The organism is Pseudomonas sp. FG36, assembly GCF_057809275.1.
The window spans coordinates 54,806-457,596 of record NZ_JBMDJQ010000001.1; the positions used below are offsets into that span (position 1 = coordinate 54,806).

Sequence of the window (402,791 nt, forward strand, 5' to 3'; positions counted from 1 at the left end):
CTGTTCTTCCTGCTGGTCGATGCGCCCATCGGCCTTGGCCGCCGCAATCAGCGCGCGCAGGATCGCATGGCTGTGATCCTCGGCCTCGGGGCCGGACAGTTGATCCACCGTGCGGACCGCCTGCTGCGGGGCTGCCGCCTGGCTGCGCTGCCAGCTCTGATAGGCCTTGAATGCCATCATCCCCAGTGACGCCAGAGCCGCGTAATTGACGCCGCCCGCGGAACGCCCTTGGGTAGAGCCGCCAGTGTTGCTGCCACCGCCGCCCAACAGGCCGCCCAGCAAACCACCAAGGCCGCCACCGCCAGCCGTCGTACCGCCGCCGCCAAGCAGGCCGCCAAGCAAACCACCCAAGCCACCCAGGCTGTCTTGCGATGACCTGCCGCCGCTCCCTTGTTGCGTCTGCGAACCTTGTCCGGCCCGAAGCAGCTGTTCGAGTAGATCACTGGTATTCATGGCACCGCCCTCGTCGGTCGTGGTCGCCCAGACAAGCAACGATAGCCCTCTGAAGGCGATCCGCCATGACCGCCTGACCAATGGGGCGTTCGGCTCAATGCGTTGTCGTTGCTCGGATTGAGGGAGGGCGATAGCGCCTGCGCAAGGTTGGTGGCAAAAGGCCGTATTCCTGCTCGCCTGATCCCTTGCCGCGCTATATCATTGCGCCCCCGCAGCTGAGGTGCTTGCTCGCTGATTGCAGCTGCCGATGGATCGAGACCCGCCCCAAGGATTTTTCATGCCTGGATTGCTCCGTGCGTTCGCACGTCTTTTACCGCTTGCCCTACTTACCGGCTGCGCCGCCAAATCCCCCGTCCTGGTCAGCGAGGCCCTGCAACCTGCCGCTGGTGGTCCAGTAACGTACCTGGTAGGCAGCATCGGCCCCCTTGGCCGCGATAGTGCCTACACCAACCAACGCATCCTCCTGCGCAAACGTGGCGCGCAGGACGGCGCGGCGGCATGGTGGGGTTTCGCCGAGGTGGCCCACACCCCGAAGGACATCGAAGAGGTGCGTGGCCCCGACAAGCAGGCGCTGCCCGGCGAGGCCAGCGTGTTCGTCATGCCTCTCAAGCCCGGCGACTACGAATTCTATGACTTCCAGTTCTTCTGGAACGGCTACAACGGTGGCTACAGCTCCATCCGGGCACGGGAACAGTTCCTCGTGCCCATGCATCTGGAAGCCGGCAAGGCGTACTACATCGGCGAATTCCGTTCGCGTTGCCTCGGGCTTTCCGCGTGCCTGTTCTTCCATGGCGACCAACAGCCGCGCGATGAAGTGATCGCCCGGCGCTACACCCCTGGGTTGCCACCCCTGCAGGCCCTGAACTTGAACATGGCGCTAGCATTCCCCTTCGTCATGCAACTGCCCCAAATCGCCCAGCCGGCGAAGTGACCCGTACCCAGGAAAACCCGCAATGAAAAAGACTCTGTTCCTCAGCGCCAGCTTGCTGCTGGCCGGCTGCGCAGGTACCCAGACCTTGCCCGAACCACGCATCGAGGCAGGCCAGGATTACCTGCCGCCGATCGCGGTCATGGTCGATTCGCTCGAACACGGTACCGAGCTGCGCAATTACCTGCGCGAGAGCGGCGTGTTCAGCAAGGTCGAGAACGGTGCCGCCGGCGAAGGGGAGACCCAGGTGATGGTCAAGCTGGATGCCCAGCCCAAGGTCGCGCCATTTCCTCTACTGTTCCTCAGTGCCGCCACTCTGTTCCTCTTGCCCTTGCAGAGTGACCTGGACACCAAGGCCGACTTCACCGTGATGCGTGATGGCAAGGTGCTGAAGCGTTATCACTATGAGAACTACATGGCCAAGTACGCCTGGCTGCTCGACCTCGGTGTTCCTGAACGCGAGGAAAACATCCGTCGTGTCGCCCGCGCCTTCGCCCGTGACATGCAGGCAGCCAACCAGGCCAGCAAGCCGCTGGAGGCGCAGCGGTGAACAACCTGGTCAAGGCGACGCTGATGACGGCCGGGCTGGCATTGCTCGGCGGCTGCAACCCGTCGATGAAGCCGCTGGGCTATCACGCGCAAAAGCCCTACGTGCCGATGAGCCTGTTGGTGCTGCCGGATGGCTACACCCGCTTCGACGTCCAGAAGCGCGACGACCTGACCAAGGCGGTCAGGTCGTCCGGCGCGTTCTCTTTCGTCGACCACGGACTGCCGCGCAAGGGTTACGCCCTGGTCATCAGCCAACCGCCAGGGGAGGGGGCTGGTTTTCTGGTCGTACTCAACGCCCTTACGCTGCTGACGTTCCCGATGCCGTACAGCTATGTGCACAACCTTACCGGCAAGGTCTACAAGGATGGCGAGCTGCTGCGCACCTTCAGCTACAAGCGTGAGGGCATGAGTGTGGGCGCCTGGTATGTGCCGCCGCCGAATACCGAGAACCAACGGCAAATGCTGACTGAACTGATGCGCGACCTGGAGGCCAGTGCGCTGATTCCCCATGTCGATGATGCGGGGCAGGTTGGGTTGGTTGATCAACGGTAAGTCGCGGGCAGGATAAGGCAAGGTGAAAACAGGCGAGGAACGGTCGCAGTCGCGCTCGACTTTACGTGTGGTAAATGAGCATTCCGACTGGGCTGGCGCACCAGCCTGTTTTCAACGCAGCATGATCGTTGCGCAGGCACTTTTCGAACAAAGCCTAGCGTGTATTCAAGCCACTTGGGCAAGGCACTCGCTATCCAGCGAATACAGACCGACTCTGCACACCGGGCCTTGCATCAATACGTTGTAGTGGTTGTCCAGCTCGATCATGATGACGCCACCTGCCATTTTCACCTCCACCTGCGACCCGACCAGGCCAAGCCGACGTGAAACTGCTGCCGCAGCGCAGCTGCTTGTGCCCGAGGACAATGTATAACCTACCCCCCGCTCCCAAATCTGTACTTCTAGCGTGTGTTGATCAATGACCCGTACGAACTGAACATTGGTACGGTCGGGGAAGATCGACAACTGCTCGATAAGCGGCCCCAGCTGTCGTGCCAGTGTTTCGGTTGGTTGATTGACGAATACCACGCAGTGGGGGTTTCCCATGGAAACGGGATTCAACCGAAGTGGTGTGCCGTCAACGGCAACGGTGAACTCCGTCGTTTCCGAAAAAGTGGCCTGGCCCATGGCAATCGAAATCCGCTGGCCCTTGTCGAGCACCTGGCAGGTCACCACGCCCCCTTTGGTGGAAATATCAAAGGGTACATCCCCGACGATGCCCTGGTCCCACAGATAGCGGCAGAGAATCCGCAGGCCATTGCCACTTTTCTCCGCCTGCGAACCGTCAGTGTTGTAAATCCGTACCGACAACATTTCACCTTCTTTGATCACCGGTACCAGAATGCCGTCACTGCCCAGTCCACGGTGTCGGTCGCAAATGAGGGAAATCACCTGTCTTGAATAATCAAACGGTGCGCTGTCCCGGTAGACAAGGTAGTCATTTCCAGCCGCATGGTATTTGAAAAACTGCATTAGCTAGGGCACCAAGGTTATCAGAGGATTGAAATTGAGAATCGGCTATCAACGATAATACTGGGGCATCGAAGTTTACCTCGATGCCAAGTGGGTTGGCAGCAGGCGAGGTCGCATGGCACACAGGCTGCCGCCCAACAGCACACACACGATCAATGAATAACACAGGCCTTTGGGGCCAGCCAGCGAAAGCATGAATCCACACCAGGCCGGACTGACAGCGGCCCCCAGGCTTGCCAGATTGTGTGCGGCAAAATAGCTGCCTTTGAGGTGAGGCGGGCTGATCGAATCGATATAGAGATACTCAGCTGGCTGAATCAGAAGCTCGCCGAGGGTGAAAATCAACATGGACACACACCAGGCTGAAAGTTGCTCGGAGACGGAAAAGCCGAGCAGGCCGGCGGAAAACAGCAGGGCGCCCATCACTACCCGACTGTTCAAGCTTTCCAAGGTAATGTAACGGCTGACGACGCGTTGCAGAAGAATGACCGTAGCGGCGTTGGTCAACAGTAACAAGGACAGCATCTCCATGCCTTGGGTGGCAGGATACTTATAGAGCAGCAACAGCGACAGAAAGAACGTGAAGCGACCGTGAACGACAGTGTTGAAGAATGAACCCAAGGTATAGAGGACCAGATTTCGGTCTTTGCCCAAGGCCCTCGGTACCTCAGCCAACGATAGCTGTCCGCTTATCAGCGAAGTGCAAGATAGGTTCTGGTCCTTGCTCAGGCACATGATGATTACCATCGCCAGACAGCTGGCACCCGCTGCCACCAGAAGAGCCAATGTCAGGGAAACCTCCGCCAGCCGTACGCCAAGGATAGGGCCTATGGCAAATGCTACATTGGTCAGGATGTAGCGATAGGAGAATGCCTGGACGCGTTGCTGCTCTTTCACAAAATCGGCCAACAGTGCCTTCAAGCCGATGCTGAACAGTGCTGCGGCGAACTCCATGAACACCAGCAGCAGGCTGACGATCAGAATGATCTGGGCAAAGGGCAGCAGCGCCACAGCCAACGCCATGAGCAGCAATGCGGCAGTGGCAAGGCGCCGTCGATCAAACCAGTCAAAAAGCAGTCCTGCCGGCAATGACAACAACGTTGCCAGCAGCATGGCAAGGCCGAGCAGCCCCCCTGCCTGCCAACTGTTCAGGGCAAAGCTGCTGGTTAGAAAAAGGACCATCAATGGACTGGCTATACCTTTGCCCAGGTCGTGCAGCAGAGAGCCCAGCAAGAGGGTAGGCAGGGGCGGGTAGGGCCGCAACGGCGAAAAGGAATGCATGGAGGACATCGGGCTCCAATGAGGATGGGTACAGCCTAGGCTCGGTACGAAATGTATCTGCACTCGTCTATACGGCGTTGAAACGGGGCTCGGAAGGCTCATGTAATCCAGTACACAGCGCTTCCTCGGCTGATTTCGCTTTGCCTGACCTGCGTCTCAAGACTTTTCGTACAGAGCCTAGTGTGGTGTTTCACAAATAACGACCATAACTCGCGGCGCTTTTTGCGCTCATGCGGCGTTGTCGCTCCTCGCCGTAGCTGGGCTACGACTCGTCGCGACGCCTTGCCTGAGCGCAAAAATCGCTCGCGATTTATTGGTCGTATTTGCAAAACACCACACTAGCGGCGATCGATGCACAAACGCTGGAGTGACTCCAGCGTGAGGGCGTGAAGTTTGGCAAAGGCGGCAGTGTCGAAGACGATGCCGAACTCATCCTGGAGATGTGTAATCAACACAATCATGCCCATCGAGTTGACGCCTTGTGCGTGCAGTGTGATTTCAGGGTCGACCGGGCTAGGCAGATCTGGAAACAGCCGGCTCAACAGCTCGGCAAACTGGGTGCTGCTTATCGACAATGTGCTCACGGCAGGCTCCTCTCAGTCATCTGCTTTGCCGCCAAGGCTTGCCGGTCAACCTTGCCGTTATGGTTCAGTGGAAAGGCGTCGACCTGGAAGAACCGCGAAGGTGTCGTCGCCTGGCCGAGCCGCCTGACGCATAAGGTTGTAATCGCCTCTGTGTCCAAGGGTGCTTGAGCGATGAGGAAAGCGTGCAGCTCATCACTCACCTTACCTTCTCGCTTGACCACGATGGCATCGCTTACGCCGGGGCAGTTGCGCAGGACAAGTTCGACCTCTTCGAGCTCGATGCGGACACCGTTGATCTTCACCTGGTTATCTTTGCGTCCCAGGAACACGATGTCGCCGTTCGGCAAAGCACGAACCATATCGCCACTGAAATAGAATCTCACCTCGCCCGCGCCTTCAACCGGCAAGGTGCGGAACTGCCGCTCAGTCAGTCGAGGATTGTTCAGGTAGCCATTGCCCACGCAGATACCACCAATGATCAGCTCGCCCGCTTCACCCGATTGCACGGGGCGCAGATCGTCGTCAATGATCGCTACATGTGTTCCCGCAATAGGTTTGCCAATGGGGATGATCTCGCTGGCATATCCGCGTGGCGGATTGAACACCAGGGTTCCGATCGTGGCCTCGGTCGGCCCATAACCGTTGTAGATCCGGCAACCCGGCAACCGGGCATGAAGTGCACTGATCAGCTCGATCCCCCAAGGCTCACCGCAGCAGACGATATGCCGCAGGTGTTGGCAAGACTCGATTGCCGGGCTCGCGAGCAAATGCTGCAGATGGCTGGGCACCATGATAAGCATGGTCACGCCGTGCTCACGGATGCATCCAGACAGGTAGTTGGGGAAGTTGACGCGAGTGTGGTCGGGCACGAACACAGCACCTGCGGAGAAAAAGGGAAGCACGGCTTCCTGTATCGATGGGTCAAACGATGCCTGGGTTTTCAGGGCCGTCACATCTTCGCTACCGAGCGTGTAGTAATCGCGCGCCCACTGCAGCCGATTCAGGAAACCTTTACGGGTGATGCTTACGCCCTTGGGCACGCCGGTCGAGCCTGAGGTGAAGATCACATAGGCGGTGGCCTCGGGGGAAGGTTCCGGGTACTGATCGAAGACTGCTCCTGCAGGTTTACCTGAAAAGAGCGTGGAGAGAGAGCAGGTTCGTATTGTTTCATCAGGCATTGTCGAATCCGTGATGATTATGGCGGGCCGGGCCTGTTCACAGATCAACCGTTTGCGCTCGGGGGGCAGGGCAGCGGCAATTGGCAGGTAGACCAGGCCTGCAAGCAGCAACCCCAGAACCAGGACGGGATAGCGCAACTGCACCGTTGCATTCACTGCTACCACATCACCGCTGCGCAGGCCCAGTTCATGGAGACGAGCATGCAAGGTGAGCAGTGCGGCCCGGATGTCGCTGTAGGTCAAGCGCTGCTCGGAGTCGAAGGCCGCTACGTTCGATGGGTAACGCTGAATGATGGCTTCGATGTGTTCGACCAGCGAGAAGTCCACTGGATAGGCAGGCCCACTGGTAATCGTCGGTAATGCTCCGTTCATGCTGCACTCCTTGCGGTGTTGCGTACGAGTCCGATTCCCTGATGAAGGTCCGCATATCCGATTAGCAGGTAATGCTCTTCGGCGGCTACCGCTTGCTGCGAGAGTTCGGCGAGCGCCATCAGGTAATCGCTTGCAAAGCAGTGAGCCATCTGTGTGGCATTGCCTGAGAAGCGCTGGGGTGCCGAAAAACCGAGGCGGTTCAGCAGCATGTTGACCACCGGCAGGTAGAAGTTGGGTAGAACCACCTTGGCGATATCTGAGCGCTGCAGTCCATGACGCCCCAGCAAACGCGTGACCAGCGCGTCCAAGGCATTGAGATCGCCACGGAAGAAAGCGCCTGCCTCGCGAGCGCGACCGAAGCTACAGGCGGTGTCAATCAGTGCCAGTGATGACCTTTCGGTGCTGCTCAGGATCACACCGGCAGCCGCATCGCTGAACATGCAATTCCGATCAAAACGATGTGCTTCACTGACGGACGAATCAGTCGTGACCAACAACACGTTTTCGCACTTGCTTGCGGTGATCAAGGCATCGGCCAGGTGCAAGCCATTGAACAGACTGTTGCAACCGGTGAGCGTCATTCCGGTCACTGGCACATGGCAGAGGCCGCAGTCATGTAAAAGTGTGTCGAGGCGATCGTTGCCTTGCAGGAAACCGAGAGAAAATCGACTGCTGCAAATAATCAGGTGGTCGATACGTTGCTGCGGCGCCGATTTGGCCAGCATTTGCTCGATAACACGCCGGGCCAGATCGAAGGCATCTCCCTGCGTTCGACTGAGTCGGTGCCAACCCATTATTTCCGGGGCATCGGGTAGGCCATACTCTCGCCGCTTACGGTCGAAGTCCTCGACTTCGAGATAGGAAAACTGTTGTTCGCCAAGCACGCCGACGACATTGCGAAGATGGATTGTCATCTCGACACCTTCCCGGAATGCCTGAACTTCACCTGGGATAATTGTTGTCGCAAGCGAGAGAACACTGTTTCGGCTTCGCCACCGAAGGCCACGGAAAAGCGCACCTGGCTGCGTCCAGCCACTTGGTAGGGGATCGTCAGGATCCCCAGTTCACTGGCCAGGTATTGCGAGAAATCGTAAGCCGTGTCGAACGTCCTGCCATTGATCACACCGGAGGGACATTGTGCGTAGACAAAGAACGCGCCGTCAGGATTGAACACCGTCAGGCCATTTGCCTGGAGGATATCGACCAGCACGGTGCGCCGCTTGGCTATGCACTGGCAAAGCTGTTCGGCGAAAGCGCGATCGTCGAGGACGCTGGTAACCGCATCCAGTAAAATGCGCGGCTGTCCACTTTCGTGCAACAGACTGAGCTTGCCAAGCGCCTGGATAAACGCGGGGGCGGCAAGGATAAATCCAAGTCGCCAGCCGGGAATCTGCAATGACTTGGAGAGCGAGTGCACTTCGATGCAGTGGCTTGCTGCGCCATCTGCACACAGGAAACGTCCACAGGGTTGATCAGCAGGTAGCAAATCCGCATAGGCCGCGTCGTTGATCATCAGGATGTCATGGTACTTGCAAAGAGCCAGCAGGCGATCACATTCCGCTTGGCTTGCGACTTTTCCAGTCGGGTTGTTCGGGTAGTTCACCACCAGCAACTTGGCACGCGCGAGTACTTCTGCCGACAACTGCTGCAGATTCGGCAGGAAGTCGTTTTCCTCCAGCAGGGGCAGTTCTACCACGGTCGCGCCCAGGCGCTGTGCCATGGTCGAAAAAATAGGGTATGCCGGCGTAGTGACAAGAATAACGTCGCCCGCGTCTATCAGGGCCAGGCACAGTAGATTGAGCGCGGACTTTGCGCCACTGGTGGGTAGAACGGCCAGCGCAGACGACGAACTCATACCCTGGGTTGCGTGCCGTAGGCACGCCGCCTCGTAAGCCGAATGATGATAGACATAGCCATGTAGCTCACGACGCGCGGCCAATGCACTCAACGCCTCGGACAGTTCGTCAGCGGGTGGCATGAAGGCATCCGCGACGCCGAAGTCGAGGAGAGGTTGTCCAGTTGACGATGCCTTGAGCGTACGGACCCAACTGAAGAAGTCGTCGCTGTCGGGGGCCAGCTTGGTCTCGCGAAAGAAGGTATTGAAGACTGTCGCTTGCATGTTCACGCTCGATCGAAGGGTCAATAGTGCTCGTCATTGAAGTTGCTCAGGTGTGCAGTACCTGAGAATGCGCCGTGATGGCTGTAGCCGCGGACATGACGCAGGGTGCGATGCCGCATGTCGTAGACGTAGATGAGCTCATTCGAAACCAGCAACACGTAGCGGCCATTATCGGAAGTCTCTATCCATAGGGGCATGTGACCGAGCAAGGTGCAGAAGTGCAGCCCCTGCGGCGCGATGGACTCGTGCTCGAAGAGTTGCTCGTCCCTGGTTCGTTGCAGCGTACGTTCCCGAACAATATGAAAACGATTGGGATAGGCACTGAGCACGATGTAGTGCTCGCCCTGGTAGATGAACAATTTGTGGGATGTCAGGCGATACAGCCCCTTGGGCCGGTACTGGTCTTCGAGGTTGAGCACACCCTCCCGGATCGTGCCCGCAATCAGTGTCGCCTGGCCGTGCAATATCAACTTGCCGTGTGCTTTGGACAGGTTGTGGCAAGACAAGTAGAAGCGTGAAGGGTCCGTCCGCGAGAACTCGATATGCCCAGGGGTGCCTGCAGCAACGAGCTGTGCCTGGGACTGCCCGGTCGACTTGTCCACCAGGTAGATCCGATTGGCCTGCAGGCCTCCAGCCTGATACGCCTGCCAGTGCATCGGGTCGGCAAAGGGATCTCCTTCAGGGCAGGGAGGACGAACGTTCGCAGCCAGGCAAAATTCGGTCAGCACCAGGTAACGCGGGTCCGGGCTCTGTTTGACCTCGTGCAACGCCTCAAGCGTGTGCAGTGAGGCCAGCTTGCGCGGGCTTTGCCAGCATGTATCAAGCGCATATAACTCGGTATCCAGTTCCTGCGGCCCCGCACCATAGGCCCGCAAGCGCTGCTGCATATCGGTCATCGTGTACAGGTATTCACCTGTGTCGCGATCAAGCGAGTTCTGCGCGGACATCATGCGTGGCACGAATCCATCCTGTTCAGAGACATGGCCCACATGTCGCTGGGAAAACTCGATTTCTCGGGCATAGCTGCAGTTGTGCATGCCAACTACAACTCGACCATCTTCAAGTTCAAGCGCCTCATGCGGTTGAACGAAACAATACGCTACGGCGTTGCTGGAGCCGCAGGCGTACGGGTACTGGTCGGGGACCAGTTGCTTTTCTATGTATCCGGATAATGCCGAAACGTAACTATCAACCTGCACGATGCAGCTTTTGATAAGTTTCTGGGCAAAATCGATGAGGTAGTAACATTCTCGGTTTTCCCTGAGGCCACCTATGAAGATACGGCCGGTCAAGTCATCCGGTAGATGCCAGTCAGAGGGAAAGGGCCTTTCGTCGAAGTGAGCGCTGTCAGTAATCGGCATGATGCTTATTCCGGCATCACGGCAATGGCTTCGATCTCCACCAGCAACTCGGTTCGGCAGACATCAGCCTCGACGAACGACGCCACTGCCCGGTCCGGCAGCAGTGAAGCGCATACCGCGCGCACCCGCGCAAAGTCATTGCGGTTTTTGATGTACACCGTGTAGCTGACAATACTTTCAAGGCCGGATACTGCTGGATAGCAGTCGTAATCCGACAGTAGCCTGGCGCATAGCAGGTTGCCTATGTTTTCAATTGTCTGCCTCGTTTGCTGCTCGATGTCACCGAGATGCACGCTCTTTGCACCGACGATACTGGCCGTTCCAGATACGAACACCATCGCTTGAGCACCACCAAGGATGGCCACCGCGCGTGAAAACAGGGGCGCGATCAGGCTCTCCTCCTTCGGGTAATGAAACGCGCTGGTCTGGCGTCGATTCTCCAGGGCGACGAGACGCATCCCGGGGCGAGTCCTGCACGAGAGCAATCCAAGGGTGAGTGAAGGCCCTTGCGTACCTATCCCGGTACTTGCCGGGAAGGGAGAGTCGACCGTTCCTGTACCAATCCCCACCTCCTGGAAAGCGTCCCGCCGTGCCGCATTGACCTGCTGATAGGGTGTCTCATCGTGTCGCCCCTGGGTGATGTTTCCGATGTAAATCCAGGCGCGCAGCAGGTCATCGGGCGTATGCCCTTGGGCATGCTCAAACGTCAAACCGTCGTAGAACTGCCGACTGAACACAGAGCCCACTTGCGCATTGCTCGGCACATGCTCGTTGCTTGCCGAGAACAGCCATTGCAGTACCGCAGGGGGGCTGTTCGAGGAGGCCTCATCGGCAATGGCCGCATGATCCACCAGCCAGGCGCTGAGCTGCAATTGCCCTGAGAAGGGCGGCTGAACAACGACCTCCGCCCGGCAAAGCAGCGCCGGGAAACCCTTCGCCAGTTGCTCGAGAATGCCGTGAAACTGGTCTTGGTTGCTGACTGCCACCACCAGGCGCAGTACACCGAATGGTGCCGGCTCGCTGCTGGATGAAGTCACCAACCGGAGCAGGCAATCGCTGAACGTATCAGGTGTACAAGTGGCACTGAGGAACTTGTGACGTGAGCCGGCAAAGGACAATGCAAAGGCGTTGTCCCAGAAGGGAGTGCTAAGGGTCATCGAAGATCTTCCTTTCACAAACGGGATAGAGCGCGCAACCGAGTGGCAAGTGTCGCTATTACGCAACTCGATTGAATGGCTTTCCGCGAGTGGTGCATAAGCGCACACGGTTGTGGCCAAATGCATCTTCCCCACCGGCGATGACGGTGCCGTAGTGTTCAAGGGTTACCGTTCTGCCGAACTCGGTGAGGGTATCCGCATCCGGGTAGACCTTGACGGAGGTGGGCACGTAGCGAGATACGTAGCCCAGGCGCGGCGTGCTCGTTTCACCCAGGTGAGGCAGCGAACCATGCAGGAGGGTGGACCAGAAAATGATGAACTCACCCTTCTTCATGGTGAAGTAAATGGCTTTCGATTCATCTGGCGTCCAGTTTGGATCAACCTGCAATTCGCGGTAGTCGTATCCGTAGAAGCCGCGGGCCACCCCGTTCTTGACCAGTCCATGCTTGTCTTGCGAGTAAGAGGCTGCCTTGGATTCGTCATAGAACCGCGAGTGCTGGGTGCCGGGAATGATGCCCATTGGCCCCATGTCCAACGTCACATCCGAGAGTGCCGTCCAGACGGTGACTGTCCCCCCCTCCTGAGAGCCTTCGGGCCACCGAAGCGCGTCCTTGCCACCGTTGAGACCTGCGAACGTATCGCCTTGGTGCCAGTCGGTCCCTTCATCGCCCGGATACTTGGGGAAAAACTCGGAGCGCCAGCAGGCCACATCACGCCCAATCAGTCGTTGTAGCTTGGAGATAATGGCCGGATGGCAGACATGGTCCGCAAGTTCATCTATGTCCAGGTGACGGTCGTAGCTGGATATCGGGTCCTTGGTGTTCTCGGCTTTGCCGAAAACCGATTTGGAGTGATCGAAGGTTTTCAGGCGAGCCCGTCGCCAAATGTCGTCGATCTCGCGCTCGGAGTAAGCCGGAAAGGGGCCGAGATAGCCCTCTTTCTGAAAGAACGCCACTTGTTCGTCACTGAGTGGTTCATGCAGTTCGTTAGTCATGACGGTTGCTCCTTAACCGATGTGCTGAGAAGAAAGTTTCCGGCTCAACGTTGAAGCCAGGGCAGCCATTGAAGCCCCTTCGACGAGGACATCGAGGCTGGCGGAGAGGTTGAAGCGCTTATTGAGTTCATCAATAAGAATCGCCATCTGCAAAGAATTGATGCCCTGGTCGAACAAGTCGTCATTGCGGTCGAATGTCGACGTATCGACCCAGTCAGCCAGTATCCTTTCGATTGCATCAATGATTGTCATTGGATAAATCACTCCCTGTGATACTTTCAGATATTTAGCGCAGCGATTTTTATTTCACTATTGACTGCGCCGTCGACGAACGCATGGACCAAATCATCAATCAGCCAATGGATGAGTGAGCAACCCGCTTCGGTGAATACCAGCCACTCATCTTCGTGTGTGGCCAGGCCCATTTCTAACCAGGTATGGATCAGGCGTTCAACGGCAAAGCGGGTATTTCCACTCTGCGTCAGCAAGTAATCACGTTTCACCCGACTGAATACGCGGATATAACGCATTAGCGTGACCATGAACCGTTCTTTATCATCAAACAGCGAACCACTGGCCAATGGCAACCGACCACCGCGTACCCGCTCCATCCAACCACTGAGCGACTCATTATTCTGCACCCAATAATTGGCGGCAGTGGAAAAGGCACCCATGCCCAAGCCAAAGTAGGGGACGACCGTACTCCAGCGCTCAATCATCGTTTCCCATGACGTGATGGCTTCTGTTTTCTTTTGTTTAACAAACCAGCCCAATGGACTTTCGTGGTAGCCGCACGATTCGAGGTAGGTCTTGCCAAGGAAATACATTTCTCTGGCTTTGTATTCGGAGACCGTTGCCCAGGGTTGCTGGCGAGCCAACTGGAAACTCTTGGTGCCAGGAAACAGTTCGTTGCGATAGAAGGTGATGGAGGGTACACCCAGATTCACCAGGTCCTTCAGGGTGAGGAACACCGACTCGAGTGATTGACCAGGCATACCATACAGAACATCGGTATTGACCAGGTCGAAGTACTCCTGCGTGGTAGCCACACGGGCCAGGAGCTTTTCCCGTGGCAGGATCCGCCCTTCACGTTGTCTCAACGCAGTGTCGGTGGATTGCACCCCCAGACTCATGCGATTGACCCGAGAGGAGAGCAACTTCAGTTTCGAGTCCGTCAACGTCGCCGGGCTTGCTTCCAGTGTGATCACCGCGTTGTCTGCCAGGTGGCTGCGTTGCAAGGTGCCATCGACGAAGGCTGCGAGCAGGTCGTTGTCGAGTATCGAGGGGGTACCACCGCCGAAGTAGATACTCCCTGCAGGCGTCGAGGCGAGCCCCGCAGCATTGTAGGTATCCAGTTCCTTGAGGATGACCTCGATGTACTCGCGTTTCTCCTCTGCTCGCGGGCTGCGCGAGTAAGCGAGGTCGCAGAATGAACAGGTTTGAATACACCAGGGTACGCCTAGGTACAGTGCCGTGCGTGTAGCAGTGGATAGCTCATGGACCACGGCCTGTTGCGCTTGCGCAGGCGTCAACGGTGGAGAGACGCTGCGACCTGCCATCTGGCGCAAGTTGTCGAAGCGGTGTGTGAAGGCCGTGCGATCTGCCCAGAAGTGTGTCGGCACTTGTTGATAACAATGGTTCATTCGCGTCATCGCCGCATCCAGAACATCATTGAAATTCGAATTGTCAGCCATGGCGTGCACGCGACCTCCATCGTGAATTATTTCAACCCAAGGTCCCTGGGTATGGTCGGCAAAAAGTGCCGTCGGCAGTGATGCTCAATGATTAGTGGAATGGCTGTCAATCTATATCAGAAACGTATTGTTCATTAAAAAGCTGATATCCGGGGTGTCGAATTAATGCTGTTTTTATATGTGTGCATGCCAAGTAAGGTTTGGGTAATATTTGTGCTTCGTAGTTCGAGTTATTGGGTTTGCATGTTGTTTGGTGTCACGAATTCATGCAAATATTCCGTCAGTATTTACGGTCATTTAACTGAACTCTAAAGTTGGTGTTGTGGGGGGTTATGCTTTACCCCCCCCTGCGTCACGTTGTGTACGAAAAGTGACTGCGCGACGAACAGGCTTTACGATTGACGGGCTTTTCTCCCCTCATGGTGAGCGGTGGGGGCAGGTTTTTCAGGCACAGGGGCTGAGATTGGCAACAAGCCTGGCTTGCGGCGTAAGCCTGTCGAAAAATCTGCCTATCAGCATGGCAGAAGGTTTTTTAGCAGATTGACGTGTTCAGCCGCAGCGGCTGGCAGGGCTCCGCACATGAGTTCGAAGGCTTGGCTAGTGCCTTTCCGGCACAAGGACCGCACGATCAGCCGTTAGGTTTAAAACGCACAGGGGGAGGGTTTTGAGTAAGATGGGGTGAGCACGAGGGCGATGGGCCGCACAAGAAAAAACTTCGAAAACAGTATGCTCGCGTTATTCAAGGAGTGAATATGCACCTAAAATTTCGACATATAGAGATCTTTAAGGCCATCATGATCACCGGGACTGTCACCGGTGCCGCCCAGATACTTGAAACGTCCCAGCCAACGATAAGTCGAGAGCTTTCAAATTTCGAAAGCAGCATCGGCATGCGCCTGTTCGAGCGCTACAAAGGACGCCTAAAACCCACGGCTGAGGGTATGGCCCTTCACTCCGAAATTTTGAAAGCGTATGACGGTCTGGCTCGGGTAAGCGCTGCGGCGCAAAGCATCAAACTCGGGCTGCGAGAGAAAATCAGTATCGTCAGCCTGCCCGTGCTGTCACAAACCATTTTGCCGACCAGCCTTGCTAGATTCATCGAGCGTTATCCGGATATCAACCTGAGTGTCACGACTCACGACTCGCCCGATATCGAACCGTTGATATCCAGCCAAGCTTACGATATCGGCTTGATCGAGGGGGTGAGCGCGCCCTTGGGAACCACGACTGAACACCTCACGGATGTGGATGAAGTATGTGTCCTGCCACCCGGTCATCCGTTGTCCGTGTTTCCGCAAATAGACCCACTGCAACTCAGCCACTATCCCTTCATTCACTTGGCACCGAATGATCCTTACCGGCACCATCTCGATAGTGTGTTTGCCCAGTTGGGTGTTTCGCGCAACAACATCATCGAAGTCGACAATGCCGTCACCATCTGCCAAATGGTGCTGAGCGGTATTGGTGTATCGATCATCAACCCATTAGTAGCCAACATTTACGCTAGCCAGGGCCTGGTCATCAGGCGCCTCACGGTCTCGGTCCCCTTCAGTGTCAGCTTGGTCCGACCGCTGCAGCGTGGCGCATCCCTAATCGTCGACCACCTCGTCGAATGCATACGTAGCACTTCACACGCGTTATCGATGCAATACCAATCCGGACGTCGCGAGACAACTCCGGGTAATGTGAGAGCATCCGCTTAAGGCTGTTTATTTGGTGCGTGGCCCGGACGACTGTGAGGCGCTTAGTTATTCGGGTCTGGCTGTTTACGCTTAACGGTAGTGCCGCAATTACCACCGCCTTTGCGGGTTGCAAATATGAGTATTCCGAGCGAGCCGGCGCCCCCGTCTGTTTGTAGCGCCGCATGAATGTCGCGCAGGCATGTTTCTTGTCCAATCGGGTAGCTATACAAGGCTGCATGCTATTTGTATGCATGATGCATGCTTCTTTTGCGTCAATAGCGACAATTTTGACTGTGTAGATATTGGGTGCGACATGATGGTTGCTCAATGTTGGGTGGTTGCTCATTCTTTCGATTTCTTGACGGTTTGATATTTCGTCATAGGGCGCGCGCAGGCGGTGACAGCAGCTCAATGCGGTAGTCGCCAGGTCTGAGCGAGTCTATCGTTGGGTTTGCGGCTTGGTGATATCAGATAATAGTTGCTCTATTCGCATCTGATATGCGTTGACAGGGTTTTTGAATACCGATTATGTTCAGTGGCGGATCGCGTTGGATCCAATTTTTGCGCCCGTTGTAGCGCTGTGTTGTCTTTCGTTGATTTCATAAAGGGATTTTCATGAAAAGCATCTACATGGTTGGTGCCGGTCACATGGGCGGGGCAATCCTTCGTGGTTTGAAGGGGTTCTTGAAAAGCACTGCAAACTTGCATGTTGTTGAAGTAGATACACAGCGTGTGCGCTATTGGCGAGAACAAGGGTTTGATACTACTACGCAGATTCAAACACTGGCGCCACACGATTGCGTGGTGCTGGCCGTCCCTCCTCAACAGTTTGAAAGTGCACTTGCTGGCAATCCGATGCTTTCCCGTCATCAAGGTCCGGTGATTTCGGTGATGGCGGGTATCACCCATGCGACGCTAGTACGCCTGCTGGGCCATGACTCGGTTGTGCGAGCTATCCCCAATACCCCTTCAGAAGTAGCCCAGGGGGTCACGATGTACTACGCACCTGCGCACGCCAGCTCGGACCTGATCGACAGCGCGCGGCAGATCTTCGACGTTATCGGAATATCCCTGAGGGTCAGAGAGGAATGGCAGATCGACACGGGGACTGCCTTGGCTGGCGGTGGACCGGCATTGGTCGCTCACTTCGCCGATGCACTACAGGATTACGGGCTTCGCACGGGGTTGGAACAGGAGGAGGCAGCGGTCGTTGCCCTGCAGTTGCTTGCCGGCACTGCCGAGTTGATCCGAGCGAGCGGTAAACCATCCAGCCAGATTTGCCGCGAAGTGCAAACTGTCGGTGGCACCACCGAACGCGCTATCGGTGCCTTGGACGCAGCAGGCTTCAAAGAACTGGTGAATGCTGCGCTTGATGCTGCAGCCAGGCGCTCCGCGCAATTGGGTGAATGATCAGGAGGATGAAACATGACTATTCTGACCGCTCCGGGGAGCGTCCATTCAGACATTGCAGCCTATAACCTGTATTTCGGCATGGGCCAGCGGATTACGCTGATCGACGACCCCAAGGTGTTTAGAGTGAGTCCCGCAGGAGAAGCGTTCGGGGCATTGATCGCGAGGCGTTTTGGCGGGCGCGACAGGGATGCCCGTTTTCTCGATCTGGGGACCGGGAGTGGCGTGCATGCCTTGCTGCTGCGTCAGTTAGGCATGCGCAACATCACTGCCAGCGATATTTCTCTAGAGGCTGTGCAGGCGGCTCGGGCAAATGAACTGGTTAACCTGGGCGAATCATGTATTGAGTTCGTGCACGGTGATCTGTTCGACGCTGTCCCCACCGCAGACAGCGGATTCGATGTGATCCTATTCAACCCACCAGGGTGGCAGACACCCTCGGATGCGTTCCTCGCGGCACTACAGTCCGTTGAGGCTGCGCAAGGTCTGTCATTAGAGGCCATGTTCTACGGCGAACAGACCTTACGCAGATTTTTCGAAAGGGTGCCGGCCTACCTCAAGCCTGGAGGCAAGCTGCTCATCGGCCTCAATTCGTTGGTCGACATTGCCGGTGTCATGCGTGACCTCTATGGCACCCATGGGGAGCGTTTCAAGATCGACTGGTCATTGCTGGAGCGTCACGAGATCCCCCTTGTCCTGTACACGGAGCAATGGCGTGCTCTCCAAGGCATGTTGCATGAAGAAATCGAACGTTGGACCGGCCAGGGTCGGGCACATTGCCGATTTGACGACTCCGGCATATTGTTCTGGTCCTACGAGATCATTGAGTTCTCTTTCACGCCAATAGGCGAGTGACCACCATGGCCGGAAAACCCTTTGCTGCGGCTGCGGGATTGTCTGCTGCGCTGGCATCGAACTGTTTGCTTGGGCTGTCGTCCCTTTACTGGAAGGCTCTCGCTACCTTACCGGCGTTGACGTTGCTCGGCTGTAGGGTGTTGATGTCATTGCTCTGTGTCACGCTGTTACTTGCTGCGCGTAAAGAGTTCGTACCTCTGCTGTGCGGCTTGACGCGACGCGACATTCTCCTGCACGGAGGGGCGGCGCTGCTGGTTGCCGCTAACTGGGGGACGTTCATATGGGCTTCAATCCATGGGCACGTGCTGGAAAGCGGCCTGGGGTATCTGATCGCGCCGGTTCTGGGGATCTCGCTGGGCTTGCTGCTGTATCGTGAACGAATGTCCCTGCCACGTGGATTGTCATTAGCACTGGTAATAGGCAGCGTTGTCTACCTGCTTTTCGAAACGGGTGGACTAGATAGTCGGGTGTTCTTGGTTATCGGGATGACTTGGGGCGGTTACACCTGGCTCAAGAAGCTGGCCTGTCTGCCGCCGTGGTCGGGACTGTTTCTCGAATCGCTTGTGCTGGGGATATTGCTGGTGCCGCTCATCATATGGATGAGCACCCCGCTGGCAGGTATCGGAGCGTTGGACACTGGTGACAAGGGGCTGCTGCTACTTTGCGGTGCAGTATCGCTGTTGCCGCTGGCCCTCTTTTCGTTCGCAGCTCGGCGTCTGCCCCTGAGCATCATGGGGTTGATGCAGTTCGTGCTACCGCTGACTCAATTCTTCGTTGCGCTGATCTTCTATGACCAGATGCCTTCCCATGGCGCATTACTGGCGTTTGCGTTTATCGCCTTTGCCATGCTGCTGGTAATACTCGAGCCGTTGCTCAATACCGTTTTCATCAAGGCAAAAGGAGTTGTTGAAGATGCTTAAAACCTATAGTGCTGTGGTCGTCGGCCTGGGAGTTGTGGGTAGCGCCACGTTATGGCGCCTGGCTCAGCAGCAGCCAGGTGTCCTAGGGCTTGAGGCCAGAGCGCCAATCAATCTGCATGGCAGTTCCTACGGTGGCTCGCGGATTTTTCGTCAGGCTTACTGGGAGGGTTCCGACTACCTGCCGTTGCTGGCAGAAGCAGACCTCGGCTGGCGTGAGCTGCAAGCGAGTTGCCACCGATCTTTGTTGCACCACAGTGGAGGGCTGTTCATCGGACCGATTCGCTCAGGTGTGGTTTCAGGCAGCGTGGCGACCGCGAAGGCCGGCAGCATTGCTCATCAGTGTCTGAGCGCAGCTGAGGTTGAGGCCAGGTTTCCAGTCTTTCGTGCCGATGAGCACATGGAGGCGGTGTTTGAGGAAGGCGCATTTACCATCGCTGCGGATGATGCTCGGCTGCAAATGCTGAACCAGGCTGTGGCTCATGGCGCAGAAATTCGCTTCGGCAGCCCCGTTCAGGAAATTACCCTTGTATCGGGCGGACTCGTACTGCGCCTGGTCGATGGCCAACAGGTGCACACGCAAAAGCTGGTGTTGGCGACTGGAGCCGGTTTGGCAGACGCTCTGATTCCCGACCTTGCCGGGCTGTTACAGCCTCGCAGCGTGCCGATTTACTGGTGTGCATTCAAACCGGGCGCTGAACACCGATTTTCGAATTTCCCAGCGTTTCTCTATGAGCTCGAGGATGGTCGCCTGCTGTATGGCACGCCGCAAATCGACAATGCCGAGCCGGGCATCAAGATTGGGTTCCACAATCATCAGCAATCAGCACTGGACTTGAGCACACAATTGGAGCCGGTTAGCGACGTGCAGATCGCTGAAATATCAGCGTGCGTGGATCGCATCTTTCCCGATCTCATCGCTCATCCTTATGCGTCCCGCAAGTGCGTATACACCCTGACACCGGACGAAGCATTCATACTAGGCGAATCAAAGGAGCTTCCAGGTGTGTTCTATGCCTCGGCCTGTTCTGGGCATGGCTTCAAGTTTGCACCCGCATTGGGCAGTTGTCTTGCCCGAGCAGTAGCAGGCCAGTCGTTGGAAGTACAAGTTCCGGCCTTCAGTCGGGAGCGATTTGTCCACTAGCCGTAGGCTTTCGTATGAGGCCAGGGCTGGAGTGCAGCGCATCAGCAGGGTCCAAGGCGAAAACTACATGCCGCCAGTGCCAGCAGACTATTCGGCATGATGCGTAACGCTGAGCTCAAGCGCCGGCCAATTCTTGCAACAGACGCTGTTTGAGATCGTGCAGGCGTGCGCTGTCTCGTCGGCGTGGATGGGGCAGGGAGATGCTGATGTCTTCCTTTATCCTGCCAGGCCGCGCATCCATCACGATCACCCGGTCACCCAGGTACAGCGCCTCTTCGACGTCATGGGTCACCATGATCACGGTGCAGCGCTCCTGCACCCAGATGCGTTGCAGCTCCTGTTGCAAACGCACCCGGGTCAAGGCATCCAGTGCGCCGAGCGGTTCGTCCAGCAACAGCACCTTGGGTTTGTTCACCAGTGCCCGGGCAATCGCCGCGCGCTGGGCCATGCCGCCAGACAGCTGGTGCGGGTAGGCCTGCTCGTAACCGCCCAGGCCCACCAGTTCGATGTGCTCGGCCACCAGCCGGCTCTTTTCAGCCACCGGTAACCGATGGTTCTTCAAGGCCAGGGCAATGTTCTGCTGCAGGGTCATCCACGGGAACAGGCGGTGGTCCTGGAACACGATGCCGCGCTCAAGGCCCGGCCCGCGCACCGCCTGCTGGTCCAGCAGGATCTGCCCCTGGTAATCCTGATCAAGGCCGACGATCAGTCGCAGCAAGGTCGACTTGCCGCAGCCGCTGGCGCCGAGAATGCTGACGAACTCGCCGGGGCGGATGTCCAGGTCGATGTCTTCAAGTACCGGCACTGGCTTGCCCTTGAGCGGGTAGGCCTTGCTCAGGCCGCGGATGGTCAGGGCGCCAGGGCTGACGCTGGTGGGTAAGGCATGGGCGATAGCGTTCATGATCGGGCCTTTCAACGGGTGGGCTGCCAGCGCAGCAGGCGGCGGGTAAGCAGGGAACACAGCCAGGACATCAGGTAGCCGCACAGGCCGATACACAGCACGCAGACCACGATGATCTCCATGCGCGCCGCGGCCTCGGCGTTCATCATCAGGCTGCCAAGGCCAGCCCCGGCGGACAGGAACAACTCGCTGCCCACCGAGGTAACCCAGGCGAAGGCCAGGGCTTGCAAGACGCCGGCGGCAATGCCTGGCAATGCCGCCGGCAGCAGGATCAGCCACAGTTGCTGCCAACGGCCGAGCATCAATACTCGCGCGGCCTCACGGTGCGGGCCGGCGACCTGGCGCAGGCTTTCAAAGGTGTTCAGCACCATCGGGTACAACGCCGCCAGGCTGACGATCAGCAGCTTGGCGCCTTCACCGTTACCCAGCCACAGGGCAATCAGCGGGATCCAGCCCAGCATCGGCACCTGGCGCAGGGCATGGAACAGCGGCGCGATCAAGCGGTTGGCCGGCACGGACAGGGCCATCAGCGCCCCCAGGCCGACACCGCCGACGATGCCGATGGCAAGGCCGCTGCAGGTGCGCAACAGGCTCGCCCACAGGTTGACCAGCAACTCGCCGCTGGCCAGCAGTTCGGCCAGTGCGCTACCTACCTGCGCCAGCGGTACGAAGGCATAGGCGCCAGTCGCGCCCTGGCGCGAGGCATATTCCCAGGCACCGAGCAGCAATAGCGGTAACACCAGGCCACGCACACTCTGCAGTTTCATCGCATCCTCCTCAGCGGCTTTGCCAGGCAGACAGGCGCCGCTGCACACGGCGCAGGGTGAAATCCAGGCAGAAACCGATCAGCCCGGTCAGCACCACGCCGACCATCACTACATCGATGCGCAGCATCTGCCGGCCCATCTCGATCATCTGCCCCAGGCCGCTGTCGGCCGCCAGCAGTTCGCAGGCCACCAGCACCACCCAGGCACGGGTGAGGGCCACGCGGATACCGGTGACAATGGCCGGGACCGCGGCGGGCAGGGCAATCCGGCCTACCAGCGTGGGCCAGCGCAGGCGGTACACCGCTGCCATTTCGAAATGACTGCGCGGGATCGCGCGGATGCCTTCGCAGGTTGCCAGCGCCACCGGGAAGAACGCGGTCTTGGCGACGATGACCACCTTGAAGGTTTCGTCGACGCCGAACAGCAGCACGAACATCGGGATCAGCGCGATGCTCGGCACCTGGCGCAGGGTATGGAACAGAGGGGCGCAGTAAGCCTCCACGGTTTTCGACAGCGCCAGTGTCGCGCCAAAGGCCAGGCCGGCCAGTGCGCCACCGGTAAAGCCCAGGGCCAGCCGCGACAGGCTGCCGGCCAGGTGCTCCTGCAGCTCGCCGCTGGCCAGCAGGTCGGTGAGGCTGCGCCACACGTCCAGCGGCGAGATCAGCAGGTTGGCCGGAAACAGTCCGGCATTGGCCACCACGGCCCAGAGGGTGAGCAGGGCCAGGGGTGAGATGAACCAGGTAAGGGACGAGAGTACGCGCATGGCTGGCCTTGGGAGAGCAGGGGGTAACGGCTTATCGCAAGAGCTGTGCCAGGCGGCGCAGGCCCTGGATTACAGGGCTGCAGGGAGGGGGATGGTGCTGGGGAAGCAGCGCGGTGTTGCTGCAGCAGCAGTCGGTCAGCAGCATCGGCGTTGGCGCTTCGCGGGTTTGCCCGAGAAGTCGCCCACTCGGTTTCAGATCAGAAATCGTAACTCACACTGGTGTAGTAGAACGCCCCCTGCGCCCCCTCCGGGCTGGTAATGGAGTATTTCGGCACGCCATATAGCTGCGCGCCCTCAAGCTTGTCCGGGTGGCTGTCGAACAGGTTGATCGCGCCCGCCGACAAGGTCAGGCCCAGGTCGAAGTGGTACGACACGTCCAGGTCGGTTACCCACTGCGGGCTGAAGGTCTGGTCCAGGGCGGGGTTGGCGGCGTTGCGGTTCTGCCACTCGCCATACCGGCGCTGGGCCACGGTGACGCTCCAGCCGTCATACAGCCAGTTGGCGCTGAGGGTCAGCTTGTCCTTGGGTGTGCCGTCTTCGATCAGGCCCTGGGTGTTGCGGCCGATGATCTGGTTGCCGGGGATGTTGCCCACGTCGCCCAGGCCGGTGATGCGGGTGTTGTTGCGTGCATAGCCGCCATTGAAGTCCACACGCCCCCAGCGGCCCACGTCCAGCTGGTAATGCCCGGCCAGCTCGAAGCCGTCGGTGCGGGTGTCGGCGATGTTGGTGTAGAACGCCGCGCTCTGGATGTTGGCGTAGGGCGTGCCGGCGAAGATCGGGCCGACCACCGACGCGGGCAACTGGTCGGACAGGGTGATGCGATTGTCGATGTCGATGCGGTAGGCGTCGAGTGTGACCGAGGCGTTAGGCAGTGGCTGCCAGACCAGGCCCACGGAGAAGTTGGTCGACTCTTCCGGCTTCAGTGCCTTGCCGCCCACCAAGGCTGCTTCCGGGCTGTCGGCGCGCAGGGTGCGCTGCTGCACCTCGACCCAGTTGCCACTGCCCGGCGGCTGCTCCACCACCTGCACGCTGAATGACGACAACCCGCTCTGCACCAGCGAGGGCGCGCGGTAACCGGTGCTGGCGCTGGCCCGCGCGGCAATTTGCGGGGTGAAGTCGTAACGCAGCGACAGCTTGCCGTTGGTGGTGTCGCCAAAGTCCGAGTAATGTTCGCTGCGCACCGCCACACCGGCCTGGAATTTCTCGGTCAGCTGGGCTTCGACATCGAAGTAGGCGCCGATCACGCGGCGGTCCAGCGACACCGCATCGACCTGGGTGATCCCCGAGTAGTAACCAGGAATGCGTCGGCCCGTGATCGGGTCGATCATGTTGAACAGCGGCCCGTTGGACCAGCCGGCAGCATCGCCCTCGCTGAGGTCGTAGTTTTCCTGGCGCCAGGCCAGCCCCGCGGACACGGTCAATGGCTTGAACAGCCAGTCGTTGGCGAAGTCGCGGGTCCAGTCCAGGGTCAGGTTGGTCTGGTCTGCTTCGCGGCGGCCGGTGTAGATGGTCGACGGGCTGGTGGTGCCCCAGCTGGGGTTTATGGCGTTGCGGTCGGTGGAGTCGACGCGGTTGTTACCGTAGTTCAGTGCCAGGTCGAAGTTGCCCAGGGTGTCGTTTTCAAGGCGCAGGCCACCGGTGACGGCATAGTCTTCCAGGCCGTAGCGGGTGACTGGCAGGCGGCCGTCTGGGTAGCGCGCCAGGGCTACGCTGCCATAGTTGCTGCGCAGGGTGGTCGGTGGGTCGAAGAAGTTCTCGGCGTCGGTGTTCTTGTGCGCGTAGGTCGCGAAACCATAGGCGCTCAAACCCTCGCTCAAGCCCATTTCGGCATTGGCGGTGAAGTTGTACTGGTCCGAGACATTGCCCGAGCCCCAGCGCCAGTTGCGGTAGCGGTTGTTCTGCTCGCGCGGTGTGTCGATGCTGGTGGAACCGGGGTAGAAGAGGCGGTTGTCGTCACGGGTATCGCTGGCGGGGTCCTGGCTGCCGGCGTCGAAGGCCAGGGTCAGGAAGCCGTCGTTGGGCAGGGCAAAGCCCTTCCAGCCGCTGAGTTTGCGCTGCAGGCCGTCGCCTTTCTTGTAGCCGCCGAAGCGGTAGCCGGCGTTGCCGCCTTCGTCGCGCTCCTTGAGCACGATGTTGATCACCCCGGCGATGGCATCCGAGCCGTACTGAGCGGCGGCGCCATCGCGCAGGATTTCCACCCGTTCGATGGCCGACAGCGGGATCAGGCTAAGATCCACCGCTGCCGCGCCCCGGGCGTTGACCAGGCCCTGGCGGGTGACGTTGGCGCTGGTATGGCGGCGTTTGCCGTTGACCAGCACCAGGACCTGGTCCGAAGCCAGGCCGCGCAGCGAGGCGCCCTGGGCGATGGAGCCGGCAAACGCACCTTGCGGCGACTGTGGGAAGCTGAATGAGGGCGACAGCGCGGTGAGCGCGGCGGACAGGTCGCTGGCACCGGTTTGCTGGAGTTTTTCACCGCTCAGAACATCGACCGGGGCGGCGCTTTGCAGGGCGGTGACGTCGCTGCGATGGGTGCCGACCACGACAACGGTGTCGAGGCGGGCGGAGGGTTCGGCGGCGAATGCGGGCACGGCAAGGCCGGCGATGGCCAGGGCGATGGCGCTGGCCAAGGCGGTTGGATGGGGCATGGAGTAATCCTTTTATGCAGCGTGATGCATTGGGGCTGCTGCACAGCAGCCCAATGGCCTGATAATCAGAAGCGGCTGGTAACGCTGAGCCCGACGGTGCGCGGGTCACCGTAGGTGATCACGTACTGCCCGGCGGTGCCGTTGGGCCGGCCATGCACCTGGTAGCGGCGGTCGGTGAGGTTGTTGACGAAGCCAGTCACGCTCAGCTTGTCGTCATGGCTGAACCAGCTCAGGCGTGCGTTGGCCAGGGTGTAGTGGGGTTGGCTGAGGGTGGCGTCGGCGCTGCTCTGACGGTCGGCCAGGAAGTACTCTTTGTCACGGAAGCTCACGTCGCCGCCGGCCACCAGCTTGCCGCCCACTTCCAGCGGGATGGTGTAGTCCGCCCCCAGCGACACCACGTTGCGCGGCGAACGCACGAAGCTGTTGCCGCTGTAGTCGCCGGTCACTGCGCCGGTGGTGGGGTTGGTGTTCTTGAAGTCGGTGTACTCGGTGTCCAGGAACGATAACGCCGCGCGCAGGTGCAGGCGATCGGTCGGCTGGCCCTCGATCTCAAGTTCCGCGCCCTTGACCTTGCCCTTGGCACCGTTGGTCAGAGCGGTGGTGAGCACGCCGTTGTTCACCGTCAGCAGGTTCACCTGGATGTCGGAGTAGTCGTAGTAGAAGATGTTCGCGTTGACCGTGAGGCGGCGGTCGAACCACTCCGACTTCAGCCCCAGTTCGTAGGCGTCCAGCTTTTCCGGGTCGACCGTGGTCAACTGCGCCAGGCTGGTCGACAGCCCGGTGTTGAAACCGCCCGAGCGGAAGCCATGGGCGTAGCGGAAGAACACCCGCAGGTTGTCGTTGATGCGGTATTCAGGCGTCAGGTCGTAAGTCCAGGCTTCCCAGGTCTTGTCTTCCTGGCGGTTGCCGTTGGTGCCTGCTCCAGCCAATGGGATCAGCGGGCCACTGGCCGTGGCACGGGTCTGCTGCACCAGGTCCAGGTCGATGTCCTTTTTCTCCTGAGTCCAGCGCAGGCCGCCGGTGACGCTGAAGTCATCGGTGAAGTCGTAGGTCAGGTTGCCGAACAGGGCGTAGCTGTCGGTGCGGTGGTCGTAACCCAGGTCGCGGAACGCGGTGGTGCCCACCTGGTTTGAGCCGGTACCGTTGGGGGTCGGCCCCGGGGTGACGATACGCTGCGCAGAGCTGTCCAGGTCTTCATGGAAGTAGTGGGTGCCCACCAGCCAGTGCAGTGGGCGGTCTTCCGGCGAGGCCAGGCGCAGCTCCTGCGACCACTGGCGGTAGCTGTTGTCGGTGATGGCCGCGCCGTTGACCTCGTAGGGGGTGTAGTCGGCATCGCTGGTGGAGCGGTTGCGGATGTAGTCGTAGGCACTGATCGAGGTCAAGGTGTAGTCGCCCAGGTACCAGTTGAAGGTCAGCGAGGCGCCGTCGTGGTCCAGGCGATAGTCTTCATTGACGTTCAACGAGATGTCGCGCCCGTGCGGGCGTTCGTAGCCGACGTTGTAGTAGCGGCCCACCGGTAGCGAGCCGTTGCTGCCGTCGCCCTTGAACTGGCGGCTGTGCAGCTTGAGCAGTGCGTCCAGGTCGGGGTTGAGCTGGGCCAGGAACTGCAGGCGGATGGCCTTCTTGTTCACATCGCCGTAAGTGTTGCCATCGAAGTCGTTGTTCTGGAAACCGTCGCGCTCCTCGGAGTACAGCGCTACCCGCCCAGCCAATTTCTCATCCACAAGCGCACCACCGATGGCACCGGTGACAATGCGCTCGTTCTTGGTACCGAAGCCGACCGTGCCGTAGCCGTCGGTGTCGAAGGTCGGCTTTTTCGAGATCACGTTGACCGCGCCGGCCGTGGTGTTCTTGCCATACAGGGTGCCTTGCGGGCCACGCAGGATTTCGATGCGTTCCAGGTCGAACAGCGGCCCACCACCGGCGATGGGCGCGTTGAGGTACACGTCATCGGCGTAGATGCCCACCGGGTAGACCGTTGCCGCGCCAGTGTCGCCGGTGCCCAGGCCGCGGATGTACCAGCGCGGGCGACCGTCGCCGTCGGGGTTCTTGGCCGAGGCGTTGGGCACGAAGGTGGTGATGTCGCCCATCGCGCGCACGCCGTCGGCAGTGATGCTGGTGCCCTTGATGGCCGACACGGCGACCGGGACTTCCTGCAAAGTCTGTTCGCGGTGCTGGGCGGTGACGGTGACGGTTTCCAGGGCCGGTTCGTTCTTTTTGTCTTCGTTGGCGGCGATGGCCTGGGTGCCGGTGCCGGCCAGCAGCAGCGCAAGGCTGATCTGGCGGGCGAGTGGTTGACGTTGGTGCATGGTGGATCTCCCCGTATGTAAAACGTTGTTGGGGAGGGCTAGAGCAGGGACTGTGCCACATTGTTAACCAATTGACTTACAAGGATTTAACGCCTGTTATTGGAGGCTCTTGCAGGTTGGGCAGCAGTGGGGTGCTGGGCGGGTGCTGCTGGGGCAGCAATGGGGTGGCAGAAATGCCTGGGGCTGCTGCGCAGCAGCCCCAGCGTCTTAAACGGCCAAGCGCGAAGTCGAGCCGATCACATTCTCCAGCACGCGAAAATCAATCCACTCCCGCACATCGAAGCGCCGAGGGATGAACCCCCACCTGAAAAGGAATTCGGTAAAGTCCTGCAGCGCCTCGATCGAGCGGCTGTCCAGCGTCGTACGCAACCGCCGGTGCGCATCGTCGCCATAGGCCGCCGCTACCCAGTACTCGCTGGTGTTCAGTTCACGCGCCAGAAAGCGCCGAGTCTCTTCGGGGTTGGCCCAGGCCCATTGCTCGGTGCGCAGCACCGTGTCGACCAGCGTGCGGCTGGCCTCGAAGTGGTTCTCCAGCAAGTGCCGGTCGACGGTCAGCGTGCGCGGCGTACCGTTGTTGCTGCGGATCAGTGGGTCGGGGTGGCTGCCGGTATCCACCACCACGCGCAGGCCGAACTCATGGGCCAGGTGTACCGCATGGGCGCCCTTGAGGAAGATGGCGTCGATGTCGCCACGCAGCAGGCCGATAAGCTCGTTGTTGCGGCGGCTGAAGCGGCTGGTGTCCAGGCTCACTTCGGCGCCATACAGGTGCTGCTTGGCATCGTCGCTGTAGGTGCCGCCGTAGGGGTAGTCGACCAGCTCCACATCGGCCACCGCCAGGCCTTCGAGCTTCAGGGCGTTTTCCAGCCCGCGCAGGGCTTGGGCACGGGTGAAGTCGATCTGCACATTGGCCCACTTGGGCAAGCCGAAGCGGCGGTTCTTCAAGTCGCGGATGCTGCGAACACCGCTTTCTTCGGTGGTGAGGATCAACTGCACCTCATCGCTCCACGAAAGCCCCAACACGCGGGTTTCGACGCCGTTGGCGTAGGCCCAGATCGCCGGGATGTTGCCGCCATGGCGCACCGAGTTCTGCAGGTGGTGGTCGTAGTGGGCCTCGCGCACCTCGCGTTCGCTGGACTCGCGCAGCGACTGGATATTGGTGCCGAATGGCGCAAAGGCCTTGGCCAGGCGCCCCGACTGCACGGCAATGCCGAGACCGGTGGGCACCGGGCTGTGGGTGTACCAGAGGGTTTCCAGGGGCTTGGTCATGGGGTAACGGGTTTCCTGTCCATGGGAGTGGGGGCCAGCAACTGATCCAGGGGTTGGCGGGCGATCCAGTCGCGCACCTCGAAGCGCGCCGGAATGAAGCGCCAGCGTGCGAGGAACTCGACAAAATCCTGCAAGGCGACGATGGCCTGCTCGTCCAGGCGAGTGCTCAGGCGCAGGTGGGCGTCATTGCCGTAGGCCACTTGCACCCAGTACTCGCTGCTGTTGGTTTCTCGCGCCAGGTAGCGGCGGGTTTCATCCGGGTGCTGGTGTGCCCAGCGCTCGGCGCGCAGCACCGAACCGAGCAGGGTGCGTACCACGTGCGGGTGCTGCGTCAGCAGGTGACTGTCCACCGCCAGGGTGCGCGGCGTGCCGTTGTTGCTGCGGATCAGTGGGTCGGGGTGGCTGCCGGTATCGATCACCGTGTGCAGGGCAAAGGCGTGGGCCAGTTGCACGGCGCTGGCACCCTTGAGGAAGATGGCGTCCACTTCGCCGCGCAGCAGGCCAGCCAGTTCCAGGTTGCGGCCTTCGCTCTGGGTACTGGACACCGGTGTGCCGGCCACGTTGCGCACTGGGCGGTCGCTGAAGGTGCCGTCGTATCGGTAGTTGACCAGCGCCACGTCGCCCACTTGCAGCCCTTCGAGCTTCAAGGCGTTTTCCAGCCCGCGCAGGGCCTGGGCACGGGTGAAGTCGATCTGCGCGGCAGCCCAGTCAGGCAGCCCGAAGCGCCGGCCCTTGAGGTCTTTCACGCTGTGGATGCCGCTGTCTGGCCGGGTCAGGATCAACTGCGCCTCATCGGCCCACGACAGGCCGATCACGCGGGTTTCGCGGCCCTGGGCGCGGGCCCAGATGGCCGGGATGCTGCCGCCATGGCGCACCGAGTTGAGCAGGCTGTGGTCGAAGTGCGATTCGCGCACCGCCTGCTGGTCGGCTTCGCGCAGCGATTGCACCTGGGTGCCCAGGCTGGCCAGGTCGTCTTGCAGCCAGCCTTGCTGCACGGCAATGCCCAGGCCGGTGGGCACCGGACAGCGGGTGTACCACAGGGTTTCGAGGGGTTGGCTCATGTTCGGGCTCCGGTCGGGATCAGGCGCTGGCCTGCAAAGGGGGAGTGGTCGCCTGTTGCACCAGCGGCAGCACTTCCTGGCCGATGCGCAGGGCCTCTTCCAGGTGTGGGTTGGCGGCGAGGATGAAGGTGCTGAAGCCGGCATCGCGGTATTCGGCCAGGCGTTCGGCGATGTGCTGGTGGCTGCCCACCAGGCCTACGGTAGGGCCAGGCTTGGCCTTGGCAAAGCCGGCCCACAGGTTGCGCGCCAGCACCAGCTCGTCGAAGCCCTGCAAGCCTTGGTGATAGGCCGCCTGCCGCGCGCCGCCCACAGAGTCCGAACCGGTCACGAAACCCTTGGCGCTGGCGCTGGCTTTGCCTTCCAGGCGTTCGAACTGCTGACGCAGCTCGCGCCACGCCTGCTCCTCGGTTTCGCGGGCGAACAGGTCGACGCGCAGGCCGAAGCGCACCGTGCGCCCTTGCTTGTCGGCCAGCTCGCGCACCCGTTCGAGATGCGGCTTGAGCTTGTCGATCGGCTCGGCCCAGTTCAGGTATACGTCGGCATGGCGCGCGGCCACCTCCAGCGCGGCATCGGAAAATCCGGAGAAATACACGCCCGGTTTGCGTTCGTGCTGCAGGCCTGGCGGCAGGCTGCCGTTTTCCAGGCGGTAGATGTCGCCATCGTAGGAGAACTTGTCCTGCGCCCACAGGCCCTGGATCACGTCGAGGAATTCGCCGGTGCGCTTGTAGCGCAGGTCATGTTCCAGGAAATCGCCATTGGCGCGTTGGCTGGCCGGGTTACCGCCGGTGATGATGTTCCAGTCCAGTCGGCCGCCGCTGAGGTTCTGCAGGATTGCCGCCTGCTGGGCGGCATAGGCTGGCAGAGTCCAGGTGGCCTGGAAAGCGATCAGGAAGCGGATGCGCCGGGTTTCGCGGGCGAGCGCGGCGGCGGCGATCCAAGGCTCCGGGCCGGTGGGCAGCAGCGCGCCCTCGAAGCCGGCCAGCTCGGCGGCTTTGGCCACCTGGGCGATGTAGTCGATGTAGGTAAAACCGTCGGCCTGGCCATCGGGCAGGCGGCCGGGGGCGATATTGCCGGCGCGGTGTACAGGGTTGCCACGGTTGTGGCGGTCGGTGGACAGCTGCGGGCCGTCGGTACCCAAGGGCAGGCGCCAGAAGAATTCGGTGGTCATGGGGACTCCTGAAGGGGGAGGGTGTGCGAGTCAGGAGGGTGGTGCAACGGCTGTGCCATGCGTGGCGCAGGGCCTGTGGGGCGGGGATTTGTGGAGCAGACGGGGAGAGGGGTGCTGCTGTGGCAGCAATCGGGCAGCAGTGGATGCTGGGACAGCAGCATGAACAGGTCCGGCCTCTTCGCAGGGCAAGCCCGCTCCCACAGGTCCGGCGCGGTCAGTAAGTCCAGCGCCATATCTGTGGGAGCGGGCTTGCCCCGCGAAGAGGCCGGCAAGTCAGGCCTCGATTTTCTGGGCTACAACCTCCCCGGCACTGCGCAGATACGCGTCATGGAGCGCCGCATAGGCACCCCCGCGCCCGATCAGTTCGGCATGCGCCCCTTGCTCCACCACCCGCCCATGCTTCACCACGGCAATCCGGTCAGCATCACGAATAGTCGCCAACCGGTGGGCAATGATGATCGCCGTGCGCCCCTGGCACAGCCGGCGCACGGCGCGCTGGATGCGCCGTTCGGTGTGCACGTCCACCGCCGAGGTGGCTTCGTCCAGCACCAGCACCGCCGGGTCGGCGAGGTAAGCCCGCACCAGGCACACCAACTGGCGCTGGCCATGGCTCAGGTGCGTGCCCAGCGGGCCGACTTCGGTATGGTAGCGCTGCGGCAGGCGCTCCAGCACTTCGTCGGCGCCCAGCTCGCGGGCCGCGGCAATCAGCTGCGCATCACTGGCAGCTGGCGAGGCCAGGCGCAGGTTGTCGAGGATGCTACCGCTGAACAGCACGTTGTCCTGCAGCACCACGCCCACGTTGCGCCGCACGTCATGCTGGGCCAGGGCACGCAGGTCGATGCCATCCAGCTTCACGGCGCCGTCCTGCACTTCGTAGAAGCGCGTCAGCAGCTGTACCAAGGTGCTTTTGCCATGCCCCGAGGGGCCGACGATGGCTATCACTTCACCAGCGCGAATATGCAGGTCGAGCCGGTCAATCACTGGTCGTGGGCTGTTTGGCAGATAGGCAAAACCGACCTCTTCGAAGTCCACCTGGCCATGTGCCCTGGCCAGCGCTTGTGGCGCAGGTGGGTCGAGTACCTGCGGGCGTGTGTCGAGCAACAGGAAGATGCGCTGGGCCGAGGCACTACCGGTGGCATAGCGCTCGAACAGGTCCGACAACTCCTGCAGCGGGCCGAGGAACAGAAACACGTAGAACAGGCTCTCTGCCACTTGGCCAACGCTGACCTTGCCCTCGGCCAGGCCATGGGCGCCGACCAGCAACAGCACGGCCATGCCGGCGGTGCTGAGCAACGCGGTGAACGGGGCGAACCAGCCAGCGCGCAGGCTGCCCCGGATCAGCGCCTGGTTGAAGTCTTCCAGCAGCCGCCGGTAGCGCGCCTGGTTGATCTGCGCTTGCCCGCATTGCTGGATCAGCCGCACCCCGCTTACGCTTTCCACCAGATGCGCGGTGAAGCGGCTGCGTTGCTCCGCCACCTTGGCCCAGTTGCGCTGCGACACCCGCTTGAAGCGCCAGGTGGCTACGGCCAGCAACGGTACAGTGGCGGCCAGGCTGTAGAAGAAACTGGGCTCTATGCGCCACAGCATCAGCGCAGCTAACCCGCAGCGCAGCAGGGCGCCCAGCAGTTCTGGTGGGCCTTGCACCAGCAGTGGCTCCAGTGCATCGACATCACGGTCAACGCGGGAAATGATCCGCCCGGCACGGGTCTGGTCGAAGTAGTTCACCGACAATGCCTGCACATGGGCGAACACCTTGACCCGCAGGTTGTTGAGCACGCCGATCGCCGCGCGCCCGGCAATGAACTGCGATACTCCGGCCAGCAGAAAGCGTCCCAGCCAGCTCGCCGCCAGGCCAAGGCCCAGCCACAGCACCAGGCGTTCGTCGAGCAGCCAGTGGTCGGCACTGTGTACCAAGCCCTTGTCCAGCAGTTCGCGCACGAACCAGGGGCGCAGGAACACGGTAAACACCAGCAGAAGCTCGATGCCGATCACCGCCAGGATCTGTCCACGAATGGGCCGCAACAGAGGCAGCAGGCGGTGGAGCATACCCCGGTCCAGTGCTTGGCGGGCCAGGCGCTGCTCGATGTCGATATCGCTGGCGGGCGCGTGTTGCACATCAGTCATGGTCGACCCCCAGTAAATCGCGGTAATGGGCATTGTTCGCGCTCAGTTCGGCATGGCTGCCACTGGCGCTGATACGGCCGTTTTCCAGCATCAGCACGCGGTCGGCCTGCAGCAGGGTGGAGAGGCGGCTGGTGATCAGGAGCAGGGTCGGGCCTTGGCCGTGGGCACTGTGCAGGTGGCGGATGTTGTGCAGCACCTGGCGTTCGCCCAGGGCATCCAGGGCGCTGGTGGCGTCGTCCAGGCAGAGGATGTCGGGTGCGCCAAGCAGCGCCCGGGCCAGGCACAGGCGCTGGCGCTGGCCGCCAGACAAGGTAACGCCACGGTCACCCAGCGGCGTATCCAGGCCGTGGGGCAGGCGCGCCAGCACATCCTCGGCGGCGGCCAGGTGCAAGGCTTCGCGCAACTGGGGGTTGCTGGCTTGCGGCGCGGCCAGGCGCAGGTTGGCGGCCAGGCTGTCGGAGAACAGGAAGCTTTCCTGCGGCAGTACGTGAACGCGGCGGCGCAGGTCAATCAGGTCCAGGTTGCGCACGTCATGCCAACCGCCGGCATCACTGCCTACCTGCACGCTGCCGTGCTCTACGTCGGTAAGGCGCGGCAGCAGGCTGGCCAGCAGGCTCTTGCCGGTACCGGTGGCGCCGACCAGCGCCACCACCTCACCGGGTAGCAGGGTCAGCGAGCATTCCTGCAAGACAGGCCGACCAGCCTCTGCTGCACTGGCCTGCACCTGGTTCAGCTTCAGCCCCAGCGGCCCGGCAGGCAGCGTGGCATGGCCGCCGAGGATAGCCGGGCGTTCGTCCAGCAACTGCCAGATGCGTTCGGCGCTGGCGCGGGCATCGGCGAAGGTCTGCATCACCCGGCCGATGCCTTCGATACGGAACACCAACGTGGTCGCCACCAGCAGCGAGGTGACCAGTTCGCCGATGCCCAGAGCATCAGCCGCCACGCGATGGGCGCCGTAGACCAGGATCCACACATGCCCCAGCGCCACCACTGCCTGCGGTAGCGGAATGCGCGAACTGGCGTAGGCGAGGGCAGCGCGGGCGTGATGGGTGAACACCTCGACCTGGCTGGCGAACCGGGCGATACGCTGGCGTTCCAGGCCGAAAGCCTTGATCACCCGTACGCCGCCGATGCCTTCGGCCAGGTCCTGGCTGACCTGGTCATAGGCGGCGCCCACGGCACGGTCCAGGGTTACCAGGCGATCGGTCTGTACCACGAACAGCCACAGCCCGGCGCCGGTCAGCAGCAACGGCACCAGGCCCAACAGCGGGTCGTACCAGCTCAACAGGCCGACGGCGGCGATCACCACCAGCGGTGTTTCGATGATCTGCCGCCAGAAGGTGATCAATGCGTCGCGCACCTTGTCGGCATCGCGGGTGGTGCGGGTGACCAGTTCACCCATGCCGTGGCCCCAGTGGTAGCCAAGGTGCAGGCGCTGCACCTGGTTGAGGATGCGTTCGCGCAGGCGCGTGAGCAGGGCCTGGCTGAGCACCAGCGACAGCACGGCGGCGGCGTATTGCAGCAGGCCGCGGCCCAAGGCGATGGCCAACAGCAGCCACAACCAGTGCCAGGCGATACTGGCGTCCAGGCTGCCATCAGCCAGGCGCGACACGGCGCGACCGGCGCTGACATCGTCGACCGCGTGGCCGATCAGCCACTGTTGCCAGGCCAGGCCGAGATTGCCGGCCATGTACAAGGCTGTGACCAGGGCGAAGCGCCAAGGCATTTCGCGATAGATGGCCAAGGCCCGAAGTAGAGGGTGGTTCATGTAAATGCTCGATCAGAATGCGACGCCGCCCCCTGCAGGAGCGGCCTTGTGTCGCGACAGGGGCGCAAGGCACCCCCCGCCCAAACCTGGTTTCAACGGCGGGTAGCGCCCTGGTTTTCCTTGGCGTTGAGCACCGCGGTGTACTCCCCAGGGTCCGCCCCGTTGAGGTAGTAGTTGCCGACGTTGTGCAGCCGCCAACGGATCGGGTCGTGGGTGGTGTGTACCCGGGCATTGCGCCAGAAGCGATCAAGGTTCCACTTGCTCAGCGACGCGCTGGCTCCCAGCAGCGAGAACAGGTCGCTGGAAATCTTCAGTGACGCCGCATCGGAATGCGCGCGGGCGGTGGCCACCGAAAGAATCAGCTCATCTTGCAAGGCCTTGTTTTCCGGGTCGCGCTCGTGATCGTCAAACACCCGCGCGGCCTCGCGCAGCACCGACTCGGCACCGCGCAGGGCCACGGCATATTCGCCAACCTGGCGGATCACATGGGGCTCGTCACTGGCGCGCTCGACGCCGCTCTCCACCCAGGCGCGGGCATGCTCGCGCAGGTACGCGATGGCAGCCTGCAAGGCGCCAGCGGCGATGCCGGTGTCGATGGCCGCGTGAAGGATCTGCGGGAAGGTCAGGCCGGTGCGCTTCATCGGCCCGCTGCGACGGGTCAGGTAGCGCTCGTCGAGCACGATATTGTCGAAATTCACCGTACCGCTCACCGAGTTCTGCTGGCCGAAGGCTTGCCAGTCATCGACCAGGGTCAGCCCGGGGGTGTCACGGTGCAGCAACACGCCAACACCGCCGTCTTCGCTGGCGGCGGTGAGCGAGATCCACTCGGCCAGGTAGGATCCGGTGGAGTAGAACTTGCTGCCGTTGAGCACCCACTGGCCATCGGCGTTGCGTTCGACGCGGGTCTTGAGGGCGAACTTGTTCTTGCCGCCGACTTCGGCCAGGGCATTGCCGAAACGCTTGCCGGCCAGTACATCGGCGATCAGCCGGTCGCGTACTTCATCCGGGTAGCCGGTAAAGATACCGCGCAGCATCACATTGTGAATCTGCAGCAACTGGCCGACGCCGCCATCGGCGGTGGACACCAGGCGCACGGTTTCGACCACGGTCTGCACCGAGGCACCCAGGCCGCCGAATTCGGCCGGCACGGCGATGGCGGTCAGGCCGCTGCTGGACAACAGCTCGGCCTGGCGGCGGGGGAGCTGGCCGTTGTTGCTCGGGTCGGCGGCCAGCTCGGCGATTTTTGCAGCGACCTGGCGGGCGGTTTCGAGGGCTTCGGCTGCGCTGGTGAGGCGGCGGGCGGGGGAGGGTTCTATGGCACTCATGGAGAGGTCTCGGCTATGTCTGAAGGGGCCAGTGGGCCTGTCTCGCGGGTGAACCCGCAATTGGCCACAGCGCGGCATCAAGCCCTCGAGCAATATCTTTGCCACCCCTCTTCAGGCCCCGTGCTGCGCGGCTTGCGCAACCTTTTGTTGCCAGGGCAGCAGCCGCTCTGCTGATCTGGCAGCACCCCACCCGCAATCCTGCTCCCACTCCAGCAGTAAGCGCCCTTTCAAAACATCCAACGCCAATGAAATCAAGGCCTCCAGCGGTTGGCACGCACACTGCAATGGTGCTTGCACGACGCCCAAGGAGCCACCCCATGACCCTCGCAAGCCCCACCGCAATACGCCCCGCCCACGACCTGTCTGCCCTGGAGCGCATCTGGTTCACCCGCTGCCCGGTGCCCACCGCCTCTGGCATCGCTTACAAGCTTGGTTGGCTGGAGCAGGAGTTCGCCCGCGACGGCCTGCCGGTCTCGACCCTGCAGGAGGCCCGCCAGCTTGGCCATCACCACTACGATCACCAACTGCCCGGGCTGTTCCGCGAAGGCGGCAACGTACCGGCGTTGGCCGCACGCGCTGCTGGCTCGCCCAGCCGGCTGATCGGCCTGACCTGGATCGAAGAATGGCAAACCATTCTGGTCCGCCCGGACTCCGGCATCCGCAGCGCCGCCGACCTGCGCGGCAAGCGCCTGGCCCTGCCGGCCTGGGGCGACAGCCGCCCCGGCAGCATCGCCCGGGCCATGAGCCTGCACGGCTACAAAGGCGCCCTGGCGTCGGCTGGCCTGCAGCTGGGTGATGTGCAACTGGTGGAAGTGGCCCTGCTCGACCAGGCCAACGCTGCGACTCCGCAGCTGGGCCTGCAACGGCTGTGGTCGGGGCTGGAGTACCTGGCGCGCGGTGAAGTCGATGCGGTGTACGTGAAGGGCGCGGCAGCGGCTGATGCGGCACGTCGGCTGGGCCTGGTGGTCGGCGTCGACCTCGACCTGCTCACCGACCCGCGCCACCGTATCAACAACGGCACGCCACGACCGATCACCGTGCACCAGCGCTTGCTCGACGACCACTTCGAGCTGGTGGTGCGCTTCCTTGCCCAGACCTTGCGTGCCGCAGATTGGGCGGCCAACAACCGCGACGCGCTCAACCGCATCCTCGAAGAAGAAACCCGCGCCGGCAGCCAAGGCGTGGCGCAGGCCTACCGGGGTGACTTCCACACCACACTGGCGCCAGACCTGTCCGAGCAGCGCCTGGCCTTCCTTGGCACGCAAAAGGACTTCCTGTACCTGCACGGCTTCCTCGAGGCCGACTTCGCCATCGCCGACTGGGTCGACCCGCGGCCCCTGCAAGCTGCCCATGAACTGCTGGCCCAGCGCCGCGCCTGACCTGACTGGAGATTGAACATGACCGTACTGATCAACGAACGCCCCGTCACTGCCGAACTACAAGCCTTCATCGACCAGGTGGTGGCCGAAGCCGAAGCGGCCTTCAGCGTGTTCCGCGAAACCAACACCATCACGGCCAATGGCACGGTTGGTTTTATCGAACGCGTGCCCGGCGAGGAACTGCTGGTAGCGGTCAACTACGGCGGCCCGTGGCACCACCGCAAGCCGCTGCAGGCCACGGTGACCGACTTTTCCGGCAACGTCATCGTCGGCAAGGGCAAAGGTGGCCTGGGCCGTTACACCAAGCTGTTCCAGACCCACGCCGACATCACCACCGTGTCACACGTGCACAGCCCGTACCTGGGGGCCTGGGCGCAAACCCACCGTACCTTGCCGTTCCACTATGTGCCGGTGCAGCGCTACCAGCTGGCCCGCGAGCTGCCGGTGTACATCGACCGACGCCAGGCCGAGGTGGACTTCATCCTCGACAAGATCGCCGAAAACCCGTTCAACCTGGCGATTCTGGAAGCCAATGGCGGCTCCACGGTATGGGGCAAGCAGGGGCTGCGGGCCACGGCAGAGTTCATCCTGTTGCTGGAGGAGGGCGCGCAGATTCAACTGTTGGCCGATGCCTTGGGTGGGTCGCGGCCGTATGGACCGGGGGTGCTGACCCAGCAGTGGAAAATGAGCGGGTTGTATGAGCGGGCTACCGAACTGGGCCTGGTGCCGGGTATTGACCGGCGTAGCTGATGTGATCGCAGGGGCGCGGCGCGCCCCCTTCCAGAAAAGGATTCACCCCATGGCAGTAAAAATACTCTGGTACCTCACCACGCCGGATGGCCCGCACCCCTGGGAGCCAGAAGGGCGCTGGCACACCGACTTCGAGCACCTCAAGCAACTGGCCATCGCCGCTGACCGCCTGGGTTTCTACGGCTCGCTGCTCGGCTCCAGCCCCAATGAAAGCCTGGCCGTGTCGGCAGCGCTGATCGACGCGACCAAGCGCCTGCGCTTCCTGGTCGCCCAACACCCGGGCGAGCTGTCGCCAGCCGTGTTGGCCAAATGGGCGCTCACCTTTGACCAGTTCTCCAACGGCCGCCTGCTGTTCAACGTGGTCAACGGCAACGACGCTGGCCTGGCCACCCTGGGCGTGCATTATCCGCACGATGAACGCTACGACTTCAGCCTGGAGTACTGGCGCGCCTTCCAAAGCTTCTACGCCGGTGAAACCGCCGGTTACGATGGCCGCTACGTCAAGCTTTCACCCCGTTCGCCAGGCGCTGCCCAACACCCGCTGGGCGGTTGGCATCCACCAAAGCAAAAGCCCGGCATTCCGCTGTGGGGGGCTGGCACCTCGGCACCGGGTGTGGCCCACTCCGTGCAACTGCTCGATGTTTACCTGAGCTTCGCCGACACCCCGCAAAAGCTCGGCGACAAGTTCCGCCGTGTGGCAGCCGAGGCGGCGAAGATCGACCGTGAACTGACCTACGGCACCCGTCTGCAGGTGATCGTGCGCGAGACCGAGGAAGAAGCCTGGGCCCATGCAGAACGCCTTTTGCAACGGACCTCGCTGGCCACCGCGCGCGCGGCCATCGAACGGCAGTTGCCTCCCGGGCAAACCTTCGACAGCTACGTCAGCGACGACCCGCGTATCCAGCGCAACCTCGACAGCATCCGCGCCGGGCGCCTGCCCACCGCCCGTGAGCTGGAGATCTACCCCAACGTCTGGCTGGGCCCCAGCCTGTTCGGTTTCAACATCCTTGGCCCTGCAGCCGGCACTTACCTGGTCGGCAGCGCCGAACAGGTTGCCGAACGCATCCGCGAGTACGAAGCGCAGGGCACCTCGGCGTTCATCCTGTCCGGCTTCCCGCTGATTGACGAGGCGCACCGGGTGGCTGACCTGCTGTTCCCGCTGCTGGACCTGGACCATGGCTTTGAAGTGCCGCGCCTGGGCGCAGCCAGCAAGCCCGGCGTGGCGCAACCGGCGTGAGGAGAGGGTGATGAGCGAGCTGTTTTCGCGCCGGGTGTTTCTCGGCAACAGCCTGGCCGTCGGTGGCGGCCTGCTGCTCGGCGGCGGGCTGCTCAGCGGCTGCGACAGCGGCGCGCCGGCAGCCGCCACGGCGCTGCTACCGGGTACGCCGGTGCGTGGCGGGCGCTTGCGGGTGGGCATTATCGATGGTGACCAGGCCGGTAACCTCGATGCACACAAGCCGGTAGGCGGCGGCATCATCCGTGGCTGGGCGCTGTACGCCAAGTTCTGGGAATGGAACGCCGATGTCAGCACGCGCCTGGCGCTGGCCGAGTTCGCAGAGCCGAATGCCGATGCCAGTGCCTGGACTATCCGCCTGAAGCCGTGGCTGGAGTTCCACCACGGCAAAAGTATCACTGCCGACGACATGCTGTTCTCGATCCTGCGCCTGACCGACCCGCAACTGGCCTCGCCATTCGCCGGGCTGGTCGGCGCTATCGACCGGCAGGCGTTGCGCAAGCTGGACGAGCGCACCATCGAAATACGTTTCAAGCAGGGGCAAAGCTTCTACCCACTGGATGAGACGCTGATCAGTTTCGGCGGCATTGTGCCTACCGATTACCATCCGGTGACCAACCCGGTCGGCGCCGGGCCGTACCGCCTGAAAAGCTTCATTCCCGGCCAGCGCTCGCTCTACACCCGCTTTGAAAATTACTACAAACCCAATCGCCCCTATGCGGACGAGTTGGAAATCATCGAATTCAAGGACCAGGTGTCGCGCGCCGCAGCCTTGCGCGCCGGGCAGATCGACGTGGCGAGCGGTGTACAGGCCGAGCACAGTGCGTTGCTCAAGGCTGACCCACGGCTGCGCCTGTATGCCTCGCCAACCACCTCGTTCACCGGTTTCAACCTGAACCTGGCCAAGGCGCCGTTCCAGGATGTGCGCGTGCGCCAGGCGTTCCGCCTGCTGGCCGACCGCCAGGAGCTGGTGGCGCGTGGCTTGAATGGTTTTGGCCGGGTGGCCAACGACCTGTATTCGCCTCACGACCCTACCTACAACCACGCCATTGCCCAGCGCCCCTACGACCTGGACCAAGCCCGTTCGCTGCTGCGCCAGGCCGGGCAAAGTGACCTGCGCGTCGAGCTGACCACCACATCTGGGCCTGGCGTCAACGCCGCGCTGGTGTTTGCCCAGCAGGCCCTGAAGGCTGGGGTGCAGGTGAAGGTCAACCAAGTCGATGGCTCGGTGTTCAATGGCCCGCAACGCGAGCAATGGCAATTGTCGCCGGGCTCGACCCCAGCCCGCGGCTTTCTCGCCTCGGCGCTGCACAACGATGCGCCGCAGGCCATCTATAACCGCAGCAACTTCCACGACCCACGCTTTACCGAGCTGTTCCAGCAGGCCCTGGCCCAGCCCGACCTGGCGCGGCGCACGGCCTTGGTGCATGAAGCCCAGGTCATCCAGCACGAACGTGGCGGGTTGCTGATCTGGGGCTTTGCCGACGTGCTGGATGCCGCGTCGGCCAAGGTCGGTGGGCTTACCCCGGAACAGACCACCTTCGCCTCCTGGCGCTTCGACGAACTCTGGTTGAACCCCAATGCCTGACGCTCACCACACCCCCCGTACGCCGGCCTGGCTGGCTTGGTTCATCGGCCGCCTCGGTTATGGGCTGCTGACCGCCTGGGTGATCAGCCTGGTGGTGTTCATCGCCACCCAGGCACTGCCCTCGGACCCGGCGCGGGTGATTCTCGGCCCGGATGCGCCACTGGAAAGCATCCTCACCCTGCAGCGGCAACTGGGCCTCGACCAGCCGATTTTGCTGCAGTACCTGCGTTGGCTCGGCGCCTTGTTACGCGGGGACCTGGGCATCTCGCTGGACTCCCAGGTACCGGTGGCGCAGCTGCTGTTCGGCCGCCTCGGACACACCCTGGCCTTGCTGGCCGGGGTGCTGGCGCTGGTGGTGCCGCTGGCCTTGCTGCTGGGGGTAAGCCTGGCTCTACGGCGTGACAGCCGGCTCGACCGCTGGGGGCTGTCGGCGTTGATCCTGCTCAAGGCCACGCCGGGTTTCCTGTTGGCCATCGGCCTGGTGCTGCTGTTTTCCATGCCGGGCATGGGCTGGCTGCCGGCGGTGTCGATCCTCGACCCGCAACTGTCGTTGTGGCGGCAGTGGCCGTCGCTGGTGTTGCCGGTAGTGGCGCTGAGCCTGTCTGCGCTGCCGTACCTCACGCGCATGGTGCGCGCTTCAATGATCGAGGCGCTGGAGTCCGAGTATGTGATCGCCGCGCGCCTGCGTGGCATCCCCGAGCGGCGAATCGTTTGGCGGCATACCTTGCCCAATGCCTTGACCCCGGCGATCCAGGGCGTGGCCCTGACCTTGCGCACGTTGGTCGGCGGTGCGCTGCTGGCCGAAGTGATCTTCAGCTACCCGGGCATCGGCACGGCGCTGAACGCCGCGATCCAGATGCGCGACCTGCCGATGATCCAGGCGGTGGTGCTGGTCATCACTTTGGCGGTGGTGTTGATCAACCTGTTGGCCGACCTGCTGACCGTGCTGCTTACCCCCAAACTGCGCACCGCACGTCGGGTACGGATGATCCGCCGTATCCGCCGTGGCATTCGGCCATGGTGGCGGCGTGCGCGCAGCACCCCTGCCCAGGAGGCCACCCATGACTGATTCCCGTTGGCTGGCCGACCCGCAGATACGCCGGGGCGCCGTGATCACCTTGCTGGTGGCGCTGCTGGCCGCTTTCGGCCCCTGGCTGGCACCCCACGCGCCCACGGCGATGGTCGGGCCGGTGTACGGCCCCCCGGGTGCGGGAGCACCGCTGGGGCACGATTTTCTGGGCCATGATTTGCTTTCACGCTTGCTCAGCGGCGGCCTGTCGGTGCTGTGGATGTCGGTGGCTGCAGCCACCCTCGCATTGCTGGTGGGCGGCAGCCTGGGTCTGTTGGCCGGCTTCTCGCGCAGGCGCCTGGATCAGCTAATCAGCTGGGCCGCCGATGTATCGCTGGCGTTTCCGGACCTGATCCTGGTGCTGTTGATTGTGTCCATGCTCGGGCGGGCGCCTTGGCTGATCGTTTTGACCGTGGCGATCGCCTTTATCCCTGGGGTTGTCCGTCTGGCCCGGGGCAGTGCCGTGGCGGTGGCCGGGCAGGAGTATGTCGAGGCGGCGCAGATGATGGGTTACCCGCGTTGGCGCATCCTCTTTCATGAAATCCTGCCGAACATCCTCACGCCGCTGTTGGTGCACTTCGGCAACATGCTGACCTGGGCGGTGGGGATGCTGTCCGGCTTGAGTTTTCTGGGCTACGGGGTGGCGCCGCCGGCTGCGGATTGGGGTTTGATGATCAATGAAAACCAGGCCGGCCTGCTGGTGCAGCCCTGGGCCGTACTGGCCCCTGCATTGCTGATCGGGGTGTTTGCCTATGGCACCAACATCCTTGCCGAAGGCATTGGCCGGGCCAGTGCACGGATTGGGGAGAAGCAGCCATGAGCGCGCTGTTGAATGTGGCGAGTGAAGTGTTGCAGGTCCACGACCTGCGGATAGAGCTGGCCGGGCAGATTGATGTACTGGCCGAGGTGTCCTTCAGCCTTGCGGCAGGGGAGATTGTTGGCCTGGTCGGTGAGTCCGGCTCGGGCAAGACCACCTTGGCCACAGCATTGTTGCGCCATGCCCGACAGGGCGCGCGCATTGTTGGCGGGCAAGTGGTGGTGGCCGGGCAATCGCTGCTCGAACTCGAAGGCGAGGCCCTGCGCCTGGCCCGTGGGGGGCTGGTCGGCTACGTGGCCCAGGACCCGGCCACGGCACTGAACCCGGCGTTGCGCCTGGGGGCCTTGCTGCGTGAAACCCTGTTGGCGCACCAGCCTGCGCTGTCGCGTGAGGCAGCACGCCAGCGCATCGGCGATACCCTGCTGGATGTTGGCCTGCCGGATGACGACGCCTTCCTGCGGCGGTTCCCGCATCAACTGTCTGGCGGGCAGCAACAGCGGGTGATGCTGGCGCTGGCCTTTGTCTTGCGCCCCCGCCTGATCGTGCTCGACGAGCCCACCACCGCACTGGACGTGACCACCCAGGCCCATGTGCTGCAGACCCTCAAGCGGCTGTGCCGTGACCAGGGTGTGGCGGCTCTTTACGTCACCCATGACCTGGCGGTGGTGCGTGACCTGGTCGACCGGGTGATGGTGATGTACGCGGGCCGACTGGTGGAAGTGGCCGGGCGCGAGGCGTTGTTCGGCGCACCCCTGCATCCCTACACCCGCGCCTTGCTCGCGGCCATTCCCGACATTGCCCGGCGCCAGCCGTTGCAGGCGATTGCCGGGCACGCACCGGCACCGGGGCAGCGCACGCATGGCTGTGCGTTTGCGCCGCGCTGCGGCAGGCGTCGTGCAGAGTGTTGTGTAATCGAGCCGTCGTTGTTGGCGCACGACAGCGGGCATCGGGTGGCGTGCCTGGTGCCGCACAGAGAGCCGCTGTCCCTCGGTGAGGCGGCTGTCGAGGCTGTTGCTGCGCCGGGCGCGGCAGTGTTGCTGGAGGTCCGGGGGCTGGATGTCGCCTACGATCGCCAGGTGCTGTTCGATGTTTCCCTGCGGGTGGGGCAAGGGGAGTGCCTGGCGCTGGTGGGTGAGTCGGGTTCGGGGAAGACCAGCCTGGCCAGGGCGATTGCCGGGCTGGGCGAAAACGTCCAGGGGCAACTCAGCTACGCCGGCAAACCTTTGGCGTTTGCAGCGCGTGAACGGGATGCCGGGTTGCGTCACCAGATCCAGTATGTGTTCCAGAACCCCTATCGAGCCTTGAACCCAAGGCACACGATAGGGCAAACCCTCGGCGCCCCTTTGGCGCACTTTTTCGGGGTCCGTGGCGGTGAAGCGCGTCAGCGGGTCGAGGCCGTGCTGGAGCGGGTGTCGCTACCGGCGCGCGTGGCGGACATGTTCCCGCATAGCTTGTCCGGTGGTGAACGCCAGCGGGTGGCGATTGCCCGGGCGTTGATCTGCGAGCCGAAGTTGCTGGTGTGTGACGAGATTACCTCGGCGCTGGATGTGTCGGTGCAGGCGTCGATTCTGGCCTTGCTGAAGCGACTGCAGGGGGAGGGGCTGACGGTGTTGTTCGTGACCCATGACCTTGGGGTGGTGCGGGCGATTGCCGACCGGGTGCTGGTGTTGCGCCAGGGACGGGTGGTGGAGCAGGGGGCTGCTGATCAGGTTCTTGGGCGTCCGGTTGATGCTTATACCCGGACGCTGGTGGAGCATTCGCCTAGCCTTTCAGGTTGAGGGTGATCAGAACTGGTAATCGACCTGGGCCAGCAGCGTGCGGCCCGGCATCGGTTGCAGGAATGTGTTGGTCGAACCGGCCAGGCCACTGACGAAATTCAGCTCGTCGGTAACGTTGAGCATGCGCACCGTCACGCCCCATTGCGGCTGGCGGTAGTACACGGCAAGGTCGAGGTTGTATTCGTCCGGCACTTTCACCGTCTTGCTCAGGTTCAGGTACCAGCTGCTGGTCCACCAGCCGGAAAGCTCGACGCCAAACCCCGAGTCGAAGCGGTAGTCGACATAGCCGCCGGCGTTGTATTCGGGGATCTGCACCGCATCGAACTTGCCGGACGGGCGCTGATTCAGGCTGTTGTTGTCGCCGAATACGGTGCCGTTATCGGGCATGAATCCGGCCGAGGCGAACCCGGCCTGGCTGGTGAACTCGTTGTAGGCGCTGATGCGGCTGAGGTTGAGGCCGCCGCGCAGGTGCTGGTCCTGGTAGCGCAGGGTCGCTTCCCAGCCTTTGACGATCAGCCGGGCGATGTTGTTGTTGCTGTCCGGCGACTGGTCGCGGGCCTGTTTGTAGGCGGCCAGGGTAAGGAACAGCTGGTCAGGCACTGCTTCCACTTTCAACCCGACCTCATGCAGCACGCTCAGGCTTTCGAAGGCCAGCGGGTTGAGCTGATTGGCCCCCGTGCCGCTGCCCCAACCCAGGCCGTTGGTGAAGAAGCCGGTATTCACCGCCAGCGAGCGGTCGAAGGTGTAGTACAGGGTGCTGTTTTCTGTAGGTTTTACGTAGGGGCTTACCTGCACCGAGAACAGCCGGTAGTTGTCCGAGTCTTTGCGCGGGTTGCCGCCGGGCAGCACGAAGGGGTTTTCGATACGGGCGTCGATCCAGCTGCGGCTGGCGCCGATGTTCAGGCCCACGCGTTCGCCCAGGCGCAGGTTGTGTTGGCTGAACAGGGTCTTGGTGGTCCAGGTGCTGTCGGCGGTGTAGGGCGCCACCGATTCTGCATACAGGCCGTGCCCGGCCGGGTATATGGCGGGCAGGTTGAGCCAGCCGTAGTAGCTGGAAAATTGCGGCACGCCGGGTTGGCCGATCCAGGCCGCGTTGCCACCGGCGGGGTTACGGCCGCTCAGGCCGAGCAGGTCGCCGGGGTTCTTCAAGGTCGGGTCGAGGGTCAGGTCATAGGCGTTGATGGTGCTGCCGAAGCTGTTGTTGGCGGCGATCGACTCGTTGCGCTCGCGGCGGTAGATCAGCCCTGTGTTGCTGTCGTCGACCAGGGTCAGGTCGCCCAGCTGCCACTGACCACGGGCGCGAAATTCGAAGCGGTTGTCGAAGATGTCGTCCTTGCCCTGCACCTGGAACGCCCCGACGGCATCGGTGGTGTCGGTGGAGTGCTGGTAGAAGGTGCTGTTGGCCAGGGTTATCGATGGGGTCAGGTCGCCTTCGACGCGCAGTTGCGTGGTAAAGCGTCGCGAGCGATTTTCATCCTGCGCGCGCTGGCCGGTCTGTGACGACAACGAAGTCAGGCCGTTGCCTGCCAGCGATGGGTCGTAGACCCAGCCACGCAGGCTGCCGGGGTTGGCCTGGGTATTGGGCGAGGCATTCTGGAAGCTGCCATCGACTACCTGATACTGGCCCTGAGCATTGCGCTGGCGCTGGACCCAGCCAAGCACCTGGGCGTCGGCGGCGCCGGAGGAGAGCACCGGCGACCATAAGTTGTTGCCGTTCTGGACGATTGGCGTGGCGCGACCGGCGTAGTACTTGCCGTGGTCGACCAGGTCCTGGGTGGCGCGGTTCCAGCCGTGGGTGATGTTGTAGTCGTAGTAGTCGTCGTAGGCTGCGTTCCAGTCAACGCGCAGGTTGTCGTTGCGCCAGGCCAGCGCGCCATAGAAGGCGTCGAAGTTGTTCTCGACGTTGTCGTAGAAGTCTTCCTGGCGCTGGCGGGTGATGCTCACCCGGTAGGCCAGGTTGTCCGTCATCGGGCCGGTGTTGTCGATGCTGAACTTGGTGGCATCGCGCGATTCGCCATCGGGGATCCAGCTGCCGATTTCGCCGCTGAGCTTGGTACGGAAACGGTTGAAGTCGGGTTTCTTGCTCAAGTAATTGACGTAGCCACCGCTGCCGCTGACCGAACCGTAGGTCACCGACGACGGCCCGGAGACGATGTCGGCGCCCTCGTAGGCGTTGAAGTTGGCAGGGTGGCGCACGCCGTAGGCGCGCTGGCCATCCTGGAACACCTCGGTGTTCTGCCCGCGCATCTGCGGGGCGATGCCGGCGTTCTGGCCACCGCCGCGGGTGATGCCGGGAGCGTACTTGACCAGGTCGTCGGAACTGCGGATCGGGTCGTTGGCCAGTTGTTCGGCATTGATCTGGGTGACCGAGCGCGGGGTGTCCAGCACCTTGGCTTCCAGGCCGCCGTAGATCGAGGCCGGTGGGCGGGTGGGCAGGGCGTCGTCGTCGACCTGTTCGGCCTGCACGGTGACGGTTTGCAGCTGGGTATCTTCGGCGCGGGCTGGCGGCAGGCTGCCGGCCAGAATGGCCAGCGCCAGGACGCTGGGCTGGAATTTGGGGTGCAGCAAGGTAACGCGGGACATTGGCTGGGCCTCGTTCAATAGTAAGAATGTGGGAGAAACAAGGGCGCAGCCGCGCCTGCGGTTGGTTTTTTTTGTGTTGCCTGTCCCGGCCCTATCACCGGCAAGCCAGCTCCCACAGGGACTGCATGGGCTTGAAGGCTGGCGCTATCCCTGTGGGAGCTGGCTTGCCGGTGATAGGGCCGGGACAGGCGGTAGAGGGCCTGCAGGTCAACTTCTGAGCCACAAACTCTCGAACCGCCAGGTGCTGAACAGCGACTGCTCGGCCTGCGCGCCACCCACGCGGGTGCTGACGCCATCGAGCAGGTCGGCAAAGCCCCAGATCAGCATGCCGCCGCGCTCGTACTGGATACGTTGCGCCCGGTGCACCAGCGCCTTGCGTTGCGCAAGGTCCGGCTGGGCCATGGCGCCAAGGAAGGCCTCGCTGAATTCGCGGTCATGAAAGTGGGTCTTGTTGGCCACCGCGAACGGCGCATCGGTGTGGATGGCGCTGGCCAGGAACGGCGCACCGATGCTGCCGCCGGTACTCAAGGTCCAGTCGTCGCGCTGCGGTCCCTGGAAGGTGGCCAGGTCGACCTGGCGCACGTTGAGTGTCACGCCGACGCGCCGGGCCTGTTCGGCCAGCACCAGGGCCGAAGCCAACCCCGGTCCAGGAGTGGTCACCAGTTCCACCTGCAACTGTTCATGGCCGGCTTCGCGCAGCAACTGCACTGCGCGCTGAGGGTCATAGGGGCGCGGGCCAATGCTGTGGTCGAAGGTTGGGTCGAACGGCGCATACAGGTCGTTGGCCACCCGGCCTTGGCCATTCAGCGCACGGCGTACCAGCTCCTCACGGTCGGCCAGCAGGCGGAACGCCTCGCGCACCCGCGGATCGTCGAACGGCGCCTTGGCGGTGTTCATGTCGAACGACAGCCAGTTGCCGCTCACCGATTTCAGCAACCGTAACCGTGGATCGGCCTGCAGCACCTGCAGGTGTTCGGTGGACATGACGTTGGCCATGTCGATCTGCCCCGCACGCAGCGCCGCCAGGCGGCCGGTCTGGTCCTTGAAGTCGATGATCTCCAGTTCATCGGCATACGGTTTGCCAGGCTTGTAGTAATTGTCGAAGCGGGTAAACAACGAGCGCTGGCCTGGGGTGAAGCTTTTCAGTTTGTACGGCCCGGCGCCGACCGGGTTGGTGACCGGGTGGTAGTCCACCGGCACGATGCCGCCGAAGTTGACCCAGGTTTCCGGCAGTGGCAGGTAGCTGCGCCCCTCGCGAAAGCCCAGGCGCACGGTACGCTCATCCAGCTTGACCAGGTTGTTGCGGTCCACCCAGTGCAGCAGCGCCGCATAGGGCGAGGCCAGCTGCGGGTCGGTGAGGCGGCGGATGGAGAAGATCAAATCGTCGGCGTCGATGGTCTTGCCGTGGTGGAACTCCAGCCCCGGCTTCAGGCGCAAGGTCCAGCTGCTGGCGTTGGCATTGGGCTCGGCGAACTCGGCCAAGGCCAGGCGCGGCTGCATCTGCTCGTCCCACTCCCACAGCTTGCTGTACAAGGCAAAGCCACGCACGATGCCGCTGCCGACAGGCTTGTGGGCGTCGAGGTTGCCGCTCTGGCTGCCGTCGATGATACCCAGGCGCAGGCGCCCGCCATGGCATGGCTCGTCGGCCACGGCAGGGTTCGGGCTGTCGGCGGGGCCGCAGCCGGCCAGCAGCCCGCCGGCCAGTACGCCGGCGTGGCCGAGAAAGCTGCGCCGGCTCAGTGGGTAACCGTCCCTGGCCATGGCGTCAGGCTCCGTTGCTGGCGTGCAGTGGCACGGGTTCGGCTACCGGGCGGGCAAGGGCTGCACGCTGCTCACGAAAGTGCGGCAGGATGTGCTCACCGATACGGTAGGCTTCTTCCAGGTGCGGGTAGCCGGCAAGGAAGAACAGATCGACACCGATGCCGTGGTACTCGCGGATACGCGCCACCACGTTGGCGTAGCTGCCCACCAGCGCGCAGCCCGGCGGGATGCCGATGTAGCCGAAGCCAGTCCACACATTGGGGTGGATGAAGAAGTCGTCGAAGGCCTGTTGCTCGTCCTTGTCGTTGTAGCCATGCTCGTAGCTCAGCTTGCGCGCCGTGCGCAGGCCGGCGTGAGCGGCGCGCGCCTTGACCGTGCCCTTGGCCACGCCTTCGTCGAAGAACCGCTTGGCCTCGGCCAGTGCTGCGTCTTCGGTTTCGCGGGCGATCACATCGATGGACAGGCCGAAGCGAATATCGGTGCGGCCCCACTTCAGCGCGCGGGCGCGGATATCTGCGATCAGCGCGGCAATCTCGTCCGGGTGTTCAGCGCGCATCAGGTAGAAGTCGGCGTGCTTGGCGGCGAACTCCCGTGCTGCCACCGACGAGCCGGCCGTGCAGATCAGCGGCAGCTCGGCCTTTTTCAGCGGCCCGCGCAGGCCACCGCCTTCGGCGCGGTAGTAGGTGCCTTGGTAATGGAACTGCTCGTGGTGCCAGTAGCCGCGCACCACGTCCATGAACTCGGTGGCGCGGGCATAGCGCTGGTCATGGTCTTCGAAGTCGCCGACCTGGCGCTGGATGGCATCCGAGCCGCCGTTGATGATGTTCCACACCAGGCGGTTGCCGGTGGCGCGCTGGTAGGTCGCGGCCTGCTGCACGGCCACCCAGGGGGTGTAGTGATAGGGCTGGAACGCGGTGACGAACTTCAGCGAGCGGGTTTCCCGGGCCAGTAGCGAGCACACCGTCCACGGCTCTTCGCCAGTGGGGGCATTGACCATCAGCGCGCCGCCAAAGCCATTAATTTCTGCGGCACGGGCGATCTGGCCGAGGTAGTCGATATAGGTGAAGTGGTCACCCACGGCAAACCCCGACACCGCACCGGTGCTGGGCCCGCCCGCATGCCAGTCGCCGCGGTTGCGCGGGTCGCCGGGGAGAAACTGGGTTTCGCCATGCAGGGGCAGGCGGGTAAAGAATTCGATGCTCATGGGCTGGCCTCCTTACTGGACGCTTGGGCTGCAATTGGGGGTGACCGGCTGGTCGCTGATGACCTGGCGCGCGAACGGGATGGAGTCCTTGAGCGACGCATTCACCGTTTCGCTATGGCCCAGGCCCTTGTAGAGGTGGCCCTGCACCACCGAGCCGGCTTTGCAGGCATCCTGCATCAGCGCGACCTGAGTGGTGGCAGCGGGGGTCTTGTCCTCGGCGCCGGTGCCAATGAAGATCGGCTGGGCAAGCTTCAGGGTTGGGTACGACACCTGCGCCAGCCATGGCTTGAGCTGATCGCCCTTGTAGTCTTTCTTGGCGTTGGCCGGGGTAAGGCCGGTACCGACCACGTCGCTGACCAATGCTGACAGGCAACTGGTGCGCGCTTGCTCGAACAGCGGCAGGGCCTTGTCGGTGTAGAAGTCGCGCGGGTCGATGCTCGGGTCATACTGCTGTGCGGCGAGCAGGGTATAGAAGCCGTAGGCCAGGGCCGGGTCGACCTTGTCCTGGTCCTGTTCGCCCACATTCTTCGCGCCCACGGTGTAGATCACACCTGTGCCGATACTGCCCTTGACGCCCAGCTTGGGCGCGTAAGTCGCCGCATAGGCCCCGGCGGCAAAGGCCCCGGCCCCCCCTTGCGACTGGCCGATGATCAACACCTTGTCGGCCAGCCCCGGCACGCCGGCGACCACGGCCTTGGCCGCATCGAGAATGCCGTAGGCGGCCATGCGGTTGTTCAGCAGCGGGTGGCCGCCCGGCACACCCAGGCCCTGGTAGTCAGTGGCGACAATGGCATAGCCTTCATCGAGCCAGCGATTGAGGTATTGCACGTCGCGGTAGCTGCGGCCTGCCCAGGACGGCGCGCAGATATCCGCCACGCCGACGGTGCCATGGCCCCAGCTGGCGACCGGCCAGCCGCCCGCTGGTGCCTTGCCTTTGGGGATGAACAGCGCACCGGAAACCACGATTGGGGTCTTGCCGTCGATACCATCGAGCGAGGTGTAAAGGAGGCGTTGCGCGCTGGCGGCATTGGGCAGGCTGAGCGCCTGCTCCAGCGGTTCGCTGCGCAGCAGTTTGCCGGGGGTAGCGGGGATGGCCTTGGTCCAGGTGTAGAAGGCCGACACACGACCATCGCCCTGTTGCGGGTCTGGTTTGGGGGCGTAGGTTTCGGCGGCCATGGCGCCGATGGACAGGGCCAGGGCGCTGAGACCGAAGATGAGCGAAGCAGGCAGTTTCATGGGAAAGTCTCTCAAGGGTGTTGGCTGATCTGGGCGTCGAAGGATGGCCAGTAGTGGGTCAGTTGCAGGTCGATCAACGCCTGGCGGGTAAAGCCCGTGGCCAGGTCGCTGGTAATGTCGTAGGGGGTGCGGATCAGCCGGTTGGCCAAGGCGTACTGGCCAAGGGCGTCGTAGTGGGCCTTGAGCTGGGCATCGCTTTTCGGTGCCCAGCGCGCCTTCCAGGCCACCGGGTCGTCCTGGTCGTCACGGCGCAGCACGCTTTCGCTGACGCCGGCGCGCGAAGACAGCGCGTAGTAGGCGTCGCGGTTGTGCTCCTGGGAGATCCACCAGGCCGCGCGCACCCAGGCGGTGGCCACCAATTGCGTCAGGTCAGCATGCTGCTGCACGAAGCGGTCAGTGCCCCAGAGGTCGGAGACCAGCCGCCAGTCGTTGGCGCCTTGTTTGGTCGACCAGAGGATGCGCGCCACGCCTTTGTCTTCCAGGGCGTAGGCTTCGTTGAGCAGCACGGCGGCATCCACTTTACCGGCAGACACCGCAGCGGCGCCGACCTGCGGGTTGAGGTTGGCGATCTTGAAATCGCTCAGTTGCAGGCCCTGGCTCTGCAGGAAATTGCTGAAGGCGAATTCCCATGGCCGGCCGCGGTGCAGCGCCAGGCGCTTGCCCTTGAGGTCCTGGATGCTGCGTGCCGTGGAATTGCTCGGCACCACCAGGTAGATGTTGTTGCCGCTGCCGCCCGGCACCACCAGCTTGCCCGGCACCTGGCCGGCACCGGCGATGACCGAGGGCAGGTCGCCGCGCACGGCAAAGTCCAGGCTGTCGTTGCTGAAACCTTCGTTGATCTGCGGCCCGGCGCCGGCATGGGGCAGGGCGGTCCATTGCAATTTCACGCCGCGGGCGGCCAGTTGCTGTTCCAGCCAGCCTTCTTCGATCACCCGCCCAGGGATGCCACCGAACACTGGCGCGCCGCCCTGGGTGAAGGCGACGATGGCGATGCGCACCGCCGCCGGTGGCTCGGCTGCCAGCGCAGCCAGGCTGAGGAACAGACCGCCCAGCAGGGCGAGGGCGTGACGCCAGGGATTGTTCATGTGCAGCTCCAGGCAAAGGTTCTACAGGCCAGGAGCGAAATGCATGCCAGCATGCTGTGAGGTGGCTACAGCCCTTTATCTACAGGGCCTCCAGCCAAAGGGAAGTGGGCGTGAAGGGCAGGGACTGCTGATCGGCGGGCAGGGCAGTGCTGGCGGATTGCTGCTGTAGCAGCAGTCGATTGTTGAAAAATCGAATATTTCCAATTCGAATATTCAAATGCTAATTAATAATTTTTTGATCTAATTTGTTTCATGCACTATGGGCCTGCGCGTCAACTGCCAGGAATGCCCCCATGTCGCTGATCACCCACCCAAATGCCCGCGAGCTGACCAAGTCGGTACGCGCCACTGTGCTCGTGTTCAAGGACCCGCGCTCCCAGGAGCTGCTCAGCCGCATCGAGCGCCTGGCGCCCAGCGAGGCCAATACCCTGATCATCGGCGAAACCGGCACCGGCAAGGAGCTCGTCGCCCGTCATATCCACCACCTTAGCCGCCGTGGGCGTGAGCCATTCGTGGCGGTGAACTGCGGCGCCTTTGCCGAAACCCTGGTGGAGAGCGAGTTGTTCGGCCACGAGAAAGGCGCTTTTACGGGCGCTACCAGCAACAAGGCCGGCTGGTTCGAGGCGGCCAATGGCGGCACGCTGTTCCTCGACGAAATCGGCGACCTGCCGTTGAACATGCAGGTGAAGTTGTTGCGCGTGCTGCAGGAGCGTGAGGTGGTGCGCCTGGGCTCACGTACGCCGATACCGATCAACGTGCGGCTGGTGGCGGCAACCAACGTCAACCTGGCTGATGCGGTGGTGGCAGGGCATTTTCGAGAGGATTTGTTCTACCGCCTGCACGTCGCAACGATACGCCTGCCGCCCTTGCGTGAGCGGCCAGGAGACATCCTGCCGCTGGCGGAATTCTTCATTGAAGAACATTGCCGACGGCTGGGTTACGAACGGGCATCGCTGAGCCCGGATGCCGAGCGCAAGTTGCTGGCGCATAGCTGGCCGGGCAACATCCGCGAGCTGGAAAATGCCATTCACCATGCGTTGCTGGTGTGCCGATATCAGGTGGTGGCACCGGCGGACCTGCACTTGGTCGATATCCGGCCACAGGTGGCGGCGCCTGTTGCACAGGCTTACTTGCCGGCAGCCAGCGCGGCACCGCCGGAATTGGAAAGCGCTTTGCTGGCGCTATTCGAGCAGAATGTCCCGAACTTGTATGAGCATATCGAGGAGACTGTGTTCAGGGCGGCGTATCGGTATTGCCACGGCAATCAGCTGCAGACCGGGCGCTTGCTGAGCATCAGCCGCAATATCGTGCGGGCGCGGCTGGAGAAGATTGGTGAGCTGTCTAAGGCATGATGGTTGGACAGGTCTTTGTTATGTCCAAATGGTAGATGTATCTAGAGGCCATATTTTGCTTGGTGGAACCTGATCACAGGCTATCGGGGTCTCCAAAAAACATCTGTATCCGCGACCTCAACCACCGCTCCGCCGGATCATTATCCTGCGCCCCGCGCCAGGCCATGTGCAGTTCGAAGCTGCGCACTTCCAGCGGCAGGTCCTCGGCCCGCAGGCCGCCCGCTGCCGTGAGGGCATCGGCGGTGTAATCCGGCACAGTGGCAACGATATCGGTCCCCGCCAGCAAGCTCCCCAAGCCGTTGAACTGCGGCACGGCCAGCACCACATGACGCTTGCGGCCGATCTCCTCCAGCGCCTCGTCGATGAACCCGGACAGGTCGCCGGCGAACGACACCAACGCATGGGGTCGGGCGCAGAAGTCGTCCAGGGTGATGTTGCCGGGCATGCTGTCTGCGCGCAGCAGCTTGGGCATGCTGCGGCGCAGTACCTTGCGCTTGGCGTTGGCCGGCAGGTCGCTGGTGTAGCTCACGCCCACCGAGATTTCGCCGGAGGCCAGCAGGGTGGGCATCAGCAGGTAGTTGACCCGGCGCACCACCAGCACGATGCCGGGCGCCTCGGCGCGGATGCGCTTGAGCAGTTGGGGCAGCAGGGCGAATTCGGCGTCATCCGACAGGCCGATGCGGAACACCGCGTTGCTGGTGGCCGGGTCGAACTCGGCGGCGCGGCTGACGGCGGTGGAGATCGAGTCCAGCGCCGGCGACAGCAGGGCGAAGATTTCGTGGGCGCGCGCCGACGGCTCCATGCTGCGTCCGGTACGCACGAACAACGGGTCGTCGAACAGGTTGCGCAGGCGCGACAGCGCGGCGCTGATCGCCGGCTGGCCGAGGAACAGTTTCTCGGCGGCGCGGGTCACGCTGCGTTCGTGCATCAGCGTCTCGAACACGATCAGCAGGTTGAGGTCTACGCGACGCAAGTCGTTACGATTCATTCGATGCGGCTCGCCTGAAGTGGGGCAGGGGTGAATCTTAAGGCCAAAGGCTGGTACCCTGCACCGATTTCCGGGTGCCAATGCACAGATTTGTCAGGGGCCCAATCAATGACAGGCATGTCGACTATTAACAGCCACTGATGGTCCAACCGTGAAAGCCCGGATAAAGTCCGTGGTAATACGAGATTCACAAAGGCGAGGTATGCGATGTCCCGCATGATCCGTTTCCACAAGTTCGGCCAGGCCGATGTGCTCCGTTGCGAGGAGCAGGCCGAACCGTCCCCGACCACCGGCGAGGTACAGATCCGCGTCGAGGCGATCGGCATCAGCTGGTACGACGTGCTCTGGCGGCAGAACCTGGCGCCGTCCCAGGCGCGGCTGCCGGCGGGTATCGGCCATGAAATGGCCGGCGTGGTCACCGCGGTCGGCGAGGGCGTGGACGATATCGCGGTGGGCGACCGGGTCGCCAGCTTCCCGGCCACCAGCCCCAACGACCATCCGGTCTACGGTGACGTGATCGTGCTGCCGCGCAGCGCCATCACCCGTTACCCTGACGTGCTGACCCCGATCGAGGCCAGCGTGCACTACACCCCGCTGCTGATTGCCTACTTCGCCTATGTCGACCTGGCCCGGGCCAAGGCCGGGCAGACCGCGCTGGTCACCGACGCCAGCCACTGTGCCGGGCCGGCCTTCGTGCAGCTGGGCAAGGCCCTGGGGTTGAAGGTGTTCGCTGCCACCAAGGAACCCGAGCAGCGTGAATACCTGCTGGGCCTGGGCGCGGACAAGGTGATCGTCACCGAGGAGCAGGACCTGCTGATGCAGATCGGCAAGTACACCGATGGCCGTGGCGTGGACATGGTCCTCGACGGCATGGGCGGCCCGCAGATGTCGCTGCTCGGCGATGTCCTGGCACCGCGCGGCAACCTGGTGCTGTATGGCCTGCAGGGCGGTAACCAGACGCCGTTCCCGGCCTGCGCGGCGTTCCAGAAGAACATCCAGTTCCATGTGCACTGCATCGGCAACTTCACCGGCAAGCCGGAGCTGGGCATCACCCAGGACCAAGTGGCGTTGCAGCGGGCCTTGCGCGATATCAACCAGTTCACCGCCGACCAGCTGCTGACGCCGCAGATCATCAAGGTGTACCCGTTCGAGCAGGTGGTCGAGGCGCACCGGCATATGGACGCCTGCCCTTGCGGTGGCCGGGTGGTGCTGGACATGGGCGGGCAGGGCTGACGCTGCCGACGCCTGCGCCGGGTAAGCCTGCTTCTCCCGCCGTGGCATGACGCCCGCCCTGCAGGGGCGGGCTTTGCCTTGTGGCCTTGCCAGCAAACATAGCTAATTTTCCTACCCGGTTTTGGGAAGTTTCCTTCAAGCCCGGTCAGCTATTCATCTGCCAGAATCGGACTTCAATTCGAAGCCGTCAGGGAGATGGAGCGATAGCATGACCGAGACCCACGACCAAGCCATGCACTACATCTACCAGCAGGTCCTGCAGCGCCTGCTGGAGCACATGAGCCAGGCCCAGCGCGCCTCGGTGCAGTTGCTGATCCAGCGCCTGCTGGTCATCGCCGGTGGCCAGGACTGCATCGGCAACCTGCGGGTCCTGGCCCTGCACGGCGTGGACCGGCGCAGCGCGCATCTGCTGGCCTGCCTGCGCGCCGCGCAACTGAGTATCGCCATTCGCCACGCCGCCACCTTCCGCCTGCGGGTGCTGGCGGCGCGCCTGCCCACCCTCGACGACACCGCCCTGGCCCTTCACGACCGTTGCTTCAGCGCACTGTTCCTGCACGATGATCCGCGGGTGGAGCTGTTGCGCGCCGATGGCGGGCAGCTCGGCCCGTTTGGTGCCCGACAGGCTTGTTCGGCCGAACAGTTGGCCGCCGCGGGTAACGCCTGGCTGCTGTTCGGGCACCTCGCCGGCGGGCAACCGGGGGCTTTGCTCGGGGCCAGGGGGTATCTGGATGTGGGGGCCAGCCTTGGGCAGGTGCTGGGTGGGCAAGACGGCGAGCAACTCCTGGTCAGCGCCGCGCCGCTTGCCCAGCGCCACCGCCTGCTGGCCTGGGGGCGGCGCTGCCTGCGCCATAGCGGGGAGGTCGCGCACACCGTGACACCCCACAGCGTCCTGGCCGCCGGTGTCGAACAGCTGCACCAGGTGCTGTCCGACCCTTGGCAGCCGCCGTCAGCGCCCAGGCACGATCAGCCCTGGAGCGATACCCACCTGATGACGGTGGAGGATCTGCTGCGCCATCCCGATGACGGCGGTCACCTTGACCGCATGCTTGGGCGAGAGGAGGCGCAGGCCTGGCACGCCCAGGGGCCGGCCGGGTTGTTCGACCCCTTGCCGCTGGCCCACCTGCATGGCCTCAAGGCGCAGTACCTCGAGCAGCGTACCTATCGTGAGGGCGCGCAGGCGTTCTACCAGCGCTTGCGCCAGCCGTCGGTGGCCTGGCCGCAGGGGCGGGCGTTGCGCGACGAGGCGAAGGCGCGACTGCTTGCGGCATACGGCGTCAATGAAGCGCAGCTGGTCTGCCAACTGTTCACCCCCTTCGACGCGCAGGGGCACAACCTCGAAGCTTTCGTGCTGCGCTGCCATCCCGGTATGCGCGTGGCGTTGCCGTACCTGCACCGTGCCCTGCAGGGTCGGACTTGCCCGGAGCCTGTCAGCCAGTGGCTGGTGGACACCAGCGGCCTGCAGCTTGCGCAGTTGCGGGCACTGTACGCCGGCACGCTCGGCAGCCAGGCACGGCGCCTGTACCAGTTGCTGGGGCGGCGCGACCTGTGGCTGCGGCCGCTGCCGGCCGGTGCGTGGGGCAGCGCCTGACCGTTGATCCAGCGCACTTGCCCCAGTAGGCGATCTGTATGTATAACCAGTGTCTGTTCCCCCGCGCCTGAACTGCACCGTGATCGCCCATTCCGTCGATGATCCCTTGTACTACCTGTATAACTTCCGTCAGGTCCTGAGCTGGGTCGGGCAACGCTACGCCGACCTGCTGGACCACGACGAGCACAGTTTCATCCAGGTGTTCGGCGAGCTGCCGGTGTCCGCGCAGGCGCTGCTGGTACGGATGGTCATGCGCAAAGGCGAGTGGTTTCGCAGTGACAAGCTCGACTATGCCGAGATCGGCGATACCGACGCGGCCCTGGTGCCGCTGCTGGCTTTGGGCTGGGTAGCGACCGACGCACCGTTGGCCGTCGAACAATTGTGGGCTTTGCTGCGCAAGGACGAGCTGGCCGGGCTTTTCACCGGGAAAATTCCTCGGCCTCGGGCGAGCAAGGCCGAATTGCTGGAACAGCTGCAGGCACTCGAGTTGGCGCCCAGGCCACTGGCACAGTGGTGCCCCGATTTCCCGACGCTGATCCTGCACTGGAGCCGGCAGCCGTTATGCGACCGGTTGCGGCTGTTGTTCTTTGGCAACCTGTACCAGAGCTGGTCCGATTTCGTGCTCGCCGATCTGGGCGTGTTCCGTTACGAACAGGTGGCGTTCAGCGCCGATTCGCGAGCCTTGCGCCAGCGGACCGAGGTTGACCTGGCCATGGCCCTGCACCAGTGTGCCGAGCGCCTCGAGCAGGGCGCCGCGCCCGCCGAACTGCTTGCGGCACTCGCGGGCCTGGACCACAGCAACCCCTGGTTGGTCCGACGTCGGGCGCGGCTGCTGTTCAGCATCGGCCAGCAATGCGAGCGTGCTGGCGACTGGGAGCTGGCGTTGCAGGTCTATGCCGACTGCGCCCACCCCGAGGCGCGCATCCGTCAGGTCCGGGTCTATGAGCGCAGCGAGCAGTGGCAGCCGGCACTCGCATTGGCCCAGGCCATGGCCCAGGCGCCTGCCAACGCGTTGGAGCGCCAGGCACTGGAGCGCATGCTGCCGCGCCTGGCGCGCAAACTCGGCGGCCCGCCACAACCGCGTCGGCGCACGAGCGCGGTTACGCTCATCGAGCTGGAACTGCCGGTCGCGATGGCGTCACTGGGGGTGGAGGAGGCGGTGCGCCAGCATCTGGAACAGGACGGCGGCGTTGTCCACTACGTCGAGAACACCTTGTTCAACAGCCTGTTCGGCCTGCTGTGCTGGGAGGCGATCTTCGCACCGGTACCAGGCGCTTTCTTCAATCCATTCCAGGCCGGGCCGCAAGACCTGCACGACAGCGATTTCCAGCAGCGTCGCGGCGCACTGTTCGACACCTGCCTGCGGCGCCTGGACGACGGCAGCTACCGTCAGGCCATCCGCGATTGCCATGCGGCCAAGCAAGGCCTGCAGTCGCCGTTCGTGTTCTGGCAGATGCTCGACGAGCCACTGCTCGAACAGGCACTCGAGCACTTGCCGCCCGAGCATTTGAAAGCCTGCTTCCTGCGTTTGCTGCAGGACATCCGCGCCAACCGCGCCGGCATGCCCGACCTTATTCAGTTCTGGCCGGGGCAGGGCGGCTATCGCATGGTCGAGGTCAAGGGGCCGGGCGACCGCCTGCAGGACAACCAGCTGCGCTGGCTCGAGTTCTGCCATACCCACGGGCTGCCGGTGGCGGTCTGCCATGTGCGCTGGCAGGCCACGCCGGCATGAGCTACACCGTGGCCGTGCGCACCCTGTGCGAATTCAGCGCCAAGATCGGCGACCTCGACCTGCGCTTCACGCCGTCGCCCAGTGCCCAGGAAGGCATTGCCGGGCATCGCCGGGTGGTGGCCAAGCGCGGCGCCGGCTATGAGTCGGAGGTGGCGCTGGAGGGCGAATACCAAGGCTTGAGGGTGCGCGGCCGTGCCGATGGCTACGACCCGGCACGCAACCGGCTGGAAGAGATCAAGACCCATCGCGGCGACCTCGCCCGTCAGCCCGACAATCACCGCCAACTGCACTGGGCCCAGGCCAAGGTCTACGCCTGGTTGCTGTGCCAGGCGCGGCAGTTGCCGGCGATCGACGTGGCGCTGGTCTACCTGGACGTCGACAGCGACGGCCAGACCGTGATCAACGAGCATTACGGCGCCGACGACCTCAGGCGCTTTTTCGAGGCCCAATGCCAGCGCTTCCTGGCCTGGGCGCAGGCGCAGGAGCGACGCCTGGTTGAACGTGACCGGGGCCTGCAGGCCCTGAGCTTTCCTTACCCTGCGTTCCGTCAAGGCCAGCGGCAGCTGGCCGAGACCCTGTACAAGGCGGTGAGCACCGGCCGTTGCCTGATGGCCCAGGCCAGCACCGGCATTGGCAAGACCCTCGGTACTCTGTTTCCGCTGCTCAAGGCCGTGGTGCCGCAGCACTTGGACAAGCTCTACTTTCTCACGGCCAAGACCCCGGGCCGGGCCCTGGCCCTCGATGCGCTGCGCCAGATCACCTTGGCGTCGCCGCAACCGGCCCTGCGCAGCCTGGAGCTGATCGCCCGCGACAAGGCCTGCGAGTATCCACAAAACGCCTGCCATGGCGAGTCCTGCCCCTTGGCGCGGGGCTTCTACGACCGCCTGCCCGCCGCCCGTGAAGCGGCCGCGCAGGTGCCGCTGCTCGACCGCCCCAGCCTGCGCGAGGTGGCCCTGGCGCACCAGGTCTGCCCCTATTACCTGGGGCAGGAGATGGCGCGCTGGGTCGACCTGCTGGTGGCCGACTACAACTACTACTTCGACGCCCATGCGCTGCTGTTCGGCCTGGCCCAGGCCAACCAGTGGCGCACGGCGGTGCTGGTGGACGAGGCGCACAACCTGGTCGAGCGCGGGCGGCAGATGTACAGCGCCAGCCTCGACCAGGGCCAATTGCTGGCGCTGCGCCAGGGCCAGCCGGCCGGGCTCGGCAGCGCCCTCGACCGGCTGAATCGACAATGGAATGCGTTGTACAAGGCGCAAATCGCACCGTACCAGGCCAGCGAGCAGTTGCCTGATGCTTTCCTGCGTGCCCTGCAGCAATGCATCGGGCTGATCCAGGAACGCATGAACCAGGCGCCCGCCGAGGTCGAGCCCAAGGTGCTGGAGTTCTACTTCCAGGCCTTGCAGTTCAGCCGTATCGCCGAGTTGTTCGATGAGCACTTCCTGTTCGATATCAGCCCGCGCAACGGCCCCCGTGGGCGGCGCCTGGCCACGTTGTGCCTGCGCAATGTGGTGCCTGCCCGACTGCTGGGCCCGCGCATGAGCGCGGCGCGCAGCGTCACGCTGTTTTCCGCCACGCTCAACCCCAGGCACTTCTACAGCGACCTGCTGGGCATGCCGGCCGACACTGCCTGGCTGGAGGTCGCCGCGCCGTTTCGCGCCGAGCAGTTGCAGGTGCGCATCGTCAGCGAGGTGTCCACCCGCTACCAGCAGCGCCAGGCCTCACTGGCGCCGATCGTCGAGCTGATCGCCGCCCAGTTCGCCGGCCAGCCGGGCAACTACCTGGCCTTTTTCAGCAGCTTCGAGTACCTCGAGCAGGTGGCGCGGCTGCTGACCGAACGCTATCCGGCGCTACCTATCTGGCGTCAGTCCCCCGGGATGGACGAGGTCAGCCGCGAGGCCTTCCTGGCGCGCTTCGTGGAGCATGGGCAAGGAGTGGGCTTCGCCGTGCTCGGTGGTGCCTTCGGCGAGGGTGTCGACCTGCCGGGCACTCGCCTGATCGGCGCCTTCGTCGCCACCCTCGGCCTGCCCCAGGTCAATCCGGTCAACGAGCAGTTCAAACAGCGCCTGGGTCGGCAGTTCGGCGCCGGTTTCGACTATGCGTATCTCTATCCGGGGGTGCGCAAGGTGATCCAGGCCGCCGGCCGGGTGATCCGCGGCGACCACGACCGTGGCGTGCTGGTGCTGATCGACGAGCGTTTTGCCGAACCGCGGGTGCGGCAGATGTTCCCCGGCTGGTGGCAACTGGCGTGAACGCCGCCATCGCCTGGCGCTGAAACTCCCAGTACACTGCGCGTTCCAACACCAACATCCGTTGATTTCGAGGTTCCGCATGACGCTCAGTCCTTTGGCAGGCAAGCCGGCTCCGGCCAGCGTGCTGGTCGATATCCCCCGCCTGTTGACCGCTTACTACACCGGCCGTCCCGACGCCGCAGTGGCGGCCCAGCGCGTGGCCTTCGGCACCTCGGGCCACCGCGGCACTTCGTTCGAACTGAGCTTCAACGAATACCACGTGCTGGCGATCACCCAGGCCATCTGCCTGTATCGCCAGGAGAAAGGCATCGACGGCCCGTTGTTCATCGGTGCCGACACCCACGCGTTGTCCGCCCCGGCCGCCGCCAGCGCCCTGGAAGTGCTGGCCGCCAATGGCGTGCAGGTGATGTTGAGCAAGGACGACGAGTACACCCCGACCCCGGCGGTGTCCCATGCCATCCTCTGCTACAACCGTGGCCGCCAGCAGGGCCTGGCCGACGGCATCGTCATCACCCCGTCGCACAACCCGCCGCAGAGCGGCGGCTTCAAGTACAACCCGCCCAACGGCGGCCCGGCCGACAGCGACGTGACCAAGTGGATCGAGGCCAAGGCCAACGAGCTGCTGGCGGCGAACCTGGCTGGCGTCAAGCGCATGGACTACCAGCAGGCGCTGGCGGCGCCGACTACCCAGCGCCACGACTACGTGAGCAGCTATGTCGCCGACCTGGAAAACGTCATCGACTTCGACGTGATCCGCAGCGCCAACCTGCGCCTGGGCGTCGACCCATTGGGCGGTGCCGGCGTGCGCTACTGGTCGGCCATCGCCGAGCATTACCAACTGAACCTGGAAGTGGTGAACACCGAGGTCGATCCGACCTTCCGTTTCATGACCGTCGACTGGGACGGGCAGATCCGCATGGACCCGTCCTCGCCTTACGCCATGCAGGGCCTGATCGGCCTGCGCGAGCGGTTCGACGTGGCCTTCGCCTGCGACCCGGACCACGACCGCCACGGCATCGTCACCGCCGACGGCCTGCTGCAGCCGAACAACTACCTGGCCGTGGCCATCGACTACCTGTACCGCAACCGCCCGCAATGGCGCAGTGATGCCGCCGTGGGCAAGACCGTGGTTTCCAGTGGCCTGATCGACCGCGTCACCGCGGGCCTGGGCCGTGAGCTGTATGAAGTGCCGGTTGGCTTCAAGTTCTTCGCCCAGGGCCTGTTCGACGGTTCGCTGGGCTTCGGTGGCGAAGAGAGTGCCGGCGCCTCGTTCCTGCGCAAGGACGGCTCGGTCTGGGCCACCGACAAGGACGGCCTGATTCCGGCGCTGCTGGCGGCCGAGATGACCGCCCGCACCGGGCGCAACCCGAGCAAGATCTACGCCGACCTGACCGCCAAGCTGGGCAAGCCGTACGCCACCCGCGTCGAGGCCAAGGCCGACGCGCGGCAGAAGGCGCTGCTGAGCAAGCTGGCGCCGGAGCAGGTCAAGTCCACCGAGCTTGCCGGCGAGCCGATCCAGCAGATCCTCAGCCATGCGCCGGGTAACAACCAGGCTATCGGCGGCCTGAAAGTGATGACCGCGAACGGCTGGTTCGCCGCGCGGCCGTCCGGTACCGAGGATATCTACAAGATCTACGCCGAAAGCTTCATCGACGAGGCGCACCTCAAGCGCCTGGTGGCCGAAGCCCAAGTGCTGGTGGACGCGGCGATCGCCTGATCGACGCTGATACGCATCGCGGGGCAAGCCTGCTGTCACTGCCTGCTTCGTTCAGGCGTGGCAGCGGGTTTGCCCCGCGATGCGTTTGGTTGTTCCACTGATGGAACGATCCATGCCATTTCAGCTATCTACCGCAGTATTGGCCTCATCTGTAAGGTGTAATCCATCAACAGGAGGCTTCTCATGAAAAAGATCCAGGGTATCCACCGCAGCCCCAACGCCCACTGGGTGGGCGACGGCTTCCCGGTGCGCAGCCTGTTCACCTACGACCATCTGGCGCGGCATATCAGCCCGTTCCTGCTGCTGGATTATGCCGGCCCGCATGACTTCGCCCCGACCACTGCCCGGCGTGGCGTCGGCCAGCACCCGCACCGCGGTTTCGAGACCGTCACCATCGTCTACCAGGGCGAACTGGAGCACCGCGACTCCACTGGTGCGGGCGGGCTGATCGGCCCGGGCGACGTGCAATGGATGACCGCCGCGGGCGGCATCATCCACGAGGAGTTCCATTCCCCGGCCTTTGCCCGTAGCGGTGGCACGCTGGAGATGGTGCAGCTGTGGGTCAACCTGCCGGCCAGGGACAAGCGCGCCGCAGCGGGCTACCAGACGCTGTTGGCCAACGACATTCCCGTGGTAAAGCTGGAAGGCGAGGCGGGCAGCCTGCGGGTAATCGCCGGGCGTTACCTTGACCAGCAGGGACCGGCGCGCACCTTTACCGAGATGGACGTCTGGGACCTGCGCCTGAAGGCGGGTGCCACGCTGCAACTGCCGGTGGCCGCCGGGCGCAATGCCGCGCTGGTGGTGCTGCGTGGCACGCTGCGGGTCAACGATGAGCGCGAAGCCGGTGCGGCCAGCCTGGTATTGCTGGAGCGCGACGGCGACGGTGTGCGCCTCGAGGCGCTGGATGACGTCAGCGTGCTGCTGCTCAGCGGCGAGCCGATCGACGAGCCCATCGTCGGGTATGGCCCGTTCGTGATGAACAGCCAGGCCGAGATCGCCGAATCGTTCGATGATTTCCAGGCCGGGCGGTTTGGGCAGATGGGAGGTACCGAGCGCGGCGTCCGACAATGACAAAGCGTTGACTCCAATCGCCGGCAAGCCGGCTCCCACAGGATCTGTGCTATCCCTGTGGGAGCCGGCTTGCCGGCGATTGCTTTTTCAGAAGATCACAGCTGATCCGGCACCACCGCGATCACATCGATCTCCATCAGCCACTCGGCCTGCGCCAATCCTGCCACCACCAGCCCGGTGGAAATCGGGAACACGCCCTTGAGCCACTTGCCCACTTCCTTGTACACCGGCTCGCGGAAGCGCGGGTCGGTGATGTAGGTGGTGGTCTTGACGATATGCGACAGGTCCGAGCCTGCCTCTTCAAGCAACTGCTTGACGTTCTTCATCGCCTGTTCGGCCTGCGCCTGCGGGTCGCCCAGGCCGACCAGGCGGCCTTCGAAATCGGTGCCGACCTGCCCGCGCACGTAGATGGTGTTGCCGGCGCGCACCGCCTGGCACAGGTCGTTGTCCAGGGTCTGGTTGGGGTAGGTGGCCTTGGTGTTGAACATGCGGATGCGAGTGTGAGTAGGCATCAGTGGGCTCCGAAGGTGCTGACGTTGCTGATCGAGGGTTGCTGCTCATCCGCCGTGCGCTGTTCGCGGTCGCGGTAGGCCAGGTAGGTGCGCTGGGTGGCGATGTGACCGGCGACGTGCTTGGCGTCGTGCCACACGCCCCAGATGAACGACGAGCCACGGCGTGACAACCAGGGCAGGCCGAGGAAGTACACGCCTGGTTCTTTCGACACGCCACGCTGGTGCTGCGGCTTGCCGTTGGCGTCGAAGGCGTCCACCTGCAGCCAGCTGAAATCCACGCCGTAGCCGGTGGCCCAGATGATGGTGGTGACGTTGGCCTGGGCCAGGTCCAGCTCGCGCAGCGGGTTGCTGACACAGGCCGGGTCGGGCAGGCGCCTGCGCGCTTCGGGCTCTGGCGGCAGGTCCAGGCCGTTGCGTTCGACATAGGCGTCGGCGGCGTCCAGCAGGGCCAGGTAGTTCTCGTCGCCGCGGTTGATGTTCTCGGCCAGGTTGTCCTGGAAGCGCGCCACGCCGCCCTCGAACGACTGGGTCAGGCCGACCAGGGTCATGCCCTGGTGGGCGAGGGCGCGGAAGTCCACGGTATGGCCGCCACGGGCACCGGACACGGCGATGGTCACGTGCTCGCGGCCGGGCTTGGCGATCTCGGCATCCCATTCGCCGAGCACGCCGAGCCACCAGCAGAAGTCACGGTTGCGGTAGCTGCGTGGCGGGCGGTCGTGGGCGCCCACCGACAGGTACACCTGGCGCCCGGCGCGCATCAGCTCCTCGGCGATCTGCACGCCGGAGGAGCCGGCGCCCACCACCAGCACCGCGCCTTCAGGCAGTTGCTCGGGGTTGTAGTAGGCGGCGGAGTGAATCTGGTGCAGGCCGTCGTCCTTTGGCGCGATGGCCGGGATCACCGGGCGCTGGAACGGGCCGGTGGCGGCCACCACGCGGTTGGCGCGGATCACGCCCTGGTTGGTTTCGATGGTAAAGCCCGGGCGGTCGGCGTTGCGTACCACCTGCCTGACCTCGACACCGGTGCGCACCGGCAGGTTGTACTTGCGCACGTACTGCTCGAAGTAGTCGGCGACCTGGTCCTTGCCGGCGAAGGCGTCGGCGTCGAGGTCGAATTCAAGGCCCGGGAAGCGGTCGTGCCAGGCCGGCCCGTTGGCCACCAGCGAATCCCAGCGGCCGGTGCGCCAGGCCTCGGCGATGCGCTTGCGCTCCAGCACCAGGTGCGGCACGCCGAGCTTGCTCAGGTGTTCGCTCATGGCCACGCCGGCCTGGCCGGCGCCGACTACGAGGGTGTCGATTTCGATGTTGTTCAGTGTCATGTCCCAGCCCTTCTTCAGCGGCGTTCTTGTTCAGGTCGGTGGGGACCGCCTTTGCCTGGGGCCAGACTAGGGATGGGGGGGCAATCGCGAAAATAGTATTTAGCTGGGGCTTGCCGATAAATTGGCGAAGGGTGGATGGGCACCGCTGCGCGCCGAGCCGCCATAGTTTTTTCCTGCCCTGTGCCGAGGAAAATGTTGGTTTCGCCGCTGCCTTGGCCCGCCGAGAATGCCGGTAACTCAACACAGGAGCTGCATCATGACCTTCTCCATCATCGGCCGCTGCCAGGAAACCGGCCAGGTCGGCATCGCCATCAGTTCATCGAGCATCGCCGTCGGCGCCCGTTGCCCGTGGGTGCGCGCCGGGGTCGGTGCCGTGGCCACGCAGAACATCACCCTGCCGGCCCTCGGCCCGCAGATCCTCGATGCCCTGGAGCAAGGCCAGCTGCCGCCTGCCGCGGCGCTGGACCGGGTGCTGAGTGCCAATGGCTGGATCGAGTACCGCCAGGTCACGGTGATCGACAGCCACGGGCAGGTGGCGCTGTTCACCGGCAAGGAAGCGCTGGGCACGCACAATGCGGTGGCCGGTGAGCAATGCGCGGCGGCCGGCAACCTGCTGTCGTCGCAGGCGGTGATCGCGGCCATGGTCACGGCATTCGAGCAGGCCGGCGGCCACCTGGCCGACCGCCTGCTGGCGGCCATGCACGCGGCGATGGCGGCCGGGGGCGAGGCGGGGCCGGTGCATTCGGCGGCGCTGAAGATCGCTGGCGAGCTGACCTGGCCGCTGGTGGACCTGCGGGTGGACTGGACAGAGCAGGACCCGATCGCTGAACTGGACACCCTGTGGCAAGCCTATCGTCCGCAGATGCAGGACTATGTGACCCGCGCCCTGAACCCGACCGCCGCGCCCAGCTACGGAGTGCCCGGTGATGAGTGAGACCAGCAGCCGCGCGCTGCTGGAGCGACTGGTCGGTTTCGCCACCGTGAGCCGAGATTCCAATCTGGAGCTGATCGCCTTCATTCGCGATTATCTAGCCGGGTTTGGCGTTCACAGCGAGCTGTTCCACAACGACGAAGGCACCAAGGCCAACCTGTTCGCCACGATAGGCCCGCTTGACCGGGGCGGCGTGGTGCTGTCCGGGCACACCGACGTGGTGCCGGTCGACGGCCAGGCCTGGAGCGTCGAGCCGTTTCGCCTGAGCGAGCGCGACGGGCGCCTGTATGGCCGCGGCACGGCCGACATGAAGGGCTTCATCGCCTCGGTGCTGGCGGCGGTACCGGCGTTTCTCGCCCAACCCCTGAGGATGCCGGTGCACCTGGCGTTCTCCTACGACGAGGAAGTCGGCTGCCTGGGCGTGCGTTCGATGTTGGCGGCGTTGGCGCGGCGCCCGCACAAGCCGCGCCTGTGCCTGATCGGCGAGCCCACCGAGCTCAAGCCGGTGCTCGGGCACAAGGGCAAGCTGGCCATGCGCTGCGAGGTGCACGGTGCCGCCTGCCATTCGGCCTATGCCCCCTATGGCGTCAATGCCATCGAGTACGCGGCGCGGTTGATCGGCAAGCTGGGCGAGATTGGTGATGAGCTGGCGCATCCCGAACATCACGACGGGCGCTTCGACCCACCGTTCTCCACGGTGCAGACCGGGGTGATCAAGGGCGGGAGGGCGTTGAACATCGTTCCCGAGGAGTGCGAGTTCGATTTCGAAGTACGCGCCTTGCCGGGCTTCGAGGCCCAGGTGGTGGCAGACCAGCTGCAGACCTACGCCGAGGCCGAGCTGCTGCCGCGCATGCGCGCCGTCAATGCGGCCAGCGCGATTCGCTTGCGGTCGTTGAGCGCCTACCCGGGGCTGGCCACGCCTGCCGCCAGCGAGGCCGCGCAACTGGTGGCGTTGCTCAGTGGCTCGGATGACTTCGGCACGGTGGCGTTCGGCACCGAGGGCGGGTTGTTCGACCAGGCGGGGATTCCCACCGTGGTTTGCGGGCCGGGGAGCATGGAGCAGGGGCACAAGCCCGATGAGTTCGTCAGCGTCGAGCAGTTGCGTGGCTGTGACGCGATGCTGCGGCGCCTGGTCGAGTACCTGGCGCAGGCATGATGGATCGCGGTGCAAGCCCGCCCCAGCCAGGGCGGGAAACCTGATTACGGTTACGCCGGCACCATCGCAAAGCCCACGCCGAAGCGGTTCCAGGCATTGATGGTGGCGATGGCCAGGGTCAAGTTGGCGATTTCCTTGGCGCTGAAGTGCTCGAGCAACGCCTGGTACTCGTCTTGCGGCGCACCGCGCTCCGGGAGGCGGGTCAGGCTCTCGACCCAGGCCAGGGCGGCACGTTCGCGTGGGGTGAAGTAGCGTGTCTCGCGCCAGACGCTCAGGGTCTGCAGGCGCGCCTCGGTTTCACCGGCCTTGCGCGCATCGTTGGCGTGCATGTTGACGCAGTAGGCGCAGCCATTGACCTGCGAGGCGCGCAGACGGATCAGCTCCAGCAGTGAGTGTTCCAGGCCCGAGGCGACCAGCGCCTGTTCGAGGCCGATCATGGCCTTGTAGGCTTCCGGCGAGTGCTTGGCCCATTCGATACGGTCATGCATGGTGAGGCTCCAAAGATGTACAGGTGGCAAGTGGCACTACCTTAGCGCCCGGCCGCGTCGTGCCGAATAGCCAATCCCGCGCTTTGCCAGGAGGCCAATCGCGCATTCGGATGGCCACTGACAGGCATCCAATCTCTTCATTTCTGTCGAGACGTCGCAGCCGGGATAATGGCCGGGTCAATACCGGAGAACCGTTTCATGTCCGCAGATCGCTACATGCGCGAGGCCCTCGAGCTGGCCCGCGCCAATATCCAGGCCGGCGGCCGCCCGTTCGGCGCCGTGCTGGTCTACCAGGGGCAGGTGATCGCCCGCGCCGTCAACGAGATCCACAGCACCCAGGACCCGACCAGCCACGCCGAGATGCAGGCCATCCGCCAGGCTGCCCAGGTCCTTGGCCGGCCACGCCTGGAGGGCGCCGAGATCTATGCCAGCGGCCACCCGTGCCCGATGTGCCTGGCAGCCATGCACCTGTGTGGCATCGAGCGAGCCTGGTTCGCCTACGACAACGACGAAGGCGAGCCCTATGGCCTGTCCACCGCCCCGGTGTATGCGCAGATGGCCCGCCCGCCGCAGCAGCAGAGCCTGCCCCTGCGCCCGCTGAAACCCACGGGTGAGAGCGGCCTGTACCGTGAATGGCAGCAGGCCAGCCAAGGATGAGGGGCGCGCTGAACCTGTTGCTGGTGGTGCTGCTGGCGCTGAACCTGCGGCCGATCCTCACCAGCATCGGCCCTTTGCTCGAACCCATGCGCCAGGGCACCGGCCTGGGTTACCAGCAGGCGGCGTTGCTGACCGCGCTGCCGGTGCTGTGCATGGGCCTGATCCCGTTGTTGCAACCCTGGCTGCGCCGCTGGCTGAGCGAGCATGGCGGCATGCTCGCGGGGCTTGCGGCCATTGCCCTGGCCTGCCTGTGGCGCCTGCAGCTGGACAGCGCCTGGGCGTTGATCGCCAGCGCCGTGGTTGCCGGCTTGGGCGTTGCCGTGGTGCAGGGCATGATGCCGGGGCTGGTCAACCGCTGGTTCCCCAACCGCCTGGCGGCGAGCATGGGGCTGTATTCGGCGGCGTTGATGAGCGGTGGTGGTTTGGCCGCGGTGCTCGGCCCTGGGATTGCCGCACACTTCGGCCATTGGCAGTTCGGCCTGGGCCTCTGGGCACTGCCGGCGCTGCTGGCAATGGCGGCCTGGGTACTGCTGCGTCCGCGCCAGCACACGCCAAGCCTGGCCGCCGGTAGTGGCGGGCACTGGTTCGGCAACCGCAGGGCCTGGCTGCTGGCGTTGTACTTCGGGCTGATCAATGGCGGCTATACCAGCATGGTGGCGTGGCTGCCGGCCTATCACCTGGAGCACGGCGGCACGGCACAGGGGGGCGGCGAGTTGGTCGGCCTGATGACCATCTTCCAGGTCTGCGGTGCCCTGGGCCTGCCATTGCTGCTGCGGCGCCTGGTCGATCGCCGGCCCGGCCTGTGGCTGGCCTTGCTGATCCAGCTCGGGGGCTTCCTCGGCCTGCTGCTGGCGCCGGCCAGCGCCATGGGCCTGTGGGTGGCAATGATCGGCCTGGGTCTGGGGGCCTGTTTCAGCCTCAGCCTGACGCTGACCCTGGAGCACCTGCGCAGCCCCGGCGAAGCCGGCAGCCTGGCGGCATTCGTCCAGGGCGTGGGCTTCATCGTCACCGGCATCGTGCCGTACATCACAGGCTGGCTGCGCGATGTCAGCGGCGACTTCCAGGCCTCCTGGACCCTGCTGGCCTGCACCGTGCTGGCGATGTTGCTGGTAACCGCGTGCTTTGCGCCGCAGGGCTACGCCAGGGCGATTGCGCGTGGCCGGCAGCCCGCTGAAGCGCTGGTCAACTGAGGCGCTGCAGGGTGTCGGCGACGCGGTCCAGCGCCGGGTCGATATCCAGCAGCTCGATGGCGCCAAAGCCCAGCAGCAGCCCCGGCCGCACCGGGGCTTCGCTGAAGAACGGCGCGAGGGAGTAGAGGCCCACCTCCACCTTGCGCGCCAGGCTGATCAGCAACTCGACATCCACCCCCGGCTTGGCCAGCGCGCTCAGGTGGAAGCCGGCGCTGGTCGGTACCGCGTCGAACCACGGCGCCAGGTCGCCGCCCAGCCGCGCCAGGATCCGCTCGCGGCGTGCGCTGTACACCTCGTGGCAACGGCGGATGTGCTTGTTCAGGTGGCCTTCGGCGAGGAACCGCGCCAGCGCCCATTGCTGCAGGGTCGGGCTGTGCCAGTCGCTCAGGTGCTTGGCCACGCAGGCGGCCTGCAGCACGGCGGGCGGCAGCACCGCGTAGCCCAGGCGCAGTTCGGACAGCAGAGTCTTGGAGAACGTCCCGACATACGCCACCAGGCCATGCCGGTCCATGCGTTGCAGGGCCTCTGCGGCCGGCCCCTGGTAGCGGAACTCGCAGTCGTAGTCATCCTCGATGATCAGCGCGCCAAGCTCGGCGGCCCGCGCCAGCAGCGCCTCGCGCCGTGGCGCGGCCATGGGCATGCCCAGCGGGAACTGGTGCGAGGGGGTCACGTAGATCAGCCGGGTGCCATCCTCGATCTGCTCCACGCACAATCCCTGGTCGTCCACCGGCACTGACTGCAGGCGCGCACCCAACGCCTGGAACAACTGCCGGGCCGGTGGGTAGCCCGGGTCTTCCATGGCCACCTTGCAGCCGGGCTCGACCAGCACCCGGGCGATCAGGTCCAGGGCCTGCTGGGCGCCGTTGCACACCAGCACATCGCTGGGCGCGCACTGGATGCCGCGGGTGAAGGCGATGTGATGGGTGATGGCCTCGCGCAGTTCGGGCAGCCCCTGGGCGGAAAACTGCCGCTCGGGGTGCCGCTGGCTGCGGCGCAGGGCGTAGTTCATGCAACTGCGCCACTGATCGTAGGGAAACTGCGATTTGCTCGAGGCGCCGCCGATGAAGTCATAGCGCGAAGGCGCGTCCAGCGCCCGCTGGGCCAGTACCGTGGCGCGCTGGCGCCAGCCTTCGAGGGTGTCGGCGGCGGCCAGTGGGATGTGCTCGCTGTCGCCCTGGCGCAAGGTGTGGCGTGGGGTGATGAAGGTGCCGCGGCCAACCACGCCGCTGAGCAGGTTGTCGTAGGTCAGGCGCGAATAGGCTTCGGCCACGGTCTTGCGCGAGACCCCCAGCTGTTCGGCCAGCAGGCGGGTGGGCGGCAGTTGCGTGCCAGCGGCAAGGTGGCCGCTGTCGATGCCGGCGCGCAGTTGCCGGTAGAGCTGCTCGGCAAGGCCTTTGCGGCCTTCGAGGCGGATGTGCAGTTCCATCGTGGGAAGGGTCCGAAGCGCAGGGATGTAGAAGCTTCGGGGTTTATCAGCAAAGCCGCAAGGGCCGCAGGCGCGAGCCAGCCTCGCGCCTGCAGGCAGCGGGTGTTCACAGGCGGGCGGTACTGATGGTGATGTAGCCTTTTGCGGGCAGCGCGATGCGGATCACCGTTTCGTCGTCGCAGGCCTTGCGTTTCTGCTTGATGCATACGCCATCCACCGTGGCCTCGCGCATGCGGGCGGGGATGGCGCGGCCCTTGGCGTCGAAGAAGGCCTCGCTGGCGAGCAGCTCGACGCGCTCGATCAGTTGGCGGGTGTGCTCGTCGGTGGCGCAGAAGAAGCGCACACCGGACAGGTGCGGGTTGTCATCGGGGTTGCTGACTTCATGGGCCAGCAACTGGCGCAGGGTATGGCGCAGTTCGCGGGTAGGGCGGTCGTGTGTGGGCATGGCATGGCCTCGTCTGGATGGGGTTGGCCGCGCCGGGGCGGCCGTAACGTCTCCAGGTCGGATGATGTTTCGCCGCGGATGTGGCAACAATCAAGAAGCGTCCTTGCTTTCGGTAGGAGGGTTCCGAAAATACAGGCAGGAGGTTGAACATCGCCTTGATCCGCGTCAGCTCCAGCACCTGTTGCCGAGGCCGTTGATGCCCAGTCAGACGAGCTACAGCGTTGCAGTGCGCTTGGCATCGAGCGCCGCCTCGACGATCTCGACCCAGTGCCGCACCGGTGTTCGCCCGGCGCTTGCAAGGTGCACCTGGCAACCGATGTTGGCCGTGGCAATGACCTGTGGGCTGCCGCTCTCCAGTGCATGGATACGCTCATCGCGCAGTTGCCGCGCCAGCGTCGGCTGGGTCAGCGAGTAGGTGCCGGCCGAGCCGCAGCACAGGTGGCCATCGGGCACCGGGGTGAGATGAAAGCCCAGGCGCGTCAGCAGGCCTTCTACCGCGCCGCCGAGCTTGAGGGCGTGCTGCAGGGTACACGGGCAGTGGAAGGCCAGGCGCTGCTCGGCGCACAGCCCCAGGTGTTCGAGCGGCTCGGCCTGCAGCACCTGCACCAGGTCCCGGGACAGCGCGCTGACCTTGGCGGCCTTGGCGGCGTAACGCGGGTCGCCTTCGAGCAGGTGGCCATAGTCGCGCACGAATGCGCCGCAGCCGCTGGCAGTCTGCACGATGGCCTCGGCGCCGGCCTCGATGGCCGGCCACCAGGCGTCGATGTTGTGTCGGGCACGCTCCAGGCCGCGCGCCTGGGCATCCAGGTGGTAGTCCACGGCGCCGCAGCAACCGGCCTCGGCTATCGGTTCGACACTGATGCCGAGGCGGTCGAGCAGGCGTGCGGTGGCGGCGTTGGTATTGGGTGAGAGCGCCTGCTGCACGCAACCTTCAAGCAGCAACACGCGGCGAGCGTGCCTTGCTGACGGGCGCTGGCCGGCGGCGGCGATCGGCGGCGGCAGCTTGGCCTTGAGGTTGGCCGCAAGCAGGGGGCGCAAGGCAAGGCCGCTGTGCAGCAGGGCCCTGAACAGCGCCGGCCTCGGCACTACCGCACGCAAGCCACTGCGCAGCAGGCGCTGGGCCAAAGGCCGCGGTACCTGGCGGTCGACCACGGCGCGGCCGATGTCGAGCAGGTTATGGTACTGCACCCCGGAGGGGCAACTGGTCTCGCAATTGCGACAGCTCAGGCAACGGTCCAGGTGCGTCTGGGTGCTGGCGCTGACCGGTTCGCCTTCGAGCACCTGCTTGATCAGGTAGATACGCCCACGTGGGCCGTCCAGCTCGTCGCCGAGCAGCTGGTAAGTTGGGCAGGTGGCGGTGCAGAAGCCGCAATGTACGCAAGACCGCAGGATGCGCTCGGCCTCGTCGGCGCGGGCCAGGTGGCGGGCGGAATCACTCAGTCGGGTTTGCATGCCGTGGCCTCACAAGTGTGCATACAGGCGGCCAGGGTTGAAGATGCCCTGGGGGTCGAGTTGGCGCTTCAGCGCCTGGTGGTAGCGCAGCGTCATCGGGTCCAGTGGCGCACTGCTGTCGTCGCCGGGCGCGTAGGCGGTGGCATGGCCGCCGGCCTCGGCCACCAGGGCGCGCAGGGTGGCCGCCGGCGCCTCGGACTTGAGCCAGCGCTGGGCGCCGCCCCAGTCGATCAACTGCTGCCCGGGCAGCTCGAGCACGCCGCAGGTGATGGGCAGGGACAGCCGCCACAGCGTGGCCGGCGCGCTGAAGAACGCCAGGCGTTGCTCGCGCAGGTCGCTCCAGTAGCGCGGGTCGAATACTTCGCCGCCCAGGCGCTCGCGGGCCGAGCGCACCGAGCCTTCGCCGCCCTCCAGGCGCAGGTGCAGCGCCTCGCCGTCGTGACTGGCGCCGCTGATCGGCAATGGCTGCTGGCCCCATTCGGCCAACCTGGCCAGCGCCTGGCGGGCATCCATTTCCAGGCGCAGGCCCAGGCACTGGCGCGGCCTGGGCAGCACCTTCAACGAAACCTCGGTGAGCAGCCCCAGGCAGCCGAAGCTGCCCACCATCAGCCGCGATACGTCGAAGCCGGCGACATTCTTCATCACCTCGCCGCCAAAGCGCAGGTGCTTGCCGTGGCCGGTGATCAGCCGGGTGCCCAGTACATAGTCGCGCACCGCGCCTGCCCAGGGCCGGCGCGGCCCCGAAAGCCCGGCGGAGACCATGCCGCCCAGCGTCGCCTCGGGCCCCAGGTGCGGCGGCTCGCAAGGCAGCCTCTGCCCGGCCTCACGCAGCGTCGCCTCGATCTCGCGCAGCGGCGTGCCGGCGCGGGCGGTGAGCACCAGTTCGGTAGGGTCATAGCTGACGATACCGCGGTGCCCACGGGTATCGACCAGCTCGCCGGTCACCGGGCGGCCAAGCATGGCCTTGCTGTTGCCGCCCTGGATGCGCAGCGCGGTGCCCTGGCGCAACGCCTGGCTGACCTGCTCCAGCAGCTGCTGGCTGAGATCCGTGCCCATCAGAAACGCTCCAGGTCAGGGAAGGGCAACTGCCCATGGTGCACATGCAGCGCGCCGAACTCGGCGCAGCGCTGCAGGGTGGGGATGTTCTTGCCGGGGTTGAGCAAGCCCCGTGGGTCGAAGGCGGCCTTGACCGCGTGGAACAGGGTGATCTCGTCGCTGTTGAACTGGGCGCACATCTGGTTGATCTTCTCCCGGCCCACGCCGTGCTCGCCGGTGATGCTGCCGCCCACCGCCACGCACAACTCGAGGATCCGGCCACCGAGGGCTTCGGCGCGTTCCAGCTCGTCTGGCAGGTTGGCGTCGAACAGGATCAGCGGGTGCATGTTGCCGTCGCCGGCATGGAACACGTTGGCGACCCGCAGGCCGTATGTCTCGGACAGTTGGCTGATGCCAGCGAGCACCCGCGGCAGCTCGCGCCGCGGGATGGTGCCGTCCATGCAGTAGTAGTCCGGCGAAATGCGCCCCACCGCCGGGAAGGCGTTCTTGCGCCCGGCCCAGAAGCGCACGCGCTCGGCTTCGTCGCAGGCCTGGCGCACCTCGCGGGCACCGGCCTGGCGCAACACGGCATCGACGCGGGCGCAGTCGTCGTGCACATCGGCCTCGACCCCGTCCAGTTCGCACAGCAGGATCGCCGCCGCGTCCACCGGGTAGCCGGCGTGGATGAAGGCCTCGGCCGCTCGGATCGCCAGGTTGTCCATCATCTCCAGGCCTGCCGGGATGATCCCGGCGGCGATGATATCGGCCACCGCGCGCCCGGCGTCCTCGACGCTGGCGAAGCTGGCCAGCAGCACCCGCGCTACCTGTGGCCTGGGCAGCAGCTTGACGGTGACCTCGGTGACGATGCCGAGCATGCCTTCGGAGCCGGTGAACAGCGCCAGCAGGTCGAAGCCGGGGCTGTCCAGGGCGTCACTGCCGAGGGTCATGCGCTCGCCCTCGACGGTGAGGATCTCCACTTTCAGGAGGTTGTGCACGGTCAGCCCGTACTTCAGGCAGTGCACGCCGCCGGCATTCTCGGCGACATTGCCGCCGATCGAGCAGGCTATCTGCGAGGAAGGATCCGGCGCGTAGTACAAACCGTGGGGCGCCGCCGACTGGGAAATCGCCAGGTTGCGCACGCCAGGCTGGACCCTGGCGAAACGACCCTGCGGGTTGACTTCGAGGATGCGGTTGAAGCGCGCCATCACCAGCAGGATGCCCTGGCTCAGCGGCAACGCGCCGCCCGACAGGCCGGTGCCGGCACCGCGTGCTACCACCGGCACGCCGCGCTGGTGGCAGAGCCGCAGCAGCGCCTGCACCTGCTCCAGCCGCTCGGGCAGTGCCACCAGCAGGGGCAGGGTGCGGTAGGCCGAGAGGCCGTCGCATTCATAGGGCTTGAGGTCTTCACTGCGGTGCAGGATGTCCAGGTCGGGCAGGGCCTCGCGCAGGGCGGCCAGCAGCGCCGGCTTGTCCACGAGCGGCAGCGGGCCGTCGACACGTTCGTCGTAGAGGATGTTCATGGGCGCTCCTGCACAGTGGCCTATTGCGCCAGTTGCCTGATCATCGCCACCGTCAGGTACAGGCGCGGCGCCACGCTGGCGATCTCCATGTACTCGTCGTCGCCATGCAGGCCGGCGCCGACCACGCCCAGGGTCTCCAGCACTGCGGGCTTGTCGCTGTCGGGCACGTAGGCATAGCCGGCGTCGGTGCCGAAGCGCATGGCGATGGGCTGCAGTTGCCGGTCGATCTTGCTGTAGAGCTGCCGCGCAGTCTGTGCAAGCTGCGTGGAGGCGTCGTTCTTCGCCAGTGGCGGACGGCCTTTTTCCATGACCAGCTCGACCTGGGTATCGGCGACCAACTGCTTCTTGATGATCTGCAAGGCATCCTCCTGCACCCGCTCGGTCTCGCTCAGGTCGGAATAACGCATGTCGGCCTCGGCGCTGGCCTGGGCAGGGATGATGTTGGCCTTCTCTCCGGCCTTGGCCAGGGTCCAGTTGACGGTGGTGCCCTTGTCCTTGTCGCCGAGGGCATTCAATTGCAGCAACTGGTGCGCCAGCTCGATCAGCGCGTTGCGCCCGGCCTCCGGCGCGGAGCCAGCGTGGGAGGCGCGGCCGTTCACCGTGAGTTTCAGGCGGTTGATGCCGTTGGTGGCGACGGTCACCGCGTCCTTGTCCGGTGGCTCGTAGGAAAAGACGAAGTCATGCTTGCGCGCCAGCTCGGCGATAAGCTGCCTGGAGCCGGCCGAGCCCATTTCCTCATCCGGGTTGAACAGCACGGTGAGGGTGCGATAGCCCTTGTATTGCTGGTCCTGCAGCAGCTTCAGCGCATGCAGGATCATCGCCACGCCGCCCTTGGCATCGGCCACGCCAGGGCCATAGGCGCGCTCGCCTTCGATACGGAATGGGCGCTTGGCCACGGTACCGGGGCCGAACACCGTGTCGTAGTGGACCATCAGCAGGAAGTCCTTGTCGCCGGCGCCCTTGAATGTGCCGACGATGTTGTCGCCCACCGACGGCGTGGCCGGTTGGGTGGTGACCTTGGCGCCGAGGGCCGCGAGGCGTTTCACCAGCTCGGCACCAACCTGTTTCAGGCCCGCCTCGGTACCGGTGCCGGTGTCTACCGAAACCAGGGACTTGAGGGTTTCCAGGTAGTGCGGCTGTTCGGCCTGGGCCTGGCTGTACAGCTCCTGGGGCGTGGGTTCGGCGGCCTGGGCGGTGGCGCAGGTGAGGGCGAGGGCCAGAGTGCAAAGTCGCAGATGCATGGGCAGGGTCTCGTTGTCATGAACCCTTCAGCGTAGACCCTACCCGATGAATGGCCGCCCGAGCCGTGGTGTCTACAGACCGTAACGATGCGCCAGACGCTGGTTTGACAACTGCCCGGCCAGGCCCAGGCGGGCACCTTCAAAGGTTTCGTAGCGCTCGAACTCATGCAGCGACGGGATCGAGATCAACCGCTGCGCATCGAAGTCCTGCAGCGCCGCCTCGACCAGGTCCTGCGCCGTCATCACGATAGCCGGGTCGAGGTTTTCCACCGGCAGCCCGCCGATGGCCCAGAAGTCCGTGGCGGTGGCGCCAGGCAACACGGCCTGGACCTGAACACCACTGCCGGCCAGCTCCTTGTGCAGCGACTGGCTGAAGGCGGTGACATAGGCTTTGCTCGCGCCATACACGCCATTCAGCAGTTCGGGCGCCAGGCTCACCACCGACGAGATGTTGATCACCGCGCCGCGCCCACGGGTGACGAAACCGGGTACCGCCGCGTAGGTCAGGCGGGTGAGGGCAGTGACGTTGAGGGCGATCATCCGGCTCATCTGCTCCACGTCGCTGTCCAGCAGCGGGGTGTGGGTGCCGACCCCGGCATTGTTGACCAGCAGGTCGATGCTGGCATCCTCGCGCAGGCGCGCTTCGATGGATGCCAGGTCCCGTGCATCGGCCAGGTCCGCCGGCAGTACCTCGACGCTGCGGCCGGTCAGGGTGGTGAGGCGCTCAGCCTGCGCGTTGAGACGTTCGCGGTTGCGCGCCACCAGGATCAGGTCGTGGCCACGGCGGGCCAGCTGTTCGGCGTACACAGCACCGATGCCGGTGGATGCGCCAGTGATGAGTGCGGTGCCTTTCGAGCTCATGGTTGTGACTCCGTGGGTTGGGGTGAGGCCATGATGCTAGGCTTTGCCGTTGGCGCAAATGACGCATATAGTACGTATTCGAGACATGCTCCGGAGTGTACCCATGCATCGGGTCGGTTATCTGTTGTGCGAAGGTTTCCAGGTGATGGCGCTGGCCTCGCAGTCGGTGTTCGAGTTCGCCAACCTGCTGGCCGGGCGGCCGGTCTACGCCTTGGGCAACTTCAGTGTCGCTGGTGGCCCGCTGCGTTCGTCGCTGGGCCTGGTGCTCGACACCCAGGCGGTAGGGTCGCCGAGCCATGCCGATACCTGGCTGGTGGCGGGCACCTTGTCGCCCGTCGATTTACCGCCTACACCCGAGTCGGTCGCGCTGGTGCGGCGCCTCGGCGGCCAGGCCCGGCGCACGGCGGGTATCTGCACCGGGGCTTTCATACTGGCGCAGGCCGGCCTGCTCGACGGGCGCCGCGCCACCACCCACTGGGCCTTTGCCCGTGAGTTCCGCGAGATGTTCCCGCGCATCCAGCTGGAGGAAGACCGCATCTTCATCGCCGATGGCAACCTGTGGACCTCGGCCGGCATGACCGCTTGCATCGACATGGCCCTGGGCATGGTCGAGCAGGACCTGGGCGCCGAGATCGCCCGGGGCGTGGCCCATCGCCTGGTGATGCACCAGCGCCGTTCGGGCGGGCAATCGCAACATTCACAGCTGTTGGCCATGGCGCCGCGCTCGGACCGTATCCAGGCGGCGCTGGAGCATGTGCGCGGGCACCTGGGGCAGCCCCTGACCGTCGAAACGCTGGCCGAGGTGGCGCACCTGAGCCCGCGTCAGTTCAGTCGCGTGTTCAGCGCCGAGACCGGTGAATCGCCGGCCAAGGCCATCGAGCGCCTGCGCCTGGAGGCGGCGCGGCTGCTGATCGAACAGAGCCGCCACAGCCTTGATGTGGTAGCTCGCGAGACCGGCTTCCGCGATCGTCGGCATCTGCGCGAGGCGTTCCTGCGCGGCTTCGGCATCCCGCCGCAGGCCGTTCGCCGCGATGCGCGGCGCCTGGACAGCGAGGTGCCGGCATGAAGAAGCTCGTGCGCATGGACGACCTGCAGGTGTTCGTCAGTACCGTGGCAACCGGCAGTTTCTCTGCGGCGGCGCGCCAGCTGGACATCTCGCCGGCCCTGGCCAGCGGCGCCGTGCAGCGCCTGGAACGCAGCCTGGGGTTCCGCCTGCTGGTGCGTTCGACCCGGCGCCTGCGCCTGTCGGATGAAGGCCAGCGCTACCTGCCCCACGCGCGGCAGGTGCTCGAGGCACTGGTAGAGGGTGAAATGGCCCTGGAGCAAGGGCGCGAAGAGATCGGCGGGGTGCTGCGCCTGTCGATGCCCTCGGACCTGGGACGCAATGTGCTGCTGCCCTGGCTCGACGAGTTCCAGCTGCAGCACCCTGGCATCAGCCTGCAATTGCGCCTGAGCGACCAAGTGGCGGACATGGTGGGGGATCGCCTGGATGCCAGTATCCGCTACGGCCAGTTGGCCGATTCGGGACTGGTGGCGCTGCCTTTGGCCCCGGACAACCGCCGCACGCTATGCGCCGCGCCGAGCTACATCGCTCGCCATGGCGCGCCGCGCACCCCGGAGGAGCTGGCCGGGCACAATTGCCTGCGCTATGTGATGGGCGAACAGACCCACGAACGTTGGGGTTTTCACCTGCCGGACGGGGTCAGGACGGTGAGCGTTTCGGGCGACCGCACCAGTGACGACGCCGATGTGGTCCGCCGCTGGGCGGTGGCGGGGTTGGGGATCGTCTACAAGTCGCGGCTGGATGTGCTGGCCGATGTGCGGGCCGGGCGGCTGGTGGAGCTGTTCCCATCGCAATGCGGCCAGGCGGCGCCGCTGCAACTGGTGTGCGTGCACCGTCAGGCGGTGTCGCCGGCGATCCAGCGGTTGCGGAGCTACCTGGGGGAGAAGTTTGCCGAGTTGGGTTAGCTGAGTAATCTGCAGGAGCGGCGTAGCGCCGCTGCCTGGCCCCTCGGAAATCTAGAAACCTTCCAGTACAACCTTGCCCTTTGCCTTGCCGCTTTCGATCAACTCGTGGGCGCGGCGCAGGTTGGCCGCGTTGATCGCGCCGAAATGCTCGCCCAGCGTGGTCTTGATCACGCCTTCATCGACCAGCCCGGCGATTCGCTCCAGCAGTTCGTGCTGCTTGATCATGTCGGCGGTCTGGTACAGCGAACGGGTGAACATCAGCTCCCAGTGCAACGATAGCGACTTGCGCTTGAGCGGCACCACATCGAGGCTGGCAGGGTCGTCGATCAGTGCCAGGCGGCCTTGTGGGCGCAGCACCTCGACCAACTGCGCGAAGTGGCGGTCGGTGTGGGTCAGGCTGATCACCAGGTCCACCTGGCCAATACCCACGGCGTCCAGCTGGGGTGCCAGCGGCTGGTTGTGATCGATCACCTGGTGGGCGCCGAGTTGACGTACCCAGGCCTGGGTCTCGGGGCGCGAGGCGGTGCCGATCACGGTGAGGTTGGTGAGCTTGCGCGCCAGTTGGGTGAGGATCGAACCCACGCCACCGCCGGCGCCGACGATCAGCAGGCTTTGCCCTTCGCCGCCGCCTTCGTGCACGCCCAGGCGGTCGAACAGCAGCTCCCAGGCGGTGATCGAGGTCAGCGGCAGGGCGGCGGCGCTGGCATTGTCCAGGCTGCGCGGCTTGTGGCCGACGATGCGCTCATCGACCAGGTGCAGTTCGCTGTAGCTGCCGGGGCGGTCGATGGCACCGGCATAGAAGACCTCGTCGCCCGGCTGGAACAGGGTCACCTGTTCGCCGATGGCGCGCACCACGCCGACCGCGTCCCAGCCCAGCACCTTGGGTTGGCCGGTGCTCCCGCTGCCGGCGCGGACCTTGGTGTCGACCGGGTTGACCGCGATGGCGCGGACCTCCACCAGCAGATCGCGTGGGCCGGGGGCAGGCGCGGGCAGGTCGCTGTCGTAGAGCGAGGCCGGGTCGGTCAGTGGCAGGCCGTGTTGGGTGAAGACGATGGCTTTCATGGCATCAGGGTCCCTGAGTGGTAGGTAGGGCAACCTTAGCCTGCAAGATTTATCGCAAAAACATCGTAATCACAGGAACAGTTTCAGCATTTTCTTGAAAATGTAGCGGCCATGCTGGTCAGAACCAGCGATCGTTGCGTTTGCGCCCGCGGGTCAGCGCCGGCAGGATGAGCCCCGCCAGCAGCCCGGCGCCGGCGATGCTGCCGCCATACACCATGTAGCGCATCATCACCTGCTTGTTCTCGTCACCCAGGCGTGCCTGGGTATCGCGCAGGCTCGACTGGCTCTGTTCGAGCTGCTCGTTGAGTGCCTTGTTGCGGGTTTCCAGCTCGTCGATCAGCGCCTTGCGCGAGTCGAGGGTCTCCTGCATGCCCTGCACGCGGTTCTTCCAGCTGTCGTCGATGGTCTTGAGCTGGCCGGACAGTTCGGCCACCTGGGCGTCGAGCTGCGGCAGGCGCTCGCTCTGGCCGGGTACGGCCTGCAAGTCGCTGGTGAGGATCCACACCAGGTCGCCGCTCTGCCCGCGTACCTGGCTGTAGTTGCCCTGGCTTGTGACCAAAGTGACCTTCTGCCCGGACTTGAGCGTGCCGACGATGCGATGGCCATCGGTAGGGCCGCTGCGTACGTAAGTGGCCAGGCTGTCACTGACCCAACGCGCATCAGTGGCCGGCTCTTCGGCGTGGGCCGGGGCGGCGAGGGCGATCAGGGCGGCGATCAGGCCACCGCGCAGGGCGGTGAGGGCAGGGGAAGCGGGTTGGATGTCTGGCATGCTGGTCTTCGCTGAAACAGGACGAATGAAGGCCCGATGACTGGGCCGGCGATCCGGTCGGGTGGATTGACCGTCAGCGAAAGACCGTTTTTTTGTGGGCAGGTTCACCGCCTGCCGCAGGAAATATCTGCAAAATATTGCGAAAAATCAGGAGTTACTGGCTGCTGTGGGCGCCAGTTCGCCGGCGAAAGGGCCGCAAAGCGGCCCCCAGTGCCCTCAGGCCACTACTTCATAGCACGGCACATACGCCGCCCCACCGGGCAACTTCATGCGGTGCTGGTCGACGAACGCCTGCAGCAGGCGCCCGAGCGGGTCGAGGATCGCTGCATCGCCGCGGATCTGGTACGGCCCGTGCTCCTCGATCAGGCGGATGCCCTTGTCCTTGACGTTGCCGGCAACCACCCCCGAGAACGCCCGGCGCAGGTTGGCCGCCAGCTCGTGGGGCGGCAGGTCGCGGCGCAGGGCCAGGTTGGCCATGTTCTCGTGGGTCGGGTCGAACGGGCGCTGGAAGCCTTCGTCGATCTTCAGCAGCCAGTTGAAGTGGAAGGCGTCGTTGCGCTCGCGGCGGAATTGCTTGACTGCCTTGAGCCCCTCGACCATCTGCCGGGCCACTTCGGCCGGGTCGTCGATGATGATCTGGTAGTGGCGTTGCGCCGCCTCGCCGAGGGTGGCGCCGACGAAGGCATGCAACTGCAGCAGGAACGGCTCGGCGCTGCGCGGCCCGGTGAGCACCACCGGGAACGGCAGACCCTGGTTGTCCGGGTGCATGAGGATGCCGAGCAGGTAAAGGAACTCCTCGGCGGTACCGGCGCCGCCGGGGAAGATGATGATGCCGTGGCCGACACGCACGAAGGCTTCAAGACGCTTCTCGATGTCCGGCAGGATCACCAGCTCGTTGACGATCGGGTTGGGCGCCTCGGCGGCGATGATGCCCGGCTCGGTCAGGCCCAGGTAGCGGCTGCCGTGCATGCGCTGCTTGGCATGGGCGATGGTGGCGCCCTTCATCGGCCCTTTCATCACGCCCGGGCCGCAGCCGGTGCAGACGTCCAGCTTGCGCAGGCCCAGCTCGTGGCCGACCTTCTTGGTGTACTGGTATTCCTCGGTGCTGATCGAGTGGCCGCCCCAGCACACCACCATCTTCGGCTCGACACCGGGGCGCAGGGTGCGGGCGTTGCGCAGCAGGTGGAAGACGTAGTCGGTGATGCCTTGCGAACTTTCCAGGTCGATGCGCTGGCTGGCCAGTTCACTCTCGGTGTAGACGATGTCGCGCAGGGCGCTGAACAGCATCTCGCGGGTACTGGCGATCATCTCGCCATCGACGAAGGCGTCGGCCGGGGCGTTGAGCAGTTCCAGGCGCACGCCGCGGTCCTGCTGGTGGATGCGTACCTCAAAGTCCTTGTAGGCCTCGAGGATGGTCTTGGCATTGTCGACATGGGCGCCGGTGTTGAGGATGGCCAGGGCGCACTGGCGGAACAGGGTGTAGAGGCTGCCGGTACCGACTTCGCTCAGTTGCTGGACTTCACGTTGCGACAGCGTCTCCAGGCTGCCCTTGGGGCTGACGGAGGCGTTGATGACATTGCGTTGGGGCATCTGGTCTTTCCTGTGCGGGTAAAACATCCTTCTTTGACAACACCATACAAGCAAATGTGCGTGGCAACGAGGGGCAGTGGAAAATCATTGCTGTGTGTCGATGAGCTATGCCCTCGAAGCGTGCCATTCCCCTCGCGTTTGTCTGCGTTGTACATCAGGCCAGTTCTTGCTCAACGAGAAGCCCGCGGAGTGAGGAGTGCCTGACGGTGCAATCGATGCCACACGCTTTCAAGGATGCGCGTACTTCCTCGAGCTCCTCATCCGATGCATTGGGATGCACGCGCACCTCGTGGATGATCTTGGCGAGCGGGTAGGCGAGAACATAACCCTTGCCTTTGCGGCGAATGACGTGATGACTCTGAGCCCGCGCCTCTGGTGACATGCACGAGGTGATCTCGTCGCACTCGTGAGAGAGAACTCCGCCTACCCTTACTTCGTTACGTGGCTCGAAGCCGGTCAGGACCGAATAAGCGAGCAGGTTGAACTCCACACGGAATTCTTTCTCATGCTCGAATCGCCCATTCTTGAAGCGGAACGGTTGTTGGTTGGCCTGCAGCTTGAGCTGGTCACTGTAAGTCAACTCATAGAATTCGGTGGTTTGATTCAACGGTTTGGGCAGTGCGAATTCCAGCGCCAGGTCGGTGCTGAAGATGATGACACCGTCTGTACCATACTCTTTCCACATCTCGGGTGATTCCTCATCGGAGCAATACCAGCAGCTCAGGTAAGTGGTTTCACGCCCGACATTCTTGCTACCGAGCATCATGTCGTCGACTTTTTCCATCAGTTCCTCCTCGCAACCAGCTTCATTACGCAGGAGCCTGGAAAGGTAGCGGTGGTCGTAGTCGCCTTCGTGCGGGTCCGACTGATCGCAGGCGGCGCTTACATAGATGCCATTGTCTTCAAGCAGGTACTCGAATTTGCTTCTGGTCAGGTAACGCATTACAGGTTTGTGGGGGAGCATGTTGCAGTTCCTTGTGGCTGGTGGAATGAAAGCGAAGGGAGCTACTTTTCAGCGGTTGAACACATGTTTCAGGTAGGTCACGAAGTTCTCGTCCCGGCACTGGGTCTTGCCCGGGCTGTCGGAAATCTTCGCCACTGGTGCGCCGTTGCAGGCGGTCATCTTGATCACGATGTTCATCGGCGTGACGCCGGGGATGTCGCAGGTCAGGTTGGTGCCGATACCGAAGCTGACGTTGATCCGCCCGTGCAGGGCGCGGTAGAGGGTCAGCATCTTCTCGAAGTCCAGCCCGTCGGAGAAAATCAGGGTCTTGCCCTTCGGGTCCATACCCAGCCGTTCATAGTGGGCGATGGCTTTCTCGGCCCAGGCCAGCGGCTCGCCCGAGTCATGGCGCAGACCATCGAAGAGCTTGGCGAAGTACAGGTCGAAGTCCTTCATGAACGCGTCCATGCCGATGCAGTCGGTCAGGGCGATGCCCAGCTGGCCACGGTACTCGCGCACCCAGCACTCGAGGGCTGCGGCCTGGCTGTCCACCAGGCGCGGGCCGAGTTGCTGGTGGGCCATGAACCATTCGTGGGCCATGGTGCCGATAGGCTTGACCTGGTACTCGCGGGCCAGGTGCACGTTGCTGGTGCCGACGAAGCGCCCGGGGAAATCGCGCTTGAGGATGTGCACCACCTCTTCCTGCACCCGGTAGGAGAAACGCCGGCGGGTGCCGAAGTCGGCCAGCTGCAGGCCGGCCAGCTCGTCGCCGCTGGCTTCGGCCTTGAGCCAGTCGAGCTTCTGGTAGAGGCGCTCGCCGACCTGTTCGATCACCACCTCGCGGTAGCGATAACGGTTGCGTACTTCACTGATGATCGCCAGCAGCGGGATCTCGAACAGGATCACGTGCAACCAGGGGCCGCGCAGGCGGATCGCCAGCTGCCCGGCGTCGTCCAGGCCCACCTGCACATAACGCAGGTTGAAGCGGAACAGGCTGAGGAAGCGGATGAAGTCTGGCTTGATGAACGGAATCTTTTCCAGGTAGGCCAACTGGTCGTGGGTGATCGACACGTCGGCCAACTGCTCGACCTGGTAGCGGATCTCGGCGAGGTAGGGCGCCAGGTCCTCGTTGTTGCGGCAGCGGAACTCCCATTCCACCTCGGCGTTGGGGTAGTTGTGCAGCACCGCCTGCATCATGGTGATCTTGTAGAAGTCGGTGTCCAGCAGGTTCTGGATGATCCGTGGGCCGAAAACGCTGTCGCTCATGGGCGATCCTCCTTGAGGGCGGTGAGCCGATCGTCGAGGGCCTGTTCGTCGCCGCACAAGTGGATGCCGGCATTGGCCATTGCAGTGCAGGCAGCCTGTGCGCCCTCAGCGCTCAGTGCGCGGCAGGCCGGCAGGTACAACAACACCTCGAAACCGGCGCGGCGCAGTTGCAGGGCGGTGGTGCGCACGCAGTAGTCCAGCGCCAGGCCGCCAACGATGATCGCCTGTACCTGTTGCACCTTGAGGAACTCGATGACACCGGTGGAGCGGCGTTCGGCCAGGTCGTGGTAGCAGGCGCCGTAGGGGTGCAGGTCGGGTTCGACACCTTTCCAGACAAAGTAGTCGTAGTCGATGGGAGCGGGCAGGCCGGGGAGCAGTTCGAAGCCGGGCGTGCCGGGGACGCAGTGGCTGACCCAGGTCAGGTCGGCGTTGGCCAGGGCCAGGGGTTGCAGCATCTTTGCGGATTCGGCGACCACCCAGGCGGCGTTTGCCGGGTGGGCGTCCTTGCTGCCCAGACGCAGTGAGGCGCGTCGGGCCATGGCGTTGAGCGCGGGGGCGATCAGGTGGCCGTCGGGAACGGGCAGCTCATGCGGGGCATTGGGGGTGAAGCCGTTCTGCGCATCGACGTCGAAGCTGGCAATGTTCATTTGGAGGCCTCCTCTCGCTTGGGTGGCCATATATTTCACCTGGTGAATTAAGTATGTCAAGCCATATCCTCCACAAAATTTTATGCTTGACCAACTTAATTGACCTGGTGGAATATTTGCGTATTTGAAAATGGAGTGCCATCTTGAGCAGCGCAGAAGTCCTGGCCAGCGTGGATATCGTCGCCCTGCGCCTGACGCCTGAAAGCCAGCGCCTGCAGGTCTTGCTGCACCAGCGCCAACGCATGCCCTACAAGGGCCAGTGGGCCTTGCCGGGCGTCATCGTCAATGGCAGTACTGCGGACAACAACCTGGATGCTGCCGCCTGCCGGGCCCTTGCGGAAAAGGCCAAGGTGTACCCACGCCACCTGGAGCAGGTCGGCACCGAGGGCAATGGGACCCGCGATCCTCGGGGGTGGACCTTGAGCACCTACTATCTGGCGTTGCTCGATCCTGCGGTCGTGGTGGCGGATCCGCAGATTGCCTTTTTCGATCTGCAAGGCGTCCTGGACAATGAGCCACCATTGCCGTTCGACCATCGCCTGCTGGTCGAGCGCGCGTATGAGCGGCTGGCGGCCAAGACCGTGTACACCAACCTGCCGTTGTATCTGGCACCCGAGCGGTTCACCGTGCTGGAAGCCCTGGCAGCAGTTCAGGCGTGCCTGGGGCAACCGGTGAACAACACCTCGCTGCGCAAACGCCTGGAGCGCATGCGGAGCGAAGGTTGGGTGCAAGACACCGGAGAGAAGAACCAGCCCAGGTTGGGACGGCCACAGCAACTGTATCGGCATACCCCGCAGGGGAACGGGGCGTTCATGTTCGACCGGAGCCTGCTGGCGGGAGGATAGTCAGGACAGGCCGCAATCGCGTCACGGCCACTTCCTGCTGTTGTCGAGTAGCGACTATCCTTGCCCCCATGACCAACCTGCCTCCCTTGCGCCACCCATGCCCGCCAGGCGCCTGCGACTGCGGCCGCGAACGTCTGGCCGACGGCCCCGAGCGGCGCATCCTGCTGCTCACCCGCGAGGAGGAAAAGCGCCTGGTCGAGCGCCTGGAGAACCTCAGGGATCTTGAAGACCTGCAGCGCCTGCAGTCACGCCTCTACGAGCAGCTCGGCATCCGCGTGCACATCGCCCCGGGCTTCAACGAAGTACGCACCATGCGCGGCATCGCCATCGAACTGGAGCCCCAGCCGGGCCTGTGCCGCAAGACGCGCCAAGCCATCCCCGCGGCGATCCGCCGGGGGCTCGAGCGCAACCCGCAAGTGGCCTTCCGCCTGCTCGACGCCCACGACCTGCTGCGCGACGCCTGAGCCTCAGCGCATCGCCGCCAGCTTGATGCCGAAGCCGACCAGGCAGGCGCCGGCCAGGCGTTCGAGCAGGTTGGCGATGCGCGGGCTGGCGCGCATGCGCTCGGCCAGTCGGTGGGTAAGGAACACCGCGATCAGGCCGTAGAGCAAGGTAAGCCCGGCCACGGTCAGCGCCATGAAGGCGAAGGTGACCACGCCCTGGTGGCGCACCGGGTCGATGAACAACGGGAAGAACGCCATGTAGAACATGATCGCCTTGGGGTTGAGCAGGGTGATCATCATGGTCTGGCGCAGGTAGCGGCCGCTGGCCATGCGGCTTTCGCGCGGGGCGCCGCCGGGCTTGCTCAGCACCATGCGCAGGCCGAGCCAGGCCAGGTAGGCGGCGCCGGCCCACTGCACTACGTGGAAGGCGGTGGGGTAGGTGGCCAGCAGGGTGGCCACGCCGGCCACCGCCAGCCACATCAGCACCTGGTCGCCGAGGATCACCCCGAAGGTGGCGGCCAGCCCGCCCTTGATGCCGCCCTTGCCGGTGGCGGTGATCAGGGCGAAGTTGCCGGGCCCGGGGATCGCCAGGAGGATGAGGAACGCGATCACGAAAGCGCCGTAGTCGGTCACGCCGAGCATGGGGATTCTCCTGGTGGGGGTGGGCAGGCAGACTTCGATATATGCCATCATTCGCCGCGTTTGCAAAGCCACGACGTTCCAGGGAGGTGAAGATGGCGTTCAGTGCGGATGAGCGGGCGGTGCTGCTGGCGGTCAAGGGCGTGGGCCCGACCGTGGTGCAGCGCCTTGAACAACTGGGGTATGGCTCGTTGGCACGGCTGGCCGAAGCCGATGCCTTGCAGATCGTCACCGAGGCTGCCGGGCTGGTGGGCAGCAGTTGCTGGAAGAACAGCCCCCAGGCACGAGGGGCGATACAGGCGGCGATTGCCCGGGCCAGGGAGCATGTCCCGCAGGGCGCGTGCCCCGCCAGCGGCGCATAAAAAAGCCCCGAAGACCAAGGCCTTCGGGGCAAACGGTTGGGGGAGGAACCAACCAAAGGAGCCTTCACATCAGGGGGTGGTCAGCGCGAGCTGGCCACCACATCGGGTTGCCAGCCGCCGCCAAGCGCCTTGTAGATCGCGACGATGCCGCTGTACAGCTCGACCTCGCCCTGGGCCTGGGCGTCTTCGGCGCTCAGGCGCTCGCGCTCGGCGTCGAGCAGCACCAGATAGTCCACCGTGCCTTCGCGGTAGCGCACCGAAGCCAGGTCCGCCGCCTTGCGGCTGGCGTCGCTCTGGCGCATCAGCGCCAGCAGGCGCTGCTGGCGCTTGCCGTAGTCGCTGAAGGCGTTGGAGGACTCTTCCAGGGCCAGCAGCACTTGCTGTTCGTAGTTGGCCAACGCCCCTTCGGCATCGGCCTTGGCGCCACGCAGGCGGGCACGCACGCTGCCCAGGTCGAACGCTGCCCAGGTGATGCTCGGGCCCAGCGCCCAGGCGTTGGCCGCCGAGGAGCCGATCTGCGAACCGCGGGCGGCGGTGAAGCCGAGGAAACCACTGAGGCTGACCCGCGGGAACAGGTCGGCGGTGGCCACGCCGACGTTGGCCGTGGCCGCAGCCAGCTGGCGCTCGGCGCTGCGGATGTCCGGGCGGCGGCGCAGCAGCTCGCCGGGGTCGCCCACCGGCAAGGCCTTGGCGATGGCCGGCAGGGCCTTGGGCGACAGGTCCACGGCCATCGCGTCAGGGCGCTGGCCGAGCAGGGTGGCGATGCGGTTCTTCGCCCGTACCTGTTCGGCCTGCAATTGCGGCACGGTGGCTTCGACACCCGCCAGGCGGGCGTCAGCGCGCACCACGTCGAGTTCGTTGCCGACCCCGGTGTCGCGCAGGGTCACGGTGATGTCCCGCGACTGCTGCTGGGTCTTCAGGTTGGCCACGGCGATCTGCTCGCGCAGTTGCGCGCCACGCAATTGACCGTAGGCGTCGACCAGCTCGGCGATCAGGCTGACCTGCAGTTGCTGCAGGTCGGCCTCGGCCGCCGCTTCCTGGGCTTCGCTGGCCTCGATCTGGCGCTGGATGCGGCCGAACAGGTCAAGCTCCCAGGCCATGTCCAGGCCCAGGTCATAGCGTTCGCTGTTGACCCGGCGCTCGGTCTGGCCAGGGACCTGGCCCTTGCCCAGGTCGCTGCTGGCGCGGCTGGTGACCACGGGGATCTGGTCGTTGGACACGTCCTCGCGAATCGACCGCGCCGCTTTCAGGCGGGCGAAGGCCACGCGCAGGTCGCGGTTGCCGTCCAGCGATGCCTGCACCAGCTGGTTCAGCACCGGGTCGTCGAACTGTTTCCACCACACGCTCTCGAAGCGGCTGCGGTCATAGGCTTTGGCTTCAAGGCCGGCGTCCAGCTTGGCCGGTTCGGTCAGCGGGGCCTTGTAGTCCGGGCCCACCGCGCAGGCCGCCAGGGCCAGTGCCAGCAGGCTCGGGGTCAGGGGTTTGAACAACTTCATGCATGGTTCTCCAGTGCCACGGCGTGCTCGGCCTTGCGGGCCTGGCGACGCTCGACGAAACGGCGGATCAGGAAGAAGAACACCGGGGTCAGGAACAGGCCGAACACGGTCACCCCGATCATCCCCGAGAACACCGCCACACCCATGGCGTGACGCATCTCGGCACCGGCGCCGGAGGAGAACACCAGCGGCACCACACCCATGATGAAGGCGATCGAGGTCATCAGGATCGGCCGCAGACGCAGGCGGCAGGCTTCCAGTACCGCAGCCAGCGGGTCGAGGCCCTTGGCCTGTTCATCCTTGGCGAACTCGACGATCAGGATCGCGTTCTTGCACGCCAGGCCCACCAGTACGATCAGGCCGATCTGGGTGAAGATGTTGTTGTCGCCACCGGAGATGATCACCCCGGTGATGGCCGACAGCAGGGTCATCGGCACGATCAGGATCACCGCCAGCGGCAGGCTCCAGCTTTCGTACTGGGCGGCCAGCACCAGGAAGGCCAGCAGCACGCACAGCGGGAACACGAACAGCGCGGTGTTGCCCGAGAGGATCTGCTGGTAGGTCAGGTCGGTCCACTCGAAGGTCATGCCGTTGGGCAGTTCCTCCTTGAGCAGCTTCTCGATCGCAGCCTCGGCCTGGCCGGAGCTGTAGCCGGGGGCTGCGGCACCGTTGATCTCGGCGGTGATGAAGCCGTTGTAGTGCATCACGCGGTCAGGCCCCGAGGTGTCGCTGACCTTGAGGAAGGTCGCCAGCGGGATCATCTCGCCCAGGTTGTTGCGCACCTTCAGCTGGCCGATCTGTTCGGCGTCGAGGCGGAACTGCTGCTCGGCCTGGACGTTGACCTGGTAGGTACGGCCAAAGCGGTTGAAGTCGTTGGTGTACAGCGAGCCCAGGTAGACCTGCAGGGTGTCGAAGATGTCGTTGATCGCCACGCCATGGGTCTTGGCCTTTTCCCGGTCGATGGCGGCATCGACCTGCGGCACGTTGACCTGGTAGCTGGTGAACAGGCCCGCCAGTTCCGGCACGTTGTGGCTCTTGGCGATGATGTTCTGGGTTTCCTTGTACAGCGCTTCGTAGCCCAGGTTGCCGCGGTCCTCGATCTGCAGGCGGAAGCCGCCGATGGTGCCCAGGCCTTGTACCGGCGGAGGCGGGAAGATCGCGATGTAGGCGTCCTGGATATCGGCGAACTGGGCGTTCAGCGCGGCCGCGATGGCTGCCGCCGACTGGCTCGGGTCCTTGCGCTCGTCGAACGGCTTGAGCGGGGTGAACACGATGCCGCTGTTCGGACTGTTGGTGAAACCGTTGATCGACAGGCCCGGGAAGGCCACCGAGTCGGCCACGCCCGGCTGCTTGAGGGCGATCTCGCTCATCTTCTTGATCACCGCCTCGGTGCGGTCGAGGCTGGCGGCGTCAGGCAACTGGGCGAAGGCCACCAGGTACTGCTTGTCCTGGGACGGCACGAAGCCGGTCGGGGTGGACGAGAAGCCCAGGTAGGTCAGGCCCATCAGGCCGGCATACACGAACAGGGCGATACCACTGGAGCGGATGACCCGGCGCACGCCGCCGACGTAGCCATGGCTGGCGCGGTCGAAGAAGCGGTTGAACGGGGCGAACAGCCAGCTGCCCAGCAGTTTTTCCAGGAACCGCGAGAAACGGTCCTTGGGCGCGTGGTGGTCCTTGAGCAGCACGGCGGCCAGGGCCGGCGACAGGGTCAGCGAGTTGAACGCCGAGATCACGGTGGAGATGGCGATGGTCAGGGCGAACTGTTTGTAGAACTGACCGGTAAGGCCCGAGATGAACGCCGCCGGCACGAACACGGCGCACAGCACCAGCGCTGTGGCGATGATCGGCCCGGTCACTTCGCTCATGGCCTTTTGCGTGGCCTTGAGCGGTTTCAGGCCCAGCCCGATGTTGCGTTCGACGTTCTCCACCACGACGATGGCGTCGTCCACCACGATACCGATGGCCAGCACCAGGCCGAACAGCGATAGCGCGTTGAGCGAGAAGCCGAACAGGTGCATCACCGCGAAGGTACCGATCAGCGACACCGGCACGGCCAGCAGCGGGATGATCGAGGCGCGCCAGGTCTGCAGGAACAGGATGACGACCAGCACCACCAGGATCAGCGCTTCGAACAGGGTGTGCACCACCGCCTCGATGGAGCCGCGGACGAACACTGTCGGGTCATAGACGATGCTGTAGTCCATGCCTTCGGGGAAGTCCTTCTTCAGCTCGGCCATCTTCGCCCGTACTTCGTCGGAGATCTCGATGGCGTTGGAGCCCGGGCGCTGGAAGATCGGGATGGCCACGGCCGGCTGGTTGTTCAGCAGCGAGCGCAGGGCGTACTGGCTGGAGCCGAGTTCGACCCGGGCGATGTCCTTCAGGCGGGTGATCTCGCCGTTGGCGCCGGCACGGATGATGATGTTCTCGAACTCTTCCTCGTTGACCAGGCGGCCCTGGGTGTTGATCGACAGCTGGAAGCTGGTCGAGCCGGGGGCGGGCGGGGCGCCGAGCTGGCCGGCGGCGACCTGGCGGTTCTGCTCGCGGATCGCGGCCACCACGTCGCTGGCGGTCAGGTTGCGCGAGGCGGTCTTGTTCGGATCGAGCCACACGCGCAGCGAGTAGTCGCCCATGCCGAACAGCTGCACGTCGCCCACGCCGCCCAGGCGCGCCAGCTCATCCTTGATGTTGAGGATGGCGTAGTTGGACAGGTAGAGCATGTCGTAGCGGTTGTCCGGCGAGGTCAGGTGCACGACCATGGTCAGGTCGGGCGAGGCCTTGTCGACGGTGATACCGATACGGGTCACTTCTTCCGGCAGCTTGGGCTGGGTGCGGGTGACGCGGTTCTGCACCTGTACCTGGGCGTTGTCCAGGTCGGTGCCCAGGGCGAAGGTGATGGTCAGGGTCAGCTTGCCGTCGGCGGTGGACTGCGAGGACATGTACAGCATGTTCTCGACACCGGTGATGGCTTGCTCAAGCGGCGCGGCGACGGTTTCGCCGATCACCTTGGGGTTGGCGCCGGGGAAGTTGGCGCGCACCACCACGGTGGGCGGCACCACTTCGGGGTATTCGCTGATCGGCAGCTGGAACAGCGAGATCGAACCCGCGATCAGCAGCACCAGCGACAGCACCGCGGCGAAGATCGGCCGGGTAATGAAGAATTTCGAAAAGTTCATCGGTGTTGTCCCTTAACCGCGCGGCGCTTGGGCGCTGGCGACTTTGACATTGGCGCCGGCAACCTTCGGTGCCGGGTTGCTGGCTTCCAGGGCCTGACGCTGCTGGGCGAGGGCGGCGAGGGTCTGCTCGCTGGCCATCGGCGTTTCCTCCGGGGTGACCGGCGAGCCAGGGCGCACGCGCTGCAGGCCCTTGACCACGATGCGGTCGTCCTTGCCCAGGCCGCTGCGCACGATGCGCAGGCCTTCGAGCTTGGGCCCCAGTTCCACGGCGCGGTAGGCGGCCTTGTTGTCCTTGTCCATGACCAGCACGAACTTCTTGCCAAGGTCGGTGCCGACCGCTTCGTCGTTGATCAGCACGGCGTCGTACTGGGCGCTGCCGACCAGCTTCAGGCGCGCGTACAGGCCGGGGGTGAACTGGCCGTCGCGGTTGTCGAACACGGCGCGGCCACGGATGGTGCCGGTGCGCGGGTTGACCTGGTTGTCGACGAAGTTCATCTGGCCCAGGTGCGGGTTGCCGGTCTCGTTGGTCAGGCCCAGGTACACCGGGGTGCTCTGGCCGCGCTGGCCGTCGCGGGCCAGCTGGCTGTACTTGAGGTACACGCGCTCGTCGGCGTCGAAGTAGGCGTAGACCTTGTCGGTGGAGACCACGCTGGTCAGCGGGGTGACGTCGGCCGTGACGATGTTGCCGGCGGTGAATTGGGCGCGGCTGACCCGGCCGCTGATTGGCGCGGTGACGCGGGTGAAGCTCAGGTTCAGGCGGGCCAGGTCGAGCTGGGCCTGGATTGCGTCGACCCCGGCGCGGGCTTCGGCGGCGGCGCTGGTGCGCGACTCGGCCAGTTCCGCGGAGATGGCGTTGCTGTCACGCAGGCGCTCGCCACGGCGGGCTTCGTTGGCGCTGCGGATGGCGGTGGCCTTGGCTTGTTGCAGCTGGGCTTCGAGGCGGCGGACTTCGGCCTGGAACGGGCGCGGGTCGATCTGGAACAGCAGGTCGCCTTTCTTCACCTGGGCGCCTTCGGTGAAGGCCACCAGGTCGACTTGGCCGGACACCCGTGGGCGTACCTCGACGGTTTCCGGTGCTTCGAGGCGGCCGGTGAACTCGTCCCATTCGTTGATCGGCTGTTCGATCACCTTGGCTACGCTGACTTTGGGCGCGGCGGGAGCCTGCACGGCGTCGGGGGTGCGACCACAAGCGCTGAGCACCACCACTGCCAGGGCAGCGAGGGGGAAGCGCAAGGGTTTGAGTGAGTGATCCATGGAGAACTCCGCCGAGATATTAGTAGTGGGCGGAGTTTGAGTGTCTTGCGCGTGACGCACGAATCAAATGGAGCGAAGGTTATTATCACGGGCAATGATATGTAGGGTGCCATCATCAATCATGACGCATGGGCACCCATCAGGATTGCGCAGTCAGCGCGGCCCGCCAGCGGCCTTTTCACGCAACGCCTTGGCCACCTTGGCCTCGATCTCGTAGGCGGGGCCCTCCAGCGCTTGGTAGTCACGGGTGTACTGCTGGGCGAAGCCCTCGACGCCCAGCTCCTGATACTGCTGCACGTGCTTGAGCTCATGGGCCCACAACGCCACGTTGTCCTCGGCATCGCCGGGGCGGCGGAAGATGACCGTGTCGATCAGGGTCACGGCGTTGACGTCCGGGTTCTGCAGTAGAGCGTTGGCGGCGCTGATCTGCTGTTCGTTGCCGACCCGGTAACGTGCCGCGTCGAGCACGGCGAAGTCGTACCAGGGTTCGAGCTGGGCACGGATATGCAGGGGAATCGGCTGCGTGCCGTTGGCAGTGGCTTCGTCGCGGGCCTGGCGCAGGGCGAACACCAGGCTGCCGGTGGCCATGCGCTCGACATCCTGCAGCACCTGGTCTCCTTGGTTGGGGTCGATGGGCGCGCAGAAGCACACCACCAGGCAGACCTGGTACTGCCCGGTCGGGCAGCTGTCCTGGGCGAAGGCGGGCAGGGTCATCAGCAACCCCAGCAGCGTGCTAGCGAACTTCATCGAAGACCCGCTCGACCAGCTTGCGGCTGGCCTCCAGCACCTGTGCCTGCACCGGTTCACTGGCCAGCATGCGCCCCACCACCAGCGCGCCGACACACTGGCTGAGCAAGGCCCAGGCCAGATCGGGATCATCCAGGGTTTCGCTCCAGGCCTGGTGCAACTCCAGCAGCCAGTGTTCGGCCTGTTCGCGCACCGGCCGTTCGGCGCGGGCGATCTCCACCCCCAGTGGCGGCAACGGGCAGCCGCCTTCGGCATTGTGCAGGTGCGCCAGGCTCAGGTACTGGTCGAGCAGGCGCTTGAGCCGCGCACGGTCGGTGCCACGTTCGACCAGGCGCGCCAGCGGGCTGTTGGCCAGTTCACGGCGGACGATCTCGCTGAACAGGTCATCCTTGGACGGGAAGTGGTTGTAGAAGGCGCCGCCGGTCAGGCCGATGGCCTTCATCAGCCCGGCCACGCCAGTGGCGGCGAAACCGCCGCGCTTGGCCAGGGCGCCGCTGCTGGACAGCAGTTTTTCGCGGGTCTGTTGCTTGTGATCGGTGGCATAGCGCATGCGCGCAACCTCGTGGTGTGGGCTTGACGATGAGTAGATCGTAGCATAGCGTTCGTTTACTAAACGATCATTCATCAATGGAGCGGTCCATGGCAGAACAACAAAAAGTCGTGCTGGTGATCGGGGCGGGTGATGCCACCGGCGGCGAGATTGCCAAGCGTTTCGCCCGCGAGGGCTACATCGCCTGCGTGACCCGGCGCGAGGCGCAGAAGCTGCAGCCGCTGCTCGCCGAGATTCGCGCCGAGGGCGGCCAGGCCCATGGCTTTGGCTCGGATGCGCGCAAGGAAGAGGAGGTCGCCGAGCTGGTGGAGACCATCGAGCGCGATATCGGCCCGATCGAGGCGTTCGTCTTCAACATCGGTGCCAATGTGCCGTGCAGCATCCTCGAGGAAACCCCGCGCAAGTACTTCAAGATCTGGGAAATGGCCTGCTTCGCCGGCTTTCTCACTGCCCAGGCGGTCGCCCGGCGTATGGTCACCCGAGAGCGCGGCACCATCCTCTTCACCGGTGCCACCGCTGGCACCCGTGGCGCGGCCGGTTTCGCCGCCTTCGCCGGCGCCAAGCATGGCCTGCGCGCCCTGGCCCAGAGCATGGCGCGAGAACTGGGTCCACGGAACATCCATGTCGGCCACGTGGTGGTTGATGGTGCCATCGACACCGCCTTCATCCGCGACAGCTTCCCTGAACGCTACGCGCTCAAGGACCAGGACGGCATCCTCGATCCTGCGCACATCGCTGACAGTTACTGGTTCCTGCATGCGCAACCGCGTGATGCCTGGACCTTCGAGCTGGACCTGCGCCCGTGGATGGAGCGCTGGTAAATTCCTCCCTCATACAAGGATTGAATCATGAGCAAGACCGTCGAGTTCTTCCTGGACCTGGGCAGCCCGGCCACCTACCTGGCTTTCACCCAGCTCCCCGCCCTGTGCGCGCGTCATGGGGCGCGGTTGGTGTACAAGCCGATTCTATTGGGTGGGGTGTTCCAGGCCACCGGCAATGCCTCGCCGGTAATGGTGCCGGCCAAGGGGCGCTATATGCGCATCGACCTCAAGCGCTATGCCGATCGCTATGGCGTGCCGCTGACCCTGCCGCCGGGGTTCCCGGTCAACACCTTGACCTTGGTGCGTGGGTTGACGGGGGTGCAGCTGTTCGCCGAGGAGCGTTTCGAAGCCTTGTTAAAGGTGCTTTTCGAAGGGCTGTTCGTGCACGGGCGCAATCTGGCGGACGCCGCGGTACTGGATGAAACCCTGGCTGCTGCCGGCTTCGATGCCGAGGCGTTCCACGAACTGGCCGCCCGGCCCGAGGTCAAGGACGCCTTGCGCAAAGCCACCGAGGAAGCGGTCGAGCGCGGCTTGTTCGGGGCGCCGACGTTCTTTGTCGACGGGCAGATGTTCTTCGGCCAGGACCGCCTGGATTTCGTCGAGCAGGCCTTGGTCAGGCAGGCATGACTGGAAGCAGTCGCTCTATCTGCCTGCGTTCCCAAAGGCTCAGGTGATCGACCGGATTGGTGCCGTAGCGGTGCCAATCGTCCAGTGAGCCCAGCCGTCCATCCGGGCACTGGCAGTGGCTGCAGTGGGCCAATCCTTCGCTGTCCAGCACCAGGGTCAGGCGCCAGCCTTCGACCAGCACCTCGACTTGCCCGCCGCCCAGGCGGGCGACCGTCACCAGCGGGCGGACGCCAAGGGCGGCATCACGCAGGTACTGGTAGGCCTCGCGGCTGGCGACGCTGGGCATGGCAGGTCAGAAGTTCGCCGGGGTGTTGGCGCTGATGATCTCGGCCTCGTCGGGGCCGATGTTCTTGAAGCTGTGGGGCAGGGTGGTGGGGATGTAGTAGCCGTCGCCGGCATTGAGAATGCTCACCTGGCCATCGACCCACAGTTCCAGGGTGCCACGGGTGACCAGGCCGCATTCCTCGCCTTCGGCATGCACGATCGGCTCACCCGAGTCGGCGCCCGGTGCGTACAGCTCACGCAGCATGCGCATCTGCCGACCTTCGACGCTGGCGCCGACCAGCAGCATGCGCAGGCCGTTGCGGCCCAGGTCGGGCTGTTCGCCGCCACGGAACACATAGCGCTCCTCGCGCACTGGCTCGTCGAAACTGAAGAACTCGGCCAGGGACATGGGGATCCCTTCGAGCAGTTTCTTCAGGGAGCTGACCGAAGGGCTGACCCGGTTCTGCTCGATCTGCGAGATGGTCGAGTTGGTCAGGCCGCTGCGGCGGGCCAGCTCCCGTTGGGAGAGGTTGTTGCGTTCACGCACCAGTTTGAGTCGTGTCCCCGTGTCCATAGCCGCCTTGTTTGCAGAGGTGTCAAAAATAATGGGCGAGGCATTAAAACACACTCTGCACGCTTGCGCGCTGTGCGCATCAGTGGCGCTGGTCAGACGCTGCTGGCCACAGCCCGACCAGCAGCAGCAGGGCGCCCACGGCCAGGAACGGCAGGCGCGGATCGAGGGCATAGACCAGGGCGCCGGCCAGTGGTCCGATTACCGCGCCCATGCCTTGGGCGGCGCCGATCGAGCCGGCCGTCGCGCCCTGTTCGCTGGCGTGCATGGCATTGGCCGCCAGGGCCGAGAAGGCCGGGAACACGAAGCCCATGCCAAACGCGGCGACGAAGAACGCGCCCCAAAGCCACGGCGCGCTGGTGGCCAGGGCCGCGGCGGCGAAACCAAGCCCGGATACGCAGGCGCCGACCTTGATCATCTTCAGAGGTGGCCATTCCAACTGGCGCAGGAACACCTGGGCCAGCATCAACGCCACGCCCACGCTGGTCAAGGCGATGCCTGCGGCCTGGGCGGCGGCGCCGGCCTCGAGCTGCAGGCGGTCGAGGGCGAAGAAACCGACGGCGATCTGCGACACGGTGATGCTCAGCATGGCGCTGAAGGCCACCAGCAGAGGCCTGCGCAGGCGCGGGTCGGACAGTCGCACCGGGTTGGGCGCATGGGTCTGGGCCAACGGCTGTGGCTTGAGCTTGAACAGCAGCACGACGAACGCCGTGGCCGGCAGCAGCGACAGCACATAGAACGGCATGCTCAGGCTGTAGCGCGACAGCAGCGCGGCCAGGGCCGGGCCCAGCACCAGGCCGACCGCGTTGGCCGCACCCAGCGAGGCCATGGCCCGCGCTCGGCGTTGCGGCTCGACGTGATCGGCGATCAGCGCGTTGCCGCCCACCGGCAGCGCGGCATAGAAGGCGCCGATCATGCCTCGTGCCAGCATCAGGCCGAAGAAGGCCAGGGTCGCGCCCGGCAGCCAGCGCAACGCGCCGTCGATGAACAGGCACAGCACCCAATAGGCCAGGGTGAAGCCGCCGCTGCCCAGCAGCAGTACCCGGCGCCGGCCAAGCCGATCGGCCAGGCGCCCCCAGGGCCGGGCCAGCAGCACCCAGACCACGCCGGCCACGGTCACCGCCGCACCGGCCTGCCAGGTGGCCATGCCCAGCAAGCGGGCGATCGGGCCGATCAGGGCGACGAAAGCCATCATCGACATGGTGCAGGCCATGTTGGCCAGCATCAGCGGGCGCAGGTCCAGGGTGCTGGGCGGGCTGCTCACCGGGGCAAGCGTGGCAGGGTCCTTTGCAACGTTCATAAGGCAGTCCAGGGCAGTTCGACGAAATGAGCGCCGATGTTAGTAATTACTATTTACATTTGTCGAGCCCTGGCGGTGCTCACTCACCGCGACGCAACGGGCCTGGCCACATGCTACGCAAGACGCCGTCGCGACGCACCAGGCCATGCACCAAGGCTGCGCCCAGGTGCGCGAGCACCGTGGCGAACAGCAGGTAGCCGGCCCAGCCGTGGGCCTGGCGCAGCACGGCGTAGAGCTGCAGGTCGTGGGGGGCGATGGCGGGCAGTTGCAGCGGGCGGGGGTAACCGCCTGCCGAGAGCATCGCCCAGCCGAGCAGCGGCATGGCCAGCATCAGCCCATACAGCAGCAGGTGCGAGGCGCCGGCGGCCAGGCGCTGCAGGGCGGGCAGGTCGCGAGGCAGTGGCGGGTGCGCCAGGCTCAGGCGCAGGACGATGCGCAGGATCACCAGCACCAGCAGGGCCAGGCCGGTGGCCTTGTGCAGCTCGACCAGCCACGGGTGGCGGGGCGACAGGTCGGCGACCATGCTCACGCCGATGAACAGCATGGCCAGGATCAGCACGGCCATCAGCCAGTGCAGCAGCCGGGCCAAGGGGTGAAAGGCAGTGGCGCTCATGGGCGGGCTCCTTCGGTCAGCGATTCGTGGCTACGGCGGTTGAACGACACCGAATAGGCGGCCGAGCGGGCGGCGAGGATCGGGTCGGCGGAGGGTTCGATGCCACGGGGAAGGATCAATGGATCGAAGTTCAGGTCGCGGCAGGCGCCTTGCTCGGGGCCGTCGACCTGCTCCAGGACCAGGGTGCCGGCATCGAGGCTGTGGCGTTCGGCGGGCCATGGGCGGGCAGGGTCGTCCACCGGGTCGCCGGGTTCGGCCAGGGTCAGGCGCAGGGTCCAGCGCAGCGGGCCCTGGGCCAGGCGCTGCTGCAGGTCGTGTTGCAGGAACTGCTTGTCGTCGACCTGGGCGGGCAAAGCGGCGTATGCGGCCTGCGGCTCCAGTGCCCAGCGCACCGGGTGCGCCTGGCCGTTGGTATCGATCAGGCGGAAGGCGTTGATGCTGTTATAGGCGGTGTTGGCGAAACTGTCGCTGGGCTTGTAGCTGGCCGCCCATTGGCGAAACGCCGCGCTCTCCGGGTGGGCGGCGAAGAAGGCTTGCAGCCTGGCCGGGTCGGGTTTGCCGGTGGCCGGGTCCGGGGCGCCGGCCAGGACCTGTTCATAGAAGCCTTCGACCGTGCTTACGGCCAGCACCGGCGGGTTGTTCATGCCGGTGCGCCAGACCTGGCCGTCGTCGCTGGTCAACTGCACCGCCAGGCTGCGCACCGGTATGGCGGTGTCCGGCGCGAACGGATTGGCGCCGCCGATGGCGAAGCGGCCGATCACCGGCACGTTCTGCTGGCTGAACACCCGGGCGCTGGACAGCGAGGCGGCCTGGCCGCTGGCCTGGAAGTAGCCGCTGACACACAGGCCCTTGGCATGGTTCTTCCGGTAGCCGGGGTGGTGGCCGGCCTGGGCTTCGAAGGTGTCGATGATGCGCTGCGGGGTCAGCCTTGGCGCGCCGATCCAGCCGGCGGCGTAGGCGAAGCCCGCGCCCAGGGCGGCCAGCGTGGCAGCGATGGCGGCCAGGCGCAGGGCCTTGGCGGGGCCGTGCAGGGGAGTTGTCATGGGAACGGTCCGGTCAGGTGGAATGAACCGGTACGACGCAGGGGTAAACGATTTATTCCCGGCGGGGGGAATAGATTCCGTGCCCACGCGTCTGCCTTGTACACTGACAGCCCGCAGGGGCCCGGAACCCGACCATGCATGACCTGGACGACCAACAATGGCGCGAGCTGCTGCAGCGCCTGCGCCGCTTCGCCCTGTGGCTGACCCGCGAGCCCGGTACCGCCGACGACCTGGTCCAGGCCACGGTCGAGCGCGCCCTGAGTCGTCGCGGCCAGCAGCGTGATGCCGACAGCCTGCGCCCTTGGCTGTTCACCATCCTTTACCGGCTGTTCCTCGACGGCAAGCGCCGCGAGCGCCTGCATGCGCGCTGGCTGGCCTGGTTCGGCCGGGGCCAGGCCGAGGAGCCGGCGGGCGGCGAGATCGAGAGCATCGTGCTGGCCCAGGCCGACCTGCAGGCCTTCGCCCGCTTGTCGCCCGAGCAGCGGGCATTGCTGTTGCTGGTCAGTGTCGAAGGCTTGAGCTACAAGGAGGCGGCCGAGACGCTTGGCATCCCCATCGGCACCGTGATGTCGCGCCTGTCGCGTGCCCGTGCCGCCCTGCGTGAACTGACCGAGGGCAGCCCTACGCCCCCGGCCCTGCGGAGACTCAAATGACACGCCTGATCCCCACCGAGCACGAGTTGCACGCCTATGTCGACGAGCGCCTGGAGCCGGCGCGCCGGGCCGAGGTGGAGGCCTGGCTGGCCGCCAATCCGCAGGAGGCCGTGCGCATCGAGGCCTGGCGTGCCGATGCCCGGCGCCTGCGGGCGGCCCTGGCCGGTTTTGGCGAGCGGCCGAGCGATCCGCACCTTGACCTGGCGCCGCTGCGTCGCCGCCTGCGCCAGCGCCGGCAGCGTCGCCTGGCAGCAGCGGCGGTGCTGATGCTGGCGGTAGGCCTGGGCGGGCTTGGCGGCTGGCAGGCGCGCCAGGTAACGCTGTTCGCCGGCATGCTGCCCATGGCCGACGCGGTGCAGGCCCACAGGCTGTTCGCCGAGGCCAGCACGCTGGACATCGAGGCTCGCGACCCGGCACGCCTGCAGGCCTGGCTGGGCACTCACTTCAACCGCGTCGGGCGCCTGCCGGACCTGGCGGGCTATGGCTTCCAGCCAGTGGGGGCGCGACTGTTGAGCAACGAGGCGGGGCCAGCGGCGTTGCTGGTGTTCGAGGACCACCAGGGGCAGCGCATCAGCCTGTTCCTGCGTTCTCCCGGCGAGCATTTCGAACGCATGCCTACCGGCCAGCGCATCGATGGCCAGCTGGAGGCTCGCTACTGGTCCCATGGCGATTACAACTTTGCCCTGGTCAGCGCGGCGGATGACACACGCGGCGAGTCGTTGCGCCGGGCGCTGGACGTCAGCCTGTAGGCAGGTCTTGGCCGGTGTCATCGACCTGCACGGCGTCAGGCAGTATGCAGAAGGGCCGCAGGTAAAACTATTATCAAGGATAGAATGCTTCAACTTCTGCGCGTCGCTCATTCAACCGGCGTACGACATCATGCCGCTCTACCGTGCCCAGCGGTACGCCGCGCCACACTTTGCGAGGGTTCGAGTAGTAGTTCAACCTCCTGCAGGTTCTGCAATTTTCATAGCCCGCCATGATGGTCATCCTGTTGTCACTGGGGAGCAGATAGCCGTGTTGGTAAGGCGGATCGAAATCGGGGTGGCCCGTTTCCCAGTAATGCTGAGCGCCCATGTTGTGGCCCAAAACATGCCCCATGTCCAGGTAGTTGCCCACCACGTTCCATGTAGAAAACCCGGTGGCCTTGCGTGACGTTAAGTAATATCTTCCGAGCACCGTTGGGTCAATAACGGCAGTGAGTACCAGGTCGGCACGCAAGTGGTCACGCGCAGCCTGCATCTGGTTATACACATCGCTGCCAGCCTTGCGAATCAAATCCAAGACAGCGTTGGGAGTCAGGTTTTTCTCACTGGCAATACTTTCAATATATCCAGCAAACTCATACTGCATGTCCACGCCACTGTCCTTCAACTGCCGGTTGGCAAATATCATATGGTCTTCCATGATATCGAACAGGCTTGGATAGTCTGTCGGCCGTCGCAAAAAGCCCGCACGGGCCTCGACAGTACTCATCATCATGACCCGGATGGTACTAACTGCCCCCGATTGTGCTGCAGGTCGCCGTGCAGCAAGCTGCCTGGAGGGCGGTGGATCGGGGTCTTCCACCGGGAGACAGGTCTGGACCGGAGTGTGTTTCGAGGGATCGACCTTGATCAGCACCTGCTGCCCCGATCCCAGGTAATCGAGCCTATACAGCTGGCCCTCGACATGTACTTCCCCGAGTACCATGTCGTCGTAGCGAGCCAGCGACACCCAGTTGATCGGATCCATGTCCACCTCTTCGGGGGTGGTGAATCGTTGTTTGCGATCAGAGGGCCTGTCGCCGTACCAGTAGGTCTTGGCCGGGTTGTCGTCAGCAGACCAGCGAAGCTGGTAGTGCACGACCTGGTCATCCGCCACTTTCACCGAGATCAACCTGGCTTTGCGCCCGATCAGCGACGGACTGACCTTCACCGGCCGGAGCTCTTCATTGGCGGGGTCGTCCAGCAAGTCATTCAGATAGGGCGCGAGATTCATTTTGTGCTGCAGGTCGATCCAAGCTCGGCGGTCCATTGTGGGGCCGAGTTCAAGCAGCGCGTCTGGCTCGGTGGTCTCCGGCGCAGAGATCTGTTGGATGGAAGAGCAAGCTGAAAGCAGGAAAATTACCGTAAGAACGGACAGCAATTTTCTACTTGGCACACCCATAATCTTACTCCCTTGCCCACTAGAGTCATTAGGCTCTGTATGAAAAGCTTTGATATTCAGTGATGCTGTGTTGAAAACAGCCTCGCCTGACCTTCGCCTCAAAACTTTTCATGCAGACCCTAGCTGCATGCGGTATTTCATATTGTGCCTCCTTGACCAGCGGTTGCGGGTCTGCGCACAGGTAATACAGCTGATGCACTTGACCTTCGTTGGATACTTTCCGAATACCTTGGTCCCATACCCCCCCGACATTCAGTTAAATGGAGCCAGATTCATTTTTTTCGGCGTTGGCACGCGTTGCTCACGACCGGATAAGCTATTGCCGGACCAGCAGGTCTTGGTCGAACAACCTCCAGCATCACCTGGCGTGATGACTTACTGACTGAAGACTCCATCACATTGCCCTCGCTCGATGGCCTTATTACAGGCACATGCAAGGTGGTCAGCAACTGGCAAAAATATCAGGTAGGGGTAATGACGTTGGAAAGGGTAACTGCATTCGCGGTTGCCGAAGCAGGAATGCGCCGTGCTGGCTGCTCCTGCGTTCGCCCGGCGAGCATTTCGAGCGCGTGTCTACCGGACAGTGCACCGATGGCCAGCTGGAGGCTCGCTACTGGTCCCATGGCGATTACAACTTTGCCCTGGTCAGCGCGGCGGATGATGCCCGTGGCGAGCAGTTGCGCCGGGCGATGGAGCAGTCTGTAGGCGGCCTGGGCAGGGGCCGCCCGTGTGATTCCCGCGCTAACCGAGCGTCCTTTCCATGGCGCCCACCACCAGACCCTCCATCAACCCAACGCCCTCGGCTTCACCCAGGCCCTTGCCGCGTAACATTCCGGGCAACTGGTTAAGCAGCGTCGCCAGCACATGCCCGGTGGCCGCCAGAGTTTCCCCGGCCAACCGCGCCTGCGGCGCAATCAGGCGCAGCAGTCCGGTTTCGTAGCGCTCGCGCAAACCCGCAAGGCGTGCCTGCTGGTCTTCGCTCAGGCAGCAGAAATCCCGCTCGGCCAGGCGAAACTGCAACGGACGCTCGCCGTGTAACTGCCAGTGCGCGGCGATCAGGCAGGCCAGCACCGGCTTGCCCTGGGCCCGCGCCCGGCGACCTAGGTCGAGGGTGGCCTGCAGCTCCTCGTACAACTCCTCGATAAGGTCGTACAAAAGGTCCTGCTTGCTGGGGAAGTGGTGGTACAGCGAACCTGCGGTCAAGCCTACGTGCGCCGCTAGCTCACGCATGCTGACCTGGCCGAAGCCTTTTTCGGCGAACAGAGCCATGGCCCGGTCGCGCCGCTCCTCGAAATTGGCGCAGCGAAGCGCCGCAGTGACCGGGGCCATGGCGCGGTTCCTTTAGTAGGTGAAGAAGCCGCGGCCGCTCTTGCGCCCCAGGTAGCCGGCGGCAACCATCTCCTTGAGCAGCGGCGCGGGGCGGTACTTGCTGTCGTTGAAGCCTTCGTGGAAGGCCTCCATGATCGCCAGCAGCGTGTCCAGGCCCACCAGGTCGGCCAGCGCTAGCGGGCCGATCGGCTGGTTGCAGCCCAGGCGCATGCCGGTATCGATGTCCTCGGCGCTGGCCAGGCCTTCCTGGAACACGAAGATCGCTTCGTTGATCATCGGCACCAGGATGCGGTTGACCACGAAGCCCGGGCGGTTGCCGGCGGTGATCGGGGTCTTGCCGAGCCGTTCGGTGACCAGCAATGCCTGGGCATAGGTCGCGTCGCTGGTCTGCAGGCCACGGATGATCTCGACCAGCGCCATCATCGGCACCGGGTTGAAGAAGTGCACGCCGATGAAGCGCTGCGGCTGCTCGATGCTGGCCGCCAGCTGGGTCACCGACAGCGACGAGGTGTTGGTGGCAATCAGGCACTCGGCGCCGACGTTGGCCGCCACCTGTTGCAGGATGCGCTGCTTGAGGGCCAGGTTTTCGGTGGCCGCCTCGATCACCAGTTGCGCGCTGGCCAACTGGGCGTAATCGGTGCTGGTGCGAATGCGCGCCTTGGCCGCGCTGGCCTTGTCGGCGTCGATGGTGCCCTTGCCGACCTGGCGCTCGAGGTTCTTGCCCAGGGTCGCCACGCCGCGCTCCAGCGCGGCGTCGGAAACGTCCACCAGCAGGACCTGGTAGCCGGCCAGCGCGCACACCTGGGCAATACCGTTGCCCATGGTGCCGGCGCCGATCACGGCGATCTGTTCGATGTTCATGCTGCTGACTCCTGTCAAACGCGTTCGAAGACGATGGCGATGCCTTGACCGCCACCGATGCACATGGTGGCCAGGGCGTAGCGGCCCTGGACGCGGTGCAGTTCATGGATGGCCTTGGTGGCGATGATCGCGCCGGTGGCGCCGACCGGGTGGCCGAGGGAAATGCCCGAGCCATTGGGGTTGACCTTTTCCAGGTCGAAGCCCAGGGCGCGGGCCACGGCGCAGGCCTGCGAGGCGAAGGCTTCGTTGGACTCGATCACGTCCAGGTCGCTGACCTTCAGGCCGGCTTTCTCCAGCACCTTCTGCGTCGCCGGGATCGGGCCCAGGCCCATCAGCGCCGGCTCCACGCCGGCGTGGGCGTAGGCGACGATCCGCGCCAGCGGCTTGAGGCCCTGGCGGCGCACGGCGTCACCGGTGGCCAGGACCAGGCCGGCGGCGCCGTCGTTGATGCTGCTGGCGTTGCCGGCGGTGACCGTGCCGTCCTTCTTGAACACCGGCTTCATGCCGGCCAGCTGTTCGGCGCTGGCATCGGTGCGCACGTTCTCGTCCACGGCGAACTGTACGCTGCCTTTGCGGGTCTTGATCTCGATCGGCACGATCTGGCCGTCGAAGCGGCCTTCGGCGATGGCGCGGGCGGCGCGATGCTGGCTGGTCAGGGCGACTTCATCCTGCATCTCGCGGCTGATGCCATGGGCTGCCGCGACGTTCTCGGCGGTGATGCCCATATGGAAGTGCTCGAACGGGTCCTGAAGAATGCCGACCATGTAGTCGATGCCTTGCAGGTCGCCCATGCGTGCGCCCCAGCGCGCTTGCGGCAGCAGGTAGGGGCCGCGGCTCATGGCTTCGGCGCCGGCGGCCAGGGCGATGTCGCTGTCACCCAGCAGCAGGCCCTGGGCGGCCGAGACGATGGCCTGCAGGCCCGAGCCACACAGGCGGTTGACGTTGAAGGCCGGGGTTTCCTTGGGGATGCCGGCGTTCATCGCCGCGACCCGGCCCAGGTAGGCATCGCGTGGTTCGGTGGGGATCACGTTGCCCATCACCACATGGCCGATCTGCTCGGCGGACACGCCCGAACGCTCGATGGCGGCGCGGGTGACCTGGGTGGCGAGGTCGGCCAGCGGCAGGTCCTTGAGTGAACCGCCGAAGCTGCCGATGGCCGAACGTACCGCACTGACGACGAAGATTTCTGTGCTGCTCATGGGGGCTCCATTTGCGAAGGCGTGGCGGGGCGCGGGAGGCTCTGCGAGAATGGCGCCCACACCCTGCGGGGGTGGATCGAGTCTAGGCAAAGGCCTGCGGGCGGCCTATGCCGGATCTGTTCAGACAACCTGGCATTTTTTGCCACTCAGCATAGACAGCGGACTTCTGCCATGCGCGATAGCGACACGGTCGCGGTGTACTTCCTCAATGCCATGGTCCACGCCCTGCGTGACCGGCCCCAGGCGCGCGACGCCCATCTGCGGGCGGTGGGCATCGACCCGCAGGTGCTGGCCGAGCCATTGGCGCGGGTGCCGGCCAAGGCCTTCGCCCAGCTGTGGCTGGCATTGATCGACGAGCTGCACGATGAGTTCTTCCAGCTCGACAGCCACGGCATGCCCCTGGGCAGCTTCGCCCTGATCTGCCGCGGGTTGATCCAGGAGCCGACCCTGGGCAAGGCGCTGCGCCAGTGCCTGGGCAGTTTCGCCCTGTTCCTGCGCGATTTGAACGGCAATGTCACGGTGCGTGGCGCGCGCACCGTGATCAGCGTGCAGTCGACCATCGCCGACCCGCTGACCCGGGTCTACGCCGAGGAAACCTACCTGGTGCTGGTGATCGGCCTGCTGTGCTGGCTGGCCGGCCGGCGCATCGCCATCGACCGTACCGAGCTGGCCCTGGCGCGCCCGGCGCAGGAGGATGACGCGTTGCTCTGGGGGCCGGACCTGCGCCTGGGCAGCGGGCGCACCGAGGTGGAGTTCGACAGCGCCTGGCTGCGCCTGCCGGTGGTGCAGGACCTGGCGGCGCTGAAGGGCTTTCTGCGCAGTGCGCCGCAGGGGCTGGTGATCCGCTTTCGCAACCAGAATGGCCGGGTGGCGGAGGTCTATCGGCATTTGCGCGCCCTGCATTACGGGCAGTGGCCCACGCTCGACGCCATGGCCGCACGGCAGAAGCTCAGCGCCAGCAGCTTTCGCCGCCAGCTGGAGCGCGAAGGGCGCTCCTATCAGCAGATCAAGGACGAGGTGCGCCGGGCAATGGCCTTCGAACTGCTGCGCGAAGGCCACCTGAGCATCGCCGAGATCGCCGAGCACACCGGCTTCCAGGAACCCAGCGCGTTTCACCGGGCGTTCAAGAAGTGGACCGGGCAGAGCCCGGGCAGTTACCGGGCCAGGCGCGGCGCATCGGCTTGATGGGCGGTCAGTGCCGCAAGGGCTCGGGCCTGAACAACGGCTTCTTCATCACCGCTTTGATCCACACGATTGCGATCAGTGAAACCACCGCCAGCACCAGCCCGGCGGTGCCGTAGATCTTCAGGCTCATCTCGGGGCTGGGCGATGCGTTCCAGATCGCATACAGCATGCCGCCGATGCCGAACAGCTGCGGCAACGGATAGAACGGCGTGCGGAACGGCCGCGCCAGGTGCGGGTAGCGACGGCGCAGGGCGATCACGTCCAGGTGCACGATGATGTAGGCCAGCAGCCAGGCCAGCGCGGCGGCCAGCAGCAACAGGTTGATCGCCGCCGCGTCCTGGCCCATCAGCAAGATCGGCAGCCCGGTGATCGCCGCCACGAACAGCACCGCGACCCACGGTGTGCGGGCGCGCGGGCTGAGCTGCTTGAACTGGGGGAACGCCTGGCCATTGCAGGCCATGCCGTAGAGCATGCGCGGGATGGCCGCCAGCGAGGTGTTGAGGGTGCTGCAGGTGGCGGTGACCGCGGCGATCACCAGGAACACTTCGCCGGTCTTGCCGAACACCGTGGTGGCGAACAGGTAATGGGGCAGGGCATCGCTGCCCAGCGCCTCGCGCGGCACCAAAAACAGCGCGCCCAGACCGTACAGGCCGATGGTGGCGAAGATCACGGTCAGGCCGATGATCATCGAGCGCGGGATGTTGCGCTCGGGCTTGCGGGTTTCTTCCACCAGCGAGCAGACGAACTCGGCGCCGACGAAGCCCCACACGGCCATGGCGGTCAGGGCCAGCACCCCGGCGCCCATGGGGTTCCAGTCACCCTGCAGCAGGGTGGTGGTGACACCCTCGGCATGCCCTTCGCTGATCGCGGCAACGCCGAGGATCAGCAGCACGATGACCATGACCACAGCCATGGCGCTCTGCAGCTTGGCGAAGATGTCGATGCCCATGAGGTTGAGGCCGGTAAACAGGGCGAGCACGCCAAAGGCTACCGAGTATTGCGGGAACACCCCGGGGTAGACCTTGCCGACGATCAGGTCGAGCAGCAGCAACTCGGCCGACAGCGCGAACATGGCCACCACCACGTAGCCGGAGAAGGTCGCGAGAATGGCCGGGAAGTGCCCCAGCGCCACCTCGGTGTAGCTCGACAGGCTGCCGGCGCGCGGCACCAGCAGGGCCAGCTCCGAGAACGAGAACGCATAGCTCAGGGCCAGCAGGTAGGCCAGCCCCAGGGGCACGATGAAGCCCAGGCCGGCGGCGCCGACCCCCTGCAGCATCATCACCATCACCCCTTGCGACACCACCAGGCCGACGGCTACCGCCAGCAGCGATCCCAGCCCCAGGACCCGGCGAAAGCCGGCTTGATCGTGCTGCACGCTGGCAGGCACGGACGCACTTGCACTCATGACAGTTCCCCGCTCTTTGTTGTTGTAGTTGCGCCAGATACTGGGACAGGGTACGCAGCGGGGAAATTAGTAAATATGTGGTTGGTGCAGAGGAAAAAGCTGGGCTTGCCGGCGAAAGGGCCGCAGGGCGGCCCCGGTGCTCAGAACGTCGCCTTGACCTGCAAGCCGACTACCAGGGCGTTGTCGATGTCCTTCCCGGAAAACGCCCCCGGCTCGACGATGTACTGCACGTCCGGGCGCAGGTTCAGCCACGGCGTGGCCTGGTAGCCGTAGCTCAGCTCGATCAGTTGCTCGGCGCTGTCGATGTCGGGGAATGGCTGGCCGGCATTGAATGCGGCAGCCTCGAGCACGTCGCGGCTGCGCGGGTTCGGCACTGCGCGCCCGTAACCCAGCGCCACGGTATCCCGAGGCCGGCCCGCGAACGGCTGGTACAGCACCACGCCGGTACCGTACCACTTGGTGAATGGTGAGGCGGCCTTGCTCGAGGCCGAGTACTGGCCGAAGGCGTGCAGGCTGCGCCCTGGCAATGCCGGGTCGTTCCACACGGCCTGGTCGACCAGCAGGTAATGGCCACCGCGCCCGGCGACTTCCTCGCTGCTGCCGATGCGTTGCACGTTCGAGCTGTCGTAGTAGTAACCGACCTTGTACTCGCCCGGCAGCTCGCCACGCAGCTTGTACACCAGTTCCAGCGGGAGCACGGTGCCGGTGCTGTGCTTGGGCCCCAGGTGCCAGGCACGGCTGGAATTGCCGTTGCTCTCGGGGTCGACGTTGAACGCCGCCACGCGCAGTTGCCAGTCCGGCGCCAGGTCGTACTTGAGCCGCGCACCTAGGTGTGCGTTGGGGTAGTTGGTCCAGCCACTGCCGCCGGACATGTTCAGCGGGTGGCCGCAGAAGCCGGCGTTCATGAAGTTGCACAGGATGCCGCTGTCCAGCCCGCCGAGGTCGTTGCCCATGGCCATGTAGCCAAGCTTGAGGTTCAGCGCAGGCGACAGGTTGCGCTCGTAGCTCAGTTCGGTGAGGCGGGTGTAGAGGCCGCCGTAGTTTTCCTGGATCGGCAGGCGGTTGCCCACCAGGTCCTCCGAGGCGCTGTTGCCGCGGCGGTCGTTGATGGTCAACTGGACCTTGCCGCCGTTGTCCAGGCCGTACAGCTTCGACAGGTCGAACTGCGCGCCCAGCTTGAGGTTCTGCGAGTAGCGGGCCGAACGGTGCAGGCCGCCGTGGGCGTTGTAGGCGGTCTCGCCGCTGTAGTCGCCGGTGAAGGTGATGCCGTCTGCCGCGAGCTGGTGGCGCAGGCCGCCCCAGTCGCCGGTCAGGGTGTTGTCGGCGGCGAATGCAGTGGTGCTGGCAAGGGCAAGAAGCAGGGTGGGGGTGAGGCGTGAAACGGATGACATTGCAAAGTCTCGGGTGGTCTGAAAGGGCCTCATCGCCGGCAAGCCGGCTCCCACAGTGAGTGCGCGGACCCTGTGGGAGCCGGCTTGCCGGCGATACAGGCGACGCGATTTATGGCAGTGCGTACGCCATCACATAGTCACCGCGGTCGGTCGACTGGCGCGCACCGCCGGCGGTGATCACCACGTACTGCTTGCCGGTCCTGGGCGACACATAGGTCATCGGGCCGCCCTGGCTGCCGACCGGCAGGCGGGCTTTCCAGATCTCGCTGCCGTTGCTGCTGTCGTAGGCGCGCAGGTAGAAGTCCTGGGTGCCGGCGATGAACACCAGGCCGCCTTGGGTGGACAGGGTGCCGCCGAGGGTCGGCAGGCCGATCTTGATCGGCAGGTGCATGCGGATGCCCAGAGGGCCGGTGTCCTCGACGGTGCCGACCGGCACCTGCCAGGCGACCTGGCGGGTCTTCATGTCGATGGCGGTCAGGGTGCCGAACGGCGGCGCCTGGCACGGGATGCCGGCCACCGACAGGAAGCGGTTCTTGTTCACCGCATACGGGGTGCCCTTGAGCGGCACCGCGCCCATGCCGGTGTTCAGTGCTTCGCCACCGGCGGCGGCATCACCCTTGTTCTGCGACGGGATCATCTGGATCCACAGGCCCAGGCGCATGTCGTTGACGAAGATGAAACCATGCACCGGGTCGGTGGAAATGCTGCCCCAGTTCATCCCGCCCAGCGAGCCGGGGAAGCTCAGCGACAGGTCGGTGCCGGGCGCGGTGTACAGGCCGTCGTAGCGCATCTTCTTGAAATCGATGCGGCACAACAGCTGGTCATAGGGCGTGGCGCCCCACATGTCCGACTCGGTCAGGGTCTGCACGCCGATCTGCGGCATGCCTACCGACTTCGGCTGGGTTGGCGAGTACGGCTCGTTGGGGATGTTGCTTGGCTTGACCGGCACTTCATCGACTTGCGTGAGCGGCTTGCCGGTGGCGCGGTCGAGCACGTAGATCTGCCCGGCCTTGGTGCCGATCACCACGGCCGGCACGCTGCTGCCGTCATCCTTGGTGAAGTCGATCAGGCTTGGCTGCATCGGCAGGTCGAAGTCCCAGAGGTCGTTGTGCACGGTCTGGTAGACCCACTTCTGGTTGCCGGTGGTGGCGTCCAGGGCCAGCACCGAGGCGCCGTAGGTGTGGTCGAGCCTGTTGCGCTCCACGCCGTAGATATCAGTGGACGAGGAGCCCATCGGCAGGAACACGGTGTTCATCGCCGGATCGTACGACATCGGTGCCCAGCTGTTCGGGGTGCTGCGCACGTAGGTGCCGTCGCCCTGAGGGGCGGCGCGGTCCTGCGGGTTGCCAGGGTCGAAGGCCCAGCGCTGGGCCCCGCTGATCACGTCGAAGCCACGGATGACGCCGCCGGGCATGTCGGTCTGCACGTTGTCGGCCACGCGCCCGCCGACCACCACGGTGGTACCGGCCATCAGCGGTGCCGAGGACAGCTGGTAGTAGGAATCCGGGACATCGCCCAGGCCGGCCTTGAGGTCGACCTGGCCGTTGTCGCCGAAGCCCTGGCAGAACGCGCCGGTGTCGGCGTCGACGGCGATCAGGCGGCCATCGATGGTGTTGGTCAGCAGGCGGCGCTGGCAGTTGGCGCCGGCCGGCACGCTGGCCAGGGTGATCGGTGAACTGTTCGGCTGGCTCGGTTGGGCGATCGGCGTGGTGGCGTCGAAGTAGGCCATGCCACGGCAACGCTGCCAGACCTTGGACTGGGCGTTGATGGCGTTCTTCCACAGCTGCTTGCCGGTGTCGGCGTCCAGCGCGATCAGGTTGTTGTGCGGGGTGCAGATGAACACCTTGTCGCCGACCTGCAGCGGGGTGAGTTGGTCTTCGGCGCCATTGCCGTCGCTGAGGGCGACATCGCCGGTGTGGTAGGTCCAGGCGACCTTGAGCTTGTCGACGTTGCCACGGTTGATCTGGTCCAGGGCGGCGAAACGGCTGCCGCCTTCAGTGTTGCCGTAGTGGGCCCAGTCCTTCTGCTGCTGGCCGGGCTCGACCGGGGTCAGGCCCGGGCCGTTGCCGGTGGGAGCGACGCTGGGGTGGGCGACGAACATGTTGCCGGCGGCGATGGCCAGGGCCACGGCCAGCACGCCGGCGATGCCATAGGCGCCGCGCGCCTTGCGGCGCACCAGTTGCGGGTAAACCAGCGCGACCACCAGGCCCATGGCGGCGAACATGAACAGGCGCGAGAACAGCGGCCAGAACACCAGGCCGCTGTCGGCCACGGCCCAGATCGCGGTGCCGGCGAGGAATACGGCGTACAGCCAGGCGCCAGCGGGCTTGCGTCGGGCGATGAGCAGGCCAGCGAGGGCCATGGCCAGGCCGCCGGTCAGGAAGTACCAGGAACCGCCCAGGCCGGCCAGCTTGACGCCGCCGGCGGCCAGGAGCAGGCCGAGCAGGGCGATGACAACGCCCAGGCCGACCAGGATGAAGGTTGAGGCGCCAGTGGCGCGGGGTGAGTCTTTCATGCCAGGGATCTCGCAGGTGGAATACCGGCAGTTTAATCCCTTAGCAAGCTAATTAACAAGTTAGTACATTTTAAATCGAGACCGATTGTCGCAGGTCGAGCAGCCGATTCATCACCCGTTCCCACGCAGCCACGCGCCAAAATGAACTCAGGCCTGCAACCCTTCCATCAGGCAGCGCAACGCCCCTTTCACGCGCTCGGCGGCCGCCAGCGGATCGTCCTGGGCAATCACCCAGATACCGCTGTCGCCCATGGCACCGTTGAGCAGGTGGGCCATGGCCACGGCATCGAACGCGCGCAACCTGCCGGCCTGCTGCAGTTCGACCAGGCCCTGGGCCATGGGGCCGATGTAGCTGGCCTCTTCCATCTCGCGCAGGCGCGGACCGAGCACGCCGGGGGCATCCTGCAACAGGATGCGCCGCAGCGCCGGTTCATGCAGCAGGTCGTAGTAGTACAGGCAGGTGTCGATATAGCCCTCCCACGGATCGGCGTGGGTGGCGTAGCGGGCATCGATGGCCTGGTTGATCTCGTCGAGCAGGTGTTGCACCACGGCGGTGAACAGCCCGGCCTTGCCGCCGAAGTGGTGGTGCAGGGCGCCTCGGGTGAGGTCGGCTTCAGCGCACAGCTCGTCCATTACCACGGCGGCAAAGCCTTTTTCGGCGAACTGGCGGCGGGCAACGGCGATCAGCCGTTCGGTGGTGTCCGCGCTCATGGCGGCGCGGCTGCGGCGAGGGGTGGGCATTGAGGCTCCGATGAAAAAAGGCGACGTGCGCAAATTAGCATACGTTGCGTATGTCAATAAATGGCATTAGCATACGCGGCGTATGTCAATTGGAGATTGTCACCGTGTCTGCCCCCGTTTCGCGTAAACCCACTGCCTGGCTGGGCGAGCTGCCCGGCCTGCTGCGCCTGGCGCTGCCGCTGGTGCTGGGCCTGTCGGCGGCCGAGCTGATCAGCCTGACCGACACCGTGCTGCTGGCTTCGCTGGGCACGCTGGTGCTGGCCTGTGTCGCGCTGACCAGCAGTGCCGGGCTGATTTTCCATGCCGGGCTGTACGGCATGCTCGCCACCCTCAGCGTGCGCGTCGGCCACGCCTTCGGCGCCGATGATCCGGGCGAAGTGGCGCGCACGCTGCGTGGCGGCCTCGGCTATGGGTTGCTGGTCGGCATCCTCGGTTGCCTGGCCATGCTGGCCACGTTACCGCTGGTGCAATGGCTGGGCGTGCCGCTGCCGGACGTGGCCCTGCTGACGCCGTACTGGCAGGCCATGGCGGTGTTCCTGATTCCGTACTGCCTGGCGGTGGTGTTCAAGGACGTGCTGGAGGCCATCGGCCGGCCTTGGGTGGCCGTACTGCTGGTGATGAGCGCGGTGCTGTTCAACCTGCCGCTGAGCTATGGCCTGATCCATGGGCATTTCGGCTTGCCGGCGCTGGGGTTGCTGGGTGCGGGCATCGCCGGGGTGATCGCCGAGTCGCTGGCGGTGGTGCTGGCCCTGGCCTATTGGCGGATGGCGCCGTCGTTGGCGCGCTATCGCCAGGCGCCACAGGGGCCGCGCTTGTCCTGGCGCACGCTGCTTGGCGAGGGCTGGCCACTGGGGCTGGGCTATCTGGCCGAGGCCGGCGCGGTGGTGATCGCGGCGTGGATGCTCGGCTGGCTGGGCAATGCCGCACTGGCCGCCAACCAGGTGGTGCAGTCGATCGGCGCGCTGCTGTACATGTTGCCGCTGGGCATGGCCGCGGCGGTGAGCATTCGCATCAGCCAGGCCCAGGGCCGCGGCGAGACGGCGCGCATCCGCGCCATCGGCAGCGCCACCTTTGCCAGCGTCACCGCCTGGATGCTGGTGGCCACCGTTCTGCTGGCGCTGTTCGGGCGGCGCATCGCCGAAGCCATGAGCGACGACCCGCAGGTAATCGCCATCGCCGTGCCGATGTTCGTGGTGGTCGCGGCGATGCAGGTGGCCGACGGCCTGCAATCCACCGCGCTGGGCGCCTTGCGTGGCCTGCAGGACTACCGCTGGCCGGTGGGGGTGACCTTGGTCAGCTACTGGTTGCTGGCGCTGCCGATGAGCTACTGGCTGGCCTTCCATTCCGCGCTGGGCCCGGTGGGTGTGTGGGTGGGCTTCGCCTGTGGCTTGGCCGTGTCGGCGGTGCTGCTGCCGTGGCGTTTCTATCGGCTGCAGGCAGGGCCGCTCACCGCGGCGCTGGTTCAACCCTGATAGAACACCGCCAGCCACACCGTGGCCACGCCGGACTCGGTCCACTCCACGCGGTGGCGGCAGCGGGGCGGGATGTCCAGGTAGTCGCCTGCACGCAGCACGCGGGTGTGCGCCTCGTTTTCCAGGCGCAGCCCGGCGCTGCCGCTGAGCACCACCACCCATTCGCCTTCGGCCTGGTCGTACCAGAACCCCTCAGGGCTGGCCTGGCCGCTGGAGACGATGCGTTCGATGCGCAGGCCCGGGCGGCGCAGCAGGTCGGTGAATTGCTCATCGGCCTCGGGGGCCAGCGGCGGCAAGGCGGTGAACAGGTTGTCTGGCATGGGACGGCTCGCGGGAGGTTGATTGCAGAGGGGCAATTGTAGGAAGGTTTCGGCTTTTGCCCCACGGAAAACCACAATGGACAAGCTGCTGGCGATCAAGGTGTTCATGGCCACCGCCGAGACCGGGGGCTTTTCCGCCGCCGCGCGCCGACTGGGGGTGGCGACGTCTTCGGTGACCCGCCAGGTCGATGCCCTCGAGCAGGCGCTCGGGGCCAGCCTGCTCAACCGCTCCACCCGCCAGGTCAGCCTGACCGAGGCCGGCGCCAGCTACTACCAGCGCGCCCGCGAGATCCTCGAGGCGTTGGCCGAAGCCGACGCCAGCGTCGCCGACCGTGGCGAGGAGCCGGTGGGGGTGCTGCGCCTGTGTCTGCCGGTGGAGTTCGGCCGGCGGGTGATTGCCCCGCACCTGGGGGCGTTTCTCGCCCGTCACCCGGCCCTGGAGCTGGACATCGACCTCAGCGACCGCTTCGACGACCTGCTCGACGGGCGCTACGACCTGACCATCCGCCTGGGTGAACCGGCGCCCGGCGATGAACTGGTGTGCCGGCCGCTGGGCCGCTTCGAGCGTTGGCTGGTGGCAAGCCCCGCGTACCTGCGCCAGCACTCGCCGCTCGGCGAACCGCGGCAACTGGCCGATCACGCCTGCCTGCGTTTCCGTTACGGCCAGTCGGCGCGGCCCTGGCGCCTGACCCAGGGCGAGCAATGCCTGGAACTGGATATCAGCGGCCCGCTGCGCAGCGCCAATGCCGACCTGCTGCGCGAGGCGGCGATCGCTGGCAGCGGGGTGGCGTTGCTGGCCGACTGGCTGGTGCGCGAGGATGTCGAGGCCGGGCGCCTGCAACGGTTGTTCGCCGACTGGACGGTGAGTCCGGGCAATGCCAGCGCCAGCATCAACGCCTTGTACCTGCCCAATCACCGTGGTTCGCGACGGGTGATGGCGTTCGTCGCCTTCTGTGAGGGGCTGCTGGCGGACTGAGGCGTTGCGTGCCGCGCAAAGGCCTGTTGCGTGGGCGATGGATTCTCGCCGGGGCGAATGTCCGTCACCCTTCGCGCACATCCTTTCGCAAGCCGAGGTACCCTCGAATGAATCCCTCCCTCGCCGTTGCCCAGCCAGCGGCTCCAGGCCTGAGCCGGGCGCTGGTGACGTTGCTGGCCTTCTGCTGCGGCGCCATCGTCGCCAACATCTACTACGCCCAACCCATCGTCGGCCTGATCGCCCCGGATGTTGGCCTCTCCACCGAGCGGGCCGGCCTGATCGTGTCCCTGACCCAGATCGGCTACGCCCTGGGCCTGTTGTTCCTGGTGCCGCTGGCCGACCTGCTGGAGAACCGCCGGCTGATGGTCGCCACGGCGGTGCTGGCCGCCGGCAGCCTGTTGCTGGCCGGCACCAGCGGCCATGGGCAGGGCGAGGTGTTCCTGCTGTACGCACTGCTGATCGGCTTCAGTTCGGTGGCGGTGCAGATGCTGATACCGCTGGCGGCGCATCTGGCGCCGGAGCGCGAGCGTGGCAGGGTGGTCGGCAACATCATGGGTGGGTTGCTGCTGGGGATCCTCCTGGCGCGTCCACTGGCAAGCCTGGTGGCGGATCATTTCGGCTGGCGTGCGGTGTTCGTCGGTGCCGCGGGGTTGATGCTGGCGATCATCCTGCTGCTGGCGTCGACCCTGCCGCGCCGAGTCCCCGAGCACAGGGCCAGCTATGCCGGGTTGATGGCCTCTTTGCTGGTGCTGTTGCGCCGTTATCCGGTGTTGCGCCAGCGGGCGTTGTACCAGGCGCTGATGTTTGCGGCGTTCAGCCTGTACTGGACGGCGGTGCCGCTGGCGCTGGCCGGTGAGCATGGCCTGTCGCAGAGCCAGATCGCGCTGTTCGCCCTGGTCGGGGCGGTGGGCGCGGTGGCGGCGCCGTTGGCCGGGCGGTTGGCCGATGCCGGGCATGGACGGCGCGCTTCGTTGCTGGCGATGAGCCTGGCGCCGCTGGCGTTGCTCGGCGGCCTGAGTACCGCGGGCATGAGCGTGATCGGCCTGGGGCTGACTGGGGTGCTGCTGGATTTTGCCGTGCAGATGAACCTGGTTATCGGCCAGCGCGAGGTGTACGCGCTGGATCCGGCCAGCCGTGGCCGCTTGAATGCGCTGTACATGACCAGCATCTTCCTCGGCGGCGCCGTGGGTTCGGCGCTGGCCAGCGGGGTGTATGCGCAGTTCGGCTGGCACGGGGTGGCGCTGTTGGGGGCGGGATTGCCGGCGATGGCGCTGGTGATGTTCCTGATCGTTTCCCGGCGCTGATCCCGGGTGTTTATCGTCCCAGCGGCAGGGCCACGCCGATCAGCGCAAACAGGCCGCCACAAGCGCGGTTGAACCCCCGGCCACCCTTGGCCAGCCACGGCCGGATGCGAAATGCCAGGCGCGCCAGCAGGTACTCCACCAGGCACTCGACACTGGCGAAGGTCGCCGCCATCACCACGAACTGCAGCAGCAGGCCGCGCTGCGGGTCGATGAATTGCGGCAGGAACGCGCCATAGAACAACAGCACCTTGGGGTTGGCCAGCGCCGACAGGCAGCCCTGGCGGAACAGCCCGGCATTGCTCAGCGCGGTACTGCCGCGGGGCAACTCGAGATGCAGCGCCGGGGTGCGCCACAGCTGGATCCCCAGCCAGACCAGGTAGGCCCCGCCCACCCACTTGAGCACCGTCAGCACCGAGGCCGAGGCCTGCAGCAGGGCGCTCAGGCCGAACATGGTCAGGGCGATCAGGGCGCTGAAACCGAACACCCCGCCGCAGATGGTGAACAGCGTGCGCCGGGCGCCGTACAGCGCGCCATGGGTCAGGGCCAGCAGGCTGTTGGGGCCTGGGGTCAGTGACAGGCCGATGCTGGCGAGCAGGTAGATGAGCCAGGTGTCGAGTGCCATGGGTGTGCCTTGTCGGTGGTGAGGGCGCCAGTGTAGGGCAGGGTTGCGGGAATAAAGGGTAGTATTCGGACAAATAAAGGTCATATTTGGACATTGCCATGACACCCGACCTGCGCCTGCTGATCCTGCCGCTGCCGGAATTCGCCTTGCTGCCCTTTGGCGCCTTCCTCGACAAGCTGCGCTTTTCCGCCGACGACGAGGACTACAGCCGCCAGCGCTACTGCCGCTGGACCGTGATCGGCCTGGACCTGGCGCCTGTGCCTTCCAGCAGCGGGGCCATGGTGCAGGTGGAGGCGACGCCTGCGCAGGTCGACTGGAGCGCCTACGACCATCTGGTGCTGTTCGGTGGGCGCAATGCCAGCGCCACGGCAGCCTTGGCGCCGCGCTACCGGGCCTTGCTGAAACAGGCGGCCAAGGCGGGGGTGAAGCTGGTCTGCGTCGACAATGCGGCCTTCCTGCTGGCGGCCTGTGGCCTGTTGGACGGTCATCAGGTGGTGGTGCACTGGCGTCATGAGGCCGAGTTTCGCGTGGCGTTTCCCCGTGTGCGGCTGCTGACTGGGCAGTTGTATTGCTTCGACGGCAGCCGTATCACCTGCGCCGGCGGCACGGCGGCCATCGACCTGGCGGTGGAGTTGATCGCCCGCGCCAGCGGCCGCGCCCGGGCGCTCAAGGGCCTGGCCGACATGCTGGTGGATGAAAGCCGCGACAGTCGCCATGCCTTGCGCTCGCTGGAGGCCGGCGCCGGGGAGGGGCGCCAGGTGCAACGGGCCACGGCGCTGATGCGCCATCACCTGGCGGCGCGGCTGCCGGTGGAGGCGCTGGCGGCGGAGCTGGGGATCAGCCGGCGCCAGCTCGACCGCCAGTTCCAGGCCTGCCATGGCATGAGCGCCAAGGCCTGGTGGCAGGAGCTGCGCCTGCAGCAGGCACGCTGGCGGTTGCTCAACTCCAGCCACAGCCTGGCGCAGATCGCCGATGAAGTGGGGATGGGAGATGCCAGTTACCTGGGCAAGTGGGTGCGGCGGCGCTTCGGTTGTACGGCGCTGGCGCTGCGCAGGTCCGAGCCGGATTCACCGCGGGGCAAGCCCGCTCCCACAGTCTGACTCGCAGCTTGCAGGGGAGTGGGCTTCGGGATGTGGGTTTACTGCGGCGTACCGAACAACCCCGTCCAGTAGATCCCCGCGTCGCTCTTCGGGTCCACCGCATACGCCGCCCCCAATTCGCGGAAATCCGCGTTCATCAGCGTGGCGCAGTGCCCGGGGCTGGCCAGCCAGCCGTCGACCACCTTGCGCGCGGTATCGCGCCCGGCGGCGATGTTCTCGCCGATCTGCCGGTACAGGTACCCGGCCAGTTCCGCGCGGTCGCCCGGGGTGCGGCCATCGCGGTCGATATGGTCGAAGAAGTTCTGGTTGGCCATGGCCCGGGTGTGGTTGGCGGCGACGCCGGCCAGGGTCGCGCTCCAGGCCAGCGCCGGGGCGGCGGGGTAGGGCTGGCCGCCGCACTGGCGCGGCAGGTTGCGCGCGGCGTTGATTTCCTGCAACAGCTTCTGGCCTTCGGCCTGCCAGTCGCCCAGGCGCCCGCTGAGCAGCGGGCGGGCCAGGACGATGCGCCAGTCGCGATCTTCCTGGCTGACACCGATATCGACGAACTGCGGGTCGAGCACTACCTGGCAGAAGCTCTCCTCGATGGCTTTCATCGCCGCCTTGGCATCCCGTGGGCCGGACAAGCTGATGGCCTGCACGTTGACCATCGGGTAGGCGGCGCGGGTCATGGCCTGCTGCAGGTCGCGGGTGCCCTCCGGCGACAGCGCCAGGCGGGTGTCGCTGTTGAGCGGCGGCAGCTCCAGCGAAGCCTCGCCGCCACAGCGCTGGGCCTGGCTGCGGTAGACGTTGATCGTATCGATCAGTTGCGCTTCTTCGCCGGCATGCGCCTGGCTGCCGGTGGCGGCAAGCAGGCCCAGCGTCAGGCCGAGGCAGGCAACGGATGGGACGCGCATGTGGATCTCCCTGTAACTGGCAGCGTCTGGATCTGCGCTGCCCATCCTACACAAGCGCAAGGCTTTTGGCCCGGCCCTGTGCGCTATGAAAACCAAGCCTTGGCAATCGATTGCAGTCGGCAAAAGAGGGGGTAGACCGCTGGTCGGCAAAAAAGTGCGGTTGTTTGGTAATAATTCGCACTATCGGCTAGAAACACTACTCAGTCACCTCAAGTTTCTCATACGCCAGGACGGCCCTGATCTTCCCTGGGAGCCCTCCATGACACGTGCCTGCCCGTATCAATCGACCCTCCTTGCGCTGTGCTGTTCCGTTGCCGTCAGCGCCCATGGCGCAGATGGCGCCATCGAGCTGGATGCCACCGCCATCAACGCCGAGGCGCTCAAGGCGCCTGCCGGTGAACTGCCCGAACCCTATGCCGGCGGCCAGGTGGCCCGTGGCGGGCAGATGGGCGTGCTGGGCAACCAGGACATGATGGACGTGCCTTTCACCATGACCAGCTACACCGCGCAGCTGATCGAGGAGCAGCAGGCCGAGGACATCGGCGATGTGCTGCTCAACGACCCGTCGGTGCGCCAGTCGTTCGGCTTTGGCAACCAGTCCCAGGTCTTCGTCATCCGTGGCCTGCCGCTCAATGGCGACGACGTGGCGTTCAACGGCCTGTACGGCGTGCTGCCGCGGCAGATGATTTCCACCGATGCGGTGGAGCGGGTCGAGGTGTTCAAGGGGCCCAATGCCTTTCTCAACGGCGCCAGCCCGACCGGCACGGGCCTGGGCGGCAACGTCAACCTGCAACCCAAGCGCGCCGGCGACACGCCGACCCGCCGCTACACCCAGGACATCAGCAGTGACGGGCGCATCGGCGAGCACCTGGACATTGGCCAGCGCTTCGGCGCGGACAATCGCTTCGGCGTGCGCCTGAACCTCTCGCAGCGCGAGGGCGAGACGGCGGTCGACGACCAGGACCAGCGCAGCAAGCTGTTCGTCGCCGGGCTCGACTACCGTGGCGACAACTTCCGGGTGTCGGGTGATTTCGGCTACCAGAAGCAGCGGGTCAACCATATGCGCAACTCGGTGCGCCTGGGCGCCGGCCTGACCGATATCCCCCATGCGCCGGACGCCGACCACAACTACGGCCAGGACTGGGCCTGGACCGAGACCGAGGACACCTTCGGCATGCTCCGCGGCGACTACGACTTCAACGACAACTGGAGCGGCTACCTGGCCGGGGGCGTCAAGCACACCCACGAGAACGGCTTCTACGGCACGCCGATCCTCACCGACGCGGCCAGCGGCGATGCCACCATCGGCGGCTCGAAGATCCCCCACAACGAGGACAACACCACCTTCATGGGCGGCATCAATGGCCGCTTCCAGACCGGGCCCGTCAGCCATCAGCTGAACATCGGCGCGGCGAGCATCTGGACCCAACAGGAGAACGCCTTCGTCTTCTACAACTCGCAGGCCACCAATATCTACCGCACCGACCCGTTGCCCAAGCCGACCACGCCGACCTTCGTCGGCGGCAAGCTGGACGACCCCGGCGTGACCGGCAAGACCCGCAACCGCAGCATCGCGCTGTCCGACACCGTGGGCCTGTTCGATGACACCCTGCTGCTCACCGTGGGCGTGCGGCGCCAGCAATTGCGGGTGGAGGGCTACGCCTACGACGGGCCGGGCCCGGACCTGGGGCGCAACGCCTTCTATGACGAGGCGGTCACCACGCCGGTGTACGGCATCGTCTACAAGCTCAACCCATCGGTTTCTCTGTATGCCAACCGCATCGAGGGCCTGGCCCAGGGCGCCACGGCGTCGGGGCAGGTGATCAACGTCGGCGAGGTGTTCCCGCCGGCCAAGACCAAGCAGGTGGAGGCGGGGGTCAAGCTCGATTACCAGACCTTCGGCGCCAACCTGGCGGTGTTCCGCATCGAGCGGCCCACCGATGGCTTCGTCGACGGCAATGTGTTCGTCCAGGATGGCGAGCAGGTCAACAAGGGGCTTGAGCTCAGTGTGTTCGGCGAGCCGCTGCCGGGGCTGCGGTTGATGGCCGGTGGCACGCGCATGGACACCGAGCTGAAGAACACCCAGGGCGGCACGGCCGATGGCAACCACGCGGTAGGCGTGCCGACCTTCCAGCTCAATGCCAGTGTCGATTGGGATGTGCCAGGGCTGGAAGGCGTGGCGCTCAATGCGCGCATGCTGCGCACCGGCGGGCAGTACGCCAACCCGGCCAACACCTTGAGCCTGCCGACCTGGAACCGTTTCGACGTTGGCGCGCGCTATCGTTTCAAGGTGCAGGAAAAGGCGGTGACCCTGCGGGTCAACGTGGAGAACCTGACGGACAAGAACTACTGGGCGTCGGCCAATGGGGGGTATTTGACCCAGGGCGACCCGAGGCTGGTGAAGTTCTCGGGGACCCTGGATTTTTGAAGCCTGTGCCAGCGGCGTGCCTTACCAGAGCGCTACTGCCGCCGCGCCGATCACCCGGCCAAACACCGCCAGCGCCGTATCCACGTCCGCTTCGCTGGTGTAGCGCCCGACGCTCAGGCGCACGCTGTTGCGCGCCTGGCGCTCGTCGAGGCCGAGGGCCAGCAGCACGTGGGACGCCGCATTGCTCGCTGAGTTGCACGCCGAAGTGCTCGACAGCGCCAGCTCGCCCGCCAGGGCCAGGCTGTTGAAACCCTTGGCATCGATGCACAGGTTGAGGGTGTGGGGAATGCGTTGCTCCGCGCAGCCATTGAGCGTCACCCCCGGCATTGCCAGCAGGCCGTCGCGCAAGCGCCGGGCGAGTTGCTCCAGGCGTTGATACTCCGCCGCGCCGGGCTGGCCGGCCATGGCGAAGGCGCTGCCCATGCCGACGATCTGGTGGGTGGCCAGGGTGCCGGAGCGCAGGCCGCGCTCATGGCCGCCGCCGTGCATCTGCGCACGCATCGCCGGGCGGGCGCGAGGGCCGACGTAGAGGGCACCGATGCCCTTGGGACCATAGACCTTGTGCGCCGAGAACGACATCAGGTCGACCGCCTGCTGCGCCAGGTCGATCCGAACCTTGCCCACTGCCTGCGCCGCGTCCACGTGCAAAAGCGCACCGTGTTCGCGGACGATTGCACCGATAGCGGCAAAGTCGGTCACCGTGCCTAGTTCGTTGTTCACCGCCATCAGCGACACCAGGCGGGTGTCCGGGCGCAGCGCGGCCTGGACCGCTTCCGGCTGGATCAACCCTCGGTCATCCGGGGCCAGGCGGGTCACTGCCCAGCCCAGGCGTTCCAGCTCGGCGGCAGTGTCGAGGATGGCCTTGTGCTCGATCTGGCTGGTGATCACATGCCCCGGCTGCGCGCAGCCCTGGGCGATGCCCTTGAGCGCGAGGTTGTTGGATTCGGTGGCGCCGGAGGTCCAGACCAGCTCGTCGGGCTGTGCGCCAACCTGCACGGCCACCTGGTGGCGGGAGTGCTCGACGGCTTCGCGGGCCGCCTGGCCGTGGAAATGACCGCTGGAGGCGGGGTTGCCGAAGTTCGCCTCACGGCCCAGGCAGGTGAGCATGGCGGCGATGACCTGGTCATCGACCGGCGTGGTGGCGGCGTAATCGAAGTAGAGCGGGGTGCTGGGCATGATCGAGGGCGGGTCCGTGCGTGGACGCCGCCTGTCGGCATCCATGGACTCATGTTAGGGAAATGGCGATATGAATGTTTTCCAATTTTTCCAGCTTACGGGGCTTTCATGAAAAACTTCTACTCGCTATTTGCATTGATGTAGAAAATATTTTCTTTGTTTATCAAAACCACTGCCATGGCGCCTGTTTGGTGACCATCACCAGCATGATCAGGAACATCCCGGTGAACCCCGCCACCCCCATCCATAGCCATGGGCGATACAGCCGCTGGTAGGCCTGCCCCAGCGCCGTGCCGATCTCAGAGGCGTGGGCGGCGAGGCTGTGTAGCCAGTTGCGAGAGGCTGTCGGCATTGCGGCCGGCGATCACCAGTTGCACAGCGGGCATCTGGTTCAGATGACGGCAGATGATGCAGCCGAAGTTGCCGTAGGCGCCGATTTTCGCGGGAAACGCGGGGCTGCAAGGCAGCCCCGGAGGGGTCAGGCGTCGTAGCCGAGGTTCGGCGCCAGCCAGCGCTCGCTCACGGCAATATCCTGGCCCTTGCGCGCGCTGTACTGCTCGATCTGGTCCTTGTCGACCTTGCCCACGGCGAAGTACTGCGCCTGCGGGTGGGCGAAGTACCAACCGCTGACCGCCGCCGCCGGGAACATGGCGAAGTGCTCGGTGAGGAACACGCCGCTGGGGCCGGTCTCGCCGATCGCGGTGCCGTCGAGCAGGCGGAACAGGGTCTCCTTCTCGGTGTGGTCCGGGCACGCCGGGTAGCCAGGCGCCGGGCGGATGCCGCTGTACTGCTCCTTGATCAGCGCCTCGTTGTCCAGGTGCTCGTCCTTGGCATAGCCCCAGTGCTCCTTGCGCACCTGTTCGTGCAGCCACTCGGCGCAGGCCTCGGCCAGGCGGTCGGCCAGGGCCTTGACCATGATCGAACTGTAGTCGTCGCCCTTGTCCTGGTAGGCCTTGGCCACTTCCTCGGCGCCGATGCCGGCGGTGGTGATGAAGCCGCCGACATAGTCGGTCACGCCGCTGGCCTTGGGCGCGACGAAGTCGGCCAGCGACCAGTTCGGCTTGCCGTCGGGCTTGATGGTCTGCTGGCGCAGGTGGTGCAGGGTGGCGAGGGTCTCGCCAGCGTCGCCGTACACCTCGATATCGTCATCGGCCACCTGGTTGGCCGGCCAGAAGCCGAACACCGCGCGGGCGCTGATCAGTTGCTCGTCGATCAGCCTGTCGAGCATCTCGCGGGCGTCCTTGTACAGCGCCGTGGCGGCCTCGCCGACCACTTCGTCGGTGAGGATGCGCGGGAACTTGCCGGCCAGGTCCCAGGAGATGAAGAACGGCGTCCAGTCGATGTACTCGGCCAGGGTGCGCAGGTCGATGTTCTCCAGCACCTTGACGCCGGTGAAGGCGGGCACCGCGGCCTGGTAGGCGGCCCAGTCGTACTGCGGCTTGGCGGCGATGGCCTGGGCGTAGCTCAGGCGCTCGGTGCGGGCGCTGCGGTTGGCGGTGCGCTCACGCACCTCGACGTACTCCTGGCGGGTCTTCTCGACGAAACCGCTCTTGAGTTCCTTGGACAGCAGCTGCGTTGCCACGCCCACCGCGCGCGAGGCGTCGGTAACGTAGATCACCGCATCGTTGGAGTACTTGGGTTCGATCTTCACCGCCGTGTGCGCCTTGGAGGTGGTCGCGCCGCCGATCATCAGCGGCAGGTGGAAGTCCTGGCGCTGCATCTCGCGGGCGACATGGACCATCTCGTCCAGCGACGGGGTGATCAGCCCGGACAGGCCGATGATGTCGCACTTCTGCTCGCGGGCGGTCTGCAGGATTTTCTCGGCCGGGACCATCACGCCCATGTCGACGATGTCGTAGCCGTTGCAACCGAGCACCACGCCGACGATGTTCTTGCCGATGTCGTGCACGTCGCCCTTGACCGTGGCCATGAGGATCTTGCCCTTGGCCTCGGGCTTGTCGCCTTTCTCGGCTTCGATGAACGGGATCAGGTGGGCCACGGCCTGTTTCATCACCCGGGCGGACTTCACCACCTGGGGCAGGAACATCTTGCCGGCGCCGAACAGGTCGCCGACCACGTTCATGCCGCTCATCAACGGGCCTTCGATGACTTCGATGGGGCGCGCCGACTGCTGGCGGCACTCTTCGGTGTCTTCGACGATGTAGGCGGTGATGCCCTTGACCAGCGCATGCTCGAGGCGCTTGTCGACCGGCATCGAGCGCCATTCTTCGTTCTCGACTTCCTTGGTGGCGCCGCCACCCTTGTAGTCATCGGCGATGGCCAGCAGGGCGTCGGTGCCATGCGCGGTACGGTTGAGCACCACGTCCTCGACCTTTTCGCGCAGGGCGGCGGGGATCTCGTCGTAGATCTCCAGCTGGCCGGCGTTGACGATACCCATGGTCAGGCCGTTCTTGATCGCGTGGTAGAGGAACACCGAGTGGATCGCCTCGCGCACCGGGTTGTTGCCGCGGAACGAGAACGACACGTTGGACACCCCGCCCGAGGTCAGGGCATAGGGCAGGTGGTCGCGGATGTAGGCGCAGGCCTCGATGAAGTCGACGGCGTAGTTGTTGTGCTCTTCGATGCCGGTGGCGACGGCGAAGATGTTCGGGTCGAAGATGATGTCTTCCGGCGGGAAGCCGACTTCGTTGACCAGGATGTCGTAGCTGCGCTGGCAGATCTCGCGCTTGCGCGCGGCGGTGTCGGCCTGGCCGACCTCGTCGAAGGCCATCACAACCACGGCGGCGCCGTAGCGCTTGCACAGGCGGGCGTGGTGCTTGAACTGCTCGACGCCTTCCTTCATCGAGATCGAGTTGACGATGCCCTTGCCCTGGATGCACTTCAGGCCCGCCTCGATCACCTCCCATTTGGAGGAGTCGATCATGATCGGCACCCGGGAGATGTCCGGCTCGCCGGCGATCAGGTTGAGGAAGCGGACCATGGCGGCCTGGGAGTCGAGCATCCCTTCGTCCATGTTGATGTCGATCACCTGGGCGCCGGCCTCGACCTGCTGCAGGGCGACTTCCAGCGCCTCGGTGTAGTTTTCCTCGCGGATCAGCCGGGCGAACTTGGCGGAACCGGTGATGTTGGTACGCTCGCCGACGTTGACGAACAGCGACTGGCGATCGATGGTGAACGGCTCGAGGCCCGACAGGCGGCAGGCCTTGGGGATGTCCGGGATCGCCCGTGGCTTGTACTTGGCCACGGCCTCGGCGATGGCCTGGATGTGCGGCGGGGTGGTGCCGCAGCAGCCGCCGATGATGTTGAGGAAACCGCTGGCGGCAAATTCCTCGACCACCGCGGCCATCTCGGCCGGGGTCTCGTCGTACTCGCCGAAGGCGTTGGGCAGGCCGGCGTTGGGGTGGGCGGACACGTGGGTGCCGGCCTTGGTCGACAGCTCTTCCAGGTACGGACGCAGGTCCTTGGCGCCGAGGGCGCAGTTCAGGCCCACGGAAATCGGGTTGGCGTGGCGTACCGAGTTCCAGAACGCTTCGGTGGTCTGGCCCGACAGGGTGCGGCCGGAGGCGTCGGTGATGGTGCCGGAGATCATGATCGGCAGTTCGATGCCGTCGTCCTCGAACACCTGCTGCACGGCGAAGATCGCCGCCTTGGCGTTGAGGGTGTCGAAGATGGTCTCGATCAGGATCAGGTCGGCGCCGCCCTCGATCAGGCCACGGGTGGCCTCGATGTAGTTCACCACCAGTTCGTCGAAGGTGACGTTGCGGTAGCCAGGGTCGTTGACGTCCGGGGAGATCGAGCAGGTGCGACTGGTAGGACCGAGCACGCCGGCGACGAAGCGCGGCTTGTCCGGGGTCTCCAGGGTCTTGGCGTCGGCCACCTGGCGGGCGATGCGCGCGCCTTCGACGTTGAGCTCGTAGACCAGTGCCTCCATGCCGTAGTCGGCCTGGGAAATCTGCGTGGCGTTGAAGGTGTTGGTCTCGAGGATGTCGGCGCCGGCGTCCAGGTAGGCTTTCTCGATTGCGGCGATCACATCGGGGCGGCTGAGCAGCAAAAGATCGTTGTTGCCTTTGACATCGCTTGGCCAATCGGCAAAGCGCGTGCCACGATAGTCGTGTTCCTCGAGGCGGTAACTCTGGATCATAGTACCCATGCCGCCGTCGAGGATCAGGATGCGCTCTTTGAGTGCGTTCTGGAGTGCTTGTAAACGAGCGCTGCGGTCGGACATAGGACTACCTGGTCGGGCAAATAACAGAAGGTGCCGAATAATAACAAAGCTGCACGGATTTTAGGCGTATCGCCCATTCGCATGAATTTCCCTCATGTTAGCGCGACGCCCCCAACACCTCAGGACCCGCCAGGCACATCGTGATGGCTTTCAAGAACCAGGACATTCGGCACATGCTGTATCGCATACTTGCCAGCGCCTTCGCCTTGCTCATCAGTGGCGCGGCGTTCGGGCAGGCCCCCCAATCGAGCCCGACGATCTCATACACTCGGGATATCCAACCGATCTTCACCGAGAAGTGCGTGGCCTGCCACGCCTGCAACGACGCTGCCTGCCAGCTCAACCTGGGCAGCGCCGAGGGCGCCGAGCGTGGTGCCTCGAAGGTGCCGGTCTACCAGGGCGAGCGCAGCCAGGCGGTGCCCACCACGCGGCTGTTCTATGATGCCCGCGACGAAACGGGCTGGCGCAAGCAGGGCTTCTATTCGGTGCTGGACAAGCAGGGCAGCCAGGCGGCGCTGATGGCGCGCATGCTCGAGCTGGGCCACAAGACCCCGCTCACGCCCAACGCCAAGCTGCCCGAAGAGATCGTGCTGGGGCTCAACCGCAACAACATGTGCCCGTTGCCCCACGAATTCGAGGCCTACGCCGGCGCCCATCCCAAGGAGGGCATGCCGCTGGCGGTCACCGGGCTGACCGACCAGGAGTACCAGACCCTGCAGCGCTGGCTGGCCGCTGGCGCGCCGGTGGAAAAGACCCCGATCCAGCCCAGCGCGGCAGAGGCGAAGCAGATCGCCGATTGGGAAGAACTGCTCAATCGCCCCGGCTCCACCGAGGCGCTGGTCGGCCGTTGGCTGTACGAGCACCTGTTCCTCGCGCACATCCATTTCGTCGGCGGCGAGCAGGGCCACTTCTTCCAGTGGGTGCGCTCGCGCACCCCGAGCGGCCAGCCGGTGGACCTGATCGCCACCCGCCGCCCCAACGACCCGCCGGGCACCGACTTCTACTATCGGTTGATCCCGGTGCAGGGCGTGATCGTGCACAAGACCCACATCACCTACCCGATGGGGCCGCAGAAGCTCAAGCGGGTCAAGCAGCTGTTCTACAGCGGCGACTGGCACGCCAACGCACTGCCGGGCTATGGGCCGCGGCACCGGTCCAACCCGTTCGAGACCTTCGAGGCGATCCCGGCGGTGGCCCGCTACCAGTTCATGCTGGACAACGCCGAGTACTTCGTCCGTACCTTCATCCGTGGCCCGGTGTGTCGCGGGCAGATCGCCACCGACGTGATCCGCGACAACTTCTGGGCGCTGTTCCAGGAGCCGGCCCACGACCTGTACATCACCGATGCCCAGTACCGGGGCGAGGCCACGCCGCTGCTGGCCATGCCGGGGCAGATCGACGACGTGGGCAGCGTGCTGAGCCTGTGGCACGCCTACCGTGACAAGCGCAACGAGTACGAAGCCCTGCGCCGTGAGGCCTATGCCGAACAGCCGGCGCCAAGCTGGTCGACGCTGTGGGCGGGCAACGACAACGCGTTGCTGAGCATCTTCCGCCATTTCGACAGCGCCTCGGTGACCAAGGGCCTGATCGGTGACGTGCCGCTGACCATGTGGCTGTTCGACTATCCACTGTTCGAGCGTACCTACTACCAGCTGGCGGTGAACTTCGACGTGTTCGGCAACGTCTCGCACCAGTTGCAGACGCGGCTGTACTTCGACCTGATTCGCAATGGCGCCGAGGTCAACTTCCTGCGCCTGATGCCTGCGGGCAAGCGCGGCGAGATCCTCGGCGACTGGTACCAGAACAGCGGCAAGGTGAAGATGTGGATGGACTACGAGGACATCGACACCAGCACTCCGAGCGCGTTGAAACTGGACAAGCACGATCCCAAGCGCGACTTCGGCCTCAAGCTGCTGCAACGCACCGGCAGCCTGAACGCCGCGCCGGACCCGATCAACCGCTGCGAGGGCGCCTATTGCTCGCGGCCCGGCCTGTCCGCGGAGTTCCGTGACGCCGAGCAGTCGCTGAGCCGCCTGGTGTCGCGCCCGGCGGCGGGGCTCAAGGTGATCGGCCAACTGCCCGAGGCGAGCATGCTGCGCATCGAAGGGCAGGGCGGCCAGCGCCAGGTCTACAGCCTGCTGCGCAACCGCGCGCACAGCAACGTGGCGTTCCTGCTTGGCGAGGCCTATCGCTACCAGCCGGGGCTGGACACCCTGACCTTGTATCCGGGCGTGCTCAGCAGCTACCCCAACTTCATCTTCAACATCCCGACGGCCGATGTGCCGGAGTTTGTCGAGGACATGGAGGCGGCGCGTGACGACACCGACAAGTTCGAGCGCATCGTCATGCGCTGGGGCGTGCGCCGCAGCCATCCTGGGTTCTGGCGCTACTTCCATGACCTGAACAGCTACATCAAGGAGACCCAGCCGGTGGAGGCCGGGGTGCTGGACATGAACCGCTACGAGAACCTCTGATCGGTTGGCCGGGACTTTCCCGGCATCCTGCGGTCGGAATCGGTAGGTAGGCCCTGGGCTGCTCTGCAGCCCATCGCCGGCAAGCCGGCTCCCACAGAAGTGCGCGAACCCTGTGGGAGCCGGCTCGCCGGGCCTCAATGCACCGCCGATCACAGGGTATTTCATGCTGTATTCGCTTCAGGCTCTCCGGGCATTCGCCGCCTGGCTGGTGGTCTGCCACCACTTCCGGCAGATCTTCTTCGACTTCCACGCCACCGGCCCCATCGGCCAACTGCTCGCTGATCGCGGCGCGGTGGGGGTGGACATCTTCTTCGTCATCAGTGGCCTGGTAATCTACCTGTCGACCCGCGACAAGGTCATCGCCCCCGGGCAGTTCCTGCTCAACCGTGCCTTGCGCATCGTGCCCGCCTATTGGTTCTACACCCTGCTAATGGCCGTGCTGATGCTGGCGGCCAGCCGCTGGATGCCGCACCAGGTGTTCGAATGGCAGCACCTGCTGCTGTCGCTGTTGTTCATCCCAGCGGAAAACCCCGGTGGCTATGGGCTGTATCCAACGCTCAATGTCGGCTGGACGCTGAACTTCGAGATGTTCTTCTACCTGCTGTTCGGCCTGGCCTTCCTGGTGCGCCAGCGACATCACCTGTTGCTGGTGACGGCGGCATTGTTGCTGGTGAGCGAAGTGCTGGGGCGCCTGGGTGTGCTCAGCCGCTTCTACAACAACGACATCGTCTACGAGTTCCTGCTGGGCATCGGCCTGGGCGTGCTCTATCGCCGCGGGCTGATCCGCGAAGGCCTGTGGTTGCCGCTGGGGCTGCTCGCCCTGGCAGGGTTTGCGCTCTATCACCTCGACGCATCGCAGCGCCTGTTGCACTGGGGCCTGCCGAGCGCGCTGGTGGTGCTGGCGTTCATTGCCCTGGAGCCGTACTTCAAGGGCAACCAGGTGCTCAAGGCCCTCGGCGACTGTTCCTACTCGGTGTACCTGGTGCATGTGCTGGTGCTGTACGCCGGCCTGTTCATCAGCGAGCGGTTGCGCCTGAACCCTTACCTGGTGTTCGCCTTGTGCGTGCCGTCAATCGGACTAATGTCGTGGCTCAGCTTCCAATGGCTGGAACGTGGCCTGTATTGGCGGCTCAAGGGCTGGTTGGCCGCCGGTGCGGCGCGGGAACCTGCATTGGCGCTATCCCGAGTCAAATGCTAGGACTTTGTTACCCGGCCGGGTTGGCGTACACTGCCGGCAAGTCTGTGAGGAACTTCCATGAGCGCTATAACCATTACCGACGCCGCCCATGATTACCTGGCCGATCTGCTTTCCAAGCAGAACACGCCTGGCATCGGCATCCGTATTTTCATCACCCAGCCGGGCACCACCTACGCCGAGACCTGCATTGCCTACTGCAAGCCAGGCGAGGAAAAGCCCGACGACCAGCCGGTGGGCCTGAAGAGCTTCACCGCCTACCTCGATGCGGTCAGCGTGCCGTTCCTGGAGGACGCGCTGGTCGACTACGCCACCGACCGCATGGGCGGCCAGCTGACCATCAAGGCGCCGAACGCCAAGGTGCCGATGGTCAACGAGGACAGCCCGATCAACGAGCGCATCAACTACTACCTGCAGACCGAGATCAACCCGGGCCTGGCCAGCCACGGCGGCGCCGTGAGCCTGGTGGACGTGGTCGACGACGGCATCGCCGTGCTGCAGTTCGGCGGCGGCTGCCAGGGCTGCGGCCAGGCCGATGTGACCTTGAAGGAAGGCATCGAGCGCACCCTGCTCGAGCGTATTCCCGAACTCAAGGGCGTGCGTGACGTGACCGACCACAGCCAGAAGGAAAACGCGTACTACTGATCGCCAGTGGTGACGCCATCGCGGGGCAAGCCCGCTCCCACGCCTGGATGCAGCTGCTGCCCAGATGTGGGAGCGGGTTTGCCCCGCGATGCGTTGGGTTACTTTCATTCGACTGAACAAGGACGCTCGGTATGAACCGCTCCTGTATCACGCTGTTTGCCCTGATGCTCTCGACCCACGTCCTGGGGGCCTACCAGCCCCCAGGCAACAGCGAGGCCGACTACCGCCAGGCCGTGGCCAGTCTCGATGCGGTCGAGCCACAGCTGCTGCGGATGATCCAACAGTTGGCCGAAGGCACCGCCGCCCAGGACCTGGAGCCCCGCCTGAGCCAATTGCGCGGTGAATGGAGCCCGGCGCTGCAACAGTTGCAGCGCGCAGCCGATGCCGGCCATGCCGTGGCCCAGTATCGAATGGCGCTCTACCGGTTCGCCTATCAGCCGGATGCGCCTGTGCTCGACGACCCGGACCAATGCACGCTGTTGGTCAAGAGCCTGGAGCAAGGCTTCGCGCCAGCCGCTTTGCGTATCGCCAACCAATGCATTGGCTATGTCGATGGGCCTGCCTACGCGCCAGCGTTGAGCAAGGCGCTTGCCGATTTTTCTCAGTTCACTGGCTACTATCCGCAGCCGTCGGTGACCCTGGAGTGTACCAAGCAGGACCCGAAAGATATCCAGTTGCAATGGGGGGACGCGCCGTCCTACCAGGCCGAACTCTACCGGCTGCTCGGCTTTGCCGCTGATCGCCGCAGCCCGTTGCGTCGGGAGTTCTGGCAGAAGGCCGTCGACATCAACGGCTGCCCCACGATTGCCAGGCGCATGGACCGGTTGCAGAACTGAATCGGCATGTAGCAATAAACTGTTACCAATTCAACCCCTGCGACAACCGGTCGCGCCCCGTAAACAAAGGGCTGCAGCCCGATCAGCCGGATGTCGGGTAGATGGTGCGGGGGTGGCGTGACAGAATGCCCCGGTTTTCTGGCCGGCCCATCCCAGGGGTCGGCACCTTCCCTGTAAAGGATGGTTCCATGAATGATCTGTTGACCCGGCGCGCGGTTGTCGCCGGGATGGGCGTACTGGGGCTTGGCCTGCTGGCGGGCTGCAGCCCGGCCCGGGGCCTGGACTTCAAGTACGGCAAGAACATGAGCAACGAGATCCTCGGGCGCAAGTTCAAGCTCAAGGACCCGCAAGGCAACGAGCGCACCTTGTCGAGCTTCTACGGCTCGATGCCGATGATCTTCTTCGGCTTCACCCAGTGCCCGGCCGTCTGCCCGACCGCCATGGCGCGTGTGGCGCAGATCCGCAAGATCCTGCGTGGCCGCGACCGCGACCTGTTCCAGCCGGTGTTCATCACCCTGGACCCGGAGCGCGATACCCCCGAGGTGCTCGATGCCTACGTCAAGGCCTTCGACCCGTCGATCGTCGCCCTGACCGGCACCCCCGAGGAAATCGACGCGGTGGCCCGTGAATTCAAGGTGTTCTACGAGAAGGTCCCGGCCGGCGATACCTACACCATCTCTCACTCGTCCACCAGCTACGTCTACGATACCCGTGGCACCCTGCGCCTGAGCCTGGGCCATTCCCTGAACGCCCAGGAATGCGCCGAAGACCTGGTCACCCTGATGGAGATCTGCTGAATGTCGATGCAACCGATCAAGCGCGGCCTGGCCGCCCTGGCCCTGATGAGCCTGGCCCTGCCGGCCCTGGCCCAGACCACCGTGAGCGACGCCTGGGTACGCGCCAGCGTGCCGCACCAGCACGCCACCGGGGCCTTCATGACCCTGACCGCCAGCAACGACAGCAAGCTGGTCAGCGTCGCCTCGCCCGTGGCCAAGACCGTGCAGGTGCACGAGATGACCATGAACGGCGACGTGATGGGCATGCGTGAAGTGAAGGCGGTCGAGTTGCCGGCCGGCAAGGCGGTGAAGCTGGATCCGAACGGCTTCCACGTGATGCTGATGGGCCTGAACCAGCAGGTGAAGGAGGGTGAGCAGGTACCGCTGACCCTGACCATCGAGGATGCCAAGGGCGCCAAGGAAACCCTGCAGGTGCAGGCTTCGGTGCGTGCGCTCAACGCCGAGGCCGGCGCCGGCCACGACCATATGCACATGAACCACTGATGCAGCACCCATCGCGGGCGATGCGGCGCTCCGACGAGCCTGCTCCCCCGCGAGGGTTTTCAGCGGTCAGCTACGAAAACGTGGCAGCGGCCGTTCGATGTTCAGCGAGGTCAGCGTCTTGCGCACCTGGGCGTCTTCGGCCTCGAGTGCCTTGAGGCTGGCGCGGATCTTGCCGGCGGCGGGCACGTCGCCCTGGCGGTCGATCCAGTCGGCGATCTCCTTGCAGGCGCTGCTCAGGCAGGCCTGACGCTGGCTCATCAGCGACAGGAGCGTGGTGATTTCTCGTTCGGACATGGCGGGTTCCTCCGTTCAGCCTTGTGAGTGTAGCAGCGGCTGCAGCCGACGGCGTCAGCTGCGCAGATAGCGCAAATAGCCCAGGCTCAGCGCGCAGATGGCGAGCGCGATCAGCAGCAGCCCAGGCGCCAGCATCTGCAGCATGCCGACCACCATCAGCCCCGCGCCGATCTGCAGGTAATACAGCAGGCCGAACAAGGCTGCCGCCGTACCCCGGCAATCGGCGTAGGCCACCAGTGCCGAGCCGAGCAGCAAGGGGATGGCCATGGCGAACGCGACCATCACCAGGGCCATTGGCGCGACGATCCACGGTGATTCACCGATTGCCGTCATGCCCAGCGCGCCGAGCACGAGCAGCAGCGCGGCACCCTTCATCAGGGTGGCGGCCGCGACTGCGCGCCCCAGCAGCAGGGCATTGAGCCTGGCGCCAGCCAGCGAGCCGAGGGCCAGGGCCACGCCCGAATAGCCCATCCACTGTGCCTGCCCCAGGCGTTCGAAGACGAACGGTGCCAGGCTGTACCAGGCGAACACGGCGATATTGAACAAGGCCACCAGCGCACTGGCCAGCAGTACCCGGCGGTCCGCTAGCAGGCGCATCAGCACCTGGCGCAACGGTGTCAGCGCGGACGCGGCGGCCTGGGTCTCGGGCATCGCTCGCCAGCCCCAGGCCAGCAGTGCCGATGCCAGGATCAATTGCCCGGCCAGCACGCCGCGATAGCCGAACGCCTGGTCCAGCCAGCCGCCACCGAGCATGCCCAGTGCGGGGCTGATGGCCAGGCATGCGCCGATCAGCGAGAACACCCGGGCCAGTTCCGCGCCGTTGTAGCGGTCGCGCAATGCGGTCTGGGTCACCACCGAACCGACCGCTGCGGTGAAGGCGGCGACAATCCGCGCCGCCAGCAACTGGCTGAAATCGCTGGCCAGCAGTGCCGCCAGCGCCGCCAGGGCATACAGCGCAAGGCCCGCGAGCATGGTCGGCCGCCGGCCCTTGATATCGCACAACCGACCCCAGAACAGCACGCCGACCGCGAAGGCGACGAAGTACAACGACAGGGTCAACGAGGCGTGCGCAGCGGAAACCGCGAAGCCTTCGGCCAGTGATACCAGAGCCGGGCTGTACAGGGTTTCGGCTATTTGCGGGAACATGAGCATGGCAGTGGCGAAAGCCAGCCAAAAACGATTTTGCATGGGCTTGTCCTCTGCAGTTGATCGGAGGCCCATGGTAGGGTTGGCAAGCTGTGATCCATTATCGTGATCAGATCAGAAAATCAATGAAACAGGACAAGCTGCAATGGCATGGCTCGCACCCGATAGCGCCTTTGACCCGGACGCCCACCCAGCACCGGTGATCGGCATCTGCTCGGCCCTGGGCGACCATGACTCGGGCAACCACTGGCATGTGCGAGGCCAGGTGCTGTTCACTCGCCAGGGCTGCGTGCGTATCGACTCGCCGGGGCTGCTGTGCCTGTTGCCGCCGAGCCGCGCGGCGTGGATACCGGGCGGCCTGGCGCACCGCGCGCGGATGCGCGAGACGGTGGATTACCGCTCGGTGTACCTGGATGCGACGGCGGCGCAGGGGCTACCGGAGCAGGTGACCATCCTCGACGTCAATCCATTGCTGCGCGAGCTGCTCGAGCGGATTGCCCAGGCACCCTTCGACAGCGACTGGCGGCATGGGGCCAATCATCATCTGCTGGGCTTGTGTCGTGCCGAACTGCAGAGCGCGCAGCGCCAGCCAATGCTGCTGCCGCTGCCGCGCGACCGACGCCTGGCGCGCCTGGTGGACGGCCTCGATCGCTTGCCGCCAGCACTGGGCGAGTTGGCGCGGCAAGTCGGGGCCAGTGAAAAGACCATTGGCCGCCTGCTGCGTCGCGACACCGGGATGAGTTACCAGCAATGGCGCCAGCAGTGGCGGTTGCTGCGGGCGGTCGAGCGCCTGGCGCTGAACGTGTCGCTGGGGGAGATCGCCGATGAGCTGGGCTTCGCCAGCGACAGCGCCTTCATCGCGTTTTTCCGCGGTATGACCGGGCTGACGCCGGGCGCCTGGAGTCGTGCCGCTACGCCAGGTTCAGACAGGCCTGGCGATAGGCGCCCGGCGGCACGCCATAGGCCTGCTTGAATTGCCGGCTCAGATGGCTCTGGTCGGCAAAACCCAGGGTAAAGGCGACTTCGAGGACGGATTGACCGCGTTTGAGCAGTTCCCGGGCGCGGGCCAGACGGCGCTGCTTGAGCCAGGCGTGGGGTGGCAAGCCGGTGGCCTGGCGGAATACCCGGGCGAAGTGGAACGGTGAAAGGTTCACCGCAGCCGCCAAGGCTTCCAGCGACGGCGGGTCGGCCAGCTGACTCTCCAGCAGCTCGCGGGCGCGGGCCACGGCCAGCGGTTCGTTGCCGGGGGCGACGGGCTCGGCGCAATGGCCATGGCGCTGTACCAGGGCCAGCACCGCCTGGCGCCAGGCGGTCTGTTGCTCCAGGGCGCTGGCGCAGGACTCCGAAAGCCGATGCAGGTGGCTGAACGTGGCGGCCAGGGCCGGGTCCTGGATCACGCTGTCCTTGAACCGGGGCAGGCCATGGCGGCCCAGCTCCAGTTCGTCGAGCACGCCGGTGACCCGTTCGTGCTCGGGGTAGAAGCCACGGTAGCGCCAGCCAGCCTCGTGGGCGGTGGCGCCGGTGTGCAGCTCGTCGGGGTTGATCAGCACCATGCTGCCCACCGGCGCCAGGTGCTCGCTGCCTCGGTGCCAGAAGCGCTGGGCGCCGGACTCGATCACGGTGAACACATAGCCTTCGTGCACGTGCGGGGCGAAGCGCTGCTGGATATAGCGGGCGTGCAGCATCTCGACATCGCCCAGGGCGGGCGCCTGCCACAGGTGGGCCTGTTCGCGCAGGGGCGTGGTCATGCCAGCCAGCTGCGCAGGAGGAAGAAGATCAGCATGCTCGCCAGCATGCTCAGCAATACGCTGCGGGTCAACAGCACCAGGGCGATGGCCACCAGCGAACCGAGCAGGTAGGGGTTCAGCGGGCTCAGGTCGAGCTGGTGCTCGGGCAGGAAGATGATCGGCCCGCAGATCGCGGTGAGCATGCCGGGCACGGCAAAGCCGAGGAACTGCCGTGCATTGGAGCTCAGGCGCAGGGGCAGGCGCGGTTCGAGGAAGGCGTAGCGGTTGAGGAACACCACCGCGCCCATGGCGAAGATCAGCAGCCAGATCATGGGCGGCCTCCGGAGAACTTCTGGCAGACGAAACCGGCGGCCATGCCCAGCAGGCCGGCGGCGACCAGGGCGGTCTCCCAGTGCCAGTAACTGAACAGCACCGAGCAGAACAGCGACACCGCCACGCACACCACGGTCGGCAGGTTGCGCACCAGCGGCGCGATCAGTGCGACGAAGGTGGCGACGATGGAGAAGTCCAGGCCCAGTTGGTCCAGGTGCGGGATGTTCTGGCCGAGGACGATGCCGGCCAGGGTGAACAGGTTCCACGCCACGTAGAAGGTCAGGCCGACGCCCAGGGCGTACCAGCGGTTGAACTGCTGCTGGTCGTGGTGGCTGGTGAGGGCGAAGAACTCATCGGTGAGCAGGAAGCCCAGGCCCAACCGCCAGCGGGTCGGCAGCCCCGACAGTACCGGGCGCATCGACAGCCCGTAGAGCAGGTGCTGGGAGGTCAGCAGCAGGGTGGTGAGCAGGATCGAGAACAGGTTGGCGCCACCCTTGAGCATGCCGATGGCCACCAGTTGCGCGGCGCCGGCGAAGACGATGGCCGACAGGCCCTGGCCTTGCCAGGCGCTGAGGTTGGCTTCGATGGCCATGCTGCCTGCGAGCAGGCCCCAGGGGGCAACGGCCACGGACAACGGCAGGATGGCGATGGCGCCGTGGAGGAACGCTTGGCGGGCGAGGGGTGGGCTGGGCATGGAAGCGGCAACGAATCGACAGGGCAGACAAGCATGCCAGACAGGTCAGAGGGTGGCTTGAACGATCTTGCTTTGTTGTCGCCTTTGCTGGCCGCGTCAAAGGGCAAGCCTGCTGCCACAGACTTGAGCAGCGGGCTTGCCCTTTACTTCAACGCAACTCGACCTGCGCGCACAGTCCGCCTTCGGCGCGGTTGCGCAAGGTCAGGCTGCCGCCCATGGCCTGGGTCAGTTGCTGGGCGATGGCCAGCCCCAGCCCGGTGCCGCCGGTACTGCGGTTGCGCGAGCTTTCGACCCGGTAGAACGGCTTGAGCACGTCGTCGAGCTCCGCCTCGGGGATCCCGGGGCCATCATCGAGCACGCGGATCAGCGTCACGCCGTTCTCGCAACCGACTTCCAGCTGCGCGGCGCCGGAGAACTTCAGCGCGTTGTCCACCAGGTTCACCAGCACCCGGCGCAAGGCGTGGGGGCGGGTTTCCAGGGTGGCCTGGGCGCTGCCGCTGCGATTCACCTGCGCGCCGCTGTCCTGGTAGTCGAACACCAGGCTGTCGAGGAACGCGTCGAGGTTGACCCGGCACGGTGCCTCGGTGCCGCTGTCCATGCTGCGGGCATAGGCCACGCCCTCGCGCACCAGGTGCTCCATGGCGTCGAGGTCGTGCCACAGCTTGTCCTTCTCCAGCCCGTCGTCCATCTGCTCGACGCGCAGCTTCATGCGCGTGATCGGCGTCTGCAGGTCGTGGGAGATGGCGGCCAGCAATTGCATGCGTTCCTTGAGGTAGGCAGCGATGCGCGCCTGCAACGCATTGAAGGCCACGGCGGCGTAGCGCACCTCGCGTGGGCCGCTCTCGTCGAGCAGCGGGCCGGGGCTGTTCGGGTCAAGGTCGTCCACGGCCTGGACCAGCCGGGTCAGCGGGCCGATGGCCAGGCGCACCGCGAGCCAGGTGCAGGCCAGCAGTACCGCCAGCTGGATCAGCAGCACCACCGGCAGCCAGGTGGCCACCGGCACCGATGCCGGGGTGACGTCGATGGTCAGCGGCGCGCCGTCGGCCAGGCGCAGGTGGGCCTGGAAATGCGCATTGGGGCCGGGGATTTCCTGGAAGGTCAGGCGGTAGCGGTCGCCGATGGCCTTGACGATCGAGTCGGCGGCCATCGGCGGGTTCTCGCTCGGCATGGCTTCGCCGGACAGCCCCTCGTCCAGCCGGTAGCGGTAGGTGCGCCGTTCCAGGCGCGACAGCCAGGCAGGGCGCTCGGCGGCGGGCAGGCGGTCGAGGATGGCAACCGAGGTCGAGACGTCCAGCTCCAGGTTGCTGAGCATCATCGAGCGGCTGCTGACATAGCGTTCGTACGCCTGCAGGCTGAACGACAGGCCGTAGGCCAGCACCAATCCTGTGAAGAAGATCAGCGCCAGGCGCGAGGCCAGGGTGCGCGGCCACTTCATGCCGGCGACTCCAGCAATTGCACCGGCAGTGAGAACACATAGCCTTCGCTGCGCACGGTCTTGATGCAGGTGGGTTCGCGGGCGTCGTCGCCCAGGCGCTGGCGCAGGCGGCTGACCAGCAGGTCGATGGAGCGGTCGAAGATGTCCGCCTCGCGGCCCTGGGTGAGGTTGAGCAGCTGTTCACGGCTGAGTACCCGCTGCGGGTGGTCGAGGAATACCCGCAGCAGGCGGTACTCGGCGCCGGACAGCGCCACCAGGGTGCCTTCGCTGTCGAGCAGGTGGCGCGCGGTGGTGTCCAGGCGCCAGGGGCCGAAGGCGATCAGGCGCCCGCTTTCGCTGATGGTCAGGTTGGGCGGCAGCATGCGCGTGCGGCGCAGCACGGCGTTGATCCGTGCCAGCAGCTCGCGGGCGGAGAACGGCTTGGTCAGGTAGTCGTCGGCGCCCATTTCCAGGCCGATGATGCGGTCGGTCTCGTCGTTGCGCGCGGTCAGCATCAGCACCGGCGTGTTGCGGTGCTTGCCGGCGCGCAGTTCGCGGCACAGCAGCAGGCCGTCGTCGCCGGGCATCATGATGTCGAGGACGATCAGGTCGACCGTGTTGTTTTCCAGGAAGGCGCGCATCTGCCGGCCATCGGCGACGATGCTGGTGCGCAGGCCGTTCTTCTTCAGGTAGTTGCCGACCAGTTCGCGGATTTCGCGGTCGTCGTCGACGACCAGGATGTGATCGACATGCTCCATCGGGGTGTCCTTGTAGGTGAGGGTTGCGCGCAGTGTACCGAGCGAATCCGGGCTTGCCTGCCACGCTTTGTATTGCAGTGTATCTGGCACTGCCGTGGATACAGGAGGAAGCACGTCACAGCCTGGGCGGACACAAGCGGGATACCTGGCGGGAGTGAAATGGCTCTACCGGGGAGCGACGCCTCCCCAATGCCAAGACCTCGCATCAGGAGAACCACCATGACTATCAAGACCCTCGCCAGCGCCGCCCTGTTCGCCGTCCTCGGCCTCGGCGCCATCACCGCCCAGGCCAGCAGCACCTCGCTCAACGATGCCAGCGTGATGCAGTACCGCTACGGCGACAAGCTGGATGTGAAGAAGGTGCTGTCGGTGAAGGATGACCGCAGCAACACCTGCGGCGTGGTCAATACCCGCATGGACTACCTCGACTCCCAGGGCAAGCCGCAGAGCGTCGAGTACCGTTCCTACGCCACCAGTGGCTGCCATGACAACTGAGGCGCGCGGCAAGCGCCGCTTGCTCAAGGCCGGCGGCGTGGCCCTGGCCCTGCTTGGGCTGGGCCTGGCCGGCCACCTGCTGGCCCGCGACAGTTATGGCCCCATGCCTTCGCTGGCCGGGGCCGAGCAGTGGCTCAACTCGCCGCCGCTGGACGGCCCGGCCCTCAAGGGCAAGGTGGTGCTGGTGGATTTCTGGACCTACGACTGCATCAACTGCCGGCGCAGCCTGCCGCATGTCAACGACTGGGCGCGGCGCTACGGCGAGCAGGGGCTGGTGGTGGTCGGGGTGCATACGCCGGAGTACGACTACGAGCATGATATCGGCAGTGTCCGGGCGCAGGTGCAACAACTGGGCATCGCCTATCCGGTGGCGGTGGATAACGGCTACCGGATCTGGAACGCCTGGGGCAACCAGTTCTGGCCGGCGCACTACTTCGTCGACCGCAAGGGGCAGGTGCGCCATGTGCACTTTGGCGAAGGCGATTATGCGGGCCAGGAGCGGGTGATCCAGGCATTGCTCGATGAGCAGGGCTGATCCTTTGTCCGTTCCGGCCCTATCGCGGGGCAACCCCAGGCAACATCATTCGCCGAGCCGCTGCTCCCGCGACGGCGGATAGCCGAAGTACGCCGCATAGCACTTGCTGAAATGCGATACCGAGACGAACCCGCAGGCCACCGCTACCTCCATCACCGATAGGTCCGAATACTGCAATAGCCGCCGGCTTTTGGTAATGCGCAGTTCCATGTAGTAGCGCCTTGGCGAGGTGCCCAGCTGGGCCTGGAACAAGCGGTCGATCTGTCGGCGCGAGCGCCCGGAGTAGGCGGCCAGCTGGTCGAGGCTGAGGGTTTCCTCGAGGTTGTTTTCCATCAGCTCGACGATGGTACGCAGGTGCAGGCTCATGGACTTCTTCGCCCCGGGCCCGACCTGGCGATAGCGTGCGCCGGAGAACGACAGGATCTCTTCCACGCCTTCGGCCAGGGCATCGCCGTACAGGCGCCGTACCAGGCCGAGCATCAGCTCCATGGCGCCATTGGGGCTGGCGGCGCTGAGGCGGTCGCGGTCCAGGGTGAAGCTGGCCGGGGTGATGCGCGTCTGCGGGCTGATCTCGGCCAGGCTGGCGCGCTGCTCGGGGTGCACGCTGCAGCCGTAGTCGTCGAGCACCCCGGCCCGGCCGAGGAACCAGGCGCCGTTCCACAGCCCGCCGAGGGTCATGCCGTGGCTGGCGCAGTCGCCCAGCAAGCGGTCGAGGTCGGGGTACTTCAATGGCGTGCGCAGGCCGCCGCACACCACCAGCAGGTCAAGGTCCTGCAGATTGCGGGGATCGAGCGGGCTGGCGATCAGTTCCAGGCCCAGGTCGCTGAGCACGCGATCACCACCCAGTGACAGCGGGGTGGAGGTGAAGCTATCGGCGCGCAGCAGGTTGGCGGTGACCAGCACGTCCATCGCCACGGTGAAGCTGGCCATGGAGAAGTGCTCGAGCAGGACGAAGTCGACGCGATAGGGGCGCTGGTTGCCGGCGTCGCCGGACTTGAGTCGCAGCATGTTGCTGGTGCTGGTCTTCTTGCTGAATTGGCGTGGCGTGGGCACTGCGGACTCCGCTTCCTGGCTGGCGGGGTCGAGTGTGCGGTGGGGCGGGGGGAAAGACAACAGGGTGTTGGATGCCGCTGAAAACACAGCGCCCCCTCGAGAGGGGGCGCCGGTTGTTGCCAGGCGGGACTTAGAAGTCGCCGCGCAGGGTGAACATGTAGCTACGCGGAGTACCGTAGGTGGTGCCGCGGGTCCAGTAGCCCATCGAGTCGAAGTACTTGCGGTCGAACAGGTTCTCGACGTCCACGCCCACGGTCCAGTGCTCGTCGAGCTTGTAGGCGGCACGCGCGTCGAAGATCGCCCGGCCACTGTTGTACGCCTCGTTGTAGGCATCGACGTAGGAGTTCTGCGCCGAAACGCCACCACCGACGCTCAGGCGGTTCCACTCGCCCGGGAAGGTGTAGTTGGTGTTCACGCGCACCATGTGTTTCGGGGTCTGCGCCGAGATCGGGCCACCTTCGGAGGAACTGGTGGTGTTGTAGGTGTAGCCAGCCGCCACTTGCAGGCCCGGCAGCAGTTCGCCGGTGGCCTCGGCTTCGAAGCCCTTGCTGCGGTTGATGCCGTCGCCATTGACCCAGCAGCGGCCGGCCGGATCGCTCGGGCACTTGCCACGGTTGGCCGCATCTTGCTGGGCCACGTCTTCCTGCTCGATGTAGAACACGGCGAAGGACACGTTCAAGCGTTTGTCGAACAGCTCACCCTTGATCCCGGTCTCGTAGTTCGAACCGACCGACGGGTCGAGCACGCTGCCGCTGACGGTGCGGTAGTTGGACTGCGGCAGGAAGATATCGGCGTAGCTGGCGTACCAGGACCACTGGTCGTTCAGGTCGTAGATCGCACCGACGAAGGGTGTGAATTCCTCGTCCTGCCGGCTGGTCGTCACCTTCGGGCCGTTCCAGGCTTCGTTCTTGTACCAGCTCAGGCGACCACCGAGGACGAAGCTCAGGTCTTCGGTCGCGTGCAGGCGGGCGCTCAGGTAGGTGCCGTAGCGGGTGTCGATGGTGTCATCCATGGACTTCCAGCCATTGCGCTGCAATTCCGGGATATTGCTATGGTCGGGATCAAAGACATTGAGCGGGATAGGGCTGGGCAGCGCTATGGTGTTGTCCTTGTCGTTCATCTTGCGCTTGGACCAGTTGGCACCGAGCGTCAGCTGGTGGGTCAGGCCAAAGGCCTCGAACGTGCCGTCCAGGTGGCCGTCGACGGCATTGGAGGTCACATCGAACTTGTGGTAGCTGACGGTGTTGACCGTCGGACCACCTGGGGCGTTGTACTCCAGCGTCTCGCGCGCGCCCCACTCGATGGCGCTACGGTTGTAGCCGCCTTCGGAGTGAGACAGCGCCAGCTTGCCGGTCCAGTTGTCGTTGAATCGATGGGTGAGGTCGGCGAACACCTCGTCCATGTTGGTCTGCAACTTGGTCCAGTCCTGCCCGAGGTAGGTCGAGCGCTTCAGGTGCGGGTTGCTGCCGTCGGGGTTGTTGGGGATACCCAGCACACTGTAGCCGTCGATGCGCGAGGTCTGGCGGCGCAGGCCGACAGCGACGGTGGTGGCATCGTTGAGGTCGGCCTCGACGATGCCGTACAGCAGCGGCCGCTTGGACTTGGTGACGTCGGTGAAGTAGCCACGGTCTTCATAGGAGGCGACCATGCGTCCGCGCAGGGTACCCTGGGGGTTGAGGCGGCCGCTGGCATCCAGGTCCAGGCGGTAGTTGTCCCAGGAGCCGGCGCGGGTGATGACGGAGAAACGCGGGTCGGCGGTCGGGCGCTTGCGCACCAGGTTCACCGCGCCGCCCGGGTTGCCCGCGCCCACCAGCAGGCCGGAGGCGCCGCGCAGCACTTCGACGCGGTCGAAGATCGCCATGTCCGGGGTCATCCAGCCGGTGTAGGCGTAGGCTTGACCGGGCACGCCGTCGACCATGTAGCTTTCATCGGTGAGGTCGAAGCCACGGGAGCTGAAGTGGTGGTTGCCGTAGCCGCGGTTGGCGCGGGTGATACCGGTGGTCTGGGCCATCACCTGGTCCAGCGAGACCAGGTTCTTGTCGTCCATCAGCTTGCGGGTGACCACGGTGACCGACTGTGGGGTCTCACGCAGCGATTGCGCGGTCTTGCCGATGGTCACCGCGCCAGTGGTGTAGGAGTTGCTGCCCTCGGTGGTGGCACCCAGCACCTGGCCATTGATGGTGGTGGCGTCGAGGGTCATGGCCGAACCGGATTCAGCCGCGCCGCTGATGATCAGGGTGTTGTCCTGCACGCTGTAGCGAATCCCGCTGTTCTTCAGCAGCTCCCCAGCTGCCTGGGTTGGCGAGAAACGACCCTTGACCGGGCTGCTGCGCAGGCCCTGTACGGTCTCGGGGCTGAACAGCACCTGCAGGTTGCCCTGGCGACCCAACTCTTGCAGCGCGCTGCTCAGCGATTGCGCAGGGATGTCGAAGTCTTGCTCCTGGGCCTGCACCTGCGCTGCGAGCGGCAGGGACAGGGCGAGGCCGAGGGTGGCCATGGCCGGCGAGGAACGCAGCATCCGGCGCAGCATCAGCGCCTTGCTCAAAGGGGTCAGTGTGTTGGCTGGTATTGGCATTTTTATGCTCTGGCTCAAGGTACGCAAAGTAAATGAAAATTATTCCGTTGCGAGTAGGACGCATGCGCATGCCAAAACCGGAAAAATATTTTCGGTTGGCAGAGGCCTGACCTGCGACTTCCCTGTGGGCAGGGTTGATTCAGCGTGCGGCAATAGGGGAACGAGCGGTGTGGCGGGGAATTTACAAAGTGCGGGCGGTGGCGAGGAGCCGCCGCCCGTGAGGCGGGGTCAGGCGGGCAGGGCGGGTTCCTGGTTGCGCTCGACGACGATCTGGCCGCCGTGCATGCGCACCAGTTGGTCGGCCACCGGGAAGTAGCGGTCGTCGTGGGAGATGACGATGATGGTCTTGCCCTGCTGTTTCAGTTCCGGCAGCAGCTCGGTGTAGAACACGCGGCGGAAGGCCGGGTCCTGGTCGGCGGCCCATTCGTCGAACACCAGCACCGGGCGCTGGTCGAGCCAGGCATTGATCAGCGCCAGGCGCTTGCGCTGGCCGGTGGACAGGTCGGTGGTGGTGAAGCTGCCGTCGCGGATGCTCACCTTGTGGGCGATATCCAGGCGTTCGAGGTACTTGCCGGCCTCGGGCGGCAACTCGGCCTGGCCGGGCAGCGGCTCGTCGAACAGGTAGTAGTCGGCGAAGATGGTGGTGAACAGTTGGCGGTAGTCGTCCAGGCGCTGCGGGGTGACCGTCTCGCCATTGAGGCGCACTTCGCCCTGTTGCGGGGTGTACAGGCCCAGCAGCAGCTTGATCAGGGTGGTCTTGCCGCAGCCGTTCTCGCCGACGATGAAGACGATGTCGCCCTGGCGGATGCTCAGGTTCACCGGCCCCAGGTGGAACGGCTGGCTGCCCTCGACCTGCGGGTAGTCATAGCGCAGTTGGCGCAGCTCGATGGACTCGACGCTGGACACGGCCGGGGCGCGGTCGCTCACCAGCAGGTGCGGCTCGGGCGACGAGAAGCGCGCCGACAGCTCGGCGATGCGGCGCAGGGCGATCTGCGCGCGGCTGATGCTCGGCAGGTTGGTGATCAACTGCTCCAGCGGCCCCTTCATGTACAGCATCACCAGCACGAAACCACCAAGCACGGTGCGGTCGGTGCTTGGCCACAGCGCCTGGAAGGCGATGGCCACGCCGATGACGGCGAAGAACAGCATCGAACCGAAGGTCTCGGCGCTGACGAAGATGTTCGCCGCGCGGATGTTGGCCTTGCAGATGCGCTCGGTGGCGCCGTGGATCAGCTGGTCATGCATGTGCTGGCGGCGCTTGCGCTGGATACGCAGCTCCTTGGCGCCGCCGGAGAGAGCCTGGTAGTGCTTCTGCAGCTCGTCCTCGCCGTTGCGGGCGGTGAGGATGTTCTTCATGCCGAAGCGGTGGGCGAGGAACTGCGCGCCAGTGCCGATCACCACGGTCAGGGCGGTGATCAGCAGGATCTGCCAGGACAGCAGCGCCAGATAGGCGAGGCAGCCGAGGGTGACGGTGAAGGCGATGACCATCGGCGCCACGGACAGGGCGAAGGCGCTGATGGTACTGACATCGTTGAGCAGCACCGGGATCAGGCGGTGGGCACGGTAGCGCTCCAGTTGCGCAATCGGCGCCACCAGCACCTTGGCGGACAATTCGCGGCGCAGCCGCGCCACCACCTTCTGGCCCACGTAGTTGGTCAGCAGGTTCGAGCCGGTGGAGCAGGCCAGGGTCAGCACGCACAGGCCGCCGAACAGCAGGGCGGTATGGGTGTCCGGCCCGCCGGCGGCATTCATCGCGCTATTGATGGTGGCCAGCAGGGCGGTGACGCTCAGGCCGCTGACCACGCCAAGGGCCGCCGAAAGCGCGACCAGCATCCAGAACGGCTTGAGTATGCGCAGGGTTTCCTGGGCGAGGCTGGGTGTCTTGAGCGTCATGGGGGCATCTCGTGAGTATTCGTTGGCGCCGGGCAGGAACAGGTCCTGATCTTGGTAGACGAGAGGGTTTTGCGCGGATTTAGTCGCCCGGCGCCGAGGGCGCCGGGGCGGGGCAGGGCTTACAGTTCGCGGGCGACGCGGAAACCGATCCAGTCGCCGCGCAGGGTGGAGCTGCGCTCGTTGCGGTTGCCCGAGCGCGAGAAGATCGGCGCCTCGGTGTAGTCGTTGCCGCGGATCACCCGGCGATCCTCGCATTCGCTGCTGTTGGTCTGCGGGCTGCCGTCGGTGGGGGCGTTGGCGTAGCTGTCGACGTAGCAGTCGCGGGTCCACTCGTAGACGTTGCCGTGGCCGTCATAGACGCCGAAGGCGTTGGGCGGGAAGCTGCCGACCGGTGAGGTGAAGGAGAAACCGTCGGTAGGGCCGTAGGTATTGGCGTGCTTGGAGATCTGGTACTTCTGCTCGTCGTTGTCATCGAGCGGGAAGGGGAACGGCCCGGTGCTGCCGCCACGCACGGCGTACTCGCGCTGGGATTCGCTGAGCACCTTGTAGACCTTGCCGGTCTTCTTCGACAGCCAGCCGGCATAGGCCTCGGCTTCGTGGAAGTTCAGGCACACGGCGGGCTGGCGGTCGCCTTGCTGGTAGCGCGGCACGCCGGCGATGCACTCGCGGCCCGGACGGGTATCGCCGTTGGGGACCTTGTAGCCGGTGGCCTTGAGGTAGGCCTTCCACTCCCCGTTGGTGATCTGGTACTGGCTGACGGCAAAGGCTTTCTTGAACGTTACCTCGTGCAGCGGGCCTTCGTCGTCCTGGCGGCCCTTTTCGTCATCCGGGGTGCCCATCATGAAGCTGCCGGCGGGTAGCACCACCATTTCCGGGCAGGTCTTGGCGCAGTCGCGGAACACGCTGCCAGGTTTGTGCGCGGGCGCCGCGGCCAGGGCCGGCAGGCTGCAGGCGACCAGCAGGGCGGCCAGGGTGAGGCGGTTCAGGGGTGCGGTCATGGGGAAGCCTTGTTCAGGGTTGCTGGGCAGACAGCGAGAGTTCGTGCTGTTGGACGAACTGAACGAGGCGATGTTTAAGGGGGATTTGTATCCAGGTGTGGTAGGGCTGCGCCTGTGAGCGCGCAGCCCGTACGCAATCAACTCAGTTCAAGCCAGATCGGCGCATGATCCGAAGGCTTTTCCATCCCGCGCAGTTCATAGTCGACCCCGGCGGCCCTGACCCGCGGCAGCAGCCCATGGGAGGCCATGATCAGGTCGATGCGCAGGCCGCGCTTGGGCTCGTCCTCGAAACCGCGGCTGCGGTAGTCGAACCAGCTGAAGCGGTCGGCCACGTCCGGGTACAGGTGGCGGAAGCTGTCGACCAGGCCCCAGCCCTTGAGACGCTCCATCCACTCGCGCTCTTCGGGCAGGAAGCTGCACTTGCCGGTCTTCAGCCAGCGCTTGGCGTTGTCCGGGCCGATACCGATGTCGCAGTCCTGGGGCGAGATGTTCAGGTCGCCCATCACCACCACAGGCTGGTCGTTCTTGAACTGCCCCTCGAGCAGGGCCTGCAGGTCGCTGTAGAAGCGCTGCTTGGCCGGAAACTTGGTGGGGTGGTCGCGGCTTTCGCCTTGGGGGAAGTAGCCGTTCATGATGGTGATCGGCGTGCCGTCGGCATCGGCGAAGGTGCCCCAGATGAAGCGACGCTGGGCGTCCTCCTCGTCACTGGCGAAGCCCTTGGACAGCGACAGCGGTTTTTCCCGCGAGAGCAGGGCGACGCCATAGTGGCCCTTCTGGCCGTGGTAGTGCACGTGGTAGCCGAGTGCCTCGACGTCGGCCAACGGGAACTGATCGTCGCTGACCTTGGTTTCCTGCAGGCCGATCACGTCCGGCTGGTGTTTGTCGATCAGCGCCGCCAGCTGGTGCGGGCGGGCGCGCAGGCCGTTGATGTTGAACGAGACGATCTTCATGGAAAGACGATCCTGGTAAAAGCCACGGATGCTAGCCGACATCGCCGGCCACGGCCAGCATGGCGCCGCGCGACGGGCGCTGCTAACGTGCTGGAGGAGGTGAACCCAGCGCCGGAATCTGGTTCCAAGGCCCTGTACACCCATTCCAGGAGGACTGCCCGCAATGCCCGACGACATCGCCGCCCCGGCCCGGATCTGCCTGCTCGACGCCGGCTACGCCCGCGAGGCGCGTTCGCTGCTCTACCATGCCTACCGCCACGAACCGACCTTCGCCTGGCTGTTCGAGGCCCAGCGCCCCGGGTACGAGCGCCGCCTGCGGGTGATGGTGCGCGAGTGGGTGCGCCAGCACTTTTATCTGCAATTGCCGGCGATCGGCCTGTTGCTGGAGGATCGGCTGATCGGCCTGGCGCTGATCGTGCCGCCGTTGCGCCGGCTTGGCGTGGCCGACAGCTGGGCCTGGCGCCTGCGCATGATCCTCGGCACTGGCCTGCGCTGCACCCGCCGCTACCTGGATTACCAGGCCGCGCTGGCCGGTTGCCTGCCGGGGGACAAGGTGCATGTGCTGCCGCTGTTGGGCGTGCACCCGCAGTTCCAGGGCAAGCACTACGGCGAGCAACTGCTGCAGGCCGTGCATGACTGGTGCGCCGAGGACGCCGGTACCGACGGCGTGGTGCTGGACACCGGCAATGCACACTACCTGGCGTTCTACCAGCGCCAGGGTTATGAAGAGATCGGCGAGATCGCCGTAGGGCCGATCCGTGAGCGGGTGTTCTTCCACCCCAACCCGCGCTCGTCGAGGGTAGCGAACCTGTGACAGGCGTTTTCTGAAAGCCCCTTGGCCGTTGCGCTCTGGTAGCATGCCGCGCATGACGTATTCAGGAAGACTTGGCTGGGGCCTGCTGTTGCTGGCCGCCAGCTCCATGGCATGGGCGCAGAGCGAATTGCTGGTGCGGGTCAAACCCGCCAACAAGGCGCTCAAGTCCAATATCGAAGGGTATATCGGCAGCCTGGGCGATCGCGACGAAGAGGCCTTGCTGCGCTTCAGCCGGGGCGCCGAGGAGCAGGCGCGCAAGGCGGCCCAGGCCCTGGGCTATTACCAGGCGCGGGTCGAGACCGAGGTCAAGGCGCCGACCGATAAAGACAAACCACCGCAACTGATCATTCAGGTCGAGCCCGGAGAACCGATTCGCCTGCGCAACGTGACCGTGCGTATCGAAGGGCCGGCCAGCGAGCTCAGGGTGTTCCGCATTCCTGACAGCAAGGCGCTGCGCCCGGGCGAGCAGCTCAACCATGGCACCTACGAGGACGCCAAGCGGCTGATCCAGAACCAGGCCTCGCGCTACGGCTTCTTCGCCGGGCGCTTCGAGCGCCAGCGCCTGGCGGTCGATCCGCAGGCCGGTGTGGCCGACATCGAACTGGTCTACCAGAGTGGCCCGCGCTACCGCCTTGGCGCGGTGAGCTTCGGTGGCGATGCGCCGCTGGACAACGACCTGCTGCAGCGCATGGTGGGGTTCAAGCCCGGCACCCCGTACGACTCGGAACTGATCGCCGAACTCAACAACGACCTGCAGTCCAGCGGCTACTTCGACAGCGTGCGCGTGGACGCCGCGCCCACCGCCGCAGTGGGCGAGGACATCCCGGTGGACGTCCGCCTCGACACCCGTAAACCACGCACCCTCGGCCTGGGCCTGGGTTTCTCCACCGACGTCGGGCCACGCGGCAAGGCCAACTGGACCCGCCACTGGGTCAACCCGCAAGGGCACAGCTACGGCTGGGAAACCGAGCTGTCGGCGCCCCGGCAGAACGTCGGCTTGTGGTACGACATTCCGCTGGATCCGCCGCTCACCGACAAGCTGCGCTTCGCCGGCGGCTACCAGAACGAAGAGATCGCCGGCACCGACACCCTGAGCAAGCTGCTGACGGTCGGCCCGGAGTGGCACAGCAAGCTGCCCAGCGGCTGGCAGCGGGTGATCTCGCTTAAGTACCAGCGCGAGGAGTATCGCCTGGGCGACGACTCGGGGCTGAGCAACCTGCTGATGCCGGGCGTCAGCTTCTCCTACCTGCGCAGCGACAATCGCATCGACCCGCACAATGGCTACCGTCTGCAGTTCGACCTGCAGGCGGCCAAGGAAGGCCTGGGTTCGGACACCAACCTGATCCACGGCAACGTGCTGCTCAAGGGCCTGACCACCCTGGGCCAGAACCATCGCTTCCTTGGCCGCGTGCAGTTCGGCGGCAGTGCCACCAATGGCTACCAGCAGAATATCCCGCCGTCACTGCGCTTCTTCGCCGGTGGCGACCAGAGCGTGCGCGGCTACGACTACCAGTCGCTATCGCCGAAGAACAACCAGGGCGACCGCATCGGTGGGCGCTACCTGGTGGCCGGCAGCGCCGAGTACCAGTACTCGGTTGCCGAGAAATGGCGCCTGGCGACCTTCATCGACCAGGGCAATTCGTTCAACTCGCTGGAACTGCCCAGCCTCAAGACTGGCGTCGGCATCGGCGTGCGCTGGGTGTCGCCGGTGGGGCCGCTGCGCCTGGACCTGGCCCGCGCCCTGGATGACGACGGTGGTTTTCGTTTGCACTTCTCCATGGGGCCTGAGCTGTGACGCGTGTATTCAAACCCATCCTGCTGGCACTGCTGGGCCTGCTGTTGCTGATCGTCCTGGCGCTGGGCCTGGTGCTGGGTACCCAGGGCGGCAGCCGCTGGGTGCTGGGCCTGGTGCCGGGGCTGCAAGTCAGCGATTTCTCCGGACGCCTCGGCGGCAGTTGGCAGGCCAGCCAACTGCGCTGGACGGCGGGCGAAGACCGTGTCGAGGTGCAGGCCCCACAACTGGACTGGTCGCCAACCTGCCTGCTGCGCGCCACCTTGTGCGTCGAGCGTCTGCAGGCCGAGCGTATCGACATGGCCTTCGCCCCGGGCGAGGACAAGCCCGATAGCGGCCCGCTGCAACTGCCGGCGCTGAATCTGCCGTTGGCCATCGAGCTGGGCGAGGTCAAGCTGGGCCAGCTGCGCCTGGATGGCAGCGACCTGCTGGGCGACCTTAGCCTGGCCGCGCACTGGACCGCGAGCGGCCTGCGCGTGGACAGCCTGCAACTGCGCCGTGACGACCTGCGCCTGGACGTGCAGGGCGACCTGATGCCCCAAGGCGACTGGCCGCTGCAGCTGCAAGGCACGCTGCAACTGCCGGCGGTCGATGGCAAACCCTGGCAACTGGCCTTGAGCGCCAAGGGCGAGTTGCAGAAGTCCCTTGCCGTCGATGCCATCAGCAGCGGCTACCTGGACGCACGGCTGAGCGGCGAGCTGCAGGCCCTGGCCGAGCACCTGCCGGCCCACCTGAGCATTCGCGCGGACAGCTTCAAACCGGCCGCCGAGCTGCCCGATACCCTGCAACTCGACCAGCTGCGGCTCGATGCCCAGGGTGACTTGCTCAAGGGTTATCAACTGTCCGGCTCGGCCACGCTGCCCGCCGAACAAGGGCCGATCGGTTTGGTGCTGGCGGGCAAGGTCGATGCCAAGGGCGCCCGGCTCGACGCCCTGGACCTGAACGCCAGCGATCAGCAGCGCCTCAAGCTGCAGGCCAGCGCCGACTGGCAGCAGGGCCTGAGTGCCGATGCCAGCCTCGACTGGCTGGACTTCCCCTGGTTGCGCCTGTACCCGCTGGAGACGGCGCCGCAGGTCACGCTCAAGCGCTTCAACGCCCAGGTGCAGTACCGCGACGGCAGCTACAAAGGGGTGTTCAACGGCGACCTGGATGGCCCGGCCGGCGCCTTCAGCCTGGCCAGCCCGTTCGACGGCGACCTCGGCCAGGTACGCCTGCCGCAGTTGCTGCTCAGCGCCGGGCAGGGCAAGGCCGCCGGCAGTGTCGCCCTGCGTTTTGCCGACACCCTGGCCTGGGATGTCGACCTGCAACTGTCGGCCCTGGACCCGGCCTACTGGCTGGCGGAGCTGCCCGGCACCCTGGCCGGCCCGCTGCGCAGCCAGGGCGAATTGAAGCACGAGCAACTGACGCTCAAGGCTCAGCTGGACCTCAAAGGGCGCCTGCGCGGCCAGCCGGCGCTGGTCAAGGTCGACGCCGAAGGCGCGGGCGAGCGTTGGACCCTGGGCAGCCTGGCGGTGCAGCTGGGCGACAACCGCATCAATGGCAGCGCCAGCGTACAGCAGCGCCTGGCCGGGCGTGTCGACCTCGACCTGCCGCGCCTGGGCCAGCTCTGGCCGCAGCTGCAAGGGCAGGCCAAGGGGCGCCTGGACCTGGCCGGCACCCTGGCCGCGCCGCAAGGCACCCTGACCCTGCAGGGGCAACAGCTGGGCCAGGCCGACAACCGCGTGCAGCGGCTGGACCTGGATGCCCGGCTGGACAATGCCCAGCGCGGCCAGGTGACGCTCAAGGCCGGCGGTATACGGGTGGGTGATACCGCCCTGGGCAGTCTTGATGTGCAAGGCAAGGGCGATCTTCGCCAGCAGGCTGCGACCCTGGCCCTCGACGGCCCGCAACTCAAGCTCGACCTGGCGCTGGATGGCGCCCTGGCCAAGGGCGACTGGCGCGGTCGCCTGGCCAGCGGGCGCATCCAGGCCGGCGGCCAGGACTGGCAGTTGCAGGCCCCGGCGCGTCTGCAGCGTCTGGCCAGCGGCCAGCTCGATTTCGGCGCCCACTGCTGGCGTTCCGGCCAGGCCAGCCTGTGCGGTGAGGACCAGCGCCTGGCGCCGGAGCCGCGCCTGCGCTACCACCTCAAGCAGTTCCCGCTGGACAGCCTGGCGCAGTGGCTGCCCAAGGACTTCGCCTGGCAGGGCCTGCTCAACGCCGACATCAACCTCGACATCCCGGCCAGCGGCCCCAAGGGCAGCATCCGCGTCGATGCCGGCGGCGGCACCTTGCGGGTACGCGACAAGGACCGCTGGGTCGACTTCCCCTATCAGGTGCTGCGCCTGGACAGCACCCTGGCGCCACGCCGGGTCGACACCCGCCTGGACTTCCGTGGCGAGCGCCTGGGTGAGCTGAATGTGAACACCCGTCTTGATCCGCTGGGCCGCAACAAGCCGTTGTCCGGTGATTTCCGCCTGGCCGGGCTTGAGCTGTCGGTCATCCGGCCGTTCCTGCCGATGGTCGAGCGCCTGGCTGGACAGCTCAACGGCAACGGGCGTCTGTCCGGCAGCCTGATTGCGCCCCAGGTCAATGGTAGCCTGGCCTTGAGCGGTGGCGAGGTCAGTGGCGCGGAGTTGCCGGTGAGCCTGGAGGACCTGTCGCTGCAGGCGCTGATCGCCGGTGAACAGGTGCAACTGAACGGCAACTGGCGCAGTGGCGCTGCAGGGCGTGGGCAACTGACCGGGCACCTGACCTGGGGGCAGGCGCTGGGCATGGACCTGCGCCTGCAAGGCCAGCAACTGCCGGTCAGCGTCGAGCCCTACGCGGCGCTGGAAGTGGCGCCTGACCTGAGCATTCGCCTGCTGGACGACAAACTGGCGGTGACCGGCAAGGTGCAGGTGCCCAAGGGCAAGATCACCGTGCGCGAGCTGCCGCCGTCGACGGTCAAGGTCTCGGACGACACGGTGATCGTCGGCCACCAGACCGAGCAGGGCAAGCCGCCGATGGCGGTGGCGATGGACATTGATGTCGATGTCGGCAGCGAAAAACTGTCATTCAAGGGCTTCGGCCTGACCGCCAACCTGCTGGGGCACGTGCATATCGGCGACAACCTCGACACCCGTGGCGAACTGAGCCTGGCCGACGGACGCTATCGGCAGTATGGGCAGAGTCTGACCATTCGCCGCGCGCGGTTGCTGTTCGCCGGGCCCATCGACCAGCCGTACCTGGACATCGAGGCGATCCGCAAGGTCGACGATGTGATCGCCGGCATTCGCCTGAGCGGCAGCGCCGAGCAGCCGACCACCAAAGTGTTCTCTGAGCCGGCGATGAGCCAGGAGCAGGCGTTGTCCTACTTGGTATTGGGCCGGCCGCTGAACAGCTCTGGCGAGGACAACAACATGCTTGCCGAGGCGGCGCTGGGGCTGGGCTTGATGGGCAGCGCCGGCCTGACCGGCGGCTTGGCTTCGAACCTGGGTATCGACGACTTCCAGCTCGACACCCAGGGTACGGGCAACAAGACCAGCGTGGTGGCCAGCGGCAACCTCACCGAGCGCCTGAGCCTGCGCTATGGCGTGGGCGTGTTCGAGCCGGCCAACACCATCGCCTTGCGCTACAAGCTCAGCAAGAAGGTCTACCTGGAAGCCGCCAGCGGCCTGGCCAGCTCGCTGGATATCTTCTACAAGCGCGATTTCTGATCTGTCCCTCATCCGCCCCGGCCAGCGCTGGCCGGTGGCGGATGGCAAAGCTCAACGCGCAGCCCGCAGGCGCCGCCACAAGGTGGTGCGGCTGATGCCGAGGCGGCGCGCGGCTTCGTCGAGGTCGCCCTGGCAACTGTCCAGGGTTTCTTGCACATGGCGCAGTTGCGCGGCCTTGCCCACCGTTTGCAGGTCGGACGCTTGCGGCGCCTTGGCGCGCCGGGATGGCAACTGGCCCTGGCACAGCTCGGGCAGCACCCGCGCCAGGTACTGCTCGTCCAGCCCCTCGTCGCGCAGCAGTTCGCGGGCCGACAGCATCGCCCGCTCGATCACGTTCTCCAGTTCACGAACATTGCCCGGCCAGGCATGGCGCACCAGGTAGGGCAGCAGCGCCGTCACCACCTGTGCAGCGCCTGGTGGCTGCCCCTGGACCAGCAGGCGCTGGCCGATGCTCCGGCAGATCAGGGCGATGTCCTCGGGGCGTTCGCGCAGAGGCGTGGTCTGCAGCCGCAGGATGTTCAGCCGGTAGTACAAGTCGGTGCGGAACCTGCCCTGGTCGATGGCCGTGCCCAGGTCCTGGTGGGTCGCGGCGATGATCCGCACGTCGATGGCGATCGGTTCGGTGCTGCCCAGGCGCAGCACTTCGCGCTCCTGCAGCACCCGCAGCAGGCGGGTCTGCAACGACACCGGCATGTCACCGATCTCATCGAGGAACAGCGTGCCGCGGTGCGCGGCCTCGAACAGCCCGGGCTTGCCGCCCTTGCGCGAACCGCTGAAGGCGCCTTCCTCGTAGCCGAACAGTTCACTCTCCAGCAGTGTTTCGGGAAATGCCGCGCAGTTGATGGCGACGAAGGGGCCTTGCCGGCGCGGGCTTGCATTATGGATGCCCTGGGCCAGCAGTTCCTTGCCGGTGCCGCTCTCGCCGGTGATCAGGATGGTCGAGTGGCTGGCGGCGAAGCGCTCGGCCAACTGCAGCATCTCGCGGTTGGCCCTGCTGTTGCCGCTCAGTTGTTCCAACCGGTAGCGCGCGGTGAAGGCGCCGGGGCGACGGCTGGCGCGGATGCGCTGGTCGGCCCGCTGCACCGCGCTGATGTCCTGGCAGGTCAGCACCAGGCCGGTGCGCTCGCCGTTCTCCAGGATCGGCAGCAGGTTGCTGACCACGGCTTGCGCGCCCAGGCGGATGACGCGGTTGTCCTCGCCCGTGCCATCCTGCAAGGCCTGCTGCAGGTCGAGCTCGGGGCACAGGGCCTGCAACGGGCGGCCGAGCGCCGCGCTGGCCGGCAACCCCAGCAACTGTGCCAGGGCCGGGTTGAGCGACTGCACCAGGCCTTGGTTGTCGACGGCCGCGACCCCGGTGGGGATATGTTGCAGCACGGCATCGAGGTGGCGGCGCTTGGCAATTTCGATGCGCTGGCTGTCGAGGATGCCCAGGGCCTCTTCGAGCGCCTTGCGCACGGTGTCCTCGCTCAGCGACAGCACGCCCTGCAGGCCGGCTTGTTCGGCCAGCTCCACCACGGTAGACGAGCCGATGATGCTGCCACAGCCCAGCCGGGCGGCGTGATCGACGGCCTGGCGGGCTTGCTCCAGCGAGGTATAGGCGGCCTGGTGCACCTGCACGGTGAACAGCGCTGCCAATGCCTGCAGGTCCTGGTTGATATGGTCGTAGCTGAGCACGGCCACTTGCATGCCGTGGGCCTTGGCCTGCCCCAGGGCGCGCAGCAAGTCGCCGCCGCCGACGCGCATTGCCAGTACTGGCCGGGCCAGGTGCTTGCGCAGATAGGCGGCGGTGGCCCCTGCGCAGACGAACACATCGACTTCGCCGCGCTGCTCCAGCTCGCGGGCGGTCTGCAGCGCTTCGGCTACCGAGGTGTCGAGCACCTCGATACGGGTGTCGGGGTAATCCGCCGTGAGTCCGCTCACGACCTGGGCGAGACGGCTGCGCTGCCGAGGGCGTTGCAGGTGGCTGATCAGCACGACGACCTTGGAGGCGGGGGAATGCATGGCGGGCCCTGTTCATTGTTGCAATATTTCAATAGTGAATGAATGCCTTGCACAAGTGAAATGAAGATTGTCCAACCGGGCACTGCCAGGACATACCCAAACCCAGGCGTCATGGGGCTTGCAGGTGGATGGTCGACAGTTGGCCCAGGCTTTGCTCTGGCCCTGTTGCCAATTCAACAGCGAAGGCAGGGCCCATCGACCCATGAGCAGTTCTTCCACGACGTCCCTGGCCAGTGATCCGATCGCGGCCAGCGGCAACGACCAGCAGTTGGTCGACTTCATTCGCGAACGCGCCGCCGCCGAGCGGGTGCTCATCACCGCGCGCAAGCGCTTGAGCGGTGGTGCCATCCAGGAAAACTGGCGGCTCGACCTGTTGATCGAGGGTGGTCCCTGGGCCGGTAGCCGGCGCTGGGTCCTGCGCAGTGACGCACTGTCGGCGCTGCCGGCCAGCCTAGGCCGCGAACAGGAGTTCGCCGTGCTGCAGGTGGTCTACCAGGCCGGGGTCAAGGTACCGCGACCGCTCTGGCTGTGCCGTGACACGCGGGTGCATGGGCGGGTGTTCTTCCTCATGGAGTACGTGCCGGGCATCGCCGCCGGGCGCCTGCTCAGCGCCCAGGCCGGTGCGCAAGGGCAGGGCGGGCTGGCGGCGCAGTTGGGCGCCAACCTGGCGCGCCTGCATCAGGTGCGCCCCCCGTGCGCGGCGCTGGACTTTTTGCCGATACCCCAGGGCTCACCCGCCCTGGCCACCCTCAGGGCCTACCGGCGCTACCTCGACACCCTCGACCAGGCCTACCCGGCCCTGGAGTGGGGCCTGCGCTGGTGCGAGCTGCATGCGCCGCGCAGTCAGGCCCTGTGCCTGCTGCACCGCGACTACCGCACCGGCAACTACCTGGCCAGCGAACAGGGGCTGGAGGCGGTGCTCGATTGGGAATTCAGTGGCTGGGGCGACCCCTGCGAGGACCTCGGCTGGTTCAGCGCCCGTTGCTGGCGTTTTACCCGCCCCGACCTGGAAGCGGGCGGCATCGGCCTGCTCGCGGACTTCCTGCGCGGTTATCACGAAGTGTCCACCCTGGCCATCGAACCCAGCCAACTGCACTACTGGCAGGTCATGGCCACCTTGCGCTGGGCGGTGATCGCCCTGCAACAAGGGCAACGCCACCTGTCCGGCGAAGAACCTTCCCTCGAACTGGCTCTGACCGCGCGCCTGCTGCCGGAGCTGGAGCTCGACATCCTGAACATGACCGGAGCCGAGGCGCCATGACCCAACCCAATGCCGCGCAACTGCTCGACATCGCCCGCCAGACCTTGCTGGAGCAGGTGTTGCCCGCGCTGTCCGGCGAGCTGCGCTACCCGGCGCTGATGATCGCCAACGCCATGGCCATCGCCGCGCGTGAAAGCCGCCTGCAAGGCGAGCTGGGCGCCCAGGAGCACGCCCGTCTCGGCGCCTTGCTCGAGGCGCCGCCGGCGACCCTGGCCGACACCCGACAGCAGCTGGCCCAGGCCATCCGCGAAGGTCGCCACGACGCGCCGCAGGCCCGCCGGACTCTGGTCGAGGCGCTACGCCAGACGACGCTTGCCCGCCTGTCTATCAGCAACCCCAAGGCCATGCCTTGAACGCCGGTAGCCACTGCCCGATTTCCAAGACTGAAAACGCATAGAAGGACAACCATGAACTTCACCCTGTCGGACGACCTGCTGACCTTGCAGGCAAAAACGCGAGACTTCATCGCCAATCACGTGATTCCGTTCGAGAAAGACCCGCGTCAGGACCGTCACGGCCCCAGCGACGACTTGCGCCAGGACCTGCTGGAAAAGGCCCGCATCGCCGGGCTGCTGACCCCGCATGCCAGCCCCGAGATGGGCGGCATGGGCCTGAGCCATGTGGCCAAGGCGATCGTCTTCGAAGAGGCCGGCTATTCGCCCTTGGGGCCGGTGGCGCTGAATATCCACGCACCCGACGAAGGCAATATCCACCTGATGGACGTGGTCGCCACCGAGGCGCAGAAGGACCGCTGGCTGCGCCCGCTGGTCCAGGGCCGGGCGCGCTCGTGCTTCGCCATGACCGAGCCTGCGCCGGGCTCGGGCTCGGATCCGTCGATGCTGCGCACCACCGCCACCCGCGATGGCGACGATTACCTGATCAGCGGCCGCAAGTGGTTGATCACCGGCGCTGACGGCGCCGATTTCGCGATCATCATGGCGCGCATGGAAGACGGCACGGCGACCATGTTCCTGAGCGACATGCGGCGTGAGGGCATCGTCCACGAACGGCAGCTGGACTCGCTGGACAGCTGCTTCACTGGTGGCCATGGGCAGCTGCGTTTCGACAACCTGCGCATCCCGGCGAGCGATGTGCTCGGCGAGATCGGCAAGGGCTTCCGCTATGCCCAGGTGCGTCTGGCGCCGGCACGGCTGACCCACTGCATGCGCTGGCTTGGCGCCGCGCGTCGTGCCCACGACATCGCCTGCGACCATGCGCGCACCCGCGACGCCTTCGGCAAATCGTTGGGCGAGCACCAGGGTGTCGGTTTCATGCTCGCCGACAACCAGATGGACATGCATGTGGTGCGCCTGGCGGTATGGCACTGCGCCTGGGTACTCGACCAGGGCGAGCGGGGCAATGTCGACTCGAGCATGGCCAAGGTGATCAGCTCCGAGGCGCTGTGGCGGGTGGTCGATCGCTCGATGCAGGTGCTGGGCGGGCGCGGGGTGACCGGGGACACGGTGGTGGAGCGGATCTTCCGCGATATCCGGCCGTTCCGCATCTATGACGGTCCGAGCGAAGTGCACCGCATGAGCCTGGCGAAGAAGCTTCTCGACCAGCGCCCGGGAGGTCACTGATGCAGCCGCAGCTTGCTCGACTGTTCTCTCTTGATGGCCGTCGCGCCCTGGTGACCGGGGCCTCCAGTGGCCTGGGCCGGCACTTTGCCCAGACCCTGGCGGCCGCCGGCGCCGAGGTGCTGGTGAGCGCCCGGCGCGAGGCGCCGTTGCAGGCCCTGGTCGAGACCATCCAGGCCAGCGGCGGCCGTGCCCGCGCCTTTGCCCTCGATGTGACCAGCCGCGACGATGTCTGCCGGGTGCTCGATGCCGCCGGTCCGCTGGATGTGCTGGTCAACAATGCCGGGGTGAGCGACAGCCAGGCGCTGCTCGACTGCGACGATGACAGTTGGGACCGCGTGCTCGACACCAACCTCAAGGGCGCCTGGACGGTGGCCCAGGAAAGTGCGCGGCGCATGGTCGCCGCAGGGCAGGGCGGCAGCCTGATCAACGTCACCTCGATCCTCACCAGCCGGGTGGCTGGCGCCGTCGGCCCTTATCTGGCGGCCAAGGCCGGCCTGGCGCACCTGACCCGGGCCATGGCCCTGGAGCTGGCGCGCCATGGCATCCGCGTGAACGCCCTGGCGCCGGGATACGTGATGACCGACCTGAACGAGGCGTTCCTGGCCAGCGACGCGGGGCAGAAATTGCGCGCGCGTATTCCGAGCCGGCGCTTCAGCCAGCCGGCGGATCTGGACGGCGCCTTGCTGCTGCTCGCCAGTGACGCCGGCCGCGGCATGAGCGGCAGCGAGATCGTGGTCGATGGCGGCCACCTGTGCAGCAGCCTGTAGATACACCGCCCAGCCTTGCAAACCCCGCGATGAATGGCACCAGCCGTGCCAGTCAAGAACAACAAGAAACAGAGGTAGTTATGTGCGTGCAACCGTTGAACTGCCCATGGACGAGGGACCCGTCATGATGAACCCGAGCCTGGAACACGAACTGGCCCCGAATGCGGCCAACCACGTGCCGCTGTCGCCACTGTCGTTTCTCAAGCGCGCCGCGCAGGTCTATCCGCAGCGCGACGCAGTGGTGTACGGCGACCGTCGCTACACCTACCAGCAGTTGCACCAGCGCAGCCGGGCCCTGGCCAGCGCCCTGGAGCGGGTCGGCGTGCAGCCGGGCGAGCGCGTGGCGATCCTGGCGCCGAACATCCCCGAGATGCTCGAGGCGCACTATGGCGTGCCCGGCGCGGGTGCCGTGCTGGTGTGCATCAATATCCGCCTGGAGGCGCGCAGCATCGCGTTCATCCTGCGCCATTGCGCGGCCAGGGTTCTGTTGTGCGATCGCGAATTCGGCGCGGTGGTCCACCAGGCGCTGGCGATGCTGGACACGCCTCCGCTGCTGGTGGGCATCGATGATGCCCAGGCCGAGGGCGCCGACCTGGCGCCGGACCTGGACTACGAAAGCTTCCTGGCCCAGGGCGATGGCAACCGGCCGTTGAGCGCGCCGCACAACGAATGGCAGTCGATCGCCATCAACTACACCTCCGGCACCACCGGCGATCCCAAGGGCGTGGTGCTGCATCACCGCGGTGCCTACCTCAATGCCTGCGCCGGGGCGCTGATCTTCCAGCTCGGCCCGCGCAGCGTCTACCTGTGGACCCTGCCGATGTTCCACTGCAACGGCTGGAGCCATACCTGGGCAGTGACCCTGTCGGGCGGCAGCCATGTGTGCCTGCGCAAGGTGCAGCCCGAGGCGATTCACGCCGCCATCGCCGCGCATGGCGTGACCCACCTGAGCGCCGCGCCGGTGGTGATGTCGATGCTGATCCATGCTCCGGCAAGCGCCGCGCCGTCCCAGGCGGTGTCGGTGATCACCGGTGGCGCCGCACCGCCCAGCGCGGTGATCGCCGCCATGGAGGCGCGCGGTTTCAGCATCACCCATGCCTATGGCATGACCGAAAGCTATGGCCCCAGTACCTTGTGCCTGTGGCAGCCAGGCGTCGACGAGCTGCCGCTGGAGGCTCGCGCGCGGTTCATGAGTCGCCAGGGCGTGGCCCATCCGATGCTCGAGGACGCCACGGTGCTGGATACCGATAGCGGCCAGCCAGTGCCCGCCGACGGGGCGACCCTGGGCGAGCTGGTGGTGCGCGGCAACACGGTGATGAAAGGCTACCTGCACAACCCCGAAGCCACCCGCAGCGCCCTGGCTGGCGGCTGGCTGCACACGGGCGACCTCGCCGTGCTGCACCCCGATGGCTATGTGGAGATCAAGGACCGGGCCAAGGACATCATCATTTCCGGCGGCGAGAACATCAGTTCGCTGGAGATCGAGGAGGTGCTCTACCAGCATCCCGAGGTGCTCGAGGCCGCCGTGGTGGCGCGGCCCGATTCGCGCTGGGGCGAAACCCCGCATGCCTTCGTCACCCTGTGTGCCGAGGCCCAGGGGGATATCACCGGCGAAGAGCTGATCCGCTGGTGTCGCGAGCGCCTGGCGCACTTCAAGGCGCCGCGGCATGTGTCGTTGGTGGCGTTGCCGAAGACGGCCACCGGCAAGATCCAGAAATTCGTCCTGCGCGAATGGGCTCGCCAGGCGGCCGCTGCAGCCAGTGACCGGCCGGAAGGGTGATGCGTGGTCACCCTCCCGATCGGCCGCCGGCTCGCTCAAGTCTGCTATATCGAGCGGAGGAAAAGCTTCACACTATCCGCCAAAATACAGGTAGGCACTGTACCTGCCTGTGAACCGACATTCATGAGCCGGACCTTCACTGATGACGTCCTACATCCTGGGTACCGCGTTACTTGGATTCGACGACTTCGCCCTGGCCCAGGGGCTCGAGCCTCATGCGCTGCTTGCAGAGGTTTCGCTTGCCCTTGGCGAGCCCGATGGCGCAATCGAAACCCGCCCGTTCAACGCGCTACTGGCGTTGGCTGCGCACCGTTCGGGTAATCGCCTGTTCGCGCTGCAGTTCGGGCTTGAACATGGCATGCGGGGGATGGGGACCCTGCTGCATGTCATTCAGAGCGCGGACACAGTCGGTGAGGTGCTGAGGGCATTGGTCCGGTACGGCCATGTGCTCGGCACGGCAGTGGAGTTTCGTCTGGAACGGCATGCCGGTAATGCACGCTTGCTCTGTCAGGTCACCGATGCGGATCTTCACTGTGTACGACAGACCGTGGAGTGGGCGATGGGGCTGAGCGCGCATCTCATGCACAGCTTGCTCAAGCACCTCTGGCGCCCGCATGCCTTGTTGCTGTGCCATGGCGCGGGGGCGGAACCTTCGGCATACCGGCGTCTGCTGGGGGTGGCACCGCGTTTTTCCAGCACGGAGAACGCCTGGGTGTTCGACCCTGAGCTGCTGGACACACAGCTTGGCGCAAAGGATCAACGCATCCTGCAACTGACCCGGCAGTTCCAGGACGAGCTGGCGGATATCACGCTGGAGGCGTTGCCCATGCACGTACAAAAGCTCATGCGCAGTCGCATGCCCCAGGGACGCGTCACGGTCGAACAGATTGCCATGGACCTGAAGATCAGCTCGCGCAGCCTGCAGCGCTACCTCCTGACCCAAGGCACGAGTTTCCAGGCATTGCTGGACGAGACCCGCCAGGCAATGGCCACACGCTTGCTGCGGGATGCCTCGATCAACCTGACGCAGGTGGCGGAGTTGTTGGGATACACCCAGCTTGCCGCGTTTTCCAGGGCGTTCAGCCGCTGGCATGGCCTCAGCCCGCAACAATGGAAACGTCAAATACGCCAGGTATCGGCGCTTGATGCCGAAAGCGGACGTGGTCGACATGGCTGACGTTCCCTTCGTCCGGGCAATCAGCCTTACCGGGTTTCATGCCTTCGCCGCCGGGCAGGGGCTCGATCCCGGGCAGATGCTCAAGCACGTCGGCCTGCCGGGCCAAGGCTTTCAGGACGAGGACGATCTGTTCCCCTACCAGCAGTACTGCGCTTTGCTCGAGGCCTGCAGTCGGCATTCGGGTAATGCGCTGTTCGGCCTGCAATATGGTCTGTTCCAGGCCTCCGATGTGTTGGGCGACTTGCTCCATCTGTTGCGCAATGCGCGCACGGTCGGTGATGCGCTGTTGGAATTGCGCAACCATTACGCCCTGTACAATGGTGCGGCCGAAGTCGGGCTGGACAGTGAGAACGGCCTGACCACCCTCAGTTACCATGTGCGCCCCGCGCACGCGCCCGGCGTTCGCCAGGCAGAGGAGCTGGCCTGTGCCGTGGGCATCGCACTGATGCGCGCACTGGCAGGCCCGCACTGGCTCCCCAGCGCCCTCTGGCTCAGACACTCGGCCAGTACCGATGTCGCCTTGTATGCCCAGGCGTTCGGCTTGCCGCCCACCTTCAATGCGCGTTGTGTCGCCCTGGTGTTCGAATCATCGCTGCTGGCGCAGCCCTGTGTCCTGTGTGATGAGGCGTTGCACCAACTGGTGGTCAAGAGAATGCAGCGCCTGGAGCGGCTGTCCGGCGAAGAGCTGGCCATCCAGATCAAGCAGTTGCTGCATCACCTGCTGCCCAGTGGGCGGGCCACGGCGCAGAAAGTGGCCAGCATCATGGCGCTGACCCCGAACGAGTTGCGTCAGGCCATGACGCAGGAAGGGCTGACGTTCCAGCAATTGCTCGAGGAGGTACGTCAGTCCATGGCCCAGGCCTACCTTGCCAGGCCTTCGGCCAACATCGGCGAGCTGGCCGCGCTGCTCGGCTATTCCGACACCAGCGGATTTTGCCGAGCCTTTCATCGCTGGTTTCAGATGAGCCCGTTGAGCTGGCAGAAGGCCCACGGCATCAAGCGCCAGCCGCGTCTGTTGGGGCGCGGACGTACGCGCCCCTAGAGGGTGTCGACCCTTCGCTAGTAACCCCGGAATATATCGCCAATGCTCGCAATCGGGTGTGCCGCGTGCGCCGTTTGTGCCACGGATCGACTGGCTATGGAAGACTGAGGGGCGTAGACCGCCGTCAGGAACAGGGCAAGTGTCACGCTGGCCACCAGAAAGGCAAAGATACGCATGGGAACCTCCAGCTTTTGTTTTTGTAGTTACCGTCGAGTCTGGTCCGTGGCGTTGGCTAAAGCTTGATAAAGCGCGCCATTAAATAGTCCTTTGTGCGGTCGTTTCGGGAGGGTTGGCCGCTGCGAACACCTGGGTGGCCGCCACGATGTCCTGATCGCCGTAGCCCATGGATTCAGCCCGTTGCACGACCCCGCATACGGCGTCGAAGACCGGCGTCCAGGCCCCTTGCGCGTGCAGCGCCTGGGCGATGTGGGCGAAGGCGCCGGCATGCACATCGAGCCTGGCCTGATCGCCTGCGAAGTCCTGCGCTTCGAGTCGGCGTACCGCTTCCTCGAGCGCATCGCTGATGAAAAACCGTGATGTGTCGAGCAGCAGCCTGGCCGTCTCCGCCACCGGCAGGCCGAAGCGCTCGCTTGCGCCCACGGCCTCGAAGAACGCCACCATCGTGGCGAATGCCTGGGCGTGGAGCACAGTGGCAAAGGCCAGTGCTTCGTCCCATGGCAGGAACATCGTTTGACCGGCCAGCGCTTCGAGCAGCGCCCGATGCTGCTCGAAGCCCTCACGATCGCCGGTATGCAGGGTGTGGCTCTGGCGATGACCGACGTTGCGCGGGTAGGCCACGATCATCCCTTTGACGTACAGGCCGCCAGCGGCGTTGACCAGCGCCTGGAGCGCCAGGCCCTCGTCGCGGCCGTTGGTGGTGTAATCGACCACTGTGCGACCTGCGAGCGCCGCCATCACCCCCGGCATGCCAAGCACGCCATGGGTCGCCTGGTCGTCCAGCAGCACGAAGACCGTGACCGGGCTTGCGCTGAGCGCGGCGTGAGCCGAGTCGCACAGCTGAGCGCCAGCGGCGACCAGCGCCGCCGCTTTGTCCGGCGATCGGTTCCACACCGCCACGCGTTTGCCTTGCTTGAGAAATGCATGGGCCATGATCGTGCCCATGGCGCCGAGCCCGACTACCGATACATCGAAGTCGAAGCGCTGGTCATTTTGTGTGCTCACATTCCAACCCTCATGATTTTTGTTTTAGGTGTCTAGTGTGGTGCGTCGCCTACAACAGGTTCTGCGCGCGGGCCCAGTCAGTCGCGTCGGCCAGCGTGCGTTCGAAGGCGCTGAAGATCGCCTCGATATCGGCCTGAGTGCAGATCAACGGCGGACAGAAGGCGATCGTGTCGTAGATGGCGCGAATGATCAGCCCGTGCTTGTGCGCCTGTTTGAACACATAGCCACCCAAGGTACCGGGCTGGGCGAACGGTTGGCCGGTGGCCTTGTTCGCCACCAGTTCGATGGCGCCCACCAGCCCGACACCGCGCACATCGCCCACCAGCGGGTGGTCGGCGAATGCGCGCAGACGGCGCTGGAATTCAGGGACCAGGCGCTGGACCTGGCCCACCAGGTCGCGCTCTTCGATGATGCGGATATTTTCCAGCGCCACCGCAGTGGCGACGGGATGGCCCGTGCAGGTCAGGCCATGGGCGAACGCTCCCAAACGCTGGCTCTGGCTGAGCAGGACGTCATGGATGGCATCGGACACCAGCACGGCGGCCAGGGGCTGATAGGACGAGGTGAGCTGCTTGGACAGCACCATGATATCGGGCTGGATCCCGTACAGCTCGGAGCCGAACATCGTCCCGAGCCTGCCGAAACCGGTGATGATCTCGTCGATCACCACAAGGATGTCGTAGCGTCTGCACACCGCCTGGATCACTGCCCAGTAGCCTTGGGGAGGAGGAACCACGCCGCCTGCGGCCATCACCGGTTCGCCGATGAACGCCGCGATGGTTTCCGGGCCCTCGTCGAGGATGTAGTGCTCCAGCTCGTCCGCCAGGCGCGCCGAAAAGGCCTCTTCGGTCTCGCCAGGCCGGGCGAATCGATAGAAGTTCGGGCAGGTCAGGTGATGCACCGGGATGGCCGGCAGATCGAAATCGCGGTGCATCGACGGAATGCCGCTCAAGCTTGCGCAGGCGACGGTGGCGCCGTGATAGGCCTGCTGGCGCGAGATGAACTTCTTCTTGGCGGGCTTGCCCAGTGCGTTGTTCACGTACCAGACCATCTTCACCACCGAGTCGTTGGCCTCGGACCCTGAGTTGGTGAAGAACACATGGTTCAGATCGCCGGGCGCAAGCTCCGCCAGCTTGGCGGCGAGCGCTGCGGCCGGGGCATTGGTCTTGTGGCTGAAGCTGTGGTAGTAGGGCAGTTGCCTGAGCTGCTCGACGGCGGCGTCGACCAGGCGCTGTTCGCTGAAGCCCAGGGCAACGCTCCACAGGCCCGACATGGCTTCGATATAGGCATTGCCCTGTTCGTCGAAGACCCGCACACCGTCGCCTGTGGTGATGACCAACGGCCCGATTTCCTGATGTTGGGCCAGGTTGGTGTTGGGGTGAATGAGTGCTGCCAGATCGTTGCGCGCGGTTGCAGTAAGCGTGTTCATTGGTTCATGTTCCTGTCGCAGGCACAGATCGCCCGCGAATGAGCAGGTTGCCGGCGCCCCATGGATCGCCATGGAGCGCACGGCAGGATCCTGCGGTTACTGACCAAACGCTGCCGCGACCGCTTCGCCGAACGCCTTGAGGCCCTGTTCGAGCTGCTCGGTCGGGGTGTTCACCGGTGGCATCAGCTTGATGATCTCGCCGTTCGGCCCGCAGCGGTCGACCAGCACGCCCGCCTGCAGCACGCGCTGCTGGGCATCTTTGGCCAAGGCCACGTTGCCGCGACCGAAATCGATGCCGGCGATCATGCCGCGACAGCGCGCGGAGGCGACTCCTGGAATCTCGACGTAGCCGGCGACCGCGCGTTCCATGGCCGCGCAGTTGGCGGCCAGCAACTTCAGGAACTGCTCGTCGCGCCAATAGCCGAGGGCGATCTGGGCGGTGAGGAACGCCAGCTGGTTGCCGCGGAAGGTGCCGATATGATCGCCCGGCTCCCAGACATCCAGCCCGGCGCCGATCAACACGATGGCCATGGGCAGGCCATAGCCACCGATCGATTTGGCGCAGGTGATCAGGTCGGGCACCACCCCGGAGCGCTCGAAACCGAAGAAGTCACCGGTGCGGCCGCAGCCAGCCTGGATCTCGTCGCAGATCAGCAATACCCCGTGCGCCCGGGTCCACTGGCGCAGGCGCTGCAACCATTGGTTTGAGGCGGGATAGACACCGGCCTGGATCTGCACCGACTCAACGATGACCGCCGCCGGCAGCTCCGAGCCGCTGCCCTGGTCGTTGGCCAGGCGCTCGAGGAAACCGATGCTGTCGAAGGCGCCGTAAGGGCTGTCTTCGTAGGGCACGAACACCACGTCGGTGGACAGCCCCGGGCCGCGCCGGGTGCGGTTGCCGGTAACGGCCAGCGCACCGGCCGTCATGCCGTGGTAGGCACCATAGAACGACACGATCTTGCTCCGCCCGGTCGCTTTGCGCGCCAGCTTCAATGCTGCCTCGACGGCATCGGCGCCGGTCGGGCCGGTGAACTGCACTTTGTAATCCCAGCCGCGCGGCTTGAGCAAGTCGCGTTCCAGCGCCTCGAGGAACTGGCGCTTGGTGGTGGTGTGCAGGTCCAGGGCATGGGTCACGCCGTTGGCCGACAGGTACGCGATCAGCGCATCGCGCATGCGCGGGTCGTTGTGGCCGTAGTTCAGGGCACCGGCGCCGGCGAAGAAGTCCAGGTACTCGCGGCCATCCTCGCCGCGGATCTTGCTGCCCTGGGCGGTATCGAAGACCAGCGGCAGGTCGCGGCAATACATCCGCACGTTGGACTCGAGCCGTTCGAATGTCTCGATGTTGTTCATGCATAACCTCTTGAAGTGATCGGGCAACGTTTGCTTGGCGCTATCAGTGCTTGAACATCACGTGGCGCACCACGGTGTAGTCTTCCAGGCCATACATGGACAGGTCCTTGCCATAACCGGACAGCTTCACGCCGCCATGGGGCATCTCGCTCACCAGCATGAAATGGGTATTGACCCAGGTGCAGCCGTATTGCATGCGCGCAGCCAGGCGATGGGCGCGGCCGACATCGGCGGTCCACACCGAAGAGGCCAGGCCGTAGTCGGAGTCATTGGCCCAGGCCAGCGCCTGGGCTTCGTCCTCGAACGACGAGACCGTCACCACCGGGCCGAAGATCTCCCGGCAGACCACCTCGTCGTCCTGGCGGGCCCCGGCCAGGACCGTCGGTTCGAAGAAGAACCCGCTACCTGCGGCGCGCTTGCCACCGGTGACGACTTCGATATGAGGCACTTCCCGGGCACGCTTGACGAAGCCCTCGACGCGGCCCAGGTGCTCTTCGGTGATCAGCGGCCCCATCTCGGTCGAGGGATCATCCTGCAGCCCGCACTTGATGCTGGCCACGGCTTCGCCGAGCTTGCGCACGAACTCCGGGTAGACCGACTGCTGCACATACAGGCGGCACGCAGCGGTACAGTCCTGGCCTGCGTTGTAGAAGCCAAAGGCACGAATGCCTTCGACGGCCGCGTCGATATCGGCATCGTCGAAGATCAGCACGGGGGCCTTGCCGCCCAGTTCCATGTGCATGCGTTTGACGCTGTCGGCGGTGCCCTCGATGATCCGGCTGCCGGTGCGCACGGAGCCGGTCAGCGACACCATGCGCACCTTGGCGTGGCTGGTCAGCGGCTCACCAACCGTGGCCCCCCGACCATGGACGATATTGACCACGCCGGCAGGGAAGATCTCGGCCAGCAGTTCACCCAGTTTCAGGGTGGTCATCGGCGTGTGTTCCGAGGGTTTCAGCACCACGGTGTTGCCGCCGGCCAAGGCCGGGCCGAGTTTCCAGGCCGCCATCAGCAAGGGGTAGTTCCATGGTGCGATGGAGGCGACCACACCGACCGCATCGCGACGAATCATCGAGGTGTGCCCCGGGATGTACTCGCCCCCGGCCGAACCTTGCAGGCAGCGCACGGCGCCGGCGAAGAAGCGGAACACGTCCGACACCGCCGGCAGCTCGTCCTGCAGCACGGCGGTGTAGGGCTTGCCGCAGTTGTCGGCTTCCAGGCGCGCGAACACCGCTGCCTGGGCATCGATGCTGTCGGCGAGCTTGAGCAGCAGGGCCGCGCGGTCCTTGGGCGGGGTTTGCGACCAGGCTTCGAAGGCCGCATCGGCGCCTTGCACCGCGGCCTCGACCTGGGCTTGGCTGGCCTCGGTGGTTTGCACCAGGACGCTGCCCAGGGAGGGGTTGTACACAGCCAGCTCGTCGCCTTCGCCGGCTACCAGGGCACCATTGATCAGAAGTTTGCTTTGCATGTCGATTCTCGCCATTTAACGGCGCGGCCAATGGCCGGCCTTGTGATTGTCGTCAGAGCATTCGATTGAAACGGGGTCGCTATACCAATGCCTCAGGGACGGGGCTGCGGAAGAAGCTGGTGCGACAGGCCAGGTAGACCAGCCCCAGGCCGAGCCAGCAACTGCCCATGATCAGCGCGTCTTTATCCAGGCTGATCAGCATCCATCCGGCCGTGACCAGGCCGATGAGCGGGAACAGCACGCCGCGCAGCAGGCCGGCGCCATCCTTGACCCGGGCATCGAAGGTGAGCCGCAATGCACACAGGTTGACGGCGGTGAAGGCGACAAACGCGCCGAAGTTGACCAGCGACGTCGCGGTGGCAATCGTCAAGGCAAAACCGGCCGTGCCGAAAACGCCGCAGAGCAGGATGTTGAAGGCCGGGGTCTTGAAGCGCGGATGCAGGACACCGAACACCTTGCGCGGCAGCTGGTTGTCCCGGCCGAGGGCGTAGAGCAGCCGCCCCACGCTGGCCTGGAACGACATGCCCGCGGCGAAGTGGGCGATGATGATCCCCGCCAGCACCACGGCGAAGAACACATCGCCGCCGATCATCCGGGCGATCTCGAAGGCGGCCCCGTCCACCTGCTCGAAGCTGGGGGAGGGGTGTGCCAGGTACATGAAGTACGAGGAACCCACGTAGACTGAGCCGCCGATCAACGCGACCAGCAGGATGGCGCGTGGCAGCGTTCGACCCGGGTCGCGGGTTTCCTCGCTCAGCGTGGACAGCGCATCGAAGCCCAGGAACGAGTAGGCGGCAATGGCGGCGCCGGCCATGCTGGTGGCGAAGGGCACGTCCTGGTTGAAGAACGGCTTGGCCGACAGCAGCCCGCCAGGGCCGTTGGCCGCCACGATGTAGTGCACGCACAGGCCAAGAAACACGACGATGATCGCCAGTTGCGCCACCATCAACAGCACGTTGAAGCGATTGGCGACCTGGATGCCCAGGACATTGAGCACTGAAGTGGTGACGATGAAACCGCTGATCCACACCCACTGCGGAACGTCTGGAAAAGCCATGTTGAGGTAGCTGGCACCGAGCAGCCAGATCAGCATCGGGATGAAGAAGTAATCGAGCAGGGCGGCCCAGCCCACCATGAACCCGAGATTGGCATTGAGCATCTTGCGGGTGTAGGTGTAGGCCGAACCGGCTACCGGGAATACCCTGACCAGCCGCCCGTAGCTCAACGCGGTGAACACCACTCCGGTCGCCGCGATCAGGTAGGCCATCGCCGTGGTGTTGCCGCTGGCCTGGGTGATCACGCCGTAGGTGCCGAAAACGATCAGCGGGGCAAGGAACGCCAGGCCGAACAGCAGCACCGAGAACGGCCCCAAGGTGCGCCTCAACGAGGCGCTGGAGGTTGAATGACTCATGACGCAGCCCTCCTACGCGACGAAGTGGTAAGCGGTGGTGATGATGTCGTGATAAGCCTCGACGGACATCGCCTTGGCATTGCTAGCGTCCGAGAAGTTCTGCTTGGATTTTTCGGCGATGGCCTGGAAGTCCTCCTCGCGCACGCCCTTGACCTCGGCGAAGGAGGGGATGCCCAGGTCCTTGCTCATCTGGAACAGATGGCCCACGGCGGCCTCGGCGGCGGCGGCCGGCGCCAGCGTCGGGTCGATCCCCAGGGCGTAGGCCACCTGGGCGTGGCGCAGGATGTCGGCATCGCGGTTGTGGCCGAAGACGAAGGGCAGGAAGATCGCGTTGCCGACGCCGTGCGGGGTGTCGTACATGCCGCCAATTGACTCGGAGATGCAGTGCACGCTGCCGACGTCAGCGTTGCCGAATGCCATGCCGGCGATCAGGCTCGCCACCAACATCTGCTCGCGCGCCTCTTGATTGTCTGGCTCCAGTACGACCGCCGTGAGGTGCTGGCTGATCAGGCGGATGGCATGCAATGCCAGGCCATCACTGATCGGGTTTGAAACGCGGCAGGTGTAGGCCTCGATGGCATGGGTCAGGGCATCCATGCCGGTGGCGGCGGCAATCGACGCGGGCAGGGTGTCGAGGATACGGGAGTCGAGCAGCGCCAACACGGGGCCGACGCGGTAATCATGGACGCTCATCTTGAAATGACGGGCGGTGTCGGTGATCACCGAGAAGCAGGTGACTTCGCTGCCGGTGCCTGCGGTGGTCGGGATGGCGACGATCGGCGGTATGGCGTGGGTGAGGGTGAACGACCCTTCGTAGTCCTCGATCCGACCCTCGTGGGTGAGCAGTAGGCTGATGGCCTTGGCCGCGTCCATCGCGCTGCCACCGCCCACCGCCAGCAGGCCGTCGATGCCTTTGCCACGATACTGCTGCGCGGTGCGGTTGATGTCTTCGCTGCGCGGGTTGGCCTTGATGTCCGCGACTTCCTCGTAGGCGATCCCTGCCTTGTCCAGGCTGGCATAGACGCTGTCCAGCAGGCCGGCGGCCTTGACCCCGGCATCAGTCACGATCAGCACCCGCGCCAGGCCAAGGCCCTGGAGATGTTCACCGGTGCGCTCGCGCAGGCCAGGTTCCATCACAATCTTGCTGGGGAGTAAAAACTTGAATTCCATACGTACCTCTTGCTCAATTGTTGTCATTGTCGAAAGGGCAGTGGAGGAGCACCCGCGCCTGGTCGCGGTCGGCCGCTCAGGCGTGTGATGTGTGGCCTGGCGCTTTGGCGCAAGCCGGTATGTTGTTGTTTTGGGTTGTGTTGCAACGTGCTGCTAAAGGTCTCCAGTGGAATAAAAAGAGGGGCGGCCAAGCTGCACGCCCCTAAAGAAAATTGTTGTTAACGCAGGTGCCCCGTCAGCAGGGACAGCAGCGTGGTGGACAGGCACGCCGGAAAGTCATGCCCCATCCCGGGCAGCAACACCAGGCTGGAGCCACGGATCGCCGCCGCCGTGGCGTAGCCGCCGCTGGTGGCGACCATGAGGTCTTTTTCCCCATGGATGACCAGGGTGCGGCAACGAATCCGCTGCAGCTCCTCGGTACGGTCGGCGGAGTTGATGATCGCGCCGATCTGCCTGGCGGTACCGAGGTTGCTGGCCTCGCCACCGCCTCGCTCCCAAGCCAGCTGGGCATACTCGCGCAAGACGGGCTCGTTCCACTCGAGGGTGGAGCCGATCAGGCGCATGATGTCCACGTAGTCGCGAACGCTTTCCTTCTCGCTGCGCGGCGGGCGGCGCAGCAGTTGCAGGAGGGCCTTGAGCGCCGGCTGGCCGACGCGCAGGGAACCCGTGGTGGAAAAGATCGACGTGAGGGTCCTGATTCGCTGCGGATAACGCGCGGCGAGGGTCTGGGCGATCATGCCGCCCATCGACATTCCCACGACATGCGCCGCTTGCAGCTGCAAGTCGTCCATCAAGCCGATGACGTCGTTGGCCATGTCGCCCAGGTCATAGCCTGCGGTGCGCTTGCGCAGGAACTGCTGCAGCGTCGTGGGGGGCGCCACGTCGGTGAAGAACGATCTGCCCGAGTCACGGTTGTCCAGCGTGATGACCCGCAGCCCTTGTGCGACCAGCCCGGCGATGAGCGCTTGCGGCCAGTAGGTCAGCTGCAGCCCGAGGCCGACGATGAGCAGGACCGCCGGGGCACCCTCGACACCGTAGCTGCGGTAGCAGAGCTTGCCCTTGCCCGGTAGCTCGCAGAAGCGATCACGGCTCATCGGCGGCTACCTGGCTGTTGCAGTTCGACGCCGGCATGCACCGGCACGTTCGGTACGCTGCTGAAACTGAGGCACTTTTCCGCCACTGTGCCGCGGCGCAGCAGTTTGATATCGCGGAAGTAGTCCATCGACATCACCCAGGGTTCACACGGCCCCTGGCGCGGCATGCTGTCGAGCGCGCGCTGTACATAGCCGGCACCAAAGTCCAGCAGAGGCCGGGTTTCGATCCCGGCCGGCGCCTTCGGCTCGCAGACGTTGTAGCCTTCACGCGCCATGAAACCGAGCAGGCGGCAGAAGTGGTCGCACAGCAGGCAGACCTTCAAGGTCCAGGACGAGTTGGTGTAGCCCACCGCGAAAGCGAAGTTGGGCACGCCGGAGAGCATCATGCCTTTGTAGGACAGGGTCTCGCTGAGCACCACCGGCTTGCCGTCCTTGTGCAGGGTGATGCCACCGAACATTTGTACGTTGAGCCCGGTGGCCGTGACGATGATGTCGGCCTCCAGCGTCCTGCCCGATTTGAGCAATACGCCGGACTCGGTGAAGCGCTCGATATGGTCGGTGACGATGTCGGCCTTGCCGGCACCGATGGCTTTGAACAGGTCGCCCTCGGGCACCGAACACAGACGCTGGTCCCACGGGTTGTAGGGTGGGTTGAAGTGCACGTCGACCGGGTAGTCTTTCGGCAACTCCTTGCGGGTCAGCCACAGCAGCAGTTTTTTCGAAAGCTTGGGGAAACGCTGGCAGAAGCCCCAGAACGCCAGGGTGATCTTGGCGTTCTTGTAGCGCGTCAGGGAGTAGGCGGTTTGCGCCGGCAGGACCTTGCGCAGGAACGCGGCAACCCCGTCATTGGCCGGCTGATTGATGATGTAGGACGGCGTGCGCTGCAGCATGGTGATGCTGGCGACCTTGTCCGCCATGGCCGGAATCAGCGTCACCGCGGTCGCGCCACTGCCGATGACGACCACGCGCTTACCCGCATAGTCGAGGTTCTCCGGCCAGTGTTGCGGGTGAACGATCTGCCCCTTGAACTGCTCGGTGCCCTCGAAGCGGGGGGTGAAACCCTGGTCATAGCGATAATAGCCACCTGCACTGAACAGCCAGCGGCATTCGAGTGTACGCACCTGAGCCGTCTGGCCCTCCTCGATGCGTACTGCCCACAGGCCCCTGTCGCTTTGCCAGTTGGCCGAGACGACTTTCTGCTGGTACTGGATGAACGGCTCCAGTTGGTACTCGTCGATGGCTTCGCGCAGGTACTCGAGAATATCTGCGGCATCGGCAAGGGATTTCGCCTTGGTCCAGGGCTTGAAGTCGAAACCGAAGGTGTAGAGGTCCGAGTCGGAGCGGATGCCGGGGTAACGGAACAAATCCCAGGTGCCGCCCATGCGTTCGCGGGACTCGAGAATCGCGAAGGTCTTGTCGGGTTGATGACGTCGCAGGTAGGCCGCCGCGCCGATGCCAGACACACCGGCTCCCATGATCAAAATGTCGAGCGGCTCAACCGGAAGAGCAGTGTGCGAGGACATGTCGCCTCCTATTGTAGTGTTATAGAGACTGATCTTTTGACTTGATCATTTGACCAGAATAGGGCGGCCGATTGTGCGGAGCAAGGTGCAAAATGCACCGGCTCGTCATCGTTTTGAGATGATTTGCACCTTCACGATTCGCCGGTCAGTACACCGGTTGACGGACAAGCTCAGGGCGGCGGGGAGGAGTGGGCGAGGTGCGCCCACCTGGGAAATGCGGATTGCCGTGCGGCGGCGCAGCCCGGCAATCCCAAAGGCGTCTCAGTAACTGGCCACCAGCAGCTTGACCGCCTGGCAGGCGGTCTCGGTTTCGCTTTCGAGGCGCGCACGGTCGCCGTGGGCGGACCAGGCCAGCATCAGGCCGTCGAACAGGTTGATCAGCAAGCGGCTGACGGTGGCCACTGCGGCCTGGTCCAGCGCCGAACCGGTGACTTTGGCGATGGCCTGCTGGGCCGCGTCGATGGACACGGCATAGATCTTTGTCGCCATTTCGGGGTTGTTGCGCAGGTTCCAGCAAAACAGTTCGAACTGCGTGGTGGCCATTTCCGGGTGGGCGGTGAACCAGTTGACCAGCTGGCGCAACATTTCGCCCACCGATTCAGCTGCCGTGGCACCCGCCGGCACGTGCTGCAGCGATTGCTGCGGCAGGTTGATCAAGGATTCGTAGACGGCATAGAACAACTCGTCCTTGGTGTGGAAGACATAGTGCAACGAAGCCAGCGGAGAGTCTGCCGCCGCTGCGATACGCCGGGTCGTGGCGTTGGCCACCCCATGTTCCGCGATCACCTTCACGGTGGCCTCGATGAAATCCTGCCTGCGCTCTTCCGCGCCAATTCGAGCCATAGAGCGTTCTCCTTTTCGATGTTGTCGCCGGCCTGTTGGTCCGGCGTCGACGGTGACGAATGCTATCGCAAGGTGGTGCCTCGATCCATGCGTCGAAGCACTCCTGCGCAAAGGAACATGAAACAGCATGAAAAATAGTTAAATCAAACGACTTGATCAAATGACCATGTTCGGTAATGATGATTTTCACACCCAGGCACCACCGCACTGCGCAAGTACGGCAGGAGAGGGGGAGGCCGTGGTCGGCACTGGCGAGTTGAGCCACGTTGCCCAGCTTCGCTGGATCAGAACAATGACAAAACCAGACAGGTACAAAGCAGATGGATACACGAACGCTCTCGACGCTCGGCAGCGATGCATCGGTCGAGCAGGTGGTGGAGATCATTCGGCGTGACGGTGGGGTCATCATTTCCGACCTGGTCTCGCCGGCCACGCTGAACGCCCTGCGCGACGAACTGGACAGCTACCTGAATATCACCCCTTGCGGCGTCGACCCCTATTTCGCGGGCACCCAGACCCGGCGTGTCGCGCGGATCATCGGGCGCAGCGACACGGCTGTCGAAGTAGCGATGAACCCGCTGTTCCTCGGCGTGGCCAGGCAGATCCTGCAAACCCCTACCCACGTCTGGGTAGGCAGTGACCGCATCGAGATGGCCCCCGATATTCAGCTGAGCATCACCCAGGCCATTCAGATCGGCCCGGGCCAAGGCCTGCAACCCCTGCACCGTGACGATGCCACTTCGTTGTGGCGTCACCCCCAGTACGGGCGTGAGGCGCGGCTGCAAATGATGCTGGCGATTTCCGATTTCACCGAAGAGAACGGTGCGACCCGTGTCATCCCCGGCAGCCATCTGTGGGATGACGAGCGCATGCCGACCCAGGAAGAAACCGTAGCCGCGCAAATGCCGGCAGGTTCTGCATTGCTGTGGATGGGCTCGGTTTATCACGGCGGTGGCGCCAATACGTCCGCAGCCCCGCGTACCGGCCTCACCATGGCCTATGACCTGGCTTTCCTGCGGCTGGAAGAGAACCACTTCCTGTCCATTCCCATCGAGCGCGTTCGCCAGCTCCCGGCAGAAATGCAACGTCTGTTGGGCTGGAGCGCCAGCTCCACATTGCTGGGCTGGGTGGAAATCGAGGGTCAGATGCGCGATCCGCAAGAGCTCCTGAACATGCCGGCATTCTCCGAGCCTGGAAAAGGGTTCTGACAGTGCCGAACAGTCCTGAGCCGCTTCGGATGCAAGCAATGGCCGGTATTCTGGGAGTCATGTAGATGAATGCAGTGAATAAAGCAGCCCCTGGTGACGCTGCACCGTTGAAGTTTCGCAGCCTGGGTGGATGGGTGGAGCGCCCCGCCGATCTGCAGCCGTCGCTTGAAGGGCACGTGAAGGCTGATGTCATCGTGGTCGGCGCTGGTTTTGCCGGGCTGTCGACCGCGCTGGAGCTGAGGGCGCTGGGCGCGCAGGTGGTCCTGCTGGAGCAGGAGTTCGCCGGCTTCGGCGCCAGTGGCCGCAATGCCGGTTACCTGCTGGGCAGCATGGGCATCGAGTACGACATGTTCGTCAAGCGTTTGGGGGTCGAGCAGGCGACGCAGTTCGTCAGGTTCTACGACGAGGCCGTGCCCTACGTGGAAGGCCGAATGAAGGCGTTGGGCATCGACTGTGACTACAACCCCTCCGGCGTGCTGCGCGCAGGTGTTCATGCCAGCCAGGAAAAGCGCTTGCGGGAAAACATGGCGCTGGGGCAAAAGCTGGGGGCCGTGTCCCGCTTCGTGGATGGCGCTGAGATGCGGGCGCGGGGAATTCCGCCGGCCTTTCTGTTCGCGGCCGAGCAGTGTGGCGGCACCCTGAACCCGGGGAAATATGTCGCCGGCCTGCGCCGCGCGGCCATCGAGGCCGGCGTGAAACTCTACGAGCGCACGCCGTTGCTCTCCTTCAGCGAAGGGCCGGTCATTACCTGCAAGACCGCCCACGGCAGCGCAACCGCGCCAGTGATGGTACTGGCAACCAATGCCTATACCCCGCAGTTGGGAGTGTTGCGCAACAAGGTCGCGGCGATTCGGGTGTCGGCGATCGAAACGCAACCGCTCTCGCCGCAGCAGCTCGCTGCCGTGGGCTGGCAGGGGCGTGAAGGCATCATCACGCCGCATTACACCATGGAAAGCCATCGTCTGACGGCACACGGCACCATGGTGCTGACCGTCAAGAAGCTGGGTTATGCGTACGGTTCGAAGACGCCCAATATCCCGGACCAAGGCGCCTACGCGGCACTGGCGCAGGTACTGCGCGAACGCCATCCAGCGATGCACGGGCTGGGCATCCAGCATTGCTGGAGTGGCTATGTCAGCGGTGCGTATGACTTCCTGCCGGTGATCGGTGCCATGGGCGAACAGCAGAACATTCTCTACACCACCGGCTGCTCGGGCCACGGGCTGGGCACCCAGTCATATGTCGGGTCGCTGTTTGCCGCGCAAATCAACGGCAAGACACCAGAACTGCTGACGGCCATGCAGCACAAGACGCCGTCCATGCTGCCTGAGCCCTTGCAATGGTGCGCTATCCATTCCGCGTTCGCGGCGGCCAAGTTACTGGATGACTGGACCGATAGAAAAGTGCGCAAACACACTGCCAGCAAAGGCTGATTACAGTTGATGTCGTTGTCCTGTGCAACGGGCTGCGGGACAACGCCGCGATCCTATTGAAGAGGCTGTTATCGTGGAACTAATAGATGTGATCGCGCTGGTCGCATGCGTGCTGCTGGTGGTATGTGGTTTAGGTTATGGCGCGGCATTCATCAGGCAAAAAAATTATCTGCTTGGTGTCGAGTTTCTGATCGTGGGTATATCGGCAACGAACTTCACGACGTTCATCGCCACCGGCTGGCAGACCAACTACAATATTGCCATTTTTCTCGACGCATTTTCCCGCGGTGTCGGCGTGCCGATTATTGTAACGCTCGGGTTGATGGCCGTGACGCATAATTACAAACCGACACCGGCGAAAGATTTCATATTGTTTTTGCTGTCTTTCATTGCCGCGGCTATTTACTTTCTCTCGTCGGCGTTCAAGCCATGGCTCCCTTATTTCTATGTGCTGATGTGGTCGATCGCCACGGTGTACCTACTCTACTTCACGTGGCGACTGGCGCGTGCGGGCGAGATTCTGCACGCGTTGGCCACATTCCTGGGGGCGGCAGCGGGCTTGACGATTGCACTAAGGTATGACTTTTTCCCGATCCCCGGGGATGACACGAAGATGATATTCATGACCTGTGCCTTCGTGACCTGGTCCTATTCGATGGCGCAGTTGTTCTATGCCTATGGTGCACTTCAGCGCTCCCGAAAAGTTTGTGCGCAGGGTATGCTGCACTCGCATTGACGCAACAGTATCTACGCGCTTCATCCTTTTTCAGCATGTTATATCTGGTATCTACTCCATGGCGGGCCGAAGGCCTGCTTCTTTGCCGCCCCTCGGGGCGGTTTTTTTATGGGTGACGTATTCGCGTCAAGAATGAGGCTGGATAAACGAAAAGTATAGAACGGTCCGGTAGTGTCAGCTTCGTCAGGGATGAAGTGTTTATACAGCGCACCAAGAGCAAGCATCTTTTAGTAACACATGTTTCCTTACTTCCCATCAGGGTGCAGGTGCTTGGCACCTATAAAGCGATAAACAATTCCAACTAGCTGATTTATCTGATGTAAACCGCCTGTAAGGCGTTTTGGCATATGGTTTGCGTGTTGATCATATGACATGGTCAACTGATCATGTCGGGTGACCGAGATGCGTCAGGCACCGATTTTCCCACCCGGAAGATCGAACAGCCGGTCAAAGCCATTTGTTTGAGGATCCCCCCATGAAAGAAGTCACTGCACGGCTGGAAGGTGAACTGTCCGCCCGGCGTATTTTCAGGCAGCTGCTGGTTACCCTGGCGGCGTCGACCGCGATCTGTTCGGTGCAGGCCGCGCCCCAGGGGGCCGAGGCGCTGGGCTCGAAGCTGACGCCGCTGGGTGGTGAAGTCGCCGCCAGCTCAAACGGCGATATTCCGGCCTGGAACGTCCCGGGGCCGCAAGGGACGGGCTGGAACTACGGCCAGGTACGCGGGGAGCACTGGAAGTTCAAGGGCGACAAGCCCCTGTACAGCATCGATGCGAGCAATGTGGCGCAGTACGCGAGCAAGCTTGCTCCCGCCCAGCTGGAACTGTTCAAGAAGATTCCGGGCTACCGCATGGAGGTCTACCCGACCCGTCGGACCTGCGATGTACCGGCCTTCGTGGCTGAGAACACGCGCAAGAACGTGGGCTTCGCCAAGCTCGACGCCACCGGGGTCGCCCTCGAGGAAGCGCATTTGCCGGGTGCCCCGTTCCCGATGCCGAGCAACGGCGCCGAGGTGATGTGGAACATGAAGATGCGTTACCGCGGCGTGGGCGTCGAAATCCCGAAAAGCATTTCGGGCATCTCGCCGCGCAAAGGCGGGGAGTGGCTGCGTCAGTCCACCGACACCTTCTTCTTCACCCCCTGGGGCAAGAAAGGCGACAACCTGTTCTCCTCCGTCGGCCGTCTGGAAAACGCCACCTTCTTCAATTACCTGGAGCCTGCCGCCCTGGCTGGCCAGTCCGCGGTGCAGACGGCCGTGGCCGGCGAGCAGGCCACGACCTTCTACTACTTCCCCGGCCAACGTCGCGTACGGCGCATGCCGTCGTACTCCTACGACGCGCCGCAGATCGGGCTGGACAACCAGTACACCGTGGATGAGGCGAATGTCTTCTTCGGCACCATGGATCGCTTTGACTGGAAACTGGTTGGCAAGCAGGAACTGCTGGTGCCGTACAACGCCTTCGGTGCCTATGACACCGCCGCCAAGGTGGAGGCGTTCGCCGGCAACGATTCGATCGCGCCGCAGGCACGCCGCTATGAGCTGCATCGGGTCTGGGTGGTCGAAGCCAATGTCCGCCAGGGCATGCGCCACCAGGCGCCAAAACGCATGTTCTACATCGACGAGGACAGCTGGAACCCACTGTTGGCCGTCGATTACGACAAGCAAGGGCAGATCTGGAAGGTGCGTGAAGGTTTCTCGATCCCCGTCTACGAGACCGGCACCTGCGATGTTCAGGCCCAGGTCCAGTACAACCTGGTCGATGGCCGCTACCTGTTCGACATGACGTCGGTTGGTGTTGGCAAGAACGATATCCGCTGGCTCACCGAGGACGGCAGCAGCCCACGCCTGAAACGCGACTTCTTCACCTCCGATAACCTGCGAGCCATCAGCGAACGCTAAAGAACGACGTCAGATCGAGAGCCAGCATGAAAAGAATAATTAGCAAAGCATCAGGCCTTGTCATCGTGTGCACCACCCCTCTGGCAATGGGGTTCACCTTCGAAACCGAAACCCTCAATGGTTCGTTCGACTCCACCATCACCGCCGGCATGGGCGTACGCACGGAGTCGCGCGGCTGCAACCTGATCAACCAGGGCGCCACCGGGCACAATGTGCCGTCCGGCTGCCTGGCGCAGAGCTCGGGCGTTGCGGATCAGGGCGACCTGAACTACGACCGCGGCGACATGTTCACCAACTATCTCAAGGGTACCCACGAGCTGTTGCTGAAGATGCCCGAGGACGTCACCTTCATGGCGCGCGGTACCTGGATCCGCGACTTCGCGGCCACCGATACCACCGGCACGCGCTCGTTCAACACCCCTGAAAGCATCGGCAGCAGCGGCCTTGGCAAAGATGCCCGCGACGATCTCGCCTTCAAGGCTCGCCTGCTCGATCTGTGGGTGAGCAAAGGCTTCGACGTGGGCGGGCAGCGTGTCCGGGCGCGCCTGGGTAACCAGGTGATCAACTGGGGCGAGAGCCTGTTCGTGGCTGGGGGTATCAACAATACCAACGCCTACGACTATCAAGCCCTGGCCCGTCCGGGGGTGCAGCTCAAGGAGGCCGTGCTGCCGGCGCCGATGCTCAGTGTCGCCTCCGGCCTGGGCTCGGGGGTCAACGTCGAGGCCTACTATCAATTCCGCTGGAACAAGAGCGAGCTGCCGCCGGTGGGCAGCTACTGGTCCACCACCAACGCGCTCGGCGAGGGCAGGGGCGAATACGGGTTCTCCGAGAACAAAGCTCGGGACAGCGGCCAGTGGGGCCTTTCGCTGCGCTGGCAGCCGGAGGACAGCGACGTCAACTATGGCTTCTACGTGATGCGCTACCACGACAAGACGCCGTCGTTGCGCGTGGATATTCTCGATCCGGACACCTTTGCCGCCGCACCCTCCTGGCGCTACCAGGAAGACCGGATGATGTATGGCGTGAGCGCCAACATGCCGATCGGCGACTGGGCCGTCGGTACCGAGCTGTCCTATCGGCCAAAGGATTCGGTGATGCTCAACCCGGTGGTCGACCTGTGTTCGAGCAATGGTGGCAAATGCTGGAAGGACGAAAAGAAGTTCCAGTGGCACCTGACCGGCCTTTACAGCTTCACGCCGTCCAACTCGCCGGCGTTGCTGGATTTCACTGGCGCAAGCACCGGTACCTTGCTCACGGAACTTGTGGTCATCAAGTACCCGGGCCTGCATGACCAGGTCAACGGCGAGCCGCTCGCCGCCGGCCTCAATGCCTGGCAGCTGGACCCTGCGACCGCGCCGAAGTCGCGTGGCGACAAGACCTCGTCGGGCATCAACCTGGACTTCAGCATGACCTACGACGGCACCTTGTTGCCGGGCTGGCAGGTCACCCCGGGGGTGTTCTACGCACGCTCGCTGAGCGGGCGCACACCGAACCTCACGGCCACCTTCACCAAGGACGCGAGCAGCATGAACTTCTACCTGAACTTCGTGCGCAACCCGGCCAGTTGGCAGGTGTCCCTGAACTACGCCAAGTTCATGGGCGGCGATACCCCTTACGACCAGCTGTATCGTGACCGCGATTATGTCGGCATCGCGATCTCCCGTACCTTGTGAGGCCTCCTGTGAACGGTTCCGTAAAACTGACAGAGGTCCAGGCGCGTGGCGTGTTGCCACGCGTCGAGCGGGTCTTGTTCGGACATCGTCGGCTGGTGCTGGCGGGCCTGGCCGTGTTCACCCTGATCATGGCTTGGTTCGCGGTGCAGTTGCGCATGGACGCCGGCTTCGAAAAACAGTTGCCGGTCGGCCATGAATACATCCAGACCTTCGAGACGTACCGCAACGACCTGATGGGTGCCAACCGCCTGACCATCGTGGTCAAGGCACGCAAAGGTGATATCTGGAGCGCCCCTGGCCTGAAGCGGTTGTATGACGTGACCCAGGCAATCAGCTTCCTGCCGGGGATCTCGCGCAGCAGCGTGCGCTCGTTGTGGACGCCCAATGCCTTCGTCAACGAGATTACCGAAGAAGGTTTTCGCGCCGATCCGCTGGTGCCAGGCACGGTTTCGCCCGAGCACCTGAACGACCAGGTCATCGCCTCGATCGCCAACTCCACCGCGCAAGGGGGCTTCATCGGCACCCTGGTGTCGCGTGACCAGAGCAGCGCGATGATCACCGCGGAGCTCAACGAGTACGAGGCCGACGGGACGCACCTGGACTATGTCGCGTTCAATCATCGCCTGGAAAAAGAGCTACGCCAGCAGTTCGAAGATGGTGATTTCGAAGTGCAGATCATCGGCTTCGCCAAGCAGATCGGCGACATCGCCGACGGCGCTTCGGCGGTGCTGGAGTTCTGCTTGCTGGCGCTGCTGCTGACCGCGGCGGCGGTGTACTGGTATTGCCATTCGCTGCGCTTCACCCTGCTGGCGCTGGTCTGTTCGCTGGCCTCGCTGGTCTGGCAATTCGGCAGCTTGCGTCTGCTCGGCTATGGGCTCGACCCGCTGGCGGTGCTGGTGCCGTTTCTGGTGTTCGCCATCGGGGTTTCCCATGGCGTGCAGCAGATCAACTTCATCGTCCGCGAGATCGCCATCGGCAAGAGTGCCGAAGCGGCGGCACGTTCGAGCTTCTCCGGCTTGCTGATCCCGGGAACGCTGGCGCTGGTAACCGCACTGGTGTCTTTCGTGACGTTGCTGCTGATCCCGATCCCGATGGTGCGGGAACTGGCGATCACCGCATCGCTCGGGGTGGCCTACAAGATCATCACCAACCTGCTGATGCTGCCCTTGCTGGCGTCCATGCTGCGGGTCGACGACAGGTACGCGGCGGCCCAGGAGGTGTCCCGGCAGCGCCGTAGCCGCTGGTTGCGTGGCCTGTCGCGGCTGGCCGAGTGGCGCAACGCGCAGTGGGTACTGGGCGTCGCGCTGGTGATCTTTCTGCTGGCGATCTGGCAAAGCCATGACCGTGTCGTCGGTTCGTTGCAGGCCGGGGCCCCGGAGTTGCGCGAGGACTCGCGCTTCAACCGCGATGCCGTGTCCATCGCCAACAACTATGACATCGGCCTGGACTGGCTCAGCGTGGTGTTCGAAGCCAGGCCGGGGGAGGTTGGCGATGGCGTGCCGGCGGCGTGCGAGGATGTCGCGGCGGGCCAGTACCAGGACCGTTTCGTCTGGGCCATGCAGGGCGTGCCCGGGGTGCTGTCGGTGGCGTCGTTCTCCAGCAACCTGCGCCAGTTCAACGAGGGTTACAACGAAGGCAACCCGAAGATGGCCGTGGTGCCCATCGACCCGATGAACTACGCGGCGCTGGCCACCGAGGTGGCGCGCACTCCTGGACTGGTGCGTACCGACTGCAGCATGTCCGCGGTGCACCTGTACCTGGCCGACCACAAGGCGACGACGATCAACCGGGTGGTGGCGGCGGTCAAGGCGTTCCGTAGCGAGTATCCGCAACCGGACCTGGCGATCCGCCTCGCCTCGGGTAACGCCGGTGTCCTGGCGGCCATCAACGAGGAGGTGGAGAAGAGCGAGACGCCCATGCTGCTGTATGTCTATGCCGCGATCGCGTTGCTGGTGTTCGCGGTCTACCGCGACCTGCGCGCGGTGCTGGTGTGCTGCCTGCCGTTGACCATCGGTACGTTCATTGGCTACTGGTTCATGAAAGAGCTGCAGATCGGCCTGACCATCGCCACATTACCGGTGATGGTGCTGGCGGTTGGTATCGGGGTGGATTACGCCTTCTACATCTACAACCGCCTGCAGCTGCACCTTGCCCACGGCCAGACGATCACCAAGGCGGTCGAGCACGCGTTGCTCGAAGTGGGCGTGGCCACCATCTTCACCGCGATCACCCTGGCGGTGGGCGTGGCCACCTGGGCCTTTTCCGACCTGAAGTTTCAGGCGGACATGGGCAAGCTGCTGGCCTTCATGTTCATCGTCAACATGGTCATGGCCATGACCGTACTGCCGGCATTCGCGGTCTGGCTGGAGCGGGTATTCCCGCGCAAGCGCCCCGTGCGCATGATCGGCGCGCTGCTGCACTGAGGAGAGAAACATGCGATTCAGGGGTTCATTGATCGCGGCGGTGCTCGCCGCGACATTGCCGTTGCTGTCTGCCCGGGCCGAGCCCTTGCAGGCAGTGCCTGCCGTGCAGGCGAGCAATGCCACGCAAGCGACCATGCTGGATGCCGTCTGGGCCGGGGAGCGCGTGGTCGCGGTCGGCGACCATGGCGTGGTCTTGCTGTCGGACGATCAGGGCAAGGCTTTTCGCCAGGCGCGTTCGGTGCCGGTATCCACTCAGCTGACGGGGGTGTCCTTCGTGGACGCCCAGCGTGGTTGGGCGGTCGGCCATTGGGGCGCGATCCTGGCCACCACCGACGGTGGCGAGTCGTGGCAGATCCAGCGCTTGTCCAGCGACGAAGATCGGCCGCTGTTCGCCGTGCACTTCTTCAATGCCCAACAGGGCGTTGCCGTGGGGCTGTGGTCGTTGCTGCTGACCACCGAGGATGGTGGCAAGACCTGGACCGAGCAATCGTTGCCGCCGCCACCGGGTGCCAGGAAGGCCGACCTCAACCTGATGGGGCTGTTTGCCGACAGCCACGGCACGTTGTACGCCACCGCCGAGCATGGGCAGCTGTTGCACTCCGGGGACCATGGCAAAAGCTGGGGTTACCTGGATACCGGCTACTCAGGCACCTTGTGGTCCGGGGCTGTGCTGAACGACGGCAGCCTGTTGCTCGGTGGCCAGCGAGGCACGTTGCTGCAGGGTGCCAAGGAGGGGAATGACTTGCGCAGGTTGCCTACCCACGGCAAAGGTTCCGTCACCGCCATGGCGGTAGCGGGTACCCGGGTGCTGGTGGTCGGGCTGGATGGGCTGATGATGCTGAGCGACGATGGCGGGCGCCATTTCCAGGAAAAACAGTCGGCTGATGGCCTGTCACTGACGGCGGTGCTGCTCGATGCCGAAGGGGCGCCTATCCTGTTTTCACGTCGCGGTGTCGTGCCCCGTCAGGAATGACGGTTGCTTATGGCGCTGCACGGCAGTGCATGAACTGGCTGTTGCGCAGTTGCCAAGAGCATGCTGAACAGAAGAAGCCCGGGGTCGGCCCGCAGGTACGAGCAACAGCATTTTCCACGGAGTTCTGCGCGATAGGCACCCCATATGACCGGTAATTTCTCCCCCTGGCCACGCCCCTCGGAAGCCGTGCGTGAACTCATTCGCAAGGGCGCCGAGCGTGCTCAGGCGCTGCCGCCGGAGTGGGTCGAGCGGCTGAACCAGGCGCTTTTCACTTCAGCGCAAGATGCGAAGTTGCTGGAAGACCCGGTCATCCTGGCTGCGTTTAGGCGCGCCAACAGGGCAGAGCTACTGCACTGGGCCAACGCCAACATGCAGCGCCCGGGAGAGCCGGTGGAACCCTATGTGTCGGCCGACATGGTGGATACGGCGAGGGAGCTCGCGCATAGGGGACAGTCCGAAATGTTGATGAACGTCGCAAGGTCGACACAGAACACTGCCTGGGAACTGTGGATGAAGATGGCGTTTGGCCTGACCCAAGACCCTGTGGTGCTCGAGGAATTCCTCGATGTGTCCTCGCGCTCGATCTCGGAGTTCATCGACAGCAACATGCGTGTGATCACCCGGATCATCCTGGAAGAAAAGCACGCCCAGGCCCATGACGATCACATCGACAAACGCAGCCTGGTCAGTCGCCTGCTCGACGGCCGCGATGTCGATGCCGAGCAGTTCGCCAGGCGCCTGGGCTACAGCCTTGCGCAGAAGCACCAGGCCTTTCTGGTGTGGAGCGAGACGCCCGAAGCGCACATTCGTCCGTTGGAGGACATGGCGCGCGCGCTGGCAAGCCTCACGGGGGCGGGGGCGCCGCTGGTGGTGTTCGCCGGGCCTGCGACCTTATGGGGCTGGAGTGCTGCGACAAGGCCTCTGGACCTCAATGCGCTGCAAGACGTGGTTCGTCAGTACCCAGGCGTTCGTGCGGCACTGGGCGCCCCGGCGGCGGGGCTCAACGGTTTCCGTCGCTCCCACCTGGAAGCCTTGACCACCCAGCGGCTGATGGGGCGCCTGGCGGGCGCGCCGCCTGTGGCCAGTATCGATCAGGTGAGGATGGTGTCGTTGATGACACAGGATGCTCGGGCGGCCAGGCAGTTTGTCTTGAGTACCTTGGGGCGCCTGGCCTCAGAGCCGATGGTACTGCAGCATTCGTTGCGGGCGTTCCTGGCCCATGGCTGCAATATCACCCAGACCGCCGAAGTATTGGGTACGCATCGCAATACCTTGCTGCGGCGCCTGGAGCGCGCCCAGGACCTGCTGCCCATTCCATTTGCCGACCACCGTATCCAGATTGCCGCGGCGCTCGAGCTGGTGCTGTGGAGCACACCGCTCGAGGAAGGCGAAAAGTAGACCGAGGTCGCTGTGGCATCGACTTGATCCGTGTCTGATCTTCAAACGGTCGATTGCGACAAACTGGTCCAGCGCCTCCTCTGCGCCACTGGCAGGTTCCGGCGTCACCCGCTTCGGCCAAGTCCAGAGCGGTGCTGGCTACGCCTGTCTACGGATGTTGCCAATCTGTCGCAGGCTCAATCCATACTTGTCGGCGAGCAGGCTGCGTGACAGCCCGCTGGCGCTCTCCCGCTGGATCTGCTGGTTGCGCAGCTGGCGCTGGAAGTGGTCGGACTTGGGGATCTCCAGGGCAAGGCCGGCGAAGCGCTGGATCAGCGCATCGAGCGCCTCTGGCGGCAGCACATCGGCCAGTTTGGTGCGTTGGCGATGCTTGGGGATGTACTTGGGGCGTCCGCCAAAGGCATGGGTCAGCCGGTAGGCGTTGTCCAAACCGATGCATTCGATCAGTGCCTGCAGCGACTGAGGCAGTTGGGTGAGGTCGATGTTGCTCAGGTCTGGCATTTCCACGAAATGGTTCCTTCCGTCATTGGGTTTGGCCGGCGCCGAGGTCCCGATGGGCTGCGGCGTGGGTTGCCACGGGGAGGTCCGCGTGGCGTGGCCAGATTTTCGAACAGCGACGGAAAGGGTCGCTAGGCGCGAAGCGGACCGGGGCTTGTAGTCGTCCTTGTCTGTTGTTTGCGGGCAACTGGACGCCTTGAGGTAGGAAATGCCTTCACCCCTGCGCTGCAGGCCCCAAACCATCTAGAGAAAGGGTTCCATGATGGCGTAGTGGGTAGCTTACCTAGACATGCACCTACGGGCGCATCTCGACGCTACCGTGGGGCAGGGGCAGGAAAGAGGGGGTTGCTGCGTGGGGAGTCGGCAGGAACTGCAGCGAGGGGAAAGCGGCCGAGGTATCATGGCGTCGGCTCCGCTGGAGCCTCATGTCCCCGATGTCGCAAGGAACCTCCGATGACACACGTGCAGCGCCTGAAATATTCGATCCTGATCATCCTGGTGGTCCTGGGGATCATGCTTGGCCTAAGTTACCTGCAGAAGCAGGGCACTATCAGCGAGCAGACATTCCAGTACGTCGCCATCGCCATTGCGGTGGTCGTGGTGGTGATCAACGGGATCCTGCGGCGCAAGGTGAAACCCTGAAGCAGGCGGGCCGGCATATCCTTGCCGGCCATGCGCTCAGCGCGAAGCGGGTTGCTCGAGCACGGCCCGGGCCTGAGGGTTCAGGCTGTAGCATTTGTCGCTGCCCAGGTTGATCACGCCTTCGCTGCACAGGCGCTTGAGCACCTCGCGCACGCTCAGGAACGACAGCGGAATATCCAGCTGCTCGAGTTGCGCATGCACGCCACGCACGCCAATGCTGCGGCCATTGCGGCCGGCGGTGTGCAGGGCGTCGATGACCTTCAGGCGGATCAGGCTGGTGCGCAGGCCGTAGGCGCGCAGCAGCTCGCGGATCTGTTCGTTGCCCACGCGTTCCTCCTGGGGGGCGGCGGCCTGGTTGGGTGCAGGCTGCGCCGCTAGCGATTGTTGCGGGTTGTACATGTGAATGCTCCTTTTCGTGGACTGTCCCGAAATCATGGGTGCCTCACATCTAAAGACGTTTGAGCTCGACAAAACTGCAACCCCCGGTGAAAAAAATCTGACACGTTCTGTTGAGAACGTTGCAGCACCGCGTCGAACGTAAAATTTTCATCTGGCCATTCGTCTGTTCGGGATGACCCCGATAAGCACGAGGAGTGCCTGTGATCCCTCTTCCCTTGTTTCGCCTGGGCCTTGCCGCCGCCCTGGTCGCTTCCAGCCTGACCCTGCAGGCGCGCGAGGTCGATGGCGAGGCCTCCGCGCAGATCCGTCGCACCAGTTTCGGCGTGCCGCACATTCTGGCCAAGGACGAGCGCGGCCTGGGCTATGGCATCGGCTACGCCTATGCCCAGGACAACCTGTGTCTGCTGGCTGGCGAAGTACTGACCGTCAATGGCGAGCGCTCCCGTTACTTCGGTGCCGATGGCAAGACGGTCGAGCAGCGTGACAACCTCTCCAGCGACCTGTTCTTTACCTGGCTCAACGAGCCTGCTGCGGTAGACAGTTTCCTCAAGGCGCAGCCGGAGGCGGTGCGCGACCTGCTTGATGGTTATGCCAATGGCTATAACCGTGCCCTGGGTGAACGACGGGCCGAGGGGCTGCCGGCCGAGTGCGGGGCAGGGGAGTGGCTCCGGCCGATCACCAGCCGTGACCTGGTCAAGCTGACCCGGCGCTTGCTGGCCGAGGGCGGTGTGGGGCAATTCGTCGAGGCCGTGGTCGCCGCGACGCCCCCCAAGCTGGCGGCGCAACGCCCGGCGGTCGACTACAGCGTGGCCCTGGCGCGGCAGGCGCAGTTCGCCGCCGAGCGTGGCAGCAATGCCGTGGCCGTGGGCGCCGAGCGTTCGGCCAATGGCCGCGGACTGCTGCTGGCCAACCCGCATTTCCCGTGGATTGGCGGGATGCGCTTTTACCAGATGCAGTTGACCATCCCCGGGCAGCTGGATGTGATGGGCGCGGCGTTGCCGGGCCTGCCGGTTGTCAATATCGGTTTCAACCGGCACCTGGCCTGGACCCATACGGTCGACACCTCCAAGCACTTCACCCTCTATCGCCTGCAACTGGACCCCAAGGACGCCACCCGCTACCTGTATGACGGCCAGTCGCTGCCGCTGGAGCGCAAGCTGCTGAAGGTCACGGTGAAAGGTGAGGGCGGTACGCTCAGCCAGGTCGAGCGCACGATTCACCTGTCGAAGTTCGGCCCTGTGGTGCAATGGCCCGGCCGTCTGGATTGGGACAATCACGCCGCCTACAGCCTGCGCGATGCAAACCTGGACAATACCCGGGTGTTGCAGCAGTGGTACCGGATCAACCGTGCCGACAGCCTGCAGGCGCTGAAGGCGTCGGTGGGCGAGCTGCAGGGCATCCCTTGGGTCAACACATTGGCAGTGGACGCTGCTGGCCAGGCCTTGTATCTCAATCAGTCGGTGGTGCCCTATGTCGACCAGGGGATGCTGGCGCAGTGCAGCAACCCGGGCGCGTCGGGCCCGCTGGTGGTGCTCGACGGCTCGCGCAGTGCCTGTCAATGGAAGGTGGATGCGCAGGCGGCCCAGCCGGGGATCTTCCCGGCCAGCCTGCTGCCGAGCCTGGAGCGGCGCGATTATGTACAGCACGCCAACGATTCAGCGTGGATGGCCAACCCGGCCCAGCCTTTGACGGGGTTCTCGCCGCTGGTCAGCCGTGCCGACCAGCCCTTGGGCCTGCGCAGCCGCTTTGCCCTGCAGCGCCTGCAGGGCAAGGGCAAGCTGGGCAGCGCCGAGCTGCAGCACATGGTGTTCGATGACGAGGTGTACCAGGCCAGCCTGCTGATGCCGGACCTGTTGCAATGGTGCAAGGGCGTGGAGGCGGACATACAGTCGGTGTGTGCCAGCCTGCAGACGTGGGCCGGCAAGGCCGATCAGGACAGCGGTATCGGCCTGGTTCATTTCATCAATATCGCCGGCGCGTTGGCCGAGCATCCGCAAAGCTGGCGCGTGCCGTTCGACCCGGCCGACCCGTTGCACACGCCTCGTGGCCTGGCGGTGGAGCAGGCTGCGGTGCGCAAACTGCTGCGCGAGGCAGCGCTGGACTCGCTTGCGCAACTGAACGAGGCCGGTATCGCCGCCGACCAGCGTTGGGGGCAGATCCAGCAGGCCGCCGATGGCACGCCGGTTCCCGGTGGGCCGCAGGCGTTGGGCGTCTACAACGCGATGGTCAGCGTGCCGGTGGGGCCGGGCAAGCGCCTGGTGGTCAGTGGTTCGAGCTATCTGCAGGTGGTCAGCTTCACCGAGCAGGGGCCGCAGGCCCAGGGGTTGCTGGCGTTCTCGCTGTCGAGCGAGCGGGCGTCGGCGCATGCCGCCGACCAGACACGAGCCTTCGCGGCCAAGCAACTGGCGCCGATTCCGTTCACCGAGGCGCAGATCAAGGCTGATCCGCAGTATCGGCAGTATGTGATCAGCGAGCGGGACAAGGGACAGGTGGTCAGCGCCAAATAGCACCGTTGATGGCAGCGTGGGGCAAGCCCGCTCCTACGAGTGTTGTAGGAGCGGGCTTGCCCCACGCTGTTTCAGGAGAAGTCGAACGGGGCCAGCTGGAAACCCTGTTCATCCACCTGCAATGCCCAGCCACGTCGGTCCCAGTCGCCCAGCACGATGCGCCGTGCCGGCTGGCCATCGACCACCAGCTTGTGCAGCGCCGGTCGATGGGTGTGGCCGTGGACCAGGGTGCGCACGCCGTGGGCGGCCATCACCTTGGGCACTTCCTCGGGGGTGACATCGACGATCTCGGTGCTCTTCATGCGTGTCTGCGCGCTGCTTTCGCTGCGCAGCTTGCGCGCCAGCTTGTGCCGCGTGCCCAGCGGCAGGTGCCGCAGGATCCACAGGGTCAGCGGGTTGCGCAGGTAACGGCGCAGCTTCATGTAGGCCACGTCACGGGTGCACAGGGTGTCGCCATGCATCAGCAGCACCGCCTCGCCACCGAGCTCGACCACGCTGGGGTCGGCCAGCAGGGTGCAGCCGGCGGCGTCGCAGAACGCCTGGCCAATGAGGAAGTCACGGTTGCCGTGCATCAGGTACACGGCCGTGCCGCTGTCGCTCAACCGGCGCAGGGCCTGGCAGATCGACTGCTGGAAGGGCGTCATGGCATCGTCGCCGATCCAGGCCTCGAAGAAATCGCCGAGGATGTACAGCGCCTTGGCGTGGCGGGCGCGGCCGTCGAGCAGATCAAGAAACGCCCGGGTAATGTCCGGGCGTTCTTCTTGCAGGTGCAGATCGGAGATCAGCAGTATCACTCAATGATCTCGGCTTTCTCGATGATCACGTCTTCTTTCGGCACGTCCTGGTGGCCAGACTTGGAACCGGTGGCGACTTTTTCGATGGCATCGACGATTTCCTGGCCTTCGATCACTTCACCGAACACCGCATAGCCCCAGCCCTGGACGTTCTTGCCGCTGTGGTTGAGGAAGTCGTTGTCGGAGGCGTTGATGAAGAACTGCGCGGAGGCCGAGTGCGGCTCCATGGTGCGGGCCATGGCGATGCTGTACTTGGTGTTCTTCAGGCCGTTGTCGGCTTCGTTCTGGATGCTGGCGCGGGTTTTCTTCTGGCTCATGCCAGCCTCGAAACCGCCACCCTGGATCATGAAGCCCTTGATCACGCGGTGGAACACGGTGCCATCGTAGTGGCCTTCCTTGACGTACTGAACGAAGTTCTCGGTGGTCAGCGGGGCTTTCTCGGCGTTCAGTTGCAGGATGATATCGCCGTGGTTGGTGCTCAGTTTGACTTTGGACATGCTGAAATTCGCTCTTTCAAGGCATTCGGGAAATAGGGTGCGCGCTGCGCTCGGACAACCTGACGCAGGATCAGGCAGCCGCGGCACACGCCACTGGGGCGCCATTGTGCCGGATTGTAGACCGCTGCGGCGACAAAACGCGCCACTTTGTCGGTGCTCCGGCTGTCAGCAGCTTGACTGCTTCGGCTATGATAGGCCCTTTGATTCAATCGGCCTACCCGGCCGGCTACCTGCATTCAAGGACACTATGAGCAAGCCCACTGCCGACAACGCGCCAAACGCCGCTGCCAAAGGCGCCCCCGCCGTCCCTGTGAACTTCCTGCGGCCGATCGTCCAGGCTGACCTGGACGCGGGCAAGCACCAGAGCATCGTCACCCGTTTCCCGCCGGAGCCCAACGGCTACCTGCACATCGGCCACGCCAAGTCGATCTGCGTCAACTTCGGCCTGGCCAAGGAATTCGGCGGCGTCTGCCACCTGCGTTTCGACGACACCAACCCGGCCAAGGAAGACCAGGAGTACATCGACTCCATCCAGCGTGACGTCAAGTGGCTGGGCTTCGAATGGGCAGGCCCGGTGCGCTACGCCTCGGACTACTTCGACCAGTTGCACGCCTGGGCCGTGGAGCTGATCAAGTCGGGCAACGCCTACGTCTGCGACCTGACCCCAGAGCAGGCCAAGGAATACCGCGGCAGCCTGACCGAGCCAGGCAAGAACAGCCCGTTCCGCGAGCGCAGCGTCGAGGACAACCTGGACCTGTTCGCCCGCATGAAGGCCGGCGAGTTCAAGGACGGCGAGCGCGTGCTGCGCGCCAAGATCGACATGGCCTCGCCGAACATGAACCTGCGCGACCCGATCCTGTACCGCATCCGCCATGCCCATCACCACCAGACCGGTGACAAGTGGTGCATCTACCCCAACTATGACTTCACCCACGGTCAGTCGGACGCCATCGAAGGCATCACCCACTCGATCTGCACCCTGGAGTTCGAAAGCCACCGTCCGCTGTACGACTGGTTCCTCGACAAGCTGCCGGTCCCCGCGCACCCGCGCCAGTACGAGTTCAGCCGCCTGAACCTGAACTACACCATCACCTCCAAGCGCAAGCTCAAGCAACTGGTGGACGAAGGCCACGTCGAGGCCTGGGACGATCCGCGCATGTCGACCCTGTCGGGCTACCGCCGCCGCGGCTACACCCCGGCCTCGATCCGCAACTTCTGCGAGATGATCGGCACCAACCGTTCCGACGGCGTGGTCGACATGGCGATGCTCGAGTTCAGCATCCGTGACGACCTGGATCGCACCGCGCCGCGCGCCATGTGCGTGCTGCGCCCGCTGAAGGTGGTCATCACCAACTACCCCGAGGGCCAGGTCGAGCAGCTCGAACTGCCGCGCCATCCGAAGGAAGACATGGGCGTGCGCGTGCTGCCGTTCGCCCGCGAACTGTACATCGACCGCGACGACTTCATGGAAGAGCCGCCCAAGGGCTACAAACGCCTGGAGCCGGCCGGTGAAGTGCGCCTGCGCGGCAGCTACGTGATCCGCGCCGACGAGGCGATCAAGGACGCTGACGGCAACATCGTCGAGCTGCGCTGCTCGTACGACCCGGACACCCTGGGCAAGAACCCCGAAGGCCGCAAGGTCAAGGGCGTGATCCACTGGGTGCCGGCCGAGGGCAGCATCGAGTGCGAAGTGCGCCTGTACGACCGCCTGTTCCGCTCCGCCAACCCGGAGAAGACCGAAGACGGTGGCACGTTCCTCGACAACATCAATCCCGATTCGCTGCAGGTGCTCAGTGGTTGTCGCGCGGAACCTTCCCTGGGCCAGGCCCAACCGGAAGACCGCTTCCAGTTCGAGCGCGAAGGCTACTTCTGCGCCGACCTGAAAGACTCCCAGCCGGGTCGCCCGGTGTTCAACCGCACCGTGACCCTGCGCGATTCGTGGGGCAGCTGAGGAACCTTCGTGCTTACCATCTACAACACGCTGAGCAAGACCAAGGAAGTTTTCAAGCCGCTGGACGGCAACAAGGTGCGCATGTACGTGTGCGGCATGACCGTGTACGACTACTGCCACCTGGGCCACGGCCGCAGCATGGTGGCCTTCGACCTGGTCACCCGCTGGCTGCGCAAGAGCGGCTATGAGCTGACCTATGTGCGCAATATCACCGACATCGACGACAAGATCATCAACCGGGCCAACGAGAACGGCGAGTCGTTCGACACGCTGACCGCCCGCATGATCGACGCGATGCACGAGGACGAGCGCCGCCTGAGCATCCTCAAGCCGGACCTGGAGCCGCGTGCCACCGACCATATCCCCGGCATGCACGCAATGATCCAGACCCTGATCGACAAGGGCTACGCCTACGCGCCGGGCAATGGCGACGTGTACTACCGGGTCGGCAAGTTCGTCGGCTACGGCAAGCTGTCGCGCAAGAAGATCGAAGACCTGCGCATCGGCGCGCGCATCGAAGTCGACGAGGCCAAGCAGGACCCGCTCGACTTCGTGCTGTGGAAGGGCGTCAAGCCCGGCGAGCCCTACTGGGATTCGCCGTGGGGCCCGGGCCGTCCGGGCTGGCACATCGAGTGCTCGGTAATGTCCACCTGCTGCCTGGGCGAGAGCTTCGACATCCACGGTGGCGGCAGCGACCTGGAGTTCCCGCACCACGAGAACGAGATCGCCCAGAGCGAGGCGGCCACCGGCAAGCAATACGCCAACGCCTGGATGCACTGCGGCATGATCCGCATCAATGGCGAGAAGATGTCCAAGTCGTTGAACAACTTCTTCACCATCCGCGATGTGCTCGACAAGTACCACCCGGAAGTGGTGCGTTACCTGCTGGTGGCCAGCCACTACCGCAGCGCGATCAACTACTCCGAGGACAGCCTGCGCGACGCCAAGGGCGCGCTCGAGCGCTTCTACCATGCGCTGCGTGGCCTGCCGCGCGTGGCTGCCCAGGGTGGCGAGGCGTTCGTCGAGCGTTTCACCGTGGCGATGAACGACGACTTCGGTACACCTGAAGCCTGCGCCGTGCTGTTCGACCTGGTGCGCGAGATCAACCGCCTGCGTGACAGCGACCCCGAGGCCGCCGCCGGCCTGGCGGGTCGTCTGCGCGAGTTGGGGGATGTGCTGGGTGTGCTGCAGCTGGAAGCCGATGACTTCCTGCGCGCCGGCGCCGAGGGGAAGGTCGATGCCGCTGAAGTGGAGGCGCTGATCCAGGCGCGTCTGCAGGCGCGCAGCGACAAGAACTGGGCCGAATCCGACCGCATCCGCGACCAGCTGGCCGCCATGGGCGTGGTGCTGGAAGACAGCAAGGGCACCACTACCTGGCGCCTGGCTGACTGATACTGCAACCGGGGCCGCTGTGCGGCCCAATCGCGGGGCAAGCCCGCTCCCACGTCGACGCACCTGCAATTGGGTGTCAACGTGGGAGCGGGCTTGCCCCGCGATGCTTTTCAGGTTGCTACTTCGCCGGCCCCGCCAATGGGCAATGCAGCACCAGCTTTGCCCCACCCAGCGCACTGCTGGCCACCTCCAGCCCGAACCCATGCAGGTCGACGATTGCCGCGACGATCGACAGCCCCAGCCCGAACCCCGCGTGGCGATGGCCTTCCTCGCTGCGGTAGAAGCGCTTCAACACGGCCTCGCGCTCATCCGCCGGAATCCCCGGTCCACTGTCCTCGACTGCAATATGCACGCCGGCCTCGTCCTCGCTGGCGACGATACGCACCAGTCCGCCCTCGGGGGTGAACTTGATCGCGTTGCCCACCAGGTTGGCCAGTGCCTCGAACAGCAACTCCCGGTCGCCATGCAGCGCCGCCAGCTGCGCAGGCTGCTCCAGGTGCAGGCGAATGCCGCCATCCTCGGCCAGCGGCAGGTAGAAGTCATGCAGCTCCACCAGTAACGCCTGCGGGTCGAGCCGGACGAAGCCGGCGCGGCGCTGGCGGTCTTCCAGTTCGCTGATGCGCAGCAGGCCGCGAAAGCGTGCCATCAGCGTGTCGGTCTCGCCGATCGCCTGGTCCAGCGCCGCGCCTTCGGCGGAGTCGCTGCCGCTTTGCTGGCGGATGCGGTAGAGCTGGGCACGCAGGCGTGTCAGCGGGGTGCGCAGGTCGTGGGCGATGTTGTCACAGACGCCCTTGACCTCGTGCATCAGCCGCTCGATGCGGTCGAGCATGGCGTTGACGATGGCGGCGAGCATGTCCAGCTCATCGCGCCGGGCCGACAGGGGCAGGCGGTGGGTGAGGTCGCCGGCGACGATCAGCTCGGCCTGGGCCTGGATCGCGCGGATGCGCTTGAGTGGCCGGCGCCGCAGCAGATACCAGCCGGCGAAACCAGGGATCAAGGTCAGCGAGATACCCCAGAGCAGGGCGTCGAGGATGATCCTCGTCACCACGAACAGCGAGCCGTTGTCGCGCACCAGCACCAGCCAGCGACCGTCCTGCACCTTGATCGCCACGGCATCGCAGCTGTCGCGGGGCAGGTGGGGGTCGTCGGCGTCCAGGCATCGCTTGAGCTCATGGACCTTGCCGTCCAGGCCCAGCTCCGAGGGTATCGCACGGATGCGTCCGCCGATCGGGTTGAGCTGGGCGTCGAACAGGCCGTAGGCGTCGAAGCTGCGTTCCTCGAAGGCCTGGCTTGCCACCAGCGCGTCGTCCAGCTGTTTGCCGCTCATGTGGGCGAACAGGTGCTGGCGTTGCAGCATCGAGTGGCGGGTGAGCTTGTTCAGGTAGCTGGTGACCTCGAAGTACAGCACCCCCATGAGGATGCTGCTCCAGGCCACGAAGAGGAAACTGTACAACGCCAGCAGACGGCTGGTGGATGAGCTCCAGCCCTTAGACGGGTTCGGCAATGGCATAGCCGGAGCCCCGCACGGTGCGAATCAGCGGGTTCTGGCCGGGCGAGTCGATCTTCTTGCGCAGGCGGCCGATGTGCACGTCGATCAGGTTGGTGCCGGGGTCGAAGTGGTAGCCCCAGACCTCCTCGAAGATCATCATCCGGGTGATCACCTGGCCGGAGTGGCGCATCAGGTACTCGAGCAGCTTGTATTCGGTGGGCAGCAGGTTCAGCGCCTGTTCGCCGCGGCGGGCTTCGTGGCTGATCAGGTCCAGCTCGAGGTCGGCGACCTGCAGGCGGGTCTGGGTCATCGGCACGCTGTTGCGGCGCAGCAGCACCTCGACCCGGGCGGCCATTTCGTCGGAGGCGAACGGTTTGGTCAGGTAGTCGTCACCGCCGGCGCGCAGGCCGCGCACACGCTCGTCGACGTCCGACAGCGCGCTGATCATCAGGATCGGCGTGGCGATCTTCAGGTTGCGCAGGGTGGTGACGATGGTCAGGCCGTCGACCTCGGGCAGCATGCGGTCCAGGGTGATCAGGTCGTAGCCGCCGGCGATGGCCTTGGCCAGGCCTTCACGGCCATTGTCGGCCCAGTCGACTTCCAGACCGTGGCTGGACAGTTCGGCGACGATTTCCTGGGCGGTAACAGCGTCGTCTTCGATGGTCAGTACGCGTGGCATGCTGGTTCCTGGGCGGCGAGTGGAGACTTGATTGTGCCAAAGAATAGACAACCGGCGATTTAAGAAAAATTCATCTACGCAACACCGTCGTGGCTGACTGGGCGATGGCGTATCGGCAAAGAAAAGGGGCGTGCCATTGCTGGCACGCCCCTTTCTCATGACGGCACAGGCTTAAACGACCTTGACGATCCAGCCCGCTGGCGCCTCGACGTCACCGCTCTGGATGCCGGTCAGCTCTGCGTACAGCTTCTGCGTTACAGGGCCGACCTCGGTTTCACTGTGGAATACATGCAGCTTGCCGTTGTACTGGATGCCGCCGATCGGCGTGATCACCGCGGCAGTACCACAGGCACCGGCTTCGACAAAGCGGTCGAGCTTGTCGATTTCCACGTCGCCTTCGATGACCTTCAGGCCCAGGCGCGATTCGGCCAGTTCCATCAGCGACAGGCGGGTGATGCCTGGCAGTACCGAGACCGACTTCGGCGTGACGAATTCGTTGTTGGCGGTGATGCCGAAGAAGTTGGCCGAGCCGACTTCCTCGATTTTCTTGTGGGTCAGCGGGTCGAGGTAGATGCAGTCGGCGAAGCCGGCTTTCTTGGCTTCATAGCCCGGCTGCAGGCTGGCCGCGTAGTTGCCGCCGACCTTGGCCGCGCCGGTACCTTGCGGGGCGGCACGGTCGAAGTCGGAGATGAGGAATTTGTGCGGGGTCATGCCGCCCTTGAAGTACGAGCCGACCGGGATGGCGAAGACCGAGAAGATGAACTCGGGGGCGGTGCGCACGCCGATGTTGTCACCGGTGCCGATCACGAACGGACGCAGGTACAGGGCACCCTTGCCGTGCGGCGGCACGAACTTTTCGTTGGCCTTGACCACCTGCTTGCAGGCTTCGATGAACTGTTCGGTCGATACCCGTGGCATCAGCAGGCGGTCGCAGCTGCGCTGCATGCGCGCGGCATTCTGGTCCGGGCGGAACAGGTTGATCGAGCCATCCTTGCAGCGGTAGGCCTTCAGGCCTTCGAAGCACTGCTGGCCATAGTGCAGGGCGGTGGAGCCTTCACTGATGTGCAGCACGTTGTCTTCGGTCAGGGTGCCCTTGTCCCACTCGCCGTTACGCCATACGGACAGGTAACGTTTGTCGGTCTTGATGTAGTCGAAACCCAGCTTGTCCCAGTTAATGCTTTCGTTACTCATGACACCCTCATTGCTCTTGCCCGAACACGTCGGGCTGCTTTTATATGCGCACCCCGCCACCTTAATACATCCGGCGCGGATCGGGAACGGCCAGTCACACAATCCGCCGGGCGTGTTCGTTCGGGTCAGTCGCTGTCGCGATGACGATTACGATGAACGAACAGGCCTGAGCCTGTGCAGAGCAGAAATGTTACCCACATGAACCACTCCACGCCCAGGTACAGGCGTTGAGGCTGCCAGCTCCAAAACAGTGCGCCACTGGCCAGCAGGGCCAGCCCGGTCCATTTGCGTACCGACGCAGAACGAAGCGTGTGGTAGAGAATGGCTGCTGCAAGTCCGAGCATGGCCACCGCGATGAAGGCGTTCATGTGTGTGCCTGGATAATCAGGGAATGGCTGGAGCGCTGCGGCCAGATACCTCCGCAGTGGGTTGCCTCAGCGCACACCATCCTGTCGCCGGTGTGATAAGTCGACAACCAGCTGCAAACATCAAGCACGATGCCGCGGTTGGCGATGACTTGATAGGTTTTCTCGAATTGCACTGTGACTTCCCTTTCGTTGCCGGGGCGTGTTTCCCAGGGCCTGACAGTGAAAGGTTTTTGCAGTTGAACGAAGCTCCGTGCTTCCGAATTGGCTGTGGGATTTTTCTGTGATTTTGACCCAGGCGAGGGTCGGCCTCAGCGCAAGCGCCGGTTCCAGTCCCCACCATGATCGCGCCAGCAGGCTTCTTCGCTGTCGAAGCGCACGTGCCAGGCCACGTGGTCCAGCGCGATGCCAGCATCGCTCAGTGCCTGGGCCGTCAGCGCGATCATCCGCGCCTTGTCCGCGCCGGCCAGCGCGCGGGCCTTGTCGGTGTCGTCGGTGAACACCCAGGTGATGCGCAGGCTGGCAGGGAAGTCGTCGAGGTCCACCTGGTGGGTGAGCCAGGCGAAACCGACGATCTCGCCCTGGGCAGTGGCGCAGGCGTCGGTCAGGCAGGCGACCATCTCCCGCTCCAGGCGCGCCAGGGCGCGCTTGCCGCTGGCCATCAGACGTTGTCGATCTGCTGGCAGAAGCGCAGGCGGTTGCCGAACGGGTCGGCCACCTGCATTTCCAGGCCCCAGTCGACCTCCTCGGCCTGCGGGCGGGCGTAGCCGTAGCGCTTGGCCAGCAGTTCGCGCTCCAGCGCCTTGAGGTCCTCGACCCGGGCAAACACCGCCGAGCCCGGCGTGGCGTCGCCGTGGTGCTCGGACAGGTGCAGGATCAACCCGTCGCGGTGGATCTGCATGTACAGCGGCAGGTCCGGGGCGAAGCGGTGTTCCCAGTCGAGCTGGAAACCCAGGAAATCGAGGTAGAACTCCCGGGCCTTGTCGACCGAGAAGATCCGCAGGATCGGAATGGCGGGGGCGAATTGCATGGGGGCGTCCTTGGCTCGAAAAGGGGCAGGGTGGTCACTTTAGCCTACTTCGCCACGCCGGCCGGCACTTGAATTGCGCGTTCGGGCGCAGCCGCTCTGGCCCGCAGCCTTGCGCATGACTGATGGTTCGAAAGTTTCATCATCGTTCATCTGCGCAGTTGGCCCGCTCCCTGCTATATCCCTCCAGCGAATATTGATCGAGTGGTCAGCCCGGCGCGCCTGCAAGCGCCCGGCGCAGGGCCCTCATCCGGCCGTGAGGCCATGGATTTCAGGGGTTTGAGGATGTCGTTGGCGCAGCAGATCGACCCACCGCAGGCAGACCCGGGCTGGAGTGCCCACCTGCAGTTGCGCTTCGTCCAGCGCGAGGGAGTGACCCGTCTTGGTGCGCGGCGTCATGTCGGGCCTCTTTTGGTGCAGCGGCCGTTCTATCCGGAGGGTGCGCCATGCCATGTCTATGTGCTGCACCCGCCAGGGGGCATCGTCGCCGGCGACCGGCTCGAACTTGATGTCCACCTCGAGCCCGGCAGCCATGCCTTGCTGACCATGCCCGGCGCGAGCAAGTTCTACCGCAGCATCGGCCCCACCGCGCGGCTCGCCCAACGCTTTCACCTCGCCGCCGGCAGCACCCTGGAATGGCTGCCGCAGGACAGTATCTTTTTCAACGGCGCCCGCGCCTGCCTCGACAGCCGTTTCTGCCTCGAGCCTGGCGCGCGCCTGCTGGCCTGGGAGACGCTGTGCCTGGGCCGTCCGGTGATGAACGAGCGCTTCGAGGAGGGCGCGCTGGACAGCCGCCTGCGCATCGAACTGCCCGGCGAACCGGGCCTGCACGAGCGCCTGCGCATCGAGGGCGGGCTACTGGACAAGGTCGCCGGGCACCCGTTGCTCGCCACCTTCTGCGCAGCACCCGCCGACTCGGCGGTGCTGGAGCGGGTGCGCCAGATCATCGACGAAATCGATACCCCAGCCGGCGCGACGCTGCTCGGCCCACTGCTGGTGATCCGCCTGCTCGACCACGACAACCAACACCTGCAACGCAACCTGCAGCGCCTCTGGCACCTGCTGCGCCCGGCCGTGCTTGGCCTGGCGCCGTGCCCGCCGCGCATCTGGGCCACTTGAGAGAGCCGCCATGGAGCTGACCCCGCGAGAGAAAGACAAACTGCTGCTGTTCACCGCCGCCTTGCTGGCCGAGCGGCGCCTGGCCCGTGGCCTGAAACTGAACTACCCGGAGGCGGTGGCGTTGATCAGCGCCGCGGTGCTCGAAGGCGCCCGCGATGGCCGCACGGTGGCCGAGCTGATGAGCCTGGGCCGCGAGGTGCTGGGGCGCGAGCAGGTGATGGCGGGCGTGCCGGAAATGCTGCACGACGTCCAGGTCGAGGCGACCTTCCCCGACGGTACCAAGCTGGTGACCGTGCATGAACCCATCGTTTGAGGAGCCCGGCATGATCCCCGGAGAAGTCCAGGTCGCCGCAGGCGACATCGAGCTCAATGTCGGCCGCCAGAGCGTCAGCGTCAGCGTGGCCAACCATGGTGACCGCCCGGTGCAAGTGGGCTCGCACTACCACTTCTACGAAGTCAACGACGCCCTGGTGTTCGAGCGCGAGCCGACCCGGGGCTTTCGCCTGGACATTCCGGCCGGCACCGCGGTGCGCTTCGAGCCGGGGCAGGCGCGCACCGTGCAACTGGTGGCCTACGCCGGCAAGCGCGAGGTGTACGGCTTTCAGGGCAAGGTGATGGGCGCGCTGGAGGGCAGGGCATGAGCCGCATTTCCCGCCAGGCCTACGCCGACATGTTCGGGCCTACCGTCGGTGACCGCGTGCGCCTGGCCGACACAGCGCTGTGGGTGGAGGTGGAAAAGGACTTCACGATCTACGGCGAGGAAGTCAAGTTCGGTGGCGGCAAGGTGATCCGCGACGGCATGGGCCAGGGCCAGATGCGCGCCGCCGAGGCCATGGATCTGGTGCTGACCAATGCGCTGATCATCGACCACTGGGGCATCGTCAAGGCCGATATCGGCGTCAAGCATGGCCGTATCGCCGCCATCGGCAAGGCCGGCAACCCCGATGTACAGCCCGGTGTTACGGTACCGGTAGGGCCGGGCACCGAGGTGATCGCCGCCGAAGGCAAGATCGTCACCGCCGGCGGTATCGACTCGCATATCCACTTCATCTGCCCGCAGCAGGTGGAAGAGGCGCTGACCAGCGGCGTGACCACCTTCATCGGCGGCGGCACCGGCCCGGCCACTGGCACCAACGCCACCACCTGCACCCCGGGGCCCTGGTACCTGGCGCGCATGCTCCAGGCCGCCGACTGCCTGCCGATCAACATCGGCCTGCTGGGCAAGGGCAATGCCTCGCGGCCCGAAGCCCTGCGCGAGCAGATCGCCGCTGGCGCCGTGGGCCTCAAGCTGCACGAGGACTGGGGCTCGACGCCGGCCGCCATCGACTGCTGCCTGGGCGTGGCCGAGGAGATGGACATCCAGGTGGCGATCCATACCGACACCCTCAACGAGTCGGGCTGCATCGAGGACACCCTGGCCGCCATCGGCGAGCGCACCATCCACACCTTCCACACCGAAGGGGCGGGCGGCGGCCACGCGCCGGACATCATCCGCGCGGCGGGCCAGGCCAACGTGCTGCCGTCCTCGACCAACCCGACGCTGCCCTACACCGTGAACACGGTGGACGAGCACCTCGACATGCTCATGGTCTGCCACCACCTGGACCCGAGCATCGCCGAGGACGTCGCCTTCGCCGAGTCGCGCATCCGCCGCGAGACCATCGCCGCCGAGGACATCCTCCACGACATGGGCGCCTTTGCCATGACCTCGTCCGACTCCCAGGCCATGGGCCGGGTCGGCGAGGTGGTGCTGCGCACCTGGCAGGTGGCGCACCAGATGAAGCTGCGCCGTGGTCCGCTGGCCCCGGACAGCAGCTACAGCGACAACTTCCGGGTCAAGCGCTACATCGCCAAGTACACCATCAACCCGGCGCTGACCCACGGCATCGCCCACGAGGTCGGCTCGGTGGAGGTGGGCAAGCTGGCCGACCTGGTGCTGTGGGCGCCGGCGTTCTTCGCGGTCAAGCCAGCGCTGGTGCTCAAGGGCGGGATGATCGCCACGGCGCCGATGGGCGATATCAATGGCTCGATTCCGACCCCGCAACCGGTGCACTACCGGCCGATGTTCGGCGCCTTGGGCGCGGCGCGGCATGCCACGCGCATGACCTTCCTGCCCCAGGCCGCCCTGGAGCGTGGCCTGCCCGAGGAGCTGAAACTGCAGAGCCTGATCGGGGTGGCCCACGGCTGTCGGCGGGTGCGCAAGGCCGACATGGTCCACAACTCCCTGCAACCGCTGATCGAAGTCGACGCGCAGACCTACCAGGTACGCGCCGACGGCGAGCTGCTGGTGTGCGAGCCGGCGTACGAATTGCCGCTGGCGCAGCGTTATTTCCTGTTCTGAAGGAGCGAACATGATTGTTCTCACACGCCGAGTCACTGCAGCCGAAGCCATCACCGGCAGCGTCACCCTGAATGTCGACAACCGCATCAAGAGCCGTCTGCGCGTCACCCTCGACGACGGCCGCGAAGCCGGGCTGATGCTCGAGCGCGGCCATTTGCTGCGTGGCGGCGAACTGCTGGCCGATGCCGATGGCCAACAGGTCATTCGCGTGCTCGCCGCGCCCGAGGCGGTCTCGACCGTGCGCTGCGCCGACCCGCACCTGCTGGCCCGCGCCGCCTACCACCTGGGCAACCGCCATGTGCCGCTGCAGATCGAGCCGGGCCTGTTGCGCTTCCAGCACGACCATGTGCTCGACGACATGCTGCGCGGCCTGGGGCTGGAGGTGGTTGCCGAACAGGCGCCGTTCGAGCCCGAGGCCGGTGCCTACCAGAGCGCACCTCACAGCCATTCCCACGGCCACGACCACCCGTTCGTGCGCCTGCCAGCCCATTCCTGACCTCTCCCTGGAGCCCACAATGAAAAAGACCTTCGCCCTGGTACTGCTGATGGTGGCCTTGCCGGCCTTCGCCCATCCCGGCCACGACAGCAACCCGTTGCAGGATGGCCTGCTGCACCCGCTGACCGGCCTCGATCACTTGCTGATGCTGCTTGGCACCGGCGTACTCGCCGCCCTCACGCGACGCAACCTGACCTTGCCATTGGCGACCTTGGCGGCGATGTTCGGCGGCGCGGTGTGCGGCCATCTGTTCGGCGATGTGCTCGGCATGGAGCAGATGATCCTCGGCTCGCTGCTGGTGGCCGCCGCCGCCATGCTGCTGCCGAGCCGTCAGTTGCTGCTGCCGAGCCGTCAGTTGCTGCTGTCGCTGGTCATGCCGGTGTTCGCCCTGTTCCACGGTTGGGCCCATGGCGTGGAAGCCACCCCCAGCGCGTTCTGGCAGTTCAGTGCCGGTTTCGTCACGGTCAGCGGCCTGCTGCTGGCGGCGGGCTTCGGCGTCGGTTGCCTGCTGCGGCGCCATGCCGGCCTGCAGAAGGCTTTCGGCGGCGGCCTGCTGGCAGGCGCTGCGCTGGTGCTGGCCGGCTGATGCACACTGATCTGGCGCTGCTGCGCTTGCTGCAGTTGGCCAGCCCGGGTTTGCCGGTGGGCGGCTTCACCTACTCGCAAGGCCTGGAGTGGGCCGTGGAGGCCGGTTGGGTCAAGGACGCCAACGGCTTCGCCGCCTGGCAGCGCGAGCAGTTGCACGACACCCTCGGCCACCTCGACTGGCCGTTGCTGGCGCGCCTGTACAAGGCCTGCCAGGCCGACGATGCCGACGCCTTCGCGCACTGGAGCCAGTTTCTTTTAGCCAACCGCGAGACCGCCGAACTGCGCCTTGAGGAACGCCAGCGCGGCAGCGCCCTGGCGCGTCTGCTCGATGGCTGGCAACTGGGGCAGGAGCCGGCCTGGCGCGCCAGCCTCGAGCTCAGCCAGCTAGGCGGCATGGCCTGGCTCGGGGCGCACTGGTCGATCCCGCTGCGCCAGCTCGCCCTGGGCCATGGCTTCGCCTGGCTCGAAGGCGCGGTGATGGCGGGGGTGAAGCTGGTGCCGTTCGGCCAGCAGGCCGCCCAGACCCTGCTGCGCGACCTGGGTGAGGCACTGCCTGCCGTGCTCGATCATGCCCTGGCCCTGAACGACGAACAGCTCGGCGGTGGCCTGCCACTGCTGGCCATCGCTTCGTCGCGCCATGAAACCCAATACACCCGTTTGTTCCGTTCCTGAGGACTGCCACGATGCAAAACTACCAGCAACCCCTGCGTGTCGGCGTCGGCGGCCCGGTCGGCTCCGGCAAGACCGCGCTGCTCGAAGCCCTGTGCAAGGCCATGCGTGATCACTACCAGATCGCCGTGGTGACCAACGACATCTATACCAAGGAAGACCAGCGCATCCTCACCGAAGCTGGGGCCCTGGAGCCTGAGCGTATCGTCGGCGTCGAGACCGGCGGCTGCCCGCACACGGCGATCCGCGAGGATGCCTCGATGAACCTGGCCGCCGTCGAAGCGCTGGCGCGCCAGTTCGGCAACCTCGAGGTGATCTTCGTCGAGAGTGGCGGTGACAACCTCAGCGCCACCTTCAGCCCGGAACTGGCTGACCTGACCATCTATGTGATCGATGTCGCCGAGGGCGAGAAGATCCCGCGCAAGGGTGGGCCGGGCATCACCAAGTCAGACTTTCTGGTGATCAACAAGACCGACCTCGCGCCCTATGTAGGGGCGTCGCTGGAGGTGATGGAACGTGACACCCGGCGCATGCGCCCGGAGCGGCCGTGGACGTTCAGCAACCTGAAGAAGGGCGAGGGGTTGCAGGCAGTGATCGATTTTATCGTCGAGCGCGGGATGCTGGGGATCGGGCGGTAGAGGTGCAGTACCCATGAGGCCGAGCACAGCCCGCGTGGTGCTTCGCTTCACGGCTGCTGGCCCCGTACCTTGGCGCCACCACGTCCTCAAGCACGACGTCCTACAAGTCAAAAGAGCGCTTCTAGGCGGCGAAGCGGTCTTTTCCTAACGCTGCCTGGCATGGTGGACGGATAAAGTCTGTCGGGTTGCAGGGGAAAACGCTTCTGCCTGCGCAATTGAAAACCAGAAGTCACTGAAAGGACACTGCATGAAAAAGGTTGTACTGGCCGCGTTGCTGGCATCTGCAAGCTTGACCCAACTTGCCTATGGCAATGAGCCAGCGAGCTCTACCAAAGGCGCTTCACCGTTCTTCCAAAGCAGCAGTGCGGAAAAGACGCTGCAGGTTGCCGCCACCTTTATCGGTGACATTGGAGCGGGCGCATGCCCGGCCGGCACTGCTCGAACTTCCGCCGGTAGCTGTCAGCCTCCTATTGAATTCGATTGATGTAGCGTGGGGTAGGCAGCTTGGTGAAATGGCCCTGATCTGCGGCGAATACAGCCGCAGATCAGGGCCGATGCTATTGGTCAATGCATTGAGGTTAATTGATCAGTCTCATCTACACCTGCCTCAGCGTGCCATTGATGACCGAGTCCACCGCGGCACCCGAACCCTCGCTCAGCGCTCTCTGCCAAGCACATCGCGGCTGGCTCCAGCGACGCCTGGGCGGACCTGGCTGGTATCGGCGACGGTCGGTTTTTGATCTTGGCTTATCGTGCCAATGCCTGGTTCGGCTTGTAGAACAGGAAATGCGTGGTCTGGGCCGTCTTGCGATAGGCCTTGGCCCAGTCGGGACGGACGCTGCGGTCATGGAAATACAGGGCGCCACCGGTGGGGTCCTTGAGCTGCTGGTTGAGTGCCTTGCGGGCGATTTCCTTGGCCACCGCGTAACGCTCCGCTTCTTCCACCTGGTCGGAGCGCCCGTCGCACCACCAGGAAAACTGACAACTCTTGCTTTCCACCCCCTGCTTGACCACGCCGCAGATGCTGTCGGGAAAGCCTTCGTGGCCGAGACGATTGAGCACCACGCTGGCCACCGCGCTCATGTCCTCGGCGTCGGCGCCCTTGGCTTCCCAGTAGATGGTGCGGGCCAGGCAGGTGATGCTGTCGTCCATCGGCGCCTGGCCTGCCGGGTCGACGGCCTGGACTTCACCGGGGGTCAGGGTTTCCTGTTTTTTGGGCGGAGGGGCATCCTCGACCACCTTCTCCTCGAGCACCTGAGCCTTGTCTTCGGCAACGGCGGCCTGCTGGCTGTCGGCGGCGGGGAGGGGGCCTGCGAGCAGGGTCAGGGACAGACCGAACAGCATCCACGCAAGGCGCATGATCGAGACTCCGCAAGAGGGCTGTCCACAGTCTAGCCGTTCGGTTTCAATTCAGTGTCAGGCTCAGCACCAGGGGCAGGGTCGCGGCGGCGGCGATGGTCTGCAGGGCGATGATGGTTGCCATCAACGGTGCGTTGCCGCCCATCTGCCGGGCCATCACATAGGACGATGACGCGGTGGGCAGAGCCTGGAACAGCACCGCCACCACCGCGGCCTGGCCGCCCAGCCCGAACAACCGGCACAGGCCCCAGGTGGCCACTGGCATGACCAGGAACTTGAACAGCGACGCGGCCAGCACCGGCCTGACCTGCTGCCCCAACTGCGCCCCACCGAGCGCCGCGCCGACGCACAGCAGGCCCAGCGGCAGCGCCGCCTGGCCCAGGGCCTTGACCGTGGGCTCCAGACCGGCCGGCAGGCCGAGGCCGGTTACCCGCAGCAACAGGCCCGCCGCGCAGCCGATGATCAACGGGTTGGCGAAGATCGCCTTGAGCACTGTGGTCGGTGAGCTGTGGCGTGCGCTGAAGCGGGCGAACACCAGTACGCAGAGCAGGTTGACCAGCGGCACGATGGCGGCGTTGGCCACCGCCGCGAGGGCGATGCCGGCAGTGCCGTAGAGGCCGGCGGCCAGGGTGGCGCCGATGTAGTTGTTGAAGCGCACGCCACCCTGGAACACCGAGGTGAAGTCGCCGCCGTCATGGCTGGCGACGCCCTGGTAGAGCACCAGCAGCAGGGCGCCGAGCAGGGTCGCGAGCATCAGTACACCGACCATGCCCAGCACTGGCACGCCGTCGAGGTTGGCGGTGGCCAGGCCGTGCAGGAACAACGACGGCAGCAGCACGTAATAGCTCAGGCGTTCGGCACCGGGCCAGAATGTCTCGGCGACAAAGCCACGGACCCGCAGCCAGGTGCCCAGGGCGATGAGCAGGATGATCGGGACGAGGGTGGTGAGCAGCAGGTGGAGCATGGCGGGTGGTCCGTGGCCGGGTACGGGCACAGACTAGCGGAGTTGAGTGAGCAGAAAAAACGGTGTTTTCTTGAGTGACCGATGAGAAAAAATGCATTGTCCAGGGCTGCTGCGCAGCGCTTTCGTCGGTGTTCAAGCCTCGATCGCGGTCTTCAGTACCGCACTCAGGTGCCGCCGCTGGCTCTTTTCATGTTCCAGCAGCACCATGCGCCGGGTCAGCTGCGGTTCACCGAAGGGCAGCACGGTGGCGGCTGGCAGCCGTTCGAGGTCATCGTCGCTCATGGGGATGACCGCCACCCCGAGCCCCATGGCCGCCATGCGCGCCAGGGCTTCCTGGCTGTCGAGTTCCATCTGCTCGTTGACCTGCAGGCGCTGACGACGCAGTTCCTGTTCGATTTGGCGGCCGGCCCAGGCGCGTTTGTCGAAGCGCAGGAACGGTTGGCTGGCGAGCAGCGCCGACAGGCTCTGGCCCGCCAGATCCGGGCTGGCGATAGCCCAGAAGCGGTCCTCGAACAGCGGCGTGTACTGCAGGCTTTGCGGGTAGGGGCTGACCGGTTCGGTGGTGATTGCCGCGTCCAGCTCGCCATCTTCGACCCGCCGGGCGAGTTCCGCAGACATGCCCGAGACCACGCTGACATGCAGCTCGGGGTGGTGCGCCTTGATCCACACCAGTGCCCTGGGCAGGCGCCGGGCGAGCACGGTGTGGATCGCGCCGATACGCAGGCGACCGCGTAGGCTCGGGCCGCTGGCCAGGGTGTCGGCCAGTTCGTCGTAGGCGGCCAGGATACCTTCGGCGCGGGCCACCGCCAGCTGGCCGGCCTCGGTCAGCATCACCTGGCGGCGGCTGCGGTCGAACAGGGCGACCTGCAGCTCGTCTTCCAGGGTCTTGATGTGCAGGCTCACCGCCGAAGGGGTCAGGCTCAGCAGGTCGGCGGCGCGGGCGAAGGTGCCATGGCGGGCGATGGTGACCAGGGTGCGCAGGGCTTTGAGGGACACGCGGAGCTCCGGTTCGTGACGTGGCAGGCTAGGGCGCAAAGGCCTGGCTACGATACGCGAATGCGCGCCTCAACGCCCGGGGCGTCCGTATGCCTGGCTGATGCGGTCGATCACCATCGCCAGCGCGACGATCGCCAGGCCCGCCTCGACGCCCTGGCCAACGTTCAGGGTCTGGATGCCGGCCAGCACGTCCTCGCCCAGCCCGCGGGCGCCGATCATCGAGGCGACCACCACCATCGACAGGGCCATCATCACCGACTGGTTGAGCCCGGCCATGATGCTTGGCAGGGCCAGCGGCAGGGCGATGCGCCGCAGCCGTTGCCAGCGGCTGGCGCCCAGGCCGTGGGCGGCCTGCAGCAGAGACGGGTCGATCTGCGCCAGGCCCAGCTCGGTCAGGCGCACCAGCGGCGGCAGGGCGTAGATCAGCGTGGCGAACACCGCCGGCACCTTGCCCAGGCCGAACAGCATCAGCACCGGAATCAGGTAGACGAAGGCCGGCAGGGTCTGCATCACGTCGAGCACCGGCAGGATCAGGCGCCGGGCCAGCGGGCGGGTGGCCAGCAGGATGCCCAGCGGCACCCCGATCAGCACGCACAGGCCGGTGCTGACCAGCACCAGGGCGAGGGTCTGCAGCAGCTTGTCCCACAGCCCGAGCATGCCGATCAGCGCCAGCAGCAGTGGCAGCATCAACGCCCGGGCCAGACTGCGGCTGGCATGCCAGGCCAGCAGGCCGACCAGCACCAGCAACAGCCACCAGGGCAGCAGGCGAAGCAGGTTTTCCAGGCCTAGCAGCAGTTGCAGCAACTGGTCGGAGACGGTGCGCAGATGATCGCCATAGTGCAGGACCAACCAGTCGACCAGGCGGTTGACCCAAGCGGCGAAAGAAAATTGCAGGGCTTCGGGAAAACCACCACTCACAGGCCGGCCTCGACCTTGGCGGCGCGTTCGGCGGGCAGCCAGGCCTTCCACACCGCAGGGTTGTCACGCAGGAAGGCGATCGCTGCGTCGCGGGGTTTCTGCCGGGTTTCGCTCATGTGGGCGAGTGCCTTGTTCAGGGTGTCGATGGGCAGGTCGACTTTCTCGAATACGGCGACCAGTTCCGGGTGGGCGTCACGAAACGCCTTCGACACCCCGATGGAGAGCTTGGCCGGCAACGAACGGCTGCCTTTGGGAGCGGGATTGGCGGCATCGGTGAGGGTGGCCCAGGCGGCCGCATCGAACGGGGGCTCTTCGAGGCGTACCAGGTCGTAGCGGCCCATCAGCGGAGTAGGGCTCCAGTAGTAGAACAGCACGGGCTTGCCGAGCTTGATCTTGGCGGCGATCTCGGCGTCGAGGGCCGCGCCGGTGCCGCTGCGGAAATTGTTGTACAGCCCGTCCAGGCCATAGGCCTTGAGCTTCTGGCTGTTGACGGTCTCGGAAGTCCAGCCGCTGGGGCTGTTGAGGAAGCGGCCCTTGCCGGGCGCCTCGGGGTCGTCGAATACCTGGGGGTAGCGCTTGAGGTCGTCGACGCTGCGCAGGTCCGGCGCAAGGGGTTCGAGGTTGCGTGCCGGGTCGCCCTTGATGACGTAGGCCGGTACCCACCAGCCTTCCTCCGCGTTCTTCACCGTGTCGCCCAGGGCGAACACCTGGCCGGCCTGCTCGGCCTTGACCCAGGCGGGGCTGCGCCCGGCCCATTCCTCGGCGATCACTTGCAGGTCGTTGCGCGCCAGGGCCACTTCCATGCTCACGGTGCTGCCGGGCAGGGTGTCGGTGGGGTAGCCGTAGCCACGTTCGACGATCAGGCGCAGGATCTCGGTGGTCAGTGCGCCGCTTTCCCAGCCGATGGCGCCGAAGTGGATGGGTTGCTCGGCCGCAGCGGCGGAGTCGGTGCTGGCCAGGCCGAAGGCAAGGAGCAGGCTGGCCAGCAGGGTAGGAACTTTCTTCATCGGGGCCTCGTCGGTGCCGGTCCGTGGGTTCCGGCAAAAGTGTAGACGACGAGGCTTTTCAGCCGAGACCACCTGCAAGCGGCCCCGGCGCTTGGCAGTTAAACGCGGAACTGATCCATCAACCCCTGCTGCTGGTTGGCCAGGCTGTTGAGCGACTGGCTGACCCGCGCCGATTCGTTGGCCTGGCCGCTCAGCGACTCGGTCACGTCACGGATGGTGGCGACGTTGCTGTTGATCTCCTCGGCCACCGCGCTCTGTTCCTCGGCGGCGCTGGCGATCTGCAGGTTCATGTCGGTGATCACGGTCACCGCCTGGCCGATGCGCTGCAGCGCGGTAACGGCCTGGCCGACCTGTTCAACGCCGCCCTGGGCCTGGCGATGGCTGCTGTCCATGGCGCCGACCACTTCCTGGGTGCCGGCCTGCAGGGCCTCGATCACCTGGCGGGTTTCCTCCACCGACTCCTGGGTGCGGCGCGCCAGGTTGCGCACTTCGTCCGCGACCACGGCGAAACCGCGGCCAGCCTCCCCGGCGCGGGCCGCTTCGATCGCGGCGTTGAGCGCCAGCAGGTTGGTCTGCTCGGCGATCGAGCGGATTACCTCGAGCACCGAACCGATCTTCTCGCTGTTGCGCGCCAGGCCCTCGACCTGGGCCATGGCGCCGCTCATGTCGGCGGCCAGGGTGTCGATGCTGGTGGTGGTGCGGTCGATTACCGCCAGGCCTTCGCGGGTGGCCTGGTCGGCTTCACGCGCGGCCTGGGCGGCCTGGGCCGCGCTGCGGGCGACATCCTGGGCGGTGGCGCTCATCTCGTGGGAGGCGGTGGCCACCTGGTCGACCTGGCGGTATTGCTGCTCCATGCCGGCGCTGGTTTCGGCGGCGATGGCCGCGGACTGGTCGGCGGTGCCGCGGGCGGCCTGGACCGAGCGCTTGACCTCGGCGATGGTCGGCTGCAGCTTGTCGAGGAAGCGGTTGAACCAGCCGGCCAACTCGCCTAGCTCGTCCTGCTTGTCGTATTGCAGGCGGCGGGTCAGGTCGCCTTCGCCGCTGGCGATGTCCTTGAGCATGGCGGCCACGCCAAGAATCGGCCGGGTCACGCCGCGTGCCATCAGCCACACCAGCAGCAGGCCGGCGATGGCGGCGGCCAGGCCCAGGCCCAGTTCGAGCAGGGTGCCGCTGGTGTTGAGGGCGTCGAGTTCTACCTTGAGCGCCTCGGCCGGCCCGGTCAGGGCACTTTCCGGCACGTCCAGCAGCACGCCCCAGGGCTTGCCGCCGGGGATCGGTTCGAACGCAGCCAGCACTTTCAGGCGCTGCTGATCGTGGAGGATCTGCAGTTTGCCTTCGGCGAGCTTGCGCACCAGTTCCGCGCCCTGGGTCCGGTCGACCTGGTCGAGGCGCTGGGCCAGCTTGCCGGCGTCGGCGCTGTAGCCCGCCAGCAGGCCCACGGGGCTGAGGATGCCGACCGTGGTCTGGCCCTCGTAGAGGCTGCGGCTGGCGGTCTGGCTCAAAGCCTGCAAGCTGTTGAGGTTGATGTCGATGGACAGGGTGGCGATGACCTTGTCGCCGGCCTTGAGCGGGAAGACGATGCTGGTCATCAGCACGCGCTGGCCGTCGATGTCATAGAAGTACGGCTCGACCACGCACACTGTGCCGGTGCTGCGCGGGCACACCCACCAGGTGTTGGCCGGCTGGCCACTGGGGCCGATCTCGGTGTTGGCCATGTCGTGCTCGGGCAGCGCCATCGAGGTCAGCTGGCCGACCCGCGGCTGCGACCAGTACAGGGCGAAGCGCCCGGTCTCGTTGCTGCCCAGTTCGCTCTGGCCGGCGAACAGCTTGTCCTTGCCATCCAGCGCGCCCGGTTCGAACACCAGCGACAGGCCGAGCAGGTCGGGGTTGGCTTGCAGCGCGGCACGCACCTGGGCGGTCATGTCCTGGCGCAGGTCGTAGGCGTCGAGGAAGCGCTTTTCCGCCTGTTCGCGCAGGAACAATACCTGACGGGCGAAACCGGCGCCGTACTGGTAGGCGTCCATGAACTGACGGCGGATGTTCAGGGCCTGGACTTCGCCCTGGGACTCGATGCGCGACTGTGCCGAGTCGGAGAGCATGCGCATGCTGCTGGCTTTGACCAGGTCCGAACTGTGGTCCATGCGGTACAGCGAAAGGCCGACGAGGAGGGTGACGATAGCCGCCAGGCACAGGCCCGCCAGCAGGGTGATCTTCCATTGGATGGAGAGTTGTCGCAGCAAAGGCATGGGGAAAATCCCTTGTAATAGGTTTGATGCTGCCGACTGTGTCGGCGTGCTCGGATTTTTCTTTATTCAAACGTTCAATTAAATCCTGCGACTTTCGTCTATTTCCTACAAAGGGCCGCGGCGCAGACGCTTTTGACTTCTGTCGGTCTGTGCTTCAGAGTGTGCGCCCTTCACAACAACATCCCCTGGTCCGGCCACTGCCTGCGCGCAGTCTGTCGCCGGAATACCCGCTTTTTGTCTGTCGTAACGAGGTTTGCACACCATGAATGCAGTGATTGCCGCGGTCGGGCTCATGCTGATCCTGAGCCTGTCCCGCGTGCATGTGGTCATCGCCCTGATCATCGGCGCCCTGGCCGGAGGCCTGGTCGGTGGGCTGGGTATCGAGGGCACGCTCAAGGCCTTCAATGGTGGCCTGGGTGGCGGTGCCACGGTGGCATTGTCGTATGCGTTGCTCGGCGCCTTCGCGGTGGCCATCGCCAAGTCGGGCCTGGCCCATGCCTTGGCCGATCGTGCGCTGGCGATGATCGATCGCCAGGGCCATGCCGACGGTGGCAAGGTCAAGTGGCTGCTGATCGGCCTGATGCTGGTGGTGGCGGTGTCGTCGCAGAACATCCTGCCGATCCACATCGCCTTCATCCCGTTGCTGGTGCCGCCGCTGCTGTACGTGCTGACCCGCCTGCGCATCGACCGCCGGCTGATTGCCTGCGTGATCACCTTCGGCCTGATCACCCCGTACATGTTCCTGCCGGTCGGTTTCGGCAACATCTTCCTCAACGAGATCCTGCTGGCCAACGTCGCCCGCGCCGGTGTCGACGTGAGCGGGGTCAATGTCACCCACGCCATGGCCATTCCCGCCGCAGGCATGCTCGCCGGCCTATTGCTGGCGGTGTTCTTCAGCTACCGAAAGAAGCGTGACTACGACCTGGCGCGGATCGAGCAGGTCGAGCAGGTCAGCGTGCAGTACAACCCGGTGACCCTGCTGGTGGCCGGGGTGGCGATCGCCGCGGCATTCATCATTCAGCTGTGGCTGGACTCGATGATCATCGGCGCGATGGTCGGCTTCCTGATCTTCTCGCTGTCGGGCATCGTGCGCTGGAAGGACACCGACGACCTGTTCACCGAAGGCATGAAGATGATGGCGATGATCGGCTTCATCATGATCGCCGCTTCCGGCTTCGCCGAAGTGATGAAAGCCACCGGCGAGGTGAAGAGCCTGGTAGAGACCTCGGCGCAGTGGATCGACCACAGCAAGGGCATTGGTGCCTTGCTGATGCTGCTGGTGGGACTGTTGGTGACCATGGGCATCGGCTCGTCGTTCTCCACCGTGCCGATCCTGGCGGCGATCTTCGTGCCGCTGTGCGTGCAGCTGGGCTTCGATCCGCTGGCCACCGTGTGCATCGTCGGTACTGCCGGTGCCCTGGGCGATGCCGGTTCGCCGGCTTCGGACTCGACCCTGGGGCCGACCTCCGGGTTGAACGTGGATGGCCAGCACCACCATATCTGGGACACCGTGGTGCCGACATTCCTGCACTACAACCTGCCGCTGCTGGCGTTTGGCTGGTTTGCGGCGATGACGCTCTGATCCGGGTTTGACCTGATACCGCCGGGGCTGCTTTGCAGCCCTTTCGCCGCGGTTCATCGCCACGACGAGCCTGCTCCCACAGGAACATGTGATCGCCTGTGGGAGCCGGCTTGCCGGCGATGGGCCGCAGAGCGGCCCCAGATCGTGGATTCAGCCGCGGGTCGGCGCCGGCACGATGCGGTTGAGTACGGTACTGCCGTCCTTGCTGCGGGTCAGGTACACCGGCAGCACCTTGGGCAGCGTGTCGACCAGGCGTTCGACCTCGCGGGTGCTGTAGATGCCACTGATGCGAATGCTCGCGGTGCTGTCGTCGGCCAGCATCAGCGGCTTGTCCAGGTAGCGGTTGATCACTGGCAACGCCTGGCCGAGGCTGAGGTTGTCCAGCACCAGCCTGCCACTGCGCCAGGCCAGGCTGTTGGCGTAGTCGTCGCTCTGGTTCAGCTCGGGTTCGAAATCGCCCTTGTGGTAGCTGGCCTGCATGCCCGGGCCAAGGCGATAGCCGCCGGCGTTGCCACCGCTGCTGACCAGCACCGAACCTTCCACCAGCGTCACCTTGACCTGGTCTTCGTATTTCCACACGTTGAACTGGGTCCCGGTGACCCGGGTCTGGCCGTTGGCGGCGTGGACGATGAACGGGTGGCTGCTGTCGTGGGTGACCTTGAAGAACGCCTCGCCCTTGATCAGGGTGACCCGGCGCTCATCCTTGAAGTTCAGGAAGCGCAACTCGCTGTTGAGATTCAGCTCGACGCTGCTGCCGTCGCTCAGGCGCACCTGCCGCAGGTGGTCGCTGGCTTCGAAATGCTGGTAGCTGTTGGGCAGCCAACCCTGTTCCCAGCCGACCCAGCCGGCCAGCGGCAGGGCGAGCAGGGCGATGGCCGCGGCCGAGGCGAACGGGCGCCAGTGGCGTGTCGCCACCGGGCGGCGCACGGGCAGCGGGACCACCTGGGCGCTGCGCGGCAGCAGGTCGGCGGTGTCCCAGATCTCCAGCATCGCCTGGTATTCCTCGGCATGCCGCGGATCGGCCGCCAACCACTGGCCGAACGCCTCGCGCTCGGCCGCCGTGCAATCGTCGGCGTGCAGGCGCATGCACCAATGCGCGGCGGCATCGGTGATTGCATCGTCTTCGCTTGGAATGTGGCGGTCGTGGTTCATCGCGGCTCCCGGTTTTGCGGCATTCTACCTCCGGGCGGGGGGTTCCGAGAACGAGTTAATGGCGAATGACTATCAATTGTGCAGTTTTTCGTCGTATCTGCGGTTGGATTTCATCTGCGACTGGGCAGGGACTTCGTGAGTGTCGACAAGGGCGGTAGCGTAAGCCTTGACTTTTTCTTGCGCCACACGCTAGTTTCCCAGCCCATGAACCTATTCCCGCAGTACAGCGCCCTCAGCATTATTACCGCCATTATCAGATTGGCGGGCTAGCGCACACATGCACTGAACCCGCCCTGGAGGCGGGTTTCTTCTCTCTGACTCCTGGGCACGACAAAAAACCAGGAGTCATCGATGACCAGCTTCAGCGCCACCCTTCGCACCCCGGCAACCCCCCGGCAACTGCTGTCCGAGCAAGTGCGCCGGATTCTCTCGGCGCCAGTCTACGACCTGGCCATCGAAACCCCATTGCAAGCGGCGCCGGCCCTGTCGGCCAGCCTGGGCAACCAGGTCCTGCTCAAGCGCGAAGACCTGCAACCGACGTTCTCCTTCAAGATCCGCGGCGCCTACACCCGTCTGTCACGCCTGACTCCCGAACAGCGCGCCCGCGGCGTGATCACCGCTTCGGCCGGCAACCATGCCCAGGGTGTGGCCCTGGCCGCGTCGCACCTGGGCATCAAGGCCACCATCGTCATGCCGACCACCACACCTTCGCTCAAGGTCGAAGGCGTGTGCTCACGGGGCGGCCATGTGGTGCTGCACGGCGAGAGCTTTCCGCACGCATTGGCCCACGCCCTGCAACTGGCCGATCGCGACGGCGCCACCTTCGTACCGCCGTTCGACGACCCCGATGTCATCGCCGGGCAGGGGACCGTGGCCATGGAGATCCTGCGCCAGCACCCGGGCCCGTTGCATGCGATCTTCGTCCCCGTCGGCGGCGGCGGCCTGGTTGCCGGGATCGCCGCCTACGTCAAGTACCTGCGCCCGGAGGTCAAGGTGATCGGCGTCGAGCCGCAAGACTCCAACTGCCTGCAGGCCGCCATGGCCGCAGGCGAGCGGGTGGTCCTGCCGCAGGTCGGCACCTTTGCCGACGGGGTGGCGGTGGCGCAGGTGGGGGCGCACTGCTTCGAGCTGTGTCGCCACTTCGTCGACGAGGTGGTGACGGTCGGCAGCGACGAACTGTGTGCCGCGATCAAGGACATCTACGACGACACCCGCTCGATCACCGAGCCTTCCGGGGCCCTGGCAGTGGCTGGCATCAAGCGCTACGTGGCCCGCGAAGGGCTGCAAGGGCAGACCCTGGTGGCCATCGACTCCGGCGCCAACGTCAACTTCGACCGCCTGCGCCACGTGGCCGAGCGCGCCGAACTGGGCGAGCAGCGCGAGGCGATCATCGCCGTGACCATCCCCGAGCGCCCCGGCAGTTTCCGTGCATTCTGCCTGGCCCTGGGCAAGCGCCAGATCACCGAGTTCAACTATCGCTACTACCCAGGCAAGGAGGCACGCCTGTTCGTCGGCGTGCAAACCCATCCGCAGCAGGACCCGCGGCAACAGTTGCTGGCCAGCCTGGGCGAACAGGGCTACCAGGTGCTCGACCTGACCGACAACGAACTGGCCAAGCTGCATGTGCGTCACACCGTCGGCGGCCACGCGGCACCCGGCGCGGGCGAGCGCGTGCTGCGCTTCGAGTTCCCCGAGCGCCCGGGGGCATTGCTGGGCTTCCTCGAACGCCTGGGCAAGCGCTGGAACATCAGCCTGTTCCACTACCGCAACCATGGTGCGGCACAAGCGCGGGTGTTCGCCGGGCTGGAAGTGCCCGAGGACGAGCTGGCCGGGCTGCCACGGGCACTGGACGAGATGGGGTACCAGTACTGGGACGAGACGGAGAATCCGGCGTATCGGTTGTTCATGGGGTAGGCCGGCTTGCGCTGGATCAATGCCCACCTGCCCATTCCGGCGGATGCTGAAAACCTACCGTCAGCTTGAGAGGACCCCGGCCATGAGCAGCACGTTCTTCATCCCCGCCGTAAACATCATGGGCATCGACTGCCTGGAAGAGGCGATGGCGGCGATTGCCGGCTATGGCCTGCGCAAGGCGCTGATCGTCACCGACGTCGGGCTGGCCAAGGCCGGCGTGGCCGAGCGCATCGCCGGCATGCTGGCCATGCGCGACATCGATTCGCGGGTGTTCGACGGCGCCAAGCCCAACCCGAGCATCGCCAACGTCGAGGCGGGCCTGGCGATGCTGCGTCGCGAGGGCTGCGACTGCGTGATCTCCCTGGGCGGTGGCTCGCCCCACGACTGCGCCAAGGGCATCGCGCTGTGCGCCACCAACGGCGGGCATATCAGCGACTACGAGGGCGTCGACCGCTCGAGCAAGCCGCAGCTGCCGCTGATCGCGATCAACACCACGGCGGGCACCGCCAGCGAGATGACCCGCTTCTGCATCATCACCGACGAGGCGCGCCACGTGAAAATGGCCATCGTCGACCGCAACGTCACGCCGATCCTGTCGGTGAACGATCCGGCGCTGATGGTCGGCATGCCCAAGGGGCTCACTGCGGCCACGGGCATGGATGCCTTGACCCACGCCATCGAGGCCTATGTGTCCACCGCTGCCACGCCGATCACCGATGCCTGCGCGCTCAAGGCCATCAGTCTGGTCAGTGCCAACCTGCGCCAGGCGGTCGCCGACGGCGGTGACCTGGTGGCGCGGGAGAACATGGCCTACGCCCAGTTCCTCGCGGGCATGGCGTTCAACAATGCCTCGCTGGGCTATGTGCATGCCATGGCCCACCAGTTGGGTGGCTTCTACGACTTGCCCCACGGTGTGTGCAACGCGGTGCTGCTGCCCCATGTGCAGCGCTTCAATGCCAAGGTCAGCGCCGCGCGCCTGCGTGATGTGGCCAAGGCCATGGGGGTGAAGGTCTGCGCGCTGGACGCCGAGCAGGGGGCCGGCGCTGCGATTTCGGCCATCGAGCACCTGGCGACGGCCATCGGCATCCCGGCCGGGCTGGCGGAACTGGGGGCCAAGGTCGAGGATGTGCCGGTGCTGGCGGCCAATGCGTTGAAGGATGCCTGCGGGCTGACCAATCCACGGGTGGCCAGCCAGGTGGAGATCGAAGCGATCTTCAAGGCGGCGTTCTAGCCTGGTCGAGTCATCGCGGGGCAAGCCCGCTCCCACAAGGGCCGCGAGCCCCGGCTCTTGTGGGCGTTCCCCTCAGCGTTCGCGCATGAAGAAGCCGGCCACATACTTGCGGAAGGTATCCAGGCTCTTGAAGTCGGCATAGCGCTTGAAGTTCTCGGCATCCGGTTCCGGCCCGATCGGCTGCTCCAGCAACGACACCGACAGTACCCGGTCCTGGTCCGAGGTCAGCACCAGTTCATCCATCACCTGGCCGCCGATCACCGGGCGGCGCATCAGCACCTTGACGCCCTTGCCGGCCATCCAGTCGATCAGCGACACCAGCGCCTTGAGCGGCTCGCGTTCTTCATCGCGGTACACCGGGAACAGGTGCCCGCGTGACAGCACCGGCACGCTGGCCACGTGAATCAGTTCGTAGAAATGGCTGCCCGCGGTGGCCGGAGAATACAGCGCCAGGGCCAGCAGTGGCCCGCTGGCGCGGTTGCCGCCCCAGTACTGGTGGTGGCCCTGGAAGTCGAAGCCGTCCTCGCTGCGGTTGTTGAACAGCTTGCGCCCCTTGACCTGGTCCACGCAGTCGAGCAACAGGCCGTGCCGACGGTGGTTGCCGAACACCGTGGCCTCGCGCAGGCGCGCCTTGAGCATCATCATGTGCTTCATGTCCAGGCGGGTTTCCAGGTAGTTGCTGGCGGGCACCCGCTCCAGCAGCGGGTAGCGGCTGGCGACAGTGCGCAGGTCGGCGAACTGCGCGGTGAGGTCCTTTTTCAGGTGGGTGGCGTAGACGTTCAGGCCGCTGGCCTCGATCCAGGTCAGCAGCAGCGACAGCAGGCGCTGCTGTTCGCGGCGCTCACCGGGCTCGCGTGGCGTTGCAGGTGCCTCGCCGTCACTGGCGCGGCGATAGTCGCCGAGCAGGCGCAGTGGCGCATCCGGCGCCAGCCAGGCGGCCGGGGCGGCGTTTTCATCGGCGCGTTCGCCGGCCTCGCGCTCATCCTTGCTGAACGGGCAGCCTGGGGTGTGCTCGGGGGTTTCGGGGTTGTTGCGCAGGAACAGGGTGCCGGTGCTGCCGTTCAACGAGACGTTGAGCACCGGCAGGGCATCCTTGCGGCAGTCGCAGGCCAGCCATTGGTTGGCGCTGCGTATCTTCATCAGCCATTGGTTGGCCTGCAACAGGCGCGGGCCGGTGAGGGTGCCGCGGGCGAAGCCCACCAGCAGTTCGTCCTCTGCCGGGGTCAGGCTGCGCACCAGGGCGCCGGATTTTTCGATGATTCGCATTGAGAGGCAGCTCCAAGCTACAAGCCTCAAGCTTCAAGCAAAGCGCGGCGGCTTTCAACTTGAAGCTTGCAGCCTGGAGCCTGGAGCCTGCCGCTCACTGGCCGCCGAACAGTTTGGCGGCGCGGGCGCGGATTTCCTCGGGGCTGAGGTCTTCCTTGTGGGTGGAGACGAACCACATGTTGTTGAACGGATCCTTCAGGGTGCCGCTGCGGTCGCCGTAGAACTGGTCCTGGACTTCGCGTATTGCTGTCGCGCCGGCGCGCAAGGCCTGGGCATAGACTTTGTCGCAGTCCTCGACATACAGGTGCAGGCCGACCGCCGGAGTCTCGATGGTCTCGCTGGGTATGAGGCCGCCCTCCATGTCGCAGGGCGAGCCGAGCATCAGCGAGGAGTCGCCGATTTTCAACTCGGCATGGCCGATGCTGCCGTCAGGGCCTTCGAGGCGGAACATCTCGACGGCGCCAAAGGCCTTCTTGTAGAACTCGATGGCCTTGGCGGCGTCCTTGATGCCGAGGTACGGGGTCAGGCTGTGCTGGCCTTCGGGAATGGGTTTGACTGCCATTTACGTGCTCTCCTTTCACTTGGGTGGACCATATGCGCATTGCGCTACGGTGGTGAATTAGAGTCGTACAGGCAGGCAGGAAATCGACCTGAGGTTTAGATCGATTGCCTATAAAAACGGACCGCCTCCACGTTTTCGCAAAGGCGGAGGTGGCGGCTTCGTTCAGAAGATGTAGTCGGTCGTAAGGAAGCTCGACTGCCGGTTGCGGATGATCTCGCTGATCAATTCCTTGTTCGCTTCCTGGAACTTGGTCGCGACCAAGGTGCGAATGGAGAACACGCGCAATGCGTCATGCACCGACAAGGTCCCTTCGGCGCTGTTCTTGCGGCCGTTGAACGGATAGGTATCCGGCCCACGCTGGCACTGGGCGTTGAGGTTGATCCGGCCGACCTGGTTGGCGAAGGTATCGACCAGCGCGCCGATGGTCTGCGGGTCGTTGCCGAACAGGCTCAGCTGCTGGCCGTAGTCGGAATCGAGCACGTAGTCGATCACGCTCTGCAGGTCGCGATAGGGCACCACTGGCACCAGCGGGCCGAACTGTTCCTCGTGATAGACGCGCATGTCCTGGCTGACCGGGTAGAGCAGCGCAGGGTAGAAGAACGAGCCGCGGCTCTGCCCGCCGCCCTCGTTGAGCACCCGGGCGCCCTTGGCGGTGGCGTCGGCCACCAGGCCGTCGAGGTAGTCGAGCTTGCCGGGTTCGGGCAGCGGCGTCAGCGCCACGCCGGGCTCCCAGGGCATGCCGGGCTTGAGCGCGGCGAGCTTGCGCTGGAACTTGTCGAGAAATGCCTCGACCACGTCCTCGTGGACGAACAGGATCTTCAACGCGGTGCAACGCTGGCCGTTGAACGACAGGGCGCCGGTGACGGCCTCTTCGACGGCGTTGTCGAGGTCGACCTGGGGCAGGACGATACCGGGGTTCTTGGCGTCCAGGCCCAGCGCCGCGCGCAGGCGGTGCGGGCGTGGGTGGAGCTTCTTCAGGTCGCTGGCGGCCTTGTGGGTGCCGATGAAGGCGAACACGTCGACCTTGCCGCTGGCCATCAGCGCGCTGACGGTCTCGCGGCCGCGCCCGTAAATGACGTTGATCACCCCGGGCGGGAAGCTGTCGCGGAAGGCTTCGAGCAATGGGCGGATCAACAGCACGCCGAACTTGGCCGGCTTGAACACCACGGTGTTGCCCATGATCAGCGCCGGGATCAGCGTGGTGAAGGTTTCGTTGAGCGGGTAGTTGTAAGGGCCCATGCACAGCGCCACGCCCAGAGGTGCGCGGCGGATCTGGCCAAGGGTGCCCTGTTCGAGCTCGAAGCGGCTGGAGCGACGGTCGAGGTCCTTGAGCGCCTCGATGGTGTCGACGATGTAGTCGCAGGTGCGGTCGAACTCCTTCTCCGAATCCTTGAGGTTCTTGCCGATCTCCCACATCAGCAGCTTGACCACCGCCGTGCGCTGCTCGCGCATGCGCGCCAGGAAGGTTTCGACATGCCCGATACGCTCGGCCACGCGCATGTTCGGCCAGACGCCACGGCCTTTGTCGTAGGCGGCCACGGCCGCGTCGAGCGCGGTGAGCGCGGTGTCGGCGTCGAGCAGGGGAGCACTGCCGAGGATGACCTGGCGCTCACTGTCGCCCTCCTTGAGCCAGACCGGGCTGCGCACGGTGGCCAGGGGGCCGTCCCAGTGCCGCAGTTCACCGTTGACCAGATAGTCGCGTTGCTCCAGGGGCGAGCCGAGGCGCCAGGCTTCGGGGATGTCCTCGAGGGCGGGAAACAGCGAGTCGAGCAGACGGTCCATGGGTACTGCACCTCTCAAATCCGGATGATGAAACGCTTCAGCTTGCGAGCATGCGCCGACCTCCGGAAAATTACCAGCCCGGCGCGGTGGTTGCCGATCACTCTTCGAATGGCGGCGGGAACACCTCGGCCTCCAGCAGCCTCATTGCGCCGATCGTCAGGGCATAATCCATGGCTCGGGGATCTGCAAAGGTGCGCAGCCGTTGCCACAACCGGGCCTGATCGTAGTCTGGCAGATCCTGCAGGTCACGCAGCTCGCGACGATATTGCAGCGGCAGCGCGTTCCAGATGGCCCAGTCGTCGGCATCGGTGTCCTCCAGCATTTCCTCGTAGTCGGCGTCGGCAACCAGCAAGTCGACGCCGTGCTGAACGTAATAGGCCTGGATCTGTTGGTTGACCCGCTCGCTGAGGTCCGAGCTTTCCAGCCACAGGTTCTGGGCCGCCACCCGCGATAGACGCAGGTCCTGCGGCAAGCTGGCGAAGCGGTTGTCACGCAGGTCGAAGACGGCGGGTCGCCAGTCTTCATCGCTACGAATACCGCTGGGCCAATCGACGAGTTGGCAACTGTTGAGGTTGAGCACATCCAGTTCGCCCAGGCGGTTGAGATCGGGGCTGCGGGCCAGCGGGTTGTGCGACAGGTCCAGCATTCGAAGCGCGTCGAGACGATCCAGCGCGGCTTGATTCGCGTCGCTCCAGACCAGATTGTTACCTTGCATATCAAGCCATTCCAAGGATTGCGGAACGGCGATAGCTGGCAACTGCTCGAAGCCGCAACCGACCAGATGCAGACGTTGCAACCCTGGAAACCGTTCGAGAAACTCGGCAGGCAGTTGGCTCAAGCCGGGGTTTTCGCCCAGGTCGACTCGCTCGATATGGGTGAAGCGGTCTGGCAGCGCCAGGGTAGCCAGGTCGTCGTTGGTCAGTGCCAGGTCGTTCAGACTGATCTGGTGAATGGCAAGCCCTTCCTCCTCCGAGTACTCCGAGATCCGCTGCCAGTTGCTGACTAATCGTCGGGCGGCGGCGTGGCGCAATGGGTCATTGCCAGCCCAGGCGCGCATCTGGCTGCGGAACTCCAGCAACTGCTGTTCCAGATCCTCAAGTTGCCGTGCCGGATCCAGGCCGGCCTCGAGCCACTGGCTCAACTGTTCGTTGACCTGGTGGTCCGCGGTCTCAGGGTACAGCTGTCGGTAGCGGCGAAAGAGCGCGCCGACTTCGATGCGGGGGGCCTCAGGCGCTGGCGCCTCCATGCCGCCGCGTAACCGACCGCGCTTGCCCCATCCAGGCAAATGGCTGCCCAGCAGGCGCCTGGCCATGGCGCGGTCGGCCGCGACCAGTTCGTGAATCCGTTGGCGCAGGTCATTGGCGCCACTGGCAGTCAGGCCAAGGGCCTGACGATCAACCGAGGACAACGCTTGCAAGGTCGCCCGACACAGATCGTTGTCCTGGCGCAGCGCGACCGGTCGCTCGCCCAGGTAGGCTTCGTAGCCGTCAGCCGACTTGAGCACGGTGCAGGTACGAGCGGCATGGTCCGCTCCGGCGGCAAGCAGCACCGGCCCCTGAGGGGATGCGGCGCGCAGCTCGAGACGCAGTTCGCTCGGCCAGCCCGGCAGATCGGCCATGGCATTGATGATCAACCGCTCGCTGTGCCCGTTGGCCAGCTGGGGAATGTGCAGCCCTTCCAGTGCGGCTTGCTCGACGCCTTCACTGACCTTGGCCAGGCGCAGGCGCTCGAGTGTCGCGCGCAGCGCGGCGGGTGGCGGGTTGTTTGTCAGGTGCAGCTGGCGGAGTGCGGAGCTCCTCAGGCCATTGGCCCTGGCCGCGCCTTCGAGCGCAACATCCGGCATGTGTTGCAGGCGGCTGTCCAGGCGCCGGACCAAGGTCGCCAGCGACCAGTCGCGGGGTTGCTCATGGCTGCCGCGCCAGGCGCCCGCGCCATTATGTTCAAGCGGCGGCTGGAAGGCGGCGCCGTCATCGGGGTGGACGATACGCCATTGCGCCTGGCGCGTATCCAGGCGCTGCTCGTAAAGGTGCCCATCCATGCGGATGAAGTGGCGCCCCTGGTGCAGGAACTGCCCCTGTGCATTGGCCTCGAGTTCCTCCGGCAGCGCCACCGCACTGCGGTAGTCGGTCAGGTCGGGTCGCCACAGGCGTTGGCTGCCGTCATCGAGGGTGATCGGGTCGAGGCCTTCGAGCAACGGGCTGCCCGCCAGATGTCTCAACGCCTTGCCCGCCAGGTGCAGGCCACCGATAACGGCCAGGTTGAGCGCCACCGACTTGAAGTGGCCGAAGGCCTCTTCGCGGTCGCCGACCTGCCAGGCCTCGTAGCCCTCGTAGGCTCCATCCAGCAGTTGATACGCCATCACTGCCGTCATGATCGTGCCCAGCGCAGGGACGAACATCCCGGCGATCATCAGCATGTCGAGGCCTGCCTTGTCCCAGAGGGCCTTGCGTGCTTTGCGGGCCTGTTCGTCGGCCTGTGCGCTGGGTACTGCCAGTTGCAGGGCTTCGTGCCGCAGACGCGCCACATGGTCGGCGTGGAGGAAATCGTACAGGTTGCCGTCAATCGGCACGGCGCACGCATGCAGGTCGGCATCCGCGTTTTGGCGAAGCCGGCTGGCAAATGCGCCTTGCTGCTCGCGCGGCACATAGTCCATGAAGCCTTGACGAAACGCTGCCTGTTGCAGATCGGCACGCAGTTGCCGGTGCAAGGCATCGAGGTCGTCAAAGGCACGCAGGCTGGCGGCCTGAGCCGGTAGATAGAGGAGCATGCCGGCTGTACCAGTATCGATCAGGATCACCTCGTGCAAAGTGATGCCGAACAGGCTCAGCTGACTGCAGGCCAGCGCCTTCCCATCGTCGAGCAACGCCTGTACCGCGTCCCGGCCTTTACCATCCAGCTGGTTGCGTATCCGCGCCAGGTCTGCCGCCAGGCGCAGGCTGGCCTTATGAACGCGAACCGCCGCCGGGCGAACGAGCGGGGGCGTGAACAGGGCATCGAGATGGGCCTGGTAATGTTGGCCAATATCCAGTTCACGGCAGGTGCTGGCAAAGGCTGCGGGTGACAGGGCCAGTGGCTTGATGCGGATCTGCTCGCTGGGCAGCTCGATATCGACTTCGGTCTCGTTGTCGCCGAGCGTGGTCTTGCCGGTGACCAGGCTTTCGCTCACCTGCCAGTCGCCCTCCAGGGCGAGCGCGCTGTCGCGATCGAAGGTGAGGTTTTCAGCGAAATTCTGCAGGGCGGCCTGCAGCAGGCTACGGTGTTCGTGATGGGTGGTGTAGGCCTGGAAGGTATAGAACCGCTTGACCACAATCAGCGACGTACTGCGCAGCGGCGTGCTCAGGCCGTGTTGCCTGCGCAGGCGCTCGGCGAGCAGGGGTTCGGCGAACTCGTTGATGTTCTTCAGGCCGCGCAGGTGCCTGGCCAGCGTGCGTTGGCTGCGCATCAGGCGAGCCTGGCTGGCCTTGACTGCTTCGCGCAGGTGGGGCGCGGCATTGGCGAACCAGGCCGCCTCGCTGTCGGGCAGGCCCTGGGACGGCATGATGCCTTCGTGCAGCCGCTGCCAGTGTTCGGGCGTGGCTTCCCGCGCCCAGGCCGGCAGGCGGCGCTCAAGGATATGTTGGTGCGGGTTGGGGGTATCCGATGTCATGTTTGGCTCCTCGCAAAGCCCGCATCAGAGCAGCCGCGCTGGCATCGACGGTGGTGCATATGCATCCCGGCCCGCGAGCTGGGAAAACAGGCCTCAATATTGGTCGCGCCACGCCGATAACTGCTAAATCGACCGCCATCGCCTGCCTATGACCATTCCCCAGCATTCTCCTGAACCTACGCATCTGCCATCCGGTACCTTGCGGCACACGCTCAACCGCCTGTTGCCGGTCGGTCTTGCCCTGGTGGGCATCGGCCTTTCGGTTGCCCTGGGTCACCTCGACGCGCAGCGCGAGCGCAGTGAGCAACTGGGCAACCTGGCAGCCCACCTGGCGGGGATGCGTGGTGCGCTGGAGGCGCAGCTGGGCGCGGCGTTCGGCGAGGCCGAAGGCATCGCCCAGCTGATCAGTGCCGACGGCGGCATCAGCACCGCGCACTTCCATGGCATGGCCCGCGATGCCTTGCAGTCGGTGCCCTACATGCGCCATATCGCACTGGCGCCGGATGATGTGATCAGCGATGTCTACCCGTTGCCTGGCAACGAGCGGCTGATCGGGCTGGATTACCGCCAGTTGCCGGAACAGTTTCCCCTGCTGCGCTCGGCCCGCGAACATGCCCAGCCGGTGCTGGCCGGCCCGCTGCAGCTGTATCAGGGCGGGCGGGGGTTGATCTACCGGCGACCGGTGTTCGTCACCGGCAAGCGCGGCGTGCGCTTTTACTGGGGCAATGTATCGATCGTTGCCGATATCGATCGATTGCTGCTCACGGCGGGGCTGCGCCCGGACACCGAGTTCGAGCTGGCCGTGCGCGGGGGCGATGGCAAGGGCGCCGAAGGCGCGCTGATCTGGGGCGATCCTCGGCTGTTCGACGAACCGCAGGTGAAGATGACGGTGGAGGTGCCGGGCGGCCTCTGGCAACTGGTCGCCGCGCCACGGGGTGGCTGGTCGGGGCTGGACCTGTTCGGCTCGCCGCTGTTCCTGTTCGCCTTGAGCTGCACGGGTGTGTTCAGCCTGTTCGTCGCGCAGCTCAATCGCAAGCAGCGTCTGCTCGAGCAACGCAATCGCGAGCTGCAGCGCTACCAGGCCCAGCTCGAACGCCTGGCACACTACGATACCATCACCGGGCTGCCCAACCGCATCCTGTTCCAGCAGCAACTGAGCACTGCCATCCTGCAGGGCCATGGCCTGGCGGTGCTGATGCTCGACATCGACGGTTTCAAGCAGGTCAATGACAGCCTGGGGCACCCGATGGGCGACCTTTTGCTGCAGCAGGCGACCGCGCGCTTCCTGCAGGAACTCGACAGCCAGGACCGGCTCTGCCGGCTGGGCGGCGATGAGTTCGTGTTCATGCTGCAGGGCGCCCAGGGACAGGTGAACCAGCAGGTCCGCGCCTTGCTGCGCTGCCTGCAGCGGCCATTCGACCTCAATGGCAACGCCGCCCTGGTCACCGGCAGCATCGGCCTGGCCTGGTGCCCGCAGCATGGCGAGGATGCCGACAGCCTGTTGCGCCATGCCGACACCGCCATGTACGCCGCCAAGGAGGCCGGCCGCGATGCCTGGCGGCCTTATCACCCGGACATGACCGAGCGCCTGCAGCAGCGCCTGGAGTTGGAGCGCAACCTGCGTCGGGCGCTGGAGCACAATGAGTTCGAGCTGTGGTACCAGCCCAAGGTTGATCTTTTCAGCGGGCAGCTGGAGGGCGTCGAGGCGCTGCTACGCTGGCGCGACCCGGAGCATGGCCTGATTTCGCCGGGGGAGTTCATCCCCCTGGCCGAACGCACCGGGTTGATCATCCCGCTCGGCGAGCGGGTGCTGGAACTGGCCTGCGCTCAGTTGGCCGAATGGCGTGCCAGTGATGGCCTGCCCGGACCGTTGGCGATCAACGTCGCGGCCTTGCAGATCGAGCGCAGCGACTACGTGACCAGCCTCGCCTCGGCGCTGGAACGCCATGGCCTGCCGGCCAACCTGCTGGAGGTGGAAATCACCGAGAGCCTGCTGATGGAAAGCCAGCAGCAGGCCTGCGCGGTGCTGGCGCAATTGCAGGCCATGGGCGTGGCCACGGCGGTGGACGACTTCGGTACCGGCTATTCGTCACTGGCCTACCTGCGCGCGCTGCCGATCGACCACCTGAAGATCGACCGGGCTTTCATCAAGGACCTGCCCGCAGACGACGACGCGGTGGCCATCGCCAGGGCGATTATCGATCTGGGGCATGCACTGGGGTTTCGCATCACCGCCGAAGGCATCGAGACCCAGGAGCAGTACGATTTCCTGCGCCACGCCGGTTGCGACCAGGGGCAGGGGTTCCTGCTCGGGCGGCCGATGCCGGCCGAGGCGTTGCGCGGTTGGCTGGCCGAGAACCACGAGCGCCGGCATCGGCCGCCGGGGCGATAGCGGGTGGGTTTTCAGCCCATCTCCTGCATCCCCAGGCTCGCATACCCCACCCGCGGCACTTGCCCCAGGCGCTGCTCGACCAACGCCAGCAGCGATTCGCCGCTGGCCAGGTAGGCATCGCCGAAGTCGTGCCCGCCAAGCGCGCTGGGATGGGCTACTACCTCCAGCACGCCGTGCGCGGGGGCCAATCCGGCCTTGAGGTCGGCTGGGGTGCAGACGAAGTCGGCGGTGCTCCCGGCGAGCTGGCGCAGGCGCCGGTTGAGCAGGCTCTTGAACACGCGCTTGGCCGGCCCGATGTTGTGTCCCACATTGCGCGCCAGGCGGATCGGCACCCCCTGGGCGCGGGCGAAGCGGGCGACGATGACGCCCACCGGCCAGATGTTGTGCACGTGCTGGTGCGAGTCCAGGTGGCTGGGCATCAGGCCGTGATCCAGGCAGTGTTTCCACTGGGCCTCCAGTTCCGCTTCCACGGCGGCCCGCTCGCGCCGCGACAGGCGCAGGGTGCGTTGTTTCAGGCGCAAGTCGAACTCGCCATGGGGCGTGCAGAAGCGCGGCTCGGCGAGGATCGCCTGGCTCAGCGGGCGGCCATAGGTGAGGTTGAAGTGCAACCCCACCCGTCCCTTGAGCGCCGGTTGCTGGGCCAGCATGCAGGCGGTGGCGAAGGCTGGCATGTTGGCCATGGCCGTGGCCGAGCTGATCAACCCGGCCTGGAAGGCGTGCAGGATGACCGCGTTGGTGTGGGCGCTGAGGCCGAAATCGTCAGCGTTGACTATGACCTGGGATGGCATCCGGGCGCTCCTGTGGCGGGGTGGGGGCGACAATATCGGCTTCCTGGCGCGGCGAACGCCTGCGCAGGCGTGGCTTGAGCCAGTGCCAGCAGCGTAGCGCCAGCCCCAGCAGCACGCCGTCGGGGCGCCAGCTGTAGCTGCTCAGGCGCCACTGTTCAACCTGGCCGGTCATGCGCTCGTGCAACTGGTGGCTGGAGTTGTCCAGGCTGACCCGCGAGGCGTCGACCCACTTCCAGTCTTCGTCCAGGCCCCAGTGAATCCATTCCTCGAGCAGCACGCGGCCGCTGCCCAGGTCACGGTGTTCGGGGACGAAGGCGAGGTTGTAATCGTAGATTCGGCCGCGCTCCAACAGGCCCAGACGGTAACTGATGCAGCACCCGTCCAGTTCCAGCAGTACCAGGCACACCAGGCCTTCTCCGGCCAGGGCGGTGAAGGCCTGGTACATCCATGGGCGACGCTGGGGGCCGGAGAAGATGCCGACCTCGTCGTCGCCTTTCCAGCTGGTCGCTTCGACAGCGCTGATGGCGTCGAGCAGTTCGCCCATGTTCTCGGAGGTGGCGACGACCCGGCGCACGCTGGCACCGCAGGCCTTGATGCGTTTGCGCGCGCGGCGCAGCTTGTAGCGCGGGTCGCCACTGACTTCCTGGCGGTCCTGCTCGTTGATGCGGTGCACCGGCACCCGGCAGGTCAGGCGCTGCTGCCAGGTGGAACTGGCGCCGGCCCACTGGCGCAGCCAGCCATCGTGCTCGGCGTTGTCCGGTACCTCGCTCAATTGCAGCAAGGCATGCGGTAGCCGCTTGCGTATGGCCTGCAGGACCTGGTCGGCATATAGCGCCGGCAGGTCGATGAGCAGGGCGATACGGTCGCTCAGCGGGTATCCCAGGTGACGCACCACCGGGGCGAACAGCGGGCCGAAGGGTTCGCGGGCGCGGATCAGTGGCAGGCACAGGCACAGGCGCTCGTCCTGGTAGCCGAGCAGGACCTGCAGCCGCTGGCCCGGCAGCAGGGCAGACTCGGCGGCGCGCAGCCAGCCGAGGTGGTTGAACGGCGTGCTGCCGGGCAGGCGCCTGCGCAGCGCCTCGTAGTCGGCGGCGGGGAAGTCGCCGGCGCGCAGCGACGCGCACCATTTCAGTTGCAGGCCCATGGGCTCAACCCGCCGTGGCCGAGGAGGCCGGAGCCTCGGGCTTGCGCAATGGCTCGAGGCGCGAGGCGGTGTAGCGGCTTTCGCGGAAGAACTTCCAGCGGCCGAACAGGCAGTACACGTTCATGATCCGTCCTTGTTCCTGATAACCCATGCGCAGGTGCAGCTTGAGCGCCGGAATATTGTGCTGCTCGCACACGTCCACCACCTTGGTGCAGCCCTGGGCGGCCATGGCCTTCCACAGTTCCAGCTGCAGGTCCACCGACAGCTCCGTACCCCAGTATTTGCGGATCAGCTCGCCGCCGAACTCGAAGAACTCCCCCGCCCCGACCGGGAACCAGCAACCGTAGTAGTGACGGTCGTGGTAATGGCGGCTGCTGCCCCAGATGAATGCCACGGCGTCGTTGTCGTCGTCGAGGAACATCAACCCGGTATGGCCCTCGGCGGCCAGTTCGCGCATGGTCTCGACCCGGTCGCCGAAGTGGCGGGCGAAGGCACGCACGTTGTGCACGGTAATGTGCTCGACCCGCAGGGCGCCATAGGGCTTGAGCCGGTGCGGCGGCACCGGGCTGACCAGGTCGCGCTCCATCCACAACAGTTCCCAATGATAGAAGACGTAGTGCCGCCAGGCACTACCGAGGGTGTCACGCAGTCCCTTGCGCTTGATGCGGTCCTGGATCTTGGTGAATGCAGTCATGGTGCCTCCTGGGCATGGCTGATCGAGGTGCGTCTCATGACGCGCTCCAGGTCAGGGCGAATACGGTCTGCCCTGGCAGTTGAAAGTGGATCTGGCCATCCGTGCAACTGAAGCTGGCGCGGCGGCTCTGGTTGTCGGGGCCGAACAGTTCGAGCTGGCCGGTGGGGCAGCCGCCGAGCGACAGCGCCACCTGCTGCAGGCGCTCGGCCTTGTTCACCCCCAGCAGGCTGCGCTGGTGCTGGCGGGCCATGGCCAGGGCATCGACCTCGAAGGCGTCGTTGTCCAGGGCCAGCACCTGGTCCAGCCAGTGACGCTGGATGAACTGCTGGGCCAGGCCCACCGGCTTGAGTTCGTAGCGCTGGCCGCCGGCATCGCGCAGCATGCCCTTGGGCCATTCGGGCTCGTCGGCGACGTGGAACCAGTTGAGCATGTCGAGCAGGCCGTCACCGGCGGCGTTGATCACCACCGAGGTCCACCACAGGCCGGCGTAGTGGGTGTTCTGTTCGTAGGGGCTGAGGCTCGAGCCGCTGGACAGGTTGGTCTGGTCCAGCAGCAGCGCCTTGCGCGGCCGGCCCTGGCCATCCAGGCCCACCAGCGCGGCGGCCTGGCGCACGCTGTCGCGGTAGCTGCGGGTGGCGAGCAGATCGCGGACCATCCATTCGTGCCAGGCCAGGGCATCGATCTGCGCGCTTTGCTCGGCCAGCAGGCGCCGTGCCCAGTCGATGCCGCGGCGCTGCTTGCCGTCGTCGGTGAAGGGCCCGCCGAGCAGGCGCGAGGAGGCCGGCATGGCGATGCGCACGCCGGCCTCGCGGGCGCCGGGGTAGTCGCGCACCCGTTTGGCCATGGCCTGGAAGAAATCGCGGTAGCTGGCGTAGTCGCGGTAGTTGAGATTCGGCTCGTCGGCGAAGGCCAGGTAGTGGGTGCCTTTGCCGCCGAGCGCCTTGGTCGCCTCGAGCCAGGCGCTCAACCCATCGGTGCTGGTGCGGTCGCTCCTGAGGTCGGCGACCCGGGCGCTGCCGGCCAGCAGGGTGATGTCCTGGAGAATGCCGAAGCGCTCCTGATAGAGCTTGCGCCAGGCGTTCTCGAAGTCCGGCTGGCGTTGCAGCACGTCGACGAAACTGTAGAAGCCGGCGGCCTGGGGGCGCAGGGCGTCCAGCGCGGCGAAGCTCGAGGCCGGTGGCAGCACGTAGGGTAGGGCGACGCCCAGCCGTGGGGTCGGGCCGAGCACCTTGTCACCCAGGGCCAGGGTTACCTGGCCCGGCAACTGGGGCAGCTCGCCGAGGTCTGCGGCGCGCTGGGCGAACAGGTTGGCGCTGCCGTCGAGCCAGAACGCCGCCTTGCCGCTGCCCTGCAGGCCAAGGCGCCAGGTTTCGTCACGGCTGCTGGCAGGCAGCGCCTGTTGATCGAAGCGCCAGTAGGCGCGATAAGGTTTTAGCGGCAGCTGGATGCGCCGGCCATCGCTGAGGCGCTCGGCGAACAGGCCATGCACGCCGCCGTGGTGCTTGCCGGCCAACACCGCCTGCTCGCCGGCCTTGACCCGGAAATACAGGGTGACACCAGGCCCGACTTCAGCGCTGAAGTGCACCTTTGCCGGGGCGAACAGCGCACGGGTACTGCCGTCGTGTTGGACGCGATAGTCGCGAAAACTGTAGCCGGGCACCTCCAGGCGATAGGCGCCGCCGCCCGCTGCCAACGGCCAGCGTTGCTCGCCGCGCACCTGCGCGGCTTCGATCCGACGTTCGCCGGTCAGGCGGCCGTTACCGTCCAGCAGGTACAGGTGCTCGGCGTTGGCATCGGCCTGCCAGGCCGGTTGCCACTGGATACGCACTTCATCGGCGCGCTCGGGGAGCAGGTACAGGCTGCCGTCGCGGATATCGCCCCATTGCACAGGCGCGGCGAGCGCGCTCTGCGTCAGAAGCGCACCGCACAGCAAGGCCGCCTTCATGCCGCCCGCCGTTGCAGCATCTGACGCAGTGGCGCCAGATCGGCTGGCAGGATGATCAGGGTCTGGCCCAGCGGCACGCCGCTCAGGCGGCAGTACAGCACCAGCATGGCCACGGTGACCGCCAGGTAGGCGATGGACGAGGCCGCTGCCGCGCCGACGATACCCCAGGTCGGAATGAGCACGATGTTGAGCACCAGATTCAGTGCAGCACCGGCGCCCATCATCAGCGACACCGTGCCGGGGCGGTTCTTGCCCAGCAGGTCCAGGCGCAGGATGCTGGCGTAGCACAGCCCCAGCAGGCCAGGCAGCAACGCCAGCAGGGCCGGATAGGCCGGGGCATATTCGGCGCCGAACAAGGTGACGATCAGCCAGTGGCCGATCAGCGCCATGCCCAGGCAGGCGCCGAGCATCACCGTGGCGGTCAGGCGCAGGGCCAGGGGAGTGATGCGCTCCATGCCGGCATCCTGCTGCAGCAGGCGCTTCATCAGCGGCGTGGTCACCGCCTCGGGAACGATCAGCAGCAGTTCGGCTGCGGCGCTGGCCATGGCGTAGTGGCCCAGGGCGGTGCTGCCGAGCAGCGCGCCGATGAACAGGTAGTCCGAGCGCAGGATCAACTGCTGGAACAAGAGGTCGGGGTGGCTCTTGGCGCTGTAGCTGAGCAGCTCGCGCTGGCCACCACGGTCCCAGCGCAGGGCCAGCGGGTGCTGGCGGCGCAGCCACCACAGGCCGAGCGCCAGGACCAGGGCGATGCCGCACAGCCAACTGATCAGCGCCGCCTCCAGCGCTTCGTCGCGCCACATCCAGAACAACCCGAGGAACAATAGCAGCGGCGCCAGCGACTCGGTCAGACGCAGGGCGTTGAAGGCGCCGACGCCGCCGCTGGCGTTGTGCAGGGTCAGCAGGCCGCTCTTGAGCACGGTCATCGGCACCGCCAGCAGCAACAGCCAGGCCAGCAGGCCCAGTTGCACAGTGACCTCAAGGTCGGCGCCGAACTCGCGCACCAGGAACACGCAGGCCAGGGTCAGCGCGCCGGCCAGCAGGCAACCGTAGACCAGCACCTGGGTCAGCAGCAGGCCCATGTCGCGCTGCTTGGCCGCCTGGTAGCCGACCGCGCTGTTTAGGCCGCCGCTGGTGGCGGCGCTGATCAGGTCGGGCAGGGTGCTGAGCAGGGCGAACAGGCCGCGCTCGCTGGGCCCGAGGATGCGCGCCAGGAGCACGTTGCGCAGCAGGCGCAGGGCGATCATGGCAAGCTTGGTGCCCATGCTCAGCGCCAGGTGGCGCAGGTAGCTGTTGCGGTTCATCAGCGGTCTCCGCGACTGATGCGCCAGGCCAGCAGCGAGGGCCGGCTGGCATTGCGCTGGCTGACGCCGATGCGCGGCAGGGCCAGCGGGTCGTCATGGCCCTGGCAGATGCCCGGGCGCGTGCTCAGGGCGTAGGGGTAGCGATGTGCGGCGACCTGGGCGCGCACGCGTTCGTCGTGGTCGCCGTTGGGGTAGCAGTACACCGGCAGCGGTGCGCGGCAGCCTTCGTTGAGCGCCGCATGGCTGCGCGTCAGTTCTTCCTTGAGGCGATGGTCGTCCAGGTAGGGCAGCAGGGCATGGCTGGCGCCATGCGGGCCGAAGCGCACCAGGCCGGAGTCCTCCAGGGCGCGCACCTGCTGCCAGTCCATGGCCTGGGGCAGCGATTCCGTCGGGCAGGCATCGGTCAGTACGTGCAGGGCCTGGGGGCTGAGGCTCTTGAGGGTCTGCAGGTAGCGCGCCAGCACCAGGCTGCGGGCCTTGCTGTGGTCGTGCATGAAGTAGGCCGCCGGCAACGGCCGGCCGAGTTTGCGCAGGCGTTCGATCAGTTGCCGCCGTGCCTCCTCGCCATGACTGCCCCACAAGGTCTCGCCGACGCTTTCCCACCAGAAGCGCTGGCGGCTGCCGATGTAGTCGGTGGACAGGAAGATGCTCGCCGGCACCTGGTGGCGCTGCAGCAGGGGGAAGGCGTTGACGGCGTTGTCGCGCCAGCCGTCGTCGAAGGTCAGCGCCACCTTGGGGCGGCTGTCGCCGCGGGGTTCCTCGTGGCTCTGCAGCAGGTCCATGAGGCTGACGCAGTCGAAATGCCGGGGCAGCCAGCGCAGCAAGCCTTCGAAGGCCCGGGGGCCAACGCACAGTTCGTTGCGGTGGGGCAGCGCGGCGCTGGCGTCATCGGCCAGCACCCGGTGCAGCATGAGGATCACCCCGGCGCCACGCAGCTCGGCGCGTCCGCGTGGCGAGTTGAAATAGAACCAGCCGCTGGCCTGCTTGATATGGGTCTTGATCGGCATGTCCGTCGCTCATCGATTCTGGTCGGGGTTCCATTGGCTGTAGCTGTGCCCGCGCAGGAATTGCCACAGGCCCACGCTCATGCCGGCGAGGGTGACCAGCACGAAGGCGGCCAGGCGGAACGGGCGGGGCAAGCGCCGACGGGCGTCCAGCAGGCCGGCGATGGCGGCGGCGTAGCCGAGCAGTTGCAGGGCCAGGGTCAGGCGGTAGAAACCGGGCTCGGCGGCCAGCCACAGGTTGGCCAGCAGCAGCGGCAGGAGCAGTACCGGGGCCAGGCGGCGGATCAGCTTGTGGCTGATCAGGGCGATGGCGTACAGGCCGTGGCGCGCCGGGTTGAGCAGCTCGCGGCGGGCGGCCAGGCTCAGCAGACCGCCGACGGTGACGCGCTGGCGGCGGCGGAACTGCTTGTCGGCCTCGTCCACGCCCTGGTCGAGCACCACCGCCTCGGGCACATAGACGATGCGCAGGCCGGCGGCCGGTGCGCAGGTGCTGATGAAGAAGTCGTCGTTGACCTGTTTCGGGATCGGCTGGTACAGCGCTCGGCGCAGGGCCAGCAGGGCGCCGTCGGCCGAGACCATGCAGCCGGTGCGGTTCTCCACCTTGCGCACCCAGGCTTCATAGTGGCGGTACAGGCTGTCGCCGATGCTCAGGCCCTTGCCCGGATCGGGGATGATCATATGCCCGGCGCTGCCGCCGACATCGGCGTCGGCGAAAGGCGCCAGCAGCAGGCCGAGGGTGTCGGTCGACCACTGGTTGTCGGCGTCGGTGAACACCAGCAGGTCGCCCGTGCACACTTGCACGGCACTGTTCAACGCACCGGCCTTGCCCAGGCGTGGCAGGTCCAGCACCTGCACCCGTGGGTCGCCCAGGCTGCGGGCCAAGGCTACGGTGCGGTCGCTGGAGCCATCGCTGGCCACCACCACCTGCAGCTCGGCGGCTGCGTAGTCCTGGCCGAGCACGCTGGCAAGCTTGGCCTCGATATGCCGCTCTTCGTTGTGTGCGGCGATCACCACGCTCACCCGCTGCGGCGGCAATGGCGAATGCGTGCGACGGGCAAAGAACGGTGCGGCCAGGGTCAGCAGCAGGGGATAGCCGACCCAGGCATACAGCGGCAGCAGCAGGCATAGCCAGAAAATGAACTCAGCCACGGGCGGGCCTCCTTGCGGTGCGGTTGAACAGGCTGAGGATGAACGCCGCGCCGGCCAGGTGCAGGCGCAGCCAGTGCAGGCCCCAGAGCTGCAGCGTGAGCAGCGGGTCGCGGTGCCTGCGGCTCTGGCGCAGGCTCAGGAGCAGCGCGGGCAGGGCGCTGACCAGCAGGAAGAACAGGGCGACATGCGGGAAACCGTCGAGCAGCGCCGACAGGGCCATGGCGTCCAGCACCCAGGCGCCCACCGAGAGCATCGGGAACCGCAGCAGGCGCAGGCTCACGCCATGGCTGCGCAGCAATTGCAGGTGGCTGCCCTGGCGCCACATCTCCTTGCCCAGCCATTCGCGCCAGTTGGCTTCATAGCCCCAGTGCAGCACCGCCGGTTCGCGCAGCACGCGAAGGCGCGCGCCGGCTTCATGCAGGCGCAGGGTGAAGTCCTTGTCCTCGCCGGTGCGCAGGCGCTCGTCGAAGCCGCCGACCTGCTCGAACCAGCTGCGCCGCATCAACAGGTTGGGGGTGGGCAGCCAGGTGCAGTCCTGCACCGTCTGGCCGGTGCGCAAGGTGCGCCGTTGCCAGGCCTGGGCGAACCACGGCGCGTGGCGCGGGGTGTCGCAGTCCAGCGCGAAGACATCGCCTTCGCCACGGCGCTGCAGGTCCAGCAGCAGGTCCAGCCAGTGTTCCGGGACTTCGATGTCGGCATCGAGGAAGGCCAGCCAGTCGCCTTGGCTGGCGTTCACGCCGGCATTGCGCAGGGCGCCGATGGCCACGCCCGGCACGTTCAGCACCTGGGCGCCGTGGGCGCGGGCGATCGCCGGGCCGTCGTCGCTGGAGCCGTTGTCCACCACGATCAGCTCGCAGGCCAGCCCCGCCGCGCTGGCCGAGCGCCGCGCGGCGTCGAGGGTGCGGCCGATATGGCGGGCTTCGTTGAACATCGGGATGACGATACTCACCCGGCTCATCGGGCCACCTCCACGGTCTGCTGCTCACGTGCCTGGCCGAGCAGCACGCTGGATAGCGCCAGCATCAGCCACAGGTACTTGTGGCTCGGGGCGCTGAGGAACATCAGGAACAGGCCAATGGCGAGCATGCTCATGGTCAGGTGGGTCATCAGGTCGGCGCGGTCCGGGTCGCCGGCCGCGCGGAAGGCGGCGCGCGCCCGCCAGAAATTGCGCATGGCCAGCACGATCATGCCGACGAACAGCAGCCCCGCCGGCAGGCCGACTTCGCTGAACAGCTCCAGGTAGGTGTTGTGGGCGCGGCGGTAGAGGTCGGTGGTCTTGCTGTTGACCGGGGCGAAGGCCTTGGAGAAGCCGGTGTCGGCGTAATGCAGCGGGAAGGTGCCGGGCCCGGTGCCGAGCAGCGGGCTGTGGCTGATCATTTCCTTGCCCACCACCAGGTAGGAGGCGCGCCGTCCCAGCGACTCGTCCTGGTGCGCGTTGACCCCGGACTTGAGCAGCATCAGCGACTGGATGCGATCGGCGTAGCCGGCGGGCATCAAGGCGATGCCCAGGGGCAGGACGATGGCCAGGCCGAGCATGGCGAAGCCCAGGTGGCGCGGGCGGATGCGCGTCAGCTGTTCGCGATAGTTGTGCAGCACGATGCCCAGGCTGATCAGCAGCACCACCAGCCCCGAGCGCGACTCGGTCTTGGTCATGCCCACCAGCAGCAACAGGCAGCAACCGGCCCAGAACAGCTTGACCGGGATCTGCCGCGCCTTGATCGCCAGCCACAGTCCCAGGGGCATGGCGATAGTGATCAGCAGGGCGAAGGCATTGGGGTCGAGCATGGCCGAGGCGCGGCCCTGCTCCTGGTACTTGGTGGAGAAGATCGCGAACAGGCAGGTAACGCACACGCTGACGGTGATCAGCCGCGCCAGCAGCGGTAGGTTGAGGTCGCGACCGACCAGCAAGGTAATGACGAATACCACCAGGCCCACCAGCAGCTCACGCAGGTGCCCGCCCGACAGGGCCAGGTCGTCGCTGGCCCACAGGCTCAGCAGGTACAGGGCCATGAACGGCAGCAGCAGGCGCCATTGATTGCTGCGCAGGCGCTCGCCGGGGAGTTGGCGCACTGCCAGTTGCAGGCTGAGGATCAGCACCAGGCCGATGCCCACCAGCTTGGCGCCGGACACCAGGCCGTCCTTGAGCAGCCCCTCCAGCGGTACCAGGGTGGCGATCGCCAGCAGGCCCCAGGCCGGCTTGCGGTACAGCACCAGCACGCCGGCCAGGCCGATCACGCCGCCGGGCGCCAGGAACGGGTAAGGGCTGGCCAGCAGACCCAGGCTCAGCAAGGCCACCAGGGCCACCAGCGACAGGGGAATGATCATGCGACAACCTCCTCGGCCGTGCCCCGGTACACCTGGGCCCAGCGTTGTGCCAGGGTCGGCAGGTGGTAGCGTTGACGTTGAGTCTGGCGAGCCCGGGCAACCAGTTCGTCGGCCTGCTCGGGGTCTTGCAGCAGCGCTTCGAGATGTTCACCCAGCTCGGTCGTGGCCAAGGGACGGGCGAGCAGGCCGTTGTGGCCGTGCTCGATCACGTCGGGGATGCCGCCGACACCGAAGGCCACCACTGGCACACCATCCTGCATGGCTTCGAGCAGGATCATCGGCGTGCCTTCGGTGCGCGAGCTGATAACCAGCGCATCCAGGCGTTTCATCCAGCCGCGCATGTCGCGCTGGAAGCCCGGCAGGGTGATGCGCTCGCCCAGACCGGCAGCGTCGATGCGCTGTTGCAGGGCTTCGCGCTCAGGGCCTTCGCCAAGCATCACGGCGTGGACCCGCGGTTGGCGCTGACACACCGGGATCAGCGTGTCGAGGAACAGGTCGGGGCCTTTTTCGCTGGAGAGCCGGCCGACGTAGGCGGCGAGCCAGGGGGCGCCGCCTGGCTGTGCCGCTCCCATGCCATCCTTTGGCTGTGCTTCACAGATCTCGGGCAGTCCGTTGGGAATCACCTGCAGCTTGGCCGCTGGCACCCCGGCTTCGCGGTGGATACGGGCAATGCTCTCGGCCACGCACACCACCGTGTCCACCGTCGGCGTGCGGCACAGCTGCAGGCTCAGCCAGGTGTAGAAACGCTGCTTGCGGCTGCGCGGGGTAAATCCATGCTGGGTGCTGACCATCGGCAGGCGCAACAGGCTGGCACCGATCCAGCCGAACAGCTGCCCCTTGAAGTTATGACTGTTGACCAGCGGACGTTCGCCGCGCTGCGCGCCAAGCGCCTTGAGCACCGCCCCCAGGCCCCGGCAGGTGTCGCACTCGACACCCGCCTCACGAAAGCGCGCCACCAGTTCGGCCGGGGCATCGAGAAACAGCACCCGATGCCGCCCAGGGGTCGCCTGGCAATGGTCCAGGAGCATGCGCTCGGCGCCGTAGAACCCGCCGCTGCTCAGCAGGTGCAGGATCGGCCGGCCGGCGTGCAGCGCGGCGTTCAATTGCGCACCCAGTGCCACAGGCGTGGCAGCGACCAGCTCTTGTGCGGGTTGGGCAACGCCGGGGTCTGGTCGTTGATCACCAGCAGCACGGGCAGGCCCAGCTCGTGGCTGATCTGCGCCGGATGCTTGAAGCGGTGGTCGAAGAACTCCCTGACGTAGACCACGGCAATCGCCAGCAGCAGGCCGGTGACCAGGCCGAACGGAATGATCAGGCCGGGTTTCGGGAAGCTTGCCGCAGTGGGTTCGTAGGGGGCGCTGAGGATGCGCGCGTTGGACTGGCTGCCATCGAGCAGGCCCTGGCCACGGCTTTCCTCGTAGCGCTGGGCGTAGGTGGAGAAGGCCTTGTGCAGGGCATCGATCTCGGTGTCCAGCTGGCGAGTCTTGCTCTGGGTCTCGCGCAACTGGAGGATGCGCTTGCTGTAGTCGGCGATGCGCTGGGTCTTCTGCTCGATCACCTGCTGGGTCACGGCCAGGTCCTGCTGGCGTTCACGGATGCGGTTCTCGACGATCTTGAGGAACTGCGCGCGCAACTGGGCGATCTGCTGGCGGGCCATCACCATCTGGTCGGAGCCTGGCTGGAACACCGTGGCGTCACCGTTGTAGCGGGCCAGCTGGGTGGTCAGCTGCTCACCGAGCTGCTTGATCTCGCGGTCCTCGAAGGCGACGTTGTCGACCGTGGTGGTGAAGGTGTAGGGGAAGGCGTAGTCGGCCATCTTCGCCTTGTTGGCCGCGGCCAGGCTGCTTTGCAGGTAATCCAGCCACTTCTGGTTCTGCAGCTGGCGGTCACGTTGCAGGTTGAGCGCCTGTTCTTCGGTGTTGATGGCGTTGAGACGGAAGGTGATCTCCTCCTTGGGATCCGACGAGCCGATGGCGGTCAGCAGGCCCAGGCGCTGGCTTTCCAGGTCACCCAGGCGAGCCTGGTAGTGCAGCTTCTTCTGCTCGTAGAAGGCCTCGGGCAGTTCGTTGGACTGCAGGTCCTGGCGGTTGGCCAGGAAGTTCTCCAGCAGACGGCTGACGAACAGCGTGCCCAGCTTCGCGTCATTGGCGCTGTAGGTGATGGAGATCACGTTGGAGCCGGGCAGGGTCTCGACCTTGAGGTCCTTGACCGCCTGGTCGGTGAGGGTATCGAGCTGGGTGTCGCGATCGTCCGCCACGCTGTTGCCGAACAGCCGGTGCAAGGGCTCGATCACTGCGTGACGCAGCGGGTCCAGCACGGTGCGCCGCAGCAGGCCGGGCTCGTCCGGATAGTGGCCTTCCTTGCGCAGCTCGCCGATGGTCTGGCGGATCAGGGTTGGCGAGCGCAGGATGTTGCTCTCGGTCTCCATGTCGGCCAGCGACGGCGGGATGAACTGGTCGGCCTGCTGGCTGAGCGCCGAGGTGGTGTCGCTCTGCGAGAGTTTCTTGGACTGCACGATGACTTCGGCGGTGATGTCATAGCTCTGCTTGAGCACCAGCGGCAACAGCACGGCGATCACCGCGAACACCAGGAACACCCGTTTCACCAACTGGCGGTTGGCGAAGAAGATGCGGAAGAACTCATGTACGTAGTTTTCTTTCGGTTGCGTGGTCATGGTCCGTCCCCCGGTCAGTCGTCGCTTTCTTTATTGTCGACGCGGTAGCTGAAGCTGAAGCCGAAGCCTTGGAACAGCACCACGTCGGCCAGTTGCCGGGACAGCTCGGCGGCGCTGGCCAGCTTGGTCTTGGGCACGTAGAGCATGTCTTCGGGCTGCAGGTAGGCGAGCTTCTGGCTGCCGCCGGAGAGCGCCTGGTCGACGTCGTAGTTGACCGCATGCACGGTGTTGCCCTCGCGACGCATGATCACCACCGAACCGAGCTTCGCCTTGAGGGTCGGGCCGCGGGCCAGGGTCAGCGCCTCGAGCACGGAGACGGGGCGACGGATCTGGAAGGCGCCGGGCTGGCCGACTTCGCCGAGCACGTAGATCTCGTTGGCGGCGGTGGACTTGAGCAGCACGTCCACGCTCATGCGCCCTGGCAACGTGGCGTAGCGCTCGTTGAGGTAGTCGCGCAGCTGGTTGACGGTCATGCCTTGCAGCGGCACCGAGCCGATTTCCGGGAAGGTGGCGCGGCCGTCGTTGCCCACGGTGATGTCGCGGCTCATGCCGGTGCCGGGGTGGCTGAGGGCGTTCTTCAGGTTGACCTCGTCGGTCATCGGGCTCATCACCCGCACGGTGACCTGGTCACGGTTGGGCTTGAACACCCGCTTGTCCTGGTAGGCCTGGCGGATGGCGCTTTCGGCTTCGCCCGGGGTCATGCCCTCGACGCGCACCGCGGCGTTGGTACTGGGCAGGGTGATGGTGCCGTCGGGCTGCACCAGCTGGTTGCCGTTCAGGCCGCTGGCGGCCATGAAGTTCAGGTCCAGGGTGTCGCCGGACTGGATGCGGTAGGCCCCGGCCGAACGGTTGCTGACGTGGAAGATCACTTCCAGCACGTCCTGCGGGCGCAGTACCTGCTCGCGGCGGGCGACTTCGGTGGCCTGGCTTTCGGCGGGAGGCGCGGTGAGGATCTGCACCGGCATCTCGCGGTTTTCCTGGCTGGCGCAGCCGGCCAGGGCCAGTACGCACAGGGCAATCGAGGGATATCTCATGGCGTTCATCCTGTGCGGCCTCTCAGAGATTTTCGTACAGCCACTTGGGCATGTAGTACTTGCGCTTGTTGAACACGCTGCCGATCAGGCGTGCGCCGGCCTGGGTCAGGCGCTGGCTGGCGGCCTGGGCCACCTCCCAGCGGGTCTCCTCGGCGCACACCACCAGGATCACGCCGTCGACCAGGGTGCCGATCACCAGGCTGTCGGCGCTGGCGTAGATGGCCTCGCCGTCGATCACCACGAAGCGGTACTGATTGCTCAACTGGTGCAGCAGCACGCGCAACTGCTCGGGGTCGAGACGGTCGCGGCCGCGTTTCCAGGTGCCCACCGGCAGCACGTCGAACGGTTGGTCGGACAGGCGCACGATGCAGTCCTGGGCCAGCGGCGGAGTGTCCTGGTTGAACAGCAGGTCGCTGTAGCCGCGCAGTTTGGTCAGGCCCAGTTGCTGGCTAAGGCCGCCAGGTGCCAGGCTGGCATCGATCAGCAGCACGTTGCCGGCACTCATGAGGGCCAGCTGGCTGGCGAAGGCCAGGGCGCTGGTGCTGGTGCCACTGCCGGTGTTGGCCGCGGTCAGCAGCAGGGTGCGCTGGTCGAGGTCGAGCACGGTGGCGGTCAGGTTGGTCTCGCTTGGGGTAGCGATCGTCAGGCTTCTCGAGGATGAACCGTCCATCTCAGCTTGCTCCGTGGCCAGTGAAGACTTTGAACGGGGTCTTGAGCAGGATCTTCAGGTCCAGCATCAGGCTCTGTTCGTTGATGTAACTCAGGTCCAGCTCCACACGTTGGTCGAAGTCGATGTTGCTGCGCCCGGAGATCTGCCACAGGCCGGTCATGCCCGGGTAGATCGACAGCCGCGCCAGGTGGTTGTCGTGGTAGCGGTAGGCGTTGAACGAAGTGGGGCGGGGGCCGACCAGGCGCATGTCGCCGGTGACCACGTTGATCAGGTTGGGCAGCTCGTCCAGGCTGCTCCTGCGCAACCAGCCGCCGACCGAGGTGATGCGCGGGTCCTTGTCGATCTTGAAGTCGATGGCGTCAACGCCATGCTTGTTCAGGTGACGCACCGAATCCTTCAACGCCTCGGCGTTGGCCACCATGGTGCGGAACTTGAACATGCCGAAGGCGCGGCCGCGGTAGCCGGTGCGTTTCTGCACGAAGAACACCGGGCCCGGACTGGACTGCTTGATCAGCAGCGCCAGCACCAGGAACAGCGGCGACAGCAGCAGCAGCAGGGTCAGCGCGGCCAGGCACGACAGCACGCGGTTGGTGCGCGAAAGGGTCCAGGGGCGACCACCGACACGGCCGGTGATCCAGCCGCGGCCCTGCATGTGGATGGCGGCATCGATGCGCTGCCGGTGCGCTGGGTCCATGCGTTTGTCCTGGTACAGCGCCTGCAGTTGCGCGCTCTTGGGTTGTCCTGTCATACCGCCCTCCGTTGATCTGGCTGCTCACCCTTGGGCGCCGCTTCGCTGGCGGCGGGCGAGTAGTAGCTCTTGAACCAGGCGACGAAGCGCCTGAGCCCCTCATCGAGGCCTATCTGTGGGGTGAATCCGGTGACCCTGGCCAGGGCGCTGGCATCGGCGCAGGTGGCCAGGACATCGCCTGGTTGCAGCGGCAGCAGTTCGATCACCGCGTTGCGCTGCAGGTGTTTCTCCAGCAGCGCCAGGTAGTCGAGCAGCTCCACCGGACGCTGCCCGCCGATGTTGTACAGCCGCCACGGCGCGTGGCTGCTGGCCGGATCCGCAGCGAACGCATCCCACTGCGGGTTGGCGACCGGGGGCAGGGGGATCAGCCGTACCAGGCTTTCGACGATGTCGTCGATATAGGTGAAGTCGCGCTGGTGGCGACCATGGTTGAACAGCTGGATCGGCCGGCCTTCGCTGATCGCCCTGGCGAACTGCATCGGCGACATGTCCGGGCGGCCCCACGGACCGTACACGGTAAAGAAGCGCAGGCCGCTGCAGGGAATGCCGTACAGGTGGCTGTAGCTGTGGGCCATGGCCTCGTTGGCCTTCTTGGTGGCGGCATACAGCGACAGCGGGTGGTCCACGGCGTCTTCGACCCGATACGGCGTTTGCTGATTGGCGCCGTACACCGAGCTGGACGAGGCGTACAGCAGGTGCTGGACCGGGTGCCGGCGGCAGCCTTCGAGCACGTTGAGAAAACCGGCCAGGTTGCTGTCCAGGTAGGCCTGCGGGTTCTGCAGGGAGTAGCGCACCCCGGCCTGGGCGGCCAGGTGCACGACCACTTCCGGGCGTTCGCTGGCGAACAGCCGGGCCATGCCGTCGCGGTCGCCCAGGTCCAGGCAGTGCAGCGGGAAATCCCCCGCTGTCTGGCGTACCCAGTGCACGCGGGCATGCTTGAGCGACGGCTCGTAGTAGTCGTTGAAGTTGTCCAGCCCCACCACCTGATGCCCTTCGAGCAACAGCTGGCGGCAGGTGTGGGCACCGATGAAACCGGCCGCGCCGGTGACCAGCACTTTCATGGCGCATCCGCCTGCGGGCTGACCTGGCGCAGGCCGATGCCACTGTAGTGCAGGCCGTGGGCAGCCACCTGCTCGGGGTTGTACAGGTTGCGGCCATCGATGATCACCCGCTCGCGCAGCTTGCTGGCCAGCATCGAGAAGTCGACCACGCGGAAATTCTTCCACTCGGTGCAGATCACCAGGGCGTCGGCGTCCTGCAGGGTGTCGTCGCGGGTGGCGCACAGCTGCAGGTCGTCGCGGTAACCGTACAGGCGCCGACATTCGTCCATGGCTTCGGGGTCATAGGCGCGCACCGTGGCGCCCTCGGCCCACAGCGCTTCCATCAGGTAGCGGCTGGGCGCTTCGCGCATGTCGTCGGTGTTGGGCTTGAAAGCCAGGCCCCACAGGGCGATGGATTTGCCCGCCAGGCCGCCAAGGCGTTGCTTGAGCTTGGCGAAGAGGATGCGCCGCTGTTGGTCGTTTACCTCGCTGACACTCTGCAGCAAGCGCAGCGGCATGCCACTGTGCGCGGCGGTGTGCAGCAGGGCCTTGATGTCCTTGGGGAAGCACGAGCCGCCGAAGCCGCAACCTGGATAGATGAAGTGGTAGCCGATGCGCGGGTCGGAGCCGATGCCGCGGCGTACCGCCTCGATATCGGCGCCCAGGTGTTCGCTGAGATTGGCCAGTTCGTTCATGAAGCTGATGCGGGTGGCGAGCATGGCGTTGGCGGCGTACTTGGTCAGTTCGGCGCTGCGGTTATCCATGAACATCAGTTTTTCGTGGTTGCGGCAGAACGGCGCGTACAGTTCGGCCAACTGGTCATGGGCGACTTCGTCGAGGGTGCCGACGATGATGCGGTCCGGGCGCATGCAGTCGGCCAGGGCGCTGCCTTCCTTGAGAAACTCGGGGTTGGACACCACGCGTACGTGCAACTGGCCCTTGCCCAGGCGCTGCAACTCGTCGCGGGCCAGCGCCATGACCTTGTCGGCGGTGCCCACCGGCACGGTGGACTTGATGATCAAGGTGTGGTCGGTTTCCATCAGCGCGGCGATCTGCCGGGTGACGTTGAGCACATGGGTCAGGTCGGCCGAACCGTCCTCGTCGGGTGGCGTGCCGACGGCGATGAAGATCAGCTCGGCATGGCTGACGGCATCGCTGGCCTGGGTACTGAACAGCAGGCGACCTTCCTTGATGTTGTCCTCGAGCAAGTCCGACAGGCCCGGCTCGCTGATCGGCGGCACGCCCTGACGTAACTGGTTGATCTTGTGGGTATCGACATCCACGCACAGTACCCGGTGACCTACGTCCGCCAGGGCTGCTGCCTGTACCAGTCCGACATAACCGGTGCCAAAAACGCTCACGTCCATGCGCGGTGCCTCGAATGGATGAGTAAGGGAGATGAAACAGTGGTGTGAATTGGGTATAGCTCAGCCCGGTGGAATTGCGTCAAAGCAATGGCATGTTTCGTCGCATTTACAGACGCCAAGCAAACGGGCCATCTGCCACCAACCCGTTGCCAATCCGTGTGTTAGCGAACATAGCTAGTGGCAATTGGCCGTTCGACGAGCCGATGAACGGTTCAATGCAGCGGAATAAGCGGGTTGTAGACGATAGGGATAATCAACAACAACTTGCGATAGGTGCCAGATTCTGGTGTCGGTATGTCGTCGGAAATTTGACTTTTTTGCGTTGTGGTTTGTTTCAGAGCTGCTACGGTTTGGGAAGAATTCCATGACCGGAGTGGCCGAAACATGCGCGGATGGGTCAAGCTTTTGCTGCTGCTGGTCTATGTGGCCAGTTTTCATGGCTATTACCGTGAGCGCATAGAAGCCTTGGGTATTGGCGTGCCGCTGATACTTTACCTGGGCGTGTTTGCGGTATTGGCGGCGGCGCTTGTGCTGGCGGCGTTCACGCGTCCGGGGTGGCTGCGCTGGGCGCTGGCCCTGATGTTCACGGTCAGCGCGATCTTTCTCGACGCTTATAACCGCATCACCGATTCGTACCTGACCTATAGCGCCTTCGTCTCCATGGTCTACGCCGGCGGTTTCGTCCAGGAGGCGCTGCAGCAATATCACTACGCCATAACCCTCGCTGCGGCACGGGCGCTGCTGTTGCTGCTGGGCATCGGCCTGCGCCCGGGTCCGACGCCGAAGCTGCCGCGCCTGCTACCGCCGCTGGCGCCGGTACTGGCTTTACTGGTGCTGGTCGCCATCCTGTTCGTGCGTGCCGGCGAGGGTGCTCGCGGGCTGCCGGTGATGTACACGCCGCTGGCCTACCTGAGCCTGTTCACCTACGAGACCCTGCACGACCATGTCGGGCCACGTCAGCCCGTGACCCTTGCCCAGTCGGGGCCGGCGATGGCGCGGGACATCGTGCTGCTGATCGACGAGAGCATCTCGGGCAACTACCTGGACCTGAACACCCCGGCCGGGGTCACCAGCCATCTGGCCCAGGCCCAGCCCGGCGTGCGGATCGTCAATTTCGGCTACGCCGCATCCATTGCCAACTGCAGCGCCGACACCAATGTCACCCTGCGCTATGGCGGCACCCGCGCCGACTACCTGCGCATCAACTCGACCCAGCCGTCGATCTGGCAGTACGCCAAGCGCGCGGGCCTGGAGACGGTCTACATCGACGGGCAGCGCACTGGCGGCAATTTGCAGAACCTGATGACCGACACCGAGAAGCGCGATATCGACCAGTTCATCCAGTTCGACGACACCCCCGTGGTGCAGCGCGACATGGCGGCGCTGCAGCGGCTGGTGGCGCTGCTCAAGGATGGCAAACCGCACCTGATCGTGGTGAACAAGGTCGGCGCCCACTTCCCGGTGCACGACAAGTATCCGGACGACTTCCTGAAGTATCAGCCCGCGTTGCCTCGCGGCCATTACGTCGATATCGCTGACACTGGCACCCGCGACGGTTTCGATGGCCGGCCGCAGGACTGGGTGTTGTACCGCAATGCCTATCAGAACACCGTGCTATGGAGCGTCGGCGAGTTCTTCCGCCGCCTGTTCGCCGAGGCCGACCTCAGCCAGGCCGTGGTGTTGTACACCTCCGACCATGGCCAGGACCTGCATGAGCGTGGCAACCCAGGGCTGAACACTCATTGCGACAGCGACCCGGTGCCGGAGGAGGGCCTGGTGCCGCTGGTAGTGATCCAGGGGCAGGGCCTCAGGACACTGGATTGGGAAGGCAACCTGGCGGTGAACCGTAACGCCTCCAGCCACTACAACCTGTTCCCCACAATGCTCAAGCTGATGGGCTACGACGACAAGGCGGTCAGCGCGCTCTACGGGCGGTCGCTGGACATGCCGACCGACGACCCGTTCACCTTCAACGTGCGTTTCAATGCGCGCCTGGGGGCCAAGCCGGATTTCCGTCACATCGACCTGGGGCAGGTGGTCACGCCCGCCAGTGTCCTGGCGGGGCAACCGATGCCGGTAGGCAAGGCGGACTAGGATCAGAAGTCGATGCTGGCGGACACCTGCACGGTGCGTGGCGCACCCAGCCCCAGGCTGGTGAGCAGCGGCATGCCCCAGTAGGCCTTGTTGGTCACGTTCTCCACCGTGCCACGCAAGGTCACCGGGTGGTCGGCCACCTGCAGCCGGTAACGGGCACCGACGTCGTAGATGGTGTAGCCGGGAATCGACTGGCTGTTGTCGCTGCTGATGTACTGTTTCGACACGGCGTTGGCGTTGGCGGTGAGGGTCAGGCCATCGAGCAGTGGGGTGTCCCACTCCACGCCCAGCTTGCCCTGCAGTTTCGGCTGGCCGGTGGCGGTCTTGCCTTCATCCGAACCGCTTGCAGCCTTGGTCACCTTCGGGTCAAGCCGAGCCACGCCGCCCATCAGACGCACATCCGGCATCGGTGTACCGAAGAAGCTCCACTCGAGCCCGCGGTTGCGCTGTTCGCCGCCGAAGGAGAACACTCTGGTTACCGGGTCGGTGAAGCTGCTGGGGCGTTCGATCTGGTACAGGCTCAGGGTGTGGGCGAAGTCGCCGAGGTCGAGCTTGACGCCGACTTCCTTCTGCTTGGACTTGTAGGGGGCGAAGACCTCGCCGCGATTGGCCGTGTTGAACGGCGCGATGGCGCCCTTGCTCAGGCCCTCGATGTAGTTGGCGTACAGCGACACCTCGTCGGTGACCTTGACCAGCACTGCCGCCGCTGGGGTCGTGGCGCTCTCGTTGTATCGCGTGGTGTGCGCGCCGTTGCTGACGTCGAAGCTGTCGGTCAGCACCTGCTGGCGACGCACGCCCAAGGTGAGCTGCAGGCGCTCGTCGAGGAACGACAGGGTGTCGGCCAGGCCGTAGCTGCTCAGGCGCGATTCGGTGTGGGAGATGGGGGGGTAGCTCCTGGCGGCCTCGGGACCCCAGACCGGGTGGTAGATATTGTTGATCCACTCGGCGCCCGGGATGTCACGCCGACCATAGTCGCGTTGCTTATCCGAATAGTGCGTGGCGTTGAGCGACCACTGATGACCCACGCCGAAGGTGTCGAAATGGCCGCGTAGGCCGGCTTCGCCCGAGGTCTTCTTCAGGTCGATCTTCAACTGGCCCATGCGCGTCTCCATGTCTCCCGCGGTGTTGAACACCTCGGCGAGCATGGTGCCACTGTAGGCATAGTCGGTCTTGCTGGTGCCTGCCGCGGCATAGGCCATGAGGTTGTCGTTGAGGTCATATTCGCCGCGCACGATCACGCCCTTGTCGCGGGTCTGGACGAAGCCCCAGTCCGGGTTGAGCAAGGTCTCGGACTTCGGGGGCCTGGGTACCGGCACGCCCTCGGCCAGACCGATACCGCGGTTCTGGCCTCTGACCCGGTCTTCGCTCTCGTACAGGTCGGCCGACAGGCGCGCGCGCTCGCCACGCCAGTCCAGGCCCAGGGCATTGAGCTCGGCCTTCATGCGCTGGTGGTCGGTGGCGGTGTCGCCGTCGCGGTAGACGCTGTTGAAGCGCACGCCGAACTGTTGCTCCTCGCCGAAGCGACGGCCGACGTCCAGATGCCCACCGAACTGTGCGTCCGACATGTAGGTGCCGGTGATCCGCGTCAGCGGTTCGGCGCCCGCGCGCTTGGGCACCAGGTTGATGCTGCCGGCCACCGAACCGCCAGGCGGCATGCCGTTGAGCAGGGCGGACGGGCCCTTGAGCACCTCGATGCGCTCGAACATCTCCGGCGAGATCCGGTAGTAGGGCGCCATGCCGTACAGGCCGCCGATGCTCACGTCGCTGATGTTGGAGTTGAAGCCGCGGATGGAGTAGTTCTCGCTGTAGGTGCCCTTGAGGCCGTTGCTGAACACCGACGGGTCGGTGGTGGCGATCACATCGGTGATGGTCTGGGCCTGGGTGTCCTCGATGTATTTCTCGGTGTAGCTGATGGTGCTGAACGGCGTCTCCATGAAGTCCTTGTTGCCCAGCAGCCCGACCCGGCCGCCGGAGGCCACCTGGCCACCGGCGTAGACCGGCGGCAATGCACTGGGGAGGTCGCGGCTGCCTTCGACCATGGTTTCGGACAGCTCCAGGCTGCTGGTGGGCTGGCCGTGGCGTGGCTTTTCCACTTCCTCGGCCTGCACCGCAGCCACGCTCATGGACACACCGCCCAGGCCAAGCAGCAACGCCATGTGCACGGCGGCGAAGGTGCGATTAAGGTCGAAGTGGGGCACAGCCGGCTGCTGCGCCGGGCTGACACGTTGTTGCGACATGCTGGATTCCTTTCGATTCGCAAGTAAGTGAAGGCATTCACTAGGGATTCCGAATCAGAAAGGTAAATCCTCAATGCTAATCATTAGCATTAAAAGGGGGCTGATCTAAGTCGCCGGTAGTGCCAATGGGTGCATGGCGCGAAAGCTCTGCGCCTCTTCCACCAGCCAGTCATGCACCGCCCGCGCCCCAGGCTGGCTCAGCCCGCCCGGTGGATACAGCAGCACATAACGCTTGTGGTTGGCGATCGGTACCCCGAACGGCACGATCAGCGCGCCGCGTTCCAGTTCGTCGTTGAGCAGGGTACGCCGGGCGATGGCCACGCCGACACCGGCGATGGCGGCCTCGATGGTCAGGTGGTTGCGGTTGAACGTGTGCCCACGGCGCACATCCAGCCCGCCGGCGCCGATACCGTCGAGGTAGAACTCCCATTCGGCGTATTCCGAGCTGCCGCGCCAGGCGGTGATGTCGTGCAGCAGCGGGTAGTGGGTCAGGCCGGCCGGCCCGTGCAGGGGCGGGCGACCACGCAGCAGGGCAGGTGAGCACACCGGGAAGATCTGCTCGTCGAGCAGCGGCGTGGAGAGCATCCCCGGATAGCTGCCATCGTTGAGGTCGATGGCCAGGTCGAAGTCTTCCGGGTGCAGCGCCTGGTTGCTGTCCTCGGCCACCAGGCGCAGCTCGATGTCCGGATAGCGTTGCTGGAAGCGCGGCAGGCGCGGGGTCAGCCACTTGGCCAGGAACGAGGGAATCGAACGCAGGCGCAAGGTGCCGCGGATCTCGCCGGCATCCAGGCGCAACAGCTCGGCCTCGATGCTGCCGTAGGCTTCGGCCACGGTCTGCGCCAGGCGTTGGCCTTCGGCGGACAACTCGACGCCGCGAGCACGGCGCAGGAACAGGCGAAAGCCCAGGCGTTCCTCGAGCTGGCGCATCTGCTGGCTGACCGCTCCGGGAGTGATGTGCAGCTCTTCGGCGCAGCGGGTGAACGACAGGTGTCTCGCCGCACAGGAGAACACGTGCAACCAGACGAACACCTGGCCATTGAGTGGGCCTTTCATTGTTTAGTCCTGCTAAAGGCTTGTGTAGGAAGTTTCGTTGGTCAAGCTGGCCTGAGCGCGGCAGTATCGCGCAACTTGGCAATACCGCTCAAATTTTCCGGAGAGCCGTGGCGTGTCGCAGATCGCCGTCACGGTCAGGCATTAGCATGGCTATCAGTGTTTTCGACCTTTTCAAGATTGGCATCGGCCCGTCCAGTTCCCACACCGTCGGCCCCATGCGCGCCGCGGCGACCTTTGCCCAGGCCCTGCGCGAGCGCGGCTTGCTGGCCCAGGTTCGCCGGGTCGAAGTACGCCTTTATGGCTCGCTGTCGGCCACCGGGGTCGGGCACGCCACCGACCGTGCCTGCCTGTTGGGGCTGATGGGCCAGTGGCCGGACCGGATCGACCCGCACAGCATCGAGCCGCGTATCGACCAGCTGATGCAGGAGCAATGCCTGATGCTCGACGGCAGTCATCCAATCGACTTCCAGTACAGCCGTGACATGCGCCTGCTGGACGAGAGCCTGGCCTACCATCCCAATGCGATGACCCTGGAAAGCTTCGACGAGCAGGGCAGCCAGTTCAGCCAGACCTACTATTCGGTGGGCGGCGGCTTCATCGTCGAACAAGCTGAAATCGATGCGCCTTCGAGCGACGAAGGCCTGGTCGAGCTGCCTTACGAATTTTCCAGCGGTGCCGAACTGCTGGCCTTGTGCAAGGCCCACAACCTCAGCGTCAGCCAGCTGATGCTGGCCAACGAGTGCGCCTGGCGCCCGGAAAATGAAGTCCGCGAAGGCCTGTTGAAGATCTGGGCGGCGATGGGCGAGTGCGTCGACAACGGCCTGCGCAATGAAGGCATCCTGCCGGGCGGGCTCAAAGTCAAGCGCCGGGCGGCGCGCCTGCACCGCAGCCTGCAGGAGGTCGGCAAGCCGAACGTGATCGGCTCGACCCTCAGCGCCATGGAGTGGGTCAACCTGTTCGCGCTGGCGGTCAACGAAGAGAACGCCGCCGGCGGGCGCATGGTCACGGCGCCCACCAATGGTGCGGCGGGAATCATCCCGGCGGTGCTGCACTACTACATGAAGTTCAACCCCGGCGCCTGTGACGACGATGTGGTGGCGTTTCTCCTGGCCGCTGCCGCAGTGGGCATCCTGTGCAAGAAGAACGCTTCGATTTCCGGCGCCGAAGTCGGTTGCCAGGGTGAAGTGGGCTCGGCCTGCTCGATGGCTGCCGCAGGGCTCGCCGAGGTGCTTGGCGCGACCCCACCGCAGCTGGAAAACGCCGCCGAGATTGCTCTGGAGCACAACCTCGGGCTGACCTGCGACCCGGTAGGGGGCCTGGTGCAGATCCCGTGCATCGAGCGCAATGCGATTGCCGCGGTGAAGGCCATCAACGCTGTGCAAATGGCCTTGCGTGGCGACGGCGAGCACTTCATCTCCCTCGACCGGGTGATCCGCACCATGCGCGATACCGGCGCGGACATGCACGCCAACTACAAGGAAACCTCCCGCGGCGGCCTGGCCGTCGCGTTCGTCGAGTGCTGAAAAAAAAGCTCTGACTGCGTGGGAGCGGGCGTGCTCCCACGACGTGCCGCACAAACCTGATTGAACCTGCAACACCCGCTGTACCTGCGACAAAAACAACTACAAGGCGATACCCATGACTGATGTACAAAGCACCACGAGCGTTCGTGCGGATTCGGCTGCCCTGGCTTCGGCCAGTGGCTCGACCACCTGGAACCGCCACGACACTACCTGGGCCCTGGGCCTGTATGGCACGGCGATCGGCGCCGGCACCCTGTTCCTGCCGATCAACGCCGGGGTCGGGGGCTTCTGGCCGCTGCTGATCCTGGCACTGCTGGCCTTCCCCATGACCTTCTTCGCCCACCGCGCCCTGACGCGCTTCGTGCTGTCCGGGCGCAAAGGTGGCAACGAGGACATCACAGAGGTAGTGGAGGAGCACTTCGGCGTGGGTGCCGGCAAGCTCATCACCTTGCTGTACTTCTTCGCCATCTTCCCGATCCTGCTGGTCTACAGCGTGGCATTGACCAATACCCTGACCAGCTTCTTCGAGCACCAGCTGCACATCGGCGCGCCGCCCCGAGCGCTGTTGGCATTGCTGCTGATCTGCGGGTTGATGATCGTGGTGCGCTGCGGCCAGCAGATCATCGTCAAGGCCATGAGCGTGCTGGTGTATCCCTTCGTCGCCTCCTTGCTGCTGCTGGCGCTGAGCCTGATCCCCAACTGGAACGGCGCCTTCTTCGCCCAGGCCAACGAGGGCATCAGCGCTTCGAAGCTGTTGCTGACCTTGTGGCTGGCGATTCCGGTGATGGTGTTCTCGTTCAACCATTCGCCGATCATCTCGGCCTTCGCCGTCGACCAGAAGCACCGCTATGGAAATGATGCCGACCGCAAGAGTGGCCGGACCCTGGCCACGGCTCATGTGATGATGGTGCTGACGGTGATGTTCTTCTGCTTTAGCTGCGTGCTGGCCCTGAGCCCGGCGGACCTGGCCGCGGCCAAGGCGCAGAACATCTCGATCCTGTCGTACCTGGCCAACCACTTCCAGACCCCGGTGATCGCCTTCGTCGCGCCACTGATCGCGCTGGTGGCAATCACCAAGTCTTTCCTCGGCCACTACATCGGTGCCAGCGAAGGCTTCCAGGGCATGATCGTCAAGAGTTTGCGCGGGCGCGGCAAGACCTGGCCGGTCAAGCGCCTGGAGCGCGCCACCGCGTTGTTCATGCTGGTGACCTGCTGGGCGGTGGCGACCCTGAACCCGAGCATCCTCGGGCTGATCGAGAGCCTCGGTGGGCCGGTGATCGCCTGCCTGCTGTTCCTGATGCCGATGTACGCCGTGCACAAGGTGCCGGCGCTGCGACAATATTCGGGCAAGCTGTCGAATGTGTTCGTGGTGCTGATCGGCTTGATCACGCTGTCGGCGATCGCCTACAGCTTCATGGCCTGACCGATGATCGCGGGGCAAGCCCGCTCCCACGTGAAAGCGTGGGGGAGGACTTGCCCCGCGGACCGCTCAGGTCAGACGCTTTCCAGGTGCCTGATCGCGGCCTTCAGGCGCTCCGCTGGTCGCGGTTGATCCTGGTGGGTGATGTCCGGCGCCTTGCGCACGCGACCATGCTGGTCGACCCAATGATTGTTGATGAAGTAGCGGTAGCTGGCAGTGCCGGCTTTCCAGCCCTGGTCGAGCAGACCCTGCAGGTGGAAGGTCTGGGCAATCTGGCTGAGCGGGCCGCTTGGGCTGCCATCCAGATGCAGGACGATCGATGGGCTACCCGCAGGCGCAAACGGCAGCTCGCTGTAGCCGCCCCACACCTTGGCCTGGAACACCTGAACCGGATGCGTGGTCTGGATGATGGAAGCCCTGCCGGTGACCTTCTTCTGCACGGTATTCACCAGCAGGTCGAGGGTCAGGATCGGTGCGCCGAGCAGCCCGTTGCTGACGTTCAGGCGGGTATGAAAAAGTCCGAAGGACATGCTGATTCTCCTTGTCTGCTCAGGCTTTCTTGGCGGCCTTGGCGGCCGGGCTTTTGGTCGAGGCAAGGGCCTGGTCCAGGGCTTTGCCCACGGCACCGCTGGCCAGATGCTTGAGTTGCGCGACATCACCGGTGGCGATCACTGCCTCCAGGGTGGCGTTGTGCAGTTCGGTCGTCAGGTCGACGTTCGCCAGTGTCTGGATGCGCTTGAGCTCCAGCACGACGGGTACGTTGTCCACCTCGATCCAGCGCTGGCCGTTGTTGTAGCGGTAGCTGGCCGTGCCTTTCTGCCAGTCCTGGTCGAGCAGCGCACGCAGCTCGAACTGTTCCGGCGAGTTGGCGTGTGGGCCGCCATGGTTGCCACGTACCGTCAGCAGGATCTTGCCTTCGCTTGGCGGCTGCACGGTGAGGTAGCTGTAGGTGCCCCAGACATCCAGCGCCAGCTCCAGCGGTGGGTTGGTGGTCTGGGTGATCAGCGCGTGGCCGTTGACGCTGCGGTCTGGCGTATAGACCAGCAGGTCGAGCTGCAGGCGTGGGGCGCCTGGCGCGTTGGTACCAATGAGGTAGGACACCGGGAAAAGACCTTCCGACGGTGCGAGCAGCGATTCAGACATGATTGCCTCCATTGCATTCGATGAATGACATACCGATAACCACGACTGGCGCAGGCGGGCGAAGCGGCGGAGGAGGTGGGAGACCGGGCGGGGAGAACAGGCTTGCCCGGTGCGAGCGGCTGTTGGCAGCCGGCTTGTGCAGCCATCCCTGATACGCGGTGCCGCCTGCCTGGCAGCCCGCTTGAGTTAAGCAGGCCGGCCAGGCAGTGATGGCATTTTTACAGCATGTCCGACGAGCGGTCGCGCATTGACCAATTGGTCACTTACTTGGCTTTCTGCTGCAGGGCCACGAAGCTGCGGCGCATGTCGCTGGCCCAGCCATCGAGTACCGGCTTGACGTCGTTCAGGGTCAGCTGCGTGGTGTCGTTCTCCAGGTCCTTGCCACTGCCCTTGCGCACCACCTGGGCCAGCACGTTCTGGCTGGCGCCATCGAGGAAGGCCGCCTCCACGGCAATGTCCACGGCCTGGTCGCGGCCACCGGCGGCGGTATTGACCGCCGCGGCGACCAGGGCGATGGGGATCACTTCATAGGGTTTGAGGCCTTCTGTGCTGGTGGAGACCGCGGTGATCGCCGGGCGCACCACGATGGTATTCGGGCCGGGCTCCTTGACCAGGGTGAGCACGCTGCCCAGTTCGCGGCGCATCGCTTCGTTGAAGTAGCGGGTGATCTCTTGCAGGGTCTGCGCCGAGATCACGTTGGTCGGCTGCGGCTTGGGGTAGAACTGGCTCGGTTCGATGAACACCTTGGTGTACTGGCTGGCCTTCACGTCCGGGTCGATCCAGCGCATCACCGGCGCGCCGGAGACGCTTTCGGCCGGCTTCAGGCGGCTGTAGTCCTTGAGAAACCCGGAATAGTCCTTGGGATCGACACGGTTGCTGGAGCAGGCAACCAGGGCCAACAAAGCAGCGCACAGCAGGGTGGTGCGAGGCAGGTGCTTCATGATGACGAGGTCCATGAGGGAAGGGGCCAGAACAACGCTAGCAGGTGGTGGGCCGAAGGCCAGCTTTCGGGCTGTCGACAGTTGCCGTTTCCCACCAATCAACCTGATTGGGCTGACTATCCATTCATCACTGAAAGTGGAAAAGTATGCCCTTTACGGGTATGTTTAGAGTGCCGATCATGGATGTCTACAAACGTAGGGAGTTTGCCCGCTGGCAAGCCAGGGAGTGCTTGCCGGACCACCTGCTCTGCCGGGCAGTTGCAGAAATGCAGAGTGGGTTGGTTGACGCGAGTCTTGGCGGTTTATTGTTCAAGAAGCGCATTGCTGGCCTTTGCAGTGGCAAGCGGGGTGGTTATCGCACGCTCCTGTCGGCTCGTATAGGCGATCGATATGTGTTCCTGCATGGATTCGCCAAAAGCGACCTGGCCAATGTCACGCCGGCCGAGCAAAAGGCCCTGCAGTTCACCGGCAAGGTATTTCTGGAATTATCACCCCACGCTCTGGCCAAGGCATTGGGCTGCGGGGTATTGATGGAGGTCCATTGTGACCAGCAAACTCATTGAGTCATTGCGTGCCGACCTGTCGGCCCTGGAACAGGCCGGTGCTGTCGGCAAGGTTACACTTAGGGACTTCGAGGCGATCTGCCCGGCTCCGGTGCGAGCGTTCACTGCCCAGGACATCCGCCACCTGCGTGAAGCCCTTAACTTCAGCCAACCGGTGTTCGCCCTGCACCTGCACACCAGCGCATCGACAGTGCGCAAATGGGAGCAGGGCGAAACACGCCCGGCCGGGCCGGCCTTGAAGCTGCTGAACATCATTGCCGACAAGGGTCTGCAGGCCATCCTTTGACGGTGGGCCGTCAGCCCAGTGCCTCGCGCAAGCGATACCACAGCATCCCCAGCGCCAGCAGCGGCGAGCGCAGTGCCTTGCCACCGGGGAAGGTCAGGTGCGGCACCGCGCGGAACACATCGAAGCCATGGCTTTGCTCGGTGGCGATGGCCTCGGCGAGCAGTTTCGCGGTCCAGTGGGTGACGTTCAGGCCATGCCCGGAGTAGCCCTGGGCATAGAACACGTTGGGGTGCTGGCTGAGCCGGCCGACCTGGGGGAAGCGGTTGGCGGTGATGCCGATCATGCCGCCCCACTGGTAGTCCAGACGCACCTCGGCCAGTTGCGGGAACACCTTGAGCACCTTGGGCCGCATGTAGGCGCCGATGTCCTTGGGGTCGCGGCCGGAATAGTGGCAGGCGCCACCGAACAACAGGCGGTTGTCGGCGGTCAGGCGGTAGTAGTCCAGGCCCACTTTCTGGTCGCACAGCGCCATGTTCTGCGGGATCAGTGTACGCGCCAGGTCTTCGGGCAGCGGCTCGGTCGCCACCACGTAGCTGCCCGCCGGCAGCACCTTGCCAGTCAAGCGTGGCTCCAGTTCGTCTAGGTGGGCGTTGCAGCCGAGTACCAGGCTCTGCGCGCGCACCTTGCCGCGGGCAGTGTGCAGGGTCACCGTACTGCCATGTTCGATGCGCAGTACCGGGCTTTGCTCGAAGATGCGCACCCCCAGGCCATGGGCGGCGCGGGCTTCGGCCTGGACCAGGTCGAGCGGGTGCAGATGGCCCGAGCCCATGTCGACAAGGCCGCCGGCGTACAGATCGCTGGCGACGATCTCGTGCATGCGCTCGGGGCCGACCAGGCGGGTCTCGTGCGGGTACCCCAGTTCGGCGAGGTCGCGTTGCTCGTCCTCGAACGCGGCGAACTGGGCAGGGGTGTTGGCCAGCTCGCAGAACCCCCAGCGCAGGTCGCAGTCGATGCCATATTGCGCGATACGGCGGGCGACCAGCGCCACCGAGTCGATCCCGGCCTGCTTGAGGTAACGCACGCCGTCCTGGCCGACGTGCCGGGCAAAGCCCGAGACGTCATGGCCGATGCCGCGGATCAGTTGCCCGCCATTGCGCCCGCTGGCGCCCCAACCGATGCGGCGGGCCTCCAGCAGGATCACCGAGAGGCCGCGTTCGGCCAGCTCCAGGGCTGCGTTGACCCCGGTCAGGCCACCGCCGATCACGCAGACATCGGCCTGCAGGTCCTGGTCGAGCGCGGGGTAGGTCGCCGCCTGGCGCGCCGAGGCGGCGTAGTAGGAGGCAGTGTGTTCAGTCATGTGGGGCATGGGTGTGCTCGGCTCAGCGGTTGGACTTGATCTTGCTCCAGGAGCGGGTCATCTGCCGTAGGATCGGCGGGCTCTGCATGGTCGAGACATACAGTTTGTCCAGCACCTCCTGGGGCGGGTAGATCTCGGGATTGTCGACCAGCGCCGGGTCCATGTCGGCCTTGGCGTCGGGGTTGGCGTTGGCATAGCCGACCGTGGCACTGACCTTGGCGATCACCTTGGGGTCGAGCAGGTAGTTGATGAAGGCCAGGGCCTGCTCAGGGTTCTTGGCGTCCTTGGGGATGGCCAGCAGGTCGAACCACAGGTTGCTGCCTTCCTTGGGAATGCTGTAGGCGACCTTGACGCCGTTGCCGGCCTCTTCGGCGCGGTGCGCGGCCTGCAGTACGTCGCCGGAGTAGCCGAAGGCGATGCAGACATCGCCATTGGCCAGGTCCGAAACGTACTTGGAAGAATGGAAGTAGGTAATGTACGGGCGCAGTTCCAGCAGGCGAGCCTCGGCTTTTTTGTAGTCGTCGGCCTTCTCGCTGCGCGGGTTCATGCCCAGGTAGTTGAGCATGGCGGGGTAGAGTTCGTCGGGCGAGTCCATGAACGCCACGCCGCACTGCTTGAGCTTCTTCAGGTTCTCCGCTTCGAACAGCACGGCCCAGGAGTCGATCCTGTCGATGCCCAGCACCGCCTTGACCTTGTCGACGTTGTAGCCAATGCCGTTGGTGCCCCAGAGGTACGGTACGGCGTACTGGTTGCCCGGGTCGTTCTGCTCCAGCTGCTTGAGCAGTTTCGGGTCCAGGTGCCGCCAGTTCGGCAGCTTGCTGCGGTCCAGCGGCAGGAACGCGCCGGCCTGGGCCTGGCGCGCGAGGAAATGGTTGGAGGGCACGACCACGTCGTAGCCGGTGCGCCCGGCGAGCAGCTTGCCCTCCAGGGTTTCGTTGGAGTCGAACACGTCATAGACCACCTTGATCCCGCTGCTGGCCTGGAAGTCGGCCAGGGTGGTGTCACCGATATAGTCGGTCCAGTTGTATACGCTCACCGTCGGCTGGGCCTGGACGGCGGCGCCGAACAGCAGGGCGAAGGTTGCGGGGATCAAAGCTTGCGGATGACGCATGTCGACACCTCTTTGGTCTTGTTCTTGGAGTTCGGTGGTGTAGGGGCCGCTGTGCAGCCCTTTCGCCGGCAAGCCGGCTCCCACAGGAGTTGTGCTGCTGTTGTGGGAGCTGGCTTGCCAGCGAAAGGGGTGCATAGCACCCCCAAAGCGGATCACACGCTGAGCAGCAGGAACTCGCGCTCCCACGAGCTGATCACGCGCTTGAAGTTCTCGTGCTCGGCGCGCTTGACCGCGACGTAGCCCTGGACGAACTGCTGCCCGAGGTACTGCTGCACCTTTTCGCAGTCTTCCATGTGCTGCAACGCGTCCTCGATGGTGATCGGCAGGCGCAGGTTGCGCCGCTCATAGGCGCGGCCCTGTACCGGGGCGCTGGGCTCGAGTTTCTCGACCATGCCGATGTAACCGCACAACAGGCTCGCGGCGATGGCCAGGTAGGGGTTGGCGTCGGCGCCTGGCAGGCGGTTCTCCACGCGCATCGCTTCGGGGCTCGAGGTTGGCACGCGCAGGCCGGCGGTACGGTTTTCCTCACCCCATTCGACGTTCACCGGCGCCGAGGTGTCGGGCAGGAAGCGGCGGAACGAGTTGACGTTTGGCGCGAACATCGGCAGCAGCTTGGGGATGTACTTCTGCAGGCCGCCGATATGGTGCAGGAACAGCTCGCTCATGCTGCCGTCGTCATTGGCGAAGATCGGCTTGCCGGTGGCGATGTCGACCACGCTCTGGTGCAGGTGCATGGCGCTGCCCGGCTCGTCGGTGATCGGCTTGGCCATGAAGGTGGCGGTGACGTTGTGCTTGAGCGCCGCCTCGCGCATCGTGCGCTTGAATACGGTGATCTGGTCGGCCAGGTCCAGGGCGTCGCCGTGACGGAAGTTGATCTCCATCTGCGCCGGGCCGTCTTCATGGATCAGCGTGTCGAGGTCCAGCCCCTGGATTTCGCACCAGTCGTAGACGTCCTCGAACAGCGGGTCGAATTCGTTGGCGGCATCGATGGAAAACGACTGACGGCCACTTTCGGCGCGGCCCGAGCGGCCCAGCGGCACTTGCAGCGGCAGGTCAGGGTCCTCGCAGCGCTGGGTGAGGTAGAACTCCATCTCCGGCGCGACGATCGGCTGCCAGCCCTTGTCGGCATACAGCTTGAGCACTTTCTTCAGCACGTTGCGCGGCGACAGCTCGATGGGGTTGCCCTGCTTGTCGAAGGTGTCGTGGATGACGATCGCGGTTGGTTCGATGGCCCAGGGGATCTGGTACACCGCCGTGGGGTCGGGGCGGCAGACCATGTCGATGTCGGCGGCGTCGAGCAGGCTGTAGTAGATGTCGTCATCGACATAGTCGCCAGTGACGGTCTGCAGCAGCACGCTTTCGGGCAGGCGCATGCCGCGCTCATGGAGGAACTTGGCGGTCGGGGCGATCTTGCCGCGGGCGATGCCGGTCAGGTCGCTGATCACGCATTCGACTTCGGTGATCCGGTGTTCTTTCAGCCAGGTGGACAGCTGATCGAAGGGGGCGTTCATACAAACCTCTTGGTTGGGTAGTTGTGGTGGGACGCAAGGCGTTCAGTGCCGAGGGGCACTTCCCACAGGTGACGCTGAGGACTATCTTGGTCGCTGCCCCCCAGGGCGATCTATCCACTTTCTTCGGCAACGAATGCACCAAAAGAGTGCAACTAGGACAGCGCGTGACAACGCCAACCGCCTTGCAGGTCCAGAATTACCGCACCACCGATGTGACCGAACAGACCCGCGCCACCCCCGGCTGGCAGCAGCAATACCGGCAGATGTCCCCCGGGCATTTCAACGGTCAGTTGCGCTGGCTGGGCCTCGATGGCGTGGAGGTGTATGAGGAGCGCCTGAATACCCGGGTCGAACAGTTCTTTCGCGCCCCCAGCGGCGCCCTGGCGTTCTGCTTCGACCGCAGCGAAAACAGCCTCTACCTGCTCAATGAAGACAGCCGCAATATCTGGATCACCCCGGAGAACTACCAGGAGGTGGCGGTGGTATTCGAGCAGCCGTTCCTGGCCAGCCACGGCCTCGACCTGGAACGCCTGCGCGGCTTGTTCATGGTGCCGTTGACCTGCCAGCAGAACGCCTTGTTCGGCAACTGGCTAAGCGCCACGCTCACCCAGCTGGGCCAGGCCGATTGCCCGCTGGAAGGCGGGGCGCTGCGCGAGCAGTTGCTGGAGGACTGCCTGTTCATCCTCGACAACGCCGGGCAGCATCTGCAGGGGGATGCGCTGGGGCGGCGCGACGAGGAGCGGGCGATCATGCGTCGGGTCAGCGAGTGGGCCGCCGACTGCCCTGACGAAACCCTCAACCTGCTGCAGCTGGCCAAGGTCGCCGGGGTTTCGGTGCGTCAGTTGCAGCAAGCCTTCAAAGGCTTCACCAACCTGCCACCGGCGCATTGGTTGCGCCTGCGTCGCCTGAACGGCGCGCGGCGTGACCTGCTGGTGGGTGACGCAACCGTGGCCGAGGTGGCGATGCGCTGGTCGTTCTGGCACCTGGGGCGGTTTTCCGAAAGCTACCGGCAGCTGTTTCGCGAACTGCCGAGCGAGACGCTCCGGCGCTGCAAGAGCTAATGGAAGTCGAGCCCTTTGCGGGTGAGAGTTCGCTCCCGTTGCCTCAACTTGCTTGCCCCTGCCTGGTTGCAGGGGCAAGCTGGCAGATCAGTTGCGATCCAGCCACACCGTCTGGGCATTGGTGAACTCGCGCACGCCGAAGTGCGACAACTCACGGCCAAAGCCACTTTTCTTCACGCCACCGAACGCCACACGGGGGTCGGATGCGCAGTAGCCGTTGATGAACACGCCGCCGGTGTCCAGCGCGGCGGTCATGCGCTCGGCCAAGGCATAGTCGGCGGTGTAGATGGTCGCGGCCAGGCCGAATTCGCTGTCGTTGGCCAGCGCCACGGCGTGGTCGGCGTCCCGGGCGCTGATGATCGCCGCCACCGGGCCGAACAGCTCCTGTTTGAACGCGGTCATGTCCGGGGTGACGTTGGCGAACACGGTCGGCTCGTAGAAGTTGGCCACGCCTTCGACCTTCTTACCCCCCAGCAGCAGGGTGGCGCCTTCGGCGAGGGTCGCCTGGACCTGCCCGTCGAGTTCATCGCGCAGGTCGTAGCGGGCCATCGGGCCGATGTAGGTGGCGTCGTCCAGCGGATTGCCGACGGTCAGCGCACGGGTGGCTTCGACGAACTTGTGGGTGAACGCCTCGACAATGCTTTCTTCGACAATCAGGCGCTTGGCGGCAGCGCAGACCTGGCCGGTGTTCTGGTAGCGGCCGATCACGGCGGCCTTCACCGCGGCATCGAGGTCGGCATCGGCCAGTACGATGAACGGATCGGAGCCGCCCAGCTCCAGCACGCACTTCTTCAGCGCGGCGCCGGCTTGCGCACCGATGGCCATGCCGGCGCGCACGCTGCCGGTCAGGGTGATGGCGGCGATGCGCGGGTCGTTGATGGCGCGGGTGACGCCGTCCGGGGTGACATTGAGCACCTCGAACACGCCCTCAGGCAGGCCGGCGCGTTTGAACAGGTCGGCCAGCAGGTAGGCGCTGCCCATCACGTTGGGCGCGTGCTTGAGCACGTAGGTGTTGCCCGCCAGCAGCGCCGGCACCGCGCCGCGCAGCACTTGCCAGACCGGGAAGTTCCACGGCATCACGGCGAGGATCGGGCCGAGCGGGCGGTATTCGATACGGGCCTTTTCGATCTGGGTCGGCTCCGGCGCCAGCATGGCCGGGCCGTGTTCGGCGTACCACTGGCACAGGCCGACACACTTGCTGACTTCACCGCGAGCCTGGCTGATCGGCTTGCCGATCTCGCGGGCGATCATCTGCGCGAAGGCCTCGGCGTTGGCCTGCAGGGCCTGCCCGAGCGCGACCAGGTACTCGCAGCGCTGACCCAGCGACACTTTGCGCCACTGGCTGTAGCCTCCCTTGGCGCGTTGCAGCGCCGCGTCCAGTGCGGCGTCGGTGTCGAAGGCGTAATGGCCGATCCGTTCGCCGCTGTAGGGGTCGACGGAGATGGCGTGGGTCAGGCTGCTGATCTCGCTCATGGCAGGACTCTCATTGTTCTGATGGGGTGAGCGCAGACTAGTGGTGGCGCGCTTTAATGAAAACTGAATAATAATGAGCGAAACATTCACGTTTGGAGAATGACTGTGGACCTGGTGCAACTCGAGATGTTCAAGGCCGTGGCCGAGCACGGCAGCATCAGCGCCGCCGCCCAGCAGATCCATCGGGTGCCGTCGAACCTGACCACCCGCATCAAGCAGCTGGAGGAGGACCTGGGCGTCGAGCTGTTCATCCGTGAGAAGAGCCGCCTGCGCCTGTCGCCGGCCGGCTGGAACTTCCTCGAGTACACCCGGCGCATCCTCGACCTGGTACACGAGGCGCGGCTGACCGTGGCGGGGGAGGACCCGCAGGGCACTTTTGCCCTGGGTTCGCTGGAAAGCACCGCCGCGGTGCGCATCCCGGCCTTGTTGGCGGCTTACAACCAGCGCTACCCGAAGGTCGACCTGGACCTGTCCACCGGGCCGTCGGGGACCATGCTCGAAGGAGTGTTGTCCGGGCGCCTGGTGGCGGCTTTCGTCGATGGACCGGTGCTGCACCCGACGCTGGAAGGCATGCCGGTGTTCGAGGAGGAGATGATGGTCATCGCGCCACTTCACCACCCGCCCGTGACCCGTGCCCGTGACGTCAACGGCTCGAGCATCTACGCTTTTCGCGCCAACTGCTCGTACCGCCACCATTTCGAAAGCTGGTTCGTCCATGACCAGGCGGTGCCGGGCAAGATCCACGAGATGGAGTCGTACCACGGCATGCTCGCCTGCGTCAGCGCAGGCGCGGGCCTGGCGATGATGCCGCGCAGCATGCTCGACAACATGCCGGGGTGCAGCACGGTCAGCGCCTGGCCGATGGCCGAGGACTTCCGCTACCTGAAGACCTGGCTGGTATGGCGGCGGGGCACGGTGTCGCGCAGCTTGAGCATGTTCATCAAGTTGCTCGAAGAGCGTCGTGAACTGCCCTCGGCTTGAAGGGCAGCGCCACGCGGACTAACGGTGCGTCGACAGGCGAACCCGAGCCCCGGAAAACCCTCCAAACTGTGTAGACCATCCCTCCCAGGGAGGAATGCATCATGCACACTCATCATTACGGTCTTTGCGCCGCGCTGTTGCTGGCATTGGCCATGCCTTGGAGCCTCGCGGCGGCCACCGACCTGAATACCCCCATCGATCCGCAGGGCGTGCAATTGCAGCCCCAGGAACAGAACGGCATCCGCTACCTGCAGGGCGGTATCGGCCAGGATGAAGCCGATGCCCTGCGCCGCACCCCCGGCTACGACCTGCACATCACCCTCTCGACCGGTGCCGAAGGCAAGTTCCAGAGTGGCGCCGCGGTGGATATCCAGTCGGCCCAGGGCCAGTCAGTACTGACGTTGCAGGACGTCGGCCCGTTGATCTTCGTGCAATTGCCCCCCGGGCACTACCGCGTGGTCGGCAATGCCGAGGGCCAGACGGTGCAGCAGCAGGTGACGGTGGACGGCAAGGCGCCGGCGCAGGTTGATCTCAACTGGCGGTAAGGGAAGCGGAATATGACTGAACCAATGGCGAGCGCCCAATGTCCTTTAGCCAATAGTGGCAAATCACTTCCCACTATCAGTGCATTCTGACAATAATCAAAGAAGTATTACCGCTTGTAACCCTTGCACAGTCTGGGGTTGCCAATGCAGGAAGAACGAGGGGCGTAGCCTCCATTGACGCAGGGACGCGCATTTCGCGGCCCTGCCCGTGAAGACCATTAGGAGAAAGTCATTGATGAAAACCCGTCTCGCCACAACGTTGGCCGCCGCCGTGCTGGCGTTCGCCGGCGCCAACCTGGCCCAGGCCGCGCAAGTGTCCGCTGCCGTGGGTGCTACTGGCCAAGGCGACATGACCTACCGCATCGGCCTGTCCTTCGACTGGGACAAGAAATGGCTTGAGAGCGGCACCGGCCATCTGACCGGATACTGGGATGCGGCCTACACCTACTGGGAAGGTGGCGAGGCCAGTGGGGCCCACTCGCTGTCGATCAGCCCGGTGTTCGTCTATGAATTCAGTGGCTTTACCTACACCCCGTTCATCGAGGCAGGTATTGGCCTGGCGGCGTTCTCCAAGACCGACGTGGGCGACCAGCGCCTGGGCTCGTCGGTGAACTTCGAGGACCGGATAGGTTTCGGCCTGAAGCTGCCTGCGGAGCAGAAGATCGGCATTCGCGCCATGCACTACTCCAATGCCGGGCTGAAGCAGCCTAACGACGGGATCGAGTCGTACTCGCTGTTCTACAGCAAGGCGTTCTGAGTCCACGCAAGCTACCGATCGAGGGGCAAGCCCACTCCCGCGCTGCGGGAGTGGGCTTGCCCCTCGATGGCATTCAGCGCACTGCCTTGATCGCCAGCACATTACACAGCGGATGCTCCAGCACATGCGCCGTGGTGCCGCCGAGAAACGCCTGCAACGCATCGTGTCGGTGATTGCCCATGACGATCACATCGACCCGGTGAACGGCGATGTATTGGGTGATCGCCTTGACTGCCGGCCCTTCGAGGAAGTGGCGGCGCTCGAGGTCGATCTGGTAGTGATCGCCCAGGCGGTTGAATGCCGTGCGCTGGGCCGTGCGCACGCTGGTATCGAAGCCGGGCATGGTCACGGTACCGGCGCCAAAGTCGGCGATATGGGTCCTGGCCGCATCACACACATGCAACAGGTGCAGTTCGGCGTTGCACTGCAGGGCCAGGGCGTGGGCGCTGCGGATCACCGCGTCGTCCAGGTGCTCGCCGGCGCCATGGCTGTTGAGGTCGACCGCCGCGGCGATCTGTCGGGGCAGGGGCAGGCGGATGTCGCTGACCAGGTGCACCGCCACCGGGCTGTCCTTGAGCAGTTGCCAGTCCAGCGGAGTGACCAGCAGGCGCTTGAGGATGGGTTCGTGCTGCACGTCCTTGACCAGCAGGTCGCAGCCCAGTCGTTCGACCTGCTCCAGCACGCTGCCCAGCGGATCACGGGTCAGCAGCAGTTCGGTAGAGACATCCAGGCCGGCATTGCGCAGTTGCTCGGCCTCGTCGGCCAGCCATTGGCGGTTGTCCTCGAGCAGGCGTTCGCGCTCGCGGCTGTCGCTCATCAGGCCGAAGGTGTCGACATCGTCGACGAGGACGTTGAGGTCCAGAAGGGCCCCGCTGGACTCGGCCAGCGCTGCGGCGCGCTGCAGGGCAGGCGTATGGCGCATCTGCGGGCCGAGCATGACCAACAATCGCTTGAACTGGCTCATCTCACACCTCCACGTGTGGCAGCCCCCTGTTCAGTCTAGACCCGCCGCCGGTGAAGTCCGCTGGAGCGACGACGGGTCATGCCTCAATGCGGCGCGCGCGGGATGGTCTTGAGCAGGTCTTCCGGGCTGATGTGTCCGACCACCTGGGCCACCGCGCTGCCTGGGGTCGGCAGGTCGATGATATGGCTCTTCATCTTGCCGATCACATGCATCTCGCAGGGTTTGCAGTCGAACTTCAGGGTGAGCACTTCATCGCCCTGGATGAGCTGCATCGGCGCAACCTTGGTGCGCACGCCGGTCACACCCTTGGCCTGCTTGGGGCACAGGTTGAAGGAGAAACGCAGGCAGTGCTTGGTGATCATCACCGGCACCTCGCCGTGTTCTTCATGAGCCTCGTAGGCGGCGTCGATCAACTGCACGCCGTGGCGGTGGTAGAAGTCACGGGCCTTCTGGTTGTAGACGTTGGCCAGGAATGACAGGTGCGACTCGGGGTACACCGGCGGCGGCGTGGTCTCGGCCTTGCGCCCGCCACGCGGGTGGGCCTTGATCCGCGCTTCGGTCAGTGCCTCGATGGCCTCGCGACGCAGGGCCTTGAGCTGCGAGTTGGGAATGAAGAACGCTTGGGGCGCATCGAGTTCGATAGCGTCGGCGTGGTACATCGTGGTGCCCAACTGGCCGAGCAGGTCGTGCAGTTGCTCGAGCGCCTGTTCCGGCTTGTTGGCGGCACCGAACGGGCCGTCCAACGCGACCTGCACGCTGACGCCTTCCTCGCTGCTGAGGGTCAGCATCAGGCGCTGCTCACGCAGCACGGCATGCCATTCGACAGCCACCCGGCGCTCGGACGACGTACGCTGCAGCGCCTGTTGCCAGTTGTGGTCGAGGTTGCGCGAAAGCGGATGGTTGGGGCGTAGCTTGTACAGGCCCTCGGGCATCTCGTTTGGCTCGACGCGGTAGCGGTAGCGCTTCTGGCCGTCTTCTTCGGATTCGCTTTTCAGCTCGGCGATGTTGGCGCGGAAACCCACGACTTCACGCTTGACCAGCACGTTGAGGCCGTCGCCGTTGGTCAGCGGGACATCGGTGGTCACCAGCAGGTCGCGCTTGCCGACTTTCTCGACCACGCCCACTGGCAGGCCAGTGAAGGTTGGGGAGTCGAAGGCGCCGATATCGATCTTGCGGTCGCTGACGAAGTAGTCGGTGCTGCCGCGGTGGAAGGTCTTGTCCGGATCCGGCACGAAGAAGTGTTCGGTGCGGCCACTGGAGGCGCGAGCCAGCTCGGGGCGGTCCTCGAGGATGGCGTCGAGCTCCTTGCGGTAGTGGGCGGTGATGTTCTTCACATAGCCCATGTCCTTGTAACGGCCCTCGATCTTGAACGAGCGCACGCCGGCATCGACCAGGTCGCGCAGGTTGGCGGTCTGGTTGTTGTCCTTCATCGACAGCAGGTGCTTCTCGAAGGCTACCACGCGGCCCTGGTCGTCCTTGAGGGTGTACGGCAGGCGGCAGGCCTGGGAGCAGTCGCCGCGGTTGGCGCTGCGCCCGGTCTGGGCGTGGGAGATGTTGCATTGGCCGGAGAAGGCCACGCACAGCGCGCCATGGATGAAGAACTCGATGGCTGCGTCGGTCTCGGCGGCGATGCTGCGGATCTGCTGCAGGTTGAGCTCGCGGGCCAGCACCAGCTGGGAGAAGCCGGCCTGGTCGAGGAACTTGGCCCGCTCCAGGGTGCGGATATCGGTCTGGGTGCTGGCATGCAGCTCGATCGGCGGGATATCCAGCTCCATCACCCCCAGGTCCTGCACGATCAGCGCATCGACACCGGCATCGTACAGCTGGTGGATCAGCTTGCGCGCAGGCTCCAGCTCGTTGTCGTGGAGGATGGTGTTGATGGTGGTGAACACGCGGGCATGGTAGCGCCGGGCGAACTCGACCAGCTCGGCGATTTCGCTGACCTCGTTGCAGGCGTTGTGGCGTGCGCCGAAGCTCGGGCCGCCGATGTAGATGGCGTCGGCGCCGTGCAGGATCGCCTCGCGGGCGATGCTCACGTCACGGGCAGGGCTGAGCAGTTCCAGGTGGTGCTTTGGAAGGGACATGTCGTTATAGGTTCGGGCTGTCACGGTAAGGCGGGCATTGTAGCGGTGAAATGGCCACACGGCACCCTCGGGGTGCTGTGTGGCCATTAATCGTGGTCAGCCCTTGGCCGCCATCGCCGTCACTTCCACACGCATCCCCTCGAACGCCAGCGAAGCCACGCCCACCGCCGCGCGCACCGGCCATGGCTTGCTGAAGAACCGCTGGTACACCTCGTTGAACGCGGCGCGGTCGGCCATGTCGGTCAGGTAGATGGTCAGGTGCAGTACCCGGTCCATCGAGCTGCCGGCGCGCTCCAGGGCAACTTTCAAAGCCTGCAGGGTGCATTCGCACTGGGTGGTGATGTCGCCCAGCTCGAGGCTGCCGTCGGCCTGCACGGGGATCTGGGTGCTGACCAGGATGCCGTTGTACTCGGCAACGTCCGAGGAGATCGAGTCGGCGTCCGGGTCGGGGGTGTAGATGATGTCGCTGTGTGCCATGGGGTTTCGCCTTGCAACGGAAGGAAACCGCCAAGCCTACGCGAGCGGGCAGGGCAGGTCGAGGCAGGGCGGTCGGTCGCGGGCATTTGAAATACCTGGCCGGGACCGGCAGAATCGCGCCCCACCCGGCCACAGGCGCCGGACCCTGGTCGTGAAAAGAGGCTTGCGTTGAACGAACACACATTGTCCATGCGCCTGGAGCGCGTGGCAGCCCATGTGCCGGCGGGTGCGCGACTGGCCGATATCGGCTCGGACCATGGCTATCTGCCGGTGGCGTTGGCGCGTCGGGGTGCGATTGTCGCGGCCGTGGCCGGCGAAGTGGCGCTGACGCCGTACCAGGCCGCGCAGCGCACCGTGCGCGACAACGGCCTGGAAGACCGCATCACCGTGCGCCATGCCAGTGGCCTGGCAGCCATCGAGCCAAATGATGGCATCACCGCAGTCAGTATCTGCGGCATGGGCGGCGAGACCATCCGCGACATCCTCGAGGCCGGCAAGCAGCACCTGGGCGGCCATGAGCGGTTGGTCCTGCAACCCAACGGCGGTGAACAGGCGTTGCGCCAGTGGCTGATGGACAACGGCTATCGGATCGTCTGCGAGGAAGTGTTGCGGGAAAACCGTTTCGACTACGAAATCATCGTCGCCGAACGTGCCGAGTCGGTCAGCTACAGCGCCGAGCAGCTGTACTTCGGCCCGCTGCTGATGCAGGCGCGCAGCCCGGCGTTCCTGTTCAAGTGGCAACGCATGCTGCGCCAGAAACACCAGACCCTGGCCAACTTCGCCCGGGCGCGCCAGCCAGTGCCCGAGGAAAAGGTGCGCGATATCACCCGTCAGGCGCAGTGGATTACCCAGTTGCTGGCGTGAAGCGCCTCACCTTGGGTTGACCACGCTGGCTGGCACCTTCAGCACCAGCGCGGCGCCCAGTGCGATGGCCACGGCCAGTACCTGCAAGGCCAGGCCCGGGCTGGCGGTGCTGTCGCGCATCCAGCCGATCAGATAAGGCGCGGCGAACGAGGCGATACTGCCGAACGAGCTGATCATGGCGATGCCGGCAGCCTGGGTGCCGCCCGCCAGGAAGGCCGGCGGCAACTGCCAGAACATCGGCAGCGCGGCACTGGCGCCCATGCCCGCGACCACCAGCCCGCTCATCACCAGCCAAGCGTCGTCCGGTGCCCATCCGGCCAGGGCGATGCCGGCGGCGGCCATCAGTAACGGCCCGCAAAGGTGCCAGCGGCGTTCGCGGTGACGGTCGGACGAGCGTCCGCAGCCGAGCATGAACAGACAACCGGCCAGATAAGGGATGGCGCTGAGCAGGCCGACCTGGCCATCGCTGCCGATCCCGGCGCCGTGGATCAGGCTGGGCATCCAGAAGGCCAAGGTGTTGACTGCCAGCATCACCGCAAAATAGATCGCCACCAGCAACCAGACATGGGCGTCGCCCAGCAGCCCGCGCATCGAGTCGATCGGCTTGTGCCGTTCCTCGCGGGCCATTTCCTCGCGCATTGCACGCTTCTGATCGGCGGTGAGCCAAGCCACCTGCTCGAAGTTGTCCGGCAGGGCCTTGAGCACCACCAGCCCGAGCAGCACCACCGGCAGCCCCTCGATCAGGAACATCCACTGCCAGCCCCTCATGCCGCCCTGATCGTGGAACGCCTGCAGGATGCCGCCGGACAACGGCCCGCCGACCACTCCGGCCAAGGGTACGGCGATGGCGAACAACGCCGTGATCTGGGCACGGCGCCGGGCCGGATACCAGCGATTGAGCACCACGAGGATGCCGGGGAAGAAACCGGCCTCGGCCACCCCCAACAGGAAGCGCAAGACATAGAACCCGGCAGCGTCCTGTACCCACATCATGCCGGTCGATAACAGCCCCCAGACCACCATCAGGGTGGCGATCCAGCGCCGTGGGCCGACCCGCTCCAAGGCCAGGTTGCTGGGCACGCCGAACAGCGCATAGGCGATGAAGAACAGGCCGGCGCCCAGGCCGTAGACGGTGTCGGAAAAACCCAGGTCGGCGCTCATCTGCATCTTGGCGAAGCCGATGTTGATGCGGTCCAGGTGGGCGAACAGGTAGCACACCAGCAGCAGTGGCATCAGCCGCCAGGTGATGCGGGCGTGGGTAGCGTCGCAGGCGCGCACGGACGGCGCCGTGGAGGTATCGATCGTATTCATGGTCCGGGACGTTCTTGTTGTTGTCCCGGCAGATCATGCGGCGCCGTGTCAGGCGGGCAAATGCACTTTCAGCAAGATGGCTGGTATTTTTGCCACGGGGTTACAGCTGCGAGCAGTTGCCCATCTGGCGGTAGTCGACTTCGCGGGTCTGGCCCTGGTGGTCGACGTAGACCATGTGCGCGGTGCCGACCTGGCAATCGGCGTCGTTGCTGGCCGGAGTAATCGAAATGACTTTGGCGATGTCCAGCGGCATGCCGTATTCGTAGGTGCTGGAGCTGTTGTCGGCGAAGGCGCCGAACGAGGCGAGGGTGGCGCTGAGGGCGAGCAGGGCAATCGAACGTTTCATGACAGGTACCTCATTCATTGCGGATAGCTAATGATCCATTCATTTGTGTTTCACAATAAATGGGCTATCCCGTGATAGATTCCTGCCTTTCATGTATGAATGAGAGTGCCTGCCCATGGACATGCTGCATGCGATGCGAACCTTCGCCCGGGTAGTGGAATGCGGCAGCTTCGCCGGGGCGGCCCAGGCCCTGGATATTTCCGCCGCGCAGGTGTCGCGAATCGTCGCCGAGCTCGAGAACCAACTGCAGACCCGCCTGCTGCATCGCACCACCCGGCGGCTGCGCATGAGCGAGGCGGGGGAGCGCTTTCTCGAGCGCACCCGGCAGATCATGCTGCTCACCGAAGAGGCGGTGGACGAGGCGCGCGGCGCCCACCTCACACCCCGTGGCCGCCTGCGCTTTCACTGCACCCATGGCCTGGGGCTGTTGATGATGCCGCTGGTGGCGCGCTACAACGCGACCTGCCCGGAAGTGGTGATGGAGTTGACCCTGTCGCAGCGCAACCCCGACCCGCTGGCCGAGGGGCACGACGTGGTGATCACCATCGGCCAGGGCCTGCCGGACTCGCAACTGATCGCCATCCCGCTGGGCAGCATCCACAGCATCCTGTGCGCATCCCCGGATTACCTTGCCCGTCACGGCGTACCCGAGCGCCCCGATGACTTGCACGGGCACGTCTGCCTGCGCACCGTCGACCCGCTATTCGAGGAGGACTGGTCGTTCGAAGGCCACCCCGACAATTGCGTGATCGTCCCCCAGGACACCTTCCTCACCAACGTCGCGGACGCCATGCTCAAGGCCACCGAACTGGGCATGGGGGTGGGCTTGTTGCCGTACTACTCGGCGAGCCAGGCCATGCAGGAAGGGCGCCTGTGCCGGTTGCTGGCGCCGCATCGGCTGCGCCAGCGCGAGATCTATGCGATCTATCCGTCACGGCATTACCTGGACGCCAAGGTGCGTACCTGGCTGGACTTTCTCAAAGAGCAGCTGCCGCTGTTGTTCGCCGAGCACCAGCGCGTGGTGGACGAACCCCGATACTGGCGGTGAAGGCCGTGCGCTTCGCGGTTCACCGGCTGTCCTGATCCTCGGCGCTGCCACCAGAAGCCCCGGCGCCGCTGCCGGTGGCTTCCCCGGTACTGTTGGAGCCGCCAGCGGCACCGTCGGCGGCGTCAGAGTCGGTACCGGTGTCACTGCTGTCGTTATCCTTGCCACCGGGGCTGTTTACGCTGCTGCCTTCACCAGCGGTCTTGCCTTGCTCGGAAGTGTGCTCTTTGTGCGTGCCGCTCCCGTTCATGTCGGTGGCGGCGAGGGTGGCGGTGCTGCCCAGCATCAGGGCCAGCAGCAAGGCGAGGGGACGTGGATTGACCATGATGAATCTCCTGTCGGATGACCTGTCATGGTTGGGCTGCCACGATGGTTCCAAGGTGCCCGTCAAGCGACGGGCGGTCCTTGGCGCCTGCCGTCAGTGTGCGTCAGGGCGAGGCGCCTGTTGGCCGGGCATGGCATCCATCGCCTCCAGCGTCGGATGCTCCTGCGCCGCGTGCATCAGGTCTTCGGTCACCCGCAGTTCCGCGCCGGTTGGCGAGAAGGTCGCAGTCGGTGCGAACGGTGCCGGGTGCTCCGGTGCCGGGCGTTTGCCGCGACGCCACAGGAAGAACCCGACCATGGCCAGGTTGATCACGGCGAAGGCCCAGAACAGCCCGACTTCGCCGTAGGCGGTCATCATCGGCGAAATGGCCAGTGGGGCCATGGCCGAACCCAGTGAGTTGATCAGCAGCAGCCCCTGGATCATCGGCACCAGCGCGTCGGCCGGAGCGCGGTCGGCGGCGCTGCTGACAGCCACCGGGTACAGCGCGAACACGCCGCCGCCGAGCAGGAACAGCAGCGCCGGCAGCAGCACGGAGTCGGCTGGCAGCAGCACGATCAATACCGACAGCACGGTACACAGGGCGGCCAGGGCGATCAGCACATCCTGGCGATCCTTGCGGTCGGACCAGCGTCCGACCGGATACTGCAGCAGCATGGCGCCGAGGATCACCCAAGCCATCATGTCGCCGGTCTCGCCGACGTCCAGGCCGATGCGTTGCAGGTACAGCGGCAGCAAGGCATAGATCCCGGCGATGGCGACCCCCGAGCCGAAGCAGCCGACCAGCCCGGTCGGCGCCACGCCCAGCAGTTGCCGGGGCTTGAGTGGCTCGACCTGATCCAGCAGTGGCGATACCCGGGGCAGGATCACGATCGGCAGCACCGACAGCGTGGCGAGCATGCCGGCGACCATGAACGGCGCGGTCTCGCCCCAGCCAGTGACCTCGCCCAGGGCGGCCTGGGCGATCACCCCGGCACCGTAGAAGGCGATCATGTACAGCGCCAGCAGACGCCCACGGATCTTTGCGTCACCGGCCAGCAGCAGCCAGCTCTCGATCACCAGGAACACGCCGACCGCCGCCCAGCCGTTGACCAGCCGCAGCACGAACCACCAGGTGGTGTCGTAGAACAGGCCCTGCAGCAGGATGGTGGCGCCGATCAAGGCGGCGAAGCTGCTGTAGGCACGGATATGGCCGATGCGCAGGATCAGCCGGTCGTTGAAGATCGCGCCCAGGGTCAGGCCGATGAAGTAGGCCGAGGACACCACGCCGATCATGGTCGCCGATTCGCCGGCGGCGCCCAGGCGCAGGGTGGTCAGGGAAGACAGCACGCCATTGCCCAGGGCAATGATGAACAGGCCTAGCAGGGGTGCCAGCGCCATCGCCAGCAAACGCACAGACATAGTTACCTCAAGGTTGAAAAGAGCTCAGAAGCACCTTTTCGGCTGCACGTGCCGGACAGCGACGTACAGTGCGGCCTGGGCGGGATGCGAGCTTGGCAAGAGTCAACCGCGGGGCCTGTTGGGTGAAGGCCGGGCGCGGCGGTTGAGCCTGTGGCACATGCGCGATGTGTGAGGCACGGACGCGGTCTTTGCGGGGGCTTGCCACCGGTTGGGGCGACGGGCGAAAAGGAGGCGGGATTTTAAGGCCTGCACAGGATTTGCCAAGAGGGAAAAGGCTGCGACGAGAGGCCGCAGGGGTCAGGCCGTTTTACGCGCGACCAGCAGCAGGGATTGCGGCACCTGGCTCTGCGGATGTTGTGGCTCCTGCAGTTCGACGAGGTTGAAGCCCGCCAGCTCCAGCGCCTTCAGCCAGCTGCCGAGGGTGCGGAAGTACCATGGCATCGGGCGCCAGTCGCCGGTGAACCCGACAAATGACTCCTCGCGCCAGCCATCCTGGTAGTTGCCGGCGGCTGCCGTCCAGGGGTGCAGGGTCTGGATCAGCAGCGTGCCGTCGGGCCGCAGCAGATCCCGCATGGTAGTGAGCAGGGGAATGATGTCCTGCTGCAGCAGGGCGAAGTTGGCGCAGATCAGCTCATGATCGTGGCCGATGCCCGGCACGCCTGCGATCACTTGTTCGTAGCTGGCCAGGTGGACCTGCGCCGAACCCGCTTCGCGTGCGGCGGCGACCAGGGTCGCATCGCCATCCACCCCGACCGCATCGATGCCCCTTGCGGCCAGGGCACGGAGCAGCCAACCCTCGCCGCAGCCCAGATCCAGCACCCGACCGGGCTGGCGGCCGAGCACGGCCAGGAGTATCGCCTGATCGGTGACCTGGCGGCGGGACTCGATGGCGCCGGAGCGTACGGCTTCGATCCAGGCCTGGGCGTTGTGCTGCCAGCTGTCCAGCAGTGGGTCGGTAACCATGGTAATGCTCGGGGTCTAGGGTCTGTATGAAAAGTCTTGAGACGAAGGTCAGGCAAGGCGAAAACAGCCGAGGAAGCGGAGTTTACGGGTTGTAAATGAGCATTCCGAGGCTGTTTTCAACGCAGCATCACCGAGTATCAAGGCTTTTCATACAGAGCCTAGTGTGGCTGTAGCATAGGCCAGTCTTGTGCGTGTGCCCCTTTGCTCTGCACACTGGCGCCTCTGGGAAGGAGCATGGCATGGCACTTGCGAAAGCGGATTTCACCACGCGCCTGCTGGTTGACGCGGGTATCGGCCCCGGCATGCGCGTGCTCGATGTCGGTTGCGGCAGTGGCGAGGTGAGTTGGCTGCTGGCCGGCCTGGTAGGCGACGACGGCGCGGTGGTGGGTATCGACCGGGCGGCCGGCGCCCTGGAGATCGCGCGCCAGCGTGACAGCCGCAAAGGGGCGGCGGTGCCTGAGTTCGTGGCTGCCGAACTGTGTGCGTTGCCCGCGACCCTGGGGTTGTTCGACGCCATCGTCGGGCGACGGGTACTGATGTACCAGACGGACCCGGTCAAGGCGTTGCGCGCATTGGCGCGGCCCCTGCTGCCTGGCGGGCTGATGATCTTCCAGGAGCACGATGGCAGCCTGGCCCCGGCCAGCCAGGCGTCATTCCCGTTGCACCACAAGGCCCAGCAATGGTTGCGGCGCATGCTTGCCCATGAGGGGGCGGACTTGCAGATCGGCTTCAACCTGCACCGTGTGTTCAGCGAGGCGGGGCTGATGGTCGAGTACCTGCGTGCCGAATGCCTGGTGCAGACGCCCGACAGCGTCTATCCACTGGGCGAGATCATCCGCGCTTGCCTGCCGCGGATCATCGCCCATGGCGTGGCCACGGCGCGGCAGGTGGGGATCGACACGTTGCAGGCGCGGTTGGATAGCGAGCGTCGACAGTCGCAGGATATCTACATCGGCGATGTGGCCTTCGGTATTTGCGCGCGCAAGCGTTGAATCATGTAGTTACCTTGCGTGAGACGTCAGTGGGTGCTGGATCAATTCGGTACAGCTTTTGTAATAGTTTTGCGCTATCAGAAAATTCTGCTTCGATTGTAGGATCGTCGTCCCTAATTGTTATCAAGGTCCCTATGAGCACCTTTGCGGAGCCCCCCAGTCCCTGGCCGTCCCGGCCTTCCTTCCCCCGTCCTCGTGACGCATCCCCTGTGAGTACCCGCTAATGGAATGGCTAGCCGACCCCACGGCCTGGCTGGGCCTGTTGACGCTTATCGTCCTCGAGCTGGTGCTGGGTATCGACAACCTGGTGTTCATCGCCATCCTTGCCGACAAGCTGCCGCCGCACCAGCGCGACCGCGCCCGGGTGATCGGCCTGTCGCTGGCGCTGATCATGCGCCTTGGCCTGCTGGCCAGCATCTCGTGGATGGTGACCCTCACCGCGCCGCTGATCGAGGTGTTCGGCAAGACCTTCTCCGGCCGTGACCTGATCATGCTGTTCGGTGGTGTGTTCCTGTTGTTCAAGGCCACCATGGAACTGCACGAACGCCTCGAGGGCCATGTTGCCCAGAGCGGCGGCGTGACCCGCCATGCCGCGTTCTGGCCGATTGTGGCGCAGATCGTCGTGCTGGATGCAGTGTTCTCGCTGGATGCGGTGATCACCGCCGTGGGCATGGTCGAGCATTTGTCGGTGATGATGATCGCGGTGATCTTCTCCATCGGCATCATGATCGTCGCCAGCAAGCCGTTGACCCGTTTCGTCAACGCCCACCCGACAGTGATCATGCTGTGCCTGGGCTTCCTGATGATGATCGGCTTCAGCCTCACCGCCGAAGGCCTGGGCTTCCATATCCCCAAAGGCTACCTGTACGCGGCCATCGGCTTCTCGTTGCTGATCGAGCTGTTCAATCAGCTGGCCCGTGCCCGCCGCAAGCGCAGTGTGCAGCAGCACCGGCCGCTGCGTGAGCGTACCGCCCATGCCGTGCTGCGCCTGATGGGCGGGCGCCGGGTGGAGGCTGACGAGGTGGGCGAGGAAATCGCCGACCTGGTCGAGGGTGGCGAAGAACAGGTGGTGTTCGACCGCCGTGAGCGGGTGATGATCAGCGGTGTGCTGAACCTGGCCGAGCGGCCGATCCGCACGGTGATGACGGCACGGGCCAAGGTCGATGCCATCGACCTGTCGCAGCCGGCCGAAACCATCACCCAGGCGCTGGTCAACTCGCCGTACTCGCGCCTGCCGCTGATCCGTGACGGTCGCATCGAAGAACCGCTGGGCTTCGTGCACAAGAAGGAGCTGCTCAAGGAACTGCTGTCCGGCAGCCAGCCCGACCTGGAAGCCCTGGCCCGTGCGCCGCTGAATCTGCTGGAGAGCTTCAGCATCCTCAACGCCCTGGAGCAGATGCGCGGGCAGTCGACGCACATCGCCTTCGTGGTCAACGAGTTCGGTGACTTCACCGGTGTATTGACCATGACCGACATTCTCGAGTCGATTGCCGGCGAGCTGCCGGACGCAAGCGAGGTGGAGGGGCCGGGCGTGGTCGAGGAGGCGGGTGGTTTCGTCGTCAGCGGTGCCTTGAACCTGGCCCAGGTCCAGGCGCGCACCGGCTTTGCCGCCCGTGCCACCGAGGATTACCAGACCCTGGCGGGCCTGGTCATGAGCCTGCTGGACCGTTTGCCGGTGGTGGGCGATCACCTGGCCTGGAATGGCTGGACCATGACCGTGGTGGCGGTGGAGGAGCGCCGGGTCCGCCAGGTACGCCTTACACCGAACGCCGACGCTGGCGCAGCAGGTGCTTGAAGCCTTCGAGCACCAGCACCAGCACGGCGGCCCAGATCGGCAGGTAGGTGAGCCACTGGTCGGGGCCGATGGTCTCGCCCAGCAACAAGGCCACGCCCACCAGCAGCACCGGCTCGACGTAGCTGAGCAGGCCGAACAGGCTGAACGGCAGCAGGCGGCTGGCCAGCACGTAGGCGATCAGGGCGCAGGCGCTGATCGCCCCGAGCAGTGGGATCAGGCCGTACAAGCCTGGATGCTCGGCCAGGTCGTTTGCCGACAGCGGGCCCTGGATGACGAAGTACAGGGCCCAGGGCAGTAACAGGCACATGTCGCACCACAGGCCGCCCAGGTGGTCGGTGCGACACCGCCGCCGCAGGACGAAGTAGATCGGGTAGCCGATCATCACCAGCAAGGTTTCCCAGGCAAAGCTGCCGTGCTGGTACAGTTCGTGGCCAACCCCCAGCGCGGCAAAGCTCACCGCGACCTTCTGCAAGCGCGACAGGCGCTCGCCATAGACCACGCGCCCGGTCAGCACCATGGCCAGCGGCAACAGGAAGTAGCCCATCGATACCTCCAGGCTGCGCCCGTGCAGCGGCGCCCAGAGGAACAGCCACAACTGCACGCCCATCAACCACGAGGTGCCGACCATGCCGAGCAACAGCAGCGGCGTGCGGCGCACCCGCCCGAGCAGCTCGCCGACCCGCTTCCAGTCCCTGGATGCCAGCATGAACAGCGTCAGGCAGGGCAGGGTCAGCAGGGTCCGCCAGCCGAAGATCTCCTCGCCGTCCAGGGGCTTGAGGAAGGAGGTATAGAAGTACATCACGGCGAACAGACAGGACGCCATGACCGACGAAAGAATGCCTTTTGACACGAATGCCTCGGAAAACGGGAAGTGAGCGGGTGGATCAGCCGCGCATGATCTCAGGGGCACCGCCTTGCGGCAACTGCGGGCTGCCCGGGCGGGCGGCCAGGGCCAGCAGCAGCTCGCTGGCGGGCATGGGATGGGCGAACAGGTAACCCTGCTGGAAGTCCACGCCATGGCGCGCCAGGTAGTCGCGCTGCACCTCGGTTTCCACGCCTTCGGCGACGATGCCCAGGGCCAGCTTGGCCGACAGTTCGATGATGGTGTCGAGAATGTGCTGGGACAGGGCGTCACCGCCGATCATGGCGACGAAACTCTGGTCGATCTTGAGGTAGTCGACGTTGAACTGGCGCAGGTAGTTGAGGCTGGATTGGCCGGTGCCGAAGTCGTCCAGGGCGATCATCACGCCCATGGCGTGCAATTTCTCGAACAGGTCAAGGGTTACCGGAGTCGGCTCGATCAGCTTGCGCTCGGTCAACTCCAGGGTCAGTACCACCCGCCCGGGCGGGAAGTGCTGGAGGAAGGTCTGGCAGTCATCGAGCAGGCCCAGGTCGCGGCAGTGGTCGGCGGTAATGTTGATGCCGATGTGAAAACCGTCCTCGAGCAACGCCGCGTGCGGCGCCAGGGCCTGGGCCGTGCGCAGCATCAGGCCGCGGGTCATGGCGACGATCTGGCCGCTGTGCTCGGCGTAGGGGATGAACAGGTCGGGGCGCACCAGGCCTTCGCGGGGGTGCTGCCAGCGCATCAGTACTTCGACGCCGGCCCATTGGTAATCACCCTTGCGCACCACCGGTTGGAAGTACGGCAGGAACTCGCCGGCCTCCAATGCCCTGGCCAGTTCGGCGCGGGGCGAGCTGGCGCGGCGGATCTGCCAGCGACAGGCGCCCCCGGCCACGGCTCCAAGCACCAGCAGCAGGCTCAACAGTGCAGGATAGCGTGAACGCATCAGCTCGCCGGGCTTGTCGGGGCCAAAGCCGCCGTGCACGCTGAACGGGTAGTGGGTGGAAGAGAACGTCACCGGCGCGCTGGCCGCAACTGGCGGCGTGCCGGCCCGCACCCGGCCGTCGGCGCCCATCCAGTGGTTGCCGACCTGCACTTGCAACTGGCCGTCCTTACCGATCAGGCGCAGGGCCGTGAGCAGGTGGCGGCCATCGACCGTGGCGATCGCCCCCTTGTCGCCCTGGCTGGCGCGGTAGGCCAGCAGCGGTTGGCCTGGTGTGACGGAGTTGCCGTCCATCAGCCACAACTGACCGTCGGTATAGTTGCTGGCGTCGACCGGCTCGTCGAAATCACCAAACAACGAGGTGCAATACAGGGTGTCACGATCGAACAGGTTGGTGGAACGCACGAAGGCATTGCGCGTGACTTCTATGCGCAATGCCAATTGCGCCTGTTCGCAGGGCTGGCCGGCCTTGGGTAGCAGGTGGTGGGCCGTGCTGGACAGGCTGTCGAGTACCGCTTCTATATGGACCACTACTTCGCGAGCCGTGACGCGACTGTCGGCGTCCAGCTCCTGGTCGATCTGCCAGCGCATCACCACCAGCCCGCACAGCAGCGGCAAGACACCGATCAGCCAGGGCAGCAGCGCGCGCCAGCTCCAGCGGGCAGGGCGTTTGGTGTTCAAGGGCATGCGCGGGTGGACCTTCTGCGAGGCGGTAGGTGATGCAGAGAATAGCCGTTTGTCGGAACAACCTGCGAACTAAAGCGCGACAAACAAATTTACGCACTGTAGAATCGGGTTACGAATACAACAATAAGGTTCTCCGCCTCCCGGGGAATCAAGCCCGCCGAGAATGGGTCCATATGACATACCATGGGTTCAAGCTGATCATTGGTGACTTCCTGGCCCGCAGCGTGCGCGGGATCCCGTGTTCACCACCACGCCATCTCCACATCGAAAGCCTGTAATCAACCGTTTTTCGCTGCAGATGAGGAAAAGAACATGGCAGATATCTTCGAAAACCCGATGGGCCTGGAAGGCTTCGAATTCATCGAGCTCGCCTCGCCGACTCCCGGCGTGCTGGAGCCGGTATTCCAGATTCTCGGTTTCACCAAGGTGGCTACCCACCGCTCCAAGAATGTCCACCTGTATCGCCAGGGCGGCATCAACCTGATCCTGAACAACGAACCCAAGAGCGCCGCCTCCTACTTCGCCGCCGAGCATGGTCCTTCGGTGTGCGGCATGGCCTTCCGCGTGCGCAACGCCCATGAAGCCTATGCTCGCGCCCTGGAATTGGGTGCCCAGCCGGTGGAAATCGAGACCGGCCCGATGGAGCTGCGCCTGCCGGCGATCAAGGGTATCGGTGGCGCGCCGCTGTACCTGATCGACCGTTATGAAGAAGGCAGCTCGATCTACGACATCGACTTCAAGTTCATCGAAGGCGTGGACCGCAATCCGGTCGGCGCGGGCCTGAAGATCATCGACCACCTCACCCACAACGTCTATCGCGGGCGCATGGCCTACTGGGCCGGCTTCTACGAGAAGCTGTTCAACTTCCGCGAGATCCGTTACTTCGACATCAAGGGCGAGTACACCGGTCTGACCTCCAAGGCCATGACCGCGCCAGACGGCATGATCCGCATCCCGCTCAACGAGGAGTCGTCCAAAGGGGCGGGGCAGATCGAAGAGTTCCTGATGCAGTTCAATGGCGAGGGCATCCAGCACGTGGCCTTCCTCACCGACGACCTGCTCAAGACCTGGGACGCGCTCAAGGGCTTTGGCATGCGCTTCATGACCGCGCCGCCGCAGACCTACTACGAGATGCTCGAGGAGCGCCTGCCAGGGCATGGCGAGCCGGTCGACCAGCTGCAGGCCCGCGGTATCCTGCTGGACGGAGCCTCCGAGGCCGGCGACAAGCGCCTGCTGCTGCAGATCTTCTCGGAGACCCTGCTGGGCCCAGTGTTCTTCGAGTTCATCCAGCGCAAGGGTGACGACGGCTTCGGTGAAGGCAACTTCAAGGCGCTGTTCGAGTCGATCGAGCGTGACCAGGTGCGTCGCGGCGTGTTGAGCACCGAGTAATCGGTCGAGCACACCATCGCGAGGCAAGCCCGCTCCCACGCCGGAAGGTGGCGGGAGCGGGCTTGCCCCGCGCTTTGTTGTGGCGAGCGTTTATTGTTGACTGATCAGGTAGCGGATCACCGCTTCGGCTACCTTGGCGCTTGATGCCGGATTCTGCCCGGTGATCAAGCTGCCGTCCTCCACCACATAGGCCGCCCACGGGTCATCCGTCTTGCTGTACTCGCCACCGCGAGCACCCAGTTCGTTCTCGGTGAGAAACGGCACCACCTTGTCCAGCTCAACCAGTTTTTCCTCGGTATTGGAAAAGCCGGTGACCCTGCGCCCTTTGAGCAGCAAGCTGTTGTCGCTGAGCTTGATATTGAGCAGACCCACCACCCCATGGCACACCGCGGCGACCGCGCCGCCGCGCTCATGGATGCGCCGTGCCAGCTCCTGCAATGGCTGGTTGTCGGGAAAGTCCCACATCACGCCGTGGCCACCGGTGTAGTAGATCGCGCTGTACTGGTCGGCCTTGACCTGGCCGGGGCTCAAGGTGGCGCCAAGGCGGTTCATGAACGCCTTGTCGTTGTACCATTGCCAGTCCAGGTCTGGCGCCATCTGCAGGCTGTGTGGGTCGATCGGTACATAGCCGCCCGCCGGGCTGACATAGTCGACGGTAAAACCCGCTTTCTGCACTGCGTCGACAAAGTGCACGGCCTCGCCCAGCCACAATCCTGTGGCGCGCTTGATATCGGGATACTTGGCGGTATTGGTCAGCACGACCAGGAGCTTCTTGTTCATGTGCGCATGCCCGTCGAATCCATGGGAAAACGTTTGGCCAGCAAGATCAAAAGCCATATGAGCATAGCCCCCGCCACGCAATGCGCCATGGGCACGGGCGCTGTGCTAGGCTGCTGCAAAAGTCGACGCGCTACCGGGAGACGCCATGGACCAGGACACTTCCAGATTTATGCAGGCCGCCATCGACGAGGCCCGCAAGGGGCTCGAGGAAGGTGGTATTCCGATCGGCTCGGTATTGGTGCACGAGGGCAGGATCATCGGCCGTGGCCACAATCGCCGCGTGCAGCAGGGCAGTGCCATCCTGCATGGCGAGATGGATGCCCTGGAGAATGCCGGCCGACAGCCGGCCCGGGTTTACCAGCAGGCCACCCTCTATACCACCTTGTCGCCCTGCGCCATGTGCAGTGGCGCAATCCTGCTGTATGGCATCAAGCATGTGATCATCGGCGAGAACGTCACCTTCATGGGCGAAGAGCAGTTGCTCGGCGGCCGCGGCGTGCGCCTTGAGGTGCATGACGATGACACCTGCAAGGCGTTGATGCGCCAGTTCATCGAAGCCAACCCAGAGCTGTGGAACGAAGATATTGGCCACTGACCTGAATACCCGGGGCGCAGAAATCCAGGTCATTCATCTGGCACCGCCGTCATCTTCGTTGGCCGAGGTGGGCATGCCCATCGCCAGCATCGACTGGAGCGTAACGCCGTTGGGGGCGTTGACCTCCTGGCCGCCCACCCTGCGCATCGCCGTCGACATGGTATTGATGTCACCGTTTCCCTGTGCGTTGGTCTGGGGGGCGGGGCTGACAGTCATACACAACGACGCCTACCAGGCCCTGCTGGGCGGCGCTGTCGACCATCAGGGGCGTGCCTTCGACGCGCTCTGGGAGCAATCCTGGGAGAGCATGGGGGCAACCGTCTTCAAGGTGTTGCAGGGGGAGGGTAGCCTGATGGAGGATGCCCCATTGCCGGTGCATCGAGAGGGTATTGCGGCGACGGCGTGGGTCATTGGCTGCTTCTCGCCCATCCGCGACGACCAGGGTGTGGTTGCCGGGTTCCTCCACGCGCTGATCGAGACCACTGCCAGTGTCGGGGCCAGCCACGAATGGCGCGAGCTGGCGCAGTCCTTCGAAGCGCGCCTGACGCAGTACCTGGCCGATCCAGAACATACCTGGCAGTTGTCGCCCGATGTGATGCTGATGCTCGAGGCCGATCTGCGCGTGCGCACAGCCAACCCTGCCTGGCATCGGCTTCTGGGCTGGGGTGAGGCAACGCAGTTGCAAGTGGCCCTGCCCGAGCTGTTCCATCCCGCGGACCGTACCGAAGCGCAGTTGGCGCTGATGGCGCTTGTACAGAGGCGTGCCGCGCCGCCCTTCGAGGGGCGGGTTCGCCATAGCGACGGACATTACCGCTGGTTCCGCTGGGCTGGCAGCGCCAACCAGGCATTGCCGACGCTGGTGGGGAGGGACATCACCGAGGACCGCAATGCGGTCCAGCGCCTGGCCGAGGCGGCGGTGCGCGACAGCCAGCGCATGGAGGGCGTTGTAAAGGTGGCGGGCGGGCTGGCGCACGAAATGAACAACGTACTGTCCGGCGTCGGCAGCAGCCTGGAATTGCTCGAACGACGCCTCGCCCAAGGGCGGATGGAACGCGTGGAGGAGTATGTGCGGATGGCCCGGGAATGCGCCCAGCGAGCCATCGGCCTGACCCAGAACCTGCTGGCCTTCGCGCGTAGCCAACCCTTGTCGCCCAATCCACTGAACATCAACCACCTGCTGCAGGACGCGGAGCCGATGCTGCGTCAGACCCTGGGCACCGAGGTTTGCCTGAACCTGCAGCTGGATGTGGCGCCCTGGCCATTGCAGGTCGATCCGGATACGTTGCGCAATGCCCTTTTGCATCTATGTAGCAACTCCCGCGATGCCTGCCTGGGCAAGGGCAAGCTGACGATCCGCACCGCCAACGAACGGCTGGCGCTGCCCTGCGAAGGCGCGGCAGCCTTGCCGCCGGGGGACTATGTCACGCTGCAGGTCGAGGACGATGGCCATGGCATGAGTCGCGAGGACCTGGCACGGGTATTTGAACCGTTCTTCACCACCAAGCCCCTGGGCCAGGGGGTGGGCCTGGGGCTGCCCATGGTGCATGGCTTCGTGCAGCAGTCGGGCGGTCAGATGTGGATCGAGTCGACGATCGACCAAGGCACACGGGTCGTGATGATGTTTCCGCGCTACCAGGGGACGTTGCCGGAGAGCCCCGCTCGGGATATCCTGCCGCGACAGATTCAAGGTGAACGGTTGTTGCTGGTCGATGATGAAGAAAACCTGCGCGGCCTGATGAAGGAGGCGCTGGTCGATTGCGGCTTCGAGGTGTGTGATGTGCCCGATGCCAACAGCGCGCTGGGGCAGTTCCGGCATGCAGGGCCGTTCGATCTGGTGATCACCGATATCGGCCTGCCGGGGGGCTTCAGCGGCCGTCAGGTGGCCAAGGCGCTGCGCATGATCGAGCCCGAGCAGAAGATCCTGTTCATCACCGGATTCACCACCGATCCGGTGGAGCAGGCCCTGCTCGACGAGCCAGGCACGGCATTGATGTTCAAACCGTTCTCGCTGCAGATGCTGGTGGTGCAGATACAGCGCATGCTGCAGGCCTGAGGCTGGGGTTCACAGCCCTTGCTGCAGGAATGGGTCGTCCGGGTTCTGCCGTTCCAGCTCGGCGAGCAGGACCTGGACATTCTGCAATTGGCCGGTTTCCTTCCAGTACTCGATCAACAGAACCCGCACCCGGCGATTGGCTGGCTGGCGGTTGAGCACGGTCTCCAACTGCTTTTGCGCGGCATCGAGCTGTTCCAGCTGGTGCAGGGTGATGGCCAGAGTGTAGCGATAATCGTTGTTTTCCGGTTCCAGCTCGACAGCCCGCGAGAGGGCGAGCAGGGCGTATTCCTGCTGCTCATGGCGGGTCAGCCACAGGCCCAGTTCGTATTGCAGGAACGCGGAATCCGGGCGTAGCGCCAGGGCCTTGGCGAGCACCTCGCGGGAGGCGTCGTGCTGGCCCTGTTGCTCCAGCAGGCGGACCTGGGTGGCCAACGCGTCCAGGCCTTCAGGGGTCACGGCCAGGCTGCGCCCCAGGGCCCTGGAGGCTGCGTCGTAGGCTTGTTCATGCATGTATAGCCGGGCCAGGTGCAGCTGGGCGGCGGCGTCGTCGGGCTGTTGCTCCAGGGTCTGCTCGTACTGCTCCAGGGCATCCTGCAAGGGGCCGAAGTACAGGCCGATGGCGTCGGGGTCGAGACCCAGCAGAGCGTCCACCGCGGCGAAGCGCACGCTTTGCTCGTCATCTTCCAGCAATGGGCCCAGCACCAGGCTGCGCTGGGCGGCCGGCAGCAGCCGGCGGATGCTGGTGATGGCGGCGCGGCGTACCAATGGATCGGCGTGCTCGAGGTCCTGGCTGGCCAGCTTCAACGCCTGTGGCGAGGGGTAATTGGGTAGCTCGGCATGCAGCGCGGCGCGGCGGATGGGCGGCAGGTCGTCACGCTGCAACTGCTGGTACAGCACCCGCGCGGCGCCCGGCAGGCCATCGTGCGCCTGGCGCAGGGCCTTGGCGTAGCTGTGGGGCGGCAGGCTGGGCGGTGCGGGTTGGCGGTCACGCCACAGGTAACCGATCGACGCGGGCAGCACTAACAACAGCAACAGGGCGATCAGGAAAGGGCGACGTCTGGGCATCTCGCGGTCCGGGGTGGCGGTACGGCAGAGCTTGGGGCAGGCAGGTGGCAATTGCAACGATCAGGGTGCGATCCTGGGTTGGTACCAAGCCGTCGGGCGGCGGCGCATGGCAAAATCCGTGGGCTGCGGGTTCGGTCTTGCAAACTTGCAGGGTTTCCTTGCACATCGGTGATGTTCCTCGTGGCGCTCTGCGGGTATCCTCGGCTGAGCCTTTCCTGAACTGTTCTGATTTCCAAGGAGCTGCACGCTGTGTTCAAACATGTCGATGCCTATGCCGGCGACCCGATCCTCTCGTTGATGGAAACCTTCAAGGCCGACCCGCGGGCCGCCAAGGTCAACCTGAGTATCGGCCTGTACTACGACGAAGCCGGCGTGGTGCCGCAGCTGGCGGCGGTGGCCGAGGTGGAGAAACGCCTGGCCGGCCAGCCCCATGAAGCCTCGCTGTACCTGCCGATGGAAGGCCTGGCCGCCTACCGTCAGGCGATCCAGGCGCTGCTGTTCGGCGCCGAGCACCCGGCCGTCGCCGCTGGCCGCGTGGCCACCGTGCAGACCGTCGGCGGCTCCGGCGCGCTGAAAGTCGGTGCCGACTTCCTCAAGCGTTACTTCCCAGGCTCCGAGGTATGGGTGAGCAACCCGACCTGGGATAACCATCGGGCAATCTTCGAAGGCGCGGGCTTCAAGGTGCACACCTACCCGTACTTCGACCCGGACACCCGCGGCGTCGACTTCGCCGGTATGCTGGCCAGCCTGCAGGCCTTGCCGCAGAACAGCGTGGTCCTGCTGCATCCGTGCTGCCACAACCCCACCGGCGTCGACCTGGACCAGAACCAGTGGCAGCAAGTGGTCGAGGTGGTCAAGGCACGCCAGCTGATCCCGTTCCTCGATATCGCCTACCAGGGCTTCGGCGAAGGCCTGGTCGAAGACGCCTATGCGATCCGCGAAATGGCCCGTGCCGGCGTGCCTTGCCTGGTCAGCAACTCGTTCTCGAAGATCTTCTCGCTGTACGGCGAGCGGGTAGGGGGCTTGTCGGTAGTCTGCGACGATGCCGCCACCGCTTCCAGCGTGCTTGGCCAGCTCAAGGCCACCGTGCGCCGTAACTACTCCAGCCCGCCCGCTTTCGGCGCCCAGCTGGTGGCCGGCGTGCTGGGTGACGCCGCGCTCAACGCGCAATGGGCTGCGGAAGTGGAGGTGATGCGCAAGCGTATCCTCGACATGCGCCAGGGCCTGGTCGACCTGCTCGGCGAGCTGCTGCCAGGCCAGGACTTCCAGTTCTTCCTGCGCCAGCGCGGCATGTTCAGCTATACCGGCTTCAGCGTCGAACAGGTGCGCCGTCTGCGTGACGAATTCGGCGTGTACCTGATCGACAGCGGCCGGGTGTGCATGTCCGGGCTGCGTCCGGCCAACTTGCACCAGGTGGCCGAGGCATTTGCCGCCGTGCAGAAGGGCTGACATCGGCGCTGGCCCAACTGGCTTTATCGCGGGGCAAGTCGCATCGGTGCGCCGATGCGACTTGCCCCGCGATAGTTTTCGCAACCCGAAAACCCGCTTTCTTGTACAGACAAGTGCAACCGTCCCTCGGGCGGGGCTTCCCCAATCGCAACCTTTGCATGCACAATCGCGCCCCTCTTCCCCGGTTGAGTTGGGCGAATCGTCTATTTCGCCATTCTCAGCCTGTTGCAGTCTTGCGAGTGGAGCGTCACCCGGAATGAATGAGCAGGCCCCAAGCGTTGAACAACGCTTTGTAGAATCGACCCCCGCCACCCTTGGCAGCTGGTCGCGTCAAGACACCACCTGGATGCTGGGCCTGTTCGGCACGGCCATCGGCGCCGGAACTCTGTTCCTGCCCATCAACGCCGGCCTTGGCGGTTTCTGGCCGCTGCTGGTCCTGGCCTTGCTGGCCTTCCCCATGACCTACTTCGCCCACCGCGGGCTGACCCGTTTCGTACTCTCGGGCAGCAAGGGCGGCGATATCACCGACGTGGTCGAGGAGCATTTCGGCATCACCGCCGGCGCGCTGATCACCGTCCTGTACTTCTTCGCCATCTTCCCGATCCTGCTGATCTACAGCGTGGCGCTGACCAACACCGTCAGCAGCTTCATGGAGCATCAGCTGCATATCGCGCCGCCGCCGCGGGCGATCCTGTCGTTCGTGCTGATCCTCGGCCTGCTGGCCATCGTGCGCTGCGGCGAACAGGCCACGGTCAAGGTCATGAGCCTGCTGGTGTATCCGTTCATCGTCGCCCTGGCGTTGCTGGCCCTGTACCTGGTGCCGCACTGGACCGGCGGTATCCTCGACACCGCCACCCAGGTGCCGTCCGGCTCGGCCTTCCTGCACACCGTGTGGCTGGCCATCCCGGTGATGGTGTTCTCGTTCAACCACTCGCCGATCATCTCGGCCTTTGCCGTTGACCAGAAGCGCCGCTACGCAGAGCACGCCGACGAGCGCAGCGGCCAGATCCTGCGCCGCGCCCACCTGCTGATGGTGCTGATGGTGCTGTTCTTCGTGTTCAGCTGCGTGCTGACCCTGAGCAGCGCCCAACTGGCTGAAGCCAAGGCGCAGAACCTGTCGATCCTGTCGTACCTGGCCAACCACTTCGAGCAGCCGGCCATCGCCTTCGCCGCGCCGCTGATCGCCTTCATCGCCATCGCCAAGTCGTTCCTGGGCCACTACATCGGTGCCAGCGAAGGCCTCAAGGGCATGATCGTCAAGACCGGCATGCGTCCGGGCGCCAAGGCCCTGGACCGCATCGTTGCCGCGCTGATGCTGGTGGTGTGCTGGATCGTCGCCACCCTCAACCCGAGCATCCTGGGCATGATCGAATCCCTCGGCGGCCCGATCATCGCCGTGCTGCTGTTCCTGATGCCGATGTACGCCATCCGCCGCGTGCCATCGATGCGCAAGTACAGCGGTGCGCTGTCCAATGTGTTCGTGGTGGTGGTCGGCCTGGTGGCCTTGACCTCTGTGGTGTACGGCCTGCTGGCCTGAATGCTCGCCACGTAGGAAAAGCGCCCGGGCCGACGCCAGTCACCCGGGCGTTTGTCTACAGGAATTGGCCGAACGTAGGACAATTTCATCTTTGCCCATAGGCACTTGCGCTGCTTCATGCTTAACTCTGGGTCCTTTTCAAACCCCCGCATAAGGATTTCCGCCATGGCTCAAGTGACTCTCAAAGGCAACCCGGTTCAGGTCTGCGGTGAACTGCCGAAGCAAGGCGCCGCGGCACCTGCCTTCTCCCTGGTCGCTGGCGATCTGTCGAACAAGTCGCTTGCCGACTTTGCCGGCAAGCGCAAGGTGCTGAACATCTTCCCAAGCGTCGACACCCCGACCTGCGCCACCTCGGTGCGCAAGTTCAACGCCCAGGCCAATGACGTGGCGAACACCGTGGTGCTGTGCATCTCCGCCGACCTGCCGTTCGCCCAGGCGCGCTTCTGCGGCGCTGAAGGCCTGGAGAACGTGAAGAACCTGTCGACCCTGCGTGGCCGCGAGTTCCTGGAAAACTACGGCGTGGCCATCGCTGATGGCCCGCTGGCCGGCCTGGCCGCCCGCGCCGTGGTGGTGCTGGACGAAAACGACAAGGTGCTGCACAGCGAGCTGGTTGGCGAAATCGCCGACGAGCCGAACTACGAGGCGGCGCTGGCTGTCTTGAAGTAAGTGTTCGCCGGCTTGCCGGCGAACCAGGTAACACCCGGTAACGGCCTGGACCCTGTTCCAGGCCGTTTTCATTTAAAGTTCACGCCTTTGCCAACGTCAGCCGAAGGTAAAGCACTGGTAAAGCCCCTTTGCTAAAACGATGCCAGTGCTTATCGTTCACGCTCTCCACGCCGTCATTCTCTGAACAAGGTTCGTTCGACCCATGCAAGCCTCCAATTCCCGTTCCCCTCGTCGCTGGCTGTTCGGCCTGCTGATCCTGCTGCTGGTGGCCCTGCTGGCCTGGTGGCTGTGGCCCGCAACGACCGCCCATACAGAGGGTGGCGGGCATCGCCCGGGCAAAGGCATGGGCGGGCGGCCGGGTTTCGGCGCCTCCACCGAAGCGGTGCCGGTGCGCGTCGAGCCTGCGCGGGTAGGTGACTTCCCGCTGTACTACAAGGCCCTTGGTACCGTGACCGCGACCAACACGGTCAACGTGCGCAGCCGGGTGGCCGGCGAACTGGTCAAGATCCACTTCAAGGAAGGCCAGCAAGTCAAGGCCGGCGACCTGCTCGCCGAGATCGACCCGCGCAGCTACCGCATCGCCCTGCAGCAGGCCGAAGGCACCCTGGCGCAGAACCAGGCGCAACTGAAGAACGCCCAGGTGGACCTGGCCCGTTATAAAGGCCTGTATGCCGAAGACAGCATCGCCAAGCAGACCCTGGACACCGCCGAGGCACAGGTCGGGCAATTCCAGGGGCTGGTCAAGACCAACCAGGCGCAGGTCAACGATGCCCGCCTGAACCTGGAGTTCACCCAGATCCGTGCGCCGATCAGCGGTCGCCTGGGCCTGCGCCAGCTTGACCTGGGCAACCTGGTGGCAGCCAACGACACCACGGCGCTGGTGATCATCACCCAGACCGAGCCGATCAGCGTCGCCTTCACCTTGCCGGAAACCCAGCTCGACACCGTGCTCGCCCGCTACCGCAGCGGCGCCAGCCTGCCGGTCGAGGCCTGGGACCGTGGTGATCAGAAGCTGCAGTCCACTGGCGTGCTCGGCAGCCTCGACAACCAGATCGACACCGCCACTGGCACCCTGAAGTTCAAGGGCACCTTCCAGAACACTGACCATGCGCTGTTCCCCAACCAGTTCGTCAATGTGCGCCTGCTGGCCGACACCCTGAAGCAGGTGGTGCTGGCCCCGGCCGCGGCCATCCAGTTCGGCAATGACGGCACCTTCGCCTATGTGGTCAACGCCGAGAGCACGATCAACATCCGCCCGCTCAAGGTCGGAGCCAGCGATGGCGAGAACAGCGTGATCCTCGAGGGCCTGGCCGCCGGTGACCGCCTGGTGCTGGAAGGCACCGACCGCTTGCGCGAAGGCTCCAAGGTCGAGGTGGTCGAAGACAGCTCGCAAGTGCCGACCACCCCCGGCCAGCACCTGCAGGGGCAGGGCGCCAAGGGTTCGGCGCAGACCGGTGAACCAGGCTCCAAGGCGGGCGCATGAACCTCTCGCGCCTGTTCATCCTGCGGCCGGTCGCCACCACGCTGAGCATGCTGGCCATCGTCCTGGCCGGCCTGATCGCCTACAAGCTGCTGCCGGTGGCGGCCTTGCCCCAGGTCGATTACCCGACCATCCGCGTCATGACCCTGTATCCCGGCGCCAGCCCCCAGGTGATGACCAGCGCCGTCACCGCGCCACTGGAACGTCAGTTCGGCCAGATGCCGGGCCTCGAGCAGATGGCCTCGACCAGTTCCGGCGGCGCCTCGGTGCTGACCCTGCGCTTCAACCTCGACATGAACATGGATGTCGCCGAGCAGCAGGTACAGGCCGCGATCAACGCCGCCAGCAACCTGCTGCCCAGCGACCTGCCGGCGCCACCGGTGTACAACAAGGTCAACCCGGCCGACACGCCGGTGCTGACCTTGGCCATCTCGTCCAAGACCATGCCGCTGCCCAAGCTCAACGACCTGGTCGACACCCGCGTAGCGCAGAAAATCGCCCAGATCAGCGGCGTCGGCATGGTCAGCATCGCCGGCGGCCAGCGCCAGGCGGTGCGGATCAAGGTCAACGTCGACGCCCTGGCGGCCAACGGTCTCAACCTGGACGACGTGCGCACCCTGATCGGCGCTTCCAACGTCAACCAGCCCAAGGGCAACTTCGACGGCCCGACCCGGGTGTCGATGCTCGACGCCAACGACCAGCTGCGTTCGCCGGCCGAGTACGCCAACCTCATCCTCAAGTACAACAATGGCGCGCCGCTGCGCCTGAAGGACGTCGCCGAGATCGTCGACGGCGCCGAGAACGAGCGCCTGGCCGCTTGGGCCAACCAGAACGAGGCGGTACTGCTGAACATCCAGCGCCAGCCCGGCGCCAACGTCATCGAAGTGGTCGACCGGATCAAGGAGCTGCTGCCGTCGATCACCGACAACCTGCCGGCGGGCCTCGACGTCAGCGTCCTCACCGACCGTACCCAGACCATCCGCGCCGCCGTGCGCGACGTGCAGCACGAGTTGCTGTTCGCCATTGCCCTGGTGGTGATGGTGACCTTCCTGTTCCTGCGCCGGGTCTCGGCCACGATCATCCCGTCGATCGCCGTGCCGCTGTCGCTGATCGGCACCTTCGGGGTGATGTACCTGGCCGGCTTCTCGGTCAATAACCTCACGCTGATGGCCCTGACTATCGCCACCGGTTTCGTGGTGGACGATGCCATCGTCATGCTGGAGAACATCTCCCGGCACATAGAAGAGGGTGAGACGCCGCTGCAGGCCGCGCTCAAGGGCGCGAAACAGATCGGTTTCACCCTGATCTCGCTGACCTTCTCGCTGATCGCGGTACTGATCCCGCTGCTGTTCATGGCCGACGTGGTCGGGCGGCTGTTCCGCGAGTTCGCCATCACCCTGGCGGTGGCCATCCTGATTTCCCTGGTGGTGTCGCTGACCCTAACGCCGATGATGTGCGCCCGGCTGCTCAAGCGCGAGCCCAGGGAAGAGGAGCAGGGGCGCTTCTACCGTGCCAGTGGCGCCTGGATCGACTGGCTGATCAAGCACTATGCCAGTGCCCTGACCTGGGTGCTCAAGCGCCAGCCATTGACCTTGCTGGTGGCCGTGGCCACCTTGGCGTTGACCGTGGTGCTCTACCTGATGGTGCCCAAGGGCTTCTTTCCGGCCCAGGACACCGGGGTGATCCAGGGTATTTCCGAGGCACCGCAGTCGACTTCGTTCGCCGCCATGAGTCAACGCCAGCAGGCCCTGACCGAGGTGATCCTGCAGGACCCGGCGGTGCAGAGCCTGTCTTCGTATATCGGTGTGGATGGTGACAACGCCACCCTCAACAGCGGCCGCCTGCTGATCAACCTCAAGCCCCATGGTGAGCGCGATGTGACGGCAGCCGAGGTGATCAGCCGGTTGCAGCCGCAGCTCGACAAGCTGGTCGGCATCCGCCTGTTCATGCAGCCGGTGCAGGACCTGAGCATCGAGGACCGGGTCAGCCGCACCCAGTACCAGTTCAGCCTCAGTTCGCCGGATGCCGACATGCTCGCCGAGTGGAGCGGCAAGCTGGTGCAGGCACTGAAGGACCGCCCGGAGCTGCAGGACGTGGCCAGCGACCTGCAGGACAAGGGCCTGCAGGTGTACCTGGTGATCGACCGCGACATGGCCAGCCGTCTCGGCATCACCGTGGCGCAGATCACCAACGCCCTGTACGACGCCTTCGGCCAGCGGCAGATCTCGACCATCTACACCCAGGCCAGCCAGTACCGCGTGGTGCTGCAGTCGCAGACCGCGGCCAGCCTCGGCCCGCAGGCCCTGGAGGCGGTCCACGTCAAGGCCGCCGACGGCGGCCAGGTGCGCCTGTCGGCCCTGGCACGCATCGAGCAGCGCCAGGCCCAGCTGGCCATCTCGCACATCGGCCAGTTCCCGGCGGTGATGATGTCGTTCAACCTGGCCCATGGCGCTTCCCTGGGCGAGGCGGTCAAGGTGATCGAGCAAGTGCAGCAGGACATCGGCATGCCGATCGGCGTGCAGACCCGCTTCCAGGGCGCCGCCGAGGCGTTCCAGGCCTCGCTGTCGAGTACCTTGCTGCTGATCCTCGCCGCCGTGGTGACCATGTACATCGTGCTCGGGGTGCTCTACGAGAGCTACATCCACCCGGTGACCATCCTCTCCACGCTGCCCTCGGCGGCGGTAGGGGCGTTGCTGGCGCTGCTGCTCAGCGGCAACGACCTGGGCATGATCGCCATTATCGGCATCATCCTGCTGATCGGCATCGTCAAGAAGAACGCGATCATGATGATCGACTTCGCCCTCGAGGCCGAGCGCCATCAGGGCATGAGCCCGAGTGATGCGATCTACCAGGCTGCGCTCCTGCGTTTCCGACCGATCCTGATGACCACCCTGGCCGCGCTGTTCGGCGCGGTGCCGCTGATGCTCGCCACCGGATCCGGCGCCGAGCTGCGCCAGCCGCTGGGCCTGGTGATGGTCGGCGGCCTGCTGGTGAGCCAGGTACTGACCCTGTTCACCACGCCGGTCATCTACCTGTACTTCGACCGCCTGGCACGTCGCTGGCGCCCGCTTGACGATGCGCGGCAGGCCGAAGCATGAACCTGTCCGGACCGTTCATTCGTCGGCCGGTGGCCACCATGCTGCTGAGCCTGGCGATCATGCTGCTGGGTGGGGTGAGTTTCGGCCTGCTGCCGGTGTCGCCGCTGCCACAGATGGATTTCCCGGTGATCGTGGTGCAGGCCAGCCTGCCCGGGGCCAGCCCCGAGGTCATGGCGTCCACCGTGGCCACGCCGCTGGAGCGCAAGCTCGGCGCCATTGCCGGCGTCACCACCCTGACCAGCAGTTCCAACCAGGGCTCGACCCGGGTGATCATCGGCTTCGAGTTGGGCCGCGACATCGATGGCGCGGCACGCGAGGTGCAGGCAGCGATCAACGCCACCCGCAATCTGCTGCCCAGCGGCATGCGCAGCATGCCCACCTACAAGAAGATCAACCCGTCCCAGGCGCCGATCATGGTGCTGTCGCTGACCTCCCAGGTGCTGTCCAAGGGCAAGCTGTACGACCTGGCCGACACCATCCTGTCCCAGAGCCTTTCGCAGGTCAGCGGGGTAGGGGAAGTGCAGATCGGCGGCAGTTCGCTGCCGGCGGTGCGTATCGAGCTCGAGCCGCAGTTGCTCAACCAGTACGGCCTGTCCCTGGACGATGTGCGCACTGCCGTGGCCAACGCCAACCAGCGCCGGCCGATGGGCTTCGTCGAGGACAGCGAACGCAACTGGCAGGTGCGCGCCAACGACCAGCTGGAAAAGGCCGAGGACTACAAGCCCATCGTGATCCGTCAGCAGAACGGCTCGATCCTGCGCCTGTCGGACGTGGCCAAGGTCAGCGATGGCGTCGAGAACCGCTACAACAGCGGCTTCTTCAATGACGAGAGCGCGGTGCTGCTGGTGGTCAACCGCCAGACCAACGCCAACATCATCCAGACCGTCGAGCAGATCAAGGCCGAGCTGCCGGCGTTGCAGTCACTGCTGCCGGCCAGCGTCAAGCTCAACGTGGCCATGGATCGCTCGCCGGTGATCAAGGCCACCCTCAAGGAGGCCGAGCACACCTTGCTGATCGCGGTGGTGCTGGTGATCCTGGTGGTGTACCTGTTCCTCGGCAATTTCCGCGCCTCGCTGATCCCCAGCCTGGCGGTGCCGGTGTCGCTGGTGGGCACCTTCGCGGTGATGTACCTGTGCGGGTTCTCGCTGAACAACCTGTCGTTGATGGCGCTGATCCTCGCCACCGGCCTGGTGGTGGACGATGCCATCGTGGTGCTGGAGAACATCTCCCGGCATATCGAGAAGGGCGAGAGTCCGATGCGGGCCGCGTACAAGGGCGCGCAGGAGGTTGGTTTCACCCTGTTGTCGATGAACGTCTCGCTGGTGGCGGTGTTCGTTTCCATCCTGTTCATGGGCGGTATCGTGCGCGGGTTGTTCAAGGAGTTCTCGATCACTCTGGCGGCGGCGATCATCGTCTCGCTGGTGGTATCGCTGACCCTGACGCCGATGCTTTGCTCACGCTGGCTCAAGGTCCATGGCCCGCAGCAGCAGACCTGCCTGCAACGCTGGAGCGACCGCATCCACCAGCGCATGGTCGCCGGCTACGACAAGAGCCTGGGCTGGGCGCTGCGCCACAGGCGCCTGACCCTGCTCAGCCTGCTGGCCACCATCGTGCTCAACATCGCCCTGTACGTGGTGGTACCCAAGACCCTGATGCCGCAACAGGACACCGGCCAGCTGCAAGGCTTCATCCGTGGCGACGACGGCCTGTCGTTCACGGTGATGCAACCGAAGATGGAAATCTACCGTCGCGCCCTGCTCGCGGACCCGGCGGTGGAGAGCGTCGCCGGCTTCATTGGCGGCAACAGCGGTACCAACAACGCCTTCGTGCTGGTGCGCCTGAAGCCGATCGCCGAGCGCAAGGAAAACGCGCAGAAGGTCATCGATCGCCTGCGCAAGGACCTGCCGAAGATCCCCGGCGGGCGCCTGTACCTGATGGCCGACCAGGACCTGCAACTGGGTGGCGGCGGTCGCGACCAGACCACCTCGCAGTACCTCTACACCCTGCAGAGCGGCGACCTGGCCGCTCTGCGCGAGTGGTTCCCCAAGGTCACCGCCGAGCTGCGCAAACTGCCTGAGCTGACCGCCATCGACGCCCACGACGGCGCAGGCACCCAGCAGGTGACCCTGGTGGTCGACCGTGACCAGGCCAAGCGCCTGGGCATCGACATGGACATGGTCACCGCGGTGCTCAACAACGCCTACAGCCAGCGGCAGATCTCGACCATCTACGACAGCCTCAACCAGTACCAGGTGGTGCTGGAGATCAACCCGAAATACGCCTGGGACCCAAGTACCCTGGAGCAGGTGCAGGTGATCACCGCCGACGGCGCCCGGGTGCCGTTGTCCACCTTCGCCCGCTACGAGAACAGCCTGGCCAACGACCGCGTCAGCCACGAAGGGCAGTTCGCATCCGAAGATATCTCGTTCGATGTCGCCGAAGGCTTCAGCCCCGATCAGGCCCTGGCCGCGCTGGAGCGGGCGGTGGCCAAGCTTGGCCTGCCCGAATCGGTGATCGCCAAGCTCGGTGGCGATGCCGACGCCTTCACCAAGACCGCCGAAGGCCAGCCGTTCATGATCCTCGGCGCCCTGGTACTGGTGTACCTGGTGCTGGGCATCCTCTACGAGAGCTACATCCACCCGCTGACGATCCTCTCCACACTGCCCTCGGCCGGGGTCGGCGCCTTGCTGGCGCTATACCTGACCGGTGGCGAGTTCAGCCTGATCTCGCTGCTCGGGCTGTTCCTGCTGATCGGCGTGGTGAAGAAGAACGCCATCCTGATGATCGACCTGGCCCTGCAACTGGAGCGCCATGAAGGCCTTTCGCCGGAGGAGTCGATCCGCCGTGCCTGCCTGCTGCGCCTACGGCCGATCCTGATGACCACCCTGGCGGCGATCCTCGGCGCGCTGCCGCTGCTGCTCAGCCGCGCCGAGGGCGCCGAGATGCGCCAGCCGCTGGGCCTGACCATCATCGGCGGCCTGGTGTTCAGCCAGATCCTCACCCTCTACACCACGCCTGTGGTCTACCTGTACCTCGATCGCCTGCGCCACCGGTTCAACCGCTGGCGCGGCGTGCGCACCGACGCTGCCCTGGATACCCCGCTATGAACTTTGCCCACACCCGAATCCATCGCGCCCTCAGGCTGCTGACCCAAGGGCGCGGCTCGCGCCTGGTCAGTGCCGGGTTGTGCGTGGCCATGCTCAGCGCCTGTACCTTGAGCCCGGACTATCACCGCCCGGAGATCAGCACCCCGGCGCAGTTCAAGCAGGCCGAGGGTTGGACCCAGGCCAACCCGTCCGATGCCATCGCCCGCGGGGCATGGTGGGAGCTGTATGGCGACAAACAGCTCGACGCCCTGGTGGAAGAGCTCAACCGCAGCAACCAGACGGTGGCGCAGTACGAGGCGCAGTACCGCCAAGCCCAGGCGCTGGTGCGCAGCAGCCGCGCCGCGCTGTTCCCCTCGTTGAACCTCACCGCTGGCAAGAACCGTTCGGCCCAGGGCACCGGGAGCTCCAGCTCGAGCCTGTCGAACAACAGCAGCGGCATCCGCAACACCTACAACGCGCAACTCGGCGTGAGCTGGGAGATCGACCTGTGGGGCAAGCTGCGTGAAGCCATGAATGCCAACGAGGCCAGTGCCGAGGCCAGCCTCGCCGATATGGCGGCCATTCGCCTGAGCCAGCAGTCGGAGCTGGTGCAGAACTATCTGCAACTGCGGGTGATCGACGCGCAGAAACGCCTGCTCGAGGCCACGGTAGCGGCCTACGAGCGCTCGTTGCAGATGAACGAGAACCAGTACCGCGCCGGGGTCGCCGGGCCGGATGCCGTAGCCCAGGCGCGTACCCAGCTCAAGAGTACCCAGGCCGACCTGATCGACCTGGCCTGGCAACGCGCGCAGTACGAGAACGCCATTGCCGTGCTGATGGGCAAGGCGCCGGCCGACTTCGCCCTGGCCGCGAGCCGCGACATTCCGGCGTTGCCGCCGGTGCCGGTGTCGCTGCCTTCGCAGTTGCTCGAGCGCAGGCCCGATATCGCCTCGGCCGAACGCAAGGTCATGGCGGCCAACTCCAATATCGGTGTCTCCCGGGCGGCGTACTTCCCCGACCTGTCCCTGAGCATGAATGGCGGGTATTCCAGCAGCAGTTTCAACAACTGGATCGAGCTGCCCAACCGCTATTGGTCCGTCGGCCCGCAGTTGGCGTTGACGCTGTTCGATGCCGGCAAGCGCAGCGCCGAGGTCGATCGCACGGTGGCGGTGTACGACCAGACCGTGGCGCAGTACCGGCAGACGGTGCTCGATGGGTTCAAGGAGGTCGAGAACTATCTGGTGCAGCTCAAGGTGTATGGCGACGAAGCCGTTGTCCGGCAGGAAGCGCTTGAGGCGGCGCGGGAGTCGTTGCGCTTGACCGAGAACCAGTACAAGGCCGGGTTGATCGGTTACCTGGACGTGGTGAACGTGCAGACCACGGCGCTTAGCAGCGAACGCAGCGTGTTGACGCTGTTGCAGGGGCGGCTGGTGGCGAGCGTGCAGTTGATCGCGGCACTGGGCGGTGGCTGGGATGCTCGGACGGAGTTGGCCGAGCAGTGACCTGCTATTGGCGACCTGGCCCGTGACGCTGTACCGCATCACAGTTCGCCACATGGCACGTGGCGTTCGGCCATTTCTCGTGCAAACTGTGTAAGGCCACGTTATCGGTGGCGTAATCCATTGCACGAGGAACGCCATGAGCGGACGTTGTCTGGGCCTGTCTGTGTGGTTGTCGTGCCTGCTGGCCGTGGTTCCACTGCACGGTTCTGCCGCGGACAACTGCCAGCACCTCACCGCCACCGGCAACCCGGAGTACCCGCCTTACCTCTGGCGCGACCCGCACAACCCCGAGCAACTGATCGGCGCCAATGCCGACCTGCTGAAGCAGGTGGCCAAGGACCTCGGCCTGGTGGTGGATGTGGTGTATGTCGGGCCGTGGTCCAGGGCGCAGGAGGAAGTGAACAGCGGGCGCATCGACATGCTGGCCGGCTACTTTCGCACCCAGGCGCGCGAACTGCTGACCGACTTCATCAGCCCGCCCTTCCTGTTCAATTCCAGCGTGGTCTGGGTGCGCAAGGGTGAAGGCTTCGCCTACAGCGACTGGTCCGACCTGAAAGGGCGACGTGGCGGGACGCTGGTCAACAACAGCCATGGCCAGGCATTCGACGACTACGCCCGGGCGCAGCTCGACCTCGAAGCGGTGCCCAGCGTTACCCAGGCCTTCCAGAAGCTGCTGCTCAAGCGCAGCGACTACGTGATCTTCGAGCAGTATCCCGGCATGGCCCTGGCACGCACGCTGGGCAAGGAAAAGGAGCTGGAGGTACTTGAGCCTCCGGTGTCCAGCGAAGGGCTGTATCTGGCGCTATCGCACAAGTCGGGATGCAACCAGCCGGCACTGCGCGAACAGCTGGCGCGCAAGATGCGGGAGCTGGTGGCAGGGCCCTTGCCCGAACAACTGGTGGCCGAAAACCTGGAGCGTTGGCAGCGTCAGCAGGCCGGCAAGTGAATCTTTCGCGGCATTAGCCCGCGCCTCCCCCGATCCCTTTGATCTAAGGCCGCATCTACCTGCGCCTATGCTGTTGTGGCAACACCACACCCATGTTTTCTGGCGAAGGTATTCTCATGAGCAAGCCTACTGTCGTGCTTGTACACGGTTTCTGGGGCGGGGCCGCCCACTGGGGAAAGGTGATTGTCGAGCTGGCGCGCAAGGGCATCAAAGACGTGCGCGCCGTGGAGCTGCCACTGACCTCCTTGGCTGACGATGCCGAGCGCACTCGCAAGATGGTGGCGCAGGTGCCAGGCGAGGTGCTGCTGGTAGGGCACTCTTACGGTGGGGCGGTAATCACCGAGGCCGGCAACGCCGCGAACGTGAAGGGGCTGGTCTTTATCGCGGCCTTTGCCCCCGACGCGGGCGAAAGCCCTGGAGGGCTGACGCAGCAGCATCCACCTGTCGCGGCAGCGAACCTTGCGCCGGACAGTGACGGCTATCTGTGGATCAAGGCCGACAAGTTCCACGAAAGCTTTTGCCAGGATCTGTCGGCAGATGAGGCATGGGTCATGGCGGTGACGCAGAAGGCGCCGCTGGCGAGCACCTTTGGCGACACCATCAGCGACCCGGCCTGGAAACACAAGCCCGCCTGGTACCAGATTTCCAGCCAGGACCACATGATCGCCCCGGCTAACCAGCAGATGATGTCGGCGCGCTTGCAGGCGCGCAAGGTCATCACCCTGGATGCCAGCCATGCGTCGCTGGCTTCACGGGCACGGGAGGTTGCTGCGTTGATCGAGGAAGCACTGGGCTAGTTCAGCTTCAGCTCTTGCACTTGGCCACGACGACCTGGCAGGTCCGCGGCGTGCCCCCGGACCTGCCGGCGTAGCGCATGCAGCTGTCCAGCGACTTCCTGCTCGCCATGGCCAGTGTCGGACCGAATGCCAGGCCGCCTTCGCCGCTGCTGGGCAGCGCCTTGGCATAGCAGTTGGAGCCTTGGGCGGCGTAGCGGGTGCTGGCGTGCTTGCTCGAACAACCGGTCGAGACTGACAGGGCGATGGCGAGCAGGGCGAGCGGCACTGCATGCAGGGGCAGGGTGGCCATTGCAGGCTCCGGGAACGGCGTGGTGGTGTGTTGAGCTTAGCCGGAGTCGCTTCGCTTGGCTTGGTGTTTCTCGTGGTCAGGGATGCCAGATCGATGGGTTTGCCCGCGATCAACGCCATGAGCAGAAGCAAACGACAAGTGGCATTATGCCTTCAGCTACTCGCGCAAACGCTCTAACCCCTTCACTGCGGGGCTTGCGAGCGGCTTTTGGATCCATCGAGAAGCGCGAAAACCCCGTGCGTTTCAGCAAAGCTTGAGTACAATCATCGGCTTTTCCCGGGCCTCCCCGGTTCGTTCCTGGACGTGCGAATGCTGATCGGTAGTTACTCCTCCTCGCTGGTGTTGATCTCGCTGTGCGTGGCCATTCTTGCCTCTTACACGGCCCTGGACCTGACCGGGCGCATCGCCACGGCCAAGGGCCGGGCGGTGTACCTGTGGATGGGCGGCGGGGCATTGGCCATGGGCATCGGCATCTGGTCGATGCACTTCATCGGCATGCTGGCGTTCAGCCTGCCCATCGAGCTGGGTTACGACACTGCGCTGACTGGCCTGTCGCTGCTGATCGCGGTGGCTTCGTCGGGTTTCGCCCTGTGGCTGGTGAGCCAGCCGAAGCTGCCGTTGCTGCAACTGGCCTTCGGTGCCTTGATCATGGGCACCGGCATTGCCTGCATGCACTACATGGGCATGGCCGCGCTGCGCATGCAGCCGGGCATCGACTACGACCCGACGCTGTTCGGCGCCTCCCTGGCCATCGCGGTGGGGGCTTCGGCGGCGGCACTATGGATAGCCTTCCGCCTGCGCCAGCACACGCCCTATGTGCGGCAGATCCGTGGCGTGGCGGCGGTGGTGATGGGGATCGCCATCGTCGGCATGCACTACACCGGCATGGCGGCGGCCAACTTCCCGGCGGGCAGCTTCTGCGGCGCACTGGCCACGGGGCTCGCGGGCGACGGCCTGGATTACCTTGTGCTGATCACCACCCTGGCGGTGCTGGCGGTGGCCTTGCTGACTTCGGTGCTCGATGCTCGGCTGGAGGCGCGCACGGCGGAGTTGGCGCGCTCGCTGACCCTGGCCAACCAGGAGCTGACCCAGCTAGCCCTGCACGACACCCTGACCGGGCTGCCCAACCGCACGCTGCTGGCCGACCGTATCGACCAGGCCGTCGGCCGCGTGGCGGAGCAGGGCGGCTGCTTCGCGCTGATGTTCATCGACCTGGACGGCTTCAAGCCCGTCAACGATGCCTTCGGCCATCATGTCGGCGACCTGCTGCTCAAGGCAGTGGCGGCGCGGTTGCGCGGCCACCTGCACAGCCAGGACACACTGGCGCGCATCGGCGGCGACGAATTCGTGCTGCTGGTAGAGCTGGACGAGCCGGACGACGCCATGAACGTCGCGGCCAAGCAGGTCAATCTGATGGCCAAGCCGTTCCGTGTGGCCGAGCACGATCTGCAGCTGTCGGCAAGCCTGGGCATCGTGCTGTATCCCGGCAATGGCCTGGACCAGCACGAACTGCTGCGCAACGCCGATGCCGCCATGTACCACGCCAAGAGCGCCGGCAAGAACGGCTACAGCTTCTTCGATGCGTCGATGAACAGTAACGCGCGCCAGCAACTGCAACTGTTGCAGGACCTGCGCACGGCCCTGGAGCACGGTCAGTTCCGTCTGCACTACCAGCCCAAGTTCGACGCCGTGCAGCGGCTGCCCATCGGTGCCGAGGCCTTGCTGCGCTGGGAGCACCCGCAACATGGGCTGATGCTGCCGGACCGTTTCATCGGCCTTGCGGAAAAGACCGGGCTGATCATCCCGATCGGCGAGTGGGTGCTGGGTGAGGCCTGCCGACAGATGCGCCAGTGGCTGGACCAGGGCAATGAAGAGTGGCGGATCGCGGTCAACCTGTCGGCCATCCAGTTCTGCCATACCGGGCTGGTCGACAGCGTGGCCCGCGCGCTGGACGAAAACGGCCTGCCGCCCAATCGCCTGACCCTGGAAATCACCGAAACCACCGCCATGCGCGATGCCGACGCCAGCCTGCACGTGCTGCAGCGCTTGTCGGACATGGGCGTGGACCTGTCCATCGACGATTTCGGCACCGGCTATTCCAGCCTGATGTACCTCAAGCGCCTGCCGGCCAATGAGCTGAAGATCGATCGCGGCTTCGTGCGCGACCTGGAGCAGGACAGCGACGACGCGGCGATCGTCTCGGCCATCGTCGCCCTGGGCCAGGCACTGGGCTTGCGCATTGTCGCCGAAGGGGTGGAAACCGATGGCCAGCAGGACTTCCTTACCCGCCTGGGGTGCGATTCGCTGCAGGGTTATCTGCTCGGCCAGCCGGTACCGCCCGAGCAGTTCATGAAAGGATTGCAGGCACTCAAGGCGCGTCAGGCCCAGGAAGGCTAGACAGCGCTGCGCAGTGGGCTGACAAGCAGGTCGAAGGTCTCCATCTCGGCCTCGACGGCTTCGATGATCCGCTCTACATCGGTGGCATGCATGATGGTTGCGCAGGGGATGCCGGCAATGGCCAGCAGGGTTTCGCCGGTGGCCCGGTCGAACAGCCGGGCGACCATGCTGCGCGGGGCATCCATGCTGGCCTCGAAACCCAGCGGATGAAAATGCCAGCGCATCACCTGGCAGGCGTTGGGGAACGTCATCTTGTTCATGCCAGCCTCCTTGTTCGTGAACGTGGTGATTGCAAAGCGGTAACAGCCTAGGCCGTCCTGGCCGTCAGGACTCTAACCTTAGCACCTGCCATGGCAGTATTCGCTGGAAAATATGGCAGATGTACTAATGCATGACGGCGGTCACAGTCCTGTCACGATGAACGGTGGGCGCGCAGGGGGCAGGCAAACGTTTTCCCCGTGGGCCGGGGCCTGGCAGCCAGCAGCGCTCTGCTATGTTTACCGTCAGCGCTTTTCGGACCAGCGGTGCCGGCCGGCAGACAGGGAGACAGTCATGCGGTATTCCACGCTCACCCAACGCATCGCCGGTCACGCAGTCGCGGCCTGGGACATCCACTATCAGGCCCTCGAGCAGCGCCGCCTGGGGCGCGAGATCTTCCTGCTGTCGGTGGGCGATCCGGACTTCGACACGCCAGCCCCAGTGGTCGAGGCCGCTATTGCCAGCCTGCGTCGGGGCGAAACCCATTACAGCGATGTGCGCGGCAGCCTCGCCCTGCGCCAGGCTGTGGCGCGCCACAGTCAGCTGGCCGACCCCGAGCGCGTGGTGGTGACCGCCGGGGCCCAGTGCGGGCTGTTCGCGACCTGCCAGTGCCTGTTCGAGGCCGATGACGAGGTGATCGTCGCCGAGCCCATGTATGTCACCTATCACACGGTTTTCGGTGCCTGCGGCGCGCGCGCCGTGCAGGTGCCGGTGCGGCCGGAGCAGGGGTTCCGCCTGGACCCAGCGGCCGTGGCCCGGGCGATCACGCCGCGCACTCGCGGGCTTCTGCTCAACAGCCCGCACAACCCCACGGGGGCGGCTATCGGCCAGGCCGATCTGAAGTGCCTGGCGCGGTTGTGCCAGGAATACGACCTGTGGCTGATCTGCGACGATGTCTACCAGTCACTGCTGTACGACGGCGAGGCAGCGAATCCGCTGGGCCTGCCGGGCATTGCCGAGCGTTGTGTGTCGATCGGCAGCCTGTCCAAGTCCCACGCCATGAGTGGCTGGCGCGTCGGCTGGGTGATCGGGCCGCCGGAATTCGCCCGACACCTCGGCAATCTGGTGATGAGCATGCTGTTCGGCCTGCCGGAGTTCGTCATGCAGGCGGCCTGCGTGGCTCTGGATCAGGCTGGAGATGAGGTAGGGCGGATGCGCGAGGTGTACCGGGCGCGGCGCGACCGAGTGTGCGCCTCGCTTGAGGATTGCCCCGGCGTCCATGCGCATCAGCCAGCCGGGGGCATGTTCGTGATGCTCGATATACGTGGCACCGGGCTCAGCGCCCAGGCGTTCGCCCAGCGTCTGTTGAACGAAGAGGGCGTGGCACTGTTGCCGGGTGATGGGTTCGGGCCCAGCGCAGCGGGGCATGTGCGGCTGGGATTGGTGCTCGAGGCGCAGGTGCTGGCACAGGTATGCCAGCGCATCCGCAACTGTGCCTCACGCGCCCTGGCCGAGCAGCCCGGCCGCGATATTGATGGTGAAACCCAGGATCGCCGTATTGAACACGAAGCCTACCAGTGAGTGGGCCAGCACCACCCGACGCATGGCCCGTCCGCCGACGCCGATGTCGGAGGTCTGCACGGCGACATTGATGGTGAACGAGAAGTAGTGAAAGTCCCAGTAGTCCGGGTTGCGCTCGCCATCGGCAAAGCGCAGCGGGGGTTCATGGCGGTCACCGGTGTAGAACAGACGGGCATAGTGCAGGCTGAAGATGCAGCCGATCAGCAACCAGGAACCAGCCACCGTCAGCCCGGTGTACAGGTAGTGCAAGGCCAGGGCACTGCCTTCCAGGCCTCGGCTGGACACCAGTTGCAGGGTGACCGCCGCCAGGCTGGCGATGGCCGAGACGCACACGGTGATCAGCACCAGGCCGGCGTTTTCATCTTCGATGCGGGCGACCTTGCGCACCCGCTCGGCATTGGCCCGCAGGCTCAGCCACAGGACCATGGCCAGGTAAAGCCAGACGCCGATGTTCCAGCCGACGAGGATATGCTGCACGGTATCGCCGGCGGGGATCAGCCAGCCGCCGAGCAGGCCGGCCAGGGTGGCGATACTCAGGCGTGGGTGAGTGCGGGTGAGGTGGTGGAAGGCCATGCGGTCCCTTGGCGGTTGAACGTGGCTTCAACTGTAGACCAGATGCGGCCCCGTCGCGGGGCCAGCCCGCTAGCCCGGCATGCCGTCCACCCGCGCACGCAGCAGGATCGGCAGGTAGTGCCAGAGGAACAGCAGCAGCGCCGCGCTGCCGAACAATACCGACAACCCCAGCCCCAGCGGCGTGAACGGCGCCACGATCACGCGGGCCAGTGCCGCCAGCTGGATCAGTGCGAATGCCCAACTCATGCTGCGGGGTACCTGAAGAGGGCGTCCGGTATGCCCCAGGCTGACCCGCGCCATCATCGCCACGATCAGCCCGGTCATGGCGCCGACCGTCAGCGCATGGGCGGCCAGGCTAGGGTTGATCGGCACCCCGGCATGCCACAGCGCCAGCCCCAGGCAGGCGGGAATCAGCCAGGCATAGGCCAGGTGCAGCGACCACAGCAGCGGCACATGCCACAGACCACGGTCGTGCCACAGCGCCAGGCGCATGCCATGCAGCACCGCCAGGGCGGCGAACAGCACGGCCATCAGGGGGTGTGATGCATCGTTGAGCCCCAGCACATAGGTCAGCGGCAGCGCCACGCTGCCCAGCAGGCAGGCGCGGTCCAGCCAGGGCCGGGCCGGTGCCGGGCTCATGTTGCCCAGGCCGCGGCGAGTGAAGAACGGGATGACCCGGCCGCCGATCACGCTCATCATCGCCGCCACCAGCCACAGCCCGGCCAGCACGCCTCGCCGTTGCCACAGGGGGTCGTCGCGCAGCCAGCCTATAAGGGTCAGCCACTGGCAAGCCGCGATGAGCAATACCAGGCCGATGATGGGGTAGTTGTTGCGCAGCCGACGCTGGATGATCGGCCGCGCCAGGGCCAGCGCCACCAGGGGCAGGAACGCGCCCTCTATCAGCACCAGTAGCCAGGCGGGCAAGGGCAGGAACCAGCTTGCCCGACCCAGCAGCCAGAGCAGGAACAGCCCCTGCAGCGGTCGGCCACTGAGACCCGGGATGCCACTCCAGTTCTGCACCGCCGTGAGCAGGAAGCCGGCAACGATGGCCACAGCAAAGCCAAACAGCATTTCGTGGCGGTGCCAGGCGAGCATCCCGCCGGCCGGCTCGAGCGCGAAAGCGCCGGCCAGCACGCCGGCCCACAGCAGCAGGGCAACCAGGGCGAACAGGCTGCCGCCGAGGAAGAAGGGTCGAAAACCCAGGGCCCAGAGGGCCTGACGGGGGCGGGCGGTGATCGGCTGGACGAGCATGGCGAGGACCTTGGTTCGATCGAAACGGTTGAATGGGGTACCATCACGAACCATGCCAGCGTTCAAAAGCCTTGAATATCAAGGTGATGGCACCGCTTTGTGTCATTATGACTTTATTTATTTCTGGTCATTTTGACATTGATCATGGTTTAAATGACTCGTTTTGCGCCGCTTTGCCTCTGTACGCCAGGGCGGCTTTGCTACAGGATCCCCGTTGTGACCGACCTCCTGCGCAATCCGCTGCTGCAGTACCTCCCCCGCCTGGCCCCGTCCAGCCAGCTGACCATGCGCTACATCCTGCAGGACGCCGCCGACCGCCTCGGGTTTGCCGACTGTGATATCGCCGAGGTGCCCTGGCACCGCCTCGAGCCCGGCCATGTGATCGCCCTGGTCGCGGCGCTGCGTGCCGATGGTTATGCGCCCAACACATCGTCGTTGTACGTCAATGCCGTGCGTGGGGTGATGAACGAGGCCTGGCGCCAGGGTTTGATCGAGCACGAACAGTTGTTGATGATCCGCGAGGTCAAGCCAGCCGCCGGTAGCCGCCTGCCACCGGGACGCAACCTGCGGCGCAGCCTGATCCGCGAGCTGATGGACGTGTGCGCCGCCGACCCGCGCCCACAGGGTGTGCGAGACGCAGCCATCCTGGCGTTGCTCTACGGCACCGGGATGCGCAAATCGGAATCGGTCGATGTGAACCTTGACCAGGTGGATTTCCAGGAGCGCAGCGTGCAAGTGCTGGCCAAGGGCAACCGTCAGCTGGTCAAGTATGCCCCGGCCTGGGCCTTCGACAAGCTGCAGGCCTGGCTCGACCTGCGTCGCCAGCACCTGCCGGCCGGCGAGCGCGACGACAGCTTCCTGTTCAACCGCATCCGCCGTGGCAGCCACATCACCCACGCGCGCATCACCAAGCACGCCATCTACTACATCGCCCGCCAGCGCGGGGCACAGGTGGGCGCCAAGATCATGCCCCATGATTTCCGCAGGGCATTCATCACCCGGGTGATCGAAGAGCACGACCTGTCGATCGCGCAGAAGCTGGCGCACCACGCCAATATCCAGACCACGGCCGGGTATGACCGACGGGACGACAACGAGCGGCGCAGGGCGGTGGAGCGGTTCGACTACTGATCACTGCATTTGCCTGCGAGCATCAGTGAATGCTCGATGCCAGCTCGAAGATCGGCATGTACATCAGGATCACGATCAGCCCGATCAGCAGGCCGATAAAGGTCATCAACAACGGCTCGAACAATTTCACGAACCACTCTACCCAGCGGCCGATCTCCTGGTCGTGGAAGTCGGCGCAACGTTCGAGCATCTCGCCCAGGTTGCCCGATTGTTCGCCGGCACGCAGCAGACGCAGCGAGACGGGGGTCACCAGTTGGCCGGCCTGCAGCGCATCGGACAACGGCAGGCCCTCGGCGACCCGTTGACTGGCCTGCTCCAGGCCCTCGGCCGCAGTGCTGCCCAGCAGGCCGCGGGCCATGCCCAGCGCGGTGAGGATGGGGATGCCCCCTTGCAGCAAAATCCCCAGCGACCGGTAGAAGCGCGCCAGCTCATACATCATCAGGCGCTGGTGCAGCGCGGGCAGTCGGCGCAGCAGGCGGCCGGCGCCACGGCGCACGGCCGGGTGGCGGCGCAGGGCGACCAGGGTGCCGACTCCGACAAGCGTGCCCAGTCCCAGGGGCAGTTGCTGGGCATGCAGGAACAGGCCGATTTGCATCAGCATCCGCGACAGCCACGGCAGTTCGGTGCCCATGCCCTCGAACACCAGGCTGAAGCGGGGCACCACGTACCCTAACAAGAACAGCACCACGCCGCCGCCCACCAGCAACAGCAGCAGCGGGTAGACCGAGGCACCGACCAGCTTCTGGCGGACCAGATCCAGCCGCTGGCGATAGCTGATGTAGCGGGTGAGGGCGTCGCCCAATGCGCCGGTGCGTTCGCTGGACTGCACCAGGGCCACGTACAGGGTGGGGAACACTCGCGGCTGCAGGGCCAGGGCCTGGGACAGCGAGCGCCCCTCATAGAGTTGGCGCACCAGTTGCTCCAGGGTCTTGCGCGTGGCGCCGCCGGGGGCTTTCTCGGCCAGGCTCTCGAGGGCGTCGATCAGCGGCAGGCCGGCGCCGAGCAAGGTGGTCAGCTCCTGGCTGAACAGCATCAGGTCGAACGCCGCCACGCGTCGTCGCAGGACCAGGCCCTGGCTGCGCACGCTGAGCACACGCAGCCCCTGGTCCTCGGCCTGGCGCCGGGCCTGGTCGCTGTCCTCGGCCTCCACCTGCAATTGCACCACGCCCTGGCTTCCCAGGGCCTTGAGCTGATAGCGCATGGCCGGGTTCCTCATTGCCAACTGGTGATTTCGGCGTTTTCACCGTCACCACCGGGTTGGCCGTCCTTGCCCATCGACAGCAGGTCGTACTCGCCGCCGTTCTCGCCGGGCTGCTTGTAGATGTAGGGGCGGCCCCAAGGGTCCTGTGGCACGGCCTTCTGCAGGTAGGGGCCCGACCAGCGCGCTTCGCCACCTGGCGCGACCACCAGGGCCTGCAGGCCCTGCTCGCTGCTGGGGTAGTGGCCGACCTCCAGGCGATAGAGGTCCAGGGCCTTGCCCAGCCCCTCGATCTGCGCCCGGGCCACCTTGGCCTCGGAGCGGCCCAGCTGGCTGAAGTACTTGGGCGCGACGATGCCGGCCAACAGGCCCAGCACCACCAGCACCACCAACAGTTCGAGCAGGGTGAAGCCGCGTTGGGTACGGATGCTGCGTTGCATGGTGAAACCCTCCGGTGCATTTACCCCTGCCATGCAACAGCCGTGCACGTCTGCTCCGGGCCCTTGCGCCATGGGCCGCAGCAGGCGGCACGCGGCTTGCGTCGTAGTCGCAAAGCCCGGGTTAACGGGGCATCTCCCCCACATCGGGGGTCACGCTTGGGTTATTTGCGGCGGGAGGCGAACGACATGCGAGGACTGATCCTGGGGCTGGTGGCGGGGCTGATGACATTCGCCGCCCAGGCCGATATCTATGTCTCGAGCGATGGCAAGGGCGGCTTCGTACTGTCCAACGTGCACCGGCCGGGCCGGCATTACGACCGGGTCATCAGCGAACGCCCGACAGCGGGCGGGCCGGTCAATGCGCAACTGATCACCGGGCGACCCTACGCCGACCTGGTGGCGGCCGCCGCGCTGGCCCACGGTGTACCGCAGGCGTTGCTGCACGCGCTGATCAAGGCCGAGTCCGGCTACAACCCCAAGGCTCGCTCGGCCAAGGGCGCGGCGGGGCTGATGCAACTGATGCCGGACACGGCGAAGGAAATGGGCGTCAAGGATGTACTCGATCCACAGGCCAACGTGCAGGGCGGGGCGCGCTACCTCAAGCGCATGCTCACGCTGTTCGACAACGACATCACGTTGGCCGTGGCGGCCTACAACGCGGGGCCTGAGGCGGTTCTCAGCCGTGGGCGGGTGGTACCGCCGTTCGCCGAGACCCAGCGCTACGTGCCTAATGTATTGCGTGACTACCGTCTGCTGCGCGGGCTGGATGGGGATGCGCCGCTTTGAGGGGGTGGGTTTTCAAGGTGTTCGCCGCAAGTGTTGCAGCGCCAACCACCTGATGACCCATGCTTTCCCCAACTTTGGGCTATAACCTCTAGAGGTGCCCAGCCGCGGAGCCCGCCATGGACCTCGCCCCCCGTCACGACACACTGCTGCCGACCGAAGCCGTCCCGGCGCGCAAGCCATTCGACCTGCTGCGCTGGTACGCCTGGGTCAGCCTGGCGATCATCCTGTCGGTGGGGGTTGGCCTGGGCCTGATCTCCAGCCGCTTCATCATCGACGAGAGCGTCGAGCGCGATGCGTTGCTCACCGCCCAGTTCATTACCTCCATCGCCGACGCCGAAGTGCGCCATGTCTCGATTCCCAATGTGCGCACCATGGGCGAGCTGCTCGATCCGCGCACCGACCATGCCTTGCCCGATGTCGACCCCGAGGCCCGGCGCCGGGCCCGTGGCGAGTTCCTCGACCATATTGCGCACCTGCCGGACATGCTCCTGGCCAATATCTACGCCCCCGACCGCACGGTGATCTGGTCGAGCAACCCGGCGCTGATCGGCAAGCTGATCGAGTCGGACGACGACCTCGACCGGGCCTTCGAGTACAAGATGCGAGTATCGGCCAGCTACCACGACTTCGAGCAGGCGCGCAGCGAGCAGAAGTTCGTCACCCCGCCCGAGCAACTGTTCATCGAGAACTACATCCCTTTGTTCGACGCCGACGGCGAAAACGTCACGGCGATGGTCGAGATCTACAAGGAACCCCACGACCTGATCGTGCGCATCGAGCACGGCCTGCTGCTGATCTGGCTGGCCATCGCCGTGGGTGCGGGCCTGGTGTACGTCGGCCTGTACGGCATCATGCGCCGCGCCGCCCGGCTGATGGCGGTGCAGCAGAAGCGTCTGATCGGTAACGAAACCTTCGTGGCCCTGGGCGAGGTGTCGTCGGCGGTGGCCCACAGCCTGCGCAACCCGCTGGCCAGCATCCGTTCCAGCGCCGAGCTGGCCCAGGCATTCGACGATGGCCCGGCGCAGAAGAACATCAGCGACATCATCAGCCAGGTCGACCGCATGTCGCAGTGGGTGCGCGAACTGCTGCAATCGCTGCGTCCGCTTGGCGATGAAGCCGTAGCGGTGGACGTGGCCCAGAGCCTGCGCGACAGCTTGCAGGCGTTTGCCCAGGCGCTGGAGCGCGGCGGCGTGCGGTTGCTGCTGCCTGAGCTGCCAAGCGTGCAGGTGCTGGGTCAGCCGGCGCTGCTCGGGCAGATCTTCAGCAGCCTGATCGCCAACGCCCTGGAGTCGATGGAGGCCGGTGGCGAGCTGCGTGTTGAAGTGGTGCGCAATGATCGGCGCAATCTGAGCCTGCGGCTCTCGGATACAGGCAAGGGCATGAACGAGCAACAGCAGCGCATGGCCTTCCGGCCATTCTTCACTACCAAGCAAGGCGGCGTCGGCGTGGGGCTGATGCTGGTGAAAAGGATCATGGAGCGCTTCGGCGGCTCGGTGCGGTTGAGCAGCCGTGAGGGGGCAGGGACCCGGGTACTGCTGAATTTTCGGGTGGCTTCAACTTAACCTTAAACTATAGATTTTGATTCTAATGCGCTGATATATAAGGAAATTATCTGAGCTGGGTAACCATTACCCAAAAGTGGGGATTTATCCAACAAACAAGATTAATAAAGATCAGCAACGTAATGATTTATAAGGAAAAATTATAAATTCGTATTGCTGGCTGGTTTTTTGCTAGACCCCTCGCAAGCCTGCGCTGACACCTTCAGCAAAGGTCCGATGGAATCACTTTGCTACCACCGGTAGCAGAGCAGCATGCCGGTGAATCTCATCGGCCTCCAGGTGGGAACGATGCGATGCAGACGCTCGAAAACGGTGCCCCCGACAAGGCCGCGCCTCCCGCCAGCGGGTTGGCCACGCCGCTGCACGAGTTCAACCTGCTGCGCTGGTTCTCGCTGGTCAGCCTGCTGATCATCGCCTCGGTGGCCGGTGGATTGGGCTATGTGTCGACGCGTTTCGTGGTTCAGGACAGCGTCGAGCGTGACGCCATGCTCACCGCCCAGTTCATCCAGGCCATGGCCCAGGCCGAGGTGCGGCACTCGCAGCTGCCGCCGGGCATCACCATGGGCGAGTTGCTCGATCCGCGCCTCGACCAGCAGCACCTGCAGTTCACCCCTCAACTGGCCGAGTCGACCCGGGTGGAGTTCCTCGACCACGTCGAACACTTGCCCGACACCTTGCTGGCCAATGTCTATGCCCGCGACCGCACGGTGGTGTGGTCGACCAACCCGCACCTGATCGGCAAGCGCATCGATGAAGATGACGACCTGGAACACGCCTTTCGTTCGCGCAAGTCGGTGTCGGCCAGCTATCACAAGGCCGACGAGGACCGCGAAGAACAGAAGTTCCAGCGCGAGCCCCGGCACCTGTTCATCGAAAACTACATCCCGCTGTTCGACAGCCAGGGCGAGCAGGTGCTGGCGATGGTCGAGATCTACAAGGAGCCGCATGACCTGGTGCGGCGCATCCATCGCGGTTATGTGCTGATCTGGGCTTCCACCCTGGTCGGAGGGGCGCTGATCTACTTCGGGCTGTTCTGGATCGTGCGCCGCGCCGCCAGCCTGCTGCATCACCAGCAAGACCGCCTGGTGGCCAGCGAAACCTATGTGGCCCTGGGCGAGATGTCCTCGGCGGTGGCCCACAGCCTGCGCAACCCGCTGGCCAATATCCGCTCAAGCGCAGAACTGGCCCAGGACATCGCCAGCCCGGCGGCGCAGAAGAACATCGGCGACATCATTACCCAGGTCGACCGCATGTCGCGCTGGGTTCGCGACCTGCTGGTGTCGCTGCGCCCGACCAGCGACGAAGCCGAGTCGGTCGACCTGGTGGCGGCCGTCGAAGATGCGCGGCAGGCCTTCGCCCCGCAGATCGAGCGCAACAACGTGCGCTTCGCCTTCGACGGGCCAGCGACGCAATGGGTGGCCAGCCAGCCGTTGCAACTGACGCAGATCCTCAACAGCCTGTTTGCCAACGCCCTGGAGGCCATGCCCCAGGGTGGCGAGCTGCGCGCCGAGGTGCGCCAGCTGGAGGGGCAGCAGGCGCAACTGCAGCTCAGCGATACCGGCAAGGGCATGAGCGAGCAGCAGCGGCGCATGGTGTTCAAGCCGTTCTTCACCACCAAGCAAGGCGGCCTGGGTGTTGGCCTGGCCCTGGTCAAAAGGATTATGGAACGCTTTGGCGGCGCGGTCGAGCTGACCAGCCGCGAAGAGGAAGGAACCCGCGTCAGCCTGACTTTCAATATTGCAGCGGGAGGGGACCATGGAGCACAGCATCCTGGTGGTCGAGGATGATGAAATCCTTGCCGACAACATTCGCACCTACCTGAACCTCAAAGGGTTCGAGGTCACGGTGTGCCACAGCGCGGAACTGGCGCTGGAGCAGATCAAGCGCGCCCGGCCCGACGCCGTGCTGACCGACAATTCGCTGCCCGGCATGAGCGGCCACGACCTGTTGCGCACGCTGGTGGAGCAGGCGCCGGAGCTCAAGGTGATCATGATGACCGGCTACGGCAACGTCGAGGACGCCGTGTTGGCCATGAAGGAGGGCGCGTTCCACTACCTCACCAAGCCGGTGGTGCTGGCCGAGCTCAAGCTGATGCTGGACAAGGCCCTGGCCGCCGAGCGCATGGAGCGCACGCTGTCGTTCTACCAGGAGCGCGAGGCGCAGAAGTCCGGGTTGCAGGCATTGATCGGCGAGTCGCCGGCCATGCTTGACCTCAAGCACACCTTGCAGCAGCTGCTCGATGCCGAGCGGCGCATGGCCAGCGGCGATCTGCCGCCGGTGCTGGTCGAAGGCGAGACCGGTACCGGCAAGGAGCTGGTGGCGCGCGCCCTGCATTTCGACGGCAGCCGGGCCAAGGGGCCGTTCATCGAGTTCAACTGCGCCTCTATTCCCGCCAACCTGCTGGAGGCCGAGCTGTTCGGCCATGAGAAAGGCGCCTTCACCGATGCCAAGGAGCGTCGCGTGGGCCTGGTCGAGGCGGCCGACGGCGGCACCCTGTTCCTCGACGAGATCGGCGAGATGGACCTGGTGCTGCAGGCCAAGCTGCTCAAGCTGCTGGAGGACCGCACCATTCGCCGTATCGGCGCGGTCAAGGAGCGCAAGGTCGACCTGCGGGTGATCAGCGCCACCAACTGCAACCTGGAGCAGATGGTCCAGCAGGGCAAGTTCCGCCGCGACCTGTTCTTCCGCCTGCGCATCATCGCCCTCAAGGTGCCGCGCCTGTTTGCCCGTGGCCAGGACATCCTGCGCCTGGCCCGGCACTTCCTGGCCCACCACGGACGGCGCTACGGCAAGCCCAACCTGCGCTTCTCGGCCGAGGCCGAGGCGCTGATGCTGGGTTACAGCTGGCCGGGCAACGTGCGCGAATTGCGCAACATGCTCGAGCAGACAGTGTTGCTGGCGCCCAGCGAGGTGATCGGTGCCCATCAGCTGAACCTGTGCATGACCCTGGTCGACGAACCGCTGGCGCCGCCGGCGCAGGTACTGGCATTCGAGGCGCCACGCCATGAACCACCGGCAGCCGCCAGCCTGCCGGACATGGAGCGCGACATGGTCTGCCGCACCCTCGACCGCACCGACTGGAACGTCACCAAGTCGGCACGGCTGTTGGGGCTGTCGAGGGACATGCTGCGCTACAAGATCGAAAAACTTGGACTGACACGGCCGGACAAGCGGCAGTGGTGAGCCGGGCCGCAGGCTGGCACTTGCTGCTGCGGTGACAAGGAGGGTGTGGGAGCGGCGCATCACCGCCGCTCCCGCAAAGCTTATGGCTTGCCGCCGTTGCCTGAGCCTGCGCCTTCACGCCCCATCCCCTCCGAGCCGCTGTCCCCCATCCCCGGCAGGTCGCGATCATTGTTCTGTTCGGCTGGCGGGCTGTCCGGGTCATTGCCCTTGATCCGCGGGTCGGTATCCCGCGGCATGGGCTTTTCGATTGGGTTGAGGGTGCTGTCCACGCCGGGCTTGGGCGCCGGGTTGTGCGGGTCGTCAGGGTAGGTGGCGCCGGTACCGGCGGCGAATGCCAGGGGCGAGGCGAGCAGGGCGGCAAGCAGGAAGGAACGTTTCATGCGGGCAAGCTCCTTTGCGATGACAAGAAGTCGGCCCTGCCTGCGCAGGGCCTCGTTCTCATATGGGCCATGACCCCATCAGCAAGGTGCCATCACGGCGACCAACGGTCACACCACCATCGACAGCAGCATGATGAAGATGATGCCGACCACCGAGAGGATGGTCTCCATCATGCTCCAGGTCTTGAAGGTCTCGGCCACGGTCATGTTGAAGTACTGCTTGACCAGCCAGAACCCGGCGTCGTTGACGTGGGACAGGATCAGCGAGCCGGCGCCGGTGGCCAGCACCAGCAGTTCACGGTTGACGCCCGGCACCAGGTCGATCACCGGGGCGACGATGCCCGCGCCGGTGATGGTGGCCACCGTGGCCGAGCCGGTGGCGATGCGGATCACCGCCGCCACCAGCCAGGCCAGCATGATCGGCGAGATCTCGGCCTGCACCGCCATCTGCCCGATCACGTTGCCCACGCCGGTGTCCACCAGCATCTGCTTGAAGCCGCCGCCGGCGCCGACGATCAGCACGATGGCGGCGGTGGGGGCCAGGCTCTGGTCGAGCATCTTCATGATCTGCTGGCGGTTGAAACCACGGGCCGAGCCGAAGGTGTAGAAGGCCAGCAGCAGGGCGGCGAGCAGGGCGGTGATCGGGTGGCCGATCAGGTCCATCCACTGGCGCACGATGTGCTCGGCCGGCAGTACCACGTCGGCGAAGGTCTTGAGCAGCATCAGCACCACCGGCAGCAGCACGGTGATCAGAGTCACGCTGAAGCTGGGCAGGTTCTGCTGGTTCGACTCGCGGGCGATCTGGTCCATCAGCTCCTGGGACGGGTTGCCCGGGATGTAGCGCGAGATGAAATTACCGAACAGGGGGCCGGCAATCACCGCCGTGGGCAGGGCCACCAGCAGGCCATAGAAGATGGTCTTGCCGATGTCGGCGTGGAAGATGCCGATCGCCAGCAGCGGCCCCGGGTGCGGCGGCACCAGGCCGTGCACCACCGACAGGCCCGCCAGCAGCGGGATGCCGATCTTCACCAGCGACACGCCGGAGCGGCGGGCGACGATGAACACCAGCGGGATCAGCAGTACGAAGCCGATCTCGAAGAACAGCGGGATGCCCACCAGGAAGGCGGCGAACATCATTGCCCAGTGCACCTTCTGTTTGCCGAAGGCGCGGATCAGGGTCTGGGCGATCTGGTCGGCGCCGCCGGAGTCGGCCATCAGCTTGCCGAGCATGGTGCCCAGGGCCAGAACGATGCCGACGAAGCCGAGCACGCCGCCGAAGCCGTCCTGGAACGACTTCATCACCTTGGCCACCGGCATGCCGGAGGTCAGCCCGAGAAAGCCCGCGGCTATGGTGAGGGCGACGAAGGGGTGGACCTTGAAATGGGTGATCAGCAGGATGAGCCCGACGATGGTGACCAGCGCGTCAAGCAGCAGGAAGGTATCGGTAGCCAGTCCGAACATGGTTCGTGAACCTCGGTCTTTTCGTTGTTGTTTTGGTATCGCGTGTCTTGCGTCATTGCGCCTGCGAAGGCATGGAGACAGCGCTGTCTTTGGTGAGCCGGAAAACCGCCGGATCAGGCAGTCCGCGCCAGCGCCTGCTCACCGCAAGGCTTTAGCCACTGGTGAACGTCCTCGGCCAGCGTAGGCAGCGGGCGGGTGGCGTCCAGGGCCAGGGTCAGGGGCTCTGCGTGCGGCGGCTCGAGCGCTGCGAACTGGCTGTCGATCAGGCTGGCCGGCATGAAGTGACCGGGGCGCGCCAGGACGCGCTTCTCGGCTTCCTGCGGAGTCAGCTCGAGAAACACGAAGCACAGTTCGGGCACGGCCAGGCGCAGGGTGTCCCGATAGCGGCGCTTGAGGGCCGAGCAGGTGAGGATCGGGCGTTCACCCGCAGCGAGGGTGGCCTGCAGCTCCTCGCCCAGGCGCACCAGCCAACCGGCACGGTCGTCGTCGTTCAGGGGAATGCCGGCGCTCATCTTGGCGATGTTGGCGGCGGGGTGGAAGGCATCGCCTTCGATCAGGCGGCCGCCGCTGCGGGTGGCAATGGCGGCGCCGACGCTGCTTTTACCGCAGCCGGCCACGCCCATGACCACGATCGCGGACAGGGAAGGGTTCATCTGTACCTCCTGCTGGGTGAGATAGCGCTGTCTCGGTCGGGACGAGCCGAAAACCATGCGCCACCCTCCCGGGTGTTATTGATCTTGTCTTTGGCAGTATGGACGCTGAACGCATGCCTGCTACCAAGATTGCATTGCCTGCATTCAGAGACAGCGCTACCTTAGTGACCGTTCCCCATTCCTGCAAGCAGTAAAATTACAATACTCATGTCCCGTACTGGCTCGCGTACCACTGGTCGTCCCACCCTGGCGGAAGTCGCCAGGCTTTCCGGGGTTTCCCCCATCACCGCTTCCCGCGCCCTGCGGGGCGTCAGCACGGTCGCGCCGGAGCTTGCGCAGAAGGTCATGGCCGCGGCGTCGAGCCTCGGCTATGTCGCCAATCCGGCTGCCCGTGCCCTGGCGTCGGCGCGCAGCCAGTCGGTGGTGGTGTTGATCCCCTCGTTGTCCAACCAGCTGTTCATCGACACCCTCGAGGCCATTCACGAGGTGATGCGCCCCCGTGGCCTGGAAGTGCTCATTGGCAACTATCACTACGATATCGCCGAGGAAGAGAACCTGATCCGCAACTACCTGGCCTACCAGCCGTGCGGCGTGCTGCTCACCGGCTTCGAGCGCAGCGAGGCCTCGCGGCAGATGCTGGCCGCGAGCCGGGTACCGTGCGTGCACATGATGGAGCTGGGCGGCGAGGGCGATGCCTTGTCGGTAGGGTTCTCCCAGCACGCGGCCGGGCGCGCCGCGGCGCGGCACCTGATCGAGCGTGGCCGCCGACGCCTGGGGTTCATCGCCGCGCAGCTCGACCCTCGGGTGATGCAGCGCGCCGAAGGCTTCCGTCAGGCCCTCGCCGAGGCCGGTCTGCAAGCCCCCGAACTTGAAGTGCTCGACCCGCAACCCTCGTCCATCGGCCTGGGCGGCACGCTGTTCAGCCGCCTGCTGGCCAAGGCGCCGGATGTCGACGGCATCTTCTTCTGCAACGACGACCTGGCCCAGGGCGCGGTGTTGCAGGCCCTGCGCGAAGGCATCGAAGTGCCGCGCCGGGTGGCGATGGTCGGTTTCAACGACCTGCCGGCCTCGGCGCACATGGTCCCGCGCCTGACCTCGATCCGCACCCCGCGCGCGGCGGTCGGGCGCGGCGCGGCGCAGGCGCTGCTGGCGTTGCTCGATGGCAAGCGGGTGGCTACCGGTCAGCAGGACCTGGGCTTCGAGCTGATGGTGCGGGAGAGTTCCTGAACGGCCACAGGCGCTCTACCTGCACAAGATGGATGCGGATATCCCACCCATGGACCTGACCCGGCCTGAACATTAACGTTCGAGGCTCTGGCCATGTCCCTGGGATTCGACTATCTCACAATGGCTGCTCTGCCACGTTCTCCAGTGCTTGCCCGCGGCTGAACCACCAGCCGAACCCCGCCGCGGTGAAGAACATGATCAGGCTGTAGATCGCCGCCGGCACCGCCATGGTCGCGTTGTTCAGCAGCGACGGGCTCAGGGCCAGCGCGATGGCCAGGGTGCCGTTGTGGATGCCGATTTCCATGCCGATGGCGATCGCCTGGCGTTTCGGGATGTTCAACAGGCGTGGCACCCAGTAACCCACGCCAAGGCTGAGCAGGTTGAACAGCAACGCGGCGCCACCGACGATCGGCGCGTACTCGACCACGGTCTGCCAGTCCTTGGCCAGGGCCAGGACGATGGTGAAGGCCAGGAACAGCGCCGCGACGATCTTCATCGGCTTCTGCATGCGCGCGGCGAAGCGCGGCGCCCTGTGACGGATCAGCATGCCCAGGGCCACCGGCAGCAGGACGATGGCGAACACCTGCATGACCTTGGCAAATTGCAGGGGAATGGCCTGGTCCGATGCCATGAACCACATCAGCGAAAGGTTCACCAGCAGCGGCATGGTGAGGATGGCGATCAGCGAGTTGACCGCGGTGAGGGTGATGTTCAGCGCCACGTCGCCGTGGGCCAGGTGGCTGAACAGGTTGGCCGTGGTGCCGCCGGGCGAGGCGGCCAGCAGCATCAGGCCCACCGCCAGTGCCGACTCGAGGCCAAAGCCGTTGGCGATCAGGAAGCACACCAGTGGCAGCAGCAGGATCTGGCAGGCCAGGCCGATCACCACCGGCTTGGGGTACTTCACCACCCGGGCAAAGTCGGCGAGGGTCAGCGACAGGCCCAGGCCGAGCATGATGATGCCCAGGGCCAGCGGCAGGAGGGCGGTGAGCAAGGGGGAGGCGGTCATGGGCGGTCTCTCGGGCGAAGGATCCCGAGGAGTGTAGGTGGGTGCGCAATGATAGCTAATCGCGTGTGGACGATCTTGGTAACCGTTTGTTACTGGCCTGATGACGCCATGTCGCGTTGCGATGCCGGGCCTGTGGCAGTAGCATTCGCGCTTTTGCCGAGGATTAGCCCGTCATGCCGTTCCAGCAAGGTCTGCTTGCCACCCCGGTGCCGGCCCACGCCCGTCACCTGTTCTTTGCCCTCGATTCCCTGGAGGCGCTGCCCGCCGCACTGGACCAGCTGTTGCCGCAGGTCGATGGCCACAGCCTGATCCTGGCCGTCGGCGCGCCGCTGGCCAAGGCCCTGGGCCGTGAGGTGCCGGGCCTGCGCAGTTTCCCGCAACTGGACGCGGTGGTGGAGAACCCGGCGACCCAGCACGCCCTGTGGTTGTGGCTGCGCGGTGCCGAGCGCGGCGAACTGTTCCTGCGCGCCCAGGCCTTGCAGCAGGCGCTGGCGCCGGCCCTGCGCCTGGTCGACAGCGTCGACGGCTTCCTGCATCGCGGCGGCCATGACCTGACCGGCTACGAAGACGGCACCGAGAACCCGGTGGACGCAGACGCCGCCGCCGCTGCCATCGTGCCGGGCGACATCCCCGGCCTGTCGGGTTCGAGCTTCGCCGCCTTCCAGCTGTGGAAGCACGACCTGGGCTACTTCAAGTCGCTGCCCCAGACCGAGCAGGACAACATCATCGGTCGCCGCCTGAGCGACAACGAAGAGCTCGACGACGCGCCCGAGTCGGCCCACGTCAAGCGCACTGCCCAGGAGAGCTTCGCGCCCGAGGCGTTCGTGGTGCGGCGCTCGGTGGCTTGGACCGATGAGCGCGGCGCGGGCCTGGCGTTCGTCGCCCTGGGCTTCTCGCTGGACGCCTTCGAGGTGCAGCTGCGGCGCATGAGCGGGCTGGAGGATGGCGTGGTCGATGGTCTGTACCGCTTCAGCCGGCCGCTGAGCGGCGGCTATTACTGGTGCCCGCCGCTGGGTGAGCAGGGCGCCGACCTGCGCCTGTTGCTGGGCTGACAGGTCCTCATCGCGGGGCAAGCCTGCTCCCAGGCCCCGGGCCTGATGCCCATCGGCGTGGGCTTGCCCCGCGATGACTCAGAACGGCACCGCCACCGTCAGCTGGCTGTAGACGTTGGTCCCGCTGCCCACCTGGTTGCCGCCGTTGCTTTCATCCTTGCGCGGCTTGAACAGCCCCAGCAGCGGGGTGACGATCAGGTGCTCGTTGACCGCCCATTCCACATACAGGTCCAGCTCCTGCGCATCAAGGTTCAAGGTGTCGCGGCTACGCACCGTGTCGAAGTCGAAGAACAGCGCGCCGAGGGTCAGATTGTCCCGTGGCGTGGCCTTCAGGCCGACATGGTGGATGCCACTGTTGGTGTTGAACGGCCCGGCGTAGTTGCCGGCGACCTCGCCCTGGATCCACGTGCCGTAGCCGCTGGAAAGCCCTGTGAACAGCAGGTCCCAGCCTGCGGAGTAGCGGGTGTAGCGGTAGGTCAGCTGCGGCGCCCAAGGGGTGTCGGCGAAGGTGTAGGCCGCTTCGCCGTACCAGGCCGTCTCATTCCCCCCGCGCTTGTCCTGCCAGGCATATTCGAAGGCTAGCCGAGTGTTTGCCAGGCCCGCACTGCCTTCGCCCCGCACGCTGTATACATCCATGCCTTCGCGGGCCTTCTGGAACTCGCTGGCCCACTGGTCGGCCACGTCGATGCCGTGGATGTAGGTCAGGCCCAGGGTACCCAGGTCATGGGTGTAGTCCAGGGTGCCGGCCGCCAGTTCGGTTTCGGCCTGGGCGCGGTTGTCGGACTTGAGCCACAGCACACTGCCATGCAGCCCCTCCTGGCCGCCCAGGCGCAGCACCGCGGTGCGGTCGAAGGCGTGGCGCGCGCCCAGATAGAAGCCGCCGCCACGGTTGAGCTGGCCGTCGGCCGGGCCCTTGCCCAGGTTGGGACCGTCGTCGTTGATCAGGAAGCCGTTGCCCAGGCGGATCACCTGGCGGCCACCGGACAGGTCCACGCCATCCTTGCCCAGCAACGGGAACAGGTCGCCCGAGCGCCAGCCCAGGTAGGCGTCCTCGATCTTGGTGGTGCGTTCGGAGCCGTCCTGGTTGCCGCCGGCGTCGCCGTCGCCCCAGGCGCCTGAGCTGACCCAGTTGAGGGCTCCGTACAGGCTGCCGTTACCGGCCAGGCCCTGGTCGCCGCTGAGGCCGTACTTGATGAAACCTTCGCGCCAGGTCGAGCCACCGGGGGTGCCATCGTAGTTGTGGCGGCTGTTGAACATGCCCCAGACCGCGAGCAGATCGGCGTTCAGGTGGCTGTCGTCGTCGGCGTACAGCTCGTAGGCCGGGCTGGCCTGGCCATGGACCAACAGGGTCAGTGCCGTGGCCATTGCGGTGCGACGTGGAGTGAGACGCATGGATCGATCCTCGTTTTTTTGTGTGCGGTCTTGAGTGCCGCGTTGTTGTGGAGGCAGTGTCGAAAGGCGACGGGCTATTAGCGCGTGGAACGCTGGCGGTGGTCTTGCCCGTGGCTGCCAGCGCTCTTGCATGTCGCCGCCATCACAGGCGTGCGGCGGTCTCCGGCAGGGTGGCGCCACCGTCGACCACAAGGGTCTGGCCGGTGATGTAGCGGGCGGCGTCGGAGGCCAGGAACAGCATCGCGGCAGCGATATCGGCGGGTTCCCCCAGTCGCCCCAAGGGCACGCCCGCGGCGATCCGGGCGTTCAGCCCGGTATCGCCGAGGTTGCCCATGGCCGGGGTGCACACCATCCCCGGTTCCACGCCGTTGACCCGTACATTGAACTGCGCCAGTTCCAGTGCGGCGTTGCGGATGAAGCCGTTGACCCCGGCCTTGGACGCGGCGTAATGGCTCAGGCCCGGATAGGCCACCCGTGGGCCGGTCACCGAGGAGGTAGCCAGCACGCAGCCGCCACCTTGGCGGCGGAACAGCGGCAAGGCGCCCTGGGCAAGCCAGAACAACGCCCCCAGGTTCACCGCCAGGGTCCGTTGCAGCAGCGCCGGGTCGATCTCGGCGAACGTGGTGAGCGGGAAGTACGCGGCGTTGTGCACCAGCACATCCAGGCGTTCGAGCTTGGCCAGCAAGGTGCCGATCGCACTGGGGTCGGCCAGGTCCAGCGTTTCCCCACGCACGTCGTGACCCAGGGCCCGCTGTGCCTCCATCAGGCGCTCAAGTGCTGGCGAATCGAGATCCACGGCCAGCACCTGGGCACCGCCCCGCGCGAAACCCTCGACGATGGCCTGACCGATCCCGCCCGCCGCACCGGTGACCAGCACGGTGCGACCCTCGAAGTCGTAGCGCGCGTTCATGCCGACGGCTCCAGGTGGGTGAAGGCCAGGGTCGGCAGGTCGACCACGGTCGAGCCACCGTCAGCGGCGATCACCGCGCCGGTGACGATGCTGGCCTCGGCGCCGACCAGGAACTGGCACACGGCGGCTATTTCATCACTGCTGGCCGGGCGGCGCAGCGGTACGTCGGCGGTGACCCGGCGATAGGCGGCATCAAGGTCCTCCTGGTGGTGGTCCATCAACGCCTGCATCTCCTTATCCGCCATGGGCGTGCGCACCCAACCCGGGCAGACGCAGTTGACCCGCACGCCGAATGGTCCGTAGTCGCGGGCCAGCGAGCGGGTCAGGCCGACCAGGGCATGCTTGGCGGTGGTGTAGCCGCACACCTCGGGCCCGGCCGCCAGCGCGGCGATGGAGCCCAGCAGCACCAGGCTGCCACGCCGCTCGCGTAGCAACGGCAGGCACGCCCGGGCAGTGTGGAAGGCGCTGTCTAGGTTGCTACGCAGAGCCTCGCGCCAGGCGCTGTCGCTGGTCTGCTCGACCGTGCCCAGGCCATGGCCGCCGGCGCAGGCAATCACCGCGTCGAGGCCGCCGAAGCGTGCGCGTACCTGCTCGATGAACCCCACCCAGTTGGCACTGTCCGCGGCATCGCCGGCCAGCACCAGGCCATCGCACTGCCGCGCAACGCGCTCCAGTGCCTCACGGCGGCGGCCCACCAGTGCCACCTGCCAGCCCTGGCGGGCCAGGCGCAGGACGCAGGCTTCACCGATGCCGCTGCCGGCCCCGGTGACCAGCACGCTGCGGCTCACTGCGCATGCTCCGTGCGGTTGAGCACCCGGCAGTGGGACGACACCGGGAAGTTGGCCAGCGCATCGAAGCCGCCGCCCTGGTAGCCAAATATCTTGCCGTCGCTGCGGTGCCGCGCCAGGTCGATCATCACCAGGCCCAGGGTGGGCACGATCTTCTCGCACCAGACGAACAGGTACAGCTGCTCGGCGATTTTGTAGTAGTACGCCCGGTCGGTGTCGCACAGCCCCTGTTCGACGCCCTTGAGGCACTGCCAGCTGTAGTAGTTGGCGTTGAGGTAGATGTGCTCGTACTCCTCGGTTGGGCTGTAGCGGTAGTGGTTACGCAGGCCAACCAGCTCGGTGGTCGGCGCGTGGGGGCAGGCGCCGGCCTGCCAGGGGCTGTCGAGGCTGCCGTGCAGGAAGCTGGCTTCGACGCCGGTCAGTGCTTCGCCGGCCAGGGCCAGGGCGTACAGGCCGTGCTGGGTGCGGGCCTGGTCGGGCAGGCGGCCGAGCACGGCGGTGAAGGCCTGCGCCAAGGTGTCGAGCACCAGCGACACCGACCAGGCCTGGCCGGCCTCGTGCTTGATGAAGTCGACCAGGTAGATACCGTGGCGCACGGAGGTGGCCCGATACCCCGCGCTGCCGCTGCTGTGGCCGTCCGCCGCGTGCCAGTGCAGGCGCTCGCTGTCGAAGCGGTGCTCGATGATCCAGCCATTGGCGAAGTGCAGGGTGAGCGAGCGCCCGGACAGGTCGGCCAGTTGCGGCAGGATGAAGGCCTCAGGTGCGAAGCCTTCGGCGAGGGCGCCCACGGTGATCCAGTCGGTTTGCTTCGGCATGTCGTTGACTCCTGTGTTGGGATGCTGCCCGGCATTTACGCGGTAGAACGCCGCCAGCGACGCCGGCACCTGCTGGCTGAAGGCCTGCAGGCAGTAGTGGCCCAGGTCGTGGTTGGCGCTGGTCATGGTCAGTAGCGGATCATCACCGACTTCAGTTCGGTGAAGTCCTCGATGAAGGCCGAGCCGAACTCGCGGCCGGTGCCGGACGCCTTGATGCCGCCGAACGGCACCGCCGGGTCGAGCAGGGTGTGCATGTTGACCCACAGGGTGCCGGCCTGGATTTCCGGGATCAGGCGCATGGCCTTGCCCAGGTCGTTGGTCCACAGGCTCGCGCTCAGGCCGTAGGGCGAGGCGTTCATCAGGTGGATCAGTTCGTCCTCGTGGTCATAGGGCAGGAAGGTCGCCACCGGGCCGAAGGTTTCCTGGTTGAGCAGGGTGTCGCCCGCGCTGTTGGCGAGAATGACAGTGGGCTCGACGAAGCAACCCGGGCCTTCGCCGAGGCGGCCGCCATGGACGATGCGGTTACCTTCGGCGCGGGCGGTGGCGAACAGCTCGCCGAGCTTCTGCTGGTGCGGCTTGTTGGCTACAGGGCCGAACTGGGTGGTTTCGTCCAGGGGCGAGCCGATCTTCAGCTGGCCCAGGCGTTGGGACAGCGCGTCGAGCAACGGCTCAAGGCGTGACCGATGCACGTAGAAGCGCTCGCCGGCGGCGCAGATCTGCCCGGAATGCAGGAAACCGGCCTCGATGATGCCGTCCACCGCCTTGTCGACGGCGACATCGGGCAGGAACGCCACGGCGTTCTTGCCGCCCAGCTCCAGGGTCGCCCGGGTCAGCCTGGCGCCCATGGCCGCCTGGCCGACGGCGATGCCGGTGGGCACGGAGCCGGTGAACGACACCTTGTCGGTGCCGGGGTGCTCGACCAGCGCCTTGCCCACCTGGCCGCCACCGGTCAGCACGTTGAGGGCGCCCGGAGGCAGGCCGGCCTCGCTGGCCAGTTCGGCGATGCGCAACAGGGTCAGCGGGGTGAACTCGCTGGGCTTGAGCACGATGCTGCAGCCAGTGGTCAGTGCCGAGGCCAGTTTCCACAGGGCGATCATGGTGGCGAAGTTCCACGGCACGATGCCTACCACCACGCCCACCGGCTCGCGCAGGGTAAAGGCGCTGTAGCGCTCGCCGGCGAAGGAGGGCAGCGACGGGGTGATGGTCTGGCCGGTGATCTTGGTCGCCCAGCCGGCGTAATAGCGCAGGAAGTGCGCGGCCTGTTCCACCTCGAAGGCGCGGGCGATGCCGATCAGTTTGCCCGATTGCAGGGTTTCCAGCTGGGCCAGCTCCTCGCGGTTGGCCTCCAGCAGGTCGGCCAGGCGCAACAGCACCGCGGCGCGCGCGGCAGGGCTGGTGCGCGACCAGCTGACAAATCCCTGACGGGACGACTCGACGGCGCGCTCGACATCGGCCAGGTTGGCGTCGGCGACCTGGCCTATGGCTTCGCCGTTGGCCGGGTTGTGCACGGTGATGCGGGCGCTGGATTGGCTGGGCACCGTTGCGCCGTGGATGTACAGGCCGTGGTCACGGGCGAGGAAGGCGCTGACGCTGGGGAGGAGGGGGATATCGCTCATGACAGGGCTCCGGATGGGCCGCAGCGGCCCGATTTGCGCAGGTTAGAGCGCGGCAAACCGGCGTTCTTGTCTGCCCATGCCAGCCACCATGACCTAGCCTGCCAGGCCCATGAAAAGTGCAATCCGAGGTGCGGAAGTTGCATTTTCCGGCCTGCCCACGGCTCCCATACTGACCCGGCATTCATCTGCGAACGCCCGCTTCCAGGCACCGTTCGCCAGGGTCCAATAACAATGAGCCAGACCATGAAAAAGCCAAACTCCCTGCTCGAAGACCTCAAGCCCCTGTTGCCGGCCATTGCCGCCCGCGCCGACCAGGCCGAGCGCGAACGCAGCGTGCCCGCCGAAAACATCGCCGCGCTCAAGGCCATCGGCCTGCACAAGGCATTCCTGCCCAAACATTACGGCGGCCTGGAAATCAGCCTGCCGCAGTTCGCCGAATGCATCGCCGCGCTGGCCGGCGCCTGTGCCAGCACTGCCTGGGCAATGAGCCTGCTGTGCACCCACAGCCACCAGCTGGCGATGTTCCCGGCACGCCTGCAGGACGAGATCTGGGGCAACGATCCGGACGCCACCGCCAGTAGCAGCATCGCCCCGTTCGGGCGTACCGAGGAAGTCGAGGGCGGCGTGCTGTTCAGTGGCGAGATGGGCTGGAGCAGCGGCTGCGACCACGCCGAGTGGGCGATCATGGGCTTTCGCCGGAGCAACCGCGAAGGCGGCCAGGACTACTGCTTCGCCGTGCTGCCGCGCAGCGACTACCAGATCCGCGACGACTGGTTCGCCGCCGGCATGCGCGCCAGTGGCAGCCGCACGCTGATCGTCGAGCGCGCCTTCGTGCCCGAACACCGCATCCAGAAGGCCCGGGACATGATGGAGGGCCAGTCGGCGGGCTTTGGGCTGTACCCGGACAGCGCGATCTACTTCAACCCGTACCGACCGTACTTCGCCAGCGGTTTCTCCACGGTCAGCCTGGGCATCGCCGAGCGCATGCTCGAGGTCTTCAGGGACAAGACCCGCAACCGCGTACGCGCCTATACCGGCGCCGCCGTCGGCGCGGCCACCCCGGCGCTGATGCGCCTGGCCGAGTCCACCCACCAGGTGGCTGCGGCGCGGGCGCTGCTGGAAAAAAGCTGGGAGCAGATCGCCGAGTACAGCGCCCGCCGTCAGTACCCGACGCGCACGGAGCTGGCCTTCTGGCGCACCAACCAGGGCTACGCGGTCAAGCTGTGCATCCAGGCCGTGGATCGGCTGATGGAGGCTGCTGGCGGTGGCGCCTGGTTTGAGGGTAACGAGCTGCAGCGGCTGTTCCGCGATGCGCACATGACCGGGGCGCATGCCTACACCGACTATGACGTCTGCGCGCAGATCCTTGGCCGCGAGCTGATGGGGCTGGAGCCGGATCCGGCGATGACCTGAGCTGCAACCGATGAACATGGCTGGAGCACTGTGGGTGCGACCCAGCCCAGTCCAACAACCATGATGGAGCCTTGCATGTCCATTCCCTTCGATAGCCGCGCCTTTCGCCGCGCCCTGGGCAACTTCGCCACCGGTGTAACCGTGATCACCGCCAGCGACCCCTCGGGGCGCAAGGTCGGGGTCACCGCCAACAGCTTCAATTCGGTTTCCCTCGAACCACCGCTGGTGCTCTGGAGCATCGACAAGCGCTCCAGCAGCCATGCGGTGTTCGAGGCTGCCGGGCACTTTGCCGTGAATGTGCTGGCGGCCGACCAGGTCGACCTGTCCAACACCTTCGCCCGCCCCAGCGAAGACCGCTTCGCTGGTATCGATCACGAGACCGGCGAAGGCGGCGCCCCCTTGTTGCCAGGTTGCTCGGCGCGTTTTCGCTGCGAAAAGTTCCAGCAGATCGATGGCGGTGATCACTGGATTCTCATTGGCCGGGTGCTAGCCTTCGACGACCTCGGGGGGGCGCCGCTGCTCTATCACCAAGGCGCCTATTCCAGGGTCCTGCCGCATGAGCTGACGGATCGCTGCGTGCAAGGGTAAGCCGTTTCGAAGTGTTCGACGCAAGGGGTGTAGTACCTGGCAACACGGATCAAGGTCGGCGGCAGGCAGTGGCAAGACCTGCCTGGGTGAAGGCCGCAAAGTGACGGGGAAGACCCGGCGCACGCCAGCACTTGCGGCGCGCCGGGTAAGCGGTCATCTTTCTCTCGTCCACCCAGGGCCCACCCATGACAACCAATAATAAGCTCACCGAGCACTTGAACCGCGGCAGCGTCGGCTTCCCCACCGCGCTGGCCAGCACCGTCGGCCTGATCATGGCCAGCCCGGTGATCCTCACCGCGACCATGGGCTTCGGCATCGGCGGCAGCGCCTTCGCCGTGGCCATGCTGATCGCCGCAGTGATGATGCTGGCGCAATCGACCACCTTCGCCGAGGCGGCGGCGATCCTGCCCACCACCGGCTCCGTCTACGACTACATCAACTGCGGCCTGGGCCGCTTCTTCGCCATCACCGGCACCCTGTCGGCCTACCTGATCGTGCATGTGTTCGCCGGCACCGCCGAGACCATCCTCTCCGGGGTCATGGCCCTGGTGAACTTCGAACACCTCAACACCCTGGCCGAATCGGCCGGCGGCTCCTGGCTGCTGGGGGTGGGCTTCGTGCTGGTGTTCGGCGTGCTCAACGCCTTTGGCGTGAGCGCCTTCGGCCGCGCCGAGGTGGTACTGACCTTCGGCATGTGGACCACGCTGATGGTGTTCGGCGTGCTCGGCCTGATCGCAGCGCCCGCCGTCGAGCTGGAAGGGCCATTCGGCGTGTCGCTGGTCGGCACCGACCTGATGACCATCCTGTCGCTGGTAGGCATGGCCATGTTCATGTTCGTCGGCTGCGAGTTCGTCACCCCCTTGGCCCCGGAATTGCGCCGTTCGGCCTGGGTGATGCCCAAGGCCATGGCGCTGGGGTTGTTCGGTGTGGCCAGTTGCATGTTCATCTACGGCGCGGCGATGAAGCGGCAGGTGGAAAACGTGGTGCTCGATGCCGCCAGCGGCGTGCACCTGCTGGACACCCCCATGGCCATCCCGCGTTTCGCCGAGCAGGTGATGGGCGATATCGGCCCGGTGTGGCTGGGCATCGGCTTCCTCTTCGCCGGCGCCGCCACCATCAACACGCTGATGGCCGGGGTGCCGCGGATTCTCTACGGCATGGCGGTGGATGGGGCATTGCCCAAGGTGTTCACCTATCTGCACCCGCGCTTCAAGACCCCGCTGCTGTGCATCCTGGTGGTGGCGCTGATCCCCTGCCTGCATGCCTGGTACCTGGGTGGCAACACCGACAACATCCTGCACCTGGTGCTGGCGGCGGTATGTGCATGGAGCACCGCGTACCTGCTGGTGACCCTGTCGGTGGTGATCCTGCGCATCCGTCGCCCGGACCTGCCGCGGGCCTATCGCTCGCCGCTGTTCCCGCTGCCGCAGATCGTCTCCAGCATCGGCATCCTGCTGGGCATGTGGTTCATCACCCCGCCGGGCATGAACCCGGCCGATGTGTATGTGCCGTTCGCCGTGATGCTTGGCGCCACCGCCGTCTACGCGCTGTTCTGGACGTTGTGCGTGCAGAAGGTCAACCCGTTCCGGCCGGCCAGGGTCGAGGATGTGCTGGAGAAGGAGTTCGCCGCCGAGCCCGGTCAACCTCATAGCGAGCAGGTGCGCCATGTCGGCAAGCTGGCTTGAGCGCCTGACCGGGCCACGCGCTCCGGCCGGGTATCGGCCCGGGGCGACCCTGGCCTGTCTGGGGCGCAACCTCGGATTGGCGGATTTGCAATCCGCAGCTTCCTTTACCTACCGCGAGGATGGTCCGCGTATCGAGGTGCGTGAGCGCACCGAAAGCCACCTGCTGATGCATCTGGTGATGTGCGAGTTCATCCTGCGCGTGCCAGCCAGTGGCCAGGGCACGCTGCGCGCCGAACTGCACCACACCGGCATGCTGCGGCGCAGCGGGCTGGGATGCCGCCTGCGCGGCGGTGACCCGCTATTGTTCGAGGCGCTCAAAGCTCGCATGGCTGCAGTGCAGGCCGCCCTGATGCCCTTGGACTTCAAGCGCCTGGCCATCGACTGCAGTAACGGTCAGTGGCAGGTGACCCTGGAGCACATGGGCGCCAGCGAGGTGGTCAACCGGATGCCGGCGTTGCGTCGCTACATTCCCCTCACAACCGAACAGCGCCACCATCTCTGGCTGGCGTTCGACGGGTTGGCGTGCACCCTGCGCGACCTCTGACTCTCCGCGAACCTTTGGCAGCGGCTTGGAAAGATGACAGTTGTACCTTCATTGATAACATGTTAACAATTGTCCCCATAACAACAACCGTTGCTGTGGAGGTCGCCATGCCCATGCCCCAGCCCGCTTCAGTGCACAGCGCAAGCCCGGCCCAGGACGGCCTGGAGCGCTGGACGACTGCCATGCAGAAAGTCTGCGGCCAGTTCCAGACCGAACTTGCCTTCAACCGCTCGCTGTTCATCGGCGAGATATCAACCTACAACCGCGCCGGCCTGGCCCTGGCCAATCTGCGCACCAATGCCGGCAATATCCGCCGCCTGGGCGACAACCCCGACCGCGACGACGACCAGCATTGCTTTCTGGTCAGCCAGCGCATGGGCTATTCACAGATCACCCAGGAGGGCGTGAGCATCCAACTGTCGCCGGGCGAGCTGCTGCTGATGGACTCGGTGGGGCCGTGCGAGATCACCCCGTTCGGCCTGATCGAGCATGTTTCGCTGTCACTGTCCCGCGAGCAGGTGCGCAAACATCTTGCGAAGCAGGGCACGACCTTCGGCAAGATCTCCTCGACCAACGCCTGCGGGCGCATGCTGCATCTGCTTATGGACCAGCTGTGCCGTGAAGGCGACGAGGCAGGGGCAACCCAGGGCGAGGCGCTGCAGGCGGCGTTCATCGCTCTGCTGGAGCCGGGCTTCGAGCACGGTGATGACAACCCCGGATCGTTGGCCGGTCTCGGTGGCGTCAGCCTGCGCGGTTATGTGCAGAAGGTCATCGACGAGTCGCTGGGCCAGCCCGGGTTGACCCCGGCGAACCTGGCCGAGCGCCTGAGCATTTCGGTGCGCCACCTGTACCGGTTGTTCGAAGAGGAGGGCGACAGCGTGTGTCGGTATATCCAGCGCTCACGGCTCAAGCGCAGCGCCGATGATCTGTCCAACCCGTTCCTAAAGCGCGAGTCGATCACCTCGATCGCCTACAAGTGGGGCTTCACCGACTCGGCGCATTTCAGCCGAGCGTTCAAGAAGCAGTTCGAGCAGTCGCCAAAGGATTTCAGGGCGATGGCGTTGACGGCAGGGCGCTAAAAGCATCGCCGGCAAGCCGGCTCCCACAGGGCTATGCGTCCTCTGTGGAAGCCGGCTTGCCGGCGAAGCGGTCGCGAGGATGTAATCAGGCTAGCGCCAGGTAATGCTTCACAAAGGTCTCGCTCAACACCTCCCACAGCACCGGCGTGCCCTTGGTCACGAACCACGCATCACCCGCTTTGTAGCGCGTGACCTGCCCGGTGGATTCATCGGTCAGCTGGATCTCGCCGGTCACGATCACCGCCTGCTCGCTGAACGGATAGACCATGCGGAACTTGCCCTGGGTGGTGCCGAAATAGGCGCTGCTGACCGGGTCGGTCGGGGCGCCGTGGGTCATCTTGCCGTAGCACTTGACCTCGCCTTCGAGGATGGTCGAGCCAAGGTCGGCAACGGTGCCCCAGGCGTCGAGTTCGGACAGCTGCACACCCTGGCGGACGGCGGTGAGGGTCATGGTGGTTCTCCTGGTCTTGTTCAAAAGGAATCAACGGCGGCCGTTGAAGAAGCCCGACAGCTGATGCACGGTCTTGCCGGCGGTCAGCAGCAGTGGGCGGATATGGTCCTTGCCGAGGATGCGCGCGTGTTTGACCGAACTGATCAGGTCGTAGCGGGCCGAGCCTTCGCTCATGCCCTCGGCGAGGATCTTGCAGATGATGTGGCTGGGGGTGACGCCAAAGCCCGAGTAGCCCTGCACGTAGAAGGCGTTGGGGCGGTTGCTGAGGGTGCCGATCTGCGGGAACAGGTTGGCGCTGGTGGCCATCGGTCCGCCCCAGGCCAGGTCGATGCGCACGTCCTTGAGGTAGGGGAAGATCTTCAGCATCAGGTTGCGGTTCCAGGCCTTGAGGTCCTTGGGGATGTGCTCCACGAACGGCGTGGCGGCACCGAACAGCAGGCGGTTCTCGCGGGTGACGCGGTAGTAGTCGATCACCGGGCGGATATCGCTGTAGGCGCCGCGGATCGGGCTGATGCGCTGGATGAGCTCGTCCGATAGTGGCTCGGTCATCAACTGGAAGGCATAGGTGTTGACGGTGCGCGCATGCAGTTCGGGTTCGAGCTTGTTGAGGAAGCTGTCGCAGGCCCACAGCAGCTTGCTGGCCTTGACCGAACCGCGCCCGGTGCGCACGGTGATGCGCTCGCCGTAGTGCACCTCCAGCGCCGGGCTGTGCTCGAAGATCCGCGCACCGTGGCCGACCAGGGCCTGGGCCTCGCCAAGCAGCAGGTTCAGCGAATGCACGTGGCCGCCGCCCATGTGCAGCAGGGCGCTGCTGTAGGCGTCGGAGCCGATGATCTGCCTGACCTCCGAGCCGCCGAGAAAGCGGATCTCGTCCTTGCCGTTGATGGCCTTGAAGTCCTTCTCCCAGGCGCGCAGGGTCTTTTCCTGGCGGGCGTTGAAGCCCATGTAGCCGTAGCCGTGGCAGAAGTCGGCGTCGATCTGGTAGCGGGCGATGCGCGCCTTGATGATGCCAGCGCCCAGCTCGCTGATCTCGAAGATCTCGCGCAGGCCTTGATCGCCCACGCTGCTCTTGATCTTCTCCAGGTCGTGGCCGATGCCGGCCATGATCTGCCCGCCATTGCGCCCGGTGCCGCCGAAGCCCAGGTAGCGGGCCTCGAGCACGACGACATTGGTGATGCCTTGCTCGGCCAGTTCCAGGGCGGTGTTGATGCCCGAGAAACCGCCGCCGATCACCACGACATCGGCTTCGATGTCGCTTTCCAGGGTGGGGAAGCTGAGGTTGTACTTTTTGGTGGCGGTGTAGTACGTCGGCGTTTCGATGTTGATCATGGCGCAGCCTGGACAGTTGGAATTATTGGACAGCACGGCTTGCACAAGCGCTGGCGGTTACAGGTATTGAGCACCTAACGACAGGTAGGTGTCTTGCCTGGGACTGCCAGGGTTTTGCTTCAGGCTGCCAAGTTGTCCATCGCGTCCAACACCGTAGGCATACGGCGGCAGCATGACCTCCACAGGAGAAGTGGTGATCATGCGCCTCATGAATATGTTAAGTAAATCACCCTCTGTGGTTGCTTACCTGTTGGCGCCAAATGGCGCTTACTTGAAATCCCACTGCATCTGCGTGGCGATGCTTACACCGCTGGACGACTTGACGCAGACGTCCAGGTAGTCGGTGAAGCGTGGCGGCACGGCAATGCCTTCTTCCAGCAGCCGACTGTTGTCGAACAGGTAGTTGAGGTCGGCGAAGCCGCTGTACAGGCGCAAGGCACGCAGCACCAGCCGTGGGTTGGCCGGGCCGATACGGGTTTCGAAATGGCTGGCGAGCGATTTGAGGTCGTCCGCCTCGACCTTGCGATAGCGCTTGCCCACCGGCTCCGCGCCATTGGCCAAGGCGAAAGCCTGGTCGATCTCGGCGAAGGTGCAGGCCGAATGATGGCCGGCGGAGATATGGTAGAGGTCATGACCCAGGCGGGGCTTGAGCGCCAGGCCGATCAACGCCTCGGCGCAGTAGTCTACCGGGATCACGTCGATCTGCTCGTCCAGGCCGCAGGTGAAGCTTTCCAGGGCGAAGCCCATGCGGAACACCCAGAAGATGCTGCCCGAGGCCTGGCAGCCGAGGCTGCGGTGGCCGACCACGATGGACGGCCGCGCCACCACCAGCGGCAGGCTGGGCAGCTCTTCACGCATGCGCCGTTCGATTTCCGCTTTCGAGGCGGTGTAGTCCACCAGTTGCTGCGCGGCCTCGGGGAACTCCCACGATTCGCTGATCGGCGATTCGCGCTGCGGGCCGCAGCACATGGCGGTGCCGACGTGGAGGAAACGCTTGAGACGGCTGGAGCGGCTCAGCACCTGGGCAAAGGCGTAGGTGCCCTCGACGTTTACCGGCCAGATATTCGGGTTCTTCGAGAACGAGGCCACGGCGGCGCAGTTGATCACCCGGTCGACCTGCATCAGGCGCGGGGTCTCGCGAGCCAGCCAGGCGGTGTCGAGGAAGTCGCCGCAGAGGATCTGCGCTTCGCTCAGGGCCTGGCTCTGGCTGTCGTCGACACCGTGCTGGCGCAGGTTGTCGCGCAGGCGTTGCAGGCCCTGCGCCGGGTTATCGGCGCGAACGAGGAAGCACAGGGCCTCGGCATGCCCTTCGGCGATCATCTGGGCGGCGACGGCGCCACCGAGAAAACCTGTGGCACCGGTCAGCAGAATACGCTCCTGGGCTGGACACGGGAGGGTGGGCGTATGAATGGCGGGGGTGTTCATAGGTTTCCTCGGCAAGTAATTTGCCAGTGCTTCATTCTTTGGAATGGGTGTGAAAGTTACGTGAAAAGTTTGCTCGTGCGACTAATTCAAGTCCGGAGCTATTGGGTTTTTGATAAACATGGCGCGAGCCGATATCACCTCGGTAAGCGCGTCGTTTGGGAATCATGGCCCTGCACCGCGCAGGCAGATAGCGGCGAAGAGCAGGGCGGTGAGTCATTGTCTGGCGGGGCGATGGTTATTTCAATTAACTGTTGGCGCAGTTATGCAGGTTTTTGGTGAAACAATTTTAATGGGCTATGAGCAGATGTAAGCAGCTGTATCGAATGTGTAAATATATTTAAATTTGCACACGGTTAATTGTTCGTATCACTTCAATTGTTCGGGCACTTCCCAGATACCTCCATCACCGACAACATAGACCCGCTGACCCGTTCCCGGCTGCAGCGTCATCGCGCCGGTGAAGCTGCCGAACGACGGCAACAAGGTCAGGTGCTCGCCGACCAGGAAACAGGGCAGGCGCACCTGTTGGCGGCCACGGCCGCGCAGGCGGTACGCCGGATGCACATGGCCCGCCAGTACATGCCGCTGCGGATGCGTGCAGGGCTCGTGGTGCAGGGCAAACGGGCCGAGCGGCAGCGGCTCGGCCACCACCTCGATGCCCAGCCCGGCCGGCGGATCACCGGCATGCCGGTCATGGTTGCCACGCACCAGGGTGATGGGCAGCGTCGCATGGCGGGCGCGCCACTCGGCAAGCGCTGCCAGGGTTTGCGGGGTTCTGCCTTTGGCGCTGTGCAGGAAGTCGCCGAGAAATACCAGGTGCTGGCAGGCAAAGCGCTGCAGCAGGGCATCCAGGCGTTGCAGGTTGCAGGCGGTGGTGCCACTGGGCACCGGCTGGCCCAGTGCCCGGTAGCCGGCGGCCTTGCCCAGATGAAGGTCGGCGATCAGCAGGGTCCGCCGCTCTGGCCACCATAGGGCCTTTTCCGCCAGCAGGCAGAGTTCGGTGCCGGCCACCTGTACGGTGATGTGCGAAGGATGGGTGCTGGTCATCGCCTCAGGACCGCTGCCTGGCCGGGCGTGGCCGGCCGTCCTTGCTGCGCCTGGCCTTGCGCGCGCGGCCAGGTTCACGGGTGTCATCCTCGACCATCAGCGTGGTCAACGCCGCAGGCTCCTGTGCCCCGGCACCTGCGGCCTGCTCCAGGTCGCTGACCATGCGCCGGATCCGGTCGGCGAGTTTTTCCGAGCTGAGGCTTTCGCGAAAGCGCTCGACCATCAGCGGAAAGGCGAACGGTGTGGCGCGCCTGATGCCCCGCAGTTGCAGCGGCAGAGGCTGCAAGCGCTGCAGGGTCTGGCGCAGGCGTTGCACATCCAGTTCCTGGCTCAGCACCTCCTGGCGGGCCTGGGTCAGCAGCAGGTTGTCCGGGTCGTGCTGCCTGAACACATCGAAGTACAGCCCGCTGGAAGCCTGCAACTGGCGCGTGCTCTTCGGCGCACCGGGGTAGCCGGTGAACACCAGCCCGGCGATCCGGGCGATCTCGCGAAAGCGCCGGCGCGCCAGCTCGCCGGCATTGAGGCTGGCCAATACCTCGGGCAGCAGGTCTTGGCTGTCGAACAGCGCCGGGGTCAGGGCACCGGCGTAGTCGATGGCGCTGGCGCACAGCAGTTCCAGGCCGTAGTCGTTGACCGCGATGGAGAAACTCAGCGGCGTATCCCGGGCCAGGCGCCAGGCCAGCAAGCTGGCCAGGCCCAGGTGCACCGAGCGCCCGGCGAAGGGATAGAGAAACAGGTGCCATCCCTCGCGGGACTTCAGGGTCTCGGCCAGCAGGACGTTTTTGCCGGGCAGCGCCGACCAGGCTTGCTGCACCTCCAGCAACGGGCGCAGCAGGCGCATTTCCGGGCCTTGGTACACCCCCTGGTCCGCCGCGTCCAGCTCGGCCAGCATCGCTTCGGCCAGTTCGCCCGAGAGCGGCATGCGCCCGCCGTTCCAGCGCGGGATCGCGGCCTTGCGGTCGCTGGCGCGGCGCACGTAGACGGTCATGTCGCGCACTTCCACAAGCTCCAGGGTGCGGCCAGCGAACAGGAAGTGGTCGCCCGGGCGCAGGCGGGCGATGAAGCCTTCCTCGACGCTGCCCAGCGATCCGCTGCCGCCGCGGGCCCAGAACTTCACGGTCAGGCTGGCATCGCTGACCAGGGTGCCGATGCTCATGCGGTGACGGCGTGCCAGGCGTGCGTCGGGCACCCGCCAGCGGCCTTCGGCGTCCGGCTCGGCGCGGCGGAAATCGGGATAGGCCGTGAGCGAGAGACCGCCGTGGCGGATGAACGCCAGGGCCCATGCCCATTGCGTCTCGCTCAGGTCGCGGTACGACCAGGCACTGCGCACTTCGGCGAGCATGTCCTGGGCATCAAAGCCATCGCCGAGGGCCATGCTCACCAGGTGCTGGACCAGCACATCCAGTGGCCGCTCGGGGGCCTGGCGCGCCTCGACCTTGCCTTGCGCCACCGCCCTGCGTGCTGCCGCCGCCTCCAGCAGCTCAAGGCTGTGGGTCGGTACCAGCGTGGCACGCGAGGGCCGGCCCGGGGCGTGGCCGGAGCGCCCGGCGCGCTGCATCAGGCGCGCCACCCCCTTGGCCGAACCGACCTGCAGTACACGCTCCACGGGCAGGAAGTCCACGCCAAGGTCCAGGCTTGAAGTGCACACCACTGCCTTCAGCTGGCCTTTCTTCAAGGCCAGCTCCACCCAGTCGCGCACCTCACGTGACAGCGAGCCATGGTGCAGTGCCAGCAGCCCGGCCCAGTCGGGCCGCGCCTGCAGCAGTGCCTGGTACCAGGTCTCCGCCTGCGAGCGGGTATTGGTGAACACCAGCGTGGTGGCGCTGCCTTCCAGTTGGTCGACGACTTGCCCGAGCATGCGCAGGCCCAGGTGCCCGGCCCAGGGGAAGCGTTCGATGGCGGCCGGCAGCAAGGTGTCGATGCGCAGGTCCTTGGCGTCATGCCCCTGCACCAGGCGGCCCGCCGGCATCAGCACTTGCCGGGCATGCTCCAGGTTGCCCAGCGTGGCCGAAAGCGCCCAGACCATAAGCGACGGCTGCCAGCAGCGCAGGCGGGCGAGGGCCAGTTGCAACTGCACGCCACGTTTGTTGCCGAGCAACTCGTGCCATTCGTCCACCACCAGCATGCGCAGGCCGGCGAACGCCTCGCGCGCATTGGCCTGGGTCAGCAGCAGGGTCAGGCTTTCCGGTGTGGTGACCAGGGCGCTGGGCAGGCGCCGTGCCTGGCGGGCGCGTTCGGCGCTGCCGGTGTCACCGGTGCGCAGGCCGATGCTCCAGGCGATCCCCAGGTCATCCAGGGGGGCCTGCAGCGCCCTGGCCGTGTCGGTGGCCAGGGCACGCATGGGGGTGATCCACAGCACGGTCAGCGGCGCCATGGCAGGCTTGCCGCGACCTGCTGACGTGGGCAGGGAGGCACACTGCCCGGCGAAACGATCCAGCGCGGCGAACCACACCGCATAGGTCTTGCCGGCGCCGGTGGCGGCGTGCAGCAGCCCCGATTCGCCATCGGCCACGGCTTGCCAGACGGCCTTCTGGAAGGTGAACGGCTTCCAGCCGCGCTCGGCGAACCAGCGGCTGGAGGGCCGGCGGCGCTTGACCATCAAAGCAGCCCCTGCAAAGTGGCCAGCGTGTCGGCCTGTTCGATGGTCTTGTCGGTGCGCCAGCGCAGCATGCGTGGGAAACGCACTGCGATGCCGCTCTTGTGGCGCTTGGACAGGGCGATGCCTTCGAAGCCCAGTTCGAACACCAGGGTCGGCGTGACGCTGCGTACCGGGCCGAACTTGTCCACCGTGGTCCTGCGCACGATGGCGTCGACCTTGCGCATCTCTTCGTCGGTGAGGCCGGAGTAGGCCTTGGCGAAGGGCACCAGCACCCGCTCGCCCGGGGCACTGTCGTCCCATACCGCGAAGGTGTAGTCGCTGTACAGGCTGGCGCGTCGGCCATGGCCGCGCTGGGCGTAGATCAACACCGCGTCGATGCTGAGCGGGTCGATCTTCCATTTCCACCACAGGCCCAGGTCACGGGTACGGCCCACGCCGTACAGCGAGTCACGGCGCTTGAGCATCATGCCCTCGACACCTAGCTGGCGCGAGGCCTCGCGCTGGCGGGCGAGCGCCTGCCAGTCGCCGCCGGTCACGCGCGGCGACAGGCGCAGGCGCGCATCGCCGATGCTATCGACCAGCGTCTCAAGCTGTGCCCGGCGCTGGTCCTGGCTGCGGCTGCGCCAGTCTTCGCCTTGCCACTCCAGCAGGTCGTAGGCCAGCAGCGCCGCCGGCAACTCGTCCAGCAGCTTCTTGCCCAAGGTCTTGCGCCCGATGCGTTGCTGCAGCAGGGCGAACGGCTGGACGCCAAATGCCTGTTCGCCGCTGTCGGGTGGCGCCTTCCAGATCACCAGCTCGCCATCGAGCACGGTGCCGTCGGGCAGCGCGGCGGCGAGTTGCGCAATCTCGGGAAAACGCTCGGTGATCAGTTCCTCGCCCCGCGACCACAGCCAGGCACGCCCATCGCGTTTCACCAGCTGGGCGCGGATGCCGTCCCACTTCCATTCCACCAGCCACTCATGGGGCGGCCCGAGCACCGCGTCGAAGCGCTCGAGCGGCTCCTGCAGCGGGTGCGCCAGGAAGAACGGATAGGGCTGGCCGCCGCGCTGGGCATGTTCCTCGGCCGACTCCTGGGCGATCAACGCCAGATAGCGCTGGGGCGTCGGCTGGTGCGCAAGGTCGGTGTAGCCGACCATGCGCTGCGCCACGCGCTTGGCGTCGACCCCGGCCAACGCGGCCAGGGCGCGGGTCACCAGCAGCTTCGAGACGCCGACGCGAAAACCACCGGTGAGCAGCTTGAGGCTGACCATCAGGCTTTGCCGGTCGAGCCGCGTCCACAGTGCCTGCAAGCGCGGCGCCAGTTCCTCGGGGGGCAGGCCGCGCAACGGCAGCAGTTGCTCCAGCCACCACTGCAGGCTTTCATCCGCGACCTGGGTGGACTCTGGCAGCAACAGCGAAAGGGTTTCGGCGAAATCGCCGACGGCCTGGTAGCTCTCCTCGAACAACCACTCGGGCAGGCCGCACAGGCGGATCGTCAGGTCGCGCAGCATACGGGTCGGCACCACCTGGCGGGGGCGCCCGCCAGCGAGGAAGTACACCGCCCAGGCGGCATCGGCAGGTGGCGCGGTGGCCAGATAGTCCTGCAGCGCGGCGAGCTTGGCATTGCTCGAGGTGGTGGCATCGAGCCGGGCGTAGAGTTCGGCGAAGGCTCTCATCAGTTGGTCGGCTCCAGGCTGTCGTCTTCCTCGCCGTACTCGGTCTGGAAGGCTCGGGCATCCAGGCCGCGTTCGGTCAGGTAGCGAACCAGCACGTTGACCTGGCCGTGAGTGACCATCACCCGCTCGGCACCGCTCTGCTCGATGGCCCAGAGCAGGCCGGGCCAGTCGGCGTGGTCGGAGAGCACAAAGCCGCGATCTACACCGCGCCGACGGCGCGCCCCACGCAGCAGCATCCAGCCGCTGGCGAAGGCATCGCTGTAGTCGCCGAAGCGGCGCATCCAGGTGCTGCCCCCCGCCGAGGGCGGGGCGAGGACCAGTGCCTGGCGCAGCAATGGGTCGCCCTTGCTGGTCGCCGTGGCGGGCAGGGTTTCCGGCAGGCGCACACCGGCGGCGCGGTAGACCTGGTTCAGCGGCTCCACCGCGCCGTGCACCAGCACCGGGCCAATGTTGGCGTCGATGCCGTGGAGAATCCGCTGGGCTTTGCCGAAGGCGTAGGCGAACAGCACGCTCGGACGCCCGGCGGCGGCATTGGCGCGCCACCAGGCGTCGATGCCGGAGAAGATGCAGGCCTGGGCTTGCCAACGGTAGATCGGCAGGCCGAAGGTCGATTCGCTGATGAAGGTGTGGCAGCGCACCGGTTCGAAGGCTTCGCAGGTGCCGTCCGGCTCGACCTTGTAGTCGCCAGAGGCGACCCACACCTCGCCGCGGTATGCCAGGCGCACCTGGGCCGAGCCGAGCACATGGCCGGCGGGGTGAAAGCTCAGGGTCACGCCGTGGTGCTCCAGCGGCGTGCCGTAGGGCAGGGTCTGCAGGTCGATGTCCTCGCCCAGGCGGGCGCGCAGTATCCCGGCGCCGGGCGTCGCGGCGAGGTAGTGGCGATTGCCGCGCCGGGCATGGTCGCCGTGGGCGTGGGTGATCACCGCCCGGTCGACCGGCCGCCAGGGGTCGATGTAGAAATCACCGGGTGGGCAATAAAGCCCTTCGGGGCGCGCGACAATCAGCTCCATGGCTCACCTTGGCCTGGGGGTTATCAGCTCAGAGCGTTGGCAGGCGCGCCAGGTTCATTGTTCCTGTCAGTGGGGTAATGGGCCGGCGCCAAATGTGACGCCGGCCAGGGGTCACCCTTTATCAGCTACGAAAAAAAGCCAGCAGGTCCTGGTTGATCACGTCGGCGTGGGTGGTGGGCATGCCATGGGGGTAGCCCTTGTAGGTCTTCAGCGTGCCATTGGGCAGCAACTTGGCCGACAGTGGCCCCGAATTGTCGTAGGGCACGATCTGGTCGTCGTCGCCATGCATGACCAGCACCGGGACCGTCACCTTCTTCAGCGACTCGGTGAAGTCGGTCTGGGAGAACGCGACGATGCCGTCGTAATGTGCTTGGGCGCCACCCATCATCCCCTGACGCCACCAGTTGAGGATCACGCCCTGATCTGCCTTGGCGCCGGGACGGTTGTAGCCGTAGAACGGCCCCGCCGGGATATCGTGGTAGAACTGCGCGCGGTTGGCCTTGAGCTGGGCCTGGAGGTCGTCGAACACTGACTTGGGCAGCCCGCCGGGGTTGCTGGCGGTCTGGACCATCAGCGGCGGCACGGCGGCGATGATGGCGGCTTTGGGCACCTTGTCCTCGGGATGGCGGGCCATGTAGTGGATCACCTCGCCACCGCCGGTGGAGTGCCCGACATGGATCGCCCCCTCGACACCCAGGTGCTTGACCACCGCCGCCACGTCGTCGGCGTAGTGGTCCATGTCGTGGCCATCCCAGACCTGGCTTGAACGGCCATGGCCACGGCGGTCATGGGCGACCACGCGGTAGCCTTCGGCGACGAAGAACAGCAGTTGCGCGTCCCAGTCGTCGGCGCTGAGCGGCCAGCCGTGATGGAAGAAGATCACCTGGGCGTCCCGCGGGCCCCAGTCCTTGTAGAAGATCTCGAGTCCTTCCGGGGTTGTGACGTATGCCATTTCGCGTCTCCTGATTCTTGGGTGAGGAGCTAGTGAAGGCGGGCCATTGAGGGTTCACTGGCCACCGGACAACTCTAGGATTAAAGTGCACTTCAAGGTCAATGCAATTGCAAAGGTGCTGCATGAGAATAGGAGAGCTGGCCAAGCTCACGGGCCTGGCCCCGTCGCGTATCCGCTTCTACGAGGCCAGCGGGCTGATCAGCTCGGTCGAGCGCAAGGCCAATGGCTACCGCGACTACGATGCCGATGCCGTATGGGTGCTGGAGATGATCACCAACGCCCAGGCTGCCGGGTTCTCGCTGGAGGAGATCCGCCGGTTGCTGCCGGCCAAGGCAAAGGGCTGGCAGCACGATGAACTGCTGGGCGGGCTCAGGCGCAAGGTCGAGGAGATCGAACGCCTGCAGGAGCGCCTGGCGCGCAACAAGGCGCAGTTGCTGCTGGTGATCGAGGGCATCGAGAGCAAGCCCGAAGGCATGCAGTGCGTGGACAATTCGCAGCGGGTGCTGGAGCGGCTGCGTGAGGAAATGGTCCAGGAAAAGGCGCGGCGGGGAGCGGACCTGTAGCAGCGCCGCTGCCACAGGGTGCCTGCGTCGTTTCAATCAAGCGCCGTCAATGGTTTGGGCGCATACAGCGCGCTCTGGAACTCGGGCACATACTCATACTTGACCATCCGTCCCAGCTGCAACTCTCGGATAAAACGCGAAAGCTCGCCATCACCCAGCACCAGTTCCGCCGAATCAGCCTGCATGCTCGAGGCATGGCTGACCTGCCGCGAGGTGGCGTAGCCGTAGGCCAAGCGGCCCTGGTGATCGAGGTTGGTGAAGCTGTTGGTCACAAGGTCTGGCTCGTGGGACAACTCGTCGAGCTTCCTGGCCCTGAACACCACGTCCACCTTGCCGGACCTCGCATCGACGATATCGTAGGTCACCGCCTGGGCGTCCTCGCGCCGGTCGATCCCGGTCAGCCACTTGGGCAGGTTGTAGCCCACCACGCCGCGCACCCGCGCCAGCTCGGTGTTGACCGGCAGCTTGAGCACATAGCCCCAGAAATCCTTGGCCATCGACTGCCCGACCAGCGAGAAGGGCCCGAGGTTCGCCTTGCCGGGTTTGTTGGTAATGATCGACAGGGCAACCTCGTTGTAGCTGTCGTTGTCGCAGTAGTCGTAGGTGTAGGCGGTGAACGCCACCAGGCCGCGCCCAGGCCAGACCTGCAGTGGCTGCACCTGCTCCAGCACGGCGGCGGGCATCAGTGCCCGCAGGCGTTCGAGATCGGCGGTGTAGACGGCGGTGACACGGCTGTTGCGGTAGTAGAAGTTCGGTGAGTACGATTCGAAACCCATGTCGACCCGGGTCTTCTCCAGACCCTTGAACCAGCTCAGGTCGATATCCGGCGCCTCGGCCTGGATCACCGCCAGCGGCGGGTTGGAGCGGTAACGGTCGTACAGCCCACCCTTGAGCACGGGCACCGGGTGCCCGGCGATGTCGATCTGCGTGGTGGCGGCATGCTCAGGGAGGCCGTTGGCGGCGTGGGTGACGGGCATCAGCAGGGCGCCGGCCAAGGCGGTGGCGGTTCCGAGTTTCACGGTGCGGTATCTCCAGGGTAGATGATGTCGGGGCTGCGTAATCACCCTAACGTTCAACCCAACTTGAGAGTCAATGCCGAATTTTTGGCCGGTTCAGGGCTTGACCTTAAAGTTGACTTTAAAGCTAACGTCTGCGGCACGAACTTTGTTGAGGTAACGCCGATGGACGTGTTCTCCCCCCTGACCCTGCCCAATGGCGCGGTCATCCCCAACCGTATCGCCAAGGCTGCCATGGAAGAAAACATGGCCGATGCCGACCATGCGCCCTCCGACCGGCTGATGCGCTTGTACAAGGCTTGGGCGCAGGGTGGCGCCGGCCTGCTCATCAGCGGCAACGTGATGGTCGACAACCGCGCCATGACCGGCCCCGGCGGCGTGGTGCTGGAGGATGATCGACACCTGGAGCGTTTTCGCCAGTGGGCCGCCATCGGCCGCTCGAAGGGCGCGCAGTTCTGGTTGCAGATCAACCACCCCGGCCGGCAGATGCCCGCGAGCCTGGGGCAGGAAACCTGGGGCCCGTCGGCCGTGGCGCTGGATCTGGGCAGCATGTCCAGGCATTTCTCCACCCCGCGGGCGATGACCCACGATGTGATCGAGGATGTGATCCGCCGCTTTGCCAACACCGCGCGGCTGGGGGAGCAGGCGGGCTTCAGTGGGGTGGAAATCCACGCGGCCCATGGCTACCTGCTCAGCCAGTTCCTTTCGCCCCTGAGCAACCAGCGCACCGACCAGTGGGGCGGCACCTTGGAAAATCGTGCGCGACTGCTGCTGGAGGTAGTCAAGGCGGTGCGTGCAGTGGTGTCGCCGGGCTTTGCCGTGGCCGTCAAGCTCAACTCGGCGGACTTCCAGCGTGGCGGCTTCAGCGCAGACGATGCGCGGCAGGTGGTGGTCCTGCTCAATGAGCTGGCGGTCGATCTGGTGGAGCTGTCCGGTGGCAGCTACGAAGCCCCGGCGATGCAGGGCCAGGCCAGAGATGGCCGCACGCTGGCGCGGGAGGCGTACTTCCTTGAATTCGCCCGGGACATCCGCACGGTGGCGAAGATGCCGGTAATGGTCACTGGCGGCATCCGCCGCCGACCAGTCGCCGAGCAGGTAGTGCACAGCGGCGTCGAGATGGTCGGTATCGGTACCGCGCTGGCCATCGCGCCGGCCTTGCCCCGTGACTGGCAGGCGGGGGAGGAGGCGGTGCCGGAACTGCGCCCGATCACCTGGAAGAACAAGGCGCTGGCCTCGCTGGGCAACATGGCCATGGTCAAGTTCCAGCTGCGCAGGCTGAGCGAAGCCAAGGCGCCCGATCCCCAGGTGGCGCCCTGGTGGGCGCTACTGCGCCAGCAACTGAGCGACGCGGCCCGTGCCAGGCAGTACCGGCGGCACATGGCGCGGCAATGACGCCTGGGAGATGTGATAATGGCAGTGCTATCACAAGAGGCACACCATGCTGACCATCTCCAACAACGTTCATCTGCCGGACGCCGAGATCGAGCTGAGCTACATACGCGCGCAGGGCGCCGGCGGCCAGAACGTCAACAAGGTCTCCAGCGCCGTGCACCTGCGCTTTGACATCCAGGCATCTTCGCTGCCGGCATTCTACAAGGAGCGGCTGCTGGCATTGCGTGACAGCCGGATCACCGCCGACGGCGTGCTGATCATCAAGGCCCAGCAGTACCGCACCCAGGAACAGAACCGCGCGGACGCCCTGGCGCGTCTGGCCGAGCTGATCATCGGCGCCGCCAAGGTCGAGAAGAAGCGCCGGCCGACCAAGCCGACCCTGGGTTCGAAGACCCGGCGTCTCGACACGAAATCCAGGCGCGGTTCGATCAAGGCAGGGCGCGGCAAGGTGGACTTCTAGGCGACTACGGTTTCAGCGTCTTGCCGCTTGGCACGTGCAGGTAGGACATCACGCTTTCGGTCAGCTCCGTGGCCAGTTTCACCGCCTCCTTGTTGCGCGCCATGACCCCGGCCACCAGCCCTTCGATCAACGCGAGCACCGCCATGTTGGAGCTGGTCAGCACCGGATGATCGGCGGGTGCGTACAGCACATGGTGGGCCATGGGCGCCAGCGGCGAGGCGGGTGAGTCGGTGATCGCCAGTACCGTGGCGTTGCGTTCCTGGGCGAACCGCGACAGCTGCAGGGTGTCCTGCGAATAGCGGGGCAGGGCGATGGCCAGCAGCACGTCCTGCTCGGTGATCGCCGCCAGGCGGTAGGCGGCATTCTCGTTGCCACCTTCCATGCTGATGGCACAGGTGTCCCTGCAGAACGGCACCAGGGTCGAGGCGGCCAGCCCGGCCAGGTAGACGCTGTTGCCGAAGCCCAGCACATACACTTTGCGCGCCTCGAGCAGGCAGCCGACGAACGCCTCGAAGGTGTCGGCCTGGTTGTTGCTGGCGGTGGTCGCCAGGTTGCTGCTGGCGCACTGGATCTGTTCGTGCAGGCCAAAGTCGCCGGCTGGGCGCAGGGCAAGTTCGTTACGCAGCTTGTCCACCGGCGAGACCATCTGTTGCAGGGTGCTCACCAGCTCGGCCTTCATGCCGCTGTAACCGCCCAGGTCCAGGGCCTTGGCCAGGCGATTGACCGCCGCCGGCGAGGTCGCGGTGGCCTGGGCCATGTCCTCGATGGTCAGCGTCGCGGCCTTAAGCGGGTGGCGCAGGATGTACTCGGCGACCTTGCGCAACGACGGTGGCAGTTCGGCCAGGCTCTCCGACAGCTTGCGCATGACCGGCGCGGCGTAGACGGTGGTGTTCTTGGTATGGCTCGACATCCGGCGCGAAGCTCCCTGTGAATTGCCGCTAGTGTGGTGTTTTGCAAAAAGCGCCGCGAGTTATGGTCGTCATTTGTGAAACACCGCACTAGTGTATCCGAAGGCGCTCCGCGGAGCGCCTCGGGGTTACTTCAGGCTACCGGCGAGGAACTGGCGCAGGCGCTCGGACTGCGGCCGCGCCAGCACCTCGCGTGGGTCGCCGCGTTCCTCGGCCAGGCCCTGGTGGAGGAACAGCAGCTGGTTGGACACCTCGCGGGCAAAGCCCATTTCGTGAGTGACCACGACCATGGTCCGGCCCTCCTGGGCCAGGTCCTGCATGACCTTGAGCACATCGCCGACCAGTTCCGGGTCGAGCGCCGAAGTCGGTTCGTCGAACAGCATCACCTCGGGCTCCATGGCCAGGGCCCGGGCAATGGCCACGCGCTGCTGCTCGCCTCCGGACATGTGCGCCGGGTAGGCGTCGCGGCGATGGCTGACGCCGACCTTGGCCAGGTAGTGCTCGGCCTTCTCGCGGGCCTCCTTGCGGTTCATGCCGAGTACGTGCACCGGGGCTTCCATGACGTTGTCCAGGGCGCTCATGTGCGCCCACAGGTTGAAGTGCTGGAAGACCATGCTCAGCCGCGCCCGCAGGCGCTGCAACTGGCGTGGGTCCGCCGCCCGCAGCCCGCCACGGGGACACTCGCGCAGCTTGAGCTGTTCGCCGTTGACCAGGATCTGCCCGGCGTTGGGTTGCTCGAGCAGGTTGATGCAGCGCAGGAAGGTGCTCTTGCCCGACCCGCTGGAGCCGATGATGCTGATCACGTCGCCGGCATCGGCCTGCAACGAAACGCCCTTGAGTACCTGGTGGTTGCCGTAGCTTTTGTGCAACTCGTGGATATGCAGTTTGTTCATCAGACGGTACTCGCAGGGTTCAGTCGCTGAGCAGGCGACCTTGGCGGATGGAGGTGTTGCCGGCGACCTTGGCGAGCCACAGGCCGGGCTGGGCGAAGCGCAGGCGTTCACGGGCGTAGAGGATGCCGTCGGTGGTGGCCCTGACCACGCTGTGGCGGTCGCTGAGCGGGTCGAGCACTTCGAACAGCGGATCGCCCACGCGCACCTGCGCGCCCAGTGGCTGCAGGTAGCTGACCACGCCCGGGTGCTCGGCGTAGGCGTATTGCGCGCCGGCGAAGGGTGTGGGTTGGCAGCAGTTTTCCGGAGCGGCCGGCCACGGGCCGCGGATCATGCCCTGGTCGGCGAGGTAGCCGAGGATTTGCTCGGCGCTGGCCTGGCATTGCTCGCGTTCGGTGTCGGCCATGCCGCGCAACTCGACGGTGGTCGCCACGCAGGCCAGGGGGATCTCGGCCTCGGGGAAGTACTCGCGCAGGTGCAGCCAGGGCGCGGCGCAGGCTTCGTCGAAGGCATCGCCACCGGCGCCTTCGGCCAGCAGCGCCGCTTGTGCGCCGAGGCGAGCCGCCAGCGGACGCAGCTGCGCCCAGTGCTGCGGCATGGCGTACAGCAGCATCACCGATTCGAAATCGCAGTGCAGGTCCAGCACCAGGTCGGCGTCGCAGGCGTGGCGCAGCAGCAGGCGGCGCAGGCCATCGAGCTCCGAGTGTGGCGCGGGCAGTTCGTCAAGGAGTTCGAGCATGGCCTGGCGGATGGTCGTGACGTTGGCCTGGCCATCGCCGCCCAGGCGGCCTTCCAGGTGCGCGGCCAGCGCTTCGGTTAGCGCCGGGAAATCGCGGTTGAAATTCTTGCCGCTGTTGAACTCGAAGCGGCCCTGGTGGGTGGCCTGGAACATCTGGCCGATACCGATCGGGTTGGCCAGCGGCACCAGTTCGATCACCGCGTCCAGGCGGCCCTGCGCCTCGAGCTCCAGCAACCTGCGCTTGAGTTCGATGGCCACGCGCATCCCGGGCAGTTCATCGGCGTGCAGCGAAGCTTGGATATAGGCCTTGCGCGGGCCGCTGCCAAAGCGCAGCACGCGCAGCGAACGCTCGGTGCCGCAGGCGCTCCAGGGCAGGGTATGGTCAATGTGCTGCATGAAAGCTCCTTAGTGCTTGCGCGGGGCCAGGTAGGCCAGCCAGTGGCGCTCGGCCAGCTTGAACAGGCGTACCAGCATGAACGTCAGGGCCAGGTAGATCAGCCCGGCGGTGATGAAGGCCTCGAAAGGCAGGTAGAAGCGTGCGTTGAAGGTCTTCGCCGCGCCGGTGATGTCCACCAGGGTGACGATCGACGCCAGGCTGGTGGTCTGCAGCATCATCAGTACCTCGTTGCTGTACTGCGGCAGGGCGCGGCGCAAGGCCGAAGGCAGCAGGATGCGCCGGTACAGCGTCAGGCGTGACATGCCCATGGCACGGGCGGCCTCGACCTCGCCCCGGGGCGTCGAACGCAGGCTCCCGGCCAGTAGCTCGGCGCTGTAGGCGCTGGTGTTGATGGCGAAGGCCAGGCAGGTGCAGAACGTCGCGCTGGACAGGTACGGCCACAGCGGGCTCTGGCGCACGGCCTCGAACTGGGCCAGGCCGTAGTACACCAGGAACAGCTGCACCAGCATCGGCGTGCCGCGGATCACGTAGGTGTAGAGCCAGGCGGGGTAGCGCAGCAGGCACGTGCGCGAGACGCGCATCAGCGCCAGGGGGATCGCCAGCGCCAGGCCGCAGGCCAGCGAAATCAGCAGCACCTTGAGGGTCAGGGCAACGCCGTTCAGGTACAGCGGCAGGTTCTGCCAGATCAATTGATAGTCGAGCGTCATCGGGCAGCTCCCCTAGAGCTCGGCGGCTTTGAAGCCGACCGAGTAACGTTGTTCCACGCCGCGCAACAGCAGCAGCGACACACTGGTCAGCAGCAGGTACAGCGCGGCCACGGCGAGGAAGAAGGTGAACGGCTGGTGGGTGGCGTCGGCGGCGTTCTTGGCCTTGAACATCATGTCCTGCAGGCCGATCACCGAGATCAGCGCGGTGGACTTGGTCAGCACCAGCCAGTTGTTGGTAAAGCCCGGCAACGCCAGGCGCATCATCTGCGGCAGGCTGATCCGCCAGAACACTTGCAGGCCGCTCATGCCGTAGGCGGCGCCAGCCTCGGCCTGGCCCTTGGGGATCGCCAGGAAGGCGCCGCGAAAGGTCTCCGAGAGGTAGGCGCCGAAGATGAAGCCCATGGTGCATACCCCGGCAACGAACGGGTTGATGTCGATGTACTGTTGGTAGCCCAGCGCCAGGGCCAGGCGATTGACCAGGTCCTGGCCGCCATAGAACACCAGCAGGATCAGCACCAGGTCGGGGATGCCGCGTACCACCGTGGCATAGACCTCGCCCAGTGCCGCCAGCCATCGCAACGGTGACAAGCGGCAGGCCGCACCGAACAGGCCCAGGCCGATGGCCAATGCCATCGCCAGCAGTGCCAGGCTGACGCTCAGCCAGGCGCCATCGAGAATGCTCGATCCATAGCCATGAAGCATGATGAAAACCCTCGTCAGCCGGCGTTACTGGCCGTAGATGTCGAACGGGAAGTACTTGCGCTGCACCTGCTGGTAGGTGCCATTGGCGCGGATCGCGGCGATGGCGGCGTTGAGCCGCGCGAGGTTGGCGCTGTCGCCCTTGCGCACCGCAATCCCGGCGCCGCGGCCAAAATAGTGCGGGTCGCTGATGTCCGGGCCGACCAGGGCGAAGCCTTGGCCCGCCGGGGTCTTGATGAAGCTCTCCTCGGTGTTGACGATATCGGCGAGGGTGGCGTCCAGGCGCCCGGAAACCAGGTCGAGGAAGGCTTCGTTCTGCGAGGCGTAGCGCACGATCTCGACGCCCGCCGGTTCCAGTTGTTCGGTGGCGAAGCGGTCGTAGGTCGAGGCGCGCTGCACGCCCACTTTGCGGCCCTTGAGGTCCACCGCCGGGGTGTCCAGGCGGCTGCCGGCCTTCATCGCGAACTTGCCGGGGGTGTGGTAGTACTTGTCGGTGAAATCGACCGATTTCAAGCGATCCTCGGTGATCGACATCGACGACAGCACGGCGTCTATCTTGCGTACCTTCAGCGACGGGATCATGCCGTCGAACTCCTGGATCACCCACTGACACTTGACCTGCATCTGCGCGCACAGCGCGTTGCCGATGTCGTAGTCAAAGCCGGCGAGTTCACCTTCTGGGGTGCGGTAGGAGAAGGGCGGGTAGGCGGCCTCGATGCCGATGCGCAGGCTGGCGTCGTCGGCCTGGGCCAGCAGGCTGCAGGCACAGAGCGCCAGCGCGCCGAGAAGTCCGGTTTTATTCATGTTGTTGACTCCGGTGGGGGGACGTTACCGGCCATGCCCTGAAAGGAACCATGGCTTGGGTACGGTCTGAAAATGACACGTATTATTTCACAAATCAATACAGTGAAAATAATTGTGTCAGATCGAGCCGAAAGATTCCTTTCCGATGGCCCAGTCGGACGTTCAGGTGACGGGTAGTTGCGGATCACATCCAGGATTCTGGCCTCCGGCCTGAGGGCGGTATCCAGATACTGATCGGGATCGATACTGTCGCTGGAGAACTGTCGCTGTACTGCCAAATAGTGCTACGTAGTACGTACCGCTGATACTCACTAATCCCGAGATTAAGGTCCTAATGCCGAACTCTATACATACTATTCGTGTACTGGACGGTAGGCGCGCCCGCAGCGCCAGATCGAGTGTGGGAATGGGCAAGCACGGTGCCGGATCAGGCAAATGAGCAAAAGCCTCACCTTCCTATACTGGGTGCCACGAGGGGCGATCTGCTCACCCTTCAGGTCATTTCTCGCCGGGTACACGGCAATAGGGAAGGAACACATGAGCGATATCACGATCAAGCACATCACTTACCGCAACCTGGGTTGGGACACTGCCGCCAACCTGTACTTGCCCGCCGGTTTCGATCCTGCCGGGCAATACCCGGCCATCGTCAGCACCCACCCCATCGGCAGTTGCAAGGAGCAGACGTCGGGCAATGTCTATGGCGCAGGCCTGGCCAGGGAGGGCTTCGTGGTGCTGGCCTTCGATGCCAGCTTCCAGGGCGCGAGCGGTGGCGAGCCGCGCTTCATGGAAGACCCATCGATCCGCGTTTCGGATATCCGCTTCGCCATTGATTACCTGGCGACACTGCCCTATGTCGATCCGGCGCGCATCGGTGCCATCGGCATCTGCGGTGGTGGCGCCTACACCGTGCATGCGGCCATCACCGACCATCGGATCAAGGCGCTGGTGTCGATCACCGGGGTCAACTTTGGGCGTCTGATTCGCGAAGGCTTCAGCCAGTTCGATCCGCTCTCTGCCCTGCAGGCCATGGCCGCCCAACGCACCGCCGAAGCACGTGGTGGTGCCCGGCAGGTGATCAATTACCTGCCTGCATCGGTCGAGGAGGGGCGCAAGGCAGGCATCACCGATATCGATGTGCTGGAAGCGACCGAGTACTACAGGACGCCGCGCGGCCAGCAGCCCAATGGTGCCACCAGCGGCCTGTTCTCCTTCAACAGCGCGGCGTTCGGCTGGGACGCGTTCCTGCATGCCGAGGTGCTGCTGACTCAACCGCTGCTGGTGGTCATGGGCGACAAGCCGGGCGGTTTCGGTGCCTACCGCGATGGCTGGGAAATCTATGGTCGGGCGGCCTCGACCGACAAGCAGATGTTCGTGGCCGAAGGCTGGTCGCACTACGACCTGTACGACAAGCCCGAGCCCGTCGCCCAGGCGATGGCGCAGATGGTGCCATTCCTGCGCAAGCATCTTTCGTAAAGTGCAGGCTTGGCAGCCCCCGGTATTGGGGCCTCCTCCCCATTGTTCTCGGGTTGTTTTGCCAACCCGTTGATTTAAAGGCATTTTTTTAATGGCATAACGCTTGCTTCCACCCTCCACAGAACCCGTGAGTCCTGTGGAGGTGCAGCATGATCATTCCCCTCGAAGGCGCTACCCCATGCGTGCCGGCATGAACCGCAAGCTTCGCCCTGCATACCTGGGCTTGCTGCTGGGCACCGCGCTTATCGGCCTCGGCGTGGCCTACGAAAAGCTCTGGTGCGACCCCCGAGAACTGCTGCAGGAGGCCGCCGACCCCCAGGCCCTGCACACCCTCAGCCGCGACGGCGTCACCGTCGAGTTCGAGGCGCGGCCGCTGGCCGGCGGCGAACTGCGCGAGGGCGACTTTGCCAATATCCGCTTCAAGGTCAGCGACCAGAGCAGTGGCCAGCCGCTGTCGGGCATGGCCCCGGGCGCCTGGCTCGACCCCGCGCAGTCGGCGCCGGTCGGTGACCGCGACAGCAGCTGCAAGGCGCGCGTCGCGCTGTTTCTCAAGAGCAGCATCGGCGCTCGCCCTTTGCTCGACCTGAACAGCTACTTCCTGCTGGTGCTGAACAAGGATGCCAGCCTGACGGTGATCGACCCGACCGTGTCGGTGGGTGGGGTCACCAGCACGCTGGCGCGCATCGACCTTCCGGGGCGGCCCATGGACTGGGTGGCCACCGGCGATGACAAGCAAGTGTTCGTGTCCATGCCCGAGCGTAACCAGGTGGCATTGATCGACACCGAGACGTTTACCCGCGTGGCCACCCTCGAGGCCGGCGAGCAGCCGCTGCGGGTGGCGCTGCAACCGGACCAGCGCCTGCTGTGGGTGGGCAACAACAGCCATGACCCGGCCAAGGGCGGGGTGACGGTGATCGATGTGCCCAGCCGCACCACGCTCAAGTCGTTCGCCACCGGCTCCGGCCACCACGAGATCGCCTTCAGCACCGACTCGCGCTTTGCCTTCGTCAGCAACCGCGACGGTGGCACCCTGAGCGTCATCGACACCGCGCAGATGCGCCTGGTGAAGACCCTCGAGGTCGGCCCGCACCCGTTGTCGGTGGCCTATTCGCCGCTGTCGCAGGCGGTGTACGTGGTCGATGGTCAGGAGGGCACGGTGCGGGTGATCGACGCCCGCAGCCACACCCTGCGCCACACGGTCAAGGCCGAGCAGGGCCTGGGGCCGATGCGCTTCAGCCAGGATGGTCGTTACGGCGTGGTGCTCAACACCCTGGAGAACCAGGCGCTGGTGATCGATGCCAGTACCGACCAGTTGCTCCATCGCATCCCGGTGGCCGCCGAGCCGTACCAGCTGACCTTCACCAAGGCCTACGCCTACGTGCGTGGGCTGGCTTCGCCGAAGGTGAGCATGATCAACCTGGCAAGCCTCGGGCAGGGGCGCGAGCCGATCGTCCAGGGCTTCGAGGCTGGCCCGGCGGCGCCGCGCCAGGCCGGCGACCTGCCGTTGGCCCAGGGGGTGAGCATCTCTCGCGACGACAATGCGGTGTTCGTGGTCAATCCGGTGGACAACACCACCTACTTCTATGCCGAGGGCATGAACGCGCCGATGTCGGGCTACAACAACCGTGGCCACCAGGCCCGCGCCGCGCTGGTCATCGACCGCAGCCTGCGCGAACTGGCGCCCGGCGTGTACGGCTCGACGGTCAAGCTGCCGGCCGCCGGCACCTTCGACGTGGCGTTCCTGCTCAACCAGCCGCAGATCATCCACTGCTTCAGCACCGAGGTCGCGGCGTTGCCGCAGTCGGGGGTGCCCAAGCGCGCCCACGCCGAGTTCATCGGCACCGACCAGCCGCTGCTGCAGCACACCCCCTACCTGGCCCGGGTGCGTATTGTCGGCGAGGACGGCAAGCCGCGCCTGGGGCTTGGCGACCTGAGCCTGCGCTACTTCCTGGCGCCTTCGTCGCTGCCGCGCAACGTGGCGCTGGTCGAAGTGGGCGAGGGGCTCTACCAGGCGCCGCTGGAGCTGGCCGAGGCCGGCGCCTGGTACCTGCACGTGCAGTCGCCGAGCCTAGGGCGGGCTTTCACCGAAGAAAACTACACCAGCCTGCGCGTCCTGCCGGCCGCCGAGGCGCCCACCGCTTCCCAAGGGGAACCCAGGAGTGTGCGATGAACCGTCTGCATGGTGGAAAACTGCTGGGCCTGAGCCTGCTGCTGGCCAGCAACCTGGCGCTGGCGCACGCCGGCCACGATCACGGCGGCGCCCCCGAGCAACCGCCGGCCGCTCACCAGGAAAAAGCCAGCGTGCACTTCGCCGATGTGGCGCTGCTCGACCAGGACGGCATGCCAGTGCGCCTGGAAAAAGACCTGGTGGGCGATCACCTGGTGGTCATGGGTTTCATCTACACCAGCTGCACCACGGTGTGCCCGGTGGTGTCGTCGATCATGAGCAAGGTCCAGCGGCAACTGGGCGGGCGAGTGGGCGAAGAGATCCGCCTGGTGTCGATCAGCGTCGATCCACAGCGTGACGACTCCAGGCGCCTGGCCGGCTACGCCCGGGCATTCCAGCACGGGCCGGGGTGGAGCTGGCTGACCGGTTCGCCCTATGCCATCAGCGAAACGCTCAAGGGGCTCGGCAGCTTTAGCGCCAACCTCAGCGAACACCCGCCGTTGATCCTGGTGGGTGACGGGCGCAGCGGGCACTGGACGCGTTTCTACGGCTTCACCGACCCCAATGTGCTGATCGGCGAGGTCAACCGCCTGAGCGCGCGCCGGGTGCATGCCAAGAGCACCGCCATCGCCGGCCAGGAGGTACAACCATGAGCGCCCACACCTCCCGCCATGCCAGCATGCGCAGCCTCGACTGGCTGGTGCTCGGCGCCTGCCTGTGGATCCTCGCCTCGGTGGCGTTCGCCCACGAGGGCCACGCGCCTACGCCACAACCGGCGCCGCAGACCATGACCAGCGGTGGTGGCACCCGCGATGCGCAGACCTGGTTCACCGACACCGTGCTCAAGGACCAGGATGGCCGCGAGCTGCGCTTCTACAGCGATGTGCTCAAGGACAAGGTGGTGATGCTCAACGTGATCTTCACCCACTGCAACGATGCCTGCCCGCTGATCACCCGCAAATTGCGCGAGGTGCGCGAGGCGATGGGGCCGGCACTGGCGGCGCAGGTGACGTTCGTGTCGCTGAGCAGCGACCCTCTGAACGATACGCCAGAGGTGCTCAAGGCGTTTGCGCAGAAGCAGGGGGTGGATGGGCCGAACTGGTTGTTCCTGACCGGCGACAAGGCCAGTGTCGACCTGGTGCTGGGGCGGTTGGGCCAGTTCCTGCCCAGCCCCAAGCAGCACTCGACGCAGTTGATTGCCGGTGACGTGGCGGGCAAGCGCTGGAGCAAGATTCGCCCGGACGCGCCGCCTGCAGCGATCGCCCAGCGCATGCAACTGCTGGCACAGCCGTTGGCGGGGCGCTGACATCATGAGCGCCGCTCTCAAGTTGGTCCTGCTCATGTTGTGGTGGTGCCTGTGCGGGGCGGTGCAACTGAGCGAACAGGAACTCGCCGGCAAACGCCTCTACCGCGAAGGCGTCTCCAGCAGCGACGCCCAGTTGCTGGCCCGGGTCGGCCCCGGCGACATGAGTGTCCCGGCCAGCGTGCTGCCCTGCGCCGGTTGCCATGGCAACGACGGGCGCGGCCGCAGCGAAGGCGGAGTGCGCCCACCGAGCCTGGACTGGCAGCGCCTGGCCCTTGGCCCTGGCAACCGCGAGGCCAACAACCGGCGCTACCCGGCCTACACCGATGCCAGCCTGGCGCGGGTCATCCGCAGCGGCACCGACCCCGCCGGCAATCGCCTCGACCCGGCGATGCCACGCTTCGACCTGAGCCTGGCCGACCAACGCAATCTCACCGCCTACCTCAAGCGCCTGGGTGAGGACCGCGACCCTGGCGTGGAGGAGGGCACCTTGCGCCTGGGCACCTTGCTGCCCGAGCAGGGCCCGCTGGCCGAGGCCGGGCGCACGGTGCGGGCAGTGCTGGAGGATGGCGTCGCGCAGTTGAACCAGCAGGGGGGTATCCATGGGCGACGCCTGCAACTGGTCGCGCTGGACCCAGGGCAGGACCTGGCCAGCACCGCACAGGCACTGGACACGCTGATGCAACGAGAACGGGTGTTCGCCCTGGTCGCGCCCCTGGCGCCACTGCTCGACAGCCGCCAGCTGGAGCAAGCCGGCCTGCCGCTGATCGGTGCCACGCCACGTAGCGGTGGCAACGCGCAGGTGTTCGATCCCTTGCCGGGCGTGCCCGGGCAATTGCTCAGCGTGGCGCTGCATGCCCGTGATGCCCTTGGCCTGGCGCCCGCGGCCTTGCGGGTGGTGTATGCCGGCGCAGAGCAGGCCGATGCGGCGCAGGTGCTGCAGCAGCGTTTGCGTCAACTGGGGTTCGCTACCACGCCGCCCCTGGCGTTCATGGGCCAGGCCCCGGACGGCGAGGGCATTCTTTTCCTCGGCCACGCCCAGGCATTCACCGCGCTGGCGTCGAGCCTGCAGGCGAGCGGGCGCAACCCCTACCTGTTCGCCACGTCGGGCCAGGTGGCCGGCGCCGTGCCGGGATTGCCACCATCATGGTCGCGGCGGGTGCTGCTGGCCTATCCCTTCGTACCCGGCGACTGGACCGCGCAAGGCCGGGCGACCCTTGCCGGGGTGCAGTTGCGCCAGGGGCTGGAGCCGCGCCAGGCGTCGTTGCAGGTCAGTACCCTGTGCGCCTGGCAATTGTTGGTCGAAGCCTTGAAGCAGATCGGGCGCGACGCCAGCCGTGAGCAGCTGTTGGTCGCCCTGGAGCAGTTGCATGACATCGATACCGGCCTCACGCCGTTGCTGGGTTTCGGCCCCGGACGCCGCCAGGGCATGACAGGTGCCCATGTGGTGGAGGTAAGCCTGCCGGGCCCTGGTTTCACTGAAGTGGCACCGTATCGAGCGGTGCCGGATAGCCCTTGAGATTCAGGAGAAGATCACCATGCGCACCCTGATTGCCTGCCTGTTGTCGCTGCTCGCCCTGGCCAGCCACGCCGACACCCCGGCGGCGCGGGTCAATGGCGTGGAGATCGGGGTACTGCGCCTGGAGCGCTACTTCAGCGAATACCTCCAGGCCCAGGGGCGGGCGGTGGCGAGCATCCGCAACCCCAACCTTTACCAGCGCCTGCGCGCGCAGGCCTTGGATGAACTGATCGACAAGGAACTGCTCTGGCAGGAGGCCCAGCGCCAGGGCATAGACATCAGCGATGCGCAGGTGACGGCGCGGGTCGGCGAGGTCGAGGCGGCCTTCGGCAGCCCTGCGGTGTTCGAGCAGCGCCTGGCGCAAGCCGGCTTCGATCGGGCAGGCTTCGCTGACTACACTCGACATGAGATGGCCGCACAGCAGGTTTTCGCCCGGCTGAGCGCGGTCGAAGAACCCAGCAGCGCCGAAGTTGCAGCCTTCCATCAGGCCAACTGGCAAAGACTGCAAGGAATGCAGAACCAAAGTGATAATACTTCTGTCCTACCAGAACACGGCCTGCGCCTGGCCAGGGACGCGCTCGTCGCGCAACTCCAGGGTCAGGCCCGGCAAGCCGTACGCCAACGTTTGCGTGATTCCGCTACAGTGGAGCGCGCCGACTGAGGGGGCGGGCAGGGCATTCCCCATTGTTGGGGGAAACGCCTCCGGGCAATGTGCCATCATCTTCCCCGGATATGGGGAACGACCAGCCCGCAAGCTCTGAGGTGACAGACAAGCTTCAACGATATCAACGACTTGAAAGCGGAAAGCACTGATTTTTCATGCCTGGCACGAAGCCTGCTCAAGCCTCTACAAGGCCGCACTTCGCAGACCGGGAAACCGGGCAGTTCATGGGAGTGGACCTTGGTGAACAGAGTATTGGTAGTCGATGACGAACAGACCCTTGCGCAGAACCTGCAAGCTTATTTGCAAGCGCAAGGCCTGGAGGTCCATCTCGCCCACGACGGTGCCACGGGTATCGAAGAGGCCGAGAGACAGGCACCGGACGTGATCGTGCTGGATTACCGCTTGCCCGACATGGAGGGGTTTCAGGTCCTGGAGACCGTGCGCAGGAACAGGCAATGCCATTTCGTGCTGATCACCGCCCACCCGACCGCAGAGGTCCGTGAGCGGGCCGCCGAACTGGGCGTGACCCATGTCCTGTTCAAGCCGTTCCCGCTGATGGAACTGGCCCGCGCCGTCTTCGACCTGATGGGCATCGAGCGCCAGCGCAGGAGCACCGACCAGCCGGCCGAAGGGTACGTCGAACGACGCCAGAACAGGAACGAGTCGTTCCCCTTGCAGTTGTACGATGGCAGCTGGGTCCTGGCCGACCGCCGACGCAATGGCGGCAAGCCCACCGAACCTGACGACGAACAACTGCTCACCGGTGAATAGCGGCGCCCAAGGCCCCCAAGCCCGCGGCGCCGCCCCTGAGCGGAGTCGCAGGCCATGTCCCAGGCATTCGATGCAAGCAGTAAAGGCCTCGTCGCCGGCAATCCGGAGCAGGCGCCCCTTTATCTTCCATACCCCCGCGACCTCCTGGCCCAGGCCCGCCAGCAAGCCGGCCAAGAGCGCCTGCTGGCCTGCCTGGAACACCTGTCCAGCGACACCCCGGCCACCTTCACCCAGCGCCTGGCCACCACCCTGCATTACCCGGTGCTCGCCACCCAGGCCCTGTTCGCCTGCGCCCCGGCCTTTGACCGGGTCAGCCTGGCGCAGTGCCTGAAACACGAATTCGCCCTGGTCGAGCACAACGGCGAGCGGGTCGGTGTATTCGCGGACCCCTTCGACAGCGCCCGCCTGGCCTGGATCGACGACTGCCTGCAGGGCGCGCCGCTGTACCTGGCCCACGCCGCCGACCTCGCCGCGTTCCTGGCCCGCCACGAGGAAAGCTTCCACGCCGTCGATGCCCTCGGCCACGAGGCTGAACCCGGCAACGAGGCCGACCCGCTGCAGCGCCTGTCGCTGACCAGCATCAGCGAAGACCAGAGCCGCGTGGTCAAGCTGGTCAACTCCACCCTGTACGACGCCCTCAAGCTGCACGCCAGCGACATCCACCTAGGCATGACCGGCCAGGGCCTGACCATCAAGTACCGCATCGACGGCGTTCTCAACGGTGCCGGCAAGGCCAGCGGCAGCGCCTTCGCCGAACAGGTGATCTCGCGGATCAAGGTGATGGCCGAGCTGGACATCGGCGAGAAACGCGTGCCCCAGGACGGTCGCTTCAAGGTGGCCATCGGCGAGCGGCAGATCGATTTCCGCGTTTCGATCATGCCGAGCATCTTCGGCGAGGATGCCGTGCTGCGGGTGCTGGACAAGCAGGACCTGTCCGACCAGGTCAGCGGCGTGCAGCTGCAGGCCCTGGGCTTCGAGGCGCACACCTTGCAGGCCCTGCGCCGGCTGGCCGCCGAGCCCTACGGCATGATCCTGGTCACCGGCCCCACCGGCAGCGGCAAGACCACCACCCTCTACGCCATGCTCAGCGAGATCAACCACGGCATGGACAAGATCATCACCATCGAGGATCCGGTCGAGTACCAACTGCCCGGCGTACTGCAGATCCCGGTCAACGAGAAGAAGGGCCTGACCTTCGCCCGTGGCCTGCGCTCGATCCTGCGCCACGACCCGGACAAGATCCTGGTCGGCGAGATCCGCGACCCGGACACCGCGCAGATCGCCGTGCAGTCGGCGCTCACCGGGCACCTGGTGTTCACCACCATCCACGCCAACAACGTATTCGACGTGATCGGCCGCTTCAGCCAGATGCAGGTCGATCCCTACAGCTTCGTCTCGGCGCTCAATGCCGTGCTGGCCCAGCGCCTGGTGCGTCTGGCCTGCCCGCACTGCGCGCAGGCCTGCGAGCCGGATGACGACTTGCTGGCCGCCTCGGGCCTGGCCCGTGACGCGGTGGCCGGCTGGCGCTTCGTGCGCGCCCAGGGCTGCGGCCAGTGCCGTGGCAGCGGCTACCGCGGGCGCAGCGCGATTGCCGAACTGCTGCACCTGGACGACGACCTGCGGCAGATGATCGTCGAACGTCGCCCGCTCTCGCAGATCAAGCAGCTGGCCTGCCAACGCGGCCTGCGCCTGCTGCGCGCCTCGGCCGTGGACCTGGTCCGCGATGGCCGTACCACACTCGAGGAGATCAACCGTGTCACATTTATCGCCTGATCGGTATTGCGCGGTGCTGGGCGCCGAGGGTGTCGGCCTGGGCCATTGGCACGGCCGGCAGCATCAATGGCTGGGCAGCCGCGCGTTTGCCTGCGACGCCGCCCAGCCGGCCTGGGCCCCGGCACTGCAGGCCCTGGCCGGGCTGCTGGGTGAGCATCCGGCACGCGGCGCGCAGTTGCGCGTGCTGCTCTCGGCCCGCTACAGCCGCTTCTGCCTGGTGCCCTGGAGCGATGCCATCGGTACCCCGCGCGAACTCGATGCCTACGCCCGGGCCTGCTTCGAGAACCTTTACGGCCAGCCTCTGGACGACTGGCGCATCGTTCTTTCGCCGGAGCCGGCCGGCGCCGCGCGCATCGCCACGGCGCTGCCCGAGGCACTGCTCCAGGGCCTGCAGGCACTGGGACGGGAAAGCCGCCTGAGCCTGCGCTCGGTGCAGCCGTACCTGATGGCCGCCTACAACCGCTGCTCGGCGCAACTGACCCAAGGCGACTTCCTCTTCGTGCTGGCCGAGCCGCGCCGCAGCGTGCTGCTGCTGGCTTCAGGCGGTGCCTGGCAGCAGGTGCTGGCCCAGGGCTGCGCCGATAACGACCAGGCCCTGCAGGCGCTGATCGAGCGTACCTGCGAACTGTATGGCGAGCAGCTGCCTCGGGTGTACCTGCATGCCCCGGGGCGCACGGCGGCCTCGCAACTGGCCGCGGTACAGCTGTGCGCCGCCAGCGCCGAATCCGATCCGTTGTGCGCCATGTGGCGAGCGGTGGCCTGACATGCGCCGCCTCGACCTGGAATTCCAACCCCGCTACAGCAGCCCCCTGGCCTGGTCGTTGCTCGCCCTCGGCGGCGCCGTGCTGGCCGTGCTGGTGCTGGCGCAGCAGCAATTGGTGAGCGAGCAGGTGCACCTGGAAGGCCGCGTGCACCAACTCGAACTCAAGCTCGGCCGGCGCCCGGCCACCGCCGCGGTGCAGAGCAGCGCGGTGATCCGCGAGCAGGCCGAGCGCCTGGCGCAGATGCGCAGCGTCTCGCAGCAGTTGCAGCGGCCATGGCAGCAGCTGTTCGCCATGCTCGAGGCGATGCCGCAGGAAGACGTGGCGCTGCTCAGCCTGACCCCCGATGCCCGCAAGGGCCAGGTACGCATCAGTGCCGAGGCGCGCAACCTCGAGGCCATGCTGCAGTACCACCAGCGCCTGGAGCGCAGCGCCGAGCTGTCGGACGTGTCGCTGCTCAACCACGAGGTGGTGGCCGGGCAGGTCGAGCACCCGGTGCGCTTCAACCTCACCGCCACCTGGGAGACCGGCCATGCGCGTCCGTAGCCTGATCGTCCATGAAGCGCTGCGGCGCCTGGGCCGGGCAGGGCTGGCCGCGGTGCTGGTCGGCGGCCTGGCCCTGGCGGTCGCCCTGGCCGGGGTGCTGCCCCAGTGGCAGGCAGTGCGCGAACTGCGTGCCAGCGAGGCCGATGCCAGTGCCCAGGTGCAGCGCCTGGCGCGTGGTGAGCTCAAGGTGCAGGCCAAGCCCGAGCAGCAGGCGCTGGACGACCTGCGTCAGCAGCTGCCCGGCCAGCCCCAGGCCAGCGAGCTGATCGAGCGCCTGTACCACCTGGCCAGTGCCGAGCGCATCAGCCTGGCCCGTGGCGAGTACGCCCTGGGCGTGGACCCGAAGACCCAGCTGGCGCGCTACCAGATCGTCCTGCCGGTGCGCGGCAGCTACCCGCAGATCCGTGGCTTCCTCAAGGCGCTGCTCGGCCAGTTGCCGACGCTGGTGCTGGAAGACCTGGAACTGCAACGCAAGCGGATCGGTGACCGGGAACTGACCGGTCGTGTACGCATGACCCTTTACCTGTCGAGGTCGTGATGAACACTCAGCGTGCGGTGATGTGGGCCGGTTTCCTGGGGTTGAGCGCGGCGCTGGCGTGGGCGCCGGGGCACTGGTTTGGTGTTGAGGACGAGGCGGCCCCGATCGCCGGCAAGCCGGCTCCCACAGCGCCGGAAGCGTCCAGCAACCCAGTGGCAGCCGACTCACCGGCGATCGGGGCGGCGCCGCCCTCGAGAGACCTGTTCCCGGTCCAGCAATGGACCCCACCCCAGGCCCTGGCCACCGTCACCGAACAACCCGTGGTCACCACCCCCGAGCCCGCCGCACCTACCGCCCCGACGCTGCCGTTTCGTTTCATCGGTCGCATGGGGGAGCGCGACGACCTGCAGATCTTCCTGCAGAGCGGCGAGAAGCTCTACGTCGTGCGCCAGGGCGATGTGATCGACGACACCTACCGTCTGGACCGCGTTTCGGCCACCGAGCTGAGCCTGGTCTACCTGCCACTGCATCAGCCACAGACACTGTCTGTCGGGAGCGCACCATGAAACCGTCGAAGTTGTGCAAGCCTGCGCCGTTCGTGCTCCTGGCCCTGTGCGTGGCCATCGCCGGATGCGGCTCGAGCGCCGCGCGCAAGGACAGCCAGGAACTGATCAAGGAAGGCCAGTACGAGGCCGGCATCGCTCGCCTGGAGGAAGCTCTGCGCGAAGATCCGCGCGACACCGAACTGAACATCGCCCTGGCCCACGGCCGCCAGGCCGCGGTCGAGGCGCTGCTGACCCAGGCCGACAGCGACCGCGTGCGCCATGACTTCGCCGGCGCGCGCATGGGCTACGGCCGGGTGCTGACCATCGAGGCGAACAACCGTCGTGCCCAGGAGGGCATCCGCCAGCTGGAGCTGATCCGCACCCTCGACGACCGTGTCGCCCTTGGCCAGGCTGCATTGCGCCAGGGCGACCTGTTCGGCGCCGAGCGCTACATGCGCGAGGTGCTGCGCCTCGACCCGCAAAACCAGAAGGGCCAGATGCTGCGCAGCGACATCGAGAACGTCCAGGCCCGTACCGCCACGCCGTACCCGCAACTGCGCAGCAAGCTGGAGCGCCCGGTCACCCTGGAGTTTCGCGATGCCGACCTGAAGACCATCTTCGAGGTGCTGGCCCAGGTCGCCGGGATCAACTTCATCTTCGACAAGGACCTGCGCCCGGACATGAAGGCCACCATCTTCGTGCGCGAGGTGCGCATCGAGGACGCCGTGGCCCTGCTGCTGGAGCAGAACCAGCTGCGCCAGAAGATCGTCAACGACAACACCTTGCTGCTCTACCCGGACTCGCCGCAGAAGACCAAGGACTACCAGGAACTGGTCATGCGCACCTTCTACCTGACCAGCATCGACGCCAACACCGCGTTGAACATGGTCAAGACCATGCTCAAGACCCGCGACGTGTTCGTCGACGAACGCCTCAACACCCTGACCATGCGCGACACCCCCGACGCCGTGCGCATGGCCGAGAAGCTGCTGCAGTCCCAGGACCAGTCCAACCCCGAGGTGGTGCTGGAAGTGGAAGTGATGGAAGTGGCCACCTCGCGCATCCTCGACCTCGGCCTGCAATGGCCCAACACCTTCGGCGTGCTGACCAGCGACGGCAAGTCGGTCAGCGTGCTCGACCAGCTGCGCGGCATCGATTCCAGCCGTATCAGCATCTCGCCGGCGCCGCAGGCCAAGATCAATGCCCAGGACAAGGACATCAACACCCTGGCAAGCCCGGTGATCCGGGTCAGCAACCGCGAGCAGGCGCGCATCCACATCGGCCAGCGGGTGCCGATCATCAGCGCCACCTCGGTGCCCTCGACCCAAGGCCCGGTGATCACCGAAAGCGTCACCTACCTGGATGTCGGCCTCAAGCTCGAAGTGCAGCCCACCGTGCACCTGAACAACGAGGTGGCGATCAAGGTGGCCCTGGAAGTGAGCAACGCCACCCCCCTGGAGGCCACCCGCCAGGGCACCATCCCGGTCCAGGTCGATACCCGCAACGCCCAGACCAGCCTGCGCCTGCACGATGGCGAGACCCAGGTGCTGGCCGGCCTGGTGCGCAACGATCACAACGCCAGCGGCAACAAGATCCCGGGGCTGGGCGACATTCCCGGCCTGGGCCGGCTGTTCGGCAGCAACAAGGACGACATGAGCAAGTCCGAGCTGGTGCTGGCGATCACCCCGCGCATCGTGCGCAACCTGCCGTACCAGAGCCCGTCGGACATGGAGTTCGCCACCGGCACCGAATCGGCCCTGCAGGTGCGTCAGCTGGCGCAACCGGCGCCGGCCAGCGCGCTGCCCGCCGACGCCCCGGCTGACGAGCCGGCCGCGGCGCCGCTGGTCGAGGGGCAGATGGCCGTGGTGCCTGCCGCCGCGAGGCCACGGCCATGACACGCCGCCAGCAGGGTTTCAGCCTGATCGAGGTGGTGCTGACCCTGGCGCTGCTCGGCTTGCTTGCCAGCATGGCCGCGCCCCTGACCGAGACCGTGGTGCGCCGGGGCAAGGAGCAGCAGTTACGCGAGGCCCTGTACCAGATCCGCGACGCCATCGACGCCTACAAGCGCGCCTTCGACGCCGGCTACATCGAGAAGCGCCTGAACGCCAGCGGTTATCCGCCGAGCCTGCAGGTGCTGGTGGACGGCGTGCGCGATGTGCGCAGCGCCAAGGGCGCGAAGTTCTACTTCCTGCGGCGCATCCCCCACGACCCGCTGCGCGCCGCCAAGGACGACGACCAGGGTGGCTGGGGCCTGCGCGCCTACGACAGCGCGGCCGACAGCCCACGCGAAGGCGAGGACGTGTTCGACGTGTATTCCAAGGCCAGCGGCAAGGGCCTGAACAACGTGCCCTACGGGCAATGGTGACGGCGATGAAAGCGAGCCGAGGCTTCACCCTCATCGAACTGCTGGTGGTAATGGCGATCATCGCCACCCTGATGACCATCGCCATGCCGCGCTACTTCAACAGCCTGGAGGCCTCCCGCGAGGCCACCCTGCGCCAGAGCCTGGCGGTGCTGCGCGAGGCGCTGGATCACTACTACGGCGACACCGGGCACTACCCCGATTCGATCGACCAGCTGGTGGAGCAGCGCTACCTGCGCAACACCCCGGTCGACCCGATCACCGAGCGGCGCGATGCCTGGCAGCTGGTGCCGCCGCCCGAGGGCGTGGCCGGCGCGGTGGCCGACATCAAGAGCGGAGCAACCGGGAGGGCGCGCGATGGCAGCCTCTATGCCGAATGGTGAAGCCGGCTTCACCTACCTGGGCGTGCTGCTGCTGATCGCCGTCAGCAGCGTGGCCTTGGCGGCCACCGGCACCCTGTGGGCCACCAGCCAGCAGCGCGAACACGAGCGCCAGCTGCTGTGGGTGGGCGGCCAGTACGCCCAGGCCCTGCGCAGCTACTACCGCGCCTCGCCGGGCCTGGCCCAGTACCCGCAGGACCTTGCGGAGCTGGTGGAAGACAACCGTTTCCCGTCGCCGCAGCGCCACCTGCGCCGGCTCTACCCGGACCCTGTGGGCGGCGGCGAGGAATGGGGCCTGCTGCGCGCGGTCGATGGTCGCATCACCGGGGTGTACAGCCGCTCCGACGCCGCGCCGCTCAAACGCAGCGGTTTCGACGCCCAGTGGAGTGCCTTCGAGGGGCTGGAGCACTACAGCGACTGGCAGTTCGTCGCCGAACAGGCCTTCGCCGAAAGCGCCGCAGGCGCTCGTCCACATGCCGGCCTGGGAGAGGCGCCATGAAACGCCTGGCCGCGCGGGTGTGCCTGTGCCTGGCCCTGTTGCATGGCCAGGCGCAGGCAGGGGCCGAGGACGAGATGATGGGCTTCATCGTCGACAACACCATCTCGCATATCGGCCACGACTTCTATCACGCCTTCAGCGACCGGCTGCGCGCCACCAGCCGGCTGGATTTCAACCTGGTGGTGCGCGAACGCCCGGATGCCCGCTGGGGCAGCCTGGTGACGGTGGAATACGAACGCGAGGTGCTGTACCGGCGCTTCCTGCCGCCCAACACCACGCAACTCAACGACGAGGCCATCGCGGCCGCCGACCTGGTCCGCCAGCAGATCATCCAGCGCAAATTGCAACGGCTGCTGCAGGACACAACTGATCTGGAGAGGGACGAGCTATGAGCAACCACCTTGCACGACGCATCGCCGCCTGTCTGCTGGCAGCCGGCCTCGGTGGCCAGGCCCTGGCCACGGAGCTGGTGTACACCCCGGTCAACCCGTCCTTCGGCGGCAACCCGATCAATGGCGCCTGGCTGCTGAACAACGCCCAGGCGCAGAACGACTACGACGACCCCGACCTCAAGGACCGCAGTTCGGCATTCGCCGGCACCTCGGCCCTGGAGCGTTTCAGCAACCAGCTCGAGTCGCGCCTGCTCGGGCAGTTGCTGGACAACATCAGCAACGGCAACACCGGCAGCATGTCCACCGACGCCTTCCTGATCGACGTGATCGACGATTCCGGGGCGCTGAGCATCAAGGTCACCGACCGGGCCACCGGGGAAGTCTCGATCATCGAGGTCAGCGGCCTGAACCCCTGAGAGGGACGGGTCTTTTACTGGGGAGAGAACGCCATGAAACGCCTGCTGAGCACACTGCTGATCCTCACCGCCCTGGCTGGCCTGCAAGGCTGCGGCCTGCGCGAGCCGATGCCGGCCGAACAAGACCCCGAGACCCCGACGCTGACGCCGCGGGCCTCGACCTACTACGACCTCGTCAACATGCCGCGGCCACGCGGTCGGCTGATGGCGGTGGTGTACGGCTTCCGCGACCAGACCGGGCAGTACAAGCCAACCCCGGCCAGCTCGTTCTCCACCAGCGTCACCCAGGGGGCGGCGAGCATGCTGATGGACGCCCTCAACGCCAGCGGCTGGTTCGTGGTGCTGGAGCGTGAAGGCCTGCAGAACCTGCTGACCGAGCGCAAGATCATCCGCGCCTCGCAGAAGAAGCCTGACGTCGCCGAGAACATCCAGGGCGAACTGCCGCCGTTGCAGGCTGCCAACCTGATGCTCGAGGGTGGCATCATCGCCTACGACACCAACGTGCGCAGCGGCGGCGAGGGCGCCCGCTACCTGGGCATCGGCCTGTCCCGCGAGTACCGGGTCGACCAGGTCACGGTCAACCTGCGGGCGGTGGACGTACGCACCGGGCAGGTGCTGGCCAACGTGATGACCAGCAAGACCATCTACTCGGTCGGGCAGAACGCCGGGGTGTTCAAGTTCATCGAGTTCAAGAAGCTGCTCGAGGCCGAGGTCGGCTACACCACCAACGAACCGGCGCAACTGTGCGTGCTGTCGGCCATCGAGGCTGCGGTGGGTCACCTGTTGGCCCAGGGCATCGAGCGGCGGCTGTGGCAGGTGGCCGGTGAAGGGGCGGGGGACAAGGCGGTGCTGGACAAGTACCTGAGTCAGTATCAGCAGCAGTAGCGACCTACGGGGGGCATGTGGTCCGCCGATGCCCCCGAGGGATGTCGAAAAAGAGGGCTGAATCATTCGCCGCATTGGTCGTACAGCTGGCGCGCCAGAAGAATCGCCGGCATGTTCGACTCCGCCCACTGCGCCAAACGCTCCACAGTGCCGCCCAGTGTCGCGCCCAGCTCGGTGAGGGCGTACTCGACGGTGGGCGGCACGGTCGGATACACCTGGCGCTCCACCAGGCCGTCGCGTTCGAGCCGCTTCAGGGTTTGCGACAGCACCTTCTGCGAGACGCCGGCGATATCCCTGCGTAGCTGGTTGAAACGCACCCGCTCTCCGGCGCTGAGGCGGTCGATGAGCAGCAGTACCCATTTGTCGGCGAGGCGGTCGAGCACCAGGCGGGCCGGGCAGTTCGGGGCGAATACATCGTAGGCGGGGCATTCGCGGTAATGGGCCATGGGTTACTCCGAGGTAATCAGGTGAGTGAAAAGTGCCTTCTTGAGCGCCTGGGCGGGACTGGTTAGGCTTTTATCCATGGTTCGCGGCCGCGCCATACCCTCCCGTTGAATGCACTGAAGGAAACTGAGATGAACACCGAACCCAAGGCTTCGGCGCTGCGTGCTGGCCGCTGGATCACTCTGCTGCTGCTGAGCGCGGCGGCCAATCCGGGCAATGCCGGCGAGCTGGTGACTCCGGCCACCCTGGTCGTGGACCAGAGCCTGCCCAAGGCCCAGCTGGAGCAGCAGATCCTCGCCGCCCGCCGCTACGACACCTTCTGGAACACCGGCGACGAGGCCATGGCCCGCGCCGCGCTGGCCAGCGACTTTCGCGACAACACACTGCCACCGGGACGGCCACAGGGCGTGGAAGGGCCATTGAGCGCTTCCAGGGCATTCCGCGCAGCGGTGCCGGACCTGCGCTGCGAGGTACTGCAGATGATCGTCGCAGGCGACCGGGTCACCGCGGCGCTGCGTTTCACCGGGCACTTCAGCGGCAAGCTGGGCGAGCACCAGGGGCAGGGTCAAGCCATCGATTTCATCGCCATGGATATCTACCGTGTCGCCGATGGCCGGATTGCCGAGGACTGGCATCTGGAGGACAACCTTGCGTTCATGCTGCAGGCGGGGTTGGTTGGGCGCTGAACACACGTGGCGGATTGACCGGCGTATCGGCCTGGGCCAGGGCCCAACGGGCAATCTCGTCCTTGCGCATGAACGCCACGCCGGCATGGCCGCGGGCATAGGCGAAGAACTGATCCAGCGCGTGCACCACGGTAGGCGTGCCGCCGATGCGATCATGCGCCGACAGCGACATCAGTCGGCGCCGTTGACGGCCTTCGGCATAGAGCACGTCGAATTCGTCCTTGAGCTCCTGCAACAGCGCGGCGCCGGTCATCGCCGTGGAGCCGGCGATGCGGCCGATGTCGTTGTTGCGCAGGGTGTAGGGCACCACCGCGAACGGCTTGCCGCGCACCGGGGTGATCGAGGGTTCGTCGCGGGCCAGATCGTCGATGTGGTAGAGAAAGCCGAGGTCCTGGAGGATGTTCAAGGTCTCGCGGGAGTGACGCATCCAGAACGCGTTGAAACCCACCGGGCGTTGGCCGGTGACGCGCTCGATGATGGCGCTGGCCTGCTCGTACTGGCGACGCTCCTCTGCCGGCGTCAGGCTGTACTGCGGCGCCCAGTGCAGGCCGTGGCCGGCGGCTTCGTGGCCGCGCCTGACCACCTCGGCCGCCAGCTCCGGGTAAGCCTCCACAGCCTTGCCGACCATGTGTGAAGTGACCTTGATGCCGTGCCGGTCGAACAGCGCGAGCAGGCGCGGCACGCCTTCCAGTGGGCCGTAGCGGTACCAGCTGGGGGCGATGGTGTCGGGGTAGCGTGAATCCAGGGGCGGGAAGGGGCTTTCGGCGAGTTCCGGCTGGCCACCGGATTCGAATTGCAACGACACGGAAATCACCAGTTGCGCGCCATTGGGCCAGAACCCTTTGCCATCGGCGCTATCGGGCGGCGTCCCGGTGTTGCTGCCCGGCTCTTTTGCCAGTACCGCGCCTGCCGCGACGGCGATGCCGCCGGCGAGGGTGCCTTTCATGAAATCTCTTCTGCTGGTCATCGGGTTGCTCCTGTGGGGGTGTCGATGCCGGGCAGTGTAATTAGCGAGGAAATCACCAATAATCAGGCGAAAGCCAAAATCATATTTCGGAAAAATCGAAAAGCATGCTGGATAACCTGGCGTTGTTCCTGACCATCATCGAAAAAGGCAGCCTGTCGGCGGCGGGCCGCGAGCGCGGCTTGTCACCGGCCACGGTGTCCGAGCGCCTGGCGGCGCTGGAGGCGCACTACGGGGTGGCGCTGCTGACCCGCAGCACCCGTTCGTTGAGCCTCACCGACGCCGGCCGGCAACTCGCCGAGGGCGCTCGGCGCCTGCTGGCCGAGGCCGACGAGCTGGAAAGCCGTCTCAGAGACGTCCAGCAGAAAATCTCCGGATTGGTGCGCCTGAGTGCGCCGGTGGACCTCGGCCAGCACTGCATCGTGCCGCTGCTCGACCGCTTCCTGGCCGAACATCCGCAAGTCTCGATCGACCTGGACCTGACCGATGGCTATGTCGACGTGGTGGGGCAGGGCATCGACTTCGCCATCCGCTATGGCACCTTGGCCGACAGTTCCCTGCGCGCACGGCCCTTGGGCGACAACCGCCGGGTGGTGTGCGCCGCGCCTGACTACCTGCGCCGCCACGGCACGCCACTGCACCCGGACGACCTGGCACGCCACGATTGCATCGTCATGCGCTTCGGCATCCACGCCGAACGGGTCTGGCCATTTCGCCTGGACGGCGTGGCCTACCCGGTGAGCGTGCACGGGCGGCGGATCGCCAACAACGGCGAGCAGGTGCGCCGCTGGGCGCTGGACGGGCACGGGCTGTGCCTGAAATCGCTTCGCGATGTGCGCGACGACCTCTACAACGGTCGATTGGTCGAAGTGCTGGCAGACTTCAGTGCTGGGCAGGTGGCTTTGCAGATCGTCTACCCGCCGACGCGGGTGCAGCCACGACGAGTGCGGGCGTTGATGGAGGCGATCATCGAAGGCCTGCGTTAGCACGCCCCGTGGCAGTTGGCCGAGCCATTGCCACAGGGCGGACCGACATCAGCCTTCGGCTTGTCTGGCGGCCTCGACGCCGGCGGACGACAGCTTGATCGGGTAGTTGACGCTGAGCGTGTGGCCGGCTTCGACATTCACGCTGCCATCGTGGATCAAGCCTTGCTCCTGCAGGGTCTTGAGCATGCCGGCCACGGCTTTCTCGCCGCGGTAGTTGTCCAGCACTTCCTTGCCCAACCCTTGCGGGTGGGCGTGCAACAGGCGGGTCAGGACTTCCGAACGCAGTGCATCATTGCTCATGGGAGCCTCGCTTTGTCAGTGGAGCGGGTTACTGGCCGTGCTTGGCCTGCAGTTCCTTGGCATGCTTCAGGTGCTCTTCGAGCTTGGGCAAGGTCTCGCCGGCGAAGGCCTTGAGCTCGGCCTTGTCGGACGAGGCGGCCTCTTTCCTGAACAGTTCCACGGCTTTCTCGTGGGCCTCGACCTGGTTGTTGACGTAGGAGCGGTCGAACGACTCGTCGCGCCATTCCAGGATCATCTTCTTGACCTTGTCGGTCAGCGCCGCTTCATCGGGCACGCTGATGTCCAGTTGGCGGGCGATGTCGCCGAGCTTCTGGTTGGCCTGGGTGTGATCGGTGACCATCTGCTGGGCGAAAGTCTTGATTTGCGGGTCCTTGCTCTTGTCCAGCGCCAGCTTGCCGGTCACCACTTCGGCGATGCCGGCCTCGGTGGCGGCGTCGACGAAGTCATCCGACGAGGCGGCCATGGCCTGTAGCGACGCCATGCCCAGCACCATGGAAAACCCGACCCGCTTGAGGAACAGATTGCTCATGTGTGACTCCTTATCCGTTGGCGCGACGTCAGTGTCGCGTACGGTTGAGAGCCGGCGGCGGGCAAAGGTTTAATTTTTCTACTGAAGGACGCCTGGGTGCGCAACGAGGCCCACGCCAGCGACCATGCGCCGGTGTGGATCAGCCTCGGCACACGCAAGCGGCGCTGAACTATAGTCATTGGCGGCCAAGGGTCGATGACAAGGGACTTCAATGCGCGCAGTCAGGAAACAGACCGAGGACGGCCTCTTCCCGGTGACGGGCGAGGGCCGCGCCGTGTCGCTGTTCCGCCTGATGCTCAGTTTCATGGCGGTGGTGATGCTGGCTTTCGTGCTGGTCGAAGGCTGGCGGATCTGGCGCGACTACCGACAAGTGTTCACCAATGCCGAGCATGCGGTCAGCAACCTGGCCCGGGCCACCGCCCAGCATGCCGAGGATGCCATCCGCCAGGTGGACGCGATCACCGCGGCGCTGGCCGAGCGCCTGGAAGGCGATGGTTTCGACCATGTCGACCGGCCGCGCCTGCATGCGTTGCTCAAGCAGCAGGCGCAGATCATGCCGCAGTTGCACGGGCTGTTCGTCTATGGCCCGGACGGCGGCTGGATCGTCACCGACAAGGATGATGTGCCAGCGGGGGCCAACAATGCCGACCGCGACTATTTCATCTATCACCGCACCCATCCCGACCGCCAGGTGCGCATCGGCTCGGTGGTGCGCAGCCGCTCCACGGGCGACCTGATCATCCCCATCTCGCGACGCCTGGAAAATGCCGACGGCAGCTTTGCCGGGGTGTTGCTGGGCACCATCAAGGTCGACTGGTTCGTGCGCTACTACGGCGACTTCAAGATCGACGAGCGTGGCGCCCTGGTGCTGGCCAAGCGCGACGGCACCATCCTTGTGCGCCGGCCGTTCGTTGAGCAGGTGATTGGCCGCAGCCTGGCCAGCAGCGAGATCTTCCGTCTTTATCTGCCCTATGCCAGCGAGGGGGTGGCCGAGGCGGTGGCGGTGGTGGACGGCACGCCACGCCTGTATGCCTTCCGTTCACTGGGCAGCTACCCGCTGGTGGTGGAGGCGGGCTTGTCGCGCGAGTCGATCATCGCGCCGTGGCGTCACGATATGCTCAAGTCGCTGGCCGTGCTGGTGCTGTTGCTGATTGGCGTTGCCGGCTTCGGCTGGATCGTCCTGCGCCAGTTGCGCGAGCGCATCGCCATCGAGCGTGCCCTGCACCAGGCCCACCAGACCCTCAAGGCGCTGGCCCTGACCGACAGCCTGACCGGGCTGGGCAACCGCAGGCGGCTGGATGCGGTGCTGGAACCGGAGATACGTCGGGCGCGGCGACAGGGCTATGCCCTGGCCCTGGTGATGCTCGACCTGGACTGCTTCAAGGCCTACAACGACCGCTACGGGCATCCGGCCGGCGACCAGTGCCTGCGCCGCTTCGGCGAACTGTTGCGCCAGGCGCTGAAACGCCCGGGCGACCTGGCGGTGCGTTATGGTGGCGAGGAGTTTACCTTGCTGCTGCCCGATACCGATGCCGCAGGGGCCAGCCAGATCGTGCAGGAGATCCTGCAGTTGCTGCGCCGGCAGGCCATCGAGCACGGTGGCAGTCCGTTCGGCCATGTCACGGCCAGCGCCGGGATCGCTGTGGGTGCGCCGACGTTGGCGACGGTCACTCCAGAGAACCTGATGGCGGCGGCGGACGCGGCCCTCTACCAGGCCAAGCGGCAGGGGCGCGATCGCTACTGCCTGGCGGCCAGTGTGGAGCAGCATCCGGCGCATTGAGGCCATCGCTCGAGGGCTGTCATGCCAGCAAGGTGGGGCGTTACTCCACCTCGACCAGCACCCCATCACGGCCAATCCGATAGCGCGCCAGGTCCCGGGCCAGGGTCAGGTGCCCTTTGTAGTGCGCCAGCGCCTCTTCGCGTACCTCCTCGATGGAACCGCCGCGCCCACCGCCTGACTGGTAGCGGGCGCTGAAGTGCGTCAGCACCAGGTTCTTCACCGCCGCCATCTCGGCGAAGCGCGCCACCGCAGCGGCGGTGCTGTGACCGAAGCTGGCCTGGGTGCGTTCGACCACCGGTTGGGTGAAGGTGGCTTCGTGGACCAGTACGTCCACGTTGGCGGCCAGTTCGCTCAACAGCTCAGGGCGGTCGTTGTCGCCGCAGACGATGATCCGTTGCGCCGGACGCGTCGGCTGCAGGTAGGCCTGTGGGTCGATCTGGCGACCTTCGTGCTCGACTGTCCGGCCACGGGCGATCTGCCCCCACAGCGGCCCGGCCGGGATGCCGTCGGCGCGCAGGCGCTCGGTATCCAGATGCGGTTGCGGATCGCGTTCCTCGAACACGAAACCGTAGGAGGGCACCCGGTGCGACAGCTCGACCACGCCGACCTGGATATTGCCGTGGCTCAAGCCCGCGAAAGTCTCCAGCGCCTGCATCTGCAACTCGAAGGGCAGGTAGGTGTCGCTCACCGCCAGGCTCTGCCGCACCCAGGGATGCAGGTCGGCCGGCATGACCAGCTGCAACGGCTCCTTGCGCCCGGACATGCCGGCGCTGGCCAGCAGCCCCGGCAGGCCGAAGCAGTGGTCGCCGTGTACATGGGTGATGAAGATGGCGCGCAGGTCGCGCACCGACAGCGGGCTGCGCAGCAACTGGTGCTGGGTGCCTTCGCCGCAATCGACCAGGTACCACCCGTTGCCCGTGGTTTCGATGACCGCGGTCGCGCTGACGTTGCGGGCCTTGGTGGGCACCCCGGAAGAGGTGCCCAGAAACTGCAGGTCCATTGCCTGACTCCTTGATTCGACGTTGTCGCGACCCCGTAGGACGGGGCGCGCGGAGGCTAGCATGGTGGTGCCGGGCGGGCCAGTGCTGCCGTCTGCTGTCACCGAGGCACCAACGTCGAGCTACGCGTTACTGGAAGGGTGTTTCAGAACTACTGCTGAAAAATCATGGCCCGAGTGCTCGTGCGGCACGAGCGACTGAGGCGAGGATGTCCTCTGCTTTCTTGTGCCTCGGAATGGCTTCGGGTCTGGTTGCAGTTTCCAGGTAGTGCTCAATCGAAGTTTCCAGCTATTTGACGCTGATATGTGTCTGACGCTTGATCCATTTCTCACTCAACATTGAGCAAAAGCGTTCGACCAAATTCAGCAAGATGGGGCTGCTGTTGAGCAGACCTGAAATTTTGGAACAAGCGAGATGGAGGGTTGATGAGGGAGTGTAGATCTACAACATAGAACGACCTCACATGGCACTGAAAAAAACACCCGATGCAGTGCATCGGGCATCATGAGGCTTCTCAGACCTACCTGAGCAAGTGTAAGCCTATTTCAGGGCTAGGCAACCTGACATTTTTACCAGTTGTCCGTCGCCTCGCATTTTCCTAAATTTTAGGTTGCCACCAAGGAGAGGGGTTATGGAGTTTGTACGGATCAGAGTACTGGTATTCGCTCATGAACCAGCTCCGGGAAACGTCTGTTTACTAGTATTTGTAGCGTGTGATTCGGCATAGGTAGAAAATGTTGTGATGAATTAAAAAGTATCTGATCAAGGAGAGGTGGTCGTGAATCGAAAAGTATCTTGGTGTTTGATAGGCGTGCTGCTGGCACTTGGCATTTTTGGTTTGTTAGTCACTAAAAATAAAGTAAAGGAAGCAGAAAAAGCAGAGGATGTAAAGGTAATAATGTTTCCAGAAGAAATGTTTGAAGGGGAGGAATCTGAGCGATGTGTTTTTTACATCAATGTTGATCAGTCCTTGTCTGTCTGCCGAGGTACTGGAACCAATGCCAAATCAGTCTGGGTTATGGGCATGGAGAAAGGTCAGATTGTCTGCTTCAGAACGGTTAAGGATGAAAAAAATAGGTGTTATACAAGCATTGGAGGGGGAGTTGTAGTGGGTGGTTTAGATGATAAGCATAAGGATCCGACCAGAGGCATGGGATATGATGAAATGACTTTCAAGGGCGAAACAATTAGCGGTGAGATATATGCCATTCACCTTATGTCAGCGCCGTAATTAGAGGGTGCTTGACCCTTGCCCTGTACGTTGCCGTTTGGCAGTCGGCGTATTTCACTCAATTAAGGGGGCGTTGAATAAATCTTTGTTCCTTGAGTGGTCGGTGACGCCTTGACTTGTTTTTATAGGGTTTTGAAGTCTAGGATCCCGCGAGTCGGGCTCAGCCCTGGTTTGCACGGGCGGGTGAGGTTGGCAATATGCGCAAGAGAGCAGGAAATCCTGTGTTAGTGTGGTGTTTCACAAATAACGACCATAACTCGCGAGCGATTTATCGGTCGTATTTGCAAAACACCACACTAGCCCTAATTTACATTGGTACTTCTGAAACGCCACACTAGTAGACACTGCCTTGGGTAATGGTGGCTGTCCCTGCCTTGAACGTGCCCGCCAGCCCCTGCAAGCCGCGCATCAGCACCGTGGTGTCGACGCCGACCGCGACGAACGCCGCGCCCAGTTCGATGTACCGGCGCGCCAGAGCTGCGTCGGCGCTGAGGATGCCCGCCGCCTTGCCAGCGCGAGTGATGCGCACGATGGCGTCCTCGATGGTTGCCTGCACCTCGGGATGCCCCGGATTGCCCCGCTGGTCCATGGCAGCGCTGAGGTCGGCGGGGCCGATGAACACGCCATCGACGCCTTCGACGGCGCAGATCGCATCGAGGTTGGCCAGGCCTTCGCGGTTCTCCACCTGCACCAGCAGGCACATCTGTTGGTCGGCCTGGTCCAGGTAGTCGGGGATGCTGTTCCAGCGCGATGCCCGCGCCAAAGCGCTGCCGACACCGCGCACGCCGTGGGGCGGGTAGCGCATCGCCCGCACCAGCTGGCGCGCCTGCTCGGCGCTTTCGACCATGGGTACCAGCAGGGTCTGTGCGCCGATATCGAGCAACTGCTTGATCAGCGCGGTATCACCGATCACCGGACGCACGATGGGCTGGGCCGGGTAGGGAGCCACGGCCTGCAACTGGCCGAGCAGGCTGCGCAGGTCGTTGGGCGCGTGCTCGCCGTCGAGCAGCAGCCAGTCGAAGCCGGCGTTGGCCGCCAGCTCCGCGCAATACGGGTCGGCCAGGCCAAGCCACAGGCCGATCTGCGCCTGGCCGCTGCGCAGGCGTTGCTTGAAGGTGTTGATGGGCATGTCCATGGGCGCTCCTCAGACGAAACGGCAGGCGATCGAGCCGAGCTGGTCGTAGTCGACGTGGAAGGTGTCGCCGCGACGGGCAGCCACCGGGCGGGTAAACGAGCCGCCGAGAATGACCTGGCCGGCTTCGAGGCCCACGTCGTGCGCCGCCAGCTTGTTGGCCAGCCAGGCCACGCCTTTGGCCGGATGATTGAGCACCGCGGCCGACACCCCGGACTCCTCGATCACGCCGTTGCGGTACAGCACCGCAGGGACCTTGCGCAGGTCGATATCGCCCGGGCGCACGGCGCGCCCACCCATCACCACGCCAGCATTGGCGGCGTTGTCGGAGATAGTGTCGAACACCTTGCGGGTGGCGCCGCTGAGCGGGTCGACCTGCTGGATGCGCGCATCGATGATCTCCAGCGCCGGGATCACCCACTCGGTGGCGTCTAGCACTTCGAACAGGGTCACATTCGGCCCCTTGAGCGGCTTGCCGAGGATGAACGCCAGTTCCACCTCGACCCGCGGCACGATGAAACGCTCGAAGGGTATGTCGCTGCCTTCGTCGAACAGCATGTCGTCGAGCAGCGCGCCGTAGTCCGGCTCGGTGATGTTCGACGAGACCTGCATGGCCCGGGAGGTCAGGCCGATCTTGTGGCCGACCAGCTTGCGGCCGTCCTCGATCTTCTGCGCTACCCAGGCACGCTGGATGGCGTAGGCGTCCTCGATGCTGATCGAGGGGTGTTCCAGGGAAAACTGGCCGACCTGTTCGCGGGTGCGTTCGGCCTGATCGAGGCGGGCGGCGGCTTGCTGGATGATGCGGGCGTCGAGCATGGAGACCTCAGGGCTGGCGGGTGAACAGAGGGTGCAGGCTGCTGTGCTTGGCGTCGTACACCTGGGCCTGGCTTTCGTCGATCTGCAGGGTCACGCCGACGGGGCGACGCTCCAGCAGCGTATCCAGGTGCCGGCGCAATACTGTCAGCAGCGCGTCGCCGACCTGCTGGTGCACTGCGGCGCTGCGTCCGCCGCCCATGCGCAGGTTGGCGTAGACGAAACCGTAGGCGCCGCGGCCATCGGCGATTGCCGCATGGGCGGCGGGGTAGGCCAGCACACGGGTGCCGCCGGTGGGGAACACCTGGCGATGGTGTTCGTCGCGCTGGGCGAGCATGCAGTCGGCCAGGGCGCGGCACAGGCTGGGCATATCGGCGTCGGCTTCGATATCCGGGCTGTAGAGCAGGACCAGATGGGGCATGGTGGTGCTCCTTACAGGCGGCTTGTGGAGGTGACCCCGGCCGGGTTCGAGGCCTGGGCGGCGGGGATCGCGCTGCCGTCCTGCGGGGTGACCGGGAAGATCGCGTTGATCTGGCCGGTGCCGGAGGAGCCGAAGTACGGCGTCACCACTTCGGCCTTGCCGTCGTACTGCGACCAACCCAGGGCGCCGAGCAACATGGCGGTGTCGTGCATGAAGCCTTCGCCATGGCCCTTGACCGCGTACTCGGGCAGCATCGCGCAGAAATCGGCCCAGTCGCCGTCCTGCCACATGCGCACCACGCGGTGGTCGAGGGTCTCCAGGAACGGGCTCCAGACCTTGGTGGCAAACTCCGGGGCCTGGCCGTTCTGGGCGAAACGGTGGGACAGCGAGCCGCTGGCCAGGAAGGCCACGCTGCCGTCGTAGTGTTCCTCGACCGCCTTGCGCATGGCCCAGCCCAGGCGCGCGCTGTCGTTGAGGTAGTGCGAGGTGCACAGCGCCGAGACCGAGATCACCTTGAAGTGCTGGTCGGTGTTCATGTAGCGCATCGGCACCAGGGTGCCGTATTCAGGCGCCAGCGTGGTGGCGTCGTGGGCCATGGTCTCCACGCCCAGGCGATTGCATTCTTGCGCAAGGATTCGCCCCAGCTCGGGGTTGCCGGGGAAACCGTAGTTCATGTTGGCGATGAAGTGCGGCAGTTCGTTGCTGGTGTACAGGCCTTCGAAGTGCGCGGCGCAGTTGATGTGGTAGTTGGCGTTGACCAGCCAGTGGGTGTCGAACACGACGAGGGTGTCGACGCCCAGTTCGCGGCAGCGCCGGCCAATCTCGAGGTGGCCGTCGATGGCCGCCTGGCGAAAGCCCTGGCGCGGGCCGGGCAGTTCGGACAGGTACATCGACGGCACGTGGGTGATCTTGGCGGCGAGAGCGAGTGTGCCCATGGGAGTCTCCGGTAACGGGTTGTTGTTATGTATCCATGGCGAGGGCTTCGCCCTCGTTTCGCCGGCAAGCCGGCTCCCACAGTGTGCGGTGATCCCTGTGGGAGCCGGCTTGCCGGCGATGGGCTGCCCAGCAGCCCCGCGTTACACCCCCCAGCGCGGAATGTGATGGCTACCCATGGATATACACACGTTCTTGATCTCGGCGAAGACCTCGAAGCTGTATTGCCCGCCTTCGCGGCCGGTGCCCGAGCCCTTGACGCCGCCGAACGGTTGGCGCAGGTCGCGCACGTTCTGGCTGTTGATGAACACCATCCCGGCCTCGATGCCACGGGCCAGGCGATGGGCCTTGCCGATGTCCTGGGTCCAGATGTACGAAGCCAGGCCGTACTCGGTGTCGTTGGCCAGTTGCAGCGCCTCGGCCTCGTCCTTGAACGGGATCAGGCACACCACCGGGCCGAAGATCTCTTCCTGGGCGATGCGCATCTTGTTGTTCACATCGGCGAACACCGTCGGTTGGATGAACTGCCCCTTGGCCAGGTGCGCCGGCAATCCCGCCGGGCGCTCCAGGCCACCGGCCAGCAGGCGCGCGCCTTCTTCCAGGCCGATGCGGATGTAGCCGGTGACCTTGTCGTAGTGCTGCTGGGTGATCATCGAGCCGACCTGGGTCTTCGGGTCGGTGGGGTCGCCGACGATCAGGCGCTTGGCGCGGGCGGCGAACTGGGCGACGAACTGCGGGTACACACTCTCCTGAATGAAGATGCGGCTGCCGGCGGTGCAGCGCTCGCCGTTGAGCGAGAAGATGGTGAACAAGGCGGCGTCCAGCGCACGCTCGAGGTCGGCGTCCTCGAAGATCAGTACCGGCGACTTGCCGCCCAGCTCCATCGAGTACTTCTTCAGGCCGGCCGTCTGCATGATCTTGCGGCCGGTGGCGGTGCCGCCGGTGAAGGAGATGGCGCGCACGTCCGGGTGACGCACCAGGGCATCGCCGGCTGTGGCGCCGTAGCCCTGGATGACATTGAGTACGCCTTTGGGGATGCCGGCCTCGACCGCCAGGCGCCCCAGCTCATTGGCGGTCAGCGGCGACAGTTCGCTCATCTTCAGCACCGCGGTATTGCCCAGGGCCAGGCACGGCGCGGTCTTCCAGGTGGCGGTCATGAAAGGCACGTTCCACGGCGACACCAGGGCGCACACGCCCACCGGCTGGTACAGGGTGTAATTGAGCATCTGGTCGTCCACCGGGTAGCTGTGGCCGTCCATGCGTGTGCACACCTCGGCGAAGAAGTCGAAATTGTGCGAAGCGCGGGGAATCAGCACGTTGCGCGTCTGGTGGATCGGCAGGCCGGTGTCCAGGGTTTCCAGCTCGGCCAGCTGCGGCACGTTCTGCTCGATCAGCTCACCCAGGCGGCGCATCAGGCGTGCGCGCTCCTTGGCCGGTGTATTGGCCCATTTCGGGAAGGCTTGCTTGGCCGCGGCCACGGCCAGGGCGACTTCCTCGGCGCCACCGCTGGCGACTTCGCCGATGGCCTCGCCGGTGGCCGGGTTGTAGTTGACGAAGGTGTCGCGGCTCTCGACTTCGCGGCCATCGATCCAGTGCTTGATCATGCTGTTGCCTCTTGTGCGTTGCGGGCGAAGAACTCGGCTTCGCTGACGATCCGGTTGACCAGGCGGCCGACGCCTTCCACTTCCACCACCACCTCGTCGCCCGGGACCACATCGGCCAGGCCTTCCGGGGTGCCGGTGGCGATCATGTCGCCGGGTTGCAGGGTCATGAAGCTGGAGAAGTATTCGATCAGGTAGGGGATGTCGAAGATCATGTCGGCCGTGGTGCCTTGCTGTTTCAGCTCGCCGTTGATCCAGGTGCGCAGGGTCAGGTTCGACGGGTCCGGCACATCGGCGGTGTCGACGATCCACGGGCCCACCGGGGTGGTGGCGTCACGGTTCTTCACCCGCAGGTTGGGGCGGTAGTAGTTCTCCAGGTAGTCGCGGATGGCGTAGTCGTTGCACACCGTGTAGCCGGCCAGGTAGTCGAGGGCGTCCTCGCGCTTGACGTTGCGCGCCGGCTTGCCGATCACCGCCACCAGTTCGCACTCGTAGTGCATGTACTTAACGTTGTCCGGGCGCCAGCTGACCTGGTTGTGCCCGGTGTAGGTGCCGGGCGACTTGACGAAGGCCAGCGGCTCGGTGGGCGGGGTGAAGGCCAGCTCGGCGGCATGGTCGGCGTAGTTCAGGCCCAGGGCGAACATGCTGCCGGTAGCCGGCGGCAGCCAGGTGACCTGGTCCGCGTCGACCACACGGCCATCGGCCAGGCGCAGTCGCTGGTCGTTTTCGACGGTGACGGCGTGGACCTGGCCGTCGAACTGGATACGGGCGTGCTTCATGGGACGAGTCCTTGTTCGGCAACGATGGGGTTGGTCAGCTGGCCGAGGCCGTCGATCTCGACCGTCACCTGGTCGCCGGGCAGCACATCGACACGGCCTTCCGGGGTGCCGGTGATCAGCACGTCGCCGGCATGCAGGGTCATGAACTCACTGATCTCGGCGATCAGCCGGGCCACGCCGCGCACGCAGTTGGCAGTGTTGTTCTGCTGGCGCAGCTCACCGTTGACCCACAGGCGAATGCCCAGCGCGTCGGGGTTGCCGACCTGCGCGGCCGGCACCAGCTGCGGGCCGAGCGGGCAGAAGCCGTCGCGGCACTTGGCCTTGACCGCCGGGCGGTAGTAGCTGTCTTCCGGCAGGCTGAACTCGTTGACGATGGTGTAGCCCGCCACGTGCTCCAACGCGTGGTCCAGGCTGACGCGGCTGGCGTCCTTGCCGATGACCACGCCCAGGGCAGGGCCCGCTTGCAGGCGTTCGACTGCCGAGGGGTAGGTCACCGGCCGGGCGTGCCCGTTGCGGGTATTGGGCGTCTTGATGAACAGCACCGGTTTGACCGGCGGCTGCTGGTACGGCGCTTCGTGGAAGGACGCCAGATGCTGTTGCAGCAGGCCCTGGTAGTTCAGGGCGACGCCGAACAGGCTGCCGCTGGCGACCTCGTGCAAGGCACGGCTCATGCATTTCTCCTGCGGTGGGCGAAGCGACCGGGGGCGCTTCGCGGTGTTTTTGTTAATGTGTTAACGTTATATTTAATATGTTAACGATCGTCAAGGCATTCGCCGCTGGCCGGTGATGCTAGGATGATTTCCCCCGGCGCGTTTCACCGCTGCGAGAACAACAATGAAAGAACGACAGCCGATCCCCAACATCAACATCGGTCAGGTCTACGACCAGCGCTACAGCGACAGCGAGGTGCATTACGACCGGCTGGGCAACCTGGCCGGATTCTTCGGCCGCAACATGCCGGTGCATCGCCACGACCGCTTCTTCCAGGTGCATTACGTGAAGACCGGCAGCGTGCGGGTGTACCTGGACGAGCAGCGGTACCACGAGTCGGGGCCGATGTTCTTCCTTACCCCGCCGACCATTCCCCATGCCTTCGTCACCGAGCCCGATGCCGACGGCCATGTGCTGACCGTGCGCCAGCAACTGGTCTGGCAACTGCTGCAGGCCGAGCCTGCACTGGCGCTCGCGCCGCGCCTGCAGCCTGCGTGTGTCGCGCTCGGTCATCTGCAGGGGGCGGCGGCCGAAGAGGTGCGGCGCCTGGAGCAGCTGTTCGACCTGTTGGGCGGCGAATTGGGCCATGGTCAGGCCGGGCAGGGCACCGCGGTGCAGGATCTGGCGCGCCTGGTGATGATCAGCCTGCTGCGCCTGTGCGCCAATTCGCTGGAGGCGACGCCCGCACGGCACGAGGACCTGCAGCTGTTTCACCGTTTCAACGAACTGATCGAGCGCCACTACCTCGACCACTGGACCCTGCCGGCCTACGCGGCAGCCCTGGGCGTGACCGAGGCGCGCCTGAACGACGTGTGCCGGCGCATGGCCGACCTGCCGTCCAAGCGCCTGGTGTTCGAGCGGCTGATGCAGGAGGCGCGGCGCTTGCTGCTGTACACCGGCGGCTCGGCCAACGAGATCTGCTACCGCCTGGGGTTCAAGGACCCGGCGTACTTCAGCCGTTTCTTCCAGCGCCATGCGCAGATGACGCCGGGTGAGTATCGCCAGCGCCAGGCGGGGTTGCGTTGACATGCGGCGACGGGCTCCGGGCGGCTGGCTGTCGGCAGATCGTGCTATGAGGACGGTATCGCGGGAATGGGTGATTGCCAGGAGCGCTGGTACTTTTCACAGAGCTGGACAGCCCGGGTGAAAATGTATTTCACTTTATTAATATCTTAATAAAACAGCCCTTGATCCTGATGACCCAACCAAGACCCTCCCTGACCTTGACCCTGCTGCAGGCCCGCGAAGCGACCATGGCGTTCTTCCGCCCGGCCCTGAATGCCCACGACCTGACCGAGCAGCAATGGCGGGTGATCCGTATCCTGCGCCAGCAGGGCGAGCTGGAAAGCCACCAACTGGCCGACCAGGCGTGCATCCTCAAACCGAGCATGAGCGGCGTGCTCAAGCGCCTGGAGCGCGACGGCCTGGTGGCGCGGCGCAAGTCGCCGGAAGACCAGCGGCGCATCTTCATCAGCCTGACCGTGCGCGGGCAGCAGGCGTTCCTGGCGATGAGCGAGGAGATGGAGCGCAACTACCAGGAAATCCAGCGCCAGTTCGGCGCGGACAAGCTGGAGCAGTTGATGGGGTTGTTGAACGAGCTGAAGAAGGTCAGGCCCTGAAATCAATGGGGCCGCACAGCGGCCCCCATGGTCTACTGTCCGGCCAATTGCAGCGAATCATCGAGAATTTTCAGCAACGACGCTGCCCGCCGCGCATACACCGCCGGGGGCGCGTACAGCAGCTCCACATGCAGGCTGTCGATGATCCCCAGGTAGGCATCGCCATACAGCTCCAGCTTGTTGCCATCACTGCGGGCCCAGGCATGCCGGTCGCCCAGGGCCTGGCAGAAGCCCAGGCGGATCCGCTCCAGGTACGCCTCGAAGCCGCTGGTGACGATCAAGCGGACCGGTGCCGGCGGCAGGAATGCACTGCGCAGCACGAAGCGCAGGTTGGCCGAGGCCGCGTAGCGCTCGGCCAGGTGCAGCGGATGCCAGTGCCCCGGCGCCTCGCGGCCCGCCGCTTCTTGGCCGAAGCCCGCCTCGACGTAGGCGGTCTCGTCGGCCAGGGCCCGTTCGAAGGCGCAGATGAACAACGCGTCCTTGTTGGCGAAGTGGGCGTACAGCGAGGCCTTGCGCATGCCCGCCAGGGCGGCGATCTCGCTCAGCGACGAGCCGTCGTAGCCGTGCTCGGCGAAATGCTCCACGGCATGCTCGCAGATGCGCGCGGCGGATGGGGTCAGGGCTTTCAAGGCGGTCACTCCGGGTTGACGCTGCAGGACGAGGCGCTGATTGTCTTTGCCATGGCGGCGCGGGTCAAACCGACGATGACCACGGCCGCCGCCGCCAGCAACCAGGCCCAGGCCAGCGGGCCCAGGGTGGCCAGGTGCCCGGCCAGGGGCGTGGCGCTGGACGAGATCACCAGTTGCAGCGCGCCGAGCAGGGCCGCCGTCGAGCCGACGTCGCGCTGCTGCGATGACATCGCCAGGGCCATCAGGGTGGCCTCGCAAACCCCCAGGCCGAACAGCGCCAGTACCACGCCCGCCAGCAGCAGCGGAAGGCCTGTGCCAGACAGGCTGGCAATCACCGCCAGTGCTGCGCCGGCACCCATGCACAGCGCCCCCCACCAGGCCACCTGGGCCACGCCGTGCCGGCTGACGCAATAGCCGGACAGCGCCGCGCCGAGCAGGATGGCAACGCCGCAGCCGCCGAACAGCAGGCCGAAGTGCGTGCTGGAGAGGCCGAAGTGCTGCTGGTACACATAAGCCGAGCCGGCGATGTAGGCGAACAGGAAGAAGAACACCGCCGACAGGGCCAGGGCCGGGCGCAGGAACGCGCCGTCGGCGGCGATGCGGGCGTAGGTACGCCATACCGTGGCCGGTGCCAGGCGCACCCGATGCGCCGGCGGCAAGGTTTCATCGAGGGTCATGGCCGAATTGACCAGGGTCAGCAGGCCGAGGCCAGCCAGCACCAGCATGATTGCCCGCCAGCCGTACGCGGCGTCGATCACCCCGCCCAGTGCCGGGGCGAGGATCGGCGCCAGGCCCTCGATGGTCATCAGCAGGGCGAAGATCTGCGCCGCCCGTGCGCCATCGGCGCTGTCGCGAACCATGCTCATGATCACCACCAGCGTCAGCGCGCTGGCCAGGCCCTGCACCAGGCGCGCCAGCAGCAACGCGTCCAGCGACGGCGCGGCCGCCGCAGCCAGGGAGGCGATGCAGAACACCAGCAGGCCGGCGAGCAGCGGGCGACGCCGCCCCAAGGCATCCACCAGTGGCCCGAACAGCAGTTGCCCGGCGCCCATGGCCAACAGGAACACGGTCAGCGTCAGCTGAACCTGGGTATAGCCGGTGGCGAAGTCGCGGGCCATCTCCGGCAGGCTGGCCAGGTACATGTCGATGGCAGACGGGCCAAGGGCGCCGATCAGGGCGAGGGAGGCGGCGAAGCGCAAATGTGAAGCGGGCATGAGCGAAAGTCCGTGCAAGCAAAATAGTAACCTACCGACCGGTAGGTCGTCGAAGTATGCCAGATCTCCGCCTGGGGTCAACGCAAAGTCTGCCCACCAGGCAACCGCTTGCGCCCCAAATACACCGTCGCCGCTTGTTTAGCGCCACCGGTCCGATCCGCTCGGAATAATCCGAATCCCTCTTTATCGCCGTACTCCCAATCCATGTACGGCACCTCGCCGTGCAACCCTTAGCCACACGAGGTTTTTGCAACCATGGCCAACAAAGACAGCAACATGACCGGTCGCCAGGACACCAACAAGCAGGACGCCAACAAGACCGGCAGCCAGGGTGGAACGAAGAACCCAGGCAATTTCGCCAATGACCGCGAAAAAGCGTCCGAAGCCGGTCGCAAGGGCGGGCAGAGCTCCGGCGGCGGCAATCGCCAGAGCGAGTCCGGCCACAAGGGCGGCCGCTCGTAAGTGAGGGCACGCGGTGCCGGGTTCGCCTGGCACCGCGCACACCCCACCAGGAGGTTCCCATGCGTATCGCACCTCTGATCTGCCTGTTGGGCAGCCTGAGCCTGCTGGCCGGCTGCTTCGACCGCGACAATGACCATCCGGCGAAAGACGCCGACCCGAGCAAGCCCTCGCTGCAGATGCAGCAACCCAATCCACCGACCAGCAACCCGTCCCTCGAAACCAAGCCCCAGAATCCATAACGCGAGGTGACCGGCATGGTGGCGATGATCCGTGACGGCGTGCGTTCGCAAGCCAGGCACGACAAGACTGATGAGGTAGCGCATCGCTACCGGGCGTTGCTGGCGGGACGCGATGCCACTGCCGAGGACTGGCTGGAAACACAACTGCGGCGCGTTCGTGACCGGGAAGACGACCTGCCGGAAGATCCGGACCTGCTGCCCCAATGGGCCGAACACCATGCCGCCCAGGTCGCCCACGACCATGCGCATTACCTGCGGCAGCGGCGCGAAGGAGCTCCCCGGCGCTACTTCGCCACCCGCGCCCAGGCCTTGTGGTTCCTGCAGCAGGTCGCGCCGACCAAGGCGGTTGACGGTGCCTGGTTGCACGGTACCCTGCGGCACTGGCGCGACCCGCGTTACCACGGGTTGATCCGCACCTTTCTCGAAGAACTGGGCGACGGCGACCCACGCTGCAACCATGTACTGATCTACCAGCGCCTGCTCAGCCGCCTGGGGTGCCTGCAAGGGCTGCCACTGGAGCCTTCGCGCTTCGTGCAAGGCGCCGTGCAATTGGCCCTCGGCCAGCACTGCGAGCGCTTCCTGCCCGAGGTGATCGGCTACAACCTGGGATATGAGCAGCCACCGCTGCACCTGCTGATCACCACCCATGAGCTGGCCGAACTGGGTATCGACGCCCATTACTTCCAGTTGCATGTGACCATCGACAACGCCGCCAGCGGCCATGCCCGGCGTTCGCTGGAGAGTCTGCGGATGTTGGCGCCAGCGGGCGATGAAGATTTCTATGCGCGTGTCAGGCACGGCTACCGGCTCAACGACCTGGGTCTCGACACACCTTCGCTGATCGCCAGCTTCGACCTGCAGGGCGAACTGCTCGCCGCGCTGGAGCGCAAGCGCGTGTTCGGCCAGTTCATGCATTCCGATCGCTGCCGCCTGCAAGGGCGGACCATCAACCAGTGGCTTGCCGAGCCGGGGGCGATGGCCGGGTTCCTGGAGGCCCTGCAAGCCCAGGGCTGGATCAAGCGTGACAGCGACCCGATGCAGAGCCGCTTCTGGTCACTGATCGACGGCCCCGGCGCGGCAATGTTCGGCGTGTTCAGCGCCTACGAGAAACAGTTGTGGCATGACTGGATCGCCGGTAGCTGGCAAGGGGGCGGGCCTCGTCGCGTGTCGCCTGGGCAGTGGGAGCAGGCGTTGGCCCTGCAGGCGGAGGCGCCCGGCCGGGCCCAGGCCTCGGAGATCGCCACGCTGATCGAGGCCATGGCCGGGAACCGGCACGCCGAACCCGCGGGCCTGCGTGCCACACGTGACTATATCGCCGCCACCGGGCTGTTCCAGGGAGGGCCGCGGTGATGCAACTCCACCAGAAGCAAATCCGTGCCGACGAGGCTTTGTTGCAACTGGGCCGCAGGCTGCAAGCCGACGGCTACCGTTTCATCTGCGTCACCCCGGCGACCCAGGCGTGGGTCAATGCCCGACCCCAGGCCCGGCGCGCGTGCACGCTGCGAGATGTGTTCGGCTGGAGCCGGCCGTTCCCGGCTTCGCTGATCAGTGCCGACGAGCTGGAACAACTGGGCACGGCCGGCGTGCTGGAGGCGCACGGCGAACTGTGGCGCAGCCGAGTGCGCTGGTCGAGCCTGGATGACCTGTTGCTGGTGCATTCGGCCTGGCCTACGGACAGCAGCGACGCGGTGTTCTTCGGGCCGGACAGCTACCGCTTCGCCCAGTTGATCGAGGATCACCTGCGGCGTAGCCCCCGGCGTGTGCAGCACGCCGTCGATATCGGCTGCGGCAGCGGTATCGGCGCGTTGCTGATTGCCCGGGCCGCACGCCATGCGCAGGTCAGCGCGCTGGATATCAATCCGCTGGCGCTGCGCTACACCGCCGTCAACGCCGCGCTCGCCGGGTTGGCCAATGTGTCGGTCGAGCCCAGCGACCTGCTCACGGGCATCACCGGTACCTTCGACCTGATCCTCGCCAACCCGCCCTATATGCTCGATGCCAGCCTGCGCGTCTACCGCCACGGCGGCGGGGCGCTCGGCGCCGACCTGTCGCTGCGTATCGTCGAACAGGCCTGTGAGCGCCTGACACCGGGCGGCACATTGCTGCTGTACACCGGGGTGGCGATCGTCGAAGGGCGCGATGCGTTGCTCGAAGCGGTCCGCCTGCGCCTGGCCGGCCCTGACTTGAGCTGGCACTACCGGGAGCTGGATCCGGACGTGTTCGGCGAGCAGTTGCTCGAGCCCGGCTATGAACAGGTCGAGCGCATTGCCGCCGTGGCCCTGACCGTCACCCGCCGCGGCGGATGAGCCCATGGGGCGGCCCTGCACGTTCGGTATCGAGGAAGAATACCTGCTGGTGGCGCTGGATAGCGGCCGGGTGTTGTCCGCGCCGTCGGCGGCACTGACCCGTCTGTGCCGTGAGGTGCTGGGGCCGTGTTTCGCCGAAGAGATGTTCCGCAGCCAGATCGAGTTGGCCTCGCCGGTGTTCGAGACGCTGCACCAGGCCCGCGCTTTCCTTACCGAGCAGCGCCAGCGCCTGAGCCAGGCGCTGGCAGCCGAGGGGGCGGGCCTGTACTGCGCGGCAAGCCACCCCAGCGCCCAGTGGCTGCGCCAGCATCCACGCGCGACCCCGCACTTTCGCCAGTTGTTCGATGATTACCGGCTAGTGGCCCGGCGCAGCCTGTTGAACGGTCTGCACGTGCATGTCGGGGTGCCACCGGGCCTGGATCGCATGCAGGTGATCAACCGGGTGCTGTACTGGCTGCCCTTGCTGTTGTCGCTCAGCACTTCGTCGCCCTACTGGGGTGGCCAGGACACCGGCTACATGAGCTACCGCCGCGTGGTGTGCGGGGAATGGCCGCACATGGGCCTGCCGGAACCGCTGCCGGACTGGAGCGCCTACGAGCGCTATCGGGCGCTGTTGCAACGTACCGGCACGTTGGCCGAGGACGGCGACTTCTGGTGGGCGATCAGACCTTCGCGGCGCTTTCCGACCGTCGAACTGCGCATCTGCGACGGCTGTCCGCGGCTGGGGGATGCCTTGGCCATTGCCGGCCTGTTTCGCCATCTCGTCGAGTATGCGCTGAGGCGGCACGCTGGCGCCGCCAGCCGGGAAATGCGCTGGATCACCCAGGAGAACTACTGGCGCGCCATGCGTCATGGTCGTCTTGCCACCTTCATTGGTTTTCACGACCAGCAGCCGGTGAATGCCGAAGTCTGGCTGACGCAGTTACAGACGCAATGCCCGGCCGACAGTGCCGATGCCGAGCGTTCTTTCCTGCACGCCCGGCGCATCCTGCACGACGGCAGCAGTGCCGATCGCCAGCGCCAGGCCTATGGGTTGGCCCGCGAGCAAGGCCTGGATGAGCGTTTGGCAATGCGCAGCGTGGTCAGGCAGGTGATGGACGACCATCTGTCGGCGACGGGCCCAGCTTGAGCAAACCATCCATCAGCCGTACCCCTGCAAGTCCCAGAACCAGTTCATCCTGCAACCCCCTTATCCCATGCGAGCTACATCACCGGCGAGATTTTCGGCGTCACCGGGGGCAACCCGCTGCCGTAGGGTAAAGCCGAATAAACCTTCCGCGCGCCGCGCAGTCAGTCCTTGTAAGCGCCCCGTCGATGTGGGCCAGGGAGGTGGCTGATGAAACTCGTCTGCCTGCTGCGTGGCTGCCAATGGCGCAGCCAGTTGATCCGTGAAGTCGCCGGGCTGCAATGCCAGTGCTGCGAACGCTGTGGCGCGTTGCGCTACAGCCAGCCCGGCCTGTCCTCGAATGCATAGGAGCCAGCCATGGCCAGGGCTATCTGGAAAGGCGCGATCAGTTTCGGGCTGGTGCACATCCCGGTGTCCCTCAACACCGCCGTGCGCAGCGAGCGGGTGGATTTCGACTGGCTGGACAAGCGCAGCATGGAACCGGTCGGCTACAAGCGGGTGAACAAGGTCACCGGCAAGGAAATCGACAAGGAAAACATCGTCAAGGGCGTGGAGTACGAGAAGGGCCGCTACGTGGTGATCAGCGAGGAGGAAATCCGCAAGGCCCGGCCCGAGGCGACCCAGACCATCGATATCTTCTCGTTCGTCGAAGCCGGGGAAATCCCCCTGCAACAGTTCGACACGCCGTATTACCTGAGCCCGGATCGCCGTGGCGGCAAGGTCTACGCCTTGCTGCGCGAGACCCTGGCCAGCACCGGCAAGGTGGCCTTGGCCACGGTGGTGCTGCACACCCGCCAGCATTTGGCGCTGCTGCGCCCGCTCGACGAAGCGCTGGTGATGATCACCCTGCGCTGGCCGGAGGAAGTGCGTGGGCTGGAGACCTTGGAGTTGGACAAGAGCGTGACCGACAGCAAGGTCGACAAGCGCGAGCTGGACATGGCCAAGCGCCTGGTCGAGGACATGAGCGGGCCGTGGAAGCCCGATGACTACCACGACGCGTTCCGCCAGACCATCCTCGACCTGGTCGAGGAGAAGGCCAGCAAGGGCAAGATCGAGACCGTGGAAAAAGGCGAGGGCGCCACGGCGGAGAAGGGCGCGGACATCATCGACCTTACCGAGCTGCTCAAGCGCAGCCTGGGTGGCAAGAGCAAGGCGAAGAAGCCTGCGGCCAAGCGCCCGCGCAAGGCGTCGTGATCCGAGCGCCGGTCTACAGGATCTGGCCTTCCAATCCCCTGAGGTAATCGCCGAATCCCTGGCGCGCCCGGCTGTCCCGACGGCTGCTGGTGGCCACGCTGTGCCTGGCGGTCCAGACGATCTGCGCGCCGATGGCTTCCAGTGCCAGTACCAGTTGCACATCCTCGTGGGCCGGCAGCGGCTGGAAACCGCCGACCTTGGCATAGGCCTTGGCGCAAACCCCAAGGTTGGCGCCGTGGATATGCCGATGGCCTTCCGTTGCCTGGTAGCGGCTGTGGTACAGCTGACGCAAGGCCACACCCTGCCAGGGTTGCCAGCGCTCGATATGCACCGTGCCGCACACCGCGTCGGCATGCCATTGCAGCTGCGACAGCGGCCAGTGGCCAGGCACGCGGCTGTCGGCGTCGGTAAATGCCAGCCATTGGGCGCCGCGCTCGATCATCCAGGCCGCCCCCAGGCGGCGGGCAATGCCGACATTGCCGGCCTCCAGCGCCAGCGTGTGCACGCCATGGCGCCTGGCGATGCGCGCGCTGGCGTCGGTACAGCGATCGAGCACCACCAGCACCTCGACCTCCAGACCCGCGGCTTCGGCCCGCGCAGCTGCCACCCGCACGGCCTTCAGGCAGTGTCCGAGGCGCCGGGCCTCGTTATGGGCGGGAATGATCACCGCGATCATGGGCAGGTCTCGTCCAGGTCGACCACCCGGGGCTGGCACGACCAGTACTCGAGCAGGAAGTCCGCCTCCTCATGGCGCAACTGCGGATACAGTGGCAGGTGCCTGGCCAGCAGGGCGTGCACTTGGCCACCGTCCTGGGGGCAGCCGGCAATCGGATGGCGCCAGTGACAGGCTAGCAATCCGCCGTCGCCGGCCAGGCAGGCCACGGACTGTTCGATCACCTGCAACCAGTCGGTGGGGTCTAGGTAGTAGCCGATCTCGCTGAGCACGATCAGGTCGAACTCCCCGCCCGGCCAATCGCCCGGCAGGTGCCCCTGCTCGACGCGGACATGGTCGACCCCCGCCAGGCGTTGCTGGGCCAGCCTCACGGCAGTGGCGTCGATGTCCTGGCACAGCAGGCTGGCGCAGCGCTCGGCCAGCAGCACGCTCAGCTCGCCGTTGGCGCAGGCCGGCTCGAACACCCGGCCGTAGCACTGGCTGGGCAGGCTGGCCAGCGCCAGGTCGCGCTTGCGGCGTTCGTACCAGCGGGTGCGAAAGGCCCATGGATCGTCGTTGCCGGCATACAGGTCGGCGAAATACTGCGCGTCGAGGCTCATGGCGGCTCCATTTACAGGAAAACCAGTTCGAAAGGTTGCAACAGGCAGGTCTGCAAGGTGACGGGCAGCACTGGAGGATGCTCGCCGTCGGGCTGCAACTGGCTGGCGTGGGCGGCCAGGGCCTGGCGTTTGCGCGCCAGGCGGGTGTCGTCGAGCTGTACCCGATGGGCCTGGGGCCAGGGCAGGCGTGGATCATCGGGCATCGCCCAATGCCACGCCCACACCGGCGCCTCGGCCAGTTGCACCCGGCGGGCCTGGGCCGCCTGGGCAGCGGCGCGGCCGGCTGCTTCATGGTCGCAGTGGCCGTCGCCGCGCCAGGTGGTCAGCAGCAGGTCGTCCGGTTCGAGCAGTTGCTCCAGGTAGTTGGCCAAAAACGCTTCGTCGCGGGGCAGGGCGCCGTCCTTGAGGTTCAGGCGCCGCCAGTCCAGGCGCTTGAGGTCCAGATCCAGCTGTTGCAGGGCGTGCCGGCTTTCCTGTGGGCGCTGGTGGCGCAGACGGTGCTCGGTCCAGTGGGCGGAATGGGGATGGCTGCCTTCGCCATTGGTGGCGGAAATCAGCAGCAGATCCTGCTCGCGTCCGTGGAAACCGGCCAGCAGTCCGCCGGCCATGAGGATTTCATCGTCCGGGTGGGGGGCCAGCAATACCAGGCGGCGGCCGGGGGGACAGAGCTGCTCGGGCTTGAGCCACTTGGCACGTGCCAGGAGCGCGGATTGCTGCCAGTCGCGCCAAGGTGTGCCGGCAGCCGCCTGGATACGGTTCTCGCTCATAGCTGCCAGGCTCCCGCCGGCATGCCGGTCACCTGCCTGCCCAGTTCGGCCAGGTCGCGTTCGGCATGGCTCTGGCGCAGGTAGACCGGCAGGTCGGCGCTGAGCCTGGCGAAATGGCTGCTGCGGCAGAACGGCGTGGCACCCAGCGCCCTGCCGACATGGCGGATCACCTGCTCGACGGCCTGTTCGACCTGGGCGCGGGCGCGGCGCACTTCGAAGCTGGCGTCGGCATGGGGCTGCTGGTCGATCCAGGCGGCGCATTCGCGAAGGGCGGCGCGGGCGCCATACAAGGCGGCATCCACCGCCCCCAGATGGGCATCAGCGTGCGGGTCGGGCCGAGGCATGCGGCAATGCTCGCGCAGGTAGTCGGCCAGGGCTTCGGCCGCGCCGTACCAGCACGCGGCGATGCCAGCGCCCCCGTGCCAAAAGCCAGGACGTGCCAGGTACTGGCCGGGCAGACCGATGGCCAGCCCGGGCGTGTCGTCGAACTCGATGCTGACGCTGGTGGTGGTGGCCATGCCCACCGCCTGCCACTGGTCGGCCTGGATGCGCTGGCTGGGGTGAGACAATTCGATGGCCACCAGTTGCGGCTGGTCATTCTCCCAGGCGGTGATCAGCGCCCGGTCGATCTGCAGCGCACCCGAGCACCAGGCCTTGCGCCCTTGCAGGCGCACCTGCCCGTCGTGCCGCTCGACGATACGGGCACGGGCGTCCGGCGGCTCGGCGGCCCACACCCCCCAGATCCCGTCCTGGGCATGATGGGCGGCGCCGCATTCGGCGAGGATCGCCAAGGCATCGGTATGGCCTTCATAGAGCTTGGCCAGGGTCAGGTCGCAACCGGCGACCCGCGCGAGCGTCTGCCAGCGCGTGAGGGTCTGGCCCTGGCCGGGCAGGGGCAACAGGTCGAGGTGGTCGGCCTGCATGGCCTGCAGCAGTTCCGGCAGCAGGGTGTCGAGGTCGATGGCCTGCGGGCGGGCGCCGAAGCGGCGCAGCAGGCGGTCGAGGTTGGTCAGGTCGAAGTCCTGGACGATGCTCATGAATACGTTCCCCCTTTGGCCTCAGTCGATGCCCAGCTGTTTGCGCATGCGCACGGTGATGGACTGCCGGGTCTTGGCCATGTCCGCCCATGGGTCGTCCACCTCGGCCAGCCGCGCCTGCAGGTTGCCGATGTGCCACTGGTTGGCGCCCTTGAGCTGGGTCAGCTCTTCGCGCCAGATCGGCACCGACACCGGTAGCCCTTCGCGGGCACGCAGCGAATACGCCGCGACCGTGGTCGCGCCCTTGCCGTTGCGCAGGTAGTCGATGAAGATCCGCCCGACCCGGTTGCGCGGCCCGGAGACGGCGCTGAGCCGCTCCGGGAACAGGCCCGCCATATGCTCGACGAGGGCATGGCTGAAGTCCTTCACTTCGTCCCAACCGGCGCGGCGGGTCAGTGGCACCACCAGGTGCATGCCCTTGCCGCCGCTGGTCTTGAGGAACACCTTCAGGCCCAGCTCATCGAGCAGGGTGAGGGTCAGTTGGGTCGCTTCGAGCATGGCCTTCCACGGCAGCGCCGGGTCGGGGTCGAGGTCGAGGACGAAGCGGTCGGGCTTGTCGAAATCCTTGTCGGTGGCATTCCAGGTGTGCAGTTCGAGCATGTTCATCTGCACCGCGCCCAACAGGCTGTCGGTGCGGTTGAGCGCCATCGCCGCCTGGCCGGCCTGCGCCTTGCTGTAGCTGCGCACCGCCGGGATATGCAGCTGGCCGGCGTTCTTCTGGAAGAACAGTTCGCCGCCCAGTCCGTCCGGTGCGCGTACCAGCGCCACGGGACGATCCTTGAGCTGCGGCAGCAACCAGTCGGCGATCTGGGCGTAGTACTCGGCGACCTGGCGCTTGGTGGTGCCGGTGCTGGCGTCGACGACGCGGTCGGGGTGGGTCAGGCGCAGGTTGCCGAGGGGCCCGGCGGGAGGCTGCGCGGCGCGCTTGGCGGGCATGGCACGCTCCAGGTCGATGGCGGTGGCGGATTTGTCGTCGCGCAGGCCGTGGAACACCGAGTGACGGACGATGCCTTCGCGGGTCATCTGGGCGTAGGCGACTTCGGCCAGCAGTTGCGGCTTGAGCCAGTGCACGCCACGGGCCTCGGCGCCGCGGGGCGGCTTGGGCAGGGCCGGCTTGTGTATTTCCAGGGGCTTGAGGCGCGCATGCAGGCTGTCCAGGGTGGTGGCGCTGAAACCGGTGCCGACCTTGCCGGCATAGCGCAGCTGGCCGCTGTCGGTGTCGTGCAGGGCCAGCAGCAGGGCGCCGAAGGCGTTGCGGCTGCCTTTCGGGTCGGTGTAGCCGACGATCACGAACTCCTGGCGCTGCTTGCACTTGAGCTTGATCCAGTCACTGCTGCGCCGGCCCACGTAGGGGCTGTCGGCGCGCTTGCCGATCAGGCCTTCGAGCTTGAGGCGGCAGGCGCTGTCGAGCAGCGAGTCGACCGGCTCAGTGAAGTCGGCGGAGAACTTGAGGAGGTCCGACGGTGTGTTTTCAAGCAACCGGGCCAGGGTGCCGCGTCGCGCCTGCAGTGTTAACGGGCGAAGGTCTTCGCCACCCAGATAGGGCAGGTCGAACAGGTAATAGGTGATGCGTTCGTCGTGCTCGGTGTCGAAGGCGTTCTGCAACGCCTGGAAGTCGGCCACACCCTGGTCGTCGACCACCACCATCTCGCCGTCGAGCCACGCCGAATCGAGCCCCAGCGCCTTCAAGGCCTCGGCCTGACGCGGCATCTTCGCAGTCCAGTCGTGGCCATTACGGGTGAACAGGCGCACATCCGCGCCTTCGATGCGGGCGAGGATGCGGTAGCCGTCGAACTTGACCTCGTAGTGCCAGTCACCGCTGGGCGGCGAATCGACCAGGGTGGCGAGTTGCGGCTGGAGCTTGTCCGGCAGGGCGACGGGGCTGGCCTTGGCCTTGCGTTTGTTGGCAGTGGCTGTTTTCGCAGGCCGGCGCGGCAGCAGAGTACGGTCGCTCAACACGCTGTCCGGCAAGGCTTCGACGATGCTGTAGTCGGTTTCGCTGCGGGCCTGGCCATCGTGGGACTTGACCAGCATCCACTGCTCCTTCTTGCCGGCCAGGTGGGTGCGGAACAGGTTCCAGACACCTGACAGCTTCTCGCCCTGCAGGCGAAAGCGCAGCTTGCCCTTGGCGTAGGCCTGGCGTGGATCGCCCTCGGGCTCCCAGATACCGCGATCCCAGACGATCACGTCACCGGCGCCGTAGTGACCTTCGGGGATATTGCCTTCGAAATCGGCGTAGTCCAGCGGGTGATCCTCGACATGCACGGCCAGGCGGCGGACCTTGGGGTCGAGCGAGGGGCCCTTGGGAATGGCCCAGCTTTTCAAGGTGCCATCGAGCTCCAGGCGAAAGTCGTAGTGCAAGTGGCTGGCGTCGTGTTTCTGAATGCAGAACTGCAAGGCATGGGCCTTGCGCGTGCGGCCGCGTTTGCCGGCAGGTTCGGGCGTGGCGTTGAAGTCGCGCTTGCGCTGGTACTCCTGCAGGGGCTTAACCATGGCGGGCTCCGAAACGGTTCGCGGTGTCTCTAGGTTGGGAGGCGAGGGAGCCGGGCGGAGTTCAAAAAAGCGTGGGCAGCTGCTGTCTGCAGAAACTCTGAATCATTGGCGGGCAGGGGCAGTCGACCGAATGAGCCCACAAATCGGAGAGCGATCATGCCCATTCCCGAAGACCCCAAGCCGACGGTCGAGATCGACGACACGCAAGACCGCATGGGCAGTGTCCATGAGCTGGATTTCAGCGAACGCCGCGATGAGCGCCGGGGTCGTATTGGCGACGAGCGACCGGCGCGGGAGGTGGAGGAGGAGTATCCACCGAGACGCGTTGCCGAAAGTGGCATGACCGGTGGCGAGGCGCTGAGTGACAGCCTGCACGAGGACAATGTCACCCTCGATGACCTGAGCCCTGACACGCTGCTGGACGAAACCGGTGCCCGCGATCCGGATGAGCCGGGCATGGCGGGCGGCCCGGCGGACCAGACCCTGCGTCATGTCGAGGCGCACGAGATCGGTGGCGGCATCGGCCTGGACGAGGCCGAACTGGCCCGCTCGGCGCCGTTGGACGGCGAGCCGTGGACCGACGAAGTCACCCCTGAAGACGAGCGGAGAGAACGCTGATGAACGAGCAACGTTGTTCCTGCAACCACTGTTCCTGCACCGTGGATGCCAATGCCGTGGTCCAGGATGGCAAGGCATACTGCTGCGAAGCGTGTGCGACGGGGCATCGTAATGGTGAGCCTTGTCGCATGGGGGATTGTAAATGTGGGGAGGTGAGTCAGCCGAAAGAGAGTAATGTCGATAATGCGTTGGATGAGACTTTTCCGGCGAGCGATCCTATTTCGCCTTGATATTGTTTTATACGGCAGCCCTGTCGCTAATTAATTCGACGATAGGGCTGCTGCCCACTAAAATTACATACCATCACTCACACTAAAGCCTTCCGTTCTTGCTCTTGCTCTTGCTCTGCTTTGCTTCTAAGTGCGCGATAGTTCAGGAGACACAAATTGCGACTTCAGGAGGCCGAACGCAGGTCTTGCGGAGGGAGGTGACG

The 402,791-nt window shown here is 65.3% G+C and carries 358 protein-coding genes and 5 pseudogenes (1 of these 363 cut by a window edge); 162 read left to right on the top strand and 201 right to left on the bottom strand.

What is annotated here, in order from left to right; all coding sequences use genetic code 11:
• A protein-coding gene (locus ACODS9_RS00275) for a tellurite resistance TerB family protein (RefSeq protein WP_489092969.1) crosses the window boundary here: on the bottom strand, window positions 1-453 show its 5' portion. Its footprint begins 270 nt before the window's first position; the window shows 453 of its 723 coding nt (coding positions 1-453); the start codon lies at window positions 451-453; the stop codon falls past the left edge of the window.
• 277 nt (window positions 454-730) lie between these two features.
• On the opposite strand from ACODS9_RS00275, the gene ACODS9_RS00280 reads away from it, so the two are divergent.
• Genes ACODS9_RS00280 through ACODS9_RS00290 form a run of 3 tightly spaced genes read left to right on the top strand, consistent with a single transcriptional unit; the run spans window position 731 to window position 2,482 of the window.
• A complete protein-coding gene (locus ACODS9_RS00280) occupies window positions 731-1,384 on the top strand; it encodes a hypothetical protein (protein WP_489092970.1) in 654 nt (217 codons plus the stop codon).
• Between the two features lie 22 nt (window positions 1,385-1,406).
• The gene (locus ACODS9_RS00285) at window positions 1,407-1,931 is read left to right on the top strand and encodes a hypothetical protein (protein ID WP_401105091.1); all 525 of its coding nucleotides are present in this window, start codon (window positions 1,407-1,409) and stop codon (window positions 1,929-1,931) included.
• Window positions 1,928-2,482 (top strand): hypothetical protein, encoded by a 555-nt coding sequence (locus ACODS9_RS00290; RefSeq protein WP_489092971.1) that lies wholly within the window; start codon window positions 1,928-1,930, stop codon window positions 2,480-2,482. Before ACODS9_RS00285 ends, ACODS9_RS00290 begins: the two co-directional genes overlap by 4 nt.
• Window positions 2,483-2,647: 165 nt before the next feature.
• Here ACODS9_RS00290 and dapF read toward each other — a convergent pair whose 3' ends face one another.
• From dapF to ACODS9_RS00345, 11 genes are all read right to left on the bottom strand, one after another.
• A complete protein-coding gene (gene dapF / locus ACODS9_RS00295) occupies window positions 2,648-3,454 on the bottom strand; it encodes a diaminopimelate epimerase (protein ID WP_401105094.1) in 807 nt (268 codons plus the stop codon).
• A gap of 75 nt (window positions 3,455-3,529) precedes the next feature.
• Entirely contained in the window at window positions 3,530-4,744 is a 1,215-nt protein-coding gene (locus ACODS9_RS00300; protein WP_489092972.1) for an MFS transporter, read from the bottom strand.
• A gap of 329 nt (window positions 4,745-5,073) precedes the next feature.
• Entirely contained in the window at window positions 5,074-5,319 is a 246-nt protein-coding gene (locus ACODS9_RS00305) for an acyl carrier protein (protein WP_401105098.1), read from the bottom strand.
• A complete protein-coding gene (locus ACODS9_RS00310; RefSeq protein WP_489092973.1) occupies window positions 5,316-6,869 on the bottom strand; it encodes an amino acid adenylation domain-containing protein in 1,554 nt (517 codons plus the stop codon). The genes ACODS9_RS00305 and ACODS9_RS00310 overlap by 4 nt, the downstream gene beginning before the upstream one ends.
• Window positions 6,866-7,783, bottom strand: coding sequence for a beta-ketoacyl-[acyl-carrier-protein] synthase family protein (locus ACODS9_RS00315; protein WP_401105102.1), 918 nt, complete (start codon window positions 7,781-7,783; stop codon window positions 6,866-6,868). Before ACODS9_RS00315 ends, ACODS9_RS00310 begins: the two co-directional genes overlap by 4 nt.
• Window positions 7,780-8,988, bottom strand: a complete 1,209-nt coding sequence (locus ACODS9_RS00320) for an aminotransferase class I/II-fold pyridoxal phosphate-dependent enzyme (protein WP_489092974.1) — start codon at window positions 8,986-8,988, stop codon at window positions 7,780-7,782. The genes ACODS9_RS00315 and ACODS9_RS00320 overlap by 4 nt, the downstream gene beginning before the upstream one ends.
• A 20-nt stretch (window positions 8,989-9,008) precedes the next feature.
• Window positions 9,009-10,349 (bottom strand): hypothetical protein, encoded by a 1,341-nt coding sequence (locus ACODS9_RS00325; protein ID WP_401105106.1) that lies wholly within the window; start codon window positions 10,347-10,349, stop codon window positions 9,009-9,011.
• Between the two features lie 5 nt (window positions 10,350-10,354).
• Window positions 10,355-11,506, bottom strand: coding sequence for a Rid family hydrolase (locus ACODS9_RS00330; protein ID WP_489092975.1), 1,152 nt, complete (start codon window positions 11,504-11,506; stop codon window positions 10,355-10,357).
• 58 nt (window positions 11,507-11,564) lie between these two features.
• Entirely contained in the window at window positions 11,565-12,500 is a 936-nt protein-coding gene (locus ACODS9_RS00335; RefSeq protein WP_401105110.1) for a chlorinating enzyme, read from the bottom strand.
• 12 nt (window positions 12,501-12,512) lie between these two features.
• Window positions 12,513-12,752 carry an acyl carrier protein gene (locus ACODS9_RS00340; RefSeq protein ID WP_401105112.1) on the bottom strand — a complete coding sequence of 80 codons (240 nt, stop codon included), beginning with the start codon at window positions 12,750-12,752 and terminating at the stop codon, window positions 12,513-12,515.
• 26 nt (window positions 12,753-12,778) lie between these two features.
• A complete protein-coding gene (locus ACODS9_RS00345; protein ID WP_401105114.1) occupies window positions 12,779-14,194 on the bottom strand; it encodes a coproporphyrinogen-III oxidase family protein in 1,416 nt (471 codons plus the stop codon).
• A 752-nt stretch (window positions 14,195-14,946) separates the two neighbouring features.
• On the opposite strand from ACODS9_RS00345, the gene ACODS9_RS00350 reads away from it, so the two are divergent.
• The 5 genes from ACODS9_RS00350 to solA all read left to right on the top strand — a co-directional run bounded on the left by ACODS9_RS00350 (window position 14,947) and on the right by solA (window position 20,202).
• A complete protein-coding gene (locus tag ACODS9_RS00350; protein ID WP_401105116.1) occupies window positions 14,947-15,897 on the top strand; it encodes a LysR family transcriptional regulator in 951 nt (316 codons plus the stop codon).
• Window positions 15,898-16,491: 594 nt separating this feature from the next.
• Complete coding sequence (locus ACODS9_RS00355) at window positions 16,492-17,286, top strand: pyrroline-5-carboxylate reductase family protein (RefSeq protein ID WP_401105118.1); 795 nt, start codon at window positions 16,492-16,494, stop codon at window positions 17,284-17,286.
• Window positions 17,287-17,301: 15 nt separating this feature from the next.
• The gene (locus tag ACODS9_RS00360; RefSeq protein WP_401105120.1) at window positions 17,302-18,141 is read left to right on the top strand and encodes a methyltransferase; all 840 of its coding nucleotides are present in this window, start codon (window positions 17,302-17,304) and stop codon (window positions 18,139-18,141) included.
• A gap of 5 nt (window positions 18,142-18,146) precedes the next feature.
• On the top strand, window positions 18,147-19,061 hold the full coding sequence (locus ACODS9_RS00365; protein WP_401105122.1) for an EamA family transporter: 915 nt from the start codon (window positions 18,147-18,149) through the stop codon (window positions 19,059-19,061).
• Window positions 19,054-20,202 (top strand): N-methyl-L-tryptophan oxidase, encoded by a 1,149-nt coding sequence (solA, locus tag ACODS9_RS00370; RefSeq protein WP_401105124.1) that lies wholly within the window; start codon window positions 19,054-19,056, stop codon window positions 20,200-20,202. Before ACODS9_RS00365 ends, solA begins: the two co-directional genes overlap by 8 nt.
• A 115-nt stretch (window positions 20,203-20,317) precedes the next feature.
• On the opposite strand, the gene ACODS9_RS00375 is transcribed toward solA, so the two are convergent.
• The 11 genes from ACODS9_RS00375 to ACODS9_RS00425 all read right to left on the bottom strand — a co-directional run bounded on the left by ACODS9_RS00375 (window position 20,318) and on the right by ACODS9_RS00425 (window position 36,299).
• Window positions 20,318-21,103 (bottom strand): ABC transporter ATP-binding protein, encoded by a 786-nt coding sequence (locus ACODS9_RS00375; RefSeq protein ID WP_401105126.1) that lies wholly within the window; start codon window positions 21,101-21,103, stop codon window positions 20,318-20,320.
• A gap of 11 nt (window positions 21,104-21,114) precedes the next feature.
• Window positions 21,115-21,870 (bottom strand): ABC transporter permease, encoded by a 756-nt coding sequence (locus ACODS9_RS00380; RefSeq protein ID WP_401105128.1) that lies wholly within the window; start codon window positions 21,868-21,870, stop codon window positions 21,115-21,117.
• 10 nt (window positions 21,871-21,880) lie between these two features.
• Window positions 21,881-22,633 (bottom strand): ABC transporter permease, encoded by a 753-nt coding sequence (locus tag ACODS9_RS00385; RefSeq protein ID WP_489092976.1) that lies wholly within the window; start codon window positions 22,631-22,633, stop codon window positions 21,881-21,883.
• A gap of 197 nt (window positions 22,634-22,830) precedes the next feature.
• Window positions 22,831-25,278, bottom strand: a complete 2,448-nt coding sequence (locus tag ACODS9_RS00390) for a TonB-dependent receptor plug domain-containing protein (RefSeq protein WP_489092977.1) — start codon at window positions 25,276-25,278, stop codon at window positions 22,831-22,833.
• Between the two features lie 65 nt (window positions 25,279-25,343).
• Entirely contained in the window at window positions 25,344-27,587 is a 2,244-nt protein-coding gene (locus ACODS9_RS00395; RefSeq protein WP_401105132.1) for a TonB-dependent receptor, read from the bottom strand.
• Between the two features lie 207 nt (window positions 27,588-27,794).
• The gene (locus ACODS9_RS00400; RefSeq protein ID WP_401105134.1) at window positions 27,795-28,853 is read right to left on the bottom strand and encodes an ABC transporter substrate-binding protein; all 1,059 of its coding nucleotides are present in this window, start codon (window positions 28,851-28,853) and stop codon (window positions 27,795-27,797) included.
• Window positions 28,850-29,914 carry an ABC transporter substrate-binding protein gene (locus ACODS9_RS00405; protein ID WP_102683994.1) on the bottom strand — a complete coding sequence of 355 codons (1,065 nt, stop codon included), beginning with the start codon at window positions 29,912-29,914 and terminating at the stop codon, window positions 28,850-28,852. Before ACODS9_RS00405 ends, ACODS9_RS00400 begins: the two co-directional genes overlap by 4 nt.
• Window positions 29,915-29,933: 19 nt before the next feature.
• Window positions 29,934-31,082 (bottom strand): LLM class flavin-dependent oxidoreductase, encoded by a 1,149-nt coding sequence (locus tag ACODS9_RS00410; RefSeq protein WP_367856265.1) that lies wholly within the window; start codon window positions 31,080-31,082, stop codon window positions 29,934-29,936.
• Between the two features lie 273 nt (window positions 31,083-31,355).
• Window positions 31,356-33,206, bottom strand: a complete 1,851-nt coding sequence (locus ACODS9_RS00415; protein WP_489092978.1) for an ABC transporter ATP-binding protein — start codon at window positions 33,204-33,206, stop codon at window positions 31,356-31,358.
• Window positions 33,199-34,974 (bottom strand): ABC transporter ATP-binding protein, encoded by a 1,776-nt coding sequence (locus ACODS9_RS00420; protein ID WP_489092979.1) that lies wholly within the window; start codon window positions 34,972-34,974, stop codon window positions 33,199-33,201. Before ACODS9_RS00420 ends, ACODS9_RS00415 begins: the two co-directional genes overlap by 8 nt.
• A gap of 92 nt (window positions 34,975-35,066) precedes the next feature.
• Entirely contained in the window at window positions 35,067-36,299 is a 1,233-nt protein-coding gene (locus ACODS9_RS00425; protein ID WP_277503667.1) for an acyl-CoA dehydrogenase family protein, read from the bottom strand.
• A gap of 317 nt (window positions 36,300-36,616) precedes the next feature.
• Here ACODS9_RS00425 and ACODS9_RS00430 point away from each other — a divergent pair, with 317 nt between their 5' ends.
• From ACODS9_RS00430 to ACODS9_RS00460, 7 genes are read left to right on the top strand one after another with little or no spacing between them, the layout of a single operon-like run.
• Window positions 36,617-37,678, top strand: coding sequence for an ABC transporter substrate-binding protein (locus tag ACODS9_RS00430; protein WP_489092980.1), 1,062 nt, complete (start codon window positions 36,617-36,619; stop codon window positions 37,676-37,678).
• A gap of 18 nt (window positions 37,679-37,696) precedes the next feature.
• Window positions 37,697-38,428, top strand: coding sequence for a class II aldolase/adducin family protein (locus tag ACODS9_RS00435; protein WP_489092981.1), 732 nt, complete (start codon window positions 37,697-37,699; stop codon window positions 38,426-38,428).
• Window positions 38,429-38,477: 49 nt separating this feature from the next.
• Entirely contained in the window at window positions 38,478-39,665 is a 1,188-nt protein-coding gene (locus tag ACODS9_RS00440) for an LLM class flavin-dependent oxidoreductase (protein WP_401105146.1), read from the top strand.
• Between the two features lie 10 nt (window positions 39,666-39,675).
• Window positions 39,676-41,250, top strand: a complete 1,575-nt coding sequence (locus ACODS9_RS00445; protein ID WP_489092982.1) for an ABC transporter substrate-binding protein — start codon at window positions 39,676-39,678, stop codon at window positions 41,248-41,250.
• A complete protein-coding gene (locus ACODS9_RS00450; RefSeq protein ID WP_110699555.1) occupies window positions 41,243-42,319 on the top strand; it encodes an ABC transporter permease in 1,077 nt (358 codons plus the stop codon). Before ACODS9_RS00445 ends, ACODS9_RS00450 begins: the two co-directional genes overlap by 8 nt.
• Window positions 42,312-43,139, top strand: coding sequence for an ABC transporter permease (locus tag ACODS9_RS00455; protein WP_277503678.1), 828 nt, complete (start codon window positions 42,312-42,314; stop codon window positions 43,137-43,139). The genes ACODS9_RS00450 and ACODS9_RS00455 overlap by 8 nt, the downstream gene beginning before the upstream one ends.
• Entirely contained in the window at window positions 43,136-44,914 is a 1,779-nt protein-coding gene (locus tag ACODS9_RS00460) for a dipeptide ABC transporter ATP-binding protein (protein ID WP_401105150.1), read from the top strand. The genes ACODS9_RS00455 and ACODS9_RS00460 overlap by 4 nt, the downstream gene beginning before the upstream one ends.
• Before the next feature lie 6 nt (window positions 44,915-44,920).
• On the opposite strand, the gene ACODS9_RS00465 is transcribed toward ACODS9_RS00460, so the two are convergent.
• From ACODS9_RS00465 to ACODS9_RS00485, 5 genes are all read right to left on the bottom strand, one after another.
• Window positions 44,921-47,497 carry a TonB-dependent receptor gene (locus ACODS9_RS00465; protein WP_489092983.1) on the bottom strand — a complete coding sequence of 859 codons (2,577 nt, stop codon included), beginning with the start codon at window positions 47,495-47,497 and terminating at the stop codon, window positions 44,921-44,923.
• A 207-nt stretch (window positions 47,498-47,704) separates the two neighbouring features.
• Window positions 47,705-49,258: an ABC transporter substrate-binding protein gene (locus tag ACODS9_RS00470; RefSeq protein WP_489092984.1), complete on the bottom strand. Its 1,554-nt coding sequence runs from the start codon at window positions 49,256-49,258 to the stop codon at window positions 47,705-47,707.
• Window positions 49,259-49,262: 4 nt separating this feature from the next.
• The gene (locus ACODS9_RS00475; RefSeq protein ID WP_277503684.1) at window positions 49,263-50,462 is read right to left on the bottom strand and encodes an LLM class flavin-dependent oxidoreductase; all 1,200 of its coding nucleotides are present in this window, start codon (window positions 50,460-50,462) and stop codon (window positions 49,263-49,265) included.
• Window positions 50,463-50,474: 12 nt separating this feature from the next.
• Window positions 50,475-51,698, bottom strand: a complete 1,224-nt coding sequence (locus ACODS9_RS00480; RefSeq protein ID WP_367856253.1) for a lipase family protein — start codon at window positions 51,696-51,698, stop codon at window positions 50,475-50,477.
• An 11-nt stretch (window positions 51,699-51,709) separates the two neighbouring features.
• Window positions 51,710-52,783, bottom strand: coding sequence for an ABC transporter substrate-binding protein (locus ACODS9_RS00485; protein ID WP_110699543.1), 1,074 nt, complete (start codon window positions 52,781-52,783; stop codon window positions 51,710-51,712).
• Window positions 52,784-53,076: 293 nt separating this feature from the next.
• On the opposite strand from ACODS9_RS00485, the gene ACODS9_RS00490 reads away from it, so the two are divergent.
• Complete coding sequence (locus ACODS9_RS00490; RefSeq protein ID WP_102684954.1) at window positions 53,077-54,135, top strand: sigma-54 interaction domain-containing protein; 1,059 nt, start codon at window positions 53,077-53,079, stop codon at window positions 54,133-54,135.
• A 73-nt stretch (window positions 54,136-54,208) separates the two neighbouring features.
• On the opposite strand, the gene ACODS9_RS00495 is transcribed toward ACODS9_RS00490, so the two are convergent.
• Complete coding sequence (locus tag ACODS9_RS00495) at window positions 54,209-55,123, bottom strand: LysR family transcriptional regulator (RefSeq protein ID WP_046855927.1); 915 nt, start codon at window positions 55,121-55,123, stop codon at window positions 54,209-54,211.
• A 207-nt stretch (window positions 55,124-55,330) separates the two neighbouring features.
• Here ACODS9_RS00495 and ACODS9_RS00500 point away from each other — a divergent pair, with 207 nt between their 5' ends.
• The 6 genes from ACODS9_RS00500 (at window position 55,331) to ACODS9_RS00525 (ending at window position 64,716) form a co-directional block, all read left to right on the top strand.
• Complete coding sequence (locus ACODS9_RS00500) at window positions 55,331-56,356, top strand: zinc-dependent alcohol dehydrogenase family protein (protein ID WP_367856160.1); 1,026 nt, start codon at window positions 55,331-55,333, stop codon at window positions 56,354-56,356.
• A gap of 208 nt (window positions 56,357-56,564) precedes the next feature.
• Entirely contained in the window at window positions 56,565-57,944 is a 1,380-nt protein-coding gene (locus tag ACODS9_RS00505) for a hypothetical protein (RefSeq protein ID WP_489092985.1), read from the top strand.
• 79 nt (window positions 57,945-58,023) lie between these two features.
• Window positions 58,024-59,676 (top strand): VRR-NUC domain-containing protein, encoded by a 1,653-nt coding sequence (locus ACODS9_RS00510; protein WP_489093131.1) that lies wholly within the window; start codon window positions 58,024-58,026, stop codon window positions 59,674-59,676.
• Window positions 59,673-61,928, top strand: a complete 2,256-nt coding sequence (locus ACODS9_RS00515; protein ID WP_489092986.1) for a helicase C-terminal domain-containing protein — start codon at window positions 59,673-59,675, stop codon at window positions 61,926-61,928. The genes ACODS9_RS00510 and ACODS9_RS00515 overlap by 4 nt, the downstream gene beginning before the upstream one ends.
• A 79-nt stretch (window positions 61,929-62,007) precedes the next feature.
• A complete protein-coding gene (pgm, locus tag ACODS9_RS00520; RefSeq protein WP_489092987.1) occupies window positions 62,008-63,645 on the top strand; it encodes a phosphoglucomutase (alpha-D-glucose-1,6-bisphosphate-dependent) in 1,638 nt (545 codons plus the stop codon).
• A gap of 183 nt (window positions 63,646-63,828) precedes the next feature.
• A complete protein-coding gene (locus ACODS9_RS00525; RefSeq protein ID WP_489092988.1) occupies window positions 63,829-64,716 on the top strand; it encodes a pirin family protein in 888 nt (295 codons plus the stop codon).
• Between the two features lie 95 nt (window positions 64,717-64,811).
• Here the strand turns inward: ACODS9_RS00525 and ACODS9_RS00530 are convergent, their stop codons facing one another.
• The gene (locus ACODS9_RS00530; RefSeq protein WP_023632135.1) at window positions 64,812-65,228 is read right to left on the bottom strand and encodes a RidA family protein; all 417 of its coding nucleotides are present in this window, start codon (window positions 65,226-65,228) and stop codon (window positions 64,812-64,814) included.
• Window positions 65,228-66,544, bottom strand: coding sequence for a flavin-containing monooxygenase (locus tag ACODS9_RS00535; RefSeq protein ID WP_489092989.1), 1,317 nt, complete (start codon window positions 66,542-66,544; stop codon window positions 65,228-65,230). The genes ACODS9_RS00530 and ACODS9_RS00535 overlap by 1 nt, the downstream gene beginning before the upstream one ends.
• Window positions 66,545-66,800: 256 nt before the next feature.
• On the opposite strand from ACODS9_RS00535, the gene ACODS9_RS00540 reads away from it, so the two are divergent.
• A complete protein-coding gene (locus ACODS9_RS00540; RefSeq protein WP_401105170.1) occupies window positions 66,801-67,478 on the top strand; it encodes a DUF1028 domain-containing protein in 678 nt (225 codons plus the stop codon).
• Window positions 67,471-68,631, top strand: coding sequence for an acetylornithine deacetylase (argE, locus tag ACODS9_RS00545; RefSeq protein WP_489092990.1), 1,161 nt, complete (start codon window positions 67,471-67,473; stop codon window positions 68,629-68,631). The genes ACODS9_RS00540 and argE overlap by 8 nt, the downstream gene beginning before the upstream one ends.
• 50 nt (window positions 68,632-68,681) lie before the next feature.
• Here argE and ACODS9_RS00550 read toward each other — a convergent pair whose 3' ends face one another.
• Window positions 68,682-69,119: a carboxymuconolactone decarboxylase family protein gene (locus ACODS9_RS00550; protein ID WP_038705936.1), complete on the bottom strand. Its 438-nt coding sequence runs from the start codon at window positions 69,117-69,119 to the stop codon at window positions 68,682-68,684.
• Window positions 69,120-69,317: 198 nt separating this feature from the next.
• Between ACODS9_RS00550 and ACODS9_RS00555 the strand changes: the two genes are divergently transcribed.
• Window positions 69,318-69,776 carry a nucleoside deaminase gene (locus tag ACODS9_RS00555; RefSeq protein ID WP_401105174.1) on the top strand — a complete coding sequence of 153 codons (459 nt, stop codon included), beginning with the start codon at window positions 69,318-69,320 and terminating at the stop codon, window positions 69,774-69,776.
• Window positions 69,773-70,966, top strand: a complete 1,194-nt coding sequence (locus ACODS9_RS00560) for a cyanate transporter (protein WP_401105176.1) — start codon at window positions 69,773-69,775, stop codon at window positions 70,964-70,966. The genes ACODS9_RS00555 and ACODS9_RS00560 overlap by 4 nt, the downstream gene beginning before the upstream one ends.
• Here ACODS9_RS00560 and pdxR read toward each other — a convergent pair.
• From pdxR to ACODS9_RS00595, 7 genes are all read right to left on the bottom strand, one after another.
• A complete protein-coding gene (gene pdxR, locus ACODS9_RS00565) occupies window positions 70,959-72,392 on the bottom strand; it encodes a MocR-like pyridoxine biosynthesis transcription factor PdxR (RefSeq protein ID WP_214501551.1) in 1,434 nt (477 codons plus the stop codon). The genes ACODS9_RS00560 and pdxR overlap by 8 nt on opposite strands.
• A gap of 106 nt (window positions 72,393-72,498) precedes the next feature.
• Window positions 72,499-72,837: a hypothetical protein gene (locus ACODS9_RS00570; RefSeq protein WP_046855914.1), complete on the bottom strand. Its 339-nt coding sequence runs from the start codon at window positions 72,835-72,837 to the stop codon at window positions 72,499-72,501.
• 213 nt (window positions 72,838-73,050) lie between these two features.
• Complete coding sequence (gene glcF / locus ACODS9_RS00575; protein WP_401105179.1) at window positions 73,051-74,289, bottom strand: glycolate oxidase subunit GlcF; 1,239 nt, start codon at window positions 74,287-74,289, stop codon at window positions 73,051-73,053.
• A 9-nt stretch (window positions 74,290-74,298) separates the two neighbouring features.
• Entirely contained in the window at window positions 74,299-75,345 is a 1,047-nt protein-coding gene (glcE, locus tag ACODS9_RS00580; protein ID WP_401105181.1) for a glycolate oxidase subunit GlcE, read from the bottom strand.
• Window positions 75,345-76,844: a glycolate oxidase subunit GlcD gene (glcD, locus tag ACODS9_RS00585; protein ID WP_489092991.1), complete on the bottom strand. Its 1,500-nt coding sequence runs from the start codon at window positions 76,842-76,844 to the stop codon at window positions 75,345-75,347. The genes glcE and glcD overlap by 1 nt, the downstream gene beginning before the upstream one ends.
• Before the next feature lie 20 nt (window positions 76,845-76,864).
• Window positions 76,865-78,085, bottom strand: coding sequence for a M20/M25/M40 family metallo-hydrolase (locus ACODS9_RS00590; RefSeq protein ID WP_489092992.1), 1,221 nt, complete (start codon window positions 78,083-78,085; stop codon window positions 76,865-76,867).
• 72 nt (window positions 78,086-78,157) lie between these two features.
• Window positions 78,158-78,946, bottom strand: a complete 789-nt coding sequence (locus ACODS9_RS00595; RefSeq protein ID WP_489092993.1) for an SDR family NAD(P)-dependent oxidoreductase — start codon at window positions 78,944-78,946, stop codon at window positions 78,158-78,160.
• Between the two features lie 103 nt (window positions 78,947-79,049).
• Here ACODS9_RS00595 and ACODS9_RS00600 point away from each other — a divergent pair, with 103 nt between their 5' ends.
• Together ACODS9_RS00600 and ACODS9_RS00605 are read left to right on the top strand one after the other, a co-directional pair.
• Complete coding sequence (locus tag ACODS9_RS00600; protein ID WP_139670826.1) at window positions 79,050-80,012, top strand: GlxA family transcriptional regulator; 963 nt, start codon at window positions 79,050-79,052, stop codon at window positions 80,010-80,012.
• Window positions 80,009-80,914 (top strand): LysR family transcriptional regulator, encoded by a 906-nt coding sequence (locus ACODS9_RS00605; RefSeq protein WP_489092994.1) that lies wholly within the window; start codon window positions 80,009-80,011, stop codon window positions 80,912-80,914. The genes ACODS9_RS00600 and ACODS9_RS00605 overlap by 4 nt, the downstream gene beginning before the upstream one ends.
• 51 nt (window positions 80,915-80,965) lie before the next feature.
• Here the strand turns inward: ACODS9_RS00605 and ACODS9_RS00610 are convergent, their stop codons facing one another.
• From ACODS9_RS00610 to ACODS9_RS00635, 6 genes are all read right to left on the bottom strand, one after another.
• Window positions 80,966-81,976, bottom strand: a complete 1,011-nt coding sequence (locus tag ACODS9_RS00610; protein WP_489092995.1) for a zinc-binding alcohol dehydrogenase family protein — start codon at window positions 81,974-81,976, stop codon at window positions 80,966-80,968.
• A 118-nt stretch (window positions 81,977-82,094) separates the two neighbouring features.
• Window positions 82,095-82,745, bottom strand: coding sequence for a TIGR04211 family SH3 domain-containing protein (locus ACODS9_RS00615; RefSeq protein WP_367856142.1), 651 nt, complete (start codon window positions 82,743-82,745; stop codon window positions 82,095-82,097).
• A 216-nt stretch (window positions 82,746-82,961) separates the two neighbouring features.
• Window positions 82,962-84,335 carry a nucleotide 5'-monophosphate nucleosidase PpnN gene (gene ppnN, locus ACODS9_RS00620; protein WP_046855903.1) on the bottom strand — a complete coding sequence of 458 codons (1,374 nt, stop codon included), beginning with the start codon at window positions 84,333-84,335 and terminating at the stop codon, window positions 82,962-82,964.
• Between the two features lie 154 nt (window positions 84,336-84,489).
• Entirely contained in the window at window positions 84,490-85,299 is an 810-nt protein-coding gene (locus ACODS9_RS00625; protein ID WP_489092996.1) for a hypothetical protein, read from the bottom strand.
• 48 nt (window positions 85,300-85,347) lie between these two features.
• Window positions 85,348-86,544 (bottom strand): nicotinate phosphoribosyltransferase, encoded by a 1,197-nt coding sequence (gene pncB, locus ACODS9_RS00630; RefSeq protein ID WP_489092997.1) that lies wholly within the window; start codon window positions 86,542-86,544, stop codon window positions 85,348-85,350.
• Window positions 86,541-87,191 carry a nicotinamidase gene (locus ACODS9_RS00635; RefSeq protein WP_489092998.1) on the bottom strand — a complete coding sequence of 217 codons (651 nt, stop codon included), beginning with the start codon at window positions 87,189-87,191 and terminating at the stop codon, window positions 86,541-86,543. The genes pncB and ACODS9_RS00635 overlap by 4 nt, the downstream gene beginning before the upstream one ends.
• 143 nt (window positions 87,192-87,334) lie before the next feature.
• On the opposite strand from ACODS9_RS00635, the gene ACODS9_RS00640 reads away from it, so the two are divergent.
• Together ACODS9_RS00640 and ACODS9_RS00645 are read left to right on the top strand one after the other, a co-directional pair.
• Window positions 87,335-88,036: an NUDIX hydrolase gene (locus tag ACODS9_RS00640; RefSeq protein WP_489092999.1), complete on the top strand. Its 702-nt coding sequence runs from the start codon at window positions 87,335-87,337 to the stop codon at window positions 88,034-88,036.
• A gap of 68 nt (window positions 88,037-88,104) precedes the next feature.
• A complete protein-coding gene (locus ACODS9_RS00645; RefSeq protein ID WP_489093000.1) occupies window positions 88,105-88,500 on the top strand; it encodes a hypothetical protein in 396 nt (131 codons plus the stop codon).
• 3 nt (window positions 88,501-88,503) lie between these two features.
• Here ACODS9_RS00645 and ACODS9_RS00650 read toward each other — a convergent pair whose 3' ends face one another.
• Window positions 88,504-89,121 carry a LysE family transporter gene (locus ACODS9_RS00650; protein WP_038705946.1) on the bottom strand — a complete coding sequence of 206 codons (618 nt, stop codon included), beginning with the start codon at window positions 89,119-89,121 and terminating at the stop codon, window positions 88,504-88,506.
• Window positions 89,122-89,213: 92 nt separating this feature from the next.
• Here ACODS9_RS00650 and ACODS9_RS00655 point away from each other — a divergent pair, with 92 nt between their 5' ends.
• Window positions 89,214-89,480 (top strand): Pathogenicity locus, encoded by a 267-nt coding sequence (locus ACODS9_RS00655; protein ID WP_046855896.1) that lies wholly within the window; start codon window positions 89,214-89,216, stop codon window positions 89,478-89,480.
• Between the two features lie 80 nt (window positions 89,481-89,560).
• Here the strand turns inward: ACODS9_RS00655 and ACODS9_RS00660 are convergent, their stop codons facing one another.
• The 5 genes from ACODS9_RS00660 to ACODS9_RS00680 form a co-directional block, all read right to left on the bottom strand.
• Window positions 89,561-90,976, bottom strand: a complete 1,416-nt coding sequence (locus tag ACODS9_RS00660) for an efflux transporter outer membrane subunit (protein WP_489093001.1) — start codon at window positions 90,974-90,976, stop codon at window positions 89,561-89,563.
• A complete protein-coding gene (locus tag ACODS9_RS00665; RefSeq protein WP_489093002.1) occupies window positions 90,973-94,152 on the bottom strand; it encodes an efflux RND transporter permease subunit in 3,180 nt (1,059 codons plus the stop codon). The genes ACODS9_RS00660 and ACODS9_RS00665 overlap by 4 nt, the downstream gene beginning before the upstream one ends.
• A gap of 12 nt (window positions 94,153-94,164) precedes the next feature.
• Window positions 94,165-95,406: a multidrug efflux RND transporter periplasmic adaptor subunit MexE gene (gene mexE, locus ACODS9_RS00670; RefSeq protein ID WP_038705949.1), complete on the bottom strand. Its 1,242-nt coding sequence runs from the start codon at window positions 95,404-95,406 to the stop codon at window positions 94,165-94,167.
• 153 nt (window positions 95,407-95,559) lie between these two features.
• A complete protein-coding gene (locus ACODS9_RS00675) occupies window positions 95,560-96,153 on the bottom strand; it encodes an eCIS core domain-containing protein (protein WP_489093003.1) in 594 nt (197 codons plus the stop codon).
• A complete protein-coding gene (locus ACODS9_RS00680; RefSeq protein ID WP_401105211.1) occupies window positions 96,140-96,703 on the bottom strand; it encodes a TetR/AcrR family transcriptional regulator in 564 nt (187 codons plus the stop codon). Before ACODS9_RS00680 ends, ACODS9_RS00675 begins: the two co-directional genes overlap by 14 nt.
• Before the next feature lie 89 nt (window positions 96,704-96,792).
• Here ACODS9_RS00680 and ACODS9_RS00685 point away from each other — a divergent pair, with 89 nt between their 5' ends.
• Both ACODS9_RS00685 and ACODS9_RS00690 read left to right on the top strand, forming a co-directional pair.
• A complete protein-coding gene (locus tag ACODS9_RS00685; RefSeq protein WP_046855892.1) occupies window positions 96,793-97,524 on the top strand; it encodes an SDR family oxidoreductase in 732 nt (243 codons plus the stop codon).
• 27 nt (window positions 97,525-97,551) lie between these two features.
• Window positions 97,552-98,151, top strand: a complete 600-nt coding sequence (locus tag ACODS9_RS00690; RefSeq protein ID WP_489093004.1) for a 2-hydroxychromene-2-carboxylate isomerase — start codon at window positions 97,552-97,554, stop codon at window positions 98,149-98,151.
• Here the strand turns inward: ACODS9_RS00690 and ACODS9_RS00695 are convergent.
• From ACODS9_RS00695 to ACODS9_RS00715, 5 genes are all read right to left on the bottom strand, one after another.
• Complete coding sequence (locus ACODS9_RS00695) at window positions 98,138-98,437, bottom strand: DUF7693 family protein (RefSeq protein ID WP_489093005.1); 300 nt, start codon at window positions 98,435-98,437, stop codon at window positions 98,138-98,140. The two genes, ACODS9_RS00690 and ACODS9_RS00695, sit on opposite strands and share 14 nt — an antisense overlap.
• A 6-nt stretch (window positions 98,438-98,443) precedes the next feature.
• Window positions 98,444-98,989: a cupin domain-containing protein gene (locus tag ACODS9_RS00700; RefSeq protein WP_023631327.1), complete on the bottom strand. Its 546-nt coding sequence runs from the start codon at window positions 98,987-98,989 to the stop codon at window positions 98,444-98,446.
• Between the two features lie 79 nt (window positions 98,990-99,068).
• A complete protein-coding gene (locus ACODS9_RS00705) occupies window positions 99,069-100,286 on the bottom strand; it encodes an MFS transporter (protein ID WP_110605079.1) in 1,218 nt (405 codons plus the stop codon).
• 79 nt (window positions 100,287-100,365) lie between these two features.
• Window positions 100,366-100,899, bottom strand: coding sequence for a cytochrome b (locus ACODS9_RS00710; RefSeq protein ID WP_102684632.1), 534 nt, complete (start codon window positions 100,897-100,899; stop codon window positions 100,366-100,368).
• Window positions 100,896-101,942: a catalase family peroxidase gene (locus tag ACODS9_RS00715; protein ID WP_489093006.1), complete on the bottom strand. Its 1,047-nt coding sequence runs from the start codon at window positions 101,940-101,942 to the stop codon at window positions 100,896-100,898. The genes ACODS9_RS00710 and ACODS9_RS00715 overlap by 4 nt, the downstream gene beginning before the upstream one ends.
• Before the next feature lie 134 nt (window positions 101,943-102,076).
• Between ACODS9_RS00715 and ACODS9_RS00720 the strand changes: the two genes are divergently transcribed.
• Complete coding sequence (locus ACODS9_RS00720) at window positions 102,077-102,595, top strand: sigma-70 family RNA polymerase sigma factor (protein ID WP_046855887.1); 519 nt, start codon at window positions 102,077-102,079, stop codon at window positions 102,593-102,595.
• Entirely contained in the window at window positions 102,592-103,344 is a 753-nt protein-coding gene (locus tag ACODS9_RS00725; RefSeq protein ID WP_401105218.1) for an anti-sigma factor family protein, read from the top strand. The genes ACODS9_RS00720 and ACODS9_RS00725 overlap by 4 nt, the downstream gene beginning before the upstream one ends.
• Before the next feature lie 73 nt (window positions 103,345-103,417).
• On the opposite strand, the gene ACODS9_RS00730 is transcribed toward ACODS9_RS00725, so the two are convergent.
• Window positions 103,418-104,743 (bottom strand): hypothetical protein, encoded by a 1,326-nt coding sequence (locus ACODS9_RS00730; RefSeq protein ID WP_489093007.1) that lies wholly within the window; start codon window positions 104,741-104,743, stop codon window positions 103,418-103,420.
• A 533-nt stretch (window positions 104,744-105,276) separates the two neighbouring features.
• On the opposite strand from ACODS9_RS00730, the pseudogene ACODS9_RS00735 reads away from it, so the two are divergent.
• A pseudogene (locus tag ACODS9_RS00735) lies at window positions 105,277-105,435 on the top strand (anti-sigma factor); the annotation flags it as partial.
• A 49-nt stretch (window positions 105,436-105,484) separates the two neighbouring features.
• Here the strand turns inward: ACODS9_RS00735 and ACODS9_RS00740 are convergent.
• From ACODS9_RS00740 to ACODS9_RS00750, 3 genes are read right to left on the bottom strand one after another with little or no spacing between them, the layout of a single operon-like run.
• Window positions 105,485-106,072: a TetR/AcrR family transcriptional regulator gene (locus ACODS9_RS00740; protein WP_401105222.1), complete on the bottom strand. Its 588-nt coding sequence runs from the start codon at window positions 106,070-106,072 to the stop codon at window positions 105,485-105,487.
• Window positions 106,073-106,084: 12 nt separating this feature from the next.
• Complete coding sequence (locus tag ACODS9_RS00745) at window positions 106,085-106,933, bottom strand: 3-hydroxybutyryl-CoA dehydrogenase (protein ID WP_046855884.1); 849 nt, start codon at window positions 106,931-106,933, stop codon at window positions 106,085-106,087.
• Between the two features lie 14 nt (window positions 106,934-106,947).
• Window positions 106,948-108,132, bottom strand: coding sequence for an acetyl-CoA C-acyltransferase family protein (locus ACODS9_RS00750; protein ID WP_489093008.1), 1,185 nt, complete (start codon window positions 108,130-108,132; stop codon window positions 106,948-106,950).
• Between the two features lie 171 nt (window positions 108,133-108,303).
• On the opposite strand from ACODS9_RS00750, the gene ACODS9_RS00755 reads away from it, so the two are divergent.
• Window positions 108,304-109,317: an AraC family transcriptional regulator gene (locus ACODS9_RS00755; RefSeq protein ID WP_489093009.1), complete on the top strand. Its 1,014-nt coding sequence runs from the start codon at window positions 108,304-108,306 to the stop codon at window positions 109,315-109,317.
• A 7-nt stretch (window positions 109,318-109,324) separates the two neighbouring features.
• Here the strand turns inward: ACODS9_RS00755 and ACODS9_RS00760 are convergent, their stop codons facing one another.
• From ACODS9_RS00760 to ACODS9_RS00775, 4 genes are all read right to left on the bottom strand, one after another.
• The gene (locus tag ACODS9_RS00760; RefSeq protein ID WP_489093010.1) at window positions 109,325-110,722 is read right to left on the bottom strand and encodes an APC family permease; all 1,398 of its coding nucleotides are present in this window, start codon (window positions 110,720-110,722) and stop codon (window positions 109,325-109,327) included.
• A 140-nt stretch (window positions 110,723-110,862) separates the two neighbouring features.
• A complete protein-coding gene (locus tag ACODS9_RS00765; RefSeq protein WP_401105230.1) occupies window positions 110,863-112,113 on the bottom strand; it encodes a carbohydrate porin in 1,251 nt (416 codons plus the stop codon).
• A gap of 109 nt (window positions 112,114-112,222) precedes the next feature.
• Window positions 112,223-114,628 carry a glucose/quinate/shikimate family membrane-bound PQQ-dependent dehydrogenase gene (locus ACODS9_RS00770; protein WP_489093011.1) on the bottom strand — a complete coding sequence of 802 codons (2,406 nt, stop codon included), beginning with the start codon at window positions 114,626-114,628 and terminating at the stop codon, window positions 112,223-112,225.
• 147 nt (window positions 114,629-114,775) lie between these two features.
• Window positions 114,776-115,369, bottom strand: a complete 594-nt coding sequence (locus ACODS9_RS00775) for a TetR/AcrR family transcriptional regulator (RefSeq protein ID WP_489093012.1) — start codon at window positions 115,367-115,369, stop codon at window positions 114,776-114,778.
• A gap of 104 nt (window positions 115,370-115,473) precedes the next feature.
• Between ACODS9_RS00775 and ACODS9_RS00780 the strand changes: the two genes are divergently transcribed.
• Entirely contained in the window at window positions 115,474-116,841 is a 1,368-nt protein-coding gene (locus ACODS9_RS00780) for an MATE family efflux transporter (RefSeq protein ID WP_489093013.1), read from the top strand.
• Here ACODS9_RS00780 and ACODS9_RS00785 read toward each other — a convergent pair.
• On the bottom strand, window positions 116,832-117,161 hold the full coding sequence (locus tag ACODS9_RS00785; RefSeq protein ID WP_489093014.1) for a cupin domain-containing protein: 330 nt from the start codon (window positions 117,159-117,161) through the stop codon (window positions 116,832-116,834). The genes ACODS9_RS00780 and ACODS9_RS00785 overlap by 10 nt on opposite strands.
• Before the next feature lie 76 nt (window positions 117,162-117,237).
• Here ACODS9_RS00785 and ACODS9_RS00790 point away from each other — a divergent pair, with 76 nt between their 5' ends.
• Both ACODS9_RS00790 and ACODS9_RS00795 read left to right on the top strand, forming a co-directional pair.
• Entirely contained in the window at window positions 117,238-118,137 is a 900-nt protein-coding gene (locus ACODS9_RS00790; RefSeq protein ID WP_489093015.1) for a LysR family transcriptional regulator, read from the top strand.
• Between the two features lie 107 nt (window positions 118,138-118,244).
• Window positions 118,245-119,441, top strand: coding sequence for an MFS transporter (locus tag ACODS9_RS00795; protein WP_489093016.1), 1,197 nt, complete (start codon window positions 118,245-118,247; stop codon window positions 119,439-119,441).
• 10 nt (window positions 119,442-119,451) lie between these two features.
• Here the strand turns inward: ACODS9_RS00795 and ACODS9_RS00800 are convergent, their stop codons facing one another.
• The gene (locus tag ACODS9_RS00800) at window positions 119,452-120,063 is read right to left on the bottom strand and encodes a LysE family translocator (RefSeq protein WP_046855873.1); all 612 of its coding nucleotides are present in this window, start codon (window positions 120,061-120,063) and stop codon (window positions 119,452-119,454) included.
• A 98-nt stretch (window positions 120,064-120,161) separates the two neighbouring features.
• Between ACODS9_RS00800 and ACODS9_RS00805 the strand changes: the two genes are divergently transcribed.
• Complete coding sequence (locus tag ACODS9_RS00805; RefSeq protein ID WP_489093017.1) at window positions 120,162-121,163, top strand: GlxA family transcriptional regulator; 1,002 nt, start codon at window positions 120,162-120,164, stop codon at window positions 121,161-121,163.
• A gap of 38 nt (window positions 121,164-121,201) precedes the next feature.
• On the opposite strand, the gene ACODS9_RS00810 is transcribed toward ACODS9_RS00805, so the two are convergent.
• Entirely contained in the window at window positions 121,202-122,056 is an 855-nt protein-coding gene (locus tag ACODS9_RS00810) for a CAP domain-containing protein (protein ID WP_046855871.1), read from the bottom strand.
• Between the two features lie 259 nt (window positions 122,057-122,315).
• Between ACODS9_RS00810 and ACODS9_RS00815 the strand changes: the two genes are divergently transcribed.
• The gene (locus ACODS9_RS00815) at window positions 122,316-124,484 is read left to right on the top strand and encodes a TonB-dependent receptor (protein WP_489093018.1); all 2,169 of its coding nucleotides are present in this window, start codon (window positions 122,316-122,318) and stop codon (window positions 124,482-124,484) included.
• A 21-nt stretch (window positions 124,485-124,505) separates the two neighbouring features.
• On the opposite strand, the gene ACODS9_RS00820 is transcribed toward ACODS9_RS00815, so the two are convergent.
• The 3 genes from ACODS9_RS00820 to metH form a co-directional block, all read right to left on the bottom strand.
• A complete protein-coding gene (locus tag ACODS9_RS00820; RefSeq protein WP_489093019.1) occupies window positions 124,506-125,660 on the bottom strand; it encodes a cysteine desulfurase family protein in 1,155 nt (384 codons plus the stop codon).
• A gap of 163 nt (window positions 125,661-125,823) precedes the next feature.
• A complete protein-coding gene (locus ACODS9_RS00825; RefSeq protein WP_401105249.1) occupies window positions 125,824-126,012 on the bottom strand; it encodes a DUF2269 family protein in 189 nt (62 codons plus the stop codon).
• Between the two features lie 126 nt (window positions 126,013-126,138).
• Window positions 126,139-129,846 (bottom strand): methionine synthase, encoded by a 3,708-nt coding sequence (gene metH / locus ACODS9_RS00830; protein WP_489093020.1) that lies wholly within the window; start codon window positions 129,844-129,846, stop codon window positions 126,139-126,141.
• A 173-nt stretch (window positions 129,847-130,019) separates the two neighbouring features.
• On the opposite strand from metH, the gene ACODS9_RS00835 reads away from it, so the two are divergent.
• From ACODS9_RS00835 to ACODS9_RS00860, 6 genes are all read left to right on the top strand, one after another.
• Window positions 130,020-132,320, top strand: coding sequence for a fatty acid cis/trans isomerase (locus tag ACODS9_RS00835; RefSeq protein ID WP_489093132.1), 2,301 nt, complete (start codon window positions 130,020-130,022; stop codon window positions 132,318-132,320).
• A 163-nt stretch (window positions 132,321-132,483) separates the two neighbouring features.
• Window positions 132,484-133,518, top strand: a complete 1,035-nt coding sequence (locus ACODS9_RS00840) for an acyltransferase family protein (protein WP_489093021.1) — start codon at window positions 132,484-132,486, stop codon at window positions 133,516-133,518.
• A gap of 57 nt (window positions 133,519-133,575) precedes the next feature.
• Entirely contained in the window at window positions 133,576-134,160 is a 585-nt protein-coding gene (nfuA, locus tag ACODS9_RS00845; protein ID WP_023630602.1) for a Fe-S biogenesis protein NfuA, read from the top strand.
• A 131-nt stretch (window positions 134,161-134,291) separates the two neighbouring features.
• On the top strand, window positions 134,292-134,996 hold the full coding sequence (locus ACODS9_RS00850) for a hypothetical protein (RefSeq protein WP_489093022.1): 705 nt from the start codon (window positions 134,292-134,294) through the stop codon (window positions 134,994-134,996).
• A 188-nt stretch (window positions 134,997-135,184) separates the two neighbouring features.
• Window positions 135,185-135,793, top strand: coding sequence for an SCO family protein (locus ACODS9_RS00855; protein ID WP_031315095.1), 609 nt, complete (start codon window positions 135,185-135,187; stop codon window positions 135,791-135,793).
• Window positions 135,794-136,276 carry a copper chaperone PCu(A)C gene (locus ACODS9_RS00860; RefSeq protein ID WP_489093023.1) on the top strand — a complete coding sequence of 161 codons (483 nt, stop codon included), beginning with the start codon at window positions 135,794-135,796 and terminating at the stop codon, window positions 136,274-136,276. It begins immediately after the preceding gene.
• 66 nt (window positions 136,277-136,342) lie between these two features.
• Here the strand turns inward: ACODS9_RS00860 and ACODS9_RS00865 are convergent, their stop codons facing one another.
• Both ACODS9_RS00865 and ACODS9_RS00870 read right to left on the bottom strand, forming a co-directional pair.
• Complete coding sequence (locus ACODS9_RS00865; RefSeq protein ID WP_023630605.1) at window positions 136,343-136,570, bottom strand: hypothetical protein; 228 nt, start codon at window positions 136,568-136,570, stop codon at window positions 136,343-136,345.
• A gap of 54 nt (window positions 136,571-136,624) precedes the next feature.
• Window positions 136,625-137,758, bottom strand: coding sequence for an MFS transporter (locus ACODS9_RS00870; RefSeq protein WP_489093024.1), 1,134 nt, complete (start codon window positions 137,756-137,758; stop codon window positions 136,625-136,627).
• 103 nt (window positions 137,759-137,861) lie between these two features.
• On the opposite strand from ACODS9_RS00870, the gene ACODS9_RS00875 reads away from it, so the two are divergent.
• Entirely contained in the window at window positions 137,862-138,689 is an 828-nt protein-coding gene (locus tag ACODS9_RS00875) for an AraC family transcriptional regulator (RefSeq protein ID WP_489093025.1), read from the top strand.
• Here the strand turns inward: ACODS9_RS00875 and ACODS9_RS00880 are convergent.
• From ACODS9_RS00880 to ACODS9_RS00900, 5 genes are all read right to left on the bottom strand, one after another.
• Window positions 138,628-139,464 carry an AraC family transcriptional regulator gene (locus tag ACODS9_RS00880; protein WP_401105261.1) on the bottom strand — a complete coding sequence of 279 codons (837 nt, stop codon included), beginning with the start codon at window positions 139,462-139,464 and terminating at the stop codon, window positions 138,628-138,630. The genes ACODS9_RS00875 and ACODS9_RS00880 overlap by 62 nt on opposite strands.
• Window positions 139,461-139,775 (bottom strand): AzlD domain-containing protein, encoded by a 315-nt coding sequence (locus ACODS9_RS00885; RefSeq protein WP_023632701.1) that lies wholly within the window; start codon window positions 139,773-139,775, stop codon window positions 139,461-139,463. The genes ACODS9_RS00880 and ACODS9_RS00885 overlap by 4 nt, the downstream gene beginning before the upstream one ends.
• Entirely contained in the window at window positions 139,772-140,470 is a 699-nt protein-coding gene (locus tag ACODS9_RS00890; protein ID WP_046855864.1) for an AzlC family ABC transporter permease, read from the bottom strand. Before ACODS9_RS00890 ends, ACODS9_RS00885 begins: the two co-directional genes overlap by 4 nt.
• 148 nt (window positions 140,471-140,618) lie before the next feature.
• Window positions 140,619-141,905 (bottom strand): sensor histidine kinase, encoded by a 1,287-nt coding sequence (locus tag ACODS9_RS00895; protein WP_401105263.1) that lies wholly within the window; start codon window positions 141,903-141,905, stop codon window positions 140,619-140,621.
• Window positions 141,902-142,642, bottom strand: coding sequence for a response regulator (locus ACODS9_RS00900; RefSeq protein WP_046855862.1), 741 nt, complete (start codon window positions 142,640-142,642; stop codon window positions 141,902-141,904). Before ACODS9_RS00900 ends, ACODS9_RS00895 begins: the two co-directional genes overlap by 4 nt.
• A gap of 219 nt (window positions 142,643-142,861) precedes the next feature.
• Here ACODS9_RS00900 and ACODS9_RS00905 point away from each other — a divergent pair, with 219 nt between their 5' ends.
• Together ACODS9_RS00905 and ACODS9_RS00910 are read left to right on the top strand one after the other, a co-directional pair.
• Window positions 142,862-143,137 (top strand): DUF2790 domain-containing protein, encoded by a 276-nt coding sequence (locus tag ACODS9_RS00905; RefSeq protein WP_046855861.1) that lies wholly within the window; start codon window positions 142,862-142,864, stop codon window positions 143,135-143,137.
• A complete protein-coding gene (locus ACODS9_RS00910; protein WP_172670895.1) occupies window positions 143,127-143,672 on the top strand; it encodes a thioredoxin family protein in 546 nt (181 codons plus the stop codon). Before ACODS9_RS00905 ends, ACODS9_RS00910 begins: the two co-directional genes overlap by 11 nt.
• 45 nt (window positions 143,673-143,717) lie before the next feature.
• Here ACODS9_RS00910 and ACODS9_RS00915 read toward each other — a convergent pair whose 3' ends face one another.
• The 5 genes from ACODS9_RS00915 to xthA form a co-directional block, all read right to left on the bottom strand.
• Window positions 143,718-144,725 carry a GlxA family transcriptional regulator gene (locus ACODS9_RS00915; protein ID WP_489093026.1) on the bottom strand — a complete coding sequence of 336 codons (1,008 nt, stop codon included), beginning with the start codon at window positions 144,723-144,725 and terminating at the stop codon, window positions 143,718-143,720.
• A gap of 130 nt (window positions 144,726-144,855) precedes the next feature.
• Entirely contained in the window at window positions 144,856-147,300 is a 2,445-nt protein-coding gene (locus ACODS9_RS00920) for a TonB-dependent siderophore receptor (RefSeq protein WP_489093027.1), read from the bottom strand.
• 228 nt (window positions 147,301-147,528) lie between these two features.
• Window positions 147,529-149,193 (bottom strand): cyclic peptide export ABC transporter, encoded by a 1,665-nt coding sequence (locus tag ACODS9_RS00925; RefSeq protein ID WP_489093028.1) that lies wholly within the window; start codon window positions 149,191-149,193, stop codon window positions 147,529-147,531.
• A 119-nt stretch (window positions 149,194-149,312) separates the two neighbouring features.
• Window positions 149,313-150,191, bottom strand: a complete 879-nt coding sequence (locus ACODS9_RS00930; RefSeq protein ID WP_489093029.1) for a formylglycine-generating enzyme family protein — start codon at window positions 150,189-150,191, stop codon at window positions 149,313-149,315.
• Between the two features lie 137 nt (window positions 150,192-150,328).
• Window positions 150,329-151,141: an exodeoxyribonuclease III gene (gene xthA, locus ACODS9_RS00935; RefSeq protein ID WP_023631818.1), complete on the bottom strand. Its 813-nt coding sequence runs from the start codon at window positions 151,139-151,141 to the stop codon at window positions 150,329-150,331.
• Between the two features lie 163 nt (window positions 151,142-151,304).
• Between xthA and ACODS9_RS00940 the strand changes: the two genes are divergently transcribed.
• From ACODS9_RS00940 to ACODS9_RS00950, 3 genes are read left to right on the top strand one after another with little or no spacing between them, the layout of a single operon-like run.
• Window positions 151,305-151,955: a GNAT family N-acetyltransferase gene (locus tag ACODS9_RS00940; RefSeq protein WP_367856105.1), complete on the top strand. Its 651-nt coding sequence runs from the start codon at window positions 151,305-151,307 to the stop codon at window positions 151,953-151,955.
• Window positions 151,956-152,007: 52 nt separating this feature from the next.
• A complete protein-coding gene (locus ACODS9_RS00945) occupies window positions 152,008-153,750 on the top strand; it encodes an autotransporter assembly complex protein TamA (RefSeq protein ID WP_489093030.1) in 1,743 nt (580 codons plus the stop codon).
• Complete coding sequence (locus ACODS9_RS00950; protein ID WP_489093031.1) at window positions 153,747-157,421, top strand: translocation/assembly module TamB domain-containing protein; 3,675 nt, start codon at window positions 153,747-153,749, stop codon at window positions 157,419-157,421. The genes ACODS9_RS00945 and ACODS9_RS00950 overlap by 4 nt, the downstream gene beginning before the upstream one ends.
• A gap of 51 nt (window positions 157,422-157,472) precedes the next feature.
• On the opposite strand, the gene prpR is transcribed toward ACODS9_RS00950, so the two are convergent.
• On the bottom strand, window positions 157,473-159,422 hold the full coding sequence (gene prpR, locus ACODS9_RS00955) for a propionate catabolism operon regulatory protein PrpR (protein WP_489093032.1): 1,950 nt from the start codon (window positions 159,420-159,422) through the stop codon (window positions 157,473-157,475).
• A gap of 202 nt (window positions 159,423-159,624) precedes the next feature.
• Here prpR and ACODS9_RS00960 point away from each other — a divergent pair, with 202 nt between their 5' ends.
• The 7 genes from ACODS9_RS00960 (at window position 159,625) to ACODS9_RS00990 (ending at window position 167,029) form a co-directional block, all read left to right on the top strand.
• Entirely contained in the window at window positions 159,625-160,683 is a 1,059-nt protein-coding gene (locus ACODS9_RS00960) for a phosphotransferase family protein (protein ID WP_489093033.1), read from the top strand.
• Window positions 160,680-161,036, top strand: a complete 357-nt coding sequence (locus ACODS9_RS00965; RefSeq protein ID WP_367856100.1) for a DUF6285 domain-containing protein — start codon at window positions 160,680-160,682, stop codon at window positions 161,034-161,036. Before ACODS9_RS00960 ends, ACODS9_RS00965 begins: the two co-directional genes overlap by 4 nt.
• A gap of 54 nt (window positions 161,037-161,090) precedes the next feature.
• Window positions 161,091-162,263, top strand: a complete 1,173-nt coding sequence (locus ACODS9_RS00970) for an acyl-CoA dehydrogenase family protein (protein WP_489093034.1) — start codon at window positions 161,091-161,093, stop codon at window positions 162,261-162,263.
• Entirely contained in the window at window positions 162,263-163,030 is a 768-nt protein-coding gene (locus tag ACODS9_RS00975; protein ID WP_489093035.1) for an SDR family NAD(P)-dependent oxidoreductase, read from the top strand. The genes ACODS9_RS00970 and ACODS9_RS00975 overlap by 1 nt, the downstream gene beginning before the upstream one ends.
• Before the next feature lie 106 nt (window positions 163,031-163,136).
• Complete coding sequence (locus ACODS9_RS00980) at window positions 163,137-164,810, top strand: long-chain-fatty-acid--CoA ligase (RefSeq protein WP_489093036.1); 1,674 nt, start codon at window positions 163,137-163,139, stop codon at window positions 164,808-164,810.
• Window positions 164,811-164,952: 142 nt separating this feature from the next.
• Window positions 164,953-165,987, top strand: coding sequence for an AraC family transcriptional regulator (locus tag ACODS9_RS00985; protein WP_489093037.1), 1,035 nt, complete (start codon window positions 164,953-164,955; stop codon window positions 165,985-165,987).
• The gene (locus ACODS9_RS00990; RefSeq protein WP_489093038.1) at window positions 165,980-167,029 is read left to right on the top strand and encodes an AraC family transcriptional regulator; all 1,050 of its coding nucleotides are present in this window, start codon (window positions 165,980-165,982) and stop codon (window positions 167,027-167,029) included. The genes ACODS9_RS00985 and ACODS9_RS00990 overlap by 8 nt, the downstream gene beginning before the upstream one ends.
• A gap of 255 nt (window positions 167,030-167,284) precedes the next feature.
• On the opposite strand, the gene ACODS9_RS00995 is transcribed toward ACODS9_RS00990, so the two are convergent.
• The 9 genes from ACODS9_RS00995 to ACODS9_RS01035 form a co-directional block, all read right to left on the bottom strand.
• Window positions 167,285-168,211, bottom strand: coding sequence for an NAD(P)-dependent oxidoreductase (locus tag ACODS9_RS00995; RefSeq protein WP_489093039.1), 927 nt, complete (start codon window positions 168,209-168,211; stop codon window positions 167,285-167,287).
• Window positions 168,212-168,260: 49 nt separating this feature from the next.
• Window positions 168,261-169,640, bottom strand: coding sequence for an aspartate aminotransferase family protein (locus tag ACODS9_RS01000; RefSeq protein ID WP_489093040.1), 1,380 nt, complete (start codon window positions 169,638-169,640; stop codon window positions 168,261-168,263).
• A gap of 96 nt (window positions 169,641-169,736) precedes the next feature.
• Window positions 169,737-170,990 (bottom strand): aspartate aminotransferase family protein, encoded by a 1,254-nt coding sequence (locus ACODS9_RS01005; protein ID WP_489093041.1) that lies wholly within the window; start codon window positions 170,988-170,990, stop codon window positions 169,737-169,739.
• A 43-nt stretch (window positions 170,991-171,033) separates the two neighbouring features.
• Window positions 171,034-172,458, bottom strand: a complete 1,425-nt coding sequence (locus tag ACODS9_RS01010; RefSeq protein WP_489093042.1) for a gamma-aminobutyraldehyde dehydrogenase — start codon at window positions 172,456-172,458, stop codon at window positions 171,034-171,036.
• A gap of 79 nt (window positions 172,459-172,537) precedes the next feature.
• Complete coding sequence (locus ACODS9_RS01015) at window positions 172,538-173,869, bottom strand: APC family permease (RefSeq protein ID WP_401105296.1); 1,332 nt, start codon at window positions 173,867-173,869, stop codon at window positions 172,538-172,540.
• Window positions 173,870-173,881: 12 nt separating this feature from the next.
• Complete coding sequence (locus ACODS9_RS01020; RefSeq protein WP_489093043.1) at window positions 173,882-175,039, bottom strand: iron-containing alcohol dehydrogenase; 1,158 nt, start codon at window positions 175,037-175,039, stop codon at window positions 173,882-173,884.
• A gap of 218 nt (window positions 175,040-175,257) precedes the next feature.
• A complete protein-coding gene (locus tag ACODS9_RS01025) occupies window positions 175,258-176,133 on the bottom strand; it encodes an alpha/beta fold hydrolase (protein ID WP_489093044.1) in 876 nt (291 codons plus the stop codon).
• A complete protein-coding gene (locus tag ACODS9_RS01030; RefSeq protein ID WP_367856090.1) occupies window positions 176,130-177,656 on the bottom strand; it encodes a flavin-containing monooxygenase in 1,527 nt (508 codons plus the stop codon). Before ACODS9_RS01030 ends, ACODS9_RS01025 begins: the two co-directional genes overlap by 4 nt.
• A 261-nt stretch (window positions 177,657-177,917) precedes the next feature.
• The gene (locus tag ACODS9_RS01035; RefSeq protein ID WP_102682332.1) at window positions 177,918-178,499 is read right to left on the bottom strand and encodes a TetR/AcrR family transcriptional regulator; all 582 of its coding nucleotides are present in this window, start codon (window positions 178,497-178,499) and stop codon (window positions 177,918-177,920) included.
• Window positions 178,500-178,819: 320 nt separating this feature from the next.
• Here ACODS9_RS01035 and ACODS9_RS01040 point away from each other — a divergent pair, with 320 nt between their 5' ends.
• The 8 genes from ACODS9_RS01040 to ACODS9_RS01075 all read left to right on the top strand — a co-directional run bounded on the left by ACODS9_RS01040 (window position 178,820) and on the right by ACODS9_RS01075 (window position 190,240).
• Complete coding sequence (locus ACODS9_RS01040) at window positions 178,820-179,707, top strand: phytanoyl-CoA dioxygenase family protein (protein ID WP_489093045.1); 888 nt, start codon at window positions 178,820-178,822, stop codon at window positions 179,705-179,707.
• Between the two features lie 65 nt (window positions 179,708-179,772).
• Window positions 179,773-181,140 carry an NAD(P)/FAD-dependent oxidoreductase gene (locus tag ACODS9_RS01045; protein WP_489093046.1) on the top strand — a complete coding sequence of 456 codons (1,368 nt, stop codon included), beginning with the start codon at window positions 179,773-179,775 and terminating at the stop codon, window positions 181,138-181,140.
• Window positions 181,141-181,228: 88 nt separating this feature from the next.
• Window positions 181,229-181,876: a hypothetical protein gene (locus ACODS9_RS01050; protein ID WP_489093047.1), complete on the top strand. Its 648-nt coding sequence runs from the start codon at window positions 181,229-181,231 to the stop codon at window positions 181,874-181,876.
• 475 nt (window positions 181,877-182,351) lie between these two features.
• Window positions 182,352-183,773, top strand: coding sequence for a DUF1329 domain-containing protein (locus ACODS9_RS01055; RefSeq protein WP_489093048.1), 1,422 nt, complete (start codon window positions 182,352-182,354; stop codon window positions 183,771-183,773).
• 26 nt (window positions 183,774-183,799) lie between these two features.
• Window positions 183,800-185,446 (top strand): DUF1302 domain-containing protein, encoded by a 1,647-nt coding sequence (locus ACODS9_RS01060; RefSeq protein ID WP_489093049.1) that lies wholly within the window; start codon window positions 183,800-183,802, stop codon window positions 185,444-185,446.
• An 8-nt stretch (window positions 185,447-185,454) separates the two neighbouring features.
• Complete coding sequence (locus ACODS9_RS01065; protein WP_489093050.1) at window positions 185,455-187,869, top strand: efflux RND transporter permease subunit; 2,415 nt, start codon at window positions 185,455-185,457, stop codon at window positions 187,867-187,869.
• A gap of 10 nt (window positions 187,870-187,879) precedes the next feature.
• Complete coding sequence (locus tag ACODS9_RS01070; protein ID WP_489093051.1) at window positions 187,880-188,842, top strand: WD40/YVTN/BNR-like repeat-containing protein; 963 nt, start codon at window positions 187,880-187,882, stop codon at window positions 188,840-188,842.
• 186 nt (window positions 188,843-189,028) lie between these two features.
• The gene (locus ACODS9_RS01075; protein ID WP_489093052.1) at window positions 189,029-190,240 is read left to right on the top strand and encodes a PucR family transcriptional regulator; all 1,212 of its coding nucleotides are present in this window, start codon (window positions 189,029-189,031) and stop codon (window positions 190,238-190,240) included.
• Window positions 190,241-190,378: 138 nt separating this feature from the next.
• Here the strand turns inward: ACODS9_RS01075 and ACODS9_RS01080 are convergent, their stop codons facing one another.
• The gene (locus ACODS9_RS01080) at window positions 190,379-190,747 is read right to left on the bottom strand and encodes a Mor transcription activator family protein (RefSeq protein WP_102682324.1); all 369 of its coding nucleotides are present in this window, start codon (window positions 190,745-190,747) and stop codon (window positions 190,379-190,381) included.
• Window positions 190,748-191,191: 444 nt separating this feature from the next.
• Here ACODS9_RS01080 and ACODS9_RS01085 point away from each other — a divergent pair, with 444 nt between their 5' ends.
• Entirely contained in the window at window positions 191,192-191,380 is a 189-nt protein-coding gene (locus ACODS9_RS01085; protein ID WP_023632313.1) for a hypothetical protein, read from the top strand.
• 36 nt (window positions 191,381-191,416) lie between these two features.
• Here ACODS9_RS01085 and ACODS9_RS01090 read toward each other — a convergent pair whose 3' ends face one another.
• Complete coding sequence (locus ACODS9_RS01090; protein WP_046855829.1) at window positions 191,417-191,779, bottom strand: fe2+ zn2+ uptake regulation protein; 363 nt, start codon at window positions 191,777-191,779, stop codon at window positions 191,417-191,419.
• Window positions 191,780-191,979: 200 nt separating this feature from the next.
• Here ACODS9_RS01090 and pvdQ point away from each other — a divergent pair, with 200 nt between their 5' ends.
• A complete protein-coding gene (gene pvdQ / locus ACODS9_RS01095; RefSeq protein WP_489093053.1) occupies window positions 191,980-194,286 on the top strand; it encodes a bifunctional acylase PvdQ in 2,307 nt (768 codons plus the stop codon).
• 71 nt (window positions 194,287-194,357) lie between these two features.
• Here the strand turns inward: pvdQ and ACODS9_RS01100 are convergent, their stop codons facing one another.
• Window positions 194,358-195,080 carry a UDP-2,3-diacylglucosamine diphosphatase gene (locus ACODS9_RS01100; RefSeq protein ID WP_367856080.1) on the bottom strand — a complete coding sequence of 241 codons (723 nt, stop codon included), beginning with the start codon at window positions 195,078-195,080 and terminating at the stop codon, window positions 194,358-194,360.
• The gene (locus ACODS9_RS01105) at window positions 195,077-195,577 is read right to left on the bottom strand and encodes a peptidylprolyl isomerase (RefSeq protein ID WP_489093054.1); all 501 of its coding nucleotides are present in this window, start codon (window positions 195,575-195,577) and stop codon (window positions 195,077-195,079) included. Before ACODS9_RS01105 ends, ACODS9_RS01100 begins: the two co-directional genes overlap by 4 nt.
• Before the next feature lie 247 nt (window positions 195,578-195,824).
• On the opposite strand from ACODS9_RS01105, the gene ACODS9_RS01110 reads away from it, so the two are divergent.
• Window positions 195,825-197,528: a glutamine--tRNA ligase/YqeY domain fusion protein gene (locus ACODS9_RS01110; RefSeq protein WP_104443965.1), complete on the top strand. Its 1,704-nt coding sequence runs from the start codon at window positions 195,825-195,827 to the stop codon at window positions 197,526-197,528.
• A gap of 9 nt (window positions 197,529-197,537) precedes the next feature.
• The gene (gene cysS, locus ACODS9_RS01115) at window positions 197,538-198,920 is read left to right on the top strand and encodes a cysteine--tRNA ligase (protein ID WP_489093055.1); all 1,383 of its coding nucleotides are present in this window, start codon (window positions 197,538-197,540) and stop codon (window positions 198,918-198,920) included.
• A gap of 118 nt (window positions 198,921-199,038) precedes the next feature.
• Here the strand turns inward: cysS and ACODS9_RS01120 are convergent, their stop codons facing one another.
• The 6 genes from ACODS9_RS01120 to ACODS9_RS01145 form a co-directional block, all read right to left on the bottom strand.
• Complete coding sequence (locus ACODS9_RS01120) at window positions 199,039-200,430, bottom strand: sensor histidine kinase (protein WP_489093056.1); 1,392 nt, start codon at window positions 200,428-200,430, stop codon at window positions 199,039-199,041.
• Complete coding sequence (locus ACODS9_RS01125) at window positions 200,408-201,088, bottom strand: response regulator transcription factor (protein ID WP_038706001.1); 681 nt, start codon at window positions 201,086-201,088, stop codon at window positions 200,408-200,410. Before ACODS9_RS01125 ends, ACODS9_RS01120 begins: the two co-directional genes overlap by 23 nt.
• A 171-nt stretch (window positions 201,089-201,259) precedes the next feature.
• Window positions 201,260-202,279, bottom strand: coding sequence for a branched-chain amino acid aminotransferase (locus ACODS9_RS01130; protein ID WP_038706002.1), 1,020 nt, complete (start codon window positions 202,277-202,279; stop codon window positions 201,260-201,262).
• 125 nt (window positions 202,280-202,404) lie between these two features.
• Window positions 202,405-202,647 (bottom strand): hypothetical protein, encoded by a 243-nt coding sequence (locus ACODS9_RS01135; protein ID WP_401105321.1) that lies wholly within the window; start codon window positions 202,645-202,647, stop codon window positions 202,405-202,407.
• Between the two features lie 308 nt (window positions 202,648-202,955).
• Window positions 202,956-203,309: a hypothetical protein gene (locus tag ACODS9_RS01140; protein ID WP_401105592.1), complete on the bottom strand. Its 354-nt coding sequence runs from the start codon at window positions 203,307-203,309 to the stop codon at window positions 202,956-202,958.
• Window positions 203,306-203,674 (bottom strand): glyoxalase superfamily protein, encoded by a 369-nt coding sequence (locus ACODS9_RS01145; protein WP_401105323.1) that lies wholly within the window; start codon window positions 203,672-203,674, stop codon window positions 203,306-203,308. The genes ACODS9_RS01140 and ACODS9_RS01145 overlap by 4 nt, the downstream gene beginning before the upstream one ends.
• Window positions 203,675-203,956: 282 nt before the next feature.
• On the opposite strand from ACODS9_RS01145, the gene ACODS9_RS01150 reads away from it, so the two are divergent.
• The 9 genes from ACODS9_RS01150 (at window position 203,957) to ACODS9_RS01190 (ending at window position 210,006) form a co-directional block, all read left to right on the top strand.
• Window positions 203,957-204,790 carry an urease accessory protein UreD gene (locus ACODS9_RS01150; RefSeq protein WP_401105325.1) on the top strand — a complete coding sequence of 278 codons (834 nt, stop codon included), beginning with the start codon at window positions 203,957-203,959 and terminating at the stop codon, window positions 204,788-204,790.
• Between the two features lie 10 nt (window positions 204,791-204,800).
• On the top strand, window positions 204,801-205,103 hold the full coding sequence (locus ACODS9_RS01155) for an urease subunit gamma (RefSeq protein ID WP_401105327.1): 303 nt from the start codon (window positions 204,801-204,803) through the stop codon (window positions 205,101-205,103).
• A 10-nt stretch (window positions 205,104-205,113) separates the two neighbouring features.
• Complete coding sequence (locus tag ACODS9_RS01160) at window positions 205,114-205,431, top strand: urease subunit beta (protein WP_050706015.1); 318 nt, start codon at window positions 205,114-205,116, stop codon at window positions 205,429-205,431.
• Entirely contained in the window at window positions 205,428-207,131 is a 1,704-nt protein-coding gene (ureC, locus tag ACODS9_RS01165; protein ID WP_489093057.1) for an urease subunit alpha, read from the top strand. The genes ACODS9_RS01160 and ureC overlap by 4 nt, the downstream gene beginning before the upstream one ends.
• 10 nt (window positions 207,132-207,141) lie before the next feature.
• Window positions 207,142-207,627, top strand: coding sequence for an urease accessory protein UreE (gene ureE, locus ACODS9_RS01170; protein WP_489093058.1), 486 nt, complete (start codon window positions 207,142-207,144; stop codon window positions 207,625-207,627).
• 19 nt (window positions 207,628-207,646) lie between these two features.
• The gene (locus tag ACODS9_RS01175) at window positions 207,647-208,213 is read left to right on the top strand and encodes a HupE/UreJ family protein (protein ID WP_489093059.1); all 567 of its coding nucleotides are present in this window, start codon (window positions 207,647-207,649) and stop codon (window positions 208,211-208,213) included.
• Window positions 208,213-208,887 (top strand): urease accessory protein UreF, encoded by a 675-nt coding sequence (locus ACODS9_RS01180; RefSeq protein ID WP_489093060.1) that lies wholly within the window; start codon window positions 208,213-208,215, stop codon window positions 208,885-208,887. Before ACODS9_RS01175 ends, ACODS9_RS01180 begins: the two co-directional genes overlap by 1 nt.
• Window positions 208,888-208,898: 11 nt before the next feature.
• Window positions 208,899-209,522, top strand: coding sequence for an urease accessory protein UreG (ureG, locus tag ACODS9_RS01185; RefSeq protein WP_401105335.1), 624 nt, complete (start codon window positions 208,899-208,901; stop codon window positions 209,520-209,522).
• 247 nt (window positions 209,523-209,769) lie between these two features.
• Window positions 209,770-210,006 carry a hypothetical protein gene (locus ACODS9_RS01190; protein ID WP_489093061.1) on the top strand — a complete coding sequence of 79 codons (237 nt, stop codon included), beginning with the start codon at window positions 209,770-209,772 and terminating at the stop codon, window positions 210,004-210,006.
• A gap of 263 nt (window positions 210,007-210,269) precedes the next feature.
• Here ACODS9_RS01190 and ACODS9_RS01195 read toward each other — a convergent pair whose 3' ends face one another.
• The 7 genes and pseudogenes from ACODS9_RS01195 to ACODS9_RS01225 all read right to left on the bottom strand — a co-directional run.
• Window positions 210,270-210,881, bottom strand: a complete 612-nt coding sequence (locus ACODS9_RS01195; RefSeq protein WP_401105339.1) for a cell wall hydrolase — start codon at window positions 210,879-210,881, stop codon at window positions 210,270-210,272.
• 46 nt (window positions 210,882-210,927) lie between these two features.
• Window positions 210,928-211,845: an AEC family transporter gene (locus ACODS9_RS01200; RefSeq protein ID WP_401105341.1), complete on the bottom strand. Its 918-nt coding sequence runs from the start codon at window positions 211,843-211,845 to the stop codon at window positions 210,928-210,930.
• A gap of 132 nt (window positions 211,846-211,977) precedes the next feature.
• Complete coding sequence (locus ACODS9_RS01205) at window positions 211,978-212,841, bottom strand: LysR family transcriptional regulator (RefSeq protein ID WP_401105343.1); 864 nt, start codon at window positions 212,839-212,841, stop codon at window positions 211,978-211,980.
• Window positions 212,842-212,910: 69 nt separating this feature from the next.
• The gene (locus ACODS9_RS01210; RefSeq protein WP_046855806.1) at window positions 212,911-213,759 is read right to left on the bottom strand and encodes an ABC transporter permease; all 849 of its coding nucleotides are present in this window, start codon (window positions 213,757-213,759) and stop codon (window positions 212,911-212,913) included.
• Window positions 213,756-214,766: an ABC transporter substrate-binding protein gene (locus tag ACODS9_RS01215; RefSeq protein WP_401105345.1), complete on the bottom strand. Its 1,011-nt coding sequence runs from the start codon at window positions 214,764-214,766 to the stop codon at window positions 213,756-213,758. The genes ACODS9_RS01210 and ACODS9_RS01215 overlap by 4 nt, the downstream gene beginning before the upstream one ends.
• 98 nt (window positions 214,767-214,864) lie before the next feature.
• The gene (locus ACODS9_RS01220) at window positions 214,865-215,620 is read right to left on the bottom strand and encodes a methyl-accepting chemotaxis protein (RefSeq protein WP_371041468.1); all 756 of its coding nucleotides are present in this window, start codon (window positions 215,618-215,620) and stop codon (window positions 214,865-214,867) included.
• A 102-nt stretch (window positions 215,621-215,722) separates the two neighbouring features.
• Window positions 215,723-217,012, bottom strand: a pseudogene (locus tag ACODS9_RS01225) (methyl-accepting chemotaxis protein); the annotation flags it as partial.
• A 262-nt stretch (window positions 217,013-217,274) separates the two neighbouring features.
• Between ACODS9_RS01225 and ACODS9_RS01230 the strand changes: the two are divergent.
• Window positions 217,275-218,594, top strand: a complete 1,320-nt coding sequence (locus ACODS9_RS01230; protein WP_023630663.1) for a Na+/H+ antiporter family protein — start codon at window positions 217,275-217,277, stop codon at window positions 218,592-218,594.
• Between the two features lie 150 nt (window positions 218,595-218,744).
• Here ACODS9_RS01230 and ACODS9_RS01235 read toward each other — a convergent pair whose 3' ends face one another.
• Window positions 218,745-219,746 (bottom strand): FecR family protein, encoded by a 1,002-nt coding sequence (locus tag ACODS9_RS01235; protein ID WP_046855803.1) that lies wholly within the window; start codon window positions 219,744-219,746, stop codon window positions 218,745-218,747.
• Window positions 219,747-220,097: 351 nt separating this feature from the next.
• Here ACODS9_RS01235 and ilvA point away from each other — a divergent pair, with 351 nt between their 5' ends.
• Together ilvA and yiaY are read left to right on the top strand one after the other, a co-directional pair.
• Window positions 220,098-221,660, top strand: coding sequence for a threonine ammonia-lyase, biosynthetic (ilvA, locus tag ACODS9_RS01240; protein ID WP_489093062.1), 1,563 nt, complete (start codon window positions 220,098-220,100; stop codon window positions 221,658-221,660).
• Window positions 221,661-221,742: 82 nt separating this feature from the next.
• Window positions 221,743-222,891, top strand: a complete 1,149-nt coding sequence (gene yiaY, locus ACODS9_RS01245; RefSeq protein WP_489093063.1) for an L-threonine dehydrogenase — start codon at window positions 221,743-221,745, stop codon at window positions 222,889-222,891.
• A 72-nt stretch (window positions 222,892-222,963) separates the two neighbouring features.
• Here yiaY and ACODS9_RS01250 read toward each other — a convergent pair whose 3' ends face one another.
• The 4 genes from ACODS9_RS01250 to ACODS9_RS01265 form a co-directional block, all read right to left on the bottom strand.
• Complete coding sequence (locus ACODS9_RS01250; protein ID WP_489093064.1) at window positions 222,964-224,157, bottom strand: DUF8534 domain-containing protein; 1,194 nt, start codon at window positions 224,155-224,157, stop codon at window positions 222,964-222,966.
• Between the two features lie 94 nt (window positions 224,158-224,251).
• On the bottom strand, window positions 224,252-224,719 hold the full coding sequence (locus ACODS9_RS01255; protein ID WP_401105355.1) for a VOC family protein: 468 nt from the start codon (window positions 224,717-224,719) through the stop codon (window positions 224,252-224,254).
• 162 nt (window positions 224,720-224,881) lie between these two features.
• Window positions 224,882-226,501 (bottom strand): NADP-dependent glyceraldehyde-3-phosphate dehydrogenase, encoded by a 1,620-nt coding sequence (locus ACODS9_RS01260; RefSeq protein WP_489093065.1) that lies wholly within the window; start codon window positions 226,499-226,501, stop codon window positions 224,882-224,884.
• Between the two features lie 97 nt (window positions 226,502-226,598).
• Window positions 226,599-230,147, bottom strand: coding sequence for a dermonecrotic toxin domain-containing protein (locus ACODS9_RS01265; protein ID WP_489093066.1), 3,549 nt, complete (start codon window positions 230,145-230,147; stop codon window positions 226,599-226,601).
• Between the two features lie 148 nt (window positions 230,148-230,295).
• Here ACODS9_RS01265 and ACODS9_RS01270 point away from each other — a divergent pair, with 148 nt between their 5' ends.
• The gene (locus tag ACODS9_RS01270; protein ID WP_489093067.1) at window positions 230,296-232,539 is read left to right on the top strand and encodes a putative bifunctional diguanylate cyclase/phosphodiesterase; all 2,244 of its coding nucleotides are present in this window, start codon (window positions 230,296-230,298) and stop codon (window positions 232,537-232,539) included.
• Between the two features lie 11 nt (window positions 232,540-232,550).
• On the opposite strand, the gene ACODS9_RS01275 is transcribed toward ACODS9_RS01270, so the two are convergent.
• From ACODS9_RS01275 to ACODS9_RS01350, 16 genes are read right to left on the bottom strand one after another with little or no spacing between them, the layout of a single operon-like run.
• Window positions 232,551-233,327, bottom strand: a complete 777-nt coding sequence (locus ACODS9_RS01275; RefSeq protein WP_489093068.1) for a ChbG/HpnK family deacetylase — start codon at window positions 233,325-233,327, stop codon at window positions 232,551-232,553.
• A complete protein-coding gene (locus tag ACODS9_RS01280) occupies window positions 233,299-234,471 on the bottom strand; it encodes a GNAT family N-acetyltransferase (RefSeq protein ID WP_489093069.1) in 1,173 nt (390 codons plus the stop codon). Before ACODS9_RS01280 ends, ACODS9_RS01275 begins: the two co-directional genes overlap by 29 nt.
• Before the next feature lie 4 nt (window positions 234,472-234,475).
• On the bottom strand, window positions 234,476-235,165 hold the full coding sequence (locus tag ACODS9_RS01285) for an N-acetyltransferase (RefSeq protein WP_489093070.1): 690 nt from the start codon (window positions 235,163-235,165) through the stop codon (window positions 234,476-234,478).
• Window positions 235,166-235,199: 34 nt separating this feature from the next.
• Complete coding sequence (locus ACODS9_RS01290) at window positions 235,200-237,110, bottom strand: hypothetical protein (protein ID WP_489093071.1); 1,911 nt, start codon at window positions 237,108-237,110, stop codon at window positions 235,200-235,202.
• Window positions 237,107-238,411, bottom strand: coding sequence for an oligosaccharide flippase family protein (locus ACODS9_RS01295; RefSeq protein WP_401105371.1), 1,305 nt, complete (start codon window positions 238,409-238,411; stop codon window positions 237,107-237,109). The genes ACODS9_RS01290 and ACODS9_RS01295 overlap by 4 nt, the downstream gene beginning before the upstream one ends.
• Entirely contained in the window at window positions 238,411-239,418 is a 1,008-nt protein-coding gene (locus ACODS9_RS01300; RefSeq protein ID WP_046855789.1) for a polysaccharide deacetylase family protein, read from the bottom strand. The genes ACODS9_RS01295 and ACODS9_RS01300 overlap by 1 nt, the downstream gene beginning before the upstream one ends.
• Window positions 239,419-239,427: 9 nt before the next feature.
• Entirely contained in the window at window positions 239,428-240,564 is a 1,137-nt protein-coding gene (locus ACODS9_RS01305; RefSeq protein WP_401105373.1) for a glycosyltransferase, read from the bottom strand.
• The gene (locus ACODS9_RS01310; RefSeq protein WP_401105375.1) at window positions 240,557-241,522 is read right to left on the bottom strand and encodes a glycosyltransferase family 2 protein; all 966 of its coding nucleotides are present in this window, start codon (window positions 241,520-241,522) and stop codon (window positions 240,557-240,559) included. The genes ACODS9_RS01305 and ACODS9_RS01310 overlap by 8 nt, the downstream gene beginning before the upstream one ends.
• Window positions 241,519-242,889: an O-antigen ligase family protein gene (locus ACODS9_RS01315; RefSeq protein WP_401105377.1), complete on the bottom strand. Its 1,371-nt coding sequence runs from the start codon at window positions 242,887-242,889 to the stop codon at window positions 241,519-241,521. Before ACODS9_RS01315 ends, ACODS9_RS01310 begins: the two co-directional genes overlap by 4 nt.
• The gene (locus tag ACODS9_RS01320) at window positions 242,886-243,992 is read right to left on the bottom strand and encodes a glycosyltransferase family 4 protein (RefSeq protein WP_489093072.1); all 1,107 of its coding nucleotides are present in this window, start codon (window positions 243,990-243,992) and stop codon (window positions 242,886-242,888) included. The genes ACODS9_RS01315 and ACODS9_RS01320 overlap by 4 nt, the downstream gene beginning before the upstream one ends.
• Window positions 243,989-245,563 (bottom strand): GumC family protein, encoded by a 1,575-nt coding sequence (locus tag ACODS9_RS01325; protein ID WP_046855785.1) that lies wholly within the window; start codon window positions 245,561-245,563, stop codon window positions 243,989-243,991. The genes ACODS9_RS01320 and ACODS9_RS01325 overlap by 4 nt, the downstream gene beginning before the upstream one ends.
• A 14-nt stretch (window positions 245,564-245,577) precedes the next feature.
• Complete coding sequence (locus tag ACODS9_RS01330) at window positions 245,578-246,597, bottom strand: polysaccharide biosynthesis/export family protein (RefSeq protein WP_046855784.1); 1,020 nt, start codon at window positions 246,595-246,597, stop codon at window positions 245,578-245,580.
• 22 nt (window positions 246,598-246,619) lie between these two features.
• On the bottom strand, window positions 246,620-247,267 hold the full coding sequence (locus tag ACODS9_RS01335) for a CpsD/CapB family tyrosine-protein kinase (protein ID WP_401105381.1): 648 nt from the start codon (window positions 247,265-247,267) through the stop codon (window positions 246,620-246,622).
• A gap of 1 nt (window position 247,268) precedes the next feature.
• Window positions 247,269-248,015, bottom strand: a complete 747-nt coding sequence (locus ACODS9_RS01340) for a sugar transferase (protein ID WP_401105383.1) — start codon at window positions 248,013-248,015, stop codon at window positions 247,269-247,271.
• Window positions 248,012-249,076: an NAD-dependent epimerase gene (locus ACODS9_RS01345; RefSeq protein WP_401105385.1), complete on the bottom strand. Its 1,065-nt coding sequence runs from the start codon at window positions 249,074-249,076 to the stop codon at window positions 248,012-248,014. Before ACODS9_RS01345 ends, ACODS9_RS01340 begins: the two co-directional genes overlap by 4 nt.
• Window positions 249,073-250,422, bottom strand: a complete 1,350-nt coding sequence (locus ACODS9_RS01350; RefSeq protein WP_401105387.1) for a UDP-glucose dehydrogenase family protein — start codon at window positions 250,420-250,422, stop codon at window positions 249,073-249,075. The genes ACODS9_RS01345 and ACODS9_RS01350 overlap by 4 nt, the downstream gene beginning before the upstream one ends.
• Window positions 250,423-250,806: 384 nt before the next feature.
• Between ACODS9_RS01350 and ACODS9_RS01355 the strand changes: the two genes are divergently transcribed.
• A complete protein-coding gene (locus ACODS9_RS01355; RefSeq protein ID WP_401105389.1) occupies window positions 250,807-252,516 on the top strand; it encodes a sulfatase-like hydrolase/transferase in 1,710 nt (569 codons plus the stop codon).
• Between the two features lie 2 nt (window positions 252,517-252,518).
• Here ACODS9_RS01355 and ACODS9_RS01360 read toward each other — a convergent pair whose 3' ends face one another.
• Complete coding sequence (locus ACODS9_RS01360; protein WP_489093073.1) at window positions 252,519-254,753, bottom strand: TonB-dependent receptor; 2,235 nt, start codon at window positions 254,751-254,753, stop codon at window positions 252,519-252,521.
• Window positions 254,754-254,858: 105 nt separating this feature from the next.
• Window positions 254,859-255,806 (bottom strand): LysR substrate-binding domain-containing protein, encoded by a 948-nt coding sequence (locus ACODS9_RS01365; protein ID WP_401105393.1) that lies wholly within the window; start codon window positions 255,804-255,806, stop codon window positions 254,859-254,861.
• Window positions 255,807-255,952: 146 nt separating this feature from the next.
• Between ACODS9_RS01365 and ACODS9_RS01370 the strand changes: the two genes are divergently transcribed.
• Together ACODS9_RS01370 and ACODS9_RS01375 are read left to right on the top strand one after the other, a co-directional pair.
• On the top strand, window positions 255,953-257,329 hold the full coding sequence (locus ACODS9_RS01370) for an L-serine ammonia-lyase (protein ID WP_401105395.1): 1,377 nt from the start codon (window positions 255,953-255,955) through the stop codon (window positions 257,327-257,329).
• A gap of 115 nt (window positions 257,330-257,444) precedes the next feature.
• A complete protein-coding gene (locus ACODS9_RS01375; protein WP_489093074.1) occupies window positions 257,445-258,752 on the top strand; it encodes a serine/threonine transporter in 1,308 nt (435 codons plus the stop codon).
• Between the two features lie 71 nt (window positions 258,753-258,823).
• On the opposite strand, the gene ACODS9_RS01380 is transcribed toward ACODS9_RS01375, so the two are convergent.
• The 3 genes from ACODS9_RS01380 to ACODS9_RS01390 all read right to left on the bottom strand — a co-directional run bounded on the left by ACODS9_RS01380 (window position 258,824) and on the right by ACODS9_RS01390 (window position 260,833).
• Window positions 258,824-259,279: a DUF1842 domain-containing protein gene (locus ACODS9_RS01380; RefSeq protein WP_489093075.1), complete on the bottom strand. Its 456-nt coding sequence runs from the start codon at window positions 259,277-259,279 to the stop codon at window positions 258,824-258,826.
• A 19-nt stretch (window positions 259,280-259,298) separates the two neighbouring features.
• Complete coding sequence (locus ACODS9_RS01385; RefSeq protein WP_401105401.1) at window positions 259,299-259,892, bottom strand: DUF1842 domain-containing protein; 594 nt, start codon at window positions 259,890-259,892, stop codon at window positions 259,299-259,301.
• A 263-nt stretch (window positions 259,893-260,155) separates the two neighbouring features.
• Window positions 260,156-260,833: a DUF3313 domain-containing protein gene (locus tag ACODS9_RS01390; protein ID WP_046857799.1), complete on the bottom strand. Its 678-nt coding sequence runs from the start codon at window positions 260,831-260,833 to the stop codon at window positions 260,156-260,158.
• Window positions 260,834-261,012: 179 nt separating this feature from the next.
• Between ACODS9_RS01390 and ACODS9_RS01395 the strand changes: the two genes are divergently transcribed.
• Both ACODS9_RS01395 and ACODS9_RS01400 read left to right on the top strand, forming a co-directional pair.
• Window positions 261,013-261,396, top strand: coding sequence for a type II toxin-antitoxin system RelE/ParE family toxin (locus ACODS9_RS01395; protein ID WP_198754574.1), 384 nt, complete (start codon window positions 261,013-261,015; stop codon window positions 261,394-261,396).
• Window positions 261,377-261,682 carry a helix-turn-helix domain-containing protein gene (locus ACODS9_RS01400; protein WP_046855774.1) on the top strand — a complete coding sequence of 102 codons (306 nt, stop codon included), beginning with the start codon at window positions 261,377-261,379 and terminating at the stop codon, window positions 261,680-261,682. The genes ACODS9_RS01395 and ACODS9_RS01400 overlap by 20 nt, the downstream gene beginning before the upstream one ends.
• Before the next feature lie 10 nt (window positions 261,683-261,692).
• Here ACODS9_RS01400 and ACODS9_RS01405 read toward each other — a convergent pair whose 3' ends face one another.
• The 3 genes from ACODS9_RS01405 to ACODS9_RS01415 form a co-directional block, all read right to left on the bottom strand.
• Complete coding sequence (locus ACODS9_RS01405; RefSeq protein WP_401105405.1) at window positions 261,693-262,988, bottom strand: NAD(P)/FAD-dependent oxidoreductase; 1,296 nt, start codon at window positions 262,986-262,988, stop codon at window positions 261,693-261,695.
• A 13-nt stretch (window positions 262,989-263,001) separates the two neighbouring features.
• Window positions 263,002-264,090 carry a polyamine ABC transporter substrate-binding protein gene (locus ACODS9_RS01410; protein WP_046855772.1) on the bottom strand — a complete coding sequence of 363 codons (1,089 nt, stop codon included), beginning with the start codon at window positions 264,088-264,090 and terminating at the stop codon, window positions 263,002-263,004.
• A gap of 152 nt (window positions 264,091-264,242) precedes the next feature.
• Window positions 264,243-265,601, bottom strand: coding sequence for a glutamine synthetase family protein (locus ACODS9_RS01415; protein WP_028689491.1), 1,359 nt, complete (start codon window positions 265,599-265,601; stop codon window positions 264,243-264,245).
• A 164-nt stretch (window positions 265,602-265,765) separates the two neighbouring features.
• Between ACODS9_RS01415 and ACODS9_RS01420 the strand changes: the two genes are divergently transcribed.
• Window positions 265,766-266,662, top strand: a complete 897-nt coding sequence (locus ACODS9_RS01420; protein ID WP_401105407.1) for a helix-turn-helix domain-containing protein — start codon at window positions 265,766-265,768, stop codon at window positions 266,660-266,662.
• An 87-nt stretch (window positions 266,663-266,749) separates the two neighbouring features.
• Here the strand turns inward: ACODS9_RS01420 and ACODS9_RS01425 are convergent, their stop codons facing one another.
• Window positions 266,750-268,135 carry an aldehyde dehydrogenase family protein gene (locus tag ACODS9_RS01425; protein WP_401105409.1) on the bottom strand — a complete coding sequence of 462 codons (1,386 nt, stop codon included), beginning with the start codon at window positions 268,133-268,135 and terminating at the stop codon, window positions 266,750-266,752.
• A gap of 105 nt (window positions 268,136-268,240) precedes the next feature.
• On the opposite strand from ACODS9_RS01425, the gene ptrR reads away from it, so the two are divergent.
• The 3 genes from ptrR (at window position 268,241) to ACODS9_RS01440 (ending at window position 270,418) form a co-directional block, all read left to right on the top strand.
• Complete coding sequence (gene ptrR, locus ACODS9_RS01430) at window positions 268,241-269,116, top strand: putrescine utilization regulator PtrR (RefSeq protein ID WP_401105594.1); 876 nt, start codon at window positions 268,241-268,243, stop codon at window positions 269,114-269,116.
• Window positions 269,117-269,217: 101 nt separating this feature from the next.
• Window positions 269,218-269,661 carry a carboxypeptidase regulatory-like domain-containing protein gene (locus ACODS9_RS01435; protein ID WP_401105411.1) on the top strand — a complete coding sequence of 148 codons (444 nt, stop codon included), beginning with the start codon at window positions 269,218-269,220 and terminating at the stop codon, window positions 269,659-269,661.
• A gap of 235 nt (window positions 269,662-269,896) precedes the next feature.
• The gene (locus ACODS9_RS01440) at window positions 269,897-270,418 is read left to right on the top strand and encodes an acyloxyacyl hydrolase (protein ID WP_046855766.1); all 522 of its coding nucleotides are present in this window, start codon (window positions 269,897-269,899) and stop codon (window positions 270,416-270,418) included.
• Between the two features lie 73 nt (window positions 270,419-270,491).
• On the opposite strand, the gene ACODS9_RS01445 is transcribed toward ACODS9_RS01440, so the two are convergent.
• The 3 genes from ACODS9_RS01445 to ACODS9_RS01455 form a co-directional block, all read right to left on the bottom strand.
• Entirely contained in the window at window positions 270,492-271,382 is an 891-nt protein-coding gene (locus ACODS9_RS01445) for a universal stress protein (RefSeq protein WP_489093076.1), read from the bottom strand.
• Between the two features lie 83 nt (window positions 271,383-271,465).
• The gene (locus tag ACODS9_RS01450; RefSeq protein WP_401105416.1) at window positions 271,466-273,466 is read right to left on the bottom strand and encodes a peptidase U32 family protein; all 2,001 of its coding nucleotides are present in this window, start codon (window positions 273,464-273,466) and stop codon (window positions 271,466-271,468) included.
• Window positions 273,467-273,562: 96 nt separating this feature from the next.
• Window positions 273,563-273,943 carry a RidA family protein gene (locus ACODS9_RS01455; RefSeq protein ID WP_038706040.1) on the bottom strand — a complete coding sequence of 127 codons (381 nt, stop codon included), beginning with the start codon at window positions 273,941-273,943 and terminating at the stop codon, window positions 273,563-273,565.
• Between the two features lie 168 nt (window positions 273,944-274,111).
• Here ACODS9_RS01455 and ACODS9_RS01460 point away from each other — a divergent pair, with 168 nt between their 5' ends.
• Window positions 274,112-274,807, top strand: coding sequence for a tRNA (adenine(22)-N(1))-methyltransferase (locus ACODS9_RS01460; protein ID WP_489093077.1), 696 nt, complete (start codon window positions 274,112-274,114; stop codon window positions 274,805-274,807).
• A 6-nt stretch (window positions 274,808-274,813) separates the two neighbouring features.
• Here ACODS9_RS01460 and ACODS9_RS01465 read toward each other — a convergent pair whose 3' ends face one another.
• Together ACODS9_RS01465 and ACODS9_RS01470 are read right to left on the bottom strand one after the other, a co-directional pair.
• Window positions 274,814-276,118 carry an MFS transporter gene (locus ACODS9_RS01465; RefSeq protein WP_489093078.1) on the bottom strand — a complete coding sequence of 435 codons (1,305 nt, stop codon included), beginning with the start codon at window positions 276,116-276,118 and terminating at the stop codon, window positions 274,814-274,816.
• Between the two features lie 100 nt (window positions 276,119-276,218).
• Window positions 276,219-276,464 carry a DUF2790 domain-containing protein gene (locus ACODS9_RS01470; RefSeq protein WP_139670997.1) on the bottom strand — a complete coding sequence of 82 codons (246 nt, stop codon included), beginning with the start codon at window positions 276,462-276,464 and terminating at the stop codon, window positions 276,219-276,221.
• Between the two features lie 115 nt (window positions 276,465-276,579).
• Here ACODS9_RS01470 and ACODS9_RS01475 point away from each other — a divergent pair, with 115 nt between their 5' ends.
• Complete coding sequence (locus ACODS9_RS01475) at window positions 276,580-277,512, top strand: LysR family transcriptional regulator (protein WP_401105423.1); 933 nt, start codon at window positions 276,580-276,582, stop codon at window positions 277,510-277,512.
• Between the two features lie 19 nt (window positions 277,513-277,531).
• Here the strand turns inward: ACODS9_RS01475 and ACODS9_RS01480 are convergent, their stop codons facing one another.
• From ACODS9_RS01480 to ACODS9_RS01490, 3 genes are all read right to left on the bottom strand, one after another.
• Window positions 277,532-277,834: a hypothetical protein gene (locus ACODS9_RS01480; protein ID WP_401105425.1), complete on the bottom strand. Its 303-nt coding sequence runs from the start codon at window positions 277,832-277,834 to the stop codon at window positions 277,532-277,534.
• A 93-nt stretch (window positions 277,835-277,927) separates the two neighbouring features.
• Complete coding sequence (locus ACODS9_RS01485; protein WP_489093079.1) at window positions 277,928-279,232, bottom strand: MFS transporter; 1,305 nt, start codon at window positions 279,230-279,232, stop codon at window positions 277,928-277,930.
• Window positions 279,233-279,529: 297 nt separating this feature from the next.
• The gene (locus tag ACODS9_RS01490; RefSeq protein ID WP_401105427.1) at window positions 279,530-280,195 is read right to left on the bottom strand and encodes a class I SAM-dependent methyltransferase; all 666 of its coding nucleotides are present in this window, start codon (window positions 280,193-280,195) and stop codon (window positions 279,530-279,532) included.
• Between the two features lie 239 nt (window positions 280,196-280,434).
• On the opposite strand from ACODS9_RS01490, the gene ACODS9_RS01495 reads away from it, so the two are divergent.
• Together ACODS9_RS01495 and ACODS9_RS01500 are read left to right on the top strand one after the other, a co-directional pair.
• The gene (locus tag ACODS9_RS01495) at window positions 280,435-281,187 is read left to right on the top strand and encodes a methyltransferase domain-containing protein (RefSeq protein WP_489093080.1); all 753 of its coding nucleotides are present in this window, start codon (window positions 280,435-280,437) and stop codon (window positions 281,185-281,187) included.
• Window positions 281,188-281,410: 223 nt separating this feature from the next.
• Window positions 281,411-282,982: a TerC family protein gene (locus ACODS9_RS01500; protein ID WP_367858570.1), complete on the top strand. Its 1,572-nt coding sequence runs from the start codon at window positions 281,411-281,413 to the stop codon at window positions 282,980-282,982.
• On the opposite strand, the gene rarD is transcribed toward ACODS9_RS01500, so the two are convergent.
• Both rarD and ACODS9_RS01510 read right to left on the bottom strand, forming a co-directional pair.
• The gene (gene rarD, locus ACODS9_RS01505) at window positions 282,945-283,832 is read right to left on the bottom strand and encodes an EamA family transporter RarD (RefSeq protein WP_401105431.1); all 888 of its coding nucleotides are present in this window, start codon (window positions 283,830-283,832) and stop codon (window positions 282,945-282,947) included. The two genes, ACODS9_RS01500 and rarD, sit on opposite strands and share 38 nt — an antisense overlap.
• A gap of 34 nt (window positions 283,833-283,866) precedes the next feature.
• Window positions 283,867-285,453, bottom strand: coding sequence for an EAL domain-containing protein (locus tag ACODS9_RS01510; RefSeq protein WP_401105433.1), 1,587 nt, complete (start codon window positions 285,451-285,453; stop codon window positions 283,867-283,869).
• Window positions 285,454-285,765: 312 nt separating this feature from the next.
• Here ACODS9_RS01510 and hppD point away from each other — a divergent pair, with 312 nt between their 5' ends.
• The gene (gene hppD, locus ACODS9_RS01515) at window positions 285,766-286,842 is read left to right on the top strand and encodes a 4-hydroxyphenylpyruvate dioxygenase (protein WP_023629687.1); all 1,077 of its coding nucleotides are present in this window, start codon (window positions 285,766-285,768) and stop codon (window positions 286,840-286,842) included.
• Between the two features lie 90 nt (window positions 286,843-286,932).
• On the opposite strand, the gene ACODS9_RS01520 is transcribed toward hppD, so the two are convergent.
• Window positions 286,933-287,622 (bottom strand): type 1 glutamine amidotransferase domain-containing protein, encoded by a 690-nt coding sequence (locus tag ACODS9_RS01520; protein WP_401105435.1) that lies wholly within the window; start codon window positions 287,620-287,622, stop codon window positions 286,933-286,935.
• A 145-nt stretch (window positions 287,623-287,767) separates the two neighbouring features.
• On the opposite strand from ACODS9_RS01520, the gene ACODS9_RS01525 reads away from it, so the two are divergent.
• Window positions 287,768-288,217: a nucleoside deaminase gene (locus ACODS9_RS01525; RefSeq protein ID WP_401105437.1), complete on the top strand. Its 450-nt coding sequence runs from the start codon at window positions 287,768-287,770 to the stop codon at window positions 288,215-288,217.
• A 73-nt stretch (window positions 288,218-288,290) separates the two neighbouring features.
• Window positions 288,291-290,270: an ATP-binding protein gene (locus ACODS9_RS01530; RefSeq protein ID WP_489093081.1), complete on the top strand. Its 1,980-nt coding sequence runs from the start codon at window positions 288,291-288,293 to the stop codon at window positions 290,268-290,270.
• A gap of 9 nt (window positions 290,271-290,279) precedes the next feature.
• Here ACODS9_RS01530 and ACODS9_RS01535 read toward each other — a convergent pair whose 3' ends face one another.
• Window positions 290,280-291,335, bottom strand: coding sequence for a tetratricopeptide repeat protein (locus ACODS9_RS01535; RefSeq protein ID WP_489093082.1), 1,056 nt, complete (start codon window positions 291,333-291,335; stop codon window positions 290,280-290,282).
• A 249-nt stretch (window positions 291,336-291,584) separates the two neighbouring features.
• On the opposite strand from ACODS9_RS01535, the gene ACODS9_RS01540 reads away from it, so the two are divergent.
• From ACODS9_RS01540 to ACODS9_RS01580, 9 genes are all read left to right on the top strand, one after another.
• Window positions 291,585-292,784 (top strand): amino acid aminotransferase, encoded by a 1,200-nt coding sequence (locus ACODS9_RS01540; protein ID WP_489093083.1) that lies wholly within the window; start codon window positions 291,585-291,587, stop codon window positions 292,782-292,784.
• A gap of 256 nt (window positions 292,785-293,040) precedes the next feature.
• Window positions 293,041-294,321 (top strand): serine/threonine transporter, encoded by a 1,281-nt coding sequence (locus ACODS9_RS01545; RefSeq protein ID WP_023631759.1) that lies wholly within the window; start codon window positions 293,041-293,043, stop codon window positions 294,319-294,321.
• Between the two features lie 165 nt (window positions 294,322-294,486).
• Window positions 294,487-294,987, top strand: coding sequence for a thiol peroxidase (gene tpx, locus ACODS9_RS01550; RefSeq protein WP_489093084.1), 501 nt, complete (start codon window positions 294,487-294,489; stop codon window positions 294,985-294,987).
• Between the two features lie 202 nt (window positions 294,988-295,189).
• Window positions 295,190-296,470 carry an MdtA/MuxA family multidrug efflux RND transporter periplasmic adaptor subunit gene (locus ACODS9_RS01555; RefSeq protein ID WP_489093085.1) on the top strand — a complete coding sequence of 427 codons (1,281 nt, stop codon included), beginning with the start codon at window positions 295,190-295,192 and terminating at the stop codon, window positions 296,468-296,470.
• Window positions 296,467-299,565: an MdtB/MuxB family multidrug efflux RND transporter permease subunit gene (locus ACODS9_RS01560; RefSeq protein WP_489093086.1), complete on the top strand. Its 3,099-nt coding sequence runs from the start codon at window positions 296,467-296,469 to the stop codon at window positions 299,563-299,565. The genes ACODS9_RS01555 and ACODS9_RS01560 overlap by 4 nt, the downstream gene beginning before the upstream one ends.
• A complete protein-coding gene (locus ACODS9_RS01565) occupies window positions 299,562-302,672 on the top strand; it encodes a multidrug efflux RND transporter permease subunit (RefSeq protein ID WP_489093087.1) in 3,111 nt (1,036 codons plus the stop codon). Before ACODS9_RS01560 ends, ACODS9_RS01565 begins: the two co-directional genes overlap by 4 nt.
• A complete protein-coding gene (locus ACODS9_RS01570; RefSeq protein ID WP_046855742.1) occupies window positions 302,669-304,153 on the top strand; it encodes an efflux transporter outer membrane subunit in 1,485 nt (494 codons plus the stop codon). The genes ACODS9_RS01565 and ACODS9_RS01570 overlap by 4 nt, the downstream gene beginning before the upstream one ends.
• Before the next feature lie 136 nt (window positions 304,154-304,289).
• Window positions 304,290-305,099, top strand: coding sequence for a substrate-binding periplasmic protein (locus ACODS9_RS01575; RefSeq protein WP_401105451.1), 810 nt, complete (start codon window positions 304,290-304,292; stop codon window positions 305,097-305,099).
• A gap of 116 nt (window positions 305,100-305,215) precedes the next feature.
• Window positions 305,216-305,896 (top strand): alpha/beta hydrolase, encoded by a 681-nt coding sequence (locus ACODS9_RS01580; RefSeq protein WP_046855740.1) that lies wholly within the window; start codon window positions 305,216-305,218, stop codon window positions 305,894-305,896.
• Between the two features lie 7 nt (window positions 305,897-305,903).
• Here the strand turns inward: ACODS9_RS01580 and ACODS9_RS01585 are convergent, their stop codons facing one another.
• A complete protein-coding gene (locus ACODS9_RS01585; RefSeq protein WP_489093088.1) occupies window positions 305,904-306,185 on the bottom strand; it encodes a hypothetical protein in 282 nt (93 codons plus the stop codon).
• Window positions 306,186-306,494: 309 nt separating this feature from the next.
• On the opposite strand from ACODS9_RS01585, the gene ACODS9_RS01590 reads away from it, so the two are divergent.
• Entirely contained in the window at window positions 306,495-308,582 is a 2,088-nt protein-coding gene (locus ACODS9_RS01590) for a putative bifunctional diguanylate cyclase/phosphodiesterase (protein WP_489093089.1), read from the top strand.
• Here the strand turns inward: ACODS9_RS01590 and ACODS9_RS01595 are convergent.
• The gene (locus ACODS9_RS01595; RefSeq protein WP_489093090.1) at window positions 308,579-308,842 is read right to left on the bottom strand and encodes a DUF1652 domain-containing protein; all 264 of its coding nucleotides are present in this window, start codon (window positions 308,840-308,842) and stop codon (window positions 308,579-308,581) included. The genes ACODS9_RS01590 and ACODS9_RS01595 overlap by 4 nt on opposite strands.
• A 292-nt stretch (window positions 308,843-309,134) precedes the next feature.
• Between ACODS9_RS01595 and ACODS9_RS01600 the strand changes: the two genes are divergently transcribed.
• Window positions 309,135-310,361, top strand: coding sequence for a pyridoxal phosphate-dependent aminotransferase (locus ACODS9_RS01600; protein WP_489093091.1), 1,227 nt, complete (start codon window positions 309,135-309,137; stop codon window positions 310,359-310,361).
• Here the strand turns inward: ACODS9_RS01600 and ACODS9_RS01605 are convergent.
• Window positions 310,278-310,934 (bottom strand): DUF1345 domain-containing protein, encoded by a 657-nt coding sequence (locus ACODS9_RS01605; RefSeq protein WP_102683921.1) that lies wholly within the window; start codon window positions 310,932-310,934, stop codon window positions 310,278-310,280. The two genes, ACODS9_RS01600 and ACODS9_RS01605, sit on opposite strands and share 84 nt — an antisense overlap.
• 69 nt (window positions 310,935-311,003) lie before the next feature.
• Entirely contained in the window at window positions 311,004-312,185 is a 1,182-nt protein-coding gene (locus ACODS9_RS01610) for an NnrS family protein (RefSeq protein WP_489093092.1), read from the bottom strand.
• Between the two features lie 216 nt (window positions 312,186-312,401).
• On the opposite strand from ACODS9_RS01610, the gene ACODS9_RS01615 reads away from it, so the two are divergent.
• Window positions 312,402-313,316: a site-specific integrase gene (locus tag ACODS9_RS01615; protein ID WP_489093093.1), complete on the top strand. Its 915-nt coding sequence runs from the start codon at window positions 312,402-312,404 to the stop codon at window positions 313,314-313,316.
• Between the two features lie 22 nt (window positions 313,317-313,338).
• Here the strand turns inward: ACODS9_RS01615 and ACODS9_RS01620 are convergent, their stop codons facing one another.
• Both ACODS9_RS01620 and gspG read right to left on the bottom strand, forming a co-directional pair.
• Complete coding sequence (locus tag ACODS9_RS01620) at window positions 313,339-314,517, bottom strand: type II secretion system F family protein (protein ID WP_401105470.1); 1,179 nt, start codon at window positions 314,515-314,517, stop codon at window positions 313,339-313,341.
• Between the two features lie 11 nt (window positions 314,518-314,528).
• Entirely contained in the window at window positions 314,529-314,954 is a 426-nt protein-coding gene (gene gspG, locus ACODS9_RS01625; RefSeq protein WP_038706070.1) for a type II secretion system major pseudopilin GspG, read from the bottom strand.
• Window positions 314,955-315,140: 186 nt separating this feature from the next.
• Between gspG and ACODS9_RS01630 the strand changes: the two genes are divergently transcribed.
• The 4 genes from ACODS9_RS01630 (at window position 315,141) to ACODS9_RS01645 (ending at window position 320,485) form a co-directional block, all read left to right on the top strand.
• Complete coding sequence (locus ACODS9_RS01630; RefSeq protein WP_489093094.1) at window positions 315,141-315,740, top strand: lytic transglycosylase domain-containing protein; 600 nt, start codon at window positions 315,141-315,143, stop codon at window positions 315,738-315,740.
• Window positions 315,741-315,856: 116 nt separating this feature from the next.
• The gene (locus ACODS9_RS01635) at window positions 315,857-317,302 is read left to right on the top strand and encodes a sensor histidine kinase (RefSeq protein WP_401105474.1); all 1,446 of its coding nucleotides are present in this window, start codon (window positions 315,857-315,859) and stop codon (window positions 317,300-317,302) included.
• 293 nt (window positions 317,303-317,595) lie between these two features.
• The gene (locus ACODS9_RS01640) at window positions 317,596-319,089 is read left to right on the top strand and encodes a sensor histidine kinase (RefSeq protein WP_367858552.1); all 1,494 of its coding nucleotides are present in this window, start codon (window positions 317,596-317,598) and stop codon (window positions 319,087-319,089) included.
• On the top strand, window positions 319,058-320,485 hold the full coding sequence (locus ACODS9_RS01645) for a sigma-54-dependent transcriptional regulator (RefSeq protein WP_489093095.1): 1,428 nt from the start codon (window positions 319,058-319,060) through the stop codon (window positions 320,483-320,485). Before ACODS9_RS01640 ends, ACODS9_RS01645 begins: the two co-directional genes overlap by 32 nt.
• Before the next feature lie 80 nt (window positions 320,486-320,565).
• On the opposite strand, the gene ACODS9_RS01650 is transcribed toward ACODS9_RS01645, so the two are convergent.
• The 3 genes from ACODS9_RS01650 to ACODS9_RS01660 all read right to left on the bottom strand — a co-directional run bounded on the left by ACODS9_RS01650 (window position 320,566) and on the right by ACODS9_RS01660 (window position 322,979).
• Entirely contained in the window at window positions 320,566-320,865 is a 300-nt protein-coding gene (locus ACODS9_RS01650) for a hypothetical protein (RefSeq protein ID WP_046855728.1), read from the bottom strand.
• A 108-nt stretch (window positions 320,866-320,973) separates the two neighbouring features.
• Window positions 320,974-322,326, bottom strand: a complete 1,353-nt coding sequence (locus tag ACODS9_RS01655) for a GntP family permease (RefSeq protein ID WP_038706074.1) — start codon at window positions 322,324-322,326, stop codon at window positions 320,974-320,976.
• Between the two features lie 113 nt (window positions 322,327-322,439).
• Window positions 322,440-322,979 carry a gluconokinase gene (locus tag ACODS9_RS01660; RefSeq protein WP_102685267.1) on the bottom strand — a complete coding sequence of 180 codons (540 nt, stop codon included), beginning with the start codon at window positions 322,977-322,979 and terminating at the stop codon, window positions 322,440-322,442.
• 207 nt (window positions 322,980-323,186) lie between these two features.
• Here ACODS9_RS01660 and gntR point away from each other — a divergent pair, with 207 nt between their 5' ends.
• Window positions 323,187-324,206 carry an HTH-type transcriptional regulator GntR gene (gene gntR, locus ACODS9_RS01665; protein ID WP_489093096.1) on the top strand — a complete coding sequence of 340 codons (1,020 nt, stop codon included), beginning with the start codon at window positions 323,187-323,189 and terminating at the stop codon, window positions 324,204-324,206.
• 115 nt (window positions 324,207-324,321) lie between these two features.
• Here the strand turns inward: gntR and ACODS9_RS01670 are convergent, their stop codons facing one another.
• Entirely contained in the window at window positions 324,322-325,212 is an 891-nt protein-coding gene (locus ACODS9_RS01670; protein ID WP_489093097.1) for a bile acid:sodium symporter family protein, read from the bottom strand.
• A gap of 173 nt (window positions 325,213-325,385) precedes the next feature.
• On the opposite strand from ACODS9_RS01670, the gene ACODS9_RS01675 reads away from it, so the two are divergent.
• Window positions 325,386-326,264 carry a Dyp-type peroxidase gene (locus tag ACODS9_RS01675; RefSeq protein ID WP_489093098.1) on the top strand — a complete coding sequence of 293 codons (879 nt, stop codon included), beginning with the start codon at window positions 325,386-325,388 and terminating at the stop codon, window positions 326,262-326,264.
• Between the two features lie 78 nt (window positions 326,265-326,342).
• On the opposite strand, the gene ACODS9_RS01680 is transcribed toward ACODS9_RS01675, so the two are convergent.
• The 5 genes from ACODS9_RS01680 to ACODS9_RS01700 form a co-directional block, all read right to left on the bottom strand.
• Window positions 326,343-327,629, bottom strand: coding sequence for an alginate export family protein (locus ACODS9_RS01680; protein WP_489093133.1), 1,287 nt, complete (start codon window positions 327,627-327,629; stop codon window positions 326,343-326,345).
• Between the two features lie 169 nt (window positions 327,630-327,798).
• Window positions 327,799-328,566, bottom strand: a complete 768-nt coding sequence (locus tag ACODS9_RS01685; protein ID WP_401105487.1) for an SDR family oxidoreductase — start codon at window positions 328,564-328,566, stop codon at window positions 327,799-327,801.
• Window positions 328,563-329,354, bottom strand: coding sequence for an SDR family NAD(P)-dependent oxidoreductase (locus tag ACODS9_RS01690; protein WP_489093099.1), 792 nt, complete (start codon window positions 329,352-329,354; stop codon window positions 328,563-328,565). Before ACODS9_RS01690 ends, ACODS9_RS01685 begins: the two co-directional genes overlap by 4 nt.
• Complete coding sequence (locus ACODS9_RS01695) at window positions 329,351-330,169, bottom strand: molybdenum cofactor biosynthesis F family protein (protein ID WP_401105600.1); 819 nt, start codon at window positions 330,167-330,169, stop codon at window positions 329,351-329,353. The genes ACODS9_RS01690 and ACODS9_RS01695 overlap by 4 nt, the downstream gene beginning before the upstream one ends.
• A 128-nt stretch (window positions 330,170-330,297) precedes the next feature.
• Window positions 330,298-331,785 carry an aldehyde dehydrogenase family protein gene (locus ACODS9_RS01700; protein WP_489093100.1) on the bottom strand — a complete coding sequence of 496 codons (1,488 nt, stop codon included), beginning with the start codon at window positions 331,783-331,785 and terminating at the stop codon, window positions 330,298-330,300.
• Between the two features lie 243 nt (window positions 331,786-332,028).
• Between ACODS9_RS01700 and ACODS9_RS01705 the strand changes: the two genes are divergently transcribed.
• The 5 genes and pseudogenes from ACODS9_RS01705 (at window position 332,029) to feaR (ending at window position 337,094) form a co-directional block, all read left to right on the top strand.
• Window positions 332,029-333,198 carry a p-hydroxyphenylacetate 3-hydroxylase oxygenase component gene (locus tag ACODS9_RS01705; RefSeq protein ID WP_489093101.1) on the top strand — a complete coding sequence of 390 codons (1,170 nt, stop codon included), beginning with the start codon at window positions 332,029-332,031 and terminating at the stop codon, window positions 333,196-333,198.
• A 75-nt stretch (window positions 333,199-333,273) separates the two neighbouring features.
• Window positions 333,274-333,756: pseudogene (locus ACODS9_RS01710) on the top strand (flavin reductase family protein); the annotation flags it as partial.
• Between the two features lie 215 nt (window positions 333,757-333,971).
• Entirely contained in the window at window positions 333,972-335,471 is a 1,500-nt protein-coding gene (locus tag ACODS9_RS01715; RefSeq protein WP_023631204.1) for an APC family permease, read from the top strand.
• Window positions 335,452-336,015 carry a DUF3156 family protein gene (locus ACODS9_RS01720; RefSeq protein WP_489093102.1) on the top strand — a complete coding sequence of 188 codons (564 nt, stop codon included), beginning with the start codon at window positions 335,452-335,454 and terminating at the stop codon, window positions 336,013-336,015. Before ACODS9_RS01715 ends, ACODS9_RS01720 begins: the two co-directional genes overlap by 20 nt.
• Window positions 336,016-336,128: 113 nt before the next feature.
• Entirely contained in the window at window positions 336,129-337,094 is a 966-nt protein-coding gene (gene feaR, locus ACODS9_RS01725; RefSeq protein ID WP_082120519.1) for a transcriptional regulator FeaR, read from the top strand.
• Window positions 337,095-337,179: 85 nt separating this feature from the next.
• Here the strand turns inward: feaR and ACODS9_RS01730 are convergent, their stop codons facing one another.
• The 8 genes from ACODS9_RS01730 to ACODS9_RS01765 all read right to left on the bottom strand — a co-directional run bounded on the left by ACODS9_RS01730 (window position 337,180) and on the right by ACODS9_RS01765 (window position 347,562).
• The gene (locus ACODS9_RS01730) at window positions 337,180-337,545 is read right to left on the bottom strand and encodes a cupin domain-containing protein (protein WP_023631207.1); all 366 of its coding nucleotides are present in this window, start codon (window positions 337,543-337,545) and stop codon (window positions 337,180-337,182) included.
• Window positions 337,546-337,575: 30 nt separating this feature from the next.
• The gene (locus tag ACODS9_RS01735) at window positions 337,576-338,874 is read right to left on the bottom strand and encodes an NAD(P)/FAD-dependent oxidoreductase (RefSeq protein WP_046855715.1); all 1,299 of its coding nucleotides are present in this window, start codon (window positions 338,872-338,874) and stop codon (window positions 337,576-337,578) included.
• Window positions 338,875-339,141: 267 nt separating this feature from the next.
• Window positions 339,142-340,299 (bottom strand): cationic peptide resistance protein CprA, encoded by a 1,158-nt coding sequence (gene cprA / locus ACODS9_RS01740; RefSeq protein ID WP_401105501.1) that lies wholly within the window; start codon window positions 340,297-340,299, stop codon window positions 339,142-339,144.
• Between the two features lie 366 nt (window positions 340,300-340,665).
• Complete coding sequence (gene pdeM, locus ACODS9_RS01745) at window positions 340,666-341,346, bottom strand: ligase-associated DNA damage response endonuclease PdeM (protein WP_489093103.1); 681 nt, start codon at window positions 341,344-341,346, stop codon at window positions 340,666-340,668.
• A gap of 4 nt (window positions 341,347-341,350) precedes the next feature.
• On the bottom strand, window positions 341,351-343,945 hold the full coding sequence (locus tag ACODS9_RS01750) for a ligase-associated DNA damage response DEXH box helicase (protein ID WP_489093104.1): 2,595 nt from the start codon (window positions 343,943-343,945) through the stop codon (window positions 341,351-341,353).
• Window positions 343,945-345,600, bottom strand: a complete 1,656-nt coding sequence (locus tag ACODS9_RS01755) for an ATP-dependent DNA ligase (RefSeq protein ID WP_489093105.1) — start codon at window positions 345,598-345,600, stop codon at window positions 343,945-343,947. Before ACODS9_RS01755 ends, ACODS9_RS01750 begins: the two co-directional genes overlap by 1 nt.
• Window positions 345,600-346,610, bottom strand: coding sequence for a ligase-associated DNA damage response exonuclease (locus ACODS9_RS01760; RefSeq protein ID WP_401105508.1), 1,011 nt, complete (start codon window positions 346,608-346,610; stop codon window positions 345,600-345,602). Before ACODS9_RS01760 ends, ACODS9_RS01755 begins: the two co-directional genes overlap by 1 nt.
• Before the next feature lie 121 nt (window positions 346,611-346,731).
• Window positions 346,732-347,562 (bottom strand): alpha/beta fold hydrolase, encoded by an 831-nt coding sequence (locus ACODS9_RS01765; protein WP_401105510.1) that lies wholly within the window; start codon window positions 347,560-347,562, stop codon window positions 346,732-346,734.
• A 122-nt stretch (window positions 347,563-347,684) separates the two neighbouring features.
• Here ACODS9_RS01765 and ACODS9_RS01770 point away from each other — a divergent pair, with 122 nt between their 5' ends.
• On the top strand, window positions 347,685-348,125 hold the full coding sequence (locus tag ACODS9_RS01770) for a MerR family transcriptional regulator (RefSeq protein WP_094012164.1): 441 nt from the start codon (window positions 347,685-347,687) through the stop codon (window positions 348,123-348,125).
• Between the two features lie 32 nt (window positions 348,126-348,157).
• On the opposite strand, the gene ACODS9_RS01775 is transcribed toward ACODS9_RS01770, so the two are convergent.
• Window positions 348,158-349,102: an acetoacetate decarboxylase (ADC) gene (locus ACODS9_RS01775; RefSeq protein ID WP_489093134.1), complete on the bottom strand. Its 945-nt coding sequence runs from the start codon at window positions 349,100-349,102 to the stop codon at window positions 348,158-348,160.
• Between the two features lie 204 nt (window positions 349,103-349,306).
• Between ACODS9_RS01775 and ACODS9_RS01780 the strand changes: the two genes are divergently transcribed.
• Both ACODS9_RS01780 and arfB read left to right on the top strand, forming a co-directional pair.
• Complete coding sequence (locus ACODS9_RS01780) at window positions 349,307-350,533, top strand: NADH:flavin oxidoreductase/NADH oxidase family protein (RefSeq protein ID WP_401105512.1); 1,227 nt, start codon at window positions 349,307-349,309, stop codon at window positions 350,531-350,533.
• Window positions 350,534-350,579: 46 nt separating this feature from the next.
• Complete coding sequence (gene arfB / locus ACODS9_RS01785; protein ID WP_023631427.1) at window positions 350,580-350,993, top strand: alternative ribosome rescue aminoacyl-tRNA hydrolase ArfB; 414 nt, start codon at window positions 350,580-350,582, stop codon at window positions 350,991-350,993.
• Between the two features lie 4 nt (window positions 350,994-350,997).
• Here the strand turns inward: arfB and ACODS9_RS01790 are convergent, their stop codons facing one another.
• The 6 genes from ACODS9_RS01790 to ACODS9_RS01815 all read right to left on the bottom strand — a co-directional run bounded on the left by ACODS9_RS01790 (window position 350,998) and on the right by ACODS9_RS01815 (window position 356,137).
• Window positions 350,998-351,903, bottom strand: a complete 906-nt coding sequence (locus tag ACODS9_RS01790) for a MurR/RpiR family transcriptional regulator (protein WP_094012165.1) — start codon at window positions 351,901-351,903, stop codon at window positions 350,998-351,000.
• 126 nt (window positions 351,904-352,029) lie between these two features.
• Window positions 352,030-352,794 carry an ABC transporter ATP-binding protein gene (locus ACODS9_RS01795; RefSeq protein ID WP_102685258.1) on the bottom strand — a complete coding sequence of 255 codons (765 nt, stop codon included), beginning with the start codon at window positions 352,792-352,794 and terminating at the stop codon, window positions 352,030-352,032.
• 19 nt (window positions 352,795-352,813) lie between these two features.
• Complete coding sequence (locus ACODS9_RS01800) at window positions 352,814-353,926, bottom strand: succinylglutamate desuccinylase/aspartoacylase family protein (protein WP_401105515.1); 1,113 nt, start codon at window positions 353,924-353,926, stop codon at window positions 352,814-352,816.
• Window positions 353,927-353,935: 9 nt separating this feature from the next.
• Entirely contained in the window at window positions 353,936-354,634 is a 699-nt protein-coding gene (locus tag ACODS9_RS01805) for an ABC transporter permease (protein ID WP_489093106.1), read from the bottom strand.
• Between the two features lie 12 nt (window positions 354,635-354,646).
• Window positions 354,647-355,336 carry an ABC transporter permease gene (locus ACODS9_RS01810; protein WP_489093107.1) on the bottom strand — a complete coding sequence of 230 codons (690 nt, stop codon included), beginning with the start codon at window positions 355,334-355,336 and terminating at the stop codon, window positions 354,647-354,649.
• Window positions 355,337-355,360: 24 nt separating this feature from the next.
• Window positions 355,361-356,137, bottom strand: coding sequence for an ABC transporter substrate-binding protein (locus tag ACODS9_RS01815; protein ID WP_046855701.1), 777 nt, complete (start codon window positions 356,135-356,137; stop codon window positions 355,361-355,363).
• 537 nt (window positions 356,138-356,674) lie between these two features.
• Between ACODS9_RS01815 and ACODS9_RS01820 the strand changes: the two genes are divergently transcribed.
• From ACODS9_RS01820 to ACODS9_RS01910, 19 genes are all read left to right on the top strand, one after another.
• Window positions 356,675-357,613: an alpha/beta hydrolase gene (locus ACODS9_RS01820; protein ID WP_489093108.1), complete on the top strand. Its 939-nt coding sequence runs from the start codon at window positions 356,675-356,677 to the stop codon at window positions 357,611-357,613.
• Window positions 357,614-357,803: 190 nt separating this feature from the next.
• Window positions 357,804-359,783, top strand: a complete 1,980-nt coding sequence (locus tag ACODS9_RS01825) for a YncE family protein (RefSeq protein WP_489093109.1) — start codon at window positions 357,804-357,806, stop codon at window positions 359,781-359,783.
• Window positions 359,780-360,433, top strand: a complete 654-nt coding sequence (locus ACODS9_RS01830; protein ID WP_489093110.1) for an SCO family protein — start codon at window positions 359,780-359,782, stop codon at window positions 360,431-360,433. Before ACODS9_RS01825 ends, ACODS9_RS01830 begins: the two co-directional genes overlap by 4 nt.
• On the top strand, window positions 360,430-361,086 hold the full coding sequence (locus ACODS9_RS01835) for an SCO family protein (RefSeq protein ID WP_489093111.1): 657 nt from the start codon (window positions 360,430-360,432) through the stop codon (window positions 361,084-361,086). The genes ACODS9_RS01830 and ACODS9_RS01835 overlap by 4 nt, the downstream gene beginning before the upstream one ends.
• A 34-nt stretch (window positions 361,087-361,120) precedes the next feature.
• The gene (locus ACODS9_RS01840; protein ID WP_489093135.1) at window positions 361,121-362,602 is read left to right on the top strand and encodes a cytochrome c/ABC transporter substrate-binding protein; all 1,482 of its coding nucleotides are present in this window, start codon (window positions 361,121-361,123) and stop codon (window positions 362,600-362,602) included.
• 19 nt (window positions 362,603-362,621) lie between these two features.
• Window positions 362,622-363,263 carry a SurA N-terminal domain-containing protein gene (locus ACODS9_RS01845; protein ID WP_046855696.1) on the top strand — a complete coding sequence of 214 codons (642 nt, stop codon included), beginning with the start codon at window positions 362,622-362,624 and terminating at the stop codon, window positions 363,261-363,263.
• A 240-nt stretch (window positions 363,264-363,503) separates the two neighbouring features.
• Window positions 363,504-364,037, top strand: a complete 534-nt coding sequence (locus ACODS9_RS01850) for a response regulator (protein WP_023631301.1) — start codon at window positions 363,504-363,506, stop codon at window positions 364,035-364,037.
• A gap of 54 nt (window positions 364,038-364,091) precedes the next feature.
• Window positions 364,092-365,810, top strand: a complete 1,719-nt coding sequence (locus ACODS9_RS01855) for a GspE/PulE family protein (protein WP_401105528.1) — start codon at window positions 364,092-364,094, stop codon at window positions 365,808-365,810.
• Window positions 365,791-366,573 (top strand): hypothetical protein, encoded by a 783-nt coding sequence (locus tag ACODS9_RS01860; RefSeq protein ID WP_367858523.1) that lies wholly within the window; start codon window positions 365,791-365,793, stop codon window positions 366,571-366,573. The genes ACODS9_RS01855 and ACODS9_RS01860 overlap by 20 nt, the downstream gene beginning before the upstream one ends.
• Before the next feature lies 1 nt (window position 366,574).
• Window positions 366,575-367,117: a pilus assembly protein gene (locus ACODS9_RS01865; protein ID WP_401105530.1), complete on the top strand. Its 543-nt coding sequence runs from the start codon at window positions 366,575-366,577 to the stop codon at window positions 367,115-367,117.
• Entirely contained in the window at window positions 367,104-367,655 is a 552-nt protein-coding gene (locus tag ACODS9_RS01870; RefSeq protein WP_046855692.1) for a GspMb/PilO family protein, read from the top strand. Before ACODS9_RS01865 ends, ACODS9_RS01870 begins: the two co-directional genes overlap by 14 nt.
• A complete protein-coding gene (locus tag ACODS9_RS01875) occupies window positions 367,655-368,161 on the top strand; it encodes a hypothetical protein (protein ID WP_489093112.1) in 507 nt (168 codons plus the stop codon). The genes ACODS9_RS01870 and ACODS9_RS01875 overlap by 1 nt, the downstream gene beginning before the upstream one ends.
• Window positions 368,158-370,035, top strand: a complete 1,878-nt coding sequence (locus ACODS9_RS01880) for a secretin N-terminal domain-containing protein (RefSeq protein ID WP_046855690.1) — start codon at window positions 368,158-368,160, stop codon at window positions 370,033-370,035. Before ACODS9_RS01875 ends, ACODS9_RS01880 begins: the two co-directional genes overlap by 4 nt.
• Window positions 370,032-370,505, top strand: a complete 474-nt coding sequence (locus ACODS9_RS01885; RefSeq protein ID WP_046855689.1) for a type II secretion system protein — start codon at window positions 370,032-370,034, stop codon at window positions 370,503-370,505. The genes ACODS9_RS01880 and ACODS9_RS01885 overlap by 4 nt, the downstream gene beginning before the upstream one ends.
• Before the next feature lie 5 nt (window positions 370,506-370,510).
• A complete protein-coding gene (locus ACODS9_RS01890) occupies window positions 370,511-370,885 on the top strand; it encodes a type II secretion system protein (protein WP_038706100.1) in 375 nt (124 codons plus the stop codon).
• Window positions 370,860-371,381, top strand: a complete 522-nt coding sequence (locus ACODS9_RS01895) for a type II secretion system protein (protein ID WP_489093113.1) — start codon at window positions 370,860-370,862, stop codon at window positions 371,379-371,381. The genes ACODS9_RS01890 and ACODS9_RS01895 overlap by 26 nt, the downstream gene beginning before the upstream one ends.
• Window positions 371,378-371,773, top strand: coding sequence for a curli production assembly/transport protein CsgE (gene csgE, locus ACODS9_RS01900; protein ID WP_102685112.1), 396 nt, complete (start codon window positions 371,378-371,380; stop codon window positions 371,771-371,773). The genes ACODS9_RS01895 and csgE overlap by 4 nt, the downstream gene beginning before the upstream one ends.
• Window positions 371,770-372,189, top strand: coding sequence for a curli assembly protein CsgF (locus tag ACODS9_RS01905; protein ID WP_023632251.1), 420 nt, complete (start codon window positions 371,770-371,772; stop codon window positions 372,187-372,189). Before csgE ends, ACODS9_RS01905 begins: the two co-directional genes overlap by 4 nt.
• Window positions 372,190-372,222: 33 nt before the next feature.
• Window positions 372,223-373,074, top strand: coding sequence for a CsgG/HfaB family protein (locus tag ACODS9_RS01910; protein WP_046855687.1), 852 nt, complete (start codon window positions 372,223-372,225; stop codon window positions 373,072-373,074).
• 62 nt (window positions 373,075-373,136) lie between these two features.
• Here the strand turns inward: ACODS9_RS01910 and ACODS9_RS01915 are convergent, their stop codons facing one another.
• Window positions 373,137-373,520 (bottom strand): winged helix-turn-helix transcriptional regulator, encoded by a 384-nt coding sequence (locus ACODS9_RS01915; protein WP_046855686.1) that lies wholly within the window; start codon window positions 373,518-373,520, stop codon window positions 373,137-373,139.
• Window positions 373,521-373,649: 129 nt separating this feature from the next.
• On the opposite strand from ACODS9_RS01915, the gene ACODS9_RS01920 reads away from it, so the two are divergent.
• On the top strand, window positions 373,650-374,204 hold the full coding sequence (locus ACODS9_RS01920) for an ester cyclase (protein WP_489093114.1): 555 nt from the start codon (window positions 373,650-373,652) through the stop codon (window positions 374,202-374,204).
• On the opposite strand, the gene ACODS9_RS01925 is transcribed toward ACODS9_RS01920, so the two are convergent.
• Window positions 374,173-375,171, bottom strand: a complete 999-nt coding sequence (locus ACODS9_RS01925; protein WP_489093115.1) for a polysaccharide deacetylase family protein — start codon at window positions 375,169-375,171, stop codon at window positions 374,173-374,175. The two genes, ACODS9_RS01920 and ACODS9_RS01925, sit on opposite strands and share 32 nt — an antisense overlap.
• 104 nt (window positions 375,172-375,275) lie before the next feature.
• Between ACODS9_RS01925 and ACODS9_RS01930 the strand changes: the two genes are divergently transcribed.
• Window positions 375,276-376,154 carry a LysR family transcriptional regulator gene (locus ACODS9_RS01930; RefSeq protein WP_489093116.1) on the top strand — a complete coding sequence of 293 codons (879 nt, stop codon included), beginning with the start codon at window positions 375,276-375,278 and terminating at the stop codon, window positions 376,152-376,154.
• Between the two features lie 48 nt (window positions 376,155-376,202).
• On the opposite strand, the gene ACODS9_RS01935 is transcribed toward ACODS9_RS01930, so the two are convergent.
• Window positions 376,203-376,454 carry a hypothetical protein gene (locus ACODS9_RS01935; RefSeq protein ID WP_367858516.1) on the bottom strand — a complete coding sequence of 84 codons (252 nt, stop codon included), beginning with the start codon at window positions 376,452-376,454 and terminating at the stop codon, window positions 376,203-376,205.
• Window positions 376,455-376,482: 28 nt separating this feature from the next.
• Window positions 376,483-376,983: a DUF4142 domain-containing protein gene (locus ACODS9_RS01940; protein ID WP_489093117.1), complete on the bottom strand. Its 501-nt coding sequence runs from the start codon at window positions 376,981-376,983 to the stop codon at window positions 376,483-376,485.
• A 211-nt stretch (window positions 376,984-377,194) separates the two neighbouring features.
• Here ACODS9_RS01940 and ACODS9_RS01945 point away from each other — a divergent pair, with 211 nt between their 5' ends.
• Window positions 377,195-378,763, top strand: coding sequence for a sensor domain-containing diguanylate cyclase (locus tag ACODS9_RS01945; protein ID WP_489093118.1), 1,569 nt, complete (start codon window positions 377,195-377,197; stop codon window positions 378,761-378,763).
• Between the two features lie 40 nt (window positions 378,764-378,803).
• On the opposite strand, the gene ACODS9_RS01950 is transcribed toward ACODS9_RS01945, so the two are convergent.
• Window positions 378,804-379,763 carry a ribonuclease Z gene (locus ACODS9_RS01950; RefSeq protein WP_401105607.1) on the bottom strand — a complete coding sequence of 320 codons (960 nt, stop codon included), beginning with the start codon at window positions 379,761-379,763 and terminating at the stop codon, window positions 378,804-378,806.
• A gap of 163 nt (window positions 379,764-379,926) precedes the next feature.
• Window positions 379,927-380,127 (bottom strand): annotated as a pseudogene (locus ACODS9_RS01955) (IS630 family transposase); the annotation flags it as partial.
• Between the two features lie 412 nt (window positions 380,128-380,539).
• Between ACODS9_RS01955 and ACODS9_RS01960 the strand changes: the two are divergent.
• The gene (locus ACODS9_RS01960) at window positions 380,540-380,992 is read left to right on the top strand and encodes a hypothetical protein (protein WP_489093119.1); all 453 of its coding nucleotides are present in this window, start codon (window positions 380,540-380,542) and stop codon (window positions 380,990-380,992) included.
• 334 nt (window positions 380,993-381,326) lie between these two features.
• Here the strand turns inward: ACODS9_RS01960 and hpaI are convergent, their stop codons facing one another.
• From hpaI to ACODS9_RS01995, 7 genes are all read right to left on the bottom strand, one after another.
• A complete protein-coding gene (gene hpaI, locus ACODS9_RS01965; RefSeq protein WP_401105548.1) occupies window positions 381,327-382,127 on the bottom strand; it encodes a 4-hydroxy-2-oxoheptanedioate aldolase in 801 nt (266 codons plus the stop codon).
• 9 nt (window positions 382,128-382,136) lie between these two features.
• A complete protein-coding gene (gene hpaH, locus ACODS9_RS01970; RefSeq protein ID WP_489093120.1) occupies window positions 382,137-382,940 on the bottom strand; it encodes a 2-oxo-hept-4-ene-1,7-dioate hydratase in 804 nt (267 codons plus the stop codon).
• A 7-nt stretch (window positions 382,941-382,947) separates the two neighbouring features.
• Window positions 382,948-383,358: a 5-carboxymethyl-2-hydroxymuconate isomerase gene (locus tag ACODS9_RS01975; protein WP_489093121.1), complete on the bottom strand. Its 411-nt coding sequence runs from the start codon at window positions 383,356-383,358 to the stop codon at window positions 382,948-382,950.
• An 11-nt stretch (window positions 383,359-383,369) separates the two neighbouring features.
• Window positions 383,370-384,293 carry a 3,4-dihydroxyphenylacetate 2,3-dioxygenase gene (hpaD, locus tag ACODS9_RS01980; protein ID WP_401105553.1) on the bottom strand — a complete coding sequence of 308 codons (924 nt, stop codon included), beginning with the start codon at window positions 384,291-384,293 and terminating at the stop codon, window positions 383,370-383,372.
• Window positions 384,294-384,434: 141 nt separating this feature from the next.
• The gene (gene hpaE / locus ACODS9_RS01985; protein ID WP_110604733.1) at window positions 384,435-385,895 is read right to left on the bottom strand and encodes a 5-carboxymethyl-2-hydroxymuconate semialdehyde dehydrogenase; all 1,461 of its coding nucleotides are present in this window, start codon (window positions 385,893-385,895) and stop codon (window positions 384,435-384,437) included.
• Window positions 385,892-386,671, bottom strand: a complete 780-nt coding sequence (locus ACODS9_RS01990; protein WP_367858508.1) for a fumarylacetoacetate hydrolase family protein — start codon at window positions 386,669-386,671, stop codon at window positions 385,892-385,894. Before ACODS9_RS01990 ends, hpaE begins: the two co-directional genes overlap by 4 nt.
• Window positions 386,668-387,342, bottom strand: coding sequence for a fumarylacetoacetate hydrolase family protein (locus ACODS9_RS01995; protein WP_489093122.1), 675 nt, complete (start codon window positions 387,340-387,342; stop codon window positions 386,668-386,670). Before ACODS9_RS01995 ends, ACODS9_RS01990 begins: the two co-directional genes overlap by 4 nt.
• Before the next feature lie 163 nt (window positions 387,343-387,505).
• Between ACODS9_RS01995 and hpaA the strand changes: the two genes are divergently transcribed.
• Window positions 387,506-388,408, top strand: a complete 903-nt coding sequence (hpaA, locus tag ACODS9_RS02000; protein WP_367858506.1) for a 4-hydroxyphenylacetate catabolism regulatory protein HpaA — start codon at window positions 387,506-387,508, stop codon at window positions 388,406-388,408.
• Between the two features lie 170 nt (window positions 388,409-388,578).
• Window positions 388,579-389,001 (top strand): homoprotocatechuate degradation operon regulator HpaR, encoded by a 423-nt coding sequence (gene hpaR, locus ACODS9_RS02005; protein WP_023632900.1) that lies wholly within the window; start codon window positions 388,579-388,581, stop codon window positions 388,999-389,001.
• A 32-nt stretch (window positions 389,002-389,033) separates the two neighbouring features.
• On the opposite strand, the gene ACODS9_RS02010 is transcribed toward hpaR, so the two are convergent.
• Together ACODS9_RS02010 and ACODS9_RS02015 are read right to left on the bottom strand one after the other, a co-directional pair.
• Window positions 389,034-389,630, bottom strand: coding sequence for a TetR/AcrR family transcriptional regulator (locus tag ACODS9_RS02010; RefSeq protein ID WP_401105563.1), 597 nt, complete (start codon window positions 389,628-389,630; stop codon window positions 389,034-389,036).
• Between the two features lie 5 nt (window positions 389,631-389,635).
• A complete protein-coding gene (locus ACODS9_RS02015; protein WP_489093123.1) occupies window positions 389,636-390,844 on the bottom strand; it encodes a multidrug effflux MFS transporter in 1,209 nt (402 codons plus the stop codon).
• A gap of 339 nt (window positions 390,845-391,183) precedes the next feature.
• On the opposite strand from ACODS9_RS02015, the pseudogene ACODS9_RS02020 reads away from it, so the two are divergent.
• From ACODS9_RS02020 to ku, 7 genes and pseudogenes are all read left to right on the top strand, one after another.
• Window positions 391,184-391,306: pseudogene (locus tag ACODS9_RS02020) on the top strand (con-10 family general stress protein); the annotation flags it as partial.
• A gap of 59 nt (window positions 391,307-391,365) precedes the next feature.
• Window positions 391,366-391,545: a hypothetical protein gene (locus ACODS9_RS02025; RefSeq protein ID WP_401105567.1), complete on the top strand. Its 180-nt coding sequence runs from the start codon at window positions 391,366-391,368 to the stop codon at window positions 391,543-391,545.
• A 15-nt stretch (window positions 391,546-391,560) separates the two neighbouring features.
• Window positions 391,561-392,895: an iron-containing redox enzyme family protein gene (locus ACODS9_RS02030; protein WP_489093124.1), complete on the top strand. Its 1,335-nt coding sequence runs from the start codon at window positions 391,561-391,563 to the stop codon at window positions 392,893-392,895.
• Window positions 392,895-393,851: a methyltransferase gene (locus ACODS9_RS02035; protein ID WP_401105571.1), complete on the top strand. Its 957-nt coding sequence runs from the start codon at window positions 392,895-392,897 to the stop codon at window positions 393,849-393,851. The genes ACODS9_RS02030 and ACODS9_RS02035 overlap by 1 nt, the downstream gene beginning before the upstream one ends.
• 4 nt (window positions 393,852-393,855) lie before the next feature.
• On the top strand, window positions 393,856-394,980 hold the full coding sequence (locus ACODS9_RS02040; RefSeq protein WP_401105573.1) for a carboxylate-amine ligase: 1,125 nt from the start codon (window positions 393,856-393,858) through the stop codon (window positions 394,978-394,980).
• A 207-nt stretch (window positions 394,981-395,187) separates the two neighbouring features.
• On the top strand, window positions 395,188-395,325 hold the full coding sequence (locus ACODS9_RS02045; RefSeq protein ID WP_177182941.1) for a PSPA7_2676 family Cys-rich small protein: 138 nt from the start codon (window positions 395,188-395,190) through the stop codon (window positions 395,323-395,325).
• A gap of 9 nt (window positions 395,326-395,334) precedes the next feature.
• Window positions 395,335-396,171 (top strand): non-homologous end joining protein Ku, encoded by an 837-nt coding sequence (gene ku / locus ACODS9_RS02050; protein WP_110704295.1) that lies wholly within the window; start codon window positions 395,335-395,337, stop codon window positions 396,169-396,171.
• 13 nt (window positions 396,172-396,184) lie between these two features.
• Here ku and ACODS9_RS02055 read toward each other — a convergent pair whose 3' ends face one another.
• The 5 genes from ACODS9_RS02055 to ligD are packed head-to-tail and all read right to left on the bottom strand — an operon-like array spanning window position 396,185 to window position 401,740.
• Window positions 396,185-396,847 carry a glycosyltransferase gene (locus tag ACODS9_RS02055; RefSeq protein ID WP_489093125.1) on the bottom strand — a complete coding sequence of 221 codons (663 nt, stop codon included), beginning with the start codon at window positions 396,845-396,847 and terminating at the stop codon, window positions 396,185-396,187.
• The gene (locus ACODS9_RS02060; protein ID WP_489093126.1) at window positions 396,844-397,443 is read right to left on the bottom strand and encodes a class I SAM-dependent methyltransferase; all 600 of its coding nucleotides are present in this window, start codon (window positions 397,441-397,443) and stop codon (window positions 396,844-396,846) included. Before ACODS9_RS02060 ends, ACODS9_RS02055 begins: the two co-directional genes overlap by 4 nt.
• Before the next feature lie 11 nt (window positions 397,444-397,454).
• Entirely contained in the window at window positions 397,455-398,210 is a 756-nt protein-coding gene (locus ACODS9_RS02065; protein ID WP_489093127.1) for a PIG-L deacetylase family protein, read from the bottom strand.
• Window positions 398,207-399,247: an acyl-CoA dehydrogenase family protein gene (locus tag ACODS9_RS02070; protein WP_489093128.1), complete on the bottom strand. Its 1,041-nt coding sequence runs from the start codon at window positions 399,245-399,247 to the stop codon at window positions 398,207-398,209. The genes ACODS9_RS02065 and ACODS9_RS02070 overlap by 4 nt, the downstream gene beginning before the upstream one ends.
• Window positions 399,248-399,268: 21 nt before the next feature.
• Window positions 399,269-401,740 carry a DNA ligase D gene (gene ligD / locus ACODS9_RS02075; RefSeq protein WP_489093129.1) on the bottom strand — a complete coding sequence of 824 codons (2,472 nt, stop codon included), beginning with the start codon at window positions 401,738-401,740 and terminating at the stop codon, window positions 399,269-399,271.
• Between the two features lie 156 nt (window positions 401,741-401,896).
• Here ligD and ACODS9_RS02080 point away from each other — a divergent pair, with 156 nt between their 5' ends.
• Window positions 401,897-402,358: a phosphotransferase system, HPr-related protein gene (locus ACODS9_RS02080; protein WP_094012203.1), complete on the top strand. Its 462-nt coding sequence runs from the start codon at window positions 401,897-401,899 to the stop codon at window positions 402,356-402,358.
• The gene (locus ACODS9_RS02085) at window positions 402,358-402,588 is read left to right on the top strand and encodes a metallothionein (protein WP_081941252.1); all 231 of its coding nucleotides are present in this window, start codon (window positions 402,358-402,360) and stop codon (window positions 402,586-402,588) included. Before ACODS9_RS02080 ends, ACODS9_RS02085 begins: the two co-directional genes overlap by 1 nt.
• Window positions 402,589-402,791: the final 203 nt, after the last annotated feature.

Excerpts from the sequence above, each read along its gene's own strand:
- ACODS9_RS01450 (WP_401105416.1), bottom strand. The coding sequence starts at position 273,466 with ATGTCCCTTCCAAAGCACCACCTGGAACTGCTCAGCCCTGCCCGTGAC.
- ACODS9_RS00495 (WP_046855927.1), bottom strand. The coding sequence starts at position 55,123 with ATGAATCGTAACGACTTGCGTCGCGTAGACCTCAACCTGCTGATCGTG.
- ACODS9_RS01120 (WP_489093056.1), bottom strand. The coding sequence starts at position 200,430 with ATGCCATTGCCGAACCCGTCTAAGGGCTGGAGCTCATCCACCAGCCGT.
- ACODS9_RS01645 (WP_489093095.1), top strand. The coding sequence starts at position 319,058 with ATGGAGCACAGCATCCTGGTGGTCGAGGATGATGAAATCCTTGCCGAC.
- ACODS9_RS01940 (WP_489093117.1), bottom strand. The coding sequence starts at position 376,983 with ATGAGCAATCTGTTCCTCAAGCGGGTCGGGTTTTCCATGGTGCTGGGC.
- ACODS9_RS01580 (WP_046855740.1), top strand. The coding sequence starts at position 305,216 with ATGAGCAAGCCTACTGTCGTGCTTGTACACGGTTTCTGGGGCGGGGCC.
- ACODS9_RS00680 (WP_401105211.1), bottom strand. The coding sequence starts at position 96,703 with ATGCGCTATGCCACCGATCACAAGCAACAGACCCGCGAAAAACTGCTG.
- ACODS9_RS00985 (WP_489093037.1), top strand. The coding sequence starts at position 164,953 with ATGACGTCCTACATCCTGGGTACCGCGTTACTTGGATTCGACGACTTC.
- ACODS9_RS00760 (WP_489093010.1), bottom strand. The coding sequence starts at position 110,722 with ATGAGTGCAAGTGCGTCCGTGCCTGCCAGCGTGCAGCACGATCAAGCC.
- ACODS9_RS00375 (WP_401105126.1), bottom strand. The coding sequence starts at position 21,103 with ATGAACGCTATCGCCCATGCCTTACCCACCAGCGTCAGCCCTGGCGCC.
- ACODS9_RS02055 (WP_489093125.1), bottom strand. The coding sequence starts at position 396,847 with ATGATCGCGGTGATCATTCCCGCCCATAACGAGGCCCGGCGCCTCGGA.
- ACODS9_RS01315 (WP_401105377.1), bottom strand. The coding sequence starts at position 242,889 with ATGATCATTCCCCTGTCGCTGGTGGCCCTGGTGGCCTTGCTGAGCCTG.
- hpaR (WP_023632900.1), top strand. The coding sequence starts at position 388,579 with ATGACCCAACCAAGACCCTCCCTGACCTTGACCCTGCTGCAGGCCCGC.
- pncB (WP_489092997.1), bottom strand. The coding sequence starts at position 86,544 with ATGAGCGACAGCGTTTTCGGCCCACGGATCATCCAGAACCTGCTGGAC.
- ACODS9_RS01755 (WP_489093105.1), bottom strand. The coding sequence starts at position 345,600 with ATGAGAGCCTTCGCCGAACTCTACGCCCGGCTCGATGCCACCACCTCG.
- ACODS9_RS00400 (WP_401105134.1), bottom strand. The coding sequence starts at position 28,853 with ATGACCAAGCCCCTGGAAACCCTCTGGTACACCCACAGCCCGGTGCCC.
- ACODS9_RS01060 (WP_489093049.1), top strand. The coding sequence starts at position 183,800 with ATGAAAAGAATAATTAGCAAAGCATCAGGCCTTGTCATCGTGTGCACC.
- ACODS9_RS01270 (WP_489093067.1), top strand. The coding sequence starts at position 230,296 with ATGACCATTCCCCAGCATTCTCCTGAACCTACGCATCTGCCATCCGGT.
- ACODS9_RS00675 (WP_489093003.1), bottom strand. The coding sequence starts at position 96,153 with ATGAAGTTCGCTAGCACGCTGCTGGGGTTGCTGATGACCCTGCCCGCC.
- ACODS9_RS00610 (WP_489092995.1), bottom strand. The coding sequence starts at position 81,976 with ATGAAAGCCATCGTCTTCACCCAACACGGCCTGCCACTGACCGACCCG.
- ACODS9_RS00415 (WP_489092978.1), bottom strand. The coding sequence starts at position 33,206 with ATGACTGATGTGCAACACGCGCCCGCCAGCGATATCGACATCGAGCAG.
- ACODS9_RS01145 (WP_401105323.1), bottom strand. The coding sequence starts at position 203,674 with ATGCAATTCGCCCCCGCCATTCCGATCCTGCGGATCTTCTCGGTCGAC.
- ACODS9_RS01230 (WP_023630663.1), top strand. The coding sequence starts at position 217,275 with ATGAATGCAGTGATTGCCGCGGTCGGGCTCATGCTGATCCTGAGCCTG.
- ACODS9_RS01685 (WP_401105487.1), bottom strand. The coding sequence starts at position 328,566 with ATGAACGCGCGCTACGACTTCGAGGGTCGCACCGTGCTGGTCACCGGT.
- ACODS9_RS00505 (WP_489092985.1), top strand. The coding sequence starts at position 56,565 with ATGACCGAGACCCACGACCAAGCCATGCACTACATCTACCAGCAGGTC.
- ACODS9_RS00455 (WP_277503678.1), top strand. The coding sequence starts at position 42,312 with ATGACTGATTCCCGTTGGCTGGCCGACCCGCAGATACGCCGGGGCGCC.
- ACODS9_RS00880 (WP_401105261.1), bottom strand. The coding sequence starts at position 139,464 with ATGACCACGCCCCTGCGCGAACAGGCCCACCTGTGGCAGGCGCCCGCC.
- ACODS9_RS00450 (WP_110699555.1), top strand. The coding sequence starts at position 41,243 with ATGCCTGACGCTCACCACACCCCCCGTACGCCGGCCTGGCTGGCTTGG.
- ACODS9_RS01950 (WP_401105607.1), bottom strand. The coding sequence starts at position 379,763 with ATGGACCTGCAGTTTCTGGGCACCTCTTCCGGGGTGCCCACCAAGGCC.
- ACODS9_RS00825 (WP_401105249.1), bottom strand. The coding sequence starts at position 126,012 with ATGCCGACAGCCTCTCGCAACTGGCTACACAGCCTCGCCGCCCACGCC.
- dapF (WP_401105094.1), bottom strand. The coding sequence starts at position 3,454 with ATGCAGTTTTTCAAATACCATGCGGCTGGAAATGACTACCTTGTCTAC.
- ACODS9_RS00460 (WP_401105150.1), top strand. The coding sequence starts at position 43,136 with ATGAGCGCGCTGTTGAATGTGGCGAGTGAAGTGTTGCAGGTCCACGAC.
- ACODS9_RS01790 (WP_094012165.1), bottom strand. The coding sequence starts at position 351,903 with ATGTCGAGCCATACCAAGAACACCACCGTCTACGCCGCGCCGGTCATG.
- ACODS9_RS01290 (WP_489093071.1), bottom strand. The coding sequence starts at position 237,110 with ATGAAGGCGGCCTTGCTGTGCGGTGCGCTTCTGACGCAGAGCGCGCTC.
- ACODS9_RS01830 (WP_489093110.1), top strand. The coding sequence starts at position 359,780 with ATGAACCGTCTGCATGGTGGAAAACTGCTGGGCCTGAGCCTGCTGCTG.
- ACODS9_RS01125 (WP_038706001.1), bottom strand. The coding sequence starts at position 201,088 with ATGCCACGCGTACTGACCATCGAAGACGACGCTGTTACCGCCCAGGAA.
- ligD (WP_489093129.1), bottom strand. The coding sequence starts at position 401,740 with ATGGTTAAGCCCCTGCAGGAGTACCAGCGCAAGCGCGACTTCAACGCC.
- ACODS9_RS01010 (WP_489093042.1), bottom strand. The coding sequence starts at position 172,458 with ATGCAAAGCAAACTTCTGATCAATGGTGCCCTGGTAGCCGGCGAAGGC.
- ACODS9_RS01675 (WP_489093098.1), top strand. The coding sequence starts at position 325,386 with ATGCCGTTCCAGCAAGGTCTGCTTGCCACCCCGGTGCCGGCCCACGCC.
- ACODS9_RS01795 (WP_102685258.1), bottom strand. The coding sequence starts at position 352,794 with ATGAACAAACTGCATATCCACGAGTTGCACAAAAGCTACGGCAACCAC.
- ACODS9_RS00850 (WP_489093022.1), top strand. The coding sequence starts at position 134,292 with ATGAACCGCTCCTGTATCACGCTGTTTGCCCTGATGCTCTCGACCCAC.
- ACODS9_RS00770 (WP_489093011.1), bottom strand. The coding sequence starts at position 114,628 with ATGAAAGACTCACCCCGCGCCACTGGCGCCTCAACCTTCATCCTGGTC.
- ACODS9_RS00525 (WP_489092988.1), top strand. The coding sequence starts at position 63,829 with ATGAAAAAGATCCAGGGTATCCACCGCAGCCCCAACGCCCACTGGGTG.
- ACODS9_RS01045 (WP_489093046.1), top strand. The coding sequence starts at position 179,773 with ATGAATGCAGTGAATAAAGCAGCCCCTGGTGACGCTGCACCGTTGAAG.
- ACODS9_RS01360 (WP_489093073.1), bottom strand. The coding sequence starts at position 254,753 with ATGTCGCAACAACGTGTCAGCCCGGCGCAGCAGCCGGCTGTGCCCCAC.
- ACODS9_RS00945 (WP_489093030.1), top strand. The coding sequence starts at position 152,008 with ATGACGTATTCAGGAAGACTTGGCTGGGGCCTGCTGTTGCTGGCCGCC.
- ACODS9_RS01680 (WP_489093133.1), bottom strand. The coding sequence starts at position 327,629 with ATGGCCACGGCACTGACCCTGTTGGTCCATGGCCAGGCCAGCCCGGCC.
- ACODS9_RS01190 (WP_489093061.1), top strand. The coding sequence starts at position 209,770 with ATGAAAAAGGTTGTACTGGCCGCGTTGCTGGCATCTGCAAGCTTGACC.
- ACODS9_RS01255 (WP_401105355.1), bottom strand. The coding sequence starts at position 224,719 with ATGGCAGTCAAACCCATTCCCGAAGGCCAGCACAGCCTGACCCCGTAC.
- ACODS9_RS01385 (WP_401105401.1), bottom strand. The coding sequence starts at position 259,892 with ATGTCTGAATCGCTGCTCGCACCGTCGGAAGGTCTTTTCCCGGTGTCC.
- nfuA (WP_023630602.1), top strand. The coding sequence starts at position 133,576 with ATGAGCGCTATAACCATTACCGACGCCGCCCATGATTACCTGGCCGAT.
- ACODS9_RS00480 (WP_367856253.1), bottom strand. The coding sequence starts at position 51,698 with ATGAAACTGCCTGCTTCGCTCATCTTCGGTCTCAGCGCCCTGGCCCTG.
- ACODS9_RS00365 (WP_401105122.1), top strand. The coding sequence starts at position 18,147 with ATGGCCGGAAAACCCTTTGCTGCGGCTGCGGGATTGTCTGCTGCGCTG.
- ACODS9_RS00395 (WP_401105132.1), bottom strand. The coding sequence starts at position 27,587 with ATGCACCAACGTCAACCACTCGCCCGCCAGATCAGCCTTGCGCTGCTG.
- ACODS9_RS01280 (WP_489093069.1), bottom strand. The coding sequence starts at position 234,471 with ATGGGCCTGCAACTGAAATGGTGCGCGTCGCTGCGCGCCGGCGACTTC.
- ACODS9_RS01015 (WP_401105296.1), bottom strand. The coding sequence starts at position 173,869 with ATGAGTCATTCAACCTCCAGCGCCTCGTTGAGGCGCACCTTGGGGCCG.
- ACODS9_RS01500 (WP_367858570.1), top strand. The coding sequence starts at position 281,411 with ATGGAATGGCTAGCCGACCCCACGGCCTGGCTGGGCCTGTTGACGCTT.
- ACODS9_RS01070 (WP_489093051.1), top strand. The coding sequence starts at position 187,880 with ATGCGATTCAGGGGTTCATTGATCGCGGCGGTGCTCGCCGCGACATTG.
- ACODS9_RS01705 (WP_489093101.1), top strand. The coding sequence starts at position 332,029 with ATGAAAAAGCCAAACTCCCTGCTCGAAGACCTCAAGCCCCTGTTGCCG.
- ureG (WP_401105335.1), top strand. The coding sequence starts at position 208,899 with ATGCAAAACTACCAGCAACCCCTGCGTGTCGGCGTCGGCGGCCCGGTC.
- ACODS9_RS01935 (WP_367858516.1), bottom strand. The coding sequence starts at position 376,454 with ATGAGCAATGATGCACTGCGTTCGGAAGTCCTGACCCGCCTGTTGCAC.
- ACODS9_RS01730 (WP_023631207.1), bottom strand. The coding sequence starts at position 337,545 with ATGACCCTCACCGCCGTCCGCCAGGGTGTGCAGCTGTCCGAACTCGAC.
- ACODS9_RS01465 (WP_489093078.1), bottom strand. The coding sequence starts at position 276,118 with ATGAATACGATCGATACCTCCACGGCGCCGTCCGTGCGCGCCTGCGAC.
- ACODS9_RS01040 (WP_489093045.1), top strand. The coding sequence starts at position 178,820 with ATGGATACACGAACGCTCTCGACGCTCGGCAGCGATGCATCGGTCGAG.
- ACODS9_RS00940 (WP_367856105.1), top strand. The coding sequence starts at position 151,305 with ATGCCCGACGACATCGCCGCCCCGGCCCGGATCTGCCTGCTCGACGCC.
- ACODS9_RS00440 (WP_401105146.1), top strand. The coding sequence starts at position 38,478 with ATGGCAGTAAAAATACTCTGGTACCTCACCACGCCGGATGGCCCGCAC.
- ACODS9_RS01715 (WP_023631204.1), top strand. The coding sequence starts at position 333,972 with ATGACAACCAATAATAAGCTCACCGAGCACTTGAACCGCGGCAGCGTC.
- ACODS9_RS01770 (WP_094012164.1), top strand. The coding sequence starts at position 347,685 with ATGAGAATAGGAGAGCTGGCCAAGCTCACGGGCCTGGCCCCGTCGCGT.
- ACODS9_RS00705 (WP_110605079.1), bottom strand. The coding sequence starts at position 100,286 with ATGAACGTTGCAAAGGACCCTGCCACGCTTGCCCCGGTGAGCAGCCCG.
- ACODS9_RS01670 (WP_489093097.1), bottom strand. The coding sequence starts at position 325,212 with ATGACCGCCTCCCCCTTGCTCACCGCCCTCCTGCCGCTGGCCCTGGGC.
- ACODS9_RS00695 (WP_489093005.1), bottom strand. The coding sequence starts at position 98,437 with ATGCCCAGCGTCGCCAGCCGCGAGGCCTACCAGTACCTGCGTGATGCC.
- ACODS9_RS00550 (WP_038705936.1), bottom strand. The coding sequence starts at position 69,119 with ATGCATGACCGTATCGAATGGGCCAAGCACTCGCCGGAAGCCTACAAG.
- ACODS9_RS01220 (WP_371041468.1), bottom strand. The coding sequence starts at position 215,620 with ATGGAGCAGCAATACCGCCAGGTCGACCAGGTGGCCACCGCCTCCCAC.
- ACODS9_RS01155 (WP_401105327.1), top strand. The coding sequence starts at position 204,801 with ATGGAGCTGACCCCGCGAGAGAAAGACAAACTGCTGCTGTTCACCGCC.
- ACODS9_RS01920 (WP_489093114.1), top strand. The coding sequence starts at position 373,650 with ATGAACACCGAACCCAAGGCTTCGGCGCTGCGTGCTGGCCGCTGGATC.
- ACODS9_RS01655 (WP_038706074.1), bottom strand. The coding sequence starts at position 322,326 with ATGTTCGGACTGGCTACCGATACCTTCCTGCTGCTTGACGCGCTGGTC.
- ACODS9_RS01570 (WP_046855742.1), top strand. The coding sequence starts at position 302,669 with ATGAACTTTGCCCACACCCGAATCCATCGCGCCCTCAGGCTGCTGACC.
- ACODS9_RS01650 (WP_046855728.1), bottom strand. The coding sequence starts at position 320,865 with ATGAAACGTTCCTTCCTGCTTGCCGCCCTGCTCGCCTCGCCCCTGGCA.
- ACODS9_RS01455 (WP_038706040.1), bottom strand. The coding sequence starts at position 273,943 with ATGGCACACAGCGACATCATCTACACCCCCGACCCGGACGCCGACTCG.
- ACODS9_RS00530 (WP_023632135.1), bottom strand. The coding sequence starts at position 65,228 with ATGCCTACTCACACTCGCATCCGCATGTTCAACACCAAGGCCACCTAC.
- ACODS9_RS01610 (WP_489093092.1), bottom strand. The coding sequence starts at position 312,185 with ATGCTCGTCCAGCCGATCACCGCCCGCCCCCGTCAGGCCCTCTGGGCC.
- ACODS9_RS02080 (WP_094012203.1), top strand. The coding sequence starts at position 401,897 with ATGCCCATTCCCGAAGACCCCAAGCCGACGGTCGAGATCGACGACACG.
- ACODS9_RS00965 (WP_367856100.1), top strand. The coding sequence starts at position 160,680 with ATGACCCAACCCAATGCCGCGCAACTGCTCGACATCGCCCGCCAGACC.
- ACODS9_RS01020 (WP_489093043.1), bottom strand. The coding sequence starts at position 175,039 with ATGGAATTCAAGTTTTTACTCCCCAGCAAGATTGTGATGGAACCTGGC.
- ACODS9_RS00775 (WP_489093012.1), bottom strand. The coding sequence starts at position 115,369 with ATGCCCACCCCTCGCCGCAGCCGCGCCGCCATGAGCGCGGACACCACC.
- ACODS9_RS01660 (WP_102685267.1), bottom strand. The coding sequence starts at position 322,979 with ATGAACCCTTCCCTGTCCGCGATCGTGGTCATGGGCGTGGCCGGCTGC.
- ACODS9_RS01055 (WP_489093048.1), top strand. The coding sequence starts at position 182,352 with ATGAAAGAAGTCACTGCACGGCTGGAAGGTGAACTGTCCGCCCGGCGT.
- ACODS9_RS00930 (WP_489093029.1), bottom strand. The coding sequence starts at position 150,191 with ATGACCGCACCCCTGAACCGCCTCACCCTGGCCGCCCTGCTGGTCGCC.
- ACODS9_RS01005 (WP_489093041.1), bottom strand. The coding sequence starts at position 170,990 with ATGAACAACATCGAGACATTCGAACGGCTCGAGTCCAACGTGCGGATG.
- ACODS9_RS01855 (WP_401105528.1), top strand. The coding sequence starts at position 364,092 with ATGTCCCAGGCATTCGATGCAAGCAGTAAAGGCCTCGTCGCCGGCAAT.
- ACODS9_RS00435 (WP_489092981.1), top strand. The coding sequence starts at position 37,697 with ATGACCGTACTGATCAACGAACGCCCCGTCACTGCCGAACTACAAGCC.
- glcD (WP_489092991.1), bottom strand. The coding sequence starts at position 76,844 with ATGAACATCCTCTACGACGAACGTGTCGACGGCCCGCTGCCGCTCGTG.
- ACODS9_RS00905 (WP_046855861.1), top strand. The coding sequence starts at position 142,862 with ATGACTATCAAGACCCTCGCCAGCGCCGCCCTGTTCGCCGTCCTCGGC.
- ACODS9_RS00720 (WP_046855887.1), top strand. The coding sequence starts at position 102,077 with ATGCATGACCTGGACGACCAACAATGGCGCGAGCTGCTGCAGCGCCTG.
- ACODS9_RS01350 (WP_401105387.1), bottom strand. The coding sequence starts at position 250,422 with ATGGACGTGAGCGTTTTTGGCACCGGTTATGTCGGACTGGTACAGGCA.
- ACODS9_RS00390 (WP_489092977.1), bottom strand. The coding sequence starts at position 25,278 with ATGCCCCATCCAACCGCCTTGGCCAGCGCCATCGCCCTGGCCATCGCC.
- ACODS9_RS01130 (WP_038706002.1), bottom strand. The coding sequence starts at position 202,279 with ATGAGTAACGAAAGCATTAACTGGGACAAGCTGGGTTTCGACTACATC.
- ACODS9_RS01510 (WP_401105433.1), bottom strand. The coding sequence starts at position 285,453 with ATGCCCTTGAACACCAAACGCCCTGCCCGCTGGAGCTGGCGCGCGCTG.
- ACODS9_RS01585 (WP_489093088.1), bottom strand. The coding sequence starts at position 306,185 with ATGGCCACCCTGCCCCTGCATGCAGTGCCGCTCGCCCTGCTCGCCATC.
- ACODS9_RS01135 (WP_401105321.1), bottom strand. The coding sequence starts at position 202,647 with ATGAACGCCTTCATCGCGGTGGCCATGCTCGGACTTGCAGCAGCCATT.
- ACODS9_RS01810 (WP_489093107.1), bottom strand. The coding sequence starts at position 355,336 with ATGCTTCATGGCTATGGATCGAGCATTCTCGATGGCGCCTGGCTGAGC.
- ACODS9_RS01285 (WP_489093070.1), bottom strand. The coding sequence starts at position 235,165 with ATGACTGCATTCACCAAGATCCAGGACCGCATCAAGCGCAAGGGACTG.
- ACODS9_RS01800 (WP_401105515.1), bottom strand. The coding sequence starts at position 353,926 with ATGCAGCACATTGACCATACCCTGCCCTGGAGCGCCTGCGGCACCGAG.
- ACODS9_RS00595 (WP_489092993.1), bottom strand. The coding sequence starts at position 78,946 with ATGAGCTCGAAAGGCACCGCACTCATCACTGGCGCATCCACCGGCATC.
- ACODS9_RS00715 (WP_489093006.1), bottom strand. The coding sequence starts at position 101,942 with ATGACAACTCCCCTGCACGGCCCCGCCAAGGCCCTGCGCCTGGCCGCC.
- ACODS9_RS01250 (WP_489093064.1), bottom strand. The coding sequence starts at position 224,157 with ATGCGAATCATCGAAAAATCCGGCGCCCTGGTGCGCAGCCTGACCCCG.
- ACODS9_RS00430 (WP_489092980.1), top strand. The coding sequence starts at position 36,617 with ATGACCCTCGCAAGCCCCACCGCAATACGCCCCGCCCACGACCTGTCT.
- ACODS9_RS01265 (WP_489093066.1), bottom strand. The coding sequence starts at position 230,147 with ATGACATCGGATACCCCCAACCCGCACCAACATATCCTTGAGCGCCGC.
- ACODS9_RS00490 (WP_102684954.1), top strand. The coding sequence starts at position 53,077 with ATGTCGCTGATCACCCACCCAAATGCCCGCGAGCTGACCAAGTCGGTA.
- ACODS9_RS00765 (WP_401105230.1), bottom strand. The coding sequence starts at position 112,113 with ATGTCATCCGTTTCACGCCTCACCCCCACCCTGCTTCTTGCCCTTGCC.
- ACODS9_RS01370 (WP_401105395.1), top strand. The coding sequence starts at position 255,953 with ATGGCTATCAGTGTTTTCGACCTTTTCAAGATTGGCATCGGCCCGTCC.
- ACODS9_RS01200 (WP_401105341.1), bottom strand. The coding sequence starts at position 211,845 with ATGCTCCACCTGCTGCTCACCACCCTCGTCCCGATCATCCTGCTCATC.
- ACODS9_RS01630 (WP_489093094.1), top strand. The coding sequence starts at position 315,141 with ATGCGAGGACTGATCCTGGGGCTGGTGGCGGGGCTGATGACATTCGCC.
- ACODS9_RS00860 (WP_489093023.1), top strand. The coding sequence starts at position 135,794 with ATGTCGATGCAACCGATCAAGCGCGGCCTGGCCGCCCTGGCCCTGATG.
- glcF (WP_401105179.1), bottom strand. The coding sequence starts at position 74,289 with ATGCAAACCCGACTGAGTGATTCCGCCCGCCACCTGGCCCGCGCCGAC.
- ku (WP_110704295.1), top strand. The coding sequence starts at position 395,335 with ATGGCCAGGGCTATCTGGAAAGGCGCGATCAGTTTCGGGCTGGTGCAC.
- ACODS9_RS00870 (WP_489093024.1), bottom strand. The coding sequence starts at position 137,758 with ATGCAAAATCGTTTTTGGCTGGCTTTCGCCACTGCCATGCTCATGTTC.
- ACODS9_RS01405 (WP_401105405.1), bottom strand. The coding sequence starts at position 262,988 with ATGCCCCACATGACTGAACACACTGCCTCCTACTACGCCGCCTCGGCG.
- ACODS9_RS00960 (WP_489093033.1), top strand. The coding sequence starts at position 159,625 with ATGAGCAGTTCTTCCACGACGTCCCTGGCCAGTGATCCGATCGCGGCC.
- ACODS9_RS01930 (WP_489093116.1), top strand. The coding sequence starts at position 375,276 with ATGCTGGATAACCTGGCGTTGTTCCTGACCATCATCGAAAAAGGCAGC.
- ACODS9_RS01495 (WP_489093080.1), top strand. The coding sequence starts at position 280,435 with ATGGCACTTGCGAAAGCGGATTTCACCACGCGCCTGCTGGTTGACGCG.
- ACODS9_RS01380 (WP_489093075.1), bottom strand. The coding sequence starts at position 259,279 with ATGTCCTTCGGACTTTTTCATACCCGCCTGAACGTCAGCAACGGGCTG.
- ACODS9_RS01180 (WP_489093060.1), top strand. The coding sequence starts at position 208,213 with ATGCACACTGATCTGGCGCTGCTGCGCTTGCTGCAGTTGGCCAGCCCG.
- ACODS9_RS00540 (WP_401105170.1), top strand. The coding sequence starts at position 66,801 with ATGACCTTCTCCATCATCGGCCGCTGCCAGGAAACCGGCCAGGTCGGC.
- ACODS9_RS01025 (WP_489093044.1), bottom strand. The coding sequence starts at position 176,133 with ATGAGCCGTGATCGCTTCTGCGAGCTACCGGGCAAGGGCAAGCTCTGC.
- ACODS9_RS00815 (WP_489093018.1), top strand. The coding sequence starts at position 122,316 with ATGACACGTGCCTGCCCGTATCAATCGACCCTCCTTGCGCTGTGCTGT.
- ACODS9_RS01895 (WP_489093113.1), top strand. The coding sequence starts at position 370,860 with ATGGCAGCCTCTATGCCGAATGGTGAAGCCGGCTTCACCTACCTGGGC.
- ACODS9_RS01110 (WP_104443965.1), top strand. The coding sequence starts at position 195,825 with ATGAGCAAGCCCACTGCCGACAACGCGCCAAACGCCGCTGCCAAAGGC.
- pdxR (WP_214501551.1), bottom strand. The coding sequence starts at position 72,392 with ATGGAACTGCACATCCGCCTCGAAGGCCGCAAAGGCCTTGCCGAGCAG.
- hppD (WP_023629687.1), top strand. The coding sequence starts at position 285,766 with ATGGCAGATATCTTCGAAAACCCGATGGGCCTGGAAGGCTTCGAATTC.
- ACODS9_RS00970 (WP_489093034.1), top strand. The coding sequence starts at position 161,091 with ATGAACTTCACCCTGTCGGACGACCTGCTGACCTTGCAGGCAAAAACG.
- ACODS9_RS00755 (WP_489093009.1), top strand. The coding sequence starts at position 108,304 with ATGCGCGATAGCGACACGGTCGCGGTGTACTTCCTCAATGCCATGGTC.
- solA (WP_401105124.1), top strand. The coding sequence starts at position 19,054 with ATGCTTAAAACCTATAGTGCTGTGGTCGTCGGCCTGGGAGTTGTGGGT.
- ACODS9_RS01590 (WP_489093089.1), top strand. The coding sequence starts at position 306,495 with ATGCTGATCGGTAGTTACTCCTCCTCGCTGGTGTTGATCTCGCTGTGC.
- ACODS9_RS02070 (WP_489093128.1), bottom strand. The coding sequence starts at position 399,247 with ATGAGCATCGTCCAGGACTTCGACCTGACCAACCTCGACCGCCTGCTG.
- ACODS9_RS00410 (WP_367856265.1), bottom strand. The coding sequence starts at position 31,082 with ATGACCACCGAATTCTTCTGGCGCCTGCCCTTGGGTACCGACGGCCCG.
- ACODS9_RS01620 (WP_401105470.1), bottom strand. The coding sequence starts at position 314,517 with ATGCGCTATCAGCTCAAGGCCCTGGGAAGCCAGGGCGTGGTGCAATTG.
- ACODS9_RS00425 (WP_277503667.1), bottom strand. The coding sequence starts at position 36,299 with ATGAGTGCCATAGAACCCTCCCCCGCCCGCCGCCTCACCAGCGCAGCC.
- ACODS9_RS01865 (WP_401105530.1), top strand. The coding sequence starts at position 366,575 with ATGCGCCGCCTCGACCTGGAATTCCAACCCCGCTACAGCAGCCCCCTG.
- ACODS9_RS00790 (WP_489093015.1), top strand. The coding sequence starts at position 117,238 with ATGGACAAGCTGCTGGCGATCAAGGTGTTCATGGCCACCGCCGAGACC.
- ACODS9_RS00885 (WP_023632701.1), bottom strand. The coding sequence starts at position 139,775 with ATGATCTGGCTGCTGATCTTCGCCATGGGCGCGGTGGTGTTCCTCAAC.
- ACODS9_RS01825 (WP_489093109.1), top strand. The coding sequence starts at position 357,804 with ATGAACCGCAAGCTTCGCCCTGCATACCTGGGCTTGCTGCTGGGCACC.
- ACODS9_RS01480 (WP_401105425.1), bottom strand. The coding sequence starts at position 277,834 with ATGGTCAATCCACGTCCCCTCGCCTTGCTGCTGGCCCTGATGCTGGGC.
- ACODS9_RS01410 (WP_046855772.1), bottom strand. The coding sequence starts at position 264,090 with ATGCGTCATCCGCAAGCTTTGATCCCCGCAACCTTCGCCCTGCTGTTC.
- ACODS9_RS00320 (WP_489092974.1), bottom strand. The coding sequence starts at position 8,988 with ATGCAAGCGACAGTCTTCAATACCTTCTTTCGCGAGACCAAGCTGGCC.
- ACODS9_RS00710 (WP_102684632.1), bottom strand. The coding sequence starts at position 100,899 with ATGAGCGCCACTGCCTTTCACCCCTTGGCCCGGCTGCTGCACTGGCTG.
- yiaY (WP_489093063.1), top strand. The coding sequence starts at position 221,743 with ATGAGCAGCACGTTCTTCATCCCCGCCGTAAACATCATGGGCATCGAC.
- ACODS9_RS01335 (WP_401105381.1), bottom strand. The coding sequence starts at position 247,267 with ATGGACGGTTCATCCTCGAGAAGCCTGACGATCGCTACCCCAAGCGAG.
- ACODS9_RS01295 (WP_401105371.1), bottom strand. The coding sequence starts at position 238,411 with ATGAACCGCAACAGCTACCTGCGCCACCTGGCGCTGAGCATGGGCACC.
- ACODS9_RS01775 (WP_489093134.1), bottom strand. The coding sequence starts at position 349,102 with ATGCCCGTCACCCACGCCGCCAACGGCCTCCCTGAGCATGCCGCCACC.
- ACODS9_RS00645 (WP_489093000.1), top strand. The coding sequence starts at position 88,105 with ATGACCAACCTGCCTCCCTTGCGCCACCCATGCCCGCCAGGCGCCTGC.
- ACODS9_RS01760 (WP_401105508.1), bottom strand. The coding sequence starts at position 346,610 with ATGGAGCTGATTGTCGCGCGCCCCGAAGGGCTTTATTGCCCACCCGGT.
- ACODS9_RS00690 (WP_489093004.1), top strand. The coding sequence starts at position 97,552 with ATGAGCAAGACCGTCGAGTTCTTCCTGGACCTGGGCAGCCCGGCCACC.
- ACODS9_RS00515 (WP_489092986.1), top strand. The coding sequence starts at position 59,673 with ATGAGCTACACCGTGGCCGTGCGCACCCTGTGCGAATTCAGCGCCAAG.
- ACODS9_RS01175 (WP_489093059.1), top strand. The coding sequence starts at position 207,647 with ATGAAAAAGACCTTCGCCCTGGTACTGCTGATGGTGGCCTTGCCGGCC.
- ACODS9_RS01365 (WP_401105393.1), bottom strand. The coding sequence starts at position 255,806 with ATGAAAGGCCCACTCAATGGCCAGGTGTTCGTCTGGTTGCACGTGTTC.
- ACODS9_RS00900 (WP_046855862.1), bottom strand. The coding sequence starts at position 142,642 with ATGGAGCATGTCGATCACATCCTGGTCGTCGACGACGACCGCGAAATC.
- ppnN (WP_046855903.1), bottom strand. The coding sequence starts at position 84,335 with ATGCCCCAACGCAATGTCATCAACGCCTCCGTCAGCCCCAAGGGCAGC.
- ACODS9_RS01440 (WP_046855766.1), top strand. The coding sequence starts at position 269,897 with ATGAAAACCCGTCTCGCCACAACGTTGGCCGCCGCCGTGCTGGCGTTC.
- ACODS9_RS00470 (WP_489092984.1), bottom strand. The coding sequence starts at position 49,258 with ATGGCCAGGGACGGTTACCCACTGAGCCGGCGCAGCTTTCTCGGCCAC.
- ACODS9_RS00325 (WP_401105106.1), bottom strand. The coding sequence starts at position 10,349 with ATGCCGATTACTGACAGCGCTCACTTCGACGAAAGGCCCTTTCCCTCT.
- ACODS9_RS00730 (WP_489093007.1), bottom strand. The coding sequence starts at position 104,743 with ATGGGTGTGCCAAGTAGAAAATTGCTGTCCGTTCTTACGGTAATTTTC.
- ACODS9_RS01925 (WP_489093115.1), bottom strand. The coding sequence starts at position 375,171 with ATGACCAGCAGAAGAGATTTCATGAAAGGCACCCTCGCCGGCGGCATC.
- ACODS9_RS01560 (WP_489093086.1), top strand. The coding sequence starts at position 296,467 with ATGAACCTCTCGCGCCTGTTCATCCTGCGGCCGGTCGCCACCACGCTG.
- ACODS9_RS01870 (WP_046855692.1), top strand. The coding sequence starts at position 367,104 with ATGCGCGTCCGTAGCCTGATCGTCCATGAAGCGCTGCGGCGCCTGGGC.
- ACODS9_RS00385 (WP_489092976.1), bottom strand. The coding sequence starts at position 22,633 with ATGCGCGTACTCTCGTCCCTTACCTGGTTCATCTCACCCCTGGCCCTG.
- ilvA (WP_489093062.1), top strand. The coding sequence starts at position 220,098 with ATGACCAGCTTCAGCGCCACCCTTCGCACCCCGGCAACCCCCCGGCAA.
- ACODS9_RS01300 (WP_046855789.1), bottom strand. The coding sequence starts at position 239,418 with ATGCCGATCAAGACCCATATCAAGCAGGCCAGCGGCTGGTTCTATTTC.
- ACODS9_RS01735 (WP_046855715.1), bottom strand. The coding sequence starts at position 338,874 with ATGATCAACATCGAAACGCCGACGTACTACACCGCCACCAAAAAGTAC.
- ACODS9_RS00795 (WP_489093016.1), top strand. The coding sequence starts at position 118,245 with ATGAATCCCTCCCTCGCCGTTGCCCAGCCAGCGGCTCCAGGCCTGAGC.
- hpaA (WP_367858506.1), top strand. The coding sequence starts at position 387,506 with ATGAAAGAACGACAGCCGATCCCCAACATCAACATCGGTCAGGTCTAC.
- ACODS9_RS01445 (WP_489093076.1), bottom strand. The coding sequence starts at position 271,382 with ATGAGCCAGTTCAAGCGATTGTTGGTCATGCTCGGCCCGCAGATGCGC.
- argE (WP_489092990.1), top strand. The coding sequence starts at position 67,471 with ATGAGTGAGACCAGCAGCCGCGCGCTGCTGGAGCGACTGGTCGGTTTC.
- ACODS9_RS01470 (WP_139670997.1), bottom strand. The coding sequence starts at position 276,464 with ATGAAACGTTCGATTGCCCTGCTCGCCCTCAGCGCCACCCTCGCCTCG.
- ACODS9_RS00890 (WP_046855864.1), bottom strand. The coding sequence starts at position 140,470 with ATGCCCAGCCCACCCCTCGCCCGCCAAGCGTTCCTCCACGGCGCCATC.
- ACODS9_RS01150 (WP_401105325.1), top strand. The coding sequence starts at position 203,957 with ATGTCGTTGGCGCAGCAGATCGACCCACCGCAGGCAGACCCGGGCTGG.
- ACODS9_RS00700 (WP_023631327.1), bottom strand. The coding sequence starts at position 98,989 with ATGGACACGGGGACACGACTCAAACTGGTGCGTGAACGCAACAACCTC.
- ACODS9_RS01030 (WP_367856090.1), bottom strand. The coding sequence starts at position 177,656 with ATGTCCTCGCACACTGCTCTTCCGGTTGAGCCGCTCGACATTTTGATC.
- ACODS9_RS01815 (WP_046855701.1), bottom strand. The coding sequence starts at position 356,137 with ATGAATAAAACCGGACTTCTCGGCGCGCTGGCGCTCTGTGCCTGCAGC.
- metH (WP_489093020.1), bottom strand. The coding sequence starts at position 129,846 with ATGTCCGACCGCAGCGCTCGTTTACAAGCACTCCAGAACGCACTCAAA.
- ACODS9_RS01525 (WP_401105437.1), top strand. The coding sequence starts at position 287,768 with ATGGACCAGGACACTTCCAGATTTATGCAGGCCGCCATCGACGAGGCC.
- ACODS9_RS00840 (WP_489093021.1), top strand. The coding sequence starts at position 132,484 with ATGCTGTATTCGCTTCAGGCTCTCCGGGCATTCGCCGCCTGGCTGGTG.
- ACODS9_RS00605 (WP_489092994.1), top strand. The coding sequence starts at position 80,009 with ATGAAGAAGCTCGTGCGCATGGACGACCTGCAGGTGTTCGTCAGTACC.
- xthA (WP_023631818.1), bottom strand. The coding sequence starts at position 151,141 with ATGAAGATCGTCTCGTTCAACATCAACGGCCTGCGCGCCCGCCCGCAC.
- ACODS9_RS00535 (WP_489092989.1), bottom strand. The coding sequence starts at position 66,544 with ATGACACTGAACAACATCGAAATCGACACCCTCGTAGTCGGCGCCGGC.
- ACODS9_RS00910 (WP_172670895.1), top strand. The coding sequence starts at position 143,127 with ATGACAACTGAGGCGCGCGGCAAGCGCCGCTTGCTCAAGGCCGGCGGC.
- ACODS9_RS01700 (WP_489093100.1), bottom strand. The coding sequence starts at position 331,785 with ATGAGCGATATCCCCCTCCTCCCCAGCGTCAGCGCCTTCCTCGCCCGT.
- ACODS9_RS00725 (WP_401105218.1), top strand. The coding sequence starts at position 102,592 with ATGACACGCCTGATCCCCACCGAGCACGAGTTGCACGCCTATGTCGAC.
- ACODS9_RS01805 (WP_489093106.1), bottom strand. The coding sequence starts at position 354,634 with ATGACGCTCGACTATCAATTGATCTGGCAGAACCTGCCGCTGTACCTG.
- feaR (WP_082120519.1), top strand. The coding sequence starts at position 336,129 with ATGCCCCAGCCCGCTTCAGTGCACAGCGCAAGCCCGGCCCAGGACGGC.
- ACODS9_RS01160 (WP_050706015.1), top strand. The coding sequence starts at position 205,114 with ATGATCCCCGGAGAAGTCCAGGTCGCCGCAGGCGACATCGAGCTCAAT.
- ACODS9_RS00865 (WP_023630605.1), bottom strand. The coding sequence starts at position 136,570 with ATGTCCGAACGAGAAATCACCACGCTCCTGTCGCTGATGAGCCAGCGT.
- gspG (WP_038706070.1), bottom strand. The coding sequence starts at position 314,954 with ATGCAACGCAGCATCCGTACCCAACGCGGCTTCACCCTGCTCGAACTG.
- ACODS9_RS01885 (WP_046855689.1), top strand. The coding sequence starts at position 370,032 with ATGACACGCCGCCAGCAGGGTTTCAGCCTGATCGAGGTGGTGCTGACC.
- prpR (WP_489093032.1), bottom strand. The coding sequence starts at position 159,422 with ATGCATTCCCCCGCCTCCAAGGTCGTCGTGCTGATCAGCCACCTGCAA.
- ACODS9_RS01545 (WP_023631759.1), top strand. The coding sequence starts at position 293,041 with ATGAATGAGCAGGCCCCAAGCGTTGAACAACGCTTTGTAGAATCGACC.
- ACODS9_RS00360 (WP_401105120.1), top strand. The coding sequence starts at position 17,302 with ATGACTATTCTGACCGCTCCGGGGAGCGTCCATTCAGACATTGCAGCC.
- ACODS9_RS01395 (WP_198754574.1), top strand. The coding sequence starts at position 261,013 with ATGGATGTCTACAAACGTAGGGAGTTTGCCCGCTGGCAAGCCAGGGAG.
- ACODS9_RS00380 (WP_401105128.1), bottom strand. The coding sequence starts at position 21,870 with ATGAAACTGCAGAGTGTGCGTGGCCTGGTGTTACCGCTATTGCTGCTC.
- ACODS9_RS00895 (WP_401105263.1), bottom strand. The coding sequence starts at position 141,905 with ATGAAGTGGCCGCGCACCCTGGCCTCGCGCCTGGCGCTGATCTTCTTC.
- ACODS9_RS01530 (WP_489093081.1), top strand. The coding sequence starts at position 288,291 with ATGCCCATCGCCAGCATCGACTGGAGCGTAACGCCGTTGGGGGCGTTG.
- arfB (WP_023631427.1), top strand. The coding sequence starts at position 350,580 with ATGCTGACCATCTCCAACAACGTTCATCTGCCGGACGCCGAGATCGAG.
- hpaI (WP_401105548.1), bottom strand. The coding sequence starts at position 382,127 with ATGGACATGCCCATCAACACCTTCAAGCAACGCCTGCGCAGCGGCCAG.
- ACODS9_RS01750 (WP_489093104.1), bottom strand. The coding sequence starts at position 343,945 with ATGGTCAAGCGCCGCCGGCCCTCCAGCCGCTGGTTCGCCGAGCGCGGC.
- ACODS9_RS01340 (WP_401105383.1), bottom strand. The coding sequence starts at position 248,015 with ATGACAGGACAACCCAAGAGCGCGCAACTGCAGGCGCTGTACCAGGAC.
- ACODS9_RS01105 (WP_489093054.1), bottom strand. The coding sequence starts at position 195,577 with ATGTCCAAAGTCAAACTGAGCACCAACCACGGCGATATCATCCTGCAA.
- ACODS9_RS01845 (WP_046855696.1), top strand. The coding sequence starts at position 362,622 with ATGCGCACCCTGATTGCCTGCCTGTTGTCGCTGCTCGCCCTGGCCAGC.
- ACODS9_RS01565 (WP_489093087.1), top strand. The coding sequence starts at position 299,562 with ATGAACCTGTCCGGACCGTTCATTCGTCGGCCGGTGGCCACCATGCTG.
- ACODS9_RS01535 (WP_489093082.1), bottom strand. The coding sequence starts at position 291,335 with ATGCCCAGACGTCGCCCTTTCCTGATCGCCCTGTTGCTGTTGTTAGTG.
- glcE (WP_401105181.1), bottom strand. The coding sequence starts at position 75,345 with ATGGGCACGGATCTCAGCCAGCAGCTGCTGGAGCAGGTCAGCCAGGCG.
- ACODS9_RS00665 (WP_489093002.1), bottom strand. The coding sequence starts at position 94,152 with ATGAACTTTTCGAAATTCTTCATTACCCGGCCGATCTTCGCCGCGGTG.
- hpaH (WP_489093120.1), bottom strand. The coding sequence starts at position 382,940 with ATGCTCGACGCCCGCATCATCCAGCAAGCCGCCGCCCGCCTCGATCAG.
- ACODS9_RS00465 (WP_489092983.1), bottom strand. The coding sequence starts at position 47,497 with ATGTCCCGCGTTACCTTGCTGCACCCCAAATTCCAGCCCAGCGTCCTG.
- ACODS9_RS00285 (WP_401105091.1), top strand. The coding sequence starts at position 1,407 with ATGAAAAAGACTCTGTTCCTCAGCGCCAGCTTGCTGCTGGCCGGCTGC.
- ACODS9_RS00855 (WP_031315095.1), top strand. The coding sequence starts at position 135,185 with ATGAATGATCTGTTGACCCGGCGCGCGGTTGTCGCCGGGATGGGCGTA.
- ACODS9_RS00660 (WP_489093001.1), bottom strand. The coding sequence starts at position 90,976 with ATGAAGTTGTTCAAACCCCTGACCCCGAGCCTGCTGGCACTGGCCCTG.
- ACODS9_RS01820 (WP_489093108.1), top strand. The coding sequence starts at position 356,675 with ATGAGCGATATCACGATCAAGCACATCACTTACCGCAACCTGGGTTGG.
- ACODS9_RS00990 (WP_489093038.1), top strand. The coding sequence starts at position 165,980 with ATGGCTGACGTTCCCTTCGTCCGGGCAATCAGCCTTACCGGGTTTCAT.
- cprA (WP_401105501.1), bottom strand. The coding sequence starts at position 340,299 with ATGAACACCCCCGCCATTCATACGCCCACCCTCCCGTGTCCAGCCCAG.
- ACODS9_RS00355 (WP_401105118.1), top strand. The coding sequence starts at position 16,492 with ATGAAAAGCATCTACATGGTTGGTGCCGGTCACATGGGCGGGGCAATC.
- ACODS9_RS00980 (WP_489093036.1), top strand. The coding sequence starts at position 163,137 with ATGGACGAGGGACCCGTCATGATGAACCCGAGCCTGGAACACGAACTG.
- ACODS9_RS01600 (WP_489093091.1), top strand. The coding sequence starts at position 309,135 with ATGCGGTATTCCACGCTCACCCAACGCATCGCCGGTCACGCAGTCGCG.
- ACODS9_RS00335 (WP_401105110.1), bottom strand. The coding sequence starts at position 12,500 with ATGACTAACGAACTGCATGAACCACTCAGTGACGAACAAGTGGCGTTC.
- ACODS9_RS00315 (WP_401105102.1), bottom strand. The coding sequence starts at position 7,783 with ATGACAATCCATCTTCGCAATGTCGTCGGCGTGCTTGGCGAACAACAG.
- ACODS9_RS01375 (WP_489093074.1), top strand. The coding sequence starts at position 257,445 with ATGACTGATGTACAAAGCACCACGAGCGTTCGTGCGGATTCGGCTGCC.
- ACODS9_RS00555 (WP_401105174.1), top strand. The coding sequence starts at position 69,318 with ATGTCCGCAGATCGCTACATGCGCGAGGCCCTCGAGCTGGCCCGCGCC.
- ACODS9_RS02040 (WP_401105573.1), top strand. The coding sequence starts at position 393,856 with ATGGGGCGGCCCTGCACGTTCGGTATCGAGGAAGAATACCTGCTGGTG.
- ACODS9_RS01415 (WP_028689491.1), bottom strand. The coding sequence starts at position 265,601 with ATGAACGCCCCCTTCGATCAGCTGTCCACCTGGCTGAAAGAACACCGG.
- ACODS9_RS00875 (WP_489093025.1), top strand. The coding sequence starts at position 137,862 with ATGGCATGGCTCGCACCCGATAGCGCCTTTGACCCGGACGCCCACCCA.
- ACODS9_RS01765 (WP_401105510.1), bottom strand. The coding sequence starts at position 347,562 with ATGGCATACGTCACAACCCCGGAAGGACTCGAGATCTTCTACAAGGAC.
- ACODS9_RS00280 (WP_489092970.1), top strand. The coding sequence starts at position 731 with ATGCCTGGATTGCTCCGTGCGTTCGCACGTCTTTTACCGCTTGCCCTA.
- ACODS9_RS01475 (WP_401105423.1), top strand. The coding sequence starts at position 276,580 with ATGGACATGCTGCATGCGATGCGAACCTTCGCCCGGGTAGTGGAATGC.
- ACODS9_RS01325 (WP_046855785.1), bottom strand. The coding sequence starts at position 245,563 with ATGACCACGCAACCGAAAGAAAACTACGTACATGAGTTCTTCCGCATC.
- ACODS9_RS01260 (WP_489093065.1), bottom strand. The coding sequence starts at position 226,501 with ATGGACCGTCTGCTCGACTCGCTGTTTCCCGCCCTCGAGGACATCCCC.
- mexE (WP_038705949.1), bottom strand. The coding sequence starts at position 95,406 with ATGGATCACTCACTCAAACCCTTGCGCTTCCCCCTCGCTGCCCTGGCA.
- pgm (WP_489092987.1), top strand. The coding sequence starts at position 62,008 with ATGACGCTCAGTCCTTTGGCAGGCAAGCCGGCTCCGGCCAGCGTGCTG.
- ACODS9_RS02035 (WP_401105571.1), top strand. The coding sequence starts at position 392,895 with ATGCAACTCCACCAGAAGCAAATCCGTGCCGACGAGGCTTTGTTGCAA.
- ACODS9_RS01910 (WP_046855687.1), top strand. The coding sequence starts at position 372,223 with ATGAAACGCCTGCTGAGCACACTGCTGATCCTCACCGCCCTGGCTGGC.
- ACODS9_RS00330 (WP_489092975.1), bottom strand. The coding sequence starts at position 11,506 with ATGACCCTTAGCACTCCCTTCTGGGACAACGCCTTTGCATTGTCCTTT.
- ACODS9_RS00590 (WP_489092992.1), bottom strand. The coding sequence starts at position 78,085 with ATGCATCTGCGACTTTGCACTCTGGCCCTCGCCCTCACCTGCGCCACC.
- ACODS9_RS00835 (WP_489093132.1), top strand. The coding sequence starts at position 130,020 with ATGCTGTATCGCATACTTGCCAGCGCCTTCGCCTTGCTCATCAGTGGC.
- ACODS9_RS00350 (WP_401105116.1), top strand. The coding sequence starts at position 14,947 with ATGCACCTAAAATTTCGACATATAGAGATCTTTAAGGCCATCATGATC.
- ACODS9_RS00615 (WP_367856142.1), bottom strand. The coding sequence starts at position 82,745 with ATGCCAGACATCCAACCCGCTTCCCCTGCCCTCACCGCCCTGCGCGGT.
- ACODS9_RS01995 (WP_489093122.1), bottom strand. The coding sequence starts at position 387,342 with ATGAGCCGTGCCTTGCACGAGGTCGCCAGCGGCAGCCTGTTCGGCGTC.
- ACODS9_RS00655 (WP_046855896.1), top strand. The coding sequence starts at position 89,214 with ATGGCGTTCAGTGCGGATGAGCGGGCGGTGCTGCTGGCGGTCAAGGGC.
- ACODS9_RS01640 (WP_367858552.1), top strand. The coding sequence starts at position 317,596 with ATGCAGACGCTCGAAAACGGTGCCCCCGACAAGGCCGCGCCTCCCGCC.
- ACODS9_RS01695 (WP_401105600.1), bottom strand. The coding sequence starts at position 330,169 with ATGCCGAAGCAAACCGACTGGATCACCGTGGGCGCCCTCGCCGAAGGC.
- ACODS9_RS01435 (WP_401105411.1), top strand. The coding sequence starts at position 269,218 with ATGCACACTCATCATTACGGTCTTTGCGCCGCGCTGTTGCTGGCATTG.
- ACODS9_RS01085 (WP_023632313.1), top strand. The coding sequence starts at position 191,192 with ATGACACACGTGCAGCGCCTGAAATATTCGATCCTGATCATCCTGGTG.
- ACODS9_RS01890 (WP_038706100.1), top strand. The coding sequence starts at position 370,511 with ATGAAAGCGAGCCGAGGCTTCACCCTCATCGAACTGCTGGTGGTAATG.
- ACODS9_RS00420 (WP_489092979.1), bottom strand. The coding sequence starts at position 34,974 with ATGAACCACCCTCTACTTCGGGCCTTGGCCATCTATCGCGAAATGCCT.
- ACODS9_RS00750 (WP_489093008.1), bottom strand. The coding sequence starts at position 108,132 with ATGAGCAGCACAGAAATCTTCGTCGTCAGTGCGGTACGTTCGGCCATC.
- ACODS9_RS01780 (WP_401105512.1), top strand. The coding sequence starts at position 349,307 with ATGGACGTGTTCTCCCCCCTGACCCTGCCCAATGGCGCGGTCATCCCC.
- ACODS9_RS01555 (WP_489093085.1), top strand. The coding sequence starts at position 295,190 with ATGCAAGCCTCCAATTCCCGTTCCCCTCGTCGCTGGCTGTTCGGCCTG.
- ACODS9_RS02045 (WP_177182941.1), top strand. The coding sequence starts at position 395,188 with ATGAAACTCGTCTGCCTGCTGCGTGGCTGCCAATGGCGCAGCCAGTTG.
- ACODS9_RS00600 (WP_139670826.1), top strand. The coding sequence starts at position 79,050 with ATGCATCGGGTCGGTTATCTGTTGTGCGAAGGTTTCCAGGTGATGGCG.
- ACODS9_RS00975 (WP_489093035.1), top strand. The coding sequence starts at position 162,263 with ATGCAGCCGCAGCTTGCTCGACTGTTCTCTCTTGATGGCCGTCGCGCC.
- ACODS9_RS00820 (WP_489093019.1), bottom strand. The coding sequence starts at position 125,660 with ATGCCCAGCACCCCGCTCTACTTCGATTACGCCGCCACCACGCCGGTC.
- ACODS9_RS00920 (WP_489093027.1), bottom strand. The coding sequence starts at position 147,300 with ATGCCAATACCAGCCAACACACTGACCCCTTTGAGCAAGGCGCTGATG.
- ACODS9_RS02025 (WP_401105567.1), top strand. The coding sequence starts at position 391,366 with ATGCGTATCGCACCTCTGATCTGCCTGTTGGGCAGCCTGAGCCTGCTG.
- ACODS9_RS01310 (WP_401105375.1), bottom strand. The coding sequence starts at position 241,522 with ATGAGCCGGGTGAGTATCGTCATCCCGATGTTCAACGAAGCCCGCCAT.
- ACODS9_RS01880 (WP_046855690.1), top strand. The coding sequence starts at position 368,158 with ATGAAACCGTCGAAGTTGTGCAAGCCTGCGCCGTTCGTGCTCCTGGCC.
- csgE (WP_102685112.1), top strand. The coding sequence starts at position 371,378 with ATGAAACGCCTGGCCGCGCGGGTGTGCCTGTGCCTGGCCCTGTTGCAT.
- ACODS9_RS00340 (WP_401105112.1), bottom strand. The coding sequence starts at position 12,752 with ATGACAATCATTGATGCAATCGAAAGGATACTGGCTGACTGGGTCGAT.
- ACODS9_RS00475 (WP_277503684.1), bottom strand. The coding sequence starts at position 50,462 with ATGAGCATCGAATTCTTTACCCGCCTGCCCCTGCATGGCGAAACCCAG.
- ACODS9_RS01975 (WP_489093121.1), bottom strand. The coding sequence starts at position 383,358 with ATGCCCCATCTGGTCCTGCTCTACAGCCCGGATATCGAAGCCGACGCC.
- ureC (WP_489093057.1), top strand. The coding sequence starts at position 205,428 with ATGAGCCGCATTTCCCGCCAGGCCTACGCCGACATGTTCGGGCCTACC.
- ACODS9_RS01485 (WP_489093079.1), bottom strand. The coding sequence starts at position 279,232 with ATGTCTGTGCGTTTGCTGGCGATGGCGCTGGCACCCCTGCTAGGCCTG.
- ACODS9_RS00570 (WP_046855914.1), bottom strand. The coding sequence starts at position 72,837 with ATGCCCACACACGACCGCCCTACCCGCGAACTGCGCCATACCCTGCGC.
- ACODS9_RS01905 (WP_023632251.1), top strand. The coding sequence starts at position 371,770 with ATGAGCAACCACCTTGCACGACGCATCGCCGCCTGTCTGCTGGCAGCC.
- ureE (WP_489093058.1), top strand. The coding sequence starts at position 207,142 with ATGATTGTTCTCACACGCCGAGTCACTGCAGCCGAAGCCATCACCGGC.
- ACODS9_RS02015 (WP_489093123.1), bottom strand. The coding sequence starts at position 390,844 with ATGCCCGCTTCACATTTGCGCTTCGCCGCCTCCCTCGCCCTGATCGGC.
- ACODS9_RS00925 (WP_489093028.1), bottom strand. The coding sequence starts at position 149,193 with ATGACGCTCAAGACACCCAGCCTCGCCCAGGAAACCCTGCGCATACTC.
- ACODS9_RS00625 (WP_489092996.1), bottom strand. The coding sequence starts at position 85,299 with ATGCTCCCCCACAAACCTGTAATGCGTTACCTGACCAGAAGCAAATTC.
- ACODS9_RS01990 (WP_367858508.1), bottom strand. The coding sequence starts at position 386,671 with ATGAAGCACGCCCGTATCCAGTTCGACGGCCAGGTCCACGCCGTCACC.
- ACODS9_RS02060 (WP_489093126.1), bottom strand. The coding sequence starts at position 397,443 with ATGAGCCTCGACGCGCAGTATTTCGCCGACCTGTATGCCGGCAACGAC.
- ACODS9_RS00785 (WP_489093014.1), bottom strand. The coding sequence starts at position 117,161 with ATGCCAGACAACCTGTTCACCGCCTTGCCGCCGCTGGCCCCCGAGGCC.
- ACODS9_RS02085 (WP_081941252.1), top strand. The coding sequence starts at position 402,358 with ATGAACGAGCAACGTTGTTCCTGCAACCACTGTTCCTGCACCGTGGAT.
- ACODS9_RS01345 (WP_401105385.1), bottom strand. The coding sequence starts at position 249,076 with ATGAAAGTGCTGGTCACCGGCGCGGCCGGTTTCATCGGTGCCCACACC.
- ACODS9_RS01090 (WP_046855829.1), bottom strand. The coding sequence starts at position 191,779 with ATGTACAACCCGCAACAATCGCTAGCGGCGCAGCCTGCACCCAACCAG.
- ACODS9_RS02030 (WP_489093124.1), top strand. The coding sequence starts at position 391,561 with ATGGTGGCGATGATCCGTGACGGCGTGCGTTCGCAAGCCAGGCACGAC.
- ACODS9_RS00300 (WP_489092972.1), bottom strand. The coding sequence starts at position 4,744 with ATGTCCTCCATGCATTCCTTTTCGCCGTTGCGGCCCTACCCGCCCCTG.
- ACODS9_RS00485 (WP_110699543.1), bottom strand. The coding sequence starts at position 52,783 with ATGAACAATCCCTGGCGTCACGCCCTCGCCCTGCTGGGCGGTCTGTTC.
- ACODS9_RS00740 (WP_401105222.1), bottom strand. The coding sequence starts at position 106,072 with ATGGCCCCGGTCACTGCGGCGCTTCGCTGCGCCAATTTCGAGGAGCGG.
- ACODS9_RS01215 (WP_401105345.1), bottom strand. The coding sequence starts at position 214,766 with ATGAAGAAAGTTCCTACCCTGCTGGCCAGCCTGCTCCTTGCCTTCGGC.
- ACODS9_RS00560 (WP_401105176.1), top strand. The coding sequence starts at position 69,773 with ATGAGGGGCGCGCTGAACCTGTTGCTGGTGGTGCTGCTGGCGCTGAAC.
- ACODS9_RS01840 (WP_489093135.1), top strand. The coding sequence starts at position 361,121 with ATGTTGTGGTGGTGCCTGTGCGGGGCGGTGCAACTGAGCGAACAGGAA.
- ACODS9_RS00310 (WP_489092973.1), bottom strand. The coding sequence starts at position 6,869 with ATGAACGGAGCATTACCGACGATTACCAGTGGGCCTGCCTATCCAGTG.
- ACODS9_RS00805 (WP_489093017.1), top strand. The coding sequence starts at position 120,162 with ATGACACCCGACCTGCGCCTGCTGATCCTGCCGCTGCCGGAATTCGCC.
- ACODS9_RS01915 (WP_046855686.1), bottom strand. The coding sequence starts at position 373,520 with ATGGCCCATTACCGCGAATGCCCCGCCTACGATGTATTCGCCCCGAAC.
- ACODS9_RS01355 (WP_401105389.1), top strand. The coding sequence starts at position 250,807 with ATGCGCGGATGGGTCAAGCTTTTGCTGCTGCTGGTCTATGTGGCCAGT.
- ACODS9_RS01000 (WP_489093040.1), bottom strand. The coding sequence starts at position 169,640 with ATGAACACGCTTACTGCAACCGCGCGCAACGATCTGGCAGCACTCATT.
- ACODS9_RS01635 (WP_401105474.1), top strand. The coding sequence starts at position 315,857 with ATGGACCTCGCCCCCCGTCACGACACACTGCTGCCGACCGAAGCCGTC.
- ACODS9_RS00650 (WP_038705946.1), bottom strand. The coding sequence starts at position 89,121 with ATGCTCGGCGTGACCGACTACGGCGCTTTCGTGATCGCGTTCCTCATC.
- ACODS9_RS02065 (WP_489093127.1), bottom strand. The coding sequence starts at position 398,210 with ATGAGCGAGAACCGTATCCAGGCGGCTGCCGGCACACCTTGGCGCGAC.
- ACODS9_RS01875 (WP_489093112.1), top strand. The coding sequence starts at position 367,655 with ATGAACACTCAGCGTGCGGTGATGTGGGCCGGTTTCCTGGGGTTGAGC.
- ACODS9_RS01390 (WP_046857799.1), bottom strand. The coding sequence starts at position 260,833 with ATGAAGCACCTGCCTCGCACCACCCTGCTGTGCGCTGCTTTGTTGGCC.
- gntR (WP_489093096.1), top strand. The coding sequence starts at position 323,187 with ATGTCCCGTACTGGCTCGCGTACCACTGGTCGTCCCACCCTGGCGGAA.
- ACODS9_RS00405 (WP_102683994.1), bottom strand. The coding sequence starts at position 29,914 with ATGAGCCAACCCCTCGAAACCCTGTGGTACACCCGCTGTCCGGTGCCC.
- ACODS9_RS01425 (WP_401105409.1), bottom strand. The coding sequence starts at position 268,135 with ATGAGCGAGATCAGCAGCCTGACCCACGCCATCTCCGTCGACCCCTAC.
- ACODS9_RS00500 (WP_367856160.1), top strand. The coding sequence starts at position 55,331 with ATGTCCCGCATGATCCGTTTCCACAAGTTCGGCCAGGCCGATGTGCTC.
- ACODS9_RS01235 (WP_046855803.1), bottom strand. The coding sequence starts at position 219,746 with ATGAACCACGACCGCCACATTCCAAGCGAAGACGATGCAATCACCGAT.
- hpaE (WP_110604733.1), bottom strand. The coding sequence starts at position 385,895 with ATGATCAAGCACTGGATCGATGGCCGCGAAGTCGAGAGCCGCGACACC.
- ACODS9_RS01520 (WP_401105435.1), bottom strand. The coding sequence starts at position 287,622 with ATGAACAAGAAGCTCCTGGTCGTGCTGACCAATACCGCCAAGTATCCC.
- ACODS9_RS00685 (WP_046855892.1), top strand. The coding sequence starts at position 96,793 with ATGGCAGAACAACAAAAAGTCGTGCTGGTGATCGGGGCGGGTGATGCC.
- ACODS9_RS01720 (WP_489093102.1), top strand. The coding sequence starts at position 335,452 with ATGTCGGCAAGCTGGCTTGAGCGCCTGACCGGGCCACGCGCTCCGGCC.
- ACODS9_RS00800 (WP_046855873.1), bottom strand. The coding sequence starts at position 120,063 with ATGGCACTCGACACCTGGCTCATCTACCTGCTCGCCAGCATCGGCCTG.
- ACODS9_RS01490 (WP_401105427.1), bottom strand. The coding sequence starts at position 280,195 with ATGGTTACCGACCCACTGCTGGACAGCTGGCAGCACAACGCCCAGGCC.
- ACODS9_RS00345 (WP_401105114.1), bottom strand. The coding sequence starts at position 14,194 with ATGGCTGACAATTCGAATTTCAATGATGTTCTGGATGCGGCGATGACG.
- ACODS9_RS00635 (WP_489092998.1), bottom strand. The coding sequence starts at position 87,191 with ATGAACATTGCCAGCTTCGACGTCGATGCGCAGAACGGCTTCACCCCC.
- ACODS9_RS00745 (WP_046855884.1), bottom strand. The coding sequence starts at position 106,933 with ATGAACATCGAACAGATCGCCGTGATCGGCGCCGGCACCATGGGCAAC.
- ACODS9_RS01835 (WP_489093111.1), top strand. The coding sequence starts at position 360,430 with ATGAGCGCCCACACCTCCCGCCATGCCAGCATGCGCAGCCTCGACTGG.
- ACODS9_RS01330 (WP_046855784.1), bottom strand. The coding sequence starts at position 246,597 with ATGAGATATCCCTCGATTGCCCTGTGCGTACTGGCCCTGGCCGGCTGC.
- ACODS9_RS01605 (WP_102683921.1), bottom strand. The coding sequence starts at position 310,934 with ATGGCCTTCCACCACCTCACCCGCACTCACCCACGCCTGAGTATCGCC.
- ACODS9_RS01945 (WP_489093118.1), top strand. The coding sequence starts at position 377,195 with ATGCGCGCAGTCAGGAAACAGACCGAGGACGGCCTCTTCCCGGTGACG.
- hpaD (WP_401105553.1), bottom strand. The coding sequence starts at position 384,293 with ATGGGCACACTCGCTCTCGCCGCCAAGATCACCCACGTGCCGTCGATG.
- ACODS9_RS01275 (WP_489093068.1), bottom strand. The coding sequence starts at position 233,327 with ATGCCATCCCAGGTCATAGTCAACGCTGACGATTTCGGCCTCAGCGCC.
- ACODS9_RS01035 (WP_102682332.1), bottom strand. The coding sequence starts at position 178,499 with ATGGCTCGAATTGGCGCGGAAGAGCGCAGGCAGGATTTCATCGAGGCC.
- ACODS9_RS00445 (WP_489092982.1), top strand. The coding sequence starts at position 39,676 with ATGAGCGAGCTGTTTTCGCGCCGGGTGTTTCTCGGCAACAGCCTGGCC.
- ACODS9_RS01595 (WP_489093090.1), bottom strand. The coding sequence starts at position 308,842 with ATGAACAAGATGACGTTCCCCAACGCCTGCCAGGTGATGCGCTGGCAT.
- ACODS9_RS01575 (WP_401105451.1), top strand. The coding sequence starts at position 304,290 with ATGAGCGGACGTTGTCTGGGCCTGTCTGTGTGGTTGTCGTGCCTGCTG.
- pdeM (WP_489093103.1), bottom strand. The coding sequence starts at position 341,346 with ATGACCAGCACCCATCCTTCGCACATCACCGTACAGGTGGCCGGCACC.
- ACODS9_RS00810 (WP_046855871.1), bottom strand. The coding sequence starts at position 122,056 with ATGCGCGTCCCATCCGTTGCCTGCCTCGGCCTGACGCTGGGCCTGCTT.
- tpx (WP_489093084.1), top strand. The coding sequence starts at position 294,487 with ATGGCTCAAGTGACTCTCAAAGGCAACCCGGTTCAGGTCTGCGGTGAA.
- ACODS9_RS01195 (WP_401105339.1), bottom strand. The coding sequence starts at position 210,881 with ATGCGCCTTGCGTGGATGCTGTTCGGTCTGTCCCTGACCCTGCTCGCA.